The sequence below is a fragment of the Pseudomonas sp. IT-P294 genome, from assembly GCF_949767865.1.
Lineage (GTDB): Bacteria > Pseudomonadota > Gammaproteobacteria > Pseudomonadales > Pseudomonadaceae > Aquipseudomonas.
On record NZ_CATKQW010000011.1, the window covers coordinates 745,341 to 1,206,713 of the forward strand.

Genomic DNA, 461,373 nt, shown 5'->3' on the forward strand with positions numbered 1-461,373 from the left:
GTTGGCGGGCGCAGACGCCGATTTTGTCGGGCAGCGTGCACTGGCGGGCAACGAAAAAGGCCGCTTTGCGCTGTATTGGTCACAGAGCCAGCCGGGACAATTGGTCCAGGACGTGCTCACCGAGGCGCAAATCTTCACCGACACTGCGCCGCCCGGCAGTGAACCGACAAACGTCTGGTACACCTGCCCTCAAGCGCAACGGCGTACGTGTGTGGTGGAGCCCTACACCAGTGAGGTGGAAGGAAAAAAAGTCCTGATGAGCAGCGTCTCCATCCCTCTGATCGCCAACGGCAAGGTCCTCGGCGTGGTTGGCATGGACATTGGCCTCGACACGCTGCAAAAGCTGGCTGCCGACCTCGGCCAGGACCTGTATCAAGGCAACAGCCAAGTAGCCATTGTGTCGCCCACCGGCCAGGTGGCGGGACGCAGCGGCGAAGTCTCGGGAAACACCCTCGATATACGCCAGGCGCTGCAAACCGTGGCCGGCAATCCACTCTGGCAACTGGAGATCAAGGTTCCCCAAGCCCTGGTGCAGGCACCCGCTCAGCAAATGCAAAGCGAACTGGACGACAAAAGCCGCGAGGCCAACTGGCTCAACCTTGGCCTGGGCGTACTGGCGAGCAGCCTGGGCATGTTGCTGATCTGGCTGGCCGCCTACGGGGTGACACGCCCGCTGCTGAAGGTAGCGAGTCTGCTCGATGCCATCGTCGAAGGCGATGGAGACCTCACCCAACGCCTGCCCGTGGGGCGACACGATGAATTGGGCCAGTTGGCCAATGGGTTCAACCGTTTCCTGGACAAGTTGCAGCCGATTATTCGCGACATTCAAGCCGCCTCCCTCGATACCCGCAACAGCGCCAATACGTCGTCGGGAATTGCCCGGGAAGTCAGCGCGGGGATGCAGCGCCAGTACCGCGAGGTGGAGTTGGCCGCGACCGCGCTGCACGAAATGAGCGCCAGCGCCCAGGAAGTGGCGCGTCACTCCCACGGCGCCGCCGACGCCGCGACAGCTGCCGAAAACGCGAGCCGATCAGGTCAAGCGGTGTTCTCCACCACCGAGCGCAGCATCGAAAGCCTCGATCAGCGTCTGGACACCACCCTCAAGCAAGTGCATGCCCTCGCCGATAGCAGCAACCAGATTGGCCAGGTGCTGGACGTCATCAGCACCATCGCGCAGCAGACCAACTTGTTGGCATTGAATGCGGCCATCGAAGCGGCCAGAGCGGGCGAACAGGGGCGCGGCTTCGCGGTGGTGGCCGATGAAGTCAGGCACCTGGCCAGCAACACCCAGAGTTCGGTCGAACAGGTCCGCACGGTAATAGAGATGCTGCAGCACTTGAGCCAGGAGGTGGTGCACAGCACCCAACTGAGCCGCGAACAAGCCAGCAGCAGCGTGATTCAGGTGCAACAGACCCGTACAGCGCTGGAGAATATTTCCCAGGCCGTGGATGTGATCGAACAGATGAACCAGCAGATTGCGAGCGCGGCCCTGGAGCAAAGCACGGTCGTGGAAGATATCAGCCATCGTGTCAGTGACATTCGCGGCATCAGCGAAACACTGACCAAGCGGATGAGCGATGCCTCAAGGGCCAGTGACTCGCTCCATGAAATGGCCAACCATCAACAACAGCTTGTAGGTCACTTCCGTGTGTAATCGGACACCGCCGGCTATCTGACAACTGCCTGCCGGTGCTGAAATCTTGAATGGATTGCAGTTGCCGGCTTCCTGCCATCCATTCTCGAGCCCCGCCCATGATTCCCCCGCGACGCTGGCTGATCCTGGCCGTTATTTCCAGCGCATTGCTGCTGATCGTCATTGATATGACGGTGCTGTACACCGCGCTGCCGACACTCACCCGTGAGCTCAATGCCTCGTCTTCGCAAAAGCTCTGGATCATCAACATCTATGCATTGATCGCTGCCGGGTTGCTGCTGGGCATGGGCACACTCGGTGACCGCCTCGGGCACAAACGCCTGTTTATCGGCGGACTGGGTGTGTTTGGCCTGTTCTCCTTGATCGCGGCCTTCTCGCCATCTGCCAGTGTATTGATCGGTGCCCGTGGCTTTCTGGCCGTCGGCGCGGCGATGATGATGCCGGCTACATTGGCCATCGTGCGGGTGACGTTTACCGACGAGCGCGAACAAGCCATGGCGTTTGGCATCTGGGCATCAGTTGCCTCAGGGGGTGCCGCGTTCGGCCCGGTGGTGGGCGGCCTGTTGCTGGAGCATTTCTGGTGGGGTTCGGTGTTTCTGATCAACGTGCCCATTGTGCTGGTGGCGTTGGCCCTTGGCGCGGTGTTGATTCCGAATCACCCGGGGGATGCGCAAAGACGATGGGATGGGTTGGGCTCGCTGCAAGTCATGATCGGGTTGATCAGCCTGGCGTATGCCGTCAAGGAACTCGGTAAACGGGCGCCCTCCTTCGATGGAATGCTGGTGGCTGTCGTCCTGGGTGCGCTATGCCTGACGCTGTTCATTCGACGCCAACGTCGTGCCGCACAGCCGATGCTCGATCTCGCGCTGTTCACAACACCGGGCTTCAGAAATGCCGTCATTTCAGCGGTCGTGTCGGCCGCTGCGCTGATCGGCATGGAGCTGGTGTTCAGCCAACGCCTGCAACTGGTACTCGGCATGTCACCGCTGGAGGCAGCACTGTTCATCCTCCCGCTGCCACTGGGTTCCTTTATCGCAGGTCCGCTTGCCGGCTACTACCTGCCGCGACTGGGCAACCAGCGGATGCTGTTCTGGACGTTGCTGCTTTCGTCGGTGGCGATGCTGGCCTATCTGTTGCTGTACAACGCGGCGGTGTCCCTGCAAATCGCCAGCCTTGCGCTGTTGGGCCTGACGATTGGCGCGGCCCTGACCGCCTCGTCCAGCACCATCATGCTCAGCGTGCCCGCCGATAAAGCCGGCATGGCCGCTTCCATCGAGGAAGTGTCCTTTGAACTGGGCGGTGCTGTGGGTGTAACCCTTGCGGGCAGCCTGTTATCGGCGATTTATGAGTATTCAACGGGCTTGGTGATTCCGTCGTGGCTGACCCGAAACCCCACGGCATTCGAGAGTCTCGACGACGCGCTGGTCGTCGCCGAGACGTTGTCACCCGAAGGCAGCGCGATGCTGACCGCTTTCGCCCGTGCGGCGTTCGATGCAGGCTTTGTTGCCGTGCTGGCAGTGTCGGCAGTCCTGCTGTTGATCGCATCGCTGCTGGTCATGCTGAGCAAACAAGCGCAACCGCGCGAGGTCACAGATCGTCCTTGATAAGCAAAGCGCGGTTTCAGTTGAACGGTTGCGCATGGAGCCTCAAAGCTTATGGCTACCCAATGCCCGATAGCGCTCCGGCGATGCCTTGCGAAGTCGAGCCGCCAGAAACACGCCACCCAGCAGGGCCGCGGGAATGATGGCGCACAGACCGTACGACAAAGCCTTGCTGGCGCCCGTCAACACATCGAAATGCACCACCGCGAGGACCAGGACCGCCAACAGGGCAACACAAGAAAAACCGGGGAAAATCCGCCCACGCCAGATCCCCACCTTGAGTTCCGGATGACCTCGAAAAAAGAACAACACCGCAGCGGAAGTCAGCGCCATCAGCAAAATCACACACAGCGTGGCCAAGTTGGACAGCCAGGCAAACAGCTGCAGGATCGGATCGGCATCCATGGCGGCGAACACCAGCACAACCACGGCAGAGATAAGGCTCTGCAACGCCGAGCCCATATGGGGACTTTGGTGAACGCGATGGGTTGTACCCAAGCGGTGCGGCAACAGGCCGTCACGCCCAATGGCGTAGAAGTAACGGGCCGCAGCGTTATGAAAGGCCAGCAGGCCGGCATAGATACTGACCATGAACAGCACGCGGATAATCTGCGTGAGGTAAGGGCCGACAAAGTGGTCGGACATGCCATAGATAAATGTCGTGGGATCCTGCAAGGCCTGCAGCATCGGCACGATCTTGTCCGCGCCTACACCCACCACCATCGACCACACCGACAGCGCGTAGAAACCACCGATCAGCAACACCGAGCAGTAGGTGGCAATCGGAATGGTACGCTGCGGGTTCTTGGCTTCTTCGCCGTAAATGGTCGTGGCCTCGAAGCCGATAAACGCCGCGAAGCAGAACAGCAAGCCGATTGACGGAGTGCCGCTAAACACATGACTGCGATCAAACGAGTCAAAATTGATGCCGCTGTCGCCGCCGGATTTGAGGATGGCAAAATCCAGGATCAGAATCGCCAGGTACTCGGCAATCACCATCACCGACAGTACCCGCGCCGACAGGTCAATCTTGCGATACCCCAGAATCGCGATGCTCGCCATCGCCATCAATGAGTAAGACCACCACGGCATCACCAGACCGAACATGCTTTCCATGGTGCCGCTGACGACCCCACCGAACATGCCATACAGCCCGACCTGAAGAATGTTATAGGCAAACATCGCCAACACCCCGGCTGCGCCACCTGCCAGGCCACCCAGACCGCGGGAGGTGAATGCATAAAAGCCGCCGGCATTGGTCAGGTGGCGGGACATGGTGGTGTAGCCCACTGAAAACGCCAGCAACACCAGCAACGCCAGGATCAGCAGCGCCGGCGTACCCGCGCCATTGCCCAGCATGATGCCAATCGGGAAGCCACCGGCGATGACACTTAACGGGCTCGCCGCCGACACCACGAAAAAGATGATGAAGCCGATACCCAAGGCACCACGTTTCAACTCCGTCGAACTGTTGATCGGGATAGATACACTCATGTTTTTGACCTTATTGTATGAGGCAGTCGCTGTAGGATCGGTGCAGACAGCCGCTCACCGTCACCGATAGATGTCGCACGCTGGATTCGATCCTATGCCTCACCGTGAACGCCCCGGTATCCCAAATCGGTAACCTGTTCCGCCATGACCTGACGCCCTCCCTGTCCTCACTGCAAGGCCAGACGCGCCGTTAGCTGCGACGCCGCACCGGTCACCAGGTCGCACAGATAGCGCTGCTGAAACGCATTGAACCGTTCACTGAGCCCAACGAGGGTCATGCTTCCGAGCACTCGACGCTTTTCGTCGAAAATCGGCGCCGCGACGCCACTGCGCCCCGGGTACAGCTCACTTTCGCTGATGCAGTAGCCTTGTTTGCGAATGGCAAGCAGGCTCTTGATGAACGGCTTCCACTCCAGCCCCAGACTCTGCAATTGGGATGGGTTCGCATGAGCGTCGTAGACGCGCCGGATCTGACGCGGTAGCAGATAAGCCAGTACGACGCGGGAGGTCGCACTGTGAAAAAGATCGATCGGCCTCCCCCTGCCGCCACCGGCCGGGCCGGCATCGGAGCCACGCTGGATCAGGACGTTGACCACAGAATCGCCATGCCACTCGCTGACCAGCGCATCCAGGCCGGTGTCGGCGACCAGCTTTTCGACCAGGTCACGGCTGCAGGCCAGCAACGGATCGTAGTTCGTCATCAGATGCTCGAGCGTGAAAATTCGCGGGCCGAGTGCGTAGCCGCGCGGCAATCGCTTCAACAGTCCCGCATCGCCGAGTTCGCGCAAATAACGATAGGCGGTGGCGGGCGTGTAGCCGAGCTCGCGGCAAATGATGTCCACATCAATGATCGGCTGTTCCGGGCGGAACAGGTCGAAGACCATGAGCAGACGGCGAACGCTATTCATCTTTTCTACATCCTTGTGGAGCCGACAGTCGCCCCGCCACACAGTGCCGAGGGTGAATGTTCAGGCGCGAGCGCAGGCGGCGATGGCCGCGCGCGGGGTATGGGACGGCAACTCTGCGAACAGCTCCTGGTACTCCGCCGCAAAATGACTGAGGTGAAAGAAGCCCCATTGGGCAGCGGCATCGCCAATCGAAAGTTGCGAGGCGCGGGTGGACATCAAGGTGCGGCGTACACCGTTGAGCCTCACCGAGCGCAAGTAATTGAGTGGCGTCGTCTCGGCAACCGCGCGAAAGCTGTTCTGCACGGTACGACGACTGACCTGGAGTCGCTGGCACAACTCGATCACGCTGGGCACGTCGATCATCTCTGAGGTCGCCAGACGGTGGCATTTCTCGACAATGAAGCTTCGCGTGGAGCTTGTGGTGCGTTGTTGCTTGTCGCAGGCCGGGTCGGTCATGAGTTGCAGCAACTCGCCGAGCATCGCCTGCTCAAACGCCAGCTCCCGCTCCCGATCTCGCGTGCTGTCGAGTTCTTCGTACACCAGGGCCTGGGAGAACATCGCCAGCAATCGGCGACGTGCGTCTGCAAAGCGCGGCGCGGAAACCCTGATCACCGGCTGACGCAACAATTGGCTGACCTCTTTCGCCGAAGCCGTTTGCGCCAACGCCTGCTCGAACAACTCACGCTCGAAAGTGATGGACAGCAACTCCATGCCCATCGGCATATGGAACATGAACTCCTCGCCACCTTGAAGAAAAAACAGGCTGCTATCGTCCGCCTCTCGCCCTTGCATCCGAATCGAACCCGGGGTGGTGATCGGCACTGCAAAGCACATCTTGCCTCGGGGAGCCACGCCGTGCTGCACGACACGCTGGTTGATCTGCTCGAGAAAGACGTGGACACCCGCCGTCGACAACTGCATCAGCGAACTCTCGGTCGAGCCTGCGGTTAACTGACTGTAGTCCTGGTTCCACTCCTGGACGGTGGCCGCATGGGCATGGACGTCGCTGAAATGGCTGATAGTCTGATTTTTCATGATGTCGAAAGCCTCTGCCAATATTCTTGTTTTTAGATCGCCATCCCTTGCGATATTCGCACATAGTAAAAATTCTGCATATTTGTTTGTGGCATCTCAAATTCACTGCTGGAAGATGCGTTCAGGGCGGCTCACCCATGTGCCAATTCGGGCTACCGGCCCCAGGCACGCCACGGAGATGATCAGCACACTTAAATCGACATGCAGTGAGAACGTCATGAGTGAAGCCAAACTTGAATCCCTCCACTTCGCGGATGCCCCGCGGATTACCTCCACCGTACTTCCCGGCCCGAAAACCAGCGAGGCCCTGGCGCTGTCGGCGCGTACCGAGTCGATGGCACGCGGCGGCGGACGCATGCCCGTCGCGATGGACCGTGCCTTCGGCGCTACCTTCAAGGACCCGGATGGCAACACTTACATCGACCTGTCCGCCGGCGTGGGCGTCAGCAGCGTAGGCCGCTGCCATCCGAAGGTGGTGCAGGCGATCCGAGAACAGTCCGAAGTGCTGATGCATGCCCTGGAAGTCAACAGTACCCGGCGCACTGAACTGGCAGCCAAGCTCTCCGAGATCGCGCCCGACGGCTTGCGTGGCGACTGCATCACCTTCTTCACGCAAAGCGGCAGCGATGCGCTGGAAGCCGCCATCAAGTTTGCCAAGCGCATCACCGGGCGGCACCAGATCGTCGCCTTTCATGGAGGCTACCACGGCGTGTGGAACGCTTCGGGTTCTCTGACGACAGGTACGGCCTACCGCAAGGGCTACGGTGCGCAGATGGGCGGGGTCATTCACGCCCCCTACCCTTATGCTTACCGCTTCCCTTTCGACACCACGCACAAAAGCGCCGAGCAAATCGCCGGTGAATACGTGGACTACCTGTTGAACACCCCCTACACCGCCGCCGATGACGTGGCTGCCGTGATTGTGGAACCGGTGCAGGGCGAAGGCGGCTACGTGCCCCCCTCGGCAGAATTCCTGCAGCTGTTGCGCAAGGCATGCGACCGCAGCGGTACGCTGCTGATCGTCGATGAAGTGCAATCCGGCGCAGGGCGCACCGGCAAGATGTGGGCGGTCGAGCACTCAGGCGTCAAGCCAGACATGCTCACGTTCGGCAAGGGCATCGGCAGCGACCTGCCAATGGCGGGCCTGATCATGCGTTCAGACCTGGCGGCGGCGATTCCTGACGGATCGATGCCCAATACCTTCGCCGCCAACTCGTTGTCCGCCGCGGTGGCGCTGACCAACATCAGCATCCTGCAGGACCCGGAGCTCGATCTGATCAACCGCGCTCATACGCTGGGACTGGACGCTCAGGAATATATCCGTGGCTTCAACAGCCGGTTTGTCGCTGAAGTCCGCGGCCGCGGCCTGATGATCGGTATCGAGCTGGTCGAAGACCCCGTCACCAAGGCCCCCCTGGCGCCCGAAAAAATCGGCCAGCTCATGGGCTACCTGCTGAACCACGGCGTGCTGATGATTCCCTGCGGTCGCTACAGCAACGTGATGCGAGTCATGCCCTCGCTGACGATCTCGCGCGCGCTGTTCTTCAAGGCACTGGACATCTTCGGCGATGCCCTGGCTTCCCTTGAGGCGTGACCTGACCACATCACTTATGGACCACAAAAATGACTGAGCACTTGAATCACTTCATCGAAGGCGCGACCTTCGAAGCCTCCGACGGCCGTCGCATAGACCTCATCAACCCCGTGACAGAACAGGTGTACGGCAGCTCCGCACGGGGCACGGTTGAGGACGTGGACCGCGCGGTGGCGGCTGCGCACCGTCAACTTGAGGGTGGCGCCTGGAGCCAGCTCGACGGCGCCCAGCGCAGCCGACTGCTATCGAAACTCGCTGACCTGGTTGAACGCGACAGCGAATTGCTGGCCGATCTGGACGCCAACGCCATCGGGCGCTCCCCCATCGAGCCGCGCCGGATGGACTTACCCAACGCGATCGCCAATCTGCGCGCCGCTGCCGGCTGGGCCAACCAGTTGGAAGGTCGCACCATTCCCACAGGTGGCTACTTCGGCACCAAGACCCTTTCGTACACGGTACGCGAGCCCGTGGGTGTGGTCGGCGCCATCGTCCCCTGGAATTCGCCGCTGATGATCACCGTCTGGAAGCTTGCCGCGTTGCTGGCAGCAGGCTGCACCGTGGTCATCAAGCCTTCGGAAGAGACGCCGCAGTCTGCCCTGCACCTGGCAGCACTGGCTCAGGAAGCGGGCTTCCCGGACGGCGTGATCAACGTGGTCACCGGCTACGGCAATGAGGTGGGTCGCGCTTTGTGCGTACACCCGCACGTTGCCAAGATCAGCTTCACCGGCAGCCCCGAGGCCGGGCGCGAAATCCAGCGCACCGCCGGCGTGTTGTTTAAGCGCGTGGCATTGGAGCTGGGCGGCAAGAGTCCGCAGATTGTTTTCGACGACGCCTCTTTCGACGACGCACTGCGCGGCTGTGCACTTGGCCTGTTCGCCAACCAGGGCCAGGTCTGTGCCGCTGGCTCGCGCATCCTGGTCCACCGCAGCATCGCCGATCGCTTTGGCGCGGCGCTTGCCGATGCGGCGCAGTCAGTCAATGTGGGTGACCCTCGCCAGCCCGGCGTACAGATGGGACCGGTGGCCAAGAAAGCGCAATTCGATCGCGTTAACCGATATATCCAACTGGGGATCGACCAAGGCGCCTCGCTATTGGCCGGCGGTGTATCGACGCCTGAGCGTGGCTGGTTTGTGCGACCGACGATCTTCACCAACGCCAACAACACCATGGCGATCGCCCAGGACGAAATCTTCGGCCCCGTCGGCACGCTGATCACGTTCGACAGCGAAGAGGAAGCCATCGCACTGGCCAACGACTCCAGCTACGGCCTGGCGGCCACGGTCTGGACGACCGACCTGGTGCGAGCGCACCGGGTAGCCGCTGCGGTGAAGGCCGGTGCCGTGGGTATCAACTGCTGGAGCCCGCTGGACGCTAACCTGCCCTGGGGCGGCATAAAGACCAGCGGTATCGGCCGTGAAGGCGGGTTTGCCGGCGCGGTGGCCTACACCGAGGAGAAAGTCATCACCGTGCTGTTGCCTTCCTGAGCACAAAACCTGTCCTGACCGAACCACCCTCCGGGCCCCGTGCCGTGGAGGGTGACCGTTCAAAAGTGCATCCCTGATGCCGTTGAAAAATCACTGGAGAGACTGCGATGAACCCGATAGATCAACAGACAACCGATCGGTATCCGACGTCCCTGCGAATCTTGCACTGGGTGCGCGCCGCGCTCATCGCAGGCCTGCTCTGGGCAGGCTGGCATATGACCGGTCTGAATGACGAAGTGGCGAGCAAGTACGAGCTCTATTACCCGTGGCACAAATCCTTTGGCGTGTTGATGTTTCTGGTTGTCCTGACCCAGATCGCCCTGCGTTTTCGGACTCCCGTGCTTCCGCAGCCGCTGGAAACGCTGGCGAGCTATGAAAAGTTCCTGTCAAGGCTTACGCAGCGTGTCATGTATGCGCTTATCGTGATCGTGCCGTTGATGGGGTATTCAATGTCGAGCACCTACACGATGAGCGACGGGGTGTTCTTTTTTGGGGTCAACCTGCCGGAACTCCTTCCGAAAAATGACAATTGGTTCGTCGTCTTCCAATGGCTGCACAAAGTATTGGCCTACACCCTGCTCGGACTGATCCTGTTGCATGTCGCGGGCGCCCTGAAACACCGGTTTTTAGACCGCGACCCTCGAAACGATGTCCTGCGCCGCATGCTGTGACTTGATGAGGCGTGGGCGCAAGACGTCCACGCCTTGATGGATCTGACTTCCGGTAGCGCCACTTGCGCACGGGGTTCTTGAAGTCGTCAGTTCTGTTGTGCTTACCTGATACCCGTCTGGCCCAGGTCTGACGAGGTGATACCCTCACGCTGAAATCACTCGTTGTTATCACCGTTGGCGCTGCCGGGCTTCTGTCCTGCCAATTCATTGGCATGCGATGAGGAGATGAAAATGAAAGGCTTTCTCCTGATTTTCTTTACTCAACAGAACCGTCGTTATCAGGGAAAGATGCTTGGCGAATGGATCGTCGATGTGGCCAAAGAGATGGGGCTGCGAGGTGCGACTCTGTCGACAGCTATCGAGGGTTTTGGACACACCGGTCGACTGCACTCTTCGCATTTTTTTGAACTCGCGGATCAGCCTACGGAAATTCGCATGGCTATCACCGAGGATGAATCCGAAAAGTTGCTCAAGAGGCTGGATGCTGAGGAGATCTCTGTGTTTTACATAAAGACCCCCATCGAGATGGGCTTCGTCGGAAAAAAAGCCACTTGACGGGCCCCTCCTCGATCGCCTGTTGCCTGGCGACCTCACCTCCAGAGTGCGCCACCGCCGGTGGCGCCCCTGATCAAGATACCGACAACAAACCTTCGTTGTTACGGCGCAATCGGCGACTCAGAAAGCCACCCACACGATGAACTGGAAGTAAGTGTTGGTTGATGCGCTCCCGCTCTGCAGACCACCGTCCCCGAGCCACTTCTGGGGCGTATACAAGCCGATCAGCGGCGAGATTGTGACGTTATCCGTCACCATCCAATCCAGAAAAAGATCGACCTCGCGCGCAGTGAAGTCCTGCTCATGCGTACGGGAGAGCTGGTGGTAGTTGAAGGCCATGGCGTTAAGGGTCAATTTATCGGTCGGCTTGACTGAGAGGAGCACGTCGTTGATCGCCATGTTTGAGGTCACCGAACCTGCGTAATTGGCGGCGACTTCACCTTGGAATCGCTTGCGAAAACCTCCCTGGAACAGAAAGTCGTAACCTTCGGAATAGCGCGAATATCGATAGCTCACCGTCGGTTGCCATTGGGTGTCGGCAAAGGTGTAGCCCGCTTCGAAGAACATCGCCCGCTGTGAGCCTGAACGTTTTTCCTGACGTGCCACCTCAAACGCAAAGTCGGCATTCTCGATCCCGGCATTGCCCTGCCCACGAATGCTGTAGATGTTCATGCCCTTGCGCTCAAGCCGATCACCAAAGGCAAATCGCTCGTCAACATCGAGGCCGTGCACGTACGTCGAACCGATCGAGCCGATGGGCGTCGTGTAGTCGAGGGTGGCGCCAGCCACTTCAGTCTTCGACTGCCCGGGGTTGTCGGATTTGAGCCATATCAGGCTACTGTGAAGGCCCTGCGTACCACCCAGCTTCAAGACTGCCGTATGCGCGAACGCCAGCCGCGGTCCAAGGTAGAAGGCGCCGCCACGATTGAACCGGCCATCCGCAACGCCCGGGATAGGATTGAAACCCTTCCCGGGGGCGAACCCGTCATCGGTGATCAGGAAGCCGTCCACCGTAACGAGCTGTCGGCCAAAAGAGAAATCAACGCCGTCCTTGCCCAGTGCTGGAATCAGATCACCTGACTTCCAGCCCAGGTAGGCGTCTTCCACCGCCGTTCTTCTTTCATCCCCGACGGTGAGCCCTCCCGCGTCCCCATCGCCAAATGACCCCGTGCTGATCCAGCTGAGCCCGCCATAGATCGAGCCGGCAGTGATCTTATCGGTCGTGCCGTTGAGACCGTATTTGGCGAAGCCTTCTTGCCACCGCATCCTGCCGGGCTCCCTCTCAGGGTCGGCGATGTAGTTCTTCTCGCTGCCGAACCAGCCAAACGCCGCCGACAGGTCGGCATTCAGGACGGTTGCTCCATCGTCTTCGTTATAGAGCTGATAGGCGTGTGCCTGCGGCTCAAAGGTACAGAGTGCAACCAGCGAAAGTAATGGGGCGTAACTGAGGGTGCGCATGACGTCTCTCCTGTTTTTATATTTATGAGGCGAGCCGCGAGTGTTCAGGCTTGGGTTGCCCAAGCGGTAACCCAAATCAGCACTTTCAAGGGGCTGGCCGCCCGCCTCTTCGCGCGATATCTCCTGCACTGAAAAGCACCCTCCGGTGCCTTTAATGGTTGCCGTTTTGGGCTACGGCCTCTGAACGCAACGCCCCTATGCTGGGCCCATAAGAACCATAAGAACCGAGGCACCCGTCATGACCCCCTTGTCACACTCCCCGTTATTACGTCAGGGGCTTTGTCTTCTGACCCTCTTCGCCTGCAGTGCCCTGGCACCTATCGCCAGTGCCCACCATTCGTTCGCCCTTTTCGATCAGACCCAGACGGTCTCGATCAAGGGTGTCGTTGAGCGCTTTGCCTGGACCAATCCCCACATCACGATTTACGTCGATACACCCGGCCCACCCGCCCAGCGATTCAAGATCGAAACGGGCAGTGTCAACGCGTTACAGCGCACGGGCTGGACCGCTGAGTCGATCAAGGCCGGCGAGAGTGCCGAGGTGTCCTTCAAACCGTTGAAAAACGGTGAGCCGGGTGGGCTGCTCGTGGAAATCAAGATCGGAGACGTCGTACTCACGGGCGGCGGATAGGAAGCCCCTTCCCGGCATCCTGAAGACCTCACCGACCAGACCAGACCAGACCAGCAGCGTGGAGACGTTTCAATGAAACCGACACGAACCTTGAACACGGCAATGATCGTCCTGGGCATCGCCCTCGTGACGGTCGCCGGGATGTGCAACGCCGCGACACCTTCCAAACCTCTTAGCGACAAACACAGCGTCAGCGCGCGCCCCGACATCAGCGGCACCTGGGAACGAACCCCGGACGACTGGTTCGGTGAGAACCCGGACAACCCGGTGCACCCGGGCGGACCGATGGACCTGAAGGCGCCCTATGCCGACGAATACGTCGCGCTGAAGAAGAAAGAAGCCGTGGCGAACGAGGCCGGAACGCCGTTGGCCACAACGAGCTCCAGATGCCTGCCCGAGGGAATGCCGACGATGATGGCGGCGCTTTTTCCGATCCAGATCATTCACGACGACAAGCAAGTGATTGTTCTCGGTGAGTATCTCCAGCAGGTCCGCCGGATTCTCTTGAACCAAGCGATGCCTCCAAAAGAGACCCTGGACCCTAAATATCAAGGCCATTCACGCGGCCATTGGGAAGGCGACACGCTCGTCGTGGAAACACAACGGGTGCGAACGGACGTGAGTTTCTACGACGTTCCGCACGGCAAGGACATGAAGATCACCGAACGCATCAGGCTGACGGCGCCGGATCACCTGGAGAACCAGGTCGTGATCGAGGATCCGCAAGTGCTCAAGGCACCGTATCGCTTCACGTTCGACTACAAGCGGTCCAGCTACGCCATTCAAGAGTACGTCTGCGAGAACAACCAGATCGTGATCGACAGCGAGGGCAAGGCATCCCTCAGCCTCGAGTGACGGCCTCATCAATCGCCAACTGGAGCTGACCGAATGGAACGACTGACAACCCTCAGCCTCCTGCGGCCGACGCTGAAAAGCGTCCTGCTGTCGCTGCTCCTCTCGTCGAACTCATTCGCCGAGATGCCCCGCATGCCCACGGCCATTCCCGTGCCGCCTTCCGGCAAGCTACCGCTGTCGTCGGCCAAACGCCCGGGAACCGAATACAGCGACCTCGACAAGTACGGCTATATCGAGGAAGAGTTTTACCTGCAAGGCGTCGCCCCGGCCATTACCGCCTCGGGCAAAACCCTGTTGGAGGCGCCTTACACCACCCGCATTCTGGTGCGCAAACCGGCTGACCCCGCACGCTTCAATGGCACGGTCGTGATCGAGCCGTTCAGCTGGTTCGGCGAGCGCGCCGCGGGTTGGATCCTGACCCGCGACTACTTGCTACGTCGCGGCTATGCGTACGTCGGGTACACGCTCAATGTAAACAAGCCGCCAGTCGACCCCAAGTTCATCTCGGACACCCCGGCGGCCGAGGCCGATCAGATCGCTCAGTACGGACGGATCGTGAACTTCGAGTTCATGCGCCGCTTCGACTTTGCACGCTACGCGCCGCTGGGCAGCTATTACGACCCGCAACACTTCACCCGCGGCGAAGGTCCCGATCCGTTCGCTCCACAGTCCCAGGGCATCGGCGCGCAACTGGCGTTGTTGCTGAAAACCAAAGCGGCGCAAAGCCCGTTGGCAGGACTCGACGTGCAACGTGTCTATGTCAATAGCTGGGCCGTGACCGCGCAAGTCTGGATGGACTACCTCGACCAGGGCCGGCACCAGCAGTGGCGCATGCCCGACGCAAGGCCGCTGATCGATGCCTACATGACCGGCCGCATGGCCTACGGAGAGGTGGGCGGCGACGTCATCCGGCTGCCGCGCCAGACGCCCGACGGCGTGCCGTTCGTGACCGTCTACAGCCAGTCCGAACTGATGCATGACGTGATCGAAGGCATCAACCTGCCGCCGGACACCGACAGCCCGCAGGTTCGTTACTACGAAGTGACCGGCATGCCGCACCTGCGGCTGGCCGACCTCGGTACGGAACATACCGAACTGTTCGCTGCCGACGTCGGCAAAGGTGACGACCCACGGTGCCGGACGCTGTACGACGAACCGGCGGAGCTGGTCGTATCCTCGCTTCTGGATCGCATGGACCAATGGGTACGCAACGGCAAACCCATGCCGAATGCTCCGCGGGTCGCCCGCGATGGCAAGACCGCCGCGCGTGATCCCGTTAGCGGCAACTTGCAAGGGGGCGTACGTCCGCCGTGGATTCAGGTGCCCAGTGCGACCTACCTCACTGACCAGGAGACCGGTTGCGGCCTGATCTACGACACCAAGGTGCCTTACTCCAAGGAAGTACTTGCCCAGCGTTATGGAAGCTTCAGCAACTACGAACAGAGATTCGAAGACGCCAAAGCCCTTTCGATCAAGGAAGGGTACTTACTGCCAGAAGATGCGGCGGGCCTGCATCCGATCGCAACACCTCAAGACTTCTAACCCCATGTGGAAGAAAAGCAGATGTCATCATCACTGATCATTGGCTGGATCTATGCGTCACCTTTAAGCACAACCATCAGGGACATTCTCTGGGTCATACCCACCGTCCAGAGCATTCATATCCTGGCCATCACCGTGCTCTTCGGCTCTGCGGTGATCTCCGATCTTCGGCTGGCGGGTGTGTTCGCCACTGACGAGCCATTGCGCGGCGTCGTGCGCCGTTACTACCCGTGGATGCGCAATGCGCTCCTCGTCCTGCTCTTCACGGGACTGATCATGATCATCGCCGAGCCTGACCGCGTTCTCGTCAACTCGACCTTCTGGCTGAAGATGGCCCTGGTCGTGAGTGCGTTCACATTGACCTCGCTTTTACGGCGTCCCCTGCTGCGCCCTGCCGACGATGCCAAACGTGTTGGCGAGCCTCGTCTCGTCAAGGCGTTAGCCTGGCTGTCGATCGGTTTGTGGTGCGTCGTCATCATCTGCGGCCGCTGGATCGCCTACGCGATCTAAGCGTTTTCAACGAAAGCTCCCAGGTATTCGCCATGGACATTCAACCCCTGCTGCAAGCCCTACAGGACACCTCTGTCGCCACCTTCATCCGAGAGTCCGGCTCCGCTTTTCCAACCCTTGAATCGGTGCATGTGATCGGCATTGCCCTTGTGTTCGGCACCATCGCCGTCGTCGATTTGCGGCTGCTTGGCGTTGCCTCCCATCGCCGCAGTGCGCTACGGCTGATACAAGACCTGCTGCCGTTCACCTGGGTCGCGTTCGTGGCTTGCGTGATCACCGGCCTGCTCATGTTCGCCGCCAATGCCACGACCTATGCCGAGAACACTGCCTTCTTGTGCAAGATGGGCGTGTTAATGCTGGCGGGGCTCAACATGGGGGTATTCCATTTGGGCGTCTTTCGCCGCATTGCCGAATGGGACACGACGCGAGTGCCTCCCAGCCAGGCGCGTGTCGCGGGGTTCAGTTCGTTGGCATTGTGGGCGGGCGTGGTATTCCTCGGCCGCTGGATCGCGTTTCTCTGATGGCTCCTCTATCGCCACGTCGCGCATCCGGCGCAGATAGGCCCAGCGATCACGCAAAGGTCGTACGCCCGGTATCCGGCCGATGGGAATCGCTGGCACTGTTGCTCGCGGTCCTGGCAGTCATCGCCAGCGTGGCAGGATATATAACGCTGCGACCCCAGAAAGCCGGCCCACCGACACCCTTGAGCTGGCAAGTACGTTCCTTCGATGGCCTGGGTCAAGTCGATCAGGCCATCCACAGCGCGCTGCTGCCTGCCGGTGAAGAAATCATCTGGTTCAACAACGACACCGGCGGCTGGATCACGCTGGAGCGTGCGCAGAAAATTTTGCTGCCGCCTTTCTACCGTGACGCCTTCTGGAAGACCAATGGCGAGGTGCAGTGGCAATTGATTCTGCCCGGCACTCACCAGCCGCATGCCGCTTCCGGCGACGAGCACGCCGACGCGCCTGTCACCCCGCCGGACCAGACTGCCAACAAGGTGTCGCAAGCCACCCAGGGCCAGGGCGCTACGGTCTATTACGGCTCAGCCGGCCGCGCGCCGGGCCAGAGCGCCTACCTGCTCGTCATCGGTCACGCGCATGCCGGAGTCATGTGGGCCAACCAAGCGACGATCTGGATCCACCGCAACCCGAACGCGCCCTACCCTGGCATCGTCAAGCCCGAGTCGCTGGTCGGCGATGGCTGGCGCCAGGTCATCCCCTACGACGGTGCCAGCGAAGTCGAACGCGTAAAAGGAACTCAGCCATGACCGTTTCTACGAAACACCGCGCACTGTGGCGCCGATGCATCGCGCTATTGCTGCTGATACCCGCCATCGCACTTGCAGGCACCACACCCTCTTCAGGCAAGAAGCTAAAAATCGGCGTCACGCTGCATCCCTACTACAGCTTCGTGGCAAACATCGTCGGTGATCGGGCAGAGGTCGTTGCGCTCATTCCAGCCGAGGCCAATCCACACAACTATCAGCCGCAGCCCGATGACATCACCCGCGCGATGAACATCGATGTCCTGGTCGTCAACGGCATCGGACACGATGAATGGGCCTTTCAGATCATCAAGGCCGCCGGCCGTGGGGCGAACCTGCCGATTATCCAGGCCAATGCTTCGGTTGCGCTTATCCCTATCGGTGGTGACCAAGGCGACGCCAAGGTGGTCAATCCGCATACCTTCGTATCCACCACGGCAGCGATACAGCAGGTCTTCGAAATCACTCGCCGGCTGGGCGAACTGGACCCGGACAACGCTGCGGCGTATCGACAAAACGCTCTGGCGTATGCCGCGCGTATCCGCGAGCTGAGGGCTGGCTTCATGACCCGCTTCGCCGCGCTGGATTTGTCTTCGTTCCGGTGCGCGACAACGCACGCTGGCTACGACTACATGATGCAGGAGTTCGGCCTGTTCGTGAGCGCCGTGATCGAGCCGCGTCACGGCGTCGCGCCGACTGCGCGCCAGTTGGCCAACACCATCGACGCGATCAAGAAGGCCAATGTGCGTGTGCTTTTCGCCGAGAAGAATTTTTCCCTCGACCTCGCCAAGCCTATCGAGGCAGCCACCGGCGTGAAGGTTTTCGCGCTGTCTCACATCACCGGCGATACCTATAGCCCGGACGAATTCGAGGTGGCGATGCGCGAAAACCTCGAGACCTTGGCCGAAGCCGTCGAGTTTACGCAGCGATGAACGCGATGAAGGAGGAACAAGCGATGCGCGGCCCCGCCATTGTGTTCGACAACGTCTCCCTGCAATTGGGAGGCACCCAAGTGCTCGACAAGGTGAGTTTCCGAGTAGAAGCCGGTGCGCTGCACTGCCTGGTAGGCCCGAACGGCGGCGGCAAGACTTCACTGGTGCGCGCACTGCTGGGCCAGATGCCGCATTCGGGGACGGTCCGGTTCGAGGGCGAGGTCACGACGCCGATGGGGTATGTCCCGCAATTGCCGGACTTCGACCGCAACGTGCCGATGACGGTCAACGACATCATGGCCCTTCTCGGCCAACGCAGGCCGGCCTTCCTGGGCTCAAGCCGATCCGCCAAGGCGGCCAATGCCCAGGCGCTGGAGCGCACCGGCGTGGCCGGAATAGGCGCAAAACCGTTTGGCAGCCTGTCCGGTGGCCAGCGTCAGCGAGTGCTGCTGGCTCAGGCGATCAGCCCGGCGCCCTGGCTGCTGATCCTCGACGAACCCACCGCCGGCATCGACGAACCGGGCGTGCGCCTGGTGGAGGCACTGGTGGCGGAGCTGAACAGCCGCGGCGTCACCATCCTCTGGATCAACCATGACCTGGAACAGGTCAGGCGCATCGCGCAATCCATGACCGTTATCAACCGGCGGGTGCTGTTTCATGGCCCGCCCGACCAGGTCGCCTACCCGCTGGAGGGTAACTAATGAGCGCCCTGTATGAATTGATTCGCAACCAGCTGCAGGCGCTCGCCGCGAGTGGCATCTTGCCGCAGCCGTTCGAGTACGAGTTCGTGATCAATGCGCTGCTTTGCGCGCTGCTCATCGGGCCGCTGCTGGGTGTGCTGGGTTCGATGGTGATGATCAAGCGCATGGCATTCTTCAGTCAGTCCGTCGGCAATGCGGCGATGACCGGCGTGGCCATCGGCGTGCTGATCGGCGAGTCCTACACCTCCCCCTACTTCTCAATGTTCGGCTTCTGCCTGCTGTTCGCCCTGACGCTGAAGTACACGCAGCACCGCACCACGCTGGCTAATGACACGCTGATCGGTGTGTTCTTGTCCATCTCGCTGGCGGTCGGGGCGTCGTTGTTGCTGTTCGTGTCGGCGAAGATCAACACGCACGTGATGGAAAGCGTGCTGTTCGGTTCCATCCTGGCGGTCGACTACACCGACATGAACGTGCTGCTTGTGGTAACGGCGACGTGTGCTCTGCTCGGACTGCCGCTGTACAACGGCATGCTGCTGGCCAGCCTCAATCCGAGCCTGGCGCATGCTCGCGGTGTGCGCGTGCGAAGCGTCGAATACCTGTTTGTCGTATTGGTCACGCTGGTGACGGTCGCCTGCCTGAAGATCATCGGCGCCGTGCTCGTCGAAGCCCTTCTGCTCATTCCGGCGGCGGCGGCACGCAACATCAGCCGTTCGCTCCCGGGACTGGTCGTGCGCGCCATCCTGATTGCGACGTTTTCCTGCGTGGTCGGCATCCTGGCCCCCATGCAATTCCACATCCCCGTGCCAACGGGCGGCGCCATCGTGATCGTCGCTGCATTGGTGTTCCTCATCACCACCGTGATCCGCGCTACGGCGTCCCGGTTCAGAGGTGCCAGCGTATGAAAAGGCTTTGCATGTCACGTCGTTCCTGGCTAGCGATGGTGGTACTGCTGCTCGGCAACCCGCTGTGTGCCATCGCGGATATCGGCAGGCAGCAGGTGCTTATCGCGCTGCCAGCGGTGTATGCGCTCACCTCGGCACTCAGCGACGGCACGACTATCGAGGTCGTCCGTCTTCCAGCGGACGCTGCCGTGCCGATGGAAAGCCAGGCGAACGCGCTGTCGCGCCTGGACGCCGCTGCATTCCAGCAGGCCGCAGCCGTGGTCACTCTGGGCAGTCTCTGGCGCGCGGATCCTCTGTACGCGACGGCCCGTCGCCACAATCTGCGAATCGTCGAGATCGATGCTTCGCACTCATGGGACACCATCAAACCGGGCGTGGCCGTGACCCGCGTGCCATCGAACGACGTTCCCTGGGCCACCGAGCGCGGCGTCGATGGTGGGCTTTCGCCGTACGCCTGGCTCGGCCCCGTCAATGCCATGCGCATGTCGGTGATTATCGCTACCGACCTGGCACGCCTGTCCCCTTCCGATGCGCCTCGGATAGCGCACAACCTCGCCGCACTCGAAGGGCGATTGCGCCAACTCAAGGCCAACTATGGAGCCCGGCTGGTGGCCGTGCCGGAGCTGCGGGTGCTGTCGCTGGCCAGTGAGTTCACTTACCTGTTCGGCGAGTTCGGCATTTTTGTCGACGGTTGGTTCGTCCGACAGGACATCGACTGGAGCGACGCCGACCGCACCGCACTGACCCGATACCTGCGTGAGCGTGACATCCATGTGGTGGTCCACAAGTGGGCACCGGACGCCAGGATCGCCAAGGCCATCGAGGACGGCGGCGCACGGTTGTTGATACTGGATGCGGGCAACCCGGGAATGCTCGCGGACTCGGCCAACGGGTACGAAGCACTCCTGAGTTCGAACCTGGATGCCTTGCTGGCAGCCTTCGCGCCACCTGGCGCCAATACGCGCGGCGATCACACACCGCCGCACCAATGATCAACCTCGACCGTGGAGATCGAAGACCTTATGAAACCCCTAGGTTCAGCACATCGGATACTGATAGCAGGCGCCCTGTTGTTCTGCCAGGCAGCCTTTGCTCATGGGCCCGTCTTCGACTGCTACATCGAGAGCGATGATCGGGTGAAGTGCGAGGCGGGTTACACCGACGGCAGCTCGGCCGCTGGCAGAAAAATCCATGTCCAGGACACCAGCAACAAGGTGTTGCTCGAAGGGATCGTGGGCACCGACAACACCTACGCATTCCAGCCCCCCGCCGAAAAATACTCCGTTGTGTTCATGGGCGGAGACAACCATGAAGCCACGATTCAGTCCTCCGACATTTCAAGGTGAAATCGACCATGCCGATCCAACGACGACTGCTACAGGCACTTGCCGCCGTTACGTTAGCCTGCCTGGCCGGCGCAGCACAGGCCCATTTCCAGATGCTCTACGTCGAGGAAACGGCGCTGCCGCGCTCGGATAAACTGGAGTTCGCGCTCGTGTTCACACACCCCTTCTCCGGCGGCCCGACCATGGCCATGGATGAACCTCGCGCCTTCAGCCACATCAGCTCCCACGGCGGGGAAAAAATCGATCTGCGCCAATATTTGCGCCCTGTCCAATGGCAGAGTCGCGATAACCGTACGACCGCCTATCGTGCGTCGATTCCACGCGAGTTGGTACGCTCACTGGGTGACCATATCTTCGTACTCGAACCCGAGCCTTACCTGGAAACCGAGGAAGGTGTCTACATCCAGCAGTTCACCAAACTCATCGTGAACGTGGGCGGCGTGCCCGGCAACTGGGCAGAACCGCAAGGGTTGCCGGTTGAAATCCAGCCACTCAGCAAGCCTTATGCAAACTGGACGGGCGGCGTGTTCCGCGCATTGGTGCTGGCCGACGGCAAGCCCGTTCCGTTCGCCGAAATCGAGATCGAATACATCAACCATTCAGTCGACATCGAGAAAAACAGCTTCGGCCAGCAAGACTACGTAACGGCACCTCAAGCATCATTCAAATCCCTGAGCACGTACGCGGATTCCTCGGGCGTCGTGACCATCGGCCTGCCCCGGGCCGGATGGTGGGGCATTGCAGCGCTCGACATCGGTACAACGAAAACCCATAAAGGCAAACCCCTGTCGCAAGACGCCGTGCTGTGGGTGCAGGCCAGAGACATGAAATGACACAAGCTCGCCAAGGGGTGGATGCCATTGCGCATTCAACCAGGTCGAGAAATACCGTGATGCCGCAGTTTGCGATAGAGCGTATTGCGGCTGATCCCCAACCGAGCGGCAACATGGGCGATATGCCAGTGTTCCGCCTCAATCAATGTGAGCAGTGTCTGCCGCTCGGACACGCCCAGCGGATTTTCGGCGGGCGCAACTGACGCTGGCGCTGCCGGCAGCAACTCCGCCAAATCGTCCAGGGTGACACGCCCCTCAAACGCCAACGCTATCAGCGTGCGCAGGCACGTACGCAGCTGCCGGACATTGCCTGGCCAAGGCTGCGTCAGCAGGCGCTCTCTGACGCCCGGCTCCAGCCGAATCCTGCCTCCTGCCCCCTCCTCGCGCAGCAACAGGTCGAGCAACAGCCCCTTGTCTGATCGTTCACGCAGCGGTGGAAGGTGCACGGCGAATCCAGCAACGCGGTAGAACAGATCCTCGCGCAAGCGCCCTTCGGCCACGCAGGCGTGCAGATCCTGGTGGCTGGCGCTGATGAGGCGAACATCGAGCGGGCGTGCCGTCGCGCCGCCCAAGGGCACCACCTGACGTTCCTCCAGCACGCGAAGCAAGCGAGTCTGTAGAGCCAGTGGCATATCGGCGATTTCATCAAGAAATAATATGCCGCCGTGGGCCTGTTCCAGCTTGCCGATCATCCCGTCTTTACGTGCACCGGTGAAGCTGCCGCCGCGATAGCCGAACAGCTCGCTTTCGATCAGCGTTTCTGGAATGGCTGCGCAATTGATCGCCACAAACGGCTGGTTGGCTCGGGAGCTAGCGCGGTGCAGCGCCGCAGCAAAAGCTTCTTTGCCCGTACCGGTCTCTCCCTGCAAAAACACCGGGACGTCACGTTCCAGAACACGTAATGCGCGAGCAAAGCCGCGTTGCAGGCGTGGGTCTTCAAGGCACACGTGCACGTCGTTGATTTTGGGTGTCGCGGGAATGACCAAGGGCGCCCGGTGCGCGGGTTCTCGCAGTTGCCCGTAGAACTGGCGGCCGTCCACCAGCCGCACTGGCCAACAGACACTCGGCTGAGCGCTGGCCTGGCTCATCATCTGCTCAATAGGGGTTTCCAACAGCCTTGTCAGAGACTGGCCGATCACTTGATCACGGCTGAGGCCCAGCAGTTCCAGCGCAGCATGGTTGACCGAGCAAATACGGGCATTCTCGTCAAAACTGATCAGGCCTTCACCCAGCATGCCAACGAAGCCTGCCTCAGGGTGCAAGCGCAGCAAATATCGTTGCGGATCATGCCCCAGGAAGAAACAACTCTCTATTAACTTGGCCGACAGGTTGGTCAATGCCATCGCCTGGAAATGCTGCTGAAGACTGAGGTCATCCCTGACGGAAGAGAGATTGAGCACGGCCAGCAACTCTCCACTCGCATCAAATATCGGGCTCGCCGAACAGGTCAGACCGACGTGCTTGCCACGGAAATGCTCATCACGACGGATGGTTACGTGCTTTCGCTCGACCAGGCAGGTGCCGACACCATTGGTGCCTTCGCAATCTTCACTCCATACCGAACCGAGCCACAGCCCGGAACGCTGAAATTCGGCCCGTTCGGATTCGTTAAACACACTGTCGATCGCCACACCGCGAGCATCGGTCAGCAGCACCACGTGGCCATCACGTCCGAGTTGTTGGTGCAAGTTGCTCATCTGCCAGTGCGCTACGGAGATGATGTGTTCCAGTGGCGCGCGATGATCCTGCAAGCGTGGATGCTCAACCACGTTAGGCGCACGGCGACTGGCAGGATCGAGCTGATATTGATCCAGGCACCGGCGCCAGGATCGAGTGATGGCCAGGTCAGCCATCGGGCCAAGGGGGGCGTGAGTGCCCTGCACGGCTTGCAGCACTTGTTGTGCATGGGCGTTGATCAAGGCCGGCTTCATTGTTCTTGTTCTCCGTTACGGTCAGGACACGGGTCTGTTTGCAGCTTATATGAAAAGACCGCAACCAGCGCTTTTTGCACCGAGTGACACTCTGTCATCCACTATTTCCAGAAACGTGACAGATCTGCGAATCCACGCCTGAGCAACACCTCCGCAGCCGCTCTGCAATGGGGCTTTCGCGAAGGTGGCCCGAGCCTTGCTCTAGGGCAAGTGGTACAAAAACAACAAGATCGGAGATGCCCCATGAACATCGCTGTTGAAACACCTGTGCACACGCCAACTGATCAGCTCGCGGCTTGGGTCGAAAACCTCGGTGAACGTCTCGCCCAACGTGATGTGGACGGCGTACTGGAACTGTTTGCCGACGAGTGTCACTGGCGTGACCTGCTACTTTTCAGCTGGAACCTGGTGACCCTGGAAGGCAAGCCTGCGATCCGAGACATGCTCGAAATACGCCTCGACCAGACTCGTCCCGAGCGATGGAAACTGGAAGGTGAGGCGACGCTCAATGACGGTGTGCTCGAAGGTTGGATCAGCCTGGAAACCGATGCAGCGCGAGGTAAAGGCTACGTGCGTCTAAAGGACGGTCTGTGCTGGACGCTGCTGACGACCATGCGCGAGCTCAAAGGCTTTGAAGAACCCAGCGGCCGCCGTCGTCCAATGGGCGCAACTCATGGTCACGCCCACGCTGACAAACGCAACTGGCTGGAACGCCGTCGCGATGAAGAAGCGGCGCTAGGCATTACCACCCAACCTTACTGCCTGATCGTGGGTGGCGGCCAGGGTGGACTGGGGCTCGCTGCGCGGCTCAAGCGAATGGGCGTGCCAACGCTGATCGTCGACAAGGCCGAGCGTCCTGGCGATCAGTGGCGCGGTCGCTACAAGTCGCTGTGCCTGCATGACCCTGTCTGGTACGACCATATGCCTTACCTGCCCTTCCCCGATCACTGGCCAGTCTTCACTCCAAAAGACCAGATTGGCGACTGGCTGGAAATGTACACCAAAGTCATGGAGCTCAATTATTGGCCGCGCACAGAATGCGTGAGCGCCAGTTTTGACGAGCAAAGTGGCACCTGGAAGGTTGAAGTGCAGCGCGACGGTGAGCGTTTGACGTTACAGCCGACCCAGTTGATCCTCGCCACCGGCATGTCCGGCGTACCCAATGTGCCCCGTTATCCGGGTGCCGAGGTTTTCAATGGCCAGCAGCATCACTCCAGCCGCCATCCCGGCGGAGACGCCTGGAGCGGCAAACGCGCGGTGGTCATCGGGGCGAACAATTCGGCTCACGATATCTGCGCCGACCTGGTGGAGAATGGCGTCGAGGTCACCATGGTGCAACGCTCAAGCACCCACATCGTGCGTTCCGACAGTTTGATGGATCTCGTCTTCGGCGGGCTCTACTCTGAAGACGCCCTGGAGTCGGGTTTGACCACGGACAAGGCCGACATGCTGTTCGCCTCGATTCCCTACAAGGTGATGCCAAGCTTTCATAAACCTATCTTTGATGCGATCAAGGAGCGTGACAAGGACTTCTACGAGGGCCTGTCCAAGGCCGGCTTCATGCTCGATTTCGGAGACGACGAGTCTGGTCTTTTCATGAAGTATGTACGCCGTGGTTCGGGTTATTACATCGATGTCGGCGCCTGCGAGCTGATCGCCAACGGCACGATCAAGCTCAAGAGCGCGCCCGGCCTGGGTGTCGAACGCATCGAAGCAGATGCCGTCGTACTCAACGATGGCAGCCGGCTACCGGCAGATCTGATCGTCTACGCCACAGGCTATGGCTCAATGAATGGTTGGGCGGCGAAGCTGATTTCCCAGGAAGTCGCTGACAAGGTCGGTCGCTGCTGGGGCCTGGGCTCTGGAACCACGAATGATCCCGGCCCGTACGAGGGCGAATTGCGCAACATGTGGAAGCCAACTCAGCAGGAAAACCTTTGGTTCCACGGTGGCAACCTGCATCAGTCACGGCATTATTCGCTGTATCTGGCGCTGCAGTTAAAAGCGCGCTTCGAGGGCATCGCCACATCCGTCTATGGCCTTGCCAAGAGTCACCACACTGGTTGATTCGAATGGCGCCCAGCTGCGGTTGGGCGCCTCTTCACAATGCGCGGATGCGGCTGGTAGAACACTCTTCAATGACTGTGACACCCTGGCCGCCTTTCTCCCGAGGAGATCATCAGCGACCGAATGTCTCTGGGAACAATTCGACAGTATCCAAGTTGCCAAACCACTTGCTGAAAATTCGATCGACATCACTGGCCATTGCTTTGCGACCACCAAGGGAACGCTGCTGCCTGGATTTCTTGAACATTTGAAGAGCCTCAAATGTCCTTAATGGATCGGGCTTTAAAAGTTGTCTTCAAGACACTTACTCGAAAGCGGAGGACTTCTTATGGTCAGGTCACAGGTTGTCGATGCTCCCGTGCAAATGCTGCTCCTCGAACAAAACGGTTGGGTACCTAACAACCCTCGCCTTCCTGTGCTCGTTTACATCAAGGCGATTGCCATTCAAGGGAGCGACCCGGCGGCGCTGTTCGAGAGAACCTTCAGCACCAATGGCTGGCCGCCGCAATGGCGCTACGGGGTTTATGACTATCACCACTATCACACCGAAGGTCATGAAGTGCTCGGCGTCGCCGCTGGCTACGCTCGTTTGATGCTTGGCGGGCCGGGTGGGCGGATATTGGAGGTCAGCAGTGGGGATGTGTTGCTCTTGCCTGCCGGTACCGGTCACTGCAATGTCGATTCCAGCAGTGACTTTCTTGTTGTCGGTGCCTACCCCCCTGACCAGCACGCGGACATCTGTCGCGAAGCACCGACTTCAGAGCAATTGGCGAGCATTCAAAAGCTGCCATTTCCAGAGCAGGATCCCGTTCAGGGCTTGCATGGCGCGGTGAGTCGATATTGGGTTTGACACTGCTCGCGAGGTGTCGCTTGGCTGAATGCTCCCTTCAGTTTCATTCCTGATCAGCGAACAGCCCAAGCAATCTGTAGGCCCTTTACGGCAACCCAAGAGCTCTGCTGCGATTGCGCCGCCGTTGAGACCCGTTTGCGGAACGGAATGGCGAGTCAAGGTGTCGTCTGTATTAGACGACCTTGTTCGTCGTAATCCTGTTCATATATAGAGGTGGCATTCATGAACAATATTATCTACATCGTCGGCGCAGTTGTGATCGTCCTCGTTATTCTTTCGTTTGTCGGTCTTGTATAGCGTTAGCTGCCAAGCACGTCACACCGCATCGCGCATTCATGACGCTAGCAATGCTCCTGACGCCCGAGAAGGACTTTATAGATCTCGGAAATCACCTGCATCGTTGCGTCTTCGAGCGTTCCTTCATTACGGCATAACACCCAGCCGTGATCTGCAATCGCTCGCTCGAACGCTTTGGTACAAGCGACATGTTCTTCCAGCTTATGCATCACCGTACTGCTCAACCCACGCGATCGCGCCGCTGCCCTGGCCCATGAAATATCAGGGGCGGTGACAACCCCGACATGCAGGTCTGGCACTTGCACGTTTCGATCAATGTTCAGCTGCAAAATCTCTGCAAACGGGACTATCTGGCGAAACGCGGCATCAGACGGGTACCAGCGATCGATCAGGATAATGCTGTCGGGTGGCTGTTTAGCCAGTACGTGCCGGGAAATCCAGGTACGGCTGTCAGCAAGGCGCTCACAAACCCGCAACTCCAGATCCCGGGTGGGATTTCTGACGAGTTGGTTCACGAGGGTCATTGTTTCACCTCGATAGGGATCGCTTTTTTTCTCGCAAAGTCGGATCACCTTTTTGTTGTCGGCCCTCAGTACTTTTGTGACGGCCTCCAACAGTGTGGTTTTGCCGGCGCCCTTGGGCCCATCCAGAGAAACAAACAGCGCACGATTCATTCTTCACATAACGATTGATTGACGTTTTTTTTTGCCCTGTTCGTTCGCGGTAATCGCTCGGCGCGACTACGCGAATCAAGTGGAGAGCCCTTCTGAGCACTCTAACTTAGTTTCTGGCTAGCGGAACTCTAAAACCCGCTTTCTATTTGGAGGTCACCAGGTCACTCGGCGAAGGTCGGGATGATTCGTTGATGAACGAATTCCAGGCGGCATAGGCTTCACAATGCCGTTGGCTTGCCAGCGCCCAACGGTCGCCAGTCGTCTCGCGAATCGAAACCAACATCATCATTTCAGTGGTTGCCGCGTCGAGCTCTAGCAGGAATTGATGGGATTTGAATCGAAAATCATCGGTGCTGTGCATCTCGTTCCGCCAAGATGGGGCTGATTCGAAATTGCGAATCTTTATACCCATCTAAAACATCGACACCGCAGAGTCTGATTCGATCCATAGCCATGACGGTTGGCTGTGCGGCTTCATCGTAGGGTCGTTTGGTTTCCACGGGATCACAGCGATCAGCCACCCAGAAAGCGCGACTTATAACCCTGTCGCAGGCGTAATCACCTCGGAGCAACCAAGCGAGTAAAAATGCAAAATTTACTCGCCAAAACCTATACAAGAAACTAATGTTGTACAAAGTCTGTAGAGTTTTTGATTACCATGTCTCCTTCGGAAAGTCTTATCGCCTGGCACGGCACCTGGAGCCTTTCACGGGCTAGCGTCACTTGCAAGTCATGCAAGGCGACGCAATCCGAACTCGATAGAGAAAGCGATTTCCCCCATACCACAACGTGTTCCAGAGCAGCTTCAGCGAGGACACGCCCCTGGGACGAGCTCGATGAAATCCGCCATGCCCTCCCCCCTTACACCTGAGGTGTTACGCCTGACGAAGGCCTACGAATAACCAGGATCTATCGGCATGCGCTTGTCAGACCTCATCATCAAAAATCTTGAGCCGATACTGCAAGCTTGGGAGGATTTTGCAAGAACCATCGAGGTACCCGGCGAAGCTCTGCATTCCAAGGCGTTACGGGGGGTTGGGCCTGTACATCGCCTCCGAGATTGTGGCCGCACTTTGGATGTAACTTCCGACCGAGCGCGTGGAACCACGTTCCTGGTCAAAGTACCTGTCGGTAAATCTCAAAGTACGGGAGAAGCCACTTCTACCAATTTTTTCAGGCGCTTCTGCTCATACATCTCATGGTCAGCGAGCGTCATGGCCGAGCTGATATTGTTGGAAGCGTTAGCCATGGCTAAACCGACAGAAGCACTGACGCCCAACAGTTGAAGTGACTGATTGACCCTCTCGCGAAGCGCCTCGCCGCCAACTCTGTCGCAATTGACGCCGATGACTCCGAACTCATCTCCCCCCAGCCTTGCAACGATATCGCCGGATCTCGACGCGTGATTCAAGGCGTCAGCGGCACTCTTGAGCGCACTGTCACCCGCAGCATGACCTTTGCCATCATTGATGAGTTTCAAATCGTCTATATCAACAATCACAACCGCTGAGGCATGTCCGTAACGACGGTTTCGAATATCCTGAGCCGCAGCCAACTGATCCCAGCCGGCACGGTTATAAAGTCCCGTCAAGGCATCGTTAAGCGCCTGCGCTTCAAATCGCTCCGCTCTGCTCGCCTCTTCATCGGCCCTCAATTCCATTTGCAAAATCTTGCTGAGCACCTTGGCGACCATTTCAATGAGTGCTTGGTCTTCCCTGATTTTTTCAGGTTGAGTCGATGGATCAATGGCGCACAGCGTGCCGAACAAGGAGCCATCGGACAGGAGAAGTGGCACACCAATGTAGGAGTTGATGGTCAGCTGGCGACTGATGGGTGCCGCTGCATAGCAAGGTACCAGCCCGACATTCGGCGCTATTCGTGGCCCGAACCCCTTGACCATGTGACTGCAAAAAGAATCACTCCAATTGAGAATTTTGCCTGGCTGAATTTCATAGCCATGATCTTCGCAATGCAGAACAGTCCAGTCATCGCCGTCGGCCCGGGTAACCATCCACAAATCGAACCCTAGCCGTTGCCGCAAGAACGAAAGCACTTCACGCGCTGTATCTTCAAAATCACTCATCGGGTATTTCGACTCATAGGTTTGGCATGGGCAAAAAAGGTGGACACCATCACCGAAACGCCGAGTGGGCCTATGAAGGGTGAACGAGTGTATCCGGTCACCGCAGAGCAGAGTTCGAGCCCGTCAAGGAAGCCGACGAAACGTCTTATTTATTGCCATGCAACCTGCTGTACTCCAAGCAGATCGCCGTTTAAAAAACGACAGAGGGGGCCCATAAGGCCTATTTGCGATCCCAAGGCAGACAAAATTATGTTTTTTCTCTTTATTTCACGCGGTAAAACGCACCTTTCGACTTCTCTACCCTCAAAAGATTTAGAGCGTTAATGCGAAAGTTTTCCAGTAACCACCTACAGGAAGGGTTTTGCAAAAGTTTGCCCGAAGCCTATGACAGGAGTTTTATCTGACCGATGACTGAATGCCCTACTTTTTCCACCCCTTAGACATGATATTTATTTTGTATAGGTATTGATCCTGACCTTGAAAGGACATCGGCAACTATTTGCGAAACGGACGTCAGAAACATCAAGACCTGCCCATCACAAAATAACGGGGGCTTAAACATTGGAAGAATTACGGATGGCGAACCCAGGTTTGGCACCAGCTACGATCCTTTCGCACAACTGGTCGCTTCGATCCGTGTTGCTCCCTATTAGCATCTTGTTGTTAGGTACTTTGCTTTCGGTGACGCTTGGGCACCTGGAAGTCCAGCAAGAATCAAACAAGGACAGAGCACAAGTCACTTCTAAACTAACGGGCGTCCGAGCTCATTTAGAAGGCCAAATAAACGCTACGTTTGACGCAACGGAAGGTATTGTTCAGCTATTGAGGTTGGACGGCGGCATAACAACTGCGCATTTTGAGGGCATGGCAGAGCAGGCAATGGCTCTGCAATCACATATCCATCACATCGCGCTTGCTCCCAACGACGTCATTCGCAGTGTCTATCCCATCAAAGGTAATGAAGGCGTTTTAGGCGTTGATTATCGCAATCTGCCCGGTCAGTACGCTGCGGTATTGAGATCTCGGGAGTCAAGAGTCCCGGTGCTGGCAGGCCCTATTGACCTTTTCCAGGGAGGACGGGGGTTCGTCCATCGGCGCCCGGTGTTTGTCACCGCCGACGACGGTACTGATCGTTACTGGGGGGCCGCGTCGGTTGTGGCTGATGTTGATGCATTGCTTGAAGCCGGTGGCATCAATGCGCGTGGGACGCTTGAGCTGGCCTTACGAGGTGCGGATGGGTTAGGCAACAATGGAAAAATGATCTGGGGAAACCCTGCAATATTTACAGAAGATGCCATTACAACCTCTGTCGATGTGCCTGGCGGCACCTGGCAACTCGCGGCGATTCCTCGGGAAGGCTGGAGGAGCAACACACTCTTCACCTCACCTTTGTTTATTTTTGCGCTGACCTGCACTGGCTTTTTTACCTTTCTTGCGGCTCAACTCAGCCGAAGTCACCGCCTGATTCGCCAGCGTCATGCGCAGCTCGCCAAGGAAATTGAAGAGCGTGAGATTGCAGAGCTCTCTTTAGTGCAAAGTGAAGCACGCTTCCGCGCCCTGTTTGAGCGTTCGCCAGATCCGATCTGGATCCTGCGTCGTGGAGGCATTTGTAGTGATGCCAACACCGCAGCACTCAAGTTATTCGGTTATGAAGACTTGGAAACACTGCATGAAGTCAAAGCCACCGATATTTCTCCTCCTTTTCAAAGCGATGGTCAATGCACGACAAAGAAAGCACAAGTGATGTTGAACATGGCCATGGAAAAAGGTGTTCATCGTTTTGAATGGCTCCATAAAAGTGCAGACGGGGTGGTATTTCCAGCTGAAGTCACTCTCTCCACCGTCGCTTTGTCGGGCAAGTTGATGTTGTATGCGGTGGTTCGAGATATTTCCGACCGTAAAAAAGCTGAGCAGGCGTTACTCTCTCAAACGACCTTGCTTCAGGATGTAGTGGATAATGCACCGTCGCTGATTTATGTGTTCGATCTTCAGGGAAATCTTCAACTTTGCAATCTCATGTTTGAGCGTGCAGTAGGCTTATCATTTGCGCAGATGAACGGCAGGCCGCGTGAAAGCTTTCTGACCTCTGAAGAGGCTGGCACCCAACGTCAAAATGACGAACAGGTTCTCGCCACTGGAAGTGCCATGCGCTTTGAGGAAGCGATCGACAGAAATAACACTACTCATGTTTACCTTACAACCAAGTGTGTTCTTTACGACAATGATGGTCAGCAAACAGGCGTCCTCAGTATTTCTACTGACATCACTGAAATAAAACAACGTACCGAACAATTACGACTCGCGGGCGTTGTCTTGGAGAATACCGCCGACGGGGTGATTATCACTAATGCCCTAGGTCATATTGTATCGATCAATAAAGCATTCTCTGACATCACAGGATTCAGCGCAGAAGAATCTATAGGGTTGAAGCCCTCTATTCTTATTTCAGAGGAGCAAGATCTCGATTTCTACCGAGATATCCAGGCGACCCTCAAGGCGAATGGATTTTGGCGCGGTGAGCTCTGGAATCGTAGAAAAAATGGCACGCTTTATCCGAAGTGGATGACGATAAATACGGTGCTCGATGAATTCGGTCAGCCGATCAATTATGTGGCTGTTTTTTCAGATATGTCAGCTATCAATCAGTCGCAATCCGAGCTTGACCGCATGGCGCATTATGACCCGATTACCGGTCTGCCCAATCGCCTCCTCTTCCAGGAAAGACTCCAGCACTCCCTGGATCTTTCCTTAAGCTATGACCAGGCACTGGCAGTGCTTTTGGTCGATCTGGATGGCTTTAAAACGGTAAACGATAGCCTTGGCCACTCGATGGGAGACTTGCTACTGCAGCAAGCCGGTATTCGCTTTTCGCAGTGTATACGCCTTGAGGACACGATCTCTCGAATAGGCGGAGACGAGTTTGCGGTCATTTTGAACAACCTCAGCCAGCCAACCGATGCCATCGTCGTCGCGAAAAAACTACTGATGTCTCTCCAGGAGCCTTTTGATCTACGGGGAAACTCTACGCTGCTGACCGCCAGCATCGGGATTGCCGTGGCACCGCAAGATAGCGAAACGCCGGAACAATTGCTCCGTCAAGCGGATACAGCCATGTACGGCGCCAAAGAAGGAGGCCGCAACGACTACCGCTTCTATCAGCCTGAGATGACCCTGCGTGCGCAGGAACGTCTGATCCTGGAGCGCTCCCTGCGTCGTGCCGTAAAAAACCATGAGTTTGAAGTTTGGTACCAACCAAAAATCAACCTGATGAGCGATAAGGTTGAAGGCGCCGAGGCACTGGTTCGTTGGCGGGATCCGGTTCACGGCCTCATTTGCCCGGCAGACTTCATTCCCTTGGCAGAAAGTACGGGACTGATAATCCAGATCGGTGAGCAAGTTGTCGACAGGGTCTGCCGCGACATTCGGCACTGGATTGATAGTGATATTGCTTGCGGGGTCGTCGCTGTCAATGTGGCGGCTATACAAATCGACAGAACTGATTACGTCGAAACACTTCGAGCGGCGTTATATAAATATGATTTACCCGCGAGTGTCCTGGAGGTAGAAGTTACGGAGAGTTTGATGATGGCAAGTCCAGAGCACTCCAGAGAAGTCTTGAGTACGCTCCAAAGCCTGGGGATCACGACGGCGATCGATGACTTTGGTACAGGCTACTCATCCCTGGCTTATCTAAAGATGCTGCCCATCAACAGTCTGAAAATTGATCGCAGCTTTGTTTCCGATCTGCCTCACGACAAAAATGATGCGGCCATCACCAAAACCGTCGTTGAATTGGGACATGCCCTGGGCTTCAAGATTGTTGCGGAGGGCGTGGAGACCGCTGAGCAGAGTTCTTTTCTGAGAAGCATCGGATGCGACCAAGGACAGGGTTATCTCTACGCTCGCCCGATGCCCGCGATAGCGTTTGAATCCTGGTTGAAAAGTGATAAACATTTTGAGTGAAGCCTGCGGTGCTGACGCCTGGCTTGCTCTTACTGAAGAATCACTTTCTCTTCAGTAAGAGCAAGAGTAAAGCTGTCGCGGCAAACACTGCCCCCACGAAGAACGTGCTGCCTGATCCGAAGCTTTGCCATAACCCGCCCGCCAGGACACTGGCGATCAGCATGCACACGCCGCTGACCAGATTGAAAATGCCGAAGGCGGTGCCCTTGAGTTTTCCAGGCGCTGTATCGGCTACCAGCGAGGCAAGAATGCCTTGGCTGAATCCCATATGAAGTCCCCACAATGCGACGCCCAGCATCATCGCGATGACAGAACTGGACTGAGCCAGCACCAGATCCGCCAAAACAAGTAACCCCATCCCCACGCAGAGCAGCTTCGTACGGCTCATACGATCAGACAGCCAGCCGGCGGGATAAGCGGAAAACGTGTAGAAAATCGACATGACCACCATCACCAGCGGAATCCAGGTGACCGACAGACCAGTCTCCTGCGCACGCAATACCAAAAACGCCTCGCTGAAACGGGCCAGCGTAAACACCCCTCCCACAATCACGACCCACCAGTATCCAGTAGAGAACTCGTGAAGGACTCGCCAATGGATAGGCGATCGGAAGGTGTGTTCGCTGGAGACCTGTGTGGGTTCTTTTACGCCGGCGACAATCAGAGCCACCGCGATTGTTGCGGGGATCACCGCAAACCACAGGACAAGCTGGAGATCGGCAAACCAGAGCATCAGCAAGATGGCCAGCGCCGGGCCAAGAACAGCCCCTACGGTGTCCATTGATTGGCGCAAACCAAAACAGGCCCCACGGATTTCAGGCGGCGAAACATCGGCGACCAAAGCATCGCGAGGCGCACCACGAATGCCTTTGCCGATACGGTCCAGAAAACGTGCGGTAAAGACCACTTCAACCGAGTGCGCCAGAGGAAACAGGGGTTTGCTCAGCGCGGCCAAACCATATCCCAGCAACAGCAATCCTTTGCGCCGACCAATAAAGTCGCTGATAGCGCCAGAGAATATCTTGACGAGCATGGCGGTCGACTCGGCAACACCCTCGATCACGCCGACGGTCAATGCACTCGCACCCAATGTCGTGACCAAAAATACAGGCAACAAGCTGTGTACCAGCTCGGAAGACAGATCCATGAACAGGCTGACAAAGCCCAACGCCCAGATCGTGCGCGGAATGCGAAGACGCTCGGCTTTGGTGGCTGGACTTTCATGACTCATATTTTCTTCCTTAACATATGGGCACCGAGGAAAGACTGCGCAAAGGCGCTGTGTGCTGGAACAAGGCTTCTAACGCCCATCAAGAAAGCGGAACAACTCCTCCTCCTGATCAAAGTGCAGTCGCACCAGGGTATCCAGACGAATCAACTGATGCTGAATCTCGTCGGCGGACGTCGCTGCCGGATCAGCACAAAAATCACGGCTCATGCGCGCCAAAAGATGGATAAGACGAAAAATCTCGCGGTGAGCATGACTCATCGCTGACATCGGGTCTTCGCCGGGCATGCTTTGCGTCAGCAGCGGATACAGTGTTTTTTCATCATCGCGTTCATGGTCCGCCAATGAGGTTTGCAGCTTGTCGACCAGTTCCAGCAAGTCGGCCTGCGCTTGCTCAACCGGGCGCCAGGCAAAGTCACTGGCCATCTGGTGCAGCTCGCTCAGCACATTGGACAGTTGCTGGTGTTCATCTTGCAGGCGATCGATATGCTCCGCCGTCAGCTTTTGCTGCCGCCGCCCCCACAAGGGCCCCAATGCGCGCAACGCGTTCATGATAATCAGCACATCGATGCCCTCCTGCACCACGGCGCCGATCAGTGGCGGCAGATAACCGAGGGCCGCCACCACCATGGCCAGCAGCGACATGCCCATGCCGGCCAGCACGCCAAGACGGGCAATGTGGCGGGTGCGTCGGGCGATGTCCAGCGCCTCGACGAGCCGATCCAGACGATCCACCAGCAGCACGACACCGGCGGCTTGCGCAGAAGCCGTCGCACCGCTGGCCCCCATCGCGACGCCGACGTTCGCCGCCGCCAATGCGGGGGCATCGTTGATGCCATCGCCGACCATCAGCGTGCTGGTGCGCAGGCAACCCTCCTGAACGGCACGCACTTTTTCCTCTGGGGTCAACCCGGCCCGCAGTTCGTCAATTCCAGCAGACAGGGCGATCATCTCGGCGGGTTCCAGACGATCCCCGGTGAGCATGACGATCCTCTCGATGCCTCGGTTGCGCAGTCGACGCAGCGTTTGCGGGGTTTCGCGCCGAACGTTGTCCGAGAACACCAGCAGGCCGGCAAGCTGTCCATCCACCTCGATGAAGCTTCCAGCGCACGCCAGATAGTCCATGTGGCGCAGCATGGCGGTGGCCCAATCTGACACGGGGGCGTCCCGGTGAGCAAAAGACAATGTGCCGAATCGCACCCGCCTGCCATCGATGAGCCCACAAAGACCCGAACCGGGACTTTCTTCCACCTCCTGCGGGACGCTGAGTGGCACCTGGCGCTGTTGCGCCGCCTCGACAATCGCCTGGGAAATCGGGTGCGTCGAGGCCTGTGCCAGCGACGCCGCCAGGCCAAGCAATTGCTGCGGATCGGCCACCCCGTTGACTTCGATCGACTGCAAACGGGCATGCCCGCTGGTCAGCGTGCCGGTCTTGTCGAAAAACATTTGCTTGATCCCGGCCAGCGCTTCCAGGGTCGCTCCGTCCTTGATCAGGATCCCGCGCCGCGCCGCCCTGGAAATCCCAGACAGGATCGAAATGGGCACCGCCAGGATCAATGGGCAAGGTGTCGCCACCACCAACACCGCCAGCGCTCGCAAGGGATCGCCACTGAGTTGCCAGGCCAATGCGGCGATCAGCAGCGTCAGAGGGATGAAGACCAGCGCATAGCGGTCGGCCAGACGCACGAAAGGCGCCCGCGAACGGCGTGCGGCCTCGGCCAGTCGCACGATTGCGGCGTAGGTGCTTTGCTCGGCCGTTCGCGTAGCGATCAGCAGGATGGGAGCGCCAACATTGGAGACGCCGCTGGGCAGTGGCTCTCCCTCTCGACGGGTCACTGGCAACGATTCACCGCTGAGCGCCGATTCGTCCAGAATGGCCGAAGGACTCAGCAGGCGACCATCCACCGGCACCACCTCCCCCAGGCGTACCAACAGTGTTTGATGTGGCTGGATCTGTTCAACGGGGATCTGCCGCAAACCGCCCTCCTCCTGCAGCCAGGCAAAACGCGGTGCCCTGTCGATCAGCGCACGGAGCTCGCGCTCGGCGCGTTGCCGGGTGAAAAACTCCAGGGTCCGTCCGGTCGCCAGCATCAAGGCAATCACCGCTGCGACCAGCGTCTGCTTAAACACCAGGGCGGCGGCGATCGACAGCAGCGCGATCAGGTCTACACCCGCCTCGCGCCGAGCCAGACGCCCGACGATCTCGACGAGCAGTACCAACGCCATCACCAGACTGCCCGCGGCCCAGCTCATCGAGGCCCAGTCGGATTTTTGCGCAACCTGCGCAGCGCCACCGGCCAGCAATGTCAGGGTCGTGAGCAGCAACAGGATGGGGTCCCGCCATTTACTGAGCATTGAAGTGGGCACCTCGAAAACACGGCCGTCCCTCGCGATAAATCATCTGCCGCTTTCGAGGTAGAGCTTAGGACTTGAACGTCTTACATGTTGATCAAGACGTAGCAACCGGGTTGTTCAGCCCGCGCGAAACGATTGCTGGATGATCCGGGGTCGCGACCACGGCGGTGCTCATTCTCTCTCCTGCCGTACAGGCGAGTGCAAACGTGCGTTACGGCGATGAATCGTTGCGGGTGAGTTCGACGTTTTCGCGATACTCCGGCACCGACACCGACCATCCCAATTCCACGCTGATACGTCGGCGCAGCACATCCGAGGCATTAGGCTCCCCATGCACGACGAAGGTGTGTTTGGGCGGTCGTTTGAAACCGCGCAACCACTGCATGATTTCGTCGGCATCCGCATGGGCAGACAGGGTTTCCATCGGCACCACCTCGGCGCGAATCGGCACGTCCTTGCCATGAATACGCACCGAAGGCGCGCCCGCGATAATGTGCGCGCCACGGGTACCGCCAGCCTGAAACCCGGGAATCAGCAAGGTGTTGATCGGGTTGGGGGCCAACGTCTTGAGGTGGTGGATCACCCGTCCACCGGTGGCCATGCCGCTCGCGGCGATAATCACCGCCGGGGTGCGCTGCTGGTCCAGCTCGATGGACTCACGGGTGGTTCGCACGAAATGCGCGACACTGCACATGCCTTCGCAATCCTGTGCTGACAATCGGTGCTCGCTGCCGAAGCGCTGGTACAAATGCGTGACGTCGGTGGCCATGGGGCTGTTGAGGTAGATCGGCACGTCGGGAATCGCGTGTTGTTGCTTGAGTCGATACAGGTGGTACATCAGCAACTGGGCACGGCCTACCGCGAACGATGGCACCAGGGTAATGCCGTGGCGCAGCGTGGTGCGGGTGATGACGTCGGCCAACTGCGCTTGCGGCGATTCCTGCGGATGTTTACGGTCGCCGTAGGTCGATTCCACCAGCAGATAATCCGCCTGTTCGACGGATTCCGGGGCGAACATCAGCGGATCTTCCGGACGCCCCAAATCCCCGGAACACAGCAGTGTGATGCCATCGGCGGTGACCTCCACCGTGGCGGCGCCGAGGATATGCCCGGCACCGCGTAGCAGGATGGCAACGTCAGGAAGAATGTTGACTCGATGATGCAATTCCACCGGCCGCAACAGTTTCAGTGCTCGCTCGGCATCTTTCTCGGTGTAAAGCGGCAATGCCGGCGTATGTTTGGAAAAGCCGTGCCGATTGGCAAATTCGGCTTCTTCTTCCTGCAGACGTCCACTGTCCAATAGCAGGATTGCCACCAGTTCACAGGTGGCGGGCGTGGCATACACCGGTCCGCGATAGCCATTGCGCACCAACACCGGCAGATAGCCGCTGTGATCCAGATGGGCATGGGTCAGCACGATGGCGTCGAGGTCGGAAACCGGAAGCTGAAACGGGTCCCAGTTGTGCAGTCGCAATTGCTTATAACCCTGAAACAAACCGCAATCGATCAGCACATGCCGACCACGGTGCTCAAGCAAGTATTTGCTACCTGTGACGGTGCCTGCGGCGCCGAGAAATGTCATTCGCATGCCCGTCTCCTGGATCGCTCGTGTAAACGTCATAGATCGCTCGTTACAGGCCGGCGGTCGTTGATATTTATCAAGCGCGGCCACGACGGAGCGCCGTTTCAGTCAAGCCACGGCAACGGCTTGACGATTACCAGGCTGCAGGGCGCGCGGTTCAACACACTTTCAGCGGTACTGCCGATGAACCGGTCGAGGCCACGGTGATACAGCGTGCCCAGCACCACCATGTCGAAAGCATTGTGCCGGGCGAACTGCTCGATGACCTTATAGGGGATGCCAGCCAACAGATGCCGGTGTTGTTTCTCGACGCCAAAACGATCGGCAAGCACCTCGAAGGCTTCTTCCTGCGTATCAGTGACCGCGTCTCGCAAACTGTCCTGCAGGCTGGCCGTCGGCACGCTCGTGACCGAGTCATCCATCACCGACCAACTGCTGACATTGAGCAGGTGCAAGGCGGCGCCGCAGGAAGCCGCCAGCGTCGACGCCAGATCGAGTACCCGATCGTTCAGCCCCTGGGTCAGGTCCTCCAGGTGAGACAGATCGACGGCGGCGAGGATCTTCAATGGCTTGGGATTTCTGGCGTCGGTCACCAGGTGCAAGTGGGCCGGGCAGTTGCGCAGCAACCACCAGTCAAGGGGACGGTGGAACGCATGACCCAGCGCATGGACACACTGAGTGTCCTTGATCACCAGGTCCGCGTGGAAATCATTCACGTACTCCAGCGTGTGGGCCAGGGTCGGTTTCGCCCAGACCACTTCAGTGGTCACCGGCAAGCCGATACACCGTTGAAACCGGGCCTGTTGTTCCAGCCAGTGACGATGCACTTGCAAATAGCCCTCCCGCGCCTGGGCCATCGCATCGTGATCCACCAACCCGGCCAGTGCCAGCGCCTGGACATAGTCGAATGCAACGATGTGCAATAACGCCCCCATGGCGCAGGCGAGCGCCTCAGCGCGATCAAATGCCGGAGTTCGGGTCATGTCCGAGGGTGCGATCAACAAAATCCGTTTGAGTTTCAATATCTCGTACCTCGCCGCCACTGCTTACCTGCGCTGTTACAGCCCTGTGTTCCTGTCAGGGCTCGATGCTCGTTTCTTCATTTGCGTGGCGCTTTACCGGCCGTGCGGCTGTTGGCCTCATCGGCAGTCTGTTGTGCCTTTCGGGCTACTTCCACAGCCAGTAACGCCCTGGTGTACGCCTGATCGGCCCGTAGCCGTGCCATCGCTGCTTTGTTTTCAGCTAACTCCAGGCGTGCACTCATTTCCTGGGCGTACTTATCGCTGCACCCGGCAGTGGTTGCCAGGAGAATGCCGAGCCAGGCAACAGGCAAACACTTTTTCATGATCGACTCCTTGGTGGCTACCGACCTGATAGGTCAGTCAAGCCAAGTATCCAAGTGTCATCGGCGGTGTCCTCTGATATTTATCAACAAACCACATGGCCAATAGCGGAGTGAAATACTGACCCCTTTTTGATGGGCTCAATGGGTGTAAGCCGCTCAGGCACATTGCAGTAACGCCATCGGACATGGATCCACTCGTCTAAAACCGCCTCGAATTGATGGTCGATGCCCCCCCGCAGCGCTCAGAAAACTATGCTTAAACAGTCGATATCAAGGAGCCTTCGACATGCCTGTCGCTCAACCCTATCCAGTGCATCATCCCAAGGCCGCCTGTTCCAACTGCAGCGTGTTGAATCTGTGCTTGCCGCCAGGCCTCTCCGGCCCGGAAATCGAGCAGCTGGATACGCTGATCGTGCAACGCGTCAAGGTCAAAAAAGGCGCCGCCCTCTATCGCGCAGGCGATCCGTTTCGCTCGCTGTACGCCGTGCGTATCGGTTCGTTCAAGACCTGCGTGCTCTCGCAAGAGGGTCGAGAGCACGTCACCGGGTTCAAGATGCCCGGCGAAATGCTCGGCCTTGACGCCATCAGCACTGAACGGCACATCTGCGATGCCTACGCGCTGGAAGACAGCGAAGTGTGCCCCGTCCATTTCGCCAACCTGGAAAAACTGGCCCGCGAGCTGCCCTCACTGCAGCACAATCTGAACAAGATATTGAGCCGCGAAATCGTTCGCGATCACGACGTGCTGATGATGCTGGGCAGCATGAGCTCCGATGAGCGACTGGCCGCATTTCTGCTGAACCTGTCACAACGGCTGAACCTGCGCGGGTATTCATCCCGCAACTTTGTCCTGAAAATGCGCCGCGAGGAGATCGGCTCCTACCTGGGCCTGCGCCTGGAAACCATCTGCCGGGGTATCGCGCACCTACGGGACCAGCGGTTGGTGGAAATATCGGGCCGTGACGTGAAAATCCTCGACCTGGAACGGCTCAAGCAGTTGAGCGCAGGCTGTCATCGCCCTCCTCTGGGCTGATGCCGGGAGTTTTGCATTGAAGTTGTGCGGCATGGCGCCGCCCGCTGACGGTAGATGATGCGCACTTGGCAACGGCTTCAAAGGAGTCCTGCATGCTCACCCTGCCCCCGCTTCTTTTTGCCCTGCAAGGCAGCGAGTTCTATGCCGCCCGCGTCGCGCAGCGGCTTGGCTGCTCGTTGGCGCGCCATGAGGAGCGTGATTATGAAGACGGCGAGCACAAATGCCGTCCGCTGGATCCGGTAAACGGGCGCGAGGTCGTGGTGTTCCATGCCTTGTATGGGGATGAGCGGCAGAGCGCTAACGATAAGCTGTGTCGTCTGCTGTTTTTCTGCGGTGCCCTCAAGGATGCTGGCGCTCGTCAGGTGCAGGTGATGACACCCTACCTCTGTTACGGGCGCAAGGACCGCCGCAGCCAGCCTCAGGACCCGACCATCACGCGCTACGTGGCGGCATTTTTTGAAGCCTGTGGCGTGGATCGCCTGATCACCCTGGAAGTGCACAATACGGCCGCGTTCGATAACGCGTTTCGCAGGCCGGCGTGGAGTCTGCAGTGCGCGGAACTGTTTGCCGAGCATTTCGCCCCGCACGTCGGCGACACTGAAGTGGTTGCCGTATCCCCGGATTCAGGTGGCACCAAGCGAGCCGAACAATTTCGTCAGGCGCTGGAGCGACAGCTGGGACGTTCGGTCGGCAGCGCGGTGATGGAAAAACACCGTGCCCATACCACGCTGACGGGCACCCTCTTGATCGGCGATGTGCGCGGCAAGACTGCGATTATTTACGACGACCTGATCAGCACGGGGGAAACGCTGAAACACGCTGGTCTTGCCTGCCAGAAGGCCGGTGCCACACGCTTGTTCGCGGCCGCCACTCATGGTTTGTTTACCGCAGGCAGTCAACTGGTCGACTCAGCGATCTTTGAACACATCGCGATCACAGACACCGTGCCGCCGTTTCGTCTGCCCGCTGATTGTGTGACGCGTCATCTGCAGATACTCGACAGTACTGCCCTGACTGCCGCCTTCCTGCGGGAAAATGGTGCATTCGATCGCGGGAGCTGACATGTACGGGAACATCCTGCCGTGGATCAAAGACCGCCTCGTGTCACGGGCTCTGCTGTTCGCCGTTTTACTGTGCGCCTGCGGATTGTCCTGGGGGGCGGCGCACCCCACCGAACCACTTGTCACGATCCTCGTGTACCACCGCTTCTCGGACACTGCGGACGACTCGATGACGGTGCGCATGAGCACATTCGACAGTCAACTGGGGGTCTTGCGTTCGCATGGCTACCACTTCGTCACGCTGCGTGCGGTAGTCGACTGGCTGCGAAATCCCGATGCGACGTTACCGGACAAACCGGTCGCAATCACTGTCGATGACGGGCATCGTTCGGTATTCGACAAGCTGCTGCCGGTGATGCTGCGCGAGCATTTTCCAGTGACGCTGTTTGTCTACCCGTCGGCGATTTCCAATGCCGCCTATGCGTTGACCTGGGAGCAGCTGCGAACCTTGAAGCAAACTGGCCTCGTCGAGATCCAGTCGCACACTTATTGGCATCCCAATTTCAACATCGAGCGTCGGCGTCTTTCCCCAGCTGATTTCCGCCAGTTCGTTCACCAGCAACTGGACAAATCGCGGCGACGGATCGAATCGCAAACCGGTGGCACGGTCGACATGCTCGCCTGGCCGTTCGGCCTCTATGACGACGAGTTGATCGCACAAGCCGCCGACGAAGGCTACATCGCGGCTTTTACACTTGAGGAAAAAAAGGCTGACCGGCACGCGCGCCTGCTCGCCCTGCCGCGCTATCTGATGATCGACGCCTACGCAGCCAAGACCTTCGCCCGTCTGCTTGGCGAACCGGATACCCGGCCTCAGCCCACGGCAGGGAGCACGCGATGACCTTCATCCGCGCCTTGAGGCGCCAGGCGACTCCAACGTTGCTGCTCATCGCCGCCTTGCTGTCTGATCAGGCCTTTGCCGTCAGCGGTGTCGTATTGGACGCCGACACCCAAAGGCCGATTGCCGGCGCAACGGTCACGACCTCGGGCGCCGTGATGCAAACCGACGAACTGGGGCACTTCGAAACCGACTCCGCGGACACAACCATCGCGGCCAGAGCCCCGGGCTACCTGCGCACCGAGGTGACGCTTGTGCCCGACGAAGCGCCCAGCGTGCTCACATTGACCCCGTTTCGCCCCAAAGCGGTCTATCTGTCGGTGTTCGGCGTCACCAGTTCGCTGTTACGCGACAAAGTCGTCAGCCTGGCCGACAGCACCGACGTCAATGCATTGGTCATCGACGTCAAGGGTGATCGCGGCTTGACGCCTTATCGCAGCGCGGCCCGCGAGGCGATTGGCGCAGCGGCCCACGCGAGTCGCCCCGCACCTCAATCACGAGACTTTCCCGGGCTGCTGGCAAAACTGCGTGCGCGGCACTTCTACCTGATCGCCCGCATCGTGGTGTTCAAGGACGATCCCCTCGCCGACGCGCACCCACAGTGGAGCGTGCATGCCGCGGACGGCACGCCGTGGCGGGATCTTGAAAACCTGCAATGGATGGATCCGTTTTCCCACGAGGTCTGGCAACACAATCTTGATCTCGCCGAGGAAGCGGCGCGCATGGGCTTCGATGAAATCCAGTTCGACTATGTGCGCTTTCCCGACAAGAGCGGGTTACGTTTTGCGCTCGCCAACACCCGGGCCAACCGGACGGCGGCAATCGTCGGGTTCCTGAAGGAGGCGCGTCAACGGCTCGCGCCCTACAACGTCTTCATCTCGGCGGATATCTTCGGCTACGTCTGCTGGAATCTCGACGACACTGCCATCGGCCAGCAAATCGAATTGCTCGGCGCGGCGCTCGACTACATTTCTCCGATGTTGTACCCCTCCAGCTTCACTTGGGGGCTGCCGGGCCTGACCAACCCGACGGAGGATCCCGGCCAGATCGTCAGGCGCTCCCTGGCGGAGGCGAAGCACCGCACAAAACTGCCCGGCCTACGCTTTCGTCCCTGGTTACAGGCTTTTCGCGACTATGCGTTCGATCATCGGCTGTTTGACCAGGCGGCGATCAAGGCTCAGGTTGATGCCGCCGACGCGGCCGGTACTGATGGATGGATGTTATGGAACCCGCGCAATCACTACGAAGCCGCCGATCTGCCGCATCATTGATCGCAGCGTTTGAACGCTGGGCACTGTGGCTCTGTTTGGCAATGTCCGCCCAGTTTGCCGTCGCTATCGATCTGGATGCGCCGACGCGCCTGCAAGCCGCGCAGATTGTTGCAGCGCAGATCACTGCCGGGCGCCTGCCGGGGGCCGTTGTCCTGATCGGCGATGCCACGCACGTGTTCTATCGCCAAGCCTTTGGCCAACGCATGACGACGCCCTCCCCCGAACCGATGACGCTGGACACCGAGTTTGATCTCGCATCACTCACCAAGGTCATCGCCACCACCACGGCGATCATGCAACTGGCCGAAGCCGGCCGTATCGACCTGGATTCACCGGTTGCCCGCTACTGGCCAGCCTTTGCTTCGGATGGCAAAGAGGCGGTGACCTTGCGCCAACTGCTGGCGCACACCTCGGGACTGCGTCCGGGCTTGCCCGTGCGGCCTCCGTCGGGCGCACGCCAAGGCGTATTGAGCGCCATCGCAGCGCAGCCCCTGCTTGACGAACCCGGCGCACGGGTCATCTACAGTGACCTGAATTTCGTGGTCCTCGGCGAATTGGTCGAACGCATCACCCACCTTTCGCTTGACGCCTATTGCCGGACGCACATTTTTGCACCGCTCGGCATGCGTGACACACTCTTCGTGCCGGACGCAGGGCGAGTCGCGCGCAGTGCGCCGACCCTCGCCAATAAGGCCGGCCTGCTGCGCGGGCGAGTGCACGACCCATTGGCTCGGTGGATGCAGGGCGTCTCCGGGAATGCAGGGCTGTTTTCAACGGCGGATGACCTGTCACGCTTCGCGCAAATGCTCCTCAATGATGGCCGCGCCGGCCCCGCGCAGATACTCAGGCCCGCCAGTATCGCCGCGCTGGCGGCTGCGTCCTCGCCGTTCACAAGCGAACCCTGGCGCGGACTTGGCTGGGAGCTGAGTGCACCGCTGGTGCCCAACCATGACCGCCTCCCGCCCATTGGCGGCATCGGCCATACGGGTTACACCGGCACGGGCCTGTGGATCGACCTGGTGACACGCCAATTCATCGTCATACTGACCAACCGTGTGTACCCGGACGATCGTGGCGACGCCCGCCCGCTTCGCGCTCAGTTGCTCGCGTTGCTGGCCAGTCACGGGGCGCCGGCGAGCGCCATGCAGATCGGCCAGGCGCTGCCGTCGGCGATGCCCGCGCTCCTGGCCGCCAAACGTCTGCCGATCTCCACGGGACCGGTTCAAACCGGCATCGACGTGCTCGAGGCGCAACAGTTCGCCCCGCTCGCCGGAAAGCGCATCGGGCTGATCACCAACCGCAGCGGCTTCGATGCTGCGGGCCGGCGCACCATCGACGTGCTTGCCCACGCGCCAGGCGTCAGGCTGGTCACATTGTTCTCGCCTGAACACGGGCTCGACAGCGATGTGGACGAACGGGTCGGCGACACACGCGACGCCGCAACGGGACTGGTCGTGCACAGTCTCTACGGCGAAAAGCAGCGATTTCCGGCCGGCTCACTGCAAGGACTCGATGCGCTGATCTTCGACATCCAGGATGCCGGCGTCCGCTTCTTTACCTATGAGACAACACTTGGCTACGCCCTTGAGGCGGCTGCGGCGCATCACATTCCGTTGTTTGTCCTGGACCGGCCAGATCCGCTCGGTGCGCAGCGCTTTGGCGGCCCCCTGCTGGACAGTCAGCGCGAATCGTTCACCGGCTATTTCCCCGCGCCACTGCAACCGGGCATGACCGTCGGTGAGCTGGCAAACCTGTTCAATCGTCACAAGCACCTCGGGGCGGATCTGCGCGTGGTGCCGATGCAAGGTTACCGGCGCGACATGACCTTTACCGACACTGGCCTCGGTTGGGTGCCGCTATCGCCGAACCTGCGCACGCTGGCCCAACTCGACCTGTACCCGGATGTCGGCTTGCTGGAAGGTGCGAATGTGAGCGTGGGGCGCGGAACGCCGCACCCGTTCGAGTGGTTCGGAGCGCCGTGGATCGATGCGACGCGGTTGGCGAGCGCGCTGAATGCGCTACAGGCTGGCGCGCATTTCGCGCCGATCGATTTCGTCCCCACCGAATCGACCTGGCACGGGCAAGTGTGTCATGGCGTCAGCATCGTTCGCGACCAGACCGCTGATCGACGCCCCGTCGCCAGCCTGGGACTGTCGCTACTCGTCACCTTGCATGCGCTGTATCCCACTCAATTCAATCTCGTGGCAACCCGCGGTTCGATCGGCTCGACATCGGTGTGGCAAGCCATCCGCGACGGCGCCGCGCCGCAGGCCGCACAAGCCTTCGATGACGCGGCAATGGCGCGCTTTGCACGGATGCGAGAAGAGAGCCTGCGCTATTGAGCGCGTGTGCCAGCCCGGATTTGGCAAAAACACAGCACACCGATTCAATCCCGCCGCCTGGATTTGCGTAAACATGGCCTCCTCATTCACCCGTAAGGACATCGTCATGGCTATCGCAAAAGCTGTTCCTGGCAAAACCCTGCTGACCCCGACCGACCACACCCTGATCATGATCGATCACCAGTCGCAGATGTCGTTTGCGACCAAGTCGATCGACGCCGTTACCCTGCGCAACAACGCCGCGCTCGTGGCCAAGGCTGCCCGTGGTTTCAAGGTCTCTACCATCCTCACCACCGTTGCGGAAAAGAGCTTTTCCGGCCCGATTTTCGATGAAATCAAGTCGGTCTTCCCGGAACACAACGTCATCGACCGTACCAGCATGAACACTTGGGAAGACGAACGCATCGCCGTTGAAGTCAACAAGATCGGCAAACAGAAGATCGTCCTGGCCGGTCTCTGGACGTCCGTGTGCATCGTCGGCCCGGCGCTGTCGGCCATCGACCAAGGGTTTGAGGTGTACGTGATTGCCGATGCTTGCGGCGACGTCAGCACCGAAGCCCATGAAATGGCCATGCAGCGGATGATCCAGATCGGCGCTCGTCCGATGACCTCGCTGCAATACCTGCTCGAACTGCAGCGCGACTGGGCACGTACCGAAACCTACGATGAAACCGTGAAAACCTCGATTGCCAACGGTGGCTCGTACGGTCTGGGCCTGATCTACGCCAAAACCATGTTCGGCGCCTCCGAAGGCCATTAATCGGTTACATACAAAGCCAGCGGCTGCGGATGTTGCGCAGCCGCTGCACCGTGGTGATTGATCGATGAAATTTGGCAAGCAAGACTTTCGCGCCGGATTATCCTTCTGGATCCCGGCGCTGTTCGCCGGCGCAGCGCTGGCTGACGAACCCGCACAAGGCTTTCTCGACGGTGCAACGCTTGATGTGCTCAGTCGAAATTTCTATTTGAACAGTGATTACCGATCTCCCTCTTCTACCGGTAAAAGCTACAAACAGGAGTGGGCTCAGGGCTTTATCGGCTCTTTTGAATCCGGTTTCACACCGGGGATAATCGGGTTTGGGCTCGACGCCCATGCCTTTGCGGGCTTTAAACTGGATAGCGGCAAAGGGCATTCCGGGACGGGGTTGCTGCCCGTGGACGCTGAAGGTCGCAGCGAAGACAACTATTCCAGTGGCGGTGGCGCGCTCAAAATCAAGGCTTCGCGCACCACCCTGGCGTTCGGTGAAATGATGGTCGAAACCCCGGTGTTCGACACGGCGGACAAACGCCTGCAACCGGAATACGCCACCGGTTTTCTGCTCAATAGCCACGAAATCGATGGCGTCAATCTGGTCGCCGGTCATTTCACGGCGTTCAAGAACCAGGACAGCTCTTCCAGCAAGGGCAACTTCTTTGGTTACGGCGCCAACACCGAGGCCGGCGGTATTACCTTTGTCGGCACTGACCTGTTCACTCAGAGTCCTGTCGGCGGCGCGCTCTATGCGTCCGAACTCACCGACACCTGGCATCAGTACTACGCCAACCTGCACCTGAAGCAGCCTGGGGTGTTCCTCGACGCCAATCTCTACCACACGCGGGACACCGGCGAAGCGCTGGCCGGCGCAATCGACAACACCGCGTTCAGCCTGTCGGGCAAATACACGGTCGATGCGCACGCCTTTACCCTCGCCTATCAGAAAATCAACGGCGACACCCCCTTCGATTTCGTTGGCGGCGATTCGATCTACCTGGCCAACTCGATCAAGTACGCCGACTTCAACGGTGCCCACGAGCAATCGTGGCAAGCACGCTACGACTTCGATTTCAGCACCTTCGGGATTCCGGGCCTGAAGTTCATGACGCGGTATGTCACGGGCAGCCAGATTGACGGCACCCACGCCCCACAGGGCGGCGCCTACAACCCGTTTGATGCGTCGACCGGTGAATACGTGCCGCAACAAGGCGACGGCGGACGTCATTGGGAACGCGACATCGACCTGCACTACATCGTGCAATCCGGTGCGGCCAAGGGGTTGTCCCTGCAACTGTCCCATGTGTCGCATCGGGCCAACGCGGCCCAGGCGGGCGATGATATCGACAGGGTGTATGTGGTCATCGAGTACCCGCTGAACCTGGGGCATCTCTGAGCGGAAATTGGCGGAAGGCAGCCGGAGTCGAACCGGCCCGGGAACGGATGCCGTCCCCAACCGGGTTTGAAGCCCGGCCGCGCCACCGGGCGCGATTGCCTTCCTTGACGTCAGTGATCGTTGTGTTGAGCCAAGGCATTGTCCAGGCGTATATGGCGCTGGTCGCCCATGCGACGGGTCAGGCCGAGCCGGTCGAAATACTCGAGAATCTGAATGCTGCGCTTGCGTCCCAGGCCCATGGCATCGCGAAACGCCGTGACCTGAATCACCGGGTTCTGCGCCGCCAGTTGCACAAGCATAGCCGCCAATCGGCGCAGGACTGCATCGGTGTAAAACAGGTCGCGAACGACTTGATGCACCAACCCCAACCTGGCCATTTTGCGCAATAACAGGCGCACCGCCGCTTCGTCATGGCCCAGGTCGCGCACCCATGGCGCATCGAAACCGGCCTGTTCGAACCGCGGCTGCAGGCGTTGCCAGAGGGCTTGATCCGCTTCGCTCAAGCGCACCTGATGTTGCGGTAAATGCAGCCAAGGACCACTGGCCTGGATGACGCCACTGGCCAGCAACTCGTCGACCAGTCGGATGAACGTCGGTCGGTCCAGCGCTGTTCCAGAGAAGCGCCGCAGTCGGTCGCGGTCTGGTCCCATTTGATCCGGTTCGAGTTGATGAAAGCGCGCCAGATGCTCCAGCAGCGCGGCTTTCGAGGCATCCCAGCGCGCTACGCTAAACAACAACGACCCTTGGCGCGTATCGATCAAGCGGATATCGGCCGGCAAAATCCAGGTGTCGCGCGCACGGTTGAACTGACGCTCAAGGCGCTGCGGATCGAGCCCGGTATCGCTGTTCACCAACAATGCAGGCAGAACGTCTTCCAGTTCGCTGCATGTCGCGAGCGCCTGAAGCTGCGCCAATCGCTCAGGACTGCGGCGATGGCGGGTCGGCGCGAACGGGTCGAGCACCCGGCCACCACCGAGGGTGCGCTGGGCGCTTTGGTCGCGCAGAATCAAAGGATCGCCCTTCACCGCTTGCACCGGCGCATTCAACAGGACCTGCGCAAACATTCGCTCACCGGGCGCCAGGCTCGAACCCTCCAGCAACGCCACTCGCCCGGAGACATCCTGCGTGCCCAGGTGAACATGCACCGGCTGAAAATGCTCGAAGGCCTTGGCTTCGCTGGCCAGCAAACGCAGGTCGATGTCCAGGCGCTGGGTCGGTGCGTATAGCCATTCGGCCACCAGCCAGTGGCCACGGTGAATGTGCTCCAACGCCAAGCGCTCGGCGCTCAGGTTCAAGGCGACACGCTGGCCCGCCACCGCCGTGTCTGCCGTTTGATTTTGCGCATGCAGCCCCCGCACCCGCACCGCTTTGCCCAACGGACCGAGTGTCAGCGTGTCGCCCACGGCAACCTGTCCGGATAACGCCGTGCCGGTCACCACGATGCCGGCGCCGGCCACGCTGAACGCACGGTCAATCGCCAGCCGAAAACCACCGAGGGGGCTGCGCTGATGGACCTCACGTTGTGCATACAGCAAGGCCGCACGCAGGGCTTCGACGCCTTCGCCGGTCACGCTCGACAGCGCAATGTGCGGCGCATCGGCAAAAGGTCCCGGCGCCAATAACGTTTGGATTTGTTCACGCACCGTCTGCACCCGGGCCGGATCGACGCGGTCGCATTTGCTGATGGCCACCAGCGCCCGTGGAATGCCCAGCAGTTCGACAATCGCCAGATGTTCGCGGGTCTGCGGCATGACGCCGTCATCGGCGGCGACCACCAGCAACACGAGGTCGATCCCTTGGGCCCCGGCCAGCATATTGTGGGTGAAACGCTCGTGACCGGGCACGTCGATAAACCCGGTCAGTGCCGCGCCCGGCGCCAATGCTGCGTAAAGATAGCCGAGGTCGATGGTCATCCCGCGTTCGCGCTCTTCGCGCCGACGGTCACCGGCCTGGCCGGTCAATGCCTGGAGCAACGCCGTTTTGCCGTGGTCGATGTGCCCGGCCGTGCCGACAATCATTCTTGCACCTGCAATTGATCGAGTTGCGCCAGCCACGCGGCTTCGTCGTCCAGTTGCCGCAGGTCCAACCACAACGCGTCATCGTCAATCCGGCCCAGCACCGGAATGCTCAATTGGCGAAACGCTGCCTCAAGCGCCAGCAATTGCCGTCCACGCAGGCGCTTGCTGACGAGCGGGCGCAGGCATAACGCCGCGCTGGGCAATCGCGCCACCGGTTGGCTGCCGCTGCCGATCATGCCCAGTGCCGGCACCGCGCTGACGTTCCAGCCGTCTCCCACCGCCTGCGCCAGGGACGGTTGCAAGCGCTCAGCCTGGGCGAGGATGTCGGCCTGCGCTCGGGTCAGCAGGCGCAGACTCGGCAGCCGCTCGGCCAAGCGATCCGGATTGCGGTACAAACCCAACACCGCTTCCAGCGCCGCCAGGGTCAGTTTGTCAACGCGCAATGCGCGCTTGAGCGGGTTCTTCTTGATCCTGGCGATCAGGTCTTTGCGGCCAACGATCAAACCGGCCTGGGGGCCGCCGAGTAACTTGTCGCCGCTGAAGGTGACGATGTCCGCGCCGTCGATCAGTGCCTGGCGTACCGTGGGTTCGGCGGGCAAGCCCCAGCGAGTCAGGTCCAGCAAACTGCCACTGCCAAGGTCTTCGAGCAGCGGCAATCCGTGTTTATGCGCCAGCGCCGCCAGTTCGGCGGTCGGCACGCGTGCGGTGAAACCTTCGATGTTGTAGTTGCTGGCGTGCACGCGCATCACCAGACCACTGCGCGGGCCGATGGCCGCTTCGTAATCGCGGGCATGGGTGCGATTGGTGGTGCCGACTTCATGCAGCCTGACACCGGCCCGGGCCATGATGTCGGGAATGCGGAACGCGCCGCCGATTTCGATCAGTTCGCCCCGGGAAATAATGCCTTCCTTGCGCGCGCCCAGGCTGTTGAGCGTCAGCAACACGGCGGCCGCGTTGTTGTTGACCACCGTCACCGCCTCGGCGCCGGTCAGCTCGCGGATCAGGCCTTCGATCAGGTCATCGCGGTCGCCGCGCTTGCCGCTGTGCAGATCGAATTCCAGGTTGAGCGGAAAGCGTGCGGCCATTTGCACCGCGTCGATGGCTTCCTCCGGCAACAGCGCGCGACCGAGGTTGGTGTGCAGGACCGTGCCGGTCAGGTTGAACACCCGGCGCACATGACTGCGCTGCTGGATCGCCAGGCGTTCGCCGGTTCTGCCGGCCAGGACCTCAGGGGTGATTTCGACGGCGTCGAGTTGCCCTGAAAGCACCGGCTCGCGTAGCTCATCAAGCAATTGCCGCAGACTGGCCAGCAGCGCATCCCGCCCATAGCGTTCGGCCAATGGCTGGCACGCCGGATGACGCAGCAAACTGTCGATGGAAGGCAGCCGCAAGGCTGGGCTGGCGGATCTGGCAGACATCAGGCGCTCCCGCAAACGTTGACCGTCGCGCCTGAGTGTAGTCGTTGTGCTTAATCGCCTCCCGGAGCGAGTAGAAGATTGGGTGCCGCGCGCAAGTAGCCTTCCTGCTCCAGGCGCATGTCCAGCATGAGGCTGGTGAGGTCAGCCGAGAGCGCTTCGGCCTCGGCGTCATTTTCCAGATAAAGCAGTTTCAGGTAGTGGTGGCAGCCGGGACAGGTTTCGGCGCGCAACGGCGCTTGATTGGCGGCGTAGCGGTCGTCATCGAGGCTGACGTATTCCAGGCCTTTGCTGTGCTCGCAATACACGCACTTGACCCGCACCACATGCCATTCGCAGGCACACAACGAGCACACCAGATAACGCAATCCGTTGTATTTGCCGCGATGGCGAATCACCCCGGCCATGGCCGGCGACCCACAGGCCGGGCACTGGCTGAGACTGTCGCCGGGTTTCAACGCCAGGTCGGGCGTGCTCAGCAGCCAATGACTCCAGGCGGCCTGCAACGCGGCACCGAGAAACGGCACCAGCGCTGCCGGCAGCAATGAATATTGACCGCTGACCAAGGCGATCGCCCAGGCCTTGCGTTGCCCGGTATTGGCATTGCGCAACGCAGCGACGGCTTTCTCGACAGCAGACGTTGGCGCAGGTTGATATCGCTGCAACAAGGCATCGAGGTACGGCAACCAGGCGTCCTCGCGTACCAGGCTGTCGGCAGCCAACGGCGGCAACCTGTGTTGTTGGCAGAGGCGCAGGCGTTCGGAATCGAGCGGCGCGGTGTCGGGTGGATCGTCCAACAGGTCTTGCTGCACGCGGCACAGGTCGGTCACCAGTCGCAGGTAATCGGCGAGTGGATGCCCGTCAGCGAGTTTTTCCAGACGCTGCGCCCGCAAGGCGAACAGGTTGATCGGGGGCAGGTGCAAAAACGGCGGTGAAGTCGCCGCCGCTTCGATTTCGCCAGGCTGAAGAATGGTCGCCAAGGGCTTATCCTTTTTTGCTGATCGGCCGGTCGGGATGCTCGTCGCGTGTCACTTCCCGATACCAGAGTTCATGGTGTTTCTTCGCCCAGGCGCGACTGACCCAGCCATGCGCCATGGCGCTGATCGAGCCCTTGATCCAGATGCCGGCATAGATGTGCACGATGATGCTCAGCACCAGCACAAAACCCGCCAGCGCATGCAGCAGCATCGCCCAGCGAATCGCGGTGATGCCGAAGTACGCGCTGAAGTAAGCGCGCCAGATCACTAGCCCAGTGAAGAGCAACACCAGCATGCACAGCAGCAGCGTCCAGAACAGCAGTTTCTGCCCCGGGTTGTACTTGCCGACGGGGGGCACGCCCTCTTCTTCATTGCGGATCACCCGTCCGACGCGTTTGAGCCACAAGCCGTCATTGCTGATAAAGAAGTTCGCCCGAAAGAACTGAATCACCAGGCCGAGGAACAGCACAAACATCACCACGCCCATGAACGGGTGCAGGATGCGTGTCCACGGCCCGCCGCCGAACAGGTTGCTGAGCCAGAACAGTGCCGGGTGGAACAACGCCAGCCCGGACAGCGCCGCCATGAAAAACAGGATCGCCACCAGCCAGTGATTGGTCCGCTGGTTGGCGGTGTAGCGAAGGATCTGTTTGCGGATCATGGCCGGTCCTCCCGTTTCGGATCATAGGTATGCACCGATGGATCGACTTCATGCACCGCAGGGTCTTTGAGCGGCGGCAGTTCATCCTCCTCGACCACTTGCGGGCCGATGCGCACGTAATGGAAGAACCCGGCCAGCACCGCCAGGCCCATGGCCAACAAGCCCAAAGGTTTGCTCATGCCCTTCCACAATTCCACCAGCGGGCTGATCGTCGGATTGCTCGGCAAACCAGCGTACAGCCTCGGCGTGTCCGCGTGGTGCAGCACATACATCACGTGCGTCCCGCCAACGCCTTCGGGGTCATACAGGCCGGCGTTGTCGAAGCCGCGACTCTTCAAGTCGACGATGCGTTCGGCGGCGTGCTCCTTCATGTCTTCCTTGCTGCCGAACACAATGGCGCCGGTCGGGCAGGTTTTCACACAGGCCGGTTCCAGCCCCACTTCCACCCGGTCCGAGCACAAGGTGCATTTGTACGCCTTGTGATCTTTCTGCGAGATCCGCGGAATGTTGAACGGGCAGCCGGTGATGCAATAGCCGCAGCCGATGCAATGGTCCTGATCGAAATCGACGATGCCATTGGCGTGCTTGATGATCGCGCCGGGGCTGGGGCACGCCGCCAGGCAACCGGGCTCGGCGCAGTGCATGCAGCCGTCCTTGCGGATCAGCCACTCCAGGTTGCCGGCGTCGGTTTCATGCTCGGTGAAGCGCATCAAGGTCCAGGTGTCGGCGCTCAGGTCCTGAGGGTTGTCGTAGGTGCCGAGGTTGTGGCCGACGTCGTCGCGCAGCTCGTTCCATTCCGAGCAGGCGACCTGGCAGGCCTTGCAGCCGATGCACTTGGTGGTGTCGATCAGCTTGGCCACTTCCTCCTGATTGCGCACCGAGGACGGCACGGTGGTGGTGGCCGAACGGGCGATGATGTCTTGGCTGGCCATTTAGACTTTCTCCACGTTGACCAGGAATGACTTGGATTCCGGGGTCTGAGTGTTGCCATCGCCGAGGAACGGCACCAGGGTGTTGGTCAGGTAGCCGTGGCGCGTGAGCCCGGTAAAGCCCCAGTGCAGCGGGATACCGATCTGATGCACGACCTGGCCGTTGACTTGCAGCGGCCGGATTCGCTTGGTCACCACCGCCACCGCTTCGATATGCCCACGCTTGGAACTGACCCGGACCCGGTCGCCGGCGACGATGCCTTTTTCCTTGGCCAGCACTTCACCGATCTCGACGAATTGCTCGGGCTGGGCAATCGCGTTGAGCTTGCAGTGTTTGCTCCAGAAGTGGAAATGCTCGGTCAGCCGGTAGCTCGTCGCCGCATACGGATAATCCTTGGCCACGCCGAGCGAATCCCACACCGAATCGAAGATCCTGGCCGCCGGGTTGCTGGTAGCTTTCTTGTTTTGCGGGTGCAGCGGGTTGATGCCGATTGGCGTCTCGAACGGCTCGTAGTGCTCGGGAAATGGACCCTCGTTCATCTTGTCGACGGCGAAGAATCGCGCCACGCCTTCGGGGTTCATGATGAACGGATTCATCCCCGCTTCCGGCGCCACGTCGACCTTGTAGTCGGGCACGTCGGTGCCGCCCCAGACTTTGCCGTTCCACCACACCAGGCGTTTTTTCTCGTCCCACGGCTTGCCTTGCGGGTCGGCCGAGGCGCGGTTGTAGAGAATCCGCCGGTTCGCCGGCCACGCCCAGGCCCAGCCCTGATGTTGATGCATGCCGTAAGGGTCGCTGTTGTCGCGGCGGGCCATCTGGTTGCCGGTCTCGGTCCAGCTGCCGCAGAAAATCCAGCAACCTGATGCCGTGCTGCCGTCGTCCTTGAGCTGGGCGAACCCGGCCAGTTGCGCGTTGCCCTTGATCGCGGCGCCCGTGGCGTCGGTGAAATCGCTGACCGCGTAGCCGTTGATTTCCTTCGCCAGTTCTTCCGGCGATGGCTCTTCGGGCATCTTGTAGGGCCAGGACAGTTTGAGGATCGGCTCGGCGTAAGCGCCGCCATTGGCTTGATAACGCTGGCGCAACCGTATGAACAACTCGGCCATGATGCGGATATCGGTGCGCGCTTCGCCCGGGCCTTCGGCGCCTTTCCAGTGCCATTGCAGCCAGCGACTGCTGTTGACCAGCGAGCCGTCCTCTTCGGCAAAACAAGTGGTGGGCAGGCGAATCACTTCGGTCTGGATATCGGCGCTCTTCACATCGTTGTACGGCCCGACATTGCGCCAGAACTCCGAGGTTTCAGTCGACAGCGGGTCCATCACCACCAGCCATTTCAGCTTGGCCAGTGCCGCCATCACCCGGTTTTTGTCGGGCAGCGCGGCGATGGGATTGAAGCCCTGGCACAGGTAGCCATTGACCTTGCCCTGCCCCATCAGGTCGAACACTTTGAGGATGTCGTAGTTGGGAATGTCCAGCTTCGGCAAATAGTCGTAGGCCCAATTGTTCTCGGCCGTGGCGTTCTCGCGGTACCAGGCTTTCATCAGACTGACGTGGAATTTGCTGTAGTTCTGCCAGTAGGACAGTTGCCCCGGACGCAGCGGTTTCTGCGTGCGTTTGACGATGTAGGCGTTGTAGTCCTGCTCGGCATCCACCGGCAACGTCAGATAACCCGGCAGCGAGTTGGACAGCAAACCGAGGTCGGTCAGGCCCTGGATGTTGGAGTGCCCGCGCAAGGCATTCACGCCCCCGCCCGGCATGCCGACGTTGCCCAGCAGCAATTGCACCATCGCGGCGCTGCGGATGATTTGTGAGCCGATCGAGTGCTGGGTCCAGCCCAGCGCATAGAGAATCGTCATGGTCTTGCCCGGTTGCGCGCAAGTGGCGATCTCATCCCAGATTTTTTGCATGGCATCGACCGGCATGCCACAGATCTGGCTCGCCAGTTCAATGGTGTAGCGGCTGTAATGCTGCTTCATCAATTGATAGACGCAGCGCGGGTCTTGCAGGGTCGGGTCGACTTTTACAAAACCATCGTCACCGAGTTCATAACCCCAGCCGGACTTGTCGGTATAGCTGCGCTTGGCGACGTCGTAACCGCTGAAGATACCGTCCTCGAAGCCATAGCCGGCTTTGACGATGAACGACACGTCGGTGTAATTGCGAACGTATTCGTGCTGGATCTTGTCCTGGGCCAGCAGGTAGTTGATCAACCCGCCCATGAAGGCGATGTCGGTGCCGGTGCGGATCGGCGCGTAATAGTCGGCCACCGAGGCCGTGCGGGTAAACCGCGGATCGACCACGATCAGCCGCGCCTTGTTGTGCGCCTTGGCTTCGGTCACCCACTTGAAGCCGCAGGGGTGCGCTTCTGCTGCGTTGCCGCCCATCACCAGGACCAGGTTCGCGTTGGCGATGTCGGTCCAGGTATTGGTCATGGCACCACGGCCGTACGTCGGGGCAAGACTTGCCACCGTCGGGCCGTGTCAGACACGCGCCTGGTTATCAAACCCCAGCATGCCGAGACTGCGAATAACCTTGTGGGTGATGTAGCCCGCTTCGTTGGACGCCGCCGATGCCGCCAGGAACCCCGTGGTCAGCCAGCGGTTCACCGTTTGGCCCTGGGCATTCTTCTCGATGAAGTTGGCGTCGCGGTCGGCCTTCATCAGGTCGGCGACCCGATCCAGCGCTTCATCCCAGGAAATGCGCGTCCACTCGGTGCTGCCAGGCTTGCGCACCTGGGGATATTGCAGGCGGCCAGGGCTGTGAATGAAATCCAGCAGGCCGGCGCCTTTGGGGCACAGGGTGCCACGGTTGACGGGGTGGTCGGCATCGCCTTCGATGTGGATGATGCTTTGCGCGACGTTTTTGGCGGTATCGCCCTGGCTATACATGATCACGCCGCAGCCCACCGAGCAATACGGGCAGGTGTTGCGGGTTTCATGGGTGTGGGCGAGTTTGAAATGGCGTACCTGCTCGGCGAAGGCTGTCGCGGGGAGCATGCCCAGCGCGCCGAGGCTCGAGCCCGCAAGGCCGATACCAGCGACCTTGAAGAACTGACGACGGTTGAGGTCCATCGTGCACTCCTGATCAGGTGGAAACCCGGTATTTTTGCCGGGTTTTTCTGGACGATCACGGTGGCGGCAGCGTGGCTACCGACATCTGAAACTTTAGCCAATGGGAGAACTGACTGCCTGAAAACCGACCATCGGGCAGTGCGGGATGTCAGTCATCACACATAACCCTGTGGGAGCGAGCCTGCTCGCGATGGCGGTGTGTCATTGAGCATTGTTGTCGGCGGCTCCATCGCTATCGCGGGCAAGCCCGCTCCCACAGGTTTTGTGTTGTTCGCACCATTAGCGTCTCGCTCCCACAGGGGCTTGGCGTTTATCATTGCGCCACGTTCAACCACGCTTTCTATGAGACTGAGCATGACCTTCGATTTTGATCAGGTGTTCGACCGCCACGACACCGGCAGTACCAAGTGGAGCCGCTACCCGGCCGATGTATTGCCAATGTGGGTCGCCGACATGGACTTCGCCGCGCCGCCGGTGATTGTTGAAGCCCTGCGCAAACGCCTGGAACACCCGATGGTCGGCTACAGCGTGCCTCAGGATGATCTGCGCGCGGCCGTCATTGCCGACCTCTGGAACAAGTACGCCTGGCGCGTATTGCCGGAAGAGCTGATCTTCCTGCCGGGTGTGGAATCGGGTTTCAACATGGCCCTGAAGGCGCTGGTCGAGCCGCAGCAGAACGTGGTGGTCCAGGTCCCGAATTACCCGCCGCTGCGCCATGCACCGGGTCACTGGGGTTTGCACAAGGTTGAACTGGAATTCGATGCATTGGCAGACGGCACTTATGCCACGCAACTCGACGCCTTGAGCCAGGCACTCAAGGGTGGCGGCGCGCTGCTGCTGAGCAACCCGCATAACCCACTGGGCAAGGTCTTCCCCCGGGAAGAACTGCAAGCGCTCGCCGACATCTGCCTGGAGCAGAACGCCTGGATCATCTCCGATGAAATCCACGCCGAGCTGTGTTTCGACGGGCGTGTGCACATTCCGACCGCTTCGTTAAGCCCGCAGATCGCTCAGCGCACCATCACCCTGATGTCGGCGAGCAAGGCTTACAACATCGCCGGTCTGAAAACCTCCTTCATGATCATTCAGGACGCTGCGGTACGCGCTCGGGTCAATCATGCCCGCTGCGGCATGGTCGACAGCGTCAACCCGTTGGGCATGGAAGCGACACGCGTCGCGTACAGCGAAGGCGGTCCGTGGCTGGCCGGGTTGAAGGCGTATCTGCAAAGCAATCGTGATTATCTGGTGGACGCGGTTCGCACCCGTCTGCCGGGCGTCACGATGAACATCCCCCAAGGGACGTACCTGGCGTGGCTCGATTGCACGGCCTTGGGACTGGACAATCCGCAGCAGTTCTTCCTCGACACGGCCAAGGTGGGCCTGAGCCCGGGTCAGGATTTCGGCGATAACGCCCAACAGTTCGTGCGCTTGAATTTCGGCTGCCCGCGGGCGTTGCTCGAAGAAGGCTTGGCGCGAATGGAACGCAGCCTGCTCAACCTCAAGGCCTGACGTTCCCCACTTGATCGTTCCGACGCTCTGCGTCTGCTCTTGGGACGCAGAGCGTCCCGGGCTGCATTCCCACGCAGAGCGAGGGAACGATCGAAACAGTATTTTTGATTTTTAGTCTGCGTACTTAGTTATCGACCTATCGAATTTTCATCTTTAAAAAGTTGAAATCCCCGTGAAACCCGACAGTCACAACGTTAAACCCGCCTCGGTTTTGCAGGCAGGAGACGACAGTGTTCGGTTCCACTGTGGCAAAGATGCCGTTCAAAGGGACCTCGGATAAGAAGAAGGTGCCTGTCATGACTCAATGTTCCTCTCCCGATCAAATCAAGGCCTGCCGCACGTTCGCCCTGGAACGCAATCGACAGATGTTCGAAGAAGCCCAGCTGCTGAGTCGCTGTGCCTTTGAAATGCTTGAGGGCGGGGATCTGGATGTGGAGCTGTTTGAGCGCTATCGGGCCGTGCGCAGAAAAGCGGATCAGAAGTTTCAGGAGGCGATCGAGCACTTGCGATTGCTCAATGAAGATTTTCCGCCGATTCCGGTGTCTGCCAATCATTCCCAGCGGTTGCGTGAGCGGCTTGAGCTTTGAGCTTGAACATGAAAAGGCCGGTTTGGTTGGGGTTGGGGTTGGGGTTGGGTACATATCCATTTTTGCGGTAATGGCGGCTATTGGTTCCGCTTTTACAGCGGGTCACTTGGAGAAGCGCCAAGTAACCAAGCGCTTTTGCCCCTGACGTTCGGTGCCTCGCTAAGGCTCGGCATGCCCTCGCTTCGGTCCTGCTCCGTGGGCCCGCCGCCATCGGCCATCCATGGCCGGGGGCGGCTACCGCGGCATCCTTGCCGCGGTGCCCACTGCGCAGAACCTGCGCTCGGCCTCACGAGGGGGCGTGCAGTGCCAAAGCAAAACGAGGCGGCCTACGGGCCGACCTGGTTCTTCAACGCTTGCGCGTCGTGATCGTCCTGATCATTCCCACGCTCCGCGTGGGAATGCATCCCGTGACGCTCCGCGTCACCCTTGCGCAAGACTTAAGTCTGGTGTCGACAGCGGAACGCAGAGCGTCCCCGGCGGCATTCCCACGCGGAGCATGGGAACGAGCAACAGCAACAGCAACAGCAACAGCAACAGCAACAGCAAAAACATCGCGAGCAGGCTCACTCCTACCTAAAGCAGACCAGCGCACCGCTGTTGCTTCTCACCACTCATCAGGTCGAGCGTTAGCTCGCCTTCCGCTTTTGATCTTGATCTGCCCCGTCGGAAGGCCGAACGCAGGTTCTGCGCAGTGGGCAACCCGGCATGGATGCCGGGTTAGCCGCCCCCGGCCATGGATGGCCGATGGCGGCGGGCCCACGGAGCAGGACCGGAGTGAGGGAATGCCGAGCCACAGCGAGGCACCGTACGTCAGGGGCGCTAGCGCTTGGTTACTTAGCGCCGGGCCGCGCAGGCTCTTCCAAGTGACCCGCCGTAAAGGCGGAACCAATAGTCGCCGTTACCAAAAAAACGGATATGTACCCAACCCCAAAACTTTGCCTGATTGCCGGGCTTTTTAGTGCCGCGAAGTGCATGAATCAAACTCCAGACTCATGCAGGCTGCACGAATGCAGCTCGCTAGCAGAGCGCTTAACCCATTGTTTTACATCAAAATTATTCGAACTAAAAAACAGGCACGACAAATGCTCAAGGACAGGAAGCGACTTCGGCCTTGAGACCGATAGCGCACCCCCAATGATTAGCTGAGAGATTTGACCATGAACGCCATCGACCTGCTGAAAGCCGACCATGAACGCGTAAAAGGCATCCTGACCCAACTAAGCGAGTCCACCGAACGTGGCGTGAAAAAACGCACCGAACTGCTGGCCAAGCTTGAAATGGAGATCGCCATCCATACCCGTCTCGAAGAGGAAGTCTTGTACCCCGCGTTCAAAAAAGCGGGCGGCAAGGAACAAGAGGTCATGTACTACGAAGCCAAGGAAGAACATCGCACCGTTGATTCGTTGGTACTGCCCGACTTGAAAGTCACTGACCCTTCTACCCCGGAATTCGCAGGTCGAGTCAAAGTGGTCAAGGAATTGCTGGAGCACCACATCGAGGAAGAGGAAACGGAAATGTTCCCGCAAGCCAAGAAGCTGCTGGGCAACGCTACTCTGGAAGAGTTGGGTGCACAGATGGAAACGCTCAAGGTTCAATACAAGAAAGAACTGAGCGCGTCCAACATGGCAGCGTGATGAAGTGCATTGATTCACCAGGCCCGGCAACAGCCGGGCCTTTTTATTGTGCGAGTCAGCCGCCGGGGTTGGTGACCTGGATGTACACCGCATAGCAGCCCAGCAGCACCCAGAACGTGGCGAAAATCCACGGCGTGCGCACGGAAAACAGCAACGACTTGCGATACCCCTTGTGGGACGACTCCATCTCGCTGAACAGCGGCGATTCATCGTAAGCCAACCCCATCAAAGGCTCGGCGCGCAGCAATTCACTCTGTTTGAAATGCCAATGATCGATGATGTCATAGGCGGCCCGGATGCCCGGCCAGGCGTTGAGTGAACTGAGCAGCCCCAGTAACGCCAGGAACGGCGGTACCACCAGCGTGAAGAGTTTCCCCCACTCCGGGTTGAGGTTGGACATGCAGGAAGCAAAGGCAATCACCAAAAACGATTGCGCAGCCAGATAAGCGTCGGTTCGATTGGCGAGGATGCTGGTTTCGTACTGGATTTCCCGGCGGTAAAAATCCAGGCGTTCCTTGGGTGAGCCGAACATCTTCGCATTGTGTTCGGTCAGGGCCTCTTCAGCCGGCGGTTCGGTCAGTATTCTTGGCACGACAATCACATGAGTCTGGGAAAACGTTTAGAAGAAACGTACCCAGGCAAAGTTCAGCCGGATCTCAGAGCGCCCTCCCCTGTACTCTTCCAGCGGCACATTGAGCGCTGCTCACTTCATGGCCAGGGCGATGACTTCCACCAGGTTGAGTTGGGTAAAGGGTTTGGACAAGCGCGGAAGCTGAGTGGCGAAGCCTTCCAGGCGCTCGGCATACCCTGTGGCGAGGATAATCGGCAGGCCGGGCTTGAAGAACCGTATGGCCTGAGCCAGTTGCGCGCCATTCATCTGCGGCATGGCCATGTCGGTAATGAGCAAGTCGATGTTCGGCTCGTTATCAAACTGCTCAAGTGCTTGTGCCCCCGATGTCGCACTGATGACCCGGTGCCCGAGATCCTCGAGCAACAGGACGGTGCTGGTCAGCACCAGGCTGTCATCGTCCACCACCAACACACACAACTGCTCCACTGGAGGGGGCTGTGCCGACTCCACGACGGTTTTGATCACCGATGCGGTCGTGGCGGCAGGTATCCAGAGCTCGGCGGTAGTGCCGACGTCTTTCTTGCTCTTGAGAATGAATCGCCCGCCCAGCTGTTCGATAAATCCATGAACCATCGACAACCCCAGCCCCGTGCCTTTGCCGATGCCTTTTGTGGTGAAGAACGGGTCTTTCGCCGACGCGAGCGTGGCTTCATCCATCCCTTCACCCGAATCGCTGACACTGAGGCAAACATAATCGCCCGGCGCCAGATGCAAGGCGGATTGGTCGCAGGCGTCTGCCGTCTTGGCACTGATGACGATTTGACCGCCTTTGGGCATGGCATCGCGGGCATTGGTAGCGAGGTTCAACACCGCCAGTTCGAGCTGATTGAGGTCGGCCATGACAGGGACGAGCCCGGGTTCAAAGCGTGTTTCCAGCATGACTGAAGGCCCGAGCGAGCTACGCAACAGTCCGCTGATCCCTTGCACCAACTCGGATAAATCGACTGATTCGAACTTGAGTTCCTGACGTCGCGCAAACGCCAGCATGCGCTGGGTCAGCGACACGCCGCGCATGGCGCCCTGAGTGGCGTTATCCAGCAGACGGGTGACTTTCGGGTCGTCACCCACGCGCTTGCGCACGATTTCCAGGTTGCCGAGGATGACGGTCAGCAGGTTATTGAAGTCATGGGCAATCCCCCCACTGAGTTGACCGATGGCCTGCATCTTCTGCGCCTGGAACAACGCCTCGCGGGCTAGCTCAAGGTCGTGCTGCGCCTGAGTAGCCTCGGTGATGTCACGGGTGATCTTGGCAAAGCCGAGTAACGTGCCGGTATCGCCCCAAATCGGGTCGACCACCACATGAGCCATAAACCGTGTCCCGTCCTTGCGCACGCGCCAGGCTTTGTTTTCGAAGCGCTTCTCGCGCGTTGCGATCTCCAACGCTCGTTGCGGCTCACCGGCCGCTCGGTCTTCAGGGGTGTAGAACAGCGAAAAATGCTGACCAATGATCTCTTCGGGGCGATAACCCTTGATGCGCTGGGCGCCCAGATTCCAGTTGGTCACGCGGCCATCCGGGGAGAGCGTATAGATGGCGTAATCTGTGACGCTTTGCACCAGCAAGCGAAACTGCTGCTCGCTTTGCTTGAGGGTCTCTTCGGCCATTTTGCGGTCGGTCAGATCGCGGGTGATCTTGGCAAAACCCAACAGCTTGCCCGATGGGTCGATAATCGGATCAATCACCACGTGCGACCAGAAATGCGTGCCGTCCTTTCGTACACGCCAGCCTTCGCCCTCGAAACGCCCCTCACGAATTGCCGTGTCCAGCGCACGTTGTGGCAAACCGGCCTGGCGATCTTCTTCGGTATAGAAGCGCGAGAAGTGCTGGCCAAGAATCTCCGCTTCCTCATACCCTTTGAAGCGCCTGGCGCCAGCGTTCCAGCTGGTGATGATGCCGTCTGGATCAATCATGTAGATGGCATAGTCCACCACGGCATCGATCAGCAGACGAAAGCGCATCTCCTCGACGGAATAGGTTCTGGGCTGGTTATCACTCATCGATCACACCCGTGATTATCATTGTTATGGAGTATGCGACAAACCGTGGGTTTGGGAAGCACGAAAACGGTTGAGAACTGGAGCATAACGCTCGCACAGCCTATTCTCGACGCCAATTGCCACCCCGGCCGATACAAGGCACTCCGATGATTCTGATTCTGTTACCCACGTCTGACTACGATCCCACCGAAAGCAGCGTCGTGTGGCAAGCCATGCGCCAGGCCGGTATCGAAGTGCGCTTTGCAACACCCCAAGGTCTACCTGCCTACGCCGACTCACGCCTGGTGAACATTGGATTCGGTCCGTTGAACCCTTTGCTGATGACCCGTCAGACCGATCTTGCCCATTACGCCCGCATGATCGAAGACAAATGGTTTCGCCAACCGATGGCCTATGCCGACGTCGACTGCGATCAGTACGACGGACTGCTGATTCCGGGCGGCCATGCCAAGGGCATGCGCAGTCTGCTGGAGTCAGACCGGGCGCAACGGATCGCCCTGCATTTTTTCAAGGCTGACAAACCCGTAGCTGCGGTGTGTCACGGCGTGTTGTTACTGGCTCGTACCATCAATCCGGATACCCGGCATTCGGTGTTGCACGGACGCAAGGTCACTGCCCTGCTGGCCAGCACCATGGAGTTGCCGGCCTGGATAATCACCGCCCCTTGGCTTGGACGCTATTACCGGACCTATCCGCAAACCGTTGAAGCAGAGGTCACGGGCGCCCTCGCCAGCCCTGCGCATTTTCAGCGAGGTCCGTTGCTGGCGCTCCGTGATTCAGCGGACGAACCCCATCGAGGCTTTGTCGTGCGTGATGGTCAGCTGCTGACCGCTCGCTGGCCAGGAGACTGCCACCGATTCGCCGCTGAATGGGTCCGACTTCTTATCGGTAAACGTATTTGACGATGTAAGCGTACAAATCGTTGTAGACAACGTCAGGGACAAACTGGGCGTAGGTTTGGGCTTTGAGCAACGCCAAATGGCAGTCTTTTACCATCTCGTCACGTTCTCGATGGGTGCAGACATGGTTATTGATGATGTTGGCGTAGGTGCTGTTCGGCGTCGGTGCCGTGGAGGGCGTGGATGCGGGAACGTCAGCTTTTGAGTAGCTGAAATGAGCACGCTGGAGGCGCTCTTTCAACGCTCCAGGCCCGCGCTCATACAAGGTGATTTGTGAGCCATCGACTGCTTTGGAGGCGACCTCACAGGCCAGGATGATCGCTTGTGCAAGACTCATGCTGGCATCAAGGTCCGCGTAGCTGACAAAGCGTTCGAGTTCCCGATTTTCCAGGCTCTTGAGTGCCCGCTTGATGCTCGATACGTGGGCGAATTCCTGCGTACAGCCGACGATATGCGTTTCGAATTGATACCCTGCTGCTGTGGCCAGGGGTGGAAACGTGGCGAAAGCGATTCTGTCGAACGCACACTCCATGATGATGTTGTATTTGAGCGTAAAGGCTTCAGTGAAGATCTTTTTGCTGACTTCCTCTACAAAGGCTGCCGTGTGCTCGTAGGCGTGCAAGACGCCGAGTTTGATCATCTCTGCGTATTGAGGATGTTTCTGTCGGTATTCGGGCAGGTAGAGACGAACGTATTTGTCGTAGCGCTTTGAAGGCAACAGATGCTTTTCCAGCAGGAAGGTTTTGCCTGACCCTTGAAGCCCGGCAACCACCAGGATTTTCGGCGTTTGCTCGGCAGTGATACCGCGAAACAGCGTCGCTTTGATTTCGTTGAACGCTGCAGTGACCTGCTCAGGGGTGTAGGTGTAATTTGGCGCGACTGACATACCTTGATTTCCTTATCAAAGAGCCGGCGGAAAGTGATGGCCGGCCCTCTGAATAAAGCCCTGTTTCAGCGTTTGTTCAAATGCGCGTGTCTTTCAAGATATGTCGTTGTTTTTAAAGTAAAAATTCCTACGCCATAGAGTGAAAAGGCGCTTGTTCAACCGCCCACCAACGCGGCAGCAACTGCCTGACCTTACTCTCGCCAAACCGGTCATCGATCAGCATCACCACACCTTGATCCTGTTGCGTGCGGATCACCCGTCCCGCCGCCTGCACCACTTTCTGTACCCCTGGAAACAGGTAGGTGTAGTCATAACCGGCGCCGAAGATGGCGGCCATGCGGTGCTTCAATTGTTCGTTGACCGGATTGAGTTGCGCCAGCCCCAGCGTGGCGATGAACGCGCCGATCAGGCGTGCGCCGGGCAAGTCGATGCCTTCGCCAAAGGCTCCGCCCAGCACGGCAAAACCGACACCCTGGCTGTGCGCCGTGAATTGATCGAGAAAAGCCTGACGCTGATCTTCGGCCATGCCCCGGGACTGCGACCACAGAGTGATCTGTGGGTGTCGTTCGGCCAGTAACTGCGCCACCTGCTGCAAATAATCAAAGCTGCTGAAAAATGCCAGATAGTTGCCCGGGCGTTGGGTGAATTGCTGTGCAATCAACTCGACAATCGGCTCGAGCGACGCTTGGCGGTGGACGTATCGGGTCGATATCTGGCTGACGATGTGCACTTTCAGCTGGTCGGCATGGAACGGTGATTCAACATCGATCCACACCGTGTTCGTCGGGGTTCCCAGCAGGTCCGCGTAGTAATGCCGAGGGCTGAGGGTGGCGGAGAACATCACCGTGCTGCGTGCGGCCGTCAGGCGTGGGCGAATGAAACCGGCGGGCACCACGTTGCGCAGGCACAGTCGGGACAGGTGACGCTTGCGGTCGAGGTCACGCTTGCTGATGTCAAACAGAAACTGTTCATCGAAGAGTTCGGCCACCCGGCAGAACTGCAGCATGTCGAAGTAGAAACCCTGCAAGGCGCTGTCCAGGCCCTGGGGGTGATCGTTGAGATAATCGCCAATGCTCGCGCTGCATGAAGACAACGCCTGAAGCAGTTTTTCCGGTGCCTTGTCGTACGCCTGATACGGCGCCGTTTGCAGGTTGTGCAGGGCATTCCACTCTCGATTGACCCGCTGTAACGACTTTTTCAGCGCCTCTGGAGCGTTTTTTCGCACGCCATCGAGGGTCGACTGTTCGAGACTGGCGCTGTACATCTGCCGGCCGCGCTCGACCAGGTTGTGGGCTTCATCCACCAGCACCGCGACTTTCCAGTTGTTGGCCTGCGCCAACCCGAACAGCAGCGCGCTGAAATCGAAGTAATAGTTGTAGTCAGCGACCACCACGTCTGCCCAACGGGCCATTTCCTGGCTCAGGTAATAAGGACAAACCTCATGCGCCAGGGCAACCTGGCGAACGGCAGCCTGGTCGAGCAGGCTCAGCTTGCTGGCAGCTTGGCGAGCGGCGGGCAACCGATCATAAAACCCCTGGGCCAACGGACAGGACTCACCGTGACAGGCTTTGTCCGGATGTTCGCAGGCTTTGTCCCGGGCGATCATCTCCAATACCCGCAACGGTGGCGCAGCGGTGCTTTGAAGGATGACTTGCGCGGCGTCCAGCGCCAGTTTGCGCCCCGGGGTTTTCGCGGTAAGAAAGAACACCTTGTCCAGTTGCTGCGGCGCCAGGGCCTTGAGCATCGGGAACAGCGTGCCCAGGGTCTTGCCGATTCCGGTCGGCGCCTGAGCCATCAGGCAGCGTCCCGTGCTGACCGCCTTGAACACCGACTCAGCCAGATGCCGTTGCCCCGCACGAAAGCTGGCATGGGGAAATGCCAACTGCTGCGCCGCGTGATTGCGCGCATCGCGATGGGCCATTTCCTGCTCGGCCCAGTGCAGAAACAACCCGCAGTGATGTTCGAAAAACTGCTGCAGTTGCGCAGCGCTGAAGGCTTCGACCAGGCAGGTTTCCTTTTCACTGACGATGTCGAAGTACACCAGCGCCAGATTGATCCGGGCCAGTTCCAGCTTCTGGCACATCAGCCAGCCGTAGATTTTCGCTTGTGCCCAGTGCAACTGGCGGTGGTTGGCCGGCTGTTTGCTCAGGTCGCCGCGATAGGTTTTGACCTCTTCCAGGCAGTTTTGCGCTGGGTCGTAACCGTCTGCCCTGCCCTTCACCGTCAAGGTTCGGTACAGGCCTTCAAGGGCAACTTCACTTTGATAACCCTCGCTGCGCCGTGAAGCGACGGTACGGTGCCCGACGATGCCTTCCAGCGCCGTGGGTGACGGGGTAAATCGCAGGTCCAGGTCGCCGACCTTGGCGGTGAATTCACACAACGCCCGCACCGCGATGCTGTAGCTCAAGCGCTTTGCTCCGACCATTGCACGTAACAGACGGCGATAGGCATCTGGTGTTCGTGACAGAACTCCAGCCAGCGCAATTGGTTGTCTTGCAAGCGATCGCCGGGGCCTTTGACTTCGATCATGCGGTAGGTCTTGTCTTGCGGCCAGAACTGGATCAGGTCCGGCATGCCGGCGCGGTTGGCCTTGATGTCCAGCAACAGCCGATTGAACCAGTGCTTGAGGTGCTCGGGCGGCAGGCAATCGAGGGCCTGGTCCAGCAGTTCCTGGCTCAACGCGCCCCAGAACACGAACGGCGACTGCACGCCCCACTTGGCGACATAGCGCTCACGCAAGGTTTGTACGTAGCGCCCGTCATCGAGTTCGGCGAGACACGCCTCAAACAACCCGGCCCGACGCGCATGGAAGTCCTCGTTGAGCAGATCGACCGGCCCGCGCTGGAACGGGTGAAAAAAAGCGCCTGGCAACGGGGCAAAGATCGCCGGCCAGCACAGCAGTCCGAACAGCGAGTTGATCAGGCTGTTTTCGACGTAATGCACTGGCGCCAAATCCTGCGCCAGATGGGCCTGCACGTAATATTCCACCGACAGCGCTGGATCGATTCTGGGCAATTGCAGGTCCAGGCGCTGCATGTCCCGAGGCGCTGGCCGTTTCATCGCCGGACCGCCCAGTTTGCGCCGAAGCCTGGGCAGCACGCGCAACAGATGTTGATGCTCGGCCGCGCTTTCAGGCGTTTGTTCTGCGTCAGTCGCCAAGTCCATGGCCAGTTGATACTCACCACAGCGCTCCAACACTCGAATCAGCCGGACCCGTGCGCCAGGATAGGCGCAGTCGCGGTAAATGGTCAGCGCGGTGGAGAAATCCGCCAGGCGTTCGCAGTGCTGGCCGATCTGGAACAACAGCTTGCCCCGGCGTCGTTGCAGCCACGGGTTGCTGAGTTCCAGCGCGTTGACTTGCTCGACGATGTCCGCCACCGCCTCACCCGCCTCGAACCGTTGCTGGCATTGGTGCAGGAATACGCAGGCGTCCACGTCTTCACGGCAGCGCAGGCCCCGGGACTCGGCGCAGAACTCGACTTTTTCATAGGTAAAAATGCCGAGGTCGGCCAGCACGAACTCCGACCAGTCCTGATAAAGATTGCCGAAAAACATCAACCGCAATCGGTCACACAGGCCCATGATGGTCAAGGTAAACAGTCGGTCATCGACTTGCGGGCACCATTGGTTGAAGCTTCGGGCATCGCATAACTGTTCGCTCAACGGCGGTAGCCAATCGGACTTCTTGCCTTTGGGCTGTTCGATGAGCGTGCCAAAGCACTGGAGAATTTCCGCCTTGAGCAGCACCTCGAACAGCTCCGCGATCGGCAAGGGCGAGTGTTCGTCGATCCAGCCTGCCGCCAACAACGGCTCGGCAGCACGGGCAATGTCACCAATTTCCAGGTAGTTCAGTTTGCCGGCCCTGAAATGCACGCCCTTGCGCATCACCATCCTGACCAGCAGTGCGCGGGACTCGCGGGGTTGTCGGCGGAAATCCTGGACGAAGGCCTGCTCCTCGACGCTGAGCACATCGCCATAGCGGTGTTCAAGCCAATCAAGCACTTGCATGAAGTTGTTCAAGTAATAGAACGGATCGTCGAGCGGATTTTCAGTCACAGAAAAACAGCGCCATTGGAAAGTGAGTACTGGTTATGCGTACAGATACCAGCCAAGGCGTACCCGGTGCAAACGGAAAGGGATAAGCGGCGGCGCTATTTGGCAATTTGCGCTGGTTATCGAACTTTCCTTTGTTCCACGGCACCAACCGACATAGACGATTTTTTTTTGCATTGTTAGAGGTGTTTATGAATATCAGGATTCTGAGTTTGCCACTGGCCGCGGTAGCTTTTCTGGCGCTGGCCGGTTGCTCTACACCCACGGTCGTGACCTTGCAGAACGGCACCCAGTATTTGACCAAGGACATGCCGAAAACCAAGTCCAAGGACGGCTTTTACGAGTTCGAGGATATTTCCGGCGCGAAAGTGAGGGTCAATGCCAACGACGTAGCGACGGTTCGCAAGGAAGATTGAGGACGGCGTTATCGTTCATCGCGAGCAGGCTCGCTCCCACAGTTATGCATTCGACTTGCAACCTGTGGGAGCGGGCTTGCCCGCGATGAGGCCCCTACCGGCGCCACAGAACTATCAGGCAATCACAATCCCTGAGCCGGACAAACTGTCCAGTCCAACCCCGACCAGCGTCACCGAATCAGCACCAAACGTCAGCACCGTATCGTGGCCCACTGCCGTGGCATGTGCGCGATAGTCATCGCTGGGCGTCACGCCCTGCACCCCGAGAAACACCAGCTTGTCGTTGGCTTGATAGCCCAGCACCCGATCCTGACCGAACGCGCCGCTGAACAGGAACGTATCGACCCCGCCGCCCGACTCCATCAGGTCGTTCCCCGCCCCGCCCACCAGTACATCATTGCCCTTGCCGCCGATCAGATGATCGTTACCGTCCAGGCCAAACAACCAGTCGCCCGTCGCCTGGGCCTTGAGCGTATCGGCACCCGTGCCCCCCTTCACCGAGGACGCGTACTGCGTCAGGTTATTACCCGCCACCAGCCCGCTGGCCGTCACGCTGTGGGTCACCTCATCCTTGAGCAGTCCCCACAAGCCCCCCGATTCCTGGGTGACAAGGCTGCCAATGTCGCGGGTAATGCTGATGCCGCCATGGGCATCGCGCACGTACAGGTTGCCGGCGCCGTCGTTGGCAAACTCAAACCCTTTAACCGACTGCTGCAAGTCCAGCACGTTGTTGCCCTTGCCACCGAGCAGGATGTTGTAGCCGCCCGCATCGCGGAAGGTGTCGTTGCCGTCACGGCCCTCCAGATAGTCATTGCCCTTGCCGCCCTGAATCAGGTCATTGCCGTCACTGCCGATGATGAAGGTGCTGCCCTTGTGGGTTTCTGCGTTGCGATTCAGGTCCTGCACCCAGGTCGTGGCGCGCGCGGGGGCCGAGAGGTTGGCGACAATGATCGTCGAGTCTTTGCCGGTGAGGTCGTAGAACGACGATTCGATGACCCGATTCATGCCGTCGCCATAGGCGGTGGGCAGGTGCGAGATCCACGTAGGAATGTTGAGGATGGAGAACGGCAGCACATTCCACGCCGTCGAGGCGTAGTGGTCATTGAAGCTGACGATGTTATCGGTCGTCGAATCCTTGGGGGCATCGTGCACACCCACCGACGACAGGTTAAAGGACGAACCGTCGAGGGCACGAAACACCGGATCGTTTTCGTAACCGACGTTGAGCACTTTGTCGGTGCTGCTCTGGGTGGGCGACGCGTAGGCGATGTAATTGGAGTCCTGGTAGAACCCTCCCCACTTGCCGCCGCTCAAGTCCGCCAGGCTGTTGACCGCCAACCCGCCAAGGCTGTGGCCACTGACCAGGATGTTTTTGCCCGACAGGCCATTGGCCTGGGCAAACGCCGCGACATCGCCCAACAAATTGCCGAAGGCTTCGCCAACGTAGTTTTTCGCATAATCCTTGGGACCCAACGCCGCCAGCAGATCGTTGATCACGTCACCGATGGAGTCGCTGATCAAGGTTTCCCTGGGACCGCTGGTGCCACGAAAGGCGATGCCGATTTCAGTGAGATGCCCCTGCGCATCGTACTTGCCGAGGATCTCCACCTGCGCACTGGTGTAACCGGCTTTCTCACCGAAGAACGTTCCGCGCGCATCGACCTTGCCGTCATAGCCCAGTTGCGAGGCGGAGATCGGCGTCCAGCCGGCTTTCTGTACGGCATCCAGTGCGGCTTTTTCCGAGTCGGGGTTCCATGGAATGCCGGGAATGACCCCTTGGGAATCGGTGCCGCCCAGCAACGCAGTGACCAGTGTCGCCGGCAACCCAAGACCAAAGCCGTTGTGCTGGTAACCAGTGGCAAAGCCGTTGTCGAGGTTGTGGTAGGAATACAGCGTGATCGCCATCGCGTCAGTGAATAACGCTTTGGAATCTGCCGTGCCGAAGTTCTTGTAGTCGTACACACCCATTGGTATTGCCTCTCTTTTTGTTGGAATTGTCAGAGATAGCTCACAACCAGGACGCTTCCTTCACAAAGCGCCCCGGAGCATTCAGTGCCTGTAGCCTTTACCCAAATGTGATGCGATCGAGCCTCGCCCCAAATCGCTATCGAGTCTTCGGGCCCTGTCCGAACGCCTCGTCCACCTTGGCGAGATCCTGTTCGCTCAAGGTGCCGGCGTAGTAATGCAACTTGGTCCACGCCATCAGGTAGTCATACCTTGCCTGGGCCAAATCCCGGCGAGTGGTAAACAGTTGTTGTTCGGCGTTCAGCGCATCGAGGTTGACCCGCTCACCGCCCAAAATGCTTTGTTTGGTCGAGACCACCAGCGCCTCGGCGGACGTCAGGGCTTTTTGATAGGCGCGCAGTTTGTTCACACCCGACAGGCAGGCACTGAACTGGCGGCGCAGCTCGATCAACGTTTCCCGGGTTTTGCCATCCAGTTCGTATTCGGCCTGTTCCATGGTGCGGCTGGCCTGACGGGTCGACGCCGACACCCCGCCGCCGGCATACAGCGGCACATTGACTTCGATGCCGATGGTGTTGGTGTCATAGCGCTGGTTGTAAGTGTTGCCGCTTTCCGATTCGTTCTGGCGCACCGAGGCGTAGGCACTGACTTTAGGCAAGTGCCCGGCGCGGTTGCGTTCGACTTCATAACGCGCCACTTCCACCGCCTGGCGCTGTGAGGCCAGGTTCGGGTTGTTGGCCACGGCCATCTCGTGCCAGGTGTCGTAATTGGCCGGTTGCAGGCTGAACGTCTGGAAGTTCTGGGCCAGCGGGGCCAGGTCGGTGATGTCGATGGCCTGCACGCCAATCAGCGCGCCCAGTTCACGCAAGGACGCGTCCTGTTCGTTGCGCGCCTCGATTTCCTCGGCGGTTGCCAGCTCGTAACGGGACTCGGCTTCAAGAATGTCAGTGCGCGTGCCCTCGCCCTGGCGGAACATTTGCTCGTTCTGCTGGAACTGCTGCTCGAAGGCCTTTTTCTTGGCCAGGGCAATGTCGATCTGATCCTGGGCGAACAGCGCCTTGGTGTAGTTTTCCAGGACGCGCACCAGCAGCTCCTGACTCTTGCCACGAAACGCTTCATCGGCAAACAACGATTGCGCCACACCTTTGCGATACGCCGCGTAGGCCTCGTAATCGATCAAGGGTTGTTGCAGGGTCAAGGTCGAGCCGTAACTGTTGTAGTTGCGGTCATCGCTCTGGTTTTGCCCGCGCTCGTTGAGATAGGTGACCTTGGACGTATTGCGGCCCTTGTTGTAGTTGTAACCCAATTTTGGCAACAAGCCGGCCCGGCCGATGATGCGGTTCTCAAGGCCGGCATCGCGCGCCTTGATCGCGCCGAGGAACACCGGATCATTGCGCAACGCTTGCTCGTAGATATCGAACGGCCCCATGGCCATCACGCTGTCGCACGTCAGCAACGCCAGGGTTGCCGCGAGCATGGAAAGCTTATTCATACAGCCGAACATCCTTATTCCTCGGTCAACGCGGAGCCTGCCCGGTCGAGCAGCGGTTTGAACAGATAGTTGAGGAGTGAACGTTCACCGGTGCGCACGAACATTTCCGCCGGCATGCCGGGCTTGATCACCAGGCCGTGGAGTTTTCCCATCGCCTGATCGCTGACGCTGCTGCGCAGCACGTAGTACGGCGCACCGGTTTTCTCGTCGACCATCTGGTCGGCGGAGATCAGGCTGACCTCGCCTGGGACCCGCGGTGTACGGCTCTGGTTGAACGCGGTGAACAGGATGTCCACCGGCAAGTGGGTGCCAACCTTGTCGATCAAATTGATCGGCAGGTGCCCTTCCACTTCCAGCCGCGTGCCTTGGGGCACGATCTCCAGCAAGGTTTCACCCTGACGCACCACCGCGCCTTCGGTGTGCACCCCAAGGTTGACCGCGATGCCGTCGGCGGTGGCGATGATCTCGCTGTGTTGCAAATCGAAGCCGGCGGAAGTCAGTTGTTCTTCCAGCGTCACGCTTTTGAGTTGCGCGTCGGCCAACTGGGTGCGGACTTCTTTCTGGTACTCCTCAATGTGCTGTTGCAGCTTCAGGCGCGATTCAATGATGCCCTGCTCCACCCGCCCGCTTTCGCCGGTGTTTTCCGCCAATTGCTGCTGAACTTGCGACAGCTGACGCTGATACTCCATCAACCGGTTACTCGGGATGTAGCCGTTGTCCGCCAGGGGCTGCAGATTGCTCAACTGTTTTTGCAGTGAACTGGCCTGTGCCGTCAGGTCCGTGCGTGCGCGGCGCATGCCGGCCAGTTGCGCGCCGGCACCTTCGATGCTGGCGCGCAAGGCTGCCTGCTCGCGGGAAAATGCTTCACGGCGGCTGCTGAACAATTGCCGCTGGCCTTCGAGGACCAACGCGAGGCGTGGATCGGGATCGTTGCTCAGTTCAGCGGGAAAATTCACTTGCTTGAGGTTGTCGCGTTCGCTCTGCCAGCGCGCCAGGCTGGCCCAGGCCATGCGGTATTGCGCCTGCAACGATTGCACGTCGGCCGCGACCTGGGTCTGGTCTAGCTGGAACAGCGGCTGGCCGAGCTTCACCACTTGGCCTTCGCGCACCAGAATCCGGCTGACGACGCCGCTGCTCATCGATTGCACGGCCTTGCGCTTGCCCGACACCACCACCGTGCCTTGCACCGGAATGCCTTGATCGAGCGGCGCTAGACTGGCCCAGGTGAAGAAACTGCCGGCGCCGACGATGGCCAGGACCCAGCCCATGCGAGCGAAGAAACGCGCATCGCGCTCGGGGCGTGCGGCGATGTAATCGTGTTCCATCGTCGCTTCGTTTTCAGTGTTCATGCGTGCGCTGCTCATACACCCGAATTCCTTGTCGTGGGCTGATACTGGCGACTCATGTTGAGCCCGCCCGGTGCTTGCGCAGTTTTTTCACGTTGCTGTTCCTGAGCACCGGAGAGTGCCTTGAGCACCTCTTGGCTAGGGCCGAAGGCCTGCAAACGGCCTTCGTTGAGCACCAGCAATTTGTCGGCCTGGGCCAATGCCGAAGAACGATGTGTCACCAGAATCACGCTGGTGCCCCGAGCTTTCATGTGCGCGATGGCGCCAGCCAGGGCGGCTTCACCCACGGTATCGAGATTGGAATTGGGCTCATCGAGCACCACCAGGCTCGGATTGCCGTACAGCGCACGCGCCAAGGCCACCCGCTGTTTCTGACCGCCGGACAGACCGCTGCCGTCCTCGCCCAGCACCGTGTCGTAGCCTTGCGGCATGCGCAGGATCAGTTCATGCACGCCCGCCTGTTGCGCGGCCTCGACGACTTTTTGCGGATCGGCCTCACGAAACCGGGCGATGTTTTCGGCGATGCTGCCGCTGAACAATTCGATGTCCTGCGGCAAGTAGCCGATGTACGGGCCGAGGTCGTCGCGGTTCCAGCGATGAATGTCGGCGCCGTCGAGCCGTACGGTGCCGCCCAGGGTTGGCCAGACGCCGACCAGCACCCGCGCCAAAGTCGATTTACCGGAGCCGGAGGCGCCGAGCACGCCCATGACTTCACCGGCACCCAGGCTGAAATTGACCATGTGCAAGGTCGCGCCGCGCCGCCCCGGTGGACCGGCACTGACCTGTTCGAAGCTGATCTGCCCCTTCGGTGCCGGCAGGGCCATTGCCTCGTCACTCGGCGGAAAAGCTTGCAGCAACGCATCAAGACGACGGTAAGCGAGCTTGGCGCCGCTCCATTGTTTCCAGACTGCAATCAACTGATCGATTGGACTGAGGACGCGGCCCATCAGAATGGACCCGGCGATCATCATCCCGGCGGTCATGTCGCCCTTGATGACCAACAACGCCCCCAGGCCCAGCACCAGGGATTGCAGGCACAGGCGCAAGGTTTTGCTCAGGGAACTGATGACAGCGCCGGTGTCGCTGGCCTGATTCTGCAGACCGAGGAAGCGCGAGTGCACCTGGAACCAACGCTTGCGCAACACCCCGAGCATGCCCATCGCCTGAATGGTTTCGGCATTGTGCAGGTGGCTGGTCGCCAGTTGGCTCGACTTCTGGGAAAACGCCGCCGCCTCCCCCAGCGGCTTTTTGGTCATCGCCTCGTTGAGGCATGCCAGGCCGATCAGCAACACCGCGCCCGCAGTGGCCAAGACGCCGAGCCAGACGTTGAACAGGAAAATAACGAACAGGTACACCGGAAACCACGGCGCGTCGAAGAACGCGAACAGCGCAGGGCCGGTGACGAATTGGCGAATGTGGGTCAGGTCCCCGAGGGATTGCCCGGCGTTGCCTTCGCCTTTGAACAGGTTGCGTTCGAACGCGGCCTGATACACCCGTAAATTGAAGCGCCGCTCCAACTGGCTGCCAATGCGAATAACGATGAAGCTGCGCACGATCTCCAGCAAACCGATGAAGACGAAGAACCCGACCACCATCAGCGACAACATGGCCAGGGTCGTTTCGTTTTGCGAAGACAGCACGCGGTCATAGACCTGGAGCATGTAAATCGACGGAACCAGCATCAACACGTTAATTAACGCGGTGAAACACCCTACGCTGATCAGGATGCTCTTGTAGTCGCCCAAGGCTTTTAATAGTGGTGCGGTGGCTGGGCTCTTTGCCATCTTCATGGGTTCTTCCTGAGGTGTTATTCCCCGTCATACCTGACGAAGTTTCCAGTAACTGTTCGTGCAGAGGCGGCTATAGGTTTGACGCACTAGCGCTTACAAACCAATAACAACTTTTAATCTGGTTTAGGGCTTATCACATAATGACCGCTGTCTGTTTATTACTGCGCCTGACGCACAAGTGTTATGACCAGAGCAGATTTCAATATGGCTGTATAAGAGCCGTCACGCTGGCGGCTGAGAAACAGAATCTTTGAACCTTCGTTACCGGTAATCGCAATACCGTCCGGCTCAGTGAACCAACCGATCGCTTTTTCACCCGCCAGCCATGCGCTTAAACACTCTGCACCGTCACCCAGTGTCTGCTGCAACTGGAAGTCGATGATGCACACCTTGGACTGTTCGTCCTGCAAAACCAGGGACTCTGAGGAGTTATCCCTGGCACTCAAGGTTGCCTGCCATTTGCCAGCCAATTCCGAGGGATCTGTCAATTTCAAGCTACTTGCCATGGCGGTCTCTCCAATAAAAATCATGAACGTCGCCAGAAGCCACGCGGTTGTTCGACGGATCAAGGCCTTGTCAGCCATAGGTTGTTGTACTCCGGCTTGCAGGTTTGTTGCGCAGAGGGCAGCGCATCGGCGCCACCCTCCTTTTGCCTCACATTACGCCGCGATGTCCGAGAACGCCGCCTGGCCAACGGTGCTGACCAGGAAATCAGCCACGCCGTGTCCGGAGAAGTCCACCGACAACAGGCTGTTACCACCCGAGGAGGTCAACACCGCATCGCCCGCCGCACCGGTGAACGAATTCACAAAATGCAGGCCGGCGCCATTGGTGATGCCGGTCAGGTCGATCTTGTCCAGGCCGCTGACAAAGTCGAGGATCTGGTCGGAAGCCCCTGGTCTTGAATCGCTGCTGGCCGCGAACACAAAGGTGTCCGACCCAGCACCGCCCCACAGCTTGTCCGCACCGCCCGCGCCGTAGAGTATGTCGTTGCCGGCACCGCCCTTCAGCTCGTTGGACACGCCGTTACCGATCAGCAGGTCGTTGCCCGAACCGCCAATCGCGTTCTCGATGATTGCGCCCTTGGCAATGGACACGTTGCCCACCAGGCCGCCCACGTCGGAGAACGAGGCTTCATTGAGGTTGATCTTCTGGTTCTGGGTGAAACCGGAGAAATCCAGCGTGTCTTTGCCACCCGCATCCCACACCGAGAACACCACCTTGTCCGACGACGAAGACGCACTCAGGAAGTCGCGACCGGCGTTGGAGTTGAAGCCGTAGGTGGTGTCACCGGTGCGGGTGGTGGTGTTGGCACCGTAGAGTTTCTGGATCGCGGCAATGTCGTCCATCAACGGCCCGGACGAATAGGCTTCGACACCGCCCTTGCTGAAGTTCTGGCTGGTATTGCTTTCACTCCAGTAGCTCATGACGCTGTAGCCGCGGGTGTCTTGCCCATAGGAGGCGTCATTGTAGGTCGGCGCACCTTCACCAGCGTTGTAGTCGCCGGGATGGGCCAGGCCCAGGGTGTGACCGATTTCGTGAGTCAGGGTTTGACGCCCGTAATTGTTCAGGTCGGGGGTCTTGTTCGGCGTGTAGCTGCTGTTAGTCAGGTACCACGATGAACCGTCGTAACCTGCACCCGTGCCAGGCAGATAGGCAAACGCCGCTGCGCCGTCCTGACCACCGCTGTAATTGCCGAAGGTCATGTGACCGTCGCCGCCTGTGGCCTTTTCGGCGAAGGTGACATTTGCAACGTCAGACCAGGATTGCATGGCGAGCACCGCCTGGGCTTTTTGTTGCGAGCTGAACTGACTGAAGCCGGTAATACCGTGCTTGCTCATGGTGCTCGACGATGCCGAGGTCAGGAACGTGTAGGTCAGTTCGATTTTGCCGCTGCCATCCTTATCCTGGTAGGCAGCGCCATCGCGCAGCAATTGGGTCGCTGCCTGGTCGACGGAATAGGAGGGTTTGCCATTGACCGTGAGATTGCCACCCCGGTCATACTGATGGCTGAAACTGTTGATCTGACTGTAAGCCGAACTCGGTGCAGCCAATGGTGAAAAGGCCTGTTCGGCAAGACCGACAGCGTTGTCTTTTACATTAGACATAAACACACTTCCTTGTTTAGCAATGGAACAGTTTTTTTCAGATAGCGACAATCTCTGGCGAGATCGTCCTATCACTCGCCCAATGAAGGCGAAAGAAAACTGACACAATTCGAAATCAAACGTCTACTGTTTTTTTGACGTCAAATTGTGTTGTTCCAGCAAGTACCCGGAAACAATGCGTGCGCTGTCGAAATAATCTTGTAAACAGGGGGCTTCGGGGAGATTGTCTGACAATTACGTATTTAAATATTAAATAGACCTAAGTTGCTTTATGACTAAGGCGTCTCGGTTTTTTCGGACTTATTAGTATCAGTGCCAGTGAATTGATATCAGTTTATTTATATTTGATAGGGATTCTGGAAACGGCCAATACGCAGGCGACCAGCATTCGAGTAGTAAGGCATTCCATTGCCTCCTGACCATTGAAAGGAGGCAAGGAATCCACAGCGTTGTCAGCCTGCCGCCCTTAGCTGCCCGTACGAATCTTGTTCCACACCCGCGTGCGAATTCGATCGATGTTCAGCGGCATCGCCTCCAGCGCGAACAGCTTGCCCATCATTTCCGGACTTGGATAAACCTTGGTGTCGTTCTTGATGGCAGGGTCGATCAGGCTGTCGGCCTGTTCATTGCCGTTGGCGTAGTGCACGTAATTGCTGATGTCGGCCATGACGTTGGGGCGTAGCAGGTAATTCATGAAGGCATAGCCGGCCTTGTCGTCCGGGGCATCGGCGGGCATGGCGACCATGTCGAACCAGATCGCGGCCCCTTCCTTGGGAATCGAGTAGCCGATGTCCACGCCGTTCTTGGCTTCTTTGGCACGGTTCTCGGCTTGCAGGATGTCGCCAGAGAAGCCGACGGCCACGCAGATGTCGCCATTGGCCAGGTCGCTGGTGTATTTGGATGAGTGGAAATAGCTGACATACGGCCGAACCTTCATCAGCAACGCTTCAGCCTTTTTGTAATCTTCCGGTTTTTTGCTGTGATGCGGCAGCCCCAGGTAATTCAGCGCGGCCGGCAGCAGTTCCGGGCCGTTGTCGAGGATCGCCACGCCACACTTTTGCAGCTTGGCCATGTTCTCGGGTTTGAAAATCAGATCCCAGGAATCCACCGGCGCGTTATCACCCAATACGGCTTTGACCTTGGCAATGTTGTAGCCGATGCCCGTGCTGCCCCACAGGTACGGGAAGCCATGTTCGTTACCGGGGTCGTTGGTTTGCAACGCGGCGAGCAATACCGGGTTAAGATTTTTCCAGTTCGGCAACTGACTCTTGTCGAGTTTCTTCAACGCGCCACCCTGAATCTGCCGGGCCATGAAGTGGTTGGACGGGAACACCACGTCATACCCGGATTTACCGGTCATCAACTTGCCGTCGAGGGTTTCATTGCTGTCGTAGACGTCGTAGCTGAAGGCAATGCCGGTTTCTTTCTGGAAGTTTTTAGTGGTGTCGGGGGCAATGTAGTCGGACCAGTTGTAAATCTTGACGGTGTCGGCCGCATGGCTGAGGGACGCAACGAGCGCAAGGGGGGCCAGAGTCAGTGTCTTTCGGATCATGAGTCGATTCCTGTATGGGCTGTTTGTTTTTGTTGGAGCGCTATTGGCAGGTAATCAAAGGATCAAAAATCAAAAAATCAAAAAATCAAAAAATCAAAACGTAGGTCTTGCGCACGGTTTCCTGGATATCCCAGATGCCGAGGCTGTTGGCTGGCAACATCAGTGCGTCACCAGCTTCTATGTGCAGGGTTTCACCGCCGTCCGGGGTAAAGGTGCAGCGGCCTTGAATGAAGTGACAGAATTCCTGGGCAACGATCTGCCGCCGCCAGCGCCCGGGCGTACATTCCCAGACGCCGGTTTCGACGCCATCGTCGCGCTCGACGCTCGTGGTCGAAGCCACTGCCACGGGCGTTCCCAATGGCACGGCGACCGGGTTCGACTCTTGCAGTTTCAAGGTTGCGGTGTTTTTGAATTGCGTGATGCTCATGGGATTACCTGTGGTTTGAGAAAACGCCGTTTACTGCATGAAACCTTCCATGAACCCCGCCACCTTGCTGGCCAGCTTGCGCCGCCACGGGGCAGTGGCCGGGTTGGCCAGGGTCTGGTCTTCGTGGACGAAGCTGCGGATGATCGCGTTGTAGCCCAGCCAGCGGCAGGGTTCCGGCTCCCAGGTCCTGAGCGTCTCGAGACGTCCTTGTGGCACGACCCACGGCTGGCGGACAAATTCGGTATCACGCTGCAGAATCAGATCGGCCAGCGTTCTGCCGCCCAGGTTGCTGGCACCAACGCCCTCCCCGCCATAACCGCCAGACAAGGCAATGCCGCTGGCGTGATCGCAGAGCATGTGCGGCTTGAAGTGTCGGGACATGCCCAGGTTGCCGCCCCACGCATGGGTGATCCGCACGTTCTTGAGCTGCGGGAAGAGCTCGCTGAACAGGTAGCGCCGCAGATCCACCTCATGGGTGGTCAGGTTGAAGTCATGCCGCAGCTTGCCGGCAAACTGATAACCGCCACGGGCGCCGAACACCAATCGGTTGTCCGCCGTGCGCTGGCCGTAAGTGACCTGACGGCTGCTTTCGCTGAACGCCTGGCCGCGGCTGAGACCGATTTCGTCCCAGGTCGCGGCGGACAATGGCTCAGTGGCCACCATCAGGCTTTGCACCGGTAGCTGATAGCGGCCCAGTGGCGGCAACGTCGTTGCGTACCCTTCTACGGCGGGGACGATCCAGCGACTGCGGACCTGCGCCTTGTCTGTACGCAACGACCCCGATTGCCATTGGGTGACCGCGCTGTTTTCATAAATCTTGACGCCCATGCGCTCCACCGTTCTGGCCAGTCCTCGCACCAACTTTGCCGGGTGAATGGTCGCAACGTGCGGTGCATAGATACCGCCATAAGGCTTGGCAACTCTGATCTGTTGCGCCAGTTGCTCGGGACTGAGCCAGCGATAGTCGCTTTCCGTCAGGCCCTGGCTGTAGAGCTTGTCCAGATAGAGGCGCAGGCTGACTTCCTGCTCGGGATAACGGGCCGCACAGTACAGCACCCCACCTTTCAGATAATCACAGTCGATGCCTTCACGTTCGATGACAATTTCGACCTCATCCGGAATGTTGTGCAGCAAGTTGAAAGACGCGCGGCGCTGTTCGGCGGGTGACTCGGCCAGCAGGCGGTCTTCGCCCAGCAGGTTACCCATCAGCCAGCCACCGTTACGGCCCGAAGCGCCAAAACCGGCGGTCTGCGCTTCGACAATGGCAATCTCCAGGCTGGGCGCCAGGCGCTTGAGGTAATACGCGGTCCAGAGACCGGTGTAGCCGGCACCGATGATCGCCACGTCGACGTCCAGATCGCGCTCCAGCGCGGGACGTGCCAGCAACGGCTCGTCGAGTTGATCCATCCACAAACTGATTGTGCGCCACGCCGACATGCCAGACTCCGCCACTCAAACTTCGATGGCGTCGATCCTAGTGCGTGGGCTCAGGGACTGTCTTGCGCGCGTGCACGCAAAGAAATTTGTTTGGCGTAGGCCTTGGGTGACAAGCCGGTGTGCTGGCGGAAACAGCTGTAGAACGCCGATAACGAATTGAAGCCGGCGGCAAACGCCAGTTCATCGACGCGCACGGGGGGCGTGGCGGCATCCAGTGCGCTGAGCAAATGTTGCAGTCTTGCCCGGTTAACGTAGCGGTAGAAGCTCTGCCCCAGCACCTGATTCAGCAGGTAGGAAATCTGATTACGGCTGTAGCCGCATTCCTTCGCCACCCGCTGCAGGTCGAGTTCGGGGTCCAGATAAGGCTGTTGTCGCTCGAAATACTGTTGCAGGTCTTGCGCCATGAAACTCAACTGGCGCGGTGAAAGCCCAAGGCGACTGGCCGCCGGACGCAAGTTCGCCGCCGCATGGCTTTGCGACAGTTCGCGCACCAGCGAGGCGTATTCGTTGACGCGCCAGATCAAACCGTCCCTCACCGTGATTGCCTCGCTGGAACGGAACGACACCAGTCCCTCGCTGCCGCGCAACGTCATTTGGTACTGGATAAACGCGGTGTTGCCGTCCAGGCGAATGCGATCCGAGTGTTCAAGCGCTTCGTCCGGATTGCGCGGCATGCTGTCACGCACGTACTGGCGCAGTTCGTCGAGACCCATGACTCGATTCTGGAAAAAATCGTTGTACTGAATGTCCGGGTGATAAAGCGCCATGACGCCATCCAGATCCCGGTGTTTCCAGCACAAGTGGTAGCGCATGACCGTCTCGCCCGTGGCCTGGGTTTGCAGCGGGCCATCATCATCGGCGTGCATAAAGGACTCGACAAAAAAAGCGAGCTTGCCGAAATTCTGTCTCAGCATCAATAAATGGTCGGAATCAGCCCAACGCCAGACCCGTCCGACACGTGATCCACATCAAAAAATCCGCTGGCAATCGCCAAACGGACTGAAAAAATCACATGACTTTCACATCTCGATGCTACTTTTAAAGGCAGTCACCGGTTGAGCCATTGAAGGTTCTTCCCTCCTAACATGAGCTAATGGAAGCGCTCGATGAAGAAGGCGGGCAACATATGAATAAAGGTTCTTTCAGCAAAGTTACATTTCCAAACGCCTGCCAGCTGATGCGCTGGCATTTTCATCCCATGGGATTCGAGGCGAGCATGGATGCGCCGGGCAGCATGATTGCCCGTCTGTTTGACCGCGCCAGTGGCGAGACCATGATCGCCATTGCAGGCATTCCTTGCGCAACCGTCATGAATGCCGCGGATGTAGAGCGAATAATCGAAGCCGTCGAAGACGAGCTTGAGGCTTTCATTCCACCCGTGGCCCTCAGAAGTTACGCCTGAAGGCCAATCCCACAAAAAAAGCCCACATTATGTGGGCTTTTTTGTGGGCGACGGGTCAGCCCGGGGTTTGCCCTCGACGATGATCCGCGAAGTACGGCCTGCCCTTGCCGATGCGATCGGACGCCTTGGGCATGTTCGCAGCCTGAGTGTCCTGACCGTCGACATACCAGTAGCAATGACTCACTGCACGCGTGATGCCCACGTAGGCGAGGCGTAAAATCTCGTCTTTCTGCGCGTTGTCATAGGGCTCAGTGTCGCCTGCCTTGCCAAGGCCAGCCATGCGGTAGACCTGGTTCTTGTAAGGCGAAAGTGTCAGGTGCTGGCAATCACCCAGCAGAAAAACCGCGTCCGCTTGCAGGCCCTTGGCGCTGTGATAGGTCAGCTGTTTCAGTCGGCGCGCTTCGTACGGCAAGCTAGAATCAACATTAACTACAGACTGAATATGTTGTTCTATCAATAACTTATCGCTACTTTTTCGATAAAGCATCAAGATCGAATCGCCCCGCCGGTAGTGCTCGATAAGGCGCTGGGCCATGCCTTGGTCGTCTCGATCCATGACATTCACCGGCAACACGGCCTTGGCTTCGCCACTCGCCTTAGCCTTCTTGCCTGCGATCGCCGGGGCTGCGCGGACGATGTGCTCGGCGGCATCTATGATGTATTGATGACTGCGATAGTTGTCGCTGAGCATGACCTTGGTGGTGCTCGGCGACAGGAACTGCTTGTTGAACTCCATGAAGTACGTCGGTGAACTGCCACGCCAACCATAAATGGACTGCCAGTCATCGCCGACACACAGCAGCGACGAATGCTGCGCACCGCGTCCGACGTGCATCGCCGGGCCGCGACTGCGGATTTCGGCAAGGCTGGCACGAATCCAGGAAACAATCTGCGGCGAAACGTCCTGAAATTCGTCGATCATCAAATGCGACAAAGGCCTCAACTGCTCATCACTCAGCAGTTTCAGGTTTTCCGGTGAATGCTCGCTGAACAAGGCAAACATCCGGTTGTAGGTCATCACCGGTGGCTTTTGATCAAGCAGATGATCTTCCAGGGCACGCCAGAACAGGCTCAAGGCCTCGAAGAAAAACCGGTCCGGATCGTCTTTGGCGAAGCTCATCTGAGCCACGGCGTTCGGCACGTCCAGCCCCAGGTTTTCGATAAACCCGGCGGTTGCAACAAAACAGTCCAGCAACGGCGCCGATCCGAGCTCGCCTTTGACCTTGTAGTCGAAGCCAGGTCCGGCGCTGGCATCACCGGCCAATGAGGCTAATACGCGCTTCGAAGACTCATAACTATCAAGCCATATCAAAGGCTTACGACAGAAAGCTTGAAACAGGGTGCGCTTAACCGCCCATTCTGCGCGGACCGTCAACTTGGCATTCGGACGGCTGAGCTGCGGATTTTCCCCCGAGTCGAACCCAAGCACTACCCAAGCGTCCAGGGTCGGGATGTAACCGTGGCAATGGAACGTCGAGCCGTTGATGTCGAATGTCTGGCGATTGGGTTCGATACCCTTGATTGGCCAGGCACCAGCGCGAAACCACAGGTCTTCAATTGTGTCGCACAGCTCTTCATCACGTTTGGCAGCCAACTCGGTCACCGCCATGCGCTTCTGCACATCGGGGTGATCGCGTTCCAGCTCCTTGAGTTGCAAGGCATGCCGAGACAACGGCTTGATCAGTTCGCGAAAACGCTCATCTCGAGTGTGCAGGCTGTGGAAACAGGCATTGAGTTGCTGGCGCTGAGCGTCGTTGATTCGCAGGTCGAAAGGATTGCTATCGACCTCTTCATCACCGTTCTGCGGGCGATTGCTGAGGTTCTCAAACGCTTGCAAGCGTTCGAAACCTGGCAGGCTGCGGACCATTGGCAGGATGCGTGAGTGAAAGGTACGCACCAGGTCTCGCGCCTCTTTGAGGCTCAACATCCGTCCCCACAGAGCAAATAGCTCGATCAGCTTATTAATGAAGTCTTTGCGCGACTCACGGGTGAAGGTCACGACGGTCATCGAGCCCAGTTCGAAACCCAGGTAATGGGTCAGCAGCAAGATACGCAACACCAACGTCGTCGACTTGCCCGCGCCCGCCCCGGCGATCACCGAGGTCGAAGGCGTATCACTGAATATCATCTTCCACTGGGCGACGCTGGGTTGCGCATGCGGTGGCAGCAGACGAGCGACATCGGCCTTCATGCGCTTCTTCACGTCGGCGCTGAGTGGCAAGCGCCAATCATCGAACAGATTGTCATCGACGTTGGGCGGCCGGTGTTCGGTCGAGCGCGAATCGCGAATCAACAGTACTTGCCGACCTTCTTCCAGCCCCTCGAGCTTTCCTTCTTTATAGCCGTAATCCACCCCGGCGCTGTGCCCGCTGCGAAAACCGTCGGCTTGCCCGTGCAACCAGGACGCCCGGTGCTGAGCGCGCAAGCGGGTCAGGCCATGGCCAAAGAATCGGGCGGCCAGGCGCTTGAGCAGCGGCATCTCGGCCAATGGACGGAGTTCGGGAGGAAGATCGGGGGTGTGTTGCGGCACGCGGACTGACTCCAGGGTGTGAGGCTGTTGCGGTTATGGTGTCTGTATTTGTCTTTGAGTTCTAGTGAAATGCTTACAGGTCATTGGCTTATGCGATGAAGTGAAGGCTGGATGAGACTATTTCGACGTTATTCAACATCGATATATTCGATCTTATTGAGGCACTTTTTACGCTTTTTATCGATGGGTGACTGATAGAAGATGCTCGTCATCAACCACCGGTTCTAGTTTCGTGGCTCAGGCGTTCTGCCCCATGACGAACCTTTTCAGGAGACGATCATGCTTGAACTCAGACCTTTCAACTCCCTGGGCGGCGCCCATCATGGCTGGTTGGATGCGCATCACCACTTTTCGTTCGCCGAGTACCACGACCCCAAACGCATGAACTGGGGCAACCTGCGGGTCTGGAACGACGACGTGATTGCCGCCGGCACCGGGTTCCCGAAACACCCGCACCGCGACATGGAAATCATCACCTACGTTCGTGAAGGGGCCATTACCCACGAAGACAACCTTGGCAACAAGGGCCGCACCGAAGCAGGTGACGTTCAGGTAATGAGCGCGGGCACCGGCATAGCCCACAGCGAATACAACCTGGAAACGAGCGAAACCAAGATCTTCCAGATCTGGATTATCCCTAACCAGTCCGGCCTGGCACCGTCCTGGGGCGCAAGGCCTTTCCCGAAAGGCCAGCGTGAAGGGTTCGTGACGCTGGCCAGTGGCAAGGCCGGTGATGATCAGAGCCTGCGGATCCGTGCCGACGCACGGTTGGTGGCAGCAAACCTTAAAGCCGGTGAAACTGCCGAATATCGCCTGGACGGAGGCCGTCGCGCTTACCTGGTTCCCGCCACAGGCGTCATTGAAGTCAATGGCTTGCGCGCACAAGCTCGAGACGGTATTGCAGTGGCCGATGAGCAGGTGTTGCGCGTCACCGCGATCAAGGACAGTGAAATCGTGTTGGTGGACCTGGCTTGAGGCTGTAAACGCCGGACAAAAAAAGGGCGACCATAGGGTCGCCCTTTTTTATGATTACTGGTGACTGTACCGACGCCATCGCGGGCAAGCCCGCTCCCACAGGGTTATATGCAATCCATGTGGGAGCGGGCTTGCCCGCGATGGGGTTTGCGTTTATTTCGCGGAAATCGCGCCGTCTACCAGTGTTTGAGCCTCCGCCACCAACTGCTTGAGGTGGTCGTCACTCACAAAGCTTTCGGCGTAGATTTTGTAGATGTCTTCGGTCCCGGAAGGACGCGCCGCGAACCAGCCGTTCTCGGTCATGACTTTCAAGCCGCCAATGGCCTGGTCGTTGCCCGGGGCGTGACTGAGGATGCTCTGGATCGCTTCGCCGGCCAGTTGAGTCGAGGTGACCTGATCGGGCGACAGCTTGCTCAGCAAAGCTTTCTGTTCAGGGTTGGCCTTGGCATCGACGCGCACCGAGAACGGCTCGCCGAGCTCGTCGGTCAATGCACGGTAGGCCTGGCTCGGGTCGTGGCCGGTGCGAGCGGTCATTTCTGCGGCCAGCAAGGCCGGAATCAAACCGTCCTTGTCGGTGCTCCAGACACCGCCGTCCTTGCGCAGGAACGATGCGCCGGCGCTTTCTTCGCCGCCAAACCCCAGAGAACCGTCAAACAGACCGTCGGCAAACCATTTGAAGCCGACCGGCACTTCGTACAGGCGCCGTCCCAGACGCTTGGCCACGCGATCGATCAAGCCACTGCTGACCACGGTTTTACCCACGGCCGCGTCGGCGCGCCATTGCGGACGGTTCTGGAACAGGTAATCGATGGACACCGCGAGGTAGCTGTTCGGCGCGAGCAAACCACCGGATGGCGTCACGATGCCATGACGGTCGTGATCCGGATCACAGGCAAATGCTACGTCAAAGCGCTCTTTGAGGCCGATCAGGCCTTGCATGGCGTGGCTGGAGGAAGGGTCCATGCGGATCTGTCCGTCCCAGTCGACTGTCATGAAGCGGAACGTCGGATCGACCTGTTTGTTGACCACGTCCAGGTCCAGACGGTAATGCTCGGCAATCGCCGACCAGTAGCGCACCCCTGCTCCGCCCAGCGGATCGACACCCAGACGCAGCTTCGCGTCACGGATGGCGTCGAAATCGATCACGTTGATCAGGTCGGCGACATAGGTGTTGAGGTAGTCGTGGCGATGCGTGGTGCTGGCTTTGAGGGCCTGCTCGTAGCTGATGCGTTTGACGCCGGCCAGCTTGTTGGTCAGCAGCTCATTGGCCTTGGCTTCGATCCACTTGGTGATGTGGGTATCGGCCGGTCCACCGTTGGTGGGGTTGTATTTGTAGCCACCGCTTTGCGGCGGGTTGTGGGACGGCGTGATGACGATGCCGTCCGCCAGGCCGGAAGTACGGCCACGGTTGTAGCAAAGAATGGCGTGGGAAATCGCCGGGGTCGGTGTGTACTCATCGCCTTCGGCGATCATCACGGTAACACCGTTCGCCGCCAGCACTTCCAGGGCGCTGGCACCGGCCGGCGTGGACAATGCATGAGTATCGATGCCGACGAACAACGGGCCATCGATGCCTTGGGCTTCACGGTACAGGCAGATCGCCTGGCTGATTGCCAGAACGTGCCATTCGTTGAAACTCAGGTCGAACGAGCTGCCTCGGTGGCCGGACGTGCCAAAGGCAACGCGCTGGGTCGAGATGGAGGCATCAGGCTGGCCGGTGTAATAGGCCGTTACCAGTCGCGGGATGTCGACCAACAATTCTGCCGGTGCCGGTTTGCCCGCAAAAGGACTGATTGTCATGCAAAACCTCAGGAGTAGAGTGGTTCAGGAATAGGAACGCAGTTTACTGGCAGTTTGACCGCAGCGCGACGTTATCGATCCCATGCATGATGTTATCCACCTCCACCTCCACCTCCACAGGCCAGGAACGGCTAGCGGCTTGGCTCAATCGATCGATTCCAGACGCAAGGCGTCGCCCAGCAGGCCCATTGCCGCCGCGAGGTCATGATCGCCTCCAAAGCTATGACTCAATCGCAGGTGCTGTGTATGCAGCCCCTGGAGACTGAACAATTCTCCCGGTGCGATTACCACCTGATGGTTGAGCAGGCGCTGGAATACCCGGCGCACATCGACGGGGCGCAATGACCGTACCCACACTGTCGCCCCGCCCTGAGGCTCGACGAAGTGCAATGCATCACCCAGGCGTTCTTGCAGCAGCTGGGTCATCTGCACCTTGCGGTCCTTGAGCATCCTGCGCAGAACCATCAAGTGCTGATCGATGCGACCATTGCCGTACAGCCGTGCGATGGCTTTCTGGCGGATCGGCGACAGGCGGAACGAGCGCAGCAAAAAATGCCGCTGCAGTTCGGCATGCAGTTGGCGCGAGAGCAAATAGCCATAAGGCGCCTCAGGCCCGATGATTTTTTCGAAAGTGGAAAACACGATGAGTCGATCCGGGTCCAGAAAATCGCGAAAACGCTGACCGTCGGGCTCGAATTCGAGTTCGCCATGGCTGTCATTTTCCAGCACCCAGCTGCCATGACGTTCAAGCAACTGGGCGGTTGACTGCCGGTTGCTGTGGGAAGCGACGCTGCCACGCGGCATGTTGAGACCAGATGAAAGCATGACCAGCCGAACCGGTTCGGTCTCCAGCAGTTGCTTGAGCCGCTCCAGGTCAAGACTGCCATTGGCTTGCAACGGCAGCTCGATGACTTGAACCTCGGCGTCCTGGAGCAGACGCAGGATTGCCCAGTCACAGGGCGACTCGACCACAACAATGGCTTCTTTCAGGCAAAGCACGGTGATCAGTATTTCCAGTACACCACGCAAATCGGCGCCGATATAGACATCGTCGGCGTGCCAGCAGCGCGCCGGAGATGAGGTGTAGCGTGCCGCAAGGGCGGCGCGCAGTTCCAGTTCACCGCAGGGTTGTGACACCGGTTGCGGCTGACGTGGATACTGGCGCAACAGTTCTCGCTCAAGCAGCAACAGCGGGCTGTCCAGGGGTTGCAGTAACGCCGGTTCATCGGCACTCAAGACCAGCATTCCCGGGCGCCTGGCATTCACATAGAGCGTTTCGAGCAGGTCATTGCCACTGCTGAGCGGGCGAACGGACGACACCGGCAACGCGTAGTAACCGGATTTTGCGACCGAGTACACGCGCCCTTCCTTTTCCAGCAGCGAGTAGGCGTACTGAATGGTCGAGATCGATACGCCAAGACGGTCCGCCAATTGCCGCAGCGAAGGAAGACGGACACGCGCGTCGCTGACCGGCTCGCTGATCAGGTTCGTCAGGTAGCGGTACACCGCCTGGTAAGCGAAGTCGGTTTCTCGCGGCCCCTTCATGGGAAATGGCCGAGCACGGTACGCGCAGCGCGGCGCCCCTGGGTGAAAACTGCCAAACCAGGCACTTTCAACGGCCCGTAGACCGTTCGACTGGCACCGAGCCATCAGCATCGATATCCGGCGTCATTGCGTGCGAGACCGTAGGGTCTGCTTCCGCGTCAGGTACTGCGGCCACCGGCCCCATGCGGTAAAGCGTCGCGATCAGGCTGACGGGCAAACCGCTGACGTCGACCATCCATTGCAGCACTTGCTCGGGAGCCGGATAACCCTGCATCGCCCGGTGCAGATCGGGCAAGGCGACGAGCATGCCGGGGTGACACTGGCGCAGGAAACGCTCAAGCGACGCGCCGTTATCGACAAAGGGCGCGAACAACAAACACACCAGCTGAGATTCAGTCAATCCAAGGCTTTTTTGCGCCTCGGCCGAGGCCAGCGCACGCTGGTCTGCCGTTGCCGCCGGGTTGCCAAGCCTTTCCATGACCTGCTCGCAAAAGCGCTCGGGCATCTGTTTGCGGCGCATCAGGACCAATGTCCGTTGCACGTACTCGGCGACGCCGGTTTCGTAGCTGCGGCCCTCAACGAAGCCACTCTGCAACCCACGCAGGTGTGCGCAAATCGTCAGGCTGACGTATTCGTTATCGCTGAGGTGAACCGAGAGTTCGTCCGGCTGGAACCTGAGGAAATCGGTGAGCAGTGGCCAACGCTCTTCCAGGTTGCTGACCAGCATGTCGTGAATATCGATGAACGTTGTACGACGGCAAGCCTCAAAACGCTCCGCTGGACGCCACACGGCTTGTGCACCTTGCGGGTAAAACTCGCGGTAGTAATCGCCGCCCATTTCATCGAGCCGGGAGAACAGCTCTTCGAAACCTGTTTCAGGCGGGTGTAATGCTTTAAGACCTGCCCTTACCGCCGCACGGTTCAGTCTTTCCAGGAACTGCTTTTGTTGACCAGGAGTTTCACTGCTGATCAGTGCGTCCACGCCTCGGTCCCAACGGGCAATCTGTCCGTAAAATTCGCCGGTTGCCAGATAGCCTTCGTCCCATAGATCGAGCGGTCCGTTGCTGTCACGGCGATGCCCCACCATCAACAGATTGAGGCGATTGGACTCGCGACCGGCATCGGAAATCGGCGCCAGGTGATTGAACGGCAGGACTTCACGGTTATCGACCATCAGCATGCCGACCCGGGGATCGTCGTAGAGAAACAACGCGCTGCACGTGCGATGGATGTTTTCAAGGGCCATGGCGCTTGCCCCGTTCGAGCGCAAGGTCGCCACTCTCAACTGGAACGTCGCCGGCGCACGGCCGGCAATGCTCAATTGCGCCGCGCGCAGCAGCGCCAGGGTGTAACAACTGTCGCGAGCCCCGGACTGGACCGCCAACACCTTGTAATCGCCGATACGCTCCATGCCGCCGGCGGCCACCACCAGGCGTTGAATCATGAGTTGCAAGGCGGTACGTTCGGCACGTGAAAAGAAACTCAGCAATCGCTGCAATACTTGCTGATAAACATAGTTCATTGCCTGATCATGGGTATGGGTCATCATTGTTTACCTGTTACTCATAGATTCGATATCACGCAAACAACTCTATGCAATGCGCAATCGGTTGCCTGGCATGATTAGAGTGTTTTGCTGAATATCAAATGCTAACACTTAGTTTTTAGTAATTATTTGAAATGATATCGCGATGCAAGATGCCATTTTGGCGAGAGTTTTCAGCAAACCCCCGCAGCGCAGGCATCTTGCCCCTGCATGGGAGATCCTAGGAAACGTCCCACAGCGTCCCACAGACAAGTAGCACGATAAATAAAGAAAGAAGTTACCCTTAGGTTTTCGCCAACTGATCGATAACAGACTATTTGTCGAGTTTGTATTGCCAGAGCGCGTTGAGAAGTACCTGTTCGATACCCGGACATGGCTCATTCCTTGAGATGAAAGTAATCATTCAATTATCGGGGCTTACATGATGATTAGAAGATACAGATTGAGAGCAAAAACCAGTTCAGTTGCTGAACCGTCCCCTCAGTGATTGAAGGGTGTCTCAGGGTGTCGGCGGGGGGAAATGCAAAAGTCCGTGCAAGCACGGACTTTTTCAGGCGTGTTACGCAGGTTCGACCTGGAGGGCGACCCGTTCGCGGCATGGACACTCGTCCATGTAGCGGTGTGCCTCGACAAACTCGGAAAAAGGGAAGACCCGAGTCTTGAGTGGCAGCAGCACGCCATCGGCGGTCATCTGGTTGATGTCGCGCAAGGCACGTTGCAAGGCGACCTGGTCCTGGATGATGCCCAGTTCCGGCTTGCCGGTGAAGTTGCCGATGCAGTGCACGAAGAACTGGATGTTCTTCTGGAACGCCGCACAAGCCGGGAATGGCGTCTGATTACCGCCTTGCAGGCCGTACAACACCAGGCTGCCGCGCGGTGCGAGCACGTCGCCAAGTAGCGACATCTGCGGACCGCCAAGGCCATCGAACACGACATCCACACCGCGGTTGTCAGTGATTTTGTTGATCCGCATGAGCAGATCTTCTTCTTCCGTGACAATGACTTTTTCGGCACCCAGCGACAGCAGGTATTCACGTTCCTCTGCCGTTTTGGTAGCGGCAATCACTCGCACACCCAACGCCTTGCCCAACTGTACAAAGGACGGACCGGCGCAGTGACTGGCGTCGGTCACCAAGGCGAATTGCCCTGGTTTTACCCGCGCCAGATCGGCATAGGCGAAGTAGGCAATCAACAGCGGTGTGTAATGCACGCTGGCCTGGATCGGGCTGAGCACGTCAGGGTAGCGGGTCAGTGCCGAGCGTGGCAGCACGATCTGCTCGCCGTAGACCGGATAGTCGTTGGGGCTTTCAGCCGGGAAGCTGGCGACTTTGTCACCGACTGCCAAGTCATCGACGCCCTCGCCGACCGCCGTCACGATGCCTGCCATTTCATGGCCAAGGCCCGAAGGCAGACGAGCATGGGATGAGGCCAGGTTCTGGCGCCAGAGAATGTCGTACCAGCTGATGCCAATCGCCTCGACGCGCACCTGCACTTCGCCCGGCGCAGGGAGAGCGGCCGCATGCTCTTCGCATTTGAGCACCTCGGCTGGACCAAACTTGTGAAAACGGATCGTGCGGGACATCGCAAACCTCGTCAAAGAAACCTCTAATGCCCTGAACTCTATCTGGGCTTTCTACCCAAGACTATCAGTGGCTATTAATAGTCGACATGCCTGTCATTGATTCCGCAGCGACGGTGACATTCGCAAATGTCATGAAACCCGAAGCGGCCTTTCTTGGAAAAACTGAATTACTCGGTGCAGAGTAGCAGCCTTTGCCCTTAATATTCATGCCGGCCATTGTTCTCATATGGCTGCTCTCGTCAAGCTTGATGACTCTGCCAGGACTCCAGATGAATCGTAATGACCTGCGTCGTGTCGACCTGAACCTGTTGATCGTTTTTGAAACATTGATGCACGAACGCAGTGTGACCCGTGCTGCGGAGAAATTGTTCCTTGGCCAGCCGGCCATCAGCGCGGCGCTCTCGCGTCTGCGTGGGCTGTTCGATGATCCATTGTTTGTACGCACCGGCCGCAGCATGGAGCCTTCCGCCCGTGCGGTAGAAATCTTCGCCCTGCTCTCCCCGGCCCTGGATTCGATTTCTACCGCGGTAAGCCGTGCGGCGGAGTTTGATCCTGCAACCAGCACGGCGGTGTTCCGCATCGGGCTGTCGGACGATGTCGAGTTCGCCCTGCTGCCGATGCTGCTCAAGCGTCTGCGTGCCGAATCGCCGGGGATCGTACTGGTGGTGCGTCGGGCCAACTACATCCTGATGCCGAGCCTGCTGGCCTCCGGCGAAATTTCCATCGGCGTCAGCTACACCGCCGACCTGCCGGCCAACGCCAAGCGCAAAGTCTTGCGTCGCAGCATGCCGAAGCTGTTGCGGGCGGACACGGTGCCCGGGCCATTGAGCCTGGACGATTTCTGCGCGCGACCACATGCACTGGTGTCATTCGCCGGCGACCTGAGCGGCTTTATAGATGAAGAACTGGAAAAGCTCGGGCGCAAACGTCATGTGGTGCTCGCGGTCCCGCAGTTCAACGGGCTCAGCACGCTCATCAGCGGCACCGACATCGTCGCGACCGTGCCGGACTACACCGCTGAAGCGTTGACGGCGGCCGGTGGTGTGCGGGCTGAAGACCCGCCGCTGCCGGTGCGCAGCTTTGAGTTGCACATGGCCTGGCGCGGGTCGCAGGACAATGACCCGGGTGAGCGCTGGCTCAGATCCAGGATTCAGATGTTCTTTGGCGACCCGGACAGCCTGGCATAAGCCGCGCCACCCCGGTTGAACCGTGGCTCATCGCTTGAGCCACGGTTCAACGGTATGCCCTCCTGCCAGCAGCTTGCCTGCCCGATTTTCAGTCACCGCGCAGAATCAGCGCATGTGTGCCGTCCCACTCAGCGAAGATTTTTTGCCCGCTGTGGATGCCCAGCAGGTTGTAATCGGCATGCGGTTTCTGCACCTGCAGTTCTAGCCCGTCGCTGGCTTCGAGGTAGATGTTGACCATCGAACCGATGAATTCCTCACCGACCACGGTGCAGGCCAGTCGATTGCGTCGCACAGGCTGTGCGGTCAGGTCGATATGTTCGGCACTGACACAGACCGTGACGCACTCGCCGGGCGCCACCGACTTACCCTCCGGCAGCCGTGCCAGGAACCCGCCGTGCGGCGAATCGAGACGGACCAATCCGCCATGATCGAAGCCGACGACAGTACCACCAAGAATGTTTTTGCCGCCAACGAACTCGGCGACGAAACGGTTGTGTGGCTCAAGGAAGACGTCCTGGGGCGAGCCAATTTGTTCAACCCGGCCCTGACTCATGATCACAACGCGATCGGCCATCGAAAAGGCTTCGGACTGACTGTGGGTGACGTAGACGAAGGTGATGCCAAGGTCTTTCTGCAGCCCGGTCAGCACGCCTTGCATGCGCACGCTCAAGTGAGCATCGAGCGCGCTCAGTGGCTCGTCCAGTAGCAGGATCGGCGGTTCCGTAACCAGCGAACGCGCCAGCGCCACCCGTTGGCGCTGGCCACCCGAGAGCAGGCTGATATCGCGCGTGGCGAAGTCCTGCAATCCCAGCCGTTCGAGCCAGAGCAAGGCTTTCTTGCGGCGCTCGGCCTTGGCCATGCCCCTCATCCGCAGGCCGAACTCGACATTCTCCAGCACGTTGAGAAACGGGAACAGCGCCAGGTTTTGCCAGACCAGCGGCGTCTCCCGCTCCCAGGAGCAGAGGTCGTTGATGCGCTCGCCGTTGAGTCGGATTTCACCCTCGCTGGGTTTGTCCAGACCGGCCAGCATGCGTAGCGTTGTGGTCTTGCCGCAGCCGCTCGACCCCATGATCGCGACGAACTCGCCTTTGTAAATCTCCAGGTTCATGCGTTCGACGGCCTGGTAGCTGCCGAAATGTTTGACCACGTTGTCGAATACCACCAGCGGTTGAGTCATGGCTGAATCCTCGAAAGAGTGTCAGGGCGGTATCAGGCGCTTGCCGGCTTGCGCCGCCGCATCAATAGCAGTTGCGCCAGAATCACCAGCGTCATGGTCGTGATAAAGACGATTGTGCCGATCGCGTTGATGGTCGGGCTCACTTGCCCCTGCAAGGTGTTGAGGATGCGCACGGGCACCGTCTCGTTTAGCCCCGACACGAACCAGGCAACGGCGAACTCATCGAAGGACACGGCCATGGTCACAAACAACGCGGCGAACAGGCTCGGTGCGGTGAATGGCAGGATCACATGACGCATTGCCTTCCATTGATGGGCCCCCAGGTTCCAGGCAGCGGCCTCGATGTTGGGGTCCATCTGCGCCAAACGCATCCTGATCACCGCCATCGCGAACGGCGCGCACATCACGATGTGACTGATCACCACCGCATAGATCTCGCCGGACAGTCCGACCCGCGACAGGAAAGCCAGCATCGCCAGCCCCATGATCACCACCGGAATGGTGGGCGGCAGCATCGCGAGCGCCATGTACATCGACTTGCCGAAAAAACGGTAGCGATAGTCCGTGTAGGCCGCGGTGAACCCAAGCACGGTCGATACCAGCGACACCACCACGCCCACCGTGAGGCTGTTCTTGAACGCCTGCCAGACTGCCGGGTCGGCGGCGATCGTTTCGTACCAGTGCAGGCTGAAACCACCCAATGGCAACGACGGGAAACGGTCGATGTTGAACGAGAATACGAAGCTGCCGGCAATCGGCGTAAAGATGAAAACGAACACCAGGACGACAAAGCTGCGCAGCAAGAAGTTGATCAATCGATGCTCGTTCATGCGCGCCTCCGGTAAGCGAAACGAACCGCGCCAAAGGCCACGATGAGCAGCGTCACGATCATCAGGGTGGCGATCACCGCTGCACGCGGCCATTGCTGACCGGACTTGGTGGTGTCAGTGATCAAGGTGCTCAATGTCGGCGGCTGCCCCCCACCCAGATAGAGCGGGCTGACGAAATCGCCGAAGGTCAGGATGAAGCAGAACAGAGCCGCGACGACAATGCCGATTCGCGCGGACGGAATCACCACCCGCCACACCGTTTGCAGGCGTGCGCAGCCGAGGTTGTGCGCCGCCTCGATCAACGAGCGATCGATGTACATCAGGCTGAACAGTTGCAGCAACACCACCAGTGGCAGACACAGCGTGAAGTAGCCGATATAGGTGCCGAACGCGGTGTTCAGCATTGCCATCGGCTCCAGCCCGAGCAGCCCGAGCGCGGCATTGAAAATGCCGTTGTCGCTAAGGAACACCTGCCACGAATAGGTGCGCACCAGGTAACTGGTAAAGAACGGCGTAATCAGCAGCAACACCAGCAACTGCTTCGTCGACTCGCGGAACTTGAAGGCGATCGTGTAGGCGCAGGGGAACGCCACCAGACTGATCAGTACGGTGGCGCCCGCCGCCATCGCCAGGGTATGAACATAGGCGTCCCAAAAAAAGCCACGGCTAAGCATATAGCCCCAGTTCAGCCACTCGAACGTTGGCACCATTCGGAAGTTACGCACCACCCAGAAGCTGATCGCCACCAGGAATGCCAGCGGGAATAAAAAGAAGATCAACTGCCAGATCAGGATCGGCATCGAGAAGCTGAGGCCGTACCAAGGCATGCGGAACACCTTTTTGCCGGGACCCTGGCGCATCAACGTCTCGCCAGCCGCGTTATCGGTGAGCACCGGCGGCGAAGTCTTTAACTTGTCTGAAAGCATTGCGACCACCTCCACGCTTCTCATCACGCGCCCTTGTATTGCGACCAGAAGTCGTTCCAATCCTCCAGGCCCTGCTGGATCGGAAGCTCGCGGTACTTGATGCGACCATCGCGGATGTCATCCATGACGTTGCGCTGACCGAGCACCATGCCTTGGCGCTTCGCTTCGCCGGGATCGGTCTGATTCAGCAGCTCCCAGCCTTTTTTGCTGGGGATGAGCGCGGGATAAGCGGCCATCTTCGCCGACTTGACCTGGCCTTGCGGTGAGGTGATGTATTGGATGAACTTCTTCGCCAGGTCCGGACTGTGGGCTTTTCTGGCGATGCAGTAGGACTCCGTCCATTGCAACCCGCCCTCCTGCGGCAGCACGGTTTTCACCGGTGCGCCAGCGCGCTGCAAGACACCGGTAATCCAGTCGCCGATGCCACACATGGCATGGATCTGACCGTTTTTCAGCGAAGAAAAGGTGCCACCGTAATCGAAGAAGCCGCCGATCTGCGGGCGCAGGCTCATCATCTTCTGCTGCACCGATTGCCAGTGCGCGGCGTCGATGTCGTAAGGGCGCGCGTTGCCATTGAGCAAACTGATCTGCCCAAGGTTCGGCAGGTGCCAGTCGAAGTGCCCGACCTTGCCTTTGAGGCTTGGGTCCCAGAACACGTCATAGCTGTGGACTTTGGCTTCGGGAACCAGCTGGGTGTTATAGGCAATGCCAAGAAAGCCAAAGCGAATCAGCACCGAATAGAGCTTGTCACCTTGCCAGTGACCGGGGAAATGCCGGAATTCCGGGTAGAAGTCGTCGAAGGGGTAGTCTGCGGGGTCGAGTTGTTCGATGTATTCGGCGGCGTTGAGTTGCTGGACATATTCGGCGTCGGACAGGATCAAATCGAAGGTGCCGGGCGGGGATTGCGCGATCAGCCCTAGCATGTTGTCGCCACCGGTGTAGTACTTGGCCCGGACCTTGACCCCGTATTGGCGTTCGAAATCGGCGACGATGTCCGGTTCGGCGTGCCCGGCCCATGCCAGGATGACCAGTTCTTTTTCCGCTGCGGCAAAGCTTCTCAGGGGCAGGAGACCGCTAAGTGCCGCCGTTCCTGCCAGGACGCTGGTGGTCTTGAGAAAGGTACGGCGTGAAAGGTCGATGCGATTTTTCATTATTGTCTCTCCCGGGTGATGGAAAGTGCCTCTGTCCGTTTCATCCTTTTGCGTTGCCTCCTGCTGCCGCTGCCAGCACCAAGCTCCATTGGCTGACGTGATGCATTGCAGCAGATCGCCATCACCCTTTTTTGTACGCGTCCGACCCGGACTTTGTCAGATCCGACCCCGGCACCTTTTCACCCAAAAGCGGCTAATCCCGGTCCGATAACCGGACACAAACGACAAAACGAAGGACGTTTTGTCAATTACGGGTCGGATTTAGACAAATCGGCACCCTCCCCCTCTGATCGAATTGTTCTACGCGCCACCTGTGATTCCTGCCCTCCAAAAGGCGGGTCAGACAGCAGGCAAACGGCCCCCATCCACCGGTGAGCAGTCACCAAGCGGTCAATCACTTTCAGAGGGTGTGTAGATGAACAACAGCGTGGTTATTGGAGAGCTGACCTGGCCGGAGTATGCCGAGAAGGTCGCTACCGGCTGCCCGATCTTTCTGCCAGTGGGTGCACTTGAGCAGCATGGCCATCACATGTGCATGGAGGTCGATGTTCTGCTGCCGACCGCGATATGCAAAGCGGTCGCACACACTGTCAGCGGCCTGGTGCTGCCTGCACTCGCGTATGGCTACAAGTCCCAGCAGAAATCGGGAGGCGGCAACCACTTTCCTGGAACGACCAGTCTCGATGGCGCCACATTGACCCATACCGTGCAGGACATCATCAGAGAACTGGCGCGCCATGGCGCACGCAAGCTGGTGATGATGAATGGTCACTATGAAAACTCGATGTTCATCGTCGAGGGCATTGACCTTGCGCTGCGTGAACTTCGTTACGGCGGCATCGATGACTTCAAAGTGGTGGTGCTGTCCTATTGGGACTTCGTTAACGATCCTGGCGTCGTCGCAAAACTGTATCCCGATGGTTTCCTCGGCTGGGATATAGAACATGGCGGTATTTTCGAAACGTCCTTGATGCTCGCTCTTCACCCCGACAAGGTCGATCTGAGCCGTGCCGTCGATCACCCGCCAGCGACCTTCCCGCCTTACGACGTCTTCCCCATCATCCCGGAGCGCACACCTGCCTGCGGAACCCTGTCATCCCCTAAAGGTTCGAGTCGCGAGAAAGGCGAGTTGATTCTTGAAGTCTGCGTCTCGGGCATCAGCGCCGCCGTACGAGAGGCTTTTGATTTAGAGACATAACGAGCACAAGGACGCGCCAAAACACCTAACCGCCGTCAACCCTCCAAAGCATAATAAAAAGGGTAAGTCTCATGTCCAGCAGCTCAACTCTGGCCCCAGGCCTCAAGCAGCGTCACGTCACCATGTTGTCCATTGCCGGTGCCATCGGTGCCGGCCTGTTCATCGGCTCAGGCCACGCCATCGCCTCCGCAGGACCGGCCGCCATTCTGGCGTACATCTTTTCCGGCACCCTGGTGGTGCTGGTCATGCGCATGCTGGGAGAAATGGCCGTCGCATCGCCTGATACAGGCTCATTTTCCACCTATGCCGAGCGGGCAATGGGACGCAGTGCCGGTTTTACCATTGGCTGGTTGTACTGGTGGTTCTGGGTGTTGGTCATTCCCATCGAAGCCATTGCCGCCGCCGCGATCTTGCACGCCTGGTTTCCCTCGATACAAACCTGGGAGTTCGCGATTGCCGTCACCGGCCTGCTGACATTGACCAACCTGTTCAGTGTCGCTCGTTATGGCGAGTTCGAATTCTGGTTCGCCATGCTCAAAGTCATTGCGGTATTGGGGTTTATCGCGCTTGGCGCGCTGGCCCTGGCCGGCGCATTACCGGATACGAACGTCAGTGGCGTCGTTCAATTAAGCAAGGAGTTCGGTGGTTTCATGCCCAACGGCATGTCCGCCGTTGTCGGTGCCATGCTCACCACCGTGTTCAGCTTCATGGGCACGGAAATCGTCACCATTGCCGCGGCTGAATCGCAAAACCCTTCCAAACAGATCACCCGCGCGACCAACTCCGTCGTCTGGCGCATGGGGATTTTCTACATCGTCTCGGTGTTCCTCATCATCTCCATCGTGCCCTGGAACGACCCGATGCTGATGCAAGTCGGCTCTTATCAGAGAGCGCTTGAGTTGATGAACATTCCACACGCGAAAATGATTGTAGATATCGTCGTCCTGATTGCGGTCGCCAGTTGCCTTAACTCAGCCATCTATACGGCGTCACGCATGGTCTTTTCACTGAGCAAGCGCGGGGATGGTCCTCGAATCCTGCAGAAGACCTCTTCTTCAGGGGTGCCCTACATTGCCGTGCTGGCCAGTACTGCGGTTGGTTTCCTGACCACGGCACTGAATTATTTTGCCCCCGACGAAGTGTTCTCCTTCCTCCTGGCCAGCTCTGGCGCGGTTGCACTGCTGGTCTATCTGGCCATTGCCGTTTCTCAACTGGTGCTTCGCAAGAAGATGAATGCATCGGGACAACCGATCGTCTTCAAGATGTGGTTTTACCCTTGGCTCAGCTACCTGGTTATCTTCTGTATTTTGAGCATCCTGATTGTCATGCTGATTTTGCCCGAGCACCGCATGGAAGTGATTGCCACGGGTGCGCTCACTCTGTCCATCGTCTGTATGAGTGCCATTTTCAACGCCAGGAAGAGCACGGTGCGCAACGCTGAACTGGCGTGAACGCATAAACCCTTGAACCTTCTTTGACCTACCGCGCCACCGATTGACCGTTCACCTCTTTACGGCCCGCTCCCCACGATGAGCGGGCCGTTTTTTTACTTTCTTTCTCCCCCTTCTTCTTCCCCGATATGCCTATTGATCCGGGACACGGTGTAATATCCCCAAGCCCGCCAGCAGGGCTGACAACCATAAAAACGAGATGATGTTGCCGAGTCGGCGGCTTGCCGAAGAGCGCGTAACTTTTGCAGTTGAGGAGCGGTAATGATGGCGAAACTCCAAGTGGCGAAACCCGCCGCAGGACGTTCGACTAATGAACAACGACCGGTAAAAACCGTGGGTTTTCTGGTCATCCCCAACTTCACCACGATCGGCTTCGCCTCCGCCGTGGAGACCTTGCGCATGGCCAATATGGCAGCGCGCAAACCGATGTTCCGTACGGTGATCATCGCCGCCACCCTGGATCCGGTGACTGCCAGCAATGGCATGCGCATCCTGCCCGACTACACCATCAACGACGCCCCCAAGCTCGACATTCTGTTTGTTGTCGGCTCCAACCCGATCGTTTCCAACCACAGCAGCCGACCGTTGCTCAATTGGCTGCGCAAGCTGGCACATGACCAGGTGCCGCTGGGCGGGATTTGTACCGGGAGTCATTTATTGGCGCGCGCCGATTTGCTCAAGGGCTATCGCTGCACGATTCACTGGGAAGACATCGAAGCGCTGAAGGAGCGGTTCCCGGGGATCATCATTTCCAACCAGCTGTTCGAGCTGGATCGGGATCGCTACACCTGCTCCGGTGGCGTCGCATCAATGGACATGACGCTGCAATTGATTGCCCGCGAACCGGGTGGTCGGGACATCGCGGCCCATGCAGCCGAGCTGTTGCTGTGCGATCGGGTGCGGGGCGCGCAGGAGCAACAGCGGGTGCCGTTGCGGCAAAAACTGGGCACCTCCCAGCCCAAGCTCAGCCAGATGGTGGCGATCATGGAGGCTAACCTCGAAGAGCCGGTGAGCCTTGAGGAGCTCGCGCGTTTGAACGAGGTGTCGGTGCGGCAGCTGGAACGGCTGTTTCACAAGCACCTGCAACGCACGCCGAGCCAGTACTACCTGGAACTGCGCCTGTCACGGGCTCGACAGTTATTGCTGCGCAGTGAGTCGCAAGTGCGCGACATCGCCCTCGCCTGCGGCTTTGTTTCGCCAGCGCATTTCTCCAAGTGCTACAGCCGCTTCTTCGGCGTATCGCCCATTGGTGAGCGCAAGCAAGTGGCGGCGGTGCATTGAGTGCCGGCATTCGACATTGAGATAGCCTGAGCAAGCCTCTTCGCGGGCAAGCCCGCGCCCCCATTGAACGGTGCCCTCCTGGACAACTCGGTCAACCGTGGGAGCGGGCTTGCCCGCGATGGCGTCCTTCAACGCGCCGAGTGCAGATCAGTCTTGTAACGCCTTATGCGCCGTTTCCCGACTCGCCAGCATGGCAACCAACGCCACCGCCGCTGCCGCCAACAAATACCAGGCCGGGGCCATTTTGTTGCCGGTCAGTTGAATCAGCCAGGTCGCGATAAACGGTGCGGTGCCGCCAAACACCGCGTTAGCGATATTGAAGCTGAAGGCAAAGCCACTGAAGCGTACGCGGGTGGGGAATATCTCGGCGAGGAAACACGGCAAGGTGCCGTCGTTCATCGCCAGGATGGCGCCGAAGGCAATCTGGATCATCAAGATCACAATCAGCGGCTGGTTCTCCAGCATGCCAAACAGCGGAAAGGTCAGCGCCAGGAACAGCACCGAGGCGGTCAGCAGCATGGTCTTGCGGCCGAACCGGTCCGACAGCTTGCCCATCAGGAAAATCAGGCCGATGTAGGTCGCCAGCGACACCGTCGACGCCAGGAACGAATCACGCTCGCTCATGCCCATTTCGGTCGACAGGTACGTCGGCATGTAGCTGAGCAGCAAGTAAAACGCCACGGCGTTCAGGCAGGTCACGCCAATACCGATCATGACGCTACGCCGATGGACAGTCAGCAACTCGCGAACGGGGGCGTGGGTCGCGCACTCCTTCGCTTCCAGGCGCTTTTCCATCTCCAGAAACTTGGGCGTGTCTTGCAGACTCATGCGGATATAGCGCCCCACCAGCCCGAACGGCGCGGCCAGCAAAAACGGCAGCCGCCACCCCCAACTGTGCAGGTCGTCGACACTCATCCACGCATGCAGCCCCGCCACGAACACCGCGCCAAACAACAGACCGGCCGCCGTGCTCGCCGGAACAATGCTGGTGTACAAACCGCGCTTGCCCTCGGGAGCGTACTCGGCGAGAAAGGCCGATGCCCCGGCGTACTCACCCGAAGCGGAGAAGCCCTGGCACAAGCGAATCAGCAGCAACAATGCCGGTGCCCACAGGCCAATATGGTGGTAAGTCGGCAGGATGCCGATGCAGAAGGTCGAGATCGACATGATCAGGATCGACCAGGACAACGCACTGCGCCGCCCGTACTTGTCACCGAAGTGGCCCCAGACCAAGCCTCCTAAAGGGCGAACGATGAACGACAACGCGAACACCGCGAAGGTCGCCAGCAGCGCGCTCGCCTTGTCGGTCTGCGGAAAAAAGGTCAACGCGATCACGGTGGCCAGATAGCCGTAGGCCGCATAGTCGAACCATTCGACAAAGTTGCCCATGAAGCTGGCACTGGCTGCGCGCCGCAAGGCTTTGCGCTCGGCGGTCTGTTCAAGTTTTTGCGCCAGGGTCGGCGTCAGGCTTGCGCTGTGGGTGCTCATTGGGCACCTCCGGTGTGAAAGGCGCGGTTGTCGAGAAAAGAAGTCGGGACGATGAACATGACAAATACCCTCTATTGTTTTACTTGGCAGGGTTAAGGGTCAGTAGAGGCTGCGCGCTTTTGGCGTGCAGGCGTTGTTTTTTTCCGGTTTACCTGAGCCACCGGGAAGATTTTTTGCCACTCCTTAACGCAAAACGCCGCACAGGTTCACTGTGCGGCGCCAGGCCTTACTTCTTGATGATGTTGTGTTCCGGGCCATACGGGAATTTGGTGATGTTTTCCCCGCCCTGCTCGTTGACGATCAAAATGTCGTGCTCACGATAACCGCCGGCACCCGGAAGGCCTTCGGGCAGCATGATCATCGGTTCAATGGACACCACCATTCCTGGCTCCAGTACCGTGTCGATGTCTTCGCGCAGTTCCAGCCCGGCTTCGCGGCCGTAGTAATGGCTCAGCGTGCCGAAGGAGTGGCCGTAGCCAAAGGTGCGGTATTGCAGCAGATCGTGTTCCAGGAAGATCTCGTTCAATTGGTGGGCGATATCGCAGCAGCGCATGCCCGGCTTGATCAGTTTCAGACCGGCCTCGTGCACTTTGACGTTCACTTCCCACAATCGCAGATGCTCGTCTGAACAGTGATCCAGGAACAGGGTACGTTCCAGTGCGGTGTAGTAACCGGCGATCATCGGGAAGCAATTGAGGCTGAGGATGTCGCCCTTGTTGACCTTGCGCGACGTCACCGGGTTATGGGCGCCGTCGGTGTTGATGCCGGACTGGAACCAGGTCCAGGTGTCCATCAGCTCGGAGTCAGGGAACGTGCGGGCAATCTCGCGCACCATCGCCTGGGTGGCGTGCAGGGCCACTTCGTATTCCGGCACTTGATCACGCAAGGCTTCGACGATGGCGGCACCGCCGATGTCTGCCACTCGGGCACCATGACGGATGATCGCGTGTTCTTCGGCGGACTTGATCATGCGCATACGCATGCAGGGCGCGCCGATATCCACCAGTTCGGCCTGCGGGTAACGACTGGCCAGTTTGTCACGGTTGAGCAAATTCAAATGGTCGAACTCAATGCCGATACGCCCGGCCTTGGGTAACGCTTGCTGGATCGCGACGAAATAGTTATCACGCTGCCAGTCGGTGTAGACAATGTTTTCAGTGCCCATGGTCCGGCGCCAAGGTTGGCCGCCATCGATGTTGGCGCTGATGGTCACGGCACTGTCCTGGGTCACGACCAAGGCGTACTGGCGACCGAACGAGCAGTAAAGGAAATCGCTGTAGTAGTTGATGTTGTGATAGGACGTGAAGACTGCCGCGTCGATATTGTTCTGAGCCAGATACGCCCGTAATTTGGCCTGGCGATTGGCATATTCCTGAGCCGAGAACGTCGGTGTCACTTTTTCGCCGTTCTTGATCTGGATGGTTTTTGGCATTTGCATAGCGTTTATCCTTGTCAGTGATTGATCGACGGGAAGCGCCACTCTGGCGGGCCGCTGAGGATCATTCGAACAGATGCAAGGTGAGGTTTTTTGCGCGAATCCGACCTGTAGTTGATCAGATCCGCTCTTTGCCAACGTGACGCAAAAAGCGATCCGGCAGAAACGACAATGCCCCCGGCAAACACCGATGAAGGTGACTTGGCGGGGGCATTGCAGCGAGCTTGCTCGCGATTGCGGTTTGACGGCCTCTCAGGGCCTCACTGCGGGTTATCCCGCTTCCACATGATCGCGCGCGTGCGCACCAAAGTATTGGCGGTAGCAGCGGAAGAAGTGCTGCAGCGAAACAAATCCGCACTGCTGAGCGATATCTGTCATGGGATGTTGACTGGTCTGCAGTAACTGACGTGCCCGTTGCAAGCGCAGGTCCAGATAGTGCCGGGAGGGCGAACATCCCAGGCTGCGTTTGAACAGGCGCTCCAGGTGCCGGCGGGAAATACCCATGGCCTCGGCCAATTCGTCGATAGCCAATGTGCGGGTCAGGTGATCATTCATCAACGCCAGGGTCGCCTGAAGTTTCGCTGGCGCGTTGTGCACCGACTGCAGAGGCCTGGCCTGACGGGCTGCGTGTTTTTCCATCCGCAGCACCAAGCCGCGACCGTGAGACCGGGCCAGCAGTTCGTGCATCAGCCCTTGAACGGCTTGCGGCCCGACACACGTCAGTCGCTGGCGGTCGACACAAAATGGGGCGGCTACCGGGCTCAAATCGCTGGAAGCGCAAAACGACGGTGAAGGCCCGGGTTCAGGCAGGCTGCACCGGAAACCGTCCAGTGCGCCGATCTGCGCCAGCAGCCAACCAGCCTTGCCCAATGCGCCCAGGCCCACGGGCTGCGCGGCCCAGTGGTGCAACTGCTGGCGCAGTTCTTGAGACTGCGCTGGAGTGTCCGGGTTGTCGCCACCACACAGGATCAACACATCCAGGGGGTGTGCCTGATCCAGTCGGGTGGTGGCGGTGGCAATGCCGTTGCTGGCGTTCAGATTCCCGCCCTCCAGGCTGACAATCTGCCATTGGCAGACGCTGCGTCCGTCCACTTGGTTGGCCAGGCGTAAAGGTTCCAGTGCATTGGCCAGCGCATACAGGTCAAAGTCTTCCAGCAACCAGAAGCCGATGCGCAGCGCTGGCGGTTGTTGCCGGCAAGGTTCAGTCAGTGTCAGCATGTCGGCGCTCCGATTCGAGATTGTCAGGCACCAATTGTCGGCAACACGGTCCATGCAGAAGTGTCAAAAATCGACCCCAAAGTGTTCGTCGCTACCACTTGGGGGCTAAAGGTCAACCAGTGGCCATAGACATTACTGCGGTTGCGGCCCTGGCTTGGACCTTTGCAGTTCAGGCAACACACAATTGCTATCAACCCGATTGATCGCTTTCTAACCGAAGGCGCATGCTAGAGGGCTAGACTCAGTCTTATATCATTCCGAATGATAGTTACCTTTGGTTCATTCGATTCGTGAGATACACCCTCCCCCGAGCATCATCCGTCCATTCTCAATACATTGGCGGATGCATCCATGGAACAGTCACTCAAACATTTGCGCTTCCCGTTGGCCTTGCTGGCCGTACTGGTGATGAGCGCGTGCGGCAAGGCCCCGCAGTCTGCCGCTACCATGCCGGCGGCAAAAGTCAGCGTCGCCAAGGTGCTGGAACAACCGGTCAATGAGTGGGACGAATTCACCGGGCGCCTCGAAGCGCCTGAAACCGTAGAAATTCGTCCACGGGTCTCGGGCCAGATTGATGAAGTGGCCTTCACTGAAGGCGCACTGGTCAAGAAAGGCGACTTGCTGTTCCAGATCGACCCGCGTCCGTTCCAGGCTGAGGTCCGCCGACTCGAAGCCCTGGTTGCCCAGGCACGTGCCAATGCCAACCGCAGCGATAACGAAGCCCAGCGTGGCGAACGCCTGCGTACCAGCAACGCGATCTCCGCCGAACTCGCCGATTCGCGCACCAGTGCCGCACAAGAAGCCCGCGCCGCCGTCGGTGCCCTTCAGGCGCAACTCGATCTGGCCAAACTGAACCTGAGTTTCACCCGCGTCACTGCGCCTATCAGCGGTCGCGTCAGCCGTGCGGAAATCACCGCCGGCAACCTGGTCACCGCCGATACCACCGCGCTGACCAGTGTTGTTTCCACCGACAAGGTCTACGCCTACTTCGACGCAGACGAACGTGTGTTTCTCAAATACACCCAGCTCGCTCGCCAGGGCAAACGCGGTGCAACCACTCCGGTTTACCTCGGCCTGTCCAACGAAGACGGCAACCCGCACCAGGGCGTGATGAACTTCGTCGACAACCAGGTCAATCCGAAAACCGGCACCATCCGCGGTCGCGCCGTGTTCGACAACGCCGACGGCACCTACACCCCGGGCCTTTATGCCCGTCTGAAGCTGGTCGGCAGCGGCACCTACTCCGCCGTGCTGATCAACGATGAAGCGGTCGGTACTGACCTGGGCAAGAAGTTCGTGCTGGTGATGGATGCTGACAACAAGACAGCCTATCGCGCGGTCGAGCTCGGTCCGAAGATCGAAGGCTTGCGCATCGTGCGCAGCGGCCTGAACAAGGATGACACCGTCATCGTCAAGGGTCTGCAACGGGTTCGCCCTGGCTCGCCGGTCACTCCCGAAGTGATCCCGATGGCCAGTGAACAAACCCTCGCGGCACTCGCACAACAACGACAAGCGCTGGAAGCCAGCAACCTGCCCCAAGTCGCACCTGCCAAGGTCGCGCCGGGCTCGGTTGTGAAACTGGCTGCTGCGACTCCACGCGGTTAAGGGACGACAACTTCGATGAATTTTTCCCAATTCTTCATTTCACGGCCGATCTTTGCAGCGGTACTCTCGCTGCTGATCCTGATCGCCGGCGCCATCTCGCTGTTCCAGTTGCCGATCAGCGAATACCCGGAAGTGGTGCCACCGACGGTGGTGGTTCGTGCCAACTTCCCGGGCGCCAACCCAAAAGTCATCGGTGAAACGGTGGCAGCGCCTCTTGAGCAAGCCATTACCGGCGTCGAGAACATGCTGTACATGTCCTCGCAATCCACCGCTGACGGCAAGATCACCCTGACCATCACCTTTGCGCTGGGCACTGACCTGGACAACGCACAGGTCCAGGTGCAGAACCGAGTGACCCGCACCGAGCCCAAGCTTCCAGAAGAAGTGACGCGCATCGGTATCACCGTTGACAAGGCCTCTCCGGACCTGACGATGGTGGTGCACTTGACCTCGCCAGACAAACGCTACGACATGCTCTACCTGTCCAACTACGCCTTGCTCAACATCAAGGATGAGCTGGCGCGTCTGGGCGGTGTCGGTGACGTGCAACTGTTCGGCATGGGCGATTACTCCCTGCGGGTATGGCTCGACCCGAACAAGACCGCTTCGCGCAACCTGACTGCGACCGATGTCGTGACGGCGATCCGCGAGCAGAACCGTCAAGTGGCGGCCGGTGCACTGGGCGCGCCGCCTGCGCCGAATGCCACTGCTTTCCAGCTGTCGGTCAACACCCAGGGCCGTCTGGTTTCTGAAGAAGAGTTCGAGAACATCATCATTCGCTCCGGCGACAACGGTGAGATTACCCGCCTCAAAGACATCGCTCGCGTTGAACTGGGTTCCAGCCAATACGCCCTGCGCTCGTTGCTGAACAACCAGCCGGCGGTGGCGATCCCGATCTTCCAGCGTCCGGGTTCGAACGCGATCGAGATCTCCAACGAAGTTCGCGACAAGATGGCCGAACTGAAGAAGAACTTCCCGGAAGGCATGGACTTCAGCATCGTCTATGACCCGACGATCTTCGTGCGCGGTTCCATCGAGGCGGTGGTCCACACCCTCTTCGAAGCACTGATCCTCGTTGTACTGGTAGTGATCCTGTTCCTGCAAACCTGGCGCGCCTCGATCATTCCGTTGGTGGCGGTGCCGGTTTCGCTGATCGGTACGTTTGCCGTGATGCACCTGTTCGGCTTCTCGCTGAATGCGCTGTCGCTGTTCGGGCTGGTACTGGCCATCGGTATCGTGGTGGACGACGCCATCGTGGTGGTGGAGAACGTGGAGAGGCACATCGAGCTGGGAGAAACGCCCGTAGAAGCCACCAAGAAAGCTATGCGAGAGGTGACCGGGCCGATCATTGCGACGGCGCTGGTGCTGTGTGCGGTATTTATCCCGGCGGCGTTCATTTCCGGACTCACCGGCCAGTTCTACAAACAGTTTGCCCTGACCATTGCCATCTCGACCGTGATCTCGGCGTTCAACTCGCTGACGCTGTCCCCTGCCCTGGCCGCCGTGCTGCTCAAGAGCCACAGTGCACCGAAAGATCGCTTTACCAAAGTGCTTGATAAACTATTGGGCGGTTGGCTGTTCCGTCCCTTCAACCGGTTCTTCGAACGTGCCAGCCATGGCTATGTCGGCACCGTAGCCCGGGTTATCCGCAGCAGCGGTATTGCACTGCTGTTGTACGCAGGCCTGATGGTGCTGACCTTCTTCGGTTTCGCCCACACCCCGACCGGCTTCGTACCCGGCCAGGACAAACAATACCTGGTGGCCTTCGCGCAACTGCCGGATGCGGCAAGCCTGGACCGTACCGAAGACGTGATCAAACGCATGTCCGACCTGGCCCTGAAACAGCCTGGCGTGGAAAGTGCGGTGGCCTTCCCTGGCCTGTCGATCAACGGTTTCACCAACAGTCCGAACGCTGGCATCGTGTTCGTGACCCTGAAACCGTTCGACGAGCGTAAAGACCCGAGCATGTCCGCCGGTGCGATTGCCGGTGCCTTGAATGGTCAGTTTGCCGGGATTCAGGAAGCCTACATGGCGATCTTCCCGCCCCCGCCAGTACAGGGTCTAGGCACCATCGGTGGTTTCCGCCTGCAGATCGAAGACAAGGGCAACCTCGGCTACGACGAGCTGTACAAAGAGACCATGAACATCATTACCAAAAGCCACAACGTGCCGGAACTGGCCGCCCTGTTCACCAGCTACACCGTGAACGTGCCGCAGGTCGATGCTGCTATCGACCGCGAGAAAGCCAAGACCCACGGCGTGGCCGTCAGCGACATCTTCGACACCCTGCAGATCTACCTGGGTTCGCTGTATGCCAACGACTTCAACCGCTTCGGTCGGACATATCAGGTCAACGTTCAGGCTGAACAGCAGTTCCGTCTTGAACCGGACCAGATCGGTCAGCTGAAAGTGCGCAACAACAAAGGCGAGATGATCCCGCTGGCGACCTTCATCAAGGTCAGCGACACCTCGGGGCCGGACCGCGTGATGCACTACAACGGCTTCATCACCGCTGAAATCAACGGTGCGGCAGCTCCAGGCTACAGCTCCGGCCAGGCTCAGGCGGCCATCGAGAAACTGCTCAAGGATGAACTTCCTAACGGCATGACCTACGAATGGACCGACCTGACCTACCAGCAGATTCTGTCCGGCAACACCGCGTTGTTTGTGTTCCCGCTCTGCGTCTTGCTGGCGTTCCTGGTGCTCGCCGCACAGTACGAAAGCTGGAGCCTGCCACTGGCGGTGATCCTGATCGTACCGATGACCTTGCTGTCGGCCATTACCGGTGTGATCGCCTCGGGTGGCGACAACAACATCTTCACCCAGATCGGTTTGATCGTACTGGTAGGGCTTGCCTGTAAGAACGCGATTCTGATCGTCGAGTTTGCCAAGGATAAACAGCAGGAAGGCCTCAACCCGCTGGCGGCGGTTCTGGAAGCTTGCCGTCTGCGTCTGCGTCCGATCCTGATGACCTCCTTCGCGTTCATCATGGGCGTGGTGCCTCTGGTCTTCTCCAGCGGTGCCGGTGCTGAAATGCGTCACGCCATGGGTGTGGCGGTGTTCTCCGGGATGCTCGGGGTGACCTTCTTCGGCCTGTTGCTGACGCCTGTGTTCTACGTACTGATTCGTAACTTTGTGGAGCGCGGTGAAGCGCGCAAAGCGGCCAAGGCGCTGAATCATCAAAAGCAATTGGAGGCGCAACAATGAGCCTGAAAGCCTTCCTGCCGAGCCTGCTGGTACTGGCACTGAGTGCCTGTGCCGTCGGCCCGGACTACAAGACCCCAGCCACTGAACCGGCCAATATCACCACCGCCACCGATGGCGCTGCCGGTCAGAAGAACTTCGACCGCTCGCGCTTCGAAGGCATCTGGTGGCAGCAGTTCGAAGACCCGACGCTCAATCAGTTGGTGACTCAGTCGCTGCAAGGCAACCGTGATTTGCGGGTGGCATTCGCCCGCTGGAAAGCCGCCCGGGCGATTCGTGATGACGTCAGCAATGACGCCATGCCGACCGTTACCAGCCGCGCCAGCAGCGATCTGGCCAAGGGGCAGATTCCGGGCCAGACCAACCAGCGGGTCAACAGCGAACGCTACGACCTCGGCCTGGACATGGCCTGGGAGATCGATCTGTTTGGCCGTATCCAGCGCAACCTCGAATCGGCCGACGCCGAACAGCAAGCGCTTGAAGCCGATCTGTACCAACTGCAAGTCAGCATGATTGCCGAACTGGTGGATTCCTATGGCCAACTGCGCGGTGCGCAACTGCGTGAAAAGATCGCCCTGGCCAACCTGAACAACCAGCAGGAGTCGCGCAAGATCACTGAAAGCCTGCGCGATGCCGGCGTCGGCGACCAACTGGACGTGGAGCGTGCCGATGCACGCCTCGCCTCGGTCGAAGCCAGCGTGCCTCAGTTGCAGGCTGAACAGGTTCGGCAGAAAAACCGTATCGCCACCCTGTTGGGTGAGCGTCCGGACAAATTGACCGTCGACCTGAGTCCAAAGAGCTTGCCGGCCATCGCCAAGGCTTTACCGATCGGTGATCCCGGCGAATTGCTGCAACGTCGTCCGGACATCCGCAGCGCCGAACGCAAACTGGCCTCCGCCACGGCCCGTATCGGCGTGGCCAAGGCCGACTTGTTCCCTCAGGTCAGTCTCAGCGGCTTCCTTGGCTTTACCGCCGGGCGTGGTTCGCAAATCGGTTCCTCGGCCGCCAATGCCTGGGCACTGGGCCCAAGCATCACTTGGGCGGCATTTGACCTGGGCAGCGTGCGGGCACGTTTGCGCGCCGCCGATGCCAATGCCGAAGGCGCTCTGGCCACCTACGAGCAGCAAGTGCTGCTGGCCCTGGAAGAGTCGGAAAACGCATTCAGCGACTATGGCAAACGCCAGCAACGCTTGATCTCGCTGATTCGTCAAAGCGAAGCGAGCCGTGCCGCCGCGGACCTGGCCGAAATTCGCTACCGCGAAGGCACCGTGGACTTCCTCGTCCTGCTGGATGCCCAGCGTGAGCGTCTGGCGGCAGAAGATACCCAGGCGCTGGCCGAAACTGATTTGTATCACGGCATTGTCGCGATTTACAAAGCCCTTGGCGGAGGCTGGCAACCCGAGACGGTGGCCAGCAAGTAATGTTTTAAAGCGCTCCTTTTGGTTGGTCGCAACCAGCCAGTTTTTTAGCCCCGTGCCTCATTCGGTCACGGGGCTTTTTTTTGCCTGTAGATGGGTCATCGTCAACCGTAATCCGGAGCACCCAATGACAATCCTCTCCCTGCCGACTTCTACCCGCGCAACCAGGCTCACCTCGACCCGTGGTCGCCGGTTCGGCCCGACGATCACTACACGGCCGCAAAAATCCGCTCGCGCCTGGCACAACAGGCCTTTGTCTCCAGTTTTCCTAAGCTTTCACACCTCGTTCACGTTTTGTTAAGGATTCGCTTCGTATGCTTCGGGCCCGCACCCCCTCCCCGGTCTCCGAAAGCCCATGTCGCGCTCTACTTCCTCACTGTTTTTGCTCGCCGTGCTGCTGTTTTTCTTCGCCCTGGGCAATCACCAACTGCAAGGTTCCACCGAGGCGCGGGTCGCCGGCATTGCCATGGAAATGCACCTGGACAACGACTGGGTGACGCCTCGCTTGTTCGGTGAACCCTTCCTGGAAAAACCCCCCCTGAGCCTGTGGCTCGACGCCGGGGCGATCGGCGCATTCGGCGGCACGCCGTGGGCGGTACGCCTGACCTCGGCCTGTGCCGGTTTGCTCAGCGTGATGCTGTTGTTCGCGATGCTGCGACGCTTCGGCCGGCCAACAGCCCTGGCCTGGACCGCGGCATTGCTGTTGGCAACCATGGCCAGTTACTGGAGCAATGTGCGTGGCGTCGGCGAAGACGCGTTGCTCGCCCTAGGCGTGACGCTGGCGCTGCTGGCGTTCTTCCAGGGACATCGACAATCGAGTCCCGGCAACGCGTTGTTGTTTGCCCTGGGCATCGCCATCGCCACCTTGAGCAAAGGCATTCTGGGACTGGCGATGCCAGGGGTGGTGATCTTCGCCTTTTTGCTGGCCGAAAGCCTGATGGACAAGCGCCTTTGCCTCTCGCACTGGCTACGCCCGGGCCTGCTGACACTGCTGGGATTGCTGCCCTTGATGATCTGGCTGGCGCTGCTGTATCAACGCGGCGGCATCCAGGCCGTGACGCAAGTGCTGCTGACCAATAGCGTCGGACGCTTCAGTGGCTCCTTCGTGGAAGCCGGTCATTACGAACCGTTCTACTACTACCTGGCCAAACTGCCCGAGGCGTTTTTGCCCTGGAACATTCTGGTGTACCTGGGGTTGTGGCATTTCCGCAAAAGCCTGATGGCCAATCGTTACCTGTTGTTCTTCACCCTATGGATACTGGCGCAGTTCGTCATGCTGACGTTGGCTTCAAGTAAACGCACGGTGTACCTGATGTCGATGACGCCGGCGGCGGCCGTCATTGCCGCCGAGTACGCGAGCGTCCTTTACGCAAAACTGAAGGCTCGGCAAAACGTCTCCACCCTGGCAGCCAGCGTTACCCGCCATCGCCGCAGCGTCGCGTTTAGCACGCTGGCGGTGGTGATCGGCGGCTACCTCGCCGCCGCACAATGGGCGCTACCCCACGCCGACCGCACATTGTCGTTCCTGCCACTGACCGAGCACATCCAGACCCTGCAAGCCAACGGTCAACAAGTCGCACTGTATCAAGCCAACGAACGCCTGGGCGGCGCCAGCGTGTTCTATACCCACCGCGTGCTCAAAGGATTGGATACCGAGGCGCAGCTACATGAGTTTCTGACAGCGTCGCCCTCCAATGTAGCGGTCATGGCGGCCGATGCCGAACCACCCGCGCCCTTGAAACTGCTCAAATCCATGAAGGTCGGGGAACAGCATTACTACTTCGTCGGGCAATAAAAAAGTCCACCGAGTACTTATGCACCACCATCCACTGTGGGAAGACTAGGGTTGGTCTTGAGATTTGTGGTCTTCCATGACGGTCACGGTGGCCGTGGTCCCGGCACGCAGGCGATTTTTGGCGACATAGTCGGCGTCTATCTGAATTCTCACCGGCACCCGTTGCGCCAATTTGACCCAGGTGTAACTGGGGTTGATGTTTGCCAGCAATCGTCCACCGGGCAGGTTCTCCCGGTCGGCGATGGCAAAGGCAATGCTTTGGACGGTGCCGCCGAACGTCTCGCCGCTCATCAACTCGATCCTGACGCGATCGCCCTCCTCTATTCGCGGTAGCTTGGTTTCTTCGAAGTAGCCACTGACATAAAACGAGTCGCTATCAACCAACGCCAACAACGCGCCACCCGCAGCGGCATAGTCACCCTGTCGGGTGAGCAGATTCGTCACGTAACCGCTGACGGGCGCTTCGACCCGGGTGCGCTGCAAGTCGAGTTCAGCCTGGGTCAATGCGGCGATGGCCAGTTGCACATTAGCCTGGGCCAAACCGAGGTTGGCCTGGTTGCGCAGCAATTCAGCCTGCGCCACGGCCACATCCGTGCTGGACTTTTCCCACTCCTCGCCAGAGATCGCCGCACGGTCCTTGAGTGTGCGACGCCGGTGCTCTTCGCTCTGACGCTGCCTGAGCAGCGCCTGGCTGGAAACAATGGTCGCTTCGGATTGCCCTAAAGAGGCTTTCGCCACTTCCACCGAACGCTTGGCATGCTCCACCGCCAGCCTGTAGCGGGCCGGGTCAATCTCCAGCAACAGCTGGCCTTTATCGACATGCTGGTTGTCGTGCACCGTCAGGCTGACGATGCGCCCCGAGACATCGGCGGACAAGGTCACCACGTCCGCGCGAACCCGAGCATCACGGGTCCAGGGTGCGCGAGTGTAATGTTCCCAGGCGTACCAACCGAGGACAAAAGCCAGCACCACCAATGCAACGGTCGTCAGTCGGGCGAGGATCTTCTTCAAGGCATCAGGCTCCCATCACCAGGATCAGGGTGGCGCATACACAGGCGTATAACGCGCCCTCGAACAGGGCTTCATGCCAGACGAAACGCAGCACACCGAGACGGCGCAGGATCCAGTCCAGCAGCAGGAAAATCGGCAACGCCAGCAACAGGGCCTGGGCGATCGGCGGCAGGTACACGCCTCCTATTTCCAGATCAATGGGCAAGGGCCGGCACTCCTTTGGGTTCGGCAGGTAGAAAGTGTTGGCGATGCCGCTCCAGAAACGACACCACGATCAGGAGCGCCACGCGCATCCTGAACACCGACCACAGGTGCTCATGAACCACCCGCTGCAGGTCGTCCATTTCGTCGCCCAGGGCATACAGGTTGGCAAGCAGCGGATTGACGTCGATTCCGGGCCGCCCTGCGATCAATCGCCCTGTCTCACGGACGGCGGCCATCAGGCGATTTTGTTGTTCGGTACTGAGTAGCGTGTTGCCTTGCCCCTGTTGCCTGAGCTGATTCAACGCCACACCCAGGGCCATGCACCCCAGGCTGACCTCGAACAGCTCGCTGGATTTTTCGTCCTGTGCCGCTGGCAACAGCCCCAACATCATCGTCAGGCGATCGACCATGCGACTTTCAAAGGCAAACTGCTGTTCATCTGTCACCGGTGTCTTCAGTAAAGCGTAGACCTGCTCACAGTTCTCCTTGAACAGTCGGCGAATCCGCAGAACGGGCCTGAACGGAAAGATCAAGGCATAGACACTCAATGCCAGCGTGGCGGCGCAGATATACGCACCGGCGAACTCGAACCACGCAATCGCGGTGTTTTGGCCAACGCCTACGTTTTGCGGGCCCAGCAACAACATCGTGGTCAGCCCCAGTCCGATGCCCGTGCCGGTGGTTTGCGGACTGGACAACCCCACCGCGACGGCATAGAGCAACGGAGCCAATAACAAGGCAAGCAACTCGAAGTCGCTGATCATTGGAACCAGCAAGAACAGGTACAAGGCCGACACCACCAAGGCCAGCGCCAGCCCCCGGGCGAAGCTTTGGCTGGCCAGCAATGGCCGTGGGAACGTCGCCATCAACGAGCAGAGAATCCCGACCACGATCATCCCGCCACGAGCGCCGTCCCACGCGGTCTCGATCCAGATCAGGCCGGCGACCATCAAGGCGCTGAATGCGCGGATGGCGTTCATTGCCGCCAAAGTGAAGTCCAGGTGCAGCGGATTGTCCTGACCGCGGAACACGCAACTGGCTTGCCGTCCCTCCTGGATCGCGTCGCTCAGCTCCAGGATTTGCCCCAGTTGTTCCAGCATCCGCGCTTGTTCCCAGCGCAGCGCCCAAGCCAGTGACCGCAGCGTGGCCGGCATCGCTTCGGTAAGTTGCTCGGCCTTATAGGCCTGGTCATCGAAACGCTGTTGCAAGGCTGCGAAATGATGTCGAGCGTCGGCCGACAACGAGCGCCCTTGCACCGCCAGATCATCAAGAAAGGCCAGTTCTTCGGCGCGCAGATGCTGAATTTCCAGCGGCAATGCGCCTTCCCAGCGCTCGGTCAGCAATTCCCGTTGGTGGCGCAGCGCTGTCAGGCGCGAGGTCAGCAGCACCAGTTGATTGCCCAGCAACTGCACCAGCTCGTTGGCGCTGCGCAGGCGTGGCGCATCGAAATACAGATGCCGGCGAACCCCTTCCAGCGCGCTGATCGCGCCAAGCAATTGCATCTGCCGCCGATGAAAGTCCGCCTCGCTTTCCTCGGTGCGGATGACGGCAGCAGCGTGGATCGCCAGCAGCTTGATGACTTGATCGATCTTGGCAAAGTAGTCCCGGGCCACGGCCTCCGGGCGCGCAGTCAGGAGGCTGACGACGCAGACACAGGCGACCGCCAGCAGCGTCTCGGTGACACGAGTAACGGCCAGCAGGAATGTACCGTCCTGATCAGGCACCGCCAGCAAGGCGACCACCACCGCCGTGTAACCGCTCAGCACAAACGCCTGGGAGCTGGTGTAGCGCAATAAAGTGCCGCCAGCCGTGCACAACGCCAGCCACAACCCCAACGTGATGATGAAAGGCAACGGCGCCTGCGGAAAGATCGCCATGATCAACACCGCAACGGCCGCGCCCAGGGTGGTGCCGATGACTTGGCCGAAACTGCGGGCCAGGGCCATGCCACCCAATGGCTGGCTGACGATGACCACCGCCATGATTGACCACTTGGGCTGGTCAAGGTCGAACAGAAAGGCCAGGTACAGCGTCAGCAACCCGGCCGTGATGGTTCTCAAGGCGAAGAGCAGCACCCCTGGCCCGGGGTTGAGCATCGCTTTGAAGTACTGCAGAAACGGTTGCATTGAAATACTCGTGGAGTTATCTCCAGCAAGCGTAGTCACTGCTTCAGCGCTGCGACGGGTTTCAATGTCGACACGACCTGTAGGCAAATTCGTCGCTATTGAACCGAGTCAGGGTTTGACTCACAGCCCCACCTGACCGAAGCTGACAGCTTTGCACAAGCTAGCCAGCTCCCGGATTCCTGCATGTCCCAGTCCCGCCGCTACGCGCTCATCAGCCTTTGTGTCCTGTTCGCCATTGTCCTTGCCTGGTTCTTCCTGCGCACGCCTGCCCCGGTCGTGCCGGAGGCGATCAAGCGCGGCTATAGCGAAGCGCTGACCCAGGCACGTGCCGGGCAGCCCGGCGCCGCGCGGGTGTTGTATCAGCAACTGGCTCGCCCCGACCTGTCGGCCAAGCGCCGTATCTGGCTGCACGCTGAACTGCCCAATTACCCGAGCCCGCAAGCCCTGAAACTGGCCGATGCAGACTTGCAAAACCCTTCTCCCGAAGTCCGCGTGGCAGCGATCAGGAGCATCAGCGGGCTGGTGCCCAACGGGCAGCGCAGCCTGTTGATCGGCCCGTTGCTGGAGGACAGCGAACAAAGTGTGCGCTTTGCCGCCATCAACGCCTTGCTGGGCTTGTCGCCGGATGACCTGGGCTTGTATTTCGGACCGCTGCAACAAGCCATCGATGCCTGGGAGCGGGTCCTGCAGAGCCAACCCGAAAGCGCCGAAACCCAATACCAGCTGGCACGTCTGCACCTGCACAACGCCGAACTGAAAGAGGCGCAGCAGGCGCTGGAGCGCACCTTGCAGCTGGACCCGGCGAATCTGCCGGCATTGGTCATGCAGATTGAAGTACTGGATAAGCAAGGCCAAAGCGATGCAGCCCAGCAATTACTGGCGAAACAGTTAAAGGCACAACCCAACTCCGCCTATCTTCAACATGCCCTGGGCCTGTGGTTGTTGCATCACGGGCAAAGTGAATTTGCACTGCTAGGGCTCTCGAAAGCCGTAGAGCTCGAGCCCGGCAACAAAGACTATCGTTACGACCTGGCCACCACTTTGCACGACGAACAAGAGCTGGAGGCTGCGCAAAAGCAGTTGCAGGAGATCGTCCAGCGCCACCCGGCCGATCGCAAGGCACGGGTGTTGCTGATCAATTACTGGAAGGAAAGCGGCCAGTTGCAGAACGTGCAGATTTTGCTGGCACAGCTGGAACAACTTAACCCGGACGACCCAGCGTTGCAGCAAGGCCTCTAATCGTTTTTATGCGCCTCAACTCACAGACAAACACAAAAGGTTGAACCGTCGCCACGGCAAAAGGTCAAGTGATCAGGCAGTCCATTCAGGCACCTCAAGCCTGCTGCCTCGCTTCCCCTAGTCATGAGAGGGTTTTTTTTGTCTACATCTAACGAGCTGTTCAGTGCAAAAGCCGCCACCGGCATAGAGGGTCTGGATGACATCCTGGCCGGTGGGTTGTCCCGAGGTCATGTGTTTTTGCTGGAGGGTGAACCCGGAACCGGCAAAACCACAGTCGCTTTGCATTTTTTGCTGGCCGGCGCTCGTGCCGGCGAGCGCTCGTTGTACATCACCCTGTCGGAGACTGAGCGCGAACTACGCCAGGGCGCGCTGTCCCACGGCTGGGACCTGGACGAGAACATCCACATTTTCGAGCTGACACCGCCTGAAAGCCTGCTCAATGCCGAGCATCAGCAGAGCCTGCTCTACTCTTCCGACCTTGAGCTGGGTGAAGCCACCAAGCAGATATTCGAAGTGGTCGAGCGCGTCAAACCGACCCGTGTCGTCCTCGACAGTCTTTCCGAAATCCGTTTGCTGGCCCAGAGCTCCCTGCGTTATCGCCGGCAGATTCTGGCCATCAAGCACTACTTCGTGCGCTACGACGCCACGGTGGTGTTGCTTGATGACCTGACCACCGAATCCCTCGATAAAACCGTGCACAGCGTTGCACACGGCGTGATTCGCCTTGAAGAACTGACGCCCAATTATGGCGCGGAACGGCGGCGGATCCGCGTGGTGAAATACCGTGGCCAGAAATACCGTGGCGGTTTCCATGACTTCACCATCATGGGCGATGGCGTTCATGTGTTTCCGCGCCTGGTGGCGGCTGAGCACCGCGGCGGATACACCCGCCAGCAGTTGACCAGCGGGATCAAGGAAATGGACGCCCTGCTCGGCGGCGGTATCGAGACAGGCTCCAGTACACTGATTCTGGGCCCCGCCGGTACCGGCAAATCGTTGATTTCAATGATTTTCGCCGCGGCCGCCGTGGCGCGAGGTGAAAAATCCGCGCTGTTCATCTTCGACGAAGAGCTGGGCCTGCTGTTCGAGCGCATGAAAAACATGGGCATCGACTTAAAGGCCCTGCAAGACACCGGCAATTTGCTGATCGAACAAGTCGACGCGGCCGAGCTGTCTCCGGGCGAGTTCTCACACCGGGTTCGTCGTTGTGTCGATGAGCAGCAAATCAAAACCGTGGTGATTGACAGCATCAACGGCTATCAGGCTGCGATGCCCGAGGAAAACGCGCTGGTGTTGCACATGCATGAGTTGCTGCTTTACCTCAATCGCCGGGGCGCGGCAACGTTCATGACCGTGGCCCAGCATGGTCTGGTCGGTGACATGCAAGCACCGGTCGACATTACTTATCTGGCGGACACAGTGATTCTTTTGCGTTACTTCGAAGCCCTGGGCAAGGTTCGCCGGGCGATCTCGATCATCAAGAAACGTACCGGCAGCCACGAATCGACCATTCGCGAATACCGCATCGGTAGCCGCGGCATGACGATTGGTGAGCCTCTGGATGCTTTCCAGGGTGTATTACGTGGCGTGCCGACCTACCTCGGCGCCAGCCAGCCGCTGCTCAAGGATGATGCACCGTGAATAGTGTCGAGGCTAAGTCCGAGCGCGCGATCATTCTCGCGCCGCTGGGACGCGACAGCCAGATTGCGCTGATGATGCTTAACGAGGCGGGATTCGAAGGCCTTGTGGCCGCTGACCTGATCACATTGTGCGAGGAACTGGCACGAGGCGCCGGCCTGCTGGTGATTTCCTCGGAAGCGCTGTTGGGGTGTGACCTGGCCCCTCTGCTGCGTCTGATCGAAGCACAACCGGCCTGGTCGGACTTGCCGATCGTCCTGCTGACCCACCACGGTGGCCCCGAGCAAAATCCCGCTTCGCGATTCGGCCCGCAGCTCGGCAACGTGACCTTCCTTGAGCGCCCGTTTCATCCAGTGACGTTGATCAGCCTGGTCACTACGGCGCTGCGGGGGCGACGACGACAGTACGAAGCCAGGGACCGGATGATCGACCTCACTCAAAGCGAACTGCGCCTGCAAACCACGCTCGAAACCCTCGAACAACAGGTCGAAGAGCGCACTGCCCAATTGCGCCACAATGAAGAAGCGCTCAGGCAATCGCAGAAAATGGAAGCGGTCGGCCAACTCACCGGCGGCATCGCTCATGACTTCAATAACATGCTGACCGGTATCATCGGCAGTCTTGAACTGCTGCGCCGACGCCTGGCGCGAGGTCGCACCGAAGACCTGGACGGCCTGATCGATCTTGGGGTGACATCCGCCAACCGCGCGGCGGGCCTGACCCACCGTCTGCTGGCGTTTTCCCGGCGTCAGTCGCTGGACTCCAAGCCGGTGAAAATGAACACCCTCGTGGTGTCCATGGGTGAGCTGCTGCAACGCAGCCTCAACGAAAGCATTCAGCTGGACATGCAGCTGGACGAGAATCTGTGGGTGGCCGAGGCCGACCCCAATCAACTGGAAAGCGCCCTGCTCAACCTGGTGCTCAATGCCCGTGATGCCATGCCCGCTGGCGGGAAACTGGTGGTCAGCACCTCCAACCAGCAACTGAACACGACCGTCGCGCAGGCCAATGGCAATCTGCAGCCCGGTGACTACGTTGTCTTGCGAGTCACCGATACCGGTTGTGGCATGCCGGAAAGCACCATCAGCCGAGCCTTTGATCCGTTTTTCACAACCAAGCCGATCGGCCAGGGAACGGGGTTGGGGTTGTCGATGATTTACGGGTTCAGCAAGCAGTCTCGCGGTCACGTCGCCATCCAGAGTGAAGTGGGCAACGGCACCACGGTGAGCCTGTATCTGCCGCGTTGCTGGGGCGAGCTGGATGAGGACACGCAGGTCGATGTCGCACACATGCCGCATGCCCTGGAAGGTGAAACAGTGCTGATCGTCGAGGATGACCCGGCGGTACGCGTGCTGGTCAGCGCGGTATTGAGTGAATTGGGCTATGCCTTCGTGGAAGCAGGCGATGCCAACAGCGCGGTGCCGATCCTGGATTCGGGCCAGCGTATCGACCTGTTGATCAGTGATGTGGGGCTACCGGGGATGAATGGCCGGCAACTGGCGGAAATTGGTCGCCAATACCGGCCGGATCTAAAAGTGTTGTTCATCACCGGCTACGCCGAACATGCCGCGGTGCGTGGGGGGTTTCTCGACCCAGGCATGCAGTTGATCACCAAACCGTTCACCTTCGACCTACTGACGGCCAAAGTGCGCGAGATGATCAGAATCTGAAAGCCCCGATGATCGGGGCTTCGGGGATGGTCAGGACAGCATTTCCTGCATGAGTTCCTGCAACACATCCAGATCGAACGGCTTGCCAAGGATCGGGGCCTTGCGCGTGATCGGACTGTCGGTCTCACGGATTTCCTGCGGATAGCCACTGATGAAAATCACTTTGAGCTCCGGTCGCAACTTCACCGCAGGTTCAGCGATCTGTACCCCGGAAATCCCGCCTGGCAGACGGAAGTCGGTGATCATCATGTCCAGATGCGGTTTGCTCGCAAGGATTTCGAACGCTTGCTCGCCGTTTTCGGCCTGCAACACCCGGTACCCCTCCCCCGAAAGATAGGCAGATAAAACCATCAGGATCGAGGGGTCATCCTCGACGATCAATACCACATCTTGTGCATCTTCACTCATGGGAAGCCTTTGTTCGGTCAATAGCTGCTGATACGACCATGAGGTCGATCAGAGGTTGCGTTTATCCGGCTGTTTTCCTATAGCGGCAGACAAACGCGAAACAAGGCGCCTTCGCCAATCCGGCTCTCGACGGTGATGGAGCCACCGTGGGCGGTGACAATCTGCTCCGAAATAAACAGCCCCAGACCCAATCCGGCAACGACGGTCTTGGCGGAAACCCGTTCGAATTGCTGAAAAATACGCCGCTGGTTCTCTTCGCTGATACCGATACCACGATCCTGAACCTCGACCCGCGCCTGGCCATCCTGTGGAAACACGCGAACATCAATCGTACCCTTGCCACCATAGCGCAATGCGTTGGTCAGTAGATTCGAGATGACCTGTTCGATACGAAATTCGTCCCAATTACCGACAACTGGCTGGTCGGCGGTAAACGTCACCGACGTCTCGGCTGCATCGATCTGCGGTGCGAAATTTTGCAGCAGATTGCTGACCAATTTCACCAGATCAAATTGACTGGTACGAATCGATAGCTTGCCGGTGCGGATTCGCGACACATCGAGCATGTCCTCGATCAGGCGAATCAGGCTTTTGATCTGCCGCTCGTCCCGGTCGACCATGGCGTGCATCTTGTCCAGGGTGAACGCCGCGGCGTTGTCCCGGGCCAGGTGCATCTTGCGCAACTGGGTCTCGAGGATCAGGCCATTGAGCGGCGTACGCAGTTCGTGGGCAACGATGGACATGAAGTCGTCACGCATGCGCACGGCTTGTTCGAGCTCATTCTGGGTCGCCTGCAATTGCTTGAGCAATGCTTCCTGCTCCCGACGGCTTTGTTCCAGTGCTTCGACCTGTTGCTTCATCGCCTTGCTCTGGCGATACAAGTCGACGAACACGTTGACCTTGCTCTTGACCGCATGAATGTCCAGCGGCTTGTGCAGGAAGTCCACGGCGCCGCTTTCGTAGCCTTTGAACGCGTAGTTCAACTCACGACCGGCGGCGCTGACGAACACGATCGGGATATTCTTGGTTTTTTCCGTGCCGCGCATCAACTCGGCCAGCTCGAAACCGTTCATACCCGGCATCTGCACGTCGAGAATGGCCATGGCAAATTCGTGTTGAAGCAACAACGACAGGGCTTCATCGGCGGACAAGGCTTTATAGACGATGCGGTCTTCACGCTTGATCAACGCTTCCAGCGCCAGCAAATTCTCCGGCAGATCGTCGACTATCAGCAGTTTGGCTTGGATGTTACTTAGCATGCTATTTGTTCCAGCTCGACAATCAGACGGCTGATGCCGCGTATAGGGAGAATGTGGTCTGGCTGGTGCAGATCGAGCGCAGCTTGCGGCATGGTTGCAATCTGAGCTTCGTCCGGATCCTGCACGATGGTCAGCCCGCCGCGTTGCTTGACCTGGGCCAGTCCGCGCGCGCCATCCTGGTTGGCACCGGTCAACAGCACCGCTGCCAGCGTCGGACCGTAGGCATCGGCCGCCGACTCAAACAGGAAATCGATCGCCGGCCGTGAATGATGCACGCGAGGCTCAAGACTCAGGGAGAAACTGCGATCCTGCTCCACCGACAAGTGATAACCGGGGCCTGCAAAATACAGCGTTCCGGCTTCAACCCGCGTTTTGTCGATGGCTTCCAGGACGGGCATGGCGACCCGCCGTGCGAACACTTCGGCCAATTGGCTGCGGCGTGCTTCGGGCAGGTGCAGCACCACGATGATCGGGAGAACGAACCCCTCACGCAGCGGGCTGAGAATATTCAGCAACGCCTCGACACCTCCGGCCGAGGCACCGATCACAATCGCTTCCACTGTAGGCAATCGCGCAGCATCGTTCATGATTTGCGATAAATCCGTTCTTGTTTGACCAATGCCTCGAACTGATTGCCAAAGGCCGAAAAATCCAGGGTTTCCTTGCTGCCCAGCACCAGGAATCCGCGGTGGCAGAGGGATTCATGAAACAGGCCGAAGGCACGATCTTGAAGCTTTTTATTGAAATAAATCAATACGTTGCGACACGAAATTAATTGAGTTTCTGAAAATACGCTGTCGGTCGCAAGGCTGTGATCGGCGAACGTCACGTTTTCGCACAGGCTCTTGTCAAAAATGGCGTAGCCATACGCCGCCGTATAGTAATCGGCGAACGAACGCTGGCCACCGGCCTGCTGATAGTTCTGAGTGTAGGCGCGGACATTTTCCATGGAGAAAATCCCTTGCTTGGCTTTCTCCAGCGAACGCGGATTGATGTCGGTGGCATAGATGATGGTGCGATCGAGCAAGCCCTCTTCGCGCAACAGTATCGCCGTCGAATAGACTTCTTCGCCGGTGCTGCACCCGGCGATCCAGATCTTGATCGACGGGTAGGTCTTGAGCAGCGGCACCACTTCCTTGCGGATCGCCAGGAAATGCGAAGGGTCACGAAACATTTCACTGACCGGAATCGTCAGCAACTGCAGCAATTGCATGAACGCGGTGGGATCGTGCAGCACTTTCTCTTGCAGGGCCGAAATGGTACTGCACTCGAATTGACTCAGCGCATGATTGACCCGACGTTTGATCGATGCGCCGGAATAGTCACGAAAGTCATAGCTGTACTTGAGGTAGATGGCCTCGATCAACAACCGCAATTCGATCTCGCTATTTCGCTCCACTGAACAATTGCGCTCCACTTAGATACGTTCCATCTTCGGTAACCACACTCGAATCAACGAGAACAGACGGTCCAGGTCGATGGGCTTGGCCAGGTAATCGTTGGAACCGGCCTGCAGGCAACGCTCCTGATCGTCCTTCATGGCCTTGGCCGTTACCGCAATGATCGGCAGCTTGCGCCAGCGCGGGTCCTTGCGGATCTCGATAGTGGCTTCGTAACCGTCCATCTCCGGCATCATCACGTCCATCAGCACCAGGTCGATGTCCTCGACTTCATTCAATCTTTCAATCGCTTCGCGACCGTTGCGGCCAATGACCACGACAGCGCCTTTGTGCTCCAGCGCGCTGGTCAGGGCGAAAATGTTGCGCACATCGTCATCCACCAGCAGTATTTTCCGACCCTCGAAGACCTTGTCGCGGCTGCGCGCGGTCTTGAGCATCCTTTGCCGTTCATGGGACAACTTGGATTCGACTTTGTGCAGAAAGAGTGTGACCTCATCCAGCAAACGCTCGGGCGAGCGAGCGCCCTTGATGATGATCGAGCGCGAATATTTGCGCAGCTCGGTCTCTTCGTCCCGCGTCAGGTTGCGCCCGGTGTAGACGATGACCGGGGGGAATGAGCAGATATCCTCGGTGGACATTCGCTTGAGCAAGTCATTGCCGAGCATGTCCGGCAGCTTGAGGTCGATGATCATGCAGTCGAAATTCGTCGTGCGCAGCTGCTCGAGTGCGTCCTGCGCCAAACCGACGGCGGTGATCTCGATGTCTTCATCGCCGATCAGCCGCGCAATGCTGTCGCGCTGCAGATCGTCATCTTCGACCAGCAGCACGCGCTTGACCTTCTGGGTCAGCTTGGCTTCGAGGCGCGCAAACACGTCCTTGAGCTCTTCGCGGGTGGTCGGTTTGACCGCGTAGCCGATAGCGCCCATGTGCATGGCGGCCTCGACCCGATCTTCGACCGAAATGACATGCACCGGAATGTGGCGGGTGGCGGCGTGCTCTTTAAGGCGTTGCAACACGGTCAGCCCGGAATGATCGGGCAAGCGCATGTCCAGCAGAATGGCGTCGGGGATGTACTCTTTGGCCAGGTCGTAACCCTCGTCCGCGCCATGGGCAACCAGGCATTGGTAACCCAGCTCATGCGCGAGATCGTAAAGAATGTGCGCAAAGTTCGGCTCATCCTCCACCACCAAAATGCACCGTGTGGCGAACGGCGCCTTGGCTCGGTCATCGGCAAAACGCGGGATGTCGACTTCGGCGATCAACGGCACTGGAGCAGTTGTTGACACCCGTGGCGTCATGGCAACCGGAGTGGCCTGCATCGGCTCAACCGGCTGATCGCCCGGTTCGACATACTGCTGCGGCAAAACCAGCGTGAACACACTGCCCTGCCCCGGCTCGCTGGTGACACTGATGGAGCCACCCAGCAATGCCGCAAGGTCCCGGGAAATCGACAAGCCCAGGCCGGTGCCGCCATAACGGCGGTTGGTGGTGCCGTCAGCCTGGCGGAAGGCTTCGAAAATGCTTTCCTGCTGGTCGGCGGCGATGCCGATCCCGGAATCGCGAACAATAAAGGCGATGCCGTCGTTTGGCTGGGACGCCACGGTCAGGCTGACCGTGCCTTTTTCGGTGAATTTCACCGCGTTCGACAGCAGGTTCTTGATGACTTGCTCCAGACGCTGGCGGTCGGTGAACAGCATCATCGGCGAACCGGGCTGCAAGTCGACCTCGAACGTCAACTTCTTGTTGGTGGCCATCGGCTCGAACATCGAACGCAGCCCGTCCACCAGACGCGCAACACTGGTGTTCTCGGGGCGCATCTCCAGTTTGCCGGCCTCGACCTTGGAAATATCGAGGATGTCATTGATCAGATTGAGCAAGTCGTTGCCGGCCGAATAGATCGATTCGGCAAACTTCACCTGCTCGGCCGTGAGATTTTCCTGAGGGTTCTCTGCCAGCAACTTGGCCAGAATCAACGAACTGTTGAGCGGCGTGCGCAGTTCGTGGGACATGTTGGCGAGAAATTCAGACTTGTATTTGCTGGAGCGCTGCAACTCTTCGGCGCGCTCTTCAAGCTGAGCCTGGGCCTGATTGAGCTCGGTGTTCTTCAAGTCCATCGCATCGCGCTGATCGGCCAGAACCTGCGCCTGCTCGGCCAGTTGTTCGTTGGTTTGTTCCAGCTCGACCTGCTGGGTTTCAAGATGCGCCTGGGACTCCTTGAGAATCCGCGACTGCTCTTCCAGCTCTTCGTTGGCGGTCTTGAGCTCTTCCTGCTGGACTTGCAGCTCTTCGTTGAGTTGTTGGGTCTCGGCCAGTACTTCCTGCAAGCGTTGGCGGTAGCGCGCGGCCTCGATCGAGGTGCCGATGTTGCCGGCAATCAGTTGGAGCAACTCGACATCACGCTCTGTCAGCGGTCGCAGGAATCCCAGTTCGATCACGCCATTAACCCGGTCGTCATCGCTGGTTGGTACGACAAGCACGCTAGATGGCAGGCCCTCACCCAAGCCGGAACTGACTTTGAAATAGTCGCTCGGTACGTCATCGAGGCGAATCAGGCGGGCCCGGTTCGCCACCTGGCCGACAATCCCTTCATCACTGAAAATGTGCTGATCGCGTTCTTCCTGTTCGCGTGAAAAACCGTAGGAGGCGATGCGCCGCAGGCTGCCATGCTCTTCACGAACATAAATAGCGGCCACCGCAGTGCCCAGGTACTGCGCGCAAAATTGCAGAATGTTGCGCCCCAGCACATTAAGCGACAGCTGCCCCAGCACCTGCTCGGCCAGTTCGGTCTGGCCATTGCGCAGCCAGGCTTGCTGCTCCAGTCGCGAAGCGGCGGATTGTTGCGCCGCCAGGTTGGCGCTGTAGTTCTGCGACAGGTTGAGCAGATCCCGACGCCCGATGTACGCCAGCAATGCGCTGATGGCGGCGATGAAAAACAGGTACAGCGAGATGCTCCAGATCGTGGTGCGGCGCACTTCATCGTTGCGCGTAGTGCGCAACTGCTGCTCCATGTCGATCACGTCTTCGAACTGCTTGCGGATCTCATCGGTCAGGCGCTTGCCGCGACCAGCGCTGACCGCGCTACGATAATCGCCGCTGTTACGCTGCAAATCGATCATCGTTTGCGCGTAAGTGGCCCATTCCCCTTGCAACGCCTGGAGCCGGCGCAATCGATCGGTCTGCACCGGGTTATCGGCGGTCAGTTCGAGCAAGGTATTGAGCGCGACGGCGATTCTCGGCTTGGCCGTTTCGTAAGGGTCCAGGAAATGCTCGTCGCCACTGAGCAAGAAGCCGCGCATGCCGGTTTCCAGATCGACGGTCAGTTTCACGGCTTCGTTGGCGTTATTGATCACCCGGTCGGTGTGTTCGACCCACTGGATCACCGACAGCAAGTAAGTGATCAACGAGACAAAGAACACCGCACTGATGACACCGACACCCAGTGGCAGGCTGACGTTGCGGCTCAGGAGTTTGCGAAATCGTTGCTCATCAACCGAAGACACCGTGGTCATGGGAAGGCCTTGTCGAACTGTTCAAAACCAGGGAGTTTGCCCCAAAACGGCTGTATTGATCTAATTTTCTGCGCGATTGGCGCGCAAACCGCTGCTTTTAGCTGCGCCCGCTTGAAAGGAGCGGTTATCCTTGCGCGTTCTTGTACCGCTATACTTTTTTGCACAGCGTTGGGAACTTGTCGGGATCCGTCACTTACTCATGCAAGAGCCCGGCAATTTTGTAAGTCCGGCACCCGCGAACCCACTATTGAGAGCCCTATTATGTCCTCCAACGCGTCCACCATTCTTGTCGTCGAAGACGATGCCATCGTGCGCATGCTGATTGTCGATGTACTGGAGGAGCTGGAGTACAAAGTGCTTGAGGCGGACGGCAGCGAGAAGGCCCTTGAGTTCCTCAACGATGAAGACCAATACATCGATTTGATGATGACCGATGTCGGCTTGCCCGTGATGGACGGGCGCGAGCTGGCCAAGCAGGCGCGGATGCTGCGCCCCGAGCTGCCAATCCTGTTCGCCAGCGGTTATGCCGAAAGCATTGATGTGCCTAAAGGCATGCAGGTGATCGGCAAGCCATTTTCCATCGATCAGTTGCGAGACAAGGTCAAAAGCATGCTTTGACCCAAAGGGCTGGTGGACTGAAAAGCACTGTGGCTGTGGTTTAATGGCGGCCTGCATTCTCTCCCCCGCCTTTTTTCGCTTCAAGGAACACCTTTACATGATCCAGCCCCGCGCAACCAAAGTCCTGGTCATTGGTTACGTCTGGCCCGAGCCCCGCTCTTCGGCGGCCAGCGGGCATGTGATGCAAATCCTCGATACGTTCTTGCAGCAGGGCTGGGACATCACGTTCAGCAGTCCTGCCGGCACGGGCGAACATCGAGCAGACTTGACGGCGCTGGGCATTCGCGAAGTGCCGATCGAGTTGAATAACAGCAGCTTCGATGCGTTTATCAGCGACCTCGCCCCGGACATCGTCCTGTTTGACCAGTTCATGATGGAAGAACAGTTCGGCTGGCGCGTAGAGAAGCACTGTCCTGATGCGTTACGCGTGCTTGAAACATCGGATCTGCAAAGCCTGCGACACGCTCGTCATCATCGGCTCAAAGAACGGTTGAAACACAGCGACGATACCAATGACTTCAGCCAGTTGTTCGCCCCGGCGTTGCGCGAAGAGTTCGAACTGATGGCTGACAGCGATCTGGCCAAACGGGAGATCGCGGCGCTTTACCGGTGCGACGTGAACCTGATGATCTCTGAAGTGGAAATCGAATTGCTGGTCGAGCAGTTCAAGTTGCCGCGCAACGTATTGCATTGGTGTCCGCTGATGGTCGATGTGCCGGTTGCGCCGCCGACGGCATTCGCAGACCGGGCGCATTTCTTGAGCATCGGCAACTTTCGCCACGCACCGAACTGGGATGCGGTGCTCTGGATGAAAACAGCCATCTGGCCGTTGATTCGCGAACAACTGCCCACGGCTCAGCTGCATATCTACGGTGCTTACACGCCGCCCAAGGCCACGGCACTGCACAACCCGGCGCAGGGTTTTCATGTCATGAACTGGGCTGAAGATGCGTTACAGGTGATGTCGGCAGCACGCGTGTGCCTGGCGCCGCTTCGCTTCGGCGCAGGCATCAAAGGCAAGATTGTCGACGCCATGTTGTGTGGCACGCCCTCCGTGACCACCCCCATCGGGGCCGAAGCGATGCACGGCAACCACCCCTGGCCCGGCGCCGTGGCCCGCACGGCTCGGGAAGTGGCTGACGGTGCAGTACAGCTATACAAGGATGAAGCGCTGTGGACACAAGCCCAATCCCACGGGCAGACGTTGCTGGCTGATCGTTATCGACAGTCGGAACATGGCCCGGCGCTGATCGAAAAACTAGTTCATTGCCAACAGCACTTGGCACAACTTAGAAGTCATAACTTTATGGGCAGCATGCTGCGCCATCACCATCACAAGAGTACGCAATACATGGCGCAATGGATCGAGGCCAAAAACAAAATCCCACTGTAAGCCGTGCACGCCAACATTACATATTTTGCATTACCACTCTGTTGATCACCTTACTGTTTCTCCTTATAAAGGGTTGGCGAAGTTAGTAACGGATACTTCTTCGCCTAACCAATAATACCTATCTAACTTTGCAAGGAAGCATTGAATGGACACCACTGTTCAGAACAACTACGCCCGTCACAACTGGATGACCGCTACGCCAGCCATTGATACGTTGTCACTCGCTGAATTGACATTGCCAGGCACTCATAATGCCGGCAGTGACTGGAAGGCATCCTGGCCGCTCATCCCCGGCGCCCATTGGCTGGCCTGCCAGCACGAATCGTTTTATTCCCAACTGCGCCACGGCTCCCGGGTGCTTGACGTGCGCTTGACCTATGACGCCACTGCACAGGGCCTCGGCAAGTTATGCATTCACCACAATGGCTATCGCAATGGGCGTACGTTTGGGCATCTTTCCAGTGACGTGGAAACGTTTCTGCAAGAAAACCCGAATGAATTCATCATTCTGGACTTTCACGAGTTGAGCGGGGATGCCTTTGATTTTGCCTACTTCAATAAGATGGTGATGCACTTTTTTGGGCACCGCCTCATTCCCAGCCAGAATCACACCTTGAGTCTTGGCCAACTCAAACAGCTCAGCGCCAACCAGCGCATTGTGGTCGCTGCGCCGCGGCACCGGGCAATTGACAGCAACGTGTTCATTCGGCAAATCGAACATCAATGGTCCGGCATCGCCACCACCAGTGTCGCCGAGTTGCAGCAGCACATTACAAAGGTGCTGCGATACCCGCCAGGCGCCTGGGCTCCGTGGTCCCTCTCGGCGACAAGTTACAGCGCGCTGGGTGGCCCAGTGGATATTCATAACGAACTTAATAGATGGTTTGATCCGAACAATAGCGACTGGGCGACCCTGTGCAACATTATCAACGTCGACTTCATTGAGGAGAGCAATATTGTGTCGTATTGCCGAACCGCCAACCTCAGAAAGGCCGCGAAGCGAGCCAAGTAGTTCGCCGTGCTATCAATGGGCTATTTTTGTGCAGGTATTTCCGTGACTGGCAATGCTGTCGCGCACTTCTATGCTGGGTCATGAACAGGGTTCTTACGGGTGTGGAACGCCACCACACCACACGAGCTTCATTGCCCCCCAGGGAACTGTCATGACCCACAACACAGGCACCACGCTGGACAAACAAAACTGCATGAGAGGGCACCGGCCTGACGCCGCAGTGCTCCACGCTGGCATTAATCGCTCGGAAAGAGGCATGATCAGGACGCAATGACAATAAAAAGTGCCCAGACATGACCCGAACAGCCAGAGTCACCGACCCCTCCTACGAATTGATGGACGACCACAACGGGTTGTCCATCATCTATCGCCAACACGGATTCCCGTGTCCGTTGGTGCGCTGGCACTTTCATAAGGAATACGAACTGCACCTGATTGTCGCCAGCTCCGGCAAGGTGTTCATCGGCGACTACATCGGCAATTTCTACCCCGAAAGCCTTTTCCTCACCGGCCCTAACCTGCCACACAACTGGATCAGCCAGGTCGCCGAGGACGAGGTGGTGCCCAAACGCGACATGCTGGTCAATTTCACCGATGAGTTGTTCGAAAGCGGTCATCAGGTCTTCGCTGAACTCAAGACCCTCGCCCCGTTGCTTGAGCGCGCGCAATACGGCATCGAGTTTCGCTGCAAACGCACCATTCGCCAGGCCATGACCCTGATGCAGCGCATTGCCGACACCCAGGGCGTGACCCGCCTCGGGCACTTCTTCATCCTGCTGGAACTGTTGGCAGCCTCTGATGATTTTCAATTGCTGTCGGGAGCCACGACGCCGCAACTGGCCGATGAGCACAACATCGATCGCACCAACCGGGCAGTGGATTACATTTTCACCCACTACGCCCGGGAGTTGCCGCTCGAGGAAGTCGCCGCGCACCTGGGCATGAAACCGACTTATTTCAGCCGGGTGTTCAAACAGGCTACCGGGCGCTGCTTCATCGAATTCGTCAATCGCCTGCGCATCAGCAAGTCCTGCGAACTGCTGGCCGATGGCGATAAACCGGTGACTGATGTGTGTTTCGAGTCGGGTTTCAACAATATTTCGAATTTTAATCGGCGTTTCCAGCAGCTCAAGGGCATGACCCCTTCTCACTATCGGCGGTTGGCGGTGCAACGGTTGACCGAACAAAACATGGGTTAAACCTGTACATATCCGATGTTGCGCCATCACTTGCAGGCTGCCCCCTAAGCCTCCCCCGCCAAATACCAGTGCAAAATAGTATCGATTCAAGTGCTATGGATGATTTGTCTGATCATCAATTGAAGGCTGTAATCAGCGCACATTCTTCCTGTCATCGGAAGACACAAAAACAATAACTGTCCTTCTGTATCCCTGCGGGTGCAGAAAAGGAGTGCACGATGCAACCTTCTGTAAAAGCTCTGCTAGCCCTCACCTGCATGACCCTCAGCAGCGTCAGTCTCGGCGCTCAGACCCTGACCATCGCCACCGTCAACAACAGCGACATGATCCGCATGCAAAAGCTCTCGAAAACCTTCGAGGCCGAGCACCCGGACATCAAGCTCAATTGGGTGGTGCTGGAAGAAAACGTGCTGCGCCAACGCCTGACCACCGACATCGCCACTCAGGGCGGGCAGTTCGACGTGCTGACCATCGGCATGTACGAAGCCGCACTCTGGGGGGCAAAGGGTTGGCTGGAGCCGATGAAGGACTTGCCGGCCTCCTACGCCCTGGACGACGTGTTTCCTTCGGTGCGTGAAGGCTTGTCGGTCAAGGGTTCGCTCTATGCCCTGCCGTTCTACGCAGAAAGCTCGATCACCTATTACCGCACCGATCTGTTCAAGGACGCCGGGCTGACCATGCCTGAGCATCCGACCTGGGAACAGATCGGCGAATTCGCCAGCAAACTGACCAACAAGGACAAGGAACAGTACGGCATCTGCCTGCGCGGCAAGGCTGGCTGGGGCGAAAACATGGCGCTGATCACCACGGTCGCCAACGCCTATGGCGCGCGCTGGTTCGATGAGAAGTGGCAACCTGAATTCACCGGTCCAGAGTGGAAAAACGCGCTGAACTTCTACGTCGAGACCATGAAGAAGTCCGGCCCGCCGGGTGCTTCCAGCAACGGTTTCAACGAAAACCTGGCGCTGTTCAACAGCGGCAAGTGCGCGATCTGGGTGGACGCCAGCGTCGCCGGTTCTTTTGTGACCGACAAGACTCAGAGCAAAGTCAGCGACCACGTCGGCTTCACTTATGCGCCGCACCAGACCACCGACAAAGGTTCGGCCTGGCTCTATTCCTGGGCGCTGGCGATCCCGACCAGTTCCAAGGCCAAGGACGCTGCAAAAACCTTCAGCGCCTGGGCGACGTCCAAGGAATACGGTGCACTGGTGGCGGAAAAAGACGGCATTGCCAACGTGCCGCCCGGCACTCGAGCTTCGACCTACAGCGAGGCCTACATGAGCGCCGCGCCGTTTGCCAAGATCACGCTGGAATCGCTGAAAACCGCGGACCCAAGCAAACCGACGCTCAAGCCTGTGCCTTACATCGGCATCCAGTTGGTGACCATTCCTGAGTTCCAGGGTGTGGGCACGCAAGTCGGCAAGCTGTTCTCGGCGGCGCTGATCGGCCAGACCACGGTCGACCAGGCCCTGGCTGCCGCCCAGCAAACCACCGAACGTGAAATGAAGCGCGCCGGTTATCCCAAGTAACCGCCACTCAACCTGTGGGAGCGAGCCTGCTCGCGATAGCGGTAGTCAAGCCATCAGCGATGCGCCGGATGTACCGGCCCTATCGCCAGCAGGCTGGCTCCCACAGTCGAACTTCGTTTACCAGTTCATCATCGGTTGTGATCACCATGAATACTTCAACTGCCAAAGCTCACATGGACATTCCCCAGCCGGTGCGTAAAAGCCGGCTGACCAATCCCGGCTGGTTTCTGGTCAGCCCCTCGGTGGCCTTGTTGCTGCTGTGGATGATCGTGCCGCTGGGCATGACTGTCTATTTCTCGATGATCCGCTACAACCTGCTCAACCCCGGTGAAAACCAATTCGTCGGGCTGGAGAATTTCACCTATTTCCTCAGCGATTCCGGTTTCCTGCCCGGTGCCACCAACACCCTGTTGCTGGTGGGCAGCGTGCTGCTGATCAGCGTGGTGTTCGGCGTGTTGATCAGTGCCTTGCTGGAGGCCAGCGAGTTTCTCGGTCGTGGCATCGTGCGGGTCATGCTGATCTCGCCATTCTTCATCATGCCCACGGTCGGTGCACTGATCTGGAAGAACCTGATTTTCCACCCGGTCTCGGGGATTCTGGCCTACGTATGGAAACTGTTCGGCGCCCAGCCGGTGGACTGGCTGGCGCATTACCCGTTGCTGTCGATCATCATCATCGTCTCCTGGCAATGGCTGCCCTTTGCGATCCTGATCCTGATGACCGCCATGCAATCCCTCGACCAGGAACAGAAAGAAGCCGCACGCCTCGACGGCGCTGGCCCCATCGCGATCTTCTGGCATTTGACCCTGCCGCACCTGGCGCGGCCGATTGCAGTGGTGGTGATGATCGAAACCATCTTCCTGCTCTCGGTGTTCGCCGAAATTTTCACCACCACCAACGGCGGCCCCGGCTATGCCTCGACCAACCTGGCGTACCTGATCTACAACCAGGCGCTGGTGCAGTTCGACGTCGGCATGGCGTCCGCCGGCGGGTTGATCGCGGTGGTGATTGCCAACATCGCGGCCATCGTGCTGGTGCGCATGATCGGCAAAAACCTGACAGACAAAGCCTGAGGCCTGCGCCATGACTCTTCAACAATCCCGTCGCCTGCAAAGCCTGCTGCTGGGCACGCTGGCCTGGGCCATCGCGATCCTGATTTTCTTCCCGATCTTCTGGATGGTGCTGACCAGCTTCAAAACCGAAATCGACGCGTTCGCCACGCCGCCTCAGTTCATCTTCACGCCGACGCTGGAGAACTACCTGCACATCAACGAGCGCAGCGACTACTTCAGCTTCGCCTGGAACTCAGTGGTGATTTCGTTCAGCGCCACTGCTCTGTGTCTGCTGATCGCGGTGCCGGCGGCCTATTCGATGGCGTTCTACGAAACCCAGCGCACCAAAGGCACGCTGCTGTGGATGCTCTCCACCAAGATGCTGCCGCCGGTGGGCGTGCTGATGCCAATCTACCTGCTGGCCAAGAGCTTCGGCCTGCTCGATACACGCATCGCGCTGATCGTGATCTACACGCTGATCAACCTGCCGATCGTGGTCTGGATGATTTACACCTACTTCAAGGACATCCCCAAGGACATCCTCGAAGCCGCACGACTGGACGGCGCCACACTGTGGCAGGAAATGGTCCGGGTGCTGCTGCCGATCGCCAAGGGCGGCCTCGCTTCCACGGTGTTGCTGTCGCTGATCCTGTGCTGGAACGAGGCGTTCTGGTCACTGAACCTGACCTCGTCGAAAGCCGCGCCGCTCACCGCATTGATCGCCTCATATTCAAGTCCCGAAGGGTTGTTCTGGGCCAAGTTGTCGGCAGTGTCGACCCTGGCCTGTGCGCCGATCCTGATTTTCGGCTGGATCAGCCAGAAACAATTGGTCCGCGGCCTGTCGTTCGGCGCCGTGAAATAGCCCTCACAGAATAAGCACAAAAGGAGCGCCACCATGGCCAACCTGAAAATCAAGAATCTGCAAAAAGGCTTCGAAGGCTTTTCCATCATCAAAGGCATCGACCTGGAAGTGAATGACAAGGAATTCGTGGTGTTCGTCGGCCCTTCGGGCTGCGGTAAATCGACGTTGCTGCGCCTGATTGCCGGCCTTGAGGAAGTCAGTGGCGGCACCATCGAACTCGATGGCCGCGACATCACCGAAGTCAGCCCGGCCAAGCGTGACCTGGCCATGGTGTTCCAGACCTACGCCTTGTACCCGCACATGACCGTGAAGAAAAACATGTCTTTCGCCCTCGACCTGGCTGGCGTACCGAAAGCCGAAGTCGAGAAAAAAGTCGGCGAGGCGGCACGCATCCTTGAACTCGGGCCGATGCTGGAGCGCAAGCCCAAGCAACTGTCCGGCGGCCAACGCCAGCGCGTGGCCATCGGCCGGGCGATTGTGCGCAACCCGAAAATCTTCCTGTTCGACGAACCGCTGTCCAACCTCGACGCCGCCCTGCGCGTGCAGATGCGCCTGGAACTGTTACGCCTGCACAAAGAACTCAAAGCCACGATGATCTACGTGACCCATGATCAGGTGGAAGCCATGACCATGGCCGACAAAGTCGTCGTGCTCAATGGCGGCAAAGTCGAGCAAGTCGGTTCGCCGCTGGACCTGTATCACCAGCCCGCCAACCTGTTTGTCGCCGGGTTCCTCGGCACGCCGAAAATGGGTTTCCTCAAGGGCAACGTCACCCGCGTCGAAAGCCAAAGCTGCGAAGTGCAGCTGGACGCCGGCACCCGTATCAGCCTGCCATTGAGCAGCGCCAACCTGAGTGTCGGCAGCGCGGTGACGCTGGGCATTCGCCCGGAACACCTGGAACTGGCGCAACCCGGCGATTGCACCCTGCAAGTCACCGCCGACGTCAGCGAACGCCTGGGCAGCGACACCTTTTGCCACGTCGTGACCGCCTCCGGCGAAGCCTTGACCATGCGTGTTCGCGGCGATCTGGCCAGCCGTTATGGCGAAACATTGAGCCTGCACCTGGACGCCGAACACTGCCATTTATTCGATGCCGACGGTGTGGCGCTGACCCGCCCACTGCGCGCAGCGGCCTGATTTCAGAGAGCCTGTGATGAAACTCAATAAACAGAACCTGCACCATCTCGCCCCCGAGGTGATCCTGCCCGCCTATGCCCTGAGCGACACGCGCCAAGGCATCGCCCACATCGGCGTTGGCGGATTTCACCGCGCCCATCAGGCGTATTACACCGACGCCTTGATGAATACGGGCGAAGGCCTGGACTGGGCGATTTGCGGCGTCGGCCTGCGTCCTGAAGACCGCCGCGCCCGGGACGATCTGAAGGAGCAGGATTACCTCTTCACCCTGTTCGAGTTGGGCGATACCGACGACACCGAAGTCCGCGTTATTGGCGCTATTCGCGACATGTTGCTCGCCGAGGACGGCGCATCTGCGCTGATCGACAAACTTGCCAGTCCAGAGATTCGCATCGTCTCGCTGACCATCACCGAGGGCGGCTATTGCATCGACGACAGCAACGGCGAGTTCATGGCGCACTTGCCACAGATTCAGCATGATCTGGCTCATCCAGATGCCCCCAAGACCGTGTTCGGTTATCTTTGCGCGGCGCTGGCCAAGCGTCGCGCCGCCGGCACGCCCGCGTTCACCCTGATGTCCTGCGATAACCTGCCGCACAACGGCGCAGTGGCCCGCAAAGCCTTGCTCGCCTTCGCCGCCTTGCGTGATGCCGACCTGCGCGACTGGATCGACCGTCATGTCAGTTTCCCTAACGCCATGGTCGATCGCATCACGCCGATGACCAGCACCCAACATCGCCTGCAACTGGCCGACAAACACGCCGTCGACGATGCCTGGCCGGTGGTGTGCGAACCGTTTGTGCAGTGGGTGCTGGAAGACAAATTCGTCAATGGTCGACCGGCCTGGGAAAAGGTCGGGGTGCAGTTCACCGACGACGTCACGCCTTACGAAGAGATGAAAATCAAACTGCTCAACGGCAGTCACCTGGCACTGACCTACCTGGGGTTTTTGAAGGGTTATCGTTTTGTCCACGAGACCATGAATGACCCGCTGTTTGTGCGTTATATGCGCGCCTACATGGACCTGGATGTCACCCCGCAACTGTCGCCCGTGCCGGGGATTGATCTGACTGATTACAAGAACACCCTGGTCGAGCGCTTTTCCAATCAGGCGATTGCCGATCAACTGGAGCGCGTGTGCTCGGACGGTTCCTCGAAGTTTCCCAAGTTCACTGTGCCGACGATCAACCGTCTGATCGCTGATGGTCGCGAGACCAAGCGAGCGGCGCTGGTGGTGGCGGCCTGGGCGCTGTACTTGAAAGGTGTGGACGAGAATGGCGACACCTATTCGATTCCAGACCCACGGGCGGCATTCTGTCAGGCGTTGGTGGCCGATGATGCGTTGATCACTCAGCAGTTGCTGGGCGTCGAGGAGATTTTTGGCACGGCGATAGCGCATTCGCCGGAGTTTGTGGCGGCGTTCGAATGGTGCTGCAACAGCCTGCGGGATGTCGGCGTGACGCGGACTTTGGAGCGGGTGCTGGCTGACTGATCGTTCCCACGCTCTGCGTGGGAATGCAGCCCGGGACGCTCCGCGTCCCATCCAAAAAGCGGACGCAGAGCGTCCATTGAGGCATTCCCACGCAAAGCGTGGGAACGATCTACAGGGGGATTCATGGCAAACCAACAACTATTCCTCGGCATCGACTGCGGCACCCAGGGCACCAAAGCCATCATCCTCGACGCGAGCAGCGGCCAGGTCCTCGGCCAGGGTGCCGCCGCGCACACCTTGATCAGCGGCGCCAACGGTCGTCGTGAACAAGACACGAATCAATGGCTTGAAGCGTTCGCGTCGGCCACCCGCCACGCCCTGCTAGCCGCCAACGTCAATGGCCAGGACATTCTCGGCATCGGCGTCTCCGGCCAGCAACACGGGCTGGTCCTGCTCGACGATCAAGGCCAGGTGCTGCGCCCGGCCAAGCTCTGGTGCGACACCGAATCCACGCCCGAAAACGACCGTCTGCTGGCGCAACTCGGCGGCGAAAAAGGTTCGCTGGAACGTCTCGGCGTAGTCATCGCGCCGGGCTATACCGTTTCCAAATTGCTGTGGACCCAAGAACAGCACCCGGAACTGTTCGCCCGAATCGCTCGCATCCTGCTGCCCCACGATTACCTGAATTTCTGGCTCACCGGCCGCAGTTGCAGCGAGTACGGCGATGCATCCGGCACCGGGTATTTCAACGTGCGCACCCGACAGTGGGATGTGCAGCTACTGCGCGACATCGACCCGACCGGACGCCTGCAAGCCGCGCTACCAGAGCTGATCAAGGCACATGAAGCAGTCGGCACGATCCTTCCGGGCATCGCCGAACACCTGGGCATCAACCCGCAGGCACTGGTCTCCAGCGGCGGTGGCGACAACATGATGGGCGCCATCGGCACCGGCAACATCAAGCCCGGCGCCATCACCATGAGCCTGGGTTCTTCAGGGACGGTGTACGCCTATGCCGACCAGCCAAAAGTCAGCCCGGATGCCTCAGTCGCCACCTTCTGCTCCTCCAGCGGCGGCTGGCTGCCATTGATCTGCACCATGAACCTGACCAACGCCACGGGGGTCATTCGCGACTTGTTCGACCTTGGCCTCGACCGCTTCAACGATCTGGTCGAACAGGCACCCATCGGCGCCGATGGCGTGTGCATGCTGCCGTTCCTCAACGGCGAGCGCGTCCCCGCCCTGCCCCATGCCACCGGCAGCCTGCTGGGCTTGACGATGACCAACCTGACCCAGGCCAATTTGTGCCGCGCTGTCGTCGAAGGCACCACCTTCGGCTTGCGTTATGGACTGGACCTGCTACGCCAGAATGGCTTACAAAGCCTGCGCATTTGCCTGATCGGCGGCGGCTCGAAAAGTGCGGTGTGGCGCCAGATTGTCGCCGACATCATGAACACCCCGGTCATCTGCACCGAACAAAGCGAAGCCGCCGCCCTCGGCGCAGCGATTCAGGCGGCGTGGTGCCTGTCCTGGACGAGCGGCCACGAGGACAGCCTGGCCGAACTTTGTGCGCGTTGCGTGAAGCTCGACCCGACGAGTGAAACCTTGCCGATTGCCGACAACGTGGCGGCCTTTCAGCAGGCCTATGAACGCTATCAACAGCATGTCGCAACCCTTTAAAGAGCGAACAACTATGTATCTGGTGTGTGGCGAAGCGCTGTTCGATTTCTTCAGTGAAGACGATGCCAGCGGCCTGGCTTCAAAAGTGAATTTCAAGGCAATTGCCGGCGGCTCACCGTTCAACGTGGCAGTCGGCTTGCGGCGGTTGGGCGTGGACGCTGCGCTGTTTGCCGGTTTGTCGACCGATTACCTGGGACGACGCTTGCAGCAGGTTTTACAGGATGAAGGCGTACGCCCGGACTACCTGGTGGATTTCGCCGCGCCGACCACGCTGGCGATGGTCGCCGTCGGCGCCAATGGCTCGCCGCATTACAGTTTTCGTGGTGAAGGGTGCGCCGATCGACAACTTAAAGCCGAGCACCTGCCGGAGCTGGGGGCTGAGGTACGCGGTTTGCACATCGGCTCGTTTTCGCTGGTGGTGCAGCCGATTGCCGATACCTTGCTGACGCTGGTGCAGCGCGAAAGCGGCAAACGCCTGATCAGCCTTGATCCGAACGTGCGGCTCAATCCTGAGCCGAACATCGAGCTCTGGCGTTCGCGCATCGCCACGCTGGTGGAGCTGGCCGACCTGATCAAAGTCAGCGATGAAGACTTGAGCCTTTTGTACCCCGAGCAGGATCCGCAGCGAGTGATTGAAGGTTGGTTGCAACATCGCTGTCAGTTGGTGTTCCTGACCCGTGGCGGCGAAGGCGCGACGGTGTTCAGCAAGGGGTATGGCTCGTGGTCGGTGCCGGCGTGTGCGGTGAAAATTGCTGACACCGTGGGCGCTGGCGATACGTTTCAGGCAGCGCTGATTACCTGGCTGACGGAGCAGCAACTGGATTCGGTTGAGGGTGTGCAATCGCTTGAGCGCGGGCAAATCGACGGGATGTTGAAGTTTGCGGCGCAGGCGGCGGCGCTGACGTGCAGCAAGACCGGGCCGGATTTGCCGTATCGGCACCAGCTAACCTGATCGTTCGACCGATCGTTCCCACGCTCTGCGTGGGGCAGCCCGGGACGCTCCGCGTCCCTTTCACGAATTGGAACACGGAGCGTCCTTGAGGCATTCCCACGCAGAGCGTGGGAACGATCAGGTTCACAACACCGAAAAGTTGTAGCTCACAATCAATCGGGTCTCATCCACGTCCCGGGCGAACTTCTCATAGTTGGTCCGGTAGGTCGCATTGCGCAAGCGCAGGCTGACATCCTTAAATGCCCCGCTCTGCACCACATACTTGAGCTCGCTGTCGCGCTCCCACTCCTTCCCTTCCTGGTCACTGCCCACCACCTTGATGTGATCACCGTTCACATAACGGGTCAGGAAGCTCAATCCATTGATGCCGATTGCCTTGAAGTCATAGTCATAACGCAGCTGCCACGAACGCTCCTGCGCCGCCGCGAAATCGTTGACCTGCACGTAGTTGACCAGGTACGGATTGGTCCCATCCAGATACGGCATCGAGTTGTCGCCATTCATGCGCTGCCAACCGGCGCTGAACGTGTGGCCGCTGATGGCGTAAGCAAGCACGCCGCTCAGCGCACGGTTATCGATAGAACCGGCCTTGGCATCGCCGCTGTCGGCACTCTTGAGCACGCGCATGTCTGCTTTCAGAACGCCATCGCCCAATGGCTGGTTGGCCAGCAATCCCACGAAATGCTGACGGTAGATGTCTTCCAGTTCGGCGTAGTGATACTGGGCGGTCAGGCGCTCGTTGAGCTTGTAGTCGAAGCCGTACATGTCGAAATGATCGGCGGTGATGTTGCAGGCATAGCGCTTGTTCTTGCAGTGAACGCGGATGTCCTGGGCATCGGTGGAATCGCGCGCGGTGTATTGGTCCAGGCGCGCCGCCATGAAGGTCAGGTCCTTGACCTCTTTGGAGGTCAGCATCGCGCCATTGAACATCGTTGGCAGCAATCGACCGTCGTTGTACTTGAGCAGCGGAACATCCGGCAACAGCGCGCCGTACTTCAAGACGCTCTGGGACACGCGCACTTTGGCGGTCAGCCCGAGTTTCGCGTACTGATCCTCGGAACCGCGTGGGTCCTGCCCCGTGGACGGCAGCAAGCCGCTGTTGCTGCTGTCGGGGCTGGAGTCGAGCTTGAGCCCAAGCATGCCCAATGCATCCACGCCGAAACCAACGGTGCCTTCGGTGTAACCCGATTGAAGATTGAGAATAAAGCCTTGAGCCGACTCATCGCGCTTCGAAGCGCCCTGCTCGGTGGACGTATGCCCGTCACGAAAGTCGCGATTGAAATACACCGTGCGCGATTCGATGTTGGCCTTGGTGTCATCGATGAAACCGCTCGCGTGAGCCTGGGCCGTAAAACCGGCGCACAGGACTAAAGCGCCGAAGCCCGAAGACTGGCGCGCGGTGATGAAAGGAAATGGGGGACGCATGAAAAAAAGCTCCAACAGTGCAGCGTTTGCGCAAGGCGCAATAAGCCAAAGAAATAGCCCTCGCCCCGGCCATGTAAATGGCCAGGGTGAAGCAGACACACGGGGGTGATCGACAATGATGGCAGAAGGCTTTCAGCGGCCACAGGCGACTTTAGTCTGAAAATGACTGCCAGTTTCTGGCTGCGACGATCCTGTGGCGCAACGGTGAGTTGCACAGCATGCAGCAACAACCCCCGTATTCATTGGCCGAAACCTTCTCTCTAAGGGTTTTCCCTATGCTTGCAAGCCCCGGTGCCTACGGCATTTGCGCCTTGAACGGGGCGGTTTAATGCTGCACCATCCGCACCTGCTTATTCAAAGGACGGAATTAAAGGCATGCTGGACGCGAACGCTACCCATATTTCCCTGACGCTGGAAGGCGTTTCCGCTGACCTGCAAGTGCTCAGCTTCGTCGGTCGTGAAACCCTCAATCAGCCGTTCTGTTTCGACATCGAACTGGTCAGCGCCCGCCCCGACCTGAAACTCGAAGAGTTGCTGCACAAGCCTGGCTGCCTGACCTTCGGCGCTACCGGCAAAGGCATCATCCACGGTCTGGTGTATCGCATCGAACAAGGCGATTCCGGCAAAAGCCTGACGCGTTACAGCATCAGCCTGGTGCCGCAACTGGCTTATCTGCGCCACAACCATGACCAGCAAATCTTCCAGCATTTAAATGTTCCGAAAATCATTGCCCAGGTGCTTGAAGCACGCGGCATTCTGTCTGACGCGTACAGCTTCCAGCTCGGCGCAATCTACCCGGAACGCGATTACTGCGTGCAGTACGACGAATCCGACCTGCATTTCATCCAGCGCCTGTGCGAAGAGGAAGGCATCCACTTCCACTTCCAGCACAGTAGCAGCGGCCACACGCTGGTGTTCGGCGATGACCAGACGGTTTTCCGCAAGCTCGCGCCCGTGGCCTACCAGCAAGACTCTGGCATGGCCGCGACAAAACCGGTGATCAAGCGCTTCAACCTGCGCCTGGAAACCCGCACCACCCGCGTCAGCCGCCGCGATTACGACTTCGAAAAACCCGGAATCCTGCCCGAAGGCGCCGCCAAAAGCGCCTTCGCTCCGGACCTGGAAGACTATGACTATCCCGGCCGATTCACCGACCGCGCGCGTGGCAAACAACTGGCGACCCGTGCCCTGGAACGCCACCGCAGCGACTACCAACTGGCCGAAGGTAAAAGCGACGAGCCCACACTCGTCAGCGGCCACTTCATGGCCCTGAGCGAACACCCGCGCGCCGAGTGGAACGACCTCTGGCTGTTGCTTGAAGTCGTGCACGAGGGCAAGCAGCCGCAGGTGCTGGGCGAAAACGTCACCAGCGACGTCACCCACAACAAAGACGATTTCCATCAAGGCTACCGCAACCGTTTCCTCGCCACCCCATGGGACGCGCACTTCCGCCCTGCCCTCGAACACCCCAAACCGAAAGTCCTGGGCAGCCAGACCGCCATCGTCACCGGCCCGCCCGGCGAAGAAATCCACTGCGACGAATACGGCCGCGTCAAAGTGCAATTCCACTGGGACCGCGACGGCCAGGCCAACGACAACACCAGCTGCTGGCTGCGCGTCGCCACCGGCTGGGCCGGCAGCGCCTACGGCGGCATCGCCATCCCGCGCGTCGGCATGGAAGTGCTCGTCACCTTCCTCGAAGGCGACCCCGACCAACCGCTGGTCACCGGTTGCTTGTTCCACAAGGAAAACGTCGTCCCCTACGACCTGCCCGCCAACAAGACCCGAAGCACCTTCAAAACCCTGAGCTCGCCGGGTGGCAACGGTTACAACGAGTTTCGTATCGAAGATAAAAAAGGAGCGGAACAGATCTACCTGCACGCCCAGCGCGACTGGGATGAAAACATCGAGCATGACCAGAAGATTCGTGTCGGCAATGAACGGCATGACACGGTTGAAGCCAATGTTTTCAGCGAGTTCAAGGTTGAAGAGCATCGTATTACGCAGCTTGACCGCAAGGTGGAGGCGCGCACTGATGATCACCTGACGGTCGCGGAGACCCAGCACGTGAAGGTCGGCACCGCACAGTTTGTCGAGGCGGGTCAGGAGATCCATTACCACGCTGGTGAGAAGGTCGTGATTGAGGGTGGGATGGAGCTGACGGCCAAGGCCGGGGGGAGTTTCGTCAAGGTGGATGCGGGGGGTGTGACGATTAGTGGGGGTGAGGTGAAGGTGAATACTGGGGGCTCGCCTGGGGTGGGGACCGGGATTCAGATTCTGCCGCCCGTCATCCCATGGGCCGCCGCCCAGGACAAAGCAGGCGCCCTGCTCGTCCCGGCCGCCGTACAAATGGCCATGGCCAAAGCCGCCCGTGCGGCAGGCGACATACGCTGCCCGATTTGCGAAGCCTGCCGTGAAGGCAAGTGCGACCTGGGGACTGCAGCATGAGCGACGCACTTAACAACTGGCTCGGCGAACAGGCAAAACTCAATCGCGTGCTGATCCTGGCCCTCGACAGCCTTGCCGAACCGAGCCCGGTTACTTCGCTCTACAGCGCCGGATTGATGAAGCGCTCGGTGCAGCTCTATCGACGCACCCAATATGCCGACTTCGCCGCCATCAGCCCTTGGCTGACCGAACTGCACGAACCCCACGCCGATGCCTTCCGCAAACTGCTGGACGATCCGCAGCGCAATTGGGGCTGGATCGGCAGCATGGATAAAGCCGACCTCGACGGCCTGACTCAGCATTGGCAAGCGCGGATGGTGATAGAGGAAGATGGGGAGCGTTCGTTGTTCCGTTTTCAGGATAATCGGGTGATGGCTCGTTGCCTCGCCAATCTGAGCGAAGCGGAGCGCCCCTTATTGTTGGGCCCTATCAGCAGCGTGCTGTATTGGGATGAGGAGCAGTGGAAAAGCGCGGAAAACGCCAGACCCGGCCTGTACCCGGTGCCAAACCCCGCGCCATGGCTGCGAATTCCAAATGCACCGGAGCGTACCCGCAGCATCTTGCGCGAAAACCTGAAACGATGGTTGCTGGTGCACCACATCGAGGCCGCCGCCAAACTCTCCGAAACCCGCAATGTCCGCGAATGGCTGGAAGAACAAATGGACCTGCTCGACGCCTGGCAATGGAACACGCCAGAACAACGCGAATTCATGCTCAGTCTGAGACTTGATCCTAAATGCGCGGAAGACGTGGCATGGCAGCCATTGCCGAGTGAAACCCCAGAGCAGCATTTTGCGCGGTGTCAGCGGGTGTTTGATGCAAGTTTGGGCAAATCAGAGCGTGAGTAAATTTGTGGCGGCTCGCGCGACAGTGTTTGTGGCTGAACACTTTTCTGGACGTTTGCCTTTTTTCTTCGCGGCGGCGGTTGTGATGGCGGCTTCTGGCTGTTCGGCAGTCAAGCCTGCCGATAGTTTTACGTTGCTGACGGAGCTGCCACCCGGGTTCAGCATTAAAGGTGAAGCGTCTTATGTGCCACGTACGGGGGAAAGCTGCACAGTTCCGGCTCGCGAAGGAAGAAACTACCCAGGTTTAAAATTCTTTGAGCAAAAGCTTAATAACACAGGTCAGACAGCGCATTTCGAAGTGCCACTGACCAGTAATGAAGGTGGCTGCCCGCTGGTAATTGATAACTTCGCATACGAGGTTGACGCCAAATATGGTTCTGACTTTCGAAATGTAGGTAGGGCCCATACAGGAATTTCGTTTCGGGACGGAAGTGTAGAAAGCTCGCCCCCTCCTCCCGTACTAGTCTTGCAAAAACAGTGCGAATGGTTCTTTCGTACAGCAGGACCAAAACGCTACATTGTAAAAATCCTGAAATGTAGATCTGTAGAAACTTCGGATCAGGCAACTGTCACAGATGACAAAGGTCCCATGCAACGTGCTCGGTTCGCAGGAAAGATAATTAAAGTAGTTTTCGCTATTTCAAGCGAAGAGAGCCCAGCCGTAAGTGATAACTGGGTAAAATTTCCGTCTGGCTGGAAGCGTTGCATGGGGGACAGCCTGGAAGACCCATATGCATTCTGTAATGGTAATACAACCGAGTTCAAACCCTTCAAAATGCCGGATGGACGTAATTGCACTGTCTACCCCAACTGCACCGAACAAGGACTATAAAATGTGTTATCGAGGCTTTTACACTGGACTTGTTCAAGCCGCCGCCATCGGTTTGGGAACGTTCGGGGCTACAGGTTGTTCCGTCGCACAACAGGATAGCTTCACGCTGATCACTGAACTGCCACCCGGATTCAGCATTAAAGGCGAAGCATCCTATGTGCCTAGAACGGGAGAGAGTTGTACAGTCCCACCTCGAAAAAGCAGAAGTTACCCCGGATTGAAGTTCTTCGAGCAAAAGCTTAGTAACGACGCCCAGAAAGCGCAATTCGAAGTACCGCTAACCAGCATCGAAGGGGGGTGCCCGTTGGTGCTTGATACCTTTGCGTATGAGGTAGATGCCAAATATGGTGCTGACTTCCGGAATGTGGGTAGGGCACACACAGGGGTTTCGTTTGAGGATGGAAGTGTAGAAAGACCAAGACCTCCCGAAATCTTGATAAAGCAAAAGCAGTGCCAATGGTTGTTTCGCACCGCTGGACCCGATCGCTACATTGTGAAAATTTTGAAATGTAAATCTGTCACAGCGCCCAACGAGGTGAGTGACGAAGCCGAAAATGGTCCCATACAACGAGTACAGCTCGCGGGAAAAACGATCAAAGTTGTATTTTCAATTGCTACGGAAGAAACCCCATACATGGGAGATACATGGGTTAAGTTTCCTGAAGGCTGGAAACGGTGCATGGGGAAAAGCCTTGAAGATCCTTATGCGTTTTGTCGGGGCAATACTACCGATTTTAAGCCCTTTAAAATGCCAGATGGACGTGATTGCACCGTTTATCCCACCTGTACTGAATAAGGATATTTTTTATGGAGCAGAAGGCACCTTGCAATCCACTCTTAAGTGAAAAATCAGGAGCATGCCCACTGCGTGGCGACTGGATTAGTTTTCAAGTAGTAGATGAAACCGGCGATGGCAAGCCTTACGCTGGGCTCTCCTATGTCCTTCAGGATAGTGCGCATCAAAAATATCCCGGAGTACTGGACGCCGATGGAAAAGCGAAGGTTTTCAACCATTATCAAGGCCCCGTCGTACTGACCCTTGACGCCCCTTATATAGGAACTGATGATCTTTATTCTGCCCTTTCGCAGCGAGAAAGCTACCCCATACCTATCACAGAATTTCAGGTAAAAGCCGAGAAAACACGTTTTGTACGGAAAGACGGCTTACGCGTTGAGAAAAATCCTGCAAAGGAAAACGCAGACCAGTTTTTTCATGTCGAAGTGAAAGACTTGGTGAAATTTACTGCTCATCTGCCACCCTACTCTCCAAGGAAATACCCTCCAAACCAAAGTTTAATGAAAGCCATGGGCGACCTCGGGTTCGGACCAATAGAATCGGAACTCTATGGAATTGGCCTATTACCTAACAAACATACCGTTCTTGAAGTACGCCCACTGCGCGCCTTCCGCCCAATGCTTTCGAAAGACAACGCATTCAGCGCATTGAACCTGTATCAACTGTCTCTATTTTCAAGCTTGAGCTACTGTAATTTTGGTCAAGTGCCTGCCGAAAAACCAATCGACACTGTAACGTTTCCATTGGACCCGAGCGTCGGGCATATGTTTGGTAATAGCCTTGCCAGTTATACAGAGTCTTGGAAAATCAACTCAGCCCAGACATTAGCTTACTATCCACTTTATGAAGATGTGCCTTACTCCAAGCGTTTCGAGATTTTACCGTTCGACCCCACATTATACGAAAAAAACAAACGCGAATTAGGCCCAAATCAAGAGCATCCCGCCACGTGGCACTTCTTCGATGATGGCAAAGCCGAGGGCGGCACCAATACTCAGGCCTTCATAACCCACCATGACGAAATTATTCTAATCTCCGTTCGAGGAACGTTAGAACTAGTGGACTTCGTGCGAGACACAGATGCAGAGCAAGTTCCTATTACGGGTGGTATAGGTAAAGCGCATAAGGGCTTTTACGATGCCTACCGAGCGATGAGTACTTTTATACTTACCTATCTCGATAGTTTCCACGTAGACCAAAAAGTCATTATTTGCGGTCATAGCCTCGGCGGCGCCATTGCGACTTTGCTCGCTGAAGCGCTACGACGCGATACCAAAAAATACGACGTCCTTCTCTACACCTACGGCTCCCCACGAGCCGGCGACGCTGACTTCGTAAACGGCGCGGCAGACTTGGCCCATCACCGCATGGTCAACAGCAACGACCCTATTCCAAGTGTTCCCGCACCATGGATGAACACTCGCAAAAGTATCTGGATGCCGGGCGTGGTCCTCAGTTTTATCACCGCGCCTTTAGGCGCACTAATTTTCGCTATAGGCCTGTCGCGAACCGGCGGTGCGCCCTACGAACACCAGGGTAATCTGCACCATTTCATGCCCGTTCATTTTAAAGGACGCGAGCAATCCGCTGTTCTCTGGGACCCAGGTTGCGACTCCATCGAAGAGGCGGCTTGCACCAAGGCATTGAAAAAGTTCGGCGACATGCCCGATCGAGATGCTTTTGTGATGCAACTGTTCCAGATGAGCGATCACTACATGGTGCCCTCCTACATTCCATACGCTTGGGCAACATTACGCCGCTGGCAGCAAACCCAGGAAAGCGGAACCACGGTGGTTACCAAAACAGAGTACGACCAGGTTTACTACCAATTGCAAGAGATGCAGGACCGGCTGAAGGCGAAGGAAACCGAACTAAGATTCGCCGTTCAGTCTGACCGTCGGCAGTCCCAGCAAGAGGCGAATGTGTTGAGGGCGGAAATAGGACGGCTGGATACCTCCCGACAACGAATTCATACCCTGAGCTATCTGAAACTGGTGCCCGAGGACGTTTACGGCTCTGCCACTCAGACGCCGGAACATAAACTCAACGTGGATCGCTGGATGGCGAAGAAAGAAAACAGTGTCGAGGTCCAGCTCGCGATGATTCCTGATGCAAACAGCAGTGACCTGAGGACAGCGTAGTTTTCAGGAAATCATTGGTGCTGCATGTGAACAAGCCAGTCAGGAGACTGGCTTGTTTTGTACCTCAGTGGCTTCAGACCGGCGCCTTCCACCCCATCATCCGCTGCTGAGCCACCTGCAACAGATCAAAACCATCCTGAGTCAGCAAGTAAACCGCATGCGTAATGTGTGGAATGTCTTGAACATCGCCGTGCTTGAAGCATTGGCAGTGCAGCGTTTCGAGTAGCTGGCTGGAGGCTCGGATGCGCTGTAGCGCGGCTTCGAGAATGTCTTGGGGATTGGCTTCTGTGTCGATCAACAACGGACTTGAGTCGGTAACGCCGCTGTTGATTGAACGATAGCGATCTGGGAACGGATTTAGCGTTGGCATAGTAATTACTCGAGTATTAATTTAGTAATCGCCAGCACCGTGACCAAACGATGGAGGCGGCTATGTACAGGTTTGGTCAACCGCTAACACTCAAAACGGCTCGCCCGAAAGCGTCCTGCACACAGCCACCATTGCAACGCACTACGAGACGTAAAAGTCCGCAGCGCGAATGATGGCACAAATATGTGCAGTGTTAGGCAGGTGACCAAACCCGATCGCTGATTTTGCAGCGAGCCCAAACACTAACCGCCCAGCCCATCAGGCGAAAGTCGACAAGTCATCTGACCGTGTAGGACCAAGCCGAACATCCCGTAGATCGTTTCCCACATGAAACTTCTGACAGAAACGCCTCACGACAGGCGGCATTCAATCGAGTTAACCATCGCTTAACCCCGCGGTCCAAAACTTTACTGGACCGCACGCCCTCAGAGCCCTCTGACGCCCAGTGCGGCAGGTTCGACGCCAATCCGTCGAGCTGACTTAACGTCTGCACGGGAGATCGTCACATGAACATCCGCACACTGCTGGTTACTTCTGCCCTCGCCTGCACCGCGTTCACCGGGCTGGCCCAGGCCAATGACACTTCCTCCTCGCAAGCCGTGCCCTACCACTACGGCATGCCGCTGAATATCAAGAAGGTCGTTGCCCTGACTGAGCCCCAGACGCTCGAGTGCAAAGTGATAACCGCCGACATGAAGTACATCGATACGTCCGGCAAGCCTGAGGAAATCAGCTACCGGAAACTTTCCGACGCTTGCAGTTATCAGAACTGACTGAAAAGTCTGATTTAACACTTTGCGGTATTCCTGTGAGGGGTTCTGGCGCTATGCTTTGCGCCTCCCTCACTGCCGCAAGGATTGGCCATGCAGTTTTCGTTTCGCACCTTGTCGACCTTCACTTCCCTTTTGTGTTTTCTGCTAGCCCTGGTCTGGGGTTTCGTACCGGACGTATTACTTGCGATCTGGAGCATTGAATATTCATCGGCGACCGGATTTGTGGCACGACGCAGTGCGGTCCTGTTTGCAGCGCTGGGGGTTATTTTCTACCTGGTCCGAAACGAGGCGCCCTCCGTTACTCGCGGCGCACTGAGCACCGGGTTTACCGTCGGGTGTTTCGGCCTGGCAACACTGGGCTTCGGCGAATGGCTTAATGGCCATGCCGGTCCAGCCATCTTGCTGGCAGTGTTGGTCGAGCTGGCGCTGGGACTGGGATTCGTCCAGACCCGGCGCGCATCGGCAGAACTCGAGACTGCAGGCTAAAGCGCTTTCCTGTCTGGATGCAGGGTCTGCTTGGCGGATCTACTCGCCAAGTCAGAGCGCAGTCCTGCAATCAGGTCGTTGATTTCCCGGCTACCGTTGAGCTGTCTGGCATTTATTCCGGTCACCAATAAATCGGCGTGATCGGTTTTACGGTCGGAGTACACCTTGACGGTCATTGACGACAGGTCCGGCGACACCGTGCATTGGCAGCGTCTGGGTAGAAAGCTGCTTTCAACGATATTGCGAAGTTCCAAGGCAGAAAGAAACATGGCGACCCTCTCCTAAATGTGAGACTGCCAATCGAATTTCAACGTCGATGGGTGCTGAGATCTCTCGCTTTACTTCCTTTGCGGGGCTTCTATGTCTCAACAACGCACCGTTTTCTTGTTCAGGCTGACTCAATATTGTCCTAGTCAACTTAAGACCTGATTGAGCATAAAACATGCCGGGAATTTCGCCGTGCAGCTCATCGGCAAATCAATGATTTAGCGAAACAGCCAAGAAATGGCCTCATGCAATATGCAAGGAGAGCCTGGTTCAGCCCTGCAATTTGCATATTCCCGAGCGGGTTTGCATTAGCGGTTGGCGACAGTAAGAATGCGCCCAATGATTTCAGTATCCGCTGACCCTACTCACACGCAAGGAGGCATCATGGGTTTTTTGACCTTGATCAATACCGTCGGGCTGATTGTTGCTGGCCTGTCGACTGTGGCTCATGCCGCAAAACTGGAAACCGTCGCACCGTTTCCCAAGCCAGAGAGTGGTTATACCCGCCAGGTCATACACGTCGCCCCACAACCGCAGGAAGAAAACTTCCAGGTTGAGGTGCTGGCCGGCAAGACCCTCACCGTGGACTGCAACCGCCAGCGTCTGGGCGGTATCCTTGAAGAAAAAAACCTCGAAGGCTGGGGATATCCCTTCTACCGCCTGGAGAAAGTCATTGGCCCGATGAGCACGCTGATGGCCTGTCCTGATGGCAAAAGCAAACAGGACTTCGTGCCGGTGGTCGGCGACGGCTTCATGTTGCGTTACAACAGCAAGCTGCCAATCGTGCTTTACGTGCCCAAGGACGTCGAAGTTCGTTATCGGATCTGGTCGGCATCAAGCAAGGTCGAAAAAGCCGTTCAGGAATAACAACCCTCTCCTTCATGCCGGGGCGCCACTCAACGCGGCGCGCTCGGCAACATGGCGCAAACTGTCGAAGTTGATGTTAGCGCCCGAGTCAATCGCCACCAGCGTCTGGCCTCGCACAGCAGTTTGCGCGACATACTTTTTGATCCCCGCTACCGCCAGCGCGCCGGAAGGCTCGGTGATCGAGCGGGTATCGTCGTAGATATTCTTGATGGCGGCGCACAACTCATCATTGGAAACCGTCAGCACTTCATCGACACAAAACCGGCAGACCTCAAATCCATAAGCGCCGATCTGCGCAACGGCCACGCCATCGGCGAAGGTGCCGACTTTGGGCAGGACCACGCGTTCATCCGCCTGCAATGCAGCGTACAAACACGCGGAGTGTTCTGACTCGACGCCGATGATGCGGACGTCAGGGCGCAGGTATTTGACGTACGCCGCGATGCCGGCAATCAAGCCTCCACCGCCCACTGGGACAAAGATTGCATCCAGCGGCCCTTGGTGCTGGCGAAGGATCTCCATGGCCACAGTGCCCTGCCCCGCGATCACGTCCGGGTCATCGAAGGGAGAAACGAAGGTGCGACCGCTTTGTTCGGCCAGGCTCAGCGCGTATTCGAGGGCAAATGGAAAACTTTCGCCGTGCAGCACGGCATCGGCACCACGACTGCGCACCCCGAGCACTTTCAATTCCGGTGTCGTGCAGGGCATGACGATGGTGGCCGCAATTCCTAACTCTCGCGCGGCCAGCGCGACGCCTTGGGCATGATTACCCGCCGAAGCAGTGATCACGCCGCGAGCCTTTTGCTCATCGCTTAGCTGCACGAGCTTGTTGTAGGCGCCGCGAATCTTGAAGGAAAAGGTCGGCTGTAAATCCTCGCGCTTGAGCAGGACCTGATTACCCAGGGCTTCGGACAGCGCTGGCGCCGCTTGCAACGGCGTACGCACCGCCAGTTCATACACGGGCGCGGCAAGGATCTTTTTTACGTAGTGCTCAAGCAAGGTCTGCTGGGCGGGTGTAGTGCTCATGGTCGTCTCCTGACGTTGATCGCAACCCATGAGACAGAAAGTAAAAACCCGCCTCTAGGGCGGGTTGGGTGCTGCAGTCGTGAGCTAGCCCGCCAAATAAGGAATGGCGGTAATAATGCTTGGCTGGCAGCGCAGTACGGTGAAAGTCATGACTGGAAATTAGCCGGGCGCCGATGGCAAGTCAATGGTCATTTTCCGGCGGCCTCTGTAGGCTGGCGACTGTGCTCATCGTCCCAAGGAAGGAAACCATGAAGTCTGTCGCCCTGCCCCTCATCGCCCTGATTGCATTTGCCGGCTACACCGTTTCGGTGATGTTGCAGGCCGAACAGTCGTTGATCGATTTCGGCATCAGCCTGATGTCACGTCCGGACACCGCGCAGGTGGTGATTGATCTTTATCTGTTGGCGACGCTAGCCGGAATCTGGATGTACAGGGATGCGCGCAAGCGTGAGCAATCAGTGGTTTCGGTGTTGCCGTACCTGTTGATCACGGCGGTTTTTGTGTCTGTGGGGCCGTTGTTGTACCTCGTGGTTCGTGGGCTTAAAGACCGTAAGAATTGCGGCGGTGCAGGCCAACAAGCCTGATTCAGGCGTTATTGTGATGCGGGTAAAGCCTTCGCGGGCAAGCCCGCTCCAACAGGGTTTGTGTCGTTCCACAAGCAAGTTGGTGACTAATTACTTCAGACCTAACCTGTACAAGCCGCCATCGTCCTCATCAGTCAGCACATACAAGTAGCCATCCGGCCCTTGCCGTACATCGCGAATACGTTTGCCCAGTTCGCCGAGCAGACGCTCTTCATGCACCACTTTGCCGCCTTCGAGTTGCAAGCGGATCAGATCCTGGCTGACCAGCGCGCCGATGAACACGTTGTGCTGCCAGGGCTTGAAGCGATCGGCGTCGTAGAACGCCATACCGCTGAGGCCGGGGGACTTTTCCCAGACATGGTGCGGGGGCACGGTGCCTTCGGCGGTCTTGCCCTTGGCTTCCGGGATGGGTTCGCCGGAATAGTTGATGCCGTGGGTTGCCAGCGGCCAACCGTAATTCTTGCCGCGCTCGATGATATTGATTTCATCGCCGCCCCGAGGACCATGCTCATTTTCCCAGAGGGTCCCGGCCCACGGATTGAGCGCAGCACCCTGAGGGTTGCGGTGTCCATAGGACCAGATTTCCGGGCGTACGCCGGCCTGAGCGACAAAGGGGTTGTCGTCTGGCACTTTACCGTCGGGATAAATCCGCACGACCTTGCCCTGCAACTTGTCGAGGTCCTGGGCCGTTGGCCGGTCATTGTTTTCACCCAAGGTGATGAACAGGTAGCCATCCCGATCGAACACCAACCGTGAGCCGAAGTGATTACCAACGGAGAGCTTGGGTTCCTGGCGGAAGATCACCTTGAAGTCCTTCAGGGTTTTCAGGTCTTCGGACAATTGTCCTCGCCCGACGGCCGTGCCGGCCTTGTCACCCGCGCCGCCACCCTCGGCGTAAGACAGATAAACCATACGATCCTGCTTGAAGTCGGGCGACAGCACGACATCCAGCAAACCGCCCTGCCCCTTGGCCCACACCTTCGGCACGCCATCAATCGGAGCTGAAAGCTTGCCTTCGTAATCGACGACCCGCAGGTTGCCGGGCCGTTCGGTCACCAGCATGCCCTTGCGATCGGGCAGGAACGCCAGAGACCATGGATGCGCCAGGCCTTTGGCAATCGGCGTGACTTCGAGGGTGCCCTGCTCGCTTTTCATGTCCTGGGCCGGCGCCGCAATAACGGGCGCCGTGGCGGTGATCAGTACGCTGGCGCAAAAAGTGGCCAGGAGGGTTTTACGCAACATGCACGAATCCTTTTGTCGTTTGAATAGCTGGCAAGAACACGGTCCTGCCATTCAACGGTTACTGGTGTCGTCGTCTCGATGCGGCGGATTGGGAATGAATTTCGGTGGGCTGGCGGGCGGCGACCGATCCTGCGGGTAGCGATTGCCGATGCCGCCATTGTCGAGCGTCGGCGGCCGTGGCACCGGCACTGTGTTCGGTCCGCGAATCGCCGGGGCGCTCGGTTGCGTGCCTTGCATGCTATTGGGATTGGCCCGACGAATCGGGCTGTTATATGGGTTGCTCGACGTGCCCGTCGGGCTCTGCGCGAGCAGCATTGATGAAGGTGGCGCGGCTTGGGCCAGACTGCCCAGCAGGCCACTGAATGCCAATACGGTGCAGCCGAACACGAGTCTGTTCATTGGGAGCCTCTCGACACCAGCGTGGATAGGGTCTTCGATAGCACGCTACGCCGGGGGTGCGGATTTGTTAACCAAAACCTCCTTCACAAGATGTAACACCCGGTGACCGCCCAGCAAAACCGGGCCGCAGCCCGCTGAAACTTTTGCGCAGCGATGCAGGTCACCTGAACACATCACTTGGGAGTAGACGACCATGGCACGTGCAATCTGGAAAGGCGCAATCAGTTTCGGGCTGGTGCATATCCCTGTGGCGCTGGTCTCGGCGACGTCTTCCCAAGGTGTGGATTTTGACTGGCTGGACAGTCGCAGCATGGAGCCGGTGGGCTACAAGCGCGTCAACAAGGTCACTGGCAAGGAAGTCACCAAAGAGCACATCGTCAAAGGTGTGCAGTATGAGAAGGGTCGCTACGTGGTCCTCAGCGAAGAGGAAATCAAGTCGGCACACCCCTTGTCGACGCAGACCATCGACATCTTTTCCTTTGTCGACAGCGACCAGATCCCCCTGCAAAACATCGACACCCCCTATTACCTGGCGCCGGACAAACGCGGCGGCAAAGTCTATGCGCTGTTGCGTGAAACCCTGAGCAAGACCAATAAAGTCGCGCTGGCGCACGTTGTGCTGCACACCCGGCAGCACTTGGCCGCGCTGATGCCGCTGGAATCGGCGATGGTCTTGGTGATGTTGCGCTGGCCTGCCGAAGTGCGCAGTCTCGATACGCTGGAACTCGGCACTGAAGTGACCAAACCCGAATTGGCCAAGGGTGAGCTGGATATGGCCAAGCGTCTGGTCCAGGACATGAGTGGCGACTGGAGCCCCGAGGACTACCGCGACAGCTTTGAAGACAAGATCATGGCGCTGGTCGAGAAGAAAGCCAATGAAGGCAAGATCGAAGATGTCGAGACGGCGACCGGGGAAGAGGAACGTAAAACCGCTGATGTCATCGATTTGACTGAATTGCTCAAACGTAGCCTGGGCGGCAAGAGTGCCGGCAAGGCCAAGCCGGCGACTAAACCGACTGCGCAGAAAAAAGCCACGAAGACTTCTCGTGGCTAATAGTTTTGCGGCGAATGTCAGGGCCTCTTCGCCAGCAGGCTGGCTCCCACATTTAAACGCAATCCAATGTGGGAGCGAGCCTGCTCGCGAAAGCATGGCAAGCCGCATGCATCTCTCAGATCAGCACAATAACCGCCAGCAACCCACCAAAAAGCGCCCACTTCTCCAAGTAATACAGCTTGCGATTAGTCTTCTTCAGCGCCTTGCCCCGCAAGCGGATCTTGTAGATTTTGGTGAACAACCGATTGATCCCGCCGGTCTTGTCCCCTGCATCGTTCGGCGCACCGGCGGCCGACATTACATTACGGCTGAACCAGGCGTTGAAGGCGGCTGCCCAGCGGTATTTCATCGGTCGCTCAACGTCGCAGAACAAAATGATGCGGTTCTGCTGCGTGGTGTTTTCGGCGTAATGAATGAACGTCTCGTCGAACATCACCGCCTCGCCGTCGCGCCAGTGGTAGTTCTGGCCATCGACATTGATGTAGCAACCGGGGTCGTTTGGCGTGTTCAGGCCCAGATGGTAACGATACGAGCCTGCATACGGGTCGCGATGACGGACGAGTTTGGAGCCTGGCGGCAGTTCGGCGAACATCGCTGCTTTGATCGAGCCAATACCCTGCACCAGTTCAGTGGTACGCGGGCAGAGTTTCATGGCTGAAGGATGGCTGTCGCCGTACCACTTCAGGTAGAAACGCTTCCAGCCAGTCTTGAAAAACGAGTTGAAGCCGACATCGTCATATTGGTTAGAACGCTTGATTTCGCCGTTCTGGAGCAGGTTCTGGCCTTCGGCGCGGATTTCTTCCCAATGATCCTGCAACGGACTCAGATCAGGAAAATCGGCCGGATTGAGGTAAGGCTTGTTGGGGATTTTCGAGAACAAGTAGAGGAAGCAATTGATTGGCGCCAGAAACGTCGAGTGATCGCTCAGTTGACGACCCAGTTTGTGGCGCACCCGACCGCGCAGGTGGACGTACGCAATGGAGACAACATATATAAAGCCAATTATCAGTTTCACGGAAATCGTCACACGTCAGAAGTAAACAAACTGCGTCCCCGGGTGGCCTCGCGCCCCTGGGGTTGTGTGCAGCGTCTGAATACACAACAGCGGTCTCAATGATGCGTTCTTGAGCCTGTGCCGACTGTCGGCAAAAGCTCGATAGGTGGCATTTTAGCCACTATTTGTAACAAATAGTTAGCTTGCAAATGTGAAAATCTGTCCGCTGATGCCACCAAAGTGCCCGCGGAGTCTTAACGCCCTATCGTTTAAAGAGCCAGACCAGTACAATCGCCGCCAAACATTACGCGCCCCCCTTGGTTGATGACGGGAATTAACCCCGTCTCAGCGCACTTCGACTCGGGCCAAGCGCTCCATTGCTGCTGTCCACTTATTGCCAGATGGACCTTCCGCTTCTGACCGGGATGCATTTCCTGTGGTTCGAAAACCGGAAACGGGTACTGAATCGGTACTGCCGCACCCTTAGCTATTCTGAATGCTTCGCAGGAAAAACCTTTGATCTCTACAGCTAACATCACGATGCAGTTCGGCGCCAAGCCGCTATTCGAAAACGTTTCGGTCAAATTCGGCGCGGGCAACCGCTACGGCCTGATCGGTGCCAACGGTTGCGGCAAGTCGACGTTCATGAAAATCCTCGGCGGCGACCTTGAGCCATCCGGCGGGCAGGTCATGCTCGAGCCGAACGTGCGTCTGGGTAAATTGCGCCAGGACCAGTTCGCCTACGAAGAATTCACCGTCATCGACACCGTGATCATGGGTCACGAAGAGCTGTGGAAGGTCAAGGCCGAGCGCGACCGCATCTACTCGCTGCCGGAAATGACCGAAGAAGACGGCATGGCCGTGGCCGAACTGGAAACCGAGTTCGCCGAAATGGACGGCTACACCGCCGAATCCCGTGCTGGCGAACTGCTGCTGGGCCTGGGTATCGGCATCGAGCAGCACTTTGGCCCGATGAGTGAAGTGTCCCCGGGCTGGAAACTGCGCGTTTTGCTGGCCCAGGCGCTGTTCTCCGATCCTGAAGTGCTGTTGCTCGACGAACCGACCAACCACCTGGACATCAACACCATCCGCTGGCTGGAAAACATTCTGACCCAGCGCTCCAGCCTGATGATCATCATCTCTCACGACCGTCACTTCCTGAACAGCGTGTGCACCCACATGGCTGACCTGGATTACGGCGAGTTGCGCCTGTTCCCGGGCAACTACGACGAGTACATGACCGTGGCGACCCAGTCCCGCGAGCAGCTGCTGTCGGACAACGCCAAGAAGAAAGCTCAGATCTCGGAACTGCAATCGTTCGTCAGCCGCTTCTCGGCCAACGCCTCGAAAGCCAAGCAAGCGACCTCCCGCGCCAAGGCGATCGACAAGATCCAGCTGGCCGAAGTCAAGCCTTCGAGCCGTGTGAGTCCGTTCATCCGTTTCGAACAAACCAAGAAGCTGCACCGTCAGGCGGTTATCGTCGAGCGCATGGCCAAAGGCTTCGATGGCAAGACGCTGTTCAAGGACTTCAGCTTCCAGGTTGAAGCCGGCGAACGCGTGGCAATCATCGGCCCGAACGGTATCGGCAAGACCACCCTGCTGCGCACCCTGGTCAACGAACTGACCCCGGATGCCGGCACCGTGAAGTGGACCGACGCCGCGGAACTGGGCTACTACGCCCAAGACCACGCGCATGACTTCGAAGACGACTGCAACCTGTTCGACTGGATGGGCCAATGGACCCAGGGCGGCGAGCAAATCGTTCGTGGCACCCTCGGCCGCATGCTGTTCTCCAACGACGAGATCCTCAAGTCGGTCAAGGTCATCTCCGGTGGTGAGCAAGGTCGCATGCTGTTCGGCAAGCTGATCCTGCAAAAGCCAAACGTATTGATCATGGACGAACCGACCAACCACTTGGACATGGAATCCATCGAGGCGCTGAACCTGGCGCTGGAGAACTACCCGGGCACGCTGATCTTCGTCAGCCACGACCGTGAGTTCGTATCGTCCCTGGCCACCCGCATCATCGAGCTCAGCCCTAGCGGCGTGATCGACTTCAGCGGCACCTATGACGACTACCTGCGTAGCCAGGGCGTTGTGTTCTAAATAGCTGCTGAAACTGAAAAGCCCTGTCCATGTGACGGGGCTTTTTGCATTTCAGGATCGACAGCTTTTCTGGTGCTGAAACCATCGTCGGAACGCCGCCCGGAGCCAGCTCTCTCCCACAGTTGACCGCATTCCCCTGTGGGAGCGAGCCTGCTCGCGATGAGGCCCTCAAGCCAATAAATAATAGTTAGCCTGCTTTCTTTTGTTTCAGGCCCACGCCATGATGCAGTTCTCCCACCGCCGCCCGCGAACGAGCCCTCATGTCATCGCAGCAACTGCCCCCGCAAAGCTCCATGGCGATCACCCTGCAGATCGTCTCTATCGTTTTCTATACCTTTATTGCGTTCCTCTGCATCGGCCTGCCGATTGCGGTGTTGCCGGGTTACGTCCATGAGCAGTTGGGTTTCAGCGCGATCATCGCGGGCTTGACCATTGGCTCGCAGTACCTGGCCACCCTGCTCAGTCGCCCGATGGCCGGGCGCATGTCGGACACCATCGGCACCAAACGGGCGATTGTCTACGGGTTGTCGGGGATCGTGCTGAGCGGCGTTCTGACGCTGATTTCAACGTTGCTGCAAAGCTATCCGTTGCCAAGTTTGTTGATCCTCATTGCCGGTCGCTTGTTGCTGGGGATCGCACAAGGATTGATCGGCGTGGGCACAATCAGTTGGTGCATGGGCCAGGTCGGCGCCGAACACACGGCCCGGTCGATTTCGTGGAACGGCATCGCGTCCTACGGTGCCATCGCCATTGGCGCGCCTTTGGGCGTGGTGATGGTCAGTGAATATGGCTTCGCCAGCCTGGGGATTGTGCTGTCACTGTTGGCCCTGGCGGCGTTGCTGCTGATCCGCAACAAACCTTCAGTGCCGGTGATTCGTGGTGAGCGCCTGCCGTTCTGGGCGGTGTTCGGGCGGATCGCTCCGTTTGGTGCGAGCCTGAGCCTGGCTTCGATCGGTTACGGCACCCTGACCACCTTTATTACGCTTTATTACGTCAGTCGCGGCTGGGCCGGCGCCGCTTATTGCCTCACGGTGTTTGGTGTTTGCTTCATTCTGGCGCGGCTGCTGTTCATCTCCAGCATCAGTCGCTTCGGCGGCTTCACCTCGGCCATCGCCTGCATGACCATCGAAACCCTGGGCCTGGCGCTGCTGTGGCTCGCGCCCACGACCGGTTATGCGTTGATCGGCGCCGGCCTGACCGGGTTTGGTTTGTCGCTGGTCTATCCAGCACTGGGTGTCGAGGCAATCAAGCAAGTGCCCAACGCCAGTCGCGGCGCGGGCTTGAGTGCCTATGCGGTGTTTTTCGATCTGGCACTGGCGATTGCCGGGCCGCTGATGGGCGCGGTGGCCTTGAACCTGGGGTATTCGTGGATCTTCTTCAGCGCGGCGTTACTGTCAGTGACGGGCCTGGGATTGACCCTATTGCTCAAACGCCGCGCAATGACCTGACCCCATAGGGGTCCCGACAACTATTGATCGGCGGTTTGCATGCCGGCGCGGCTTGGCTTGCCGAGAGCATGTGAGAAGAATCGATCGGCTTCGGACACCATGTTGCGGTGGATGTCTTTGCGGTCGACGCCGTCAGCATCGGTGCACAAGGCCGGCATGGCGATGATTTGTTCTTCATTGCATGGCGCCAGGAACACGAAGTGCCCTGCCCCGGCCAGCAATTTGAAGTCGGGCGCGATTGGCAGTTTGCGCGCCAGCGCCGCCGCGTTTTTGTCGTAGGCCACCAGTTTGTCGCCATCGCCACTGTAAAGCAGCACGGGCACATGAACGTCGGCCAAGGTCTGGCGGCCGAATTTCAAACTCAGCGGCGCCATCAACAACAATGCATGGACGCGTGGATCGGCCACCGGCCGCAAGTCATCGCGATCAACGATCAGCTCACCTTTAGTGTTACAGGCATCGCGGTCGTCCGGACGTTCCTGGCAATAGCGGCGAAGACGGTCCAGGTCAGGCGTGGCGCCGGACAGGATCAACGCCGTCTCGCCACCCGCCGAGTATCCGATCACGCCCACCTGGTCGGCATTGACGAAAGGCGAGAGCATCCGGTCGCCGAGGGTCGCGGTAATGGCTTCGGAGATCTGGATAGGCCGGCCGTACAGGTTGCTTAACGTACCGAGACGGCTGTGGTCTTTGGAGTTGTCGCCAGGATGGATCACCGCCACCACCACAAACCCTTTGCGCGCCAGCGAGGTCGCGAGGTCGTGCAGGGCCAGTGGGGTTCCGGTGTTGCCGTGGGACAGCATCAGCATCGGGAAACGCCCGATGGCAACTCGAGTGTCTTCGCCGGCTTCGACGGTGTACCCCTCAAGCAGGCTGGAGTGTTCCCTGTCGCTCGAGGGATAGAACGCGATGGCGCGCATCGGCTGCAAATCCAGAGGGTCAAGAAAAGTCATCTCATGGAAACCGACGCTCCAGTGAGGATGCGGCGCAGGCGCGGCGTGCACTGAATTCAGGCTGCTGAGCAGGCAAATCAGTAACGTTGCACAAAGACGCACCATTGGATGCCCTACCCTTTGTTACTTGACCGGAAAGCCCGTTCTTCTCGAAACAGCGAGAAAGCGGCCTTGAACCCGCGATTGCAGTTACCAAGGACGTTACAGAACGGGGACGTTAACCCTCGACTGCATAACCTGGGCCACAACCTGAAACGGCCAGAAACAAAAAACTCCGTATCTGACACTTGCGTGATCAGAATACAGAGTTTTCTGGGGGTTGCCTGAGCTGTTTGTCGTCTTTACGCAAGCTTTACGCGGCGGCGAACAATTGCTCGCTGATTTGCGTGTGAGCGTCGCTCATGGCTTTGGTGCGCACTTCATCACCGTAAGCCAGGCCATGGGCACGAACGAACTCGATGTCGGTGATCCCGATGAAGCCGAACAACACCTTCAGGTAGTCTTCGTGGGCAACGCCACTTGCCTGGCCGACATGCAAGCCGCCGGAAGTGGAGACAATCACGACTTTTTTGCCACCGCACAGGCCTTCAGGGCCGGCTTCGGTGTAACGGAAAGTCTGACCGGCAACGGCAATGCGATCGATCCAGGCCTTGAGTTGGGTCGGGATGGTGAAGTTGTACATCGGCGCGGCGATGACGACGGCATCGGCAGCCAGGAATTCGGCCAGGGTGGTGGCGCTCAGCTCGGCTTCGTGCTGTTGGGCGGCGTTGCGCAGTTCAGCAGTGGTGCCTGCAGCGACCAGGGTCGTGGCGGAGAAATGGCTGATGGCATCAGCGGCCAGGTCGCGGTAAGTCACGACAGCAGTAGGTTCCGCAGCTTGCCAGGCTTTAACGACTTCGGCGCTCAACTGACGGGATGCCGAGTTGTCACCAAGAATGCTCGAATCGATATGCAACAATTTCATGTGGGATCTCCAGGTGAGGATCGCCACGGGGCGATCTGATGGGGTTGATCCTACAGGTGAAACCAATAGCTGATTAGCCCGCAATAATGCGATAGTTCGTCTCACTGATAGAACAATCGGACGCCATCCATGCAAGACCTCAATGACCTCTACTATTTTGCCAAAGTGGTCGAAGCCGGCGGCTTTGCTGCCGCCGGGCGACTGCTGGGGATTCCCAAGTCCCGGTTATCGCGTCGTATCGCCGAGCTGGAAGAACGCCTCGGCGCGCGCCTGCTGCAACGCACCACCCGGCAACTGAAGCTGACCGCCGTGGGAGAACGTTACCTGCGCCACTGCCAGGCCATGCTGCTGGAGGCCGAGATGGCCGATGAAGCCGTGGCCAGTATGTCCAGCGAACCCCGTGGACGCTTGCGCGTGTCCTGCCCGGTCGGACTGGCCCACGAGATGCTGCCATCGGTCATCAGCAAGTTCCTGGAAAAGTACCCTCAGGTCCAACTGGAAGTGATGCTGCTCAATCGCCGCGTCGACCTGGTGAACGAAGGCGTCGATGTCGCACTGCGGGTGCGCGAACTGGGCGATGAGGATCCGTTGCTGGTGACGCGGCGTTTGCGCCAGGCGCAGATGGCGATGGTCGCCAGCCCGGCCTTCCTGCATGGGCGCGCGATCAACCACCCCGATGACCTGAAAACCTTGCCCGTGCTCGGCGCGCTGGAAGCCGACCGCCTGGTGCACATCCGCATGCTCGATCAACAGGGCAAAAGTGTTGAATTGAGTCTGGAGGCGCGATTGGGTATCGACGATTTCATCGTGCGCAAAGCCTGTACCCTCGCAGGCCAGGGTTTCACCATGCTGCCGATGATGTATTGCGAGCAGGAGCTGGAAAACGGCGCACTGGTGCAGTTACTGCCCGATTGGTCGCTGCCTGGCGGCTGGCTGCAAGCGGTCTACCCTCATCGGCGCGGGGTGATGCCGGCGGTACGCGCCTGGATCGACCATTTGATCGAATCATTCAATATGTGTGGGGACCGACTGATATGAAGGCTGGACGCATGAGCGAAGAGGATGTCGCGCAATTCTGTCTCGCGCTGCCCGGCGCTCGGGAAGACTACAAGTGGGGAGGCGTTCGGGTGTTTTCGATTGCAGGCAACAAGATGTTCGCCTTGCAGAACCTGCGCGGGGAATCCCTGGCGTTCAAGGTCGACAAGGACCTGTTCCTGGGGCACTGCGACCGTCCGGGGATTCACCCGGCGCCGTATCTGGCGCGGGCGCAGTGGATCATCATGCAAACGCCCTACCCGCTGGCTAGCGAAGAGCTGCAAGGGTTGCTGCAACGTTCCCACCAATTGGTGGTGAGCAAACTGCCCAAGCGCACCCAAATCGGGTTGCTGCTGTAAGGCCTGTTCTTTCAGCCCAGGGCAAACAAGTTCGCACCGAGGAACAGTTGGTCGATCCAGAAGACCTGGTGCATCAGCACGATGAGCCAGAACACCAGTTGGAACGAGACCTTGCGGGTCTTGTGCCGAAACACTTGCTGGGCCAGCAAGGCGCCTGGCCAGCCGCCCGCCAGTTCCACCGCGTGCAAGACGTTTTCCGGGGTGCGCCAACTGTCGGCACGCGCCTTGCGCTTGTCACTCCAGTACAGAAAGAACGCCAGCACGCTGACGATGCCGTAGGCCGCCAGGGGAATCAGCGAAACCCCACGCAACCATAACCGCACCGAGCCGGTCAGCGGCAGCGCGCACAAGATCACCAATACCAGCAGTTTCAACCGCGGATACTGGACCCGCTCTCCCCCGGACCGGCGTCCGGGGTTGTTGCGCGCGCTGGAGTCACTCATGGGCGCGCCGCGGCCCAGTCGACCCAACCGAACTGCCAGGTGGCCAGGATGAGCAGGCCGAACACGATGCGATACCAGGCGAACGCGGCATAGCTGTGGCTGGCGATGAACTTGAGCAAGGCTTTGACGGCAATCATCGCGAAGATGAACGCGGTCACGAAGCCGATGGCGAACACCGGCAAATCCGCCGGCACAAACAGGTGACGGTATTTAAAGCCCGAGTACACCGCCGCCGCGACCATGGTCGGCATGGCCAGGAAAAACGAGAACTCGGTTGCGGTCTTGCGCGACAGTCCGAACAACAAGCCACCGATGATGGTCGAGCCGGAACGCGAAGTGCCGGGAATCATCGCCAGGCACTGGGCGAAGCCGACTTTCAATGCATCTTTCCAGGTGATCTCGTCCACGGTTTCAGCGTGTACTTCATGCTGACGCTGCTCGGCCCACAACATGATGATCCCGCCCACGACCAACGCCGTTGCGACGGTAATCGGGTTGAACAGGTATTCATGAATCAGGTTGGAAAAGAGTACGCCCAACACCACGGCCGGCATAAAGGCGATCAGCAGGTTGGCAGTAAACCGGCGAGCGCTGGGCTGCGTCGGCAAACCGGTCACCACGTCGAGGATCTTGCGGCGAAACTCCCATACCACCGCCAGGATTGCCCCCAGCTGGATAATGATGTTGAACGCAATGGCCCGTTCACCGCCAAAGTCGAGCAAATCCGCCACGATAATTTGGTGGCCAGTACTGGAAATGGGCAAAAACTCAGTCAGCCCTTCTACAACCCCAAGAATCAATGCCTGAAAGGCGGTCCACAGATCCATCAATCCCCCAAAGGCATGCGAAAAGGCATGCCCCATAAATTTTTTAAGCGTTGACTGCGCCAAGCGTAGCTGAAGTCCGCGCGCTGAGGATCCAGACACTCCGGTAAAAATCCCGTGAAAAATCAACTTGGATTCAGGTTTCTTCGCGCGGGGCCGAAATCCTATCAGACAAGCCACGATAACGCTGCCGCGTCATGAGACTTGGGTCGCATATGCCCGATAGGCCAAAGCGTGGTTGGATGCTGGCCATCGTTTATTACAAGAACAAGAACCGGAGTGACAGCGTTATGAACAGCTTGCGCAATGTGTCGATCAGCCGACGTTTGTGGCTCATCCTGATCGTCTCGGTGGTGATGCTATTGACGTTGGGCGTGCTGATGCTCAAGCAGATCCACGACGACCTTTATCAGGGCAAGGCTCAGAAAACCCAGCATGTGGTACAGACTGCCAGCGGCATTTTAAGCTACTTCCATGACCTGGAAACGGCCGGCACGCTGACCCGCGAAGCTGCACAGAAGCAAGCGTTGTCGGCCGTTCGCGGGTTGCGTTATGACCAGAATGACTATTTCTGGATCAACGATCTGACGCCCGTGATGATCATGCATCCGGCCAACCCAAAACTGGATGGCCAGAACCTTTCGGCGATCCGCGACCCGGACGGTTTTGCGCTGTTCAACGAAATGGTGGCCGTCGCCAAGGCCAAGGGCGCCGGCACGATCAACTACCGCTGGCCGAAGCCGGGCGCCAGCGCACCGGTCGAGAAAACCTCCTACGTCAAACTGTTCGAACCATGGGGTTGGGTGATTGGTTCTGGTGTCTACATCGATGACATGCAGGCCGAGTTCTATGGCCAGGTGTGGCAGGCATCTGTCGTCGGCCTGGTGATTGCGCTGATCATGGCGTTGCTGGTGATCATGATTGCGCGCAGCATCGTGCGCCCGCTCCAGGACACCGTAAACGCCATGGCCAATATCGCTAGCGGCGAGAGCGACCTGACCCGCAGCCTCGACACCCACGGCCGCGATGAAGTCACTCAACTGGCTCGCCACTTCAATGCGTTCACCGCCAAGCTGCGAGGGGTGATCAGTCAACTGCAAGTCTCCGCCAGCGCGCTGGGCCAGTCGTCGAGCGACTTGGGCAACGACGCGGCTCAGGCCCAGCAACGCAGTCAGCAACAATCCCAGCAAATGGAGCTCGTGGCGACCGCGATCAACGAAGTCACTTATGGCGTGCAGGATGTGGCCAAGAACGCCGAGCATGCGGCCAGCGAAATGCGCGATGCCGAATCTCAGGCACAACAGGGACAAATCAACATTGATGGCAGCTTGCAGCAGATCGACAAACTGTCCGGCACCATCGATCAAGCCGTCGAGGTGATCCGCACCCTGGCCGCTGAAAGCACGCAGATCGGGAGTGTCCTGGAGGTCATCCGCTCCATCGCCGAGCAAACCAACCTGTTGGCGCTCAACGCGGCGATCGAAGCGGCGCGGGCCGGTGAGCAAGGTCGTGGCTTTGCGGTGGTGGCCGATGAAGTACGCCTGCTGGCCCAGCGTACCCAAAAGTCCACGGCAGAGATCCAGTCGATGATCGAACGCCTGCAAAACCATTCCGAAGCAGCGGTCAAAGTGATCGGCGACAGCAGCCGCGCCTCGCAACTGACCATTGAACAGGCAGGCCTGGCCGGGGCCAGCCTGAATGCGATCGGGCAAGCCTTGCGCAATCTCAATGGACTGAATGCCTCGATTGCCAGTGCGACGTTGCAGCAAGCCCATGTGGTGGAAGACATCAATCAGAACGTCACGCAGGCTGCGGGGTTGTCCCACAGCACGGCGTTGGCGGCCGAGCAATCGAGTATGGCCAGCGTTCGGCTCAAGGACTTGAGCGAGCAGTTGAACGAATTGCTCAAGCAGTTTCGCGTGTAGCAATGCCCCTGTAGCAGCTGCCGCAGCTGCTACAGGCGGTTCTACTTGGCAGCGCCTGCCGGTACAATCCGCCCCCTCTTCGATTTCCCCAAGGAACCCCCATGTCCGGGCTTGAACTGTTTGCCGCCGCCCTCGGCGTGATCGCCGTCTGGTTGACGGTCAAACAGAACCCCTGGTGCTGGCCGATTGGCCTGGTCATGGTGCTGCTTTACAGCTGGATCTTTTTTGAAGTGAAGCTGTATTCGGACATGCTCCTGCAAGTGATCTATGCCGCGCTGCAGCTCTATGGCTGGTGGCAGTGGACCCGCGCGGGTGAGGCGAATGCCGGTCGGCAAGTCAGTCGGCTCGACGCAAAATCAATCGCCTCGGGCCTTGCGGTCGGCGCCATCGGCAGCCTGCTGCTGGGTGCTGCCATGGCGCACTGGACCGATGCCGCGCAGCCTTGGCTTGACGCTGCACTGACCGGATTCAGCCTCGTGGCGCAACTGTGGATGGCGCAAAAACGCGTGCAGTGCTGGCCACTGTGGATCACCGTCGATGTGATTTTCGTCGCACTGTTCATCTATAAAGGCATGTACCTGACCGCCTCGCTTTACGCCCTTTTCCTGCTTCTAGCCGTGCAAGGCTGGCGTGAATGGCGCGCCGATCCGGCGTTGCGCACATGAAAGTGCTGGTGCTTACAGGTCCGGAATCCAGCGGCAAAAGTTGGCTTTCGAGCGAGATTCACGCCAAGTTTGGCGGCATATTGGTCAGTGAGTACGTTAGGCACTTTATCGACAGCGAAGCCCGAGAAACCCGCTACGATGACATCTCGGTGATAGCTCATGGCCAACTGACTTGGGAGGATGAAGCTCGCGCCCGACAACCGTCACTGTTGATTCTCGACACGCACCTGTTGAGCAATATCCTCTGGAGTCACACGCTGTTTGGCGCTTGCCCGCCGTGGATTGAGCAAGCGTTGCTGGCGCGGCGTTACGACCTGCATTTGCTGCTCAGTCCTGAAACCGTTGCCTGGCATGACGACGGGCAGCGTTGCCAACCGCAATTGGCAGAACGCCAGGCGTTTTTCCAGGCCAGCCGCCAATGGCTTGACCTGCACCGCCAGCCTTGCCGGGTAGTGGAAGGTGACTGGAAACAGCGACAGCAAGCGTCATTCGAGGCGGTAACGCATTTGCTCAACGCCTGACAGGGCTTGCCCGCCTTATCGCAACTGTCCATTTTTGAAACACCTCCGCTTGCGCAAACCCGCGATTTAAAGCGGCCCCTTCACGCCAGCAAAAAAATGTTAAGCCGCTGATACAACCTGCATTCAAAGCCCTTAGCGAGCAGCGCCGCCAGTATTGACGGGGCTTTTGCGTGGCTCTGTTTCAGCGGCTTTACACATTTTTTTGACTGTCTCGATAATTAAACCCAACCCGCTGTTTTTAAAAGAAAAGTAAAAACCGGCACACCTTCTGCTCTCTACCTCGCAACGCTGAAAAGGGCCAGCGTCCAATTACAGAAGGAATTGCCGCCGTGGGGAAATTTGATAACAGCATCTTTAGCCTCTTGCTGATCGGATGCGCACTGGGCTCAAGTGTCTGCCTGCCCGTACAGGCTGACAACGGCATCATCACCATCAAACGTGATGTCCAGCCCCGCAACGCAACCGTTCCTCCATTGATCCCCGACCCGAGCCCCACAACCGTCAACGCCAACCCGTCCAAACAAATCCTCAGCCAAACGAACGAGCTGAGCGACGGCGACTTTGCCAGTGTCGCCAGTGGTGCAGGCATCTCCCGCCTGGTCACTCAAAACACCAACAATCTGGGCGGCAATATCAGCAGCCAGAGTCAGCTTTCGAACCTCCCTGCCGGACGTTCGGGAAACTCGGGCAGCGGCATCGCCAACATGGTCAATTCAAACGTCCAGCAGGGCCTGGGTGCTCTGAAAATCATAACGGGAGACCGTTGAGATGAATCGTTCGCTGCTGATTATCGCCATGTTTTGCAGTGCATCGACATTCGCCCAACCTCCTGTCATCAACAACGCCGACATCGACGGATCGGGCGCTCAGTACCAAGGCAACTTCACGGTCAACCAGGCTGCGGGCGACCAGCAGCAACAGGCCAATGCCCGTGCTTTTGCCATTGGTCATGATGCCAACGCGACCACACAAATTCGCCAACGGCTGCGCTCTGTGGTCGATCCCAGGATCGATGCTCAGTCCAGCATCCAGGGCAACTCCTTCAGCCACGGCAACGGCGCACTGGGCGTGAACCAGAGCGCGGGCGCCAGCAACCAGCAAGCCAACGCACTGCGCATCAGCATTGGTACGCAGCCGCAAAGTATTGACGACAGCGTCCTCAAGCAACAGAACGTGGCGCTGATCAACAACTCCGATGCAACTGACTCTGCACCCGGCTATCGCCAGGTCGCTACCAGCGATCAGGCCTTCACCGGTAGCCGTGGGGTGATTCAGTTGAATCAGAGCGCGGGGGTGGGTAATCGAATGGCAAACACCCTCAGCGTACGGGTCGCGGATTGACCCAAACAGGTAGAAACAACACTTAACCTAAAATAAGTACGGAGAATCACCATGAAACCTTCGATGGCAATCAAGCCTCTGGTTTTCGCAATTGCTGCGGTCATGGCTGTTGCTGTACAAGCTGGACAGACTGATGACCACCATCATGGCCACAATGGCCACAATAACGGTCATCACACCCCTCCTCCAACCAAAATCCCGGTCTACGCGACGGCGAATGCGATGGACAACCAAAGCAGTACCAACAACCGCATCCTTAACCAAGGGACTGTCAACGATGCCAGCATGAGCAGCTCTGCCACAGGCACCAGCGGCAACGTCGGCGTCAACGTGGCTGCCGGCGACGGCAACCAACAAGACAACGCGGCCGCCATTGCAAACGCCGCAGCCGCTGCTACCGATAACAGCTTCGTGTTCGGCACCGCCTCCGCTACCGCAAGCGTCAAGCAATACAGTAACGGCAACAAGGTATACAACTACGGCAGCACTGCCTCTGCCACCATGAGTGGATCGGGCAACAGCGGCAGCGGCAACATGGGTATCAACATTGCTGGCGGCGACCTGAACCAACAGAAAAACACCATGGCAATTGCCAACACCAATGCTCCACTGGGTAACGCAACTGCTACCGCCTCCGCCGACCAACAAGGCCCCGGCCTCGTTGTGGAAAACAACGCTGATCGGACTTACCGTGTGGATACGCTGACCAACACCGTATCGGCCAGCGGCAGTTTCTCCAAGGACAAGTCGTCTGAGGCAAAAGGAAGCAACAGCTCGGCTTCGAGCTTTGACGTAAGCGGTTCGAAGAGCTTCGATGCCAGTGGCTCTAGCTCCTCTCATGCAAGCGGTTCATCGAGCGCTTCTTTGAACGCTTCCTTGAGCGCTACTCTGGACGCTGCGGTGGAAGCTTCGAAAAACGCTTCGTGGGATTATGGCCATCACCATTCGGGCAGCAGCAGCTCGTCTTCTGACGCTTCGCTGAACGCATCGCTCGATGCATCGCTCAACGTTTCGGTTGATAAGTCGTACGACAAATCGCACGAGAAATCGTTTGATAAATCGTTCAACTCCTCCTTCGAAAAATCGGGCAGCAAATCCAAAGAGTCCTCCTACGATAAAGCAAAAAGCTACACCGAAAGCAGTTCATTTGAGTTGAGCAAAACCTACTCTTATCAAGTGCTGACTCCAACTGGCTGGGCCAACCCTGTGACCAACACTGCAACCCTGAGCGGTTCGGTGAATGGCGGCAGCGGCAACCTGGGCGTCAACGTAGCTGCCGGTGTGGGCAACCAACAAAGCAACTCGCTGGCCATTTCCAACAACTCGTTCTAACTGCTGACGGTGGAGGCCCCCTTACGGGGGCCTTTTTCAGCCACAACCTGAAGGCACCCCACCATGCGCATTATCATCTTGGCATTTTTGCTTTGCGTAGCCAGTGTGAGCGAGGCTGCACAAATGCCACTTTCCGTCCTGCCGGGCGGCGCGGTGGTGTACAAACCGGTCCAGAGCATACGTGAGCGTAAATTTGCCGACCTGGTGCAACAAAAAACCGACTTCAGTTGCGGTGCCGCTGCGCTCGCGACCATTTTGCGCCAGGCCTATTGGCTGGACGTGAATGAAGAACAGATCATCGAAGGCATGTTGGCACACTCCGATCAAAACCTTGTCCGCGTCCAGGGCTTCTCCATGCTCGACATGAAGCATTACGTGGAAAGTATCGGCATGCGTGCCCGCGGCTACCGGGTAGCCAATGAAACGTTGAGCGAAATCAAAATCCCCGTTGTGGTTCTCATGGATATCCGCGGCTACAAACATTTTGTGGTCTTGCAAAGAGTTCATGACGACTGGGTCTATATCGGAGATCCGGTACTGGGTCATAAACGTTACAAACTTGACGACTTTATCAAAGGCTGGAACGGCATCGTATTTGCCGTTATCGGTCAGGGCTATGACAAAGCCAATGCGTTGCTCGACCCACCCCTGCCACTGACCGCCAAGAACCGCATCAACGCTTTCAGCCCGGTGCCGGATGCCGAGTTGATGGACTTCGGATTCATCCAAAGCGATTTCTTCTAATGATAAGGAGCATGAAGCTCCGGGAGCATCCAATGAAGACTCCAATCTGGCTGGCCGTTGCCTGTCTGGCCGCCAGCCTGCCAACCCAGGCACAACCTTTCAAACCCATCGAACTGAAGGATCAGGAACTGGCCACCCTGCGCGGCCGCTTTGTCATGCCGGGAAGAATCGTCAGTTTCGGCATCGTCATGACCAGTAGTTGGCAAAATGCCAACGGTGAAGTAATCGGCGCTACTTCATCGATGCAAATCCAACAATCAACCATCAAGCCACAGTTTTATGTATCAATGATCAATGAAAAAGGCAGTGGTTCAACCCACTCACAAAGCTCCGGCACCGGTACCGGTAGCGTCACGGGCGGCAGCGGCCTCAACAGCACCGAAGGCGTCACTCAAGTCGTACGCGCTGCCGGCGACAACAACACGGCCTACAACAACGTTGATATCAACGTCTCAAAGGCTAACCAGGCGCCAGTAACGCAACAACAGGGCCAGGCATTGGCCGCAGGCTCGACGTTATCCGGCACCAACGGCGCGGGTTCGCTGAGCGTTTCCTCAACCGGCTCGGGTGTGCAACTCAACATCGTGGCCAATAACAATCAGGGCAATACCATTCAACGCCTGGCCCAAGGTGGCCTGATGCAGAACACCACATTGCTGGGTAGCAGCAACCAGGTCCGTAATCTAACCTCATTCAATGTCGTATTGCGTGACAACGTGCCGTCAGCCGGATCGGTGAGCGGCAATCTCGATCAACTCAAAGGTCTTCGCGCGCTCGGATTCTGATCTACGCTCAGTCTCATCGGAAGTCATTTGAAGGGACGGCTAACCCATGCATCGATCGCTAACGCTCAGAGCTATAGTCTGTTTAAGTAGCCTGACCCCGGCAACACTGCTTTACGCAGCACCGGACCCTCAGGTCGAATTATTAAAACAAGAACTCATGGAGTTGAAACAGCGTTACGAAGCACAACAGAACGCGCTGATGGTCCTTGAACAGCGCGTTCGCCAAGTCGAAGAAACACCAGCGACACCACCGCCCAAACGTCTGACCAAATCCCCTGCCGAAAAGGTCAAGGGCGGTCAGACGGTGGCGACCGGTGCGCCGGGAACCACAGGCAGTTCATATGGACAGGCGCTCAAGGACGACTCTGAACCTGCACAAAGCGTGTCCAACCTGTATGACGAAGCCAGCGGCTTCTTCGGGGGTGGCAAGTTCAGTTTCGAAACCGGCGTGACCTACACCCACTACGACACCCGTGCCTTGACGCTCAATGGCTTCCTGGCGCTGGACTCGATTTTCCTCGGCAACATCAACCTTGACCGTATCAAGGCGGACAACTGGACCCTGGACCTGACGGCTCGCTATAACGTGGCACAACGTTGGCAGTTCGACATTAACGTTCCCGTGGTGTATCGCGAATCGACGTATTCCTCCGGTGGCGCTGGTGGTGCAGGCCCGGTGACGTCTGACGCAACCGTGACCCGCGACCCCACCATCGGCGACGTCAACGTCGGCGTGGCTTACAAGTTTCTCGATGAGTCGGTCAACCTGCCCGACGCGGTCGTGACACTGCGCGTCAAGGCACCAACCGGTAACGACCCTTACGGCATCAAGCTGGTCAATGACCCTAATAACGATAACCTTTCGGTGCCCCAGAGCTTGCCTACCGGCAATGGTGTCTGGTCGGTCACTCCGGGAATCTCGCTGGTCAAGACCTTCGATCCGGCGGTGCTGTTCGGCAGCCTGGCCTATACCTACAACATCCAGGACTCTTTCAGCGACATCAGCCCTCAGGTCAACTCCAAGGTGCCTGGGGATGTGAAACTGGGCGATTCCTGGCAGGTCGGCGCCGGTATTGCGTTCGCCTTGAACGAGAAGATGAGTATGTCTTTTTCGTTCACCGACCAGTTCGCTCGCAAGAGCAAAATCAAACCGAACGGTGGCGAGTGGCAATCGATCACCAACAGCGACTACAACTCGGCTAACTTCAACATCGGCATGACACTGGCCGCCACCGACAAGCTGACGATTGTTCCCAACCTGGCCATTGGCCTGACGGAAGACTCGCCAGACTTTTCCTTCAGCCTTAAATTCCCGTACTACTTCTGATACGGCGCCCACAAAAAACCCGCTTTTCGGCGGGTTTTTTGTTGCTCGCTACACGGGCTAAAAAGCATTTACCAACAACTTTTCACTAAAAATGGCCACTCAACGTATCTGGTGTTTGTGCAGCAAACGGTAGAACGTCGGCCTGGAAATCCCGAGTACCTTGGCGGCAATACTCAAATTATCGCTGTGGCGGTTAAGCACGTCGCACAGGGCCTGGCGTTCTGCGCGGGTCTTGTAGTCCTCCAGCGTGCCCATCGGTGCGGGAATGGCGTGCTGGCTGATCAGCCCCAGATCCCGGGCTTCGATCTGCCGGCCCTCGGCCAGTACCAACCCGCGACGAACCCGATTGGCCAGCTCGCGAACATTGCCCGGCCAGTCATGTTTGCCCATGGCAATCAAGGCGTCGTCGCTGAAGCTGCGTGGGCGGCGGCCGGTTTCATGGCTGTAGAAATGGGAAAAGTGGTTGGCCAGCATCGATAAGTCACCATGGCGCTCACGTAATGGCGCGGTGACGACTTGCAGCACGTTCAGGCGGTAGTACAAGTCTTCACGAAAGCGTTTTTTCTCGATCGCCGCCTCAAGGTCAACGTGAGTCGCCGCCAATACCCGCACATCCACCGGAATCGGCTGGCTGCCGCCGACATGCTCGATGTGTTTTTCCTGGAGGAAGCGCAGCAGATTGGCTTGCAGTTCCAGGGGCAAGTCACCGATTTCATCGAGAAACAATGTACCGCCGTTCGCTGCTTCGATGCGTCCGACCTTGCGTTGATGGGCGCCAGTAAACGCGCCCTTTTCGTGGCCAAACAATTCGGACTGGATCAAGTGTTCGGGGATTGCACCGCAATTGATCGCCACGAACGGTTTGCTGTGGCGCTGGGACTGTCGGTGCAGGGTGCGGGCGACTAACTCCTTACCAGTGCCGCTCTCGCCGCGGATCAATACCGGGGATTCGGTAGGCGCCAATTTGCTGAGCAGTTTGCGCAGTTCGCGAATCGGCTTGCTGTCGCCAAGCAACTCGTGTTCGGGCTGATCGATATGAATCGTACCCTGCCCTCGCAGGCGCGCCATGCCGAACGCTCGTCCCAGTGTGACTTGCACCCGCGAAACATCAAACGGCAAGGTATGGAAGTCGAAAAACCACTCGCAAACAAAGTCGCCGACATTCTGCAGCCGCAGAACTTCTTGATTGAGCACGGCGATCCACTCGGTGCCGCTGTGGCTGATCAGCTCTTTGACGGCTTCCGGGTGTTCCAGATGAAAAGGTTGTAATCGCAACAGGCCAACGTCGCAGGTGCGCTCGGCCGCGTTCTCCAAGGTGCAGCTATCAACATCCCAACCGACAGAGCGTAAACCCGGCAACAGACGATGGCAGTCGTCACACGGGTCCACTACTAACAGACGTCGCAACGCGGGCGTTTCGATCATGACTGTTCCTTGGCGCCAAATTTGAGAAATATTATTAAAAACAGTCGTTTGGCGGGCCTGGCTGTAACATTAGCAAGAATTTGACGGTGCCTTGTACCGTTTGTCTATAGGGTTGTTAGTTAATTAGTTATAAGAAGGCGCTTTGTTAGTTGCCTAACGAGTTCAACCTTTCATCAAGCTTTCAAAAACGCCTCACTCAATGAGTATATGAAAGAAAGTTGAAATTTCTGCCGAATCTGTGTGACCTGCCCCCCGGTTGCGGGCATCAGTACAAGTAACCAGCCGAACGGTAAGCCCAACCGACGGCCTGTCACCTGATTGGGCATAGAGAGAGAAGATCCCATGACCGCCCCGCTCCGTATCAACGAAGCTCTTTTGATTGCCGACCGCGCATTTAAGCCCTTTAAATGCGTAGCCTGGGCGCCACAAGACGGTAACGGCGAACTCAGCCTGACGGTGATTGATCGCACCAGCACCCCACTGGGACGCACACAAATCCCGAGCAGCGCCTACACCGACCCGACTCAATTGGAACACCTTCTTGAAGAGGCTCGTACCGAACTGAGCCAGGAAGGTTACATACTGCAATCGTGGTCGATGCCACACTAAACAACGTGTGTTAATGCTTTAAAAAAAGATCGTCCAGGCCGCGCCGGGACGATCTTTTTTGCTTTATTACTTGGCAGGCTTGCCACTGGTTCGAAAAGACACTGTTCTGGCACATAACGACCCTCCACCAGTTAGTTGTGACCGTTGTGCTATCGATCATTCAAGGATTGAATGTTTTGCACGGGCCATTCCCCTCCCGCCCCCGGGAGTAGGTCAGCTCGCAAGGAGGTGCGCGCATGCCACACCAGACTGCTGTTGCCCTGCCTGCATCGCCTTACACTGCCGGCCAACTCGACAAGCGCTTCGCCTGCACTGGCAAAACCCAAGTGTATTTCGCCGGCAGCACTTACAGCATCGCCAACAGCGTGGCGATTGATGCACAGGGTCGTGTGCTGGTGGCGGCGAAAGTCGGCACTCGCAGTGGTCATTACTTCGGCCTGGCCCGTTTGCTGGCCGACGGCTCGGCGGACCTGTCTTTTGGCGCTCACGGGAGCGTTATCGGGCCATTTCAGCGCGGTCATGAAGCTATGGCGGGCAGCGTTCAGGTCCTGGCCAACGGCAACATCCTGTTGGCCGGCCTGCACTATGAAGATGCCCATCGAACACTGCCTGCCCTGGCACTCTTCGACGAACAAGGCCGCCCGGTCCACGGTTTTGGCGACAAGGGTTACAGCGTCATACGTCTACCAGGGAATCTGTCCCAAGGCCGGCGCGATGCCTCTGGGCCTTTTGGCAGACCGGGGGCTGAGACCTGTGCTGTGAAGGTGCAAGCTGACGGCGCGATCCTGTTGCTGGCCAATCACTATTTTGAACAAGCCGATCACGCTGGCCTGTTGATACGCCTCAACGCCATGGGCGAACCGGACACGACCTTCAATGGCCGCGGCTTTGTCATGGTCAGGCATTTGCTGATGAATTCCTGGCTCAGCAGCCTGATGCTGCAGGCGGACGGCCGAATCATGGTGGGCGGATCGATCAGTTTCCCCGAACAAGCCTTGTTGGCGCGCTATCTGCCCGACGGCAGCCTGGATGAGCGCTTCGCCGTCGATGGTCTGATGACCTTCGATATCCAAGGTAAAAGCGCGCACATCAGCCAGATCGTGCAGCTGGAGAATGGCGATTTGCAGTGTTTTGGCAGCAGCCGCGAACCGATGCATTGCCTGGCGCTGAAAGTGCACAGCAACGGCCGTCCGGATATCCATTGCAACAATGGCCAGCCACACTTGCTGCACATTGGCCGCAATCCCAGCCAATGGAACGCCGCCCAGTTGCAGCCAGATGGCCGGGTGCTGGCGGTCGGTGGCACCCTCGACGGGGTTGAAGCCGGCTTTTTGCTGGCCCGGTATCTACCCGCTGGACAGCCGGACCCCGGCTTTGCCGAAGGCACCTGTTGGGTCCGTACCCCTCTTGGTCTTAGCCTGGACATGGCCACCTCCGTGGCCGTTCAAACTGACGGAGGTATTGTTGTCGGCGGCTATTCGCTGGACGGCAATTACCGAGCGGTTGTCGTTCGTTATCTCAGTTGAGCCAACTTGTTGTTACACACTTGATCTTCCCTGTCGCTTCCGGCAACTTGCGCGCTTCTTAATACAAGGAGTAGCCGATGTCCGGCTCAATGGCTCAGGCCTTCGCGCACAACTTTCTCGGCCACTCTCCCCGCTGGTACAAAGCAAGCATTGTCAGCTTCCTGATAATCAATGCATTGGTGTTATGGACAGTCGGGCCAGTGGCGGCCGGTTGGCTGTTGGTGCTGGAGTTCATTTTCACACTGGCCATGGCGCTCAAGTGTTATCCGCTGATGCCCGGTGGTTTGCTGCTGATTGAAGCGCTGCTGCTGAAAATGACCACGGCGCAGGCACTTTACGATGAACTGGTGCACAACTTTCCGGTGATCCTGCTGCTGATGTTCATGGTGGCGGGCATCTACTTCATGAAAGACCTGCTGCTGTTTCTGTTCTCGCGCCTGTTGCTGGGCGTGCGCTCAAAAGCGCTGCTGGCCTTGATGTTCTGCTTTCTCTCGGCGTTTCTGTCGGCGTTCCTCGATGCCTTGACGGTGACGGCAGTGATCATCAGTGCCGCCGTTGGCTTTTATTCGGTGTATCACCGCGTCGCCTCGGGCAATGACCCGCGCCAGGACAGCGAGTTCGGCGATGACCAGCACCTGCCCACACTCCATCATGGTGACCTTGATCAATTTCGCGCGTTCCTTCGCAGCCTGCTGATGCACGGCGCCGTGGGCACGGCGTTGGGTGGTGTCTGCACGTTGGTCGGCGAACCGCAAAACCTGCTGATCGGCCACGAAATGGGCTGGCACTTTTCCGAGTTCTTTCTGAAGATTGCCCCGGTGTCGCTCCCGGTGCTGGCTGCAGGTCTGGTGACCTGTGTGCTGCTGGAGAAGCTGCGCTGGTTCGGTTACGGCACGCTGCTGCCGGACAACGTGCGCACGGTGCTGGCCAACTACGCCGACGAAGACAACGCACAACGCACTTCACGTCAGCGCGCCGCCCTGTTGGTCCAAGGCGCGGCGGCGTTGATCCTGATCGCCGGGTTGGCTTTTCATATTGCTGAAGTCGGGCTGATCGGGTTGATGGTGATTGTGTTGATCACCGCATTCACCGGGATTACCGAAGAGCATCGCATCGGCAATGCATTCAAGGACGCCATGCCGTTTACCGCATTGCTGGTGGTGTTTTTCGCAGTGGTCGCGGTGATTCACGATCAGCAGCTGTTTACGCCGCTGATCCAGTGGGTGCTGGCGCTGCCGGCCGATCAACAGCCCGGCATGTTGTTCATCGCCAACGGCTTGCTGTCGGCGATCAGCGACAACGTGTTTGTGGCAACCATCTACATCACCGAAGTGAAACAGGCGTTCATCTCCGGCCACATGAGCCGTGAGCACTTCGAAACGCTGGCGATTGCGATCAATACCGGGACGAATCTACCGAGCGTGGCGACACCCAATGGTCAGGCGGCGTTTCTGTTTCTGCTGACGTCGGCGATTGCACCGCTGATCCGCCTGTCGTACGGGCGGATGGTGTGGATGGCATTGCCTTACACCGTCGTAATGGGGGTTCTTGGCTGGTACGCAGTGAGTTACTGGCTGTAAACACCGACCCACTGTGGGAGCGAGCCTGCTCGCGATGAGGCTGTGTCAGTCAAAATTGATGTTGAATGACACACCGCTATCGCGAGCAGGCTCACTCCCACATGGGTTTTCAGGTGAACTGGCGAGGCAGAATATAGCGCTCGATCGCCTGCGCGGCGCCATCTTCGGTATTGGCGCCCGTCACCACATCGGCCTGAAGCTTGACCGCCTCTTCCGCCTGCCCCATGGCAATCGACAACCCGGCACGATGAAACATCGCCGGGTCATTGCCGCCATCGCCCATCGCGGCAGTCTGCTCCAGCGAGACACCGAGAAACTCGGCCAGTGTCGCCAACGCCGCGCCCTTGTTGGCTTGCATCGCGGTCACGTCCAGATAGATCGGCTGTGAGCGCGAGACCTGCGCCTGCCCCTCGACCTTGGGCAACAATTGCGCTTCCAGCTCGATCAACAGCTCAGCGTTGTTACTGGCCGCAACGATCTTGTCGATACGCTCAAGGTACGGCTCGAAACTCTCGACCACCACGGGCGGATAGCCCAGGCCATGTTGTTCCCGGGGAACCATTGGACGGTGTGGATCTTTGAGCAGCCAGTCGCCCCCGCTGAACACCCAGACCTCGATGTCCGGCAGATCGGCAAACAATGCCAACGCCGTCAGTGCGGCCGTGGCCGGCAAATAATGCGCGACCAGCACACTGCCATCGGGATTGACGAGGGTGCCACCGTTGAACGCCGCCGTCGGCAGGTCGACACCCAAGGCTTCAATCTGCTGCAACATGGCTTTGGGTGGGCGGCCCGTGGCCAGGCTGAACAGCACGCCAGCCTCGCGCAATGAACGAACCGCCTCTATCGTGCGTTGGCTGAGGCTGTGATCGGGCAGCAACAACGTGCCGTCCATGTCACTGAGCAGAAAACGGATAGGTTGTGGCGTGACGTCACTCATCCGAGGCCGTGCCAGACGCGACCGTCGCGAGTCAACAGGTCATCGCCGGCCTTCGGACCGTTTTCCCCAGCCGCATAGCGCTCCACGCTCGCGTCCTGCTGCCAGGCATCCAGGAAGGGCTGCACGGCGCGCCAGCCGTTCTCGATATTGTCGGCGCGCTGGAACAACGTCTGATCGCCCGTCAGGCAGTCGTAGATCAGGGTTTCGTAGCCGGTGGACGGCTGCATTTCAAAGAAATCCTTGTAGGCAAAACCCAGTTCGATATTGGCCATTTTCAGCGCCGGGCCAGGGCGCTTCGCCAGCAGGTCGAACCACATGCCTTCATTGGGCTGAATCTGAATCCGCAAATAGGTCGGTTGCAGTTCATCCACTTCGGTATCGCGGAACTGCGCGTACGGCGCAGGCTTGAAGCAAATGACAATCTCGGTGTCGCGCACGCTCATGCGCTTGCCGGTGCGCAGGTAAAACGGCACGCCAACCCAACGCCAGTTGTCGATCATGACTTTGAGCGCGACGTAGGTTTCGGTGTTGCTGTCAGGCGCGACGTTGTTTTCCTCGCGATAACCCGGCAACCGCTTGCCGTTGACTTCGCCGGCGGTGTATTGCCCACGCACCGAGTTGGCCCGGGCTTCCTCGGTGGACCAAGGACGAATCGCGCCCACCACTTTGGCTTTCTCGCCGCGCACCGCATCGGCGCCAAAGGCTGCCGGCGGCTCCATTGCCACCATCGCCAACAACTGGAACAGGTGATTGGGCACCATGTCCCGCAGGGCGCCGGTGTGTTCATAAAAACTGCCACGGGTTTCCACGCCGACGGTTTCGGCGGCGGTGATCTGCACGTGGTCGATGTAATGGTTGTTCCAGAACGCTTCGAACAGGCTGTTGGAGAACCGGCTGATCAGAATGTTCTGAACGGTTTCCTTGCCCAGGTAATGGTCGATCCGGTAGATCTGGTTTTCCGACATTACCTTGAGCAGGCAGGCGTTCAAGGCTTCGGCCGTTGGCAGATCGGAGCCGAACGGTTTTTCGATCACCACCCTTCTGAACGCCTCAGGCGTCTCTTGCAGCAAATTGGCGGCGCCGAGACGACGCACCACTTCGCTGAAGAAACGTGGCGCGGTGGCCAGGTAGAACACCGCGTTGCCGGTGCCGCTGGCGGCGATTTTTTCCGCCAGCGCTTGATAAGTGCTGTCGTCCAGGAAGTCGCCCTGGACGTAGCTGATGCCTTTGGCCAATTTGGCCCACAACTCCGGGTCAAGGACTTGATCGCCCTTGCCGACCTTGGCCGCCACTTCTGCGCGAATGAAATCTTCGAGCTTTTGCGCAAAGGCTTCGTCGCTGATGGCGTTGTGGTCAACGCCGATGATCCGCAAACCATCGCCGAGCAGACCGTCGCGACTCAGGTTGTACAGCGCCGGCATCAGCAGACGCTTGACCAGGTCACCATGGGCACCGAATAAAAACAGCGTGGTCGGTGGAGCGGGTTCTGCCTTGGATTTATTGCGGATCAAGCGAGTCATTTTTTCGAAGTCTCCACATGGCCGCCAAAGCCGAAGCGCTGGGCAGAGAGAATCTTGTCGCCAAAAGTGCCTTGCCCACGGGAGCGGTAACGCGAGAACAGCGAGTTCGACAGAACAGGAACCGGTACCGATTGCTCCATGGCCGCTTCGATGGTCCAGCGACCTTCGCCGCTGTCAGCCACCGAACCTGAGTAACCGTCGAGCTTCGGATCGCTGGCGAGTGCGTCGGCGGTCAGGTCGAGCAACCAGGACGACACAACGCTGCCACGACGCCAGACTTCGGCGATGTCGGCCACGTTCAGGTCGAAACGCTGATCTTCCGGCAGTTGCTCACTGGCCTTGGTCTTGAGGATGTCGAAGCCCTCGGCGAAGGCCTGCATCATTCCGTATTCAATGCCGTTATGGATCATCTTCACGAAATGGCCCGAGCCTGCGGGGCCGGCATGGATGTAACCGCGTTCGGCGCGATCGTCGTCCGATTTGCGGTCCTTGGTGCGCGGGATATCACCCATGCCAGGCGCCAGGCTGTCGAACAGCGGATCAAGGCGTTTCACCACCTCGGCTTCGCCGCCAATCATCATGCAGTAACCACGTTCCAGGCCCCAGACGCCGCCGGAGGTGCCGACGTCGATGTAGTGCAGGCCTTTCTCCGACAGGATTTTCGCGCGGCGGATGTCGTCCTTATAGAAGGTGTTGCCGCCGTCAATGATGGTGTCGCCGGCTTCGAGCAAGGTGCTCAGGGCGGTGATGGTGTCTTCGGTCGGCGCGCCAGCGGGCAGCATGACCCACACGGCACGTGGCTTGGCCAGGCCTGCGACCAGCGCCGGCAGGTCGATGACGCCCTTGGCGCCTTCCGCTGCCAGGGTGTCGACGAAGGCGGTATTGCGGTCATAGACAACGGTGGTGTGCCCGTTGAGCATCAGGCGACGCGCAATATTGCCGCCCATGCGGCCCAGTCCAATAATCCCGAGTTGCATGTGCTGATGCTCCCTACTACAAATAATGTGTGTCAAAGGTTATAGCCCAACGCGACCAATGTGGGTTAGTCCAGAGCATTGGCGCTAAGTTTCCGGGCATTGTGCCCGATCCTGATTGATAACGTCGGTAATCGCGCCGAAGACACACCGACCATGAAAAATAAAAAAGTTCCATTCATGGGCAAAAGAAATCAAAATCACGGCCGATAGTAAATAAGCACCGACGTCGGGGCGGATTTACAGTTGAGATAGCCATTTGCGAGGTGAGCAATGGGCACAGTACAAGCAGCACGGCCAGCACAAACCCTCTATGTCACGATCCGTCGTGATGAATTGCGCCAGTTGAAAGAAGAGCGCGACCTGCTGAAGCAGGAGCTCGCGCAGCTGCGCTTACTCACACAAAGCTCCCCCGCCCAGAATTTTCCCGTCACCCAGCGTGCTCCCCACGCCTGATCCGCTCGCCTGAATCGGAAACAGTGCCCTGCTGTTTCCGATGCAACGCACCCGCCAAGCCTTAAACTCACGAATTTTTCACATTTACCTGTTGATACTCCGCCGCCCTATGGCCGCGCGGTATGCGCGCGGCTTCCGCTCGTCGATAGCAGGGAGGCTCGACGGTCGAAGTGAATACTTGGCTGGAGCGCTGAATGGCTTTGTTTAACCGCAGCAATACGACTGCGAAAGGTTTTGATTGGACCGGTTTTCTCTGGTTATTCCTGTTCTTCTGGTATTTTTCCGGCATCACCCAACTATTGATTCAACTGACGGGCACCTCGGGTTTCAGCGGGTTCCGCCAGGCCTTCGTGATGAGCGCCATCTGGCTCGCACCGATGCTGCTGTTCCCTCGGCAAACACGGGTAATGGCTGCAGTGATCGGCGTAGTGTTGTGGGCCTGCTCGATGGCCAGCCTCGGTTACTTCTTCATCTATCAGCAGGAATTCTCCCAAAGCGTCATCTTCATCATGTTCGAATCGAACATTGCTGAAGCGGGCGAATACATGACCCAGTATTTCGCCTGGTGGATGGTGGCGGCGTTCCTCGCCCACACCCTGTTCGCCTATTTCCTGTGGACTCGCTTGCGCCCGGTGTACCTGCCGCGCTGGCAGGCCTGGGTCGCCTCTACCGCGATTCTGGTAGCCGTGGTGGGTTATCCGCTGGTCAAACAAACCGCGCGCACGGGCAGCTTCGCCGATGGTTTCGATAAATTCGAGACCCGCGTAGAGCCGGCGGTGCCGTGGCAGATGGCCGTGGCCTATCACCGTTACCTCCAGACGCTCGCCGGCATGCAAGACATGCTCAACAGCGCGAGCAAGATTGCGCCGCTCAAAAACCTCACGGACACGATGGCCAACCAGCCCGCCACCCTGGTGCTGGTGATTGGCGAATCGACCAACCGTCAGCGCATGAGCCTCTACGGCTACCCGCGTGAAACCACGCCGGAACTGGACAAGCTCAAGGATCAACTGGCGGTCTTCAACAACGTCATCACCCCGCGCCCTTACACCATCGAGGCGTTGCAACAGGTGTTGACCTTCGCCGATGAGGAAAACCCGGACCTCTACCTGACCACGCCATCGCTGGTCAGCATGATGAAACAGGCAGGCTACAAAACCTTCTGGATCACCAACCAGCAGACCATGACCAAGCGCAACACCATGCTCACCACCTTCTCCGAACAGGCTGACGAGCAGGTGTACCTGAACAATAACCGCAACCAGAACGCCGCCCAGTACGATGGAGACGTGATCGAGCCGTTCAACAAGGCCCTGGCAGACGCCGCGCCGCGCAAGCTGATCGTGGTGCATTTGCTCGGCACGCACATGAGCTATCAATACCGTTATCCGCCTGCCTTCGACAAGTTCACCGACCGCAAAGGTGTGCCGGACGGTGTGCGTGACGATCAAGTGCCGACGTACAACAGTTATGACAACGCGGTGCTGTACAACGACTTCGTGGTCTCAAGCCTGATCAAGGACTACGCCAAGTCCGATCCGAACGGTTTCCTGTTGTACCTCTCCGATCACGGTGAAGACGTATTCGACTCAGCGGGTCACAGCACACTGGGCCGCAACGAAAACAAACCGACCGCACCGATGTACACCATTCCGTTCATGGCATGGGCCTCGCCGAAATGGCGTGAGACCCACGACTGGAATCTGGCCGGTGACCTGGGGCGGCCCTACAGCAGCTCGCAACTGATCCATACCTGGGCCGATCTGGCGGGCCTGAGTTTTGATGAACTGGACCGCAGCAAAAGCCTGGTCAGCGACAGTTTCAAGCTGCGACCATTGATGATCGGCAACCCTTACGAGCGTCAAGTGCGTCCGCTGATCGACTTCAGCCTGATGAAACCCAAGGCCGCGCCGGCCGATCCGGCAGTCGCCAAGCAGTAATCCTTTCAGGGGCCGGTTCCGGCCCCTTTTTTGTGTCCGCTGCCAGACAGGACACATTCTAAAATATCAATAATTCTCGTTAGCCTGGACTGCAAGCTTTGCGGCGGTTAATTCCCAATTCACCGATTCGGCGGATAATGTCCCGGCGACATTGACTCATGGAAGACACGCACCCGATATCCGTAGTGGGAGGCACACCATGAAACGTATAACGCTGATCCTCGCCAGTCTGTTGATGTTCGGTTCGGCCGCTGCTTTGGCTGAAGGTGGCGCCGAGCGCATGAGGTATTACTTCGAGAGCCTGCGTTTTAAACAAGAGCAGGCCAATGGCATCCAGCGCAAAGTGATTGAGCTGAGGGTTCCGGACGATCAAACCGCACAGGTCACCGAAACCTATAGGCCGAAATAAACGATGGCAGACGGGCGTCCTGATGGACGCCCTTTTTTTGTGCTCGATAGAAGCGAGGTTAAAGGTCCTTGGTCCAGAACAGCATTCGGCCATGGGCCGGGTCAAACATGCCGGGTGCAAAACCGAACTTGCCGTAGGACGCCTGCGCGACGGTATTGCCTTCAAGGACTTCCAGGGTGATCTTGCAGCCACCGCGCTGGCGGGTGATGTCCTCGACTTTTCGCAGCATCTTCTGACTCAGCCCCAGGCCGCGAAACTTCGGCACCACCGACACATCGTGCACATTGACCAAAGGCCGACAGGCAAAGGTCGAGAACCCTTCAAAGCAATTGACCAGCCCGGCCGGCTCGCCATCGACAAAAGCCAGCACACTGAAGGCGTGGGGACGCTTGGCCAGTTCACCTGGCAATCGCAGCACAATGTCCTCGGGCAAGGCGTGCCCGCCGCCCATCGGGTCCTGGGCGTAAGCATTGAGCACGACACCGATCGCTTCGGCGTGCACCGGATTGGTGTAGCTGGCTTGAAGGACAAGTACTTCTGGGGCTTCCATTTCCATCGTCAACATCCCATCTGGTTGCCCCGACGCGTCTCTCGCGCCGGGAGGTCGACGGACATTATCGCGAGACGCATTCGTCGACAACCCGAACCAGCCTCAAACGCCCCAGATCAGCGTTTCAGTCCACCCCAGCTCGGCAAAATCAGCGGCCCTCAAGCTTGACTCTCCCGCGCAGAAAAATTCGTCCAGCTGCGGCGGCTTGACCGATGTGCCGCTGAGCATGGCGTGCACCTGGCCACGGTGATGAATCTGGTGTTCGAACAGATGGGAAAGCATGCGCAAACGACTGTCATGCTGCGGCGTTTCCCGGGCGATGGTCACCATTCGCCCCAGGTCGGCATCGCGCAACTGTTCGCAGTAGGCAATCAGTCGACGGTCCACGTGGGCTTGCTCACACTGCAGGTCAGGGCCCGAGGTGAACGGCTCGTCCAGGGCGAAGAACACATAACAATCAGGGTGCGGCTCGTCACCGCGCAGCTCGCGCTCCAGCGCATCCATGTAGAACCAGTCGCACGTCAGGATGTGATTGAGGGTGGCCCTGATGCTGGGGAAGAAGCTGACACGCGGCGCCACCAGTTCGGCCGCGCTCAATTGGTTCCAGGCCTTGGCGAGTCGGTGATTGGCCCAGGCGTTCTGATAAGCCATGGTCAGCAAATGATGAGACAGGGGCTGATTCATGTTCGCGGCTCCTTGCAATTAGGCTTCTGCGAAACGTTGCAGCTGCATTTCCTGTAGACGGCTCAATGTGCGGCGGAACGGGAATTCAAGGTAACCCTCGGTGTACAACGCCGCCATCGGCACTTGCGCTTCGAGGTACAGCGGCACCTTGCGGTCGTAGCATTCGTCCACCAACGCGATGAAACGCCGGACACCGTCGTCGTGCACCGACAATTGCGGCAGTTCGCGATCACCGGCAACCACGCGTTCGGCAGCGTCTTCGGTGCCTCGGGCGATGCGTCCTGCACGCTTTTGTGCGCTCAGGTTGGGCACCTCACTCAACAGAATAGCGCTGAAGGTGTCACACAGCGCCATGAAGTCCATGGCGGCAAACGGTTGTTCGCACAGATCGGCATAACGACACCAGAGCACCTTGTTGCTGGCCTGCACGACGTTGACCGAGCGATAACCGACCGTGATCGGCTCGCTGGACACCGACTGGCCAACGGTCAATGCCTTGAACACTTCTGCCAGTGCGCTGGGCTGTCCGGCGGTTGCCACCCAATAACGTTGCAGGCCAGCGCCCGGGTGCAGGCGATGGTCTTCGCCGCCATCCACCGCGATCACCTGCATGTGTTTCTTGATCGCTTCGATGGCGGGCACAAAACGGTCGCGGTTGAAGCCGTCGGCGTACAGCTGATCCGGCGGTTGATTGGAGGTGCAGACCACCACCACGCCTTGCTCGAACATCACCTGAAACAACCGTCCGAGAATGATCGCATCGCCAATGTCATTGACGAACAGCTCATCAAAGCACAGCACCCGCACTTCCTCGCTCAGCTCACGGGCCAGCGCCTTCAGCGGGTCGGCGGTGCCGGTCAGCTGGAATGAGCGCTGGTGCACCCAGCCCATGAAGTGATGAAAGTGTTGTCGACGGGCCGGGACCTTGAGGGTTTGATAGAACTGGTCCATCAACCAGGTCTTGCCGCGCCCGACCGGTCCCCAGAGGTAAACCCCGGTGACCGGCGTGCGCCCTTCGTGCAAGGCTTCGTGGCATTTTTGCAGCGCCCACACGGCATGTTCCTGGGCTTCGTCCTGGACGAAGCCCTTTTGTTCGATGGCGTGTTGCCAGGCACTTAGGGGAGAGTCGACATTCATGCGCGGCAGTATGCCACGCACTCGCGCTACAAGGAGATGTCTAGCCGGGCGATCTTGCCCTGTTCGTTAAGGCGGAACATGTAACGCAGTTCCAGGGGACTGCCGGGAAAGGTCCCGGAGATCCGGTTGTGCACCAGCACTTTACCGGTGCGCTGTTGCACGCCGAGCACTTCGACCCGGGGTTCGTAGCGCTGTGCGGTGTCTTGCATCCATTGGGCGATGGCTTGCGTGCCGGTCCGGTGATGTCCTTCATCGAACACGTTGGCATCCTCAGCAAAAAAACTGCCGACCCGCGAGGTGTCGCGAGCATTGGCGGCGGCAATGTAGGCGGCAATGGCGGGTGCCAGTGAAGAGGCTGGATTGGACATGTTTACGGCTCCTTGTTTGTTGGTTATGGAGCCATCCTAGAACACACCTGTGTCAGTTCTTGTCAGGAGTGAAACGCCCCGCTTCATCCAGTTGCATCTGCTTGCGCCAGGTGCGCAACAGGTCGCTGCGCCGCCCCGGATAACGCTCGCCCTGCTCGCTGGCGGCCGAGATCCGGTCGGTGCGAAAGGTGCGGTAGGCACCACGCAGTTCACACCAGGCAACGATGATCCGCACTTCATTGAGAAACCCAAGCGCCAGGGGCCAGATCATCCGTTGACTGGGCACCTGATTGGCATCTGCATAGTCGATGTTGAGCTTGGATTGATCACGTATGGCCTGGCGAAACACATTCAGCGGCACCGCGTTTTGCGGATAGCCATAACCGGGCGGGCCCGGCAGCACCGTCGGGTTGCGCAATGCATCCTGGGCTTCGGGGGCCAGCACGGCGGCAATCTTGGCCAGCGCATCCGCCGCGGCTTTGCTCAATACCTCGTCGCCGCGCTGATCGACGTAACGCAACCCCAGCACGATGGCTTCGGTTTCATCGGCATTGAGCATCAAGGGCGGCAGGAACAAACCGCTGCGCAATACGTAACCGATCCCCGCCTCACCGAAAATCGGCGCGCCCAGCGCGGTCAGTTCGGCGATGTCGCGGTACAGCGTGCGTTCGGAGATCTCCAGTTCGCTGGCCAGCGTTGCCGCCGTAACCGGACGACTTTTGCCCCGCAACACCTGCAACAACGTGAGTAAACGTGTGGTACGCGACACGATCCGTAGTCTCTTTCCTGAGAAGTCGACGGAGCTTAGCAGAGGCTGCTGTCAGAAACTGGCAGTAGCAATGTCCCCGTCAATCGGGCCTTTTGCGATAAATCAAAAAGCCGATTGACGTAAAATATTACTCGCATAATATTCAATACATGTCGCCAAACATTTAACTCATTCACGGCATCGTTTCCTCAGGAGTCATCTCATGCATTACAAAGTCTTCGGCCGTAAAACCGGGTTGCGGGTCTCGGAACTGGCATTGGGCGCCGGCAATTTCGGCACCGGTTGGGGCCATGGCGCAGAACGTGACGAAGCCAAACGCATATTCGATGGCTACCTGGAGGCCGGCGGCAATTTCATCGACACCGCCAACGGCTATCAGGGCGGGCAATCGGAAGCCATGCTCAGCGAGTTCATTGCCGCAGAACGGGATCGCCTGGTCATCGCCACCAAATACACCCTGGGCACCACGCCCGCCGCCGGTATTTCCCACACCGGCAACAGCCGCAAGAACATGGTTCGCGCCGTGGAAGAAAGCCTGAAACGCCTCAACACCGATCACATCGACCTGTTTTGGGCGCACATGAGTGACGGCGTGACGCCGATGGAAGAAATCCTGCGTGGCTTTGACGACCTGGTGCGTGCCGGAAAAATTCACTACGCCGGACTGTCGAACTTCCCGGCCTGGCGCATCGCCCGGGCGGACGTGCTGGCCGAAGTGCGCGGTTTTGCGCCGATTGCCGCGATTCAGATCGAGTACAGCCTGGCCGAACGCAGCGCTGACCGTGAGCAGCTGCCGATGGCCGAAGCCCTGGGCCTGGCCGCGACGTTATGGTCGCCGTTGGGTGGCGGTTTTCTCACCGGCAAGTACCGCAGCAATGACGGCGACAACCGTGCCGCTAAACTTGGCGTGCTGATCCATGCCGAAACAAGCGCACGGGACACCGCCCTGCTCGACACCTTGCTCGGCGTCGCAGAAGAGCTGGCAGCCAGCCCGACTCACGTCGCCATTGCCTGGCTGCGAGAAAAGGCCAAGCGTTCAACGACTGCGCTGATACCGATCCTGGGTTCGCGCACGCGTGAGCAACTGGATGCGACATTGGGTGCCTTGACGGTGCAATTGAGTGCCGAACAAATGTCGCGACTGGATGAGGTCAGCGCTGTGGCGATGGGTGTGCCGCATGAAACCATTGCCGGGTCGTATTCGCGATTTACCGGGGCTGAAACATTGGACGTTCCGAAAATCCCGGTCGCCTGAAAAAGCATCGCGGGCAAGCTCGCTCCCACAGGTGTTGCGCTGTACTTGTGGGAGCGGGCTTGCCCGCGATGGCGTCAGCGAATCATAGAACTACCGGTCCACTTTATGTTTGGCCGCATAAAGGCAGAGCATTTCCATGGCCAATGTCGCGGCCGCCAATGAGGTTATGTCCGCGTTGTCGTAGGCCGGCGCCACTTCCACCACGTCCATCCCCACCAGATTGATCCCGCGCAAACCGCCGAGAATCTCCAGCGCCTGCACCGTGCTCAATCCGCCGCACACCGGAGTTCCGGTGCCCGGTGCGAAGGCCGGGTCGAGGCAATCGATGTCGAACGTCAGGTACACCGGGTTATCGCCGACCCGCGCACGAATCGCCTCGACAATCGCCTCGCACCCTTGCCGGTGCACCTGCCGCGCATCCAGCACCTGAAAGCCCTGGTGATCGTCATTGGTGGTGCGCAAGCCGATCTGCACCGAACGCGATGGATCGACCAGCCCTTCCCTGGCCGCGTGCCAGAACATGGTGCCATGGTCGACACGCTTGCCCGCCTCGTCCGGCCAGGTGTCGCTGTGCGCATCGAAGTGAATCAGCGACAGCGGACCATGTTTGCGGGCATGGGCCTTGAGCAGCGGATAGGTAATGAAGTGATCGCCACCGAACGTCAACATCGCGCTGCCGGCGTTGAGAATATGCTCGGCATGCGCCTCGATGCTTTCCGGCACCGAGTGCGGCGAGCCGTAATCGAAGTCGCAATCGCCGTAGTCGATAACGGCCAAATGATCGAATGGATCAAACGTCCACGGCCAGTGGCGTTCCCAGGCGATCCCGGTGGACGCCGCGCGAATGCCTCGCGGCCCGAAACGCGCACCGGGGCGGTTGCTGGTGGCGGTGTCGAACGGGACACCGCTGACCGCGACATCGACACCGCGCAAGTCACGGCTGTAGCGTCGACGCATGAAGCTGGTGATGCCGGCGTAGGTGCTTTCGGCGGCTGTGCCGTAAAGACTGTCGCGGGTCATGGCCTGATCGTTTTGCACAGGGACGTCCATCTCGGGTTCCTTATTATTGGCGGCTACGGAAAGTGGTCCACACGCGGGTGCGCTGACGCATGTCCTTGAGGCTCATGGTGCGGTCGGCGTACAGCAGGCCGCGAACGTCGGCGGGCGGGTAAATGTCCGGATCGGTGCGCACCGCCTCATCCACCAGCGGCGTCGCAGCCTGGTTGGCGGAGGCGAAGAACAACGTGTTGGTCAGCGCAGCAACGGATTCGGGGCGCAACATGAATTCGATGAACTGGCGGGCCGCTTCGGGATGTGGCGCATCCTTGGGAATCGCCAGGTTGTCCTGCCAGACGAGGGTGCCTTCCTTGGGAATCCGGTAGGCGATTTCGTAGGACTTTTTGGCCTTGCGCGCCTGATCGGCAGCCATGCTGGCGTCACCGTTGTAGGTCAGCGCCAGGCAGACACTGCCATTGGCCAGATCGTTGATCTGCCGACCGCTGGCGACGTACAGCACGTTTGGCTGCAATTGATGCAACACGGTCTGCGCCGCGTCGAGATCGTTCTTGTCGGTGCTGTAGGGATCTTTACCCAGGTAGTGCAACGCCAGACCGATGACTTCCTGGGGCGAATCGATGATCGCGATGCCACAGTCCTTCAGCTTGCCGGCGTACTCGGGCTTGAACAGCAAATCCAGGCTGTTGAGCGGCCTGTTCGGCAAGCGTTTCTGCACCGCTTCGACGTTCATCCCCAGCCCCAGCGTGCCCCAGGTGTAGGGCACACCGTAGAGGTTGCCGGGGTCCACGGCGGCGAGCTTTTCCAACAGGTCCGGGTCGAGGTTGGCGTAGCCCTTCAAGCCTTCGTGAGGAATGGTTTTCAACGCACCGGCCGCCAAGCCGCGAGCCAGCACACTGGACGACGGCACCACCACGTCGTAACCGCTGCCACCGGTGAGCAGTTTGGTTTCGAGCACTTCCGGCGCATCGAACGTGTCGTAACGCACGTGAATCCCGGTTTCCTGTTCGAAACGCTGCAAGGTCTCGGGCGCTACGTAATCGGCCCAACTGTAGAGGTTGAGGGTCTTTTCCTCGGCCTGGGCCGACACGGCCACGGCGAGGAACAACGCGGGTAAACACAGCTTGAACATGGGAGCCATGACGAACACCTGACCAGAGGAAGTGGTTGCAGCGTGCGCGCTCCGATACATTGTCGAAATATCAAGTTTGTTAACCTGACTTTATTGCGGAGTAATGTTTGATGCTCGGTCAACTCCATGACCTCGACTTGCAGCTGCTGCGCTTGTTTGTCCGGGTGGTCGAGTGCGGTGGTTTCAGTGCGGCACAGGGCGAGCTGGGGTTGAGTCAATCGAGCATCAGCCAGCAAATGGCCAAGCTCGAAACCCGGCTCGGCTATCGGTTATGCAGTCGCGGCAAAGGCGGATTCAAGATCACGCCCAAAGGTGAACAACTGCTGACAGCGACGCGTGTCCTGTTTGAATCCATCGAAACCTTCCGCCACCAATCCAACGGTGTGGCCGGTCGCTTGATCGGCGAAGTGCGCCTCGGTTTGTCCGAAGCCCTGGATCAATCGGTGCTGCAACGCGTGGCCGATGCGATCCGCCGTTTTCGTGAGCGCGACGAATCGGTGCGCATCGAATTGATCAGCGCCATGCCCGGGGAAATGGAACGGCTGCTACTGCAACAACGGCTGGACCTGGCCATTGGTTATTTCTCACAGGTGCAGCGTGCGTTTGACTACCGCCAGTTGTTTACGGAAACCCAACACCTGTATTGCGCCCCCGGGCATCCGCTGTTCACCGACGATGCGCCGCACGACCAAGCGTTGCAGGCGTGTGACCGGGTCGATCATCCCTACCGTTTCCTGCGGGCCGATGAGCCCTTCCAGGGGCAACGGTGTTCGGCAAGGTCGGAGCAAGTCGAAGGCACCCTCGCCTTCATTCTTTCCGGTAAACACGTCGGCTATTTGCCCGATCACTTTGCCCGCAGTTGGGAAGACAAAGGGTTGCTCAGGGCTGTGCGTCGAGACGACATGAGTTTCGATGTGGCATTTCACCTGGCGCGTCATCGTGCGCAGGTGCCGGGGGATGCGCAGAAGGCGTTCGAAGAGGATTTGCTGGCGGCGTTCAGCTGATTCCTGTGGGAGCAAACTCACTTCCACAGGGTTTTTGCCAGGGGGCGGGCTCATCGCTCGCCACAAAATAGTCTTTCTGGCATCCTGCGCCTCCATTTTTTGACCTGGCCCTGGCGCTTTCCTCGTGACCTCATCCGAACACGCAAAACCCCAGCCCCGTTCCGACCTGATCTACGGCCTCGACGACCGCCCGCACCTCACCGCCACGGTCTTCGCCGCCCTGCAACACGTGCTGGCCAGTTTTGTCGGCATCATCACCCCGACCCTGATCATGGGCGGCGCCCTCGGACTGCAAAGCGAAGTGCCGTACCTGATCAGCATGGCGTTGTTCGTGTCCGGCCTGGGCACTTTTGTCCAGGCGCGGCGGTTTGGTCCGGTGGGTTCTGGTTTGTTGTGCCTGCAAGGCACCAGTTTTTCGTTTATCAGCGTGATCCTCAGCGCCGGGTTCATGGTCAAGGCCCGGGGCGGTGGCACCGATGAAATCCTCTCGACCATCTTCGGCGTGTGCTTTTTCGCGGCGTTCATCGAAGTGGTGTTGAGCCAGTTCATTGGCAAACTGCGCATGCTGATCACGCCCGTGGTCACTGGCACCATCATTACGTTGATGGGCCTGTCGCTGATCAAAGTCGCCATGACCGACATCGCGGGCGGCTTCGGCGCCGCAGACCTCGGCGCGGCCAGTCATCTGGCGTTGGCGGCGTTGGTGCTGGGAACCATCGTGGTATTGAACCGGGTCGACGTGCCGTTCCTGCGCCTCGGGGCGATTGTGATTGGTCTGACGTTGGGTTACGTCGTGGCCTGGTTGTTGGGCGACGTCAATTTCGCCAGCCTGCCCGACGTGCCGCTGATGAGCGTACCGGTGCCGTTCAAGTACGGTTTCAATTTCGATTGGGTGGCGTTCGTGCCGGTGGCGGTGATTTTCCTGGTGTCGCCACTGGAAGCGGCTGGCGACTTGACCGCCAACTCGATGATTTCCCGGCAACCGGTCAAAGGCCCGGTGTACATCCGTCGGATCAAGTCCGGTCTGCTCGCTGACGGCCTCAACTCGGCCATGGCGGCGGTGTTCAACAGCATGCCGATGGTGACCTTCGCGCAGAACAACGGCGTGATCCAGCTCACTGGCGTGGCCAGCCGCTACGTGGCGTTTTTCATCGCCGGCCTGCTGGTACTGCTCGGGTTGTTCCCGATGATTGGCGCGGTGCTGCAATTGATGCCCAAGCCGGTCCTCGGCGGCGCCGAGCTGGTGATGTTCGGCACCGTGGCAGTGGCCGGGATCAAGATCCTCGCAGAAGCCGGCCTGCATCGACGCAACATGCTGATCGTGGCGATTTCCCTCGGCATGGGCCTGGGTGTCGCGGCCGTGCCGCAGGTGTTGCGTGAACTGCCCCTGGCGTTGCACAACATCTTCGAATCGCCGATCACCGTGGGCGCGTTGTGCGCTATCGTGCTGAACATCTTCCTGCCCGAGGAATTCATCGAGCTGGAAGAAGACGATTTCGATCCGGAAGCCTCGATTCTGCAGGTCATGGAGAATCCCGATGTCCCGGCCAAGGGTGAACCCGCAACGCCTGCGACGGTCGCACAGTTGACCCGCTAAAAGGCTCAAGGGCCGAGCCGTTGGCGGTTCAGCCCTTTTTCTGAACGAGAGCCTGTCCATGCGCCGCGTCCACGCCGTCATCCTTTCCCTGCTCTTGCTCTCCCTGAGCGCCTGCGCCCTCTTCCCCCATCGCGACCCGTTGAACATCAATGTGGTCGGCATCGAACCGCTGCAAAGCCAGGACATGGAAGTACGGTTTGCGGTAAAGATCCGCGTGCAAAACCCCAACGAAACGCCGATTGACTACAACGGCGTGGCACTGGATCTGGAGGTCAATGGCCAGCCGCTGGCCTCCGGCGTCAGCGATCAATCGGGGTCGATTGCACGCTTTTCCGAAACCGTGCTGACAGTGCCGGTAAGCGTTTCGGCCTTCTCGGTGATACGCCAGACGCTGGGCCTGACACAGACGCAGACGTTGAATAATCTTCCCTACGTGCTGCGTGGCAAACTGGCCGGCGGATTGTTTGGCACGATGCGTTTTGTAGATACGGGCAAACTGAGTTTGCCAGGGCCTACGACTGGCACTTGGTGAGCCGCGGCAGTTTGGTAACGAAGCATTTCCCTTGTGGGAGCGAGCTTGCTCGCGATGACGGCGGCACATTCAACAAATCAGTTGCCTGATCCACCGCTATCGCGAGCAAGCTCGCTCCCACAGGGCTTTACGCGTTGAAGCGGACACCCGGTTTGGCGCGCTCATCGACGATCAACTCAAACACATCCGGGCGCGCGTAGTGCCCGACGACGTCATAGTCATAGCGGGCGCGAACCAGATCGTCGGTATCGATTTCGGCGGTCAATAATCCCGCCTCGCCGCGCAACGGCCCTGCCAGAATGTCGCCCATCGGTCCGACGATCACACTGCCGCCAGCAATCAGCGGCCGATCCACCGGCCAGTTAGCGATGTCCATGCCCAAGGCCTGCGGCGAGTCCTGAACCTGGCAAGCGCTGACCACAAAGCAGCGTCCTTCATGGGCGATGTGGCGCATGCTGACTTGCCACATTTCACGCTCATCGACCGTCGGTGCGCACCACACCTCAATGCCTTTGGCGTACATCGCGGTGCGCAGCAGTGGCATCATGTTTTCCCAGCACACCGCCGCGCCGATCCGCCCGACCTGGCTGTCGATTACCGGCAGTGTCGAGCCATCGCCTTTGCCCCAGATCAATCGTTCGGTGCCGGTGGGCATCAATTTGCGGTGTTTGCCGACCAGTCCGGCCTGCGGATCGAAATACAACGCCGTGCAATACAACGTACTGCCGGCGCGCTCGATGACGCCGATGACCAGATTCGCACCCGTGCGCGCCGACAACCCGGCCAGCGCTTCGGTCTCGATGCCGGGCACGTCGATGGCGTTGGCGAAATAGCGGGCGAAGGCTTCACGACCTTCCGGCAATCGGAAGCCCAGTTGAGTGCCAAAGCCTTCGCCTTTGGGATAGCCACCGAGTAACGCTTCGGGCATGACCACCAACCCGGCGCCGGAGTCGGTAATGGCGTTTTCCCAGGCGAGAATCTGCTCCAGCGTCTCCGCCTTGCCACCGGGCAAGGCGCCGATTTGAAGTGCAGCAACGATTGACTTGGGCATGTCGGTAACTCCGAAAGCAATGAGGTGTTGCTCATTCTCAGGCGCCACGCAATCATGAATAAAGCCCTGCTCACTGCTAACTGATATGAACGCAATGAATATCGCCAACATTGACCTCAATCTGCTCAAAGTCTTTGAAGCGCTGCATGAAGAGTCCAGCGCCAGCCGCGCGGCGTTGCGTCTGGGGGTGACCCAATCAGCCGTCAGCGCCGCGCTGCGAAGGCTGCGCGAGGTGTATGGCGATCAGTTGTTCGTGCGCACCGGTCGTGGCCTTGCGCCAACGCTTAAGGCCAATCAGTTGAAACCGGTGGTGAGTGACGCGTTGAACAAATGCCGTCAGAGCCTGGCGATGGTCGATCCGGCAGCCAACCATTACGAGGGACGCTCGGTGGCGCTGGGCCTGTCGGATGATTTCGAAATTGCTTACGGACGGCGATTGATCGAACGCATTGCCGTCAGTGCGCCAAAGTTGCGGCTGATCTTCCGGCAAACCCACAGCCAGATCGTCGCCCAAGCACTGATGGAGCGCAGCATTGATCTGGCGATCACTGCGGGCGGGTTGAGCGAGCGGTTGCTCAGTCGTCAGGTATTGGGGGAAGGCGGCTACATGTGCCTGGTCGATCCGCGCAGCCTGGCGCCCGGACAACAGGCGATCAGCCTGCAAGAGTTCGTCGCCCGCGAGCACATTCTGGTGTCGTCGGGAGGTTTTATCGGGATCACCGATGAAGGGCTGGCGGCGCTGGGACTGAGTCGACGGGTGTGCGCGTCAACCACGCACTTCGCGGCGTTGCCGCACTTGCTCAAGGGCAGCCAGGCGGTAGCGACCATTCCGGCGCACGCGGCGCAAAGCATCGCGGCGCTCAGCGGGCTGGCACTGCTGCCCTGCCCCTTGGCATTACCGCGCTACCCGATCGAGCTGGGCTGGCGCACCAGCACCCAGCTCGACCCGGTGGTGCTGAAAGTGCGTGAAGCCATTGTCGAGAGTTTTGCCTGAGGGCTGCGTTTACTTGGCAGCCATCAGCCGATTGACTTCACTGCGCACCATGTTCGCGAATTCCGGCGGTGACATGCCGTCGAGTTCGGCCCGAACCCATTCAGCCCATTTGCCTTTACGTTTGGCGCGCTCGCCAAACAAGCGCGCGGCTTCGCCCTTGGATTTGCCAAGGTTGCTTTGCCACAGGTCGAACAGACGGGATTTTTCATCTTCAAGCGCCGCGCGCTCGGCAAGGGGTTTGTCGGCCAGATTGAAGCTCATGGGAGTTACCTGCTGCATAAAATAGGCGACATCTTACACTGTAGGAGGAAATGTCCGACCCGGGATTTTTGTTCCGGGTTGGCGCGACGCGAAAATCGAGTGCAACTTTTTCGCCAGTGACAGACTCCATTGTTCACTGCCCATTTATCTGCAAGGAGTAACCCAATGGCCCGGAAAACCGCCGCACAAATAGCCGAAGACCAAATCAAGGATCAGGCATTCAGCGAACTTCAGTCCCTGATCGAAGAGTCGGAAAAACTGCTCAAAAGCAGCGCTTCACTGGTCGGTGAGGAAGCTGAGACCCTGCGCGGGCAAATCGTACAGAAGCTCCAACAGGCCCGGGATTCGGTCAGCAGTGTGCGTGACCGTACCAAACCTGTGGTCGACGCGACCGAAACCTACATCGGTGGTCACCCGTGGCAAACCGTGGCCATCTCCGCCGGTTTCGGCCTGGTGGTAGGGTTGTTGCTGGGCCGTCGTTAAGCGCTCTGGCTTCAAGCGACCGCGTAAAAAAGGCGAGCCTGGTGCTCGCCTTTTGCATGCTTGCGTATTACGTCGGCGTCATTGCCCGGCCAACGCTCGCAAATCGGCCAGGGTTTGAGCGTCCAGCGCGATCCCCTCGACGGCCGACTTGGCCCGCTGATGATGACGCCGGTCACCTGGCAAACGCTTGAGACCCACTCCATGCATCTGCCGGACCAGTTCCTGACTGCGCTCGGCAAAGTTCTGCCCCGCCGCCTTGCTCGGGTCGATCACGATCAGCAACTGACCGGTCCACGGCGTTTTGGCTCCCGGATGATTCGACCAGTCGAACTCGAACGAAAAATTACCGCCGGTCAACGCCGCCGCCAACAACTCGACCATCATCGACAGTGCCGAACCTTTGTGGCCGCCGAACGGCAGCAACGCGCCGCCTTCCAGAATCGCTTTCGGGTCCTGAGTCGGCTGGCCAAGGCTGTCCACGCCCATACCGACCGGCAAGCGCTCACCTTTTCGCGCGGCGATCTGCACATCGCCATGGGCGATGGCGCTGGTGGCCAGGTCAAAGACAATCGGCTCACCGTCAGCCCGAGGCGCGGCGAAGGCGATCGGGTTGGTGCCGAACAGTGGACGATCGGCACCGTGCGGCACCACGCAGGTCATGCTGTTGACCACACTGAGCGCCACCAGTCCTTCATAGGCAAACGGCTCCACATCCGGCCACAGCGCCGCAAAGTGGTGGGAATTGCGGATCGCCAACACCGCGATGCCAGCGCTGCGGGCTTTTTCTACCAGCAGTGCACGGGCGGCGGCGAGCGCTGGCTGGGCAAAACCATTGCCGGCATCGACCCGGACAAAACCTGAGGCAACGTCCTCGACCACCGGCACTGCCTGGCCGTTGACCCAGCCGCTCTTGAGCGTCGAGACATAGCCGGGGATGCGAAATACGCCGTGGCTGTGCGCGCCGTCGCGTTCAGCGCCGGCGCAATTGAGCGCCAGGGTTTTGGCGACGTCGGCAGACGTACCGTGACGCAGAAAAACCTGCTCAAGCAATTGAACGAGCGCGTCGAAATCAAGCGATTGGGTGGTCGAACTGACGGCCACTTCGGGCGTTGCGGTCATCTGAAGCTCCAGTTTTATTATTAAGTACGGGCACCAGGGGAAACGAGGTTGCATGGCAACCCACAGCAGACGTCGATTAAGCGCTGTTCTACCGGCGTCCTGTCAAGTCTCGACTGCCAGTTCGGGGCAAGCAATATGTACCGCACTGAAGACCTTCCGGGGTCTTACAGTTTTTCCTCAACCGACAGCCTGCGATGGCAACTGATCGCAGCACATGAGGAAACACCGTGACTGAGCCCGACCTCCCCTACTTTTTCGACGAGGCAGAACGTGCAGCCAATGCCAGACAGCCTGGCGACCGCGAAAAAGCGCTGAACTTCACAATGGATGACCTGAAGTGGCTGAAGAACGTTTACCTGGCCACTCATACGGCCCGCATCGCGCCAACCAACCCCATGCATGTCGACCAATTGATGCTCAGTGCGACCGGCATGCAGGAGATGCCACTGGCCGGCGCATTTACCATGAGCAGACCCGACGACGCCGAGGTCATGCTTTTCACGCCGTGGAAAGGCTTGATCAAATTTGCCGACATGGCCGACCTTAAAAGCAAGCTTAAGGAGTGGCTGGCCCGGGCCACCGGCAAGCGGGAGCTTTTACGCTTTCTTGCCATCGAACAGCGCAGCGCTTTGCCCCCTGCCACCGCCCTCGAAATCTCCACCAAAACCATTGACGGTGCGGTATTCCAGGCCCAGCAACTGACCCTCGATGGCAATCAGGCACAGAACATCGAGACAATGATCGGCGAGCTGGCCAAGCTGCCCACCTTGCAATCGATGCTGGACGACACCCTCAAACATGCGCTGCACAAGACATTCCCCAAACTGGACCAGCGCCTCACCCGGATGAAAAGTTTTGTCAGTACGATTTCAGCTTTTGACGGGAGCGACCATCACCACACGATATCGGCGATGTCATTGAGTGAAGCCCTGTTGCACGTTTACCTCACCAATCAATGGCCGGCCGGCGTTTCCAGAGTCTTTGCCCACCCCGAGCACAGCGTCAGCAGCGATGCCGATAACCAGGCGTGGGAAAGCGCCTTGAAAGAAACGGCACAAAGCTTCACGCCGCACTTGCACAGCCTGCTCGATACCTTCTGGAATACGTCCGTGAACAACGGGCTGTCACGCTTGAAGTTCTTTGCCGAAAGCTTGCGCGATACTTTCCACACGAGGCTTTTGCATCATCGCCAGCAAGGCATCTTGACGACGCAGGAATACGTGCGGCTGATGAATGTCAGCCTCGCGCCGAATCCTGACGACCCGCTTCGTATTGAAAAAGTTCGGGTTACCGCGCCGTTCGAGCACTTCGCAGAGCTCGCCTCGACCTTGATGATCGGCAGCGCCAACACCCTGGGTTTTCTGTACACCCAATCCAGAGGCATTGAGGCGACAAGCAGTCTGCCCGCCCTCAAGAAAGTCGTGCTGCAAATGATGGCCAGTGAAGGGCATGAGGATGCGTTGCTCAATTTCATGTCCCTGGTGGAACGGGCTCGGTTCCTGGCGTTCAAGCACGATGAGCGAGTGATTGTCGGTCACCCGATCATCGGCAATGTGTTCGAACAATTGATGTCCGACATCCTGGACAAGCAGAAGGACAATCTGAGCCATGCACTGAGCCGCTACCGTGAAAGCGAAGGTACGCTGGACCCTCACGCCCTGCTCGACAAAGCGCTGGATGTCCGGGGGCTGATTGATGACCGACTGTTGTCTGCACAAGCAGCGGGACGCTGGAGCACTCGGGTGGATCAACGCTGGATTGCGCAACCGGCGACCGTGCGTGCCGAGTCGGCCAAAGAGGCGCTGGCCTCGCTCGATTCCGTCGCGCAGGCGCTCGATCAACTGCGTGACAAACACCCGGCCATTCCCGCTACGACCCGCTCCTCCACCGAAGCACTCAGGCTCGTTGACGCCTCCGTGGCAAGCTTGCAATCAAGCTTTACGCATACCCTGTCAACGGCGCTACGCAGTGAACTGAAGCTGCGCACCGTCTCGCGAACGCTGGGCACGACAGAACAGGCGATCATCAAGACTGTTCTCGATTCCCCTGTCCATCTGCAGCGAGCGGCATTGAATGGTTTTTTGCCGGACGTATTCTCCCTGGCATTGAAGATTGCCGGCATGGCCGACCCGGTGAAACTGGCCAGTTGTTTCGTGCTGACCGAACGAGGTGGCCTGGACCCCATGCATTCAGGGAAGGCAATCCTGTGGACACCTGCCTGCGGATTCGAGTCCTTCAAGACCTTGCCCCTGTTGCAGACCGAGCTAGAGGCGCGCCTCGCCGACTACGAGCATCGCTCGACGCTTCTGGAGAACCTGGGCCGCAGCGATCGCGTCCCCGACAAGACGCCCACGTTGGCGCCGCTGCACCGAATCCAAGGGCATTTTCTCGAGCACCTGCAAAAACCCCATATTCATCTGGACCTGGCGAGCCTTAACCACGCGCTGGCAACAACGCTGCCTACTGCGCCGCTCGCCAGTCTCTTGAATCTGGTGACGCTGCGTGAGCCCAAGACCGGACTGCACCGCGTGATGGACATTGCACAGTCTCTGACGACGCAACAAAAATTGCCGGCATGGCTGGCCAAAGCGCCCATCGAAGACCTGATGCTGCATGGCGAGCTGCTTCAGCAATACCTTGATAACGTCAACAACGATCAGGACTACCTCACGGGCATCCGCTCGCTGCAACGCACCACTCACCACGAGCTTGAGAAACGACTCAAGGCAGACGATTTCAACATTGATCCAGACAAGGTTCAGGTGCAGATCAGCGCGCGTGCGACGTCGGCGGCGAGTACCCAGACCCTGACCGATTTTGCATTGGTGCACATCAAGGATCTGGAGCACGCCCGTTTCAAACTGGCTTCCCTGGATACCACCTCGGTCCCCGAGGAGATGAATGAGCGCTACATCAAAGACCTGATCCGCGGCCTGAAACCGGGGGAGCATCAGCAGCAAGTACTGAACGACGCCCTCGCAGACACCCCACTGAACGCTGAGCGCAGGAAGCGCTTTTACACTCAATTACCCTGGCAACTGATGCACTACGCCCACGAGGAACGACTGCAGGAGCGACTGAGCCAAACAGGGTTCGAACTGATCCGGCAAGTCATGAACATGCCCGATGCCATCGCCCGCGCCGCGGTCAACGGTGCTGAGGCGATCATCCGCCCGCTCGAGTTGTTCGGTATCAAGCAGGCACAGACCCTCAAAGTGCCCGGCGTTTATCTGATCGGCTCGACCACCAACAGCGCAGCGCCGCTGGTGCTTATTGCCCCGCACAGTCCTCGGCACAGCGTGAAGGAATACAAAAATGAAGCACAGCTGCTGGCGGAGCTGAAAAGCCGAGGCCCGTTGCTCGACTGGGTGCTCATGAACCTGCCACAGCCCGAGCGGATGCACCTGGAATACCGAATGATGCTCAACCCTCAGCGTGTTGCCAGGGCCGCGTCAACGAATTCGGACACTCGCCCCGCCGAGGTCAAACTGGTGTCCAGCCCCCTGACGGGCCACCTGTTCAAACACCTCTTCAATGACAACGCCGCGCTGTTGTCCCGATTGCTCGGCTGCCAGTCCGACGATAAAAAACACAGCGAGTGGACAATCATCAAACAGGTGTTGGGCGAAGATCTGCACGAGGCCTTTTCGTTTTGCATGGGCAAGCTGGCGTACCCCCTGACCGTGTGGCGCAGTTACCGCGATATCAAGCAATCTGCCGAGGACCTTCAAACCCACAAATGGGCCGCAGCCATCAGAGAATTTATCAGCGGCATCTCACAACTGGCCGCGTTGCGCCAATCGCTGGGTGAGCAAACGTCTCTGTCTTTGACGCCGGCCGTGCCGACTGCGCAAACCTCCGCCAGCCGCTTTGACTTGCATCACGTCGACATCACCGCGCCAGAACGCACGCAATTGAGCCGTCACGAATGCACTGATCTGGACCTGGGGTCCATGACACACGATACGGCGCAGGGGCTTTACACCCACCCGGTCAGTAAAAAGCACTACGCACCGGTCGAGGGCAAGGTCTATGCGGTGGCCAAACGTGGCATTCAGTGGCGCATCGTGGCCCCCGGCATACCGGGACCGAAGCTTGCACAGAACGTTGCCAGGCAATGGGTGCTGGCCGAGGAAAAACCGGCCCCTCGCTTCAGCTTGCTCAAACGCGTGCGTACCGCGCTATCGGTTTGGGAGGGCATGAACGTCGATGCTCGCGGGATGAGAGAGATCCGTCGGTTCTTTCCGCACAAAGCCCGTCAAATTGACGAATCGCTGGACCTGGCAACGACCTACGCCTGGAACAGTTTTCGCAACCTGCAACTGCTCAAGACTTCTAAAGGCACAGTCACCCCGGTGCATCAGATCATCATGGATTTCATGGGCGTGACACACGTGGAGTCCATCCATGTGGAGAAGATTGAAAAAGTCGTCGAGGAAATTTTTGCAGCGCTGCTGGACCCTACGCTCAGAAAGCCGGACTCCGACCGGCTAGTGATAGGTGGCTCGATACAGGACACCGAAAACGTTTTCGGTTTCACCGTGCCGACGGACATCAAACGCAAAATTTATCTGGCCGAACGGTTCTTTACGCCCAGGTTCAATCATTACCGCCAGCATCTTTCTGATCCGCACTTCCCGATCAGCGCCCATGCCCGAGCGACCACCCTTATTCATGAAATTTCGCACATTGCCTGTGACACCATTGACATTACCTACCTTGATCCCGGCAGGCCGTTCGTCGAGCTGATCGGTACAGCGACCCCGATTGCCACGGAACTCAAGAACGCCTTGTCCACCACTCAGGAAACAGCACTGTCGATCAAGACACCCCTGACTCAACTGTTCATGAACTTCGACCCTGATACCGGCGAGTGGGAGGACCTGGGCAGCACTTTTTTTGAAGATACCCGCAAGATAAAACAGCGCGTTCTGGCGTTGACCGGGGCCGAAAACCTGAGCGGTGCCCGTCACATTTTCAGGCGAGATCCACTGATCAGGCTGAACGTGCAACTGGCAAACGCCGACAGCGTTGCCTGGCTGATCAGTCATCTGGGGCGGCAACTGCACGTCGATACCCCTTGACCAGAAAAATAGTGCTCAGTTGATGGGTAATTGCCATGACGGTTGTTCTCGCAGACTTTCTCTCAAGGTTAGAATGCGGGACTTCAGGATGAGTCAATGACCGACAATTCTCTCTCGCAAGCCGAATATGACGCGATCGCCGACTCCGCCGCGCACTGGTGCATGCGTCTGCACGCCATCGACTGCACCGCTCAAGAGCGGATCGCCTTCGAACACTGGCGTGATGCTCATCCGCTGCATGCGTTCGAGTACGAGGCCATGCTGGAGATCTGGGAAGTCGCGGGGGATTTGCCTCGTCACGACGCCGTCGAGCCTATTGCCAACAGCCGTCCGGTCATGCCTTGGCGCACGCTCGGCATCGCTGCCGCCGTTTGCGCCATCGCGGCGCCGCTGGCGCTGTACGGTGGATGGAACATGGGCTGGCTACCCAATTCGTATCAGCATTTTGAAGCGCGCGACACTGTCCGTCAGGTCACCCTCAGCGATGGCAGCCAGGTGGAATTGAACCTTGGCAGCGAACTCACGTTCAGCAATTACAAGGATCAACGACGGGTCACGCTGGAAAAAGGTGAAGCCTTCTTCAGCGTCAGCCATGACGCCGGCCATCCGTTTATCCTCAGGGCTGCAGACGGAAGGATTCGGGCCTCTGGAACCCGGTTCAATGTCTGGATGTATGAGGACCAGGTGCGCGTCAATCTGATCGAAGGGTCGGTGCTGCTCAGCAGCAACGATGACCTTACAGGGTCTGGCATGCGCCTGGGGCCAGCGATGCAGGCACGTTATAAACGTGGTGACTTCGCGCCCCAAATCAGCCAGACCTACGCCAATGACAATTCACTTGCCTGGCGCAGCGGCAAATTGGTACTCGATAATCTGGAATTGAACGACGCGCTGCCGTTGATCAATCGTTACCTGAGCAAACCGGTGATGTTGGCCGATCAGAACACGGGCTCGATTCGCCTGGGCGGCATCTACAACATCAAGGAGCTCAACGCTCTGGTGGCGTCCCTGCCCAAAATGTTGCCGGTCTACCTGACCCGCAATAAAAAGGGCAATCCCGTCCTCAATTCAATCCCGCAGCAAATCCCGAAAAGCTGAAGGCCGCCACCCTGCAGGGTGCGGCCTTCATTGTTTATTGCGCTGCGACCTTCCCTGCCTTTCATCCTGCTCGCAGATCGTCAGGAACGAAACGAAAGACAAAAATTTAGCCGCCCAAAGACACTCTTCGCGGGTTTCTTACATGCCGCTCACGCGCAGGCGACAAATTTTCTACATTCAGGCCTTCATGATTTGTCGTACTCGTTCGTATTAATGACTGAGAGCCCCCATCACATTTCCTGGCCGGTTCCGAAAAGGAGTTTTTGCATGTACAACTCGCAACTGCCAACGGACGGTAACCTTGCGCCAACAGACGCTTGCGCGGGCTCCGGCATGTTCAGTCAACGGGGCGAACGCAATGGCAATGAGCGGATCAGATTGCTGCTCAAGAGCTTTGGCCTGCGAACCAGCCTGATTCGCCTGAAAGTCATCGACGCCTTGCTGACCGCCGCCGAAAGCGAGCGCAGCCTGGGAGTACGAGGCGTGCACGGATATTTGCTGGACCTGGATATTCCCCTGTCCTTTCTCAGCGTGCGCGAAGTGTTGAAACGCTTGTGCAGCGAAGGCGTGATCATTCTCAATCCGGACAAGAGCTACAGCCTGCATCCGCACGCTGCAGCCATGCTTCGCGGCGAATAATCAGCCCAAGGCGTCGCTCAAGGCTTGACCTTGCGGCGCATCACGCCATTGATGACCACCACGATCACCGCCACACCGATGGCGATGTACTGAAACAGCTTCTCGCTGATGACGCCTGCGTTTTGCAGATACGAAAGGCCGAACATGATCCCCAGCACCACCAGGGAGATCAGAATCGAATATTTCAAACGTTGCGACTGAGTCATTGCGAGTTCCTGAATCTGAAAAATGTATCCGGTTTGTATCCGAAAGCATACCAAGCCCCTACCTTTTCGCGGGGATGGAACGCTACAAGCGGGGTCTCATGTTACAGCCGATGAAGAGTTTTGGCTTCATGACGGCGATAACCATGAGGATTTAAAAATGTTTCGTCGAATCACACTGCTGATTCCCCTTCTCGCTCTCCTGACCCTTAGCGGCTGCATCGTTTTCCCCCACGGCGGCTGGCACGGCGATCACCATTACGACCGGGGCGGCCCCGGTTATTACCAACACCGGTAACGTTGGGCCGGGAAGGATCATTCATTAACAGTTATTCGTTTATTTCCAATTCCTCACCTCACTAAAAAAATGCCCGCCTGTTGCGGGCATTTTTCCTACACGCAAATACACTTTATTCCCGCCACTTGTTGTTCCTCGAAACATAACGAACATTATTGAAGCATTAAGTCTCAATAGTTGATTGGAACTGTCCATCTGTGACGTTTAATCTGCGCGCCTCGTTTCAAACTCGTTATTAAACCGTGAGCAACAAAGCCGGAATGTCATGCACAAACCTTTAATACACATCAGTTCTTTACACCTGCTCGGTTTTTGCCTTGCAATAACACTGTTCGAACTGCTGACCTATATGGCCAGCGACCTGATTATGCCCGCGATGTTAACCGTCACCCAAGATCTTGATGCCAGTGCAAGTCATGTTCCCCATGCCTTCAATCTTTATCTGGCAGGCGGCATTCTTCTGCAATGGCTTATCGGTCCGCTGTCGGATCATTTCGGACGACGCAAACTCTTGCTGATCGGTTGTGCGGTCTTCGCCATCGCCAGTGCAGCAGCCTTCAACGTGCAACATATCTATGCCTTCAATGGCCTGCGACTGATTCAGGGTCTCGGTTTGGGATTTGTCATCGCCGTCAGCTATCCCGCCTTGCAGGAAGTGTTCAGCGAAGTCGATGCGGTAAAAATCATGGCGTTGCTGGGAAACATTGCGCTCCTTTCTCCGCTGCTGGGACCGCTACTTGGCAGTCTGCTGCTGGAGTGGTTCTCCTGGAGAGAACTGTTTTTACTGCTGGGTATCGGCGCAGTGGTGGTCTGGCTCGGGCTGTATGTGTTCATGCCGGAAACCGTGGGGACCGTGCGCCAGGACGGTCAGCGGCTGGCGGCCGTGCCATTTCAATGGGGTGGCACGATGCGGCGCTATGCGGCGTTGCTCACCAACCCGCGCTTCCTGAGCGCCACTGTCGCACTGGGTGTCATGAGCCTGCCATTGATTGCCTGGATCGGCCTGGCGCCGCTCTTGCTGATCCACAATCAGGGCCTTACACCCTTGCAGTATGGACTTTGGCAAATCCCGGTATTTGCAGCCGTCATCCTCGGTAATTTGATTCTCAACCGATTGATTGCCCACACGGAACTGCCACAACTGATCCGCTACGCGCTCTGGCCGTTTTGCGCCGGACTCATCGCCTTGATCGTCATCAGTTTCAGCACGGCCTCTACACCCTTGCTGATCATCTGCCTGAGTCTCTACGCCATCGGCCTTGGCATGAGCAATGCCGCGCTGTATCGCCTTGCGCTGTTTACAAGCGAGGACAGCAAGGGGCTGGTTTCGGCCATGATCGGCATGCTGTCGATCGCCGTCATGGGTGGCGGCGGATCGCTGATCGCAGCCGCCGGCGCCGGTGACAATCACGAGTCCTTCGCGCTCATGGCCGGCATCGCAGGGCTTATGTGCCTGCTGCCCTTGCGACTGTTTCTGCGCAGCCCTCACTCCGTGCCTGCTGTCTGACACAACACCATAGGTTTCTCAATGATCCATTTACCCCATACCGATGCGCTTTGCGCGTTAGCGCAACCCTATTGCCTGGAGGCCGTGCCCGAAGGCTTGTTCGATCAGGCCATGGGGGAAATCAGCCTCTATCATTGCCAGCACACGCCCGGCTATGAACGCTGGTTGAACGCCAATGGCCTCGGAACGCAAGACCTGGAGACGCTGGACGACTGGTCGAGATTGCCACCGATCTTCGCCAATTTCTTCAAGCGTCACTTGTTGTTCGGGCCCACGGGCGAAGGCGCGCTGGAACTGACGTCATCGGGCACCAGTGGCCAGAAGAGTCGAATGCGTTACGACTCGCGCAGCATGGCCGCGGCGCAAGGGATGGTGAGTCATATTTTTCGCCATTACGGTTGGGACACCCCTGACAGCCCCTGCAATTACTTGCTCCTGAGTTACGAGCCCAAGGCTGCGATCACCCTGGGCACAGCCTACACCGATCAGTTTTTGTGTCGTTATGCGCCGGTCAACCGCGTCGCCTACGGATTGCGCCTGACCGGCACGGGTCATGAGTTCGACGTGTTCGGAGTGGTTCGCGCATTGCAAGAATTTGCCGAAGAAGGTTTGCCGGTGCGCATTCTCGGCTTCCCGGCATTTCTTTCCCATGCGTTGCAGCACATGGAAGACACCGATGTCGCGGATCTGCAGTTGCCGGATCAATCCCTGGTGTTTCTCGGCGGCGGCTGGAAAACCCAGGCGGCGCAGGAGATTCCCCTGGCGCAATTGTATGGACGGATCAATCGCCAGTTGGGCATTGACCTGTCTCGCTGTCGCGACGGCTATGGCGCCGTCGAGCATGCAGTGCCCTATATCCAATGTGCCCACCAGCATTTCCATGTCCCGGTGTACTCGAAGGTCTTCGTGCGCAATCCATCCGACTTCACAGTTCAACCCTATGGCCGGCCCGGTTTGCTTGAGTTCGTGTCGCCCTACATTTCGTCCAGCCCGGCACATGCCGTGGTGATGGGCGACCTGGCGACGCTGCACCCCGGCACTGCCTGCGGGTGTGGCCTTGCAACCGATTGGTTCGAACTGCATGGACGTGCCGGCACCACCGCCAGCCGAAGCTGTGCGATGGCGGCATCTGAATTGTTGGGAGGGGCGTGACATGTATTTGATCAATGGCCAATTACGCGATGACGTGACCCTTGAGGCCGCGCTGGAAAAGCTTCAAGAACAGTTGCCGCATCTACTGAACGCACCCGTCGACAGCGAAATCGTCATCGAGGCCGCCGCTCGTTTCAGCCTGCAACTGCACGCTCGCCGACTCGACCTTCCCCTGGACGACGACCAACGCCAAGGGCTCATCGACTTCTGTTCACGCAGCACTCTGCACACAAAAATCGAGCGCGAACTGGGCGTACAACCGCGTTCGCTGCGCCGCATCGACTACCAGCAAGCCTGCTTTGAAAGTTGGCACCCTCTGGGACTGGTGGTGCATGTCACGCCCGGCAATGCGCCGATGCTAGCGTTTTGTGCCGTGCTCGAAAGCCTGCTGGCCGGCAACATCAATTGGCTTCGTCCCAGTTCCAGCGATGAAGGCCTGACCGCACGCTTGTTGGCAGCGCTTGTGCAGTGCGACGCCAGCGGCAAGCTCGCCGACTTCATCGCGGTGCTGCCGGTCAGCACAGATCAGATTCCTCGACTCTGCGTTCAAGCCGATGGCGTGGCCGCGTGGGGCGGGGTCAATGCCCTTAAAGCGATCCGCCAGCACCTGCCGGCAGGATGTCGCTGGATCGATTGGGGGCACAAGATCAGTTTTGCCTACCTGACGCCAGAAGCCGCCGACCCGTCGGCGCTCGATGCGCTGGTGGATCAAGTGTGCAGCCTGGACCAGCAAGCGTGTTCCAGCCCGCAATGGTTACTGGTGGACAGCAACGATCCAGCTGTCCTGCGGCACCTGGGCGAACGCCTGGCCGAGTCGTTCACACGTCGAGCCTCACAGTGGCCGGCACTGGCGCCTACCGATCAAGAGGCTTCGGAGATCACCACCCGCGTCGCCATGGCACGACTCGATCATTGTTTTGCGAATCAGGCGGGTCAGGTCTGGGCCGGTCCCGGGTGGCGGATTATCTGGGATCACCATCAAACGCTCGCGCCGTCGCCATTGTTTCGTACATTGCTGCTCAAACCCGTGCCGCAGGAGCTGCTCGCCGAGACGCTTTTGCCATGGCGCACGGTCCTGCAAAGCTGTGCATTGATCTGCTCGGCGGCTCAAACGCCTGGGCTGGCGCGCACGCTGGTCAACGCCGGCGTCACACGAATTGCACCGTGCGAGCTGATTCACGACGGTTATCCCGGAGAACCCCATGACGGTGTCTATGCCCTGTCGCGCTTGAGTCGCCGTCTCTCGGTGAGCCTGCCGGCGCAAGCGGTGCGAGGTCGGGGGACGCTCGACGCGCCGCCTGCAGTCCCTGCTGCGGGTCATGACCCGATCATGGACAAAAACGCGTTCATGACCCAGCCGATGAGCGCGACCGCACAGTTATATTTCCGCTCTGGGGGCAGCAGCGGCACACCGGCACTGTCCGGGTTCAGCTATCGCGACTTTGAGCGGCAGATGCGCGCCGCGGCAGACGGCATGTTCGCCGCTGGCCTTGATCCCTCGACGGATCGGGTGATGAACCTGTTTTATGGAGGTGGCCTGTATGGCGGCTTCTCGAGCTTCACCAAAGTGCTGGAACAGATGGGCGTAACGCACCTGCCCATGGGGGCGCCACACAACGATGATTTCAGCGAAATTGCCCGGACGATCGTGGACCATCGCGTGTCCGTGCTGATCGGCATGCCAAGTACGCTGCACCGCCTGTTTTTCAACGAGCAAACCCTTCTTCGCCAGTACGCCGGTATCACCAAAGTGTTCCTTGGCGGCGAACATCCAGGCGAAGCAACGATACGCCTGATGGAAAGCTGCGGCGTCTCGCTGGTCCGCTCCGCGATCTATGGCTCGGTCGACGCCGGCCCGCTGGGGCATGCCTGCTCGGCAACGGCGGACGGCGTGTTTCATTTGATGTGCGATACGCAGCATCTGGAAATCGTCCATCTCGAAGAGGATCTGCCGGTTGAGGCCACCGGAATCGGCCGTTTGTTGTTCACATCAAGAGCACGTCAGGGCCAGGCAGTGCGCCGATACGAGGTGGGCGACACCGGTCGCTGGATACCCGGCGCCTGCCCTTGCGGGCTCGATTCACCGCGATTCGAATTGCTGCAACGCCACGGCAAGCTGCTGCGAGTTGGCACCGAGTTCGTTTCACCGTCGGCGCTTCAGGACGCCGTCGGCGGGCCTGTTCAAATCGTACTGGATCATGCCCCCGATGGCAGGGAGCGGATGCTGGTGTTAACGAACTCGACGACCAGCAGCGCACTGGATCAACTTTTGACCCACGCCCCCGTTGCCAATGCCGTGAACGCAAAGCTGTTAACCGTGGAAGTTAAACAGTGCGCCGAATCCGGATTTGCACGAAATAATCACAGCGGCAAAACGCCTCTGGTCATTGATAAAAGAATATAAAAATAATATTGCCAACACATATAACCGTGAACGCCTGGCAGGAAAATAACCTTGTGAAATCAACTTACTCGCTTGAACAACTCGTGCCTTACCTACGCAAATATTCAAACTTTTATCGGGAACACCTGCAACACGTACCACCTGAAACCGTGACATTAAAAGATCTTCCGCTGACTTCTGTGGCCAACTATTGGGCTGACAGTAGCGATCTGGATCGCTGGCCAGTGCTGGCGGCTGAAGTCAGCGACGGTGTCGTATTTAAAACGGGCGGATCGACCAGCGATGGCAAGTTGTCGGTGTATACCGTTAGTGAATGGCAAACACTGGTCAGTACTTTCGGTGACAGTGTTTCCTGTCAACTGAAAAACGGCGACAGAATCGCCAACCTGTTCTTTTGCGGTGATCTGTATGCCAGTTTTGTGTTCATCCATGACGCACTGGCGCACGTCAAACGCTCGATCTGCGAGTTTCCCTTTACCGGTCAGGTCGGCATGGACGTTCTGGCCGATGCGATTGACCGACACCGAATCAACGTGCTCGTCGGAGTACCCGCGCAGCTGCTGCAACTCGCCGCCTACCTGAAGGAGCAAAAGCGAGTTCTGCCTGGGGTCGACACCTTGCTGTACGGCGGCGAAAGCCTGTTTGCATCGCAGTTGGACCTGCTGCGCGAGGTTCTGCCCAACGTGCGCATTGCTTCCATCGGCTATGCCAGCGTCGATGCGGGTCTCATCGGTGCGACCAGCCGTGATTGCGCGCTCGGCGAACACCGGATGTTTGAACCACAGACAGTACTTGAGATCGTCGATGAGCTGACCGGCGAAGTCATCGAGGAATGTGACCGAACCGGGATGCTGGTGGTGACCAACCTCACCCGTCGGCTCATGCCGCTGCTGCGTTATCCGGTGGGAGATCTTGCTTGCTGGCGAGAGCCCAGCGCCACGCCCATGCGAAAATTTGCCCTCAAGGGACGTAGCGCCCACAGCCAACGGGTTCGGGTGGGGATGTTTTCGTTGCTGATCGACGAAGTGCTGCACATGGTCCGCACTGTAGCCGGCAGCGACCAATGGCAATTACGGATCGAGCAGCTGGGGTTCAAGGACATCGTGAGCGTGAAGTGGGTGCCTTGCGATCAGGACGTGAACACCGTTGCAGTATCCAGCGCGTTACACGAAGCGCTCGTGGCCCACTACCCCGCCATCGAGCACCTGACGCACGAGGGCCTGCTGGAGTTGCGAGTCCTGTCTTGCGCCGTTACGGAGTTGAAGCTTCACCCTCGCTCCGGCAAACAGATGCGTGTGCTGGATTTACGCACCTATGACACCCCATCTCCGGAGTCCGCGTGATGACCGGGCTGATTTTTCGTCGCTTTCATGCCTCGGACGCTCGGGCCGTGAGCCAGTTGTTTCGTGAGGTCTACGGCGATCTCTATGTCCAGCCGGATGTTTACCTGCCGAACATGATCAGCCAGCACAATGCCGATGGTCGCTGGATATCCATGCTGGCGGTAGACGATCATCACCTGCTAGGGCACGCGGCGCTGTGTCATGACCTGCCTTCTGGCACCACGGAACTGGCCCTCAGCGTGGTGCATCCCGCCGCGCAGGGGCAAAGCATCGCGACCCGCCTGTCGCGAGAACTGCTGGAGCAGGCAGGTACGCTGGGGTCAACGAGTGTCGTGATCAAGCAAGTCACTCACCATCCTTACACCCAGCGCATGGCGGCCACCATCGGTTTCCAGAGCACCGGAGTGCTACCCGATTACGTCCCCTCGCCCTTCGCCGAGCCGCTCGCGGAAACGATCGTGATGGGCTGTTACCTGGCCGAAGGGCACACTCGACCGCTTCCAGACATTGCATGGCCAGAGAGCTGCCGAGGTTTCATGGAGCATTTGTGTTCGGTGTTCGGAACGCAGGCCGATGTGCCATCGCTGTCTTCGCTACCGTTGCAGATCACGCAGCATCATCACCGCTTCGAAATCGTCATCCAGCGTTTGAATAAACGTTTGCTGGAGCAAATCCGGCAGTTGCCCGGCCATTGGCTGATCTCGGCAAGGGTCGAGTTGTCGGCGCACTTTGCCGAAGCCTTGCACAGTTTGACGATGCTCGGATTCGCCTTCACCGGGCTGACGCCCACGCCCGGGAGCCATGGATGGTTTGCCCTGTTTCATCGCGGCGCGCAGCCTCGATCCCTGAGCCTGCATTGCCCTCACATGCAACAGTTGCACAACGACTTGCAACGCAACGCTCAACCTCTGCGCAGCGCTCGTTCAGCGGCCTGAGGCTTTTCGATGAAAGTCATTACCCGGCTGTGCGCAAAGCTCTATCAACCAGTCGACAAACACCCTCACCCGCCGTGACAACTGGCGGTGTGGTGGATACAACGCCGTCAACGGCATTCCCGGTGGCGGCACCGCTTCAAGCACTTCGCACAATCGCCCTTCCTTCAACTGACGCGCGACGTGGTAGTAAGGTGCCTGCACCAGGCCATATCCCGCTTCACACGCCGCCAGGTAGCCATCGGAGCTGTTCACCGACACGTGTCGGGGCAGGTCAATTACCTGGACCTGATCATCGACCATGAACTCCAGCCCGAATCGCTTGCCAGTCGTACTGGAGAAGTACTCGACCATTTGATGCCCCTCAAGCTCCGCCAAAGTGCGTGGCGCGCCGTGGCGTTGCACGTAGTCGGGGCTGGCGCAGGTGACCTGATCCAGCATCACCAGCGGCCGGGCCACCAGTGAATCGTCCAGCGCCGAACCGCCGCGAAGCACGCAATCGACGCCCTCGCGAATCAGGTCGACGGGCCGATCATTCAAGCCGATGTCCAACTCGATCAACGGATAGCGGCGGGTAAATTGCGGCAAGGCCGGAATCACCAACAGTCGCCCGATCCCGGACGGCATGTCGATGCGCAGCAACCCTTTGGGATTGTGACGGGCCGCGCTGAACACCGCTTCGGTCTCTTCCAGATCCGCCAGCAAGCGAACGCACCGGGGGTAATAAGCCGCGCCGTCGAGGGTCAGGCTGATGTGCCGCGTGGTGCGTTGCAGCAGTTGCACGCCAAGATGAGCTTCAAGCTGTTTGATCAGGACAGTGACGGAGGCACGAGGTATTTGCAGGCTGTCCGCCGCCTTGGCGAAACCACCCAACTCGACGATTCGGGTAAAGACGCGCATGGCGTTAAAACGATCCATTGCTCTGGCGATCCTGCTGTTTATTTAGAAATTACGAATAGTGATAGCAGTTTTAGCCGGTTTATCTTGGTTCTGTCGAGGTCAACACTAGGGGTCTTCACCACAGGGAGTTGATTTCATGCAAACACGTCAATTAGGCAAAAACGGTCCGCAAGTCTCCGCTATCGGGTTGGGCTGCATGGGCATGACCGATTTCTACACCACCGGCGTCGACACCCGCGAAGCCATCGCCACCTTGCACCGTGCGCTGGAGCTGGGCATCAACCTGCTCGACACCGCCGACATGTATGGCCCGCACACCAACGAAACGTTGATTGGCAAAGCCATTGTCGGCAAACGCGACCAGGTATTTCTGGCCAGCAAGTTCGGGATCGTCCGCGATCCGTCGAACCCCGATGCACGCGGCGTCAATGGCCGGCCGGAATACATTCGCGCAGCAATCGACGGCACTTTGAAGCGTCTGGGTGTTGAAACCCTGGATTTGTATTACCAACACCGGATCGATCCACAGGTGGCCATCGAGGAAACCGTCGGGGCGATGGCCGAACTGGTGAAGGCTGGCAAGGTGCGTTATCTGGGGCTGAGCGAAGCGTCGGCGACCACGCTGGAGCGCGCCCACAAGGTGCATCCGATCAGCGCACTGCAAAGTGAATATTCGCTGTGGAGCCGCGACCAGGAAGAAAACGGTTGCCTGGCCGCGTGTCAGCGCCTGGGCATTGCTTTTGTCCCTTACAGCCCGTTGGGGCGTGGCTTTTTGACCGGGGCACTGAAAAGTCCGGACGACTTTGCCGCTGACGATTACCGTCGCTTCAGCCCACGCTTTCAAGGGGAAAATTTCGCCAAAAATCTGCTGCTGGTGCGGCAGGTGCAAGCCCTTGCCGCAGACAAAGGCGTGACCGCCGGGCAGCTGGCGTTGGCATGGGTGTTGGCGCAGGGTGACTACCTGATCCCGATTCCAGGGACCAAGCAGCGTAAATACCTTGAAGAAAACGTCGCCGCACTGGACGTCAAGTTAAGCCCTGACGAGTTGCACGCGCTGGAAGCGATATTTCCCGCACATGCCACCGCAGGCTTGCGTTATCCCGAGGAAGTCATGAAGTTGCTCGACCGCTAACTGCGATCTGGCCCACCCGTAACCCGAGTGGGCCAGTGCAGCGTCAGGCCTTGCCTTTGACGCCTTTGTCAGTCGGCACTGTCGTACCGTTGCCCTTGCCGTAAGTTTGCAGGTTTTGCAGGACGTAGATGGCCTTCTTGTATTCCGGGATCAACCCGGCAGCGTACTTGTCGCCCTTGAGACTGTTGCTCTGGATGGTGTCGAGTTGCGTGGCGAAATACGCCAGGGCATTAAACTTGGCATCCGGGTCACTCTGCACGCCGAAGCGGTCGAACTTGTCACCGGCATTCATCAGCGTCATCGCTGTAATGTCAGAAATCAGCCCTCTATCTCTCAGGAAGGCACTGAGATTGCCCAATTGTCTGGACGATACATTTTCCGGGTCGAAACCTTTTACGTTTCGGTGGATTTTCAGCTCATCCATTTTCGCCGTATTCAGCACGTTTGGATTATTGCCCACCAGCGCCAGCATTTCCCTGACTCGGGCGCTTTGCGTGACAACTTTGCCGCCGCCCGTGTTCTGAACCAGCAATCCTGCCTTGGCCGTCCAGCCCCCGGTTAAGCCGATAGTCATGAACGAACTCCCGACTGCGTGACCATAAAAACTCCTTGTTTAACCACCTTTTAGTGCAGGCGAGTATCAGGCTGGCAACTAGCCACACCTACAAGTATTTGTGTTTTTTACAATTCTCGTACAATTCAGATACAAAGCCGAAACGGCCCTGTTTCATTGGTCTATGCCAACTTAAGGAAATTGGCATAGCCAACTAATTCCGCAGTTTGTACGTCTTGGTTAGTTTATTTGTATCAAGATCGATACCCGCCAGACACGCACCGTCCGTCACCTCCCCTCCTTCTTGCACGTTCGTACCTAAAGCTCACCATCAGCAGGCCGATAGCCCCTACGAAGCGCCTATTTTCAAAGCGAAAACCACAATAAGAACGCTGCACAAGGACCGGTCCCATGCCCGCATTCCGCACCATCCAGGCTCGCTACACCCTGTTTCTGGTCCTGTTCATCCTTCTGCTGTCCGTGCTGACAGTCGTCGGCATCAGCCAGTTGGTCGCCCCGAAACTTCGCCACACTGAAGAACAGGTGGCCCTCAACCGCATTGCCGAAGTCGCCGAGCAAATCCAGGGCGAATTGAACAAGGTGCAGGCGCAACAGCGCAGCATCACCCAGACCATTCCCCTGCTCGACAGTGCGGCGATCGATACGGTGTTGCCGGGCCTGGTTGATCAGTACGGTGAGTTGAAAGTCTTTGGCGGCGGGATCTGGCCATTGCCTGGCCAGCGTGAGGCCGGGCGCAACAAATTCAGCACCTTCTGGCACCGCGATGCTTCGGGCAAGTTGGCTGTCAACACCTTCTGGAACAGCGACGCCGCCCCCAACTATTACGACCAGAGCTGGTACAAGGGCGGCATGCAAACGCCGCGCGGCCAATGTGCCTGGGCTGCCGCCTATAAAGATGACGCCAGCGCCGAGCCGCGCACCAACTGCGCCATGGCCATTCAGAAAAATGGCGCCGCGTACGGTGTGTCGACCATCGACGTGACCCTGGGCTTCTTCAATGACCTGATCGCACGCAAGGAAAAAGACCTCGGCGCAGAAATGCTGATCGTCGAAGCCGATGGCAAGATCATCAGCAACAGCTCGCGGATCAGCGGGCCGATTGTGCTGAAGAACATCAGTGAGCTGGCCGGCAACTCGCCCTTCGCCAGCCAAGTGAAGGCAGGCCTGCAAAACCGTGATCAAGCGCAGCGGGTCGAATTCGACAACAACGGCGAGGCCAGCACCTTTTTCATGCGGCCGATCGAAGGCACGCCGTGGTTCCTCGCTACCGCCCTGCCAACCAAACTGATTACCGCCCAGCGCGATGACGTGCTCAGCACCTTGAGCCTGCTGCAAATTCCGATGGTGATTCTGCTGGTGCTGCTGCAGATCTATGCGATTCGCCAACTGATCCAGCGCATGAAAACCCTCAAGGCCAACATCGACGCGCTGTCCGCTGGCGACGCCGACCTGACCAAACGCATCACCATCCGTGCCGAAGATGAACTGGGCGCCATTGGCCATTCGGTCAACGCGTTCATCATCTACTTGCAGAACATGATCGGCGAAGTCACCCAGGCCACCGGCGCCATGGCGTCCAGTCTGGACAACCTGCAGCGCACCTCCGCCCACACCAGTCAGATTCTGGTGCGTCATGCCTCGGAGACCGACCAGACCGTCACCGCGATCACCGAGATGAGCTCGACCGCCGAAAGCGTCGCGCAGAACGCGGCTGAAACCGCCGCGTTCACCCAGCGCGCCAATGAAAACGCCGACCGTTCGCGGGTGGTGGTCGGTGAGGCGTCCAACAGCGTCATCGCGTTGATTGACGAAGTCGCCAGCGCCACGCACAAAGTCGAAAGCATGCAACAGGACGCGCAACGCATCACCGAGATTCTCGGGGTGATTGGCGCCATTGCCGGCCAGACCAACTTGCTGGCACTCAACGCGGCTATCGAAGCGGCCCGGGCCGGTGAGCAAGGCCGCGGCTTCGCGGTGGTGGCCGATGAAGTACGCGCCCTCGCCGCCCGTACTCAGGCCAGCACCTCGGAAATCAATGAAATGCTCAAGCGCCTGACTCAAGGCGTGAGTTCCTCGGTCAGCGCCATGGAGAACACCCAGGCCAGTTGTCAGTCCGCCGCCGATGCGACGGCGCGGGTCAACTCGGGCCTGGATGAAATGGCCGGTTCGGTCAGCCACATCAACAGCCTGAGCACCCAGATCGCCACGGCCGCCGAGCAGCAAAGCGCGGTCACTGAGGAGATCAATCGCAGCATGGTGCAGATCCGTCACATGGTCGATGAACTGGTCAAAAGCGGCCAGGCCAGCGAGCTCAATACGCATCAGCTGCTGGAAGCCAATGCGCGCGTCAGCTCGATCATGGGCCGGTTCAAGGTTCGCTGATGATTCGAACCTGTGGGAGCGGGCTTGCTCGCGAAAGCGGTGTGTCATTTGACATTAATGTTGCCTGACACACCGCATTCGCGAGCAAGCTCGCTCCCACAGGGGGTACTGCAGTGTTTCCGAATTACTTCGAAACAATCTCGCTCCGTTTTAATGGCTAAAGTGTTCAAAATGCCTCTTTTTGACCGCCATCGGAGACGAGATCCCCCATGCGAAACCACCTGCGTCTGGTCGCCCTGAGCGCCCTGTTCATCTCCTCCCTGGCCCAGGCCGCCGAGCTGATCCCTATCGAAGTCCACCGCGATGCCAATTGCGGTTGCTGCAAAAAATGGATCAGCCACCTCGAAGCCAATGGCTTCAAGGTCGAAGATCACGTCGAATCAGACATGAGCCAATTCAAGCAACAACACGGCGTGCCACCGCGCCTGGGGTCCTGTCACACCGCTCTGATCAATGGCAAGTTCGTCGAAGGCCATGTGCCGGCTGATCAGGTGCTGGCCTTGAGCAAACGCGATGATTTGCTGGGTGTTGCCGCGCCTGGCATGCCAATGGGTTCGCCCGGGATGGAAATGGATGGCATGAGCGATGCCTATCAAGTCATCGGCCTGAAAAAGGATGGCACCGATGTCGTGGTGGCGGACTACCCCGCCCATTGATGTCCGGCGCTTACATCGGGCTGTTCTTCGCGGCATTCGGCGCCGCCACGTTGTTGCCATTGCAGTCCGAAGCGCTGCTCGTCGGGCTGCTGCTCAATGGTCAATACTGGCTGTGGTCGTTGCTGGCCGTCGCGACGCTGGGCAACGTTCTCGGCTCGGTGGTCAATTGGTGGCTGGGACGCGGCATTGAGCGGTTTCGCCACCGGCGCTGGTTTCCGGTCAGCCCGCGCCATCTTGAAAAAGCCCGACAGCATTATCAACGCTACGGCCATTGGTCATTGTTGCTGAGCTGGGTGCCGATCATCGGCGATCCCCTGACGCTGGTGGCCGGCGTGATGCGCGAACCCTTCGGCCGATTCCTGTTGATCGTCACCCTCGCCAAGGGCGCGCGTTACGGTGTGCTCGCGCTGGCCATACTGGGCTGGATCGGTTGAACGATCACGAGCGCGGAATGCCAGTGCTTAATGTCGCCCTAATCATGCCGATCCAGCATCGGCGGGTTTTCTACGGAGTTCATCCATGTCACTTGCCCTCTCCCGCTGGCTGCCCGGCCTGTTCCTGATGGCGGCCTTGCCTGTCCTGGCCCACGCCGAAGGCCCGGAATACGGGCCACAACTGCAAGGGTTCGCCTACCCCTACACGGTCAAACATTTCGACTTCAAGTCCCAGGGTCAATCCCTGCAAATGGGTTACATGGACGTCGCCGCCCACGGCAAGCCCAACGGACGCAGCGTGGTGTTGATGCACGGCAAAAACTTCTGCGGCGCCACTTGGGACAGTTCAATAAAAGCATTGAGCGAAGCCGGTTACCGGGTGATTGCGCCGGACCAGATCGGCTTCTGTACGTCCAGCAAGCCGGATCATTACCAGTACACGTTTCAGCAACTGGCGACCAATACCCAGCAACTGCTCAAGGCCCTGGGCATCCAGAAGGCCAGCGTGCTGGGGCATTCCACCGGCGGCATGCTCGCCACACGGTATGCGCTGCAATACCCCGATCAAGTCGAGCAACTGGCGCTGGTCAATCCCATTGGCCTGGAAGACTGGAAAGCCCTTGGCGTGCCGTATCGCAGCGTCGATCAATGGTATGAACGCGAGCTCAAACTCAGCGCCGACGGCATCCGCGCCTATGAACGCAACACCTATTACGGCGGTCGCTGGAAGCCCGAATTCGATCGCTGGGTCGACATGCTCGCCGGCCTGAACAAGGGCCCGGGGCACACGCAAGTGGCGTGGAACTCGGCGCTGATCTACGACATGATCTTCACTCAGCCGGTGTATTACGAGTTCAAGGACTTGAAGATGCCCACGCTGTTGCTGATCGGCACGTCCGACACCACGGCCATCGGCAGCGATATCGCGTCACCGGAGGTCAAGGCGAAGCTCGGTCACTACGACATTCTTGGCAAGCAAGTGGCGAAGCTGATTCCACAGTCGACACTGGTCGAATTCCCTGGCCTGGGCCACGCGCCGCAAATGGAAGAGCCGGCGAAGTTCCACCAGGCGCTGCTCGACTGGCTGAACAAAACCAATCCCGTTCGTTGAGGAGGCAAGGCTGATGGCAGTGCAGATAGCGGTGATCGATGATTGGCAGGACGTGGCCCGTGACGTGGTCGACTGGTCCGCGCTGGACAGCATCGGCGAGGTCAGCTTTGTTCACGACTACCCGGCCGACAACGAAACCCTGGCAAAGCGCCTGGGCGCATTCGAGGTGATCTGCGTGATGCGCGAGCGCACCCGATTCGATGCTGACCTGCTGCGCCAACTGCCCAAGCTCAAACTGCTGGTCACTGGCGGCATGCGCAATGCCGCGCTGGACCTCAAAGCCGCTGCCGAACTCGGCATTCAAATCTGCGGCACCGACAGCTACAAACACGCGGCGCCGGAACTGACCTGGGCGTTGATCATGGCCGCGACCCGCAATCTGGTGGTTGAAGCCAATGCCTTGCGCGCCGGCAAATGGCAGCAAGGCCTGGGCGGCGACCTGCACGGCAAGACCCTGGCCATCCTTGGCCTTGGCAGCATCGGTAAACGCGTCGCCCAGTTCGGCCAGGTGTTCGGCATGCGGGTGATTGCCTGGAGCGAAAACCTCACGCCCGAACGCGCCGCAGAAGCGGGCGTGACCTATGTCAGCAAGCAGGAATTGTTCGAGCAAGCCGATGTGCTGTCGGTGCATCTGGTGCTCAGCGAGCGCAGCCGGGGACTGGTCGATGCCCAGGCGCTGGGCTGGATGAAACCTTCGGCGCTGCTGGTCAACACCGCCCGCGGGCCGATTGTCGATGAGGCCGCGCTGATCAAGGCGCTGCAGAAAAACCGGCTCGCCGGAGCTGCGCTGGACGTGTTCGATGTGGAACCGTTGCCCGTGAATCATCCGTTCCGCACGCTGGAAAATGTCCTGGCGACGCCGCATGTCGGCTATGTCAGCCAGCAGAACTATCATCAGTTCTTTTCGCAGATGATCGAGGACATTCAGGCCTGGTCGGCGGGAGAACCGATTCGATTACTGATCTGATACCGAGTCATCGTTCTTCGCGGGCAAGCCCGCTCCCACACGAATCGCGTTCCTACTGTAAGAATGCGGTCACCTGTGGGAGCGGGCTTGCCCGCGATGGGCCTTGAAACCTATACCAATCCCCCGTTCCGACCGCACCTAAATGGTGCGCCGCCCCGCCAAACCCGCCCATTTCGGTGACTCCCCAGTCCCGTTTTGACTCACTATAAAAAATAAACCTGCACTTCGTCGGTGCGTTTCCCCATGAAAGCCGTGTGCCTTTACCCTCTTCCAACCAATTGTCGAACAATTTCACCACATGACCTGCCCCGCTCTAGGATCTGGCCTAGACTCATTTTCGCGAGGTAAAACCGGTCGGTCATCTGGCGGTAAGAAACTCGAAACTTTCGGTCGTGACCATGGGTCAGGTTAAAGGTAGGGCAAAAGCGACTGGTGCATTCCTTGCAACGGCCCCTCCACCCATTTTGCTTCAACGCATTGGGCAGCACTTGCTCACCTATGCGTCGCGCGTTTGCGCCCGGCCACAGGATTAGGCCACGACACCGTTTGTGCCAGACCTAAGAATTAGATCAACAACACGGGAGATTCATATGATTAGTGCGGCTTTAGATATTCAGGGAGAGCGTGCTCATCAGCAGGTCGGCGAATCGAGCGCCGTGGTTGCTCCGAGCGCTCAATCGGTCAGCGTACCAGGGACCAAAACGCTGACACCGGCTGCCAGTCAGAATCCGAATAGAAAGAAAGTGTTATTCGTCACCTCCGAGATTGCCGACCTGGTAAAAACCGGTGGGTTGGGTGACGTGTCCGCCGCATTGCCACGGGCCATGGCTCAACTGCACGATGTGCGGGTGCTGATCCCGGGCTATCCGCAAGTGCTGCACAGCGAGAATCCGATCCACATCATTGGGGAACTGGGTGGGCACGCTGCATTGCCGCCCTGCAAGATCGGCCGCATGGACATGCCGGACGGCCTGGTCATTTACGTGTTGATCTGCCCTGAACTCTACGAGCGCGAAGGTTCGCCTTACGGCGCCAACAACGGCCGCGATTGGCCGGACAACCATATTCGTTTCGCCCGCCTGGGCCTTGCCGCCGCCGATATCGCTGCCAACCTTGCACAAATTCACTGGTGCCCGGACCTGGTGCATGCCCATGACTGGCCTGCCGGTCTCGCCCCTGCTTATATGCACTGGCGTGGACAGCGCACCCCGACGTTATTCACCATCCATAACCTGGCGTACCAAGGCGTCACCAGCCTTGGCTCGTGCCCTGAACTCGGTATTCCCATGCACGCCTTGCAACAGGAAGGCATGGAGTTCTACGGCAAGATGTCGTTCCTCAAGGCCGGCATGGCCTACTCGAGCCACATCACCACGGTCAGTGCCACTTACGCCCAGGAAATCACCACGCCAGCCTTTGGCTGCGGCCTCGACGGTTTTCTGGCCGCCAAGACCCAGCAAGGTTTGCTCAGTGGCATTCCCAACGGCATCGATGAAAGCTGGGACGCCGCCACCGACCCGCACCTGTTCTGCCCGTTCACCATCGGTGATTGGGAAGGCAAAGCCGTCAACGCCGCCCACGTGCGTGACTTGTTCGGTCTGGAAGAGTCCGAAGGCCCGCTGTTTGCCGTGGTGTCGCGCTTGGTCTATCAGAAAGGCCTGGACCTGACCGAAGCGGTCTCCGAATACATCGTCAACAACGGTGGCCAGATCGCGATCATCGGCCGGGGCGAGCCGGAAGAAGAGCAAGCCATGCGTGAGCTGGCCCTGCGCTTCCCGGGGCAGATCGGCGTGCGCATTGGCTTCAATGAAACCGACGCCCGGCGCATGTTCGCCGGCAGCGATTTCCTGTTGATGCCGTCGCGTTACGAGCCTTGCGGCCTGAGCCAGATGTACGCCCAGCGCTTCGGTTCGTTGCCAGTCGCACGCAATACCGGCGGCCTGGCCGACACCATCGAGAACGGCGTGACCGGTTTCCTGTTCGACGAATCCACGGTCGAGAGTTACCAGGAAGCCCTGAGCCGCGCGTTCAAGGTATTTGCATTCCCGGGCCTGCTCAATGCCATGCGTTGCCGCGCCATGGCCGCGCCTTTCAACTGGTGCAAAGCCGTCGAACCCTACGCTGAGCTCTACGAACAACTTGTCGCCAAAGCCCTGGGAAAATCGGGGAAACAGTAAAAGAGGCTTTCAAAGATGCCGTTACGGACCCTTGAGACCTGGCCCCACGGCGCAATTATGCTGGACGCAGAACACACGCGTTTTGCCTTGTGGGCGCCAGATGCGTTTTATGTCAGTGTCGAACTGGAAGATGGACAATCCTTGCCGCTACTGCCTCAGGCCGATGGCTGGTTCGTGATCAACACTCGCTGCCCCGCGGGTACGCGTTACCGTTACAACATTGATGGCGAGCTGGAGGTGCCGGACCCGGCCTCCCGCGCGCAGGCGGGTGATATCGGCGGCCACAGCGTGGTCGTCGATCCCCTCGCCTATCAATGGCAAAACAGTGCCTGGACAGGCCGCCCCTGGAACGAGGCCGTCATCTACGAACTGCACGTCGGCACGCTCGGCGGCTTCAGTGGCGTCGAGGAGCACCTGGCGCGACTGATCGAGATGGGCATCACCGCGATCGAACTGATGCCGCTGGCGCAGTTCCCCGGTGAACGGAACTGGGGTTATGACGGGGTGCTGCCCTATGCGCCCCAGGCCTCCTACGGTTCCCCGGAACAACTCAAGCACTTGATCGACACCGCGCACGGCCTGGGCCTGGCGGTGATTCTCGACGTGGTCTACAACCACTTCGGCCCCGATGGTAATTACCTGCATCACTACGCCAAAGGCTTCTTTCGCGAAGACAAGCACACCCCGTGGGGCGCGGCGATCGACTTCCGACGGCGCGAGGTCCGTGACTTCTTCATCGACAACGCGCTGATGTGGCTGCTGGAGTACCGCTTCGACGGTCTGCGCCTGGACGCCGTGCACGCCATCGAGAGCCCGGACTTTCTCCAGGAACTGGCCCAACGGGTGCGTCAGCAGACCGACCCGGTGCGAAATGTCTGGCTCATGGTCGAGAACGAGCACAACCAGGCCAGCCTGCTGGAGGAAGGGTTCGATGCGCAGTGGAACGACGACGGCCACAATGCCCTGCACGTGCTGCTGACCGGCGAAACCGACGCCTACTACGCCGACTATGCCGAACAACCCACCGAACAACTGGCGCGATGCTTGAGTCAGGGGTTCGTGTTTCAGGGCCACATGACTCGCCACGGCACGCCTAGGGGCGAGCCCAGCGGCCACTTGCCACCCAGCGCGTTCGTGCTGTTTCTGCAAAATCACGACCAGATCGGCAACCGCGCGTTCGGTGAGCGCCTGCATCAGCTGGCCCCGCCTGACGCATTGAAAGCGGCCACCGTGTTGCTGCTGCTGTCGCCGATGATCCCGCTGATGTTCATGGGCGATGAATTCGCCGCCGAGGAGCCGTTCCTGTTCTTCACCAGCCATCACGGTGAACTGGCGGAATTGGTGCGCGAAGGTCGACGCAATGAGTTTGCCGCCTTCAGCGCCTTTGCCGACCCGCACAAGCGCGAGCAGATTCCCGACCCGAACGCGCCCCAGACGTTTGAAGCATCGCGGCCGACGCTGTCGACGAATGAGCAATCGTCGGTGTATGCGCTGTATCGCCGGCTGTTGCACTTGCGCCACCAGCACATCATCCCGCGCCTGCCCGGGGCCCAAGCCCTGGGGGCCGATGTATTGGCCAAAGGCGCGGTCAGCGCACGCTGGCGTCTGGGCGATGGCAGTGAGCTGCGTATTGACCTGAACCTCAGCAACACGCCTGTGGTCCACACCCCACAGGTCAGCGGTGCGTTGCTGTTCGAATACCCGCCGCAGTCTGCCGACCTGTTGGACCAGGGCACGCTTGCCCCGTATTGCGCGCTAGTCAGCCTCACCGCTGCAGCCCCTTTGCTACCCTCTGATGGAGAGCGCCAATGAGCGACGCGCAACTTGAAATACTGGCCGGCCGTGCAGGCCTTGCCGTTGACTGGATCGATGCCAACGGTCGCCCGCAAAAAGTCGCCCCGGCGGTGCTCCGCGCCGTCCTGACCGGCCTCGGCCACCCAGCCAGCAGCGCCCAGGAAATCGACGCCAGCCTGTTGCAACTGCAAGAAGTACAACAGACACGGCACCTGCCGCCGCTGCTTACATCCGATGTCGGTGTCGGCCTCGACCTGGCGCATTACTTCGAGCCCGAAACCCCTTGTGAAGTCCACCTTGAAGACGGCTCCCGGCTGAACCTCAAGCTCGATGCACAAGCAGTACTGCCGGGGCTGATCCCGGTCGGCTATCAGCATGTCAGCATCGATGGACAGTCGTTCACCCTGGCGGTAGCACCCGAGCGCTGCTACAGCGTCGGCGATGCGGTCGACACTCCGATCCCGCGCACATGGGGCCTCAGCGTCCAGCTGTATTCACTGCGTCGTCCCGGTGATGGCGGTTTCGGTGATACCCAGGCACTGGAAGACCTCGCGCGGGTCGCCGGTGAACGAGGCGCCGAAGCCTTGGCGATCAGCCCATTGCACGCCATGTTCGGCAGCGACTCTCACCGTTACAGCCCGTATTCGCCGTCCAGCCGCTTGTTCCTCAACAGCTTGTACGCCGCCCCGGGCGCTATTCTCGGCGAACGCGCATGGCGCGCCGCGATTGATGCCACCGGCCTGGCCGGCGAGCTGCAACAGCTGGAAGAACAGGCGCTGATCAACTGGCCCGTGGCTGCCGCCGCCAAGCACCGCTTGCTGCAAGCCCTGTACGAAGGGTTTGTGCAAGGCGAACACCCGCTGCACGCCGACTTCAGCAGTTTCCGCCACGCCGGCGGTGAAGCCCTGGAAAATCACTGCCGCTTCGAAGCCATTCAGGAAGCGCGCCTGGCCAAGGGCGAAAGCCTCGACTGGCGCGAGTGGCCGGAGCAATGGCGCAACCCGCGTAGCGCCGCCCTCGCCGACTTTGCCGAAGAGAACGCCGGACGCATCGGCTTCTTCGCCTTTTGCCAATGGCTGATCGCCCGCTGCCTGGAGCGCGCGCAAACCGCCTCCCGCGGCGCAGGCATGAGCATTGGGCTGATCGCCGATTTGGCGGTAGGGGCCGATGGCGGTGGCAGTCAGGCCTGGAGTCGCCAGGACGAACTGCTTGCCTCGCTGACGGTCGGTGCGCCGCCCGACATCCTTAATCGCGCTGGCCAGGGCTGGGGCATTTCGGCATTTTCCCCAGAAGGTCTGGTGCGTAACGGCTTTCGCGCATTCATCGAAATGCTGCGCGCCAACTTTGCCCACGCCGGCGGTTTGCGCATCGATCACGTCATGGGCCTGCAACGGCTTTGGGTGATCCCCAACGGCTCACCGCCAGCCGACGGCGCCTACCTTTATTACCCGGTAGACGACCTGCTGCGGTTGCTTGCCCTGGAATCCCATCGCCATCAGGCGATTGTGCTGGGCGAAGACCTCGGGACCGTGGCGGAAGGCCTGCGGGAAAAACTCATTGCCCGTTCGATCCTCGGCATGCGTGTGCTGTTGTTTGAACAGGACAACACGCACTTCAAGCCGATACTGGACTGGCCGGACAATGCCTTGGCGACCACCAGCACCCACGACCTGCCGACGCTCAATGGCTGGTGGCATGGCCGCGACATCGACTGGAACGCCCGACTGGGCCTGGTCGACGCCACGGGTGAAATCGAATGGCGCCAACACCGTGAGCGCGAGCGTGAAGGCCTGCGCCGTGCGTTGAGCGAGGACCCGCAAAACTTTCGCGAAGAATCCCATGAAACCGATCAGGTGCTCGACGCAGCCATCCGTTTCCTCGGTCATACCCGGGCGCCACTGGTCTTGTTGCCGCTGGAAGATGCCTTGGGCGTCGAACAACAGGCCAACCTGCCCGGCACCATCGACACGCATCCCAACTGGTCACGGCGACTGCCCGGTGCCAGCGAGGCGTTGCTGGATGACCCGGACGCCGCCCGGCGCCTGGAATTACTCGCCTGCGCGCGACTTCAGGCCGGCGAGCGTGACCAATGATTCATTCGGACCTCCAACCGCTACGGGCGACCCTGCGGCTGCAATTTCATAAAGGTTTCACACTGGACCAGGCCGTCCCGCTGGTCCCGTACTTTGCCAGCCTGGGCATCAGCCATCTCTACGCCTCGCCGCTGCTCGCGGCCCGTGCCGGTTCCATGCATGGCTACGACGTGGTGGACCCCACCACCGTCAACCCCGAACTGGGCGGCGAAGCAGCGTTGCACCGTCTGGTGGCTGCCTTGCGCGAGCACAAGATGGGGCTGATCCTCGACATCGTCTCCAACCACATGGCCGTCGGCGGCAGTGACAATCCCTGGTGGCTGGACTTGCTGGAATGGGGACGCCTGAGCCCTTACGGCGAGTTCTTCGACATTCAATGGCACTCGCCCGACCCGTTGATGGAAGGCCAGTTGCTGCTGCCCTTCCTCGGCAGCGATTACGGCGTCGCCTTGCAGGACGGCACCCTGCCCTTGCGCTTCGATGCGCAACGCGGTGCCTTTTATGTCGAGCACTACGAGCATCACTTCCCGATCTGTCCGTCCAGTTATGGCGAAATGCTCAAAACCGACGACGAAGCGCTGAAGTTTCTTGCGGACCGCTTCAGTGCCTTGAGCTACCAGACGGACGCTTATGGCCTGGCGATACCGCTGAAAGCCGAATTGCGCGAGCTCGCCAGCAACCCCGCGATCCTCCAGTGCATCCAGGACAATCTCGGCCAATTCGACTCGTTGACACCCGAGGGTTTCCAGCGCCTTCACCACCTGCTTGAACGCCAGAGCTATCGTCTGGCGAGCTGGCGCACGGCCGCCGATGACATCAACTGGCGGCGCTTTTTCGATATCAACGAACTGGGCGGTCTGCGGGTCGAGCGGCCGGCGGTGTTCGAAGCGACGCATGCAAAAATCTTCGAGCTGGTGGCGCAAGGCCTGGTCGACGGTCTGCGCATCGACCACATCGACGGCCTCGCCGATCCGCGCGGCTATTGCCGCAAACTGCGGCGTCGGGTTGATACCCTGTCGCCTGACCGGCACCTGCCGATCTTCGTCGAGAAGATCCTCGGTGAAGGCGAAACCCTGCACCGTGACTGGTCGGTGGACGGCACCACCGGTTATGAATTCATGAACCAGTTGTCGCTGCTGCAGCATGACCCGCAAGGCGCCGAGAACCTGGGCAATCTGTGGAATCTCTACAGTGAACGGCCCGCCGACTTCCGCCAGGAAGCGCAGCTGGCACGCCAGCAAATCCTTAACGGCTCGCTCGCCGGGGATTTCGAAAGCGTTGCCCAGGCGTTGTTGCAAGTGGCCCGCGATGACCTGATGACCCGCGACTTGACCCTCGGTGCGATCCGCCGGGCGTTGCAGGAACTGATCGTGCATTTCCCGGTGTACCGCACCTACATCAGTGCGCGCGGTCGCTCTGGCGAAGACGATGTGTTTTTCCAGCAGGCCATGGAAGGTGCCCGGCAAGCCCTCAGCGAAGCCGATTGGCCGGTGCTTGAATGCCTGGCCAGATGGCTCGGCGGTGAACCGTGGCGCAACCGGCCGATGGGCCGCCCGCGCAAGATGCTCAAGCATGCCTGCGTGCGTTTCCAGCAATTGACCTCACCCGCCGCCGCCAAGGCCGTGGAAGACACCGCGTTCTATCGCTCGGCGGTTCTGCTGTCGCGCAATGACGTGGGCTTCAGCACCGAGCAGTTCAGCGCCCCCGTTGCAGATTTTCATGCTGTCTGTGCCAACCGTCTCGCCGAATTTCCAGACAACCTGCTGGCGACCGCGACCCACGACCACAAGCGCGGCGAAGACACCCGGGCGCGGCTTGCGGTGCTGAGCGAACGCAGCGCCTGGTACGCCGAGCAGGTTCCGCTCTGGCGAACCCTCGCCCGCCCCTTGCGTGACGATGAGCAAATGCCGTCGGCAGGCGATGAGTTGATTCTCTACCAGGCCATCCTCGGCAGTTGGCCGCTGGACCTGCGCGACGACGATCAATCGGCGCTCGAGGACTACGCTCAGCGTGTGTGGCAGTGGCAACAAAAAGCCTTGCGCGAAGCCAAGTTGCAAAGCAGCTGGAGTGCGCCGAACGAGGCTTACGAACAAGCCGCCCAGCAATTTCTGCAACGCCTGTTGGTGCACCCCGATGGTCAACTGCTGCGCGCAGCACTGGGCAAGGCAGCGAAGACCATCGCCGTCCCCGGCGCCCTCAATGGTTTGGCGCAAACCTTGCTGCGAATGACCGTGCCAGGGGTGCCTGACCTGTATCAGGGCAACGAGTACTGGGACTTCTCGCTGGTCGATCCGGACAACCGCCGGCCAGTGGATTACGCCAGCCGCCAACAGGCCATGCAGGCGTCCATGAATCTGCCCGATCTGCTGACCCGCTGGCGTGACGGGCGCATCAAGCAATCCTTGATCGCCCAAACGTTGAACCTGCGAGCCGAACATGCCGAGCTGTTCCAGCGAGGGACGTATCAAGCCCTTGAGGTCGTCGGCAGCCAGGCTCACCGGGTGTTGGCCTTTGCTCGAGAACATGAGGGAAAACGCGCCATCGTGATCGTCCCGATACGTTGCGCCGCGTTGCTGGAAAACAGTGCAGAACCTCAGGTTGAAGCGCTGCGCTGGGGCGATACGCGGGTCAAATTACCGTTCGCCACGTCTGACGAAAATTTGAAGGGACTTTTTTCCAGCACCGCAGTCACACACCACAAGGAGCTGAACATCAGCGCCGCGCTGGGGGATTTCCCGGTCAATCTCTTTATTCAAACGTTTACCCAAGCTTGAGTTCAGTTCAGGAGTATTGCGATGAGTACCGAAGAAAAACGCATTCGCGAATTTGCCTATCAGATTTGGGAGTCGGAAGGAAAACCCGAAGGCCAGGAAGCCCGGCATTGGGAAATGGCTCGCAAGCTGGCTGAAGCAGAAGCCTTGGCGCCGAGCAAGTCGCCGAAGGCCGCTGGCAGCAAAACGGCGGGCACCAAGTCCCCAGCGGCCAAAAGCGCCAATGGCAAGGCCCCTGCGGAACCGAAGGCCAAAGCCAAACCCGCCGCTGCCTCGAAAGTGATTCCGCCGGGCGAAAAAGCTGCTGACAAAAAGCCTAAGACGACGCGTAAACCGCCTGCGGTCTGACGCTCCCCGATACTGAATTGATTGACCTCGTGGCGAGCCCCCTCGCCACAGTGGGCGCACTCGCCCATAAAAAACCGGAACACCCCGTTCCCTGTAGGAGCTGTCGAGTGCAACGAGGCTGCGATCTTTTGATCTTGATCTTTCAAAGCAACATTCAAAGATCGCAGCCTCGTTTCACTCGACAGCTCCTACGGAGGGCCGGTGGACACCACACCGTTTGCGTCACCCCTATTTGCAGGAGCATGTATGTCCAGTCCAAAAAAAGCCGCGCCAGAACCTCACGTCGAGGCCTCGCGAATTCGTGAAGGCCTGCCCTTCCCACTCGGCGCAACCTGGGACGGTCTGGGGGTCAACTTTGCCTTGTTTTCCGCCAACGCGACCAAGGTCGAGCTGTGCATCTTCGACGATGCTGGCGAGGTAGAACTCGAGCGTATTGAACTGCCTGAATACACTGACGAGATCTATCACGGTTACTTGCCCGACGCCCATCCTGGCTTGATCTATGGCTACCGCGTCTATGGTGCCTATGACCCGGCCAACGGTCATCGCTTCAACCACAACAAACTGCTGATCGACCCGTACGCCAAGCAGCTGGTTGGCGAATTGAAATGGTCCGAAGCCTTGTTCGGCTACACCATCGGCCACCCCGACGCCGACCTCAGCTTCGATGAACGCGACAGTGCGCCGTTCGTGCCCAAGTGCAAGGTGATCGACCCGGCTCACACCTGGGGCAATGACCAGCGCGTCAGCGTGCCGTGGGACAAGACGATCATCTATGAGACCCATGTGCGCGGCATCAGCATGCGTCACCCTTCCGTCCCCGAGAACCTGCGTGGCACCTTCGGCGGGCTGATGGTCGATGACGTGCTGGAACACATTCGCAAGCTCGGCGTTTCATCGGTGGAATTGCTGCCAATTCACGCCTTCGTCAACGACCAGCACCTGCTGCACAAAGGCATGACCAATTACTGGGGCTACAACAGCATCGCGTTCTTCGCCCCGGACCCACGCTACCTGGCCAGCGGCAAGATCGCCGAGTTCAAGGAGATGGTCGCGCACCTGCACGAAGCCAATCTGGAAGTGATTCTCGACGTGGTCTACAACCACACCGCCGAGGGCAACGAGCAAGGCCCGACCTTGTCCATGCGCGGCATCGACAACGCCTCGTACTATCGCTTGATGCCGGACGACAAACGCTACTACATCAACGACTCCGGCACCGGCAACACCCTGGACCTGAGCCACCCGTGCGTGTTGCAAATGGTCACCGACTCCCTGCGCTACTGGGCCACGGAAATGCACGTGGACGGTTTCCGCTTCGACCTGGCAACCATCCTCGGCCGTTACCACGAGGGCTTCGACGAACGTCACAGCTTCCTCGTCGCCTGTCGTCAGGACCCGGTCTTGCGTCAGGTGAAAATGATTGCCGAGCCGTGGGATTGCGGTCCCGGCGGTTATCAGGTCGGTGGCTTTCCACCGGGCTGGGTCGAGTGGAACGACAAATTCCGCGACACCGTGCGTGCCTTCTGGAAAGGCGATGAGGGTCAACTGGCCGACTTCGCCAGCCGCATGACCGCCTCCGGCGAAATGTTCAACCAGCGTGGCCGTCGCCCGTATGCATCGATGAACTTCATCACGGCGCACGACGGATTCACCCTCAATGACCTCGTGTCGTACAACGACAAGCACAACGAAGCCAACGACGAAAACAACCAGGACGGCAGCAACAACAACCTGTCCTGGAACCACGGCGTCGAAGGCCCGACCGACGATCCCGAGATCAACGAACTGCGCCAGCGGCAGATGCGCAATTTCTTCGCCACGTTGCTGCTGTCCCAAGGCACGCCAATGCTGGTGGCCGGTGACGAATTTGCCCGGACCCAGGGAGGCAACAACAACGCGTATTGCCAGGACAGTGAAATCGGCTGGGTCAATTGGGACCTGAGCGAAGACGGCAAGGCCTTGCTCAAGTTCGTCAAACGCCTGATCAAGCTGCGCCTGGCGTATCCGATCCTGCGTCGCGGACGCTTCCTGGTGGGCAATTACAACGAGGACATCGGCGTCAAGGACGTCACCTGGCTCGCGCCGGATGGCAGTGAAATGTCCTCCGAACAATGGGAAGAAGCCCACGGCAAATGCCTCGGCATGCTGCTTGACGGTCGCGCCCAGGAAACCGGCATCCGCCGCAAGGGCGGTGATGCCACCCTGTTGCTGGTGGTCAATGCGCACCACGACATCGTCAACTTCACCTTGCCGCAAGTGCCTGATGGCGGTCACTGGACCTGCATGATTGACACCAACCAACCGTCGATTCGCGGCCAGGAACGCTTCGATTTCGGTGCCGAATATTCCGTCACCGGCCGTTCGCTGCTGTTGTTCGAATTGCAGCATGAGGAAGAAGAGTGAAATGGACCTACAGGCGTTTCTCAGTCGCCAGCCACCGGACTACGCCGATACTCGGGCGTTAGGCCGGTGCTTGCGGGCGCTGGTCGAGGCCCGTCTCGATCAGCTCCCGCTGCCGGGTAGCGGCAGGACGCTGGAGCGGTTGCAGCGCCTGGCCGAGGTTGGCGCCCATGATTTGGGGCTGTGCAAATTGTACGAAGGCCATACCGATGCGCTGGCGATCATCCAGCAACTCGGTGGCTCGCCAACGCCGGGCAGCACGTGGGGCATGTGGGCCGCCGAACCGCCGCAAGCAAAGGTTCGGGTCAGCCCTCAGGGCCAGATGGTGGCGCTGAACGGGCGCAAGGCCTGGTGTTCAGGTGCGGCCGTGTTGAGTCATGCGCTGCTCACCGCCTGGGATGAGCAAGATCGCCAGCAATTGGTTGCGGTGGCACTGGATCAACCCGGTGTGACCGTCACCGATGAGGGCTGGCAAGCGGTCGGCATGGGCGCCACCGGCAGCGTCGAGGTGACGTTCGACGGTGCCGAGGCGCAAGCCATCGGCAACCCCGGCGACTACCTGCAACGACCCGGTTTCTGGCACGGCGGCATCGGCATCGCCGCCTGCTGGTACGGTGCGGCACAGAGCCTCGCCGAACGCCTGCGAACGCAATGTGCTCAACATGAAGAACCCCATGCCCTCGCCCACCTAGGTGCAGTCGACAGCGCGCTGCACGCTGCAGCCGAGGTGTTGCGGGTCAGCGCGCTGGCCATCGACGCCGCGCCACTGGACGACGCTGAAATGCTCGCCCGGCGCGTTCGCGCAGTGGTGGAGCACGCGGTCGAACAGGTCATCCAGCACGTCGGTCACGCCTTGGGCGCCGGACCGTATTGCAAGGACCGACAGTTCGCGCGACTGATCGCTGATTTACCGGTGTTCCTGCGTCAAAGCCACGCGGAGAGAGATCTCGCCGCGCTGGGCAAACAGGTCCTCAACGGAACATGGACGTTATGAAAGCAAACCCCATTGTCGGCCAGGGCACGCCCCTGCATTTATGGCAAACCTCCCATCACTTGGCGCAACTGCCGGTGATCGACATTCTCGACCTGGTGCCCGAAGGCGCCCGTGCCGTCATCATCGCTCCGCACCCGGATGACGAAGTGCTCGGCTGCGGTGGATTGCTGCAATTGCTCGCCGCTGCGGGTCGCCCCTTGCAACTGATCTCCGTCACCGATGGCAGCGCCAGTCACCCTGGCTCACAGCGCTGGCCGGTGGAGCGACTGAGCGCGGTCCGGCCGCAGGAATCAGCCGAAGCGTTGCGCCGCCTAGGCCTGCCACTTCACAACCTGAAATGGTTGCGCGCAGGCTTCACTGACAGCCATGTGGCCGACCGCGAAGCCGAGCTGAGCGCGTTCATCGAACGGCATCTGCGGCCCAACGATGTGGTCTTTACCACCTGGCGCGAAGACGGTCATTGTGACCATGAGGCGGTGGGCCGCGCCAGCGCCGCAGCGGCAACGCGCGTCGGTGCGACCCTGCATGAATTGCCCGTGTGGACCTGGCATTGGGCCACCCCCGAAGACAGCTTCGTACCGTGGCAGCGTGCACGCAAAATCCTCCTCGACCCGGCGCTGGTCGCCCGCAAGCGCCACGCCATCCAGGCCTTCGCCAGCCAACTGGAAGGCGACCCGCACATCGGCTTGCCGCCGGTGCTGGCGCCTTTTGTGCTGGAGCGACTGCTGCAACCGTTCGAAGTGGTGTTTCTATGAGCGTCGAGGATCGTTATTTCGACGGTTTGTTTGCCGGCAACGATGATCCGTGGTCATTCCGTCAACGCTGGTATGAACAACGCAAACGCGCCATCACCCTCGCCGCCCTGCCTCGCCCCCGCTACCGCGCGATCTTCGAGCCCGGCTGTGCCAACGCCGAGCTGAGCTTTGAACTGGCCAGTCGCTGCGATCGCTTGTTGTGCTGCGACACGGCCGCGGCGGCCGTAGCGCTCGCCCGTACGCGGCTCGGGCCGTTCGACCACGCAGAGGTTCGCCAAAGCCGATTGCCCGAGGATTGGCCAAACGAAAAATTCGACCTGATCGTGATCAGCGAAATCGGCTATTACCTCGACGCCGGGGACCTGAAAAAGCTGATCGTCCAGGCCGAACAATCATTGACCGCTGACGGCCAGCTCCTGGCCTGCCACTGGCGTCCGCCTATCGACGGCTGCCCGCTCAATGCGCGGCAAGTCCATGACATGCTCCACGAACATCTGCATTTGCCGCGCCTGGTCCTGCACCAGGAAGCGGATTTCCTGCTCGAACTCTGGAGTCGCGAACCTCGTTCTGTGGCGGCGCTGGAGGGCTTGCGATGATTGGCATTCTGATCCCGGCACATAACGAAGAAGATTTGCTCGAAGACTGTCTGCAAGCGGCGCTGCTCGCCGCGCAACACGAACGTCTGGACGGAGAAACCGTCGAGATACTGGTGGTGCTCGACAGTTGCACTGACCGCTCATCCGAGATCGTCCGTGGTTTTCCGGTGCACTGTCTGGCAATCGAGGCGCGCAATGTCGGTCAGGCCCGTGCCGCTGGGGCGCATTTTTTGCTCCAACGTGGTGCGCGCTGGATTTCCTGCTCCGACGCCGACAGCCGTGTCGCCCATGACTGGCTGGTGGCGCAACTGGCGCTGGATGTCGACGCGGTCTGTGGCACGGTGACGGTCGAGGCGTGGCACGAGTCGTTCGATGAGTCGGCACAGATTCGCTATCACCAGCACTATCAGGCCCGCGACGGCCATCGGCACATTCACGGCGCTAACCTGGGCATCAGCGCCGAAGCCTATCAGCGTGCCGGCGGATTCGAGCCGCTGGCGTGCGACGAAGATGTGCAACTGGTGCGACAACTTGAACGCTGCGGCGCCAATATTGCCTGGAGTCACCGCCCGCAAGTGCTCACCAGCGCGCGCCTGGACAGTCGTGCCCGCGGTGGTTTCGGTGATTATTTGCGAGATCTGGTACAAGCCGATTAAAAAAAATCGGCCTCGGATGAAACAGCGAGGCGACGAATAGCGCGACTTGAGCAATACTCACTGCGCGGCAATCCAGGGTATGGAGCGCGGCACATCGTTTTTAAACAGAACAAGGACGTAGCCCGATGAAATCCGTTTCCATCATCGAAAGCAGCCTGCCAGGACAGATCTGGAACAGTGCCCTGCAACTGGACAACATCCCCGTCATCAACACCCAGACCCTGATTCCCGCCGGCGCACGCGCCGTTGTCATCGCGCCGCACCCCGGCGATGAAGTGGTCATGTGCGGCGGCCTGCTACAACTGTTGTCCACCCTTGGACACCCCCTGCAATTGATCTCCATCACCGACGGCAGCGCCAGCCACCCCGGTTCGCAACAATGGTCGGAGAAGCGCCTGAGCGTGTTTCGCGGCCAGGAAAGCGTCGAAGCCTTGCGCCGCCTCGGCTTGCCGATGCACAGCCTGAAATGGATTCGCGGCGGCTTCACCGATAACGCCCTGGCCGAGCGGGAGACTCAACTGACCCAGTTCATCGCCCGTTATCTGCGTCCCGGTGACGCGGTGTTCAGCACCTGGCGCGAAGACGGCACCAGTGACCATGATGCCGTCGGCCGCGCCAGCGCCAATGCGGCAAGCATGGTCGGCGCGACGTTCAACGAAGTACCGGTCTGGGCCTGGCACTGGCCAAGTCGCGATCAAGGACTGATGCCGTGGCACCGGGCCCGCAAAGTGCGCCTCGACACCTGGACCGTCGCGCGCAAAAGCCACGCCACCCATGCCTACGCCAGTCAGCTCGGCGGCGAACCCGCCCTTGGCATTGCGCCGCTGCTGCCCCGGGTGATTCTTGAACGCATGCGCTTGCCTTACGAAATCGTCTTCGTCTGACCCGATTCCCCATTCACCACTGCCCCACTGCCCCACTGTGGGAGCGAGCCTGCTCGCGATGGCGGACTGACAGCCAACAGAGATGTTGAAGCTGACGGCCTCATCACGAGCAGGCTCGCTCCCACATTAGTTCGGGTGTCGCTCAAACTGAACTGCCTGGCGCTGCATCAGTCGCATAGAGATGCAGCCCAGATTCAGAGGAGTGACCGTGACCAGCGATTCCGAGCAGCGCGCCGTCAAATCCGAGTCCTTGAACACGCCCCCGGCGATTCATCGATTGAGGGTGCTGACGGTCAACACCCACAAAGGATTTACCGCCCTCAACCGCCGTTTCATCCTGCCCGAACTGCGTGAAGCCGTGCGCAGTACCTCGGCGGACCTGGTGTTCCTGCAGGAAGTGGTCGGTGAACACGAGCGCCATTCGTCCCGCTACAACGACTGGCCACAGACTTCGCAATACGAGTTCCTGGCCGACAGCATGTGGAGCGATTTCGCCTATGGGCGCAACGCCGTTTACCCCAACGGGCATCACGGCAACGCGTTGCTGTCCAAATACCCGATCCGCGAACATCGCAACCTCGATGTCTCGATCACCGGCCCCGAACGTCGCGGGTTGTTGCACTGCATCCTCGATGTGCCGGGGCACGCCGAAGTGCATGCCATCTGCGTTCATCTGAGCCTGCTGGAAAGCCATCGCCAGTTACAGCTCCAACTGCTCTGCCAACTGCTCGAATCCCTGCCCGACGACGCGCCGGTGATCATTGCCGGCGACTTCAACGACTGGCAGTTGCACGGCAACACCGCCCTCGCCCGTCGCGATTACCTGCACGAAGCGTTCGAACGCCACAATGGTCGACCGGCGAAAACCTATCCGGCGCGGTTCCCCCTGCTGCGCCTGGACCGGATCTACCTGCGCAACGCAAGTAGCCATAATCCGCGCATTCTTGGCAGCAAGCCCTGGACGCATTTGTCGGACCATTTGCCGCTGGCGGTCGAAGTGCACCTCTGAGCATTCGCCGACGAATGGCCGCGTAAAGCGCTAGCTAAGGCCTGTCACTTCAAAAAACCCTACTAGGCTTGCTCATTAGCCTCGAATAGTAGTGGGAATTCTTTGCAGACACTCGCAGCTTTCCAACACTTTTCGGGCTAGAAGTTGGGGGACTCTCAGATTCTTGTCTAGCACTCAGACTGTTATTAAAGAGTGGCAAGGATCAACGTCGAGAAAGGAAACCAGCTATGAAAAGGCTCTCTCACCGAACTCGTTTTTTCGTCGCGTGTTCATTACTGATCGCGCTCAACGGCGTTGCCCACGCGGCACAAACAGAAAAACCCAATATCCTTTTTATCGTCTCCGATGACACCGGCTATGGCGACCTGGGTCCATATGGTGGTGGTGTTGGCCGAGGCATGCCGACGCCGAGCATCGATGAACTGGCCGCTGAAGGCACGACGTTTTACTCGTTTTATGCTCAACCCAGTTGCACACCAGGCCGGGCTGCGATGCAAACCGGGCGCATCCCCAACCGCAGCGGCATGACCACCGTTGCCTTCCAGGGTCAGGGGGGTGGCTTGCCAGCAGCGGAATGGACACTGGCCTCCGTCCTCAAGACCGGAGGTTACGACACCTACTTCACCGGCAAGTGGCACTTGGGTGAAGACGATTACGCACTGCCCAATGCTCAAGGTTACGACGTGATGAAATACGTCGGCCTGTATCACCTGAACGCCTACACCTACGCGGACCCTACTTGGTTTCCGGACATGGACGATGAAACCCGGGCGATGTTCACCAAAGTAACGCGGGGCGCTCTGTCGGCCAAAGCCGGTGAAAAGCCGGTCGAAGAATTTAAGATCAACGGACAGTACGTGGACACGCCGGTGATTGATGGCAAACCCGGTGTGGTCGGTATTCCGTTCTTCGACAACTATGTCGAAAAAGCCACGATGGAGTTTCTCGACACCGCGTCAAAATCCAACAAACCATTTTTTATCAACGTCAACTTCATGAAGGTGCACCAGCCGAACATGCCGGCACCTGAGTTTATTCACAAGTCGATATCCAAGTCCAAATACGCCGACTCCATCGTTGAACTCGATACCCGCATCGGGCGCATCATGGACAAGCTGAAAGCGCTGGGAATGGATAAAAACACCCTGGTGGTCTACACCACCGACAACGGCGCGTGGCAGGACGTTTACCCGGATGCGGGCTACACGCCGTTCCGTGGCACCAAAGGCACCGTGCGTGAAGGTGGCAACCGAGTGCCGGCAATCATGGCCTGGCCAGGCAAAATAAAACCCAACACCAAAAACCACGACATCATTGGCGGTCTCGACCTGATGGCAACATTCGCTTCCGTGGCCGGGATCAAACTGCCGGATAAAGACCGCGAAGGTAAACCCATCATCTTCGACAGTTACGACATGACACCCGTGCTCCTCGGAACCGGCCCGGACCCACGCAAGGAATGGTTCTACTTCACCGAAAACGAGTTATCGCCAGGCGCCGCCCGGGTTGGCAACTACAAGGCGGTTTTCAACCTGCGCGGCGACGATGGTGCCTCGACAGGCGGCCTGGCCGTTGACACCAACCAGGGCTGGAAGGGTCCCACCAAGTACGTGGCCACCGTGCCGCAAGTCTTCGACTTGCTTCAGGACCCGCAGGAACGCTACGACATTTTCATGAACAACTTCACCGAGCATACCTGGACGATGGTTCCTATCAGCACAGCGATTGCGAAGCTGATGAAAACCTATGCTCAGTATCCTCCGCGTAAACTGCAAAGCATGAGCTATGACGGTCCTATCGAATTGTCCAAGTACCAGAAATTCCAGTCGGTGCGCGAAGACCTGGAGAAAGAAGGCATTATCCTTCCAATCCCTAACTAGCAATGCAGCGGCAGCCTTTCGGGGCTGCCGGTTTTTCCTGGATTCAGGGTGCGTTGACCTCCATGCAACCGACCTTCCCTTCGCTATCGCTGGCGTGAAAAAAACGTGATTGAACCCATACTCATCTAGACCTGATTCCCTGCCTTCGGTAAGCCAACATGAACATTCGCCGTTGTGCTTTTCAGCCTCTGGTTGTTTACCTGTTTCTTTGCTGCCTCAGCACATCCTTCGCCACGACCCTTCCCGAGCTGCCCGCCCCTGAACTCACACCGGCCGAAGAAGCCGAAGTGCAAAGCCTGGTATTGCCGGTGCCCGAAGACTGGGTCGGTGACTTCGAAGGCATGCGTCAACGCCGGCTGGTGCGGGTCCTGGTGCCGTACAGCAAAACCTTTTTCGAACTCGATCGCGGTCGCCAGCGTGGCCTCAGCTATGAGTTGGGCAAGGGCCTCGAAGCCTGGCTGAACAAAACCCTGATGACCTTCGCCGCCTATAACGCCGGGCCCGGCAACCTGCGCAAGTTTCGGGCGCTGGCCGAATAATCCGGGCTGGACAAGAACATCTGGTTTGGCAATGTCGAGCAGTCCGCGGCGCAAGTGGTGGGCCGGGAAACGGTGGATTACGTCGGCAACATCTACAAGTACTACGTGGCGTACAAACTTGTAGAGGAAAAATCAGCCTCTGCGGCGGGTAAAGCGCCTCAATGATGGCAGGTGGCTGCTGCGCGATAGGTATTAAGCCCTTTCAACAGCGGCGTATAACCTGGAGAACCGAAAAAACTGATCCGGGCTAAGTATGTCCAATCGTGTGATGCGGTTTACTTCAGATCGTTTTGGAGTTGGGGTTGGGGTTGGGTACATATCCGTTTTTGGGGTGACGGCGGCTATTGGTTCCGCCCTGACGGCGGGTCACTTGGAAAAGCCCCAAGTAACCAAGGGCTCTTGCCCCTGACGTTCGGCCTCTCGAGGGGGCGTGCACCGCCAAAGCAAAACGAGGCGGCCTACGGGCCGACCTGTTTGCTCAACGCTTGCGCGTGGTGATGGTCGTGATCGTTCCCACGCTCCGCGTGGGAATGCCGCCGGGGACGCTCTGCGTTCCGCTGCCGACATCCGGCTTGAGTCTTGCGCAAGGGTGACGCGGAGCGTCACGGGATGCATTCCCACGCGGAGCGTGGGAACGATCAACGGCATCGCGAGCAGGCTCACTCCCACATAAGGCAGACCAGCGCACAGCTTTTGCTTCTCACCACTCATCAGGCCGAGCGTTAGCTCGCCTTCCGCTTTTGATCTTGATCTTGATCTTGATCTGCCCCGTCGGGAGGCCGAACGCAGGTTCTGCGCAGTGGGCAACCCGGCATGGATGCCGGGTTAGCCGCCCCCGGCCATGAATGGCCGATGGCGGCGGGCCCACGGAGCAGGACCGGAGTGAGGGAATGCCGAGCCACAGCGAGGCACCGTACGTCAGGGGCGCAAGCGTTTGGTTACTTGGCGCCGGGCCGCGCAGGCTTTTCAAAGTGACCCGCCGTCAGGGCGGAACCAATAGTCGCCATGCCCGCAGAAACGGATATGTACCCAACCCCAAAACATTATCAAGTGAACCGCATTACGATGCGAGAAAGCGGCTTTTAAGGCTCTTTCGGCGGCTGCGCAGGTGCGGCGTACCACTGATCCCGGGGCACGCATTTCTCCTCCTGAGGATCGGCGAAATAATGCGGCGACATGATTTGCACTCCGTACTCGTTGAACACATCCTGGATGTTGCCGTGCAACACGCTGAGCAGCTCCGCGCGCGGACGCGGCTGGCTGGGAATCGCCTGGGCCACAAGGCGGTACTCGGGATAAAAATCCGACAACGCAGTCTGGAACACCTGGGGTACGGGGTCTCGAAGAATTCCGGCAGTGCGCCTGGCCGCCTCCAGCAACATCGCTTCGACCTGTCGCCACGGCGTGTCATAACCGATGGTGACCGTGGTATCGACCACATAGCCGGCGCCTTGCACTGTTCTGGAATAATTCTTTGTGACGGAATTGGTGATCATCGAATTAGGCAAGGTCAGCACCTCTCCCAGCCCCGTGCGGATACGGGTAGTAAACATCCCAAGCTCCGTCACCGTGCCTTCATACTCGCCGATCCGCACGAACTCACCGGGGCGTAGAGTGCGGGTGTACGTCAGGATCAAACCCGCCGCGGCTTGTCCGACCACACTGGAAGCGCCCAGGGAAATCATCAGGCCGATCAGTACCGACAGGCCTTTAAAGGCGTCAGTGCCCGCCCCCGGCAGATAAGGGTAAGCCATCGCCAAAGCGAACAGCCAGATGGCCAGGGAAGTCAGGCGCGTCGTTGGTTGCAGCGTTTCATGATTCAACCAACTGAACGTGCCCGGCGTCGCCATGCGCCGCAACACTCGCCGACTGAACGCCGTGGCGCCACGTGCAATGAAGAAAATCGCGACGGCGACACCAAGTCCCGGGATCGCACCGATAATGCCTTCGAGCAAATAGCGGGCGACGTCCAGCAAATAGTTGTTGAGGCTTTCACCCCAGGGCCGGGTGTAGGGAAATCGTGACAGGACAAACCCCAGCCATTCATAAGTGAGGAGCAGCACCACCAGCCAGCGCAGCAGCCAAAGCAGTCGAGTGACCAGCGGATAGAGATAATTGGCATCAATAATCTGCACTCGCCCAACCTTCAAGGTTTGGGCATGACGGTGCATCAAGTCGGGCAACTGCTTGAGCAGACTGCGCCGCAGCCAAGCCATGCCCCACAGCAGGAGGCAATAGATGAATGTCGCCAGTGCAGCGGCGCCCAGTGCCTTGAACATCAAGTGCAGGCTTCGCGCCTCCTGGGTTTCGGCAACCACCCGCCTCAGATTTTCAGCGGCGCCTTCCGCGGCCTGGCGGACGGAAGCGTATTCAAGCGTGTCGACATCGTTGGGCGAGACGATAAAAGCGCGCTTGGCACCTAATAACACCAGATAACTGTTCTGGACCGGATCGAGCGTAACGGTTAAATCATCCATGTCTTCGAGCGCTTCAGTGATCACGGTTTTCGCCCGTTTGGCCCGCAACGCCGGCACCTCTCCCAGCAATGTGGCACGCAACACCATAATGCTGCGATTCGCCACTTTGAGCTCAGCCGGTGGTGAGTCATCGGTCTTCGGGGCCTGTGCGGCATTCGAAGCAACGGACCCAAGCACGCCCAGAACAACAACCAGCATTGCCAGCGCTCTGCTGCGCATCTTTGAACTCCTTTTTCCCGGAATCGCTACGTGTCGCAGCGTAGTTGAGCGAAACAAACCTGTCAGATTTCCAAGGCGTTCCACCCTGGATGAACACGCCGACAGTCGCCCTGCCCTCAACAGGGATAGCCGTAATACTGACAGCATTTCCCCAGCGAAATAGAACAGGAAATCAGCTGCTGACAGGCTGGAAAAAGACCGATTGTCGGCTGCCAGAGACCTCTGGCTCGCGGTTTAGAAGATGATTTTTCGTACAAACAAGAACTTAGATAAGCACCAAAAAACAAATAGTTGCACCCACTGATTTAGGCATACCACTCATCGTTCATTTTCTTGACGCAATGCCTTCGGTCTTCTTAGCTTCACGTTACTACCCCCGGAAATACCACCCGGGGCAACCCGAAGACTCCCGCGAAATCGGGCGGTCAGCGGCTTGCCTCAATCCATTCGGTCGCCCCTCATTCGGGGTAGGAGAGACGCCAAAGCGAGATACGGCATGCGATTGCAAGGTAGACCGCCATGAAAACTTCATTCACCCGACAAGAGATCAAAGTTACCTTTTGCACTGTCTCCAGCTCACTGCTGTTGTGCTCATCCATCGAGGTTCAGGCGGGTCCCACCGAGGATGAATCCACACCTTGGTATCGCCAGGATGTTCCAGTCCTGAGTTTGCCTGCCAACGCTCTCTCCGCGCTCTACCCGGGCCACTTCAGCGCCGGTTCCGATACCCGAAGCTCACACCTGACGATCGAAGACGCTGCACCATCGGCGTGGGATCAGGTGTATGGGCAAGCGTCACGGCAAGCGCAAACCGATTTTATGGCACAGAATTCTTCAATCTCCGGCAGCTCCGAACTCAAAGGTCCGGCGATCCTGACCCTTCGAAGCGATAGCGGGCGCACCCAGCAGGTCGGGCTGATCGGCGGCATGACGCTGGTACAAGGCAACAGCAACGGACTGTTGACCAATCGGGCGCTGGCCGACCCTGCCAATGACACCCTCATCCTTCGAGGCCAGAGCTTCGGCGCCTACTGGAGCCTGACGGGTGAACAAGGCTGGCACGTGGACTTGACCGCCAGCGGTGGCCGTGTCAACGGCTATAGCCGCAACGATCAGGGCGCGCGGCAGGCGACTGAAGGCAGCGCGGTGACGTTGTCGGTGGAAGGCGGTTACCCGATCGGTCTGAGCGATAACTGGGTGATCGAACCGCAAGCGCAGTTGATCAACCAGCGCATCACGCTCGATACGCCTTATGCAGGCTCGGGCAATGCGTCGTCTAGCGATGTGACGTCCTGGAGCGGCCGGGTCGGCGCACGCTTGAAAGGTAGCTACGATATCAACGGCCTGCCGGTCGAACCCTATGTGCGGACCAACTTGTGGCACACCGTTTATACCGGCAATACCGTGACCCTCGATCAAGTCGACAAAATTAGCAGCAGTCGCAACTCATCGACCGTTGATGTGGGCTTGGGGTTGGTGGCGCGGGTAACGCCTGCGGTGAGCCTGTACGTCAGCGCCGATTACAGCAGTGTCGTGGACCAAAATGATTTGAACGGGCTGATTGCGAGTCTGGGTGTGCGGATGCGCTGGTGAGGAAGCAGTTTCGAGACATGTATGGTCTGGGTTGACGCCATCGCGGGCAAGCCCGCTCCCACAGTGGGTTTGTGTGGTACACAGAACCGGTGTGGGAGCGGGCTTGCCCGCGATGGGGGCGACGCGGTTTTAGATCAGCCTTCCGGGCGCAGGATCAATACCGCCAGCGGCGGCAGATTCAACACCAGCGAAAGTGGTTGCCCGTGGCTTGGTTCTTCCTCGGTAAACGCTCCGCCGCTGTTACCGTAGTTGGAACCGGCATACATCGCGGCGTCACTGTTGATCACCTCGCTCCAGCGTCCGGCGATCGGCACGCCGATGCGATAAGCCTCACGCGGCACCGGCGTGAAGTTCGCCACCACCAGCGCCGGCCGGCCATCCTTGCTCCAGCGCATGAACGCGTAAACGCTGTTGATGGCATCGTCGCCAATCAGCCACTGGAAGCCTTGCGGCGCATCATCCTGCTCATGCATCGCCGGTTCTTCGCGGTACAAGCGATTGAGGTCGCCAACCAGTTTCTGCACACCCTGGTGTTCCGGGTACTGCAGCAAGTACCAATCCAGTTGCTGATCGTGATTCCACTCGCGCCACTGGCCGAATTCGCAACCCATGAACAACAGTTTCTTGCCCGGGTGCGCCCACATGAAACTCAGATAGGCGCGCAGGTTGGCGAATTTCTGCCAGCGATCGCCAGGCATCTTGTCGATCAGTGAGTGCTTGCCGTGCACCACTTCATCATGGGAAATCGGCAGGATGAAACGCTCGGACCAGGCATACACCAGGCCGAAACTCAGCTCGTTGTGATGATGGGCGCGGTACACCGGGTCTTGCTGGATGTAATGCAGCGAATCGTGCATCCAGCCCATGTTCCATTTGTAATCGAAACCCAGGCCGCCCTGTTGCGTGCTCTGGCTCACGCCCGGCCACGCGGTGGATTCTTCGGCGATCACCATTGCACCGGGGGCTTCGAGGTTGACCACGTCGTTGAGGTGACGCAGGAAGTCGATGGCTTCCAGATTCTCGCGGCCGCCATGACGGTTGGGCACCCACTCGCCGGCCTTGCGCGAATAGTCGCGATAGAGCATCGAGGCCACGGCATCGACCCGCAGGCCATCGATGTGGAAATGCTTGAGCCAGTGCAACGCCGACGCCAGCATGTAGCCGTGCACTTCGGTGCGGCCAAGGTTGTAGATCAGCGTGTCCCAATCCTGATGGAAACCTTCCATCGGGTTGCCGTACTCATACAACGCGGTGCCATCGAATTGCGCCAGGCCGTGGGTATCGGTAGGGAAATGCGCCGGCACCCAATCGAGGATTACGCCAATGTCGGCCTGGTGGCAGGCGTTGACGAAGGCCGCAAAGTCATTGGGCGAACCATAACGCGCGCTCGGGGCGAATTGCGACAGCAGCTGATATCCCCACGAACCGCCGAACGGGTGTTCCATGATCGGCATCAGTTCGATGTGGGTGAACCCAAGCTCTTTCACGTACGGAATCAACCGCTCGCCGAGTTCGTGCCAGGTGTACTGGCGTGCCACTTCGCCCAGATCATCCAGTTCGCACTGCCAGGATCCAGCGTGCAATTCGTAGATCGACAGCGGTGCACTCGGACGTGAGCGCTCAACGCGTGACTCCATCCACGCCTGATCCTGCCAGTCGATGGTCAGCGGCGGTGCGACTTTCGATGCCGTGTCCGGCGGCAGCGAGGTGGCCAGAGCCATCGGGTCAGCCTTCAGCGGCAAGATGCCGTGGGCGCCCAGAATTTCGTACTTGTAGGCCTCGCCTGCCTGCATGCGCGGAATGAACAACTCCCAGACCCCGGTCGGATGACGCAGGCGCATCGGATGCCGGCGACCGTCCCAATTGTTGAAGTCGCCCACCACCGACACGCGCTTGGCGTTCGGTGCCCACACGGCGAAACGCACGCCATCGACACCGTCGACGTTTTTCAGCTGCGCGCCGAGGCAAGCGCTCAGGTCCCGGTGGTTGCCTTCGGCGAACAGGTACAAGTCCATTTCGCCAAGCAACGGGCCGAAGCTGTAGGGATCCTCGGAGACCTGCTCGCCACCCGCCCAACGGGTTCGCAGCACGTACGGCTGAGCCCGGTCGAAATGCCCGACAAACAGGCCCGGCGTCTGCGTGGCCTCAAGGATACCGAGCTCTTCCCCGGTGTCCTTCGCCAGCACGTGCACGCTGAGCGCGTCCGGCAGATAAGCACGAATGAATTGCCCACCGGCGCCATCGCCGTGGGGGCCAAGAATTGCAAAGGGGTCGTGATGTTCAGCGCGCACCAGCGCGTCGATATCCCGCGACCTGGGCAGCAGCGCCTCTTTAGCGTGACCCTGTTCCTTGTTCGAGAAACCCATAACTACTCTCCACCAAGATCGGAAAAGGGTTTAAGCCCACTCAATAATCCAAACAAACCATGCAACGGCACCGGCAACCATGTGGGGCGATTTTCAGCCTCATACGCCACCTCATAGGCCGCCTTCTCCAGACCGAACAACGCCAGCGAAGCGTCCTCGCCTTCCGGATCTTGCCATGCATGAGCAAGACTAGCTGCCGCCAGCCGATAAGCGTCGACAAATGCCAGTTTTGCATCATTCAAATAACGGTCGGCTACCCGTTGTCGTGCCGCGCGGGCTTGGGCAGTGTTGTCGACGTTTTGCACATTGATCGCCATTGCCGCGGCGTAATCGAAGGAGCGCAACACGCCACTCACATCTTTATAGGGGCTGTGCTTGCCGCGGCGTTCGCTCAACGGCCGCGCCGGCTCACCCTCGAAGTCGATCAAGTAAGCGTCGCCCTTGATCACCAGCACTTGCCCCAGGTGCAAATCACCGTGGACACGAATGCGCAGACCACCCACTGCCTTTTTGCCCAATTCCTGAACATGGCTGAGGATGGCTTTTTTGTTGTCCAGTAAACGACTGACCAAGGTTTTGTCCGCAGGGTTCAGTTCGTTTTGATGCTCTTTGAGCAGTTTCAACGCGTGGTCTACCTGCGCCGCAACGTCCTTGGCCGAGGCCAAGGCCTCTTTTTGCGTGGTGACCTGCGGGGCGAAATCGCGGTTATCGGTAGGCGCAGCCAGCACCTGATGCATCTCGCCGAGTCGTTGGCCGAGCATGCCGGCGAAGTCCTTGAGCTCGCCCAGCGCGTTGTAATGCTGCTCCTGTTCCGACATAGCGTCGGCCAGTTCATCGCGCAGCGCCCGCTCGAGGTTGTTCTGGGTCCATTCCCACGCGTCGCCCTGATTACTCAGATAGCCTTGGGCAATCATCAACAGATTGTCTTCACCGTTTGCATCGCGGCGAATCACCGAGCCCAGCAGCGGCGAGATGTTGGCGAAACCGGCCTGGGTCAGATAGGCGCTCATCTCCAATTCCGGGTGCACGCCCGTGGCGATTTTACGGATCAGCTTGAGCACCATGCTCTTGCCCACCACCACCGAACTGTTGGATTGCTCGGCAGACAGGTAACGCACTTCCGACTCGGCCGTCAGGCCCAGCTTGTTCAGCTCGGCGGTCGGTTCGAAGCGGATCTCGCCGCCATCCGACGGCAATACGGTGCGCTCCTGCATGCCCAGCACCACCGCGCGGATAAAACTTTCCAGGCTGAACGCATCGGTGATCAGGCCCACTTGCGGCCCTCGTCGCACCCGCGACAGCGCCAGTTGCTGCGGCAGTGCCGGTCCGACCTGATCATCGGCAATAAAGCCGAACGGCAATTGGTAGCGGCTGGTCTGGCCACCACTGGTGACCTCGATCTCGCTCAGCAACACCGGACGCTGTGCGTCACCGAAGCGAACGCCGTAGGCCAGGTTGACCTTCTCGATGGCCGCGTCCTTGCCGGCGAACCAGCGACGGTGCTGCAACCAGTTCGGCAAGATGCTCTGCTCCAGCGTGCCGCGTGACGGCGCTTCGAGCAGTTCTTCCATGCGTTTCTTCAACACCAGGGTGGTGAAGTCCGGCAGGCTTTGTGCCGGTTCAACGTGCCAGCTTGGCATTTGATTCTCCGCTGCGAGTCCGAACCAATAGAAACCGTAAGGCGCCAGGGTCAGCAGGAAATTCAGCTGACCAATCGGCGGGAAAGCATTACCGCCAAGCATCTCCACCGGCACCATGCCGACGTAGGCCGACAGGTCCAGTTCCGCCGCTTGCGCGCTGCGTGACACGTTGGCCACGCAGAGGATGATTTCGTGCTTGCCGTCCGGCCCGGTGAATTCCCGGGTGTAGGCCAGAATCCGCCGGTTGGTCGGCGAAAGCATTTTCAAGGTGCCGCGACCGAACGCCTTGGATTGCTTGCGCACCGCGAGCATTCGCCGCGTCCAGTTCAGCAGTGAATGCGGATCACCGGCCTGGGTTTCGACGTTGACCGACAGGTAGCCGTATTGCGGATCCATGATCGGCGGCAACACCAGGCTCGCCGGGTCGGCGCGGGAGAAGCCGCCGTTACGGTCGATCGACCACTGCATCGGCGTACGCACGCCGTCGCGGTCACCGAGGTAGATGTTGTCGCCCATGCCGATTTCATCGCCGTAATACATCGTCGGCGTGCCAGGCATCGACAGCAGCAGGCTGTTGAGCAATTCCACACGGCGACGATCACGCTCCATCAACGGTGCGAGGCGACGGCGAATGCCCAGGTTAATCCGCGCCCGACGGTCGGCCGCGTAGTAATTCCACAGGTAATCGCGCTCCTTGTCGGTGACCATTTCCAGGGTCAGCTCATCGTGGTTGCGCAGAAAAATCGCCCACTGACAGTTGGCCGGAATCTCAGGCGTCTGGCGCAGGATGTCGGTGATAGGGAAACGATCTTCCTGAGCCAGCGCCATGTACATGCGCGGCATCAATGGAAAGTGAAAGGCCATGTGGCATTCATCGCCGCTCAGGCCCTTTTTATCAGTGGTACCGAAATACAACTGAGTGTCTTCCGGCCACTGATTGGCCTCGGCCAGCAGCATGCGGTCGGGGTAATTGGCGTCGATTTCGGCACGGATCTGCTTCAGGACATCGTGGGTCTCTGGCAGGTTTTCGTTGTTGGTGCCGTCGCGCTCGATCAGGTACGGAATGGCGTCCAGCCGCAACCCGTCGATGCCCATGTCGAGCCAGTAGCGCATCACCGACAACACGGCTTTCATGACTTGCGGGTTGTCGAAATTCAGGTCCGGCTGGTGGGAGTAGAAGCGGTGCCAGAAATACTGGCCGGCGACCGGGTCCCAGGTCCAGTTGGACTTCTCGGTGTCGAGAAAGATGATGCGGGTGCCGTCGTATTTTTGATCGTCATCGGACCAGACATAGAAGTCCCGCGCCGCCGAACCGGGTTTGGCTTTACGGGCGCGCTGGAACCAGGCGTGCTGGTCGGAGGTGTGGTTGATGACCAGTTCGGTGATCACCCGCAGCCCGCGTTTGTGGGCCTCGGAGATGAACCGCTTGGCGTCCGCCAGGGTGCCGTAGTCAGGATGCACGCCACGGTATTCGGCAATGTCGTAACCATCGTCGCGCCGCGGCGATGGGTAGAACGGCAACAGCCAGATGGTGTTGACGCCCAGGTCGGCAATGTAATCGAGTTTGGCGATAAGGCCGGGAAAGTCGCCGATCCCGTCATTGTTGGAGTCGAAAAAAGACTTAACGTGAACCTGGTAAATCACCGCATCCTTGTACCAGAGCGGGTCTTTGATAAAGGTGGCAGCCTTGGGTTTCTTCGCCATTTGTAACTCCTGTTGAATTCGAAAAAACGCTGAGCCGATCACCAACCTCAAACGCGATGATTACCTGTGGGAGCGAACTTGCTCGCGATGGCGGCATTGCCTTCAACACTTCTGTTGTCTGACGCACCGCTATCGCGAACAAGCTCGCTCCCACAGGTCCTGCGTCTAAACGGTGATGCGCCAGATGCCAAACGGCTGATAAGCGGGGTCGATCCGCATGGACTGGTACTTGCCGTGCCAGGTCCAACGGTGGCCGCTCATCAAGTCTTCGCCCTGGGTGATGGCGTCGTCGGGCAAGCCCATTTCCCACAGCGGCAATTCGAAGTTCGCCTCCTGCACGTTATGCGGATCGAGGCTGACGGCCACCAGAATGAAGTTGCTGCCGTCCGCACTGCGCTTGCCGAAATACAGGATGTTGTCATTCCACGCGTTGTAGACCTTCAAGCCCAGGTGCGTATGCAGCGCCGGGTTTTGCCGGCGGATGCGGTTGAGCTGGGCGATCTCGGCAATGATGTTGCCGGGGGCATTGAAGTCCCGAGGGCGAATCTCGTACTTCTCGGAATTGAGGTATTCCTCCTTGCCCGGCACCGGCGCGGCCTCACAAAGCTCAAAGCCCGAATACATGCCCCATAAGCCAGAGCCCATGGTGGCCAGCGCAGCACGAATGAGAAAACCGGCACGGCCGGACTCATGCAGAAACGCCGGGTTGATGTCCGGGGTATTGACGAAGAAGTTCGGCCGGTAGCATTCGCGCCATGGCGACTCATTGAGCTCGGTGAAGTAAGTCGCCAGCTCCGTTTTGGTGTTGCGCCAGGTGAAGTAGGTATAGCTCTGGGAATAACCGACCTTGCCCAACCGCGCCATCATCGCCGGGGTAGTAAAGGCTTCGGCGAGGAAAATCACCTCGGGGTACAACGCCCGCACATCGGCGATCAACCATTGCCAGAACGGCAGCGGTTTGGTGTGTGGGTTGTCCACGCGAAAGATCTTCACGCCTTCTTCGACCCAACCGACAACGATGTCGCGCAATTCCACCCACAAACTGGGGATCGCGTCGTTGGCGTAGAAGTCGACGTTGACGATGTCCTGGTATTTCTTCGGTGGGTTCTCGGCGTATTTGATCGTGCCGTCCGGGCGCCAGTTGAACCAACCCGGATGCTGCTTGAGCCATGGATGGTCCTGGGAACACTGGATGGCGAAGTCCAGGGCGATCTCCAGCCCATGGCCAGCCGCCGCCGCGACCAATCGGCGGAAGTCCTCACGAGTACCGAGTTCGGAATGAATCGCCTCGTGCCCGCCCTCCTCGCTGCCAATCGCATACGGGCTGCCCGGATCGTCAGGGCCGGCCGTCAGGGAGTTGTTCGGGCCTTTACGGAAGCTGCGGCCAATCGGGTGGATCGGCGGGAAATACAGCACGTCGAAACCCATGTCCTGGATCATCGCCAGGCGCGAGTGAACGTCATTGAAGGTGCCGTGGCGCGCAGGGTCGTCCGTGATCGAGCGCGGAAACAGCTCATACCAACTGGCAAACTGGGCCAGCTCGCGCTCGACATCAACCGGGTACTCGGGGCTGAGGCTCAAATAAGCGCGATGATCGGCCTGCGACATCAGGTCAGCACTATGTTGGTGCAGAAACAGCGCGACCTGTTCGGCTTCGAGCAGACCGGACAATTCATGGTGCAACCCCGCGAGTTCTTCGCTCAACGGCCCTTCGGAACGCTCGGCCGCTTGCTGAACCTGATGCCGCCCTTCCTGCAACTCCAGGCTGACGGGCACACCGGCCACATGCTTTTTCTCGATCTCATAACAGAAGCTGGCGTACTGATCGATCCAGGCTTCTATACAAAACGCATAGCGACCCTGGCGCTCGACACGGAACTGGCCTTGCCAGCCGTTATTGCCCAGCTCAGTCATGGTCTCGCTATGCCAGATATCGTCACCATCGGCCTGCCAGCGCACCCTGACGGCCAGTTTGTCGTGACCGTCGGCGAATACTTTGCTGGTCACCACGACGTCTTGCCCCACCACCGCTTTGACGGCGAATTGGCCACCGTCGAGGGTCGGCATGACGTTTTCAATGGCGATGCGCGGCAGCAGCAACGCCTGCGATAGCGGCATGTGCGGGTTGTAGTTCAACTCAGTCGGTTTTTCAGCAGTCATCGAGCATCTCTCCTTTACGCCCCATGGACGCTCATGTGTCTGGTTTTCATTCACACGCAATCGTCTGCTCCGGAATGAACTCACTTAGGTTCCGAGCGACAGCGCCGGGGAAAAGTTCACGCCCATTTACCGGGAATCAATTCCGTGACCTGTGGGTCAACAAACTTAAGCACGACTTACGCCATGTACCACACTGAGGTTTCAATCATGAGTATCCCTATCCCCGCCGAGACACCGGACCCGAACATCGACCAGCCGACCATCCCGCCGACGGACCCGACACCGGTGCCCGAACAAGAGCCGCCGGGAACCACCCCGCCGCCTCGGGAAGAGCCTCCGGAGACCATGCCGCCTGTCATTGTCAGCCCGCAGTGAAGATCATTCCCACGCTCTGCGTGGGAATATCCAATAAATATGTACGCAAAAAATGTGAATCGGTCTATCCAGTGACTACGAACGCTTCGGGCACCTTACCGTCTGTCGGAATGTCTTTATCATTACAAAGTAACTATTAAAACCAAGCCCACACACATTTACGAAATGTACTACACCTTTCCTCAGAAATTTCTCGGCTTCGCACACTGTTATATACCGCGCACTACTCCCCGCAAGGCCGGCCAGCATTCACCACGCCGCTCAAGCCCCCCGTTTACATGGACCTACTGCAAAATAGACTTAGATAACTTCTGACGTCCGAATCATTACTTCCTGTTGTGGGAATACTCCGACACTAAAAAAATAACAAACTTGCAACTCCACCCACAAAAAACTACAACTTGGATGTCACTTGCGAAAAAGTGACTTCTTTCCGATATGGAGTTAAAAAATGAAAGACGCAAACATGATTGAAGTGCTTTTTAGTTTTAACGATAAATTCAATGCGCCTTCAGGACCCAACATAGCAGGCGGCTCGGGTGGTGCCGGTGGATGTGGTGGAAGTGGCGGTTGCGGCGGGGGCGGTGGTTGCAGTGGCGGCAGTGGTGGTTCAGGTGGTTCTGGCGGTAATGCAGTAACACGTCATTTCGATGAGGCAGTCGCCAAGCAATAATTCTGACGCACATGATAAGAGGCTTTTCGCACAGGCGAAAAGCCTCTATGGGAAGCGCAATGAAACTGAAAATACAGAATTACAACATACTTAACTTCGAAAATCAGAACATCCTTATTTCTGAAACGGGAGTAACAAAGGTCAACTCACCCTCTTTGCTTAAGATAATCACAACGCTTAAAGGTAGAGCATCGATCTCAGATCATGAACTGTATGATCTATTCCACCAACACAATCTCGATAAAGGGGACGCCTATTTATCGCTGGAGGCAATGCTCGGCCTTCATCATGAACCACAAGATATTTATTTTGATAAAACAACGATAATTCATGACTGGAAAGACCACGATCAATTAACGTCACTGATAAAGACCGAGCTTACGAATATCACTGTCACTGCCTCTGTTCCAGAACTTGATCAGGAATGCAGAAAAGAGACAAAGCAGATCACAATCCTCTTGTGCGAAAACTACAACTACGAAAAAATAAAAAAAACGTATTTCAAGCATGCAGAAGACCACCCTGACGACGCCATAATAGTTGGATATACCGCAGGGGATCAGTTCATCATTAGCCAACCTTATCTTCCGGCACTGGGAAGCCCGTGTCATTTTTGCACGGTAGATCGGCTTATCGAAAACGAAAAATACAGACCCAGCAACAACACCTGGTCTAATTTTTTAAATTTTTGTCATGCCAAAAGAACATCCATACCCGCACCCTCTCTCTCGATCTTTCAAAAAACGCTGATCATTGGAGCTCTGATACAAAAAATAAAATTACTAACAGGCCAAGGCGAAAGCGTTAGATACCAGGACAATATTCTTCAACAAACAAGTGTATCGCTGGTTAACGGACAACTATCAGAATCTACAACTTCACACTGGTGCCTATGCAGTTGCCTAAGGAATATCAAGTGAGGAAAATACCGCACGACTATTATCTCCGATTCCTGGATCCGATTGCATACAGCGAAACCATAGACTTTCACACAAAAGGAAACTTCTTCATACACGAAGCTTTTAAAAACCGCACAGCGCTGCACTTCATCAACAATAAAGACTTATCAGATCTAACGGGTAACGAGTTGAGATTGCACCCTGACATGGATTTATGCCTTCCAATAAAAAGTGAGAAATCGCAGACCTCGGATTTAAACCGAAACGAATCATGCGAGAGTTTCCTGGACGACCCTATACCTTTCGACATTGTCGAGAAAATGATAAACCCATTAACCTCTACAACAAAAGACAGTCACAAGCGTGGTTATCCAAGTGGAGGCGCCCTTTACCCCGTGGAAGTATTTGTATGCTCACTAATAGATGAACATCCGACGTGGCCGTGTAGCGAGCGGATCCTGCATTTGTTACCGCAGTCAAGAAAATTCGAAAGGGTAACGAGCTCGCACTCGATTCAAGACCTGAAAAAGTCCATATTTTCTGCGCCCCATACAATCGGCATGCCGAGCATTGCAATTATCTACGTTGCATACCTGCCAAAAACATTCTTTAAATATAGATACAGAGGATATCGAATGGCGCTAATGGAAGCAGGATCCATTTACACCATAATCGAACTTCAATGTAAAAAATTAGGCCTAGGGAGTCGTCAATGGTCAGCGTATACCGATACCCTGATCTGTAAGTCGATCGGTTTAAACCCAGCGCTATTTTTGCCTGTCAGCGTGCACCTTATAGGTAAATCCGCATGAATTTTTATAACACCAAAAACACCTCTGCATTGCCTTCCAAATGTGTTCTCCAGCCAGCTGGGGTCTCACATTTTCCTCCTTCAGTAGAAATAACCGACCAGTGGAATAATGGCGGTTCAGGCATCAGTAACGCTAACGCGTCGCACGCAGCATTGGGTGAGTACTTCGAGCGCCGACACTTCTATATGGAGGTTTTTCCTGAGCGCTCAGGTGTACTGGAGACCGCTCTATCTCCAACCGAAGTAGAAAAATTTGTACGCGCTTTTAGACAAACCGCTGACCGGGCAATAATTGACAAGGATATTCGACAGCACACATTCAGCCTGAGTAAAGCGTACCGATGCGAAGATTTTTCTGCCTGTTACATTCCAAGTGCCTGCCTATCCCTCAGCGCACACACAATAGCAAGCGATAGTTGGGTATACCCTTTACGCGACACGTGTGGATGTTGCTTTCATTCAGACCCGATTCTTGCAATGCTCGGCTCGCTAAAAGAACAACTTGAAAGACAGTTCCTCGCCAAATTCTGGCTGACCAAAACATGTTCAAAAATCGTAAAACATGAGGATGCAACTGAGCTACTGACGAAATCAGATGTTTATAAGCTCTATCAGTCACTCAACGTGTCGGGAGACGTCACTATACTTGACATCTCTGACTCAGACTTTCCTGGAACGTGTTTGCTTACGATCTACGGAAACAAAGATCCAACAAGGCATGTCAGATATTGCGCGGGGATGGCCTATGCAGCAACTGCAAAAGAAGCGCTGAGCAAGTCGATTCTGGAGCTATGGCAAACTTATCGCTATATCGATCTGCACGGTGCTCTCCAGCGTAAAATTACGGACATAGAAGACCCCTACTTGCGGTATTTTTTAAGTTGCAATTCATATATCACTTACCAAAACATCACAACGGTATACAGCCAAAACCACAAACAGCGCGACAACCTATCAAAATTTAGCGTAAACGGCTTACTGTCTTCACTCAAGAGCTTAGGCATTACGGGCTTTTTCTATATAAAACCAATAACAATAGAAACCGACTGCTATTACGCCGCCAAGTACATCTCTCCCGATTTATTCCTTCACATGAACAATGCTCAAAACATAAACACAGACAATCTTTACTCCCAATATTTTTCACACGAAATCCATAACGATCGACTCACCATGATGGTTCCTTTTCCCTGAGAATAAAAATGATACCTACCCATATTTTCGGACGTGCCACTCAACTAGCCTTCATTTTTATTAAGGAGCAACTCAAGGAGCCAACCGCTTTCTTTTGGACATTACTTTCTCCAGCCGCCATCTTCTATCTATTGAACTACACAAGAAATCGCACCTTTCTATTCGAATCAAACTATATAGAAACCACCTCCTGGTTCTATGCGTACATCGCATCGAACGTAGCGCTTTTCGGACTGGCATTTTATATAATTGGTCGCAGAGAAAGCGGATATATCCGCTCATTCATCTACACCCTCGAATCCAGAGTTGTTTTTCTGATAGCCAAGTTAATGGCCTACTCCTGTATTTCGATTTTTTATTGCGTAGCGTTCTACTGCCTTACACGAGTGGCGTTTGGCACACCGGACTTCGAAGAGTTGTACCTGATCGTTTTTCGATTTTATTCCTGCTTCCTCTGTTTCAGCATACCCGCGCTGTTGTTAACGCTGCTCCCTTGCAACTTCCAAGGTGCCAACACACTGTTTTCGATCTTATCATTTTCCATGTTAATTCTCGGCATCTATGGTGCCGACATGCCGCAAGACGCACCAAGTTTAATTCATCTTTTGAATCCCCTCTGGCTCGCCAAGAACACGATGATACTGGGTATTTGGCACACTCCGAGCATCGTTATTTGTACCACACTCCTATTTGTATTTAACTTTGCATTAACGACCCATCAACTTAGAATCAATCCGGTATGGAGCAGATATTAATGAACTCGTTAACCGTTGACAAACTGACATTTAGCCACTTTAAACATCCTTTATTTGAAAATGCGACATTAAAGGTGGAGCCTGGGAACCTCGTAGGTTTACTCGGGCCGAATGGCAGTGGAAAGACGACTTTTTTTGACATCGTCTGTGGCCTGCACAACCGAAAAGACTCAACTATGTCTAACACCTTCATAAAGAAACTCTACCTGTCGCAGACAATTACCACTCCGCACACGCTCCACATGTTTGACATCTTTAAAATAACTGCCCTACTTTGCTCACCAGACAATGTCACACAGGACAACGTACTGGCAAAACTTGAAACGTGGAGCCCTGAAGTAGTCGAGCGCTACAAAAAAATCTGGAAAAGAAAATCATCAACATGCAGTTACGGCGAAAAACGCTGGTTTTTCACACTGACACTACTGGCATTGAACGCAGACCTTATAATACTTGACGAGCCAACTGCCGGGGTCGACCCTGAATTTCGCCATTACATATGGAAGTGCCTGCACGGCGCAGTAAAGGACGGAACTGCAATTCTTGTGTCATCTCACAACACCCAAGAAGTGGTCGACAACTGCGACTACTTTTATATGATCAGTAATCGCCAATTCAGTAAGTTCAGCAGCGGACAGGAATTCACCAGCTACTATGAAGCAACGAACGTGGATGATGCATTCATCCGTGCAGCGTCATCGACTGATTAGCGTCATTGTTTTTCAAACATCCGGACAACTCTCGGCATAAAGCTAAATATCCCCAGCGCGAGCAACGTACTGAGCACCGCCGTCGCCTCGCGCCCCAGGCCGGCCGACACTCCGATCGCTGCCGTCATCCACAACCCGGCGGCGGTGGTCAGGCCTTTGACGTGGCCTTCATCGCCCTCCTGGTTTTTCAGAATCGTGCCGGCGCCGAGAAAACCGATCCCGGCGATCACGCCCTGCACCACCCGACTCATGGCGTCGGCCTGGGACCCGGACATCTGTGGCACCAGGACAAACAATGCCGCGCCCAATGCCACCAGCATGTGGGTGCGAACCCCGGCAGCCTTGCCCATTTGCTCGCGTTCAAAGCCGAGAATGCCGCCCAGCAACGCAGCAATCAGCAGCCGCACGGTGATGCGCGTCAGTTGCGACGCATCGCCAATGTCGGAGAATTCCGCTTGCAGCGTCACCCAAACCTCATGCCACCAGGCGTTCATGGTGCAAATCCTTGTGATTGCTCGTTAGAGCATGGACCGCACCGACCATTAATCGGTTGCACCGAACGATGATCCCCGGCTGAGCCCTAACACTGTAGAACCCGCAGAGAAAAGGACACGTTCATGACTGTGCGCATCGAAAACCAGACATGCTTTTTCACAACGGAAAACGGTGAAGAAATTCGCCTGTGCCCCGACGTCACCATCATCACTGACCCGGATAAAGCCATGTCAGCGGTGGAGCTCGACGGCCAGCTTGTCTACATCACCGAAGCAGAAGCCGACGCATTGACCGTAGTAGGCGCCGTTGACGGTCGCAGGCATTTGAAGGCCACCGAGAGTGATTCGGTTATTTGACTGACCTGCATCAACACCTCCCGCAGGCGACCGATACAGGCGCCTGCATCCTGCAACGCCGGGTGCATCAAGTTGTCGCAGGTAGCGCATCGATACCCATCTGATCCGCTTTTTATTCCAATACCTGAGTCTGTTATGCAAACAGATCGCTGGTCATAGTGCTCATGCCTGATGGAGGCTGATGAGCGAAAGACCATGAGCGATAGAATCCCCGTCCGAACCATAGAAAGCGTCCCGCCAGTCCAGACCTATGAGCCTTCGCGTCCAAAGATGAAGGCCAAGTCCAGCGACAACCTGATTCACACCCGCAGCTTTACCGGCCTGTTCCGCACCCTGCGCCTGAGTGGCGCCGGATGTCTGTTTTTGCTGTTCTTCGGCACTGTGTGGCTGAACTGGGGCAATCGTCAGGCGGTGCTCTGGGACCTTTCGGAAAGCAAGTTCCATATCTTCGGCGCGACCTTCTGGCCGCAGGATTTCATCCTGCTCTCGGCGTTGCTGATCATTGCCGCGTTCGGCCTGTTCGCGATCACGGTGTTTGCCGGCCGGGTGTGGTGCGGCTACACCTGCCCGCAGAGCTCGTGGACCTGGATTTTCATGTGGTGCGAGAAGATCACCGAAGGTGAGCGCAACCAGCGCATCAAGCTGCAGGCCGCGCCGTGGGGCCTGAACAAACTGCTGCGCCGCTCGGCCAAGCACACCCTGTGGCTGGCGATCAGCCTGCTGACGGGCCTGACCTTTGTCGGCTACTTCACGCCGATCCGGCCCCTGGCCGAAGAACTGCTGACCTTGCAGATGGGCGGCGTCAGCCTGTTCTGGGTGCTGTTTTTTACCGGCGCGACGTACATCAATGCTGGCTGGCTGCGTGAAGCGGTGTGCATGCACATGTGCCCGTATGCGCGATTCCAGAGTGTGATGTTCGACAAGGACACCCTGACCATTTCCTATGACGTGGCCCGTGGCGAAAACCGTGGCCCGCGCAAACGCGAGGTGAAACCGGCCGAAGTGGGCCTCGGTGATTGCATCGACTGCCAACTGTGCGTGCAGGTCTGCCCGACCGGGATCGATATTCGCGACGGCTTGCAGATGGAATGCATCGGCTGCGCGGCGTGTATCGACGCCTGTGATTCGATCATGGACAAAATGGGCTACGCCCCCGGCCTGATCAGCTATACCTCGGAGCGTGAGTTGCAGGGTGGCAAGACCCGCCTGTTACGGCCACGGCTGATTGGTTACACCGCCGTGCTGCTGGTGATGATCGGCGCCCTCGTCCTTGCCCTGGTCGAACGGCCGATGGTGTCGCTGGATGTCAGCAAGGATCGCGGTCTGTTCCGTGAGAACAGTCAGGGGCAGATCGAAAACATCTACAGCCTGAAGGTCATCAACAAGACTCAGGTGCGCCAGGACTATCGACTGAGCCTGGTGGAGGGCGACGGTTTCCAGCTGCAAGGCAAGACCGAACTGAGTCTGGCACCGGGGGAGATTGTCGATGTACCGGTGTCGGTGGCCCTGCTGGCAGAACGTCCGAGCAGCAGTTCACAGACGATCAGTTTCAAGATTGTCGACAGCGATGAACCAGGCATTTATAGCGTGGCAAAAAGCCGGTTTGTGGCGCCGATGAACCGTTAAGGCTTTAGACTGCGGGGCGCCATTCGCGAGCAAGCTCGCTCCCACAAGGACACTGCAATACCTGTGGGAGCGAGCTTGCTCGCGATGCAGTCACCTCGATTTTTCTGACTGAATCACATCCAGGCACTTGATGAAACGCTACGAAAAATTCGCCGACGACATCGCAGAACTGATCCGCTCCGGCGTCCTTGGTCCCGGCCAGCGCGTGCCGTCGGTGCGCTACGCCAGCCAGACCTACGGGGTCAGCCCGTCCACGGTGTTCCAGGCCTACTACCTGCTCGAACGCCGGGGCCTGATCCGCGCCCGGCCGCGCTCCGGCTACTTCGTCAACGCCCATGCGCCGAGCCCGTTTTCGGAGCCGGTGATCAGCAGCCAGGTCAACGAATCCACTGAAGTCGACGTCAGCGAACTGGTGTTCTCGGTGCTCGACTCGATCAAGGACCCGACCACGGTGCCCTTCGGCTCGGCTTTTCCCAGCCCGACCCTGTTCCCGCTGCAACGGCTGTCGCGCTCCCTGGCCAGCGCCGCCCGGGACATGGACCCGCGCATGGTCGTCACCGACATGTCGCCGGGCAACCCGCAACTGCGCCGACAAATCGCCCTGCGCTACATGGTCGGCGGGCTGATGCTGCCCATGGAAGAATTGCTGATCACCAACGGCGCGCTGGAAGCCTTGAACCTGTGTCTGCAAGCCGTCACCGAACCCGGCGACCTGGTGGCTATCGAAGCGCCGGCGTTCTATGCCTGCCTGCAAATACTCGAGCGGTTGAAGCTCAAAGCCGTCGAGATTCCGGTGCACCCACGCGACGGCATCGACCTTGGCGTGCTCGCGCAAACCCTGGAACGCCATCCGATCAAGGCGTGCTGGTGCATGACCAGCTTCCAGAATCCCATGGGCGCGACCATGCCCGAGGCCAAGAAGCAGGAACTGGTCGAATTATTGCGCCGCCACCAAGTGCCGCTGATTGAAGACGATGTCTACGCCGAACTCTATTACGGCCAGCAAGCGCCGAAACCGGCCAAGGCGTTTGATACAGAAGGGTTGGTGATGCACTGCGGTTCGTTCGCCAAGAGCCTTGCCCCCGGCTACCGCATCGGCTGGGTCGCCGCCGGGCGTTATGCGCAGAAAATCGAACGGCTGAAACTCATGACGTCGCTGTGCGCCTCGATGCCGGCCCAGGCCGCCATCGCCGACTACCTGCAACACGGCGGCTACGACCGGCACCTGCGCAAACTGCGTTACGCCCTGGAAGAACAGCAAAGCGCCATGCTCGCTGCAATTGCCCGCTACTTTCCGGCGCAGACACGCGTCAGCCAACCGGCCGGTGGCTACTTCCTGTGGCTGGAGCTGCCGGCGCAGATGGATTCGTTGAAGTTGTTTCAGATGGCACTCGCGCAGGGGATCAGCATCGCGCCGGGGCCGATCTTTTCACCGACCCAGCGGTTCAGGAACTGTATCCGGCTGAATTACGGGAGCCCGTGGACCGAAGAGTCGGAGAAGGCGATGGAGACGTTGGGGCGGATTGTGCGGTCATTCTGACACTGATCGTTCCCACGCAGAGCGTGGGAACGAGCCTGTTAACGCCCGCCCGCAAGATCAACAAAAGTCCCGGTCGCATAAGACGCCTTGTCCGACAACAACCAGATAATCGCCTCTGCCACCTCGTCCGGCCGTCCACCGCGAGCCATCGGAATCGCCGATTCGAGCTTGCTGACCCGGTCCGGGTCACCGCTGAGCGCATGGAAGTCGGTGTAGATAAACCCCGGCCGCACCGCGTTGACGCGAATGCCCTCGCCCGCCACCTCTTTGGACAGGCCGACGGTAAAGCTGTCCAGCGCGCCTTTCGATGCCGCGTAATCCACGTATTCATTGGGCGAACCCAAGCGCGAGGCCACGGAGGAGACGTTGACGATGCTGCCACCCTGCCCGCCATGTTTGGGCGACATGCGCAGGACCGCGTGCTTGGCGCAGAGGATCGGTGCCAGGACGTTGGTTTTAAGGGTTCTGAGAATGCGGAATTCGGACATTTCGTCGATGCGGGACTTTTGCCCCACCGTCCCGGCATTGTTCACCAGCGCCGTCACCCGGCCCAGTTCGGTGTCCACCCGGTGGAACAAGCCGATCACTTCGTCTTCGATGCTGACGTCGGCGCGTACCGCAATGGCTTGGGCACCCAGCGCGCGGACTTGCTCCAGCACACGTTGCGCAGCCGCTTCGTCGGCCTGGTAGTTGATGCAGATCCGATAGCCCTGCGCGGCGGCCAACAGCGCGGTTGCGGCGCCGATGCCACGGCTGCCGCCAGTGATGAGAATGACTTTGTCCATGCGTGCGTCCCCTAACAAACCTAAGCAGTCCGGGCCAAGAATAACCGCCATTGCCGGCTTTTGCATGGACTCACATCAATCACACGTCGTTTCAACCGACTGCCCGCTGCTCCCCGCGATGAATGTCGATCATGAAGCGATCCGCGGGCAGCGGATGCCCCAACAGGTAACCCTGCAACGAGTCGCACCCCAGCTGAGTCAGGAAATCCTGCTGGACACCGGTCTCCACGCCTTCGGCAACGATGCGCAGGCCCAACGCCTGACCGAGGGCGACGATGGCCGAGACAATGGCCGCATCATCGCTGTCGTGTTCCAGATCGCGGACAAAACCACGGTCGATCTTCAGCTCGTTGGCCGGTAGACGCTTGAGGTACATCAAACTCGAGTAGCCGGTGCCAAAGTCATCGATCGACAGATCGACACCCATTTCCGAGAGTTCCTGAAGCACCGTCATGCTCGCGTCAGCATCGCTCATGGCGGTGGTTTCGGTGATTTCCAGGGTCAGGCTGTTCGCCGGCAACTGATGAGTAGCCAAGGCTTTGGAGACGCTATTGACCAGGCCCTTGTGGCAGAACTGTAACGCCGAGAGATTCACCGCGATGCGCCAGTCGGTGTAGCCCAGCACATACCACTCGCGCATCTGACGGCAGGCTTCGTTCAGCACCCATTCACCGATGGGAATGATCAGCCCGGTTTTTTCCGCAAGGTCGATGAACCTGTCCGGCAGCAGCATGCCCTGGGTCGGGTGCACCCAGCGCAGCAGCGCCTCGGCGCCCACCGGGCGACCATTGCCGGCGTCGAATTTGGGTTGGTAATAGAGGCTGAACTGTTGCTGATCGAGGGCGTTGCGCAAGTCCTGCAGCAATTGCAGCTGGATGCGCGCGTTACTGTTCATCGAGGCATCGAAAAAACTGTAGCCGTTTTTCCCGGCACCCTTGGCGTGGTACATCGCCGCGTCGGCGTTCATCAGCAATTCCTGGGCTGTCTGGCCGTTGCCCGGAAACAGCGCAATGCCGACACTGGCGGAAATCTGCAGATCATGTTCGGCGACCCGGAACGAACTACCGATCAACGCGACCTGCCGAGCCGCCAGGTCCAATGCATCGTTCGGCTCGCTGAGCCGCACCAATAGCACAAACTCATCGCCACCGATTCGCGCCAGGGTGTCCTGGCTGCGCAAATCCTCGCGCAGGCGCAGGCCGACTTCCCGCAGCAACTGATCGCCCATGTGGTGACCGAAGGCGTCGTTGACCGGTTTGAACCCATCCAGGTCGATGAACATCAGCGCAAAACAACCGCCCTGCTCGTTCACCTTGGACATGGCTTGCTCGATGCGGTCGGCGAGCAACATGCGATTGGGCAAACCGGTCAGGGTGTCGTGCAGGGCCAATTGGGTCAGCTCGCGATTGGCTTCCGTCAGAGAGCGTGCGAGGTCGGCGGTGCGTGCTTCAAGACGCGCATCCAGCACCGACGTCAACAAGGCGATGCTCAACACCGCCAGCGTGGTGATCAGCACCAGGTTGTCCAGGCCCTTGCCGTTCAAGCCCGTGATCGCGGCGCCGCAGAAGCTGCCATCCGGGAAACGCGCCGCGGCCATGGCGGTGTAGTGCATGCCGACGATGGCCAGGCCCATGATGACCGCGGCCCCCGCGCGCAGCAGGCCTACGTACGGTGTGTGCTGACGCAGGCGGAAGGCAATCCACAACGCCGCGCCGGATGCGCCGACAGCGATCAGCAACGAAGCACTGAACAGCGTCGGGTCGTAATCGATACCCGGTTGCATGCGCATGGCGGCCATGCCGGTGTAATGCATCGCGCTGATCCCCGCGCCCATGATCAACGCGCCGAACCCCAGTTGCCAGGCGGGCAGGCGTGGCTGGCTGACCAGCCACAAGGCAAAGCCGCAGGACAGGATCGCGGTCAACAGCGACAGGGCCGTCAGGACGAAGTCGTACCCCAGATCGATGGGTAAGGTGAACGCGAGCATGCCGATAAAGTGCATCGACCAGACGCCAACGCCCATGGCCAAGGCGCCACCCGCGGTCCATAGGAACACGGCCCGGCCTTTGGCCGTGGCAATGCGCTCGGTCAGGTCGAGCGCGGTATAGGAGGCGAGAATCGCCACACAAAGCGAAATGATGACCAGCGTGGGTGAATAGCTACCGATGAGCATGTGACTTCTCGCGACCGCCCCACCGTACTGCTTCCGTTCTCGACAGGGCAAATCCGGCGATTGTACTGATTACGCAAAAGAACGCACTGACAATAATGGTCAAATGGCCATCAAGCCGATGAAACGCTTGTTTGATAAATCTTCGCCGTCCCTTGCCGATCGTTCCCACGCTCTGCGTGGGAATGCAGCCAAGGACGCTCCGCGTCCCATGCCAGAACGCTGCGTGGGAGCGATCAAGACCCGCTGCAACAAGCCGGATCAATCCTTATTGCTGACCTGAAGCTGCCCGTCCCAGCCACCGCCCAGCGCCGCGATCAACTGCACACTGGCGATCAGGCGGCTCTGCAACAAACTCAGCACGTTGCGTTCGTTATTCAACGCCGTGGCCTGAACCACCACCACATCCAGATACGCAATCAAACCGGCCTTGTATTGGTTCTGGATCAGGCGCAATGATTCACGCGCCGCATCCAGCGCTTCCTGACGCACGCCCGCTTCGTCCTCCAGCACCTTGAGCTGCACCAGATAGTTTTCCACCTCGCGGAAACCATCGAGCACGGTCTGGCGGTACTTGGCGACGGTTTCGTCGTAGGCCGCTTCGCTGCGATCGACTTCAGCGGAACGCTGGCCGCCGTCGAACAGGGTCATGGCCAACTGCGGCCCGACCGACCAGAACCGGTTCGGCAAGCTGATCCAGTTGGAAAAGGTGCTGCTGCTGTAGCCGCCATTCAGGCTCAGGGTCAGGTCCGGGTAGTACGCGGCCTTGGCCACGCCGATGTTGGCGTTGGCCGCCATCACCGAACGCTCCGCGGAAGCGATGTCCGGGCGGCGCTCAAGCAACTGCGAAGGCAGGCTTAGCGGCACTTCGGGCAACGCCGGGATGTCCTTGGTCTCGACCAGGGTGAACTCCGCAGGCGGCAGCCCGATCAGTACGGCAATGGCGTTCTCGAACTGGGCACGCTGCCAGATCAGGTCGACCATGTCCGCCTGGGTGCTTTTGAGTTGTGTCTGCGCCTGGGCAACCGCGTCCTTGCCGGAGACACCGGCGCGGTATTGGTTTTCGGTCATTTTCAGCGAGCGTTGATAAGCTTCGACGGTCGCTTCCAACAGGCGTTTCTGCTCGTCGATCACCCGCAATTGCAGGTAATTCTGCACCAGCTCCGATTGCTGGCTCAGGCGCATCGCCGCCAGGTCGGCAAAACTGGCCTGGGCGTTGGCGGTGTCTGCTTCGAGCCCTCGGCGCAACTTGCCCCAGATGTCGGCTTCCCAACTGACACCGGCCTGCGCGGTGTAGGTGTCACGAATGCCGCTGGAGGAACTGGTCAGGCTCGAATTACTGCTGCCGGTGCCTTGGCTGGAGCGGCTTTTACTGACGGTCAGGTCCACCGTCGGAAAAAACGCGCCCCGGGCACTGCGCACCAACGCCTGGGCCTGACGGTACTGGGCTTCGGACTGGGCGACGGTCTGGTTGGAACTGTTGAGTTTTTCGATCAGGCCATTGAGCTGCTGGTCGCCATACAACTCCCACCAGGCGCCGCGCGCCAGGGAATCGCTGGGCTTGGCCTGACGCCAGCCTGCCGCTTCCTTGTATTGCACCGGCGTCGCGGCGGGCGGACGCTGGTAGTCCGGGCCGACAGCGCAAGCGCTGAGCATCGCCACGCACAGCGTCAGGCTCAGCAGACGCGAGCCCCGGGCCGCCGCCAACGGGGTGGCCAGATTGATAAGCGATCGGTCAGTCATAGCGGAGTTTCCAGAGCAGCATCGGTACGCACTCCACGCCATTTGTTGAAGCGATGGCGCAGTTTGTCGAGGTAGAGGTAAACCACCGGGGTGGTGTAAAGGGTCAGCACCTGGCTGAAAATCAGCCCGCCGATGATGGTCAGGCCCAGCGGCTGCCGCATTTCCGCCCCTTCGGCACGGCTCAGCAGCAATGGCAGCGCGCCGAGGATCGCCGCCAGGGTGGTCATCAAAATCGGTCGCAGACGTTGCAGACAGGCGCTGCGGATCGACTCCAGCGGGGTCAGGCCTTGGTGCCGTTCCAGTTGCAATGCGAGGTCGATCATCAAAATGGCGTTTTTCTTTACCACGCCGATCAGCAAGAACAGCCCGAGCAGCGAAATCAGGCTGAACTCGCCACCCAGCGCATAGATCGACAGCAACGCGCCAACCCCGGCCGATGGCAATGTCGACAGAATGGTCAGCGGGTGAATATAGCTTTCATACAGCACACCCAACACCAGATACACCGCCACCAGCGCGCCGAGAATCATGAACGGCTGGCTCTTCTGGGTGGCGGCGAAGGCGTTGGCGGTGCCGGCCATTTTCACGATCACGTCTTCCGGCATGCCGAGCCGGGCAATCGCCCGCTCGATGGCCGCCGTGCCCTGCTCCACCGTCACGCCTTCGGCCATGTCGAAGGCAATGCTTTCGGATGCGAACTGGCCTTCGTGGCTGACGCGGTCGTCTTCCAGGCTGTTTTCGTAATGGGCGATGGTTGAAAGCGGAATCCGCGCGCCGTCGGCAGTGATCACCTGAACCTGCTTGAGGGTGATTGGGTCCTGGGCATATTTCGGATTGACCTCCATCACCACCTGATACTGGTTGAGGCTGTCGTAAATCGTCGAAATCTGCCGCTGGCTGTAGGCGTTGTTCAGCACCGCGGTGACCATGTTCATGTCGACGCCCAGGCGCTTGGCCTGATCGCGATCGACAATCAGCGTCACCTGTTGCGCGCCGCGTCCCTCGCGAGCGTCAATCGCCGTTAGTTCCGGCAACGCCTTCAAGGCTGTCACGACTTTGGGATACCACTCGCGCAACTTGCCGAGGTCGGCGCTTTGCAGGATGTAGGAATATTGCGACGTGGTTTGCTCGCGACCGCCGCCGAACTGCAGATCCTGATCAGCCATCAGCATCAATTGCGCGCCAGGCACCTTTGGCATTTCCTTGCGCAGGCGTTCAATCACCTTCTGCGCGGAAATGTTGCGTTCCTTGATCGGTTTCAGGCGGACCAGCATGAACGCGTTATTGGTGCCGTTGGTGCCGCCAATGAAGCCGGCGACACTTTCCACCGCATCGTCTTTGAGAACGGCGCGGCGGAAAATTTCCATTTTCGGCTGCATGACGCTGAACGACAAACCGTCATCGCCGCGCACGAAACCGATCAGCTGACCGGTATCCTGCTGAGGCATAAAGGTTTTAGGAACAACGATATACAGCGCAATATTAACGCCGACTGTCAAAAACAAACTGAGCAACGTCAGTCGACGATGACGCAGCACCCAGTCGAGACTGGTCGCGTATTTACCGACCATCCACTCATTGGCGCGCTGGCTCCAGCGCTGCAAACGGTTTTCCTGGCCCGGCGTGTGCGGCTTCAACCAACGCGCACAGAGCATCGGCGTCAGCGTCAGGGACACCACCAGCGACACAACGATGGACGCCGCCAGCGTGATGGAAAACTCGCGAAACAGGCTTTCAATGATCCCGCCCATGAACAGGATCGACAGGAACACCGCCACCAGCGAGACGTTCATCGACAGCAAGGTGAAGCCGACTTCCTGCGCCCCAAGGTATGCGGCCTTCATCGGCGGCACGCCCTCATCGATGTGCCGGGAGATGTTTTCCAGCACCACGATCGCATCGTCCACCACCAGCCCGGTGGCCAGGATCAGCGCCATCAGCGACAAGTTGTTCAGCGAGAACCCGTAGAGGTACATCACCGCAAAGGTGCCGACCAGCGACACCGGCACCGCCAGGGTCGGAATCAGCGAAGCGCGGAAATTGCCGAGAAACAGGAACACCACCAGAATCACCAGCGCCACGGCGATCAGCAGGGTCATTTCCGCTTCGTGCAGGGTCGCCTTGATCACTGGCGAACGGTCCATCGCCAGGTTCAGTTTGACGCTGGCCGGCAGCACGGCTTGCAATGCCGGGAGCTGGGCCTTGATATCGTTGACCGTCTCGATGATGTTGGCGCCGGCCTGGCGGTTGATCACCAGCAGTACCGCCGCGTCGTTATTGAAGAAACCGCTGTTGTAGCGGTCCTCGACGCCGTCGCTGACCTTGGCCACGTCCTTGAGGCGCAACGCTGCGCCGTCCGCGTAGTGGATGATCAGCGACTCGTAATCCTTGGCTTTTTCCAGCTGATCATTGGCCTGAACCTGCCACAGCCGCTGGCTGTCTTCGACCGAGCCTTTGGGCCTGCGCACGTTGGCGTTGGCGATGGTGTTGCGCACATCGTCCAGGGCCACGCCATACTGGTTGAGCGCCTGGGGTTCGAGTTCGATACGTACGGCCGGCAACGAGCTGCCGCCAATCTGCACTTCACCCACGCCCTGCACCTGGGACAAGCTCTGGGACAGAATCGTCGACGCCAGGTCGTAGAGCTGGCCTTTTTCCAGCACATCGGAGGTCAGTGATAGCACCATGATCGGCGCCTGGGACGGGTTGACCTTCTTGTAGGTCGGCATGCTGCGCATCCCGCTGGGCAGCAGGTTGCGCGAGGCGTTGATCGCCGCTTGCACTTCCCGGGCCGCGCCGTTGATGTCGCGGTCGAGGTCAAACTGCAAAATCACCCGGGTCGAGCCTTGGCTGGAGCGGCTGCTCATGGTGTTGACGCCGGCAATCGCGCCGAACGAGCGCTCCAGTGGCGTGGCGACGGTCGAGGCCATCACTTCAGGACTCGCGCCAGGCAGGCTGGCCTGGACCACGATCACCGGGAAATCCATCTGCGGCAATGGCGCCACCGGCAACAGGCCGAAGCACACACCGCCCAGCAGCATGATCGCCAGGCTCAGCAACATGGTCGCGACCGGGCGCTTGATGAAAGGTCCGGACAGGTTCATGGCTGCTCTACCGCTTCCACGGACTGAGGCTTGCGACCCCAGCGCCGGCCGAGGCGGTCGAAATACAGATAGATGACAGGCGTGGTGAACAGCGTCAGGACCTGACTCACCAGCAAACCGCCGACCATCACCAGACCCAAAGGCTGACGCAATTCCGCGCCGGAACCGGTGGCCAGCATCAAGGGCACGGCGCCGAACAACGCAGCGAGCGTGGTCATCAAAATGGGCCGGAAGCGCAACAACGCCGCCTGATAAATCGCAGTCTGCGGGTCCATGCCCTGATTGCGCTCAGCGTCGAGGGCGAAGTCGATCATCATGATCGCGTTCTTCTTCACGATGCCGATCAGCAGAATGATGCCGATGATCGCGATCATCCCCAGGTCATTGCCACTCAACAGCAGCGCCAGCAAGGCGCCGACCGCCGCCGAGGGCAAGGTCGAGAGAATGGTGATCGGGTGAATATAGCTCTCGTACAACACACCAAGCACGATGTACATCGTCACCACCGCCGCCAGAATCAGCAGCAAGGTGCTCGACAAGGAAGCCTGGAACGCCTCGGCGGCGCCCTGGAACTGCGTCTGCACGCCAATCGGCATGCCGATGTCTTTCTGTACCTGATCGATAATCTCGACCGCATGCCCCAGCGCCACGCCGGGCGCCAGGTTGAACGACATCATCACCGCCGGGAACTGGCCGATGTGGGTGATCGCCAGTTGCGCCTGTCGCTCCTCGATGTGCGCCAGGCTGGACAGGCGCACTTGCCCGCCGTCGGTGGTCTTGACGTGAATCTGGTTCAAAGCATCCGGGCCGATCTTCTCGCCGGACTGCGATTGCAGCACCACGCGGTACTGGCTGGCCTGGGTATAAATGGTGGAAATCTGCCGCTGGCCGAAGGCGTCGTACAGCGCGTCGGTAATGTTCGACACCGACACCCCGACCCGTGACGCCGCATCGCGGTCGATCACCAGGTAAACCTGCAACCCCTTGTCCTGCAAATCACTGGCGACGTCAGTCAGTTCTGGCCGTTGCGCCAGGGCTTGCACCAGACGCCCGCTCCACAGGCTGAGCAACTCCGAATCCGGCGATGACATGCTGAACTGGTATTGCGTGCGGCTGACACGGTCTTCGATGGTCAAGTCCTGCACCGGTTGCATGAACAGCCGGATACCGACCAGTTTGTCCAATTCCGGTTGCAGGCGCGCGATCACCTGGGTCGCGCCCAAATCGCGGTTGCTGTGGGGTTTGAGGTTGATCAGCAGGCGACCACTGTTCAATGTCGAGTTGTCACCGTCGACGCCGATGTAGGACGACAGGCTTTCGACCGCCGGATCGGCCAGGATCACTTTGGCCAGTTCCTGCTGGCGCTCGCTCATCGCCGCAAAGGAAATCGATTGCGGTGCTTCGGAAATGCCCTGGATAACGCCCGTGTCCTGCACCGGGAAGAAGCCTTTGGGCACGACCATGTAAAGGAACACGGTCAGCGCCAGCGTGCCGATGGCCACCAGCAAGGTCAGTGGCTGGTGCTTGAGCACCCACTGCAACCTGCGCCCATAGCCTGCGATCATCCAGTCAATTGCTGCGCCACTGGCGCGGTAGAAGCGGCCCTGCTCTTCTTCCTTCGGCTCACGCTTGAGCAAGCGCGCGCACATCATCGGCGTCAGGGTCAGGGAGACAACCAGGGAAATCAGGATTGCCACCGCCAGGGTGATCGCAAACTCGCGGAACAACCGCCCCACCACGTCGGCCATGAACAGCAGCGGGATCAGCACCGCGATCAGCGACAGGGTCAGGGAAATCAGGGTGAAACCGATCTGCTTGGCGCCCTTGAGCGCGGCATTCAGGGGCGTGTCGCCTTCTTCGATGAACCGGGAGATGTTCTCCAGCATCACGATGGCATCGTCCACCACGAAACCGGTGGCGATGGTCAGGGCCATCAAGGTCAGGTTGTTGACCGAGAACCCGGCCAGGTACATCACGCCGAACGTACCGATCAGCGACAGCGGCACGGCCACCGTCGGGATGATCGTGGCACTGGCTCGACGCAGGAACAGGAATGTCACCATCACCACCAGCGCGATGGCGATCAGCAACTCGTGTTGCACGTCAGTGACCGAGGCGCGAATGGTCTGGGTGCGGTCGGTGAGGACCGTGACGTCGAGGCCCGCCGGCAGGTTGTCGGTGATGCTTGGCAGCAACGCCTTGATCCGGTCGACCACTTCGATGACGTTGGCGCCGGGCTGGCGCTGAATGTTCAGCAGCACTGCCTGGTTTTCATTGGCCCACGCCGCCAGGCGCTCGTTCTCGGCGCCGTCGACGATTTCCGCGACGTCCTTGAGCCGCAACGGCGCGCCGTTGGCGTAGGCCAGAATCAGGTTGGCGTAGTCCTTGGGCGACGTCAGTTGATCGTTTGCATCGAGCATCGAGACCCGGGTCGGGCCGTCGAAGTTGCCCTTGGGCTGGTTGACGTTGGACGCGCCGATCAAGGTGCGTACATCGGACAGGTTCAAACCATTGGCCGCCAGGGCCTCCGGGTTAACCTTGATCCGCACTGCCTGACGCTGGCCGCCGGCAATGCTGACCATGCCGACCCCGCTGATCTGGGCGATTTTTTGCGCCATGCGGGTGTCGACCAGGTCATTGAGCTTGGGCAACAGCATGGTCTTTGAGGTGATTGCGAGGGTCAGCACCGGGGTGTCCGCCGGGTTGACCTTGTTGTACACCGGCGGTGCCGGCAGGTCCTTGGGCAGCAAATTGGTGGCGGCGTTGATCGCGGCCTGCACCTGCTGCTCGGCAACGTCCATGTTGATGTCGAGGCTGAAACGCAGGGTCAGCACCGAGGCGCCGCCGGAGCTGGTCGACGCCATCTGGGTCAGGCCGGGCATCTGCCCGAATTGACGCTCCAGCGGCGCGGTGACGGCACTGGTCATGACGTCCGGGCTGGCGCCGGGGTACAGCGTCATCACCCGAATGGTCGGGTAATCGACTTGCGGCAATGCCGACACCGGCAATAGCCGATAAGCGATGATCCCGGCCAGGATAATCGCCAGCATGCTCAGGGTCGTGGCGACCGGGCGAAGGATGAACAGCCGCGAGATGTTCATGCGCCGTCCTTTTTCGCCTTGTCGGTGGTGGTCGCAGGCTCAGTCGAGCTGGCCGCCGATTTGCCCTGCAAGTGGCCGGTCGGGGTGGCCGGTACGTCCTTGGTGTCGTTGACCACTTCGACTTCGCTGCCTTCCTTCAGGCGGTCGGTGCCTTCCAGGACCACGCGATCCCCCGGAGCGAGGCCTTCGGTGACCACGGTGTTCTGACCGTCACTGGCGCCGACCTTCAACTGGCGGATCGTGACCTTCTTGTCGCCGTCCATTGCATAGACGAACGTGCCGTTGGTGCCGAACTGAATCGCCGCCGACGGTGCGAGCACCACGCCTTTCAGGGTGTCGGCCAGCAGGTGGACGTTGACGAACTGGTTGGGGAATAACACCTGATCGCGGTTCTCATAGCGTGCCTTGAATTTCAGGGTGCCGGTGGTGACGTTGATCTGGTTGTCCAGGCTCTGCAACACGCCCGTGGCCTGCAACTGCGTGTCGCCACGGTCCCAGGCTTCGGCGATCAATTTGGCGCCGGTGCGATAGCGCGCCAATACGACGTCGAGGCTGTTCTCCGGCAAGGTGAAGGCGACGCTGATCGGCTGGGTCTGGGTGATGATCGCCAGCGCCGTGGTGTCGTTGGCGGCCACCAGGTTACCGACGTCCAGCTGCCGCAGGCCCACACGCCCGGCAATCGGGGCGCGGATCTTGGTGAATTCCAGATTGAGTTTGGCGTCGTTGACTGCCGCCTGATTGGTCTTGACCGTGCCCTGGTACTGGCCGACCAGCGCTTCGGCGGTGTCCAGGGTTTGCTTGGCGATGCTGTCTTCCTTGAACAGACCCCGATAACGCTCGACATCGACCTGGGCGTTTTTCAATTGCGCCTGGTTCTGCAGCAACGTGCCTTCGGCCTGGAGCAAGGCGTTCTGGTAAGGACGCGGGTCGATTTCAGCCAGCAGGTCGCCGGCCTTGACCATCTGCCCTTCTTCGAAGGCAATCCTCATCAACTCGCCGCCAACGCGGCTGCGCACATTAATGGTGTTGAGTGCGGTGACCGTGCCCAACGCCCTGTAGTACAGCGGGAAATCACCTTTGACCGCCGGCGCAACACGCACCGGGATCGGCCCGGTCGCCCCGCCAAAGCCCGGACGCATGCCTCCCGACTTGCCGGTGTGCCCGGCGACGGCTTTCGGAGCTGCACTTTCCTTCTGGTGACTGCCGGCAGGCCAGAATTTCCAGCACAGCCCAGCGATGACCAACAGGACAAGCAGGCCGAGCAGCCAGCGACGAGGATTACGGGAAGCAGAGGATTGCATGGAATGATCAACCATTGGGCGCGTGAGCTTTTTTCTACGGGAGGCTGAACGATAAGCACTGGCGGGTATTAAGCAAAGCGCCTTTACCGGCAATTTACCTTTGGCTTACGTAACAGGAGATTTATCTAAGACACTGAAGCACAAATGAAAACGGCCTGGACAGGGCCAGGCCGTTAACAATTGTAAAAAGTAAGCTTATTTCAGAACAGCAAGTGCCGCTTCGTAGTTCGGTTCTTCAGCGATTTCCTTGACCAGTTCGCTGTGCAGCACGTTGTCGTTTTCGTCCAGCACAACAACCGCACGGGCGGTCAGGCCTTTGAGCGGGCCGTCAGCGATGGCCACGCCGTAGTTCTCGATGAACTCGGCACCGCGCAGGGTCGACAGATTCTGCACGTTTTCCAGGCCTTCGGCGCCGCAGAAGCGTGCCTGGGCGAACGGCAGGTCAGCGGAGATGCACAACACAACGGTGTTGGCGACATCGTTGGCCTGGGCGTTGAACTTGCGAACCGACGTTGCGCAGGTCGGGGTGTCGACGCTTGGGAAGATGTTCAGCACTTTGCGCTTGCCGGCGAAGCTCGCCAGGGTCACGTCGGACAGATTGCCAGCAACCAGGGAAAAGGCTGGCGCCTTGGAACCGGCTTGTGGCAGTTGACCGTTGACTTGAACCGGGTTGCCTTTAAGAGTGACTTGAGCCATGAACGGAGTCCTTCTGAACGTTGTTGTAGAGAATTTTGAAGAGGCCGAAGTTAACCACGAAACGAGGCCTTCGACCTATCCCCGATACAAAACTTGTATACAACATAAATCTTTGTCGGAGCGAGCCTGCTCGCGATTGCGGACTGACATTCAAAATAAATGTCGGCTGACACACCGCTATCGCGGGCAAGCCCTCTCCCACAAGGTCGTGTTCAAGCCAATAACCGCAACATATTGCGGTGCCGTGCCGCAAAAATCCGGCGCATATACGCGTTCACCAACAGCGTTTCCGTAAACGCGCCACCGATGGCCGCGTAAGTGACCCGGTCGGTGTATAGCGTACCGCCCTCCCCAGCCTCCACCCGATGTTCATGACGAAAGGCAGCCATCGGCCCCTCGAGCATTTCATCGATGAAATGCTGCTCGCCCACTTCGCGGATCACCACGGTCCAGTTCGCCGGAATGACATTGAACATCCAGTGTCGAAAACGGAACTGGCGCCCGGCTTCAATGCGCAGGTTGCTCAAGTCGATATCGCTCAGCAGCGTGATTCGCTCCGGGAAGATATTCGGAAAATTGAGGCCTTCCAGACAAAAGTCGAGAACAAAGTCCGGTGTACGGTTTGGGATCAGGGTCGTCAGTTGCAAAACAGGCATAGGGGGCAACATTCCTTTGTCTGGCCGGAGGGTGGATTAGCAGGTCGTGAACGAAGTCCTGTCATGACGCGATCTCAGCGATCGACATGTCGGGATATTCGCGCGAATCCCTGAACATGACATAAAGGGGCCCCATCCCGGAATCTGCCGGAAAGACTACGACATAGTCATCAAACCGAATGCCTGCAATATCGTCGATCACCTCGAGCGAGGGCGCGGGTGACGAGATGAGGAATCCCAACCTGCTCGCGGAGTCTGGTGCCAGGTCCGAAGTGGTTTGAAGTACGTCCGGCGAATGCCAGTTAACGGTAACCGGTACTTTTGCGTCAGTAGTGAAGCAGAAAGCTTCCAGACGCTCATCCCAAACGGCCTCGCGCACTCGTACCTTCGTTCCATTGGTCGGGGTAATAGCTATCTGAAGCAGCGTTTCTATCCGTTTCAATCCCCGAGACAAGGTTCCGGGTGGAACGAAATAGCTGCCGCTGTTCATTCTGAAGCGCATCTCGACCCCGGATTGAGACTTCGCCAGAGCTTGCCAGTCCTGCCCCTCGACAGGGTGAAGCTCGGCAAGGGGCACACTCAATCCATACATCCCGGTTTCCGCACGACTGACAAACTCCAGTTGCAGGACCGCTGCGTACTGACCTGTATGAGCCTCGGTTGCAGCAGTGAGCTGCCAGGTGAACTCTGCCATAACCGAACGTATGGATTTTTGCAGAGCCATCCAATGAGTATCCAGTGGCTGCGACAACGCACCGTTGAGCAAGATACTCGGGCGTACCTTGGCAAAGGCAAGGTCTGCGAGAAGCAGACCTGGCGTCTGGGTCGGGCCGATACCCTCTTTATGGCGCTGACGGACAAGTCGCGATTGTGTGAGGACCAGCAATGCTTCTGCCTGAACTTGCAAGCGAAGCAGACGCTGGTTGATGGCGATCAAACTGCCTGCGTACCGTTCATGGGCGGTGTTGATCTGTTGCGCGATACTTTGCCACAGCACCTGCTCTGACCGAGCGCCGGTCTTGTCACGCATGACCGCGCTCCTGGTCAACTCGATGCTCGATTTCCAGAATTCATACTGGCGCACGGAGGTCCGCGCCTCGTACTCGGCCGCTTCCAGCGCTCGGAGACTCGCCTCGCGCTCGATGATGTTCACTGCTTCAGCCTGTTGGTCATGCAGGTGTTTGGTCCGTTGCTCAAGAAGAGCAAGAGACACTTCAACCGTTTGCTCGGACGCTAACACTCCAGCGACGACTCTTTGAACACTTGCCAGACTCAAAGTCGCTCGTTGCTGCTCCATTTGCGCGGGATTCAGCGGCACATACGGCGTTGGCGTTCTCACAGACACACCTTGGCCCTTGAACGCGGCCAAACCCTGTTTTTGCCACCACTCGATCACATAGCCGACGACCCACTCAGGGGAATTCACGTTGTACTCATCCTTTGAGTAAAACAGCAGGTCGGCACCGTCAGGATGGCCAACGATACGGTCGAAATGATTGATCAGTTGATCGTGAGTACGCTTAGGCAGATCAACTGCCCAAATCCTGTTTACCAAGGACTGGAATTCCGGCTCGGTGTAATCCTTGAGTGTCGATTTAAGATCCATCTTTAATGCTTCCTTTTGACCACTTGAAAACTTCCAGCACAGCGCATCTGTTCATTTGATTTCGGCAGATGCGCGCGCCTTGTTCATCCTTTGTATAAATGGCCGGACATTAATCCGGTTTGAAGCCGGGTTTGTTATTGAGTGCTCGCCATTCCTTGACTTCCTTAAGGATGCCTTCCGGGCTGTCTTCCTGACCTTCCTTGGGGTAGAAGATGACGTCGGAACGGCCGGGGTGTTCGGTGATCTCCTCGAAATGATTTACGCGCTCGGTCATGTATTGATCAAACTCATCAGCCGTCAAATCCTCTCCGCCCTCAAAAAGCTCTCGAAGAAACTCCAGAAACTCAGACTCTGTGTAATCTTCGATACGTGAATAACTTTTCATAGCTGCTGACCTCCTTTATGCACTAGAACATGTCGTCTCGGTGTCATTACAACAATGTTGTCCATGTCATACACCGGACCTCCTTGGGCAATCTCCAATTGATGATGGAGCTCGTATTTAACTCGTCCTCCGTACTGATCATTTTCAATAGGAAAAGGCGCGGTACCTTTGCGCAGAAACCTTATGTTTGTGGCATTGAATTGAGTGCTTAAAGTTAAGTCAGCCGCAATTGCCTTCCAAAACGCCTCTCTGAATCGATGAAAATTAGCAAACTCCCTTCCTCTTAACTGGTCTGCAATCTGTGAAGGAATAGGCGCTCCCTCCCCTCTAGCGGCTTCACCGAGCCACACTCCTGACACCGACTGCCCAGTCCCGGTTGCGACACCCGGATCATCGCGCCGATCAAGAAACAGCACATCCGGCGAAGGCAACTCCATATCCACCGGATACCCAGGAATACTGGCACCGATCTGCCCTTCGTCAACAGCCGGAAACGTCTCGTTTTGCGGTAGGAACGGGATGGCAGGAGTGCCGGGATAAACCGCTGGAATCGGCGGAGTGAGCGGTAATGTTGTAGGACCGAGGTGGTCGATACCCGGAGGAACGAGGGGCGTCCAGGTGCCCGCACCAACAGGGCGAATTGGCCAGGCCTCAATGGCAGGCAGGATCCCTCGTTCTCCAAAGGCGCTTTGCGGCGCGGTGATACTGATTTTGTCGAGGTTGAAGGGGTTTTCACCGAATGCTGCGGACTCTTGATAACGCAGTTCGAATTCACGCCTGTCCCCCACCCAGGTACTTTTCGGCGCATAGGGTGCAAAGCCTTGTTCGATGCGCTTTTTGTTCACCTCATCAAATTCGGAGACAAGCGCCGGGGACTCGCCGACCGTTCGCCAAAGCGCTTCATCGAAGGCCCCGAACGTGTTGATCTGCCGGCCTCTCAACTGATCGCCGATCTGTACTGGAATAGCCACCCCGCTCGCCTGGCTGGCGATTTTCCACCAATCGAGGCCAGCGGGCTGACCGGTGCCGGTGACGACGCCAGAACCCATCGCGGGCAAGCCGAATGAGAAATAAGTCGGTGGCAGGTCCGGCACGCACACGATGCAATCCTGAATGCGTAGATCGACGCCTGCCGGGATGTTCTGGATCTGCGGCGTGATCACCGCCAACCCGCCCTGACTCACCATCGCAGCCAGCGCCGGCGCCTCCGGAACAAACTGCAATTGCCTGCCGGGGTATCCCGGAATTTGGGCGTTATAGGTTCCGGTCAGTGGATCGAGTGCTGCATTGACAACCGGAACCTGTGCGCCAATTTCGCCGCCGGTGCTGACGGCAATGATCGCGGTGCCTTCAGGCACCGTTTCGGGCTTGAGCCGATAGGCCACTTCCACCGACCCACCCGCATCAGCGATCGTTTGCAGAACGCTACTGTCAGAAAGCCCCATCGCTTGCGCCGGAACGCCAACTGAATGGAACAGTCGCCTGCGTTGGTCGGGTGTCAGCTCGCCATTGCCTAGCGTCGGCGAGTAGACCATGGCGGTAACGAATACCGGCGCCGTTCTGGCTCCGATACGAACAAAATCGCCAAGGAGCCTGCCTGCAGCTCGCGAAGCGGCCTCAATCACCGCCGCTACGTCCTGAGCAACGAGTACACCCTCGCGGGTCAACAACATCCCGCCGGCAGCCGCTGTCGATACGGGCACAGTCAGCGTGTTGGCCCGCCTGACCCGCTCGACGCGCGCGTCTTCATCGGCCTGCTGCTTGAATCGAACTCGCGCCTCACGCTGCTCGGCATACTGCCGGTTACGCTCCCAGACGGCTTCCCTTTCACGCCAGACAACGGTCTGCTCGGCATGATGCCTGGCCAGGGAGTTGGATTGATCGGTGAGCGTATTTATCTGCGCGGACAGGTGCCTGGCTTCGTGGGCCGCGTTATAGGCGTTTTCCCAAATCTGATGACCGTCATTGAGCGCTTGGCCGAACGCCCCCAGTCGTGTCAGGTAATCGCTCGAAGTACGGGTAAATGGATCGTGCCCGTCGAAGGATCGGGCAACCGCATTCTTTGCATTGCGCTCTGCGGCTTTACGGGCGATGAGCCCGTCGATTTCGTTTTTTTCCTTGGTGATGGTGTAGAGCTGCCAACGCTCGCTCGAACCGCTGTTCGGCGGTCTTCGAGCGCCCGATATCTCATGTTCAAGGGATGGCGCGAGTTGACCGATCTTGGCCGCAAAATGGCGGTCAACCTCAGCTCTGATGGTGTCCTGGCGCTGCGTCAGCCCAGCGAGAAACTGCTGCAAGGCCTGGAGACGAGACAACTCTTGAGCCTGCGCCGCGTCGGCTTGAGCCTGGGTTTTTTCTTGTGCTTGTGCTGCAGCTTGGGCTTGGGCTTGGGCCCCAGCCTGTACACGCTCTTTTTCCTTTGCCTGACGAGCGGCCTCTATGGCGCGCTTTCGGGCCCTTTGCTTTTTCTTGTTGGTCGCGCCAAACCCGCCTGAAACCCCTCCGCCGCCAGTCCCTCCACCTGAACCACCGCTTGAAGCGGGCGGGCCCGACCTGATGACGACACTTCCCGACGATCCATCGTTGAATATTTGTGGTGCCATACAGTCACTCCTTGTCTGTAGGGCACAGCATGTCGACGCAGCAGTGGTCTGGTGCGGTACATAGTTATCGGGTGGGGTTTCCAGCCAAGGTGGGCCGCTATCTGAACGGTGAGCTGAATACTAATCTGCACATTCGAAGGCTTTCTTTAGCAACGTTGTCGATTCGGCACTCGGTCATTCGACTACACAATGAATCACCCACCCTACAGCGGAGATAAGACCATGCGATTCATGATCATTGTTAAAGCCAGCCAGGACTCCGAGGCCGGCGTGATGCCCAGCGAGGAACTGTTGAGCGCGATGGGCAACTACAACGAGGAACTGGCCAAGGCCGGCATCCTGATCGATTGCGACGGCCTGCAACCGAGCAGCAAAGGCGCGCGAGTACGCTTTTCGGGCGACAAGCGCACCGTCATCGACGGCCCGTTCGCCGAAACCAAGGAGCTGATTGCCGGCTACTGGATCTGGCAAGTGAAATCCAGGGAGGAAGCGATCGAATGGGTCAAGCGCTGCCCCAACCCGATGCCGGGCACCGAAGCTGAAATCGAGATACGCCAGATCTTCGAGGCCGATGATTTCGGCGCGGAGTTCACCCCGCAGTTGCGCGAGCAGGAAGAGTGGGTGCGGTCGCAAATGAAGAAGAGCTGAACAGCCGAACATTCCCACGTGCGTGCGCGGGAATGTTCAACCGACTATCAGCTTCAACGGACAACCCCCTGATCCGTATTAACTTTTTAGTACACAGAGAAAAACAAAAACTTGTACAAAAACCAAGGAATCGCCCGCTACGACTGGCGAACCCGGCGTTAGCTGCTAACTTCATCAGACGTGTCCTACAGGCTTGATAGGAAAGAGATTACGCAGTAACGGCCGCCAAGTGCCGAGTCGTCCAATGAGCCACGAAGGAACCGGGGAATCATGTCGAAGAATCCAGGAGTGCGCGCCTTTTTGCCGGCGGCATGGTTTGCGCCTGCCGTTTGTGCCTTTGCGGATAACGCCGAGGCAGCCAACACGAGTAACAGCCCCCAGAACCTGCCCCCCCGTGCCAACCTTCATGACGACTGCACCACCAAACGAGGCCCGTTGAGTACCACTCGATTCGGGTGGCGGCAACGCCCAGGCTTTCAGCTTAAATACGCTCAACCCCTCTATCGAACCGCTGCGCAACGTGGAGCACACAGGCGACGGCCTGCCGCGCTTTCCATGATTTTGCGCGATCAACTTCACCTTAGGTAAATAAGGAGTTTCCCATGCGTCTTCTCATTCGTGTAGCCGGTTTCAGCCTGATGACGATGTTCGCCAGCTGCGGCGTCGGGGCTCAGGATTTGAAAAACAATAACGACATTTCTGTGAAGCAATCCGTCCCGACCGCAGCTCACTTTGACAAACGCGCGACGCTTGACGGCATCACGGCCGTGGAATGACGTTCAGGATTCAATAAGGATGTTCTATGAATAAACGCCTGATGCTCACCGCACTCTCACTGACCCTGAGCACCAGCGCCTGGGCCGACTTCACCGCCACCCCCGAAGAAGCCCGGGGTATCGCCAAGGAAGCCTACCTGTACGGTTTCCCGGTGGTGGAGATGTACAAGACCCTGTACACCCAGGCCGTGGACAAGAAGGGTTCGAACTTCAAAGCGCCGTTCAACAAAATCGGCAACACCGCCAAGGCGTTCACCGCCAAGGACAGCGCCTTCGTCACGCCGAACGCCGACACACCCTACTCGTTCATCTGGATGGACCTGCGCGCTGAACCGCTGGTACTGACCCTGCCGAAAATCGACGAAAACCGTTACTACTCAGTGCAATTGATCGACGCCTACACGCAGAACTTTGCCTATCTGGGCACCCGCAGCACAGGCAATAACGGCGGCCATTTCATGATCGCCGGCCCCAACTGGCAAGGTCAGCAACCGGTGAACATGGATCGATTGCTGCGCAGCGAAACCAACATCGCCTATGCCCTGTATCGCACGCAGCTGTTCGATGAAAAGGACCTGGACAAGGTCAAGCAGATCCAGAAAGGCTACAAGGTCGAGACGCTCAGCCACTACGTCAAACACAAGGCCCCGCCGCCGGCACCGAAGATCGCCTGGCCGAAACCGACGCCGACCATGAGCGACACCCCGGACCTGTTCCGCTACTTGAACTTCATGCTGGCGTTCGCCCCGGCGCAGGACGCCGAAAAGGACCTGCTCGCGCGCTTCAAGAAAATCGGCATTGAAGCCGGCAAGCCTTTCAAGCTGCACAACTACACCGCTGAACAGCGCCAGGCCCTGGAAGACGGCATCAGCGATGCCAAGGCCGAATTCGCCCGGTTTAAAAAAGACAAGGTCGATACGCATCAGGTCACCAGCGGCGACTTCTTCGGCAGCCGCGATCACCTCAACGGCAATTACCTGTACCGCTATGCCGGTGCCAACATGGGAATTTTCGGCAACTCCGCCGAAGAGGCGAATTACATCGGCTATTTCGTCGACAAGGACGGCCAGCCGGTCGACGCTGCAAAACACGATTACACCCTGCATTTCGACAAGGGCGCCCTGCCCCCGGCCGACGCGTTCTGGTCGCTGACGATGTACGACGGCAAGAACAAATTGCTGGTGGCCAACCCGCTGAATCGCTACCTGATCAACTCGCGGATGTTGCCCGATCTCAAGCGCGACGCCGACGGCGGCCTGACGCTGTACCTGCAGAACAAGGCACCGACCAACGACCTGCAAAGCAATTGGCTGCCGGCCCCCGATGGTCCGTTCTATGGCGTCTTGCGCCTGTACCTGCCAAAACCGGAAGTGAGCAGTGGCCAGTGGCAAATTCCGCCGCTGACACCCGTCAACCTGCAAAAACAATAAGCGGAGCCGCCCATGGTCAGGTTTTTTGTAATGCGTCCTTTACTGGCGCTCTGTGTCATCGGCACCAGCCCTCTGGTCCTGGCGGCAGAGGGCGGTGTCGGTCGGCCGATCACCGGGCAACTGGTGTTTTCCAATGCGGGGATCGTGCCGCCTGAACCGGGCTGGGTCATGTCCTTCAGCAGCATCTGGTATGACGGCGCTCTCAAGGGCAGCAAGGGCGTGCCGATTTCCGGCGAGATCGGCGCCGACCTGGACATGAAAGTCTCGTACACCATGGCCAACTTCACGCATGTCTGGGACACCGGCAAAGGCTCCTGGAACTACGCCTCGGCCATCGGCGTGCCGGTGCAGTACACCGACGTCAACATCAGCATCACCGGCCCGCGTGGCCGAACGCTGGGCACCGGAGATACCGGCACACAGTTCGCCGACATGTTGATCACGCCAATCGCGGCGGGCTATCACTTCGACGAGGTCAACCACCTCTCGTTGTCCCTGCCGATCTACGTGCCGACCGGTGCTTACAACGTCGATCGTCTGGCCAATCCCGGCCAGAACACCTACACCTTCATGCCCACCGTCGCGTTCACGCACCTGGACGGAAAAGGCGGTGAATTCACCCTGTCGAGCGGCCTGGAGTTCTATACCGAGAACGACGCCACGGATTATCGCAACGGCAACATATTCACCTTCGACGCGATGTGGACCCATGGCTTCGGCAATGGCTGGAGCGCCGGCCTGGTCGGCGGCTACGTGCAGCAGATTACCGACGACAAAGGCCAGACCGCCGATTCGCTGAATGGTTTTCGCGGCCGCTCCGTGGGTGCCGGGCCAGTGGTGGGATGGGCCGGCAAATTCAACGATGCACAGGCCAGCGTCAGCGCACGCTGGGTGCCGGAATTCGACACCAGGAACCGCCCGGAAGGCAACGGTGTTGCTATCAGCCTGACATTGGCATTTTTTTAGCGGCCGGTGCGTATCTCAGGGGAAATCCAGTATTCGGCCATTCACCCGGACGACCTGATCAGCAGCCGCTGGAGTTTTCGTTTGTCGTTCATCCCCGTGATTCCGACTTTCATGTTTTGAGGATGCCTTTGAGCATGCCTTTGAGAAAAGGAACATCCCATGACTGCGCTCCAAGACCTCAATGCCCTGCAAGCCAGCATCGCCGAAGCCGTGCTCGGCCAGGACCAGGTGATCCGGCAAATCCTCCTCGGCTTGTTGGCCAACGGGCACTTGTTGCTCGAAAGCCTGCCCGGGCTCGCCAAGACCCGCACGGTCAAGGCGCTGGCCAGGCACCTGGACGCGAAGATGAGTCGCATCCAGTTCACCCCTGACCTGCTGCCGTCGGACATTACCGGCGCCGAGGTGCTGCACCAGGTCGATGGCAAGAACCAAATCCAGTTCCAGCCCGGCCCGCTGTTCGGCAACCTGATCCTGGCGGATGAAATCAACCGCGCCCCGGCCAAGGTCCAGGCCGCCTTGCTGGAGGCGATGGAAGAACGACAAATCACCGTGGCCGGCAACAGCCATGTGCTGCCGGAATTGTTCATCGTCGTCGCGACTCAGAACCCGATTGAACAAGAAGGCACGTATCCGCTGCCGGAAGCGCAGATGGACCGCTTTCTGATGAAGGTCCTGCTCGATTATCCGAGCGCCGACAATGAGAGCCAGGTGCTGCGGCTGTTGCGTGAAGAAGAGTTTGCCCTGGGCGCCAAAACGGCAGCGGTCCAAGGGTTTTCACTGTCTCAAGACGTGATCTTCGCCGCGCGCCGGGAAGTCAGCGCCGTGCATGTGTCGCCAGCCATCGACCGTTACCTGATCGACCTGATCAACGCAACCCGCCATCCCGCCGACTACGACGCCGACCTGGGCCGCTGGATCGCCCTCGGTGCCAGTCCTCGGGGTGGCATTGGCCTTGACCGTTGCGCCCGTGCCGATGCCTGGCTGCAGGGGCAGGATTTCGTCTCGCCCGACAATGTTCGCGCCGTGGTGCATCCGGTGCTGCGTCATCGTTTGCAACTGAGCTATGACGCGGTGGCCGATGGTGTGACGGCGGATCAGGTGCTTGATCGCCTGCTTGATAAAGTAGCCATTCCCGCATGAATGCCGACGGTCTGGTCTATGTCTCTCTGGCGCAATTGATGGCGCTGGAGTTCAAGGCCCATGACCTGAGTTTTGTGGCGCGTCAGCCGCAAGGAAGCATCCTTGCCGGCAACCACGCCTCGCGCCTGCGTGGCCGAGGGCTGAACTTCGATGAGCTGCGCCGCTATCAACCGGGGGACGATTTGCGCCACCTGGACTGGCGTGCCTCCTTGCGCACCGGCAAACCCGTGGTGCGCACCTTTACCGAAGAACGCGACCGCCCGGCATTGATTCTGGTCGACCAGCGCATGTCGATGTTCTTTGGCTCCCAGCGCAGCTTCAAATCGGCCATCGCAGCCGAACTCGGCGCCCTGGCGGCGTGGATGGTGTTCAACGCCGGTGATCGGGTCGGCGGCCTGGTGTTCAACGATCAGAGGATCGACAGCATCGCCCCGCTGCGCAGCCGTAAGCGGATCGAAGCGTTTTGCAGCCGCATTGCCGAGCAGAACCAGCAACTCAATGCGGCCAATCCAGACGCTGAAGGTGAGGATCAACTCGACAAAGTGTTGCAACATTGCCTGGCGGTAGCCGGGCACGATCATTTGATTTGTATCGTCAGCGACTTTGCCGGTGCCGGCGAGCGCACTTTGCAGCTGATGCGAAGGTTGGCGGCGCACAACGATGTGATCGCCATGCAGGTGTATGACCCGCTGGCGTTGAATGTGCCGAAAAATGGCCGTTTGTTGATCACTCAGGGCCAGTTGCAGGTGGAACTGGCGGTCGAGCAACGCAGCGTTCATCAGCCCTTGGGGGATTTTCTCGGTGGTCGGCTCAAGGATGTCGCCACGTTGCTGCGGCGCAGTCAGGTGCCACTGATGATGTTCAGCACCGCAACCGATGCCCAGGAACAGCTGCGCACCGAACTGGGCAGGGGGCGGCGATGAATCCGAATATCCCGAGCATCGATCAACTCCAGGAAATCGCGTTGCCGGCGCCGGTCAGTTACGCGCCGCAGACATGGGGTTGGTGGGTGCTGCTCGGTGTCGTGTTGATGGCCGTGTTGCTGGTCGGCGCGCGGCGGTATTGGCAGTGGCGGCGTGATCGGTATCGGCGTGAGGCGTTGGTGCGGTTGGCACAGTTGCAAAGCAGCGCGGGTCAACTTGGCGCCCTGCGAGAACTTCCGGAGTTACTCAAACGAGTCGCCCTCTCCATGCCCACCGCGATCCCACAGGGGACTGTCGGGGCGCTTGGGGGTGAAGACTGGCAAGCGTTTCTGGTGCGGCACAGTGCGCAGCCGTTGCCGGCGGACTTCAGTCAACAACTGGCACTGCTGGCTTACGCACCCGACGCGACAGTGCAGGCATTGCCCGCCGATCAACGCGAGCAACTGTTCAACACCTGCAAACATTGGGTGGAGCATCACCATGTGGCAGCTTGATTACCCCTGGCTGCTGGTGCTCTTGCCGTTGCCGTGGTTGGGCTACCGCTTTCTTCCCGAATACCGCGAGGCTCGTAGCGCCGTGCGGGTGCCATTCTTCGGCGCCATGAGCCGCGCGGTCGGGCAGGCACCGAGCCAGGCCGGGACCCGCAGCAATCGCTGGCAGCTGGCCTTGAACCTGCTGGTCTGGAGTCTGTTGCTGGTGGCCGCCGCTCGCCCGGTGCTGGTGGAAAAACCCATCGAACGCCAGCAACCGGTGCGTGACCTGATGCTCGCCATCGACCTTTCCCAATCCATGGAGACCACCGATTTCACCGACGCCAAAGGTCAGAAGATCAATCGTCTGGCAGCGGTCAAGGACGTCGTGCAGGGCTTTATCGACAAACGCAAAGACGATCGCCTCGGACTGATCGTGTTCGGCAGCGGTGCGTATCCACAGGCGCCGCTGACCCTGGATCACGCCAGCCTGTCACTGTTGCTCGACGACACCGGCATCGGCATGGCCGGCCCCAATACCGCGATTGGCGATGCGATTGGCCTGAGCCTCAAGCTGCTCGACCAGGCCCACGAGCAAGAGAAAGTGCTGATCCTGCTCACCGACGGCAATGACACCAGCAGTGCAATCACCCCGGATCACGCTGCCGAAATGGCCGCAGCCAAAGGGGTGGTTATTCACACCATCGGCATCGGCGATCCGAGCGCCGAAGGTGAAGCCAGGGTCAACCTCCAAGGCTTGCAGCAGATTGCCGACACCACCGGCGGCAAATTCTTCCGCGCCGAAGACCGCACGGCGCTGGATCAGGTCTACAGCACCCTCGACACACTGACCCCGCATCGAGTCAAAACCCTCAGTCATCAGCCGAAGAAGGACCTGTTCTGGTGGCCGCTGGGCGCCGCCATCGCGTTGCTCGCGCTCTACCATTTGAGCGCCCTGCTGCGTCCGCACCTGGCACTTGCGCGCCAGCGGCAGGAGGCTTGAGATGGAGATCAATGTCAGTGACCTGCATTTCCTGCGTCCGCTGTGGCTGTTGCTGATGCCCTTCGCCGCGTTGCTGCCGATGCTTTGGCGACACAGCCGCGACCTGCAACGGCTCTTGCGCAGTAACATTGCCGAGCACTTGCTGCCGCACTTGCTGATTACCCCGCAGGACGACCAGCGTTTGCGGCCGGTGCACTTGGTCTGCGCCGTGTTGATTCTGGGCGCCTTTGCTGCCGCCGGCCCGACCTGGGAACAGGATCGCCCGGACTTCCTGGAAAACCGCGCGCCGTTGATTATTGCCGTCGACCTGTCGCCGTCCATGGACGCCAGCGACGTGCAACCGAGTCGTCTGGAAGCCGCCAAACACAAGCTGCACGACCTGATCGCACGGCGCTCCGGTGCGCGCAGCGGCTTGATCGCGTATGCCGGTAGCGCGCATCTGGTGTTGCCGCCCACCGACGACCCGACCCTGCTCGACACGTTCATTCAAGCCCTGAGCACCGACCTGATCGCCAGGCAGGGGAAAAATGTTGCGGCGGTCATAGAACAAGCCAAACGTCTGCTGGCCGCCGAGAAAACTCCGGGGACGCTGCTGTTGATCACCGACGGCGCCGACACGACCCAGCTCGCCGCGCTGGACAAACAACTGGCCGACAGTGAGCTGCAAGTGTTGATTCTGGCGGTCGGCAGCGAGGACGGCGGGATCATCCGCGACGCCAATGGTCAGCCGCGCACGGACAGCAACGGACGTCCCGCGCTTGGCAGTTTCGACCCGGCGGCGCTAAAGCAACTGGCGTCGGCGGTCGATGCACCATTGGGCAGCCTGAGCCTCAATGACGATGATCTGGACTGGATCGAACTGCACGCCCAGCAACACTTCCAGAGTGCCAGCGACGAACAGCGCGAACTGCACTGGAAAGACGCCGGTTACTGGCTGTGCTGGCCGTTGCTGCTGCTCGCTTTCTTCAGCGTGCGCAAGGGTTGGAGCCTGAACTGGATGGCTGGCCTGTTGCTGGCGATGGGGCTCGGCTTTCAACCGATGCCCGCCGAAGCCAACGGATTGACCGACGCGTTTTTCACCCCCGACCAGCAAGGCCGCTGGGCCTTCGAGCATGAGCATTTTCCGCAGGCGGCCGCGCATTTTTCCGACCCGTACTGGAAAGGCATTGCTGCCTACAATGCGGCTGATTTCGACTTGGCTTTGGCGAGCTTCGCCCGTCTGGAAACGCCGCAGGCGTATTTCTACCTGGGCAATATTTACGTGCGCCGCTTCAAGTTTGATCAGGCGATAGCCGCCTACACGCAGGCCTTGAAGTTGCAGCCGCAGTTCCCGCAGGCCACGGCCAATCTGGCCCTGGCGATTGCCTTGCAGAAAGACACCGAAAGCGCCGAACAGAACGCGCCCAGGGTCAAGCCAGACGAAATCAAAATGGACAAGGCACCGGGCAAGGGCCGGAGCAAATCGGTCCAGACCCAGCAAGCGGCTTCGGATGCGCAATGGTTGCAGAACTTGAGTACATCGCCAGCGAAGTTCTTGAAGCATAAATTCAGTTTGCAGGATCAGGCGGGGGCCCAGCCATGAACCGAGTCGCGGCCATCGCCAGCAGGCTGGCTCCCACATTGAGTTTGCGCACACCACAAATCCCCTGTGGGAGCGGGCTTGCCCGCGATAGCGACAGATCATCCACCACAACACTCACAGGCCTGCTCCTCTGCCTGATCACCACAATAACCCTGGCCGCCGAACCTGATCTGCGAATTCAGACCCGCCTGCAACCCGCTAATTCGGTCATGGTCGGCGGCATTCTCGAACTGCAACTCGACGTCCTCACCGACAGCTGGTTCACCGACGCCCCCACCCTGCCCGTCCTGAAACTGCCCGGTGCACTGGTGCTGCCACCGGACGGTCATGCCGAGCACATCAACCAGACGCTCGATGGCAAGTCGTTCAACGGCATGCGCTATAGCTATCGGATCACCCCGAATCTGGCCCAGGGTTTCGACATTCCGCCGCTGACGGTGCAGGCCACCCCTGGGCAGGCCAGCACTCAGCTGAGCGCGCAGAGCCAGCCGTTGCACTTCACCGCCGCGCAGCCGCCGGGATTCAACCCGGGGGAACCGGTGCTGGTGGCCCAAGGGCTGCGCTTCACCCAAACCGTCGTCAACTCGGCGACGCCCCTGAAGGTTGGCGACAGCATCACCCGCCAGCTCACACTTCAGGCTGACGGGGCGCTGGCCATGGCATTGCCTGCACCCTCATTGGCCGATGTCACCGGGCTGAGTCGTTACCCGAAAAACCCACACATCAGCACTCTGGACGATGGTCGCGGCAATTTCATCGGCGGCCAGCGGATCGACACGGTGACCTATCGGATTGACACCGATGGACACCATGAACTGCCGCCGATCACCCTGAAATGGTGGGATGCCAACAATCAGCAAACCCGCACCGCCCAAGTCCCGGCCGTGACCTTCGAGGCGACTGCCAGCAGCGCTTACAAACCGGTGTTCTCGATCACCGATGACTTGAAAAAGCTTGGCCAGCAAGGCCGGCTGCATCTTTCCGGGCACTGGCTGGGGCTGTTGGCGCTGCTGTTGCTCGTGGGGTTGGCAGGCTGGTTTAGCCGTCCGTTCATCCAACGTGCCTACCTCGCCGCACAGACCCGACGCCACGCCCGCCAAACGGCCTGGCTGCAATCCGCCGACTGCGCCTGGCGCCAGATTCCGGCGCAGATCGATGGCAAACCCGCGCAACTCAGCGCGCTGTACCTCTGGGCCAGACGCCGTCGACTGGGCCTGAAACTGGGCAATCTCGACCCGCGCCTGCACGACCTGTTGCGCGGCTGTTACAGCCGGCAATCAACCGAAGATCAGGCGCTGCGCCAACTGAAGAAATCCTTGGCTACGCTGCAAAAGCAGGCCGAACCTCGCAATGCGGCCTGCCGTCCAGCATTACGACCACTAAACCCTGTCCAAGAGAAGGATTTCCCATGACGAATCCGATATCGATCCGCCAACGCCACGGGTGGAAACTGCTGTTTGCACTGGCCCTGAGCCTGCCGCTGCTGGCACTGGCCGCCGAGCCCCTGCCGTCGTGGAACGACGGGCCATCGAAGAAAAACATCATCGAGTTCGTCCAGGCTGTCACCGACCAAAGCAGCAAGGATTTCGTCAAGCCCGAGGACCGCATTGCCGTGTTCGACAACGACGGCACCCTCTGGAGTGAGCAGCCGATGTACTTCGAATTGCTGTTTGCCCTGGAAGAAGTCAAGCGCACCGCGCCGCAGCACCCGGAATGGAAAACCACCCAGCCGTTCCAGGCCGTACTGGAAAACGATCACAAGGCGCTGGCGGCCTCCGGCATGGGCGGGATCATGAAAATCTTCGCTGCCACCCACACCGGCATGACCACCGAGACCTTCGATGACTACGCAAAAACCTGGTTGAGCCAGGCCAAACACCCCAAGACCGGCAAGCTGTACACCGAGATGATCTTCCAGCCGATGCTGGAAATGCTCGACTACCTGCGCAGCCAGGATTTCAAGACTTACATCGTCTCCGGCGGCGAAACCGGCTTCATGCGCGCCTTCGCCGAGAAGGTCTACGGCATCCCGCCGGAGCAGGTCATCGGCACCACGTTCGTCACCGCGTTCCAGTACAAGGACGGCAAAGCCTCGATCGTGCGCACGCCGAAACTGGCGCACAACGACGATGGCCCGGGCAAACCGGAAAGCATCGATGCCGTCATCGGCAAGCGGCCGATCCTCGCCTTCGGCAATTCCGATGGCGATCTGCAAATGCTGCAGTGGACGGCCGCAGGGCCGGGCAAACGATTCATGGGGCTGGTGCATCACACCGACGCCAAACGCGAATGGGCCTATGACCGCCAATCCGACATCGGTCGTCTGGACAAGGCCCTGGACGAAGCAAAATCCCGTGGCTGGACTATCGTGGATATGGCCGCCGAATGGCGCCGGATCTACCCGTTCGATGCCACCACACCCGAGCAAGTGCAGTAAGAAAGCGTAATGCAGGATTGCGATAAACGTTTGTCGCGCATGAGCGACGCTAGAGAGCAAAGGAGCAAGTCAGATGACTCGCATGCACAAGTGGCTACCGAAATTTGCCCTGGTGGCAGCCTCGGTGATGGCGATTTCGGCAACAGCCGGGGCCGCTGAAAAACCCAACATTCTGGTGATCTTTGGCGACGACATCGGCCAGACCAATATCAGTGCCTATTCGATGGGGGTGGTGGGCTACAAGACTCCCAACATCGACCGGATTGCCAAGGAAGGCATGATGTTCACCGACTATTACGCGGAGAACAGCTGCACGGCGGGACGCTCGTCGTTCATTACCGGCCAGACACCGTTGCGTACCGGTCTGTCGAAGGTCGGCGTTCCGGGCGCACCTGTCGGCATTCAGAAACGAGACATCACCATTGCCCAGGCGCTTAAATCCCAAGGCTATGCGACAGGACAATTTGGCAAGAACCACTTGGGCGACAAAGACGAGTACCTGCCGACCAACCACGGTTTCGACGAGTTCTTCGGCAACCTCTACCACCTCAACGCCGAAGAAGAGCCCGAGCGTCCGTACTGGCCCAAGGATGATCCCGACTGGGTCAAGGCCAACTCCCCGCGCGGCGTGATCCACAGCTTCGCCGACGGCAAGATCGAGGACACGGGTGCGTTGACGAAAAAACGCATGGAAACCATCGACGACGAAACCACTGCTGCCGCGCAAGCGTTCATCGAGAAACAAGCCAAGGCGGATAAACCGTTCTTCGTCTGGATGAACACCACGCGCATGCACGCCTTCACACACGTGCGTGAATCCATGCAAGGCCAGAGCGGCATGCCGGGCAACGAGTACGCCGATGGCATGCTTGAACACGACGGTGACGTCGGCAAACTGCTGAAAACCCTTGATGACCTGAAAATCACCGACAACACCATCGTCGTCTACACCACCGACAACGGTCCGAACCAATGGTCCTGGCCGGACGCGGCGACCACCCCGTTCCGCAACGAGAAAAACTCCAACTGGGAAGGCGCTTACCGCGTGCCTGCGATGGTGCGCTGGCCGGGCAAGATCAAACCGGGCGAGGTTTCCAACGAGTTGTTCTCGGGGCTGGACTGGTTCCCGACGCTGCTGGCCGCCGCTGGCGACACCAGCGTGAAAGACAAGCTGCTCAAAGGCTGGGCACCGACGTCGGGCGGCACCAGTTTCAAGGTGCATCTGGATGGCTACAACCAACTGCCGTACTTGATGGGCCAGTCACCTAAGAGTGAGCGTAAGGAGTTCTTTTACTTCAACGATGATGGCGTGCTGGTGTCCATGCGCTCCGGAAACTGGAAAGCGGTGTTCTGCGAACAGCGCAAGCCGGGTGGTTTCGAGGTGTGGGCCGAGCCCTTCGTTTGCCTGCGCGTGCCGAAAATTTTCAACTTGCGCATGGATCCGTACGAACGCGCCGACGTGGTTTCCGACCAGTACTACGACTGGACAAGCAAGAATGCGTATCTCATCTCGCTAGCGTCTTTCCAGGCCGCGAAATTCCTGGAAACCTTCGTCGAGTACCCACCTAGCCAGAAACCGGCCAGCTTCAGCATTGACCAGGTCCGTGCTGCCGTGGATGCAAAAATCGCCGAGAAAATGAAAAACCAGCCTGCACAGTAAGACGGCTTGACCGCCGCTCGCCCTCACCGGCGAGCGGACTTATTTTGGGCTTGAGACCGCGTCGATCCAATCGCGGGCAAGCCCGTTCCCACAGGGATTTGTGTCGCACCGCAGATCCATTGTGGGAGCGGGCTTGCCCGCGATGAGGCCAGTGTCGTCACAGGCTTTTTTGAACTGGAACAAGGCAATCCGCAATGTCCTCACGTGTCGCCAGCAAGTCGTCGGCCCTCCCTTCTTCCCACGCCGCTGCGTCCCCGGCGCTGCTGATCCCCGCCCTGCTGCTGTTCGTCTCCGGTGCTGCAGCACTGGTGTATCAGGTGCTGTGGATCAAGCAGCTGTCGCTGGTGGTCGGCGTCGAGGTGTATGCCATCACCACCGGCATCAGCGCGTTTTTTGCCGGCCTGGCCTTGGGTGGATGGCTGTTCGGGCGCTGGGCCGATCGCTTGCAGCAACCGGTTTTGCTGTATGCCGGGCTGGAAGTGCTGGTGGCCGTGCTCGGAGTCGGCGCGACCTTCGCCATGAGCCTCGCCGCCAGCCCGTTCGCCTGGCTGGAACAGCACGTCGGCCTGGTTGCCTGGGTGCTGCCGTTTGCACTGGTCGGTATCCCGGCGCTGCTGATGGGCGGCACGCTGCCGGTGCTGGTTCGCTCATTGGCCGCGGACCCGCAGCACTCAGGCAAGGCTGGCGGCCAACTCTATGCCGCGAATACCGCCGGTGCTATCGCGGGCACCCTGCTCGCCGCATTCGTGCTGATTGCCACCCTCGGTGTGCGCGGCAGTGCCTTGGCGGCGGCAATGCTCAACCTGCTGGCGGCCGCGGGTGCGCTGTGGTTTCAACGCCACCGTATATCGCCCATCGATACGCCGGTGAAACACCACGCAGAGAAAGCCCCGGATCGCCTGGCGCTGTGGTTGTATTCCGTCGCCGGCGGCGTGGCGCTGGGGTACGAAGTGGTCTGGTCGCAGTCCATCGTGCAATTCATGAGCACCCGCACCTATGCCTTTGCCGTGGTGCTGGCGACGTACCTCACCGGACTGTTCCTCGGCAGTGCGCTACTGGCCCGTCGGGTTGACCGTATTCGCGATCCCTGGGGCGTGTTTGGTTTGCTGATTGCCGGTGCCGGGCTGATCGCGCTGCTGGAAGTCGCCTTTCTCGGGCGCTGGCTGGTGTTCTTGCAGTCCCAAGCCGAGACCGTGGCATTGGCCATGGGTGGCAGCGAGTTGATGGGCATGAGCGCACGCTTTGCGGTGGCGGCATTGAGCATGGTGTTCGTGCCCACCCTGCTGCTGGGGGCTGCGTTCCCGTTGGCGTTGCGATTGAGCGTGGGCCGTGAGCGAATCGGTCAGGATGTCGGCGCCGTGGTCGCCTTCAACACCCTGGGCGGAATTATCGGCGTGATGCTCTGCGGCTTCTTGCTGATTCCGCTGCTGGGGCTGGTGCGCACCTTGGGTCTGCTGGCGATCGTCGCCGCCGGGATTGGTTATTTCGCCGTGCGCAAAGGGCATCACGTCAAGAAAGGCCGGCGTCAGGGCGTCGTCGCCATCGGCTTGTTGTCGGTAATGGTGGCGATTTTCACCCCGGTCGACAAACTGGCCAGCCTGCTCCCCGGCGCCCGTAACGGCACGCTGGCGTTCTACGAAGAAGGACGCGGCGGCACCGTGGCCGTGGTCACCCAGGGCAAGGGCCAGAAGACCTTTCAACGCTTGTATATCCAGGGCGTTTCCAACACCGGCGACGCCATGCCATCGCTGCGTTACATGCGTGTTCAGGCGTTGTTGCCATTGTTGATCCATAACGGCGAGCCGCGCTCGGCGCTGGTCATCGGTTTCGGCACGGGCATCACCGCCGGTGCCCTGACCCGCTATCCGGGGCTGGAACATCGGGTGGTCGCCGAACTGCTGCCGTCAGTGATCAAAGCCGCACCGTTGTTCAAGGGTAACTTCAATGCTGCCGCCGACCCGGCTGTCGACGTCCGCCTGCGTGACGGTCGCCAGGAGCTGCTGCGCAACCCGCAACATTACGACCTGATCACCCTCGAACCACCACCGCCCTCCGCCGCTGGCGTGGTGAATCTTTATTCGCGCGACTTCTACCAGCTCGCCGCCAACCGCCTGGAGAAAAAAGGCCTGGTCGCACAGTGGTTGCCGTTGCCGACACAGAACATCGACGACTCACGTTCGCTGGTGCGCAGCTTCCTTGATGTCTTTCCCTACGCGACGTTGTGGACCAGCGAGTTCCACGAAATGCTGTTGGTGGGTTCGCTGGAACCGATCGAACTGGATGCAGCGAAAATCAGCCAACGCTTCCAGCAGGACAGCGTACGCAGCACCTTACAGGACGTCGGCATCGGCTCCGCCGCCGCACTGCTCGCGACCTGGGTAACCGATCGCGCCGGCCTGGAAAGGTTCGCCGGCGATGCGCTGCCGGTGACCGACGATCAGCCGCGTATCGAGTACGCGCCATGGGTGCGCGCAGGGGAAATCAGTCGCGTGTTGCCGACCCTGCTCGACCTGCGCCAGCCGCCGTTGCTGTTGAATGCCGATGCCGCGTTCATCGAACGCATGAACGCCCATCAGCAGCGTCTGATGCAGTTCTATCGGGCGAGCCTGCATGCCTATGACGGTGACCGCGATGCCTGGGCCAGGGACGTACGCGAAGTGATGCGTGGCGACGGTGGCAATCCGTATTACCGCTGGTTTGTCGGCGATTGACGGCGATTGACGGTGAGACCCGAGGACTTTTCGACGCGAAACAGGTAGTGTGCGCAAAATCAAATTGCCACTACGCCCCGTTTACAGGGATGTTGCCGCGTCGCAGGTTTTCATGGAGTTGCACACGCAATGAGTTGCTGGACCGTCCTTGGCCTGTCGGCCGACGCCGATACGCGCCAAATCAAACGCCAATACGCGGCACTGCTCAAACAGACACGTCCAGACGAAGACCCGGAAGGTTTTCAGCGTCTGCGTGAGGCCTACGAACAAGCGCTGAACTTCAAGCAATGGGAGCGCTTGCGCGAGGAAGACTCCAGCGTTGAAGAGTCGTGGGACCTGAGTGGCCTGTCAGTGGTCGAGGTTGATGCGCTGCACGTGGTCACGCGCTCATTGCATAACGTCAGCCGTGACGAGCTCGAACAACGGCATGCCACCGCCGTAGCGCATGGCGCCGTCGATGTCATGGAGGACGCGGTGCTAAGGCATTGCGTCGAGCACGCTGACACCTGCGAAGACCTGATCGAGTGGGCGATCGAGACCTTTCACTGGTTCAGCTATCAGCAGCGGCTGGAACTGGATGAAGTCCTGATCGAACAGTTGCAGCAGCAGCGCCAGCGTATCGCCGAGCGTCGTGAAGCACCGATCTTTCTGGCCTGGCACCAGAGCCTGGCGGCAGAACCCGCCGCCACGCCGCAGCATCGCGCCGCGCGCCTGTTATTGGCCCCCTTGACGTTCAGTCAGCGCCGCGCCCTGGCTCGGCGCTTACGCGACGAAGACTGGGTGCAATGCCGCAAGCTGAGCTCTGCGTTGCACGCCAATCATCCTGATATCTGCGCAAATCTGCCCGGCGGCACGCCGTTCTTCTGGCGGGACTGGGAATTCGTCTACGACAGTTGGCCGATGTACCTGGCCATTGTCCTCGCCTGTCTGGTCGGCTCCTTTATCCAATTCGCGCCGTTAGGCACACGGCTGGGCGCATTGATCGGCGTCACGGTGTTCTGGTCGATGATATTCGCCGCTGGCGGCTGGGTACTCAACTGGATGACAGGACAAGTCGCCCATCGCTTCTGGCTGCTGGACGATCGATTGAGTGCGCGCCTTTCGCCCTGGCGCGGCCCGCTGCCGTTTGGCGTGCTGCGCGACCTGATTCCCTGCGCGATCATGACGGCAGGCATCGGATACGCTTATGGCGTGACTGGCAGCCTCGTTTACGTGAGCACGCTGGCAACCGTCGGGCTGATACGCCGCAGAGAGGTCAAGCCGCGCGTTTCCTGGCAGCACGCCAGCCCCTTGTTCAAACGCTGTTTGATGGGCGCGGGCATTTTGGTTCTGGTCTTGATACTCGGCGTGTTCAAAGTGATCTCGAGCCAAGGCACGGTCAATCGCAACCAGGGCCTGCAACAATGGACCGAACGCTTGTGCAGCCGCATGCCGGTTACCACCAGCGAATGCAACGCACCGGCCACCGTCAAGCAGTGGTACGGCCAGGAGAAACAGCCATGAACCCGAAATGGCTGTTCCCCATCGCCACTGTCGTGATGCTTATCTTGATGGGGCTGGCCGGCTCCTCGACATTCGTCGCCCGCATCGACTTGTGGCTGGATAAACACGACGCGCCGCTCACCGCCCAGGCCAATGCGCTCAGCCCGGTGATCGACTGCATCAATCGTGTCGACGTGCATTGGCGAGTGGCATACGAACTGTACAAATCGCCGAAGCAATCTGAGCAGCCGGTGCTTGACTGGATCACCCGCCAGCATGACTTCGACGACAACGGTGCCAGTGATGCGACCTACCTCCAAAGGGACATCTGCTCGGCAAAAATCAGCGAAAAACTCAAGCTGCTCGAATACGACCCGCCGCTGGCGTTAAAAGCCGATGCCTACGCGCAGGCGTTACAGCAAGTAATGCCCCTGACGCAGCAAATCACTTTTTACCGGCAGGCGCGCTTTTCGACCGTCATCAACGAGGTGCAGCCTGCGTTTGCCGACCAGTTCAGACCCAAGGCCGACGACTACCTCGCGGCGTCGGCGCTGCTCAGACAGCACGTCGAAACACTGGACCTTGAACAGCGACGCGCGCAGCTCAATCTGATCGAAGCGCGTCTGGGCAAGGACATTCACTGGTATTTGCTGGCTTACATGATCCAGGCCAGAGATACCCTGAACCTGGTCACCGAGGGCGTTAAAAATCGAACCCTGACACCCCAGGCCCTGGCCAGAACCACCGCTGAACTGCAACTGGCCTGGGACTATCGGCAGCAGTTCAACCACGGTCAGTTGCCGGAAACGGAAAAACGTAACGAAGTCCCCAGTTATCTCTGGTCACACATTGCCCGGCCGACCCAGACGTATCTGGATACCTTGAATGCTCTGCACCAGGACTGGCAGAACAAGGCTGAACCACAGCGATTGAGCGATGACTTTTTTGCGGTGACGCGAGCGTATGACTCGCTGATCAGCTATTACAACCGACTGGGGCGGGCTGAGTATTGAGGATTGGGTCTATCGACACTGGAGCAGTTGTTGAAAACTCACAAAATTCATTGCTCGCTGCAGTTTCGCTCACAACCGCCATTTGACAGACGCCGATCCTGCGGCAAAGCTGCAACATGCTTGAACGCGCGCCTGACGGCAAACGCACCTGGACTACGGAAGTCGTAATGCCGACTCATAAAAATAAAGCAGCACAGCCAACCCCTGATTCGCCAAAATCCCTGATCCATCGTTATCTGTTTCCCGTCACCATCGGCCTATTGCTGGTGGCGGTGGCGGCGATCGGCTGGTTCCTGTTCAGCAGTTCGCCAGTGCTGCCCAAACCCGTGCCCGTCAGCGCGCCGGCCGCTCAGCCGGCCAAGCCACAACCCGTCGCCCTGGCGCCGGCGAAGATGGTCGACGAGCAACAATGCCAAGGCTGCCACAGCGAGCAGACGAAAGACTGGCAAGGCTCCCATCACCAATTGGCGATGCAGCCGGCCAATGCCGAAACAATGCTGGGTGATTTCAATAACGTCACGTTCAAGGCAGAAAACGAAACCAGCCGTTTCTCGCGCAAGGACGACGGATTCTGGGTCAACACGCCGGGCATCGATGGCAAGAATGCCGACTTCAAGGTCGCCTATACCTTCGGTATCGCGCCGTTGCAGCAATACCTGATCGAGGTCGGCGACGGGCGCTTGCAAGCGCTGGGCGTGGCCTGGGATACCGAGAAACACCACTGGTTTCACCTCTATCCGGGCCAGGGCGTGAATTTCAAGAATCCTCTGCACTGGAGCAAACCGAGCCAGAACGCCAACTTCATGTGCGTCGAATGCCATACCACCGGTTACAAGCGCAATTTCGATGCCGCCAAAAACTCCTTTGACAGTCAATGGAACAGCCTCGGTGTTGGTTGTCAGGCATGCCACGGCCCGGCCTCCAATCACCTGGAATGGACGGCGAAAAAGACTGACTTGATCCACGCGGGTTTTGCAGTGGACCTCAAGGACAAGGACGCCACCGTCGAAATCGAAACCTGCGCCCGCTGCCACTCCCGCCGCGCGCCGCTGGACGATGGTTACACCGTCGGCAAACGCTTGATGGACGACTACCTGCCAAGCACATTGACCCGCGAGCTATACGCGCTGGACGGCAAAATCAAGGACGAGGTGTTCGAGCACGGCTCCTTCGCTCAAAGCAAAATGTTCGACAAGGGCGTGCGCTGCAGCAACTGCCACAACCCCCACAGCACCGAGCTCAAGGCGCCGGGCAACGGCGTTTGCCTGCAATGCCACAACAGCGCCGGCAAGACCTCGGTGGCCGGTGTCGACGGCAAGGGCTTGCAAGCGAAGAACTACGACTCGATCGAACACACCCGCCACACCATGGGCCAGCCAGGTTCGCAATGCGTGGATTGCCACATGCCCGGCAAGTTCTACATGGGCAACGACTTTCGACATGACCACAGCTTCAGCATTCCCAACCCGGAACGGGCGCAAAAACTCGGGACACCGGATGCGTGCCTGACTTGTCACCAGGGCAAGGCCGGCGATAAGGTCACCGAGCAGTTCAAGCTGTGGAGCAGCAGCTCGTCGGCGCCAGCCGCCCCGCGCTACGACGAAAGCCTGTGGTTGATTCGCAACGGCCAGCCCGGTGCCGCGCAAGCCTTGTACGAGCAACTGCAGCGCAGCAATTTGCCGGCGATCCAACGGGCGACCCTGCTCGGTGAACTGCCGCTGTATCCGAGCGAGCAGGCGCTGAAACTGGCGACCAAAGACCTTGGCAACTCCGCACCGCAAGTACGTGAGAGCGCGGTGCGGGCGATCAGCGCATTGCTGCCGCCACCTGAGCGTGCACCGTTGCTGACACCCTTGCTGAAAGACCCGGTGAAGGCTGTGCGCATTGGCGCGGCTCGGGATCTGCTTGGCGCCGCCCGCAACGGTCTTGGCAGCACCCAGGCGAACTGGGAAGCGGCCATCGCCGAGTACGAGGCGGTGCAAAAAAGCCTGCTGGAACGCGCCGAGGCCAACCTCAATCTGGCGATGCTGTATCAGGCCAGCGGCCGCAATGGCGAAGTGGAACCGCTGCTGCGTAGCGCACTCAAGCGTGATCCGGATTTCTACCCGGCCCTCGTCACGCTGGTGCAATGGCTGGAGGCCAACGGACGCGGTCAAGAGGCACAAACGCTGTTGGCGCAGAGCCTCAAGGAACATCCCGACGCCGCCCTGTTGCAACATACCCAAGGCTTGTCACTGGTACGTGCGGGGAAATCGGCCCAAGCCATGCCGGCCTTGCGCAAAGCGGCGCAACTGGAGCCGCAAAACGGCCAGTACGGCTATGTGCTTGCGGTGGCGCTGCATGACAGCGGCAAGGTTGATGAAGCGTGCGCAGAGTTGGAACGACTGCTGAAAGTACAACCTGCCAATCGCAATGCGCGGTTGTCGCTGATCCAGTACTACCTCGACAGCGGGCAGGAACCGAAGGCGCAAGTGTTGTTGCAGGCCTGGAAGAAAATGAACATGGGAGACCCTGCGTTGAAATAAACCGCGACGGATCCGAAGGCCCTTCGCGAGCAGGCTCTCTCCCACAGGGGTTCACCCGATCTCACCGGCAAGTTGTGCCAGGTAGGGCCATGGATAAATACCGCGCTCATGGCCGTCGCTGAAGATCAGTTGCAGGCCGTAGCCCTGGGGGTTGAGTTCAATGACGCGGATGCGCTCGTCGATTTTGACCGTCAACCCTTGCAGCCGAAACGCCCGGCACTGCGAGCATGGGCACTGGCGTCGCAACTCAACATGATCCAGCCGCTGCTCACGACCATCCGGCCAGCTCAATCGCAGCTGCTGTTTGCTTTGTGAGTTGCCCACCGCCACCGGACTCATTGCAGTTGACTCAACGCGATGCGCACGGCTTTGCGCACTTCCGGGTCGCCGTCGTCTTGCGCGGCCTGCAAGGGGGCGATGGCGCCTTTATCGTTCAATTCGCCAAGGGCCAGCGCGGCTTCCTTGCGCAGGTTGCTGATGCGGTGGCCGAGGGTGTCGATGAGCGCGTCGAGCGCCGGGACGTAACGTAAACGACCGAGGCTGCGGGTGGCGCGCAGGCGGACTTGCCAGTAATCGTCGCTCAAAGCTTCGACCAAGGCGGGACCGGCCTCAGCGTGGCCGACTTTGCCAAGGGTGGTAGCGGCTTCTTCACGCACTTGCCAGGCTGGGTCCTGCAACGCCTGGCGCAACGCTGGCAGCACTTGAGCATCGCAAGCCAGGCCCAAGGCCCCGGTGGCGGCGCGGCGGACTTCGGTGTCCGGGTCGTCGCTGACCCGTTTGGCCAGGGCGGGCAAGGCATCGAGTTGCTTGAGCCAGCCGAGTACGCCCACAGCTTCACGCCGGACACTGGCGTTTTCATCGTTCAATGCCGCTGCAGCAGCGCCCGCGGCACCCGGGAAACGCAATTCACGCAGCGCCCTGAACGCGGCGATGCGCACATTGGCGTCAGCATGCCCGGTCCACGGCAGAACCACCCTGCCCGCCGCCTCGCTCTTGAGCAGGCTCAGGCTTTGCGCGGCGGCCGCTTGCACGGCCAAAGAGGGATCGGTCAGGGCCTGGCACAGCGCCTCGACCACCGGCGTGTCCTCCCAGGCTTCGAGCAGGCGCGCGGCCTCGGCGCGGACTTCTTCGGTCGGGTCTTCAGCCAGTCGATTGACCAGCCACAGCAGACCGTCCGGTTCTTCAAGGTCGGCCAGTTCGATCAAGGCGATCCGGCGCACGCCAGGGTCGTCATCGGTCAAGCGCGGTTGCAGGGCGAGAATGTCGTCGTTGTCGGTTACATCGAATAGAGAGGTCATAGGGCAAATCGCGGCAGATTGTTTTCAGGAGGCAGTCCGAGAGGGTTCAGGCGTGGCAACTGCCGACCGTCTTCGTGACGCAGTAATTCGAGGCAATGGCGTTTCAAGCGGGAAAACTCAGGGCTGGTGACCAATTCGGTGGTGCGTGGCCGAGGGAAGTCCAGGCGCAGGTCCTCGATGATTCGACCGGGCCGTGAACTCATGACCAACAGGCGGTCGGCGAGGAACAGCGCTTCGTCGATGTCGTGGGTGACGAACACCACGGTGGTGCGAATCCGCGTCCAGATGTCCAGCAGCAGCTCCTGCATGTTCAACCGGGTCAACGCATCGAGGGCGCCGAAAGGCTCGTCCATCAGCAACAGGCGCGGACGGTTGACCAGCACCCGGGCGATCTCCACCCGTTGCTGCATGCCACCGGAGAGCTGATCCGGCCAACGCTCGGCGAAACCTTCAAGGCCCACCAGCGCGAGGATGTCGTCGGCGGCCTGGTGGCGTTCGACTTTGCCGATGCCGCGCATTTTCAAACCGAACGCCACGTTGTCGCGCACGGTTCGCCATGGGAACAGCGTGTGGTGCTGGAACACCATGCCCCGTTGCGGCGATGGGCCGCTGACGTGCGCGCCATCGACTTTCAGGCTGCCGGCGCTCGGCTGCAAGTGCCCGGCCAGCGCGCCGAGCAAGGTCGATTTGCCACAACCGGACGGCCCGAGAATGCACACGAATTGCCCCGGTTCGATCTGGCAGTCGAGGCCTTGCACGGCTTCGAAGGCGTGCTGCGCTTCGCCGAGGACAATGGACAACTGGCGGATGTCGATCCGCCCTTCAGGGGTTTGCAGCATGCTCATCAGGCTTTTCCTCGTGGTCGGTGCCACGGCGTGAACAGGCCGCCGAGACGTTTGATCAGCAGGCTGCTGCCCATCCCGAGGACACCGATCAGCAACATGCCGACGACGATGTCGGCGTAGTTCTGGAGGGTGTAGGACTCCCAGGTGTAATAGCCGATGCCGTACTGGCCGGAGATCATTTCGGCGGTCACCAGGCAGAACCACGAGGTGCCCATGCCGATGGCGAGGCCGGTGATGATGCTCGGCGCGGCGCCCGGCACAATCACCTCCCACAGCATCGCCCGGCGCCCTGCCCCGAGGCTTTTCGCCGAGGCGATCAGGCGCGGGTCGACGCCTTCGACGCCGTGTACGGTGTTGAGCAGGATCGGGAACAGTGCGCCCGTAAAGGTGATGAAAACCATCGACAATTCCGAGGACGGAAACATCAGGATGGCCAGGGGGATCCAGGCGACGGCCGGGATCGGGCGCAGGACTTCCAGCGGTGGCAGCAATACATCTTCGGCCCATTTCGAGCGTCCGATGGCCAGGCCCAAAGCGATGCCGATGATCATCGCCACCAGGTAACCGGCGAAGACCCGGCCGAGGCTGCTGCTCAGGTGTTGGGCAAGCTTGCCGGAATCGCCCAGGCCCAAGGCAGCCTGGATAACCGCCAGCGGCGTTGGCACGTTGGCAAAGGTCACCAGGCCGAGGTTCCAGTGGTGGCTGGCGGCGAATTGCCAGAATAAAAGGCAGAGCAGCAATGAAGCGGCTCTTGGTATCCAGCGCAAAAACATATATCACCTCTGATCGTTCCCACGCTCCGCGTGGGAATGCATCCCGTGACGCTCCGCGTCACATCTAAAGCGGACGCAGAGCGTCCATTGAGGCATTCCCACGCGGAGCGTGGGAACGATCTATATCTAAAAATCAGCGGATGGCGACTGCCTGGGTGGTGGCGTCGGTGAAGTCGAAGACTTTTCCACCTTGGGCCGTGGCGAATTGCTGGGCCTGGCCTTTGAGCAGGAAGGCACTCAAGCGGCCTTTCGCATCACTGGCAAACCACGCCTGATCCGCCAGCAACTTGATCCCGCTGTCGCTCGCCTGGGCATACACCGCGCGAATGTTTTTGCCTTCCTGCTTCAAACTGGCCAATGCGGTGAACGCCGATTCGGCCGAGGCGTATTGACGGACTTTCGGTTCACCGCGCACCCAGATTTCGGCCACATGACTAAAATCGGTGATGGCTTTGCCACTGGCCGCATCCACCGCGTTGAGCGGCGTCTGCCCGTAATTGGCCAATTGCGCGGTGTAGTCCAGGTTCGAGGCCTTGAACGCGGCACGGATGTACTGGTCGTCGATGAAGGTATTCAGATCCAGACCGCGATCCGCCTTCTTCAACAGCTTGAGCGTATCGATGGCGGTGCCGACGGCCTGGCGGTATTCCGGCTTCCAGCTCAGGTCGCGGGTTTGCACGCCCAGCGGACCGTGGAACAGGTAATTGACCTCGGCGTCGACCCCGGAGACCTTGGCAATCAGCTCGCTGTATTTCTCCGGCTCGGCCGCCAGCAGTTGATTGGCCTCGATGCTCGCTCGCAGGTAGGCAACGACGATTTCCGGGTACTTCTTCGCATAGGCCTGATCGACCAAGGCGCCATGGAATGTCGGTGTGTTGGCCTGTGAACCGTCATAAATCTTGCGTGCGAAACCTCGGCTCGGGAACAGTTCGGCGAAGGGCACGAAGTCGGCGTGGGCGTCGATCTTCCCGGCCTGCAATGCGGAACCGGCCACCTCCGGCGGTTGGGCGATGATGTTCACGTCTTTGAGCGGATCCCAGCCTTGCGTAGCCACGGCCCGCAACAACATGCCGTGGGCAGTGGACGCAAACGGCACGGAAATGGTCTTGCCCTTCAACTCGGCCAGCGACTGCACGCCTGAAGCGCTTGGCACCACGATGCCGTTGCCGCTGCCCTTGATGCTGCCCGACAACACGCTGATGAACAGGCTGTGCTTGCCGGCGGTTTCGAACGCCACACCGTTGAACGAACCGGGGAAATCGGCCATGGCGCCGAAGTCGAGTTTGCCGGCGACCATCTCGTTGGTCAGGGGCGCGCCGCTGGTGAAGTTCTTCCACTCCACTTCATAGTTGGCGTCCTTGTAGGGGCCGTCGTGGGGCAGGTATTTGTCGAGCAGGCCGAGTTCGCGAATCAACAGACCGCCGGCGGCGCAATTGATCGTGGTGTCCTGGGTGCCGATGGCGATGCGGATGGTCTCGGCCGAGGCCGACAAGGTGAATGAAGCCAGTACCAGACCGGCAAATGCTGCGCGCAATAGCATAGTGAATCCCCTCGAATCATTTATAGGATGTTCGTCTCCGCCACGATCAGGGCGTGGTGGGAAACGAGGGGTGTTGGGTGAATCCAGCGTCCGGTGTTTCCGGATGGCTTTGAGTTGTCTGGGCGGGCCTCATCGCTGGCAGGCCAGCTCCCACAAGGTTCTCTGTCGCCAGCGAAATCTGTGTCCCACTGCAAATTCCTGTGGGAGCTGGCCTGCCAGCGATAGCGTCCTTTCAGTTAGCGAAGCAAATACGGTATTTCGACTTTCACCGCCCCGGTCGGGCAGTCCTTTTCGCAGGGCATGCAGTACCAGCATTCATCGAAGGCCATGTAGGCTTTTTGCGTGGCCGGGTTGATGGCCAGCAGGTCCATGGGGCAGACGTCGACACACACGGTGCAGCCTTTATGGGCGATGCAAAGGTCTTCATCGACCGTGACCGGCGCGTTGGAGCGGAAGAAGATTTCCTGGGGTTGATAGGCCATTTGGCGGTCTCTCTTTTAGTGATGCTCAGGCCGCGAATGCACCGACCCGCAGCCGGTCATAGGCCTGCATTTCTTCGGCATCGAGGGCAATGATGTAAGGCTCGACGGCTTTCTTGAAGCTGGTCATCAAGCCGTTTTCATCCTTCTTCAGGTTGCAATGGCAGAACCAGTCGCTGTCGTTGCGTTGGGGGTGATCAACGCGATAGTGGTAAAGCCCCCAGCGACTTTCGGCGCGGAACAAGGACGCGCGGGCGGCCATTTCGGCGCAGTCGCGGATCATGCTGACTTCCATGGCGCGCATCAGTTCGTGGGCGTTGTGGGCCTTGATCTGATCGAGATCGCGCTGGATATCGCTGAAGCGTTGCAGGCCGATCTGCATCTTCTTGGTCACTTTCGGCGGTTGCAGGTAGTCGTTCACAAAACGCCGCAGCTTGTACTCGACCTGCGCGGGCGGCAGTCCGTGTTCTCGGTCCAGTGGTGCGTAGACCCGTTGTTTTTCCGTTTCGACCTGCTCGGCATCGACCGCCGAAAACTCGCGCCCAGCGACAAAATCCGCGGCATTGGTGCCGGCAAACCAGCCATACGTGAACGCGCCGAGCATGTAGTTGTGCGGCACCGCCGCCATGTCCCCCGCCGAGTACAAGCCCTTGACCGAAGTCTCGGCCTTCTCGTTGACCCACACGCCGGACGCCGAGTGACCGCTGCAAAAGCCGATTTCCGAGATGTGCATCTCGACCATTTGCGTGCGGTAATCGGTGCCGCGATTGGCGTGGAACTGGCCACGGCTCGGGCGTTCGTTGCTGTGCAGGATCTCTTCGATGTTCTGGATGGTTTCCTCGGCCAGGTGATCAAGCTTGAGGAACACCGGGCCGTTGCCGCTCTCGAGCTCCTGGTGAAACTCCCACATCATCTGGCCGCTCCAGTAGTCGCATTCGATGAAGCGCTCGCCTTTATTGTTCGCCGTGTAGCCACCCAGCGGGCCGGTGACGTAGGCGCAGGCCGGGCCGTTGTAGTCCTTGATCAACGGGTTGATCTGGAAGCATTCGAGGTTCGAAAGTTCGGCCCCGGCGTGATAGGCCATGGCATAGCCGTCGCCGGCATTGGTCGGGTTTTCGTAGGTGCCCATCAGGTAGCCGGAGGCTGGCAGCCCCAGGCGCCCGGCCGCGCCGCAGCACAGGATCACGGCTTTGGCCTTGATCACATGGAAGTCGGCGGTGCGGCAATCGAAGCCCATCACGCCGTTGACCGCGCCCTCTTCATCCGTCAGCAATCGCGTGCAGACCAGGCGATTGGTGATGTTCACCCGCGCCCGCTTCAACTGGCGGTACAGGACTTTCTTGATGTCATGCCCTTCCGGCATCGGCAACACGTAGGCGCCCATGTGGTGGACCTTTTTCACCGCGTAGTCGCCGGTCTCATCCTTCTCGAACTTGACGCCCCAGCGGTCCAGTTGCTCGATAGTTTCGAAGCTGTGGGTCGCATAGGCATAGACCGCCGCCTGATTGACGATCCCGTCGTTGGCAATGGTGATTTCCTTGGTGTACTGCTCCGGCGTCGAATGGCCGGGAATGATCGCGTTGTTCAGGCCGTCCATGCCCATGCTGATCGCGCCGCTGCGTTTGACGTTGGCCTTGTCGATCAGCAGGACGCGCAGATCGCGGTTGCGTTCCTTGGCCTTGATCGCCGCCATCGGGCCAGCGGTGCCGCCGCCGATCACGACGATGTCGTATTCCTGCTCAAGAGTGCTTCTGGTGATAGAGCTGTGGGTCATGCCTGATCCCCTTTTTGCCGGTCGATCCGCAAGCGGTACTGGAAGGCATCGCCGCGGTAGTAAAGGTGTTCGAAGTCCACGGGGTGGCCGCTGGCGTCGTGGGTCAGGCGCTCGATGCGCATGATCGGCGAACCGGGTTCGACGTTCAGCGCCTGGGTCAGGTCGCTGTCGGCCAGCACCGCGTCGATAGCCAGATCGGCGTGGCCGAGGGCCAGGCCGCAGTCGTTTTCGAGGATCAGAAAGATGTCGCGGGTCACCAGATCAGCCTTCTCCAGCCGCTCACCGATGGCTTTGGGCAGGTAGGTGATTTCCAGTGAAATCGGCTCGCGATTGATCAGCCGCACCCGTTTGATCTGCGCCACGGTTTCACCTTCGGCGACTTGCAAACGCTCGGCGACCAGTTTGTCGGCGGCAATGAATTTGAAACTGCGCAGGCGGTTGATCACCTCGTAACCGCGACCGGTCATGGACTCGGCCAGGCCTTGCAAGGTGCTGACGTTCTGGAAGGTTTTGGGCTTGGCGACGAAAGTGCCCTTGCCGTGGATCTTGAAGATCAGCCCTTCCTTTTGCAGATCGCCCAAGGCCTGGCGCACGGTGATGCGGCTGACTTTGAACAGCGTGCCAAGCTCGCTTTCGGAGGGCATCTGGCTGTCTTGCGGTATTCGCCATCGAGGATACGGGCGCGCAGCACATCACGCAGTTGGGTGTGAAGAGGAATACTGCTGTGGGACAGCGGGCTGAGGGATAGAACGTTATCGGTCATGAAGATCACTTGTTATAACGAGTTATGACGTGATCTTAGTGAGCCGGTACGGCGATTGAGAAATACTGATTAAGCATAAGGTTAGATTCGCGCGGACATCCCCTGTGGGAGTGAGCCTGCTCGCGATGGCGTCATAACAGGCAACTTGGCGTGCTGACTGTCTGGGCCTCATCGCGAGCAGGCTCGCTCCAACAGGTTCAGGTGCGTTTGAGGATCTGGTCCATCACCCAATCGGTTTCAACATGCCGAGCATGGTTAGCCGATGCGCAGGGCGCGCAGGTCCAGATGACCGTCTTTGAGCGGCGGGCACCAGTAGTAGCCGCCGGTGATGGGGCGACTGATACGGTACAAGCCGTCGGTTATGCCGTCTTCCAGACCACTCATGCGGCGCAGTTGGGCTTCGAAGGCGTCGAGGGAAAAACCGAATGCCAGGAACATCAGGCCGGCGCGATCACCTTCGATCCACGGCATCGAACGACGGACCACAAACGCCTCGGGGGCAAAGCTTTCCTGGGCGGTGCGTTTGACGTGGGCCGAAATCGGCGCATCGTCGATTTCCTCGTTGTCGATCAGGCGGCGGCCCATGATGTTGTCCTTCTCATGGGGTGGCATGGCGTGAAAGCCCTTGAGGTCATGCTGCCACTGCTGGATCGCGGCAAAGCTGCCACCGACCAGGCCTTCTGCACCTTCGCCCAACAGCGCGGCAGCCACGGCAGCTTCATCGTGGGGGTTTTCAGTGCCGTCTTCGTAACCGGTCAAATCGTGGCCGGTCTGGTGGCGGAAGGTTTCGTTCATCTGCACCAGGCGCAAGGCCGGTGCCAGCGCGGCTTCGATGGCGTTGCTGCGATTGAGCAATTCACCCCGGTCGACGCCGTGCAACCAGCACCAGAGCGCGTGCTGGGTCGACGGGTTATCGACACCGACACCGGCCAGCGCCGGGAACGCCCGCAGGCCTTCGACTTCAGCGTGCAGCGCCTTGACCAGGGACTCACCGAAGCCGACCACCGCCGATTTACCGTCCACCAGTTGCGTCAGGTTATCGAGCGCGGCCGGCAAGGCTTCGGCGGATTCGAGGGCGAAGAACATATGACGGGCTTGTGGCGGAACAGGGGTGGCGAGAATGCCCGGCTGGTAATTACTCATATGAACTCCTTAAAAAGAGCGCTGAGTTTAACCGGGGGATGAGCATTTGTGTGCACCCATAGGGGATTTGCAGGTTGACGGCATCCCTCGACGGGGCCACCTTTTTCATTGTGCTCAAGCACAGGTCAACACGAAGGCACCGACGCGAGTGGGTTGAGGGTTGGAACCCTGAGCCGCAAATCGATGAGATGAGTCATGACAAGCGGGGCCGAGGTCTGCTAAAACGATTCATCAGTCACCCAATCCAGACGGGGTAGCGACATGAGCACAGCCAATATTCTCGACAACCTGTTTCCGAGCCACGCCGACATTCCGGAAAAATACCGCCTCGACGGCCAGACCGAGCAACGTGAATACCTGGTCGATGGCGAACTGAAAACCTGGTCCGGGCCCCTCGCCCAGGTTCGCAGCCCGGTTTACCTGACCGGAGCCAATGGCGACGAACAAGTGATCCTCGGCAGCACGCCGCTGCTAGACGCCGAGACCGCCCTGACCGCACTCGATGCCGCCGTCCGCGCCTATGACCGTGGCCAGGGTTTGTGGCCGACGATGCGGGTGGCCGAACGCATCCAGCACGTCGAAACCTTCCTCAGCCGGATGCGTGAACAACGCGAGGCCGTGGTCAAGTTGCTGATGTGGGAGATCGGCAAGAACCTCAAGGACTCGGAAAAAGAGTTCGACCGCACCTGTGATTACATCGTCGACACCATCAACGCCCTGAAAGAACTTGACCGCCGCTCCAGCCGTTTCGAGCTGGAGCAGGACACCCTCGGGCAGATCCGCCGCGTACCGTTGGGTGTGGCGCTGTGCATGGGGCCTTACAACTATCCGCTGAATGAAACCTTCACCACGTTGATCCCGGCGCTGATCATGGGCAATACCGTGGTGTTCAAACCGGCGAAACTCGGCGTGCTGCTGATTCGACCCTTGCTGGAAGCCTTCCGTGACAGCTTCCCGGCAGGCGTGATCAACGTGATCTACGGCAGTGGTCGCGAGACCGTCAGCGCGCTGATGGCCAGCGGCAAGATCGATATCTTCGCGTTCATCGGCACCAACAAAGCCGCCAGCGACTTGAAAAAACTCCACCCCAAACCGCACCGTTTGCGCGCGGCATTGGGGCTGGATGCGAAGAACCCGGGCATCGTGTTGCCGGAGGTTGACCTCGACAACGCGGTCAGCGAAGCGGTGACCGGCTCGCTGTCGTTCAACGGCCAGCGTTGCACGGCGCTGAAAATCCTCTTTGTCCATGAAGATGTGGTCGAGTCGTTCATCGAGAAATTCAACGCCAAACTGGCCACCCTGAAGCCGGGAATGCCATGGGACAGCGGCGTGGCCCTGACGCCATTGCCGGAAGCGAGCAAGGTCGATTACCTGCATTCGCTGGTGGCGGATGCGGTGAGCAAAGGCGCCACCGTGGTGAATCCAAACGGCGGCCAGGCACGGGCGTCGTTCTTCTATCCGGCCGTCCTGTTTCCGGTGACGCCGCAGATGCGCGTCTATCAGGAAGAACAGTTCGGTCCGGTGGTGCCCATCGTGCCTTACCGCCATCTGGACACGGTAATCGACTACGTCCTCGAATCTGACTTCGGCCAGCAGCTGAGCATCTTCGGCACCAACCCGGTGGCCGTCGGGCGCCTGGTGGACACCTTTGCCAACCAGGTCGGGCGGATCAACCTCAACGCCCAGTGCCAGCGCGGCCCGGACACCTACCCGTTCAACGGCCGCAAGAACTCCGCCGAAGGCACGCTGTCGGTACATGATGCGCTGCGGGTGTTCTCGATCCGCACGCTGGTAGCCACCAAGTTCCAGGAAACCAACAAGGAACTCATCAGCGAGATCATCAGCGGACGCAGCTCAAGCTTCCTGACCACCGATTACATTTTCTGAGGACACCTAGCCTGAGCACGTTCAGAGCCAACCGATTCCCACCGCTGCTGCGCCGTTTACTACGTCCGTTGCTGGACCCGTATCGGCGCTATCGCCACGCGAAACTGATCCACGCGGTGCGCGTTTCACTCGGGTTGCTGGCGACGATCCTGCTGACCACTGGCATCCACCTGCCCCACGGTGAGTGGGCGTCGGTGACGATGCTGGTGGTGATCGGCGGCTTGCAGCACCACGGCAACATCGGCAAAAAAGCCGCTGAACGCGCCATCGGTACTTTGATCGGTGCTGGGGTCGGGCTTTTGCTGGTGGCGCAACAGGCCTGGCTTGGCATGCCGTGGCTGACCTATTTTGCGATGTCGGTGGTGTGCGGGTTCTTCTCGTACCACGCCATTGGCAAGGGCGGTTACACGGCGCTGCTGTCGGCGATTACCGTGTTTATCGTCGCCGGGCACGGTGATAACCCTGTCACCGATGGCCTGTGGCGCGGGGTGGATATTCTGATCGGCATTGCCCTGGCCCTGGCGTTCTCCTTCGCCCTGCCCCTGTATGCGGTCTATTCCTGGCGCTACAACCTGGCCGACTCGCTGCGCGATTGCGCGACGATTTACGGGCGCATCATCAATGGCCAACCGGTCAGTGACGACGAACACCTAAAACTCATGAATCGCTTGAACACCGTGATGGTGCAACTGCGCTCGCTGATGCCGTCGGTGTCCAAGGAAGTGAAGATTTCCATGACCGAACTCGATGCCATCCAGCGCAACTTGCGGATGTGCGTGAGCACCCTGGAAATCCTCGGCAACACCCGACCGGATGCCAATGACCCCGAGGCCATGGCGCACCTGCAATCGTCATTGAAAGCCGAACACCGGCAAATTCGGGTGCAGTTGATCGGCATGGCCCGGGCGCTGAAAACCGGCGCGTCGCAGCGACTGAATCGCCCTATCGACTTGCCGGTTAATTCCAGTCTCGAAGCACCGGTGTACAACCCGCTGGATGGCTATCGGTTACTGATCCGCCAGTTCGCCTTGAATATCGGCGAGATGCGCCAGCGCCTGGCGAAGACTGCGCCGCGCTGGAGCATCTGATGCCCGGTTATGAGGTGACCGTCCGGCGAACCTTCAGGCCCCAGCCCTGCTGCATGCCGGCGGCGGCCAGCAGAATCGCTGCGACACCGATCCATTGCAGCGGATCGAGGCGGTGGCCGAAGGCAAACCAGTCGACGAAAATCGCCGCAATCGGGTAGATGAACGACAGCGCTCCGGTCAGCGCCGTCGGCAGTTTCTGGATCGCACCGTACAACAGCACATACATCATGCCGGTGTGGAAAATGCCCAGCGTCACCAGGCTGCCCCAGGCACTGGGTGCTTGCGGTAACGCTGAGAAGTGCGCGAATGGCGCCAGCAACAGCACGCCGGTGCTGACCTGGATCAGCGCAATCAAATGCGGTGGCGTGCCAGTCAGGCGCTTGATGATCAGAGCTGCAATCGCGTAAAGAAACGCCGCTCCCAGTGCCAGACCGATCCCCATCAGGTAATCGTTACCGCCTGCGCCCTGCTCACCATGAGCGCTGACAATCGCCAGCATTCCCAGAAACGAAACGCTCAGCCAGAACAGTTTCTGCAAGGTGATCTTCTCGCCGAGGAACAGCGCGGCCAATCCGACCAGCATGAACGGCTGAACGTTATAAACCGCCGTGCCAATGGCAATCGAAGCACGGGAATAAGAGGCGAACAACAGCAACCAGTTGCCGACAATCGCGACGCCGCTGAGCACCGCCAGCCAGAATGTGGTGCGGGTCAGAATGCCTGGACGCAGGAAGCCGAATGCCGCGCAGATCAGCAACAGCGTGCCGGCGCCGAACACGCAACGCCAGAACACCACGTCCAGCACCGGTTGCCCGGACACCAGCACAAACCAGCCGATGGTCCCGGAAATCAGCATGGCGGCGGTCATTTCAAATGAACCGCGACGTATTGTTTTGTCCATCACCAGACTCCTCTGTTTGAGGCCAAAGTATGCCAATCCGGCAGAGGGCCTCTCCAGCGCAAAAAGCAGGCTAAACTCGGTTTCTGCCTTTTTTATCAAGGCATATTCAGTCAATCGCCTAACAGGGGTTTTGCCATGACCGACGACATCGACCAAGTGCTGATCAGCGCCTTGATGGAAGACTCACGCCGCTCGCTCAAGGCCTTGGCGAACATCAGCGGCCTGTCATCGCCCAGCGTTGCCGAGCGTCTGCGCCGTCTTGAAGAGCGTGGCGTGCTCAAGGGCTACACCGTCGAGATCGATCCCAAATGCTTTGGCTATCAACTCCAGGCCATCGTGCGCATCCGCCCGCTGCCGGGCCAGTTGCAGGAAGTGGAGCGACAAATCCAGGCGATCCCCGAATTCACCGAATGCGACAAAGTCACAGGCGACGATTGCTTCATCGCCCGCCTGCATGTGCGTTCGATGGAGCAACTGGACACCCTGCTCGACCGCCTCAACACCCACGCCGAAACCAACACCGCCATCGTCAAAAAGACCCCGGTCAAACGCCGCTTGCCCCCGATGGCGTGAGTGATGTTTTGATGTGAAACGCGTAGATTGACGGTTTTCCGGCGAAGGATTGGCGGTATGAAAACTCAGGCGGTTTTACTCGCGGCGTTGCTGCTCGCGGGTTGCGGTACGGTACAAACAGTGATGCGCGGTGACGAAGTGGCGGCGAAGAGTCTCAAGGAGCGCAAAAGCTACTGCGGCGCCGTTCCGCGAATCTACAGCGGTGTGACTTATGATTTCTGCATACTGAATGCGCCCCTGGAAAAAGGCCGGGATGGCGAAGTGCATGACAACGCTCCGGCCATTGTGCTGATCGATGTGGTTCTATCCGGTGCGTTCGATACGTTACTGCTGCCCTACACCCTCTACCGTCAGCAGGCCGATGGCAGCATCATGGTTGACTGATGCAGCACTCAGGCACTCGGCGAACAGCTGCTGGATCGGCTGTGTGCGCTGGCTGTAGCGCTGCAACAGGACGATTTCGCGATAGAACGTCAAACCGCCCAGCGGGATGATCCTGACCTTCGCTCCATAGTCCAGCCACAACCCCGCTTCGGGCAGCAGCGAAACGCCGAGCCCGCATTCGACCATTTTCACGATCGCTTCCAGCTCATCCAGCTCCAGCGCCACCTGCACATCAATCTGCTGTTCACGTAGAAACCGCGTGACCAGGCGCCCACCAAACGAATTGCGGTCGTAACGCACATGAGGATGACTCGCGAGAATCTGCAACGGGTCATCGCCTTCGAGGTCCGGCGGCACGATCAATACAAAGGCTTCCCGGCGGATCACCTGCGCGGACAGTTCTTTGGGCAAGTCGAACGGCGGCTTGATCAGAATCGCCAGGTCCACCTCTCCGGTGTCCACCTGGCTCAACAAATTCAACGACACACCCGGCACCAGCTTGGGCTCCAGCAATGGCGCCTGCTGACGCAATCGCAACAATGCTTGAGGCAACAAGCCGGTCTGCGCCGTGGCTACCGCGCCGATTTTCAATTCGCCGCGGTATTCACTGACATCATCACTGACCGCCATCCGGCTGAACGTTTCGAGGATCTCCCGCGCCATCGGTAACGCCCGTTGCCCTGCCGCATTGAGGATCGCCTGGCGCCCGGTGCGATCGAACAGACGGATGCCCAACGCCTGTTCCAGATTGCGCATCTGCGCACTGACCGCCGACTGGGTCAACCCGATGTGCATTCCGGCCGCCGCGAACGTGCCGAAGCGTGTCACGGCAATGAAAGTTTTCAGTTCGCGCAGCATGGCGTTCTCGATTGATCAAAATAATTTGAGCTCGACGCAAAAACTATCGTCTTTCAATCAAAAAGCACAGCGCTAAACTCAGCCTTACTCCCGACACATCCGAGGCAAAACCGATGCAGCTCTCCCCTTTTCACCTGGCCATTCCGGTCTATGACCTGGCCGCCGCCCGGCATTTTTACGCCGAAGTATTTGGACTCGAAGAAGGCCGCTCCAGCGACCATTGGGTCGACTTCAACTTTTTTGGCCATCAACTGGTGATTCACCTGGCGCCGAAAAACGCTTCTCAGGAAGCGGCGCACACCAATGCCGTGGACGGTCATGACGTGCCCGTGCCGCATTTCGGCGTTGTGCTGGGAATGAAAGAGTGGGAAGCCCTAGCGCAGCGATTGAAAGCCCGCGACACCCGATTCGTGATCGAACCGGGCATTCGTTTTCAGGGATTGGTGGGCGAGCAAGCGACAATGTTTCTGTTCGACCCCTGCGGCAATGCGCTGGAATTCAAGGCATTCAAAGACATCAGCCAACTGTTTGCCAAGTGAAGGCATCCGCCGCGATCAGGAGCTGATCCACCGTGTCATGCAGCAACGGGTCGACCTCGATCTGGCCGATTCTGAAGTGCAGGTCATAAGCGCGATGCACCGTGGCGTTGCGCTCGTCGAGTATTTCTTCCAGGCGCGCCCTGATAGCCGCTATTTCCACGGCACTCGAGCCGGTCAGCAAGGCCACGAATTTGTCGCTGCCGAGCCGGCCGATCACATCGCTTTCGCGAAAGGCGATCCGCAGCACATCCGCGAAGGTCTTGAGCGCATTGTCGCCCTCGGCGCGTCCGTAGAGGTAGTTGATGTGCTTGAAGTCATCGAGATTGAACAGCAGCAGCGTGGCCGGCCTGCCCAACTGCTGGCAGGCGTTCAGCCCTTGTTCGGCCAGCACGGTGAAGCCGTGACGGTTGGGCAGCAGCGTCAACTCGTCCATGCTCGCCATCTGCACGCCCATCAATTCTTGCTCGGCCTTACGGGCCAGGTCACGCAGCTGTTGGCGTTCCTGTTGTGGCGAACGCAATGTGTCTGCACTCGCGCCGTTTTTGACCGGTTTGCCTGGGATCAGCATGACTCACTCCAGTGACGGGTATGTACTTTAGAGTGGTGCATACCCGGTATGACTCCCTGATAACGGACCGCCGGTCAGCTGCCCACCACCGGACATGGCCCTCCCGCCTCCGCCCAGAGCTTGAACTGGGTGACGAAAATGTCGTGCGGCACCGGCACCGGTGCCCTTCCTTCTCCCGGATTCCAGCCCCACAGCACCAGTTTGTCGTCGCTGACATGCTTGATCAGCGCGGCGAAATCCCGATCACCATTGCTGGCGCGATCCTTGATCATTGCGCACAAGCGGTCGGCCGGCAGCCCGATCCAGGCCATTTTGTGCGCCGCAGGCGGCAAGCTCCAATGCGGCGCTCCCGGTGGAGCATGGGGCCCGTAACTGGCGGGCGGGTTGCTATCGGCATGGCACGTCGCACAGGGCAAGCCGGCCGCGCCCTTGCCGTCCATCCCCCGTACGACATTCATCGCATGCGGGGTGCCCGCGTCGAACTGCAGCGGTGAGTCGCCCGGGATATGGCAGTTCTGGCAGCGCGGGCTCTGGAACACTTTCTGCACCGTTTCGAAGGCCTTGATGGCTTCCTTGTCATCGGCAAACAGGTCTTCGGCGTAGCTGACCAGACCGACCAGCACCACCGCGCCCAGAATCAGATGTCGTCTCATGTCACACCCCCGACAGTTGCAACGGCAGTTCTCGCAGGCGTTGCCCGGTCAGGGCGAACACCGCATTGGCCACCGCTGGCGCCGTGGGCGGGACGCCAGCCTCGCCTATCCCTCCGGACCTTTCGGTGCTCGGCACGATGTGCACTTCGACCACCGGCATTTCGTTCAGGCGCAGCACTTGATAGTCATGGTAATTGGACTGCACGACCTGCCCGTTCTTCAGCGTCAGCTTGCTGTGCAAGGTGAACCCGAGACCGAAGGTGATGCAGGATTCCATCTGCGCGGCGATGCTCATCGGGTTGACGGCAATCCCGCAATCCACTGCGCAGACCACCCGATGCACTCGAATCGCCAGGTTGTCCTGGGACACTTCAGCCACCTGCGCCACGTAACTGCCGAAGGACTCATGCACCGCCACACCCAAGGCGTGGCCGTCCGGCAGAGGCGCCGCCCAGTTGGCTTTTTCGACGGCAAGGTTGAGCACGCCCAGATGTCTCGGATGCGCCTTGAGCAAGGTGCGTCGATACTCCACCGGGTCCTTGCCGGCCGCCTCCGCCATTTCGTCGATCAACGATTCCATGACGAACGCCGTGTGGCTGTGCCCCACCGAACGCAGCCACAGCACGTTGATGCCGGTTTTCGGCGAATGCAGTTCCACTTGGTGATTGGCCAGGCCTTCAAGGTACGGACTGTCAGCGACGCCTTCGACCGAGGTCTTGTCGATGCCGTCCTTGACCATCGTTGCCTCGAGCATGGTGCCGGCCATGATCGACTGGCCGACCATCACATGCTTCCATGCCAGGGGCATGCCGTCGGCGTCCAGCCCGATTCGCGCCTGATGCAAAAACGCCGAGCGGTAATAGCCGCCGCGAATGTCGTCCTCCCGCGACCACACGGTTTTCACCGGTTCGCCTGCGGCCTTGGCCACTTGCACGGCTTCAGCGACAAAATCCGAGGTCGGATTGGCCCGGCGGCCAAAACCGCCGCCGAGAAATTCGGTGTGGATTTCCACCTGTTCCGGCTTGAGCCCGGTGATCTTGCCCGCGATCATCTGATCCAGCGTCTGGAATTGCGTGCCGGTCCATATCTCGCACTTGTCCTTGCTGATTTTCACCGTGCAATTGAGCGGTTCCATCGGTGCGTGGGCCAGGTACGGGACGCTGTACTCGACGTCGATGGTCTTGACCGCTTTGCCCAATGCGGCGGTCGTATCGCCGGCCTTGCTGGCCGAGGTGCCGGGAGTGGCCGCGAGCTTGCGGAAGCTTTCCAGCAGTTGCTGGCTGTCGAGGCCGGTGTTCGGCCCCAGGTCCCACTCGACCTTCAACGCATCGCGCCCAAGCTTCGCAGCCCAGTAATGATCGGCAATCACCGCCACGCCCGTGGGCACTTGCACCACTCTATGCACCCCCGGCACCGCCAGCGCTTCGGCCCCTTCGAAAGACTTGACGCTACCACCGAACACCGGCGAACGGGCCACCATGGCCGTCATCAAGCCGTCGAACTGCACGTCCATACCGAACTTGGCGCGGCCGGTGATTTTCTCCGGGGTGTCCAGGCGTTTGGTGGGTTTGCCGATGACTTTCCAGTCCTTGGCGTCCTTGAACGTGATCGACGCTGGATCCGGCACGGGCAGCTTGCCGGCGTCATCCGCGAGCTCGCCGTAGGTCGCGCGCTTGTCGCCGGCAAACACCACGCCTGATTCGGTATGAATCTCGGAGGGCGCGACGTTGAAGCGCTTGGCCGCCGCCTGGATCAGCATCAAGCGCGCCGCCGCGCCGGCTTGCCTGTAGCGGTCGAATTCCATCCAGGTCGAGGTCGAGCCGCCGGTGATCTGCATCCCGCCGAACCCCGGCATCCCGTAGTCCGCCGCCGAGGCAGGTGAATGCTCGACGCGGATCTTCGACCAGTCAGCGTCCAGTTCTTCGGCGATCAACATGGTCAGGCCGGTCCAGATGCCTTGGCCCATTTCCGAATGGCCGAGCAGCACGTTGACGGTGTTGTCATTTCCAATGCGCAAGAACGCATTCGGTGCAAAAACATTGCCTTCATTCTCCGCACCCAGGGCAAAGCGGTGAGCGCCGGGGATGACGAACGCCACCACCAGACCCGCACCCAAGGCGGCGCTGCCTTTGAGGAAACTGCGTCGTGATACAGGGGTGATGCTGTTCATGTTCAGACTCCCTTCAACGTGGCATCAACCGATCTCGGCGGCGCGCTTGACCGCCGCACGGATCCTTGGGTAGGTGCCGCAGCGGCAGATGTTGCCGGAGAGCGCCTGATCGATGTCGCTGTCGGTGGGTTTGGGGATCTTGGCCAGCAACGCGGCGGCGGACATGATTTGTCCCGACTGGCAGTAACCGCACTGCACCACGTCGAGTTCGGCCCAGGCTTGCTGCACCGGGTGCGAGCCGTCGGTGGAGAGGCCTTCGATGGTGAGGATTTTTTGGCCGTGGGCGACTGCCGTGGCGGGGGTGATGCAGGAGCGCAGTGGTGCGCCGTCGATGTGTACGGTGCAGGCGCCGCACTGGGCCATGCCGCAACCGAATTTGGTCCCGGTGAGGTGCGCGACATCGCGCAGGACCCAGAGCAATGGCATGTCTGCGGGGACATCGAGTTCTTGGTCCTTGCCGTTGATGTTCAGGGTCAGCATTGTGAATTTCCTCAGACTCACGGTGTTCTGGAGGGGCGTCGCTGGGGTGATGAAGTGGGCGATGCGCGCTTGGGTTATCCATACAGCTAAGCGCAAAATGCCGGGGGAGAAGGGTTCATCGACCATCGGTCACGGGTCGGTCTTGATGGGGTTCGGGATTGGGATTGGGATTGGGATTGGGGGTATATCCGTTTCTGCGGTTACGGCGGCTATTGGTTCCGCTCTTACAGCGGGTCACTTGGAAGAGCGCCAAGTGACCAAGCGCTTTTGCCCCTGACGTTCGGTGCCTCGCTAAGGCTCGGCATGCCCTCGCTCCGGTCCTGCTCCGTGGGCCCGCCGCCATCGGCCATCCATGGCCGGGGGCGGCTACCGCGGCATCCATGCCGGGTAGCCGGGGGCGGCTACCGCGGCATCCATGCCGGGTTGCCCACTGCGCAGAACCTGCGCTCGGCCTCTCGAGGGGGCGAGCACCGCCAAAGCCAAGCGAGGCGGCCTACGGGCCGACCTGATTGCTCAACGCTTGCGCGTCCTGATCGTTCTCCAGAGTGACGTGATCGTTCCCATGCTCTGCGTGGGAATGCCGCCGGGGACGCTCTGCGTTCCGCTGTCGACATCCTGCTTGAGTCTTGCGCAAGGGTGACGCAGAGCGTGGGAACGATCAACAGCAACAGCATCGCGAGCAGGCTCACTCCCACAAAAAGCAGAGCAGGCAGGCGCACAGCTTTTGCTTCTCACCACTCATCAGGTCGAGCGTTAGCTCGCCTTCCGCTTTTGATCTTGATCTGCCCCGTCGGAAGGCCGAACGCAGATTCTGCGCAGTGGGCAACCCGGCATGGATGCCGGGTTAGCCGCCCCCGGCCATGGATGGCCGATGGCGGCGGGCCCACGGAGCAGGACCGGAGTGAGGGAATGCCGAGCCTTAGCGAGGCACCGTACGTCAGGGGCGCGAGCGCTTGGTTACTTGGCGCTTTTCCAAGTAACCCGCCGTCAGGGCGGAACCATAAGCCGCCGTTACCCCAAAAACGGATATGTACCCAACCCCAACCCAACCCAACCTCAAGCTTCAAAAAATCAGCACCTGGGCTTAAGCAAAATACCGGTATACCTCGCCAGAAACAGCACAAAAGCACCACTCCAAAACACCGCCGAAAGCCCCAGCCCGACCCCAGAAAACGGCACCAGAAATACCCGACACACAGCAGCGATCAACAACAACGCAAACCCCAGCACCACAACACTCGACGGTTGCAACAAGCGCCCGGTATGACCAAGGCTGACCCGCGCAATCATCGCCAGAATCAATCCCCCGATCCCCCCGACCGCCAGCGCATGGGTAGCCAGACTTTGTTGCGGCATAACGCCCGCGTGCCAGAGCGCCATCGCCAGCGCCGCAACCATCAACCAGGCGTATGCCAGAAACAGCGACCAGAGCAGCGGCACCCGCCAGATGCCCCGATCATGCCAGCGCCACAATCGCAGCAAGTGCAATACCCCCATCACCCCAAACAACAGCGCCAACCAGAGCCTGGGAACGTCATTCAACCCACCTGCAAAAGACACGGCAGCGAGCAAACTGCTCAACAACAAAACCCGGGTGGGCAGCGCGTGAGCGGCGGGCGCTGCAGCCCGGTTCAAGCCCCTCTGGATAAAGAACGGCAGGACCCGCCCGCCAATCACGGTCATCAACGCCGCCACCAACCACAAAGCCGCCAGTACACCACGCCGTTGCAGGCCCGCATCATCCACAGCGATGCCCCACAAGGTCATGCCTTGAGCGCCGGCCATCAATGCAATCACCAACAACACCGGATAGTTGTCTCGCTTCCCCGCTGCGACCAAGTCCCGTCCGATCGCCCAGGCCAGCAGCGGAAGAAAAGGCACTTGCACCAGCAACAACAGCCCCTCGGGAATGGGCAGTAACCAGGCAAGTCGCGCCAGCAGCCACACCAGTACCAGGCCGATCAGCGGCCAGCCATTAAGGCCGGGACGCCCTGTCCAGTTGGGCACGGCCGTCAGCAGGAACCCGGCGATGATCGCCGTGGCAAAACCAAACGGCATTTCATGCCGGTGCCAGGCGAGCATGCCGCCAACGGGTTGCGCGCCGGGCAGTCGGCCGTACAACCACAACGCCCAGATCGCCACCGCGATTGCCGCGAAACCGGCGCCGGCCAGGAAAAAGGGACGAAAACCAAGACTGAAGACCGGGGCAGCGGCAAGTCTGCGCATTACGCCACCACCCTTGCCAGACGTATTCCCAGACGATGCTGGGCCAGCAGACGCATCACATAACCGATTTTGAGCAAGGTCGGCCCGATGATGGTCATGGCATGCATCGACACCAGCGCGACAATCGGCAGATGGCCGTTGTACAGGTAGGCGCCATAGATGCCGGCCAGCAGCATGGCCAGGCCGACGCCCAGCACTTTGCTCGACAGATGCAGTACGTTCAGGGGATTGCTGAAGAAATCGAACATTTTCCGTACTCCTGAAACAGGTCAGTTGTACCGGAGATGTATCAAGTCCCGTGCCACCTTTTAAACCCCAAAAAATCAATCATCTACGCCAACAAGAGTCATATCGACAACACCGAAAAGGAGTCTTAATGACACACAAAGTAGTCATACAGACTCACCTTGCAACCAATTCCACTTGGCTGTTTGTCGATCTACGGTCCGGCCAATCGACCACAGGCTGGCTACGCTGATAATCCGGCATGAGCAACCCGTAGAGGAGCATCGACCATGCAACGCGTGCAAAAACTGACTCCCTGCCTCTGGTTTAACGATCAGGCTGAAGAGGCTGCGAAGTTTTACTGTTCGATCTTCGATCATTCCAAAATCAGTGCCATCACCCACTATGGCAAAGCCGGTCAGGAGGTTCATGGCAGGCCTGAAGGATCGGTGTTGACGGTCAGTTTCGAACTCGACGGACAGCCAATGACGGCACTCAATGGCGGCCCGGTGTTCAAGTTCAATGAAGCGGTTTCATTTCAGGTCAATTGCCAGACCCAGGAAGAAGTGGACTACTTCTGGGGCTCACTTTCCGCTCACCCAGAGAATGAGCAATGCGGTTGGCTCAAGGACAAATTCGGCCTGTCCTGGCAGATCGTGCCGGTCGCCATGATGGACATGCTCAAAGACCCCGACACGACCAAATCCCAGCGCGCCATGCAAGCCATGATGCAGATGAAAAAACTCGACATCGCCGCCTTGCAGCGAGCCTTTAACGGCGAGAGCTAATACACTCGCGCTCTGGCCGCCGAGAACATGAACGATGAAGCACACCGTTGCCAAATACGCAGACAAAGCCCCACGCTTCTGGCGCGATGATGCCCTGCCCTTCATCGAAGCCCGGTCCATCGCCGATGGCCGCGAGGTCTGTTACGCCCGGCATTCTCACGCGCACTTCTCCATCGGTGCCATCACCGCCGGGCGCAGCACCTACGTTCATGAGCAATCGGCCTTTGAGGTCAGCGCCGGCACCGTGGTGCTGATGAATCCCGGTGATGTTCACGCCTGCAACCCGATCGACGACCAGCCCTGGTCTTACCTGATGCTGTACGTCGAGACGCCATGGCTGACCGACTTGCAGCATCAGCTCGGCTTCAGTCAGGACTCGGCGTATCGACGGTTTTCCGTTACCCATACCCGCAATGGCAACCTGTTCGCGGGCCTGAGTGATCTGTACGCAATACTGGTTGATCCTTTGCAGGACGTGTTGAGCAAGCACAGCGCAGCGGTGGAGTTTTTCACTGAGGTCCAACAGCAACTCAATCCGATTGAGCAGCCATTGCGCGAGCCCAATTTCAAGCTGGAACGGGCAGCCGACTACATCCGCGACAACTGCACGCAGATGCTCAAGCTCGAGGGTATTTGCGAGGCGGCGCAGCTGTCGCCGTCCTACCTGATCCGTGCCTTCAAGCAGCATTACGGCATGACGCCCCATGCCTATCTGGTTAACCGACGTATCCAGTTCGCCCGCGAACAACTGCGCAACGGCAAGTTGATAGCCGATGTAGCGCTGGAAGCGGGATTTGCTGATCAGGCGCACTTTCAACGAGCATTCAAACAGCATTTGGCGGCAACACCAGGACAGTATCGCGGCTGACCACTCGACAAATAAAACATCGAACAACTTTACTATCCCGTATAACAGCGCTATTAGCAGACACATCAGGACAACAGATAGCCGTTGTGAGTGAACAGTGTTGTTCGCTAACCTTTCAACACCACCTACTCCGAGCCCGCCCCGGGTGTGCAACTTATTAATATATCAATGCGCAAAGGATTGCCCACCGATGAATGACAACCTCGTTATTTATAACGCCGCCAACTTCAGCACTAGTTATTCCGACCCGGAACTCAGCGAAAAGAATCAGACGACTGAAGCCTTGGGCATCTCAACCAATCAGCCAGACTTCTTCAACCTCGGCGGCTTTGATAATTTTTATCTTCACATCACCGAGGACTCGCAGTTTTATAAAGCACACAGACCCGGAAAACTATTATTGACAGGTCTTATTCAACATCCAGCATTTATTGATGCCCGTGCAAAACTATCATTACCGGAAGAAACCATCTTTCACACCGATACCCATGGCCGCCTCCTGGCATTAAAACAAGTTCACAAACAAATTTTTCACTCTGCTCTGGGTGTTCGCTTTCGTAACGTGTTCGAGCGACACGACATCACGAGTGAGATCGAGCACGTTGCAGAGCTTGAAGAAGAGCTGAACACCCTGAAAACACAAGCGCGAACCACTTCGGGCATCAGCTCGACTTCGCTGGTCAGCGTTGCGCAATGGTTGCGCTTTCATGAAGTCGACGTACCGCAAACGGCCGACCAGGCAGCAAATTTGCTGGATTTTTTCAGCGTTGAAGACGCCAAAGGGCGCAGCAATTTCTGTGAAGTATTCGCCAGCGCTGCCCACTCCAGATATGAGCTGACGGCCGAACATCGTTCGACACTGTGGAAAGTAACCGACCAATTGCTCGATGGTAATGAATTGCTTATCAACCACTTGATGAGCGTCATTTCCTGGCATGGCACCCAGCCTTCGCCGAACGCGATCCAGCCGCAAACTTACGACGACTTGAAGTGGTTGTTAAGTCAACCGGAAACCCGCGCGATCGCTCGTCATTACACCGAGGCACTGGGTTGGTATGACGCCAGGATGGACGCCGTATCGAACATTGTATTGGGCCGACAGGTATTGTTGGCAGCGATCATGCTCGACCTCAGAATCAGCCTTGATAACAAGACGTCTGAAATCAATATTGCTGGATATAAATTATACGCCACCGCCAATGTCGAAAAGAGCTGGCTGGAGGTCCGCGCGGAGTTGGAAAGTCATTTTGCGAATAATGTGACCAGCAACGGAAAATATATTGATCCTGTCGCTGTGCCAATGATTGTATACGCTCTGTTGACTGAACTAGCGCCAGCGTTTCTGGTACAAGATGCACCGACCGGGTTACAAATGGGTTCGACTGCCTGGGTCGTATTGAATCGCGCCGTCCTGCTGGCTGAGTTCAATGCAGCAGGTTCATCTCAACTATTAACCTATGAGGAACTACTAAAGCGGGCGATGATCGCACCCATTAGTCATCGACAGCAGTTACTACATAACGCATCCACGGTTCAACCAGTTTTGTACTGGGCACTGATCAACGAATCCATACCTCGAGATTCGGACAGTCACTTCAGCCAGGAAGCGATCAACGCTGCAAGCACACAATACAATCACTACCTGGACGAACTGAGTCATTGCGCAAACACGCTGTCGACACCGTTTCCCAGCCGAAAGAAACTCGCACTTGAAACACTGAAACTTCACGTACCTGATTGCGACTTTCTAGAAACGAAAGTTCTCAAGACGAGCGCGGGATTTTCCGGCCAACACCCCATGACCTTATCGATCCTGGACGCTTACCTCTCCAATAACCTGGCGGACAGGAAATGGCATAGGGTCGGCATGGATATTTACACGCTGTTTCCACAATTGTTGACGCTGCCATTGATAAACGAGATTTACCACCAGGCAGTTGACGCTCATCTCAAACGCTTGAAAGAAGCGACATCCACTGTCATTCGCCATGCGCTCGCATCTCTTCCACAACAAGACCGCGGCCAATTGGGCGTTGGCGAGATCGGTGTATTTTCGCTTCGCCGATACTTGTCGAGAGACCCTTTCAACAGCCAGCCCATACAGCCCACGGACCGCGCCCGATTTGGTGTGATCATCACCGCGACACTGGGCAACGAACTCCATTGCTACGAACTGAATACACTTACCGGCGACTGCAAAAAAAATCAGTCCCTGGCAGAAGCTTTCAGAGTTTCCGGGCTCGTAGATGAAATCGACGATTTCATACCTCAAGCGTTGGTTGCGAATGACCGTGGAGCACTATCGCTTCATGCGGCGATCGATCTGGATGCATATTTCAACGGCAAGCCATCGAAGCATGTGGTTCATCAGTTCTTCAACGTAGACCTGTTGTCTTTGCTGCCCAGACGAACAGGGAGCACAGCTGATTACCGGTCTCCACTGCTGGCTTTCCGTTCTATGGCATTCAAGGATATCGCTCGCTTCATCGCGTCCGAAGCGCTGTACGTGACAAAAAACTCACTGATCTCGGCAGGTTTCGACAAAACAGAATTTGAGCTGCGTTTAGAAGAGGACGTCAGATGGGCGGACACCATTTCCAATATCATCATTCCATTCAAAAGCTGTATTGAAGACCTCGAATCCGGGGACAAGGACCGCAGGACCAGCGGAATATGGGGTTGTTTACTGGATGGTGCCGCCGTGTTGCTGCCCTTTATCGGATTTGCAGGCACCGCAGCCAACCTGCTTTTCAAGGCAGGCAGCCTGGGTTCAAAAATTTCGTCCGTTACCCGGCTGAGTTTGAAGTTTTCGCTGTCACTGTTTAACCCCGTGGATGGCATTCCCACCCTGCTGGGTAAAGGTGCCGTGCGCATTGGCAAGCTGGGCAGTAGCGGATTCGAACTGGCTACCGGTCAACTGCGAAAATTGACGGGAGGCGCGGACGCTTACGATTTTGTCCGGGCCTCGCAACTCAATTCTGCGGCCGAATCCCGTCTGGCTCTTCCCATGCTGGAGCATGGCAGATTCGTTTTTAAAGACCCTGATTTACTCGATGCAGAGAACGTTCTGCAACGCTTATCGAAGAGTAACGAGAGCATGCTGGCGAACGAATTCTCCAATGTTGAAATCAAGCATTTGCTGGAGAGCTCGCTGAGCGACATTGTGCTCAGATCCGAGGGTGCGGAAAATTTAAAAACCGTTCTGCCAGCGGACGCTGTCGACAGCATCGTTAAACATGAGGTGCAAAAATATAATCTGTCGCACCTGCACCTCTACAAAGATGTCCCTTCAGCATTACCGGACATTTTGAGTAACGTCTTGAAGGTGGAGGTCAAAAACATCAACTTCATGAACGCACATCAGAACACCTTGCTTAAACTCGACCTTGGCAAGCCCCCCTACATTGGCATGGAGAACGAAAGCACCTTCAATCCTGGTGGTCTGATCGATGATGTGGAACGTGCCGCAGCCTGGATTTTCAACGCCTCCAGTTCCAAAAATGACCTGGAAACGTTAAAGACGTTACTTCGTGAATACGCCGCCGGTAGCGACTCGCTTAATGATCCGTCGGTGTTGAGACAGATACATAAAAAAGCCATTGCGAACCCCGAAAAAACCTACCGCTCTCCGACAGGACTGGCTAAATACCCCGCGAGCATTTCCGGTGCTCATCTACTGGAAAAACACGTAGCAAAACTGGACGCGAGTTCCGAACACTTCAACAAGCAGTTATTCGGTGCCTTGCTGGGGTATCACAGTTTTGCCGACGGCAATGGCAGGGCCGCCCGAATTGTTTTTGCCATCTCGGAGTTGCGAAAGGGACGTTTCACTGCCCTGTCCGTTACAACCGAAAATGCCCTTAGCGGCCTGTCCTGAGTGTCAAGGCAATAGCAGGTAAACCGCACAGAGCGCCAAAAGGATCGCCATACCCCGGTTGAACAACCGCATCCCTGCAGGGTTACTGAGGTAACCCCGCAGGCATGTACCGGCATACACCCAACACCCCACCGACACGTAGCAAATCACCAGATACACCGCCGCAAACTGCCAGACCAGCCGCGCCTCGCCGTCCGCGACGAACGCGCCCATGCCCGCCACGCAGGCCAGCCAGGCTTTTGGGTTGAGCCACTGCATCACTGCGCCGTACAACATTGAAGGTGCCCGGTGCGACTCTTTGGCATCGATACGACCATCGTCCGCCGCCAGTTTCCAGGCCATGAACAACAGAAACGCCACGCCGGCCAGTTGCATCACACGCGTCAATTCCGGCCAAAGGAGCAACACCTCATGCAAGCCCAGCCCCATCAAGACCAATAACAGAACAAACCCCAACGTGGCCCCGGCGACGTGCCGTTGACTGGCGCGAAAACCAAACTGCGCCCCCGAACTCAACGCGACAATGTTTACCGGCCCAGGCGTTATCGAAGCCACCAGGGCAAATGTGGCCATGGAAATAATCAGATTCATTGCACACCTTCTTCAATTCAGGAAAATCAGCGCTCAACGTACTGATCCCCCTACCCTGCGTATTGAAGAAAACTGCCTAAGTCAGGTAAACGCCCCCACCACCCGCTTCACTTTCACCAGTGCCGCCGCGAGCGAGTCCATGTCCACCGACCCCAGCGCCAACCGGATCGCGTGCGGCACATGAACAGAGGTCGCAAACGGTTCGGCGGTTGAAACCGCCACCTGTTCACGCAGCAACGCCACGGCGATCTGATCGGCTCTCGCGTCTTCCGACAAGGGCAGCCAGATAAAGTAGGAAGAAGGATGACGAATGTAGGGCAGCCCCGTCAGCAGGGTGTCAGCCAAGGCTTGTCGGGCCTGCGCATCGGCGCGTTTTTGCGCTTCCAGCGCGCTGACAGTCCCGTCATCGATCCAGGCGCAGGCAATCGCGGTCATCACTCCGGGCGTGTTCCAGGTGGTCGCCCTGATCGTGCGCTCCAGCGCCGCCACCCGGTGCGCGGGGGCGGCGACGAATCCGACGCGTAAACCGGTGGCGACGCTCTTGGAGAAGCCCGACACGTACACCGTTCTTTCGGGCGCCAGGTGCGCAATCGGCGGCAGCGGATCTTGTGCCAGAAACGCGTAGGCAGCGTCTTCGATGATGTGCAGGTCATGCTGGCGCGCAATCGACACGAGGCGATCCCGTTGATCGGCGGGCATCACCCACCCCAGTGGATTGTGCAGCGTCGGCATGCTGTAGACGGCACGCACCGAACGGCTGCGGCAGAGTTTTTCAAGCGCCTCCAGGTCTGGCCCCTGATCAGTGAGCGGAATCGGTACGACTTCAAGGTGCAGCGTTTCGGCCAGCACCTTGAACCCCGGATAGGTCAACGCATCAGCCGCGATCACCTCACCGGGTTGCAGCAGCGCCATGAGGGTCACGGCCAATCCATGCTGGGCGCCACTGACGATCAACACCTGTTCGGCCTGAACACTCAGCCCGCGTGTCAGCAGATGGCGCGCAATCGATGCCCGCTCATGCAGGCGGCCCGCATGCGGCTGGTAACGCAGATGCGACTCCAGGTCACCGGACAATGCGAGCTGGCGCAAGGCATTGCGTAGCAGGTCGGCCTGCCCCGGCACAGAGGGATAGTTGAAGTTGAGATCGACCATGCCGACCGCCACCGCCGGCTGGTGAATCCCTTGGCTCGGTGGCAGCGACGTCTCCCTGACGAACGTTCCGCGCCCCGTTTCACCGCTGACCAGCCCCATCGCCTCCAGTTCTGCATAGACCCTGCTGGCCGTGACCAAGGCCAGTTTTTCCGTGGTAGCGAGCTGACGGTGTGTCGGCAAACGCGTACCCGGCGGCAAACGCCCGGCGCGGATATCGGCGGCAAACGCGTCCACCAGCGATTTGTAGCGAGAGCGAGGCATAACACAATGTATCCATGACAATTTTTTGATTGTATCGATACTCGGCCATACGATGCCCACAAGGCAACCCCCGAACTGTGAGTGGACTCCCATGGAACGCGCATCGAACCTGCAACACCAGTCACTGGAAAAGAACGCGAGCGGGCTGATCAATGGGCTCATCGGCGTCCTGATCTTCAGCGGCTCACTGCCCGCTACCCGGGTGGCCGTCCTGGAGTTCGATCCGGTCTTTCTGACGGTCGCACGCGCGACCATCGCCGCGGTTCTGGCGCTGTGCCTTGTGCTGCTGTTGCAGGAAAAGCGTCCTGCGCGGCACCAGATCCTGCCCTTGGTTATCGTGGCGATGGGCGTTGTTATCGGGTTTCCGCTGCTGACGGCACTGGCACTTCAATACGTGACGTCGGCGCACTCCATCGTCTTCGTCGGCATGTTGCCGCTCGCCACGGCTGCGTTTGGTGTGTTGCGCGGCGGTGAACGTCCGCGACCGGCGTTCTGGTGCTTCTCGGTCCTGGGAAGTTTGCTGGTGGTGGGGTTTGCCCTTGCTCAGGGGCTGACGGCCTCCCCCGCTGGCGACGTCCTGATGCTGCTGGCCATCCTTGCCTGCGGGCTCGGGTATGCCGAAGGAGCGAAGCTTTCCAGGACACTCGGCGGCTGGCAGGTGATTTCCTGGGCGCTGGTGTTGTCGCTTCCAGTAGTGGCGCCGCTGACCTGGTGGCTGGCCCCCGTGTCTTTTTCGGGCATCAGCACACCAGCCTGGTTGAGCCTGGGGTACGTCTCGCTGTTCAGCATGCTGATTGGTTTCGTATTTTGGTATCGCGGGCTTGCCCAAGGAGGAATTGCCGCGGTGGGACAGCTGCAGCTGCTGCAACCCTTTTTTGGCTTGGCACTGGCGGCCACGTTGCTGCACGAGCACGTCAGCCTCGGCATGCTCGGGGTTACCGTGGCGGTGATCCTGTGTGTGGTGGGTGCGAGAAGATTCGCCAAATAACCTCGGCCAAATTGTACTGCGGCCTGCGCGCACCGCTGTACCGGGAAAGCCTTCGTCGTCCGTGATAAAACTAGCGTTCTCTTGCTTCTGGAGACCTGTCATGGACCTCGCCACCCTTTCGCTGTTTCTGCCCGCCTGCTTCGCGTTGAACATGGCGCCCGGCCCGAACAATCTGCTGTCGGTCAGCAACTCGACCCGCTACGGCTACCGCATGGCCTGCGTGGCCGGCATCGGTCGGCTGCTGGCGTTTGCCGGGATGATCGCCCTCGCCTCCGCCGGGTTGGCGGTGGTGCTGCAAACGTCTGAATTGCTGTTCTACGGCATCAAGATTGTGGGTGCGGCGTATCTGTTTTACCTCGCCTGGCAATTGTGGCGAGCCGACCCCGGCGCCGAAAACGTAGTGACGAGTGCGCCAGTCGGCATCATGGCGCTGGCGCGGCAGGAGTTTCTGGTGGCGGCCGGCAACCCCAAGGCCATCCTCATCTTCACCGCGTTCCTGCCCCAGTTCGTCGACCCGACTCACACCGTGACGCCGCAATTCGCGCTGCTCGGTGCGTTGTTTCTGATGCTGGAATGGATCGCCATCAGCGCCTACGCCTACATGGGCCTGCACATGCGTCGCTGGTTTGCCGAGCCTCGGGGCAAACGAATGTTCAACCGTTGCTGCGCGGGGTTGTTGTCGGCAGCGGCTTCGGTGCTGTTGATGGCGCGCCGAGCCTGAGCTCAGGGGATTGACGGGATTCGACACGGGTTCACACTGCGAAGCATCCCGCTTCAATACCTGTCGAGCTTCGAATGAACCTGAATGTTGTTTATGCCTTGGGCGCCGCTGCGCTGTTTGGAGCGAGCACGCCATTGGCCAAGGCGTTGGGCCTGAACCTCTCGCCGATCCTGCTGGCCGGGCTGTTGTACCTGGGCAGCGGACTGGGCCTGACACTCCTCAGGCTGATCCGCGACAGTGGCTGGCAGCCCAGCGGCCTCAAAGCATCAGAATGGCCCTGGCTGATCGGTGCTATCGCGTTTGGCGGCGTGCTTGGACCGGTCGCGCTGATGTTCGGCTTGACCCTGACTTCCGGCGCCACCGCGTCCTTGATGCTCAACCTCGAATCGGTGCTGACTGCCGTGCTGGCGTGGGTGGTGTTCAAGGAAAACGCCGACCGACGGATCGTCGCCGGGATGCTGGCCATTGTCGCCGGCGGATTATTGCTGGCCTGGCCGCAGGGTTCGGCGCAATCGCAGAGTTGGATCGGACCGCTGGCCGTGGCGCTGGCATGTGTCTGCTGGGCCATCGATAACAACCTGACGCGCAAAGTATCGGCCTCCGACTCTGTGTTCATCGCGGGCATCAAGGGGCTGACCGCAGGACTGGTGAACTGCGCCCTGGCGTTGGCGCTGGGCGCCAAACTGCCGCACATCGCGGTGCTCGGGCCGACGTTGATCGTCGGCTTCCTCGGCTACGGGATCAGTCTGGTGCTGTTTATCCTGGCGCTGCGCGGGCTGGGCACCGCACGCACGGGGGCCTACTTCTCAACGGCGCCCTTCCTGGGGGCGGCGATTGCCATTGTGCTGTTCGGTGAGCCGGTCACCCTGACGTTCTGGGGGGCGTCATTGCTGATGGGGCTGGGCGTCTGGATACACCTCAAGGAACGTCATGCCCATGAACATCAGCACCTCGCCCTCCTTCATAGTCACCGACACGTTCATGACGAACATCATCAGCATGAACACGCGTTCCAGTGGGACGGAGTCGAGCCGCACAGTCATGAACATCAGCACACGCCGATCCGCCACAGTCATCCACACTTTCCGGACATCCATCACCGGCACAAACATTAAAAGGTCGAAAAAAGTGGATTGGCATTTTCAGCGAGCATACGTATATTCGAATATCCATATATTCGAGCCGTCGCAATGAACTTACGCCCCACCAAGGTTCTTTTCATGTGCACCGCCAACAGCTGCCGCAGCGTGTTGAGCGAAGCACTGTTCAATCATTTGGCACCTGCCGGTTTCACCGCAGTGAGTTCCGGCAGCTTCCCCAGCGGGCGGCTCAACCCCCAAGCCGTGCAAACCCTGCACACCCTCGGTATCTCGACCGACGGCCTCTATAGCAAAGACTCCTCGGTATTCGCCGATTCACCGCCGGATATCGTCATCACTGTTTGCGACAAGGCCGCTGGGGAGGCCTGCCCGGTCTACTTCGGGCCAGCGCTCAAAAGCCATTGGGGACTGGCCGATCCATCGGAGGTGCATGGCACCGAGCAAGCGATCCAGGCCGCTTTTGACCACACGGTCGAAACAATCAAACGACGCTCTGCGGCCTTCTTCGCATTGGACCTGAACACCCTTTCGCACGCAGAACTGAAGGTCGAACTGGACCGCATTGGAACCTTGTGATGAACGACGACCTGCCCAATCTGGATCTGGAACTGCTGACACTTACAGATCAAAGCGCCCACAAACCGCGCATCCTGCTGCTCTACGGCTCGACTCGCGAGCGCTCCTTCAGCCGCCTGCTGACCGAAGAAGCCGCGCGGATCCTGCGTCTGCTCGGCGCCGAAACGGTGATCTTCGACCCTAGCGGCCTTCCGCTGCCCGACGATGCGTCCAGCGACCACCCGAAGGTCCAGCAACTGCGCGAGCTGGTGCTCTGGTCCGAAGGCCAGGTCTGGTGCTCACCGGAACGCCACGGTTCGATGTCGGCGGTGTTCAAGGCGCAAATCGACTGGATCCCGCTGGCGATGGGCGCGGTTCGTCCGACCCAGGGCAAAACCCTGGCGGTGATGCAGGTCTGTGGCGGCTCCCAGTCATTCAACACCGTCAATCAGCTGCGCGTGCTGGGCCGTTGGATGCGCATGCTGACCATCCCTAACCAATCGTCGGTGCCCAAGGCTTTCATGGAATTCGATGAAGCGGGCCGGATGAAGCCTTCTGCGTATTACGACCGTGTGGTGGATGTGATGGAAGAACTGATGAAGTTCACTCTGCTGGTGCGAGGTCGTGAGGAGTTTCTGGTCGATCGTTATTCGGAGCGCAAAGAGAGCGCTGAAGAATTGTCGAAACGGGTCAATCAACGCTCGATCTGAGGCGGCACAATTCTCTGTCGATTTTCCGGTGGAGGCGTCGGCCAACGCGTTTTATGCTCAGTCCATGAACCTACAGAACGCTTTGCTTCCGCCCCACGCCGAGATGGTCCGCGCCATGCTCGAACGGGACACCGCCTACGAGGGGGTGTTCTTCACTGCGGTCAAGACCACCGGGATCTTCTGCCGCCCCAGTTGCACGGCGCGCAAACCAAAGCCGGAGAACGTCGAGTTTTTCGCCCATGCCGATGAGTGCCTGTCGGCAGGTTATCGCGCTTGTCTGCGCTGCAAGCCCCTCGACGCCGCCGCCATTGCGCCGGATTGGGTGCAGGCGTTGCTCAAGACCGTGGACGCCGATCCCGACCTGCGCTGGACCGACGCCCAGCTCATGGCGCAAGGCATCGAGCCGCTGAAACTGCGCCGTTGGTTCAAACAGCATTTCGGCACGACCTTCCACGCCTGGCTGCGCACCCGACGCCTGGGCATGGCGCTGGGCGGCATCAAACAGGGGAATTCCATCGACAACGCTGCGTTCGACTCGGGCTACGAATCCCTGAGCGGTTTCCGCGATGCGTTTCAAAAATCCTTTCACATCACTCCGGGCCGCGCGGCCAACAGTGAGCCGCTGCTGTTTACCCGACTGACCACGCCGCTGGGGCCGATGATCGCCATGGCTGAGCGTCGCGGCCTGGTGCTGCTGGAGTTTCTCGATCGACCGGCGCTGACCAAGGAAGTCGAAGAGCTGCAAACCCGTTATGGCTATGCCGTAGCGCCCGGACACAACGCGCATCTGCAGCGGATTGAAGCCGAGCTTGCGCAGTATTTCGCCGGCACACTCACCGGGTTCACCGTTGCGCTGCACTTGCCCGGCAGCGAATTTGCCCGCCAGGTGTGGGCTGAACTGGCGAAGATTCCTTACGGCCAGACCAGCACCTACGGCACCATTGCCGCAAAACTGGGCAAGCCTGGCGCCAGCCGTGCGGTGGGCCTGGCCAACGGGCATAACCGTCTTTCGATTGTGCTGCCCTGCCACCGGGTGATCGGTGCAGACGGCTCACTGACGGGCTATGGTGGAGGACAACCGCGCAAGGCATTTTTGCTCCGGCTGGAAAAAGCCGCCGTGCAGGTGACCGAACAGCTCGCATTCTGATCCCTTGCTTTTCACCAAACGTCTTAAGGAAGGACACACGATGGACATCCAACTTCATCAACTGCACCACGACGGCCTGTTGATCCTGACCAACGTCGCCGATGCCACCGGCGCGCGCATCGTCGAGCAACTGGGCTGCAAGGCCGTGGCCACCAGCAGCGCCGCGGTGGCGTGGGCGCATGGCTACCCGGACGGCAATGCCCTGCCCCTCGAACGCCTGATATCGACCGTCGAGTCCATTGCCCGCGTGATTTCGGTGCCGTTGACCGTGGACATCGAGGCGGGTTATTCCGACGACCTGGCGCGGGTTGCCGAGGTCATTGATGCGGTGATCGCGGCCGGCGCAGTCGGGATCAACATCGAGGACGGCGCTTCGCCGCCCGAGTTGCTGGCACACAAGATCGAAATCGCCCGCCAGGTTGCCGAACTACGCCAAGTGAAGCTGTTCATCAATGCCCGCACCGATGTTTACCTCAAAGGCCTGGTGCCTGCTGAAGACCGCGTCGCCGAAACCCTCAAACGCGCCGCGTTGTATCAGGCAGCGGGCGCTGACGGCTTGTTCGCTGCGGGCGTGACGGCCGAGTACGAGATCGCTGCGTTGTGCCAAGGCACCTCGTTGCCGGTGAACGTGCTCGGACTTCCGGGGCTGCCGTCGCTTGAGGAACTCAAAGCACTCGGCGTGCGTCGCCTGAGTGCCGGTTCGGGCATCGCCGAGTTTCTCTATGGGGCAATGGCCTCCTTGGCCAAAGGCTTCCTGGAAACCGGCAAGCTCGACAGCAGCCACCTCAAGGCCTTCACCTATGGCGAAGTCAACGCCCTGCTAAAACCTGCGGCAAAAGCTTGATCGACATGGCCGATCCTTATCAGGACGCGACGCAATTCCTGGCGTCCATCGATGACGACTGGCGGCGCCATATCGCGGCCATCGGCCCCTGCCTGCATCAACCGCACCCGGCTCGCGATCCTTACGAATCGCTGGTGCGGGCGATTGCCTATCAACAACTGCACGCCAAGGCCGGCGATGCGATTGTCGGGCGGCTCCTGGCGTTGTTTCCGTCGGTGGCGTTTCCGAGGCCGGAACAGATCATCGCCACTGACTTTGACCAGATGCGCAGTTGCGGGTTTTCCGCCGGCAAAATTGCGACCATTCAGGGAATAGCACAGGCCACCCTCGACGGCGTAGTGCCGGATTACGCAACGGCACTGGCCATGGACGATGAAGCGCTGATCGAACGCTTGATTACCTTGCGCGGGGTTGGCCGCTGGACGGTCGAGATGCTGCTGATCTACAGCCTGGAGCGGCCGGACATCTTGCCTGCCGATGACTTCGGGGTGCGCGAGGGATATCGGCGCTTGAAGGGACTGGAGGTGCAGCCAACGCGCAAGCAGATGGTCGAGATTGGCTTGGCGTGGAGTCCGTATCGAACGGTGGCGTCCTGGTATTTGTGGCGAATGACCGGCAAGTAGCTCCGGAACCAGCCCGCGCCCACAACAAATCCCCTGTGGGAGCGAGCTTGCTCGCGATGGCGGCCGAAAGCCCACCTCATCACTCAAGGCCAATCACAACCCCGACTTCAACCGACTGAACGCCCGAATCAGCGCCCGGTTGAACGCTTTGTCATTGTCATTCTTGCTGTACAAAGAAGCCCTCACCTGCGCCGACGGATACGTCCCCGGATCATTGCGAATCGCCGGGTCAATCAACCCGTCCGCCGCGCTAATCGCATTGGCGTAGTGGATGGTGTCAGTGATCGGTGCAATCACCTCCGGCGTCATCAGGTAGTCCATCAACGCCAGCCCGGCCTCAGGGTGGGGCGCATCCTTGGGAATGACCATGGCGTCGAACCAGATCAACGTGCCCTCCTTCGGTATCCGGTAACTGAGCTTGAATGGCTTGTGCGCAGCCTCGGCCTGTGTGGCGGCGATGCCCACGTTGCCGTTCCACGACATCGCCACGCAGGTGTTGCCGTTGGCCAGGTCGCTGATGTTCAGGTCGTTGTCGAAGTAGCGGATGTACGGCCGGATCTTCGCCAGTTGCTGCTCGGCCAGTTTCAGGTCATCGAGGTTCTGACGGTTGATGTCCAGGCCCATGTACTTCATGACCGCAGCAAATACCTCGTTGGGATCGTTGAGCAGGCTGACCCCGCAATCGGCAAATCTGGACACCACGGCCGGGTCGAACAGCATCGCCCAACTGTCCCGTGGCGCATCGGGCAAACGCTTGTTGATCGCCTCTTCCTGATAACCGACGCCGGTGGTGCCCCAGGCGTAAATCCCGGCGTAACGATTGCCTGGATCGAACGCCGCCATGTGTTGGCGAAACTCTTCGCCAACACCGGCAAAGTGCGGCAGTCGTTGGTGGTTCAATGTCTGAATTGCCCCGCTCTGGATCGCCCGGGACAAGTGCTGCCCCGCCGTCAGCACCAGGTCATAGCCGCTACGACCGGTCAGCAATTTGGTCTCGACGGTTTCCAGCGAATCAAAGTGATCGGCCACCACATGGATGCCGGTTTTTTTCTCGAAGTTGTTCAGCGTATCCGGGGCCAGGTACTCGCCCCAGATGTACAGGTTCACCACCAGTTTCGGAGTGTCGGCGGCCTGCACACACAAGGGTGCAAGCACCAGCAATAACGCTTGAGTCAGTTTGTGCAGGCCCATGTTCACACTCCTTGTTTGCCGGCAGGCGCCGCGTATTGCGGCATGGTGATGCAGGCGACATTGCCGCCACCGAGGAGGATCTCCCGGGAGTTTTCGATGCCGACAATCTTGTGCTGCGGGAACAGTTCGGCGAGGGTCGCCTGGGCCGCCTGATCGTTGCGATCGCCAAACAACGGCACAACGATCGAGGAGTTGCCGGCGTAGTAGTTGATGTACGACGCGCAGATCCGCGTCCCGGCCTGGCGGGTATGGGTGCTGTCTTGCTGATCCAGGCCTTCGGCTTCCTCGGCGGTCCATTCCAGTACATCCGGTTGCGGCAGTTTGTGCACGATCAGCTCACGGCCACGGCTGTCGCGGGTGCTGCGCAGGATGTCGTAGGCCTCCTGATAGATTTCCCACTGCGGATCATCGCGATTGTCGGTCCATTGCAGCACGACTTCGCCGGGACGCACGAAGCACGCGAGGTCGTCGACGTGGCCATCGGTTTCGTCGAACTTGCAACCGCGCGGCAGCCAGATGATCTGTTCGGCACCGAGGTAATCGGTCAGGCGACGGGTGACTTCGTCCTTGCCCAAATGCTGGTTGCGATTGCGGTTGAGCAGGCATTGTTCGGTGGTCAGGATGCTGCCCTGGCCGTCGCTCTGGATGCCGCCCAGTTCGGCAATCAGCGGCGCGCGATAACGGTCGAAGCGTTCGATTTCAAGGATTTTACTGGCGATCTGGTCGTCCTTGTCCCACGGGTAGTACAAGCCACCGTCGAGGCCACCGTAAGCGTTGAACTCAAAGTCGACGCCGCGCACCTCGCCACTGTCGTCGTTGACCACAAAGCATGGGCCGCTGTCGCGAAACCAAGTGTCGTTGCAGGTCATTTCCACCACACGCACCTGAGGCGGCAACTGGCGGCGGGCGGTGGCGAACTGGGTGGCAGAGGCACACACCGTCACCGGTTCACTTTGGGCAATGGCGCTGACAATCTGCACCCAGACTTTCTGCGCGGGCTTGGCGCCGTTGCGCCAGACGTCGGTGCGCTCCGGCCAGCCGAGCCAGCAACCGGACTTGGTTTCAAACTCGCCAGGCAGGCGGAAACCGTCGAGTTTGGGAGTGGAATCGAGCAAACGTGCCATGGTCAAACCTCATCAGCGGGGATTGGAATGACCACAGGCTAAGGGGGTGAGCGCCCTGCTCACCAACGATGATTATTTCGGAATAGTTGAATTCAACTCATCAATCGATTAACTGATCGTTGAACCATTCAAGCATCTGCGCAACGGCTGGGCGCTCCAGGCGCACCCGCTCGCACACCAGCGCGTATTGGCCGAGCGCTGTCATGCTTGAGGTGAACGGCCGGACCAGACGGCCACTGAGCAAATCCTCCTGCGCCGTCAGGTTATCGCCCATCGCCACGCCCTGGCCTTGGGCCGCCGCTTCCAGCGCAAGGCCCGCATGGGCGAAATACAGTTGGCGTTCGGGACGCTGATCGCCGGCATGGCTGGTCAGCCACGCGGTCCAGGTCTTGCCGTCCTGATCGTCGTGCAGCAGGCAGTGGCGCACCAGATCCTTGGGCGTTTTCAGGGTGCCCTGGTTGAACAGGCCGGGGCTGCACACCGGGAAGAACTGCAACGCGGGCAAGGGGCGCACGAAGTACGCGCTGCTGTCGACCGGGCCAGTGCCGTAGGTGATCGCCAGGTCGATGTCTTCTCCCGGCGCCGTGGCGTCGATCGGTTGTTCGTAGAGGTGCAGCGTGATGTGCGGGTAGCGGGCGTAGAAGTCTGTCAGGCGACTCATCAGCCACTTTTGCGTCAACTCGGCGGTGACCGCCAGGCGCAACACGGCCAGCGATGACGGATCGCGCAATTCATCGCAGGCATCGCCGATCAGTTCGAACGCTTGCTGCAGAATTTGCATCAGACGGCCAGCGGCCATGGTCGGACGGATTTGCCGACCCTCGCGGATGAACAACGAGACACCCAAGTGTTCTTCGAGTTGGCGAATCTGATGACTGACGGCGCTGTCGGTGACACACAGCTCGGCGGCGGCGCGACCGAAATGGGCGTGCCGGGCGGCGCATTCGAACGTTCTGAGTGCTGCCAAAGAAGGCAATCGTCGCATGGGTTCAGCCCCTGTGATGAAGGCGCCCATGCTGCCTTGGCGATCGATAGGCGTCCAGCGGGACCTGACACAGGTGATCCGACGATGTGATGCTGCCACCAGTCGAGGAGCGCTGACGGTCTAGGCTGTACCGAGTCAGTCCCAGACTCGTCGGAGGTTCCCATGCAGCTCGAAGGTTCCTGCCATTGCGGCGCCGTGTCGTTCAGTTTGACCAGCGCCCACCCCTACCCTTACCAGCGCTGCTACTGCTCGATCTGCCGCAAGACCCAGGGTGGTGGCGGGTATGCGATCAACCTCGGTGGCGATGCCCAAAGCCTCACCGTGCGTGGCCGCAAGCACATCTCGATTTACCATGCACGACTCAAGGGCGAAGGCGATAAGCGCGCCCGACGCAGCAGCGCCGAGCGGCATTTCTGTTCTTTGTGCGGTTCCGGATTATGGCTGTTCAGCCCTGAATGGCCGGAGCTGATTCATCCGTTTGCATCCGCCATCGACACCCCGCTGCCCGTGCCGCCGGAACACACGCACTTGATGCTCGGTTCCAAAGCGCCGTGGGTGGAGGTCGAGGTGCATCCCAAGGACCTGCAGTTCGACGTCTATCCCGAGGAATCCATCGCCGACTGGCATGAACGATTGGGTTTGTGCCGCTGAGAAGGATACAGACCTCATTGGTTGGGCTGGTGGTGTTCAGCTTTTAACGATGTGGTGTTGCTGATGACGCCATCGCGAGCAAGCTCGCTCCCACAGGGGATTTGTGAACGACACAGACCCAATGTGGGAGCAAGCTTGCTCGCGATGGCGCCAGTGAGAGCCCCCGACCTAATCCAGATGCGCCCAGGTCATGCGAAACGACGCCCCGCCCCACGGCGAATCCGCCACTTCCACCTGGCCGCCATGGGATTGCGACACCCGGCGCACCAGCGCCAATCCCAGGCCGAAACCACCGGTGCGACGGTCGCGACTGGCGTCCAGTCGCGAGAACGGTTCGAAAATCTTCTCACGCCCGTCCAGCGGCACGCCCGGCCCATCATCGTTGACCTGCACTTCATAGTGATCACCGGTGCGCACCAACGACACTTCCACTCGTTCATCGGCATAGCGAATGGCATTGCGCAACAGGTTGATCACTGCTCGTGCCATAAAGCGCGGTTCGATGCGCACCTCATCGACCTGGCACTCGACAATCACCAACTGCACCCCGGCGGCTTCGGCTTCCAGCGCCACACTGCCCACCACGCTGTCCAGCCAACTGATGGCCTGAATATTCTCTCGGTTGATCACCGTGGCGCCGCGCTCCAGGCTGGCGTAGGTCAGCAACTCGGAGACCATTTCCTCCAGCTCGCCGAGGTCGGCGTACATGTCGGCGATCAGTTCGCCGCTCTGGGTCGGATCGGGTTGCTGCTTGAGCTGATCGAGCTCAAACGACAGTCGGGCAATCGGCGTGCGCAACTCGTGGGACACCGCGTTGGTCAGCTCACGCTGGTTGGCGATCAAGCCTTCGATGCGAGCCGCCATCAGGTTGAAGTGTTCGGCCAGGTCGCGAATGTTCGAGCGCTTGGACAGCTGAATGCGTGACGACAGGTCGTTATCCCCAAAGCGCTCGGCCGCCAGGCGCAGTTTTTCCAGATCACGCCAGTGCGGTCGGACCCAGAAAAACAGCACGATGCCGATCAGCACGGCCAGCATCAGATAGGCCGCAGAAATGTAGAACGGCATCAGGCTCGGCTCGGGCGGCAGCTTGATGCTCAATAGCTGGGCACCGCCATCGATCGACGAAATGAACTGGGTGTACTTCTCGCGAATCACCAGTTTGCCTTCGGCCAGCAAGGCTTTTTCATGTTCGTCGAGGCTCAGATGATCGGCCTCGACCAGGCTCAGTCCCAGACCGTAGTGCGGGCGTAGCGTGTCCAGTTGTTGCTCGCGTTGCGAGCCTTCCAGGCCGTGCAATTGCTCGACCAGCGAATACGCCTGACCCCGAACCGCCTCGCGGTTATAGGCCTGCATCTGCCCATCGAGCAGCACGTTGAACGTATGCTCGACCGTCTGTAATGCCAGCACCAACCCCACCGCCAGTACCAGGTACAACCCCAGAAATAACCGCAGCATCTACAGCTCCCACGCAAACGGATTGAACAGATAACCCTTGCCCCAAACGGTCTTGATGCACATCGGTTCGCGCGGGTTGTCCTTGAGCTTGCCGCGCAGTTTGCTGATGTAGACGTCAACGCTGCGGTTGAGGCCATCGAAGGCAATGCCGCGCATGCGGTTGAGGATGTCGTCGCGGGACAGGATCTTGCCGGCGGCGCTGGCGAGCAGCCACAACAGCTCAAACTCCATGGTGGTCATGTCGATGACTTCGTCTGCCAGCCTGACCTCGCGACAGCTGCGGTCGATGCTCAGGTGGCCGAACTCCAGGGCGCTGCACACGCTGCTCTCGGGTGTCTGACGGCGCTGCAAGGCCCGCAGACGTGCGAGTAGCACTGGCGGTTTGATCGGCTTGATGACGTAATCGTCGGCGCCGGACTCCAGGCCGAGAATATGATCGAGGTCGTCTTCCTTGGCCGTCAGGATGACGATCGGCGTATCGGACACACTGCGAATTTCGCGGCATACCTGCAGGCCGCTCTGGCCCGGCAGCATCAGGTCGAGCACGACCATTTTCGGTTTGAATTCGAGAAACGCGGCCAACGCCAGGTCACCGCGATGCACCTGCCGAACTTCAAAGCCGTGTTGGGACAGGAAATACGCGATCAACCCGGCCAGTTTCTCGTCGTCTTCCACCAGCAATACTTTGCCAAAACCCAGGCTATCCATATCGACCGTCTGCCAACCCATGTGTGAAGTGGGCGGCATTATGGCGCCAATCAATGACGGGACGGTTATTGCAGGCAGCAAAAACCGGCCTCAAGGGCCGGTTTTTGGCGATGTTTCATACTCTTAAGAGTTTTTTACAATATTGAATCAAAACATGACATCTATCGGAGTTATGCGGCGACAGGCACGCCGCTGTGGAAACGAAACTCCACGTCCGGCGATTCGATCAGTTCCTGTTCGGCGGCGCGAACCTTGTCGATGACGTGAGCAATGTCCTTGGCATCACCGTACTGGTAAGCCAGTTTCAGGTAACCCTGAAAATGCCGGGCCTCGCTTTTCAGCAGGCCAAAGTAGAACTTGCCCAGTTCTTCGTCCAGATGCGGCACCAGCGCCTCGAAACGCTCGCAACTGCGGGCCTCGATAAACGCGCCCACCACCAGGGTATCCACCAGTTTCACCGGCTCGTGGCTACGCACCACTTTGCGCAACCCCGAGGCGTAACGTCCGGCGGAGAGCTGACGCAACTCAATCTTGCGCTTTTTCATCAGGCGCATGACTTGTTCGTGGTGAACCAGTTCTTCCCGGGCCAGGCGCGACATCAGGTTGATCAGGTCGACGTGAGAGTGATATTTGGCAATCAGGCTCAACGCCGTGCTGGCCGCCTTGAACTCACAGTTCTTGTGGTCGATCAGCAGGGTTTCCTGATCGGCAAGCGCGGCCTGGACCCAGCCATCGGGGGTGCGGCAGCCGAGGAACTCGTGAATTTCGGGAAGGATCATGGGGCTCACGGATAAAAGGTTCAAAACGAAGGGCGCCGATTATACCGGCCTGCCGGCAGACCACCAGTCGCGACCGTTGATATGCATCAAGTACCCGGTTGGCGACCAGCAACTATAGTTGTCCAACGCCATGCTTTTTTATCGTTGATGGAGGTCCGATCATGCAAGCCATACGCAGCATTCTGGTGATCATTGAACCCGAACACTCGGAAAGCCTGGCGCTCAAGCGGGCCAAATTGATTGCTGGGGTCACCCAGGCTCATCTGCACCTGCTGGTTTGCGACCGCAAGCATGACCATAGCGCGATGTTGGGCGTGCTCAAGGCGGCGCTGGTGGCGGACGGCTACAGCGTTACCACCGAACAGGCCTGGAACGAGAGCCTGCATGAAACCATCAACGATGTGCAGCAGGCGGAAGGCTGCGGGTTGGTGATCAAACAGCATTACCCCGACAGCCCGCTGAAAAAGGCGCTGCTGACGCCCGAGGACTGGAAGATCTTGCGCACGTGCCCGTCCCCGGTGCTACTGGTAAAAACCGTCGGTTCCTGGAAGGACAAGGTGATTCTGGCGGCGATCGATGTCGGCAATACCGATGACGAACACCGCGACTTGCACAACACCATCATTGATTACGGCTATGACATTGCCAGCCTGGCGAAGGCCAAGCTGCATGTGATCAGCGCCCATCCGTCACCGATGCTGTCGGCGTCCGATCCAACGCTACAGCTCAGCGAAACCATCGAGGCGCGTTATCGCGAGCAGTGCAAGGCGTTTCAGGCCGAGTTCGACATTGATGACGAACACCTGCATATCGCCGAAGGGCCTGCGGATGTGTTGATCCCGTACATGGCGCACAAGCTTCAGGCCGCGGTCACAGTGATTGGCACTGTCGCGCGGTCCGGGTTATCAGGGGCGTTGATCGGCAATACCGCCGAAGTGGTGCTCGATGCGGTCGAGAGCGATGTGCTGGTGCTCAAGCCGGAAGAGATCATGGATCATCTGGAAGAGATCGTGAGCCAGCATTGAGATGTTCGGCGTCAAGCAGATCGCCTTCGCGGGCAAGGGTTACCCGCCGAAGGCGTCCTTGAGAAAGCCCGGCGCGATGTAGCGCTGGTAATGCGCCTCGGACAACAGAAAGAACTCCCGATCAATGGCATCGCGCAGCTCCGGCAGGTTCCAGTCGCGAAACTCCGGCATCAGCACCATTCCGTAGGCTTCCAGGTTGTTGATCACCCGCGCGCCACGGGCGATCAGCTGATACGCCCAGCAATACTCGGACTGGTGCGGCACGAAGCGAATCTTGCGCTGCTCCAGCTGCAGACGCAGGCGCTGGGGGTCGAACACTTCCAGCTTGCTGGCCATCACCTGCGACAGCAACAGCTCCAGACGCAGCCACACCGCGCGCTTTTCTTCCTCGTTGTAACCATTCCAGTTGATCACTTCATGGTGGAAACGCTTGCAGCCACGGCACACCAGATCACCGTAAACAGTGGAACAGAGGCCGACGCAGGGGGTCTTGATGGTCTGATTGGGCATAGGTAGGCAAAACACGGGAAAGCAGAACAGGCCGGCATGTTAGCCCTTTGTCTAACATTGATCACCCCTCAATCTTGATGGCCTAACTTACCTTTAATTTTTTTTTGCCGTAGAATCAGCCAGCCTTTTAAGGCGCCAATGTCCGTTAGAAGCTGTTTTCAAAGCGTCACGAGCACAGTCGTTCCTTCAGAGCGGTGTTGGCGACGGGTTTTTCCAGCGGGGAAAAACCCAACGCCAACCCTCATCAGCTCCCGTTCTGCAGGCGTAAAACTTTGAAAGCAGCTTCTGTAAGGAATTGTCGGTAATTCTGGCTAAGTGGCCCACAACGCCATGCAGCGCATGAGTACGGCAATTTCGGGATGAGCGTCCCGGACACCCATTTGGGACCACTGATGAGGGTAATAACTGTGCTTGAAGCCTACCGCAAACATATCGAAGAGCGCGCAGCACTGGGTATCGTTCCCCAGCCGCTTAACGCCGAACAAACTGCAGGCCTGGTCGAGCTGCTGAAAAATCCCCCGGCTGGCGAAGAAGCTTTCCTCGTTGACCTGATCACCAATCGCGTACCACCTGGAGTGGACGAAGCAGCCTATGTAAAGGCCGGTTTCCTCTCTGCCCTGGCCAAAGGCGAAGCAACCTCCCCTCTGATCGACAAGAAACGCGCTGTTGAACTGCTCGGCACCATGCAAGGCGGCTACAACATCGTGACACTGGTCAACCTGCTGGACGACGCCGAACTGGCGCCAGTCGCTGCCAAGGAACTCAAGCACACCCTGCTGATGTTCGACGCCTTCCACGACGTCGCAGAACGCGCCAAACAAGGCAACGTTCACGCCAAAGGCGTGCTGCAATCCTGGGCTGACGGCGAGTGGTTCAAGAACCGCCCTGTACTGGCCGACAAGATCAGCCTGCGCGTGTTCAAGGTCACCGGCGAAACCAACACCGACGACCTGTCCCCTGCCCCTGATGCCTGGTCCCGCCCGGACATCCCGCTGCACGCCCTGGCCATGCTGAAAATGGCTCGCGACGGCATCGTGCCAGACGCACAAGGCGTCACCGGTCCGATGAAGCAGATCGAAGAAATGCGCAATTCCGGCTTCCCTATCGCCTACGTCGGCGACGTGGTGGGTACCGGTTCTTCGCGTAAATCGGCGACCAACTCGGTGCTGTGGTTCTTCGGCGACGACGTTCCTTACGTCCCGAACAAGCGTGCCGGCGGTTTCTGCTTCGGCAGCAAAATCGCTCCGATCTTCTACAACACCATGGAAGATGCTGGCGCACTGCCGATCGAATTCGACGTAACCAACATGAACATGGGCGACGTGATCGACCTGTATCCGCATGCTGGCAAAGTCTGCAAACACGGCACTGACGAAGTCCTGACCACCTTCGAAATGAAGACTCCGGTGCTGTTGGACGAAGTCCGTGCCGGCGGTCGTATTCCGCTGATCATCGGCCGTGGCCTGACCGAAAAAGCCCGTGCCGAACTGGGCCTGCCACCTTCGACCCTGTTCAAACTGCCGGAAGTTCCGGCTGAAAGCACCAAGGGTTACACCTTGGCGCAGAAAATGGTCGGCAAGGCTTGCGGTCTGCCAGAAGGCAAAGGCGTTCGTCCTGGCACCTACTGCGAACCGAAAATGACCACCGTGGGTTCCCAGGACACCACCGGTCCGATGACCCGTGACGAACTGAAAGACCTGGCGTGCCTGGGCTTCTCCGCTGATCTGGTGATGCAGTCGTTCTGCCACACCGCGGCCTATCCAAAGCCGATCGACGTGACCACCCACCACACCCTGCCTGACTTCATCATGACCCGCGGCGGCGTTTCCCTGCGTCCGGGCGACGGCATCATCCACAGCTGGCTGAACCGCATGCTGCTGCCGGACACCGTCGGTACCGGTGGTGACTCGCACACCCGTTTCCCAATGGGCATTTCGTTCCCGGCCGGTTCCGGCCTGGTAGCGTTCGCCGCAGCCACCGGCGTCATGCCGCTGGACATGCCGGAATCGATCCTGGTGCGCTTCAAAGGCAAAATGCAACCGGGCGTCACCCTGCGTGACCTGGTTCACGCCATTCCTTACTTCGCGATCCAGGCTGGCCTGCTGACCGTCGAGAAGAAAGGCAAGAAGAACGCCTTCTCCGGCCGCATCCTGGAAATCGAAGGCCTGGACAACCTGAGCATCGAGCAAGCTTTCGAGCTGTCCGACGCTTCGGCTGAACGTTCGGCTGCCGGTTGCACCATCAAGCTGTCGAAAGAGTCGATCACCGAGTACCTGAACTCCAACATCACCCTGCTGCGCTGGATGATCGGCGAAGGCTACGGTGACGTGCGTACCCTGGAACGTCGTGCTCAAGCGATGGAAGCCTGGGTTGCCAACCCTGAGTTGATGGTTGCCGATGCTGACGCCGAATACGCTGAAATCATCGAAATCGACCTGGCCGACATCAAAGAGCCTGTGCTCTGCGCGCCAAACGATCCGGACGACGCCCGTCTGCTGTCCAGCGTTGCTGGCGAGAAGATCGACGAAGTGTTCATCGGTTCGTGCATGACCAACATCGGTCACTTCCGCGCTGCCGGCAAGTTGCTGGAACAGGTCAAAGGTCAGCTTCCAACCCGTCTGTGGCTGTCGCCTCCGACCAAGATGGACGCTCACCAGCTGACCGAAGAAGGCTACTACGGCATCTACGGCAAAGCCGGCGCACGCATGGAAATGCCAGGCTGCTCGCTGTGCATGGGTAACCAGGCACGCGTAGAGCCGAACTCGACTGTGGTGTCGACTTCGACCCGTAACTTCCCGAACCGTCTGGGTGACGGCGCGAACGTCTACCTGGCCTCGGCCGAGCTGGCGTCCGTTGCTTCCATCCTGGGTCGCCTGCCGACCGTCGAGGAATACATGGAATACGCTGGCAAGATCGACAGCATGGCGGCCGATGTCTACCGCTACCTGTCCTTCGACCAGATCGCCGAGTTCCGTGAAGCTGCTGCGAACGCCAACATTCCGGTCGTTCAAGCCTAACGTAGCAACGCCATAAAAAACGCCGCCCATCGAGAGATGAGCGGCGTTTTTTTATGCCTGCAATGTTTCAATTGAAGGGTGTACATCTGCAAAATAATGGCCGGCTGGCAGGCCGTCATCGCTGGCAGGCCAGCTCCCACAGGGTTCGGTGTACATCTGCAAGAGACTGGTCGGCTGGCAGGCTGCCTTCGCTGGCAGGCCAGCTCCCACAGGGTTTGGTGTACATCTGTAAAAGATTGGTCGGCTGTCAGGCCGTCATCGCTGGCAGGCCAGCTCCCACAGGGGAATGGGTACATCTGCAAAAGATTGGTCGGCTGGCAGGCTGCCTTCGCTGGCAGGCCAGCTCCCACAGGGGAATGGGTACATCTGCAGAAGATTGGTCGATTGTTAGGCTGCCTTCGCTGGCAAGCCAGCTCCCACAGGGTTCGGTGTACATCTGTAAAAGATTGGTCGGCTGGCAGGCCGTCATCGCTGGCAAGCCAGCTCCCACAGGGGAATGGGTACATCTGCAGAAGATTGGTCGGCTGGCAGGCCGCCATCGCTGGCAGGCCAGCTCCCACAATAAAAAACCAAGGTACACCGCCCGCTTTTAACCACTCAACAGGCCGAGCGTTAGCTCGCCTGCAGCTTTTGATCTACCCGCCCCTTCGGCAGGCTGAGTGGAGGCGTTTATCTGGGGGGTAGGCGCGTAGCGCCGTTCGACGAAGTCGAACACATCGAGAGGAGGTCGTCGCGAAGCAGACCGGAGGCGATGCCCCCAGATGAATGCCGGAACGAAGGAACACCGAGCCTAAGCGAGGGGCCGGACGTCGGGGCGAGCCTTTTTTTTGCTTACTTTTTTTGAGGCGTTTGTCAAAAAAAGTGAGTCGCCGTCAGGGCGAAACCCTAAGCCGCCGTTACCGCAGCAACGGATATACACCCAACCAACCCAAAACATGGTCGGCCCAAAGGCCGCCACTAAACAGAAGGCTTGAGAGCCTGCCGCACAGCATCATCAACACTCAACCCACTAAGAAACACCTGCTCCAACTCCCGCGTCGGCAACACCGCAAGCACCGCCTTCGCCTCATGCTTAAGCCGCGCCAGAATCAACAACTTATCCAACGCCCGTACCTGCAAAAAGAACACCTCCAGCGCCTCGATACTGGTGCCATCCAGATCCGGCGACTCCTCCAGACTAAGAATAATCGTATGCACCGGCGGCTCCGCATGCCGCGCCAGACGCAACGCGCCACCCAAAATACGCTCCACGTTAGCGAAAAACAGCGCCTCGCTAGGCCGCACAATCAGCACGCCAGGGATTACATGAGCATCCGGATGACGCTGCACATCAACATAATCATGACTGCTGCCCATCTGCCCCAGCACCTGAATATCCGCCGACGACATCTGCTTGAGCATCAACACCACACTGATTGCCACCGCCACAAGCAAACCGTCCAGCACGCCCAACACCAGCACCGCCGCCACCGCACAAATCACCAACAAGCGATCACGACGCCAGATGAAATAGCGGCCCAATGGCTGAAGACTCAACCCCCGCGCCAAAGCATAAATAACGATGGCCGCCAACACCGGTTCAGGCGTCAAGGCGATGTAGGGCAATACCGTCAGAACGATCAACAACACCACCGCCGCCGCGACCACACCGGACAGCCGTGAACCAGCACCCGCCGCCTCATTGGCCGACGTCGCGGAATAACCGGCGCCTGCCGGCATGCCATGGAACAGGCCAGACAGCAGATTCGCCGCCCCCAGGGCCAGCAGGTCACGGTTCGACGAAACCCGATCGTTATGCTTGAGCGCAAAAGAGGTAATCGAACCGTAGGATTCGGCATACAGAATCATCACCATGGCAAACGCCAACTCCCCCAGGCGCAACCAATCGGCAAATGGCAACACCGGCAGCCTTGGCACTTCAAGGCTCAGGTCTATCACCCCGATCAGATCCACCCCGTAAGCCGGCAAGTTCAGCCACTGACCGGCGGCGATGCCGAGCGCCACCACCAGCAAACCACCCGGGACATGCCGCAACCGCGCGCACAGCCCCAACACCAGCAATGCGACCGCTGCAACCAGCAAACCAACGCGATTCCATTGCGACCACTGCTCCAGCAATTGCGGGACAAAATGGATCAGGTTGCCGTTGCTCAGGTGCACGTCAACGATGCTCGCGAACTGTTTGATGATGATGGTCAGCGCCAGCCCCAAGGCAAAGCCGCGCAGTACCGGTTTGGCGATAAACGAGGTAACGCTGCCGAGCTTGAACAGCCCGGCCAACACAAAGAATCCGCCGGTGACCAATACAAGACCGATCGCCAGCGTCATGCGCAGGCCCGAATCGCCATTAGCCAAGGTGGCGGTGGCAGCAGCCAGAACCGCCGCCGAAGAAGACGTCGCCGAAACAATCGCAAAGCGACTGGTGCCCAACAACGCGTAGCACAGCAAACCGGCGAACAATGCAATGACCCCGGCCTGGGGCGGCACCGCGGCGATGCTTGAATAGGCCACCGCCTCCGGCAACAGCAAACCGGCAATCGACAGCCCGGCCAACAGGTCTCGCCAACGGTTGGGGGAATCGGCAAGGGGTTGCACCGATACGCCTTGAGCACGAGCCATGGAGCGTCTCCAGAAAAAGATCAACAAGCCGTCTACGACGCGCCAAGATGGCTCTAGGTTAACCGTTAATCCGGTTGGGTGTGTGCTTTGGGTCATGGCCTACGCCATAAAAAAACGCCACCCCTTTTTCAAGAAGCAGCGTTTTTTAGCGTTGATCGTTCCCACGCAGAGCGCGAGAGCGATCATGCGTCAGGCGGTCAACGAATAGATCAACGCCGAAATCGCCACCAGCCCCACCGCTGTCACGAAGACGTTGGACGCCTGGCCGCGATAACGGGCCATTGCCGGCACCTTGCGGATTGCGTACATCGGCATCAGGAACAGAATCGCCGCGATGACCGGGCCACCGAGGGTTTCGATCATGCCCAGGATGCTCGGATTCAGCGTGGCCACCACCCAGCACACCACCAGCATGAAGGCGGCGGTCAGACGGTCGAGCGTCTTTGGCGCAGGACGCTTGCCACTTTTCACGATCAGGCCTTTAAGGCCTTCGCTGGCGCCGATGTAGTGACCCAGGAATGACTTGGAAATGGCCACGAACGCAATCAACGGCGCTGCGAAAGCAATGGTCGGGTTGCTGAAGTGGTTGGCCAGGTACGACAGGATCGACAGGTTCTGTGCCTTGGCTTCGGCCAGTTGCGCCGGGGACAGGGTCAGTACGCAACTAAAGACGAAGAACAGCACCATCACCACCATCAAGGCGTGGGCGCGAGACAGGATCTGCGAGCTGCGCTCCTCGGCGTGTTCACCGTAGCGGCGCTTCTGGTCCACCGCGAACGCCGAGATGATCGGCGAGTGGTTGAACGAAAACACCATCACCGGAATCGCCAGCCACAACGTGTGCAACAGCGCCGACGGCTCGGGCAAGGTCGACGCGGTGGCCAGGATGCCACCGTTCCAGTGAGGAATCAGGAACACCGCCAGGAACAGCAACGCCACAATAAACGGGTACACCATCAGGCTCATGGCCTTGACGATCGCCTGCTCGCCACACCGCACCACGGCCAGCAGACCGAGGATCAACACCAGCGACAGCACAGCGCGTGGCGGCGGCATGATGTGCAGTTGATGCTCAAGGAAACTGCCGACGGTATTGGTCAGAGCCACGCTGTAGATCAGCAGGATCGGGAAGATCGCAAAGAAATACAGCAAGGTGATCAGCGCGCCAGCCTTGAGACCGAAGTGTTCTTCCACCACTTCGGTGATGTCGGCGCCTTCGCGGCCGGACAACACGAAGCGTGTCAGGCCACGGTGCGCGTAAAAGGTCATGGGAAACGCCAACACCGCCAGAATCAGCAACGGCCAGAAGCCGCCCAGACCTGCGTTGATCGGTAAAAACAGGGTACCCGCGCCGATGGCCGTGCCAAACAGGCCCAGCATCCAGGTGGTGTCATGGCGATTCCAGCTTGTGAGGGTCGCTGGTGTCGCCGCTACATAGCGTTCGTCGACGCTATTGGCCTGATCATTCATCCGGTGGGATCTCCGCATTCCGGTCATTTGCTACCCGGTCAGGACGAGTCGGAAAAATCCGACGGGCAGCGCCCTGGCCGAAACAGGGGCGCGATTGTCCGGGATTAATCAACAGAAGCAAAGACTTAGCTGAGGAGTGGTTGTACGGATCAGATTCTCAGGCGTCACATTAAATAGATGTTAAAAAAAATCTATTTAACAAAAGATGAGCGTCATGTACTTTCAGTCCTGACTGCTGACCGGCAGCCCCCATCACGGAGCCCTCCCATGCCACTCGTTCGCGTCGATATCAAACAGCATCAAGACCCCACGTTCGCCAAGCGTGTCGGGCAGTTGATCTACGCCGCCATGCACAGCGCCATTGGTGTGCCGGAAAACGATAATTTCCAGATCCTTGCCGAACACGACGAGCAGCATTTCATCTTTGATCCCGGCTATCTGGGCATCAACCGCACCGACGCTCTGGTGGTCATCCAGATCACCCTGAGCGAAGGCCGCACCGTCGAACAGAAAAAACTGCTCTACAAAACCATCGCCGAGAGCCTTAATACGGAACTGGCGATACGCCTGGAAGATGTCTTCATCAATCTGGTGGAGGTCAAGAAAGAGAACTGGTCATTTGGCAACGGGATCGCTCAATACGCCATTTGAGTGGTCTGATGGTTGATACCCCCTTTGCACCAACCCCGGGAGCACACCCATGAAACAGGCCGCGTATATCGCGTTCGCATTGCTCGGCCTGATCTGGGGCACTAACTTCATTTTCATGAAGTGGGCGGCCGAATGGATTTCGCCGACACAAATCGTGTTCCTGCGGGTGCTGTTCGGGTTCTTGCCGATCCTGGCATTCGCCCTTGCGCGTCGAAGCTTGAGTTGGTCGCACATGCGCTATAGCCATCACTTCCTGGTGATGGCTCTGCTAGCGACGGCGATTTATTACTACGCCTTCGCCAAAGGCACTTCTTTATTGCTGTCCAGCGTGGCCGGTATGCTCAGCGGCGCGATCCCTTTGTTTGCATTCGTCACTGCGTGGCTTTTCCTGCGTGCCGAACCCCTGAACGCCCGCACGGCTTTCGGCATTTTCCTTGGCTTTATCGGCGTGATACTGATTGCACGTCCCTGGAACAGCCTGGCGGCCGGCGTAGACGCCAGCGGCGTGCTGTACATGATCGCCGGCTCGCTGAGCGTTGGCTGTTCGTTCGTCTACGCCCGACGATTCATCACACCGCTGGGGTTGTCACCGCTGGCGCTGTCGACCTATCAGATCGGTTTCGCCCTGGTGCTCATCACGCTTGTCACCGACATGCATGGCATCGCGCACATTTCACTCGATCCGGTGGCGCTGGCCGGGGTCATCCTGGGCCTGGGACTGGCCGGAACCGGCGTGGCCTACATCCTTTATTACTACATCGTGCAACGGTTGGGCGCCCTCGCCGCTTCGGGTGTCACGTACATCCCGCCAGTGGTTGCCTTGCTGATCGGCACGTTGCTGGTCGGTGAACCGCTCAAACTCCTCGACTTGCTGGCAATGCTGCTGATCCTGGGCGGCGTTTACGTCCTGCAATCGGGCACACAAAAACCAACTACAACCCCGACTGTTACGGCGAAAGTGAAGTCCTGACACACGACCACTGTTTCCTATGATGCCAGTTACTCAATACCTGTGAGCCGCCATGCCTCGAGTCTCCCGTAAACAAGCCGAACTCAACCGCGAGATTATCGTCGAGGCCGCCACGCGGCTCTTTCGCGAGCGCGGCCTGCATGGCATCAGCGTCGTCGATGTGATGGGCGCAGCAGGCCTGACCCATGGCGGATTCTATGGACACTTCGAGTCCAAGGAAGCGCTGGCGAAAGAGGCTTGCACTCGGGCGTTCACTCAATCGATGGAGCGCTGGAAGCAGAAAATAGACGCCAACGACGACACCCTCTCGGCGCGCACGGGCATCATCGCGCCCTACCTCTCTGCGGCCAATCGCGACAACCCCGGCGACAGTTGCCCGGTGACCGCGTTTGCGGGCGACATGTGCCACGAAACGGCTGAGAGCGGTTTGCACCAGACCTACACCGAAGGGCTGGAAGCCTTGCTGCAGATGCTTGCGCCGTTGATGGGAGGCGACTCACCTGAAGCCAATCGGCAAAAAGCATTGGTGGACTATTCGCTGATGGTCGGCGCGCTGACCCTGGCCCGCGCCACCCGTGGAGACGTGTTATCCGATGAAATTCTCGACGCTGCCCGGACATTTTTGACAGCGCAAGGATCAACGGTGTAATCAATCGCGTGTGCAATCCCCGGCCGTTGCTAAACTCCTCTGGAATCAGCAATCTGAAGCAACATTCTAGAACCGACATTCCGATGCCTACAGGAGCCCAGCATGCCTGCAACCGTTCTGGTACTGGTTGAAACCATCAACGATTATTTGCCGATTCTCGAGCATCAGGGTTTTCACCTGATCCTGGCCCCGACACCTGCCGAACGCGCAGAAGCTATCACTCGGCACGGCAGTCAGATCGATGCCGTGCTGACCCGCGGCCCCTTGGGCCTGTATGCCGATGAAATCGCCGCGCTGCCCCACCTTAAGATCATCTGCGTGATCGGCGCCGGTTATGAACACGTCGACCTGCAAGCCGCTGCCGACCGGGACATCACCGTGACCAATGGCGCCGGCGTCAATGCCTCCTCGGTCGCCGACCATGCCATGGCGATGTTGCTGTCGCTGGTGCGCGATATTCCCCGTTGCGACGCCGCCGTGCGCCGAGGCGAGTGGCCGAAGATCATGCGCCCGTCCCTGGCCGGCAAACGCCTGGGGATTCTCGGCCTCGGCGCCGTCGGCATGGCCATCGCCAAGCGTGCCAGCGCCGGCTTCGACATGACCGTCAGTTACCACAATCGCCAGCATCGCAGTGACGTTCCCTATACCTTCTGCTCGACGCCAACCGAACTGGCGCGCGCCTCGGACTTTCTGATCGTCGCCACACCCGGCGGGCTGGGCACCAAACACCTGATCAACAAGCAAGTACTCGACGCCCTGGGCCCGAAAGGCTTTGTCGTGAACATTGCCCGGGCCTCTGTGATCGCCACCGCCGACCTGGTCAGCGCACTGGAACAACGACGCATCGCCGGTGCCGCACTGGATGTGTTCGATGCCGAGCCGCAAGTGCCCGATGCCTTGAAGACGTTGGCTAATGTGATCCTGACGCCCCACGTCGCGGGATTGTCCCCGGAGGCGACTCAAGGGACTGTTGAGCTGGTGGGGAAAAACCTGGTGGCGTTCTTCTCCGGACATCCGGTGCTGACGCCCATTACCTTGCCGTCAGCACTGAGCAGCGTGGAGCCTTGAAGCCATTCAAACAGGTGTATCAAATACAATGATTGCCCGGCAACACGCTCACCTATAAGGCCCGATGTTGGTTGTGGGGGCCGGGTGTGCGCATTAGATTAGCCAATAATCGCAGGCCTCCAGAATAAGCAGAAGGGATAAGCATGGCGCTTACTGACCAGTCCACCCGTATCCGCTCCGGCGAAGAACTCGATGCCAGCCTGATCGATCCGTACCTCAAGGCCCACATTCCGGGCCTGAGCGGTTTACCCCGGATCAGCCAGTTTCCCGGCGGCGCGTCGAACCTGACCTACTTGCTGGAATACCCGGAACAGGAGTTCGTCCTGCGCCGCCCGCCGTTTGGCCACAAAGCCAAGTCCGCCCATGACATGGGCCGCGAATTCCGCATCCTCAATCAACTGCGCGACGGTTTTCCGTATTGCCCGAAAGCCTACGTGCATTGCACCGACGAATCAGTGATCGGCGCCGAGTTCTATGTGATGGAGCGGGTCAAGGGAATCATCCTGCGCTCCGAGCTGCCCCCGGAACTGGGCCTGGATTCGGCGAAAACCGAAGCTTTGTGCAAGAGCTTCATCGACAAGTTCGTTGAACTGCACCGCGTCGACTACAACGCCTATGGTCTGGGCGACCTCGGCAAACCCGAAGGCTACGTCGCACGGCAAATCAAGGGCTGGAGCGATCGCTACGAAAAAGCCCTGACACCGGATGCGCCAAAGTGGGAAGCGGTCAAGGCGTGGCTGAACGACAAAATGCCAGCCGATCACCCGACCTCAAGCATCGTCCATAACGACTATCGCTTCGACAACGTGATCCTCGACCCGAACAACCCGATGCAGATCATTGGCGTGCTCGATTGGGAGCTGACCACCCTTGGCGACCCGCTGATGGACCTGGGCAACACCCTCGCCTACTGGATCGAAGCCGCCGACCCGGCGCCGGTGCAACTGATGCGACGCCAGCCCAGCCATGCCCCGGGCATGCTGACTCGACGCGAGTTCGTTGACTACTACGCCGAGCGTTCAGGCATCCAGATCGACAACTTCGATTTCTACTACACCTATGGCCTGTTCCGCCTCGCCGGCATCGTGCAACAGATCTACTACCGCTTCTTTCATGGTCAGACCCAGGACAAACGCTTCGCGCAGTTCATTCACATGAACAAACTGCTGGAGCAAATGAGCCTGCAAGTCATCCAGAAATCCAGCCTTTGATTACGCGCCTGGCCCAATAACAAGACTTTTTAAAAGAGAACCCCATGTCCAAGACTCAGTTGTTCGACCTCGACGGCAAGATCGCTTTCGTCTCCGGCGCCAGCCGTGGCATCGGTGAAGCCATCGCCAAACTCCTGGCCCAGCAAGGCGCCCACGTCATCGTCTCGAGCCGCAAACTCGACGGCTGCCAACACGTGGCCGACGCCATCATCGCCGCCGGCGGCAAAGCCACCGCCGTGGCTTGCCACATTGGTGAAATGGAGCAGATCAGCCAGGTCTTTGCCGGCATCCGCGAACAGTTCGGGCGCCTGGACATCCTGGTCAACAACGCGGCAACCAACCCGCAGTTCTGCAACGTACTGGACACCGACCTCAGCGCCTTCCAGAAAACCGTCGACGTGAACATTCGCGGTTACTTCTTCATGTCGGTCGAAGCCGGCAAGCTGATGCGCGAACAGGGCGGCGGCAGCATCATCAACGTGGCGTCGATCAACGGCATCTCGCCGGGTATTTTCCAGGGCATCTACTCGGTGACCAAAGCGGCGGTGATCAACATGACCAAAGTGTTCGCCAAGGAGTGCGCGCAGTTTGGCATTCGCTGCAACGCCCTGCTGCCAGGCCTGACTGACACCAAGTTCGCTTCCGCGCTGGTGAAGAACGAGACCATTTTGAACACCGCGCTGCAGCAGATCCCGCTCAAGCGTGTAGCAGACCCGAGTGAAATGGCCGGCGCCGTGTTGTATCTGGCGAGCGATGCGTCCAGCTACACCACCGGGGTTTCGCTGAATGTGGATGGCGGGTTCTTGTCCTGATCCATTTCACCGGATGAACAAAAAAGGCAGCCTTGGCTGCCTTTTTTTCACCCCAGAGCCAAGCGTCCCACGGATCAATTCAGGGCCAGTGACAGAAACTACTGATCACGCACGAACTCAACGGGCTTCCCAGTCAAATCCAGAACCCTAAAATAGCCCTTGATGCTCTTAACATTCCGGATCGCCAGCTGAACGTGCGTTTCATGCATGAAATCCGTGTCTGGGTACAAACTTTCCCCCTCCCAGAACGGCGAACGAACAGAATCGTACGCAGGCGCTTCCGTAAACTCCCGAAAAGTATGTAAAGCATCGATGACCTGACAATCCAGACGGCGTAGATATGGCTTGTTTCTCTTGAGTGGCTGGCCGCCCTTTTCCTTTGAGGCGGCTTCAAGCCAGAGGTAAGTCTGACGGATCTCACGTAAAGCACTCTCAGTCGTGAAATCCAGGCAACGGCCCAGATCAATCACAGCTCCGATCACAAATGGATTTCTGATCGAGCGCTGCTTTTGTGCATTAGTCGCAAAACTGAGTGCGCGTTGCGGGTTGTTCTCCCAGAAGTAGGCACCGCGACCAAGCCAGTCATAGTCATTGGTACTATCCAGAAGCGTTTCTTCACCGGCCAGTACGCGCTCGCCGATGTCCCGTTCACACCCATGGAAACCAAGAACGAAAGAAGGAGAAATGCAATACATCAGCGAGCCTTGGCTTCCCCGTTCACCCGCTTGAAAAACGCCCTAACCTTGTTGGGATCCTTAAGCATCTCAGTTGCATACTCATCGATACGTGCCGACGCGTATGTGGCGGCCGATATCCTGACTCCGTTTGATCCAACCATGATCCAGCCAGCCTCAGCCGATGTCTTGAGCCCTACACTATCCATATTGAATGTCACTCCTGATCCACTTTTTGCAATAGCTGCCGCGATAAGTCCGTATGACTTACGGGGGGTTGTTTTCGCCGTGCTGGTACGACCGCTCACTATTTTTCCGCTTGATAACCGGATGATGCCTCCGCGCTGAAACCCGGCAGCATCACGCACAGATTTGGCTTCGTGACGATCACCTTTAACGAAAAGACTGGTTGTTTTTTCGAGATCCTTCGACATGGCCACCTCTGTCCGAGCGTCGTAGCATTACTCGAACTGGATTAGTTAGCGGCCAATATAGTCTGCGGTCTATGTCCCGTCATCAAAGCCCGTGTTTTGTCTCCAATGTGCTCTCCCGAAAACGATATAGGCCCCTCTCATAAGGCACAAGCCAGCGGATTCCTGCAGCGTTGTAGGCAACGACGCATAGCGCTGTAGCCATTTCGCTGATCCCTGTGCACACCCTCGCATCAAGAATATTTATTCCACCTGTTGCGCATTGGGAATTTTTATTCCATATATAGCACTATCAAAAATAAAATTCCAAAAGGCCCCAGCTATGCGCGAACTCGGTATCGGACTCATCGGCACAGGCTTCATGGGCCGTGCCCACGCCTTGGCGTTTCGTAACGTCAGCGCCGTCTTCGAACTTCCCCTCAAACTCAAGCTTGCCGCCCTCGCCGATGCCGATCCGCAGCGCGCCCGGCACTGTGCCGAGGCCTGGGGCTTTGAAACGGCTCACTCCGACTGGCAACAGTTGATCGATGACCCGAAGGTCAATGTCGTCGCCATCACCACGCCCAATCATCTGCACTACCCCATGGCCATGGCCGCCCTCACCGCCGGCAAAGCGGTGTATTGCGAAAAGCCGTTGGCGGTGAACCTGGAGCAAGCCACCGCCATGCGCCTGGCGGCCAAAGCGGCCGGTGTGGTGACGCGGGTGGGTTACAACTATCAGCACAACCCGATAATCGAGTTGGCGCGGTCATTGATCGACAGCGGCAAGCTGGGGCAGATCATCAGTTTTGAGGGGGAGTTCAGCGAGGATTTCATGGCCGATCCTGCTTCACCCTGGTCGTGGCGTTGCGATGCCGGTCATGCAGGCGGCGCGCTGGCGGATCTGGGCAGCCATTTGCTGGCGATGGCGCGGTATCTGGTGGGTGACGTCGAAGCGGTTTGTGCAAGCACTCAAACCGTGCACCGCCAGCGTCCCGCTACGGCCGGCAGTCACGAACAACGGCCCATTGCGGTCGACGATCACGTCCATGCGCTGCTGCGATTCGCCAATGGCGCTCAAGGGACATTCAGCAGCAGTTGGCTCAAGCAAGGTTACAAGAATCACCTGAGTTTCGAGATCAGCGGTACCGCAGGCACGCTGGCGTTTGATCAGGAGCGCTTGAACGAATTGCACCTGTATCGCGCCGGCCAGGACGGTTTCCAGCGTTTACTGGCGGGGCCGGAACTGCCAGGTTACGCAGCATTCAGCCCGGCGGCGGGTCACCAATTGGGTTACAACGAATTGAAGACCCTGGAAGTGCATGACCTGGTGTTGGCCCTCGCCGGCCTTTCCCAAGGAGGCACTGACTTTGAGCAAGCCTGGGAAGTCGAACGCCTGGCGACAGCGATTCGCTTGGCTGCGAACGAGTCACGGTGGGTCGCAATAGAAGAAGTTTGAGGCACGTAAGCGATTCAAATCGCCCGCGAGGTATGCCACGGGCGATCCGTCGCCCATGGTTTGAAAGAGGCTTTCGCCCGGTCCTACTGGGTGACGCAACGGGTCAGTGTGGTCGTGCGGGTGACTTGCGCATCAACCCGTGCATCGCCTTGTACATCGGTTTTATCGGTGGTTTCACAAGTGCTTTGAGGAGCCGGCGGCGGAGCGGCTGGCGGTGGAGGCGGTGGACTGGCGCAACCGCCGAGAATCGCCACGCTGAAAGCGAGCGACAGAGGCGAAAAAACACGTTTACCAAAACTGTTCATAGGCGGACTCGCGGTCAGTAATCGACACTTTCCGCGACCCGACGACAACACCGCGAACCCGCGGACCGGTCACAGAAAATTATACCCTCGCATTTCTTATAGCCCAGTCACCCGTCAATGCCAGCAAACAAGCCACTTTGGCCCTGTTCAACGTATAAAACGACAGCCTCCACTACCCTTTGTCCGAGCGGTGCAAGCTGTTACTTTCAAGTTCATAGCGCAACTCTTCAACCAGCGCCTGAATCGCTTGGGGTGTTCCGAGGTTCGTGACCTTCAGTCCGCTGACCACGAGGTCTACCTGCCCCGAGACGGGATGATAAAGCTTCACCGTCACCGAGTTATCGCCCGAAACACTGCATTCACAGGCACGGGGAGAAAACTGCTGCTCCAGTTGCGCGCGCAATTGCGCTATATGAATCATCACAACTCACCCTTGGGCTGGCTGGCTATCCCGTCAACTGCAACGGTGTGGAATTGGGGAAGCATGCGACTGTTCCTTAATCTGTTTCATAGAGGACGCGGCACAGGTCAAAAAACCCCATGTCGCACCCTCACAGATTAAAAACACTGAGCACTAGCCAAAACATTCATTTGCACTGGCCTGACTAGTGCATTTGCACCCTATCGCGGTGGCTTGGGTCGCCGTTCGCTGGCGAACAATCCCCGTTCCCGCGCCCACACAATCGCTTCGCTGCGGCTGTGCACGTCGAGCTTGGAATACACCGTCGACACATGATTACGCACAGTATTGGGCGCCAGCTTCAGACGCGCCGCGATTTCCTTGTCGGCCAGTCCTTCGCAAATCAGCTCGAGTACATCGCGCTCCCGGGCGGTCAGGTCGGTGAAGGACACGCTGGGCAATTGCGGCGAGTTGACGCTCTTCACATTGGCCAGCTTTTCGATGAGTGTCCGGCTGAACCAGGAGGCGTCTTTCATCACCTCTTCAATCGCCGCCACCAACTCAAGTTCAGTGCGTTTGCGTTCGGTGATGTCCATCAACACCAACAGATAGCAGGGATTGTCTTGAATGTTGACCATGTCGGCTGACACCGCGCAGTCGATCAACTGCGTGTCTTTCTTGCGGATCCTGACATCGACCCGGTCCAGGCTTCCGGACTTCTCCAGCACCGCAAACAGCCGGGAGCGGGCGACCTTGTCCTCGATAAAATCGATCTCCGCGACGGTTTTACCGAGGACATCTTCACTGCTGTACACGAGGGTATCGAGGAAGGCTTCATTGACATCGATCACCACCTGGTCCTCTGCGTTGCAGACCAGCGTCGGGACCGGCATCAAGCGAAAGGCTTTGGCAAAGCGCTCCTCGCTCTGGCGCAAGGCAACTTCGGCCTTGTGCCGTGGTTCCATGTCGACGAAGGAAAACAGCATGCAATCTTCTTCGTGCAACTCCAGCGGTTGCCCGGCGACGATCACCTGTTTGCTGCCACCTCCGGCGACTCTCAGCTCGGCTTGCATCTGCGGAATCGTGGTGTGTTCGCGCAGTCGCTCGATCGCCAGGTCTTTCTTTTCAGCGCCTTCAAGAATGTCCAGTTCATACGTGGACACTCCGATAACCTGATCACGGGTATAGCCGGTCATCTCCAGAAAGCCGGAATTGACCTTGATGTAACGCAAGTCACTGAGACGACAGATCACCGCTGGCGCGGGGTTGGCGTTGAAGGTCTTTTCAAACCGCTGCTCAGCGCTGGCCCACTCGGTGACGTCATCCATAATCAGCACCAGCGACTCCGGTTCCCCGGCGCTGTCAGCCAACACCATGCTGCGCACGTTGTGCACCCAGGAGCGCTCTTCGTCGTCGACTGGCGTCACTTCTACCAGCACATCACTGAAAGTCTCGCCCTTGGCGACGCGGCTGATCGGGTAGTTTTCCGGCGGCAACGGGTGATTGTTGCGGTAACGCAAGGCGAAGCGCTTGGCGTACGCCTTGGCGTTGACTCCCAACTCGCCGACCTCGCTGACGCCGTGCATGGCCAGCGCGGCGGCATTGGCCCACAGGATCGTCTGGTCGAGTTCCAGCAGAATCACCCCGTCAGACAACCCGGCGATGATTTGCTGCAACTGGCGGCGATTGGTTTCGGTGGTCAGGACGTCCTGGCTCATTGGATCTCCACGTGTTCGGCGGCGCATTAGCGCCGAGCTGTGAAGATTACGACCGCAGGGGGATGGGATAGTGCGGCAAACATTTCCTGCCCGTGTTCTTGGTGCGTGACATTACAGATGCAGCCCCAAGCTCAAACAACTAAGTGTTTTAATGCTGTTTATGACCTGTCAGGAGAGTCGCCGTGATGCTAGATACGATTCACTTCACCCCGTGGTCCGCGTTGGCAGGCGGCGCGTTGATCGGATTGGCCGCCAGTCTGCTAGTGGTGGCCAATGGACGGGTGGCCGGAATCAGCGGGTTGCTGGGCAGCCTGATGTCGCCGACGGATTCGGGTCGTGGTGAAAAAGCCTTGTTCATCGTCGGTCTGCTGGCCGCGCCACTGGTATGGGCATTGTTTCAGGCATGGCCGGCCATTGAGTTCAAGACCGGTGCCGTGGGGCTGGTCGTCGCTGGATTGTGCGTCGGTATCGGCACCCGCTATGGCTCGGGATGCACCAGCGGCCATGGCGTGTGCGGTCTTTCGCGGCTGTCACCGCGCTCCATCGTCGCGACGGTGTGTTTCATGTTCGCAGGGTTTGTGACGGTGTTTGTGCTGCGTCATTTGTTGGGGTTTTGAGCATGAAAAAACTGACGGCTTTTGTCGCCGGGCTGTTGTTCGGCATCGGCCTGTTGCTGGCAGGCATGGCCAATCCGGCCAAGGTCCTGGGGTTTCTCGATATTGCCGGTGCGTGGGATCCGTCCTTGGCGCTGGTCATGGTCGCGGCCATTGCAGTGGCCTGGGCACCGTTTCATTGGGCGATGAAACACCCCACGTCGTTGCTGGGCGCGCCGATGCAATTGCCAGTCAGTCGTGAACTGGATCGACGGTTGATTGGGGGCAGCGTGTTGTTCGGGGTCGGTTGGGGCATTGCCGGCATCTGCCCCGGACCGGCGCTGGTGTTGTTGCCGACCGGGCACTGGCAGGCATGGGTGTTCGTGATCGCCATGCTGGCGGGCATGTTGATCTTCAAGGCATTGCAGGCGCGCCGTTAAGCCACGGCAAGCTTCACCCTGGATAGACCGTAGCTTTCGCGGCGCAGGCCTTGCCGAAAGCTACGATCGTTGCGCCGCTCAGGCCGCCATTTGCCCGCTGGCAATCGCCGCTGACGCCGCCAGCATCGCCCGCAACAACACCGCGCATCCCGCCGCCAGATCATCCGGCGCGGCGTTTTCGATTTCGTTGTGGCTGATGCCGCCTTCGCACGGCACGAAAATCATGCCGGCCGGGCCCAGTTCGGCGAGGAAGATCGCGTCGTGCCCTGCTCCGCTGACGATGTCCATGTTCGACAACCCCAGGCCTTGCGCCGCATTGCGTACGGCTTCGATGCAGCCCTTGTCGAAGTACAGCGGTGGAAAATCGGCAGTTGGGGTCAGTTCGTAGGTCAGGCCATGTTCCTCGCAGGTGGTTTCGATGACTTCGCGGACTTCGGCGATCATCGAGTCCAGGCGTGCCGGTTCCAGATGACGGAAGTCGAGGGTCATGCGCACTTCGCCGGGAATGACGTTACGTGAGCCAGGATAGGCTTGCAGGCAACCGACGGTGCCGCAGGCATGAGGTTGATGACCGAGTGCCGCGCGGTTGACCGCACCGACAATCACCGAGGCGCCGACCAGAGCATCTTTGCGCAGGTGCATCGGGGTCGGGCCCGCATGCGCTTCGACGCCGCGCAGTTTCAGGTCGAACCATTTCTGGCCCAGGGCCCCCATCACCACGCCGATGGTCTTGTGTTCGTCTTCAAGGATCGGCCCCTGTTCGATATGGGCTTCAAAATAGGCGCCGACGGCATGGCCACTGACCGGGCGCGGGCCAGCGTAGCCGATGGCGTTCAGCGCCTCACCGACCGTGACGCCATCGGCATCGACCTTGGCCAGGGTTTCTTCCAGGGTGAATTTTTCCGCGAACACGCCGGAGCCCATCATGCACGGAGCGAAGCGCGAGCCTTCTTCGTTGGTCCAGACCACCACTTCCAGCGGTGCTTCGGTTTCCACACCAAGGTCGTTGAGGGTGCGCAGCACTTCGACGCCGGCCAGGACGCCGAAACAACCGTCGAACTTGCCGCCGGTGGGTTGGGTGTCGATGTGGCTGCCGGTCATCACCGGAGGCAGATTCGGGTTGCGGCCTGGGCGGCGGGCGAAGATGTTGCCGACGGCGTCGATGCTGACGGTGCAGCCTGCCTCCTCGCACCAGCGCACGAAAATGTCCCGGGCCTGGCGGTCGAGGTCGGTCAGGGCCAGGCGACAGACGCCGCCCTTGACCGTCGCACCGAGCTTGGCGAGTTCCATGAGCGACTGCCATAAACGGTCGCGATTGATGTGCTGATGGGTGGATTGCAGAACGTCTACCGCTGCGTTCATGGTGATCTCCTCAGGCAGTTCTTATGGATTTCTTCAGGTATTTTTTGGGTGAATTTGAGGCCGCCATCGCGAGCAAGCTCGCTCCCACAGGGGATTTTCAGTGCTCACAAAATCCTGTGGGAGCGAGCTTGCTCGCGATTGGGCCATCCTCTACACCGCAGATTTCGCGACTGATGGACTGGGCCGCATCGAACACAGGCCGTAGTAAATAAGCCCGCCCAGCGCCGAACCGGTAAACCAGCCGTAGCTGTAGAACCAGCTGAATGCATCGCTGCCCAGCGACAACAGTGTCAACGCAACCGGCACGCCAAACGCGGTAAACCCGTACCAGTTCCAGGCCGGGTAAACGTCATCGCGATACAGCCCGGCCAGGTCCAGTTGCTGTTTCTTGATCAGGAAATAGTCCACCACCATGATCCCGGCGATGGGGCCCAACAGGCTTGAATAACCCAGCAGCCAGTTCGAATACACCGTCTCCAGGCTCACGTCAGAAACAATCAGCCCAAGCTTTTTCAGCAGCTCGTGAGCCATCAGTGCCAAACCGACCAGCCCGGTGAGCAACACCGCTTTGGTGCGGTTGATGAGTTTGGGCGCGACGTTCTGGAAGTCGTTGGTCGGCGAAACAATGTTCGCCGCCGTGTTGGTCGACAGCGTGGCGATGATGATCAACGCCATGGCCAGCGCGACCCAGACCGGGCTCTGGATATGGCCGATCAGCGTCACCGGGTCGGAGACGGTCACGCCCACCAGTTTCACCGACGCGGCGGTCATCACCACGCCCAGCGAGGCGAACAGGAACATCGTCAGCGGCAGACCGATGATCTGCCCGACAATCTGGTCCTTCTGGCTTTTCGCATAACGGCTGAAGTCCGGGATGTTCAGGGACAAAGTGGCCCAGAACCCGACCATGGCGGTCAACCCGGCGGCGAAGTAACTGACGACGCTGGCACCTTCCGGACGCTTGGCCGGGATGGCCATCAGCTCGGTCATCGACACGTTCGGCATGGCCCATACCAGCAGCCCCACACCGACCAGCACCAATAAGGGGGCAGACAGGGTTTCAAGCCACTTGATCGAATCGGCACCGCGTATCACCACCCACAGGTTCAGCGCCCAGAAGATCATGAAGCCGATGACTTCACCGGTCCCGCCCAGGGCTTTCCATCCGTCAAATACCGAGCCCAGAAACAGGTGGATCGCCAGACCACCGAACATCGTCTGGATGCCGAACCAGCCACACGCCACCAAGGCGCGAATCAGGCACGGAACGTTGGAACCGAGGACGCCGAAGGACGAGCGCAGCAACACCGGAAACGGAATGCCGTACTTGGTGCCGGGAAAGGCGTTCAACGTCAGGGGAATCAACACGATGATGTTGGCGAACAGAATCGCCAACAGCGCTTCGCCAACGCTCAAGCCGAAATACGCGGTGAGCACGCCACCGAGGGTGTAGGTCGGCACGCAGATCGCCATGCCGACCCACAGCGCGGTGATGTGCCATTTGTTCCAGGTTCGCTCTCGCACCTTGGTCGGTGCCATGTCGTGGTTGTAACGGGGACTGTCGAGGACATCGCTGCCGGCTTCGAGCTCGAACAAGCCGTCGCGCTCGGTCACTTGCGATCTGATCTGTTGCATGGCCGCTCCACTGTTCTTTGAATTATTTTTTGCTCATCGGGGGCTGTGGGCATCAATAAGTGTGCCGGGCACCCCTTTTGCGCATCGGGCAGTTCCATAAAAACGTTGCAACTAACTGATGTTGATCAGTTTTATTTATATACCCAGTGAATCCTCGGAGGCTGGCGTGTTCACTCAAGCCGAATGACAGGCAAGTTGTCCGAACAGTCAGGACTCAATGTGGTGCGTCTCACTTTTTTCAAATGTTGCGCATCAACCATAGACCATACTCAAGCGGCTGATTTCACATAAGAAATCTCGTCTATTTTTGGAACCTGTCAAGTGCGTCAAAATGGTGAACGACCTCACCATTTTGGTGATTTAATTATTTAATCGTTATTTATCAGTAACTTAAATCAGATATATGCTTATAAAAAATATTCTTGCCGATTCCATAAACTCAGACTAGCTTCTATTCCTGACAGCGCTGACAGGAATACACCTGTTTGCGTTGGCTTCATATAAAACAGTTAGAACCGGCATCAGTCGGTCATTGCCTGCGAGGAACTCGGAATGTCTCTGTTGATCCGTGGCGCCACCGTTATTACCCATGATGAAAGTTATCGCGCCGACGTCTATTGCGCCGACGGCGTAATCAAAGCCATTGGCGAGAATCTTGATGTTCCGGCGGGTGCTGAAGTGCTCGACGGCAGCGGCCAATACCTGATGCCCGGAGGCATCGATCCGCACACACACATGCAATTGCCCTTCATGGGCACGGTGGCCAGCGAAGACTTCTTCAGCGGCACGGCGGCGGGACTGGCCGGCGGCACCACGTCAATCATCGATTTCGTGATTCCCAATCCGCAGCAGTCCTTGATGGAAGCGTTTCACCAGTGGCGCGGCTGGGCCGAGAAGTCGGCGTCGGATTATGGTTTCCATGTCGCGATCACCTGGTGGAGCGAACAGGTCCGCGAGGAAATGGCCGAGCTGGTGAGCCAGCACGGGGTCAACAGCTTCAAGCATTTCATGGCCTACAAGAACGCGATCATGGCGGCCGATGACACGCTGGTGGCGAGCTTCGAGCGCTGCCTGGAACTGGGCGCCGTCCCCACCGTGCACGCGGAAAACGGCGAGCTGGTGTATCACCTGCAACGCAAGTTGATGGCCCAAGGCATCACCGGACCGGAAGCGCATCCATTGTCGCGACCGTCGCAGGTGGAAGGCGAAGCGGCGAGCCGGGCGATCCGCATCGCCGAAACCCTGGGTACGCCGCTGTACCTAGTACATGTGTCGACCAAGGAAGCCCTCGACGAAATCACTTACGCCCGCAGCAAGGGTCAACAAGTCTATGGCGAAGTCCTGGCCGGGCATCTGCTGCTGGACGACAGCGTCTATCAACACCCGGACTGGCAGACTGCCGCCGGTTACGTGATGAGCCCGCCCTTCCGTCCTCGCGGCCACCAGGAAGCGCTTTGGCATGGGTTGCAATCAGGCAACCTGCACACCACTGCCACCGACCATTGCTGTTTCTGCGCCGAGCAAAAAGCCGCCGGGCGCGATGACTTCAGCAAGATCCCCAATGGCACCGCCGGTATCGAAGACCGCATGGCCGTGCTCTGGGATGAAGGGGTGAATACCGGGCGTTTGTCGATGCAACATTTCGTTGCGCTGACCTCCACCAACACCGCAAAGATCTTCAACCTCTACCCTCGAAAAGGCGCGATTCGCGTCGGCGCCGATGCCGACCTGGTCCTGTGGGACCCGCAAGGTACGCGGACCATCTCGGCCAAGACGCACCACCAACAGGTCGACTTCAACATCTTTGAAGGCAAGACCGTGCGCGGCGTGCCGAGCCATACCGTGAGCCAGGGCCGAGTGGTGTGGGCCGACGGTGATCTGCGCGCCGAGCGCGGGGCCGGACGGTATGTCGAACGGCCGGCGTATCCGGCGGTGTTTGATTTGCTGAGCAAGCGGGCTGAACTGACCAGGCCTGTTGCCGTGAAACGCTGACCCCCGATCGTTCCCACGCTCTGCGTGGGAATGCAGCCCGGGACGCTCTGCGTCCCAGAGGGGAACGCGGAGCGTCCCTTGAGGCATTCCCACGCAGAGCGTGGGAACGATCAGCCCACCAGAGGCAGTACCTCAATAACCGTGAGGCCAACACCGTGATCAAGACCCTGAACCACCTCCCGCATCCCCATGAGAATGCGGCCGCCCTCGCCGGCCATTTCACCGACCTGGCGCCACCCTTGAACGCTCGTCAGGCGCACCTGGAAGCCTCGCGCTGCCTGTATTGCTACGACGCACCGTGCGTGAACGCCTGCCCGAGCGAGATCGATATTCCGTCGTTCATTCGCAACATTCATCAGGAAAACGTTCAAGGTGCCGCGCACAAAATCCTTTCGGCGAACATTCTCGGAGGCAGTTGCGCCCGGGTGTGCCCGACCGAAGTTCTTTGCCAGCAAGCCTGCGTGCGTAACAACGAACAAGAGTGCGCCCCGGTGTTGATCGGCCTGTTGCAGCGGTACGCCGTCGACAACGCACACTTCGCCGAACATCCGTTCCAGCGCGCCGCCGCTACCGGCAAGCGCATCGCAGTGGTCGGCGCAGGCCCGGCGGGTTTGTCCTGCGCTCATCGCAGTGCGATGCACGGCCATGACGTGGTGATTTTCGAAGCGCGGGAAAAGGCTGGCGGCCTCAATGAGTACGGGATCGCCAAATACAAACTGGTGGACGATTACGCGCAGAAGGAACTTGAGTTCCTGATGCAGATTGGCGGGATCGAAATCCGTCACGGCCAAAAACTTGGTGAGAACCTGACCTTGAGCGAACTGCATCAGCAATACGACGCGGTGTTCCTTGGCCTCGGTCTGGCCGCCAGCAAACAATTGGGTCTGCCCCACGAGGATGCACCCGGCCTGCTCGCCGCCACCGATTACATCCGCGAACTGCGCCAGTGCGATGACCTGACGCAACTGCCGTTGGCCGACCGTTGCATCGTGCTCGGTGCCGGCAACACGGCCATCGACATGGCCGTGCAAATGGCTCGCCTCGGCGCGCGCGACGTCAATCTGGTGTACCGCCGTGGCGTTGAAGACATGGGCGCCACCGGCCACGAACAGGACATCGCCAAGGCCAATCAGGTGCGTTTGCTGACCTGGGCCCAGCCTGAAGAAGTGTTGCTCGATGCCCACGGCCACGTGCGCGGCATGCGCTTCGCCCGCACGCATTCCATCGGAGGCCGCCTGCAAACGACCGGCGAAACCTTCGAACTGGCCGCTGACGCAATCTTCAAAGCCATCGGCCAGGCCTTTGACGCCAGCGCCCTCGCCGACCCGCTGGCCCGCGAACTCAAACGTCAGGGCGAGCGGATCCAGGTGGATGAAAACCTTCGCACGAGCATTCCCGGTGTGTATGCCGGGGGTGACTGCACCAGCCTCGATCAGGACCTCACCGTGCAAGCCGTGCAGCACGGAAAACGGGCCGCCGAGGCCATCAACGCGCAACTGATGCTCAACGTGGAGGCTGCGTAAATGGCCGATCTCTCGATTGTCTTCGCCGGTATCAAAGCCCCCAATCCGTTCTGGCTGGCATCCGCGCCGCCGACCGACAAGGCCTACAACGTGGTTCGCGCTTTCGAGGCGGGCTGGGGCGGCGTGGTCTGGAAAACCCTGGGTGAAGACCCGGCGGCGGTCAACGTGTCGTCACGCTACTCCGCCCATTTCGGCGCCAACCGTGAAGTGATGGGCTTCAACAACATCGAGCTGATCACCGACCGTTCGCTGGAGATCAACCTGCGGGAAATCACCCAGGTCAAAAAAGACTGGCCGGACCGCGCACTGATCGTTTCGCTGATGGTGCCCTGCGTCGAAGAATCCTGGAAATTCATCCTGCCGCTGGTGGAAGCCACCGGTGCCGACGGCATCGAGCTGAACTTCGGTTGCCCCCACGGCATGCCGGAGCGCGGCATGGGCGCGGCGGTCGGCCAGGTGCCCGAATACGTCGAGCAGGTCACCCGCTGGTGCAAGACCTATTGCTCGCTGCCGGTGATCGTCAAGCTCACGCCGAACATCACCGACATCCGCGTCGCGGCCCGCGCGGCCCATCGAGGCGGTGCCGATGCGGTGTCGCTGATCAACACCATCAACTCGATCACCAGCGTCAATCTGGAGCGCATGGTTGCCAACCCAGCCGTGGGCAGCCAAAGCACGCACGGCGGTTATTGCGGCTCGGCGGTGAAGCCGATCGCGTTGAACATGGTCGCCGAAATCGCCCGCGACCCACAGACCCAAGGCCTGCCCATCTCCGGCATCGGCGGCATTGGCAGCTGGCGTGATGCAGCAGAGTTCATCGCCTTGGGCAGTGGCTCGGTGCAAGTGTGCACGGCGGCGATGCTGCATGGCTTTCGCATTGTCGAAGAGATGAAGGACGGCTTGTCACGCTGGATGGACAGTCAGGGCTACGCCAGCATCGCGGATTTTTCCGGGTGCGCGGTGGGCAACACAACGGACTGGAAATACCTGGACATCAACTATCAAGTCATCGCCAGGATTGATCAGCAGGCGTGCATTGGTTGCGGGCGCTGCCACATCGCTTGCGAAGACACTTCACACCAAGCGATTGCCAGCTTGAAACAGGCGGACGGGACGCATAAGTACGAAGTGATCGATGACGAGTGCGTGGGCTGCAACCTGTGCCAGATCACCTGCCCGGTGGAGGATTGCATCGAGATGGTGCCGATAGACAACGGCAAGCCGTTTCTGGACTGGAATCATGATCCGAGGAATCCGTACCACGTCGCTCCCTGACCGATCGTTCCCACGCTCTGCGTGGGAATGCAGCCCGGGACGCTCCGCGTCCCAAGAGCGGACGCAGAGCGTCCATTGAGGCATTCCCACGCAGAGCGTGGGAACGATCGGGGTCTCAAGGCTCCAGTCCGATCCCGCGCAATATCACACTCGTCACTGTCTGCACCGCCCGTTCGAACTGCATGTCCGACAGCGGCTGATGGTCGTTGAGAATATTCACTTGATGATCAAAGTCGGCGTAATGCTGGGTCGAGGCCCAGATCATGTACAGCAGGCTTGAAGGTTCCACCGCCAGGATGCGTTTGTCGTCGACCCACTGGCGGATCTTCGCTTCCTTCATCTTGGCCCAGTCATACAGGCTCACGTCGAGCTTTTCGCCCAGGGTCGGCGCGCCATGGATGATCTCGTTGGCCCAGACTTTGGAGCCATAAGGCCGGCTGCGGGAGTGGTTCATCTTGGCGCGGATGTAGCTGCTGAGCACCACGCGCGGATCGTCGAACATCTCGAAGCACAGCGCGTCCTGCTTCCACACGTCCAGTAAACCCAGCAACACGGCGCTGTACAACTCACTCTTGGTACTGAAGTAGTAATGAAGGTTGGAGCGAGGCAGTTGCACTTCGGCGGCAATGTCGGCCATGGCGGTGCCAGCGAAACCTTTTTCGGCGAAAACCTTTTCGGCGCCCAACAGAATCTTCTCGACATTACTGCGACGAATTTCGATCTTGTGATTGCCCATGAGGGCTCCCTGACAACAGCGTTGCCCAAGACTAGCATCCGCTCTACCCCGCGGCGACAAGCGAAAACGAAACTTCGTATACCCGCCAGCTCACGGGTAAACTGGCCGCCACTTCGACCCTGCCTCAGAGGTATTCACGATGCTGTTCAAGAAAGCCCTGACCACCGCCGCCCTCCTCGGCTCGCTGCTGGCCGCTTCGTCGGTATGGGCCCATGCCCATCTGAAAGACCAGACCCCGGCGGCGAACAGCACCGTGAGCGCGCCCTCGGAGCTGCGCCTGGTGTTTTCCGAAGGGGTCGAAGCGACCTTCACCAAGGTCACGATCAGCAAGGACGGTGCCGATGTGCCGGTCAAAAGCCTGGCCAACGAAGGCAGTGACAAGAAAACTCTGATCGTCACCCCGGCATCCCCTCTGGCGCCAGGTGCGTACAAAGTCGAATGGCACGCGGTGTCGGTCGACACCCACAAAAGCGAAGGCGCGTACAGCTTCAAGGTCGGCCAGTAATTCATGACGAGCGCGATGGTGCTGTGCCGCTTTTTGCATTTCACTGTGGTGCTGATGCTGTTCGGGGCCTGGGTGTTCAGGCCGCTGCTTTTAGGGCGTAGCAACGCATTCGGTCAACCACTGTTGCGAGTGACCCGCCTGCTCGCGGCAGTCGCCCTGCTCAGTGGCGTCGGCTGGTTGCTGCTGATCACCGCGAGCATGGCCGGGGCGTGGGACGCGGCATTCGATCCGTCGACCCTGCGGCTGGTGCTGGGCAGCACGTTTTTCGGCCAGGTGTGGCTCTGGCATTTGCTGCTCAATGCCTTGCTGGTGGCGCTGCTATTGACGCCCTGGCGCTCCTGCGCGCCGCTGCGCCTGGGGCTCGCAAGTCTGCTGCTGGCAACCCTGGCCCCAGTCGGCCACGGCGCCATGCTCGATGGCCTCCAGGGTCATTTGCTGATCCTCAACCAACTCGTTCACCTCACGTGCGTCGGCATCTGGCTCGGCGGGTTGATGCTGTTGGTGATGATCCTGCGGCAACCGACGGGCCTTGCGATCAATCCGATTTTGCGCCGCTTCAGCGGTTTCGGTTACGGGTTGGTGGCAGGATTGCTGATCACCGGGCTGATCAACGTGCGGGTCCTTACCGGGCAATTTTGGCCGACGCCGTTGCTGTCAGGGTTCGCGCTCATCCTGCTGATCAAGGTGATGCTGGTGGCCGTGATGCTGGGGCTGGCGTTGTTCAATCGGCTGCGGGTCAAGGATTGCGAGCAACACCTGGCAACGCTGAGATTGAGCGTGATCATCGAATGGTTGCTGGGCATGGGCGCAGTGGCCGCCGTATCCCTCCTGGGCACCATGCCCCCGATGATCGCCAGCTGAACACAATCCCACAGGATTTTGTCCATCTCCCGGCAAGTCATCGTATAACTTCTGATTGACATTCCCTGAATCCCTCGCAAATAATCGCCCCAATGTTGTACGACGACGTATGACAAACAATAAAAACAACAAGAAACAAGGGAGCGTCACAGTGAGCAAGCTCGTCCGCAATTCCTCCGTCTGCACCCCTCGCCTCACCTTCATCCGCCGTCATACGCTGAGCCTGATCGGTTGCAGCAGCCTGGCCGCCCTCGCGCTGCCCATGACCAGCCACGCCGAAGGTTTTGCCGATGACGCCAAGGCCACGCTCAACCTGCGCAACGCCTACTTCAATCGCAACTACATCAACCCGGCCTATCCGCAGGGCAAGGCTGAAGAGTGGACGCAAAACTTCATCCTCGACGCCAGGTCCGGGTACACCCAGGGCACTGTAGGTTTCGGCATGGACGTGCTGGGCCTGTACTCGCAAAAACTCGACGGTGGTAAAGGCACCGGTGGTACCCAGCTGCTGCCGATCGGTAGCGACGGGCGCCCTGCCGATAACTTCGGCCGTCTGGGCGTGGCGCTCAAAAGCAAAATCTCGAAAACCGAATTGAAGGTCGGCGAATGGATGCCGGTGTTGCCGATCCTGCGCTCTGACGACGGCCGTTCGCTGCCACAGACATTCCGTGGCGGTCAGGTGACGTCCACCGAAATCAGCGGCCTGACGCTCTACGGCGGCCAGTTCCGCCAGAACAGCCCGCGCAACGATGCGAGCATGGAAGACATGTTCATGAACGGCAAATCGGCGGCCATCACCTCGGACCGTTTCAACTTCGGCGGCGGTGAATACGCGTTCAACGACAAGCACACCCAGGTCGGCGTCTGGTACGCAGAGCTCAGCGACATTTATCAGCAGCAGTATTTCAACCTGAGCCACAGCCAACCGCTGGGCGACTGGACCCTGGGCGCCAACCTCGGCTACTTCATCGGCAAGGAAGATGGCAGCGCGCTGGCCGGCGACCTCGACAACAAAACCGCCTTCGCCCTGCTCTCGGCCAAATACGGCGGAAACACCTTCTATGTCGGCCTGCAAAAGCTGACGGGCGACACGGTCTGGATGCGCGTCAACGGCACCAGCGGCGGCACACTGGCCAACGACAGCTACAACTCCAGCTATGACAACGCCCGGGAAAAATCCTGGCAGGTGCGCCACGACTACAACTTCGTCGCCCTCGGCATTCCCGGCCTGACCTTGATGAACCGCTACATCAGCGGCGATAACGTGCACACCGGGGCCATCACCGATGGCAAGGAATGGGGCCGCGAAACGGAACTGGCCTACACCGTGCAAAGCGGCGCGCTGAAAAACCTCAACGTCAAATGGCGCAACGCAACCATCCGCAAAAACTTCAGCACCAACGAGTTCGACGAAAACCGCGTCTTCATCAGCTATCCGATTTCCTTGTTGTAACGGTTTACCCCAACCAATGCGGGAGCAAGCCTGATTGCGAAAACGGTGTGCCAGACAATCTTAGGTCGTCTGACATTCCCTCTTCGCGAGCAAGCTCGCTCCCACAAGGTTGGTGTGTTTCGAGGATCGGCGCTTAACCGATGACCCTCCGTCATTTTCAACCAAAGTCGCGTTGACAAGACTTGGAAAGCCTAACGATACTTTGGCAAAGTCATACGACAACCTACAACAATAACTGCGCGCAGGGACTTCCATGACCGCCACGCCTACTCCCCCTTTCAATCGCCTGCTGCTGACTGGTGCCGCCGGTGGCCTCGGTAAAGTCTTGCGCGAAACGCTGCGCCCCTGTGCCAACGTCATTCGCCTGTCGGACATCGTCGACATGGCACCGGCCCTCGATGACCGTGAAGAAGTCATCATCTGCGATCTCTCGGACAAGCAAGCCGTGCATCAACTGGTCGAAGGCGTGGACGCGATCCTGCACTTTGGTGGCGTGTCGACGGAGCGTTCGTTCGAAGAGATCCTCGGCGCCAACATTTGCGGCGTGTTCCACATCTACGAAGCCGCACGCCGCCACGGCGTGAAGCGAGTGATTTTCGCCAGTTCCAACCATGTGATCGGCTTCTACAAACAGGGCGAAATCATCGACGCCCACTCCCCTCGCCGCCCCGACAGCTACTACGGCTTGTCCAAGTCCTACGGCGAAGACATGGCCAGTTTCTACTTTGATCGCTACGGCATCGAGACCGTCAGCATCCGCATTGGCTCTTCGTTCCCGGAACCGCAAAACCGCCGGATGATGAGCACCTGGCTGAGCTTCGGCGACCTGACTCACTTGCTCGAATGCGCGCTGTACGCACCGAACGTCGGTCACACCGTGGTCTATGGCGCCTCCGACAACAACAACGTCTGGTGGGACAACCGCTACGCCGCCGGCCTGGGTTACCAGCCTCAGGACAGCTCCGAAGTGTTCCGCGAAAAAGTCGAGGCCCAGCCGATGCCAGCCGCCGATGACCCGGCCCTGGTTTACCAGGGGGGCGCGTTTGTGGCGTCCGGCCCGTTCGGCGACTGAGTCATCGCCCCTCCCCACCGCAAAAACCCAAGGGAATGAGTTGCCATGCAAGCCGAATTGATTGTCGATGCCCGTAACGCCGTCGGTGAAAGCCCGGTCTGGGTCCCCGAGGAAAATGCCCTGTACTGGGTTGATATTCCTGCTGGCGGGCTGCAGCGCTGGAGCGCCGAAACCGGTCATGTTCACGCCTGGACCGCGCCGGAAATGCTTGCCTGTATCACCCGTCACAGCGACGGCAGCTGGGTGGCCGGCATGGAAAGCGGCTTCTTTCATTTGCACCCGCACAACGATGGCAGCCTCGACAGTGAACGGCTGGCGCACGTCGACCACGCTCGCACGGACATGCGCCTGAACGACGGGCGCTGTGATCGCCAGGGCCGATTCTGGGCCGGCAGCATGGTGTTGAACATGGGCGCCAATGCCGCCGAGGGCACGCTGTACCGCTACAGCAATGGCCAGCGCGGGCCGCTCGCGCCGCAACTCTCTGGGTTCATCGTGCCCAACGGTCTGGGTTTCAGCCCCGACGGCCGCACGATGTACCTGTCCGACTCCCATCCCTTGGTCCAGCAAATCTGGGCCTTTGATTACGACATCGACAGTGGCACGCCATCGAACCGGCGGCTGTTCGTCGACATGAATCAGTTCCCAGGGCGCCCCGACGGCGCCGCGGTGGATGCCGAAGGCTGCTATTGGATTTGCGCCAACGACGCGGGACTGATTCACCGTTTCACCCCGGATGGCCGACTCGACCGTTCCCTCGCCGTCCCCGTGAAAAAACCCACCATGTGCGCCTTCGGTGGCAGTCGACTGGACACGCTGTTCGTGACCTCGATCCGCCCCGGCGACGACCAGGATCAACACTCATTGGCCGGTGGGGTGTTCGCCCTCAATCCCGGCGTCAAAGGTTTACCGGAACCGCTTTTCAACGCTTTACCTTGACCGTTCGTGCTGCACCGCTGCGCCTTGAATACAAAAAAAATAACAATACTGGAGACACCCCCCCATGGACTTCAAACGCACCTTGCTCGCCGCTGCACTCCCCCTGGCCTTCTCCCTCAGCAGTGCCGTCCAGGCACTGGAAATCAAATTCGCCGATATCCACCCCGCTGGTTACCCCACCGTCGTGGCCGAAGAGCAACTGGGCAAAACCCTGGTCGCCGACAGCAACGGCAAGCTGACCTTCAAGATGTTCGCCGGCGGTGTGCTCGGCTCGGAAAAGGAAGTGATTGAACAGGCGCAGGTCGGCGCCATTCAAATGGCCCGGGTCAGCCTCGGCATCGTCGGGCCGGTAGTGCCGGACGTGAACGTGTTCAACATGCCGTTCGTGTTTCGCGATCAGGCGCACATGCGCAAAGTCATCGACGGTGAGGTCGGCGACGAGATCCTCGACAAGATCACCCAATCCGAATTCAACCTGGTCGCCCTGGCCTGGATGGACGGCGGCACGCGCAACATCTACACCAAGAAACCGGTGCGCAAACTCGAAGACCTCAAGGGCATGAAGATCCGCGTACAAGGCAACCCGATGTTCATCGAGACCATCAACGCCATGGGCGGCAACGGCATTGCGATGGACACCGGCGAAATCTTCAGCGCCTTGCAGACCGGGGTGATCGACGGCGCGGAAAACAACCCGCCGACACTGCTCGAACACAACCATTACCAGAACGCCAAGTTCTACAGCCTGACCGGGCATTTGATCCTGCCCGAGCCGATCGTGATGTCGAAAATCACCTGGGACAAACTCACCCCCGAGCAGCAGGTGCTGGTGAAGAAAACCGCCAAAGCCGCACAGGCCCAGGAACGCATCTTGTGGGATGCCAAATCGGCCAGCAGTGAGGAAAAACTCAAGGCGGCCGGTGTCGAGTTCATCACCGTCGACAAGAAACCTTTCTATGAGGCCACCGCCTCGATCCGCGAGAAGTACGGCGCGCCTTACGCCGACTTGATCAAGCGCATCGAAGCCGTTCAGTAACCCTCCCTGCACTCATGAAAGGCCCGGCGCCGCCGACGTTGGTGTACGTCTGCGCGCGCCCGGTTACGGTGGAACCCGATGAAGAATCTGCTGCTGCGCATCAATGACACGCTTTACATGACCTGTATCTGGGTCGCCGGACTCTCCGTCCTGGCCATTGCATTAATCATCCCCTGGGGCGTCTTCGCCCGTTACGTACTCGGCACCGGCTCAAGCTGGCCGGAGCCCACCGCGATTTTGCTGATGATGTTGTTCACCTTCATCGGCGCCGCCGCCAGTTACCGCGCCGGGGCACACATGGCGGTGGCGATGCTCACCGACCGCATGGCCCCGCCAATGCGCAAGGCGTTAAGCGTTTTTTCCCAACTGTTGATGGCGACCATTTGCCTGTTCATGGCGATCTGGGGCACCAAGCTGTGCCTGTCCACCTGGAACCAGTTCATGAGCGCCATGCCGACGTTGCGCGTCGGCATCACGTACATGCCGATCCCGATTGGCGGCGTGCTGACGCTGGTGTTTGTGCTGGAAAAACTCCTGCTCGGTGACCAGAGCAACCGTCGGGTCGTGCGTTTCGACCTGGTTGAAGAAAGCGAAGGGGCTGCCTGAATGGACGCGTTGATTCTGTTGGGCAGTTTTATTGCGTTGATCCTGATCGGCATGCCGGTCGCCTATGCACTGGGGCTTTCCGCCCTGATCGGTGCCTGGTGGATCGACATCCCGTTCCAGGCACTGATGATTCAAGTCGCCGGTGGCGTGAACAAATTTTCCCTGTTGGCGATTCCGTTCTTCGTCCTGGCGGGCGCGATCATGGCCGAGGGCGGCATGTCCCGTCGGCTGGTGGCGTTCGCCGGGGTACTGGTCGGGTTTGTCCGTGGCGGCTTGTCGCTGGTCAATATCATGGCCTCGACCTTTTTCGGCGCGATCTCCGGCTCCTCGGTGGCAGACACCGCGTCAGTCGGCTCGGTGCTGATTCCGGAAATGGAACGTCGCGGCTATCCAAGGGAATTCGCCACCGCCGTGACCGTCAGTGGCTCGGTACAAGCCCTGCTGACCCCGCCAAGCCACAACTCGGTGCTCTACTCGCTGGCCGCCGGCGGCACGGTATCGATCGCCTCGCTGTTCATGGCCGGCGTGGTGCCGGGCCTGTTGATGAGCGCGTGCCTGATGGTGCTGTGCCTGATCTTCGCGAAAAAGCGCAACTACCCCAAGGGCGAAGTCATTCCCCTGCGCGAAGCCCTGAAGATCTGCGGCGAAGCGATGTGGGGCCTGATGGCGATGGTCATCATCCTCGGCGGCATTTTGTCGGGGATCTTCACCGCCACTGAATCGGCGGCGATTGCGGTGCTGTGGTCGTTCTTCGTGACCATGTTCATCTACCGCGACTACAAGTGGAGCGAGCTGCCGAAACTGATGCACCGCACCGTGCGAACCATCTCGATCGTGATGATCTTGATCGGCTTCGCGGCGAGCTTCGGCTACATCATGACCCTGATGCAGATCCCATCGAAAATCACCACGATGTTCCTGACCCTGTCGGACAACCGTTACGTGATCCTGATGTGCATCAACGTCATGCTGCTGTTGCTCGGCACCGTAATGGACATGGCGCCGCTGATCCTGATCCTGACGCCGATCCTGATGCCGGTGATTCTCGGCATCGGCGTGGACCCGGTGCAGTTCGGCATGATCATGCTGGTGAACCTGGGGATTGGTTTGATTACGCCGCCGGTGGGCGCGGTGCTGTTCGTGGGGTCGGCGGTGGGTAAAGTCAGCATCGAAAAAACCGTGAAGGCGCTGCTGCCGTTCTACGGCGTGCTGTTTCTGGTGCTGCTGGCCGTGACCTACATTCCGGCACTGTCGCTGTGGTTGCCGCATCTGGTGTTGTGATAAAGGTGCCCCTCGGTAAAACGAGGGGCACACACCTGCCGTATCCGCCGTGTCCTTCCATCAGAGCTCAACCGATATGACGCCAGACCTTCTCGAACTCGAAGACGAATTCACCCGCCTCACCCTCGCCCCTGAACTCGGCGGCAGCCTCGTCAACTGGACGATTCGCAGCACCGGGCAGCCGTTGTTACGGCACAACGACAACCAGGCGCTGAACACCGGCCTGCCGGGGAAGCTCGGTTGCTACCCTTTGGTGCCGTGGTCGAACCGCATCGCACACGGGGGTTTCGACTGCCCTGATGGCTGGCTTGCCCTGACACCCAACAGCCTCACCGATCCGCTGCCGATTCACGGCAGCGCCTGGCAACAACCGTGGCAGGTGGTCTCGCAGACGCAGAACGAAGTGGTGCTGCAACTCGACAGCTCGACGCCATTCGCTTATCGCGCCCGGCAACGGTTTCACTTGAGCGAGGGCCGATTGAGCATCGATCTGCAAGTCACTCACCTGGCTGAACACGCAGCGTGGCATGGGCTCGGGCTACATCCCTACTTTCCGCGCACCGCGAACACCCGGCTAAAGGCCAAGGCTGAGCAAGTCTGGTTATGCGATGAGGCGAGACTGCCGACAGCGCGGGTCGAACGGCCCGCCGAGTGGGACTTCGATCAACTCAATGCCCTGCCGGCCACGCTGGTCGACAACGGTTTCTGCGCATGGGACGGCCATTGCCTGATCCAGCAACCCGACTTGGGTTACGAACTGGATTGCCAGGCCAGCGGCAGCGACACCTACCTGCTCTACTGCCCGCCGGGCCTTGGTTTTTTCTGCATCGAACCGGTGAGCCACCCGGTCAACGCACACCACCTGCCCGGACGGCCAGGCTTGCGTCTGCTGGAAAAAGGCCAATCCGGCGAACTCGGATTCAGCCTGCACTATCGGCCGCTCGACTACCCGAGCATCTGACTCAGCACCGCGCGCAACTTGCCGGGTTTCACCGGTTTGTTCAGCAGCGGCGCATCGAGTCGTTGCAGCGCGCGCCGGCACTGGTCGGTGCGGTCGGCCGTGATGATCACCGCCGGAATCGACTCGCTGTAATGCTCACGCAAATGCCGCACCACGTCAGAGCCGACTACCCCGTGATCGAGGTGGTAATCCGCCAGAATCAACTCCGGCGCCCGTCCCTTCAAGGCGGCCAGCGCCGAGGATTCATCCGTCGCCGTGACCACCTCGCAGCCCCACTGCCCGAGCAATGCGCTCATGCTTTCAAGGATGCTCACTTCGTTGTCCAGCACCAGCAGGCGCCGGCCCGGCAACGGATTCCCCGCGCCAGGCTGCGGGGCCGCCAGACTGATCGGCAACGGAATCTCATGGGAAATCGGCACGTCGATGCTGAACATCGAACCGCGCCCCGGCCGCGAATGAACACCGATTTTATAACCCAGGATCTTGGCGATTCGTTCGACGATGGCCAGCCCCAATCCGACGCCTTTGCGGTCGGCGGCGCGGCCGACATCGAGTTGATTGAATTCCAGGAAGATCGAATCGAGCCGGTCCGCGGCGATCCCGCGCCCGGTGTCCCAGACTTCCAGGCGCAGCATGTCCCCGCGCCGTCTGGCACCCAGCAGAATGCTGCCCTCATCGGTATAACGGCAGGCATTGCTGAGGAAGTTGCGCAGGATGCGCGTCATCAGGCGCAAGTCGGTGTGAATGGCGTAATCGCCCATGTGCACCCGCAGGTTCAATCCGGCGGCCTCGGCCACTGACTGAAACTCCGAGACCAGCGGCGCGAGTAATTCGTCGAGGCGGTACAGCGCGACATCCGGTTTGACGGCCGCCTGGTCGAGCCGGGAGATGTCCAGCAAATCGGTGAGCAAATCCTCTGCCCCTTCCAGGGCCTGGTGCGTTCGCTCCACCAACACTTGCTCGACCTCCGGCAACTTGCGCTCGCGCAAGGTCGAGATCAGCAAGCGCGCAGCGTTGAGCGGTTGCAGCAGGTCATGACTGGCGGCGGCGAGGTATTTGTCCTTGCTGCGATTGGCGGCCTCGGCGGCGTCCCGGGCATCGCGCAAGGCCTCTGCGATCTGTTTACGCTGGGTGATCTGTTGTTGCAGGTTGCGGTTGGCTTCCAGCAATTCGTCGGTACGCGAAGTGACGCGCTGCTCCAGTTCGTCATTGAGTTGCTGCAGGCGTTGCTGGGCGAGTTTGCGTTCGGTGATATCGGCGACAAAGCCTTCCACCAGCCCTTCTTGATCGGGTTTGAGCAGCAGGTTCATCAGCACGTCGAGGCTGCTGCCGTCCTTGCGCCGCAGTTGGGTTTCATAGCCGTGCAGGCTGCCCTGATGCCGGAGGATTTCGCCGATGTTGGCCAGCTCCTTGGCGCCGCCGACAAACAGGTTGCTCGCCAGGTCCGCCAGGGAAAACAGCACCTCTTGCGGGTCCTGATAACCGAGCATCCGCGCCAGCGCCGGGTTGGCGGCGCGCATGCCTTGCAGCAGGCTCGCCTGAAAGATGCCGTGCACGGCGTTTTCGAACAGCCACTTGTAGCGATTGCGCTCCGCTTCCAGCTCGTCCAGCCGTGCTGCAAGCTCCGGGTAATGGCTCTTGCGCGCCGAGTGGCTGCCTAATCCCAATAACCCGGCGAGCGCCCGTTGCTGCTCGTCAGAGGGCTTCGCCATAGACGACCTCGACATCACGCTGACTGGATTGACGCGGGTTGGTGAGGATGCACGGGTCGTCCATGGCGTGTTGCGAAAGGAACGGAATGTCGGCGGTGCTGACCCCGTGCAAGCCCAGGGTTTCATGGAAACCGATGGCGTGCTTGAGCGCGATCAGGTGTTCGACCAGACGTCCGCAAATCTGCCGGTGATTGAGGCCACGGCAATCGATGCCAAACGTCTCGGCGATCACTTTGAAGCGATCCGGCGCCGAGCTGTAATTGAACGCCACCACGTGTTCCACCAGTACCGCGTTGCACAAGCCATGCGGCAAATCGAGGAACCCGCCCAGGCTGTGGGACATGGCGTGCACCGCGCCGAGGATCGCGTTGGAGAACGCCAGCCCGGCCTGCATGCTGCCAAGCATGATTTTCTCGCGCAGGGCGATGTCCCCCGGGTTGGCGATCATCTGCACCAGATTGCCGTTGATCAGGCGCATCGCTTCCAGCGCATGCGGGTCGGTCAGCGGCCCGTGCCCGGTGGAAACGAAGGCTTCGATGGCATGCACCAAGGCGTCGATGCCAGTACAGGCCGACAGGAACGGGTCCATGCTCAGGGTGGTTTCCGGGTCGATCAGCGAAACGTCTGGCACCACGGCCTTGCTGACGATCGAGAATTTCATGCGTTCTTGCTGATTGGAAATGATCACGAATTGCGAGACATCCGCCGAGGTGCCGGCGGTGGTCGGGATCAGGATCAGCGGTGGGCTGGGCACTCGGATGGTATCGACGCCCTCGAACTCAAGGATGCTGCGCCCGTGGGCGACGACGATGCCGATACCTTTGCCGCAATCCATCGGACTGCCGCCACCGACGGCGACGATCACGTCGCAGTGGTTTTCCTTGTACAGCTCGGCACCGAGCATGACTTCTTCGACCCTTGGGTTGGGGGATACGTCGCTATAAACAAAGTATTCAATACCCTGGGCCTGCAGGCTGGCTTCGACATCGGCGACCCAACCGGCGGCAATCACCCCGGGGTCGCTGACCACCAGCACCTTGCGCGCACCAAAGGTCTTGGCGCAGTTGCCGACGTTGTGCCGGCAGCCGGCACCAAAGATGATTTCAGGCGAAACGAATTTACGCAGCTGGCTGAGACTCTGGCTCATTGGAAAGCCTGTTTTTATTGTTTTGGAAGGTAGAACCCACACTACCCCATCCCGACACGAATGCAATCAGACCAATGGGTAGAAATCGCCGTGGTATACCCAAGTTCTCCACCGCTGAAGATCCCTGTGGGAGCGAGCTTGCTCGCGATAGCGGACTGCCAGTCAAAAGATATGTTGTCTGACACTCAGCTATCGCGAGCAAGCTCGCTCCCACAAGGGATTCGTGTTTGGTGGTTTATCCGCGATAGATCAACCGCGAAGCCTTCTCGTTGCGCAACGTCAGGTGTTCCATGCCCTGCCCAGGCGCGTCGGCTTCATCGCGGGCCTTGAGGATGACGCCATGGTGCGCCGACTTGCTGCACACCGGGTCGGCATTTTCGGCATCGCCGGTCAGCATGAACGCCTGGCAACGGCAGCCGCCCAGGTCTTTATGTTTTTCATCGCAGGAGCGGCACGGCTCCTTCATCCAGTCATCGCCACGAAAGCGGTTGAAACCGAAGGACTCGGTCCAGATGTGCGAAATGCTGTGCTCGCGTACGTTGGGAAACTCTACCGGCAGCTGCCGCGCACTGTGGCACGGCAGCGCCGTGCCGTCCGGGGTGATGTCGAGAAACAGGTTGGCCCAGCCATTCATGCAGGTCTTGGGGCGTTCTTCGTAGTAGTCGGGCGTCACGAAGATCAGTTTGCAGGGATGCCCTTGGGCCTCAAGCCGTTCGCGGTACTCGTTGGTGATGCGCTCGGCACGCTGCAATTGTTCGCGGGTCGGCAACAGGCCAACACGGTTGAGCTCGGCCCAGCCGTAGAACTGGCACGTGGCCAATTCGACGAAGTCAGCCTCCAGCTCCAGGCACAGGTCGATGATCTGCGCGATCTGGTCGATGTTGTGCCGATGGGTAACGAAGTTCAGCACCATCGGATAGCCCTGGGCTTTCACCGCCCGGGCCATGGCCAGTTTCTGCGCGAAGGCCTTGCGCGAGCCAGCCAGCATGTTGTTGACCTGCTCGTCGGCGGCTTGAAAGCTGATCTGGATGTGGTCAAGCCCGGCAACTTTGAAATCGCGGACCTTCTGTTCCGTCAGGCCAATGCCCGAGGTGATGAGGTTGGTGTAGTAGCCCATATCCCGCGCGGCCTTGATCAGCTCGGCCAGGTCCTGGCGCACCAGCGGCTCGCCGCCGGAAAAACCCAACTGCGCGGCGCCCATCTCCCGGGCTTCGCGAAATACCCGAATCCACTCTTCGGTGCTTAATTCTTCACCCTGCTGGGCGAAATCCAGCGGGTTGGAGCAATACGGGCATTGCAGCGGGCAGCGATAAGTCAGCTCCGCCAACAGCCAGAGCGGCGGACCGGGTGGCGTCACGATCGGGTTCACAGCGCGATCCCCCGGTGCCAGACGTTCTCGGTGGTGACGGTGTGATACGGCGGGCGTTCCAGCTCGTAGGCCATGCTCATCGCGTCGAGCATGCTCCACAGCACGTCGAGCTTGAACTGCAAAATCTCCAGCATGCGCTGCTGGCCTTCGACCGTGACGTAGTGCGCCAGGGTAATGCGCAAGCCATGCTCGACATCGCGCCGCGCCTGACTCAGGCGTGTGCGGAAATAGTCATAGCCGGCCGGGTCGATCCAGGGGTAATGCGTGGGCCAGGCGTCGAGGCGGGACTGGTGAATGTGCGGCGCGAACAGTTCAGTGAGTGAACTGCTGGCGGCTTCCTGCCAGCAGGCGCGACGGGCGAAATTGACGTAGGCGTCCACGGCGAACCGCACACCAGGCAGCACCAGTTCCTGAGAGAGGATTTGCTCGCGGTCCAACCCCACCGCTTCCCCCAGGCGCAGCCAGGCTTCGATGCCGCCTTCGCTGCCGGGCGCGCCGTCATGGTCGAGGATGCGTTGCAGCCATTCACGGCGCACGTCGCGGTCGGGGCAATTGGCGAGAATCGCGGCATCCTTGAGCGGGATGTTCACTTGGTAATAGAAGCGATTGGCGACCCAGCCCTGAATCTGCGCGCGCGTGGCGCGGCCGGCGTACATGGCTTGGTGGAAGGGGTGATGGATGTGGTAATAGGCGCCTTTGGCGCGCAGGGCCTGTTCGAATTCGGCGGGGGTCATGGGGGTGTTAGTCATTGCGGTTCTCCTGGAAGCGCTGCGGTGTCTGGTCTGGCCCCATCGCGAGCAGGCTCGCTCCCACAGGAGTCCGGGTCGTACCCGATTTTCTGTGCTAAGCAGGTCCACTGTGGGAGTGAGCCTGCTCGCGATGGGGTCAGCCGCTACAGCTCAATACTCATGCCGTCATAAGCCACTTCAATCCCCCGCCGCTCCAGCAACGCGCGCTCGGCCGAGTCTTCATCGAGGATCGGATTGGTGTTGTTGATGTGGATCAGCACCTTGCGCTGGCGGGGAAAACCCTCAAGGAGCTCAAGCATTCCGCCAGGACCGCTTTGCGCCATATGGCCCATTTCACTGCCCAGGCTCTGGCCGACTTCGTTCACGCGCATCTCGTCGTCGCGCCACAGCGTGCCGTCCAGCAACAGGCAATCGGCGCGTTGCATCCAGCTCAGTACTTCGTCATCAATCTGCCCAAGACCCGGGGCATAGAACACGCTGGCGCCATTGCGCCGGTCTTCGATAAATAAACCAATGGTGTCGCCCGGCTGCGGATTGCCGCGATTGGGCGAATACGGCGGTGCGTTGCTGACCAAGGGAATCGCACGAAATTGCAGGTGTGCACAGGCCGCGATGGTGAACGGTTCGCGGTCCAGCCCGATGGGTTGCCACTGCAAGCCACCGTTCCAGTGCTTGAGCATGGGGAACAAGGGAAAGCCGCTGCTCAGGTCTTGATGCACCCGCTCGGTGCACCACACGTCATGCGGGCACCCTTCGCGCAGGCTCAACAGGCCGGTGCAATGGTCGATCTGACTGTCGATCAGCACCACCCCGGCAATCGCCGTATCACGCAAGCGGCGAGCCGGTTGCAGGGGCGCGAAACTTTCAAGTTGCGCGCGAATGTCAGGTGAAGCGTTGCACAGCACCCACTCCACACCGTTGTCGCTCAGGGCAATCGAGGACTGCGTGCGCCGTTGCGCGCGCAGGCTCCCATTGCGCACACCGGCGCACTGACGACAGTTGCAGTTCCATTGCGGAAAACCGCCACCGGCGGCAGAACCGAGAACGCGGATGTGCATGGCAGGCTCCAGAAAGCAGGCCCGGCCAACCCATTAGCTGGCCGGGTGATCAATCAACGGTTGGCGAAATACATCGTCACTTCGAAGCCAATGCGCAGATCGGTAAACGCGGGTTTATGCCACATGGGTCAATCCTCTTCTTGTGCCGGTCAATTCCGGTAAAGCCATTAATGCACGGGGCGCCAAGTGACCGAATGCTACTTTGGAACGAGGCGGCGGCGTGCGTTGGTAGGGGGTATACGGCAGTCTTGAACACACCCGAAAACCAATGTGGGAGCGAGCTTGCTCGCGATGGCGGTGTATCAGTCAACGGAGATGTCGACTGTACTGGCCTCATCGCGAGCAAGCTCGCTCCCACAGGTTCTTCAGTGTTCTTGCGCAGGGTTAGAAGAACCCCATCGGATTGATGTCGTAGCTCACCAGCAGGTTTTTGGTCTGCTGGTAATGGTCGAGCATCATCTTGTGGTTTTCACGGCCGACACCGGATTTCTTGTAGCCACCAAACGCGGCGTGGGCCGGGTACAGGTGGTAGCAGTTGGTCCAGACACGCCCGGCCTTGATCGCCCGACCCATGCGGTAGGCGCGGTTGATATCGCGGGTCCACAGGCCGGCACCGAGGCCGAACTCGCTGTCGTTGGCAATCGCCAGGGCTTCGGCTTCGTCCTTGAAGGTGGTGATCCCCACCACCGGGCCGAAGATTTCTTCCTGGAACACACGCATTTTGTTGTGACCCTTGAGCAGCGTCGGCTGGATGTAATAGCCGCTGGACAAGTCACCTTCAAGACGCTCGGCCGCGCCACCGGTGAGCAGCTCGGCGCCCTCTTCCTGGGCAATTTTGAGGTACGAGAGGATTTTGTCGTATTGCTGCTCGGACGCCTGGGCGCCGACCATGGTTTCAGTGTCCAGCGGGTTGCCGCGCTTGATCTTGACGATCTTCTGCATCACCACTTTCATGAAGTCGTCATAGATCGACTCCTGCACCAGCGCCCGGGACGGACAGGTGCAGACTTCGCCCTGGTTGAAGAACGCCAGCACCAGACCTTCTGCGGCTTTCTCGATGAACTGCGGCTCGGCGTTCATGATGTCTTCGAAGAAGATGTTCGGCGACTTGCCGCCCAGCTCGACGGTGCTTGGAATGATGTTCTCGGCGGCGCAATGCATGATGTGCGCACCGACCGGGGTGGAACCGGTGAACGCAATCTTGGCGATGCGTTTGCTGGTGGCCAGGGCTTCACCGGCTTCGCGACCGAAGCCCTGGACGATGTTCAGCACGCCAGCCGGCAGCAAGTCGGCGATCAGCTCGGCGAAGACCATGATCGACAGCGGCGTCTGCTCGGCAGGCTTGAGCACCACACAGTTGCCGGCGGCCAGGGCCGGGGCGAGTTTCCACGCGGCCATCAGCAGCGGGAAGTTCCACGGAATGATCTGCCCGACCACGCCCAATGGCTCGTGGAAGTGATAGGCCGTGGTCAGTTCGTTGATTTCAGCGGCGCCGCCTTCCTGGGCGCGGATGCAACCGGCGAAGTAACGGAAATGGTCGGCGGCCAGCGGCACGTCGGCGTTGAGGGTTTCGCGCACGGCCTTGCCGTTGTCCCAGGTTTCGGTGACGGCGAGGATTTCCAGGTTTTGCTCGATGCGGTCGGCGATTTTCAGCAGCACCAGCGAGCGGTCCTGCGCCGAGGTCTTGCCCCAGACGTCTGCGGCAGCGTGCGCAGCGTCGAGGGCTTTGTCGATGTCGGCGGCGCTGGAGCGCGGGAATTCGGCGATCACTTCACCGGTGACCGGCGAGGTGTTGGTGAAATACTCGCCATTGACCGGGGCAACGAATTCGCCGCCGATGAAATTGCCGTAGCGCGGCTTGAAGGTCACGACGGCGCCAGGTGTTCCAGGTTGTGCGTAGATCATGGTGAGCCTCTGTCTGGGTCGATGCCTGTCGGCAAACAGGCGATGAACCGATAGTAGAGAGCCCCGCGCGCCAGACGAATGCGCCGTTGGCAGGGGGACTCTCGTTATTTGGTAGTAGATGATCGTTCCCACGCTCCGCGTGGGAATGCCTCAACGGACGCTCCGCGTTCGGCTTTGGAAGGGACGCAGAGCGTCCCGGGCTGCATTCCCACGCAGAGCGTGGGAACGATCAGTGCAGCAATCAGTGTTTGGCCACTACCAGGTCTTTAGGCAGCTTGAACGTCCAGAGCATGCCGCCCTGGTTGAAGTCCTTGATGCGCTTGGCCACTTCGCCGCCCCACAGCGGTACCGCGCCACCCCAACCGGAAAGAACGGAGACGTACTGTTCGCCGTCCATTTCCCAGGTGATTGGCGAGCCGAGGACGCCGGAGCCGGTCTGGAATTCCCAGACTTTCTCGCCGGTCTTGGCATTGAACGCCTGCAGGAAACCTTCCGGCGTACCGGTGAACACCAGGTTGCCCTTGGTGGTCAGCACCCCGCCCCACAGCGGCGCGAAGTTCTTGTGGCGCCAGACTTCCTTGCCGGTTTTCGGGTCGATGGCGCGCAATACGCCGATGTAGTCTTCATTCAACGGTTTGATGGTGAACCCGGCGCCGAGGAATGCCGCGCCTTTCTTGTAGGCGATGCCTTCGTTCCAGATGTCCATGCCCCATTCGTTGGACGGCACGTAGAACAGCCCGGTGTCCTTGTTGTAGGCCATCGGCATCCAGTTTTTCGCACCGAGGAATGCCGGTGCTACAAACACCGAACTGCCTTTGGCTTCGGTGCCTGGCGCACCAGGTCGGCTGGCTTCGTTGTAGATCGGCCGGCCGTCTTTATCCAGGCCGGTGGCCCAAGTGATCTTGTCCACGAACGGGAAGCCACGGATGAATTTGCCGTTGGTGCGGTCCAGCACGTAGAAGAAACCGTTACGGTCAGCGGTGGCCGCCGCTTTGATTTCCTTGCCGCCTTCGGTGTAGTTGAACGAGACCAGTTCGTTCACGCCGTCATAGTCCCAGCCGTCGTGGGGCGTGCTCTGGAAGTGCCATTTGATCGTGCCGTCGTCCGGGTTGAGCGCCAGGCGCGACGAGGAGTAGAGGTTGTCGCCAGGACGCAGGTGCGAGTTCCATGGCGCCGGGTTGCCGGTGCCGAACAGCAACAGATTGGTTTCCGGGTCGTAGTAACCGCCCAGCCAAGGGGCCGCGCCGCCGGTTTTCCACAGATCGCCGGGCCAGGTCTTGCCGGCTTCACCGCCGGAGATGCCGTTCTCTATCGCTTTGCCATCCTTGTAGGTGTAACCCATGTGACCTTCAACGGTCGGCCGGGTCCACAGCAGCTCACCGTTTTTCGGGTCGTAGGCGGAGATCTTGCCGACCACGCCGAACTCGCCACCGGCCACGCCGGTAATCAGTTTGCCGTTGACCACCAACGGTGCGGCACTGATGGAATAGCCTTCCTTGTGGTCGGCGACCTGCTTGCTCCACACCACTTTGCCGGTGTCTTTGTTCAATGCCACCAGCTTGGCGTCGAGGGTGCCGAAGAACACCAGGTCGCCGTACAGCGCCACGCCACGGTTGATCACGTCGCAGCACGGACGGATGTCATCGGGCAGGCGCGCATCGTATTGCCAGAGTTTTTTGCCGGTGCGTGCATCCACCGCGAACACCCGCGAGTAGGAACCGGTCATGTACATGACGCCGTCCTTGATCATCGGCTGCGCTTGCTGACCGCGCTGTTTCTCACCGCCAAAGGAGAACGCCCAGACCGGACGCAAATCCTTGACGTTGTCGACGTTGAGTGTGTCCAGCGGGCTGTAGCGCTGACCCTGGACGCCCAGACCGTTGGTGACGATCTGCTCCGGGTTCTTGGGGTCCTGGAGAATGTCCTGGTCGGTGACACCGGCCAGCGCGGTGCCGGACAGCAGCATGGCACTGAGCAGCACACTCAAGACGAAGGGTTGGCGACGTGCGGGTTGGGTCATGACGGCTACCTCTGCGGTTTTTGTTATACCCGGGAAATTTTCCCGGTCTAGTGCAGATTCTTGGCCGCCGCCGCCCTTGCAACAATTGCCCGCAGTGCTGAGATTGCTAGTTCCTTAGTACAGGGTCGGAGGAGATGAGTATCCAATCCTGTGGTCGACACTGCCCTCCTGTGGGAGCGAGCCTGCTCGCGATGGCGGTGTATCAGGCAGCATCAATGTTGAATGTGCGGGCCTCATCGCGAGCAGGCTCACTCCCACAGGGGATTTGTGTTGTTCACTGGGGCGTGGCGGAATCGACTCGGGTCATCTGCGCGCGCTCATAGCGCGGGTACAAGTGACTGACGCTGCGAATCAGCTCATAGCGGCTCAGGTTGATTCCGGCAAAGCGCTCCGGGATGGGGCTGCGGATCATCTCGGTCATGGCGCTGCCATTGGCCGCGCCATCCCGCATGAGCTGGTCGAGCCAGGTCAGGTAGTCGCGCATTTGTTCGAAGGGTTGCGGGTCGCTGGCCACCGGACCGTGCCCCGGCACGATCAACGTCCACGGCAGGCCTTGAAGGGTGGCGATGTCCGCCAGCCACACCGACAGCCCCGGACTGTTAGGCGTGGTCAACGCCCGCTGATAAAACACCAGGTCCCCGGCAAACAGCACGCCGGTGGTCTGGTCGAGAATAGCCAGATCCGCGCCGGTGTGCCCACCCAGGCTCAGCAGGCGCAGATCGTGATTCCCAAAACTGTGCACGCCGGGTGTCAGCACCTGGGTTGGCAACAGCACTTCGGTGCCGCGCATCCAGTCCCCCACCAATCGATACATGTTCTCGGCCATCGCATTACCCTGCTGCTGCAGCAGCTCGGTGGTGCCGGCCAGCGCACCGATCGGCACGTCACTGAAAGCCTGATTGCCCAGTACATGATCCGGGTGATGGTGGGTCAACAGCACCTGAATCACCGGTTTATCGGTGGTCGCGGCAATCGCCTTGCGCATCGCCTCGCCGTAACGTTTTGACGGCCCGGTGTCGATCACCACTACCCCACGTTCGGTGACGATGAACCCGGTGTTGACGATATTGCCGCCGTTGGCCTGGGCGAAATTGTCGGTACTGCCTTCCAGCAGCCAGGTGTCCTGGGCGATCTGCCGAGGTTTGAGTACGTAGTCGAGGTCGGCCAGAGCCGGCAGGCCCAGGCCCATCAACAACAGCAGCATCCAGCGCATGAGACGCTCCTTGGGTTCAGGGTATGGCCGCATCGAATTGATTGCCGCTGTTGTCGCGCAGTAACAAGCGCGTCTGCCCTGCCCCCTCGATATCGAAGGCCAGGCTGGGGTTTTCGCTGACCGCCGGGAACAACTCAAGACGGGCCAACAACTGATCGTTTTGATCGCGTAGCTCGGCATGGTTGATGAAAAATTCCGGAATGCCACTGACCATGCCATTGTCCATTGGGTGCGCTACCTGCAAGCGCACGCGGCTGAAGGCGTCGCGCGGATATCGACCGCCCACCACCTCGCCGATGTGTTCTTCCCAGCCGGCCTGAGTACGCACGACGCTGGGCGCGGTGCACCCGCCGCCCGCCGCATCGATCAACGTCGAACCGACATGCCACAGCCCGTCGCGGGTCAGCACCGCTGCGCGCAGCGGCGTGGCCTGCTCGATGCGGATGCGGATCGACAGCCACGGCAATACGCGGTCCAGCGGTTGAAAGTCGACGATTTTCGGCAGCGGGTTGAGCTCGGCCCAGGCGAGGATTTTCACCACCTCGCCCTTGAACGCCCGGGCATCGATTTCCAGCGGCACTTGCCGGGCGTCTTCGGCGAATGGCGGCGCCAGCAGCTTGACCCGCTCGTCGAACACGAACGGCGCATCACCGAGCATTTGCTTGTGGTAGAACTCCCACATCACCGACGGCACCGGGTCTTTGCCCGGAAGAATGTCCGCAGCCTGTGCCGCCAAAGGCAGCCAGCAGGCCAACAGGCAACCCGCGCGCCAGTTCATTGATACATCTCGGGCACGTCATAACGCAGGCCGTAATGTTCATAAATGGTCTTGACCGAGCCTTCACGAATCAGGGTTTCCAACGCTTCTTCCACGGCATAGGCCAGTTGGTGGTTGCTTTCATGCACCGCCATGCCGATTTCCCAGAGCTGTTTGCCCATGTTCGGGTAGGCGTTTTCCGCCAGGGCCACTTGCGGGTCGGCCGCTTCATGCACTTGCCAGTCGATCTCGCCGCGCATGGCCATTACCGCGTCGACTTCGCCGGCCTTCATGGCCGCGAACGCCTGGGGCACGCCGGGATAGTGATGGGTCTTGGCGGCGAGCATGCCGTTGAACACCGAAGTCAGGTAAAACGACGGCACGCTGTCGACTTCCACGCCAATCGGGTGCTGCTCGAACACCGCGACGCTGGCGACCTTGTCCAGCCGACGGCGGTCATACGCCACTTGCCATTGCTCGTTCTGGTACGGCCCGAACATCACCACATGGCCGTTTTCCAGCTCACCCAGTTCATTGCGTTTTTGCGCGTAGTCGCGGTCGTACGGCACCCGCATCATCAGGTCGGCCAGTTGCAGATCGTGCAGCTGACTGGCGCGCCAGATGTAATCGCGCAGGTCGTCATCGAGCTTCTCCCCGGCAGGCGCCCAGATCAGCGTCAGGCGCACGCCCAAGGATTTGGCCAGCGCCTCGGCGAGTTCCACATCCACCCCGCGAGGCTTTCCGGCCTGCTCAAAACTGTAAGGCGCGAAGTCCTTGTAGACCGCGACTTTCAGCTCCCCGGCGGCGATCATCTCGTCAAAGGTACGCACTTGCGCCTGCGCGGCCTGGCAACACAGCAACACGGCGCTGATCAACACAGTGAGCAGGCGCATGGGTTACTCCTCGACGTGCACGCTGTCCAGGTAGGAGCGCACGGCCCACAAGGCTTCCTGACTCAGGTAGTCAGCCATCTTCGGCATGTACACCCGACCGTCACGCACGGCGCCATGGCGCACGCGCTCGACGAACCATTCATCACCGGCGTCGCCGACGTCGAGCAGGCGCAGATCGGGGGCGATACCGCCGGATTTGGCTTCCAGGCCATGACACGCGGCGCAGTTCTGGTTGTACGCCGAGGAGCCGATTTCCACGGCCTTGTCGTGTTCCGGGGACGTGCGGTAAGGGTTCACCGAGGCCCAGCCATCGGCATCGACCGAAACGCCGGAATCCTTGATCGGGGTCAGGCCCGGGGTGGCGACCGCCTGAGGCACCACGTTGCCGTGGGCCCAGACCGAACCTGCACTGATAAAGCCGGCCAGCAGTCCGGCAACGAGTAAGGCGCTGCGTTTTGTTGTCATTGTTCTGCCCTCAGGATTGCACGCAAAACCTCTTTGAAGAGGCTATGGCACCCATCTTAGGAACCGTCCCGAGCAATCCCCATGCTGCTTTGGTGGCCGCCGTCTAGTCCCTTGGTAGTAGGCTTTGTGGCGCACGCCTGAATACCGTCGCCCCTGGCTGAAACCGCCCTCTGCCGGGCGAGCTACTACCTTGGTACTGGCTCACTGGTACTTTCTGCATATTTCATTCTGCCTCGCAGGCTTCCTATGCTGGCGCTACCTGTAATGGAGTGCCTTATGCGCCAGCTTGCCCCTTACGCCCTGATCTACTTGCTGGCCATCGCCTGCGCCGCCGGGGTGGCGACACAGAGCCAGGCCGCCGACGCGCCGCTACAGGTGCAAATCGGTTACCTGGGCTATCGCCCCGACACCGGCCCGCTGCTGTCGAACGTCATTCCCGAACCGGTCGATGCCGGACTTCGCGGCGCGGAACTGGCGGTCACCGACAGCAACAGCACCGGGCGTTTTCTCAACCACAGCTACAGCCTGGTCAGCGCGAGTGCCGACAGCCCGGATGCATTGGTTGAAGCGGCCAAGGCCCAGCACGAACAGGGCCTTCGCTTGTTTGTGGTGAATGCGCCGGTGGAAACCCTGCGCCGACTCAGCGCCGTGCTGCCCGACAGCTTGCTGTTCAACGCCGGCAGCCCCGACGACAGCCTGCGCACCACCGACTGCCTGCCGAACGTGCTGCACAGCCTGCCCAGCCGGGCGATGCTGGCCGATGCGCTGGCGCAATTTCTGGTGGTGCGCAAATGGCAACGGGCGCTGCTGATCGTCGGCCCGACGCCGGACGATCAGGCCTATGCCGCTGCCCTGCGCCGCGCCGCCAAACGTTTCGGCCTGAAACTGGTGGCGGAAAAAGCCTGGAGTTTCGATAACGACCAGCGCCGCAGCGCCCAGGCCGACATGCCGCTGTTCACCCAGACCGCCGAGTACGACGTGGTGCTGGTGGCGGATGAGCGCGGCGATTTCGGTGAATACGTGCCCTACCAGACCTGGTACCCACGGCCGGTCGCCGGCACTCAGGGCCTGACCCCGGTGGGTTGGCACAAAACCGTCGAGACCTACGGCGCCGCCCAACTGCAAAAACGCTTCGAAGCCTTGACCGGGCGCTGGATGAATGACCGCGATTTCGCTGCCTGGATGGCCGTGCGCAGCATCGCCAGCGCGGTGAGCAAGTTGCGCCAGGTCGATCCGATGGCGATCCGCACCCTGGAAATCAGCGATCAATTGCCCCTCGACGGTTTCAAGGGCCGCAAGCTCAGCTATCGCCCGTGGAATGGCCAGTTGCGCCAGCCGATCCCGATCGTGCAACCCCGGGCGCTGGTCAGCACCTCACCCCAGGACGGCTTCCTCCATCCCTTCAATGAAATGGACAGCCTGGGCTACGACAAGCCCGAGGTCACTTGCCGCTTTCCCTGATCTGGCACTTCACAACAACGACAACAAAAAGGAATCCGCCATGCGCCACACCCTGCTCTCTTGCGCCCTGCTGCTTGCCGCCGGGCACGCCGTGGCCAGCACCGCCTGGGTCTCCAACGAAAAAGACAACAGCCTGAGCCTGATTGACATGCAGACCCTGCAAGTGACCGACACCCTGCCCGTCGGCCAGCGCCCGCGCGGCTTGCTGCTGTCCCACGACAACAAGTTGTTGTACATCTGCGCCAGCGATTCGGACCGGGTTCAGGTGATGGACGTGGCCACGCGCAAGATCATCAAGGAACTGCCGTCGGGCAAAGACCCTGAGCAATTCGCCCTGCACCCCAACAATCGCTGGCTGTACGTTTCCAATGAAGACGATGCGCTGGTGACAGTGATCGACACTGAAACCTCCAAGGTGCTGAGCCAGATCAATGTCGGTGTCGAGCCCGAAGGCATGGCCGTCAGCCCCGATGGCAAGTGGGCCGTGAACACCAGCGAAACCACCAACATGCTGCACTGGATCGACACCAGCACCCAGACCCTGGCCGACAGCACCCTGGTCGATCAGCGGCCACGGTTTGTCGAGTTTGCCCCTGACGGTTCCAAGCTCTGGGCTTCGGCAGAGATCGGCGGCACGGTGACGATTCTCGATGTGGCGACGCGCAAAATTCTCAAGACCCTGACCTTCCAGATCAAGGGCGTCCACCCGGATAAGGTCCAGCCGGTCGGCATCAAACTCAGCGCCGACGGCAAGTACGGTTTCGTCGCGCTCGGCCCTGCTAACCATGTGGCGGTGGTTGATGCCAAGACGTTCGAAATCCTCGATTACCTGCTGGTGGGCCGCCGCGTGTGGCAGATGTCATTCACCCCGGATCAGAAGCAGTTGCTGGCCACCAACGGCGTCAGCGGCGATGTCTCGGTGATTGATGTCGACAGCCTCAAAGTCATCAAGTCGGTGAAGGTTGGGCGCTATCCGTGGGGCGTGGTGGTGACGCCATGAACGCACTCGATGTCAGTGAGTTGAGCTTTGCCTACGGCGCACGCGAAGCCTTGCGCCAGGTGAGTTTCAGCCTGGTGCCGGGGCGGTTTGCGGCGTTGCTGGGGCCGAATGGCGCAGGCAAATCGACACTCATTGCCTTGCTCACCCGGCTTTATGATTTGCAACGCGGCGAGATCCAGGTGGGCGGCTGCTCCTTGCGCAAGACGCCGCGCGCGGCGCTCAGGCAATTGGGTGTGGTGTTCCAGCAAAGCACGCTGGACCTGGACCTCAGTGTCGAACAAAACCTGCGTTATCACGCCGCGCTGCACGGCCTGTCCCGGCGTCAGACCGGTCTGCGGGTCGAGGCCGAGCTGGCGCGTCAGGCGCTGACCGAACGACGTCGGGAGCGGGTGCGTGAACTCAACGGCGGCCACCGTCGCCGGGTGGAAATCGCCCGCGCCTTGCTGCATCAGCCACGGTTGTTGTTACTCGACGAGGCCAGTGTCGGCCTTGATCCGGCCAGCCGCCTGGCGCTCAATCAACACATCCGCAGTCTGTGTCGCGAGCACGGCATCAGCGTGCTCTGGACCACCCATTTGCTGGACGAAGTGCAACCGAGCGACGACCTGCTGATTCTCCATCAGGGCCGTCTGGTGGCCAGCGGGCAAGCGGATGCGCTGAGCCTGGAACATGGCGGCGACCTCGGTTCGGCCTTTACTCGCCTGACTACTTCGGGAGCTGCCTGATGAACGCTTATTGGCAATGTTTCAGCGGCATCGTGCTGCGCGAATGGCTGCGCTTTGTGCTGCAACGCACGCGGTTTCTCAGCGCCCTGGTACGACCGCTATTATGGCTGCTGGTGTTTGCCGCCGGTTTTCGCGCGGCACTCGGGATCGCGATCATCGAGCCGTATGACACTTACATTCCGTACGAGGTCTACATCATCCCGGGCCTGGCTTGCATGATCCTGTTGTTCAACGGCATGCAAGGTTCGCTGTCGATGGTGTACGACCGGGAAATGGGCAGCATGCGCGTGCTGCTGACCAGCCCCCTGCCCCGGACCTTTCTGCTCTGCAGCAAACTGTTGGCTACGTCGCTGATTTCGCTGTTGCAGGTGTACGCCTTCCTGGCCATTGCCTGGTTGTACGGCGTGCAACCGCCGGCCATGGGCCTGTTGATCGCCTTGCCGGCGCTGTTGCTGGTGGCGTTGATGCTCAGTGCTCTGGGGTTGTTGCTGTCCAACGCGATCCGCCAGCTGGAGAACTTTGCCGGGGTGATGAATTTCGTGATCTTCCCGTTGTTTTTCCTGTCGTCGGCGCTGTATCCGCTGTGGAAGATGCGCGAGTCCAGCGAGTGGTTGTACTGGCTGTGCGCGCTGAACCCGTTCACTCATGCGGTGGAGCTGGTGCGGTTTGCCTTGTATGAACGCTTCAATTTGTTGGCGCTGTCGGTGTGCATGGCGCTGACACTGATATTCGCCCTGCTCGCGGTACTCACCTTCAACCCGCAACACGCGGCTCTGCGCAAAGCCACCTGACAGCACATCCCCCCGGTACTCGATCGTTCCCACGCTCCGCGTGGGAATGCCTCATGTGACGCTCTGCGTCACGCTTTTGGGACGCAGAGCGTCCCGGGCTGCATTCCCACGCAGAGCGTGGGAACGATCGGTAAAACACCTCAAAATTACTACTTTAGTACTGGTTTACCTGTCTATCGTCGCATTCCCAATGCGCCGGGACTGGCATGTAATGGGGTCATAACTATAAGGATCGACCCCATGCCGCGTGCCCGACGTCGTCTGCTGCGCCCTGCCCTTGCCGCGCTATCGCTGAGCCTGTTGCTGGGTGTCGCGCAGGCCGAAACACCGCTGTTCTCCGCCGAGGGTTATCGCATCGGCCTTTACCGCAGCCCGACCCCGAATCAGTTGCAAGGCGCGTCCATCATCGACACCGCCGCCCTGCAAACCCTGCTCACCCGGACACCGCGCCCGGTGCTGATCGACGTCTACCGCCGCCAATGGCTGCAAGGACGTTTCATCGAAGACCAACCCCACGAGAACCTGCCCGGCAGTCATTGGCTGGCCAATACCGGCGACGGCGACCTGACACCTGACTGGCAGGACTACTTTGCGCGCAACCTGAACCGCTTGACCGACGGCGACCTGGCGCAACCGCTGGTCTTCTACTGCCGCTCCGACTGCTGGCTAAGCTGGAATGCTGTGAAACGCGCCGCCGCCATGGGCTATAAAACACTGTATTGGTATCGCGATGGCCTGGATGCCTGGCAAGCCGCGAACCTGCCCGTTGCGCCGTCCCGGCCCGAGCCCTTCCCCTGACCTTTACGCGTGCGTGTTGTTGCCACACCATAATCAAAATAATGAGGTGAAAGGCCATGTACAAAATTCTGATTGCCGACGATCACCCACTGTTTCGCGAAGCCATCCATAACGTCATCAGCGACGGTTTTCCGGGCAGCGAAGTGATGGAAACCGCCGACCTCGACAGCGCCCTGCTGCTGACCCAGGACCATGACGACCTGGACTTGATCCTGCTCGACCTGAACATGCCAGGCATGCACGGCCTCAACGGTCTGATCAACCTGCGCAACGAGGCGCCGACCATTCCGGTGGTGATCGTCTCGGCGGAACAGGACAAACAGATCGTGCTGCAAGCCATCACCTATGGCGCGGTCGGTTTCATCACCAAATCTTCGCCCCGGGTGCAGATGACCGAAGCGATCCAGCAAATTCTCAACGGCAACGTCTACCTGCCGCCGGACATCATCCGCACGCAAAAATGCGGCACCCAGCGCCGGATGAACGACAACCCGAGCTTTCCGCCGGAGCTGCTCCAGGCACTGACACGCAAACAGTTATTGGTGCTGGAGCGCATGACCAAGGGCGAATCGAACAAACAGATCGCCTACACCCTGGAAATCGCTGAAACCACGGTCAAGGCGCACGTCTCGGCGATTCTGCGCAAACTCAACGTGCACAACCGGGTGCAGGCGATTTTGAGTGCTGGGGATATTGATTTCGGATCGTATCTGCGGCGCTGAAGACTGATCGTACCCACGTCGAGGCGTCGAACCGTCCGCGTGGGAATGCCTCAACGGACGCTCCGCGTTCGGCTCCGGAAGGGACGCAGAGCGTCCCGGGCTGCATTCCCACGCGGAGCGTGGGAACGATCATCTCAAGGCCTGCCGAGCAAATGACTCATCGCCGTCTTGAGTTTCATCGGCCGCACCGGTTTGTGCATCAGGGTATGACCCAGTTCGCGGATTTGCTGCTTGAGTTCGTTGCTGTAATTGGCAGTAATCATCATCGCCGGAATCGCTGAACCGCGACGGGCGTTGATGCGGGCCACGGCGTCGACCCCGTTCTGGTCGTTATCCAGGTGATAGTCGGCGATCAGCAAATCCGCTTCTTCGTGGTAGTTGTCCACCTGCCGCGCCAGGTCGTCCTCCGACAGCGCCGTGACCACCCGACACCCCCAACCTTCGAGCAACGTACGCATGCCGGCGCAAATCGCCGCGTCGTTATCCAGCACCCACACCCGCGCACCGCGCAGACGTTCCAGCATCGGTTCACTCATCAGCAGCGTCGGCTGAGCCTTGGGGGCCGTGGCGCTCAAAGGCACCTCGACGGAAAACATCGACCCCTTGCCCGGCCACGAACGCACGTGAATGCGGTGGCCGAGGATTCCGGCAATTTTCTCGACAATGGCCAGTCCCAGGCCCAAGCCGCGATCCTGATCCGGTCGCTGTACATCGCCACGCTTGAACTCCTGGAAAATCTCTTCCAGTCGGTCTTCGGCAATGCCCATGCCGCTGTCCCAGACTTCAATCGTCAAGCGCTGATGATGGCGCCTGCAACCCAGCACCACACGACCACTGTAGGTGTAGCGGATGGCGTTACTCAGCAGATTGCGCAGGATCCGCGCCAGCAACTGGATGTCGCTGCGCACCAACGCCGAACACGGGATGAAATGCAGCTCTAACCCTTCGCTGCGCGCGATCTGGGTGTACTCGGTGGCGAGGTTTTCCAGCAGTTCACTCAGGGCGAACGGCGCAATGTCGGCCTTGATCACCCCGGCATCGAGTTTGGAAATGTCCACCAGTGTGCCCAGCAGATTTTCCACGTCTTCCAGGGAATTGCTGACATTGCGTACCAGAATCGCATTGGCCACCGGCTCGCGGCGTTCCAGCAATGCGCTGGTGAACAGCCGAGCAGCGTTGAGTGGTTGCAGCAGATCGTGACTTACGGCAGCCAGAAACTTGGTTTTCGACAGGTTGGCCTGCTCGGCCTCAAGCTTGGCCTCGCGCAACCGCGATTCGACGCGCCGACGTTCGTCGATTTCCCGCAATAACTGGTCATTAAGGGTGGTCAGCTCCGTCGTGCGCTCACGCACCCGTAACTCGAGATTCTGGTAAGCCTGATGCAACGCCTCGGCAGTGCGCCGGCGTTCGGTGATGTCGCGGATCAGCACGAAAATCCCCACCACTTCCCCGGTGGCCAGGCGATTAGGCACGTAGGAGCGCAGCATGTAGCGCTCCTGATTGTTGATGTTGGTTTCGGCGAACTCGAACGTCACGCTTTCCCCGGCCAGAGCCCGGGCCACGTAGGCTTCCAGGCGCTGGTAATGCTGTTCGCTGTGGACTTCGCGCAGGCTCTGTCCGAGCATTACGCCGCGCGGCCAGCAGTACCATTCTTCGTAGACCTTGTTGGTGAATTCGTAGACCAGGTCGGCGTTGAGGTAGGCGATCAGCGCCGGAACATGGTCGGTGATCAGGCGAATCCAGCGCTCGCTTTCGCTCAACGCTTCGGCGTGCTGATAGCGCTCGGTGATGTCGGTGAAGGTGTTGACGAAACCGCCGGTGGGCAACGGGTGGGTGCGGATTTCCAGCACCCGGCCATCGTAGAGGCGCTGTTCCAGTTCCTGCACATGGCGCCCGTTGGCGTCGCGACTGGCTGGCGTCAGCAGGTTCAACTCGCTGTCGGCGATCACTTCGGCAAACGGCCGATGCGCCGCCACCGGCGCCAGGCCGCTGAGTTCCAGAAAGCGCCGGTTCCACAATTCCAGCACGCCCTCGGCATTGACCATGGCCACGCCTTGGGACAGGTTGTCGACCGCCCGTTGCAGCAGATGCGATTTCTGCGCCACCGCTTGTTCGCGGCGCACGGTTTCACTGAGTTTGACGTCGGTAATGTCGGTGAACAGGATCACCCGCCCGCCTTCTTGGGTGGGCCGTTCGCTGACTTGCAGCCAACGACCGTTCTGCAGGCGATACAGCAGGTTCTCATCGGCCTGCCCACGCGGTTCTTCCGTGAACAAACCGGTGACACTCATCAGGCGCTTGACCTCGGCCAGACGCATGCCGGCGTTGATCCGCACCCGGCTGTTGCCCCAGAACGCCTTGAACCGGCTATTGAACAAGACGATTCGCTGATCGGCATCGAACAACACAAAAGCGTCGGAAATGCTCTCGATGGCGTCGATCAAATGTTGGTGCGCGGTTTCCGCACGCAGGCGCGCTTCGCTGAGCAAGTGATTGCCCGACTTGAGTTCGGCCATGGCCTGGTTCAAGGCATCGGTGCGCTCACGAACTTGCTCGGCCAGCACCACCGAGTGCTGGAACGCCGCGTACGGATCATTGCCACGGGTGATGCCGGATTCGATCCGTTCGATCAGCGCGCCATTGATGCGCTGCAACTTGTGATTGTCATGCTGCAGGCTGGCGATTTGGGCCAGAAGCTCAGCGGTGTCCAGGGGACCGGCCTCGGGCAATGGCAACCCCGGTGAAGGTCTGGTTGATGTGCATGCCATTGAACTGCTCTCCGTAGGTGTTGAAACCCATCACCCGCTGGTCGCGCAAAAACGTGCCGATCTGCTCCAGATTGCCGTTGCCTTCCAGCTCCAGCCGCCTGAGAAAACAATCGCAGCCGATGGTCAGCAACAGGTCGCCGAGGCGTTCCTGCAAACCTTCGAACAGGTTTTGCAGGTTCGGCAGCATCGGCCCGGGCGTCATGACGGTGAGGACGATGCCGTTCTCCACCGCGCAATAGAAACTCAGGCTCAGGTCGGGATGCACCTGCTGGATGGCGCGTACGTAATACTGGTCGTTGAAGCGCACCGCCAACGGGTGCGCGGCGAAAATCCGGTGATCGAGCTCGGTCACCGGCACGCCGATGTGCCGGGCGTACTCCTCGGCGGCGGGCTCGGCGTTGAGTTCGAAGACTCGGCGCGAGGTGCTGTCAGCCCCGGTGACCACCAGTTTTTCTGCTCTCGGCAAGATGTGGTGAGTGGTGAACACCTCAAAGTCGAGCCAGGTGTTGACCAGCACCACCACGGCCGCGCCGCTGTGGAATTCGCCACCAAAATAGACGTGGGTGTGGGTCAGGTAATTGTCGTCGCCCGCCGAACCGCCGAAATGCGGGATGTCGCCCAACGCCGCACTCAAGGCAGCGAGGACCATTTCTTCACGGCTGGACAGCCCGTCGAGCAGGGTCAGGGCAAAGCTGTTGCCCTTGATCGGCGCCAGGGTATTGCTGCGACAACCGCTGACCAGCCGCTCGACCATTTGCTGGGCATCGATCAGGCTGAAGCGCTCCATCTCGCAGATCAGTTCGGCGTCGATGGAAAAATGCCGATGGTCGAACCCCACCGCCGTCACACAGTTACGACCGTAGCCCAACGGGGTAATTTCCCCGGCGCTGGTGCACCCCACCAGGCGAATCCCGCCGAAGCTCTGTTGCAACGCCTGGCCCAGCGCCTGCAAGTCGTACTCGGCGGAACAGAAGAACAACACGAACCCCAAATGCGGATGCAACAACTGCCGCGCCAGCTCCTGAGCCACCTGTTGGGCATCGGTGGCCTGGGACATTGCACTGACCACACCTTCACTCTGGACCTGCTGCATTGTCGCCTCCCGCAGGTGCGCCTGTATGAGGCACGAGTGTACGAAGCCTGCGCGCTGCGACGTATGCTACTTGGGTAGCGGGTAGCCGCTTCGATGGGATGAGAGTCGGTGGGTTGCGCGCTTGATGGCTGAAGGTTTTGTGGCGAGGGAGCTTGCTTGCGCTGGACTGAACAGCAGTCCCTCAACCGGCCGATGCGCGACCAGAATCGGGACCGCTATGGTCCAGCGAAAGCAAACTCCCTCGCCACAGGGCTAGGGTTCACCGATCAGCTTTGTTACCAGTTCAACACCGCACCCACCGCGAAGGTGTCGGTGTTTTCGTTCTGGGCGCTGGTGTCGTGGCCGTTGATTTCGAACTGGTTGTACTCGGCCACCAGCTTGAGGTTGTCGTTGATGTCATGGAACAGCGCAATGCCACGGGTCTCGTAATCCGCGCCGCTGCCGACCACGCCGTTGCCGTCGTCGTTGGTCTTGCCGTAGGACAAGGCCAGGCGGTTCTTGCCCAGTTTGTAGGAGCCCTGCAGCAAGTAGCCGTCGCTGTCGACGTTACGCAGGGTCGGCTCGCCGGCGTTGTTGGTGAAAAACGGGTTGATGCCCTTGGCCTGGAAGCCGGAACCGACGAGGGTCACGCCGCCCATCTTCGCCTGCACGCCGTAGCCGACGCCTTTGGAGGTGATGGACTGGACGGTTGAGTCGGTGTTGTCCGAGGTCTGGTAGCTGCCGTTGACCCAGCTGTAGATCTTCGCGCCGCCCACATCAAACTGGTAAGTGATCTCGCTCTCGGTGCGCGGATTTTCCTGATACGCCTTGCCCAAAGGGCTGCTGTCGTTGGTGTCCACCGGGTCGAAGATGCCCACGGCCACCCGCAACCCATCCATTACCGGAGTGCGATAGGTGATCTGCGATGTCGGGAAGGGATACGGATACCCCGTGCCGATATTGCCGAACGACACCCCGCCACCGTCCACCAACCCCAGGGTGTCGCTGACCTGGCCATAACCGGCGAGCATTTCATCGAGCAGAATGTTGGAACGGGCGAACAGGCCGAAGTCCTTGCCGATCAGCACCTCGCCCCACTCAGGATTGGCCACGGTGCCGTAGAACTGGCGCACGTCGATGGCGGTGTCGGTGCCGTTGGTCTGGCTGTCGTTGATGGTCACCCAGAACGACGACCGTGCGCCGAGCTTCAGGTCATCGATCTGCTTGCTCATATTGAAGCCCAGGTAGTTGGGCAAATAACCCATCTTGACCCGTGCCTGGCTCCGGTCGAATTGATCGCCGGCGCGGTCGACTTTGCTGTTCACGTAGAAGGCGTTGATGTAGCCGTCCGTGGAGAACGTGGTCTGGTCCTTGTCGTACAGCACGATCTCGGCTTCGGCCATTGCGCTCAGGCCAAGGGACGACAGGCCGACGATGAAGGCAGGCAAGAAACGATGCTTGAAGTTCTTATTGTTGTGCATGACGCGCTCCGCAGCGGGGGGACTGGATGTCGGAGGCGATTATCGAAAGGTGACCGGCGGCGGCCTACGCTGCCTTGGAGCCGGTTGTGAGGTGCTTTGGAGTGGCAGGTGATGCGCGGCGAATTCGGTGTACGACCGGGTCGCGCCAGGACCCGGATCGAAGGGTGTACGCCGGGTCTGGCGCACTGGCGGCCAGAAGACCCGGTACGCTCTAGATGCCTGCTCTGAACAGCATGTAAACGGCGACCACGACACAGACACTGGCGAAGCCGACTTGCAAGGCACGGGCCGGAACGCGTGCGCACAGCTTACGGCCAATGATCATGCCGACGATGCTGGCGACAATGAACGCCGCGCCCAGCGAGTCGATCCGCACGCCGGCATGGAACGCCCCGATCACCCCGATGGCGGAAATCAGGCTGATGACCATCAACGACGTGGCGACGATGCCGCGCATTTGCACATCGGTCAGTTGCTTGAACGCCGGCACAATCAGAAAGCCGCCACCCACACCGAGTAATCCTGAAACCACGCCGGTGACCGCACCCAGCGCCGCCAGGGTCGCGGTGCATTTGGCGGTCCAGGAAAAGCGCCCGGTCTGCTGATCGAGCATGCAGTTTTTCTGACCCCAGTTGGCGTGGCCGTGGTCGCTCGGCCCTTCTTCCTGACGCTCACGGCGCAGCATGCGCCAGGCCACCATGACCATCAGCAGGCTGAACAGAATCATCAGGATTTTTTCCGGCAGCTGATGGGCGAAGTAGATGCCCACCGGCGAAAAAATCGCCCCCAGCAACGCAATCAACAACGCGGCGCGATAGCGCACCAACCCGTGACGCAAACCGTCAATCGCACCGACTGCCGCCGCACTGCCTACCGCGAACAACGCCACTGGCGCTGCCTGCGTCATGGTCAACCCCAACCCCAGCACCAGGGCCGGCACCGCAAGAATGCCGCCACCGGCGCCGGTCAAACCGAGCACCAGGCCCATTACCACGCCAAAGAAACTTGCCAACAACATAAAACGCTCGTCGTCCGAGAAAAAAGCCGGGAACGCCCGGTATCGATGCCTGACAGGATAGAGCCCGCGTGGAAAATTTCCTTCATCAATTCACGCGGGACTGGTCAGCACAGGGAAAATGCCACTACCCTCAAGGCATGTCCCAACAGAATCCGCCACCATGCCTGCCTTGATTGAAGCCTTCCTCGACCCTGCCTCGTCGACCTACAGTTACGTGATCTACGAAGACGATGGCGGCCAGTGCGCAATCGTCGATCCGGTGCTCGACTACGACCCCGCCGCCGGGCGCACCGCCACCACCCAGGCGGATAAAATCATTGCCTTCGTGCGCGAACATCAGTTGCAGGTGCAATGGCTGCTGGAAACCCACGCCCATGCCGATCACCTGTCCGCGGCACCGTATCTGCGGCGCGAGTTGGGCGGCAAGATTGCAATCGGTCAATCGATCAGCAAGGTTCAGGGCGTGTTCAAGAGTCTGTTCAACCTTGAGCCGGCGTTTCGCAGTGACGGCTCGCAGTTCGACCATCTGTTCGCGCCGGACGAATCGTTCATGATCGGCCATCTCAAGGCCACGGCCCTGCATGTGCCTGGCCACACGCCGGCCGACATGGCTTATTTGATCGACGGGGATGTGATTCTGGCGGGCGATACGCTGTTCATGCCCGACGTCGGCACCGCGCGCTGCGACTTCCCCGGTGGCAATGCCAACCAGATGTTCGCCTCGATCCGCAAATTGCTGGCCTTCCCGGCCAGCGTGCGCCTCTTTGTCTGCCACGATTACCCGCCCCAAGGCCGCCAATCCCAGTGCATGAGCACCGTGGGCGAACAGCGCAAAAGCAATATCCATATGCATGACGGCGTCGACGAAGCGGCGTTTGTCGCCATGCGCACCCATCGTGATGCGGGGCTGGGCATGCCGACGCTGTTGCTGCCGGCGATCCAGGTGAATGTGCGGGCGGGGAATTTTCCGCCGGCCGAGGACAATGGCATCAGCTACCTGAAAATCCCTCTGAATAAACTCTGACGTTGATCGTTCCCACGCTCTGCGTGGGAATGCCTCAAGGGACGCTCCGCGTTCCAGCTTCGGAAGGGGACGCGGAGCGTCCCGGGCTGCATTCCCACGCAGACGGTTCGACGCCTCGACGTGGGAACGATCATCACGTCGAGGCGTTAAACCCCAAGGGTCAGGCCGTTGGCCGGCAACGGCAGCGCGGTTTTGTAGCGAACCTGCTTGAGCGCAAAGCTTGAGCGAATGTTGGCAACGCCCGGGACTTTGGTCAGGAAGTCCATCATGAAGCGCTCCAGCGACTGAATGGTCGGCACCAGTACGCGGATCAGGTAATCCGGGTCACCGGCCATCAGGTAGCACTCCATCACCTCCGGGCGATCCGAAATCGCTTCCTCGAAATGCTGCAACGCCTCCTCCACCTGTTTCTCCAGGCTTACATGAATGAACACATTCACATGCAGCCCCAGCAAGTCGGCATCCAGCAGCGTCACTTGCTCACGAATCAGCCCCAGTTCTTCCATCGCCTTGACCCGATTGAAGCATGGCGTCGGCGACAGGTTGACCGAGCGGGCAAGGTCGGCGTTGGTGATGCGGGCGTTCTCCTGAAGGCTGTTCAAAATGCCGATATCGGTACGGTCCAGTTTGCGCATGAGACAAAACCACCTGTTTTTTATGTTTATGCAGATTTTCTATCCTCAAATGATCTCCGGCGCAACGAAACAGAGATAAATATTCTTCTTCGCCGGGCCTATGATTGTTGTAGGACAAGATTTCTTCCACAGAAGAAAGACGGTCAGCTCACTACAAGAAATTCACAAGATCGAGCGTAGAAGCCATGAACCAAGCGTACGAACCGCTGCAACTGCACGTTCCCGAACCCTCGGGCCGTCCCGGCTGCAAAACCGACTTCTCCTACCTGCGTCTGACCGACGCCGGCACGGTGCGCAAACCCCCAATCGACGTTGAGCCGGCCGACACCGCCGATCTGGCCAAGGGCCTGATTCGCGTGCTCGACGACCAGGGCAACGCCCTCGGCCCATGGGCTGAAGGCGTACCGGTCGAGATCCTGCGTAAAGGCATGCGCGCCATGCTCAAGACACGGATCTATGACAACCGCATGGTGGTCGCCCAGCGCCAGAAGAAAATGTCGTTCTACATGCAGAGCCTCGGCGAAGAAGCCATCGGCAGCGGCCAGGCCCTGGCGTTGAACGTCGATGACATGTGCTTCCCGACGTACCGCCAGCAAAGCATCCTGATGGCGCGAGACGTGCCGCTGGTGGACCTGATCTGCCAACTGCTGTCCAACGAGCGCGATCCGCTCAAGGGCCGTCAGCTGCCGATCATGTATTCAGTCAAAGACTTCGGTTTCTTTACCATTTCCGGCAACCTCGCCACCCAGTTCGTGCAGGGCGTGGGCTGGGGCATGGCTTCGGCGATCAAGGGCGACACCAAAATCGCCTCGGCCTGGATCGGCGACGGTGCCACCGCTGAATCCGACTTCCACACCGCCCTCACCTTCGCCCACGTTTACCGTGCACCGGTAATCCTCAACGTGGTCAACAACCAATGGGCGATCTCGACGTTCCAGGCGATTGCCGGTGGTGAAGCAACTACGTTTGCCGGCCGTGGCGTCGGATGCGGCATTGCCTCCCTGCGGGTTGATGGCAACGATTTTGTCGCGGTCTACGCCGCCTCCGCCTGGGCCGCCGAACGCGCTCGCCGTAACCTCGGCCCGACCATGATCGAATGGGTCACCTACCGCGCCGGCCCGCACTCGACCTCCGATGATCCGTCCAAATACCGTCCCGCCGACGACTGGAGCTACTTCCCGCTGGGTGACCCGATTGCCCGCCTCAAGCAGCACCTGATCAAGATCGGTCAGTGGTCCGAAGAGGAACACCTCGCCGTCAGCGCCGAACTCGAAGCCCTGGTGATTGCCGCGCAGAAAGAAGCCGAGCAGTACGGCACCCTCGCCGGCGGCCAGATTCCAAGCGCCGCGACCATGTTCGAAGACGTCTACAAAGAGATGCCGGAGCACTTGAAGCGCCAGCGTCAAGAGTTGGGGATCTGACATGAACGACCACAACAACAATATCCAGCTGGAAACCGCCATGACCACGACCACCATGACCATGATCCAGGCCCTGCGCTCGGCCATGGATGTGATGCTTGAGCGTGACGACAACGTCGTGGTGTTCGGCCAGGACGTGGGCTACTTCGGCGGCGTATTCCGTTGCACCGAAGGCCTGCAGACCAAATACGGCACCTCTCGCGTGTTCGACGCGCCGATTTCCGAAAGCGGCATCGTCGGCGTCGCCGTGGGCATGGGCGCCTATGGATTGCGCCCGGTGGCCGAGATCCAGTTCGCCGACTACGTGTACCCGGCATCGGACCAGATCATTTCCGAAGCCGCCCGTTTGCGTTATCGCTCCGCTGGCGAGTTCACTGCCCCGATGACCCTGCGCATGCCTTGCGGCGGCGGCATCTACGGCGGCCAGACCCACAGCCAGAGCATCGAAGCGATGTTCACCCAGGTCTGCGGCCTGCGCACCGTCATGCCATCCAACCCGTACGACGCCAAGGGCTTGCTGATCGCCTCCATCGAAAACGATGACCCGGTGATCTTCCTCGAGCCAAAACGCCTGTACAACGGCCCGTTCGACGGCCACCACGACCGCCCGGTAACGCCGTGGTCGAAGCACCCGGCCGCACAAGTGCCGGACGGTTACTACACCGTGCCGCTGGACGTCGCCGCCATCACCCGTCCGGGCAAGGCTGTGACCATCCTGACCTACGGCACCACGGTGTATGTGTCGCAAGTGGCCGCTGAAGAAACCGGCATCGACGCCGAAGTCATCGACCTGCGCAGCCTGTGGCCGCTGGACCTTGAGACCATCGTCAAGTCAGTGAAGAAAACCGGCCGCTGCGTGATCGTTCACGAAGCGACCCGCACCTGCGGCTTTGGCGCCGAACTGGTCGCGCTGGTGCAAGAGCACTGCTTCCACTACCTGGAAGCGCCGATCGAACGCGTCACCGGTTGGGACACCCCCTACCCGCACGCGCAAGAGTGGGCGTATTTCCCAGGGCCGTCCCGTGTGGGCGCGGCGTTGAAACGGGTTATGGAGGTCTGAATGGGCACGCACGTTATTAAAATGCCGGACATTGGCGAAGGCATTGCAGAAGTTGAATTGTCGGTGTGGCACGTCAAGGTCGGCGACATGGTCGTCGAGGACCAGGTATTGGCCGATGTCATGACCGACAAGGCGATGGTCGACATCCCCTCGCCGGTGCACGGCAAAGTGATCGCGCTGGGCGGACAGCCGGGCGAAGTCATGGCGGTTGGCAGCATCCTGATCAGCATTGAAGTCGAAGGCGCGGGCAACGTTAAAGAGTCGGCTCAGCCCGCTGTTGCGGCCGCTGTCGCGAAAGAGACACCAGTGGCGGCGCCGAAAATTGAAGCGTCGGCCGTCAGCAAACCGGTTGCTGCACCGCGTCCAGCCGCCGTGTGCCAAGGCCCGGTGGTTGCTCGCGAAGCCGACGAGCGCCCGCTGGCCTCACCAGCCGTGCGCAAACATGCACTGGATCTGGGCATTCAGTTGCGTCTGGTGCGTGGCACCGGCCCTGCCGGTCGCGTGTTGCACGAAGACCTCGACGCGTATCTGGAGCAAGGTCAGCAGCCACAATCGACTGCCGGCGCCGCTTACGCCCAGCGCAATGACGAAGAACAGATTCCGGTGATCGGCATGCGCCGCAAGATCGCCCAGCGCATGCAGGACGCCACCCAGCGCGCGGCGCACTTCAGTTATGTCGAAGAAATTGACGTCACTGCCGTGGAAGAACTGCGCGCGCACCTGAACGAAAAATACGGCGCGACACGCGGCAAGCTGACCTTGCTGCCGTTTCTGGTCCGTGCCCTGGTCGTCGCCCTGCGTGACTTCCCGCAGATCAACGCCCGGTACGACGACGAAGCCCAGGTCATCACCCGCCTCGGCGCCGTGCACGTGGGCATTGCCACCCAGGCCGACATTGGTTTGATGGTGCCGGTGGTGCGTCATGCCGAAGCCCGCAGCCTGTGGGACAACGCCGCTGAAATCTCTCGCCTCGCCACCGCCGCACGCAACGGCAAGGCTGCCCGCGATGAGCTCTCCGGCTCGAGCATCACCCTGACCAGCCTCGGCGCGTTGGGCGGCATCGTCAGCACACCCGTGCTGAACCTGCCGGAAGTGGCAATCGTCGGCGTGAACAAAATCGTCGAACGCCCGATGGTCGTCAAAGGCCAGATCGTGATTCGCAAGATGATGAACCTCTCCAGTTCTTTCGATCACCGCGTGGTCGATGGCATGGACGCGGCGCAATTCATCCAGGCCATTCGTGGCTTGCTCGAACAACCCGCTACGCTGTTTGTGGAGTAGGTCATGCAACAGACTTTGAATACCACGCTGCTGATCATCGGCGGCGGCCCCGGCGGTTATGTGACGGCGATCCGTGCCGGCCAGTTGGGCATCTCGACCATTCTGGTGGAAGGCCAATCCCTGGGCGGCACCTGCCTGAACATCGGCTGCATTCCGTCCAAGGCGCTGATTCACGTTGCCGAGCAGTTCCACCAGACGCAGCATCACAGCCAGCATTCGGCGCTGGGCATCAGTGTTTCGGCACCCACCCTCGACATCAGCAAAAGTGTCGAGTGGAAGGACGGCATCGTCGATCGCCTGACCACGGGTGTCGCGGCCCTGCTGAAAAAGAACAAAGTCCAGGTCATCCAAGGCTGGGCCACCGTGGTCGACGGCAAGACCGTTGATGTGGGCGACACGCGGATTCAGTGCGAGCACCTGGTGCTGGCCACCGGCTCGAAAAGCGTGAACCTGCCGATGCTGCCGATTGGTGGCCCGATCATCTCCTCCACCGATGCCCTGGCACCGAAGTCGGTGCCGAAACGGTTGGTGGTGGTAGGTGGCGGCTACATCGGTCTGGAGCTGGGGATTGCCTATCGCAAGCTCGGCGCCGAGGTCAGCGTGGTCGAGGCTCAGGAACGCATCCTGCCGGCCTACGATGCTGAACTGACCCAACCGGTGCACGACGAACTGAAAAAACTTGGTGTGAAGCTTTACTTGAAACACAGCGTCCAAGGCTTTGATTCTGCTAGTAATACGCTGCAAGTTTTGGAGCCGGGCGGCGAGACCCTGAACCTCGAAACGGATCAGGTGCTGGTAGCCGTCGGTCGCAAACCCAACACCCAGGGCTGGAACCTCGAAGCGCTGAACCTGGACATGAACGGCTCGTCGATCAAGATCGACAACCGTTGCCAGACCAGCATGCGCAACGTGTATGCCATCGGCGACCTGAGCGGCGAACCGATGCTCGCGCACCGGGCGATGGCCCAGGGCGAGATGGTCGCTGAACTGATCAGCGGTCTACACCGCGAGTTCAACCCGACCGCCATCGCCGCCGTGTGCTTTACCGACCCGGAACTGGTGGTGGTCGGCAAAACCCCGGACGAGGCCAAGGCTGCGGGGCTGGACTGCATCGTGTCGAGCTTCCCGTTCGCGGCCAATGGCCGGGCGATGACGCTGGAATCCAAAAGCGGCTTCGTGCGGGTCGTGGCTCGCCGTGACAATCATGTGATTGTCGGTTGGCAGGCGGTCGGGGTTGGCGTTTCGGAGTTGTCGACCGCTTTCGGTCAGAGCCTGGAAATGGGCGCGCGACTGGAAGACATCGCCGGCACCATCCACGCACACCCGACACTGGGCGAAGCGGTACAGGAAGCGGCGCTGCGAGCCTTGGGCCATGCTCTGCATATGTGATTCAGAACTATGGATGGCGGCATAGATGGCCCCATCGCTAGCAGGCTAGCTCCCACATTTGGAATGCGTTCTGCTGTGGGAGCTAGCCTGCTGGCGATTTCTTGAGGTCAACTCGATTTATCTGTCTGCCATCCGATAGTCCGGGCTGCGAAACAGGCCCGGAATGAAGTATTGTTGTCCCCATCCAAAAAACGTCAGAAGCCTTGAACCGTTTCGGCGGTTGTTAAGTGATAGAGGGTGTCATGGGTAACGAAAGCATCAATTGGGACAAGTTGGGTTTTGACTACATCAAGACAGACAAGCGCTATCTGTCGCACTGGCGTAATGGCGAGTGGGACAAAGGCACCCTGACCGAAGACAATGTGCTGCACATCAGCGAAGGCTCCACTGCCCTTCACTATGGCCAGCAATGCTTCGAAGGCCTGAAGGCCTATCGTTGCAAGGACGGTTCGATCAACCTGTTCCGCCCGGATCAGAACGCCGCACGCATGCAACGCAGCTGCGGTCGCCTGCTGATGCCGCAGGTGTCCACCGAGCAGTTCGTCGAAGCGTGCAAGGAAGTGGTCCGTGCCAACGAGCGTTTCATCCCGCCTTACGGCACTGGCGGCGCGCTGTACCTGCGTCCGTTCGTGATCGGCGTGGGTGACAACATCGGCGTGCGTACCGCACCGGAATTCATCTTCTCGATTTTCTGCATCCCGGTCGGCGCCTACTTCAAGGGCGGCCTGACCCCGCACAACTTCCTGATCTCCAGCTACGACCGTGCGGCCCCACAAGGCACCGGCGCAGCCAAGGTCGGTGGCAACTACGCGGCCAGCCTGATGCCAGGTTCCCAGGCCAAGAAGGCGCACTTCGCGGACGCCATCTACCTGGACCCGATGACCCACACCAAAATCGAAGAAGTCGGCTCGGCCAACTTCTTCGGGATCACCCACGACAACAAGTTCGTCACGCCGAACTCGCCGTCGGTCCTGCCAGGCATCACCCGCCTGTCGTTGATCGAACTGGCCAAATCGCGTCTGGGCCTGGAAGTGGTTGAAGGCGACGTGTTCATCGACAAGCTCTCCGACTTCAAGGAAGCCGGCGCTTGTGGTACCGCTGCCGTGATCACTCCGATCGGCGGCATCAGCTACAACGACCATCTGCACGTGTTCCACAGCGAGACCGAAGTCGGTCCGGTCACCCAGAAGCTCTACAAAGAGCTGACCGGTGTACAGACTGGCGACATCGAAGCACCTGCGGGCTGGATCGTTAAGGTTTGACCTGACATCCGCCACAACAAAAACCCACTGGGCGCCTGCGCGTCCAGTGGGTTTTTTTATGGATTCTGGAGACGCTCGGCGTCTCCCAGCGTAATGCGTTTACCGCCCCTGCCCTTGATCCCGCTGGCCTGGCCGTCCTGCTGTTTGCCCGTGCGAGCCTGAATGATCAACCCCGGAATCAGCGCGCCTTCCGGGAGGTTCTTCCAGAACCGCATCGGCAAATGCCCTTGCATCACCGTCGGGTTCAATCGCGCCGGATTGAAGATATGGCTGTAGTAGGTCAACCACATGTCGCTGTGTGGATCGTCGGCGTTTTGTGCCAGTTGCTGCCATTCAATCGGGCAGCGACGGTGGTGGATCAACCGCTCGCCATCGTAGTAAACCCCGTCCCGAGGTGTCGCAATCAACCAGCGATGGCGGCCCATGCGGCCAATGAAATGTTCGCTGGCACTGTGCAGGATGTCATGGGCCGGTTCGTGCCAGGCGACATAGTGCGGACCCTCGCCTTCAGGCATCGCGACGAAACGCACAAATGCATGCAGATGATGAGCTTCACGCTGTATCTGCTTGATTCTTCTCTGTAATTCACTGCCTAGCTTGTCGCCTGCCAACACCGCGGTGCGGTCGCCATGACTGACTCGCCACAACACTTCGTACAACAGGCTCCAGCGCTGATCACCGCGATAACGGGCGGCGCGTTCGAGGGTGTCCAATAGCGTTCGCGGGATCCGGGCCTGAAACGGCCCCTGGGTTTCGGGCGGCGCATCGTCACTGGCGAACAGGTCAGCCACACCCTCACTGGCCCAACTCACCAGGCTGGGGTCCACCTCATAACTGAGCAGCCAGCGTGCCTGTTGGCGCCAGGTATCGAACAAGTCGTCGCAATCGAGATGGATCATCCCCACAACCCCATCTGTTGTGGGGCGGGTCGGTCGCGCAATTGCTGATACAGCAGATGACTGGTGACTTCGGCCTGCTGCGGGTGGTAATCGCTGGTGATGAAAAACGGCTTGGCCCTGGCCAGGACACAGCGCATTCGGGTCAGGTCCTCGTAGCGGATGCGGCGCTGGCGACGCAGTTCCACCAGGCGCTCGGTGGTGCGCAAGCCTATGCCGGGAATGCGCGCGATCAACGATGCCTCGGCGTGGTTGAGGTCCAGCGGGAAGACGTCGCGATTCTCCAGTGCCCACGCCAGCTTCGGGTCAATGTCGAGCGCCAGGTGCCCGGGGCCCTTGAACAGCTCGCCGGCGGTGAAGCCGTAGCTGCGCAACAGGAAATCCGCTTGATACAAACGATGTTCACGCATCAACGGTGGCGCGGCCAACGGCACGCTTTTCGGGCTGTTGGGGATCGGACTGAACGCCGAGTAATAGACCCGACGCAAACGGAAGTTGCCATACAGCGCCTGGGCGCTATGGAGAATGGTGCTGTCATCGGTGTCATCGGCGCCGACGATCATTTGCGTGCTCTGCCCGGCCGGGGCAAATTTCGGCGCGCGCGGCTCGTTGAGCACGGTTTGTACGCCGGTGTAGATGGTCTGCATCGCTTGCTTGATCGAGCCCAGCTGTTTCTCCGGAGCCAGGGTTTGCAGGCTGGCGTCAGTGGGCAATTCGATGTTCACGCTCAAGCGGTCGGCGTAGCGCCCCGCCTCCTCGATCAGCGCCGGATCGGCTTCGGGAATGGTCTTGAGGTGAATGTAACCGCGAAACTCATGCTCTTCGCGCAGCAGCTTGGCCACACGGATCAATTGCTCCATGGTGTAGTCCGCCGAACGAATGATCCCGGAGCTGAGAAACAGCCCGCTGACGCAGTTGCGCCGGTAGAAATCCAGGGTCAGCGTCACTACTTCTTCCGGTGTGAAGCGTGCGCGCGGCACATCGCTGGAACGACGATTGACGCAATACTGGCAGTCGTACAGGCAAAAGTTGGTCAGCAGAATCTTCAGCAGTGAAACGCAGCGCCCGTCCGGCGTATAGCTGTGGCAAATGCCCATGCCGTTGGTCGAGCCCAGTCCGCTCTTGCCCTCGGAACTGCGCTTGGGCGCACCACTGCTGGCGCATGACGCGTCGTATTTGGCGGCGTCGGCGAGGATGCTGAGCTTGTCGATGAGTTCCATGGGGCACGCCTTATACTGGATGGATGCACAGTATAGCGTCGATGCCCGTGGTTCAAGTCGAGAACGCACCCTTGGTCGCCTGGTGCTCATCCTGAGCAATCCGGCTAAACAACCACTCCACAAAGACCCGAGCAGACGTTGTCACATCTGGCGCTACACCGTAGTAATAGCGCGGCAGCGGCATGCGTAATTCGGGTAACGGGCAGATCAGGCGTCCACTCGAAAGATGGGTGCCCAGCAAAGAGCTTGGGCACAAGGCGATGCCCTGCCCCTCCACGACGGCCTGCAGCACAAGGTGCATGTGATCGAATTGACGGGTGGCCTGAGGGGCTGACTGGCGTTGGCCAAAATGCATGGCCCAGTTGTGCCAGTCTTCGCGGCGCGCCTTGGCGGTCAGCAATGTGTGCCGGTCCAGTCCAGCAAGGTCTTCGAGTGGCTGCTGTTCGATCAGCGAGGGCGCCGCGACCAGCAGCAGTTCGTCTTCAAACAAGGGCCGCGCTTCAATCGCCGGTGCCCAGTCGTCGCGACCACGGCGAATGACGACGTCAAACCCGTCGCGGGCATGGTCGGGGGCCTGGGTCTGGGTCATCACCTGCGGCGTGATGCCCGGGTATTGCGCCATGAAATCCGCGAGCCTGGGCTCCAGCCACAGCTGGGCAAAGGACGGGCGGACATTGATCTTCACCACCGGCAGCGCGGCATGCCGCTTGAGTTCGGCGGCAGCGTCGGCAATTTGCGCCAACCCGGCGCTCACCTGCCCATAAAACCGCTGGCCGGCCGGCGTCAGCAGCGATTGCCGGATGCGTCGCTCAAACAGCAACACGCCCAGATGTTCTTCAAGCAATTTGATGTGTCGGCTGACCGCACTGTGGCTGACATGCAGCTCTTCGGCCGCCAGGGCGAAGCTCTGATGACGAGCAGCGACAGCAAAGGCGCGAACAGCATTAAGCGGCGGTAGTTGATTTTTCATGCGTCTAATTTAGTCACCTATGCGCCGAAATTAAAGCGTTTGTCACGCGCATTGCGCCACGCCAATCTGCCCGCACGCAGCCAGCGCCACCTGACGGAGCACGCCATGAACAACTACGGACTGTTTTTGCTTTTTGCCACGCTGACCATTCTGAGCCCCGGGCCTGGCGTACTGTTGACCCTGTCCAATGCGGCCAGACACGGCTGGGCCGGGGCATTGCCGGGCATTTTCGGCATCGCCTCGGGGGCGTTCATCGTCGCCGCCATCAGCGCCACCAGTGTGGGCCTGATCCTCAGCACCTCGGCCCATGCCTTTACCGTACTGAAATACGCAGGGGCCGCGTATTTGTTGTATTTGGGGTTCAAGAGCTGGCGCTCGGACCGTTTCAGCTCGTTGCTGCAAACCCGGCCTTCAAGCCCGGGCTATCGCTTTCTGGAAGCGGCGTCGATCCAGTTCCTCAATCCCAAGGCCGTGTTTTTTTTCCTGGCGGTGTTTCCGCAATTCATCGACACCTCGGCGCACTTCTCCAGCCAGTTTTTCAAACTGGTCGCCTCTTACGCAGTGCTGGTGATCCTGGTGCATGGCAGTTATGCGCTGCTCGCCAATGCCGCCAAAGGCTGGCTGTCGAGCCCGAAAGGTGCGTGGCTGGCCGCCAAAGTCTCAGGGGTGACCTTTGCCGGTTTTGGCGTGCTCATGGCCTCGGCCAGCCGCTAAGTCGTCGGGCTGGCACTCGCACGGCGGCGGGACTCGGCTAGTGTGGGTCGAGCGATCGCGACTTGAGTCGGCAACTCAACGGCAAAGCGGCTGCCGAACTCCTTGCGTCCGACCGCCGTCAACGCCAGCGCCCGACTGTCCAGGTCCTGGGTCAGCCATTTGCGCTTGATCGCGGTTTGCAGCAACGCCGCACCCAATGAGCCGCCCAGATGCGGGCGCCGCATGCTCCAGTCCAGGCACGGGCAGGCGAACCGGCGGCGCAGCGTATTCAGGTCCTTGACCTCAATGCCCAGCCCGGCAAACAGGGCCTCGCCACTGGTGCTGAGCTGATAAACCTGCTCGTCGGTTTCCAGCAACCATCCGGCTTCGATCATCCGGTCATGCAGCAACACGGCCAAGGTGCCGGCCATATGGTCGTAACAGGTGCGGGCGAATTGCAGCCGATCCGGCGTCCGTGAGCTGAAGGTCGGCGCAGTGTTCTGGCCGATCACCATCAGCGCTTCCAGCGCCTGGGCGACGCGTTTGTCCGCGAGGCTGTAATAACGATGGCGGCCCTGCACGTGCAACCGCACCAGCGCCAGTTCCTTGAGTTTGGCCAAATGTGCACTGGCCGTGGAGGCACTGACTTCGGCAACCGCCGCGAGCTCGGTGCTGGTGCGGGCGTGGCCGTCCATCAGCGAACAGAGGATTTTCGTCCGCGCCGGCTCTGCAATGGCCGCCGCCACCTGTGAGACGCCGATGTCGTGATGTTCAACGTTCATATTTCGCTCCCGAACGAATCAAGGCCTTTTCGGACTGGAGATAGTAGCAACACTTTCCCCACCACGAACAAGGCTGCGACCCATGGACCCGATCATCGCTGCAACTCATGTCGATCCTTATCCTTATTACGCCCAACTGCGCGCCGAGGGCGGGCTGGTTTTTCATCAAGGGCTGAAACTGTGGGTGGCGAGCAGTGCCCGCGCGGTCGCTGCCGTGCTCGCGCATCCCGATTGCCATGTGCGACCTCCTCACGAGCCAGTGCCCAAAGCGATTGTCGGCGGCATGGCCGGCCAAGTGTTTGCGCAATTGATGCGCATGAACGAGGGCGAACGTCACCTTTGTCCGAGGTCGGCGATCGAGCCAGGGCTGGCGCTGATTGATGTCAGCGAAATCGAGACGCTTGTGAGCGCGCGGCTGATCACGCCGGACGCTGCGGGGTTGTACAACGCCATGTTTCGCGGGCCGGTCTGCGTGGTGGCGGCATTGCTGGGGTTCACACCGGCTCAGGGTCGGGCGATCAGCGAACTGACGGCAGATTTCGTCGCGTGCCTGTCGCCGCTCAGTGATCAGGCGCAACTCCACGCGGCGCAGGCGGCGGCAGAGCAATTGAGAGGTTATTTTATTGAGCTGCAAGAGGATCCGGACAACAAAAGCACACTGCTCGCCGGGATTCGCCAGCGTTTCGCCGCCGACCATGAAACGCTGGTAGCCAACCTGATCGGGCTGTTTTCCCAGACCTATGAGGCCACCGCCGGGCTGATCGGCAATGCGCTGTTGGCGTTGATTCGAAACCCTTCGTTGCGCAGCGAATCGACGCACATTGACCACTTGATCGCGGAAGTTCAGCGCTTCGATCCGTCAGTGCAGAATACCCGGCGGTTCGTCGCCGCACCGTGTGAGATCGAGGGGGTCAGCCTGCGTTCAGGCGATGTGATTCTGGTGCTGCTGGCGTCGGCCAATCGTGATCCGCAGCTCAATGAGCGTCCCGACGCGTTTATGCTGGAACGCCCGCAACGCCGCAGTTTTACCTTCGGCGCGGGGCGTCATCAATGTCCGGGGCAAATGCTCGCGCTGGAGATTGCCAGGGCGACACTAGAGGAAATTCTGGCCCATCGACCCGATTGGGACCGCCTGAGCTGGCACTACCGCCCTTCCCTCAACAGCCGCCTGCCGCATTTCAACGACGACCCCGCACGCGGCTTCAAGCGTTGCGAAACTCCACCGTCAAGTGAGACAGCTCATGAACCGGCGCCAGACGTTCGCGAATGGTGTCGGCACTGACGGGAGCATTGGCGACGACACTGACAATCGCCGCCCGCGCATCAGGCCCGACCTGCCAGACGTGGAGGTCGCTGATGCGCACATCATCCGTCGCCAGCAACTCACGGATTTCAGCAGCCACGGGCTCATCGGTGGTGTCGAGCAACACCGCCGCACTGTCGCGCATCAGGCCATAGGCCCATTTGGCAATGACAATGGCACCGACGATGCCCATCGCCGGGTCCAGCCAGACCCAGCCCAGGTAACGGCCGGCCAGCAGCGCCGCGATTGCAAGCACCGAGGTCAAGGCATCAGCGAGCACGTGGACGTAGGCCGAGCGCAGGTTGTTGTCGTGATGATGGCCGTGGTCGTGGCTATGACCATGATCATGGCCGTGATGCCCATGGTGACCCATCAAGAGAAAAGCACTGGCAATGTTCACCGCCAGCCCGACTACGGCAATTACTGTCGCCTCTGTAAAGGCTACGGTGGTCGGCTCGAACAGTCGCAGGACGGATTCCACGGCAATGCCGAGCGACACCAGCCCCAGCACCATGGCCGAGGCAAAACCGGCCAGATCACCGACCTTGCCGGTGCCAAAACTGTAGCGGGCGTTGCTGGCATGCCGCCGGGCAAAGCCATAGGCCGCCGCCGCGATGCCCAAGGCAACGACATGGGTCGCCATGTGGAAACCATCGGCCAGCAACGCCATGGAACCCGTGAGGTAACCGGCGGCAATCTCGCCGATCATCATGACGAAGGTCAGCGCCACCACCCACCAGGTGCGGCGGGCGTTTTCATCATGGGAAGCGCCCAGGAACATGTGGTCGTGGGCAAAATTCGAAGCCTGCGGTAACGGTGTCATGTCTTTTCAGGCCTTATTTCGAGTAACGACGGATAGCTTGCAGTAACTCTTCCAGGCCTTCGGCGCGCTCTTCGTCGCTCAGGCCTGGACGGGCCACGTGTTCACGGGCGTGGGCGTCGATGAACTGATCCATCAAACCGTTGACCGCACCACGAATGGCGGCGACCAGGTGCAGGGTCTTCGCGCAATCAGCGTCGGACTCAAGCGCCTTCTCCACAGCCTGGACCTGGCCTGAGATGCGCCGCACCCGGTTGAGCAAATCATCTTTGTGTTCGTGAATATGCGACATACCTATACCCCCTACCCCTATCAGGCGCGCATAGTCACTGATCCTGAGCGAACTGGCAAGACGAATATCCAAACGTGGAGTGCCCTTTACGCCAGTCGTTGCGCGATAAAAATCGACAAACGCCTGGCGACGGAGACTCCCATTCGCCTGAGTTTGCTCGTGTCCCTGCCTTGCATTAATTACACAAGGTTAAAGGAGTAATAACCGGCGGTGCGTTTATCACCCGAGGCTTTCTCCCTAGAGTCACTTTAATAAAGTGAACAACGAGGCGCCATTGATGCAAACCCTACTGGACAAGTCGCTGAGTTCTTTTGCGCGGGTCGACCTGTTGCAAGGTCCTACGCCGATTCAGAAGGCCGAACGCCTGGAGCAATGGCTGGATTTGAAGTCGCGGGGCATCGGCCTGTATCTCAAGCGTGACGATCACATGCTAATCGGCGGTGGCGGCAACAAATTGCGCAAACTCGAATTTCACATTGGCGCCGCGCTTGAGGCCGGTGTCGACACGGTGATTACCGTTGGCGGCCTGCAATCCAACCATGCGCGGCTGACCGCAGCGGTGTGCGCCCGCCTGGGCCTTGCCTGCGAATTGATCCTGACCCGCGCGGTGCCCAAAGACGAAGTGGACTACGAGCTGAACGGCAACGTCCTGCTCGATCAGTTATTCGGCGCAGACATCCAGGTGCTCGCCAAGGGCAGCGATGCGCTCGCAAAAGCCGACATTCGCGCCGCGCAACTTCGCGACTCGGGACGCAAAGTGCTGGTCATACCCACGGGCGGTTCGACGCCGCGGGGCAGTCTCGGTTATGCACGCTGCGCGGCGGAAATCGCGCAGCAGGAAACCGAACTCGGCCTGACGTTCAACCAGGTCGTGGTGCCCAACGGCAGCGCGGGCACCCACGCCGGGCTGGCGGCAGGCTTTGAATTGCTGGATCGCGGCACTTCAATCGTCAAGTCGTATTCGGTGCTGTCCGACCGCGACACGTCAGCGGCCAGAACCCTGACATTGACCCAGGACGCCCTGACATTGCTGGGCAGCGACGCCGTTGTGACGGCTGAAGCGATCAACATTGACGGCCATCAGCTGGGCGACGGATACGGTTTGCCGACACCGGCCATGCAAGAAGCCGTACGCCTGATGGCTCGCGCCGAAGGGTTGTTGATCGACCCGGTGTATTCCGGGAAAGCCTTCGCCGGGCTGTTGGCCGATATCCGGCAAGGGCACTTCCGTTCCGGGGACAATGTGCTGTTTGTCATGACCGGGGGAACACCGGGTTTGTATGCGTATCGGGAAACTTTTCAGGCTTGACGGTGAGCCATTGCAGGGGTGGATGAAAGCAAATTTCCTACATCATTTGTAGCCGCCGAATGAGGCTACATCACCTTGTGCCGTTGCCTACAACTGCGCCAGAATCCGCCGGCTTGTGCGCCTTGGGGCTCGTCGGTAACTTGACTCTCGTCACTGCTCATCAGTGATCGGGTCTGCAAGCCCGCCGGAACTGAACGCATAGCAACGCCAAAAGGACGCTTTATTGTGTCCACCTTGATGGCGGCTTTGCGCGGGAGACCTTTGGGTCTGCCGGGTTCCTTGGTTCCCCGGTCTTGCAGACCCGCGCATGGCTGCCACCCATCATCTGCAAGTGTTGTTGGCAGCTCCCCATGGACCAAGGAGCATCAGCATGTTTAAAGCAACACCAAATCCCCCGGAATCAGTAACCGATTCCCTCTCCGCCCTCAAAGCAGCCAAAACCCCGCGCAAACCCAGCACCATGTTCATGGTCGCCCCCGACATAGACACCGAAAGTCTGTTGGGCAACGCCTGCGAATCCTTGGCCTGCGCCAGCGTCATGCTCAGTGACTTCGCCGACCTTCTCGAAGGCCCACATCGCAATAAGGTGCTTGGAATCGCTCAGGTCGTCATGCTCGGTGAACTGGCCGTCAACCGGGCGCTGGATAATATCGATCCGCACGAATAGTGGGATATGTGGCGAGGGGCGTGCACTCTCGCCACAAAAGCTTTTTCTGACCAGCTGAGCTAAAGCGAGCAGCGCCTTTTGTAACAACACCCAGAGTTTCAGAACTGTCCTACATCTATCAAATGCCCTTTGATTTAGCGTCCTGCATCGCTTTAAAAAGATGAAACAAGGACGCTCATGGTTCGTAAAACAGACATACCTCGGGTTCAAAACCGACCGTCAGGTGACGGGCACCACGTTACCAGCCGCTACATGACCACCACTGAACTGGCGGAGCGGGACGCCAGGCAAAAAAGATATGAAGACATGTTGGCCCGACAACAGGCATACGAAGACCGCTTCATCACACAACCTCAAAAACAGAACCTTTCCAGCTCCATGGGTTGTGTATTCGCTAAAAGCTGCAACCTTCCCAATGGCGTCATCAACCATGACAATCCTGCAGGTTTTGTCCCAGTTGAGAGACTTGCCGACTACGGAAAATTCTGCCTACTGGGTGGCCGCGAAATAGATGAGGCGGGAAACATCCCGCTCAAAACAATCAGCGGTAGCGTGCTGCCTACGTCTTTGGGCTCGCTTATCTTGAGCCGAGTCGGTGTCGCTGCCACTGGGACAAGCGCGGCTGGAACTGCTGGTGCAGTGACAAGTGGTGTTGCTGCTGGCGCATTGGTGGGAATGGTTGCACTGCTCTGGCCGTCGAGTCTCGGAGACAGTTCGCTGTACACCGAAGAACATCTCAAGTCATTAAAGGAAGGCCGCACTCGTGTCCGACTGCATGTCGAACAACAGGCCGATGGCTCCCTAAAGGGATACGGATACAACACCCAAAAGCGCAGCGATTGGGAGCTGATTCCTGTCGTGCAGTTTGTAGCTCAAGGCTCTGAGCAAGTAGCTGATTTCGGAAATGGGGCAACCCTGATATGGACGCCAGCCGTAAACCCGTCCAGCTCTAAAGGAATTCCATCACTAGAAGGCGCCCCACAAACCCCGCAGATCTGGATTTACCCGCCTACCGAACAGGCAGATAAAATCATCGTTGATCCGATCTACCCTCCGGAATACAAGGATTTCATCCTGGTTTTTCCGGCTGATTCCGGTATCAAACCTCTCTATATTGTCTTGGCGCTGGAGTTCGATGCCGCGAATTATCATGGCAAAACGGATACCCCGATAAAAAGTAAGGGGCCGACGAATGGACAAGAAACCCTAGACAACTCAATTCAGGTAAAACCTACATCGCCACGCAGGATTGGCATAGACCCCGATACCAATGAGCTAGTTGTCTTTGACCGTACCGGAGGAGACGTTTACCACGGCCACGTTAGGCCTTGGGATAAACTCCATCAAGATATGAAAAATGCGCTTATCAAAGCTAAGAAAGTAGACAACAAGGGAAATATTCTGGGGGTAAAAAAGTGAGCGTCCTCTATCAAGATCCATCAATGAGCCACGAAAAAGCGGCCCAGCTGCTAGCTAGTGGCGTGGATACAGATGTTATCGCGGCATTGATCTCCATAGGCCTGAATGAAGTAGACAAAACCTGGGCCCAAAACATTTGCCTCAAGTACCTCACCAGCGAGACTGAATCGGTAGCCGCGTCCGCAGTCACCGCTCTTGGTCATATCGCTCGCAGGCATGGTGACCTGGAGCTGGAGGCAGTCCTTCCGGCACTCGAAATCGTGCAGAAAAAATTTCCTTCTTTGGAAGGAGTTGTCGCGGACACGCTTGACGATATTGACGCATTTACATGAACGGGCTGAGCGGTCAGAAAACTAACGTGGCGAGGGGCTAGTCCTCTCGCCCGACAAAAGCGTTTGTTCACCTGGCATGGCGAAGACAATGGGCCAACTGGAAAAAACGGCCCACATTTCAGAACCGTCCTACATCCATCCAATCCCTATTGATATAGCGTCCGCATCGCTTTGAAATCAATTGAGGGTTTTTCATGTTTTTATGGATAAGCGGTTTTTTGAAAGGTGATGAAGCGGGTGACTTCCTGAAATTCGAGCACACCGTTCAACCGGAGTATGAAAGCGCAGTAATGGATGCGTTCGGCTGGAAAAGTCTTGATGAAGCGGCGGACGGCGAAACGCACCTGAATGGTGAGCAAGCTCGAAAAATAGCTGAAGTTCTCAATCAACAGCTACCGACAGAACTGGAGCTGTTCATCGGTGTGCGGGAGTAGAATTTTGCTTCAATCAAACTCGATGTCAGGCGTCGCTAGCCAAACTAAGGGCCGATGCGGAAATTCGGCCAAATAGTGAAACTTACCTACCACGATCCGTCGATTAGCCATGACGAAGCAGTCAGTCTCTTTGATAGCGGCTTAGAAAAGAACATTGTCACCGCGCTGATTTCCTTAGGATTAAATGAGCAAGACAGTGTGTGGGCTCAGACTACTTGTCTGAAACATCTCGAGAGTGGGACTCAGTCGGTGGCTGCGGCAGCAATCATCGCACTCGGCCATGTAGCCCGCAGATTCGGTGAGCTTGAAATGCAAACCGTGATGTCTGCCCTTGATTCCGTAAAAGGAAAATTCCCTGCACTTGAAGCGACAGTTGCTGACATGCTCGGCGATATTGAAATGTTCACCTGACTTGCTAAATCAAAACCAGAAATCACTCTCCCAACACATAAAACCCCACCATTTCTTCTAACATAGATGGCGGGGTTCGCCATTTCAGACTACTCCCAACAAATCAATCATCGCGCGTCAGCACTTCCAGCAATTCAATCTCGAAAATCAGATTCGAATTCGGGGGAATCGCGCCCATCGTTCGCTCGCCATAGGCCAGATGCGCCGGCACAAGCAGCTTGCGCTTGCCGCCGACGTGCATCCCCATGATCCCTTGATCCCATCCCTTGATGACTCTTCCCGTGCCAATCACGCACTGGAACGGCTTGCCACGGCTGTAGGAAGAGTCAAATTCAGTGCCGTCTTCCAGCCAGCCGCGGTATTGGGTGGTGATCAGCGCGCCTTTGACGACGGCTTTGCCGTTGCCCGGTTCGAGGTCGATGATTTGCAGTTCTTCGGTCATGGCAATGTTTTATCTGTTGGCGGTTTTCGAGGGACGTGGTTTTCCCAGAAAATCATCCGGCTGGCAACTCTTCACGCACCCGTGTCAGGGTTTGGCACCTGCGCCTCGACCTTTTTTTCTTCCTTGGCCTTGGCATCGACGGCGAAGTCCTTGCCGAAAATGGCTTCTGGAAAGATCCACTTGCCCAGGCTGCTTTTCTGGTCGGTGACAATGCCGATCTGGTCGCCTTTGTTGAAATCAAACCAATGAAAGTCTGTAAAACCCTTCAGGTCGAGGGTCTTGAGCATGTTCCCTTCCATGACTTCGATCTTCTTGTCTTTCGGGTTGACGCTTACCACTTCCAGCGGAGAACGGGTGATCAGCGGTGGCGTCGCCACAATAATCTCCTGGCTGGTCGTACACCGTTGACTGGTCGGCTGGATCTTGCCGTCCGCCGAACTGTGGGGCCGCTTGTCGCAATCGACGAAGATGCCCGAATGATCCACCGTCTGATTGCCCAGGTATTGCTCGCCACTGGGCATCAACAATATTTCCTCGCCCTTTGCCGCGCTGGCTAATAAAACCAGCGACAGCACCATCATTCGTCTGGTCATAGCGCACCTGCCATAAGTCCAGAATGAGTCATTACAGGAACTCGTCAAAAAACAACGTTCGGGTTACCCGTGGCATGTTGGGAACGTCGATTTCAATATAAGTCACCTGCTTTTTCGGCACTTGATACACCGTGCCAAATGAATCGTAACGTTGTGGCCGATTATCGGTTTTCACCAGTACCTTTTGCACCAGCACGTAATAGGTCGCGGCTGTTTCAATCAGCAGCACCGCCTCTTTTACCCCGCCGTCCTTGCTGGCCGTGGCCATCATCAGCTCAGGCGGATAAACCTTTGCGTACTGTTCTTTGAAATGCAGGCGAATCGGGCGCAATACCCCGCCGTCGCGCACTTGCTGAGCCTGGAGAGTGCCGAAGTGCTCGGCCAGCACCGATGTGCCCCACAGGCCGGCAATCAGAAATACCGCAAACAACACTTTGTGCAGGAGGTAGCGAATGGGCTTCTCATCCCAAGACCAGCGGCTGTTCAGCAAGACATAAACGAAGGCGCCGCCGATCAGGTACCAGACACCAAACTGTTTCGCGACTGTCCAGGCAAACGCAAGATAGAAGTACAACGAGATATCGAGCGACACCAACGGTATGCCGAACGTCTTGAAGTAATAAAACAGGTGCAGCCACGAATAAAAAAACAGATAAGCGCCAAACAGCAACGTCGGACCGCCGAAGTGGGTCGACAGTTGCGAACTCTCCGGCGCAGGCGGAGGCACAGCGGCAGATGCGTTGACCTGAGTCATGGTGATGATTCCCTGCCGGGCGGACGATCACGATGCTGATAGCGTGCCTATAAAGTCTAGCGTCCGCTGAAGAGAAAGCGACTGCTACTTGGCGCGCGTCTGAACTAATCTATGGGGCATATCCCCTCACGGTTAACACACAAACGATGGCAACGCCTGAATGAGTTTCGTCTGGACCAGCGCCGCCATCGGCTCGGTGATGATTGCCCTGATCGTCGTGCTGATCTACCGCGAGCGCTCGCTGCAACGGCAGCTGGCCGAGCAACGCGCATTGATCGCCAACCTGTCCGAGCGCCAGACCCTGCGCCAGGACGGTGATGCCGAACGCTTCAAGCGCAGCCAGTATTTCGCCCGCATCGGCACTTGGGACTGGGATGTCGACACCGATAAGCTCTACTGGTCGGACGCCATCTACGGCATGTTCGGCTTCAAGATCGGCGAGGTGACGCCCTCCTACGCACTATTTTGCGCCTGCGTACACCCCGATGACCGGGCTCAGGTGCGGGCCGGGGAACTGCGTTGCCTGCAAACCGGTGAAAACCATGACGAGGAATACCGCGTGGTCTGGCCCGACGGCACCATTCGCTGGTTGCGCGAGACAGGCAACGTGGTCAAGAACGACCATGACGCCACCGTCAAGATGATGGGGGTGGTGCGCGACATCACCGAGGAAAAAGCCTCGGCCAGCTACCTGCAACACCTGGCCCATTACGATCCGCTGACCGGCCTGCCCAACCGCCTGGTGCTCGAAGAACGCTTGTCCGACGCACTGGAACAGGCACGTATCAGCGCGACCCGAGTGGCGCTGGTGTTCGTCGATCTCAATGGTTTCAAGGCCATCAACGATCACTACGGCCATGCCGCGGGTGACCGGGTGCTGATCACGACCGCCACACGCCTGAAGAGAATCCTGCGCTCGACCGACACCGTCGCGCGGATCGGTGGCGACGAGTTCGTGGTGATCCTGCAGGGGCTGCCCCTGGGCATCAGTCTGCAGGATGAAGCGCGCAACATCTGCCAGAAAATCTTCGTCGAACTGTCACCGCCCATCACCATCGGCAATGACCAACGCCACATCGGCACCAGCCTTGGCGTCGCGGTATTCCCGGACCATGCGCCGAGCATGGACCGGCTGATTCACATCGCCGACCTGGCGATGTATGAGGCTAAACGCAGTGGGAATAATCAATATCGGTTGGGCACCGAAAGCCTGACGCGTGCTCACAGCGAATAGCCTCTTCGGCCTATCGCTCCACTGGCGTGATATCGACAATCGTCCCGTTGGTAATCATCACCATCATGTACTTGTCATTGATCTGCACCCATTGCGCCTGGCTTTTCGGGGCTTTGAGGCCCTTCTGTTTCCAGTTGCCCAAGGCTTTTTCGCTGCGTTGATAAATGTCCGGGGCGCGGTCGCCGACCACCAGCTTGCGGGAATTGTTGACGCCGGGCTGAACGGTTTTTTGGGGTGGGTCATCCGCTTGAACGATCGGGGCGATACCGGCCAGGCCGGCAACGAGGGCGAGGCTGGCGATAAGGGTCTTGTTGTTCATTGATGAACCTCCAGTAAATGCTTGGTAGCTGAAGTGGGACCGCCGAGACGCTCGATCATTCGAAAAATTATCAGCCACGTCGAAATCGAAAACAGGCGCTACAGCGGCTAAACGCCTATCTGCATCCACCATTGATCCGCTTCACGCATTAATGCATGTCAACAATGCACTTATCATATCGATGCCCCTGATCCACCATTCGCCCCAATAAGAACCGTGCATTGCGTCCAGGCAATACACGTCATAAAAGCGGTGGAGTACTGATCAATGACAACATCAATCCCTTCCGGGCGCTCCCGCGCCAGTGCGATTTTCCGGGTCACCTCGGGCAACTTTCTCGAACAATTCGACTTCTTCCTTTTCGGTTTCTATGCCACGCAGATTGCTGCCGTGTTCTTCCCGGCCAGCAGCGAATTCGCCTCGCTGATGATGACCTTTGCGGTATTTGGCGCGGGCTTCCTGATGCGTCCGTTGGGTGCCGTGGTGCTGGGTGCTTACATTGATGATGTGGGCCGGCGCAAAGGTTTGATTGTCACACTGTCGATCATGGCCAGCGGCACGATCTTGATTGTGCTGGTACCCGGCTACGAAACCATCGGACTGTTCGCTCCTGCCATAGTGCTGATCGGCCGACTGCTGCAAGGTTTCTCCGCCGGAGCGGAAATGGGCGGAGTCTCCGTGTACCTCTCAGAGATCGCCACGCCCGGCGACAAGGGCTTCTTCACCAGTTGGCAATCGGCCAGCCAGCAAGTGGCGATCATTGTCGCCGCCGCGCTGGGGTATGGACTGAACCAGTGGATGGCGCCGGCGATGATTGCCGATTGGGGCTGGCGAATTCCGTTTTTCGTGGGTTGCATGATCGTGCCCTTCATTTTCTTCCTGCGCCGTAACCTGGAGGAAACCGAGGAGTTCACCGCGCGTAAACACCGTCCGAGCATGGGCGATGTGTTCCGCACACTGGCGCAGAACTGGGTGATCGTCTTCGCCGGCATGATGATGGTCGCGCTGACGACCACCGCCTTCTACCTGATTACCGTCTACGCACCGACGTTTGGCAAAACCGTGCTGCACCTGAGCACGTCCGATGCTTTGCTGGTGACCTTGCTGGTGGGTGTTTCGAACTTCTTCTGGTTGCCGATTGGCGGTGCATTGTCCGACCGGATCGGTCGTCGTCCGGTGCTGATCGCCATGGCGTTGTTGACCCTCGCCACCGCGTATCCGGCGTTGACCTTCCTGGTCAACGCGCCGAGCTTCATGCACATGCTGCTGGTATTGCTGTGGCTGTCGTTCATTTACGGCTTGTACAACGGCGCGATGATTGCGGCGCTCACGGAAATCATGCCGGTCGAGGTCCGGGTCGCGGGGTTCTCCCTGGCATACAGCCTGGCCACCGCAGTGTTTGGCGGTTTCACCCCGGCGATGTCGACCTTCCTGATTCAGTACACCGGCGACAAAGCCGCGCCCGGTTACTGGATGAGTTTCGCCGCGCTCTGTGCGTTGTGCGCGACGCTGTATCTCTACCGCCGCTCGACCGGTCGCCTGCAACCGGCGATGTCCTGAACCCTTCGAGAACACATGACCATGAAGAAACTATTCAATTTTGCTGCCCTGACTTTGCTGGCCAGTCTCGGTCTGAGCACCCTCGCCCAGGCCGAAGAGATCCGCGTGATGACGTCCGGTGGTTTCACCGCCGCCTATAAAATCCTCGGCCCGAAATTCGCTGCCTCCACGGGCAACACACTGGACACCGCCCTTGGCCCTTCGATGGGCAAGGCGCCGGAAGCGATCCCCAATCGACTCGCGCGTGGTGAGCAGGCCGATGTGGTGATCATGGTGGGCTACGCCCTGGACGACTTGATCAAGCAAGGCAAAGTCGACCCGGCGTCCCGGGTTGAACTGGCGGATTCACGAATCGGCCTGGTGGTGCGCGAAGGCGCGCCGAAGCCGGACATCAGTTCCGTCGACGGACTGAAAAAGACCTTGCTCGACGCGAAGTCCGTGGCCTATTCCGACAGCGCCAGCGGCGTGTACATCGAGGAGCAACTGTTCAAGCGCCTGGGCATCGAGGATCAACTCAAACCCAAATCGAAGATGATTCCAAAAATCCCGGTCGGTTCGGTGGTTGCCACGGGAGATTACCAACTGGGCTTCCAGCAAGTCAGCGAACTGCTGCCCGTGCCGGGGGTGAGTTTTGTGGCGAAAATTCCGGAGTCGGTGCAATCGGTGACGCGTTTTGCGGCCGGCATTCCGGTGGGCGCGCAGCACCGGGAGCAAGCCAAGGCGCTGCTTGAATACCTGGCCTCCTCGGCTGCTCAGTCGGACGTGAAGGCCACCGGCCTGGATTCGGTCAGCCGCTGACCGCGGACGGCTGGACTTTCATCTCCACCACCAACCGTTCCAGTTCCAACGCCGCCGGGGTCAGGGTTCGACCCCGGCGCTTGATCAAACCGACACTGCGCATCACCTGAGGATTGGTCAGCGGAACCCGTGTCAGAATCGGGTGATCGGCCGCCGGCATCGCCATCAACGGCACCGCCGCCACGCCCAACCCCGCCTCCACCAGACCGATCATCGTCGTCACATGGCGGGTTTGGCAGATACTCGGCCGCTGCGGGACAATACCGACCAGCGCCTGATCCAGCAAAAAGCGATTGCCGGACGTCTTGTCCAGCGAGATGTAATCCTGCTGATAGAACTCATCCCAAGTCACGCTGCTACGCCCCGCCAGCGGGTGATCGCGACGACAGGCCACCACATACTCTTCCTGCACCAATGGTTCGAACTCGACTTCGGCCTCCAGTGTGCCCATGAAACTCAGGCCGAAATCCGCCTCGCCATTGACCACCGCGCCAAGCACGTCGTGAGCGCTGGAATCCAGCACTTTGACTTTGATCCGGGGAAATTGCCGGTGGTAACGGGCGATCACTCGCGGCATAAAGTAATACGCCGCCGACGGCACACACGCGACCGTGACATGGCCGAGTCGGGTCGAAGCGACTTCGCTGATACCCAGCAGCGCGATGTCGAGATCATCGAGCAGGCGCTCGACACTCGGCATAAAACCGCGCCCGGCCTGGGTCAGGCTGACCTTGCGCGTGGTGCGCTCGAACAAGCGTACGCCGAGGGCGTCTTCCAGTTTTTCGATGCGTCGGCTCAGTGCCGGCTGGGAGATACGCACGGTGTCCGCGGCCTTGCGAAAACTGCCCTGCTCGACCACAGCGCGAAAGGCTTGCAGATCGTTGAGGTCGAAGTTGATGGCCATAATGCGTACTCGGGGAACAGGCAGATTGATTAGCTTATCCTATGAATGTAACTAATTGGTGCTAACTGTAACCAGATTCACCTGGCCTTCACTGCAAGCTGAAACGCTTCATGTTCAGGCTGACGCCTGAGGCCTCAGCCTTTATCCTTGTCGCCCCGCCGTATCGAGTGTCTGGAGTTCGTCATGCCCCACGAAGGCAACCTTTTACAAGCCGCCGTTGTTTTTCTGTTCGCGGCCGTGCTCACCGTACCCTTGGCCAAACGCCTGCAACTGGGGGCCGTGCTGGGTTATCTGTTTGCCGGGGTGATCATCGGGCCGTCGGTGCTGGGGTTGATCGGTAATCCGCAGAGCGTCAGCCATATCTCCGAACTGGGCGTGGTGTTGCTGCTGTTCATCATTGGCCTGGAATTGTCACCGCGCCGCTTGTGGGTGATGCGCAAATCAGTGTTTGGCGTGGGACTGGCGCAGGTGCTGCTGACGGGTTCGGTGATCGGCGTGCTGGCGCTGTTTGTCTTCGGCCAACCCTTGAACACCGCCATCGTACTCGGCCTTGGCCTGGCGTTGTCTTCCACCGCGTTTGGCCTGCAAAGCCTGGCCGAGCGCAAGGAGCTGACCAGTCCTCACGGTCGCCTGGCGTTTGCGATCCTGCTGTTCCAGGACATCGCCGCGATCCCGTTGATCGCCATGGTGCCGCTGCTGGCGGGTGGCGATCACACCTCCACCGCTGCCGACGACTTGAACCACGGTTTGCGGGTACTGGGCAGCATTGCGGTGGTGGTGGTCGGCGGACGGTATCTGCTGCGACCGGTGTTTCGCGTGGTGGCCAAGACCGGATTGCCCGAGGTTTCCACAGCGACCGCGTTGCTGGTGGTGATTGGCACGGCGTGGCTGATGGACCTCGTCGGTGTGTCCATGGCCCTTGGCGCATTCCTCGCCGGGTTGCTGCTGGCGGACTCTGAATACCGCCATGAACTGGAAGCGCAGATCGAGCCTTTCAAGGGCCTGTTGCTAGGGTTGTTTTTCATCAGCGTCGGCATGGGCGCCAACTTGAGTCTGCTGCTCAGCGCGCCGATCACGGTGTTGGGGCTGACCCTGCTGCTGATCGCACTCAAATTGCCGCTGCTGTTTGTGGTCGGTCGACTGGCCGGCGGCTTGGGCAAAGTCAGCGCTATTCGCCTGGGTATCGTGCTGGCGGCGGGTGGTGAATTTGCGTTTGTGGTGTTCAAGATCGGGCGCGACCAGGGGCTGTTCGAGCCGCGCCTGTACGACTTGCTGGTGCTGACGATCACCTTGTCCATGGCAGTGACGCCGCTGTTGTTGCTGCTGTGCGCGCGGCTGTATACGCCCAAGGTGCAGCCCGTCGAGGTGCCGGAGAAATTTCGCGACATCGACACCGACGCGCCGCGCGTGGTGATTGCCGGCATGGGCCGGATGGGGCAGATCGTGGCGCGGATTCTGCGCGCACAGAACATCAAGTTCGTGGCGCTGGACACCTCGGTGGAAACCATCGAACTGTCTCGCAGTTTCGGCGGCGTCCCGGTGTTCTACGGCGACCCGATGCGCCCGGAAATCCTCAGCGCGGCCAAGGTCGAGCAAGCGGAATACTTTGTCATCGCCACCGATGATCCGGACACCAATATCAAGACCGCCGAGGTGGTGCAAAAGCTGTATCCGCACATCAAGATCATCGCCCGGGCCCGTAACCGTCAGCATGTGCACCGGCTGGTGGACCTTGGCGCCGAGGCGATTCGGGAAACCTATTATTCGAGCCTGGAAATGAGTCGGCGCACCTTGGTCGGCCTGGGGTTGACCCAAGCGCAGGCCGATGCGCGGATCAAGCGCTTCAAGCACCACGATGAACAAGTGCTGGAAGCCCAGCATGCGGTGTATGACGATGCGGCGAAGGTCTTGCAGACGGCACAGGAAGCGCGGGCGGAATTGGCCAGATTGTTTGAGGCGGATCAGATGGAGGAGCGGGAAGCGGGTAAGGTTTGAGTCTTGTGGCGGCAGGTCTGTCGCCATCGCGGGCAAGCCCGCTCCCACAGGGATTTGTGTCGAGCACAAGAACCCGGTGGGAGCTGGCCCCTACCCCGTCAATCAGTTGGAGAACACGTACTGTCCCTTGAGCTTTTTCGAACCCACAAAGCCCAGGTCCGGGAACAACAGGTTTTTGATCCACGTGGCAAAAAACACCATGCCCAGGGTGATCGCCACGCCGACCACGGTCATCACCGGGTCTTCTTCATACCCCTTGAACATTCGCGAGATTTGGCTGACGCTCAGAATCATGTAGATCGTGTAGGCCTTCGCCGAGCCCTTGTAAAAACCCCACGCAAATGCCAATGGCACCAGCCCTGCAAAGAGCGTGAAGAACACCGCTGCACCGGGCCCGATCATCAAACCCATGAAAAAACTGGTGACCGCGCCCAGCAATGCCTGGACACAGGTCAATGCAATCAGAACGTTGATCTTGCCTGAATGCTTTTCGCGCAACGCCGGATCCGGCCTGGCTCCAATCCAGTAAGCCAGCACCCGGTCCTTTACCGTCCCACCCGAAAACGCCTTGAAGGTCTCGGTTTTTGAACGCCCGGCTTCCAGCATTTCCACCAGTTGCCGTTTAATTTCCTTTTTGTCCAACGTACTTCTCTCCTGGGCAACCCAAATCAAAAATGTGCGAGCAAGCCTGCTGCCGCAGATCAGTGTCGCTTTATTGGAGCCCGGAAAGCAAAAAGCCGCTTCCACCAGAGGCGGAAGCGGCAGAGGCATAAGCCTCAGAGTATCAATGCATGAACAGGGCGATCAGGATGATGATCGGGATAGGCACGCCGAGAAAAAAGAGAAGTAATGAGCGCATGAGGATTCTCCTGGGTTAGCGAACAGGCAATGTAGTGGTGGTGACGTAAGTGTCGGATTCCAGATACACCACGGCATCCCGACGACGACCGCCGAAGGTGGCGGCGAAGCTGGCGAAAAATGCACCGATCAGCAAGGCAACGAACATCCACAGCGACGTCCAGGCAGCGACTTTGGCAGCGGTGTCAGCAGCTTGTTGGGCCGCCAGCTTGGCGTCGGCAACCGCTTTTTGAGTGCGGGCATAGACTTCATCGACACGCCGTTCGGCATCGGCCTGGGTCAGGTTAGTGCGCTGGGCAACCAATTGGGCCAGGTAAGTCCGGTCTGCGGCGGCCAGTTGGCCATCGCTCAGGGAGCGTACGAAGATCCGGGTCACGGTGCTGCGAGCCGCGTCATCGCTGACAGCGGCAGGACGATCATCGCGGAACAGGGTGTCGACGAAGTAACCATACTGGTCACTGTCGGTTTTAGCCGCGGCGGTACCAGCGGCTTGAGTCGCGACACTGGCAGCACCACCGACAACACTTGCGCCGGCTTGCACGCCACCGCTGACGATGCTGCTGACCGAACCGACGACCAGCGTCGCCGTCACCAGCGTGGCTACGCACCAGGCCAGGAAGCCGTGGGCAGTGTCACGGAAATAAACTTCATCGCCGTGCATGTTGGCCCACTTCACCCGCAAGCGACCGGCGATATAACCGCCGAGCCCTGAAGCCACGATTTGCGTTACCGCCAGCCAGACGATTGTGGAAATCCCCAGGCCTTTGGCGCTCACGCCTTCATGGGCCCAAGGTGAAACCGCCGAAAAGCCCAGACCGAAGCCGAGCAGTACCAGAATTAGCGACAACGCCGCTGCCGCAGCAGCCCCGGCGAAGATCGCGCCCCAGGACACCCCCGACAGCGTGCTTGATTCTTCTATATCGGGATAGAAACCATCAGAGGATCTATTCATTGTTTTCGCTCCAGGCAGAAAGATGGTGTTACAACTCTTCGGAGGGAGAATTGCAGTCACCGTGCCAGTCGCAATATTTAAATAAATTGTTTTATTTCAACAACTTATAAAGTTTGAACTTCCAGTTTTATTGCAATTTGCAAGGTAGGGGCAATTGCAGCGGGTTTTATGCACTGCGATTAACTACTTGCGCTTGTAGCTCTTGTTACCGCTGGGCGTGAGGCAATAGACCCCGCCTCTGGGCCCAGTGCAGAACGAGCCGGTGCCGCAGGCGCAGCCATCATTACGCTGCAACACGGTTTGCGGTCGGGCTTGGCTTTGGCCGCCATACACCGCCGAGCAACTTTTCTTCGAACCGCTGATAGATCCGTCATTACACAGAAACAGATCGCCGTCACAGCGATCGATTCCGCCCTTTTTTCCCGAGCACGGTGTATTACCCGCCCAGCTGGAAGTGCTGGCAATGCACAGCAACAACAATGTAATCGGCATCCCGCCGCGACGAATCAAAGTAAGCACAGCGCAGTTTCCTGAATGAGTTATGGCCGTATGATATCAATGCTCTGCACAAGCTCTTCAAGCAACATGAAAGTTAATTTATTCAGACCCCGGTAATTCTTGGCAAAATGCCCCCACACTCCGCCATGAACTGACTATCAGGCACGCCCTATGACCCGCATCTTGACCATCGAAGACGACGCCGTGACCGCCCGGGAAATCGTCGCCGAACTGAGCAGCCACGGCCTCGATGTCGATTGGGTCAACAATGGCCGTGAAGGACTTGAACGTGCGGTCAGCGGCAACTACGACCTGATCACGCTGGACCGCATGCTGCCCGAGCTCGATGGCCTGGCGATTGTCACCACGTTGCGCACCATGGGCGTGGCCACGCCGATTCTGATGATCAGCGCCCTGTCCGACGTCGACGAGCGGGTGCGCGGCTTGCGCGCTGGCGGTGACGATTACCTGACCAAGCCGTTCGCCACCGATGAAATGGCCGCCCGCGTTGAAGTGCTGCTGCGCCGCCAGAACACCGTGACCGCACAGGCGACCACGTTGCGCGTCGCCGACCTTGAGCTGAACCTGATCAGCCACGAAGCCAGCCGCGACGATCAGTTGCTGACGCTGTTGCCCACCGAGTACAAGCTGCTGGAATTCCTGATGCGCAACACCGGGCAGATTCTGTCGCGGATGATGATTTTCGAGGAAGTCTGGGGTTATCACTTCGACCCTGGCACCAACCTCATCGACGTGCACATCGGTCGTCTACGCAAGAAGATCGACCCACCCGGTAAAGTCCCGTTGATCCGCACCGTGCGAGGCTCGGGATATGTCATTGCTGAACCCCTCTAACGGCTGGCGCTCGTCCAGCAGCCGCCTGCTCGCGCTGTACAGTTCGCTGTTCGTGCTCTGGAGCGGGATTCTCATGGGGGTCATGTATTTCGAGGTTTCGGCTTACCTGGACAATTTGGCCAAGCACTCGCTGATGCAACGCCAGCACCTGTTTTCGCACTTTCAGGGCGAGCAACTGGTGGACGCCCTCGCCGTCAGCATGACCTTCGACATTCGCGGCATCGACGCCTACGGCCTGTTCGATGCCAAGCACCGCTACCTCAGCGGTGCGATGCAAAGCATCCCCGAAGGTTTGCCGCTGGACGGCAAGATCCACATGCTCAGCGACTGCGCCGAATCCGACGACCCCAGCCTGCCCGCCGACAGTTGTGACGCGGTGGCGACCCAGACCAGGGACGGTCGCTGGCTAGTGTTGGTACGCGACAACGGTTCGTTGTTCGCCGTGACCCGCATCATTTTGCATGCCTTGTTTTGGGGGGTGACGCTGACCATTCTGCCCGGCATTGCCGGCTGGCACCTGCTGCGGCGGCGCCCGTTGCGGCGCATTCGTGCGATTCAAGCGAGCGCCGAAGCCATCGTCGCCGGCGACCTGACCCGGCGCCTGCCCCTGTCCAATCGCCGCGATGAGCTGGATATGCTCGCCGCCATCGTCAACGCCATGCTTGAACGCATCGAACGCTTGATGAACGAGGTCAAGGGTGTGTGCGACAACATCGCCCATGACCTGCGCACCCCACTGACCCGCCTGCGCGCGCAGTTGTACCGGATTCAACAGCAAGCGGATGAAGGCTCGACGCTGGCCGTGCAGCTGGATTCAGTGCTCGCTGAAGCCGACACCTTGATGGCGCGGTTTCGTGGATTGTTGCGGATTTCCGAACTGGAGGACCGGCAGCGCCGCTCCGGATTTGTGCAGCTGGACCCGGTGCCGCTGCTGCAGGAATTACACGACTTTTACTTGCCGCTGGCGGAGGAAGGCGAGTTGCTGTTCACGCTGCAATTGCCTGCATCGCTGCCCCCGTTGATTGGCGATCGCGCGCTGTTGTTTGAGGCTGTGGCGAACTTGTTGAGCAACTCGATCAAATTTACCCCACCGGGCGGCGAAGTGATTTTGCGTGGGGTCAATGTGGCTGGGCACACGCGAATCGAAGTGCTCGATTCAGGCCCCGGCATCCCGGAAAGCGAACGCAAAGCGGTGTTCCAGCGTTTTTATCGGGCGGACAGTGGCAATCAGAAAAACGGCTTCGGCCTGGGTCTCTCGATCGTTGCGGCGATCGCCAGCCTGCATGGCTTTGCGCTTGAAGTGGGCACCAGCGAACTCGGCGGCGCACGATTGACACTCGATTGCCAGCAAAGCCTGATTCCCCAGACCTGAGCCGCCTCACCTGAGTTGACACAACACCTGTGGGAGTGAGCCTGCTCGCGATTGCGTCTTCAGCTTCAACATAGATGTTGACTGATAGACCGCTATCGCGAGCAGGCTCGCTCCCACAGGGATCTACGGTGCTTCTCAGGCTGGGTAGTTGGCCCTCAAGGCCTCAAGGCCGCCCTGATAAATCCCGGCAAACAACGCCTCGACCTCTGCCTCGCTCACCCCGACCGGTGTAAACCGGCCCGACCACGTCACCCGGGTGCCCTTGCCCTGTGCTTCTACCTTGATAGTCGCCAGGTATTCGGTCGCTGGAAACGGCGCCTGCACAATCGAATAGCTGTAAGTTTTCCCGGCGTTATCAAACGCCTCCAGGCGCTCAACCACCACCGCGCCGTCCGCGGTTTGCAGGCTGCGCACCCGCCCGCCTTCGCTCAGTTCGCTTTTCGGGATAAACGGCAGCCAGTCCGGCAGCGTGTCGAAGCCGCCAATCAATTGCCACACCTGATCGGCCGACGCCGGGATATCAATAAACGCTGATGCAGTTGCCATGTAGTCCTCGCTCTTAATCAAAAAGGTTCAAATCGCCATGCTGTCAACGACACCGCCGTCGACCCGCAGCGCCGCGCCCGTGGTGGCCGAGGACAGCGGCGAAGCGATGTAGGCCACCAGGTTGGCGACTTCCTCGACATTCGCCACGCGCTGGATAATAGAAGTCGGCCGGGCCTTGCGCACGAACGCATCGGCTTCTTCACGAATACTACGCCCCGACGCAACAGTGGCGTCCTTGAGCATCTGCTCAAGGCCATCGGTCAGCGTCGGGCCGGGCAGGATCGCATTGACCGTCACGCCGGTGCCCGCCAACCGCTTGGCCAGGCCGTGGGACACCGCCAGGTTGGCGCTCTTGGTCACGCCATAGTTGAGCATGTCGGCGGGAATCGCGATGCCGGATTCCGAGGACACGAAGATCACCCGCCCCCAGCCTTGCTTGACCATGTCCGGCACGTAATGCCGTGACAGGCGCACGCCAGAGATCACATTGACCTCATAGAATCGCGTCCACTCGCTGTCCGGCGTGTCGAAAAAATCCACATCATTAAAGATCCCGAGGTTGTTCACCAGGATGTCGGCGCGGGGTTCGGCAGCGAACAGCTTTTCAGCGCCTTCAGCCGTACCGAGGTCGGCGGTCAGGCCACGCAGTTGCGCGTCCGGCACGCTCTGGCGGATGCTCGCCAGCGCCTGTTCGACCTTGGCCGTCTCGCGGCCGATCACTACCACCGTGGCACCGGATTCGGCCAGTGCCTTGCTGATGCCCAGGCCAATGCCAGCGGTGCTGCCGCTGACAATGGCAAGTTTTCCAGTCAAATCGATTTTCATGCTCATGCTCATGCTCCTGTGATCGGCAATGGCGCACGGTCAGAAACCAGTTTCGCCTCACGCATCGCTTGCCAGAATGCGGCGGGAATCACCGCCGACAGTGCGGCCACGTCTTCAGCGATTCGGTCCGGACGGCTGGACCCTGGAATCACCGCAGCCACTGCCGGATTCGCCAACGAGAACTGCAACGCAGCAGCCTTGATGTCGACACCGTGGGCAGCCGCGATGCGCTTGATCTGCTCGACCTTGTTGATGATCGCCGGGCTGGCTTTCTGGTATTCGAAGTGCGTACCACCGGCCAAAATGCCCGAACTGTAAGGACCGCCAACCACGATCTCGACGTTCTGCGCCAGTGCCGCGTCCATCAGACGCTGTAAGGCACGGTCGTGGTCGAGAAGAGTGTAGCGACCCGCCAGCAGAAAACCGTCCGGCTGCGCTTCAGTCAGATCAAGGGTCAGCTCGCACGGTTCAACCTTATTCACGCCCAGGCCCCAGCCCTTGATCACGCCCTCTTCGCGCAGTCGGGTCAGCACTTTGAACGCACCGGTGCGGGCCTGGTTGAAGTATTCCAGCCACTGATCGCCGTAGAAGTCCTGGGCAACGTCGTGCACCCAGACGATGTCCAGGCGGTCGGTCTGCAGACGCTTGAGGCTGTCTTCGATGGAACGCAGGGTGGCGTCGGCGCTGTAGTCGTTGACGATCTTGTTCGGGCGACCGTGCTCGAACACCCCGCTCTTCTCGCCGAGGTCGCGGGCAGCGGTGTCTTCGACTTCATCAAGAATGACCCGCCCGACTTTGCTGCTCAGCACGTAATCGTCGCGGTTGTAGTGGGCCAGCGCAGCGCCCAGGCGGATCTCCGACAGGCCCGAACCGTAAAACGGCGCGGTATCGAAGTAGCGCACGCCGGCATCCCACGCGGCGTGCACCGTGGCCAGCGCTTCTTCTTCAGGAATGGCGCGGAACATGTTGCCCAGTGGCGCCGTACCGAAACCCAGCGCGCCGGGCAGTTTGTCTTTCAAGCTCATGGTTCAATCCTCGTCAGCTTCAGAGGTCGCCCTTCATCAAGTAGTACGGGTGACCGTTGAGCAGATCCTAGATTGCGATGATCGGACCGTCCAAGACATAATGCGCAGCACTTAAGTCCCGATAGGTCTGACATGATCGACATCCGCCAATTGCGCTACTTCGTCGCCGTCGCCGAAGAAGAACACGTCGGTCGCGCCGCCGAACGTTTGCACATTTCCCAGTCGCCCCTGAGCCGGCAAATCGCCCAGCTCGAAGAACGTCTGGGCCTGACCCTGTTTGAGCGCAGCCAGCAGCGCATCCGCCTGACCCGCGACGGCCAGACGTTCCTCGCCGAAACTCGCGCCCTGCTGACCCACGCCAACCGCCTCGAATCGTTGGGCAAGCGCCTGGGCCGTGGCGAAGAAGGCGGCTTGTGCATCGGCTACATCGAAAACGCCATGCACGCCGGCGTGTTGCCCAACGCCCTGCGCGTGCTGCGCGGCGACCGGCCGAACGTGCACGTCGCGCTGTACAACCTGAGCTCTGCCGAACAACTCGAAGGCCTGCGTCAGCGTAGTCTGGACATCGCCCTGGTAGGCGAACCGCCCCTTGCCGACGATCCGGACCTGCTGGGTTTCCAGGTGCTCGACGACCCGATGCTACTGGCCTTGCCCGAGCACCATGCCCTCGCCCAGCAAGCGACACTGAGCCCGGCAGACCTGGCCGATCAGGAGTGGATCGGCGTGCAACACCGGCAGAACTGTGCCAGCCGCGACGACTTCATCAGCGCCTGCATCCGCGCCGGTTTCACCCCGGACATCCGCATGGAAGCCACCGAGCCCTTCACCGCGTTGGGGCTGGTAGCGTCAGGACTGGGGATTGCGATGATTCAAAAAGGCTTGAGCCGCAATGCACCACCGGGCGTGGTGCTGCGGGAAGTGCCATGGATTTCGTTTACCACGCCATTGTGGGCGGCGTGGCACCGAATCAATCTGCGGCCGCTGGTGGAGACGTTCAGGAAAGTGCTGACAGAGCCAGGTTCGCCATGATCGTTCCCACGTCGAACCGTCCGCGTGGGAATGCCTCTAGGGACGCTCCGCGTTCCAGGTCGGGAAAGGGACGCGGAGCGTCCCGGGCTGCATTCCCACGCAGAGCGTGGGAACGATCTGATCAGGCGCTCTGCGGATCGACGTTATCCAGCGCCCGGTTTACCGCCAGCTCGCCCAGCATGATGATCTGCTGCAACGCCAGCATCTTGTGGCGCTGCGGTCCTTGCAGCTCCCCGGCAAAATCACTCGCCATCACACTTGCCGAGGCCAGGGACTCGCAGGCGTGAGCCAACAGGCTTTCCGAATCGATATCGGGCGCGATGAGGAACATCGTGCTGGGTTTTCTTGGGGGTGGCGCCTTGGCGGGGTTGAGGTAATGGTCGAGGGCGCGGTCGGCGGCTTCGTTGAATTTTTTGGAATCGGGGGATTCGTACGGAGAAACGTCGTTTATATCCGGAGGATTGGGGGTGGTTTTGAACACAGTGAAGCTCCTTGATTGGCGGAGCTGCGACCTGACGCGGTCAAACGAAAGGTGGCAGCTGTACGCGGGTTGACCGACCGGAAATCAAGGAATCCGGCACACTCGAAAGTGTCCCTCGCACAGCCACCGCAAAAAGCCTGGAGCTTTTTTTGGCCACTGGTACGCCTTGATCGATTCGGACGGTCAAGTCCGGTCGCTGAATTGGCAGCGACCCGGAAACGATAGAGTCCAGGCCCAAGGCGCACAAGCCGGCGGATTCTGGCGCAGACGTAGGCAACGACGCAAGGATGTGTAGCCTGAGAGAGTGTCTGGAGATGTCGATTAAACATCGACGTTTAAAACTCCCCCCGCGCCCATACACCACGGACCAGACTGAAAAATAAATGCGCCTCCTTTTCCGGAGACGCTCAGGAAAGTACTGACCAAATCGGGCTCGCAATGATCGTTCCCACGCTCTGCGTGGGAATGCAGCCCGGGACGCTCCGCGTCCCTTTCGAAAGCTGGAATGCGGAGCGTCCCTAGAGGCATTCCCACGCGGACGGTTCGACGCCTCGACGTGGGAACGATCAGCCAACCGTCAACGATAACGATTCGGCAGAACGTTGGTTGCACTCGAGAATCGTCCAATACAGGTCGGCGCCGCTACCGGGGTATTGATCGATTGGAAAGACGCGGGATCGGTTTCGCGCAGGAAGATCGGCATATCGGTCATCGGCGGCATGGCGGGAATGTCGAAATACATCTGGATCACCCAGCCCCGGTGGTAGCTGGCGTGGTTGACCACGTGCAGCAACATCGCGCCGGCGCTCATGGAGCCGCTCTCGCCCGAAACGAAGGTGAACTCGACAGGTTTGTCCAGCGAGGACTCGGTCTGCCGGGCGCTCCAGTCGCAGTACCAGTGATCGATGTCCTTTTGCGCCATGCGCAAGTCAGACAGGTCGGGATGCAACAGATCGTGTGAGGTTTTGAAGCCGTGCCCTCGGCCTTCGAGGTGAGCCTTCCAGATGCAGTCCACGACATAGATGTGGTTCAGGGTGCCGATCATGTTCCTGAACACCGACACCCGCTCTTTGTCGACCTCTCCCGGCGGCAGTTCGGCCAGGCTGTCAAACAGGCGCTTGTCGGCCCATTGCTTGTATTCGGCAAGCATGCGGGCAGTGCGTACGTTGATCATCACAGCTCTCCCATGACAATGGGCACTCTGCCAAGCATAGCCCTCTCGTCGCAAAGCAGCGTAAACACTGATAACCGGCAGTTTCGCCAGCGACTAAAAGGAGTGCGGTGCCAGACGCTGAACTACCCGTTCGGCCAGCGCCAGGCAACTGGTGAGGCCTGGGGATTCAATGCCGAACAGGTTCACCAGCCCCGGCACGCCATGTTCGGTCGGACCGCTGATGATGAAGTCAGCCGCCGGCTCGTTCGGGCCGGTGATTTTCGGGCGGATGCCGCTGTAGGCCGGTTGCAGGCTGTCATCGGGCAAACCGGGCCAGTAACGCCGGATCGCTTCGTAGAAGCCGTCGGCCCGGCGCGAGTCCACGCGGTAATCCACCTGATCGACCCATTCGACATCCGGCCCGAAACGCGCCTGTCCACCCAGGTCGAGGGTCATGTGCACCCCGAGCCCGGCACTTTCCGGCGCCGGATACACCAGATGCCGAAACGGCGCCCGACCGCTGAAACTGAAATAGCTGCCTTTGCACAACCGCGCCGCAGGAACGTGCTGCGATGGCAAACCTTTAATCCGGCTCGCCACATCCGGCGCGGACAACCCGGCGCAATTGATCAACTCGCGGCAGTTCAACGTCATCGGCTGCGCACCGCCCATGTGCAGTTCAAAACCTTGCTCGGTGCATCGGGCAGATGCCAGCGGCGTGTGAAAGGCAATCGATGTGCCGAGGGCTTCGGCGTCTGCCTGAAGCGCCAGCATCAGGGCATGGGAATCGACGATACCGGTGGAAGGCGACCAGAGCGCCGCGACGCAGGACAGCGCCGGTTCAAGCGCTTGTGCTTGCCCCGCGTCGAGCCATTGCAAGTCATCGACGCCGTTGCGTTGGCCCTGTTCCAATAACGCCTGCAACGCCACGCACTGACGCTCATCGGTGGCCACGATCAGCTTGCCCAGGCGTTGGTAATCGACGCTGCGCTCATCGCAGAAAGCGTAAAGGCGTTGCTTGCCCTCCACGCACAACTGCGCTTTCAGGCTGGCGCTCGGGTAATAGATCCCGGCATGGATCACTTCGGAATTGCGCGAACTGATGCCCACGCCAATGCCGTCGCCAGCCTCGACCAGGATCACTTCGCGCCCGGTCCGGGCCAGCGCCCTGGCCACCGCGAGGCCGACCACGCCGGCCCCGACCACCACGCATTGAATATCGACGCTCACCTGCCTTGTGCTCCTTTTACGCCTGACGATCCATCAAAACGTACCGGGATAACTGCCGCCATCCAACAACAAATTCTGCCCGGTCAGAAAACCGCTGTGGGCGCTGCAAATGAACGCGCAGTAGGCGCCGAATTCATCGGGCTGGCCGAAGCGCTGGGCCGGGACGTTTCGGCGGCGCTGTTCACTGATCTGCTCGACATCGGTGCCATTGGCCTGGGCGGCCGCGCTCAGGGTTTTGTGCAAGCGTTCGGTCTCGAACGGGCCCGGCAGCAAATTGTTGATCGTCACGTTGTGCCCGGCCAGCCGCGCCTGACGCGCCAGCCCGGCGATAAAACCGGTCAAGCCACTGCGCGCGCCGTTGGACAGGCCGAGCACATCGATGGGGGCCTTGACCGCGCCCGACGTGATGTTGACCACGCGCCCGAAACCGCGCTCGGCCATGCCATCGACGCAGGCCTTGATCAGCTCGATGGGCGTGAGCATGTTGGCGTCCAGCGCCTTCAACCAGTCTTCACGCTGCCAGTCACGGAAGTCGCCCGGCGGTGGTCCGCCAGCGTTATTGATCAGGATATCGACCTGCGGACACGCCGCCAGCACCTGCTCGCGCACCTCAGGGGTGCTGATGTCCCCGGCCACCGTGCGCACTTCAATTCCCGGCGCCAGGTTGCGTAATTGTCCGGCGGCGGCCTGCAATGTTTCGTCGCCGCGTGCGTTGATCACCAGATTGACGCCCTCCATCGCCAAGGCTCGCGCACACGCCAGACCCAAGCCTTTGCTGGCGGCGCAGACAATCGCCCAACGACCTGAAATACCCAAATCCATAATCGTGCTCCTGACAATTGTGATGTTGACTAGGGTTTCACGGCGGCGATACGCCAGATCTTGTTCCCGACATCATCAGCGACCAACAACGCGCCGCGCTGGTCCAGCGTTACGCCCACGGGACGCCCCTGCGCTTCGCCGTCGGCATTGAGAAACCCGGTCAGGAAATCAACCGGCATTCCATTGGGTTTGCCATCGCTGAACGGGATGAACACCACTTTATAGCCCGCCTGCGGGTTGCGGTTCCACGAGCCATGCTCGCCAACGAAAACACCTTGGGCGAAGTTCGCCGGCATGGCCCGCGAGTCCGAGAATGCCAAGCCCAGCGGCGCGACGTGCGTGCCCAGCGCGTAATCCGGGGCAATGGCCTGGGCCACTTTGTCCGGGCGCGGCGGCTCGACACGGGTGTCGACGTGGGCGCCGTAGTAACTCCACGGCCAGCCGTAGAATGCGCCGTCCTTCACCGACGTCAGGTAATCGGGCACCAGGTCGCTGCCGATTTCGTCACGCTCGTTGACTACCGTCCACAGCTGCGTCGTACCCGGCTTCCAGGCCAGCCCGTTGGGGTTGCGCAGACCGCTGGCAAACAGACGCTTGCTGCCGTTCTTGACGTCGACCTCCCAAATCGCGGCGCGGCCTTCTTCCGCATCGAGACCGTTTTCGCCGACATTGCTGTTGGAACCCACCGTGACGTACAACCGCGTCCCTTCAGGGTTGGCCAACACGTTCTTGGTCCAGTGGTGATTGATGCCCGCCGGCAGGTCGGTGACTTTCACCGGTACTGCCTTTATCTCGGTCTGACCTTCGCTGTATGGGACCTTGACCAAGGCGTCGGCGTTGGCGATGAACAACTCATTGCCCACCAGCGCCATGCCGAACGGCGAGGTCAGACCGGTCATGAACTCGGTTCGAACCTCGGCGTGACCGTCGCCGTCGACATCGCGCAACAAGGTGATTCGGTTGGCGCTCGGGGCGTCGGCCCCCACGCGGCCCATCACGAACCCCATCGCCGTGCGGCGTACCCAGGCAATCGGACCGGTGCCGCCATCGGTGGCCCCTTCCGGCATCGGCGGATGATTGCTTTCGGCGACCAGCACATCGCCGTTGGGCAAGACATAGATCCAGCGCGGGTGGTCGAGGTTTTCAGCCAGCGCGGCCACGGTGAAACCGGCAGGCGCCTTGGGGCGGTCCTGACCCGACCAGCCCACCGCTTTTGAAACTTTCAAGGTGGGGATCAGCGACGTGACGGGCTCGGGCAACTGCGGGGCCGGGCCGACGCCCGCCTGTGGCGGCAGTTTGGAAGATTCACCACAGGCAGTGAGGAGCGCGGCAGTGGTCATCAAGAGCGCGAGCCGGTTGGGCACATTCATGTTGGAACCTCGCAGTGGCCATCCATGGGCCAATTATTGGGCAGGCAAAATCCCGCGAAGTATTGCGGCGCAGACATCCTTTCAAACACCGCCTCCACGGCAAATCACATTTGCCTTAATCGCACGAATGCTCACTTGCAGACGCAGGCATTATCCCGAGGGATTCAACAAAGCCTCTCGCAGCAAGCGCGCCGCCGGCGAGTCCGGTACGCCTTTGCGCGATACCAGCTCATAGGGTTCGCTGCGTGAGGTGATGGGCAGCGGCAGCGTGGTGGTGAAGCCGTAGCCGGAGCAGAACTTCGCCACATCGGTCGACACCAGCGCGACCAGGGTCGGGTTTTCCTGGAGCAGCGACAGCGTGGCAAACGCCGAGGTGGTTTCCAGCAGGTGCACCGGGAACCGCAGGTCGGCCTCGTGAAATTCGCGTTCCAGCAACAAGCGCATCGGCATGTTGGCGCGGTAGACGACCCAGCGGTAATCCACTAGGTCCTTGAGCGACAACTGCCGGGCGTAGGCGAACGGATGTTGGGTGCTGGCGATCACCGCCAGGGTTTCTTCGACGAAGGTCGAGCTCTCATACAAGTAGGGCGTGGTGCTGATGGTGGTACGGCAGATCGCAAGGTCCAGGCGCCCGGCGTCGAGCTGGCTGAGCAGCGCGGCGCTGGTGTCTTCGACGATCTCGATCGACAGTTTCGGGTTGTCGGCAATGACTCGGCTGATAGCGGTGGTCAACAGCGGCACGGCGCCCATGATGGTGCCGACGGACACCCGTCCGCCCTCGCCGCTCATGATGCCGATGATCTCTTCGCGCAGGTGTGCGAGGTCGGTCTGGATCAGCCGGGCGTAGCGGATCACCGAGCGTCCGGCATCGTTCGGTTCAAGCCCGCGGTTAGTGCGGGTGAACAGCGACGTGCCAAAGGTGGTTTCAATTTCCTGCAGGGCTTTGCTGGCGCCGGGTTGGGTCAGCGCGACCTGCTTGGCCGCGCCCAGCAAGGAGCCGTGCTCATCCAGGGCTATCAGCAAACGCAGCTGCTTGATGTGCAGGCGGGACATGATCGAGTTGAGTGAGGGCGTCATCAGGGTTAACTAAAAGTTATAGAGGTATCGAAAGTTGTCAGTATCGAGGCTCGCCACGACGGCCCTATAGTCCACCCCACGACCAGGCAATGCAATGGGTTTGACCCGAGATCGAAAGCTCTCCTGCCCCCAACCGATTGCAACAATAACAATCCTGTATAACTTGTGGTGAATCATGTCCCTCATCAATTACGTCACCAAAATCCAGTTCGGCTACGACAGCCTGCAGCATCTGGCCGCCGAAGCCGAGCGCGCCGGTATCACCCGGCCGCTGATCGTCACTGACGTCGGCGTGCGCCGCGCCGGTATCGTCGACAAGGTCATCGCAGCCCTCGGCGCTGAACGTACACCGACGATTTTTGACGCCACCCCGCCCAATCCCAACGAACACGCGGTGCGTGACGCCGTCGAGCAATACCACCTGGGCGAGTGCAACGGCATCATCGCGGTGGGTGGCGGTTCTTCGATTGATCTGGCCAAAGGTGTCGCGGTCTGCGCCACCCACGACGGCCCCCTGCAAAGCTTTGCGGTGATCGAAGGCGGGCTGGATCGCATTACGTCTGCCACCGCGCCGCTGATTGCCATTCCGACCACGGCAGGCACCGGCAGCGAAGTCGGCCGGGGCGCCATTCTGATCCTCGACGATGGTCGCAAGGTGGGCGTAATCTCGCCTTATGTCGTGCCTCGCGTGGCCATCTGCGACCCGGAACTGACCCTGGGCCTGCCAGCGATGCTGACCGCCGCCACCGGCATGGACGCGATCGCCCATTGCATCGAAACGTTCATGGCACCGGCCTTCAACCCCGCCGCCGATGGCATTGCCCTCGATGGCTTGTGGCGCGCCTGGGAACACATCGAGCGCGCCACCACCGAACCCGGTGATCGCGAAGCCCGGATGAACATGATGAGCGCGTCGATGCAAGGCGCGCTGGCCTTCCAGAAAGGGTTGGGCTGTGTGCACAGCCTGTCCCACGCCCTGGGCGGCATCAATCCGAAACTGCACCACGGCACCTTGAACGCGATCTTTCTGCCCGCCGTCGTCGACTTCAACGCCAACGCACCCACCGTTCGCGACGAACGCAAGCTCGAACGCCTGCGCCATGCCATGGGCCTTGCGGCCGGCGCCAATATCGGTGAGGCCATCGAAGACATGACCCGACGCCTGGGCCTGCCAACCCGCCTGAGCGAGATCGGCGTCGACCCAAGCCTGTTCGCCGGCATTGTCGAAGGCGCCTTGCACGATCACAGCCACAAGACCAATCCCCGCGAAGCATCGCCCGCGGACTACCTGTCGATGCTCGAACAATCGCTGTAAGCAGCCGCTATCCAACAACAATAAATCAGGAGGCAACCGCAGCGTCGAACGCGATTCGACGCCAGCGGAACAATCATGAAGCCCACCGTCCTTATCGACCGGCAAGACAGCCTTGCCATCGTCACCCTCAGTCATCCGGGAAAAATGAATGCCCTGACCCTGTCCATGTGGCAGGACCTGGGTGACGTCATGAGCGAATTGTCCGCCGATACCAGCGTGCGCTGCGTGGTGTTGCGCGGCGCTGGCGAGCAAGCGTTTGCCGCCGGCGCCGATGTCGGTGAGTTTCCCGCTGTGCGCGCCAATCAGGCGCAAGCCCGGGTCTATGCCGACGTCACGTCCAGGGCCATGCGCGCCGTTGCCGACTGCCCACACCCGGTGATCGCGATGATCCACGGCGTGTGCGTCGGCGGCGGCCTGGAAATCGCCGCACTGTGCGATTTGCGCATCTGCGGCACCTCCAGTCGCTTCGGCGCGCCGGTCGGCAAGCTGGGATTGGTCATGTCCTATGACGAAATGGCCGGTCTGGTGGCATTGGCCGGACGTTCGACCACCCTCGAAATCCTTCTCGAAGGGCGGATTCTCGACGCCAACGACGCCTACGTGAAACACCTCGTGACCCGCGTCGTCGCTGATAGCGAGGTCGAGTCCGAAACCCTCGCCACCGCCAGGCGCATCGCCAACGGCGCGCCCCTCGTCGCCCGCTGGCACCGCCAGGCCGCACGCCAGCTTGAGGCCGGCGTTGCGCCCACCGCCGAGCAGATCGACAGCAGTTACAGCTGCTACGACACCGACGATTTTCAGATTGGCCTGAACGCTTTCATCGCGAAAGCCAAACCACAATTCAAGGGGAAATAACATGGGACCGCTGACAGGAATGCGCGTGGTAGAACTGGCTCACATCATGTCCGGCCCGGTGTGCGGCATGATGCTGGCCGACATGGGCGCCGACGTGGTGAAGGTCGAGAAAGTCCCGGACGGTGACGACTCGCGCCGCTTCTCGCCAATCATGGCCAGCGGTGAATCCGCCTCGTTCATGGTGGTCAACCGCAACAAGCGCGGCATTGGCCTGAACCTCAAGACCGAGGGCGGGCGCGACGTGTTGCGCCGCCTGTTGATGGACGCCGATGTGGTCACGGAAAACTACCGCGCCGGCACCATGGAAAAATTCGGCCTCGGTTATGAAACCCTGAAAACCCTTAACCCCGGGCTGATCTACTGCGCGATCTCCGGTTACGGCCGCAGCGGGCCGTTCGGCGAAAAAGGCGGTTTTGACCTGATCGCCCAAGGCATGAGCGGCATGATGAGCATGACCGGTGAAGCCGGGCGTGAGCCGGTCAAGGCCGGTTCGCCGGTGGCCGACATCAACTCCGGCATCCTCGCCGCCCTCGGCATCTGCGCGGCCTACGCGGCCAAGCAGAAAACCGGTCTTGGGCAGATGGTCGACACCTCGCTGTTCGAAGCCGGCCTGCAACAAATGTACTGGCCGGCGGCGGCGTATTTCGCCGACGGCACCATCCTGCCGAAGATGGGTTCGGCCAACTCCACCAGCGCGCCGTATCAGGTGTTCCGCACCGCCGACGGCTGGATCAACATTGGCGCCGCCAACCAGGCCAACTACGAACGGCTGGTCGAAGCGCTTGCCGTGCCGCAACTCAAAGCCGACCCGCGCTTCGCCAGCAACGCGTTGCGCATGGAGCATCGCCTGGCCCTGGTGGAGATCCTCAACGAAGTGCTGGTTGCGCGCACCACGGACGAATGGATGGTGCTGTTCGACAGCCTCGGCCTGCCTGCCGGGCCGGTCCTGGACATCGCCGCCGCACTGGCCCACCCCCAAACCATCGCACGCGGCATGGTCGTGGAAACCGAACACCCTACCGAAGGCCGAGTGCGCGGCATGGGGCTGCCGATCCACTTCTCCGACATGGACAACGCCGCGCCACCGACCAGCCGCCCCGCTCCATTGCTGGGTGAACACACTCGCGAAGTGCTGAAGGAAAGTGGTTACGCGGACGATGAAATCGACGAACTGATTAAAAGCAAAGCCGTGGTGGCATTGGCATAACGCAAACCTGTGGGAGCGAGCTTGCTCGCGATGAGGTCGTGTCAAACGACATAAGTGGTGACTGATACGCCGCCATCGCGAGCAAGCTCGCTCCCACAAGGATCAGCATTGATCCGCAGTTTTTTTGAACAACAACAAAAACAAGAAGGTGAACATCATGAGCCGTATCTTGACCGAGTCCGTCAGCCGCCGATCATTTCTAGTGTCTGCCGGCGTCACCGTGGGCGGTGCATTCGCCGCCAACCTGCTGCCCTCCAGCGTCTTCGCCGCGACCAAACCGATTGTGTTGCGCTACACCAGCAGCCTGCCCGACACCCATCCGTTGAATAAACAGATGAAGGCCGCGTCCGAAGCCATCAAGGCCGAAACCAACGGCGCCGTGGACCTGCAGGTGTACGCCAACGGCGCCATGGGCGGCGACACTGACATGCTGTCCCAGGTGCGTGCCGGTGCCATCGACTTCATTCCGTTGCCAGGTGCGATCCTCTCCACGCTGGTGCCGGCCATGTCGATTGAAAGCATGCCGTTCGCCTTCAAGGACTACGACAGTGTCTGGGCCGCGCTGGACGGCAAGCTGGGCGAGCACGTACGGGCCAAGACCGAGAAAGTCGGTTTGATCCCGATGGAGAAAGTCTGGAACAACGGTTTCCGCCAGATCACCAGTTCGACCCGACCGATCAACACCCCGCAAGACCTCGCCGGTTTCAAACTGCGCGTGCTGGTCAGCCCGTTGTGGACCTCGATGTTCAGCGCACTCGGCGCCTCCCCGACCGGCATCAGCATCAACGAAACCTACTCGGCGTTGCAGACCAAAGTCGTCGACGGCCAGGAAAACCCGTTGGTGGTAGTCGAGTCCGCACGGTTCTATGAAGTGCAGAAATACTGCTCCATGACTGACCACATCTGGGGTGGCTTCTGGATTGTCGCCTCGGGCAAGACCTTTCCGAAACTGCCAGCGGACGTACAGGAAATCGTCTCCCGGCAAATCAACGCCGCCGCCCTGGTGCAGCGCCAGCAGGTCATCGACCTCAACTCCAGCCTGGAACCGTCATTGACCGCCCACGGCATCACCTTCAACAAAGTCGACCGTTCGTTGTTCCGGGCGGACCTGCAATCCAAAGGCTTCTACACCCAATGGAAGGAAAAGTACGGCCCCGAAGCCTGGAGCTTGCTCGAGCAGTACGCGGGTCAACTGTCCTAAGCCGGAGACAAAGTCATGAAAAGCCAACTACCAATGACGGATGTTTCTCCCGCTGAAGGACTCAGCCCACACCAGGCCACATTTCGTCTGGGCCGCGCACTCGACACCGGGCTGCGCTGGCTGACTGAAGGCAGCGCGGCGTTGCTGGTGGTTATCGAAGTCTCGCTGCTGTTTTGCAATGTGTTCTCGCGCTACGTACTCAATCAACCCATTGTCTGGGGTGATGAACTGGCCTCGCTGCTGTTTCTGTGGCTGGCGATGCTCGGTTCGGTGGTGGCGATGCGGCGCGGCGAGCACATGCGCCTGACCTCGTTCATCGGGCGCTTGCCGCTCGAGAAGCGCGCCTTTGTCGACACCTTGGGCGCGGTGATCGTCATCACGTTCATCGGGTTGCTGTTCACCCCCGCCTGGGAATACGTCAGCGACGAGTGGATCATCACCACGGCGGCCCTGGAAATCCCCAACGCCTTTCGCGTGTCGGCCATCGCGGTCGGCCTGAGCCTGATGCTGATGACGTGTGTCGCGCGGCTGCTGACCAGCGCCCGGCTGATCGATTTCTCGGTGTCGGTGGCGATGCTGGCCTCCCTGGCCGGGTTGTTGTGGGCGGCTGAAGGTCCTCTGCTGCTGATGGGCAACTGGAACCTGGTGGTCTTCTTCATGATCGGCGTCATGGCCATGATCGTCATCGGCGTGCCGATCATGGTCGCGTTCGGCCTGGCGACCGTGGCGTACTTGTCGACCATGACCAGCACACCGCTGACCCTGGTGGTCGGGCGGATGGACGAAGGCATGGCGAGCCTGATTCTGCTGGCCATTCCGTTGTTTGTGTTCCTGGGTGCGTTGATCGAAGCGATGGGCATGGCCCGCGCGATGATCCACTTCCTCTGCTCGCTGATCGGCCATGTGCGTGGCGGTCTGTCTTATGTGCTGATCGGCGCGATCTACCTGATCTCCGGCATTTCCGGCTCCAAGGCTGCCGACATGGCGGCCATCGCCCCGGCGCTGTTTCCGGAAATGAAGAAACGCGGCGAGGATGAAAACGAACTGGTGGCGATGCTCAATGCCTCCGGCGCGATGTCGGAAACCATTCCCCCAAGCCTGGTACTGATCACCATCGGTTCGGTGACCGGGGTGTCGATTTCGGCCCTGTTCACTGGGGGCTTCATGCCAGCAGTGGTGGGCGCCATCGCGATGGCGGCAGTGATCTGGTGGAAAAACCGCAAAGGCGAGGTCACCACCGGCAAACGCGCCTCGACCAAGGAAATCGGGCATTCACTGCTGGTGGCGTTACCGGCCCTGGCCCTGCCCTTCGTGATACGCACCGCTGTGGTCGAAGGTGTGGCCACCGCCACCGAAGTCGCCGCCATTGGCGTGGCCTACACCTTCATCGTCGGGTTGCTGTGCTACCGCTGCTTTGACTGGCGTCGGCTGTACCCGATCCTGGTCAGCACCGCGTCGCTGTCCGGCGCGATCCTGATCATCATCGGCAGCGCGACTGCGATGGCCTGGGCGCTGACCCAATCGGGCTTCTCCCACCAATTGGCGCAAGTGATGTCGACCGTGCCGGGTGGTGCGCTGGGCTTCCTGATCATCTCCGCCGTGGCGTTCATCCTCCTGGGCAGCTTCCTGGAAGGCATCCCGGCCATCGTGCTGTTCGGACCGCTGCTGTTTCCGATTGCCAAGGCCATGGGCATCAACGACGTGCATTACGCAATGGTCGCGATCTTTGCCATGGGCCTGGGCTTGTTCGCCCCACCGTTTGGTGTGGGCTTCTATGCCGCGTGCGCCATCGCCAAGGTCGACCCCAGCGGCGCCATGCGTCGAGTCTGGCCGTATCTGGGCGCGCTCGTTGTCGCCCTCGGGGTGCTGATCGCCGTGCCATGGATCTCCATCGGTTTCCTGCCCGCCACCTGAATCACTCTTTGACTGACAGCACTCAAATACGAGGTTTCTCATGAATTTCTCCACGCTCGAAGCAGGCACCGCCACCGAACACAAACTGATCGTCGACAAGGAACGCACCATCTCGTTTCTGGGTGAAGACTTGCGCATCTACGCCACGCCTCGCCTGGTGAACGACATCGAACAAACGTGCCTGGACTACCTGCTGACCTTCCTCGACGAAGGCGAAAACACCGTTGGGGCCGCAGTCGATATCCGACACGTCGGCGCAACGCTGCTGGGCATGTCCGTCAGCATCGTCGCCACGGTCACCCGCATCGAGGGACGCAGCGTCACGTTCAACGTCGAGGTACGCGATGACGTCGAACTGGTCGCGACGGCGGCCCATACCCGCGTTGTGGTGAACGTCGCCAAACTGCGCAGCCGCGTCCAGGCCAAGGCTGATGCGGCCGCCGCCGGCGAAGTCGAAGACGGCGTGCTCAGCCCTTCCCAATTCGCCGCCTCGCGCTGAACAAGGGCCTACGTCATGATCACGCTGCACGAACGCAATGGCTTGCCCAACCTTGCGGCCGAGGATGCGCTGCCGATTGTCGATGCTCACCACCACTTGTGGGACTTGGGCAACGGTCGTTATCCGTGGCTGCAAGACGAGTATCACGAGGATTTTTTCCTCGGCGACTATCGCAGCCTTTGCCGTGATTTCTTGCCGGAAGACTTTCTCGCCCTGACCGCAAGGCAACGGTTGGTGGGCACGGTGCACGTCGAAGCCGAACGGGCCCGCGATGAGCAAGTGGCCGAGACACGCTGGCTGGAACAGGTGAATGCCCGTTACGGCTTCCCGAATGCCATCGTGGCCCATGCCTGGTTCGACCGTGAGGACAGCGCGGAGATTCTTGCGGCCCAGGCCGCCAGGCCGCTGGTCAAAGGCATACGCTCCAAACCCGTCACGTCGACGTCGCCCGAGGTGTCGATTGCGGGCGCCAAGGGCACCATGCAGGACCCGAAATGGCTGGAAGGCTTTGCGCGCCTGGCCGATCACGACCTGTCGTGGGATTTGCGCGTGCCGCCGTGGCATCTGGTGGAGGCCGCTGAAGTGGCGGCGATGTTTCCGCAGATCCGCATCGCGCTCAATCACACCGGTTTTGCCTGGGATCGCAGCCCGCAAGGCATGGCCCGTTGGCGCAAAGGCCTGGAAGCCCTGGCCCTGCAGAGCAATGTGCACATCAAGCTCTCGGAGTTTGGGTTGAAAGACTCGCCCTGGCACTACGACGACAACCGGATCGTGGTGCTGACCGCGCTGGAGATCTTCGGCCCCGAGCGCTGCATGTTCGCCAGCAACTTCCCGGTCGCCGGATTGCGCGCGTCCTACGACACGATTGCCGACGGCATGGCCGCGATGCTCGCGCCCCTGGGCCGGGCTGTACAGGAAGCGGTGTTCGCCGGCAATGCACGACGTTTTTATCGCCTGGAGGAACAGCATGGATAACCGCGCACGCTTTCTGGCCAGCGGCGAGGATGCGGACTTGCCCATCGTCGACGCTCACCAGCATTACTTCGACATCGAACAGCATTACTACCCGTGGCTGAACGACCGGCCGTTGCGGCCCTTTCGCTACGGCGATTATTCGTCGATCTGCCGCAACTTCCTGCCTCAGGACTATCGCCGGCTGACGGGCCGCCATCGCATCGTCCAAACCGTCGTCATCGAAGGTGAATGGGACCCGGCCACGCCCGCCGATGAGGTGAGGTTTGTCGAGTCGCTGGCTCAAGACGAACCCACGCTCGCGGCGATGGTCGCGCAGGCCTGGCTCGATCGTGAGGACGCCGCGCAGCTCTTGCGCCAATACGCTGACCATCCGCTGGTGCGCGGCGTTCGCCACAAACCGGCGGTGACCAGCCTTGAAGCCTGGCGCGAAGATTTCGTCGCGCCAGGTTCGATGCGCGATCCGCGCTGGCGCGAGGGTTATGCCCAACTGGCCGCCAATGGCCTGCACTTCGAGTTGCAGGCGCCTTGGTGGCATCTGGCCGAAGCCGCCGAGCTGGCCAGGGATTTCCCGGACGTGACCCTCGTGGTCAATCACACGGCGCTGCCGGCGGATCGTTCGGAAGAAGGCTTGGCTGGCTGGCGACAAAACCTCGCCTTGCTGGCGCGGGAGCCGAATGTCGCGCTGAAGATTTCCGGCATCTGCCTGCCGGGCAAGGCGTGGCCCGTGGAGGCGAACCGGGTTGTGGTCAACGATGCAATTTCAATATTCGACGTCAGCCGCTGCGCGTTTGCCAGCAATTACCCGGTGGACGGCGTCGTCAACGGCATGAGCGAGATCTTCGACGGTTTCAAAACGATTACCCGCGACCGTTCCCCAACCGATCGGCTCGCCCTGTTTCATGACAACGCCCGGCGCATTTACCGGCTTGCTTGACCCTCATTGAACAGCCCTTAAGGAGTTCCCATGTTTGAAGTTTCAGGCCACAACTACATCGCCGGCGCGCGTTCCGCCCAAGGTTCGACCACCTTGCAAAGCCACGACGCGCGCACAGGCTTAGCACTGCCGTATCACTTCCATCAGGCGACTATCGATGAAGTGAATGCGGCCGCAGAAGCAGCGGCCACGGCTTACCCGCGCTTTCGTCAACTGTCAGCTGCACGCCGTGCTCAGTTCCTGGACGCCATTGCCACCGAGCTTGAGGCGCTGGACGACACGTTCATTGCCCTGGTGTGCCAGGAAACCGCCCTGCCCGCCGGCCGCATTCAGGGTGAGCGCGCCCGCACCAGCGGCCAGATGCGCCTGTTCGCCACGATGCTGCGTCGCGGCGATTTCTACGGCGCACGCATCGACCGAGCACTGCCGGACCGCCAACCGTTGCCGCGCCCCGATTTGCGTCAGTACCGCACCGGGCTCGGTCCGGTCGCAGTATTCGGCGCCAGCAACTTCCCGCTGGCCTTTTCGACCGCTGGCGGCGACACCGCCTCGGCGCTGGCTGCGGGCTGCCCGGTGGTGTTCAAGGCCCACAGCGGCCACATGGCCACCGCCGATTACGTCGCTGATGCAATCACCCGTGCCGCACGCAAGACCGGGATGCCCGATGGCGTTTTCAGCCTGCTTTACGGCAGCGTCGGTGAGGCACTGGTCAAGCATCCGGCGATCCAGGCCGTTGGTTTCACCGGTTCGTTGCGCGGTGGCCGGGCCTTATGTGACATGGCGGCAGCACGCCCTCAACCGATCCCGGTGTTTGCCGAAATGAGCAGTATCAACCCGGTGGTGTTGATGCCCGACGCACTCAAGACGCGCGGTGACAAGATCGCGGCCGAACTGAGCGCTTCCGTGGTCTTGGGTGCCGGTCAGTTCTGCACCAATCCCGGTCTGGTGCTGGGCATTCGCTCGCCCGAATTCAGCGCTTTCCTTGAACGCTTTAGCGCTCTGATGAGTGAACAACCGGCGCAAACCATGCTCAACAGCGGCGCCTTGAAAAGCTATTGCCACGGCCTCGACAACCTGCGAGCTCACCCCGGCATCACGCACTTGGCCGGCGCCGCGCAACAGAGCAATCAGGCGCAGCCGCAAGTGTTCAAGGCCGACGTCAGCCTGTTGATCAACGGTGACGAGTTGCTTCAGGAGGAAGTCTTCGGCCCGACCACCCTGATCGTCGAGGTCGCCGACCACGCCCAATTGCTCCAGGCCTTGCAGGGTTTGCGCGGCCAGTTGACGGCAACGCTCATTGTCGAAGACTCGGACACCGCGACCCTGGGCGATATTCTGCCGCTGCTGGAACAGAAAGTCGGACGTGTGTTGTTCAACGGCTATCCGACCGGTGTGGAAGTCTGCGATGCCATGGTTCACGGCGGCCCCTACCCGGCCACTTCGGATTCGCGCGGCACCTCGGTCGGGACGTTGGCGATCGATCGTTTCCTGCGCCCCGTGTGTTACCAGAACTGCCCCGACAGTTTGTTGCCGGACGCCCTGAAGAATGCCAATCCGCTGAGCATTGCTCGACTGGTTGACGGCATCAGTTGTCGCGATGCGCTGTAAGTCGCGCTAACCCGGCTTCAACTAACACCGATTGTTAACAACAACTCCCGCGCCTGTTGAACAACAGGCGCCGGATTCGCTCGTCCCGAAAACCGCTACACCCCACAACAACAAAAACA

Annotated in this window: 392 protein-coding genes, 1 tRNA gene and 6 pseudogenes (1 of these 399 cut by a window edge); 225 read left to right on the top strand and 174 right to left on the bottom strand. The window is 59.3% G+C overall.

Annotated elements, in window-relative coordinates:
- From ACM6I0_RS10775 to ACM6I0_RS10785, 3 genes and pseudogenes are all read left to right on the top strand, one after another.
- Window positions 1-796, top strand: a pseudogene (locus ACM6I0_RS10775) (HAMP domain-containing protein); its annotated part reaches 398 nt to the left of the window's first position; the annotation flags it as partial.
- A gap of 318 nt (window positions 797-1,114) precedes the next feature.
- Window positions 1,115-1,654 (top strand): annotated as a pseudogene (locus tag ACM6I0_RS10780) (methyl-accepting chemotaxis protein); the annotation flags it as partial.
- A 98-nt stretch (window positions 1,655-1,752) separates the two neighbouring features.
- Window positions 1,753-3,258 carry an MFS transporter gene (locus tag ACM6I0_RS10785; protein ID WP_285434998.1) on the top strand — a complete coding sequence of 502 codons (1,506 nt, stop codon included), beginning with the start codon at window positions 1,753-1,755 and terminating at the stop codon, window positions 3,256-3,258.
- Between the two features lie 42 nt (window positions 3,259-3,300).
- Here ACM6I0_RS10785 and ACM6I0_RS10790 read toward each other — a convergent pair whose 3' ends face one another.
- From ACM6I0_RS10790 to ACM6I0_RS10800, 3 genes are all read right to left on the bottom strand, one after another.
- Window positions 3,301-4,749 (bottom strand): APC family permease, encoded by a 1,449-nt coding sequence (locus ACM6I0_RS10790; RefSeq protein WP_285435000.1) that lies wholly within the window; start codon window positions 4,747-4,749, stop codon window positions 3,301-3,303.
- A 167-nt stretch (window positions 4,750-4,916) separates the two neighbouring features.
- Window positions 4,917-5,657, bottom strand: coding sequence for an IclR family transcriptional regulator (locus tag ACM6I0_RS10795; RefSeq protein ID WP_414922228.1), 741 nt, complete (start codon window positions 5,655-5,657; stop codon window positions 4,917-4,919).
- 60 nt (window positions 5,658-5,717) lie between these two features.
- Window positions 5,718-6,692, bottom strand: coding sequence for a helix-turn-helix domain-containing protein (locus ACM6I0_RS10800; protein WP_285435002.1), 975 nt, complete (start codon window positions 6,690-6,692; stop codon window positions 5,718-5,720).
- Between the two features lie 217 nt (window positions 6,693-6,909).
- Here ACM6I0_RS10800 and ACM6I0_RS10805 point away from each other — a divergent pair, with 217 nt between their 5' ends.
- From ACM6I0_RS10805 to ACM6I0_RS10820, 4 genes are all read left to right on the top strand, one after another.
- Window positions 6,910-8,286, top strand: a complete 1,377-nt coding sequence (locus ACM6I0_RS10805) for an aspartate aminotransferase family protein (RefSeq protein ID WP_285435003.1) — start codon at window positions 6,910-6,912, stop codon at window positions 8,284-8,286.
- A gap of 29 nt (window positions 8,287-8,315) precedes the next feature.
- A complete protein-coding gene (locus ACM6I0_RS10810) occupies window positions 8,316-9,770 on the top strand; it encodes an aldehyde dehydrogenase family protein (protein WP_285435004.1) in 1,455 nt (484 codons plus the stop codon).
- Between the two features lie 107 nt (window positions 9,771-9,877).
- Window positions 9,878-10,441, top strand: a complete 564-nt coding sequence (locus tag ACM6I0_RS10815) for a cytochrome b (RefSeq protein ID WP_285435005.1) — start codon at window positions 9,878-9,880, stop codon at window positions 10,439-10,441.
- Between the two features lie 231 nt (window positions 10,442-10,672).
- Entirely contained in the window at window positions 10,673-10,996 is a 324-nt protein-coding gene (locus tag ACM6I0_RS10820) for a DUF190 domain-containing protein (RefSeq protein ID WP_285435006.1), read from the top strand.
- Window positions 10,997-11,116: 120 nt separating this feature from the next.
- Here the strand turns inward: ACM6I0_RS10820 and ACM6I0_RS10825 are convergent, their stop codons facing one another.
- A complete protein-coding gene (locus ACM6I0_RS10825; protein WP_285435007.1) occupies window positions 11,117-12,454 on the bottom strand; it encodes a hypothetical protein in 1,338 nt (445 codons plus the stop codon).
- Window positions 12,455-12,692: 238 nt separating this feature from the next.
- Between ACM6I0_RS10825 and ACM6I0_RS10830 the strand changes: the two genes are divergently transcribed.
- From ACM6I0_RS10830 to ACM6I0_RS10885, 12 genes are all read left to right on the top strand, one after another.
- Window positions 12,693-13,085: a DUF6152 family protein gene (locus ACM6I0_RS10830; RefSeq protein ID WP_285435008.1), complete on the top strand. Its 393-nt coding sequence runs from the start codon at window positions 12,693-12,695 to the stop codon at window positions 13,083-13,085.
- A gap of 72 nt (window positions 13,086-13,157) precedes the next feature.
- Window positions 13,158-13,940 carry a hypothetical protein gene (locus ACM6I0_RS10835; RefSeq protein ID WP_285435009.1) on the top strand — a complete coding sequence of 261 codons (783 nt, stop codon included), beginning with the start codon at window positions 13,158-13,160 and terminating at the stop codon, window positions 13,938-13,940.
- Between the two features lie 33 nt (window positions 13,941-13,973).
- Window positions 13,974-15,482, top strand: coding sequence for an alpha/beta hydrolase domain-containing protein (locus ACM6I0_RS10840; RefSeq protein WP_285435010.1), 1,509 nt, complete (start codon window positions 13,974-13,976; stop codon window positions 15,480-15,482).
- Window positions 15,483-15,503: 21 nt separating this feature from the next.
- Window positions 15,504-15,992, top strand: a complete 489-nt coding sequence (locus ACM6I0_RS10845) for a DUF6644 family protein (protein WP_285435011.1) — start codon at window positions 15,504-15,506, stop codon at window positions 15,990-15,992.
- A 32-nt stretch (window positions 15,993-16,024) separates the two neighbouring features.
- Window positions 16,025-16,513: a DUF6644 family protein gene (locus tag ACM6I0_RS10850; RefSeq protein WP_285435012.1), complete on the top strand. Its 489-nt coding sequence runs from the start codon at window positions 16,025-16,027 to the stop codon at window positions 16,511-16,513.
- Window positions 16,513-17,262, top strand: a complete 750-nt coding sequence (locus tag ACM6I0_RS10855) for a DUF6162 family protein (RefSeq protein ID WP_414922229.1) — start codon at window positions 16,513-16,515, stop codon at window positions 17,260-17,262. The genes ACM6I0_RS10850 and ACM6I0_RS10855 overlap by 1 nt, the downstream gene beginning before the upstream one ends.
- The gene (locus ACM6I0_RS10860) at window positions 17,259-18,191 is read left to right on the top strand and encodes a metal ABC transporter solute-binding protein, Zn/Mn family (protein WP_285435014.1); all 933 of its coding nucleotides are present in this window, start codon (window positions 17,259-17,261) and stop codon (window positions 18,189-18,191) included. The genes ACM6I0_RS10855 and ACM6I0_RS10860 overlap by 4 nt, the downstream gene beginning before the upstream one ends.
- Window positions 18,188-18,892, top strand: coding sequence for a metal ABC transporter ATP-binding protein (locus ACM6I0_RS10865; RefSeq protein WP_414922230.1), 705 nt, complete (start codon window positions 18,188-18,190; stop codon window positions 18,890-18,892). Before ACM6I0_RS10860 ends, ACM6I0_RS10865 begins: the two co-directional genes overlap by 4 nt.
- Window positions 18,892-19,797 (top strand): metal ABC transporter permease, encoded by a 906-nt coding sequence (locus ACM6I0_RS10870; RefSeq protein WP_285435016.1) that lies wholly within the window; start codon window positions 18,892-18,894, stop codon window positions 19,795-19,797. Before ACM6I0_RS10865 ends, ACM6I0_RS10870 begins: the two co-directional genes overlap by 1 nt.
- 11 nt (window positions 19,798-19,808) lie before the next feature.
- Window positions 19,809-20,789 carry a metal ABC transporter solute-binding protein, Zn/Mn family gene (locus ACM6I0_RS10875; RefSeq protein ID WP_414922231.1) on the top strand — a complete coding sequence of 327 codons (981 nt, stop codon included), beginning with the start codon at window positions 19,809-19,811 and terminating at the stop codon, window positions 20,787-20,789.
- Between the two features lie 12 nt (window positions 20,790-20,801).
- Window positions 20,802-21,143 carry a hypothetical protein gene (locus ACM6I0_RS10880; RefSeq protein ID WP_285435018.1) on the top strand — a complete coding sequence of 114 codons (342 nt, stop codon included), beginning with the start codon at window positions 20,802-20,804 and terminating at the stop codon, window positions 21,141-21,143.
- Window positions 21,144-21,151: 8 nt separating this feature from the next.
- Window positions 21,152-21,976 carry a DUF4198 domain-containing protein gene (locus ACM6I0_RS10885; RefSeq protein ID WP_285435019.1) on the top strand — a complete coding sequence of 275 codons (825 nt, stop codon included), beginning with the start codon at window positions 21,152-21,154 and terminating at the stop codon, window positions 21,974-21,976.
- 35 nt (window positions 21,977-22,011) lie between these two features.
- On the opposite strand, the gene ACM6I0_RS10890 is transcribed toward ACM6I0_RS10885, so the two are convergent.
- A complete protein-coding gene (locus tag ACM6I0_RS10890) occupies window positions 22,012-23,907 on the bottom strand; it encodes a sigma-54-dependent Fis family transcriptional regulator (protein WP_285435020.1) in 1,896 nt (631 codons plus the stop codon).
- 243 nt (window positions 23,908-24,150) lie between these two features.
- On the opposite strand from ACM6I0_RS10890, the gene ACM6I0_RS10895 reads away from it, so the two are divergent.
- On the top strand, window positions 24,151-25,974 hold the full coding sequence (locus ACM6I0_RS10895) for an NAD(P)-binding domain-containing protein (protein WP_414922232.1): 1,824 nt from the start codon (window positions 24,151-24,153) through the stop codon (window positions 25,972-25,974).
- Window positions 25,975-26,302: 328 nt separating this feature from the next.
- Window positions 26,303-26,824, top strand: coding sequence for a cupin (locus ACM6I0_RS10900; protein WP_285435022.1), 522 nt, complete (start codon window positions 26,303-26,305; stop codon window positions 26,822-26,824).
- 341 nt (window positions 26,825-27,165) lie between these two features.
- Here ACM6I0_RS10900 and ACM6I0_RS10905 read toward each other — a convergent pair whose 3' ends face one another.
- The 3 genes from ACM6I0_RS10905 to ACM6I0_RS10915 form a co-directional block, all read right to left on the bottom strand.
- Window positions 27,166-27,795 (bottom strand): dTMP kinase, encoded by a 630-nt coding sequence (locus ACM6I0_RS10905; RefSeq protein ID WP_285435023.1) that lies wholly within the window; start codon window positions 27,793-27,795, stop codon window positions 27,166-27,168.
- A 142-nt stretch (window positions 27,796-27,937) separates the two neighbouring features.
- The gene (locus tag ACM6I0_RS10910) at window positions 27,938-28,156 is read right to left on the bottom strand and encodes a hypothetical protein (RefSeq protein ID WP_285435024.1); all 219 of its coding nucleotides are present in this window, start codon (window positions 28,154-28,156) and stop codon (window positions 27,938-27,940) included.
- Between the two features lie 777 nt (window positions 28,157-28,933).
- A complete protein-coding gene (locus tag ACM6I0_RS10915; RefSeq protein WP_285435025.1) occupies window positions 28,934-29,878 on the bottom strand; it encodes a sensor domain-containing diguanylate cyclase in 945 nt (314 codons plus the stop codon).
- 576 nt (window positions 29,879-30,454) lie between these two features.
- Here ACM6I0_RS10915 and ACM6I0_RS10920 point away from each other — a divergent pair.
- The gene (locus ACM6I0_RS10920; protein ID WP_285435026.1) at window positions 30,455-33,841 is read left to right on the top strand and encodes an EAL domain-containing protein; all 3,387 of its coding nucleotides are present in this window, start codon (window positions 30,455-30,457) and stop codon (window positions 33,839-33,841) included.
- Window positions 33,842-33,881: 40 nt separating this feature from the next.
- Here the strand turns inward: ACM6I0_RS10920 and ACM6I0_RS10925 are convergent, their stop codons facing one another.
- The 5 genes from ACM6I0_RS10925 to ACM6I0_RS10945 form a co-directional block, all read right to left on the bottom strand.
- Entirely contained in the window at window positions 33,882-35,072 is a 1,191-nt protein-coding gene (locus tag ACM6I0_RS10925; RefSeq protein WP_285435027.1) for an MFS transporter, read from the bottom strand.
- Window positions 35,073-35,141: 69 nt separating this feature from the next.
- Window positions 35,142-37,424 (bottom strand): heavy metal translocating P-type ATPase, encoded by a 2,283-nt coding sequence (locus ACM6I0_RS10930; protein WP_285435028.1) that lies wholly within the window; start codon window positions 37,422-37,424, stop codon window positions 35,142-35,144.
- A 211-nt stretch (window positions 37,425-37,635) separates the two neighbouring features.
- Window positions 37,636-39,012, bottom strand: coding sequence for an MBL fold metallo-hydrolase RNA specificity domain-containing protein (locus ACM6I0_RS10935; protein ID WP_414922233.1), 1,377 nt, complete (start codon window positions 39,010-39,012; stop codon window positions 37,636-37,638).
- Between the two features lie 98 nt (window positions 39,013-39,110).
- Window positions 39,111-40,031 carry a universal stress protein gene (locus ACM6I0_RS10940; protein ID WP_285435054.1) on the bottom strand — a complete coding sequence of 307 codons (921 nt, stop codon included), beginning with the start codon at window positions 40,029-40,031 and terminating at the stop codon, window positions 39,111-39,113.
- 74 nt (window positions 40,032-40,105) lie between these two features.
- Window positions 40,106-40,351 carry an Lpp/OprI family alanine-zipper lipoprotein gene (locus tag ACM6I0_RS10945; RefSeq protein ID WP_414922234.1) on the bottom strand — a complete coding sequence of 82 codons (246 nt, stop codon included), beginning with the start codon at window positions 40,349-40,351 and terminating at the stop codon, window positions 40,106-40,108.
- A 286-nt stretch (window positions 40,352-40,637) separates the two neighbouring features.
- On the opposite strand from ACM6I0_RS10945, the gene ACM6I0_RS10950 reads away from it, so the two are divergent.
- From ACM6I0_RS10950 to ACM6I0_RS10980, 7 genes are all read left to right on the top strand, one after another.
- Window positions 40,638-41,384: a helix-turn-helix domain-containing protein gene (locus tag ACM6I0_RS10950; RefSeq protein ID WP_414922235.1), complete on the top strand. Its 747-nt coding sequence runs from the start codon at window positions 40,638-40,640 to the stop codon at window positions 41,382-41,384.
- A gap of 92 nt (window positions 41,385-41,476) precedes the next feature.
- A complete protein-coding gene (locus ACM6I0_RS10955; RefSeq protein ID WP_414922236.1) occupies window positions 41,477-42,445 on the top strand; it encodes a ribose-phosphate diphosphokinase in 969 nt (322 codons plus the stop codon).
- Entirely contained in the window at window positions 42,420-43,286 is an 867-nt protein-coding gene (locus ACM6I0_RS10960; protein ID WP_414922237.1) for a polysaccharide deacetylase family protein, read from the top strand. Before ACM6I0_RS10955 ends, ACM6I0_RS10960 begins: the two co-directional genes overlap by 26 nt.
- A complete protein-coding gene (locus ACM6I0_RS10965) occupies window positions 43,283-44,554 on the top strand; it encodes a putative glycoside hydrolase (RefSeq protein WP_414922238.1) in 1,272 nt (423 codons plus the stop codon). The genes ACM6I0_RS10960 and ACM6I0_RS10965 overlap by 4 nt, the downstream gene beginning before the upstream one ends.
- Before the next feature lie 41 nt (window positions 44,555-44,595).
- Complete coding sequence (locus ACM6I0_RS10970; protein ID WP_414922543.1) at window positions 44,596-46,896, top strand: serine hydrolase; 2,301 nt, start codon at window positions 44,596-44,598, stop codon at window positions 46,894-46,896.
- A 106-nt stretch (window positions 46,897-47,002) separates the two neighbouring features.
- Complete coding sequence (locus ACM6I0_RS10975) at window positions 47,003-47,656, top strand: hydrolase (protein WP_017338794.1); 654 nt, start codon at window positions 47,003-47,005, stop codon at window positions 47,654-47,656.
- 64 nt (window positions 47,657-47,720) lie between these two features.
- A complete protein-coding gene (locus ACM6I0_RS10980; protein WP_285435036.1) occupies window positions 47,721-49,043 on the top strand; it encodes an OprD family porin in 1,323 nt (440 codons plus the stop codon).
- 8 nt (window positions 49,044-49,051) lie between these two features.
- Here the strand turns inward: ACM6I0_RS10980 and ACM6I0_RS10985 are convergent.
- From ACM6I0_RS10985 to fdnG, 7 genes are all read right to left on the bottom strand, one after another.
- Window positions 49,052-49,147, bottom strand: a tRNA-Sec gene (locus ACM6I0_RS10985).
- Between the two features lie 6 nt (window positions 49,148-49,153).
- On the bottom strand, window positions 49,154-51,061 hold the full coding sequence (gene selB / locus ACM6I0_RS10990; protein WP_414922239.1) for a selenocysteine-specific translation elongation factor: 1,908 nt from the start codon (window positions 51,059-51,061) through the stop codon (window positions 49,154-49,156).
- Complete coding sequence (gene selA, locus ACM6I0_RS10995; RefSeq protein WP_414922240.1) at window positions 51,058-52,479, bottom strand: L-seryl-tRNA(Sec) selenium transferase; 1,422 nt, start codon at window positions 52,477-52,479, stop codon at window positions 51,058-51,060. Before selA ends, selB begins: the two co-directional genes overlap by 4 nt.
- A gap of 50 nt (window positions 52,480-52,529) precedes the next feature.
- The gene (gene fdhE / locus ACM6I0_RS11000) at window positions 52,530-53,456 is read right to left on the bottom strand and encodes a formate dehydrogenase accessory protein FdhE (protein WP_414922241.1); all 927 of its coding nucleotides are present in this window, start codon (window positions 53,454-53,456) and stop codon (window positions 52,530-52,532) included.
- A gap of 4 nt (window positions 53,457-53,460) precedes the next feature.
- Window positions 53,461-54,114: a formate dehydrogenase subunit gamma gene (locus ACM6I0_RS11005; RefSeq protein ID WP_414922242.1), complete on the bottom strand. Its 654-nt coding sequence runs from the start codon at window positions 54,112-54,114 to the stop codon at window positions 53,461-53,463.
- A complete protein-coding gene (gene fdxH / locus ACM6I0_RS11010; protein WP_414922243.1) occupies window positions 54,111-55,046 on the bottom strand; it encodes a formate dehydrogenase subunit beta in 936 nt (311 codons plus the stop codon). Before fdxH ends, ACM6I0_RS11005 begins: the two co-directional genes overlap by 4 nt.
- Window positions 55,047-58,112 carry a formate dehydrogenase-N subunit alpha gene (gene fdnG / locus ACM6I0_RS11015; protein WP_414922244.1) on the bottom strand — a complete coding sequence of 1,022 codons (3,066 nt, stop codon included), beginning with the start codon at window positions 58,110-58,112 and terminating at the stop codon, window positions 55,047-55,049.
- A 354-nt stretch (window positions 58,113-58,466) separates the two neighbouring features.
- Here fdnG and ACM6I0_RS11020 point away from each other — a divergent pair, with 354 nt between their 5' ends.
- From ACM6I0_RS11020 to ACM6I0_RS11030, 3 genes are all read left to right on the top strand, one after another.
- Entirely contained in the window at window positions 58,467-59,621 is a 1,155-nt protein-coding gene (locus ACM6I0_RS11020) for a MalY/PatB family protein (protein ID WP_414922245.1), read from the top strand.
- A gap of 296 nt (window positions 59,622-59,917) precedes the next feature.
- On the top strand, window positions 59,918-60,208 hold the full coding sequence (locus tag ACM6I0_RS11025; protein WP_414922246.1) for a hypothetical protein: 291 nt from the start codon (window positions 59,918-59,920) through the stop codon (window positions 60,206-60,208).
- Between the two features lie 1,157 nt (window positions 60,209-61,365).
- Window positions 61,366-61,842, top strand: coding sequence for a hemerythrin domain-containing protein (locus ACM6I0_RS11030; protein ID WP_414922247.1), 477 nt, complete (start codon window positions 61,366-61,368; stop codon window positions 61,840-61,842).
- Window positions 61,843-61,897: 55 nt separating this feature from the next.
- Here the strand turns inward: ACM6I0_RS11030 and ACM6I0_RS11035 are convergent, their stop codons facing one another.
- Both ACM6I0_RS11035 and ACM6I0_RS11040 read right to left on the bottom strand, forming a co-directional pair.
- Window positions 61,898-62,434, bottom strand: a complete 537-nt coding sequence (locus ACM6I0_RS11035; RefSeq protein ID WP_285429668.1) for a hypothetical protein — start codon at window positions 62,432-62,434, stop codon at window positions 61,898-61,900.
- Window positions 62,435-62,545: 111 nt separating this feature from the next.
- Complete coding sequence (locus ACM6I0_RS11040; protein WP_414922248.1) at window positions 62,546-64,468, bottom strand: PAS domain S-box protein; 1,923 nt, start codon at window positions 64,466-64,468, stop codon at window positions 62,546-62,548.
- 146 nt (window positions 64,469-64,614) lie between these two features.
- Between ACM6I0_RS11040 and ACM6I0_RS11045 the strand changes: the two genes are divergently transcribed.
- Window positions 64,615-65,370: a DJ-1/PfpI family protein gene (locus ACM6I0_RS11045; RefSeq protein WP_414922249.1), complete on the top strand. Its 756-nt coding sequence runs from the start codon at window positions 64,615-64,617 to the stop codon at window positions 65,368-65,370.
- On the opposite strand, the gene ACM6I0_RS11050 is transcribed toward ACM6I0_RS11045, so the two are convergent.
- The 3 genes from ACM6I0_RS11050 to ACM6I0_RS11060 form a co-directional block, all read right to left on the bottom strand.
- Window positions 65,351-66,253, bottom strand: coding sequence for a zeta toxin family protein (locus tag ACM6I0_RS11050; RefSeq protein WP_285429672.1), 903 nt, complete (start codon window positions 66,251-66,253; stop codon window positions 65,351-65,353). The genes ACM6I0_RS11045 and ACM6I0_RS11050 overlap by 20 nt on opposite strands.
- Window positions 66,254-66,380: 127 nt before the next feature.
- The gene (locus tag ACM6I0_RS11055; protein WP_285429673.1) at window positions 66,381-68,660 is read right to left on the bottom strand and encodes an ATP-dependent DNA helicase; all 2,280 of its coding nucleotides are present in this window, start codon (window positions 68,658-68,660) and stop codon (window positions 66,381-66,383) included.
- On the bottom strand, window positions 68,657-70,261 hold the full coding sequence (locus tag ACM6I0_RS11060) for a VRR-NUC domain-containing protein (protein ID WP_285429892.1): 1,605 nt from the start codon (window positions 70,259-70,261) through the stop codon (window positions 68,657-68,659). The genes ACM6I0_RS11055 and ACM6I0_RS11060 overlap by 4 nt, the downstream gene beginning before the upstream one ends.
- A 236-nt stretch (window positions 70,262-70,497) precedes the next feature.
- On the opposite strand from ACM6I0_RS11060, the gene ACM6I0_RS11065 reads away from it, so the two are divergent.
- The gene (locus tag ACM6I0_RS11065) at window positions 70,498-70,722 is read left to right on the top strand and encodes a YgdI/YgdR family lipoprotein (RefSeq protein ID WP_259157022.1); all 225 of its coding nucleotides are present in this window, start codon (window positions 70,498-70,500) and stop codon (window positions 70,720-70,722) included.
- A 114-nt stretch (window positions 70,723-70,836) separates the two neighbouring features.
- Here ACM6I0_RS11065 and ACM6I0_RS11070 read toward each other — a convergent pair whose 3' ends face one another.
- The 10 genes from ACM6I0_RS11070 to ACM6I0_RS11115 form a co-directional block, all read right to left on the bottom strand.
- Window positions 70,837-72,690: a polyurethanase gene (locus ACM6I0_RS11070; RefSeq protein ID WP_414922250.1), complete on the bottom strand. Its 1,854-nt coding sequence runs from the start codon at window positions 72,688-72,690 to the stop codon at window positions 70,837-70,839.
- Between the two features lie 136 nt (window positions 72,691-72,826).
- Window positions 72,827-74,191, bottom strand: coding sequence for a TolC family outer membrane protein (locus ACM6I0_RS11075; RefSeq protein ID WP_414922251.1), 1,365 nt, complete (start codon window positions 74,189-74,191; stop codon window positions 72,827-72,829).
- 2 nt (window positions 74,192-74,193) lie between these two features.
- Complete coding sequence (locus ACM6I0_RS11080; RefSeq protein ID WP_414922252.1) at window positions 74,194-75,543, bottom strand: HlyD family type I secretion periplasmic adaptor subunit; 1,350 nt, start codon at window positions 75,541-75,543, stop codon at window positions 74,194-74,196.
- Window positions 75,540-77,315, bottom strand: coding sequence for a type I secretion system permease/ATPase (locus ACM6I0_RS11085; protein WP_414922253.1), 1,776 nt, complete (start codon window positions 77,313-77,315; stop codon window positions 75,540-75,542). The genes ACM6I0_RS11080 and ACM6I0_RS11085 overlap by 4 nt, the downstream gene beginning before the upstream one ends.
- A 158-nt stretch (window positions 77,316-77,473) precedes the next feature.
- The gene (locus tag ACM6I0_RS11090; protein WP_285429681.1) at window positions 77,474-77,899 is read right to left on the bottom strand and encodes an AprI/Inh family metalloprotease inhibitor; all 426 of its coding nucleotides are present in this window, start codon (window positions 77,897-77,899) and stop codon (window positions 77,474-77,476) included.
- 75 nt (window positions 77,900-77,974) lie between these two features.
- Window positions 77,975-79,423, bottom strand: a complete 1,449-nt coding sequence (locus ACM6I0_RS11095) for a serralysin family metalloprotease (protein ID WP_285429682.1) — start codon at window positions 79,421-79,423, stop codon at window positions 77,975-77,977.
- A gap of 466 nt (window positions 79,424-79,889) precedes the next feature.
- Complete coding sequence (locus ACM6I0_RS11100) at window positions 79,890-80,975, bottom strand: polyamine ABC transporter substrate-binding protein (protein WP_414922254.1); 1,086 nt, start codon at window positions 80,973-80,975, stop codon at window positions 79,890-79,892.
- A gap of 85 nt (window positions 80,976-81,060) precedes the next feature.
- The gene (locus tag ACM6I0_RS11105; protein ID WP_285429684.1) at window positions 81,061-81,402 is read right to left on the bottom strand and encodes a cupin domain-containing protein; all 342 of its coding nucleotides are present in this window, start codon (window positions 81,400-81,402) and stop codon (window positions 81,061-81,063) included.
- Between the two features lie 30 nt (window positions 81,403-81,432).
- Window positions 81,433-82,839 carry an NAD(P)/FAD-dependent oxidoreductase gene (locus ACM6I0_RS11110; protein WP_414922255.1) on the bottom strand — a complete coding sequence of 469 codons (1,407 nt, stop codon included), beginning with the start codon at window positions 82,837-82,839 and terminating at the stop codon, window positions 81,433-81,435.
- Window positions 82,840-82,889: 50 nt separating this feature from the next.
- Complete coding sequence (locus ACM6I0_RS11115; protein WP_414922256.1) at window positions 82,890-83,705, bottom strand: helix-turn-helix domain-containing protein; 816 nt, start codon at window positions 83,703-83,705, stop codon at window positions 82,890-82,892.
- A 260-nt stretch (window positions 83,706-83,965) separates the two neighbouring features.
- Here ACM6I0_RS11115 and ACM6I0_RS11120 point away from each other — a divergent pair, with 260 nt between their 5' ends.
- Complete coding sequence (locus ACM6I0_RS11120) at window positions 83,966-84,241, top strand: DUF1652 domain-containing protein (RefSeq protein ID WP_027923219.1); 276 nt, start codon at window positions 83,966-83,968, stop codon at window positions 84,239-84,241.
- 55 nt (window positions 84,242-84,296) lie between these two features.
- Here ACM6I0_RS11120 and ACM6I0_RS11125 read toward each other — a convergent pair whose 3' ends face one another.
- Window positions 84,297-86,771: a UvrD-helicase domain-containing protein gene (locus ACM6I0_RS11125; RefSeq protein ID WP_414922257.1), complete on the bottom strand. Its 2,475-nt coding sequence runs from the start codon at window positions 86,769-86,771 to the stop codon at window positions 84,297-84,299.
- Window positions 86,772-87,050: 279 nt separating this feature from the next.
- Between ACM6I0_RS11125 and ACM6I0_RS11130 the strand changes: the two genes are divergently transcribed.
- A complete protein-coding gene (locus ACM6I0_RS11130; protein ID WP_414922258.1) occupies window positions 87,051-87,746 on the top strand; it encodes a pirin family protein in 696 nt (231 codons plus the stop codon).
- Between the two features lie 153 nt (window positions 87,747-87,899).
- On the opposite strand, the gene pgm is transcribed toward ACM6I0_RS11130, so the two are convergent.
- The 4 genes from pgm to ACM6I0_RS11150 all read right to left on the bottom strand — a co-directional run bounded on the left by pgm (window position 87,900) and on the right by ACM6I0_RS11150 (window position 94,219).
- Window positions 87,900-89,546: a phosphoglucomutase (alpha-D-glucose-1,6-bisphosphate-dependent) gene (gene pgm, locus ACM6I0_RS11135; protein ID WP_414922259.1), complete on the bottom strand. Its 1,647-nt coding sequence runs from the start codon at window positions 89,544-89,546 to the stop codon at window positions 87,900-87,902.
- A 144-nt stretch (window positions 89,547-89,690) separates the two neighbouring features.
- Window positions 89,691-91,091, bottom strand: coding sequence for a PLP-dependent aminotransferase family protein (locus ACM6I0_RS11140; protein WP_414922260.1), 1,401 nt, complete (start codon window positions 91,089-91,091; stop codon window positions 89,691-89,693).
- A 67-nt stretch (window positions 91,092-91,158) separates the two neighbouring features.
- Window positions 91,159-92,637 (bottom strand): hypothetical protein, encoded by a 1,479-nt coding sequence (locus tag ACM6I0_RS11145; RefSeq protein ID WP_414922261.1) that lies wholly within the window; start codon window positions 92,635-92,637, stop codon window positions 91,159-91,161.
- A gap of 559 nt (window positions 92,638-93,196) precedes the next feature.
- Window positions 93,197-94,219 (bottom strand): zinc-dependent alcohol dehydrogenase family protein, encoded by a 1,023-nt coding sequence (locus ACM6I0_RS11150; protein ID WP_222586895.1) that lies wholly within the window; start codon window positions 94,217-94,219, stop codon window positions 93,197-93,199.
- A gap of 269 nt (window positions 94,220-94,488) precedes the next feature.
- On the opposite strand from ACM6I0_RS11150, the gene ACM6I0_RS11155 reads away from it, so the two are divergent.
- The gene (locus ACM6I0_RS11155) at window positions 94,489-95,406 is read left to right on the top strand and encodes a LysR family transcriptional regulator (protein WP_008156370.1); all 918 of its coding nucleotides are present in this window, start codon (window positions 94,489-94,491) and stop codon (window positions 95,404-95,406) included.
- Between the two features lie 88 nt (window positions 95,407-95,494).
- Here the strand turns inward: ACM6I0_RS11155 and ACM6I0_RS11160 are convergent, their stop codons facing one another.
- Genes ACM6I0_RS11160 through ACM6I0_RS11175 form a run of 4 tightly spaced genes read right to left on the bottom strand, consistent with a single transcriptional unit; the run spans window position 95,495 to window position 99,490 of the window.
- Complete coding sequence (locus tag ACM6I0_RS11160) at window positions 95,495-96,583, bottom strand: ABC transporter ATP-binding protein (protein WP_414922262.1); 1,089 nt, start codon at window positions 96,581-96,583, stop codon at window positions 95,495-95,497.
- Window positions 96,584-96,615: 32 nt separating this feature from the next.
- Window positions 96,616-97,413: an ABC transporter permease gene (locus ACM6I0_RS11165; protein ID WP_414922263.1), complete on the bottom strand. Its 798-nt coding sequence runs from the start codon at window positions 97,411-97,413 to the stop codon at window positions 96,616-96,618.
- The gene (locus ACM6I0_RS11170) at window positions 97,410-98,339 is read right to left on the bottom strand and encodes an ABC transporter permease (protein WP_414922264.1); all 930 of its coding nucleotides are present in this window, start codon (window positions 98,337-98,339) and stop codon (window positions 97,410-97,412) included. The genes ACM6I0_RS11165 and ACM6I0_RS11170 overlap by 4 nt, the downstream gene beginning before the upstream one ends.
- 23 nt (window positions 98,340-98,362) lie before the next feature.
- Entirely contained in the window at window positions 98,363-99,490 is a 1,128-nt protein-coding gene (locus ACM6I0_RS11175) for an extracellular solute-binding protein (RefSeq protein WP_414922265.1), read from the bottom strand.
- A gap of 415 nt (window positions 99,491-99,905) precedes the next feature.
- Between ACM6I0_RS11175 and ACM6I0_RS11180 the strand changes: the two genes are divergently transcribed.
- The 3 genes from ACM6I0_RS11180 to ACM6I0_RS11190 all read left to right on the top strand — a co-directional run bounded on the left by ACM6I0_RS11180 (window position 99,906) and on the right by ACM6I0_RS11190 (window position 103,420).
- Window positions 99,906-100,688, top strand: coding sequence for a creatininase (locus ACM6I0_RS11180; protein ID WP_414922266.1), 783 nt, complete (start codon window positions 99,906-99,908; stop codon window positions 100,686-100,688).
- Window positions 100,689-100,759: 71 nt separating this feature from the next.
- Window positions 100,760-102,139: a GABA permease gene (gabP, locus tag ACM6I0_RS11185; protein WP_414922267.1), complete on the top strand. Its 1,380-nt coding sequence runs from the start codon at window positions 100,760-100,762 to the stop codon at window positions 102,137-102,139.
- Between the two features lie 264 nt (window positions 102,140-102,403).
- Window positions 102,404-103,420: a GlxA family transcriptional regulator gene (locus ACM6I0_RS11190; RefSeq protein WP_414922544.1), complete on the top strand. Its 1,017-nt coding sequence runs from the start codon at window positions 102,404-102,406 to the stop codon at window positions 103,418-103,420.
- 147 nt (window positions 103,421-103,567) lie between these two features.
- On the opposite strand, the gene ACM6I0_RS11195 is transcribed toward ACM6I0_RS11190, so the two are convergent.
- From ACM6I0_RS11195 to ACM6I0_RS11205, 3 genes are all read right to left on the bottom strand, one after another.
- Window positions 103,568-104,908: an MFS transporter gene (locus tag ACM6I0_RS11195; RefSeq protein ID WP_285429711.1), complete on the bottom strand. Its 1,341-nt coding sequence runs from the start codon at window positions 104,906-104,908 to the stop codon at window positions 103,568-103,570.
- Window positions 104,909-105,134: 226 nt separating this feature from the next.
- Window positions 105,135-106,346 (bottom strand): M24 family metallopeptidase, encoded by a 1,212-nt coding sequence (locus ACM6I0_RS11200; RefSeq protein WP_285429712.1) that lies wholly within the window; start codon window positions 106,344-106,346, stop codon window positions 105,135-105,137.
- 267 nt (window positions 106,347-106,613) lie between these two features.
- The gene (locus ACM6I0_RS11205) at window positions 106,614-107,561 is read right to left on the bottom strand and encodes a GlxA family transcriptional regulator (RefSeq protein WP_414922268.1); all 948 of its coding nucleotides are present in this window, start codon (window positions 107,559-107,561) and stop codon (window positions 106,614-106,616) included.
- A 351-nt stretch (window positions 107,562-107,912) separates the two neighbouring features.
- Between ACM6I0_RS11205 and mexE the strand changes: the two genes are divergently transcribed.
- The 4 genes from mexE to ACM6I0_RS11225 all read left to right on the top strand — a co-directional run bounded on the left by mexE (window position 107,913) and on the right by ACM6I0_RS11225 (window position 115,583).
- On the top strand, window positions 107,913-109,166 hold the full coding sequence (mexE, locus tag ACM6I0_RS11210; protein ID WP_414922269.1) for a multidrug efflux RND transporter periplasmic adaptor subunit MexE: 1,254 nt from the start codon (window positions 107,913-107,915) through the stop codon (window positions 109,164-109,166).
- 15 nt (window positions 109,167-109,181) lie between these two features.
- On the top strand, window positions 109,182-112,373 hold the full coding sequence (locus ACM6I0_RS11215; protein ID WP_090184262.1) for an efflux RND transporter permease subunit: 3,192 nt from the start codon (window positions 109,182-109,184) through the stop codon (window positions 112,371-112,373).
- The gene (locus ACM6I0_RS11220; protein WP_414922270.1) at window positions 112,370-113,791 is read left to right on the top strand and encodes an efflux transporter outer membrane subunit; all 1,422 of its coding nucleotides are present in this window, start codon (window positions 112,370-112,372) and stop codon (window positions 113,789-113,791) included. Before ACM6I0_RS11215 ends, ACM6I0_RS11220 begins: the two co-directional genes overlap by 4 nt.
- A 352-nt stretch (window positions 113,792-114,143) precedes the next feature.
- Complete coding sequence (locus ACM6I0_RS11225; protein WP_414922271.1) at window positions 114,144-115,583, top strand: ArnT family glycosyltransferase; 1,440 nt, start codon at window positions 114,144-114,146, stop codon at window positions 115,581-115,583.
- A 45-nt stretch (window positions 115,584-115,628) separates the two neighbouring features.
- On the opposite strand, the gene ACM6I0_RS11230 is transcribed toward ACM6I0_RS11225, so the two are convergent.
- From ACM6I0_RS11230 to ACM6I0_RS11240, 3 genes are read right to left on the bottom strand one after another with little or no spacing between them, the layout of a single operon-like run.
- Window positions 115,629-116,594, bottom strand: coding sequence for a biotin/lipoyl-binding protein (locus ACM6I0_RS11230; RefSeq protein WP_414922272.1), 966 nt, complete (start codon window positions 116,592-116,594; stop codon window positions 115,629-115,631).
- A 4-nt stretch (window positions 116,595-116,598) separates the two neighbouring features.
- Window positions 116,599-116,799, bottom strand: a complete 201-nt coding sequence (locus ACM6I0_RS11235; RefSeq protein ID WP_285429723.1) for a DUF1656 domain-containing protein — start codon at window positions 116,797-116,799, stop codon at window positions 116,599-116,601.
- Window positions 116,789-118,924, bottom strand: coding sequence for an FUSC family protein (locus ACM6I0_RS11240; RefSeq protein WP_414922273.1), 2,136 nt, complete (start codon window positions 118,922-118,924; stop codon window positions 116,789-116,791). Before ACM6I0_RS11240 ends, ACM6I0_RS11235 begins: the two co-directional genes overlap by 11 nt.
- 183 nt (window positions 118,925-119,107) lie before the next feature.
- Here ACM6I0_RS11240 and ACM6I0_RS11245 point away from each other — a divergent pair, with 183 nt between their 5' ends.
- The 3 genes from ACM6I0_RS11245 to ACM6I0_RS11255 all read left to right on the top strand — a co-directional run bounded on the left by ACM6I0_RS11245 (window position 119,108) and on the right by ACM6I0_RS11255 (window position 123,471).
- Window positions 119,108-120,163: a tetratricopeptide repeat protein gene (locus tag ACM6I0_RS11245; protein ID WP_414922274.1), complete on the top strand. Its 1,056-nt coding sequence runs from the start codon at window positions 119,108-119,110 to the stop codon at window positions 120,161-120,163.
- Between the two features lie 138 nt (window positions 120,164-120,301).
- Entirely contained in the window at window positions 120,302-121,804 is a 1,503-nt protein-coding gene (locus ACM6I0_RS11250; protein WP_285429727.1) for an ATPase domain-containing protein, read from the top strand.
- Window positions 121,801-123,471, top strand: coding sequence for an ATP-binding protein (locus ACM6I0_RS11255; RefSeq protein ID WP_414922275.1), 1,671 nt, complete (start codon window positions 121,801-121,803; stop codon window positions 123,469-123,471). The genes ACM6I0_RS11250 and ACM6I0_RS11255 overlap by 4 nt, the downstream gene beginning before the upstream one ends.
- Before the next feature lie 30 nt (window positions 123,472-123,501).
- Here the strand turns inward: ACM6I0_RS11255 and ACM6I0_RS11260 are convergent, their stop codons facing one another.
- The 5 genes from ACM6I0_RS11260 to ACM6I0_RS11280 all read right to left on the bottom strand — a co-directional run bounded on the left by ACM6I0_RS11260 (window position 123,502) and on the right by ACM6I0_RS11280 (window position 130,047).
- Window positions 123,502-123,879 carry a response regulator gene (locus ACM6I0_RS11260; RefSeq protein ID WP_059405185.1) on the bottom strand — a complete coding sequence of 126 codons (378 nt, stop codon included), beginning with the start codon at window positions 123,877-123,879 and terminating at the stop codon, window positions 123,502-123,504.
- A 77-nt stretch (window positions 123,880-123,956) separates the two neighbouring features.
- On the bottom strand, window positions 123,957-125,138 hold the full coding sequence (locus ACM6I0_RS11265) for an ATP-binding protein (RefSeq protein ID WP_414922276.1): 1,182 nt from the start codon (window positions 125,136-125,138) through the stop codon (window positions 123,957-123,959).
- Window positions 125,132-125,725: a chemotaxis protein CheB gene (locus ACM6I0_RS11270; protein ID WP_285429733.1), complete on the bottom strand. Its 594-nt coding sequence runs from the start codon at window positions 125,723-125,725 to the stop codon at window positions 125,132-125,134. Before ACM6I0_RS11270 ends, ACM6I0_RS11265 begins: the two co-directional genes overlap by 7 nt.
- Window positions 125,722-126,555 carry a CheR family methyltransferase gene (locus ACM6I0_RS11275; protein WP_414922277.1) on the bottom strand — a complete coding sequence of 278 codons (834 nt, stop codon included), beginning with the start codon at window positions 126,553-126,555 and terminating at the stop codon, window positions 125,722-125,724. The genes ACM6I0_RS11270 and ACM6I0_RS11275 overlap by 4 nt, the downstream gene beginning before the upstream one ends.
- Window positions 126,556-130,047, bottom strand: a complete 3,492-nt coding sequence (locus ACM6I0_RS11280) for a response regulator (protein ID WP_414922278.1) — start codon at window positions 130,045-130,047, stop codon at window positions 126,556-126,558. It lies immediately after the preceding gene.
- Between the two features lie 261 nt (window positions 130,048-130,308).
- On the opposite strand from ACM6I0_RS11280, the gene ACM6I0_RS11285 reads away from it, so the two are divergent.
- From ACM6I0_RS11285 to ACM6I0_RS11335, 11 genes are all read left to right on the top strand, one after another.
- Window positions 130,309-130,665 carry a response regulator gene (locus ACM6I0_RS11285; protein WP_285429737.1) on the top strand — a complete coding sequence of 119 codons (357 nt, stop codon included), beginning with the start codon at window positions 130,309-130,311 and terminating at the stop codon, window positions 130,663-130,665.
- Between the two features lie 97 nt (window positions 130,666-130,762).
- Window positions 130,763-132,058, top strand: coding sequence for a glycosyltransferase (locus tag ACM6I0_RS11290; protein WP_414922279.1), 1,296 nt, complete (start codon window positions 130,763-130,765; stop codon window positions 132,056-132,058).
- A 145-nt stretch (window positions 132,059-132,203) separates the two neighbouring features.
- Window positions 132,204-133,070, top strand: coding sequence for a phospholipase (locus tag ACM6I0_RS11295; RefSeq protein WP_414922280.1), 867 nt, complete (start codon window positions 132,204-132,206; stop codon window positions 133,068-133,070).
- A gap of 293 nt (window positions 133,071-133,363) precedes the next feature.
- On the top strand, window positions 133,364-134,269 hold the full coding sequence (locus ACM6I0_RS11300; RefSeq protein ID WP_285429741.1) for an AraC family transcriptional regulator: 906 nt from the start codon (window positions 133,364-133,366) through the stop codon (window positions 134,267-134,269).
- Between the two features lie 218 nt (window positions 134,270-134,487).
- On the top strand, window positions 134,488-135,798 hold the full coding sequence (locus ACM6I0_RS11305) for an ABC transporter substrate-binding protein (RefSeq protein ID WP_285429742.1): 1,311 nt from the start codon (window positions 134,488-134,490) through the stop codon (window positions 135,796-135,798).
- Between the two features lie 146 nt (window positions 135,799-135,944).
- Entirely contained in the window at window positions 135,945-136,871 is a 927-nt protein-coding gene (locus ACM6I0_RS11310) for a carbohydrate ABC transporter permease (RefSeq protein WP_414922281.1), read from the top strand.
- Window positions 136,872-136,881: 10 nt separating this feature from the next.
- Window positions 136,882-137,712: a carbohydrate ABC transporter permease gene (locus tag ACM6I0_RS11315; protein WP_007936731.1), complete on the top strand. Its 831-nt coding sequence runs from the start codon at window positions 136,882-136,884 to the stop codon at window positions 137,710-137,712.
- 33 nt (window positions 137,713-137,745) lie between these two features.
- Complete coding sequence (locus ACM6I0_RS11320; RefSeq protein ID WP_285429751.1) at window positions 137,746-138,849, top strand: ABC transporter ATP-binding protein; 1,104 nt, start codon at window positions 137,746-137,748, stop codon at window positions 138,847-138,849.
- 16 nt (window positions 138,850-138,865) lie between these two features.
- Window positions 138,866-140,341: a mannitol dehydrogenase family protein gene (locus ACM6I0_RS11325; RefSeq protein ID WP_285429753.1), complete on the top strand. Its 1,476-nt coding sequence runs from the start codon at window positions 138,866-138,868 to the stop codon at window positions 140,339-140,341.
- A 123-nt stretch (window positions 140,342-140,464) separates the two neighbouring features.
- Window positions 140,465-141,961: a xylulokinase gene (gene xylB, locus ACM6I0_RS11330; protein ID WP_414922282.1), complete on the top strand. Its 1,497-nt coding sequence runs from the start codon at window positions 140,465-140,467 to the stop codon at window positions 141,959-141,961.
- Between the two features lie 13 nt (window positions 141,962-141,974).
- Complete coding sequence (locus tag ACM6I0_RS11335; protein ID WP_285429756.1) at window positions 141,975-142,913, top strand: carbohydrate kinase family protein; 939 nt, start codon at window positions 141,975-141,977, stop codon at window positions 142,911-142,913.
- 123 nt (window positions 142,914-143,036) lie between these two features.
- On the opposite strand, the gene ACM6I0_RS11340 is transcribed toward ACM6I0_RS11335, so the two are convergent.
- Window positions 143,037-144,338, bottom strand: a complete 1,302-nt coding sequence (locus ACM6I0_RS11340; RefSeq protein ID WP_414922283.1) for an OprD family porin — start codon at window positions 144,336-144,338, stop codon at window positions 143,037-143,039.
- Window positions 144,339-144,713: 375 nt separating this feature from the next.
- Here ACM6I0_RS11340 and ACM6I0_RS11345 point away from each other — a divergent pair, with 375 nt between their 5' ends.
- Genes ACM6I0_RS11345 through ACM6I0_RS11365 form a run of 5 tightly spaced genes read left to right on the top strand, consistent with a single transcriptional unit; the run spans window position 144,714 to window position 151,400 of the window.
- Window positions 144,714-146,786 (top strand): type VI secretion system tip protein VgrG, encoded by a 2,073-nt coding sequence (locus tag ACM6I0_RS11345; RefSeq protein WP_285429760.1) that lies wholly within the window; start codon window positions 144,714-144,716, stop codon window positions 146,784-146,786.
- Entirely contained in the window at window positions 146,783-147,634 is an 852-nt protein-coding gene (locus tag ACM6I0_RS11350; protein ID WP_414922284.1) for a DUF4123 domain-containing protein, read from the top strand. Before ACM6I0_RS11345 ends, ACM6I0_RS11350 begins: the two co-directional genes overlap by 4 nt.
- Entirely contained in the window at window positions 147,603-148,463 is an 861-nt protein-coding gene (locus ACM6I0_RS11355; RefSeq protein WP_285429763.1) for a hypothetical protein, read from the top strand. Before ACM6I0_RS11350 ends, ACM6I0_RS11355 begins: the two co-directional genes overlap by 32 nt.
- Window position 148,464: 1 nt before the next feature.
- Complete coding sequence (locus tag ACM6I0_RS11360; RefSeq protein ID WP_285429764.1) at window positions 148,465-149,259, top strand: hypothetical protein; 795 nt, start codon at window positions 148,465-148,467, stop codon at window positions 149,257-149,259.
- 11 nt (window positions 149,260-149,270) lie between these two features.
- Window positions 149,271-151,400: a lipase family protein gene (locus ACM6I0_RS11365; RefSeq protein WP_285429766.1), complete on the top strand. Its 2,130-nt coding sequence runs from the start codon at window positions 149,271-149,273 to the stop codon at window positions 151,398-151,400.
- 73 nt (window positions 151,401-151,473) lie between these two features.
- On the opposite strand, the gene ACM6I0_RS11370 is transcribed toward ACM6I0_RS11365, so the two are convergent.
- Window positions 151,474-151,770: a hypothetical protein gene (locus ACM6I0_RS11370; protein WP_208668412.1), complete on the bottom strand. Its 297-nt coding sequence runs from the start codon at window positions 151,768-151,770 to the stop codon at window positions 151,474-151,476.
- A 506-nt stretch (window positions 151,771-152,276) separates the two neighbouring features.
- On the opposite strand from ACM6I0_RS11370, the gene ACM6I0_RS11375 reads away from it, so the two are divergent.
- Window positions 152,277-152,543 (top strand): DUF2790 domain-containing protein, encoded by a 267-nt coding sequence (locus ACM6I0_RS11375; RefSeq protein ID WP_090184357.1) that lies wholly within the window; start codon window positions 152,277-152,279, stop codon window positions 152,541-152,543.
- A 90-nt stretch (window positions 152,544-152,633) separates the two neighbouring features.
- The gene (locus ACM6I0_RS11380) at window positions 152,634-153,029 is read left to right on the top strand and encodes a hypothetical protein (RefSeq protein ID WP_259157106.1); all 396 of its coding nucleotides are present in this window, start codon (window positions 152,634-152,636) and stop codon (window positions 153,027-153,029) included.
- Here the strand turns inward: ACM6I0_RS11380 and ACM6I0_RS11385 are convergent.
- Window positions 153,026-153,298 (bottom strand): DUF1652 domain-containing protein, encoded by a 273-nt coding sequence (locus ACM6I0_RS11385; protein ID WP_285429772.1) that lies wholly within the window; start codon window positions 153,296-153,298, stop codon window positions 153,026-153,028. The genes ACM6I0_RS11380 and ACM6I0_RS11385 overlap by 4 nt on opposite strands.
- Window positions 153,299-153,680: 382 nt before the next feature.
- On the opposite strand from ACM6I0_RS11385, the gene eco reads away from it, so the two are divergent.
- On the top strand, window positions 153,681-154,163 hold the full coding sequence (gene eco, locus ACM6I0_RS11390; protein WP_285429773.1) for a serine protease inhibitor ecotin: 483 nt from the start codon (window positions 153,681-153,683) through the stop codon (window positions 154,161-154,163).
- Between the two features lie 30 nt (window positions 154,164-154,193).
- Here the strand turns inward: eco and ilvA are convergent.
- Window positions 154,194-155,189 (bottom strand): annotated as a pseudogene (gene ilvA, locus ACM6I0_RS11395) (threonine ammonia-lyase, biosynthetic); the annotation flags it as partial.
- 248 nt (window positions 155,190-155,437) lie between these two features.
- Here ilvA and ACM6I0_RS11400 point away from each other — a divergent pair.
- Window positions 155,438-155,773 carry a DUF2834 domain-containing protein gene (locus ACM6I0_RS11400; protein ID WP_414922285.1) on the top strand — a complete coding sequence of 112 codons (336 nt, stop codon included), beginning with the start codon at window positions 155,438-155,440 and terminating at the stop codon, window positions 155,771-155,773.
- A gap of 90 nt (window positions 155,774-155,863) precedes the next feature.
- On the opposite strand, the gene ACM6I0_RS11405 is transcribed toward ACM6I0_RS11400, so the two are convergent.
- Together ACM6I0_RS11405 and ACM6I0_RS11410 are read right to left on the bottom strand one after the other, a co-directional pair.
- Complete coding sequence (locus ACM6I0_RS11405; protein ID WP_414922286.1) at window positions 155,864-157,015, bottom strand: PQQ-dependent sugar dehydrogenase; 1,152 nt, start codon at window positions 157,013-157,015, stop codon at window positions 155,864-155,866.
- A 51-nt stretch (window positions 157,016-157,066) separates the two neighbouring features.
- A complete protein-coding gene (locus ACM6I0_RS11410; protein ID WP_285429779.1) occupies window positions 157,067-157,414 on the bottom strand; it encodes a hypothetical protein in 348 nt (115 codons plus the stop codon).
- Window positions 157,415-157,607: 193 nt separating this feature from the next.
- On the opposite strand from ACM6I0_RS11410, the gene ACM6I0_RS11415 reads away from it, so the two are divergent.
- Window positions 157,608-158,468 carry a Ku protein gene (locus ACM6I0_RS11415; protein ID WP_285429780.1) on the top strand — a complete coding sequence of 287 codons (861 nt, stop codon included), beginning with the start codon at window positions 157,608-157,610 and terminating at the stop codon, window positions 158,466-158,468.
- Window positions 158,469-158,583: 115 nt separating this feature from the next.
- Here the strand turns inward: ACM6I0_RS11415 and lpxO are convergent, their stop codons facing one another.
- The gene (gene lpxO, locus ACM6I0_RS11420; RefSeq protein ID WP_285429781.1) at window positions 158,584-159,483 is read right to left on the bottom strand and encodes a lipid A hydroxylase LpxO; all 900 of its coding nucleotides are present in this window, start codon (window positions 159,481-159,483) and stop codon (window positions 158,584-158,586) included.
- A 495-nt stretch (window positions 159,484-159,978) separates the two neighbouring features.
- Between lpxO and ACM6I0_RS11425 the strand changes: the two genes are divergently transcribed.
- Together ACM6I0_RS11425 and ACM6I0_RS11430 are read left to right on the top strand one after the other, a co-directional pair.
- On the top strand, window positions 159,979-161,568 hold the full coding sequence (locus tag ACM6I0_RS11425; RefSeq protein ID WP_080943075.1) for an ABC-F family ATPase: 1,590 nt from the start codon (window positions 159,979-159,981) through the stop codon (window positions 161,566-161,568).
- A gap of 260 nt (window positions 161,569-161,828) precedes the next feature.
- A complete protein-coding gene (locus ACM6I0_RS11430) occupies window positions 161,829-163,016 on the top strand; it encodes an MFS transporter (RefSeq protein WP_414922287.1) in 1,188 nt (395 codons plus the stop codon).
- Window positions 163,017-163,036: 20 nt separating this feature from the next.
- Here the strand turns inward: ACM6I0_RS11430 and ACM6I0_RS11435 are convergent, their stop codons facing one another.
- Window positions 163,037-164,074: an alpha/beta hydrolase family protein gene (locus ACM6I0_RS11435; protein ID WP_285429786.1), complete on the bottom strand. Its 1,038-nt coding sequence runs from the start codon at window positions 164,072-164,074 to the stop codon at window positions 163,037-163,039.
- Between the two features lie 247 nt (window positions 164,075-164,321).
- Window positions 164,322-164,933 carry an FMN-dependent NADH-azoreductase gene (locus ACM6I0_RS11440; RefSeq protein WP_285429787.1) on the bottom strand — a complete coding sequence of 204 codons (612 nt, stop codon included), beginning with the start codon at window positions 164,931-164,933 and terminating at the stop codon, window positions 164,322-164,324.
- Between the two features lie 129 nt (window positions 164,934-165,062).
- Between ACM6I0_RS11440 and ACM6I0_RS11445 the strand changes: the two genes are divergently transcribed.
- Together ACM6I0_RS11445 and ACM6I0_RS11450 are read left to right on the top strand one after the other, a co-directional pair.
- Complete coding sequence (locus tag ACM6I0_RS11445; RefSeq protein WP_285429788.1) at window positions 165,063-165,971, top strand: LysR substrate-binding domain-containing protein; 909 nt, start codon at window positions 165,063-165,065, stop codon at window positions 165,969-165,971.
- Window positions 165,968-166,327, top strand: coding sequence for an MmcQ/YjbR family DNA-binding protein (locus ACM6I0_RS11450; protein WP_285429789.1), 360 nt, complete (start codon window positions 165,968-165,970; stop codon window positions 166,325-166,327). The genes ACM6I0_RS11445 and ACM6I0_RS11450 overlap by 4 nt, the downstream gene beginning before the upstream one ends.
- Before the next feature lie 11 nt (window positions 166,328-166,338).
- Here ACM6I0_RS11450 and ACM6I0_RS11455 read toward each other — a convergent pair whose 3' ends face one another.
- A complete protein-coding gene (locus tag ACM6I0_RS11455; protein WP_285429791.1) occupies window positions 166,339-166,770 on the bottom strand; it encodes a DUF1294 domain-containing protein in 432 nt (143 codons plus the stop codon).
- Window positions 166,767-167,597, bottom strand: coding sequence for an undecaprenyl-diphosphate phosphatase (locus ACM6I0_RS11460; protein WP_222586980.1), 831 nt, complete (start codon window positions 167,595-167,597; stop codon window positions 166,767-166,769). The genes ACM6I0_RS11455 and ACM6I0_RS11460 overlap by 4 nt, the downstream gene beginning before the upstream one ends.
- A gap of 287 nt (window positions 167,598-167,884) precedes the next feature.
- Between ACM6I0_RS11460 and ACM6I0_RS11465 the strand changes: the two genes are divergently transcribed.
- The 9 genes from ACM6I0_RS11465 (at window position 167,885) to ACM6I0_RS11505 (ending at window position 176,234) form a co-directional block, all read left to right on the top strand.
- Window positions 167,885-169,519, top strand: a complete 1,635-nt coding sequence (locus ACM6I0_RS11465; RefSeq protein WP_285429793.1) for a methyl-accepting chemotaxis protein — start codon at window positions 167,885-167,887, stop codon at window positions 169,517-169,519.
- A 101-nt stretch (window positions 169,520-169,620) separates the two neighbouring features.
- Entirely contained in the window at window positions 169,621-170,184 is a 564-nt protein-coding gene (pnuC, locus tag ACM6I0_RS11470) for a nicotinamide riboside transporter PnuC (RefSeq protein WP_285429795.1), read from the top strand.
- Entirely contained in the window at window positions 170,181-170,705 is a 525-nt protein-coding gene (locus ACM6I0_RS11475; protein ID WP_414922545.1) for an AAA family ATPase, read from the top strand. The genes pnuC and ACM6I0_RS11475 overlap by 4 nt, the downstream gene beginning before the upstream one ends.
- Window positions 170,706-171,034: 329 nt before the next feature.
- Window positions 171,035-171,472 carry a hypothetical protein gene (locus ACM6I0_RS11480; RefSeq protein WP_414922288.1) on the top strand — a complete coding sequence of 146 codons (438 nt, stop codon included), beginning with the start codon at window positions 171,035-171,037 and terminating at the stop codon, window positions 171,470-171,472.
- A gap of 1 nt (window position 171,473) precedes the next feature.
- Window positions 171,474-172,046: an adhesin gene (locus ACM6I0_RS11485; RefSeq protein ID WP_285429798.1), complete on the top strand. Its 573-nt coding sequence runs from the start codon at window positions 171,474-171,476 to the stop codon at window positions 172,044-172,046.
- A gap of 51 nt (window positions 172,047-172,097) precedes the next feature.
- Window positions 172,098-173,378 (top strand): heme utilization protein, encoded by a 1,281-nt coding sequence (locus ACM6I0_RS11490; protein WP_414922289.1) that lies wholly within the window; start codon window positions 172,098-172,100, stop codon window positions 173,376-173,378.
- Between the two features lie 63 nt (window positions 173,379-173,441).
- On the top strand, window positions 173,442-174,122 hold the full coding sequence (locus ACM6I0_RS11495; protein ID WP_285429801.1) for a C39 family peptidase: 681 nt from the start codon (window positions 173,442-173,444) through the stop codon (window positions 174,120-174,122).
- Between the two features lie 32 nt (window positions 174,123-174,154).
- Window positions 174,155-174,907, top strand: a complete 753-nt coding sequence (locus tag ACM6I0_RS11500; protein WP_285429802.1) for a hypothetical protein — start codon at window positions 174,155-174,157, stop codon at window positions 174,905-174,907.
- 46 nt (window positions 174,908-174,953) lie between these two features.
- Entirely contained in the window at window positions 174,954-176,234 is a 1,281-nt protein-coding gene (locus ACM6I0_RS11505; RefSeq protein WP_285429804.1) for a hypothetical protein, read from the top strand.
- Window positions 176,235-176,333: 99 nt separating this feature from the next.
- On the opposite strand, the gene ACM6I0_RS11510 is transcribed toward ACM6I0_RS11505, so the two are convergent.
- Entirely contained in the window at window positions 176,334-177,659 is a 1,326-nt protein-coding gene (locus ACM6I0_RS11510) for a sigma 54-interacting transcriptional regulator (RefSeq protein WP_414922290.1), read from the bottom strand.
- Between the two features lie 342 nt (window positions 177,660-178,001).
- On the opposite strand from ACM6I0_RS11510, the gene ACM6I0_RS11515 reads away from it, so the two are divergent.
- From ACM6I0_RS11515 to nhaB, 3 genes are all read left to right on the top strand, one after another.
- The gene (locus ACM6I0_RS11515; RefSeq protein WP_285429808.1) at window positions 178,002-178,268 is read left to right on the top strand and encodes a hypothetical protein; all 267 of its coding nucleotides are present in this window, start codon (window positions 178,002-178,004) and stop codon (window positions 178,266-178,268) included.
- Between the two features lie 236 nt (window positions 178,269-178,504).
- A complete protein-coding gene (locus ACM6I0_RS11520; RefSeq protein WP_414922291.1) occupies window positions 178,505-179,794 on the top strand; it encodes a hypothetical protein in 1,290 nt (429 codons plus the stop codon).
- Between the two features lie 77 nt (window positions 179,795-179,871).
- Window positions 179,872-181,374, top strand: coding sequence for a sodium/proton antiporter NhaB (gene nhaB, locus ACM6I0_RS11525; RefSeq protein ID WP_285429811.1), 1,503 nt, complete (start codon window positions 179,872-179,874; stop codon window positions 181,372-181,374).
- Between the two features lie 109 nt (window positions 181,375-181,483).
- Here the strand turns inward: nhaB and ACM6I0_RS11530 are convergent, their stop codons facing one another.
- The 3 genes from ACM6I0_RS11530 to gnd are packed head-to-tail and all read right to left on the bottom strand — an operon-like array spanning window position 181,484 to window position 184,811.
- Window positions 181,484-182,314 carry an HAD family hydrolase gene (locus ACM6I0_RS11530; protein WP_414922292.1) on the bottom strand — a complete coding sequence of 277 codons (831 nt, stop codon included), beginning with the start codon at window positions 182,312-182,314 and terminating at the stop codon, window positions 181,484-181,486.
- A complete protein-coding gene (gene zwf / locus ACM6I0_RS11535) occupies window positions 182,311-183,834 on the bottom strand; it encodes a glucose-6-phosphate dehydrogenase (RefSeq protein ID WP_285429814.1) in 1,524 nt (507 codons plus the stop codon). The genes ACM6I0_RS11530 and zwf overlap by 4 nt, the downstream gene beginning before the upstream one ends.
- Window positions 183,831-184,811, bottom strand: coding sequence for a phosphogluconate dehydrogenase (NAD(+)-dependent, decarboxylating) (gene gnd / locus ACM6I0_RS11540; protein ID WP_285429815.1), 981 nt, complete (start codon window positions 184,809-184,811; stop codon window positions 183,831-183,833). The genes zwf and gnd overlap by 4 nt, the downstream gene beginning before the upstream one ends.
- A 270-nt stretch (window positions 184,812-185,081) precedes the next feature.
- On the opposite strand from gnd, the gene ACM6I0_RS11545 reads away from it, so the two are divergent.
- From ACM6I0_RS11545 to ACM6I0_RS11555, 3 genes are all read left to right on the top strand, one after another.
- Entirely contained in the window at window positions 185,082-185,264 is a 183-nt protein-coding gene (locus tag ACM6I0_RS11545) for a DUF6026 family protein (protein ID WP_222586996.1), read from the top strand.
- A 194-nt stretch (window positions 185,265-185,458) separates the two neighbouring features.
- Window positions 185,459-187,204 carry a phosphoethanolamine transferase CptA gene (locus ACM6I0_RS11550; protein WP_414922293.1) on the top strand — a complete coding sequence of 582 codons (1,746 nt, stop codon included), beginning with the start codon at window positions 185,459-185,461 and terminating at the stop codon, window positions 187,202-187,204.
- Between the two features lie 199 nt (window positions 187,205-187,403).
- Window positions 187,404-187,613, top strand: coding sequence for a hypothetical protein (locus ACM6I0_RS11555; protein WP_285429817.1), 210 nt, complete (start codon window positions 187,404-187,406; stop codon window positions 187,611-187,613).
- A gap of 58 nt (window positions 187,614-187,671) precedes the next feature.
- Here ACM6I0_RS11555 and ACM6I0_RS11560 read toward each other — a convergent pair whose 3' ends face one another.
- From ACM6I0_RS11560 to ACM6I0_RS11580, 5 genes are all read right to left on the bottom strand, one after another.
- Window positions 187,672-188,163 (bottom strand): GNAT family N-acetyltransferase, encoded by a 492-nt coding sequence (locus tag ACM6I0_RS11560; protein ID WP_285429901.1) that lies wholly within the window; start codon window positions 188,161-188,163, stop codon window positions 187,672-187,674.
- A gap of 102 nt (window positions 188,164-188,265) precedes the next feature.
- Window positions 188,266-188,847: a DinB family protein gene (locus ACM6I0_RS11565; RefSeq protein ID WP_414922294.1), complete on the bottom strand. Its 582-nt coding sequence runs from the start codon at window positions 188,845-188,847 to the stop codon at window positions 188,266-188,268.
- 18 nt (window positions 188,848-188,865) lie between these two features.
- On the bottom strand, window positions 188,866-189,984 hold the full coding sequence (gene zapE / locus ACM6I0_RS11570) for a cell division protein ZapE (RefSeq protein WP_285429821.1): 1,119 nt from the start codon (window positions 189,982-189,984) through the stop codon (window positions 188,866-188,868).
- Between the two features lie 26 nt (window positions 189,985-190,010).
- Complete coding sequence (locus tag ACM6I0_RS11575; RefSeq protein ID WP_222587001.1) at window positions 190,011-190,352, bottom strand: nuclear transport factor 2 family protein; 342 nt, start codon at window positions 190,350-190,352, stop codon at window positions 190,011-190,013.
- Window positions 190,353-190,404: 52 nt separating this feature from the next.
- Window positions 190,405-191,121 carry a helix-turn-helix transcriptional regulator gene (locus ACM6I0_RS11580; RefSeq protein ID WP_222587002.1) on the bottom strand — a complete coding sequence of 239 codons (717 nt, stop codon included), beginning with the start codon at window positions 191,119-191,121 and terminating at the stop codon, window positions 190,405-190,407.
- A gap of 202 nt (window positions 191,122-191,323) precedes the next feature.
- Between ACM6I0_RS11580 and ACM6I0_RS11585 the strand changes: the two genes are divergently transcribed.
- On the top strand, window positions 191,324-192,376 hold the full coding sequence (locus ACM6I0_RS11585; protein WP_414922295.1) for an aldo/keto reductase: 1,053 nt from the start codon (window positions 191,324-191,326) through the stop codon (window positions 192,374-192,376).
- 90 nt (window positions 192,377-192,466) lie between these two features.
- Here the strand turns inward: ACM6I0_RS11585 and speB are convergent, their stop codons facing one another.
- Window positions 192,467-193,426, bottom strand: a complete 960-nt coding sequence (gene speB, locus ACM6I0_RS11590) for an agmatinase (protein WP_285429826.1) — start codon at window positions 193,424-193,426, stop codon at window positions 192,467-192,469.
- Between the two features lie 13 nt (window positions 193,427-193,439).
- Complete coding sequence (locus tag ACM6I0_RS11595) at window positions 193,440-194,531, bottom strand: polyamine ABC transporter substrate-binding protein (RefSeq protein ID WP_285429828.1); 1,092 nt, start codon at window positions 194,529-194,531, stop codon at window positions 193,440-193,442.
- Between the two features lie 101 nt (window positions 194,532-194,632).
- On the opposite strand from ACM6I0_RS11595, the gene ACM6I0_RS11600 reads away from it, so the two are divergent.
- The 3 genes from ACM6I0_RS11600 to ACM6I0_RS11610 all read left to right on the top strand — a co-directional run bounded on the left by ACM6I0_RS11600 (window position 194,633) and on the right by ACM6I0_RS11610 (window position 197,655).
- Window positions 194,633-195,526: a LysR family transcriptional regulator gene (locus ACM6I0_RS11600; RefSeq protein WP_285429829.1), complete on the top strand. Its 894-nt coding sequence runs from the start codon at window positions 194,633-194,635 to the stop codon at window positions 195,524-195,526.
- Between the two features lie 124 nt (window positions 195,527-195,650).
- On the top strand, window positions 195,651-197,123 hold the full coding sequence (locus ACM6I0_RS11605) for a nucleobase:cation symporter-2 family protein (RefSeq protein WP_414922296.1): 1,473 nt from the start codon (window positions 195,651-195,653) through the stop codon (window positions 197,121-197,123).
- 58 nt (window positions 197,124-197,181) lie between these two features.
- Window positions 197,182-197,655 carry an LEA type 2 family protein gene (locus ACM6I0_RS11610; RefSeq protein ID WP_259157155.1) on the top strand — a complete coding sequence of 158 codons (474 nt, stop codon included), beginning with the start codon at window positions 197,182-197,184 and terminating at the stop codon, window positions 197,653-197,655.
- Window positions 197,656-197,782: 127 nt separating this feature from the next.
- On the opposite strand, the gene ACM6I0_RS11615 is transcribed toward ACM6I0_RS11610, so the two are convergent.
- Window positions 197,783-198,706 carry a carbon-nitrogen hydrolase family protein gene (locus ACM6I0_RS11615; protein ID WP_414922297.1) on the bottom strand — a complete coding sequence of 308 codons (924 nt, stop codon included), beginning with the start codon at window positions 198,704-198,706 and terminating at the stop codon, window positions 197,783-197,785.
- Between the two features lie 85 nt (window positions 198,707-198,791).
- Here ACM6I0_RS11615 and ACM6I0_RS11620 point away from each other — a divergent pair, with 85 nt between their 5' ends.
- On the top strand, window positions 198,792-199,700 hold the full coding sequence (locus ACM6I0_RS11620; RefSeq protein ID WP_414922298.1) for a LysR substrate-binding domain-containing protein: 909 nt from the start codon (window positions 198,792-198,794) through the stop codon (window positions 199,698-199,700).
- Window positions 199,701-199,709: 9 nt separating this feature from the next.
- Here ACM6I0_RS11620 and ACM6I0_RS11625 read toward each other — a convergent pair whose 3' ends face one another.
- The gene (locus ACM6I0_RS11625) at window positions 199,710-199,961 is read right to left on the bottom strand and encodes a hypothetical protein (RefSeq protein ID WP_008155229.1); all 252 of its coding nucleotides are present in this window, start codon (window positions 199,959-199,961) and stop codon (window positions 199,710-199,712) included.
- A 165-nt stretch (window positions 199,962-200,126) separates the two neighbouring features.
- On the opposite strand from ACM6I0_RS11625, the gene ACM6I0_RS11630 reads away from it, so the two are divergent.
- Entirely contained in the window at window positions 200,127-200,444 is a 318-nt protein-coding gene (locus tag ACM6I0_RS11630; protein ID WP_285429842.1) for a DUF883 family protein, read from the top strand.
- Window positions 200,445-200,522: 78 nt separating this feature from the next.
- Here the strand turns inward: ACM6I0_RS11630 and ACM6I0_RS11635 are convergent, their stop codons facing one another.
- A complete protein-coding gene (locus ACM6I0_RS11635; RefSeq protein ID WP_414922299.1) occupies window positions 200,523-201,563 on the bottom strand; it encodes an Ldh family oxidoreductase in 1,041 nt (346 codons plus the stop codon).
- A 227-nt stretch (window positions 201,564-201,790) separates the two neighbouring features.
- On the opposite strand from ACM6I0_RS11635, the gene ACM6I0_RS11640 reads away from it, so the two are divergent.
- From ACM6I0_RS11640 to ACM6I0_RS11650, 3 genes are all read left to right on the top strand, one after another.
- Complete coding sequence (locus ACM6I0_RS11640; RefSeq protein ID WP_414922300.1) at window positions 201,791-206,647, top strand: dermonecrotic toxin domain-containing protein; 4,857 nt, start codon at window positions 201,791-201,793, stop codon at window positions 206,645-206,647.
- Between the two features lie 96 nt (window positions 206,648-206,743).
- A complete protein-coding gene (locus tag ACM6I0_RS11645) occupies window positions 206,744-207,745 on the top strand; it encodes a FecR family protein (protein ID WP_414922301.1) in 1,002 nt (333 codons plus the stop codon).
- A gap of 267 nt (window positions 207,746-208,012) precedes the next feature.
- On the top strand, window positions 208,013-208,384 hold the full coding sequence (locus ACM6I0_RS11650) for a fe2+ zn2+ uptake regulation protein (RefSeq protein ID WP_285429849.1): 372 nt from the start codon (window positions 208,013-208,015) through the stop codon (window positions 208,382-208,384).
- 17 nt (window positions 208,385-208,401) lie between these two features.
- Here ACM6I0_RS11650 and ACM6I0_RS11655 read toward each other — a convergent pair whose 3' ends face one another.
- Complete coding sequence (locus ACM6I0_RS11655; RefSeq protein ID WP_008024801.1) at window positions 208,402-208,590, bottom strand: hypothetical protein; 189 nt, start codon at window positions 208,588-208,590, stop codon at window positions 208,402-208,404.
- A gap of 157 nt (window positions 208,591-208,747) precedes the next feature.
- Between ACM6I0_RS11655 and ACM6I0_RS11660 the strand changes: the two genes are divergently transcribed.
- The 6 genes from ACM6I0_RS11660 to ACM6I0_RS11685 all read left to right on the top strand — a co-directional run bounded on the left by ACM6I0_RS11660 (window position 208,748) and on the right by ACM6I0_RS11685 (window position 216,226).
- Window positions 208,748-208,885 (top strand): hypothetical protein, encoded by a 138-nt coding sequence (locus tag ACM6I0_RS11660; protein WP_165557409.1) that lies wholly within the window; start codon window positions 208,748-208,750, stop codon window positions 208,883-208,885.
- 265 nt (window positions 208,886-209,150) lie between these two features.
- The gene (locus ACM6I0_RS11665; RefSeq protein WP_414922302.1) at window positions 209,151-210,392 is read left to right on the top strand and encodes an MFS transporter; all 1,242 of its coding nucleotides are present in this window, start codon (window positions 209,151-209,153) and stop codon (window positions 210,390-210,392) included.
- 21 nt (window positions 210,393-210,413) lie between these two features.
- Entirely contained in the window at window positions 210,414-211,544 is a 1,131-nt protein-coding gene (locus ACM6I0_RS11670; RefSeq protein ID WP_414922303.1) for an acyl-protein synthase, read from the top strand.
- A gap of 1 nt (window position 211,545) precedes the next feature.
- Complete coding sequence (locus tag ACM6I0_RS11675; protein ID WP_414922304.1) at window positions 211,546-213,948, top strand: acyl-CoA reductase; 2,403 nt, start codon at window positions 211,546-211,548, stop codon at window positions 213,946-213,948.
- Window positions 213,949-214,001: 53 nt separating this feature from the next.
- Window positions 214,002-215,291, top strand: a complete 1,290-nt coding sequence (locus ACM6I0_RS11680; protein ID WP_414922546.1) for an AMP-binding protein — start codon at window positions 214,002-214,004, stop codon at window positions 215,289-215,291.
- Entirely contained in the window at window positions 215,291-216,226 is a 936-nt protein-coding gene (locus tag ACM6I0_RS11685; protein ID WP_414922305.1) for a GNAT family N-acetyltransferase, read from the top strand. The genes ACM6I0_RS11680 and ACM6I0_RS11685 overlap by 1 nt, the downstream gene beginning before the upstream one ends.
- On the opposite strand, the gene ACM6I0_RS11690 is transcribed toward ACM6I0_RS11685, so the two are convergent.
- Complete coding sequence (locus ACM6I0_RS11690; protein WP_414922306.1) at window positions 216,215-217,141, bottom strand: LysR family transcriptional regulator; 927 nt, start codon at window positions 217,139-217,141, stop codon at window positions 216,215-216,217. The genes ACM6I0_RS11685 and ACM6I0_RS11690 overlap by 12 nt on opposite strands.
- 118 nt (window positions 217,142-217,259) lie before the next feature.
- Here ACM6I0_RS11690 and ACM6I0_RS11695 point away from each other — a divergent pair, with 118 nt between their 5' ends.
- Window positions 217,260-218,255 carry an aldo/keto reductase gene (locus tag ACM6I0_RS11695; protein WP_285429862.1) on the top strand — a complete coding sequence of 332 codons (996 nt, stop codon included), beginning with the start codon at window positions 217,260-217,262 and terminating at the stop codon, window positions 218,253-218,255.
- A gap of 43 nt (window positions 218,256-218,298) precedes the next feature.
- Here the strand turns inward: ACM6I0_RS11695 and ACM6I0_RS11700 are convergent, their stop codons facing one another.
- A complete protein-coding gene (locus tag ACM6I0_RS11700) occupies window positions 218,299-218,829 on the bottom strand; it encodes a hypothetical protein (protein ID WP_285429863.1) in 531 nt (176 codons plus the stop codon).
- Window positions 218,830-219,219: 390 nt separating this feature from the next.
- Between ACM6I0_RS11700 and ACM6I0_RS11705 the strand changes: the two are divergent.
- The 20 genes and pseudogenes from ACM6I0_RS11705 to ACM6I0_RS11800 all read left to right on the top strand — a co-directional run.
- Window positions 219,220-220,347 (top strand): annotated as a pseudogene (locus ACM6I0_RS11705) (cache and HAMP domain-containing protein); the annotation flags it as partial.
- Window positions 220,348-220,683: 336 nt separating this feature from the next.
- Window positions 220,684-221,211, top strand: a pseudogene (locus ACM6I0_RS11710) (methyl-accepting chemotaxis protein); the annotation flags it as partial.
- Between the two features lie 209 nt (window positions 221,212-221,420).
- On the top strand, window positions 221,421-221,867 hold the full coding sequence (locus ACM6I0_RS11715; protein WP_414922307.1) for a DUF411 domain-containing protein: 447 nt from the start codon (window positions 221,421-221,423) through the stop codon (window positions 221,865-221,867).
- Window positions 221,867-222,301, top strand: a complete 435-nt coding sequence (locus tag ACM6I0_RS11720; protein ID WP_414922308.1) for a YqaA family protein — start codon at window positions 221,867-221,869, stop codon at window positions 222,299-222,301. The genes ACM6I0_RS11715 and ACM6I0_RS11720 overlap by 1 nt, the downstream gene beginning before the upstream one ends.
- 85 nt (window positions 222,302-222,386) lie before the next feature.
- Window positions 222,387-223,412, top strand: coding sequence for an alpha/beta fold hydrolase (locus tag ACM6I0_RS11725; protein WP_414922309.1), 1,026 nt, complete (start codon window positions 222,387-222,389; stop codon window positions 223,410-223,412).
- A gap of 13 nt (window positions 223,413-223,425) precedes the next feature.
- Entirely contained in the window at window positions 223,426-224,379 is a 954-nt protein-coding gene (locus ACM6I0_RS11730; protein WP_414922310.1) for a D-2-hydroxyacid dehydrogenase family protein, read from the top strand.
- Window positions 224,380-224,969: 590 nt separating this feature from the next.
- On the top strand, window positions 224,970-226,556 hold the full coding sequence (gene glgA / locus ACM6I0_RS11735) for a glycogen synthase GlgA (RefSeq protein WP_285429873.1): 1,587 nt from the start codon (window positions 224,970-224,972) through the stop codon (window positions 226,554-226,556).
- A gap of 15 nt (window positions 226,557-226,571) precedes the next feature.
- Window positions 226,572-228,368, top strand: coding sequence for a malto-oligosyltrehalose trehalohydrolase (treZ, locus tag ACM6I0_RS11740; protein WP_414922311.1), 1,797 nt, complete (start codon window positions 226,572-226,574; stop codon window positions 228,366-228,368).
- A complete protein-coding gene (gene malQ / locus ACM6I0_RS11745; protein ID WP_414922312.1) occupies window positions 228,365-230,443 on the top strand; it encodes a 4-alpha-glucanotransferase in 2,079 nt (692 codons plus the stop codon). Before treZ ends, malQ begins: the two co-directional genes overlap by 4 nt.
- On the top strand, window positions 230,440-233,217 hold the full coding sequence (locus ACM6I0_RS11750) for a malto-oligosyltrehalose synthase (protein WP_414922313.1): 2,778 nt from the start codon (window positions 230,440-230,442) through the stop codon (window positions 233,215-233,217). The genes malQ and ACM6I0_RS11750 overlap by 4 nt, the downstream gene beginning before the upstream one ends.
- Before the next feature lie 21 nt (window positions 233,218-233,238).
- The gene (locus ACM6I0_RS11755) at window positions 233,239-233,562 is read left to right on the top strand and encodes a DUF2934 domain-containing protein (protein ID WP_414922314.1); all 324 of its coding nucleotides are present in this window, start codon (window positions 233,239-233,241) and stop codon (window positions 233,560-233,562) included.
- 246 nt (window positions 233,563-233,808) lie between these two features.
- Complete coding sequence (gene glgX / locus ACM6I0_RS11760) at window positions 233,809-235,968, top strand: glycogen debranching protein GlgX (RefSeq protein ID WP_414922315.1); 2,160 nt, start codon at window positions 233,809-233,811, stop codon at window positions 235,966-235,968.
- A 1-nt stretch (window position 235,969) separates the two neighbouring features.
- Window positions 235,970-236,959 (top strand): acyl-CoA dehydrogenase family protein, encoded by a 990-nt coding sequence (locus ACM6I0_RS11765; protein ID WP_414922547.1) that lies wholly within the window; start codon window positions 235,970-235,972, stop codon window positions 236,957-236,959.
- The gene (locus tag ACM6I0_RS11770) at window positions 236,956-237,714 is read left to right on the top strand and encodes a PIG-L deacetylase family protein (protein WP_414922316.1); all 759 of its coding nucleotides are present in this window, start codon (window positions 236,956-236,958) and stop codon (window positions 237,712-237,714) included. Before ACM6I0_RS11765 ends, ACM6I0_RS11770 begins: the two co-directional genes overlap by 4 nt.
- A complete protein-coding gene (locus ACM6I0_RS11775; protein WP_414922317.1) occupies window positions 237,711-238,310 on the top strand; it encodes an SAM-dependent methyltransferase in 600 nt (199 codons plus the stop codon). The genes ACM6I0_RS11770 and ACM6I0_RS11775 overlap by 4 nt, the downstream gene beginning before the upstream one ends.
- Entirely contained in the window at window positions 238,307-238,966 is a 660-nt protein-coding gene (locus ACM6I0_RS11780; RefSeq protein ID WP_414922318.1) for a glycosyltransferase, read from the top strand. Before ACM6I0_RS11775 ends, ACM6I0_RS11780 begins: the two co-directional genes overlap by 4 nt.
- A gap of 125 nt (window positions 238,967-239,091) precedes the next feature.
- On the top strand, window positions 239,092-239,850 hold the full coding sequence (locus ACM6I0_RS11785) for a PIG-L deacetylase family protein (protein ID WP_285429888.1): 759 nt from the start codon (window positions 239,092-239,094) through the stop codon (window positions 239,848-239,850).
- Between the two features lie 208 nt (window positions 239,851-240,058).
- Window positions 240,059-240,859, top strand: a complete 801-nt coding sequence (locus ACM6I0_RS11790; RefSeq protein ID WP_414922319.1) for an endonuclease/exonuclease/phosphatase family protein — start codon at window positions 240,059-240,061, stop codon at window positions 240,857-240,859.
- A 227-nt stretch (window positions 240,860-241,086) separates the two neighbouring features.
- On the top strand, window positions 241,087-242,739 hold the full coding sequence (locus ACM6I0_RS11795) for an arylsulfatase (RefSeq protein WP_414922320.1): 1,653 nt from the start codon (window positions 241,087-241,089) through the stop codon (window positions 242,737-242,739).
- A gap of 158 nt (window positions 242,740-242,897) precedes the next feature.
- On the top strand, window positions 242,898-243,278 hold the full coding sequence (locus tag ACM6I0_RS11800) for a hypothetical protein (RefSeq protein ID WP_414922321.1): 381 nt from the start codon (window positions 242,898-242,900) through the stop codon (window positions 243,276-243,278).
- 1,082 nt (window positions 243,279-244,360) lie between these two features.
- Here the strand turns inward: ACM6I0_RS11800 and ACM6I0_RS11805 are convergent.
- Entirely contained in the window at window positions 244,361-245,974 is a 1,614-nt protein-coding gene (locus tag ACM6I0_RS11805; protein ID WP_414922322.1) for a mechanosensitive ion channel family protein, read from the bottom strand.
- Between the two features lie 519 nt (window positions 245,975-246,493).
- Here ACM6I0_RS11805 and ACM6I0_RS11810 point away from each other — a divergent pair.
- Window positions 246,494-247,567, top strand: coding sequence for an autotransporter domain-containing protein (locus ACM6I0_RS11810; protein ID WP_414922323.1), 1,074 nt, complete (start codon window positions 246,494-246,496; stop codon window positions 247,565-247,567).
- A gap of 134 nt (window positions 247,568-247,701) precedes the next feature.
- Here the strand turns inward: ACM6I0_RS11810 and glgB are convergent, their stop codons facing one another.
- The 3 genes from glgB to ACM6I0_RS11825 all read right to left on the bottom strand — a co-directional run bounded on the left by glgB (window position 247,702) and on the right by ACM6I0_RS11825 (window position 255,437).
- Window positions 247,702-249,933, bottom strand: a complete 2,232-nt coding sequence (gene glgB / locus ACM6I0_RS11815) for a 1,4-alpha-glucan branching protein GlgB (RefSeq protein WP_414922324.1) — start codon at window positions 249,931-249,933, stop codon at window positions 247,702-247,704.
- Between the two features lie 2 nt (window positions 249,934-249,935).
- Window positions 249,936-253,277, bottom strand: a complete 3,342-nt coding sequence (gene treS / locus ACM6I0_RS11820) for a maltose alpha-D-glucosyltransferase (RefSeq protein WP_414922325.1) — start codon at window positions 253,275-253,277, stop codon at window positions 249,936-249,938.
- A 165-nt stretch (window positions 253,278-253,442) separates the two neighbouring features.
- Entirely contained in the window at window positions 253,443-255,437 is a 1,995-nt protein-coding gene (locus ACM6I0_RS11825) for an alpha-1,4-glucan--maltose-1-phosphate maltosyltransferase (protein WP_414922326.1), read from the bottom strand.
- A 207-nt stretch (window positions 255,438-255,644) separates the two neighbouring features.
- Here ACM6I0_RS11825 and ACM6I0_RS11830 point away from each other — a divergent pair, with 207 nt between their 5' ends.
- The 6 genes from ACM6I0_RS11830 to ACM6I0_RS11855 all read left to right on the top strand — a co-directional run bounded on the left by ACM6I0_RS11830 (window position 255,645) and on the right by ACM6I0_RS11855 (window position 260,854).
- Window positions 255,645-255,812: a hypothetical protein gene (locus ACM6I0_RS11830; protein ID WP_285431049.1), complete on the top strand. Its 168-nt coding sequence runs from the start codon at window positions 255,645-255,647 to the stop codon at window positions 255,810-255,812.
- A gap of 451 nt (window positions 255,813-256,263) precedes the next feature.
- A complete protein-coding gene (locus ACM6I0_RS11835) occupies window positions 256,264-256,485 on the top strand; it encodes a hypothetical protein (protein ID WP_285431047.1) in 222 nt (73 codons plus the stop codon).
- Window positions 256,486-256,544: 59 nt separating this feature from the next.
- The gene (locus tag ACM6I0_RS11840) at window positions 256,545-257,405 is read left to right on the top strand and encodes an McbB family protein (protein ID WP_285431045.1); all 861 of its coding nucleotides are present in this window, start codon (window positions 256,545-256,547) and stop codon (window positions 257,403-257,405) included.
- Entirely contained in the window at window positions 257,402-258,196 is a 795-nt protein-coding gene (locus tag ACM6I0_RS11845) for a SagB/ThcOx family dehydrogenase (protein ID WP_414922327.1), read from the top strand. Before ACM6I0_RS11840 ends, ACM6I0_RS11845 begins: the two co-directional genes overlap by 4 nt.
- Window positions 258,193-259,389, top strand: coding sequence for a YcaO-like family protein (locus ACM6I0_RS11850; RefSeq protein WP_414922328.1), 1,197 nt, complete (start codon window positions 258,193-258,195; stop codon window positions 259,387-259,389). Before ACM6I0_RS11845 ends, ACM6I0_RS11850 begins: the two co-directional genes overlap by 4 nt.
- 754 nt (window positions 259,390-260,143) lie before the next feature.
- Window positions 260,144-260,854, top strand: coding sequence for an ATP-binding cassette domain-containing protein (locus ACM6I0_RS11855; protein ID WP_414922329.1), 711 nt, complete (start codon window positions 260,144-260,146; stop codon window positions 260,852-260,854).
- Between the two features lie 2 nt (window positions 260,855-260,856).
- Here the strand turns inward: ACM6I0_RS11855 and ACM6I0_RS11860 are convergent, their stop codons facing one another.
- Window positions 260,857-261,348, bottom strand: coding sequence for an MgtC/SapB family protein (locus ACM6I0_RS11860; RefSeq protein ID WP_414922330.1), 492 nt, complete (start codon window positions 261,346-261,348; stop codon window positions 260,857-260,859).
- A gap of 123 nt (window positions 261,349-261,471) precedes the next feature.
- Between ACM6I0_RS11860 and ACM6I0_RS11865 the strand changes: the two genes are divergently transcribed.
- The 3 genes from ACM6I0_RS11865 to mapR all read left to right on the top strand — a co-directional run bounded on the left by ACM6I0_RS11865 (window position 261,472) and on the right by mapR (window position 264,871).
- Window positions 261,472-261,705 (top strand): DUF3203 family protein, encoded by a 234-nt coding sequence (locus ACM6I0_RS11865; protein ID WP_414922331.1) that lies wholly within the window; start codon window positions 261,472-261,474, stop codon window positions 261,703-261,705.
- A 195-nt stretch (window positions 261,706-261,900) separates the two neighbouring features.
- Window positions 261,901-263,331, top strand: a complete 1,431-nt coding sequence (gene ccoG, locus ACM6I0_RS11870; protein ID WP_285431036.1) for a cytochrome c oxidase accessory protein CcoG — start codon at window positions 261,901-261,903, stop codon at window positions 263,329-263,331.
- 130 nt (window positions 263,332-263,461) lie between these two features.
- Window positions 263,462-264,871 (top strand): GntR family transcriptional regulator MpaR, encoded by a 1,410-nt coding sequence (gene mapR / locus ACM6I0_RS11875; protein ID WP_285431035.1) that lies wholly within the window; start codon window positions 263,462-263,464, stop codon window positions 264,869-264,871.
- A 38-nt stretch (window positions 264,872-264,909) separates the two neighbouring features.
- On the opposite strand, the gene ACM6I0_RS11880 is transcribed toward mapR, so the two are convergent.
- The 11 genes from ACM6I0_RS11880 to ACM6I0_RS11930 all read right to left on the bottom strand — a co-directional run bounded on the left by ACM6I0_RS11880 (window position 264,910) and on the right by ACM6I0_RS11930 (window position 283,021).
- Window positions 264,910-265,656, bottom strand: a complete 747-nt coding sequence (locus tag ACM6I0_RS11880; RefSeq protein WP_414922332.1) for an SDR family oxidoreductase — start codon at window positions 265,654-265,656, stop codon at window positions 264,910-264,912.
- A 91-nt stretch (window positions 265,657-265,747) separates the two neighbouring features.
- On the bottom strand, window positions 265,748-267,829 hold the full coding sequence (locus tag ACM6I0_RS11885) for a putative bifunctional diguanylate cyclase/phosphodiesterase (RefSeq protein WP_414922333.1): 2,082 nt from the start codon (window positions 267,827-267,829) through the stop codon (window positions 265,748-265,750).
- A gap of 258 nt (window positions 267,830-268,087) precedes the next feature.
- Window positions 268,088-269,569, bottom strand: a complete 1,482-nt coding sequence (locus tag ACM6I0_RS11890; protein WP_414922334.1) for an efflux transporter outer membrane subunit — start codon at window positions 269,567-269,569, stop codon at window positions 268,088-268,090.
- Window positions 269,566-272,673, bottom strand: a complete 3,108-nt coding sequence (locus tag ACM6I0_RS11895; RefSeq protein ID WP_285431030.1) for an efflux RND transporter permease subunit — start codon at window positions 272,671-272,673, stop codon at window positions 269,566-269,568. The genes ACM6I0_RS11890 and ACM6I0_RS11895 overlap by 4 nt, the downstream gene beginning before the upstream one ends.
- The gene (locus tag ACM6I0_RS11900; RefSeq protein WP_285431029.1) at window positions 272,670-275,774 is read right to left on the bottom strand and encodes an MdtB/MuxB family multidrug efflux RND transporter permease subunit; all 3,105 of its coding nucleotides are present in this window, start codon (window positions 275,772-275,774) and stop codon (window positions 272,670-272,672) included. Before ACM6I0_RS11900 ends, ACM6I0_RS11895 begins: the two co-directional genes overlap by 4 nt.
- Complete coding sequence (locus ACM6I0_RS11905; RefSeq protein WP_414922335.1) at window positions 275,771-277,090, bottom strand: MdtA/MuxA family multidrug efflux RND transporter periplasmic adaptor subunit; 1,320 nt, start codon at window positions 277,088-277,090, stop codon at window positions 275,771-275,773. Before ACM6I0_RS11905 ends, ACM6I0_RS11900 begins: the two co-directional genes overlap by 4 nt.
- 180 nt (window positions 277,091-277,270) lie before the next feature.
- The gene (gene tpx, locus ACM6I0_RS11910; protein ID WP_008030203.1) at window positions 277,271-277,771 is read right to left on the bottom strand and encodes a thiol peroxidase; all 501 of its coding nucleotides are present in this window, start codon (window positions 277,769-277,771) and stop codon (window positions 277,271-277,273) included.
- Window positions 277,772-277,983: 212 nt separating this feature from the next.
- Window positions 277,984-278,427, bottom strand: coding sequence for an SRPBCC family protein (locus ACM6I0_RS11915; RefSeq protein WP_285431027.1), 444 nt, complete (start codon window positions 278,425-278,427; stop codon window positions 277,984-277,986).
- A 61-nt stretch (window positions 278,428-278,488) separates the two neighbouring features.
- Window positions 278,489-280,033, bottom strand: a complete 1,545-nt coding sequence (locus ACM6I0_RS11920) for a bacteriocin immunity protein (protein ID WP_414922336.1) — start codon at window positions 280,031-280,033, stop codon at window positions 278,489-278,491.
- A gap of 109 nt (window positions 280,034-280,142) precedes the next feature.
- Complete coding sequence (locus ACM6I0_RS11925; RefSeq protein WP_414922337.1) at window positions 280,143-280,418, bottom strand: bacteriocin immunity protein; 276 nt, start codon at window positions 280,416-280,418, stop codon at window positions 280,143-280,145.
- Entirely contained in the window at window positions 280,415-283,021 is a 2,607-nt protein-coding gene (locus ACM6I0_RS11930) for an S-type pyocin domain-containing protein (RefSeq protein WP_414922338.1), read from the bottom strand. The genes ACM6I0_RS11925 and ACM6I0_RS11930 overlap by 4 nt, the downstream gene beginning before the upstream one ends.
- 222 nt (window positions 283,022-283,243) lie before the next feature.
- Here ACM6I0_RS11930 and ACM6I0_RS11935 point away from each other — a divergent pair, with 222 nt between their 5' ends.
- The 16 genes from ACM6I0_RS11935 (at window position 283,244) to ACM6I0_RS12010 (ending at window position 303,787) form a co-directional block, all read left to right on the top strand.
- Window positions 283,244-283,669, top strand: coding sequence for a YciI family protein (locus ACM6I0_RS11935; protein ID WP_414922339.1), 426 nt, complete (start codon window positions 283,244-283,246; stop codon window positions 283,667-283,669).
- A gap of 602 nt (window positions 283,670-284,271) precedes the next feature.
- On the top strand, window positions 284,272-284,445 hold the full coding sequence (locus ACM6I0_RS11940) for a hypothetical protein (protein ID WP_259157210.1): 174 nt from the start codon (window positions 284,272-284,274) through the stop codon (window positions 284,443-284,445).
- Between the two features lie 26 nt (window positions 284,446-284,471).
- Window positions 284,472-285,875 carry a DUF1254 domain-containing protein gene (locus tag ACM6I0_RS11945; protein WP_414922340.1) on the top strand — a complete coding sequence of 468 codons (1,404 nt, stop codon included), beginning with the start codon at window positions 284,472-284,474 and terminating at the stop codon, window positions 285,873-285,875.
- A 12-nt stretch (window positions 285,876-285,887) separates the two neighbouring features.
- The gene (locus ACM6I0_RS11950) at window positions 285,888-286,841 is read left to right on the top strand and encodes a transporter (RefSeq protein WP_259157212.1); all 954 of its coding nucleotides are present in this window, start codon (window positions 285,888-285,890) and stop codon (window positions 286,839-286,841) included.
- A gap of 159 nt (window positions 286,842-287,000) precedes the next feature.
- Window positions 287,001-287,981, top strand: a complete 981-nt coding sequence (locus ACM6I0_RS11955; protein WP_414922341.1) for an AAA family ATPase — start codon at window positions 287,001-287,003, stop codon at window positions 287,979-287,981.
- Window positions 287,978-288,904, top strand: a complete 927-nt coding sequence (locus tag ACM6I0_RS11960) for a DUF58 domain-containing protein (RefSeq protein ID WP_414922342.1) — start codon at window positions 287,978-287,980, stop codon at window positions 288,902-288,904. Before ACM6I0_RS11955 ends, ACM6I0_RS11960 begins: the two co-directional genes overlap by 4 nt.
- Window positions 288,901-289,398 carry a DUF4381 domain-containing protein gene (locus tag ACM6I0_RS11965; RefSeq protein ID WP_414922343.1) on the top strand — a complete coding sequence of 166 codons (498 nt, stop codon included), beginning with the start codon at window positions 288,901-288,903 and terminating at the stop codon, window positions 289,396-289,398. Before ACM6I0_RS11960 ends, ACM6I0_RS11965 begins: the two co-directional genes overlap by 4 nt.
- Entirely contained in the window at window positions 289,385-290,377 is a 993-nt protein-coding gene (locus ACM6I0_RS11970; RefSeq protein ID WP_414922344.1) for a vWA domain-containing protein, read from the top strand. The genes ACM6I0_RS11965 and ACM6I0_RS11970 overlap by 14 nt, the downstream gene beginning before the upstream one ends.
- Window position 290,378: 1 nt before the next feature.
- On the top strand, window positions 290,379-291,959 hold the full coding sequence (locus ACM6I0_RS11975; RefSeq protein ID WP_414922345.1) for a VWA domain-containing protein: 1,581 nt from the start codon (window positions 290,379-290,381) through the stop codon (window positions 291,957-291,959).
- A complete protein-coding gene (locus tag ACM6I0_RS11980; RefSeq protein WP_414922346.1) occupies window positions 291,956-293,371 on the top strand; it encodes a hypothetical protein in 1,416 nt (471 codons plus the stop codon). The genes ACM6I0_RS11975 and ACM6I0_RS11980 overlap by 4 nt, the downstream gene beginning before the upstream one ends.
- Window positions 293,368-294,396 carry an HAD family hydrolase gene (locus ACM6I0_RS11985; protein WP_414922347.1) on the top strand — a complete coding sequence of 343 codons (1,029 nt, stop codon included), beginning with the start codon at window positions 293,368-293,370 and terminating at the stop codon, window positions 294,394-294,396. Before ACM6I0_RS11980 ends, ACM6I0_RS11985 begins: the two co-directional genes overlap by 4 nt.
- Before the next feature lie 73 nt (window positions 294,397-294,469).
- Window positions 294,470-296,056, top strand: a complete 1,587-nt coding sequence (locus tag ACM6I0_RS11990) for an arylsulfatase (RefSeq protein WP_259157219.1) — start codon at window positions 294,470-294,472, stop codon at window positions 296,054-296,056.
- A 194-nt stretch (window positions 296,057-296,250) separates the two neighbouring features.
- On the top strand, window positions 296,251-298,767 hold the full coding sequence (locus ACM6I0_RS11995; protein WP_414922348.1) for a fused MFS/spermidine synthase: 2,517 nt from the start codon (window positions 296,251-296,253) through the stop codon (window positions 298,765-298,767).
- 129 nt (window positions 298,768-298,896) lie between these two features.
- Window positions 298,897-300,270, top strand: coding sequence for a J domain-containing protein (locus ACM6I0_RS12000; RefSeq protein ID WP_414922349.1), 1,374 nt, complete (start codon window positions 298,897-298,899; stop codon window positions 300,268-300,270).
- Entirely contained in the window at window positions 300,267-301,262 is a 996-nt protein-coding gene (locus ACM6I0_RS12005; protein ID WP_414922350.1) for a DUF3829 domain-containing protein, read from the top strand. The genes ACM6I0_RS12000 and ACM6I0_RS12005 overlap by 4 nt, the downstream gene beginning before the upstream one ends.
- Window positions 301,263-301,429: 167 nt before the next feature.
- Entirely contained in the window at window positions 301,430-303,787 is a 2,358-nt protein-coding gene (locus tag ACM6I0_RS12010; protein ID WP_414922351.1) for a tetratricopeptide repeat protein, read from the top strand.
- Window positions 303,788-303,838: 51 nt separating this feature from the next.
- Here ACM6I0_RS12010 and ACM6I0_RS12015 read toward each other — a convergent pair whose 3' ends face one another.
- From ACM6I0_RS12015 to ACM6I0_RS12055, 9 genes and pseudogenes are all read right to left on the bottom strand, one after another.
- The gene (locus ACM6I0_RS12015; RefSeq protein WP_285431002.1) at window positions 303,839-304,126 is read right to left on the bottom strand and encodes a DUF971 domain-containing protein; all 288 of its coding nucleotides are present in this window, start codon (window positions 304,124-304,126) and stop codon (window positions 303,839-303,841) included.
- Window positions 304,123-305,085, bottom strand: a complete 963-nt coding sequence (locus ACM6I0_RS12020; protein ID WP_414922352.1) for a HEAT repeat domain-containing protein — start codon at window positions 305,083-305,085, stop codon at window positions 304,123-304,125. The genes ACM6I0_RS12015 and ACM6I0_RS12020 overlap by 4 nt, the downstream gene beginning before the upstream one ends.
- Window positions 305,082-305,930 carry an ABC transporter ATP-binding protein gene (locus ACM6I0_RS12025; protein WP_414922353.1) on the bottom strand — a complete coding sequence of 283 codons (849 nt, stop codon included), beginning with the start codon at window positions 305,928-305,930 and terminating at the stop codon, window positions 305,082-305,084. The genes ACM6I0_RS12020 and ACM6I0_RS12025 overlap by 4 nt, the downstream gene beginning before the upstream one ends.
- Window positions 305,930-306,703 (bottom strand): ABC transporter permease, encoded by a 774-nt coding sequence (locus ACM6I0_RS12030; RefSeq protein ID WP_285430998.1) that lies wholly within the window; start codon window positions 306,701-306,703, stop codon window positions 305,930-305,932. The genes ACM6I0_RS12025 and ACM6I0_RS12030 overlap by 1 nt, the downstream gene beginning before the upstream one ends.
- Before the next feature lie 133 nt (window positions 306,704-306,836).
- A complete protein-coding gene (locus ACM6I0_RS12035; protein WP_285430997.1) occupies window positions 306,837-308,243 on the bottom strand; it encodes an ABC transporter substrate-binding protein in 1,407 nt (468 codons plus the stop codon).
- A 236-nt stretch (window positions 308,244-308,479) separates the two neighbouring features.
- On the bottom strand, window positions 308,480-308,725 hold the full coding sequence (locus ACM6I0_RS12040; RefSeq protein WP_007946457.1) for a ferredoxin family protein: 246 nt from the start codon (window positions 308,723-308,725) through the stop codon (window positions 308,480-308,482).
- Between the two features lie 25 nt (window positions 308,726-308,750).
- The gene (locus tag ACM6I0_RS12045; RefSeq protein ID WP_414922354.1) at window positions 308,751-310,496 is read right to left on the bottom strand and encodes a fumarate reductase/succinate dehydrogenase flavoprotein subunit; all 1,746 of its coding nucleotides are present in this window, start codon (window positions 310,494-310,496) and stop codon (window positions 308,751-308,753) included.
- Window positions 310,493-311,259, bottom strand: a pseudogene (locus tag ACM6I0_RS12050) (GntR family transcriptional regulator). Before ACM6I0_RS12050 ends, ACM6I0_RS12045 begins: the two are co-directional and overlap by 4 nt.
- Window positions 311,260-311,514: 255 nt before the next feature.
- Window positions 311,515-312,402 carry a Dyp-type peroxidase gene (locus tag ACM6I0_RS12055; RefSeq protein WP_285430993.1) on the bottom strand — a complete coding sequence of 296 codons (888 nt, stop codon included), beginning with the start codon at window positions 312,400-312,402 and terminating at the stop codon, window positions 311,515-311,517.
- A 261-nt stretch (window positions 312,403-312,663) separates the two neighbouring features.
- Between ACM6I0_RS12055 and ACM6I0_RS12060 the strand changes: the two genes are divergently transcribed.
- Window positions 312,664-314,289, top strand: coding sequence for an NADP-dependent glyceraldehyde-3-phosphate dehydrogenase (locus ACM6I0_RS12060; RefSeq protein WP_285430992.1), 1,626 nt, complete (start codon window positions 312,664-312,666; stop codon window positions 314,287-314,289).
- 68 nt (window positions 314,290-314,357) lie between these two features.
- A complete protein-coding gene (locus ACM6I0_RS12065) occupies window positions 314,358-315,377 on the top strand; it encodes an FUSC family protein (protein ID WP_414922355.1) in 1,020 nt (339 codons plus the stop codon).
- 7 nt (window positions 315,378-315,384) lie between these two features.
- On the opposite strand, the gene ACM6I0_RS12070 is transcribed toward ACM6I0_RS12065, so the two are convergent.
- Window positions 315,385-316,278, bottom strand: a complete 894-nt coding sequence (locus tag ACM6I0_RS12070; protein ID WP_414922356.1) for a DMT family transporter — start codon at window positions 316,276-316,278, stop codon at window positions 315,385-315,387.
- Between the two features lie 135 nt (window positions 316,279-316,413).
- On the opposite strand from ACM6I0_RS12070, the gene ACM6I0_RS12075 reads away from it, so the two are divergent.
- Together ACM6I0_RS12075 and ACM6I0_RS12080 are read left to right on the top strand one after the other, a co-directional pair.
- Window positions 316,414-316,851, top strand: coding sequence for an Lrp/AsnC family transcriptional regulator (locus ACM6I0_RS12075; protein WP_090183345.1), 438 nt, complete (start codon window positions 316,414-316,416; stop codon window positions 316,849-316,851).
- 57 nt (window positions 316,852-316,908) lie between these two features.
- The gene (locus ACM6I0_RS12080) at window positions 316,909-317,235 is read left to right on the top strand and encodes a YceK/YidQ family lipoprotein (RefSeq protein ID WP_414922357.1); all 327 of its coding nucleotides are present in this window, start codon (window positions 316,909-316,911) and stop codon (window positions 317,233-317,235) included.
- Here ACM6I0_RS12080 and ACM6I0_RS12085 read toward each other — a convergent pair.
- The gene (locus ACM6I0_RS12085) at window positions 317,176-318,093 is read right to left on the bottom strand and encodes a LysR substrate-binding domain-containing protein (protein WP_414922358.1); all 918 of its coding nucleotides are present in this window, start codon (window positions 318,091-318,093) and stop codon (window positions 317,176-317,178) included. The two genes, ACM6I0_RS12080 and ACM6I0_RS12085, sit on opposite strands and share 60 nt — an antisense overlap.
- A gap of 113 nt (window positions 318,094-318,206) precedes the next feature.
- Here ACM6I0_RS12085 and ACM6I0_RS12090 point away from each other — a divergent pair, with 113 nt between their 5' ends.
- Complete coding sequence (locus ACM6I0_RS12090) at window positions 318,207-318,632, top strand: VOC family protein (RefSeq protein ID WP_414922359.1); 426 nt, start codon at window positions 318,207-318,209, stop codon at window positions 318,630-318,632.
- Here the strand turns inward: ACM6I0_RS12090 and ACM6I0_RS12095 are convergent.
- From ACM6I0_RS12095 to ACM6I0_RS12120, 6 genes are all read right to left on the bottom strand, one after another.
- Window positions 318,610-319,200: a GGDEF domain-containing protein gene (locus ACM6I0_RS12095; protein WP_414922360.1), complete on the bottom strand. Its 591-nt coding sequence runs from the start codon at window positions 319,198-319,200 to the stop codon at window positions 318,610-318,612. The genes ACM6I0_RS12090 and ACM6I0_RS12095 overlap by 23 nt on opposite strands.
- 74 nt (window positions 319,201-319,274) lie before the next feature.
- On the bottom strand, window positions 319,275-319,853 hold the full coding sequence (locus ACM6I0_RS12100) for a hypothetical protein (protein ID WP_414922361.1): 579 nt from the start codon (window positions 319,851-319,853) through the stop codon (window positions 319,275-319,277).
- A 1-nt stretch (window position 319,854) separates the two neighbouring features.
- Entirely contained in the window at window positions 319,855-322,023 is a 2,169-nt protein-coding gene (locus ACM6I0_RS12105) for a molybdopterin cofactor-binding domain-containing protein (protein WP_414922362.1), read from the bottom strand.
- Between the two features lie 24 nt (window positions 322,024-322,047).
- Window positions 322,048-322,503, bottom strand: a complete 456-nt coding sequence (locus ACM6I0_RS12110; protein WP_208668682.1) for a (2Fe-2S)-binding protein — start codon at window positions 322,501-322,503, stop codon at window positions 322,048-322,050.
- Window positions 322,504-323,574: 1,071 nt separating this feature from the next.
- Window positions 323,575-324,729 (bottom strand): NnrS family protein, encoded by a 1,155-nt coding sequence (locus tag ACM6I0_RS12115; RefSeq protein WP_414922363.1) that lies wholly within the window; start codon window positions 324,727-324,729, stop codon window positions 323,575-323,577.
- Entirely contained in the window at window positions 324,729-324,977 is a 249-nt protein-coding gene (locus tag ACM6I0_RS12120) for a transmembrane sensor/regulator PpyR (RefSeq protein ID WP_414922364.1), read from the bottom strand. The genes ACM6I0_RS12115 and ACM6I0_RS12120 overlap by 1 nt, the downstream gene beginning before the upstream one ends.
- Window positions 324,978-325,244: 267 nt before the next feature.
- Between ACM6I0_RS12120 and ACM6I0_RS12125 the strand changes: the two genes are divergently transcribed.
- From ACM6I0_RS12125 to ACM6I0_RS12135, 3 genes are all read left to right on the top strand, one after another.
- Window positions 325,245-325,742, top strand: coding sequence for a VOC family protein (locus tag ACM6I0_RS12125; protein ID WP_414922365.1), 498 nt, complete (start codon window positions 325,245-325,247; stop codon window positions 325,740-325,742).
- Window positions 325,743-325,776: 34 nt separating this feature from the next.
- Window positions 325,777-326,610, top strand: coding sequence for an AraC family transcriptional regulator (locus tag ACM6I0_RS12130; RefSeq protein ID WP_414922366.1), 834 nt, complete (start codon window positions 325,777-325,779; stop codon window positions 326,608-326,610).
- A gap of 190 nt (window positions 326,611-326,800) precedes the next feature.
- Entirely contained in the window at window positions 326,801-330,487 is a 3,687-nt protein-coding gene (locus tag ACM6I0_RS12135) for a hypothetical protein (RefSeq protein ID WP_414922367.1), read from the top strand.
- Window positions 330,488-330,490: 3 nt separating this feature from the next.
- On the opposite strand, the gene ACM6I0_RS12140 is transcribed toward ACM6I0_RS12135, so the two are convergent.
- Window positions 330,491-331,078: a LysE family translocator gene (locus ACM6I0_RS12140; RefSeq protein ID WP_414922368.1), complete on the bottom strand. Its 588-nt coding sequence runs from the start codon at window positions 331,076-331,078 to the stop codon at window positions 330,491-330,493.
- Window positions 331,079-331,159: 81 nt separating this feature from the next.
- Window positions 331,160-332,491: a PLP-dependent aminotransferase family protein gene (locus tag ACM6I0_RS12145; RefSeq protein WP_414922369.1), complete on the bottom strand. Its 1,332-nt coding sequence runs from the start codon at window positions 332,489-332,491 to the stop codon at window positions 331,160-331,162.
- Window positions 332,492-332,582: 91 nt separating this feature from the next.
- Here ACM6I0_RS12145 and ACM6I0_RS12150 point away from each other — a divergent pair, with 91 nt between their 5' ends.
- The 8 genes from ACM6I0_RS12150 to ACM6I0_RS12185 all read left to right on the top strand — a co-directional run bounded on the left by ACM6I0_RS12150 (window position 332,583) and on the right by ACM6I0_RS12185 (window position 339,179).
- A complete protein-coding gene (locus ACM6I0_RS12150) occupies window positions 332,583-333,479 on the top strand; it encodes a DMT family transporter (RefSeq protein WP_414922370.1) in 897 nt (298 codons plus the stop codon).
- 100 nt (window positions 333,480-333,579) lie between these two features.
- Complete coding sequence (locus tag ACM6I0_RS12155; protein ID WP_414922371.1) at window positions 333,580-334,200, top strand: LysE family translocator; 621 nt, start codon at window positions 333,580-333,582, stop codon at window positions 334,198-334,200.
- Between the two features lie 74 nt (window positions 334,201-334,274).
- A complete protein-coding gene (locus ACM6I0_RS12160) occupies window positions 334,275-335,315 on the top strand; it encodes an EamA family transporter (RefSeq protein ID WP_414922372.1) in 1,041 nt (346 codons plus the stop codon).
- 75 nt (window positions 335,316-335,390) lie between these two features.
- Window positions 335,391-335,876 carry an arsenate reductase ArsC gene (locus ACM6I0_RS12165; RefSeq protein ID WP_414922373.1) on the top strand — a complete coding sequence of 162 codons (486 nt, stop codon included), beginning with the start codon at window positions 335,391-335,393 and terminating at the stop codon, window positions 335,874-335,876.
- On the top strand, window positions 335,876-336,565 hold the full coding sequence (arsH, locus tag ACM6I0_RS12170) for an arsenical resistance protein ArsH (protein ID WP_414922374.1): 690 nt from the start codon (window positions 335,876-335,878) through the stop codon (window positions 336,563-336,565). The genes ACM6I0_RS12165 and arsH overlap by 1 nt, the downstream gene beginning before the upstream one ends.
- A 64-nt stretch (window positions 336,566-336,629) precedes the next feature.
- On the top strand, window positions 336,630-337,712 hold the full coding sequence (locus tag ACM6I0_RS12175) for a bifunctional transcriptional activator/DNA repair enzyme AdaA (protein WP_414922375.1): 1,083 nt from the start codon (window positions 336,630-336,632) through the stop codon (window positions 337,710-337,712).
- A gap of 40 nt (window positions 337,713-337,752) precedes the next feature.
- Window positions 337,753-338,556, top strand: a complete 804-nt coding sequence (locus ACM6I0_RS12180) for an isocitrate lyase/PEP mutase family protein (RefSeq protein ID WP_414922376.1) — start codon at window positions 337,753-337,755, stop codon at window positions 338,554-338,556.
- 5 nt (window positions 338,557-338,561) lie between these two features.
- Window positions 338,562-339,179: a DNA-3-methyladenine glycosylase family protein gene (locus tag ACM6I0_RS12185; RefSeq protein ID WP_414922377.1), complete on the top strand. Its 618-nt coding sequence runs from the start codon at window positions 338,562-338,564 to the stop codon at window positions 339,177-339,179.
- Between the two features lie 93 nt (window positions 339,180-339,272).
- Here the strand turns inward: ACM6I0_RS12185 and ACM6I0_RS12190 are convergent, their stop codons facing one another.
- The 3 genes from ACM6I0_RS12190 to ACM6I0_RS12200 all read right to left on the bottom strand — a co-directional run bounded on the left by ACM6I0_RS12190 (window position 339,273) and on the right by ACM6I0_RS12200 (window position 342,479).
- Complete coding sequence (locus ACM6I0_RS12190) at window positions 339,273-340,370, bottom strand: extracellular solute-binding protein (RefSeq protein ID WP_414922378.1); 1,098 nt, start codon at window positions 340,368-340,370, stop codon at window positions 339,273-339,275.
- A 2-nt stretch (window positions 340,371-340,372) separates the two neighbouring features.
- Window positions 340,373-341,494: an agmatine deiminase gene (aguA, locus tag ACM6I0_RS12195; protein WP_285431297.1), complete on the bottom strand. Its 1,122-nt coding sequence runs from the start codon at window positions 341,492-341,494 to the stop codon at window positions 340,373-340,375.
- 100 nt (window positions 341,495-341,594) lie between these two features.
- Window positions 341,595-342,479: a LysR substrate-binding domain-containing protein gene (locus ACM6I0_RS12200; protein WP_414922379.1), complete on the bottom strand. Its 885-nt coding sequence runs from the start codon at window positions 342,477-342,479 to the stop codon at window positions 341,595-341,597.
- Between the two features lie 162 nt (window positions 342,480-342,641).
- Here ACM6I0_RS12200 and ACM6I0_RS12205 point away from each other — a divergent pair, with 162 nt between their 5' ends.
- Window positions 342,642-343,130 (top strand): GFA family protein, encoded by a 489-nt coding sequence (locus ACM6I0_RS12205; RefSeq protein ID WP_414922380.1) that lies wholly within the window; start codon window positions 342,642-342,644, stop codon window positions 343,128-343,130.
- Between the two features lie 168 nt (window positions 343,131-343,298).
- On the opposite strand, the gene ACM6I0_RS12210 is transcribed toward ACM6I0_RS12205, so the two are convergent.
- The 3 genes from ACM6I0_RS12210 to ACM6I0_RS12220 form a co-directional block, all read right to left on the bottom strand.
- Entirely contained in the window at window positions 343,299-344,585 is a 1,287-nt protein-coding gene (locus ACM6I0_RS12210; protein WP_285431291.1) for an ATP-binding protein, read from the bottom strand.
- Entirely contained in the window at window positions 344,586-345,293 is a 708-nt protein-coding gene (locus ACM6I0_RS12215) for a response regulator (RefSeq protein ID WP_285431334.1), read from the bottom strand. It lies immediately after the preceding gene.
- A gap of 170 nt (window positions 345,294-345,463) precedes the next feature.
- Window positions 345,464-346,072: a tRNA-(ms[2]io[6]A)-hydroxylase gene (locus ACM6I0_RS12220; protein ID WP_090183294.1), complete on the bottom strand. Its 609-nt coding sequence runs from the start codon at window positions 346,070-346,072 to the stop codon at window positions 345,464-345,466.
- 161 nt (window positions 346,073-346,233) lie between these two features.
- Here ACM6I0_RS12220 and ACM6I0_RS12225 point away from each other — a divergent pair, with 161 nt between their 5' ends.
- Window positions 346,234-347,097, top strand: a complete 864-nt coding sequence (locus ACM6I0_RS12225) for a universal stress protein (RefSeq protein WP_285431288.1) — start codon at window positions 346,234-346,236, stop codon at window positions 347,095-347,097.
- Window positions 347,098-347,136: 39 nt separating this feature from the next.
- On the opposite strand, the gene ACM6I0_RS12230 is transcribed toward ACM6I0_RS12225, so the two are convergent.
- Complete coding sequence (locus tag ACM6I0_RS12230; RefSeq protein WP_008149863.1) at window positions 347,137-347,607, bottom strand: DUF1289 domain-containing protein; 471 nt, start codon at window positions 347,605-347,607, stop codon at window positions 347,137-347,139.
- Window positions 347,608-348,014: 407 nt separating this feature from the next.
- Between ACM6I0_RS12230 and acnB the strand changes: the two genes are divergently transcribed.
- Window positions 348,015-350,624 carry a bifunctional aconitate hydratase 2/2-methylisocitrate dehydratase gene (gene acnB / locus ACM6I0_RS12235; protein ID WP_285431333.1) on the top strand — a complete coding sequence of 870 codons (2,610 nt, stop codon included), beginning with the start codon at window positions 348,015-348,017 and terminating at the stop codon, window positions 350,622-350,624.
- Between the two features lie 957 nt (window positions 350,625-351,581).
- Here acnB and ACM6I0_RS12240 read toward each other — a convergent pair.
- Together ACM6I0_RS12240 and ACM6I0_RS12245 are read right to left on the bottom strand one after the other, a co-directional pair.
- A complete protein-coding gene (locus ACM6I0_RS12240; RefSeq protein ID WP_414922381.1) occupies window positions 351,582-353,243 on the bottom strand; it encodes a SulP family inorganic anion transporter in 1,662 nt (553 codons plus the stop codon).
- A gap of 189 nt (window positions 353,244-353,432) precedes the next feature.
- A complete protein-coding gene (locus ACM6I0_RS12245) occupies window positions 353,433-354,713 on the bottom strand; it encodes a serine/threonine transporter (protein WP_285431285.1) in 1,281 nt (426 codons plus the stop codon).
- Window positions 354,714-354,980: 267 nt separating this feature from the next.
- On the opposite strand from ACM6I0_RS12245, the gene ACM6I0_RS12250 reads away from it, so the two are divergent.
- The 6 genes from ACM6I0_RS12250 to ACM6I0_RS12275 all read left to right on the top strand — a co-directional run bounded on the left by ACM6I0_RS12250 (window position 354,981) and on the right by ACM6I0_RS12275 (window position 360,074).
- On the top strand, window positions 354,981-355,364 hold the full coding sequence (locus ACM6I0_RS12250; RefSeq protein WP_285431283.1) for a tautomerase family protein: 384 nt from the start codon (window positions 354,981-354,983) through the stop codon (window positions 355,362-355,364).
- Window positions 355,365-355,413: 49 nt separating this feature from the next.
- Window positions 355,414-356,334 (top strand): DMT family transporter, encoded by a 921-nt coding sequence (locus tag ACM6I0_RS12255; RefSeq protein WP_414922382.1) that lies wholly within the window; start codon window positions 355,414-355,416, stop codon window positions 356,332-356,334.
- A 52-nt stretch (window positions 356,335-356,386) separates the two neighbouring features.
- On the top strand, window positions 356,387-356,983 hold the full coding sequence (locus ACM6I0_RS12260) for a TetR/AcrR family transcriptional regulator (protein ID WP_285431280.1): 597 nt from the start codon (window positions 356,387-356,389) through the stop codon (window positions 356,981-356,983).
- A 102-nt stretch (window positions 356,984-357,085) separates the two neighbouring features.
- Entirely contained in the window at window positions 357,086-358,051 is a 966-nt protein-coding gene (locus tag ACM6I0_RS12265) for a 2-hydroxyacid dehydrogenase (protein ID WP_414922383.1), read from the top strand.
- Between the two features lie 143 nt (window positions 358,052-358,194).
- Window positions 358,195-359,262 carry a phosphotransferase family protein gene (locus ACM6I0_RS12270; protein ID WP_090184718.1) on the top strand — a complete coding sequence of 356 codons (1,068 nt, stop codon included), beginning with the start codon at window positions 358,195-358,197 and terminating at the stop codon, window positions 359,260-359,262.
- A gap of 44 nt (window positions 359,263-359,306) precedes the next feature.
- A complete protein-coding gene (locus ACM6I0_RS12275) occupies window positions 359,307-360,074 on the top strand; it encodes an SDR family oxidoreductase (RefSeq protein WP_285431277.1) in 768 nt (255 codons plus the stop codon).
- Between the two features lie 98 nt (window positions 360,075-360,172).
- Here the strand turns inward: ACM6I0_RS12275 and ACM6I0_RS12280 are convergent, their stop codons facing one another.
- The gene (locus tag ACM6I0_RS12280; RefSeq protein WP_285431275.1) at window positions 360,173-360,769 is read right to left on the bottom strand and encodes a hypothetical protein; all 597 of its coding nucleotides are present in this window, start codon (window positions 360,767-360,769) and stop codon (window positions 360,173-360,175) included.
- Entirely contained in the window at window positions 360,769-361,182 is a 414-nt protein-coding gene (locus ACM6I0_RS12285; protein ID WP_285431274.1) for a hypothetical protein, read from the bottom strand. Before ACM6I0_RS12285 ends, ACM6I0_RS12280 begins: the two co-directional genes overlap by 1 nt.
- Window positions 361,183-361,501: 319 nt before the next feature.
- Here ACM6I0_RS12285 and ACM6I0_RS12290 point away from each other — a divergent pair, with 319 nt between their 5' ends.
- A complete protein-coding gene (locus ACM6I0_RS12290) occupies window positions 361,502-362,617 on the top strand; it encodes a Gfo/Idh/MocA family protein (protein WP_285431273.1) in 1,116 nt (371 codons plus the stop codon).
- Window positions 362,618-363,094: 477 nt separating this feature from the next.
- Here the strand turns inward: ACM6I0_RS12290 and ACM6I0_RS12295 are convergent, their stop codons facing one another.
- Together ACM6I0_RS12295 and ACM6I0_RS12300 are read right to left on the bottom strand one after the other, a co-directional pair.
- Window positions 363,095-363,343, bottom strand: a complete 249-nt coding sequence (locus ACM6I0_RS12295) for a DUF1652 domain-containing protein (protein ID WP_285431271.1) — start codon at window positions 363,341-363,343, stop codon at window positions 363,095-363,097.
- 200 nt (window positions 363,344-363,543) lie between these two features.
- The gene (locus ACM6I0_RS12300; RefSeq protein WP_285431269.1) at window positions 363,544-365,040 is read right to left on the bottom strand and encodes a helix-turn-helix transcriptional regulator; all 1,497 of its coding nucleotides are present in this window, start codon (window positions 365,038-365,040) and stop codon (window positions 363,544-363,546) included.
- A 185-nt stretch (window positions 365,041-365,225) separates the two neighbouring features.
- Here ACM6I0_RS12300 and ACM6I0_RS12305 point away from each other — a divergent pair, with 185 nt between their 5' ends.
- Window positions 365,226-365,657 carry a YeeE/YedE family protein gene (locus ACM6I0_RS12305; protein ID WP_414922548.1) on the top strand — a complete coding sequence of 144 codons (432 nt, stop codon included), beginning with the start codon at window positions 365,226-365,228 and terminating at the stop codon, window positions 365,655-365,657.
- 2 nt (window positions 365,658-365,659) lie between these two features.
- Window positions 365,660-366,073 (top strand): DUF6691 family protein, encoded by a 414-nt coding sequence (locus ACM6I0_RS12310; RefSeq protein ID WP_285431265.1) that lies wholly within the window; start codon window positions 365,660-365,662, stop codon window positions 366,071-366,073.
- A 78-nt stretch (window positions 366,074-366,151) separates the two neighbouring features.
- Here ACM6I0_RS12310 and ACM6I0_RS12315 read toward each other — a convergent pair whose 3' ends face one another.
- Both ACM6I0_RS12315 and ACM6I0_RS12320 read right to left on the bottom strand, forming a co-directional pair.
- Window positions 366,152-367,435, bottom strand: coding sequence for a Zn-dependent hydrolase (locus ACM6I0_RS12315; protein ID WP_285431263.1), 1,284 nt, complete (start codon window positions 367,433-367,435; stop codon window positions 366,152-366,154).
- Window positions 367,436-367,585: 150 nt separating this feature from the next.
- Entirely contained in the window at window positions 367,586-369,070 is a 1,485-nt protein-coding gene (locus tag ACM6I0_RS12320) for an NCS1 family nucleobase:cation symporter-1 (RefSeq protein ID WP_285431262.1), read from the bottom strand.
- Window positions 369,071-369,622: 552 nt separating this feature from the next.
- Between ACM6I0_RS12320 and hydA the strand changes: the two genes are divergently transcribed.
- The 3 genes from hydA to preA all read left to right on the top strand — a co-directional run bounded on the left by hydA (window position 369,623) and on the right by preA (window position 373,860).
- Window positions 369,623-371,062: a dihydropyrimidinase gene (hydA, locus tag ACM6I0_RS12325; RefSeq protein WP_414922384.1), complete on the top strand. Its 1,440-nt coding sequence runs from the start codon at window positions 369,623-369,625 to the stop codon at window positions 371,060-371,062.
- Between the two features lie 155 nt (window positions 371,063-371,217).
- Entirely contained in the window at window positions 371,218-372,585 is a 1,368-nt protein-coding gene (locus ACM6I0_RS12330; protein ID WP_414922385.1) for an NAD(P)-dependent oxidoreductase, read from the top strand.
- The gene (preA, locus tag ACM6I0_RS12335; RefSeq protein ID WP_414922386.1) at window positions 372,586-373,860 is read left to right on the top strand and encodes an NAD-dependent dihydropyrimidine dehydrogenase subunit PreA; all 1,275 of its coding nucleotides are present in this window, start codon (window positions 372,586-372,588) and stop codon (window positions 373,858-373,860) included. It abuts the gene before it with no gap.
- Window positions 373,861-373,975: 115 nt separating this feature from the next.
- Here preA and ACM6I0_RS12340 read toward each other — a convergent pair whose 3' ends face one another.
- Window positions 373,976-374,596, bottom strand: coding sequence for a TetR/AcrR family transcriptional regulator (locus ACM6I0_RS12340; RefSeq protein ID WP_222587119.1), 621 nt, complete (start codon window positions 374,594-374,596; stop codon window positions 373,976-373,978).
- Window positions 374,597-374,735: 139 nt separating this feature from the next.
- Between ACM6I0_RS12340 and copC the strand changes: the two genes are divergently transcribed.
- From copC to ACM6I0_RS12385, 9 genes are all read left to right on the top strand, one after another.
- Window positions 374,736-375,101, top strand: a complete 366-nt coding sequence (copC, locus tag ACM6I0_RS12345; protein ID WP_414922387.1) for a copper homeostasis periplasmic binding protein CopC — start codon at window positions 374,736-374,738, stop codon at window positions 375,099-375,101.
- 3 nt (window positions 375,102-375,104) lie between these two features.
- Window positions 375,105-375,962, top strand: a complete 858-nt coding sequence (gene copD, locus ACM6I0_RS12350) for a copper homeostasis membrane protein CopD (protein WP_414922388.1) — start codon at window positions 375,105-375,107, stop codon at window positions 375,960-375,962.
- Between the two features lie 151 nt (window positions 375,963-376,113).
- A complete protein-coding gene (locus tag ACM6I0_RS12355) occupies window positions 376,114-377,415 on the top strand; it encodes an OprD family porin (protein ID WP_414922389.1) in 1,302 nt (433 codons plus the stop codon).
- Between the two features lie 253 nt (window positions 377,416-377,668).
- Entirely contained in the window at window positions 377,669-378,487 is an 819-nt protein-coding gene (locus tag ACM6I0_RS12360; RefSeq protein ID WP_414922390.1) for an NAD-dependent epimerase/dehydratase family protein, read from the top strand.
- A gap of 45 nt (window positions 378,488-378,532) precedes the next feature.
- Window positions 378,533-379,426: an SMP-30/gluconolactonase/LRE family protein gene (locus ACM6I0_RS12365; protein ID WP_414922391.1), complete on the top strand. Its 894-nt coding sequence runs from the start codon at window positions 378,533-378,535 to the stop codon at window positions 379,424-379,426.
- A gap of 64 nt (window positions 379,427-379,490) precedes the next feature.
- Window positions 379,491-380,462, top strand: a complete 972-nt coding sequence (locus ACM6I0_RS12370; protein ID WP_285431247.1) for a TRAP transporter substrate-binding protein — start codon at window positions 379,491-379,493, stop codon at window positions 380,460-380,462.
- Window positions 380,463-380,540: 78 nt separating this feature from the next.
- On the top strand, window positions 380,541-381,068 hold the full coding sequence (locus ACM6I0_RS12375) for a TRAP transporter small permease (RefSeq protein WP_285431245.1): 528 nt from the start codon (window positions 380,541-380,543) through the stop codon (window positions 381,066-381,068).
- Window positions 381,069-382,349 carry a TRAP transporter large permease gene (locus tag ACM6I0_RS12380; RefSeq protein ID WP_090184782.1) on the top strand — a complete coding sequence of 427 codons (1,281 nt, stop codon included), beginning with the start codon at window positions 381,069-381,071 and terminating at the stop codon, window positions 382,347-382,349.
- Window positions 382,350-382,425: 76 nt separating this feature from the next.
- Window positions 382,426-383,310: an aldose 1-epimerase gene (locus ACM6I0_RS12385; RefSeq protein WP_285431243.1), complete on the top strand. Its 885-nt coding sequence runs from the start codon at window positions 382,426-382,428 to the stop codon at window positions 383,308-383,310.
- Here ACM6I0_RS12385 and ACM6I0_RS12390 read toward each other — a convergent pair.
- From ACM6I0_RS12390 to pedF, 12 genes are all read right to left on the bottom strand, one after another.
- On the bottom strand, window positions 383,295-385,022 hold the full coding sequence (locus tag ACM6I0_RS12390; protein WP_414922392.1) for a NahK/ErcS family hybrid sensor histidine kinase/response regulator: 1,728 nt from the start codon (window positions 385,020-385,022) through the stop codon (window positions 383,295-383,297). The genes ACM6I0_RS12385 and ACM6I0_RS12390 overlap by 16 nt on opposite strands.
- Window positions 385,006-386,169 carry an alcohol dehydrogenase-like regulatory protein ErcA gene (gene ercA / locus ACM6I0_RS12395; RefSeq protein ID WP_222587129.1) on the bottom strand — a complete coding sequence of 388 codons (1,164 nt, stop codon included), beginning with the start codon at window positions 386,167-386,169 and terminating at the stop codon, window positions 385,006-385,008. The genes ACM6I0_RS12390 and ercA overlap by 17 nt, the downstream gene beginning before the upstream one ends.
- Before the next feature lie 235 nt (window positions 386,170-386,404).
- On the bottom strand, window positions 386,405-387,538 hold the full coding sequence (pqqE, locus tag ACM6I0_RS12400) for a pyrroloquinoline quinone biosynthesis protein PqqE (protein ID WP_414922393.1): 1,134 nt from the start codon (window positions 387,536-387,538) through the stop codon (window positions 386,405-386,407).
- Window positions 387,535-388,287, bottom strand: a complete 753-nt coding sequence (gene pqqC, locus ACM6I0_RS12405; RefSeq protein WP_285431237.1) for a pyrroloquinoline-quinone synthase PqqC — start codon at window positions 388,285-388,287, stop codon at window positions 387,535-387,537. Before pqqC ends, pqqE begins: the two co-directional genes overlap by 4 nt.
- A 143-nt stretch (window positions 388,288-388,430) precedes the next feature.
- A complete protein-coding gene (gene pqqB, locus ACM6I0_RS12410) occupies window positions 388,431-389,345 on the bottom strand; it encodes a pyrroloquinoline quinone biosynthesis protein PqqB (RefSeq protein WP_414922394.1) in 915 nt (304 codons plus the stop codon).
- Between the two features lie 53 nt (window positions 389,346-389,398).
- Entirely contained in the window at window positions 389,399-389,470 is a 72-nt protein-coding gene (gene pqqA / locus ACM6I0_RS12415; protein WP_081499480.1) for a pyrroloquinoline quinone precursor peptide PqqA, read from the bottom strand.
- Window positions 389,471-389,729: 259 nt separating this feature from the next.
- Window positions 389,730-391,250 (bottom strand): aldehyde dehydrogenase family protein, encoded by a 1,521-nt coding sequence (locus ACM6I0_RS12420; RefSeq protein ID WP_414922395.1) that lies wholly within the window; start codon window positions 391,248-391,250, stop codon window positions 389,730-389,732.
- Between the two features lie 241 nt (window positions 391,251-391,491).
- Window positions 391,492-393,270 carry a PQQ-dependent methanol/ethanol family dehydrogenase gene (locus ACM6I0_RS12425; protein WP_414922396.1) on the bottom strand — a complete coding sequence of 593 codons (1,779 nt, stop codon included), beginning with the start codon at window positions 393,268-393,270 and terminating at the stop codon, window positions 391,492-391,494.
- Between the two features lie 274 nt (window positions 393,271-393,544).
- On the bottom strand, window positions 393,545-394,483 hold the full coding sequence (locus tag ACM6I0_RS12430; protein ID WP_414922397.1) for a quinoprotein relay system zinc metallohydrolase 1: 939 nt from the start codon (window positions 394,481-394,483) through the stop codon (window positions 393,545-393,547).
- Window positions 394,484-394,499: 16 nt separating this feature from the next.
- Window positions 394,500-395,261, bottom strand: coding sequence for a quinoprotein dehydrogenase-associated SoxYZ-like carrier (locus ACM6I0_RS12435; protein WP_285431232.1), 762 nt, complete (start codon window positions 395,259-395,261; stop codon window positions 394,500-394,502).
- Window positions 395,258-396,133 carry a substrate-binding periplasmic protein gene (locus ACM6I0_RS12440; RefSeq protein ID WP_285431230.1) on the bottom strand — a complete coding sequence of 292 codons (876 nt, stop codon included), beginning with the start codon at window positions 396,131-396,133 and terminating at the stop codon, window positions 395,258-395,260. The genes ACM6I0_RS12435 and ACM6I0_RS12440 overlap by 4 nt, the downstream gene beginning before the upstream one ends.
- Before the next feature lie 3 nt (window positions 396,134-396,136).
- Entirely contained in the window at window positions 396,137-396,598 is a 462-nt protein-coding gene (gene pedF / locus ACM6I0_RS12445; RefSeq protein WP_285431229.1) for a cytochrome c-550 PedF, read from the bottom strand.
- 276 nt (window positions 396,599-396,874) lie between these two features.
- Between pedF and ACM6I0_RS12450 the strand changes: the two genes are divergently transcribed.
- The 6 genes from ACM6I0_RS12450 (at window position 396,875) to ACM6I0_RS12475 (ending at window position 402,095) form a co-directional block, all read left to right on the top strand.
- Entirely contained in the window at window positions 396,875-398,059 is a 1,185-nt protein-coding gene (locus ACM6I0_RS12450) for an ABC transporter substrate-binding protein (RefSeq protein ID WP_285431227.1), read from the top strand.
- A gap of 40 nt (window positions 398,060-398,099) precedes the next feature.
- The gene (locus ACM6I0_RS12455) at window positions 398,100-399,059 is read left to right on the top strand and encodes a YVTN family beta-propeller repeat protein (RefSeq protein WP_285431226.1); all 960 of its coding nucleotides are present in this window, start codon (window positions 398,100-398,102) and stop codon (window positions 399,057-399,059) included.
- Window positions 399,056-399,784: an ABC transporter ATP-binding protein gene (locus ACM6I0_RS12460; RefSeq protein WP_414922398.1), complete on the top strand. Its 729-nt coding sequence runs from the start codon at window positions 399,056-399,058 to the stop codon at window positions 399,782-399,784. Before ACM6I0_RS12455 ends, ACM6I0_RS12460 begins: the two co-directional genes overlap by 4 nt.
- A complete protein-coding gene (locus tag ACM6I0_RS12465) occupies window positions 399,784-400,575 on the top strand; it encodes an ABC transporter permease (RefSeq protein ID WP_222587141.1) in 792 nt (263 codons plus the stop codon). Before ACM6I0_RS12460 ends, ACM6I0_RS12465 begins: the two co-directional genes overlap by 1 nt.
- Window positions 400,576-400,815: 240 nt before the next feature.
- The gene (locus ACM6I0_RS12470; protein WP_285431220.1) at window positions 400,816-401,373 is read left to right on the top strand and encodes a PQQ-dependent catabolism-associated CXXCW motif protein; all 558 of its coding nucleotides are present in this window, start codon (window positions 400,816-400,818) and stop codon (window positions 401,371-401,373) included.
- A 56-nt stretch (window positions 401,374-401,429) separates the two neighbouring features.
- The gene (locus ACM6I0_RS12475) at window positions 401,430-402,095 is read left to right on the top strand and encodes a response regulator (protein ID WP_285431218.1); all 666 of its coding nucleotides are present in this window, start codon (window positions 401,430-401,432) and stop codon (window positions 402,093-402,095) included.
- Window positions 402,096-402,229: 134 nt separating this feature from the next.
- Here the strand turns inward: ACM6I0_RS12475 and nahK are convergent, their stop codons facing one another.
- The 4 genes from nahK to ACM6I0_RS12495 form a co-directional block, all read right to left on the bottom strand.
- Window positions 402,230-404,824: a hybrid sensor histidine kinase/response regulator NahK/ErcS' gene (gene nahK, locus ACM6I0_RS12480; RefSeq protein WP_414922549.1), complete on the bottom strand. Its 2,595-nt coding sequence runs from the start codon at window positions 404,822-404,824 to the stop codon at window positions 402,230-402,232.
- A complete protein-coding gene (gene nosP / locus ACM6I0_RS12485) occupies window positions 404,793-405,956 on the bottom strand; it encodes a nitric oxide-sensing protein NosP (RefSeq protein WP_414922399.1) in 1,164 nt (387 codons plus the stop codon). The genes nahK and nosP overlap by 32 nt, the downstream gene beginning before the upstream one ends.
- Window positions 405,957-406,231: 275 nt before the next feature.
- Window positions 406,232-407,416: a porin gene (locus ACM6I0_RS12490; RefSeq protein WP_414922400.1), complete on the bottom strand. Its 1,185-nt coding sequence runs from the start codon at window positions 407,414-407,416 to the stop codon at window positions 406,232-406,234.
- A 211-nt stretch (window positions 407,417-407,627) separates the two neighbouring features.
- Window positions 407,628-408,434, bottom strand: coding sequence for a sulfite exporter TauE/SafE family protein (locus ACM6I0_RS12495; protein WP_285431213.1), 807 nt, complete (start codon window positions 408,432-408,434; stop codon window positions 407,628-407,630).
- Between the two features lie 160 nt (window positions 408,435-408,594).
- Between ACM6I0_RS12495 and ACM6I0_RS12500 the strand changes: the two genes are divergently transcribed.
- Window positions 408,595-409,458 (top strand): MBL fold metallo-hydrolase, encoded by an 864-nt coding sequence (locus tag ACM6I0_RS12500; RefSeq protein WP_285431211.1) that lies wholly within the window; start codon window positions 408,595-408,597, stop codon window positions 409,456-409,458.
- A 146-nt stretch (window positions 409,459-409,604) separates the two neighbouring features.
- On the opposite strand, the gene bkdR is transcribed toward ACM6I0_RS12500, so the two are convergent.
- Window positions 409,605-410,093, bottom strand: a complete 489-nt coding sequence (gene bkdR, locus ACM6I0_RS12505; protein WP_096822555.1) for a Bkd operon transcriptional regulator BkdR — start codon at window positions 410,091-410,093, stop codon at window positions 409,605-409,607.
- Window positions 410,094-410,278: 185 nt separating this feature from the next.
- On the opposite strand from bkdR, the gene ACM6I0_RS12510 reads away from it, so the two are divergent.
- From ACM6I0_RS12510 to ACM6I0_RS12530, 5 genes are all read left to right on the top strand, one after another.
- Complete coding sequence (locus ACM6I0_RS12510) at window positions 410,279-411,514, top strand: 3-methyl-2-oxobutanoate dehydrogenase (2-methylpropanoyl-transferring) subunit alpha (RefSeq protein ID WP_414922401.1); 1,236 nt, start codon at window positions 410,279-410,281, stop codon at window positions 411,512-411,514.
- A gap of 1 nt (window position 411,515) precedes the next feature.
- Window positions 411,516-412,574, top strand: coding sequence for an alpha-ketoacid dehydrogenase subunit beta (locus ACM6I0_RS12515; protein WP_222587148.1), 1,059 nt, complete (start codon window positions 411,516-411,518; stop codon window positions 412,572-412,574).
- Window positions 412,575-413,855 carry a dihydrolipoamide acetyltransferase family protein gene (locus tag ACM6I0_RS12520; protein ID WP_414922402.1) on the top strand — a complete coding sequence of 427 codons (1,281 nt, stop codon included), beginning with the start codon at window positions 412,575-412,577 and terminating at the stop codon, window positions 413,853-413,855.
- A gap of 3 nt (window positions 413,856-413,858) precedes the next feature.
- Complete coding sequence (lpdA, locus tag ACM6I0_RS12525; RefSeq protein ID WP_414922403.1) at window positions 413,859-415,244, top strand: dihydrolipoyl dehydrogenase; 1,386 nt, start codon at window positions 413,859-413,861, stop codon at window positions 415,242-415,244.
- A gap of 242 nt (window positions 415,245-415,486) precedes the next feature.
- Window positions 415,487-416,506 carry a branched-chain amino acid aminotransferase gene (locus ACM6I0_RS12530; protein ID WP_285431204.1) on the top strand — a complete coding sequence of 340 codons (1,020 nt, stop codon included), beginning with the start codon at window positions 415,487-415,489 and terminating at the stop codon, window positions 416,504-416,506.
- A 56-nt stretch (window positions 416,507-416,562) separates the two neighbouring features.
- On the opposite strand, the gene ACM6I0_RS12535 is transcribed toward ACM6I0_RS12530, so the two are convergent.
- Genes ACM6I0_RS12535 through ACM6I0_RS12545 form a run of 3 tightly spaced genes read right to left on the bottom strand, consistent with a single transcriptional unit; the run spans window position 416,563 to window position 419,592 of the window.
- Window positions 416,563-417,405 (bottom strand): TIGR03915 family putative DNA repair protein, encoded by an 843-nt coding sequence (locus tag ACM6I0_RS12535; protein ID WP_414922404.1) that lies wholly within the window; start codon window positions 417,403-417,405, stop codon window positions 416,563-416,565.
- Window positions 417,402-418,622 (bottom strand): putative DNA modification/repair radical SAM protein, encoded by a 1,221-nt coding sequence (locus tag ACM6I0_RS12540; protein WP_414922405.1) that lies wholly within the window; start codon window positions 418,620-418,622, stop codon window positions 417,402-417,404. The genes ACM6I0_RS12535 and ACM6I0_RS12540 overlap by 4 nt, the downstream gene beginning before the upstream one ends.
- Before the next feature lie 52 nt (window positions 418,623-418,674).
- On the bottom strand, window positions 418,675-419,592 hold the full coding sequence (locus ACM6I0_RS12545) for a LysR substrate-binding domain-containing protein (RefSeq protein WP_414922406.1): 918 nt from the start codon (window positions 419,590-419,592) through the stop codon (window positions 418,675-418,677).
- Between the two features lie 105 nt (window positions 419,593-419,697).
- Here ACM6I0_RS12545 and ACM6I0_RS12550 point away from each other — a divergent pair, with 105 nt between their 5' ends.
- The gene (locus ACM6I0_RS12550; protein ID WP_414922407.1) at window positions 419,698-420,306 is read left to right on the top strand and encodes a LysE family translocator; all 609 of its coding nucleotides are present in this window, start codon (window positions 419,698-419,700) and stop codon (window positions 420,304-420,306) included.
- On the opposite strand, the gene ACM6I0_RS12555 is transcribed toward ACM6I0_RS12550, so the two are convergent.
- Window positions 420,303-421,067 (bottom strand): ArsR/SmtB family transcription factor, encoded by a 765-nt coding sequence (locus tag ACM6I0_RS12555; protein ID WP_414922408.1) that lies wholly within the window; start codon window positions 421,065-421,067, stop codon window positions 420,303-420,305. The two genes, ACM6I0_RS12550 and ACM6I0_RS12555, sit on opposite strands and share 4 nt — an antisense overlap.
- 82 nt (window positions 421,068-421,149) lie before the next feature.
- Between ACM6I0_RS12555 and ACM6I0_RS12560 the strand changes: the two genes are divergently transcribed.
- The gene (locus tag ACM6I0_RS12560) at window positions 421,150-422,349 is read left to right on the top strand and encodes a cytochrome P450 (protein ID WP_414922409.1); all 1,200 of its coding nucleotides are present in this window, start codon (window positions 421,150-421,152) and stop codon (window positions 422,347-422,349) included.
- On the opposite strand, the gene dmeF is transcribed toward ACM6I0_RS12560, so the two are convergent.
- Both dmeF and ACM6I0_RS12570 read right to left on the bottom strand, forming a co-directional pair.
- The gene (gene dmeF / locus ACM6I0_RS12565) at window positions 422,270-423,193 is read right to left on the bottom strand and encodes a CDF family Co(II)/Ni(II) efflux transporter DmeF (RefSeq protein WP_414922410.1); all 924 of its coding nucleotides are present in this window, start codon (window positions 423,191-423,193) and stop codon (window positions 422,270-422,272) included. The genes ACM6I0_RS12560 and dmeF overlap by 80 nt on opposite strands.
- 13 nt (window positions 423,194-423,206) lie before the next feature.
- On the bottom strand, window positions 423,207-423,482 hold the full coding sequence (locus ACM6I0_RS12570; RefSeq protein ID WP_090184884.1) for a metal/formaldehyde-sensitive transcriptional repressor: 276 nt from the start codon (window positions 423,480-423,482) through the stop codon (window positions 423,207-423,209).
- Between the two features lie 277 nt (window positions 423,483-423,759).
- Here ACM6I0_RS12570 and ACM6I0_RS12575 point away from each other — a divergent pair, with 277 nt between their 5' ends.
- The 6 genes from ACM6I0_RS12575 (at window position 423,760) to ACM6I0_RS12600 (ending at window position 428,054) form a co-directional block, all read left to right on the top strand.
- Window positions 423,760-424,791 (top strand): D-cysteine desulfhydrase family protein, encoded by a 1,032-nt coding sequence (locus ACM6I0_RS12575; protein WP_414922411.1) that lies wholly within the window; start codon window positions 423,760-423,762, stop codon window positions 424,789-424,791.
- Window positions 424,792-425,161: 370 nt separating this feature from the next.
- Entirely contained in the window at window positions 425,162-425,458 is a 297-nt protein-coding gene (locus tag ACM6I0_RS12580) for a DUF6124 family protein (RefSeq protein WP_414922412.1), read from the top strand.
- Window positions 425,459-425,635: 177 nt separating this feature from the next.
- Window positions 425,636-426,877: an S-type pyocin domain-containing protein gene (locus tag ACM6I0_RS12585; protein ID WP_414922413.1), complete on the top strand. Its 1,242-nt coding sequence runs from the start codon at window positions 425,636-425,638 to the stop codon at window positions 426,875-426,877.
- Window positions 426,878-426,900: 23 nt separating this feature from the next.
- Window positions 426,901-427,209: a hypothetical protein gene (locus ACM6I0_RS12590; RefSeq protein ID WP_414922414.1), complete on the top strand. Its 309-nt coding sequence runs from the start codon at window positions 426,901-426,903 to the stop codon at window positions 427,207-427,209.
- Window positions 427,210-427,403: 194 nt separating this feature from the next.
- Window positions 427,404-427,643, top strand: coding sequence for a pyocin S6 family toxin immunity protein (locus ACM6I0_RS12595; RefSeq protein ID WP_414922415.1), 240 nt, complete (start codon window positions 427,404-427,406; stop codon window positions 427,641-427,643).
- Window positions 427,644-427,718: 75 nt separating this feature from the next.
- The gene (locus ACM6I0_RS12600; RefSeq protein ID WP_414922416.1) at window positions 427,719-428,054 is read left to right on the top strand and encodes a hypothetical protein; all 336 of its coding nucleotides are present in this window, start codon (window positions 427,719-427,721) and stop codon (window positions 428,052-428,054) included.
- 103 nt (window positions 428,055-428,157) lie between these two features.
- On the opposite strand, the gene ACM6I0_RS12605 is transcribed toward ACM6I0_RS12600, so the two are convergent.
- The 3 genes from ACM6I0_RS12605 to ACM6I0_RS12615 all read right to left on the bottom strand — a co-directional run bounded on the left by ACM6I0_RS12605 (window position 428,158) and on the right by ACM6I0_RS12615 (window position 429,843).
- Entirely contained in the window at window positions 428,158-428,496 is a 339-nt protein-coding gene (locus ACM6I0_RS12605; RefSeq protein ID WP_414922417.1) for an FKBP-type peptidyl-prolyl cis-trans isomerase, read from the bottom strand.
- A gap of 71 nt (window positions 428,497-428,567) precedes the next feature.
- On the bottom strand, window positions 428,568-429,089 hold the full coding sequence (locus ACM6I0_RS12610) for a hypothetical protein (protein WP_414922418.1): 522 nt from the start codon (window positions 429,087-429,089) through the stop codon (window positions 428,568-428,570).
- Window positions 429,090-429,120: 31 nt separating this feature from the next.
- Window positions 429,121-429,843, bottom strand: coding sequence for a hypothetical protein (locus tag ACM6I0_RS12615; protein ID WP_414922419.1), 723 nt, complete (start codon window positions 429,841-429,843; stop codon window positions 429,121-429,123).
- Window positions 429,844-430,003: 160 nt separating this feature from the next.
- Between ACM6I0_RS12615 and ACM6I0_RS12620 the strand changes: the two genes are divergently transcribed.
- The gene (locus ACM6I0_RS12620) at window positions 430,004-431,077 is read left to right on the top strand and encodes a diguanylate cyclase domain-containing protein (protein ID WP_414922420.1); all 1,074 of its coding nucleotides are present in this window, start codon (window positions 430,004-430,006) and stop codon (window positions 431,075-431,077) included.
- Between the two features lie 10 nt (window positions 431,078-431,087).
- Here ACM6I0_RS12620 and ACM6I0_RS12625 read toward each other — a convergent pair whose 3' ends face one another.
- Window positions 431,088-431,396 carry an RcnB family protein gene (locus ACM6I0_RS12625; RefSeq protein WP_285431182.1) on the bottom strand — a complete coding sequence of 103 codons (309 nt, stop codon included), beginning with the start codon at window positions 431,394-431,396 and terminating at the stop codon, window positions 431,088-431,090.
- Window positions 431,397-431,663: 267 nt separating this feature from the next.
- Between ACM6I0_RS12625 and ACM6I0_RS12630 the strand changes: the two genes are divergently transcribed.
- Together ACM6I0_RS12630 and ACM6I0_RS12635 are read left to right on the top strand one after the other, a co-directional pair.
- The gene (locus tag ACM6I0_RS12630) at window positions 431,664-432,956 is read left to right on the top strand and encodes an MFS transporter (protein WP_414922421.1); all 1,293 of its coding nucleotides are present in this window, start codon (window positions 431,664-431,666) and stop codon (window positions 432,954-432,956) included.
- A gap of 21 nt (window positions 432,957-432,977) precedes the next feature.
- Window positions 432,978-433,754 (top strand): substrate-binding domain-containing protein, encoded by a 777-nt coding sequence (locus ACM6I0_RS12635; protein ID WP_285431179.1) that lies wholly within the window; start codon window positions 432,978-432,980, stop codon window positions 433,752-433,754.
- Here the strand turns inward: ACM6I0_RS12635 and ACM6I0_RS12640 are convergent.
- On the bottom strand, window positions 433,744-434,658 hold the full coding sequence (locus tag ACM6I0_RS12640) for a LysR family transcriptional regulator (RefSeq protein ID WP_285431178.1): 915 nt from the start codon (window positions 434,656-434,658) through the stop codon (window positions 433,744-433,746). The two genes, ACM6I0_RS12635 and ACM6I0_RS12640, sit on opposite strands and share 11 nt — an antisense overlap.
- 183 nt (window positions 434,659-434,841) lie before the next feature.
- Here ACM6I0_RS12640 and ACM6I0_RS12645 point away from each other — a divergent pair, with 183 nt between their 5' ends.
- Window positions 434,842-436,653 (top strand): monovalent cation:proton antiporter-2 (CPA2) family protein, encoded by a 1,812-nt coding sequence (locus tag ACM6I0_RS12645; protein ID WP_285431177.1) that lies wholly within the window; start codon window positions 434,842-434,844, stop codon window positions 436,651-436,653.
- Window positions 436,654-436,755: 102 nt separating this feature from the next.
- Here the strand turns inward: ACM6I0_RS12645 and ACM6I0_RS12650 are convergent, their stop codons facing one another.
- The 3 genes from ACM6I0_RS12650 to ACM6I0_RS12660 form a co-directional block, all read right to left on the bottom strand.
- A complete protein-coding gene (locus ACM6I0_RS12650; protein WP_414922422.1) occupies window positions 436,756-437,295 on the bottom strand; it encodes a hypothetical protein in 540 nt (179 codons plus the stop codon).
- Between the two features lie 232 nt (window positions 437,296-437,527).
- Window positions 437,528-438,463 (bottom strand): hypothetical protein, encoded by a 936-nt coding sequence (locus ACM6I0_RS12655; protein WP_285431174.1) that lies wholly within the window; start codon window positions 438,461-438,463, stop codon window positions 437,528-437,530.
- Window positions 438,464-438,646: 183 nt separating this feature from the next.
- On the bottom strand, window positions 438,647-438,955 hold the full coding sequence (locus ACM6I0_RS12660; RefSeq protein ID WP_414922550.1) for a hypothetical protein: 309 nt from the start codon (window positions 438,953-438,955) through the stop codon (window positions 438,647-438,649).
- A gap of 177 nt (window positions 438,956-439,132) precedes the next feature.
- On the opposite strand from ACM6I0_RS12660, the gene ACM6I0_RS12665 reads away from it, so the two are divergent.
- Together ACM6I0_RS12665 and ACM6I0_RS12670 are read left to right on the top strand one after the other, a co-directional pair.
- A complete protein-coding gene (locus ACM6I0_RS12665) occupies window positions 439,133-439,816 on the top strand; it encodes a response regulator transcription factor (protein ID WP_010455216.1) in 684 nt (227 codons plus the stop codon).
- Window positions 439,794-441,188 carry a sensor histidine kinase gene (locus ACM6I0_RS12670; RefSeq protein WP_414922423.1) on the top strand — a complete coding sequence of 465 codons (1,395 nt, stop codon included), beginning with the start codon at window positions 439,794-439,796 and terminating at the stop codon, window positions 441,186-441,188. The genes ACM6I0_RS12665 and ACM6I0_RS12670 overlap by 23 nt, the downstream gene beginning before the upstream one ends.
- 135 nt (window positions 441,189-441,323) lie before the next feature.
- Here the strand turns inward: ACM6I0_RS12670 and ACM6I0_RS12675 are convergent, their stop codons facing one another.
- Genes ACM6I0_RS12675 through ACM6I0_RS12685 form a run of 3 tightly spaced genes read right to left on the bottom strand, consistent with a single transcriptional unit; the run spans window position 441,324 to window position 443,584 of the window.
- Window positions 441,324-441,734, bottom strand: a complete 411-nt coding sequence (locus ACM6I0_RS12675) for an SRPBCC family protein (protein WP_414922424.1) — start codon at window positions 441,732-441,734, stop codon at window positions 441,324-441,326.
- Window positions 441,735-441,761: 27 nt separating this feature from the next.
- Complete coding sequence (locus ACM6I0_RS12680) at window positions 441,762-442,559, bottom strand: SDR family NAD(P)-dependent oxidoreductase (protein WP_414922551.1); 798 nt, start codon at window positions 442,557-442,559, stop codon at window positions 441,762-441,764.
- 8 nt (window positions 442,560-442,567) lie between these two features.
- Complete coding sequence (locus ACM6I0_RS12685) at window positions 442,568-443,584, bottom strand: aldo/keto reductase (protein WP_414922425.1); 1,017 nt, start codon at window positions 443,582-443,584, stop codon at window positions 442,568-442,570.
- 132 nt (window positions 443,585-443,716) lie between these two features.
- Here ACM6I0_RS12685 and ACM6I0_RS12690 point away from each other — a divergent pair, with 132 nt between their 5' ends.
- Entirely contained in the window at window positions 443,717-444,613 is an 897-nt protein-coding gene (locus ACM6I0_RS12690; protein ID WP_414922426.1) for a LysR substrate-binding domain-containing protein, read from the top strand.
- A 121-nt stretch (window positions 444,614-444,734) separates the two neighbouring features.
- On the opposite strand, the gene ACM6I0_RS12695 is transcribed toward ACM6I0_RS12690, so the two are convergent.
- The 6 genes from ACM6I0_RS12695 to ACM6I0_RS12720 form a co-directional block, all read right to left on the bottom strand.
- A complete protein-coding gene (locus ACM6I0_RS12695) occupies window positions 444,735-445,094 on the bottom strand; it encodes a DUF6124 family protein (RefSeq protein WP_414922427.1) in 360 nt (119 codons plus the stop codon).
- Between the two features lie 577 nt (window positions 445,095-445,671).
- Window positions 445,672-446,268 (bottom strand): DinB family protein, encoded by a 597-nt coding sequence (locus ACM6I0_RS12700; RefSeq protein ID WP_285431162.1) that lies wholly within the window; start codon window positions 446,266-446,268, stop codon window positions 445,672-445,674.
- 93 nt (window positions 446,269-446,361) lie between these two features.
- Window positions 446,362-447,477, bottom strand: coding sequence for an NAD(P)/FAD-dependent oxidoreductase (locus tag ACM6I0_RS12705; protein ID WP_414922428.1), 1,116 nt, complete (start codon window positions 447,475-447,477; stop codon window positions 446,362-446,364).
- Between the two features lie 33 nt (window positions 447,478-447,510).
- Entirely contained in the window at window positions 447,511-448,299 is a 789-nt protein-coding gene (locus ACM6I0_RS12710) for an SDR family oxidoreductase (RefSeq protein WP_285431159.1), read from the bottom strand.
- A gap of 29 nt (window positions 448,300-448,328) precedes the next feature.
- Window positions 448,329-449,669: a PQQ-dependent sugar dehydrogenase gene (locus ACM6I0_RS12715; RefSeq protein ID WP_414922429.1), complete on the bottom strand. Its 1,341-nt coding sequence runs from the start codon at window positions 449,667-449,669 to the stop codon at window positions 448,329-448,331.
- A 150-nt stretch (window positions 449,670-449,819) separates the two neighbouring features.
- Window positions 449,820-450,746 (bottom strand): LysR family transcriptional regulator, encoded by a 927-nt coding sequence (locus ACM6I0_RS12720; protein ID WP_285431157.1) that lies wholly within the window; start codon window positions 450,744-450,746, stop codon window positions 449,820-449,822.
- Window positions 450,747-450,921: 175 nt separating this feature from the next.
- On the opposite strand from ACM6I0_RS12720, the gene ACM6I0_RS12725 reads away from it, so the two are divergent.
- The 9 genes from ACM6I0_RS12725 (at window position 450,922) to ACM6I0_RS12765 (ending at window position 461,254) form a co-directional block, all read left to right on the top strand.
- Window positions 450,922-452,061 carry an iron-containing alcohol dehydrogenase gene (locus tag ACM6I0_RS12725; protein ID WP_414922430.1) on the top strand — a complete coding sequence of 380 codons (1,140 nt, stop codon included), beginning with the start codon at window positions 450,922-450,924 and terminating at the stop codon, window positions 452,059-452,061.
- 75 nt (window positions 452,062-452,136) lie between these two features.
- Complete coding sequence (locus ACM6I0_RS12730) at window positions 452,137-452,916, top strand: enoyl-CoA hydratase-related protein (protein ID WP_414922431.1); 780 nt, start codon at window positions 452,137-452,139, stop codon at window positions 452,914-452,916.
- A gap of 1 nt (window position 452,917) precedes the next feature.
- Complete coding sequence (locus ACM6I0_RS12735) at window positions 452,918-454,123, top strand: CaiB/BaiF CoA transferase family protein (protein WP_414922432.1); 1,206 nt, start codon at window positions 452,918-452,920, stop codon at window positions 454,121-454,123.
- Between the two features lie 157 nt (window positions 454,124-454,280).
- Window positions 454,281-455,324, top strand: a complete 1,044-nt coding sequence (locus tag ACM6I0_RS12740) for a TRAP transporter substrate-binding protein (RefSeq protein WP_285431151.1) — start codon at window positions 454,281-454,283, stop codon at window positions 455,322-455,324.
- Between the two features lie 15 nt (window positions 455,325-455,339).
- The gene (locus tag ACM6I0_RS12745) at window positions 455,340-457,238 is read left to right on the top strand and encodes a TRAP transporter large permease subunit (RefSeq protein ID WP_414922433.1); all 1,899 of its coding nucleotides are present in this window, start codon (window positions 455,340-455,342) and stop codon (window positions 457,236-457,238) included.
- A gap of 40 nt (window positions 457,239-457,278) precedes the next feature.
- Window positions 457,279-457,737: a thioesterase family protein gene (locus tag ACM6I0_RS12750; RefSeq protein ID WP_259154547.1), complete on the top strand. Its 459-nt coding sequence runs from the start codon at window positions 457,279-457,281 to the stop codon at window positions 457,735-457,737.
- 15 nt (window positions 457,738-457,752) lie between these two features.
- Window positions 457,753-458,712 carry an amidohydrolase family protein gene (locus tag ACM6I0_RS12755; protein ID WP_414922434.1) on the top strand — a complete coding sequence of 320 codons (960 nt, stop codon included), beginning with the start codon at window positions 457,753-457,755 and terminating at the stop codon, window positions 458,710-458,712.
- Window positions 458,705-459,646, top strand: coding sequence for an amidohydrolase family protein (locus ACM6I0_RS12760; RefSeq protein WP_285431148.1), 942 nt, complete (start codon window positions 458,705-458,707; stop codon window positions 459,644-459,646). Before ACM6I0_RS12755 ends, ACM6I0_RS12760 begins: the two co-directional genes overlap by 8 nt.
- A gap of 30 nt (window positions 459,647-459,676) precedes the next feature.
- A complete protein-coding gene (locus ACM6I0_RS12765; protein ID WP_414922435.1) occupies window positions 459,677-461,254 on the top strand; it encodes an aldehyde dehydrogenase (NADP(+)) in 1,578 nt (525 codons plus the stop codon).
- The last annotated feature ends 119 nt before the right edge of the window (window positions 461,255-461,373 follow it).

Excerpts from the sequence above, each read along its gene's own strand:
- ACM6I0_RS10785 (WP_285434998.1), top strand. The coding sequence starts at position 1,753 with ATGATTCCCCCGCGACGCTGGCTGATCCTGGCCGTTATTTCCAGCGCA.
- ACM6I0_RS10790 (WP_285435000.1), bottom strand. The coding sequence starts at position 4,749 with ATGAGTGTATCTATCCCGATCAACAGTTCGACGGAGTTGAAACGTGGT.
- ACM6I0_RS10795 (WP_414922228.1), bottom strand. The coding sequence starts at position 5,657 with ATGAATAGCGTTCGCCGTCTGCTCATGGTCTTCGACCTGTTCCGCCCG.
- ACM6I0_RS10800 (WP_285435002.1), bottom strand. The coding sequence starts at position 6,692 with ATGAAAAATCAGACTATCAGCCATTTCAGCGACGTCCATGCCCATGCG.
- ACM6I0_RS10805 (WP_285435003.1), top strand. The coding sequence starts at position 6,910 with ATGAGTGAAGCCAAACTTGAATCCCTCCACTTCGCGGATGCCCCGCGG.
- ACM6I0_RS10810 (WP_285435004.1), top strand. The coding sequence starts at position 8,316 with ATGACTGAGCACTTGAATCACTTCATCGAAGGCGCGACCTTCGAAGCC.
- ACM6I0_RS10815 (WP_285435005.1), top strand. The coding sequence starts at position 9,878 with ATGAACCCGATAGATCAACAGACAACCGATCGGTATCCGACGTCCCTG.
- ACM6I0_RS10820 (WP_285435006.1), top strand. The coding sequence starts at position 10,673 with ATGAAAGGCTTTCTCCTGATTTTCTTTACTCAACAGAACCGTCGTTAT.
- ACM6I0_RS10825 (WP_285435007.1), bottom strand. The coding sequence starts at position 12,454 with ATGCGCACCCTCAGTTACGCCCCATTACTTTCGCTGGTTGCACTCTGT.
- ACM6I0_RS10830 (WP_285435008.1), top strand. The coding sequence starts at position 12,693 with ATGACCCCCTTGTCACACTCCCCGTTATTACGTCAGGGGCTTTGTCTT.
- ACM6I0_RS10835 (WP_285435009.1), top strand. The coding sequence starts at position 13,158 with ATGAAACCGACACGAACCTTGAACACGGCAATGATCGTCCTGGGCATC.
- ACM6I0_RS10840 (WP_285435010.1), top strand. The coding sequence starts at position 13,974 with ATGGAACGACTGACAACCCTCAGCCTCCTGCGGCCGACGCTGAAAAGC.
- ACM6I0_RS10845 (WP_285435011.1), top strand. The coding sequence starts at position 15,504 with ATGTCATCATCACTGATCATTGGCTGGATCTATGCGTCACCTTTAAGC.
- ACM6I0_RS10850 (WP_285435012.1), top strand. The coding sequence starts at position 16,025 with ATGGACATTCAACCCCTGCTGCAAGCCCTACAGGACACCTCTGTCGCC.
- ACM6I0_RS10855 (WP_414922229.1), top strand. The coding sequence starts at position 16,513 with ATGGCTCCTCTATCGCCACGTCGCGCATCCGGCGCAGATAGGCCCAGC.
- ACM6I0_RS10860 (WP_285435014.1), top strand. The coding sequence starts at position 17,259 with ATGACCGTTTCTACGAAACACCGCGCACTGTGGCGCCGATGCATCGCG.
- ACM6I0_RS10865 (WP_414922230.1), top strand. The coding sequence starts at position 18,188 with ATGAACGCGATGAAGGAGGAACAAGCGATGCGCGGCCCCGCCATTGTG.
- ACM6I0_RS10870 (WP_285435016.1), top strand. The coding sequence starts at position 18,892 with ATGAGCGCCCTGTATGAATTGATTCGCAACCAGCTGCAGGCGCTCGCC.
- ACM6I0_RS10875 (WP_414922231.1), top strand. The coding sequence starts at position 19,809 with ATGTCACGTCGTTCCTGGCTAGCGATGGTGGTACTGCTGCTCGGCAAC.
- ACM6I0_RS10885 (WP_285435019.1), top strand. The coding sequence starts at position 21,152 with ATGCCGATCCAACGACGACTGCTACAGGCACTTGCCGCCGTTACGTTA.
- ACM6I0_RS10890 (WP_285435020.1), bottom strand. The coding sequence starts at position 23,907 with ATGAAGCCGGCCTTGATCAACGCCCATGCACAACAAGTGCTGCAAGCC.
- ACM6I0_RS10895 (WP_414922232.1), top strand. The coding sequence starts at position 24,151 with ATGAACATCGCTGTTGAAACACCTGTGCACACGCCAACTGATCAGCTC.
- ACM6I0_RS10900 (WP_285435022.1), top strand. The coding sequence starts at position 26,303 with ATGGTCAGGTCACAGGTTGTCGATGCTCCCGTGCAAATGCTGCTCCTC.
- ACM6I0_RS10905 (WP_285435023.1), bottom strand. The coding sequence starts at position 27,795 with ATGAATCGTGCGCTGTTTGTTTCTCTGGATGGGCCCAAGGGCGCCGGC.
- ACM6I0_RS10910 (WP_285435024.1), bottom strand. The coding sequence starts at position 28,156 with ATGCACAGCACCGATGATTTTCGATTCAAATCCCATCAATTCCTGCTA.
- ACM6I0_RS10915 (WP_285435025.1), bottom strand. The coding sequence starts at position 29,878 with ATGAGTGATTTTGAAGATACAGCGCGTGAAGTGCTTTCGTTCTTGCGG.
- ACM6I0_RS10920 (WP_285435026.1), top strand. The coding sequence starts at position 30,455 with ATGGCGAACCCAGGTTTGGCACCAGCTACGATCCTTTCGCACAACTGG.
- ACM6I0_RS10925 (WP_285435027.1), bottom strand. The coding sequence starts at position 35,072 with ATGAGTCATGAAAGTCCAGCCACCAAAGCCGAGCGTCTTCGCATTCCG.
- ACM6I0_RS10930 (WP_285435028.1), bottom strand. The coding sequence starts at position 37,424 with ATGCTCAGTAAATGGCGGGACCCCATCCTGTTGCTGCTCACGACCCTG.
- ACM6I0_RS10935 (WP_414922233.1), bottom strand. The coding sequence starts at position 39,012 with ATGCGAATGACATTTCTCGGCGCCGCAGGCACCGTCACAGGTAGCAAA.
- ACM6I0_RS10945 (WP_414922234.1), bottom strand. The coding sequence starts at position 40,351 with ATGAAAAAGTGTTTGCCTGTTGCCTGGCTCGGCATTCTCCTGGCAACC.
- ACM6I0_RS10950 (WP_414922235.1), top strand. The coding sequence starts at position 40,638 with ATGCCTGTCGCTCAACCCTATCCAGTGCATCATCCCAAGGCCGCCTGT.
- ACM6I0_RS10955 (WP_414922236.1), top strand. The coding sequence starts at position 41,477 with ATGCTCACCCTGCCCCCGCTTCTTTTTGCCCTGCAAGGCAGCGAGTTC.
- ACM6I0_RS10960 (WP_414922237.1), top strand. The coding sequence starts at position 42,420 with ATGGTGCATTCGATCGCGGGAGCTGACATGTACGGGAACATCCTGCCG.
- ACM6I0_RS10965 (WP_414922238.1), top strand. The coding sequence starts at position 43,283 with ATGACCTTCATCCGCGCCTTGAGGCGCCAGGCGACTCCAACGTTGCTG.
- ACM6I0_RS10970 (WP_414922543.1), top strand. The coding sequence starts at position 44,596 with ATGTCCGCCCAGTTTGCCGTCGCTATCGATCTGGATGCGCCGACGCGC.
- ACM6I0_RS10975 (WP_017338794.1), top strand. The coding sequence starts at position 47,003 with ATGGCTATCGCAAAAGCTGTTCCTGGCAAAACCCTGCTGACCCCGACC.
- ACM6I0_RS10980 (WP_285435036.1), top strand. The coding sequence starts at position 47,721 with ATGAAATTTGGCAAGCAAGACTTTCGCGCCGGATTATCCTTCTGGATC.
- selB (WP_414922239.1), bottom strand. The coding sequence starts at position 51,061 with ATGATTGTCGGCACGGCCGGGCACATCGACCACGGCAAAACGGCGTTG.
- selA (WP_414922240.1), bottom strand. The coding sequence starts at position 52,479 with ATGTCTGCCAGATCCGCCAGCCCAGCCTTGCGGCTGCCTTCCATCGAC.
- ACM6I0_RS11005 (WP_414922242.1), bottom strand. The coding sequence starts at position 54,114 with ATGATCCGCAAACAGATCCTTCGCTACACCGCCAACCAGCGGACCAAT.
- fdxH (WP_414922243.1), bottom strand. The coding sequence starts at position 55,046 with ATGGCCAGCCAAGACATCATCGCCCGTTCGGCCACCACCACCGTGCCG.
- ACM6I0_RS11020 (WP_414922245.1), top strand. The coding sequence starts at position 58,467 with ATGACCTTCGATTTTGATCAGGTGTTCGACCGCCACGACACCGGCAGT.
- ACM6I0_RS11025 (WP_414922246.1), top strand. The coding sequence starts at position 59,918 with ATGACTCAATGTTCCTCTCCCGATCAAATCAAGGCCTGCCGCACGTTC.
- ACM6I0_RS11030 (WP_414922247.1), top strand. The coding sequence starts at position 61,366 with ATGAACGCCATCGACCTGCTGAAAGCCGACCATGAACGCGTAAAAGGC.
- ACM6I0_RS11040 (WP_414922248.1), bottom strand. The coding sequence starts at position 64,468 with ATGAGTGATAACCAGCCCAGAACCTATTCCGTCGAGGAGATGCGCTTT.
- ACM6I0_RS11045 (WP_414922249.1), top strand. The coding sequence starts at position 64,615 with ATGATTCTGATTCTGTTACCCACGTCTGACTACGATCCCACCGAAAGC.
- ACM6I0_RS11050 (WP_285429672.1), bottom strand. The coding sequence starts at position 66,253 with ATGTCAGTCGCGCCAAATTACACCTACACCCCTGAGCAGGTCACTGCA.
- ACM6I0_RS11060 (WP_285429892.1), bottom strand. The coding sequence starts at position 70,261 with ATGCAAGTGCTTGATTGGCTTGAACACCGCTATGGCGATGTGCTCAGC.
- ACM6I0_RS11065 (WP_259157022.1), top strand. The coding sequence starts at position 70,498 with ATGAATATCAGGATTCTGAGTTTGCCACTGGCCGCGGTAGCTTTTCTG.
- ACM6I0_RS11070 (WP_414922250.1), bottom strand. The coding sequence starts at position 72,690 with ATGGGTGTGTACGACTACAAGAACTTCGGCACGGCAGATTCCAAAGCG.
- ACM6I0_RS11075 (WP_414922251.1), bottom strand. The coding sequence starts at position 74,191 with ATGTTCGGCTGTATGAATAAGCTTTCCATGCTCGCGGCAACCCTGGCG.
- ACM6I0_RS11080 (WP_414922252.1), bottom strand. The coding sequence starts at position 75,543 with ATGAGCAGCGCACGCATGAACACTGAAAACGAAGCGACGATGGAACAC.
- ACM6I0_RS11085 (WP_414922253.1), bottom strand. The coding sequence starts at position 77,315 with ATGAAGATGGCAAAGAGCCCAGCCACCGCACCACTATTAAAAGCCTTG.
- ACM6I0_RS11090 (WP_285429681.1), bottom strand. The coding sequence starts at position 77,899 with ATGGCTGACAAGGCCTTGATCCGTCGAACAACCGCGTGGCTTCTGGCG.
- ACM6I0_RS11095 (WP_285429682.1), bottom strand. The coding sequence starts at position 79,423 with ATGTCTAATGTAAAAGACAACGCTGTCGGTCTTGCCGAACAGGCCTTT.
- ACM6I0_RS11100 (WP_414922254.1), bottom strand. The coding sequence starts at position 80,975 with ATGATCCGAAAGACACTGACTCTGGCCCCCCTTGCGCTCGTTGCGTCC.
- ACM6I0_RS11105 (WP_285429684.1), bottom strand. The coding sequence starts at position 81,402 with ATGAGCATCACGCAATTCAAAAACACCGCAACCTTGAAACTGCAAGAG.
- ACM6I0_RS11110 (WP_414922255.1), bottom strand. The coding sequence starts at position 82,839 with ATGTCGGCGTGGCGCACAATCAGTTTGTGGATGGATCAACTCGACGAG.
- ACM6I0_RS11115 (WP_414922256.1), bottom strand. The coding sequence starts at position 83,705 with ATGCACGCCGATGATGATGGCCCGCTGCAAACCCAGGCCACGGGCGAG.
- ACM6I0_RS11120 (WP_027923219.1), top strand. The coding sequence starts at position 83,966 with ATGAATAAAGGTTCTTTCAGCAAAGTTACATTTCCAAACGCCTGCCAG.
- ACM6I0_RS11130 (WP_414922258.1), top strand. The coding sequence starts at position 87,051 with ATGCTTGAACTCAGACCTTTCAACTCCCTGGGCGGCGCCCATCATGGC.
- pgm (WP_414922259.1), bottom strand. The coding sequence starts at position 89,546 with ATGACAATCAGTCCTTTTGCGGGCAAACCGGCACCGGCAGAATTGTTG.
- ACM6I0_RS11140 (WP_414922260.1), bottom strand. The coding sequence starts at position 91,091 with ATGAAGGGGCCGCGAGAAACCGACTTCGCTTACCAGGCGGTGTACCGC.
- ACM6I0_RS11145 (WP_414922261.1), bottom strand. The coding sequence starts at position 92,637 with ATGACCCATACCCATGATCAGGCAATGAACTATGTTTATCAGCAAGTA.
- ACM6I0_RS11150 (WP_222586895.1), bottom strand. The coding sequence starts at position 94,219 with ATGTCCCGCACGATCCGTTTTCACAAGTTTGGTCCAGCCGAGGTGCTC.
- ACM6I0_RS11155 (WP_008156370.1), top strand. The coding sequence starts at position 94,489 with ATGAATCGTAATGACCTGCGTCGTGTCGACCTGAACCTGTTGATCGTT.
- ACM6I0_RS11160 (WP_414922262.1), bottom strand. The coding sequence starts at position 96,583 with ATGACTCAACCGCTGGTGGTATTCGACAACGTGGTCAAACATTTCGGC.
- ACM6I0_RS11165 (WP_414922263.1), bottom strand. The coding sequence starts at position 97,413 with ATGAACGAGCATCGATTGATCAACTTCTTGCTGCGCAGCTTTGTCGTC.
- ACM6I0_RS11170 (WP_414922264.1), bottom strand. The coding sequence starts at position 98,339 with ATGCTTTCAGACAAGTTAAAGACTTCGCCGCCGGTGCTCACCGATAAC.
- ACM6I0_RS11175 (WP_414922265.1), bottom strand. The coding sequence starts at position 99,490 with ATGAAAAATCGCATCGACCTTTCACGCCGTACCTTTCTCAAGACCACC.
- ACM6I0_RS11180 (WP_414922266.1), top strand. The coding sequence starts at position 99,906 with ATGAACAACAGCGTGGTTATTGGAGAGCTGACCTGGCCGGAGTATGCC.
- gabP (WP_414922267.1), top strand. The coding sequence starts at position 100,760 with ATGTCCAGCAGCTCAACTCTGGCCCCAGGCCTCAAGCAGCGTCACGTC.
- ACM6I0_RS11190 (WP_414922544.1), top strand. The coding sequence starts at position 102,404 with ATGGCGAAACTCCAAGTGGCGAAACCCGCCGCAGGACGTTCGACTAAT.
- ACM6I0_RS11195 (WP_285429711.1), bottom strand. The coding sequence starts at position 104,908 with ATGAGCACCCACAGCGCAAGCCTGACGCCGACCCTGGCGCAAAAACTT.
- ACM6I0_RS11200 (WP_285429712.1), bottom strand. The coding sequence starts at position 106,346 with ATGCAAATGCCAAAAACCATCCAGATCAAGAACGGCGAAAAAGTGACA.
- ACM6I0_RS11205 (WP_414922268.1), bottom strand. The coding sequence starts at position 107,561 with ATGCTGACACTGACTGAACCTTGCCGGCAACAACCGCCAGCGCTGCGC.
- mexE (WP_414922269.1), top strand. The coding sequence starts at position 107,913 with ATGGAACAGTCACTCAAACATTTGCGCTTCCCGTTGGCCTTGCTGGCC.
- ACM6I0_RS11215 (WP_090184262.1), top strand. The coding sequence starts at position 109,182 with ATGAATTTTTCCCAATTCTTCATTTCACGGCCGATCTTTGCAGCGGTA.
- ACM6I0_RS11220 (WP_414922270.1), top strand. The coding sequence starts at position 112,370 with ATGAGCCTGAAAGCCTTCCTGCCGAGCCTGCTGGTACTGGCACTGAGT.
- ACM6I0_RS11225 (WP_414922271.1), top strand. The coding sequence starts at position 114,144 with ATGTCGCGCTCTACTTCCTCACTGTTTTTGCTCGCCGTGCTGCTGTTT.
- ACM6I0_RS11240 (WP_414922273.1), bottom strand. The coding sequence starts at position 118,924 with ATGCAACCGTTTCTGCAGTACTTCAAAGCGATGCTCAACCCCGGGCCA.
- ACM6I0_RS11245 (WP_414922274.1), top strand. The coding sequence starts at position 119,108 with ATGTCCCAGTCCCGCCGCTACGCGCTCATCAGCCTTTGTGTCCTGTTC.
- ACM6I0_RS11260 (WP_059405185.1), bottom strand. The coding sequence starts at position 123,879 with ATGAGTGAAGATGCACAAGATGTGGTATTGATCGTCGAGGATGACCCC.
- ACM6I0_RS11265 (WP_414922276.1), bottom strand. The coding sequence starts at position 125,138 with ATGCTAAGTAACATCCAAGCCAAACTGCTGATAGTCGACGATCTGCCG.
- ACM6I0_RS11270 (WP_285429733.1), bottom strand. The coding sequence starts at position 125,725 with ATGAACGATGCTGCGCGATTGCCTACAGTGGAAGCGATTGTGATCGGT.
- ACM6I0_RS11280 (WP_414922278.1), bottom strand. The coding sequence starts at position 130,047 with ATGACCACGGTGTCTTCGGTTGATGAGCAACGATTTCGCAAACTCCTG.
- ACM6I0_RS11285 (WP_285429737.1), top strand. The coding sequence starts at position 130,309 with ATGTCCTCCAACGCGTCCACCATTCTTGTCGTCGAAGACGATGCCATC.
- ACM6I0_RS11290 (WP_414922279.1), top strand. The coding sequence starts at position 130,763 with ATGATCCAGCCCCGCGCAACCAAAGTCCTGGTCATTGGTTACGTCTGG.
- ACM6I0_RS11295 (WP_414922280.1), top strand. The coding sequence starts at position 132,204 with ATGGACACCACTGTTCAGAACAACTACGCCCGTCACAACTGGATGACC.
- ACM6I0_RS11300 (WP_285429741.1), top strand. The coding sequence starts at position 133,364 with ATGACCCGAACAGCCAGAGTCACCGACCCCTCCTACGAATTGATGGAC.
- ACM6I0_RS11305 (WP_285429742.1), top strand. The coding sequence starts at position 134,488 with ATGCAACCTTCTGTAAAAGCTCTGCTAGCCCTCACCTGCATGACCCTC.
- ACM6I0_RS11310 (WP_414922281.1), top strand. The coding sequence starts at position 135,945 with ATGAATACTTCAACTGCCAAAGCTCACATGGACATTCCCCAGCCGGTG.
- ACM6I0_RS11315 (WP_007936731.1), top strand. The coding sequence starts at position 136,882 with ATGACTCTTCAACAATCCCGTCGCCTGCAAAGCCTGCTGCTGGGCACG.
- ACM6I0_RS11320 (WP_285429751.1), top strand. The coding sequence starts at position 137,746 with ATGGCCAACCTGAAAATCAAGAATCTGCAAAAAGGCTTCGAAGGCTTT.
- ACM6I0_RS11325 (WP_285429753.1), top strand. The coding sequence starts at position 138,866 with ATGAAACTCAATAAACAGAACCTGCACCATCTCGCCCCCGAGGTGATC.
- xylB (WP_414922282.1), top strand. The coding sequence starts at position 140,465 with ATGGCAAACCAACAACTATTCCTCGGCATCGACTGCGGCACCCAGGGC.
- ACM6I0_RS11335 (WP_285429756.1), top strand. The coding sequence starts at position 141,975 with ATGTATCTGGTGTGTGGCGAAGCGCTGTTCGATTTCTTCAGTGAAGAC.
- ACM6I0_RS11340 (WP_414922283.1), bottom strand. The coding sequence starts at position 144,338 with ATGCGTCCCCCATTTCCTTTCATCACCGCGCGCCAGTCTTCGGGCTTC.
- ACM6I0_RS11345 (WP_285429760.1), top strand. The coding sequence starts at position 144,714 with ATGCTGGACGCGAACGCTACCCATATTTCCCTGACGCTGGAAGGCGTT.
- ACM6I0_RS11350 (WP_414922284.1), top strand. The coding sequence starts at position 146,783 with ATGAGCGACGCACTTAACAACTGGCTCGGCGAACAGGCAAAACTCAAT.
- ACM6I0_RS11355 (WP_285429763.1), top strand. The coding sequence starts at position 147,603 with ATGCAAGTTTGGGCAAATCAGAGCGTGAGTAAATTTGTGGCGGCTCGC.
- ACM6I0_RS11360 (WP_285429764.1), top strand. The coding sequence starts at position 148,465 with ATGTGTTATCGAGGCTTTTACACTGGACTTGTTCAAGCCGCCGCCATC.
- ACM6I0_RS11365 (WP_285429766.1), top strand. The coding sequence starts at position 149,271 with ATGGAGCAGAAGGCACCTTGCAATCCACTCTTAAGTGAAAAATCAGGA.
- ACM6I0_RS11370 (WP_208668412.1), bottom strand. The coding sequence starts at position 151,770 with ATGCCAACGCTAAATCCGTTCCCAGATCGCTATCGTTCAATCAACAGC.
- ACM6I0_RS11375 (WP_090184357.1), top strand. The coding sequence starts at position 152,277 with ATGAACATCCGCACACTGCTGGTTACTTCTGCCCTCGCCTGCACCGCG.
- ACM6I0_RS11380 (WP_259157106.1), top strand. The coding sequence starts at position 152,634 with ATGCAGTTTTCGTTTCGCACCTTGTCGACCTTCACTTCCCTTTTGTGT.
- ACM6I0_RS11385 (WP_285429772.1), bottom strand. The coding sequence starts at position 153,298 with ATGTTTCTTTCTGCCTTGGAACTTCGCAATATCGTTGAAAGCAGCTTT.
- eco (WP_285429773.1), top strand. The coding sequence starts at position 153,681 with ATGGGTTTTTTGACCTTGATCAATACCGTCGGGCTGATTGTTGCTGGC.
- ACM6I0_RS11400 (WP_414922285.1), top strand. The coding sequence starts at position 155,438 with ATGAAGTCTGTCGCCCTGCCCCTCATCGCCCTGATTGCATTTGCCGGC.
- ACM6I0_RS11405 (WP_414922286.1), bottom strand. The coding sequence starts at position 157,015 with ATGTTGCGTAAAACCCTCCTGGCCACTTTTTGCGCCAGCGTACTGATC.
- ACM6I0_RS11410 (WP_285429779.1), bottom strand. The coding sequence starts at position 157,414 with ATGAACAGACTCGTGTTCGGCTGCACCGTATTGGCATTCAGTGGCCTG.
- ACM6I0_RS11415 (WP_285429780.1), top strand. The coding sequence starts at position 157,608 with ATGGCACGTGCAATCTGGAAAGGCGCAATCAGTTTCGGGCTGGTGCAT.
- ACM6I0_RS11430 (WP_414922287.1), top strand. The coding sequence starts at position 161,829 with ATGTCATCGCAGCAACTGCCCCCGCAAAGCTCCATGGCGATCACCCTG.
- ACM6I0_RS11435 (WP_285429786.1), bottom strand. The coding sequence starts at position 164,074 with ATGGTGCGTCTTTGTGCAACGTTACTGATTTGCCTGCTCAGCAGCCTG.
- ACM6I0_RS11440 (WP_285429787.1), bottom strand. The coding sequence starts at position 164,933 with ATGAAATTGTTGCATATCGATTCGAGCATTCTTGGTGACAACTCGGCA.
- ACM6I0_RS11445 (WP_285429788.1), top strand. The coding sequence starts at position 165,063 with ATGCAAGACCTCAATGACCTCTACTATTTTGCCAAAGTGGTCGAAGCC.
- ACM6I0_RS11450 (WP_285429789.1), top strand. The coding sequence starts at position 165,968 with ATGAAGGCTGGACGCATGAGCGAAGAGGATGTCGCGCAATTCTGTCTC.
- ACM6I0_RS11455 (WP_285429791.1), bottom strand. The coding sequence starts at position 166,770 with ATGAGTGACTCCAGCGCGCGCAACAACCCCGGACGCCGGTCCGGGGGA.
- ACM6I0_RS11460 (WP_222586980.1), bottom strand. The coding sequence starts at position 167,597 with ATGGATCTGTGGACCGCCTTTCAGGCATTGATTCTTGGGGTTGTAGAA.
- ACM6I0_RS11465 (WP_285429793.1), top strand. The coding sequence starts at position 167,885 with ATGAACAGCTTGCGCAATGTGTCGATCAGCCGACGTTTGTGGCTCATC.
- pnuC (WP_285429795.1), top strand. The coding sequence starts at position 169,621 with ATGTCCGGGCTTGAACTGTTTGCCGCCGCCCTCGGCGTGATCGCCGTC.
- ACM6I0_RS11475 (WP_414922545.1), top strand. The coding sequence starts at position 170,181 with ATGAAAGTGCTGGTGCTTACAGGTCCGGAATCCAGCGGCAAAAGTTGG.
- ACM6I0_RS11485 (WP_285429798.1), top strand. The coding sequence starts at position 171,474 with ATGAATCGTTCGCTGCTGATTATCGCCATGTTTTGCAGTGCATCGACA.
- ACM6I0_RS11490 (WP_414922289.1), top strand. The coding sequence starts at position 172,098 with ATGAAACCTTCGATGGCAATCAAGCCTCTGGTTTTCGCAATTGCTGCG.
- ACM6I0_RS11495 (WP_285429801.1), top strand. The coding sequence starts at position 173,442 with ATGCGCATTATCATCTTGGCATTTTTGCTTTGCGTAGCCAGTGTGAGC.
- ACM6I0_RS11500 (WP_285429802.1), top strand. The coding sequence starts at position 174,155 with ATGAAGACTCCAATCTGGCTGGCCGTTGCCTGTCTGGCCGCCAGCCTG.
- ACM6I0_RS11505 (WP_285429804.1), top strand. The coding sequence starts at position 174,954 with ATGCATCGATCGCTAACGCTCAGAGCTATAGTCTGTTTAAGTAGCCTG.
- ACM6I0_RS11510 (WP_414922290.1), bottom strand. The coding sequence starts at position 177,659 with ATGATCGAAACGCCCGCGTTGCGACGTCTGTTAGTAGTGGACCCGTGT.
- ACM6I0_RS11515 (WP_285429808.1), top strand. The coding sequence starts at position 178,002 with ATGACCGCCCCGCTCCGTATCAACGAAGCTCTTTTGATTGCCGACCGC.
- ACM6I0_RS11520 (WP_414922291.1), top strand. The coding sequence starts at position 178,505 with ATGCCACACCAGACTGCTGTTGCCCTGCCTGCATCGCCTTACACTGCC.
- nhaB (WP_285429811.1), top strand. The coding sequence starts at position 179,872 with ATGTCCGGCTCAATGGCTCAGGCCTTCGCGCACAACTTTCTCGGCCAC.
- ACM6I0_RS11530 (WP_414922292.1), bottom strand. The coding sequence starts at position 182,314 with ATGAGTGACGTCACGCCACAACCTATCCGTTTTCTGCTCAGTGACATG.
- zwf (WP_285429814.1), bottom strand. The coding sequence starts at position 183,834 with ATGACTCGCTTGATCCGCAATAAATCCAAGGCAGAACCCGCTCCACCG.
- gnd (WP_285429815.1), bottom strand. The coding sequence starts at position 184,811 with ATGCAACTCGGGATTATTGGACTGGGCCGCATGGGCGGCAATATTGCG.
- ACM6I0_RS11545 (WP_222586996.1), top strand. The coding sequence starts at position 185,082 with ATGGGCACAGTACAAGCAGCACGGCCAGCACAAACCCTCTATGTCACG.
- ACM6I0_RS11550 (WP_414922293.1), top strand. The coding sequence starts at position 185,459 with ATGGCTTTGTTTAACCGCAGCAATACGACTGCGAAAGGTTTTGATTGG.
- ACM6I0_RS11555 (WP_285429817.1), top strand. The coding sequence starts at position 187,404 with ATGAAACGTATAACGCTGATCCTCGCCAGTCTGTTGATGTTCGGTTCG.
- ACM6I0_RS11560 (WP_285429901.1), bottom strand. The coding sequence starts at position 188,163 with ATGGAAGCCCCAGAAGTACTTGTCCTTCAAGCCAGCTACACCAATCCG.
- ACM6I0_RS11565 (WP_414922294.1), bottom strand. The coding sequence starts at position 188,847 with ATGAATCAGCCCCTGTCTCATCATTTGCTGACCATGGCTTATCAGAAC.
- zapE (WP_285429821.1), bottom strand. The coding sequence starts at position 189,984 with ATGAATGTCGACTCTCCCCTAAGTGCCTGGCAACACGCCATCGAACAA.
- ACM6I0_RS11575 (WP_222587001.1), bottom strand. The coding sequence starts at position 190,352 with ATGTCCAATCCAGCCTCTTCACTGGCACCCGCCATTGCCGCCTACATT.
- ACM6I0_RS11585 (WP_414922295.1), top strand. The coding sequence starts at position 191,324 with ATGCATTACAAAGTCTTCGGCCGTAAAACCGGGTTGCGGGTCTCGGAA.
- speB (WP_285429826.1), bottom strand. The coding sequence starts at position 193,426 with ATGGACGTCCCTGTGCAAAACGATCAGGCCATGACCCGCGACAGTCTT.
- ACM6I0_RS11595 (WP_285429828.1), bottom strand. The coding sequence starts at position 194,531 with ATGGCTCCCATGTTCAAGCTGTGTTTACCCGCGTTGTTCCTCGCCGTG.
- ACM6I0_RS11600 (WP_285429829.1), top strand. The coding sequence starts at position 194,633 with ATGCTCGGTCAACTCCATGACCTCGACTTGCAGCTGCTGCGCTTGTTT.
- ACM6I0_RS11610 (WP_259157155.1), top strand. The coding sequence starts at position 197,182 with ATGCGCCGCGTCCACGCCGTCATCCTTTCCCTGCTCTTGCTCTCCCTG.
- ACM6I0_RS11615 (WP_414922297.1), bottom strand. The coding sequence starts at position 198,706 with ATGCCCAAGTCAATCGTTGCTGCACTTCAAATCGGCGCCTTGCCCGGT.
- ACM6I0_RS11620 (WP_414922298.1), top strand. The coding sequence starts at position 198,792 with ATGAACGCAATGAATATCGCCAACATTGACCTCAATCTGCTCAAAGTC.
- ACM6I0_RS11625 (WP_008155229.1), bottom strand. The coding sequence starts at position 199,961 with ATGAGCTTCAATCTGGCCGACAAACCCCTTGCCGAGCGCGCGGCGCTT.
- ACM6I0_RS11630 (WP_285429842.1), top strand. The coding sequence starts at position 200,127 with ATGGCCCGGAAAACCGCCGCACAAATAGCCGAAGACCAAATCAAGGAT.
- ACM6I0_RS11635 (WP_414922299.1), bottom strand. The coding sequence starts at position 201,563 with ATGACCGCAACGCCCGAAGTGGCCGTCAGTTCGACCACCCAATCGCTT.
- ACM6I0_RS11645 (WP_414922301.1), top strand. The coding sequence starts at position 206,744 with ATGACCGACAATTCTCTCTCGCAAGCCGAATATGACGCGATCGCCGAC.
- ACM6I0_RS11650 (WP_285429849.1), top strand. The coding sequence starts at position 208,013 with ATGTACAACTCGCAACTGCCAACGGACGGTAACCTTGCGCCAACAGAC.
- ACM6I0_RS11655 (WP_008024801.1), bottom strand. The coding sequence starts at position 208,590 with ATGACTCAGTCGCAACGTTTGAAATATTCGATTCTGATCTCCCTGGTG.
- ACM6I0_RS11660 (WP_165557409.1), top strand. The coding sequence starts at position 208,748 with ATGTTTCGTCGAATCACACTGCTGATTCCCCTTCTCGCTCTCCTGACC.
- ACM6I0_RS11665 (WP_414922302.1), top strand. The coding sequence starts at position 209,151 with ATGCACAAACCTTTAATACACATCAGTTCTTTACACCTGCTCGGTTTT.
- ACM6I0_RS11670 (WP_414922303.1), top strand. The coding sequence starts at position 210,414 with ATGATCCATTTACCCCATACCGATGCGCTTTGCGCGTTAGCGCAACCC.
- ACM6I0_RS11675 (WP_414922304.1), top strand. The coding sequence starts at position 211,546 with ATGTATTTGATCAATGGCCAATTACGCGATGACGTGACCCTTGAGGCC.
- ACM6I0_RS11685 (WP_414922305.1), top strand. The coding sequence starts at position 215,291 with ATGACCGGGCTGATTTTTCGTCGCTTTCATGCCTCGGACGCTCGGGCC.
- ACM6I0_RS11690 (WP_414922306.1), bottom strand. The coding sequence starts at position 217,141 with ATGGATCGTTTTAACGCCATGCGCGTCTTTACCCGAATCGTCGAGTTG.
- ACM6I0_RS11695 (WP_285429862.1), top strand. The coding sequence starts at position 217,260 with ATGCAAACACGTCAATTAGGCAAAAACGGTCCGCAAGTCTCCGCTATC.
- ACM6I0_RS11700 (WP_285429863.1), bottom strand. The coding sequence starts at position 218,829 with ATGACTATCGGCTTAACCGGGGGCTGGACGGCCAAGGCAGGATTGCTG.
- ACM6I0_RS11715 (WP_414922307.1), top strand. The coding sequence starts at position 221,421 with ATGCGAAACCACCTGCGTCTGGTCGCCCTGAGCGCCCTGTTCATCTCC.
- ACM6I0_RS11720 (WP_414922308.1), top strand. The coding sequence starts at position 221,867 with ATGTCCGGCGCTTACATCGGGCTGTTCTTCGCGGCATTCGGCGCCGCC.
- ACM6I0_RS11725 (WP_414922309.1), top strand. The coding sequence starts at position 222,387 with ATGTCACTTGCCCTCTCCCGCTGGCTGCCCGGCCTGTTCCTGATGGCG.
- ACM6I0_RS11730 (WP_414922310.1), top strand. The coding sequence starts at position 223,426 with ATGGCAGTGCAGATAGCGGTGATCGATGATTGGCAGGACGTGGCCCGT.
- glgA (WP_285429873.1), top strand. The coding sequence starts at position 224,970 with ATGATTAGTGCGGCTTTAGATATTCAGGGAGAGCGTGCTCATCAGCAG.
- treZ (WP_414922311.1), top strand. The coding sequence starts at position 226,572 with ATGCCGTTACGGACCCTTGAGACCTGGCCCCACGGCGCAATTATGCTG.
- malQ (WP_414922312.1), top strand. The coding sequence starts at position 228,365 with ATGAGCGACGCGCAACTTGAAATACTGGCCGGCCGTGCAGGCCTTGCC.
- ACM6I0_RS11750 (WP_414922313.1), top strand. The coding sequence starts at position 230,440 with ATGATTCATTCGGACCTCCAACCGCTACGGGCGACCCTGCGGCTGCAA.
- ACM6I0_RS11755 (WP_414922314.1), top strand. The coding sequence starts at position 233,239 with ATGAGTACCGAAGAAAAACGCATTCGCGAATTTGCCTATCAGATTTGG.
- glgX (WP_414922315.1), top strand. The coding sequence starts at position 233,809 with ATGTCCAGTCCAAAAAAAGCCGCGCCAGAACCTCACGTCGAGGCCTCG.
- ACM6I0_RS11765 (WP_414922547.1), top strand. The coding sequence starts at position 235,970 with ATGGACCTACAGGCGTTTCTCAGTCGCCAGCCACCGGACTACGCCGAT.
- ACM6I0_RS11770 (WP_414922316.1), top strand. The coding sequence starts at position 236,956 with ATGAAAGCAAACCCCATTGTCGGCCAGGGCACGCCCCTGCATTTATGG.
- ACM6I0_RS11775 (WP_414922317.1), top strand. The coding sequence starts at position 237,711 with ATGAGCGTCGAGGATCGTTATTTCGACGGTTTGTTTGCCGGCAACGAT.
- ACM6I0_RS11780 (WP_414922318.1), top strand. The coding sequence starts at position 238,307 with ATGATTGGCATTCTGATCCCGGCACATAACGAAGAAGATTTGCTCGAA.
- ACM6I0_RS11785 (WP_285429888.1), top strand. The coding sequence starts at position 239,092 with ATGAAATCCGTTTCCATCATCGAAAGCAGCCTGCCAGGACAGATCTGG.
- ACM6I0_RS11795 (WP_414922320.1), top strand. The coding sequence starts at position 241,087 with ATGAAAAGGCTCTCTCACCGAACTCGTTTTTTCGTCGCGTGTTCATTA.
- ACM6I0_RS11800 (WP_414922321.1), top strand. The coding sequence starts at position 242,898 with ATGAACATTCGCCGTTGTGCTTTTCAGCCTCTGGTTGTTTACCTGTTT.
- ACM6I0_RS11805 (WP_414922322.1), bottom strand. The coding sequence starts at position 245,974 with ATGCGCAGCAGAGCGCTGGCAATGCTGGTTGTTGTTCTGGGCGTGCTT.
- ACM6I0_RS11810 (WP_414922323.1), top strand. The coding sequence starts at position 246,494 with ATGAAAACTTCATTCACCCGACAAGAGATCAAAGTTACCTTTTGCACT.
- glgB (WP_414922324.1), bottom strand. The coding sequence starts at position 249,933 with ATGGGTTTCTCGAACAAGGAACAGGGTCACGCTAAAGAGGCGCTGCTG.
- treS (WP_414922325.1), bottom strand. The coding sequence starts at position 253,277 with ATGGCGAAGAAACCCAAGGCTGCCACCTTTATCAAAGACCCGCTCTGG.
- ACM6I0_RS11825 (WP_414922326.1), bottom strand. The coding sequence starts at position 255,437 with ATGACTGCTGAAAAACCGACTGAGTTGAACTACAACCCGCACATGCCG.
- ACM6I0_RS11830 (WP_285431049.1), top strand. The coding sequence starts at position 255,645 with ATGAGTATCCCTATCCCCGCCGAGACACCGGACCCGAACATCGACCAG.
- ACM6I0_RS11835 (WP_285431047.1), top strand. The coding sequence starts at position 256,264 with ATGAAAGACGCAAACATGATTGAAGTGCTTTTTAGTTTTAACGATAAA.
- ACM6I0_RS11840 (WP_285431045.1), top strand. The coding sequence starts at position 256,545 with ATGAAACTGAAAATACAGAATTACAACATACTTAACTTCGAAAATCAG.
- ACM6I0_RS11850 (WP_414922328.1), top strand. The coding sequence starts at position 258,193 with ATGAATTTTTATAACACCAAAAACACCTCTGCATTGCCTTCCAAATGT.
- ACM6I0_RS11855 (WP_414922329.1), top strand. The coding sequence starts at position 260,144 with ATGAACTCGTTAACCGTTGACAAACTGACATTTAGCCACTTTAAACAT.
- ACM6I0_RS11860 (WP_414922330.1), bottom strand. The coding sequence starts at position 261,348 with ATGAACGCCTGGTGGCATGAGGTTTGGGTGACGCTGCAAGCGGAATTC.
- ACM6I0_RS11865 (WP_414922331.1), top strand. The coding sequence starts at position 261,472 with ATGACTGTGCGCATCGAAAACCAGACATGCTTTTTCACAACGGAAAAC.
- ccoG (WP_285431036.1), top strand. The coding sequence starts at position 261,901 with ATGAGCGATAGAATCCCCGTCCGAACCATAGAAAGCGTCCCGCCAGTC.
- mapR (WP_285431035.1), top strand. The coding sequence starts at position 263,462 with ATGAAACGCTACGAAAAATTCGCCGACGACATCGCAGAACTGATCCGC.
- ACM6I0_RS11880 (WP_414922332.1), bottom strand. The coding sequence starts at position 265,656 with ATGGACAAAGTCATTCTCATCACTGGCGGCAGCCGTGGCATCGGCGCC.
- ACM6I0_RS11885 (WP_414922333.1), bottom strand. The coding sequence starts at position 267,829 with ATGCTCATCGGTAGCTATTCACCCACGCTGGTCATCATTTCGCTTTGT.
- ACM6I0_RS11890 (WP_414922334.1), bottom strand. The coding sequence starts at position 269,569 with ATGACTGACCGATCGCTTATCAATCTGGCCACCCCGTTGGCGGCGGCC.
- ACM6I0_RS11895 (WP_285431030.1), bottom strand. The coding sequence starts at position 272,673 with ATGAACCTGTCCGGACCTTTCATCAAGCGCCCGGTCGCGACCATGTTG.
- ACM6I0_RS11900 (WP_285431029.1), bottom strand. The coding sequence starts at position 275,774 with ATGAACATCTCGCGGCTGTTCATCCTTCGCCCGGTCGCCACGACCCTG.
- ACM6I0_RS11905 (WP_414922335.1), bottom strand. The coding sequence starts at position 277,090 with ATGGTTGATCATTCCATGCAATCCTCTGCTTCCCGTAATCCTCGTCGC.
- tpx (WP_008030203.1), bottom strand. The coding sequence starts at position 277,771 with ATGGCTCAAGTCACTCTTAAAGGCAACCCGGTTCAAGTCAACGGTCAA.
- ACM6I0_RS11915 (WP_285431027.1), bottom strand. The coding sequence starts at position 278,427 with ATGCCTGTTTTGCAACTGACGACCCTGATCCCAAACCGTACACCGGAC.
- ACM6I0_RS11920 (WP_414922336.1), bottom strand. The coding sequence starts at position 280,033 with ATGGATCTTAAATCGACACTCAAGGATTACACCGAGCCGGAATTCCAG.
- ACM6I0_RS11925 (WP_414922337.1), bottom strand. The coding sequence starts at position 280,418 with ATGAAAAGTTATTCACGTATCGAAGATTACACAGAGTCTGAGTTTCTG.
- ACM6I0_RS11930 (WP_414922338.1), bottom strand. The coding sequence starts at position 283,021 with ATGGCACCACAAATATTCAACGATGGATCGTCGGGAAGTGTCGTCATC.
- ACM6I0_RS11935 (WP_414922339.1), top strand. The coding sequence starts at position 283,244 with ATGCGATTCATGATCATTGTTAAAGCCAGCCAGGACTCCGAGGCCGGC.
- ACM6I0_RS11940 (WP_259157210.1), top strand. The coding sequence starts at position 284,272 with ATGCGTCTTCTCATTCGTGTAGCCGGTTTCAGCCTGATGACGATGTTC.
- ACM6I0_RS11945 (WP_414922340.1), top strand. The coding sequence starts at position 284,472 with ATGAATAAACGCCTGATGCTCACCGCACTCTCACTGACCCTGAGCACC.
- ACM6I0_RS11950 (WP_259157212.1), top strand. The coding sequence starts at position 285,888 with ATGGTCAGGTTTTTTGTAATGCGTCCTTTACTGGCGCTCTGTGTCATC.
- ACM6I0_RS11955 (WP_414922341.1), top strand. The coding sequence starts at position 287,001 with ATGACTGCGCTCCAAGACCTCAATGCCCTGCAAGCCAGCATCGCCGAA.
- ACM6I0_RS11960 (WP_414922342.1), top strand. The coding sequence starts at position 287,978 with ATGAATGCCGACGGTCTGGTCTATGTCTCTCTGGCGCAATTGATGGCG.
- ACM6I0_RS11965 (WP_414922343.1), top strand. The coding sequence starts at position 288,901 with ATGAATCCGAATATCCCGAGCATCGATCAACTCCAGGAAATCGCGTTG.
- ACM6I0_RS11970 (WP_414922344.1), top strand. The coding sequence starts at position 289,385 with ATGTGGCAGCTTGATTACCCCTGGCTGCTGGTGCTCTTGCCGTTGCCG.
- ACM6I0_RS11975 (WP_414922345.1), top strand. The coding sequence starts at position 290,379 with ATGGAGATCAATGTCAGTGACCTGCATTTCCTGCGTCCGCTGTGGCTG.
- ACM6I0_RS11980 (WP_414922346.1), top strand. The coding sequence starts at position 291,956 with ATGAACCGAGTCGCGGCCATCGCCAGCAGGCTGGCTCCCACATTGAGT.
- ACM6I0_RS11985 (WP_414922347.1), top strand. The coding sequence starts at position 293,368 with ATGACGAATCCGATATCGATCCGCCAACGCCACGGGTGGAAACTGCTG.
- ACM6I0_RS11990 (WP_259157219.1), top strand. The coding sequence starts at position 294,470 with ATGACTCGCATGCACAAGTGGCTACCGAAATTTGCCCTGGTGGCAGCC.
- ACM6I0_RS11995 (WP_414922348.1), top strand. The coding sequence starts at position 296,251 with ATGTCCTCACGTGTCGCCAGCAAGTCGTCGGCCCTCCCTTCTTCCCAC.
- ACM6I0_RS12000 (WP_414922349.1), top strand. The coding sequence starts at position 298,897 with ATGAGTTGCTGGACCGTCCTTGGCCTGTCGGCCGACGCCGATACGCGC.
- ACM6I0_RS12005 (WP_414922350.1), top strand. The coding sequence starts at position 300,267 with ATGAACCCGAAATGGCTGTTCCCCATCGCCACTGTCGTGATGCTTATC.
- ACM6I0_RS12010 (WP_414922351.1), top strand. The coding sequence starts at position 301,430 with ATGCCGACTCATAAAAATAAAGCAGCACAGCCAACCCCTGATTCGCCA.
- ACM6I0_RS12015 (WP_285431002.1), bottom strand. The coding sequence starts at position 304,126 with ATGAGTCCGGTGGCGGTGGGCAACTCACAAAGCAAACAGCAGCTGCGA.
- ACM6I0_RS12020 (WP_414922352.1), bottom strand. The coding sequence starts at position 305,085 with ATGACCTCTCTATTCGATGTAACCGACAACGACGACATTCTCGCCCTG.
- ACM6I0_RS12025 (WP_414922353.1), bottom strand. The coding sequence starts at position 305,930 with ATGAGCATGCTGCAAACCCCTGAAGGGCGGATCGACATCCGCCAGTTG.
- ACM6I0_RS12030 (WP_285430998.1), bottom strand. The coding sequence starts at position 306,703 with ATGTTTTTGCGCTGGATACCAAGAGCCGCTTCATTGCTGCTCTGCCTT.
- ACM6I0_RS12035 (WP_285430997.1), bottom strand. The coding sequence starts at position 308,243 with ATGCTATTGCGCGCAGCATTTGCCGGTCTGGTACTGGCTTCATTCACC.
- ACM6I0_RS12040 (WP_007946457.1), bottom strand. The coding sequence starts at position 308,725 with ATGGCCTATCAACCCCAGGAAATCTTCTTCCGCTCCAACGCGCCGGTC.
- ACM6I0_RS12045 (WP_414922354.1), bottom strand. The coding sequence starts at position 310,496 with ATGACCCACAGCTCTATCACCAGAAGCACTCTTGAGCAGGAATACGAC.
- ACM6I0_RS12055 (WP_285430993.1), bottom strand. The coding sequence starts at position 312,402 with ATGAGTAATTACCAGCCGGGCATTCTCGCCACCCCTGTTCCGCCACAA.
- ACM6I0_RS12060 (WP_285430992.1), top strand. The coding sequence starts at position 312,664 with ATGAGCACAGCCAATATTCTCGACAACCTGTTTCCGAGCCACGCCGAC.
- ACM6I0_RS12070 (WP_414922356.1), bottom strand. The coding sequence starts at position 316,278 with ATGGACAAAACAATACGTCGCGGTTCATTTGAAATGACCGCCGCCATG.
- ACM6I0_RS12075 (WP_090183345.1), top strand. The coding sequence starts at position 316,414 with ATGACCGACGACATCGACCAAGTGCTGATCAGCGCCTTGATGGAAGAC.
- ACM6I0_RS12080 (WP_414922357.1), top strand. The coding sequence starts at position 316,909 with ATGAAAACTCAGGCGGTTTTACTCGCGGCGTTGCTGCTCGCGGGTTGC.
- ACM6I0_RS12085 (WP_414922358.1), bottom strand. The coding sequence starts at position 318,093 with ATGCTGCGCGAACTGAAAACTTTCATTGCCGTGACACGCTTCGGCACG.
- ACM6I0_RS12090 (WP_414922359.1), top strand. The coding sequence starts at position 318,207 with ATGCAGCTCTCCCCTTTTCACCTGGCCATTCCGGTCTATGACCTGGCC.
- ACM6I0_RS12095 (WP_414922360.1), bottom strand. The coding sequence starts at position 319,200 with ATGCTGATCCCAGGCAAACCGGTCAAAAACGGCGCGAGTGCAGACACA.
- ACM6I0_RS12100 (WP_414922361.1), bottom strand. The coding sequence starts at position 319,853 with ATGAGACGACATCTGATTCTGGGCGCGGTGGTGCTGGTCGGTCTGGTC.
- ACM6I0_RS12105 (WP_414922362.1), bottom strand. The coding sequence starts at position 322,023 with ATGAACAGCATCACCCCTGTATCACGACGCAGTTTCCTCAAAGGCAGC.
- ACM6I0_RS12110 (WP_208668682.1), bottom strand. The coding sequence starts at position 322,503 with ATGCTGACCCTGAACATCAACGGCAAGGACCAAGAACTCGATGTCCCC.
- ACM6I0_RS12115 (WP_414922363.1), bottom strand. The coding sequence starts at position 324,729 with ATGCGCAGACTTGCCGCTGCCCCGGTCTTCAGTCTTGGTTTTCGTCCC.
- ACM6I0_RS12120 (WP_414922364.1), bottom strand. The coding sequence starts at position 324,977 with ATGTTCGATTTCTTCAGCAATCCCCTGAACGTACTGCATCTGTCGAGC.
- ACM6I0_RS12125 (WP_414922365.1), top strand. The coding sequence starts at position 325,245 with ATGCAACGCGTGCAAAAACTGACTCCCTGCCTCTGGTTTAACGATCAG.
- ACM6I0_RS12130 (WP_414922366.1), top strand. The coding sequence starts at position 325,777 with ATGAAGCACACCGTTGCCAAATACGCAGACAAAGCCCCACGCTTCTGG.
- ACM6I0_RS12135 (WP_414922367.1), top strand. The coding sequence starts at position 326,801 with ATGAATGACAACCTCGTTATTTATAACGCCGCCAACTTCAGCACTAGT.
- ACM6I0_RS12140 (WP_414922368.1), bottom strand. The coding sequence starts at position 331,078 with ATGAATCTGATTATTTCCATGGCCACATTTGCCCTGGTGGCTTCGATA.
- ACM6I0_RS12145 (WP_414922369.1), bottom strand. The coding sequence starts at position 332,491 with ATGCCTCGCTCTCGCTACAAATCGCTGGTGGACGCGTTTGCCGCCGAT.
- ACM6I0_RS12150 (WP_414922370.1), top strand. The coding sequence starts at position 332,583 with ATGGAACGCGCATCGAACCTGCAACACCAGTCACTGGAAAAGAACGCG.
- ACM6I0_RS12155 (WP_414922371.1), top strand. The coding sequence starts at position 333,580 with ATGGACCTCGCCACCCTTTCGCTGTTTCTGCCCGCCTGCTTCGCGTTG.
- ACM6I0_RS12160 (WP_414922372.1), top strand. The coding sequence starts at position 334,275 with ATGAACCTGAATGTTGTTTATGCCTTGGGCGCCGCTGCGCTGTTTGGA.
- ACM6I0_RS12165 (WP_414922373.1), top strand. The coding sequence starts at position 335,391 with ATGAACTTACGCCCCACCAAGGTTCTTTTCATGTGCACCGCCAACAGC.
- arsH (WP_414922374.1), top strand. The coding sequence starts at position 335,876 with ATGAACGACGACCTGCCCAATCTGGATCTGGAACTGCTGACACTTACA.
- ACM6I0_RS12175 (WP_414922375.1), top strand. The coding sequence starts at position 336,630 with ATGAACCTACAGAACGCTTTGCTTCCGCCCCACGCCGAGATGGTCCGC.
- ACM6I0_RS12180 (WP_414922376.1), top strand. The coding sequence starts at position 337,753 with ATGGACATCCAACTTCATCAACTGCACCACGACGGCCTGTTGATCCTG.
- ACM6I0_RS12185 (WP_414922377.1), top strand. The coding sequence starts at position 338,562 with ATGGCCGATCCTTATCAGGACGCGACGCAATTCCTGGCGTCCATCGAT.
- ACM6I0_RS12190 (WP_414922378.1), bottom strand. The coding sequence starts at position 340,370 with ATGGGCCTGCACAAACTGACTCAAGCGTTATTGCTGGTGCTTGCACCC.
- aguA (WP_285431297.1), bottom strand. The coding sequence starts at position 341,494 with ATGGCACGTTTGCTCGATTCCACTCCCAAACTCGACGGTTTCCGCCTG.
- ACM6I0_RS12200 (WP_414922379.1), bottom strand. The coding sequence starts at position 342,479 with ATGCGACGATTGCCTTCTTTGGCAGCACTCAGAACGTTCGAATGCGCC.
- ACM6I0_RS12205 (WP_414922380.1), top strand. The coding sequence starts at position 342,642 with ATGCAGCTCGAAGGTTCCTGCCATTGCGGCGCCGTGTCGTTCAGTTTG.
- ACM6I0_RS12210 (WP_285431291.1), bottom strand. The coding sequence starts at position 344,585 with ATGCTGCGGTTATTTCTGGGGTTGTACCTGGTACTGGCGGTGGGGTTG.
- ACM6I0_RS12215 (WP_285431334.1), bottom strand. The coding sequence starts at position 345,293 with ATGGATAGCCTGGGTTTTGGCAAAGTATTGCTGGTGGAAGACGACGAG.
- ACM6I0_RS12220 (WP_090183294.1), bottom strand. The coding sequence starts at position 346,072 with ATGATCCTTCCCGAAATTCACGAGTTCCTCGGCTGCCGCACCCCCGAT.
- ACM6I0_RS12225 (WP_285431288.1), top strand. The coding sequence starts at position 346,234 with ATGCAAGCCATACGCAGCATTCTGGTGATCATTGAACCCGAACACTCG.
- ACM6I0_RS12230 (WP_008149863.1), bottom strand. The coding sequence starts at position 347,607 with ATGCCCAATCAGACCATCAAGACCCCCTGCGTCGGCCTCTGTTCCACT.
- ACM6I0_RS12240 (WP_414922381.1), bottom strand. The coding sequence starts at position 353,243 with ATGGCTCGTGCTCAAGGCGTATCGGTGCAACCCCTTGCCGATTCCCCC.
- ACM6I0_RS12245 (WP_285431285.1), bottom strand. The coding sequence starts at position 354,713 with ATGAATGATCAGGCCAATAGCGTCGACGAACGCTATGTAGCGGCGACA.
- ACM6I0_RS12250 (WP_285431283.1), top strand. The coding sequence starts at position 354,981 with ATGCCACTCGTTCGCGTCGATATCAAACAGCATCAAGACCCCACGTTC.
- ACM6I0_RS12255 (WP_414922382.1), top strand. The coding sequence starts at position 355,414 with ATGAAACAGGCCGCGTATATCGCGTTCGCATTGCTCGGCCTGATCTGG.
- ACM6I0_RS12260 (WP_285431280.1), top strand. The coding sequence starts at position 356,387 with ATGCCTCGAGTCTCCCGTAAACAAGCCGAACTCAACCGCGAGATTATC.
- ACM6I0_RS12265 (WP_414922383.1), top strand. The coding sequence starts at position 357,086 with ATGCCTGCAACCGTTCTGGTACTGGTTGAAACCATCAACGATTATTTG.
- ACM6I0_RS12270 (WP_090184718.1), top strand. The coding sequence starts at position 358,195 with ATGGCGCTTACTGACCAGTCCACCCGTATCCGCTCCGGCGAAGAACTC.
- ACM6I0_RS12275 (WP_285431277.1), top strand. The coding sequence starts at position 359,307 with ATGTCCAAGACTCAGTTGTTCGACCTCGACGGCAAGATCGCTTTCGTC.
- ACM6I0_RS12280 (WP_285431275.1), bottom strand. The coding sequence starts at position 360,769 with ATGTATTGCATTTCTCCTTCTTTCGTTCTTGGTTTCCATGGGTGTGAA.
- ACM6I0_RS12285 (WP_285431274.1), bottom strand. The coding sequence starts at position 361,182 with ATGTCGAAGGATCTCGAAAAAACAACCAGTCTTTTCGTTAAAGGTGAT.
- ACM6I0_RS12290 (WP_285431273.1), top strand. The coding sequence starts at position 361,502 with ATGCGCGAACTCGGTATCGGACTCATCGGCACAGGCTTCATGGGCCGT.
- ACM6I0_RS12295 (WP_285431271.1), bottom strand. The coding sequence starts at position 363,343 with ATGATTCATATAGCGCAATTGCGCGCGCAACTGGAGCAGCAGTTTTCT.
- ACM6I0_RS12300 (WP_285431269.1), bottom strand. The coding sequence starts at position 365,040 with ATGAGCCAGGACGTCCTGACCACCGAAACCAATCGCCGCCAGTTGCAG.
- ACM6I0_RS12305 (WP_414922548.1), top strand. The coding sequence starts at position 365,226 with ATGCTAGATACGATTCACTTCACCCCGTGGTCCGCGTTGGCAGGCGGC.
- ACM6I0_RS12310 (WP_285431265.1), top strand. The coding sequence starts at position 365,660 with ATGAAAAAACTGACGGCTTTTGTCGCCGGGCTGTTGTTCGGCATCGGC.
- ACM6I0_RS12315 (WP_285431263.1), bottom strand. The coding sequence starts at position 367,435 with ATGAACGCAGCGGTAGACGTTCTGCAATCCACCCATCAGCACATCAAT.
- ACM6I0_RS12320 (WP_285431262.1), bottom strand. The coding sequence starts at position 369,070 with ATGCAACAGATCAGATCGCAAGTGACCGAGCGCGACGGCTTGTTCGAG.
- hydA (WP_414922384.1), top strand. The coding sequence starts at position 369,623 with ATGTCTCTGTTGATCCGTGGCGCCACCGTTATTACCCATGATGAAAGT.
- preA (WP_414922386.1), top strand. The coding sequence starts at position 372,586 with ATGGCCGATCTCTCGATTGTCTTCGCCGGTATCAAAGCCCCCAATCCG.
- ACM6I0_RS12340 (WP_222587119.1), bottom strand. The coding sequence starts at position 374,596 with ATGGGCAATCACAAGATCGAAATTCGTCGCAGTAATGTCGAGAAGATT.
- copC (WP_414922387.1), top strand. The coding sequence starts at position 374,736 with ATGCTGTTCAAGAAAGCCCTGACCACCGCCGCCCTCCTCGGCTCGCTG.
- copD (WP_414922388.1), top strand. The coding sequence starts at position 375,105 with ATGACGAGCGCGATGGTGCTGTGCCGCTTTTTGCATTTCACTGTGGTG.
- ACM6I0_RS12360 (WP_414922390.1), top strand. The coding sequence starts at position 377,669 with ATGACCGCCACGCCTACTCCCCCTTTCAATCGCCTGCTGCTGACTGGT.
- ACM6I0_RS12365 (WP_414922391.1), top strand. The coding sequence starts at position 378,533 with ATGCAAGCCGAATTGATTGTCGATGCCCGTAACGCCGTCGGTGAAAGC.
- ACM6I0_RS12370 (WP_285431247.1), top strand. The coding sequence starts at position 379,491 with ATGGACTTCAAACGCACCTTGCTCGCCGCTGCACTCCCCCTGGCCTTC.
- ACM6I0_RS12375 (WP_285431245.1), top strand. The coding sequence starts at position 380,541 with ATGAAGAATCTGCTGCTGCGCATCAATGACACGCTTTACATGACCTGT.
- ACM6I0_RS12380 (WP_090184782.1), top strand. The coding sequence starts at position 381,069 with ATGGACGCGTTGATTCTGTTGGGCAGTTTTATTGCGTTGATCCTGATC.
- ACM6I0_RS12385 (WP_285431243.1), top strand. The coding sequence starts at position 382,426 with ATGACGCCAGACCTTCTCGAACTCGAAGACGAATTCACCCGCCTCACC.
- ACM6I0_RS12390 (WP_414922392.1), bottom strand. The coding sequence starts at position 385,022 with ATGGCGAAGCCCTCTGACGAGCAGCAACGGGCGCTCGCCGGGTTATTG.
- ercA (WP_222587129.1), bottom strand. The coding sequence starts at position 386,169 with ATGAGCCAGAGTCTCAGCCAGCTGCGTAAATTCGTTTCGCCTGAAATC.
- pqqC (WP_285431237.1), bottom strand. The coding sequence starts at position 388,287 with ATGACTAACACCCCCATGACCCCCGCCGAATTCGAACAGGCCCTGCGC.
- pqqB (WP_414922394.1), bottom strand. The coding sequence starts at position 389,345 with ATGCACATCCGCGTTCTCGGTTCTGCCGCCGGTGGCGGTTTTCCGCAA.
- ACM6I0_RS12420 (WP_414922395.1), bottom strand. The coding sequence starts at position 391,250 with ATGATCTACGCACAACCTGGAACACCTGGCGCCGTCGTGACCTTCAAG.
- ACM6I0_RS12425 (WP_414922396.1), bottom strand. The coding sequence starts at position 393,270 with ATGACCCAACCCGCACGTCGCCAACCCTTCGTCTTGAGTGTGCTGCTC.
- ACM6I0_RS12430 (WP_414922397.1), bottom strand. The coding sequence starts at position 394,483 with ATGCGCTGGATGCTGCTGTTGTTGATGGGCCTGGGCCTGCCGGCTCTG.
- ACM6I0_RS12435 (WP_285431232.1), bottom strand. The coding sequence starts at position 395,261 with ATGAACTGGCGCGCGGGTTGCCTGTTGGCCTGCTGGCTGCCTTTGGCG.
- ACM6I0_RS12440 (WP_285431230.1), bottom strand. The coding sequence starts at position 396,133 with ATGCGCCTGCTCACTGTGTTGATCAGCGCCGTGTTGCTGTGTTGCCAG.
- pedF (WP_285431229.1), bottom strand. The coding sequence starts at position 396,598 with ATGACAACAAAACGCAGCGCCTTACTCGTTGCCGGACTGCTGGCCGGC.
- ACM6I0_RS12450 (WP_285431227.1), top strand. The coding sequence starts at position 396,875 with ATGCGCCAGCTTGCCCCTTACGCCCTGATCTACTTGCTGGCCATCGCC.
- ACM6I0_RS12455 (WP_285431226.1), top strand. The coding sequence starts at position 398,100 with ATGCGCCACACCCTGCTCTCTTGCGCCCTGCTGCTTGCCGCCGGGCAC.
- ACM6I0_RS12460 (WP_414922398.1), top strand. The coding sequence starts at position 399,056 with ATGAACGCACTCGATGTCAGTGAGTTGAGCTTTGCCTACGGCGCACGC.
- ACM6I0_RS12465 (WP_222587141.1), top strand. The coding sequence starts at position 399,784 with ATGAACGCTTATTGGCAATGTTTCAGCGGCATCGTGCTGCGCGAATGG.
- ACM6I0_RS12470 (WP_285431220.1), top strand. The coding sequence starts at position 400,816 with ATGCCGCGTGCCCGACGTCGTCTGCTGCGCCCTGCCCTTGCCGCGCTA.
- ACM6I0_RS12475 (WP_285431218.1), top strand. The coding sequence starts at position 401,430 with ATGTACAAAATTCTGATTGCCGACGATCACCCACTGTTTCGCGAAGCC.
- nosP (WP_414922399.1), bottom strand. The coding sequence starts at position 405,956 with ATGCAGCAGGTCCAGAGTGAAGGTGTGGTCAGTGCAATGTCCCAGGCC.
- ACM6I0_RS12490 (WP_414922400.1), bottom strand. The coding sequence starts at position 407,416 with ATGCACAACAATAAGAACTTCAAGCATCGTTTCTTGCCTGCCTTCATC.
- ACM6I0_RS12495 (WP_285431213.1), bottom strand. The coding sequence starts at position 408,434 with ATGTTGTTGGCAAGTTTCTTTGGCGTGGTAATGGGCCTGGTGCTCGGT.
- ACM6I0_RS12500 (WP_285431211.1), top strand. The coding sequence starts at position 408,595 with ATGCCTGCCTTGATTGAAGCCTTCCTCGACCCTGCCTCGTCGACCTAC.
- bkdR (WP_096822555.1), bottom strand. The coding sequence starts at position 410,093 with ATGCGCAAACTGGACCGTACCGATATCGGCATTTTGAACAGCCTTCAG.
- ACM6I0_RS12510 (WP_414922401.1), top strand. The coding sequence starts at position 410,279 with ATGAACCAAGCGTACGAACCGCTGCAACTGCACGTTCCCGAACCCTCG.
- ACM6I0_RS12515 (WP_222587148.1), top strand. The coding sequence starts at position 411,516 with ATGAACGACCACAACAACAATATCCAGCTGGAAACCGCCATGACCACG.
- ACM6I0_RS12520 (WP_414922402.1), top strand. The coding sequence starts at position 412,575 with ATGGGCACGCACGTTATTAAAATGCCGGACATTGGCGAAGGCATTGCA.
- lpdA (WP_414922403.1), top strand. The coding sequence starts at position 413,859 with ATGCAACAGACTTTGAATACCACGCTGCTGATCATCGGCGGCGGCCCC.
- ACM6I0_RS12530 (WP_285431204.1), top strand. The coding sequence starts at position 415,487 with ATGGGTAACGAAAGCATCAATTGGGACAAGTTGGGTTTTGACTACATC.
- ACM6I0_RS12535 (WP_414922404.1), bottom strand. The coding sequence starts at position 417,405 with ATGATCCATCTCGATTGCGACGACTTGTTCGATACCTGGCGCCAACAG.
- ACM6I0_RS12540 (WP_414922405.1), bottom strand. The coding sequence starts at position 418,622 with ATGGAACTCATCGACAAGCTCAGCATCCTCGCCGACGCCGCCAAATAC.
- ACM6I0_RS12545 (WP_414922406.1), bottom strand. The coding sequence starts at position 419,592 with ATGAAAAATCAACTACCGCCGCTTAATGCTGTTCGCGCCTTTGCTGTC.
- ACM6I0_RS12550 (WP_414922407.1), top strand. The coding sequence starts at position 419,698 with ATGAACAACTACGGACTGTTTTTGCTTTTTGCCACGCTGACCATTCTG.
- ACM6I0_RS12555 (WP_414922408.1), bottom strand. The coding sequence starts at position 421,067 with ATGAACGTTGAACATCACGACATCGGCGTCTCACAGGTGGCGGCGGCC.
- ACM6I0_RS12560 (WP_414922409.1), top strand. The coding sequence starts at position 421,150 with ATGGACCCGATCATCGCTGCAACTCATGTCGATCCTTATCCTTATTAC.
- dmeF (WP_414922410.1), bottom strand. The coding sequence starts at position 423,193 with ATGACACCGTTACCGCAGGCTTCGAATTTTGCCCACGACCACATGTTC.
- ACM6I0_RS12570 (WP_090184884.1), bottom strand. The coding sequence starts at position 423,482 with ATGTCGCATATTCACGAACACAAAGATGATTTGCTCAACCGGGTGCGG.
- ACM6I0_RS12575 (WP_414922411.1), top strand. The coding sequence starts at position 423,760 with ATGCAAACCCTACTGGACAAGTCGCTGAGTTCTTTTGCGCGGGTCGAC.
- ACM6I0_RS12580 (WP_414922412.1), top strand. The coding sequence starts at position 425,162 with ATGTTTAAAGCAACACCAAATCCCCCGGAATCAGTAACCGATTCCCTC.
- ACM6I0_RS12585 (WP_414922413.1), top strand. The coding sequence starts at position 425,636 with ATGGTTCGTAAAACAGACATACCTCGGGTTCAAAACCGACCGTCAGGT.
- ACM6I0_RS12590 (WP_414922414.1), top strand. The coding sequence starts at position 426,901 with ATGAGCCACGAAAAAGCGGCCCAGCTGCTAGCTAGTGGCGTGGATACA.
- ACM6I0_RS12595 (WP_414922415.1), top strand. The coding sequence starts at position 427,404 with ATGTTTTTATGGATAAGCGGTTTTTTGAAAGGTGATGAAGCGGGTGAC.
- ACM6I0_RS12605 (WP_414922417.1), bottom strand. The coding sequence starts at position 428,496 with ATGACCGAAGAACTGCAAATCATCGACCTCGAACCGGGCAACGGCAAA.
- ACM6I0_RS12610 (WP_414922418.1), bottom strand. The coding sequence starts at position 429,089 with ATGACCAGACGAATGATGGTGCTGTCGCTGGTTTTATTAGCCAGCGCG.
- ACM6I0_RS12615 (WP_414922419.1), bottom strand. The coding sequence starts at position 429,843 with ATGACTCAGGTCAACGCATCTGCCGCTGTGCCTCCGCCTGCGCCGGAG.
- ACM6I0_RS12620 (WP_414922420.1), top strand. The coding sequence starts at position 430,004 with ATGAGTTTCGTCTGGACCAGCGCCGCCATCGGCTCGGTGATGATTGCC.
- ACM6I0_RS12625 (WP_285431182.1), bottom strand. The coding sequence starts at position 431,396 with ATGAACAACAAGACCCTTATCGCCAGCCTCGCCCTCGTTGCCGGCCTG.
- ACM6I0_RS12630 (WP_414922421.1), top strand. The coding sequence starts at position 431,664 with ATGACAACATCAATCCCTTCCGGGCGCTCCCGCGCCAGTGCGATTTTC.
- ACM6I0_RS12635 (WP_285431179.1), top strand. The coding sequence starts at position 432,978 with ATGAAGAAACTATTCAATTTTGCTGCCCTGACTTTGCTGGCCAGTCTC.
- ACM6I0_RS12640 (WP_285431178.1), bottom strand. The coding sequence starts at position 434,658 with ATGGCCATCAACTTCGACCTCAACGATCTGCAAGCCTTTCGCGCTGTG.
- ACM6I0_RS12645 (WP_285431177.1), top strand. The coding sequence starts at position 434,842 with ATGCCCCACGAAGGCAACCTTTTACAAGCCGCCGTTGTTTTTCTGTTC.
- ACM6I0_RS12655 (WP_285431174.1), bottom strand. The coding sequence starts at position 438,463 with ATGAATAGATCCTCTGATGGTTTCTATCCCGATATAGAAGAATCAAGC.
- ACM6I0_RS12660 (WP_414922550.1), bottom strand. The coding sequence starts at position 438,955 with ATGCCGATTACATTGTTGTTGCTGTGCATTGCCAGCACTTCCAGCTGG.
- ACM6I0_RS12665 (WP_010455216.1), top strand. The coding sequence starts at position 439,133 with ATGACCCGCATCTTGACCATCGAAGACGACGCCGTGACCGCCCGGGAA.
- ACM6I0_RS12670 (WP_414922423.1), top strand. The coding sequence starts at position 439,794 with ATGTCATTGCTGAACCCCTCTAACGGCTGGCGCTCGTCCAGCAGCCGC.
- ACM6I0_RS12675 (WP_414922424.1), bottom strand. The coding sequence starts at position 441,734 with ATGGCAACTGCATCAGCGTTTATTGATATCCCGGCGTCGGCCGATCAG.
- ACM6I0_RS12680 (WP_414922551.1), bottom strand. The coding sequence starts at position 442,559 with ATGAAAATCGATTTGACTGGAAAACTTGCCATTGTCAGCGGCAGCACC.
- ACM6I0_RS12685 (WP_414922425.1), bottom strand. The coding sequence starts at position 443,584 with ATGAGCTTGAAAGACAAACTGCCCGGCGCGCTGGGTTTCGGTACGGCG.
- ACM6I0_RS12690 (WP_414922426.1), top strand. The coding sequence starts at position 443,717 with ATGATCGACATCCGCCAATTGCGCTACTTCGTCGCCGTCGCCGAAGAA.
- ACM6I0_RS12700 (WP_285431162.1), bottom strand. The coding sequence starts at position 446,268 with ATGATCAACGTACGCACTGCCCGCATGCTTGCCGAATACAAGCAATGG.
- ACM6I0_RS12710 (WP_285431159.1), bottom strand. The coding sequence starts at position 448,299 with ATGGATTTGGGTATTTCAGGTCGTTGGGCGATTGTCTGCGCCGCCAGC.
- ACM6I0_RS12715 (WP_414922429.1), bottom strand. The coding sequence starts at position 449,669 with ATGAATGTGCCCAACCGGCTCGCGCTCTTGATGACCACTGCCGCGCTC.
- ACM6I0_RS12720 (WP_285431157.1), bottom strand. The coding sequence starts at position 450,746 with ATGACGCCCTCACTCAACTCGATCATGTCCCGCCTGCACATCAAGCAG.
- ACM6I0_RS12725 (WP_414922430.1), top strand. The coding sequence starts at position 450,922 with ATGTCCCTCATCAATTACGTCACCAAAATCCAGTTCGGCTACGACAGC.
- ACM6I0_RS12730 (WP_414922431.1), top strand. The coding sequence starts at position 452,137 with ATGAAGCCCACCGTCCTTATCGACCGGCAAGACAGCCTTGCCATCGTC.
- ACM6I0_RS12735 (WP_414922432.1), top strand. The coding sequence starts at position 452,918 with ATGGGACCGCTGACAGGAATGCGCGTGGTAGAACTGGCTCACATCATG.
- ACM6I0_RS12740 (WP_285431151.1), top strand. The coding sequence starts at position 454,281 with ATGAGCCGTATCTTGACCGAGTCCGTCAGCCGCCGATCATTTCTAGTG.
- ACM6I0_RS12745 (WP_414922433.1), top strand. The coding sequence starts at position 455,340 with ATGAAAAGCCAACTACCAATGACGGATGTTTCTCCCGCTGAAGGACTC.
- ACM6I0_RS12750 (WP_259154547.1), top strand. The coding sequence starts at position 457,279 with ATGAATTTCTCCACGCTCGAAGCAGGCACCGCCACCGAACACAAACTG.
- ACM6I0_RS12755 (WP_414922434.1), top strand. The coding sequence starts at position 457,753 with ATGATCACGCTGCACGAACGCAATGGCTTGCCCAACCTTGCGGCCGAG.
- ACM6I0_RS12760 (WP_285431148.1), top strand. The coding sequence starts at position 458,705 with ATGGATAACCGCGCACGCTTTCTGGCCAGCGGCGAGGATGCGGACTTG.
- ACM6I0_RS12765 (WP_414922435.1), top strand. The coding sequence starts at position 459,677 with ATGTTTGAAGTTTCAGGCCACAACTACATCGCCGGCGCGCGTTCCGCC.